This is a genomic window from Pseudoduganella plicata (assembly GCF_004421005.1).
Classification (GTDB): Bacteria; Pseudomonadota; Gammaproteobacteria; order Burkholderiales; family Burkholderiaceae_D; genus Rugamonas; species Rugamonas plicata.
Window position 1 is genome coordinate 3621425 of sequence record NZ_CP038026.1, and the last position, 461373, is coordinate 4082797.

The window sequence follows — 461373 nt, forward strand, 5'->3', positions numbered from 1 at the left end:
TGGCGTTCGATATAGCCGGAATACTTCAGCTGGATCTCGACCTGCTCCTGCACGGCGGGATCCGTCACGCCCGGGCCGCCCAGGTTCTGTCCTTCCATCCCCATCAACGTGACGAGGCTGTCGTAGCTGACGTTCGGGCGGCGCAGCAGGTCGGCCAGCGAATACTCGCGCTCGATCGCCTGACCGATGACGCGTTCGGACTCGGCGGCGGCCAGAATCCGGGGGTTGACCCACGTCGACTTCAGTCGCTCCAGCTCGGCAGCGACGGCTTCGCGCTTGCGCTCAAAGGCTTCCCACTGGGCGTCGCCGACGACGCCCAGCTTGCGGCCGATCTCCGTCAGGCGCATGTCCGCATTGTCTTCGCGCAGCGAAAGGCGGTACTCGGCGCGGCTGGTAAACATACGGTACGGCTCCTGCACGCCCTGCGTGACCAGGTCGTCGACCAGCACGCCCAGATACGCTTCCGAACGCGCCGGCGTCCACGCTTCCTTGCCCTGCGTCTGCAGTGCCGCGTTGATCCCGGCCAGCATGCCCTGCGCCGCAGCCTCCTCGTAACCCGTCGTGCCGTTGATCTGGCCGGCGAAGTACAGGCCGGCAATCGCCTTGGTTTCCAGCGACGCCTTCAGCCCGCGCGGGTCGAAATAATCGTATTCGATGGCGTAACCGGGCCGCATGATGTGGGCGTTTTCCAGCCCTTTCATCGAGCGCACCAGGGCGATCTGCACGTCAAACGGCAGGCTCGTCGAGATGCCGTTCGGGTAGAACTCGTGCGTCGTCAAACCCTCCGGCTCCAGGAAGATCTGGTGCGATTCCTTGCCCGAGAAGCGGTGAATCTTGTCCTCGATCGACGGGCAATAACGCGGGCCGACGCCTTCGATCACGCCCGTGTACATGGGGCTGCGGTCCAGTCCGCCGCGGATGATGTCGTGCGTCTGCGCGTTCGTGTGCGTCACCCAGCACGGCAGCTGCCGCGGGTGCATCGCCGTGTTGCCCATGACGGAAAACACAGGAACGGGATCGAGGTCGCCAGGCTGTTCCGTCATCTGCGCGAAGTCGATGCTGCGCCCATCGATGCGGGGCGGCGTGCCCGTTTTCAGGCGCCCTTGCGGCAGCTTCAGCTCTTTCAGGCGGCTCGACAGCGACACGGCCGGCGGATCGCCGGCGCGACCGGCGGAATAGCTTTGCAGGCCGACGTGGATCTTCCCGTCCAGGAAAGTACCGGCCGTCAGCACGACGGCACGGGCCAGGAATTTCAGGCCGATCTGCGTGACGGCGCCGACCACGCGGTCGCCCTCCACCATCAGGTCATCCACGGCCTGCTGGAACAGCCACAGGTTCGGCTGGTTTTCCAGGCGCGAGCGGATCGCCTGCTTGTACAAGATGCGGTCGGCCTGAGCCCGCGTGGCGCGCACGGCGGGGCCTTTGGAGGAATTCAGGATGCGGAACTGGATGCCGGACTCGTCCGTGGCAATGGCCATGGCGCCGCCCATTGCGTCCACTTCCTTGACGAGATGGCCCTTGCCAATGCCGCCGATGGACGGATTGCAGGACATCTGGCCCAGGGTTTCGATGTTATGCGTCAGCAGCAGCGTCTTCTGGCCCATGCGGGCGGACGCGAGCGCGGCTTCGGTACCGGCATGGCCGCCGCCGACGACGATGACGTCGAATTCAGTAGGAAATAACATGGTGTGGGAAAAATTCGAAGGGATTGAACCAAGATTATAGGGTTTTTTCCGTGCTGCGAATTTTTTAGGCACAAAAATCCCGAAATTGTTTCACGTGAAACGTCGCAATATGGACGAACAAGTCGGGCCATTGTTTCACGTGGAACAAAAAAATCCCGGCGCCACGGCCGGGATTTTGATGACTACCGCTGTTCCACGTGGAACATTACCATCGGTGCCAGGCGTCCCAGCTCGTCTTGACAATGAGGATCGTCACGACAACCAAAAACACCCGTCGCACGAAACCGCTGCCATGCTTTAACGCCAGCTTCGTGCCGATCAGCGAACCGGCCACCTGGCACACGGCCATCATCAGCCCGAGCTGCCACAGCAGGTGTCCGCTGTACCCGAACCACAGCAGCGCCGACAGATTGCAGGCCACATTGACGACTTTCGCCACCGCCGAGGCACCGAGGAAGTCAAAGCCGAAACAACGAACAAACAGGAAGACCAGGAAGCTGCCCGTGCCCGGACCGAAGAAGCCGTCATAAAAGCCGATACCGGCGCCGATGAAGACGGCGAAGAGCTGCTCGCGCCGGCCCGTGTGCAGCGGCGCATGCACGCTGCCCAGGTCCTTGCGGCGGAAGGTGTAGACGGCCACGGCAATAAGCACCAGCGGCAACAGCGTGCGCATGAAGTCCGCTGGCACGTGTGTGACGGTGAACGCGCCGCAGAACGCAAACAGGAACGCAGCGATGGCTGCCGGTGCCGCCGTGGTCCACGCGATCGAGACACGCCTGGCGTAATTCACGGCGGCAGCGGCGGTGCCGAAGATGCCGGCCAGTTTGCTCGTGCCCAGCAACGTTGCGGGCGCTGTGTTGCCGAACACGGAAAACAGCACGGGAATCTGGATCAGCCCTCCTCCGCCGACCACGGCATCGACCAACCCCGCGGCAAACGCCGCCACGCCCAGCATCGCATAGTCCAGCATCGTATCTCCGTATCAAACCCGCCGTTAAGCTCATCATTGTACGAAAGAACGGCCTCCGCCGTTCTGGTAAGCTGACCGTTCCACACAAGGAGAGCGTATGAACGACTTCGTCTTCAGCACCGTCAGCCAGATCGTGTCAGCTCTGGGCGCCGCCGCCCAACTGGGCCAGCACGTGCGCCAACGCTTCCCCGGCGCGCAGCGCGCCCTGCTCGTGACCGATCCCGGCTTCCTGTCCACCGGCCTGACCGAGGCGCCGGTACGCAGCCTCGAGGCCGCCGGTTTCCACGTGAAAATCTATGGGGACGTCGTCGCGGATCCACCGGAAGCCGTGGTCCTGGCGGCGGCCGATGTCGCCCGCGCGCACGGCACGGACCTGGTCGTCGGTCTGGGCGGCGGCAGCTCGATGGATGTCGCCAAGCTGATCGCCGTGCTGGCGGGCACCGACCAGCCGCTGCCCGAGATGTACGGCATCGGCACCGTGCGCGGCAACCGCCTGCCACTGGTGCAAGTGCCGACCACGGCCGGTACCGGGTCCGAGGTGACGAACATCGCCATCGTCACGACAGGCGCGACGACCAAGATGGGCGTGGTGGCACCCCAGCTATACGCCGATATCGCCATCCTCGACGCAGAGCTGACAGTGGGCTTGCCGCCAAGAGTCACGGCAGCCACCGGTATCGATGCGATGGTGCACGCCATCGAGGCCTACACGAGCCGGCACAAGAAGAATCCCCTGTCGGACAATCTGGCACGCCAGGCATTGCATCTGCTGTCGTCGAATCTGTTGACGGTCTGCACCGACGGGCGCAACCTGCCGGCGCGGCAGGCAATGCTGCTGGGTGCGCTATTGGCCGGCCAGGCGTTTTCCAACGCGCCCGTCGCCGCCGTCCATGCGCTGGCGTACCCGATCGGGGGATTTTTCACGTGCCGCATGGCCTGTCGAATGCGCTGGTCCTGCCGCACGTGTTGCGCTTTAACGCTTCAGCGGCGCTGCGTTCGTACGCGGAACTGGCGCAGATCGTTGCCCCGGGCGTCACCGGCAGTGATGAAGCAAGGGCCGAAGCGCTGGCCGTGGCAATGGAACAGTTCGCCCAGCAGACGGGCATCGAGCGCACCTTGCGACAGGTGGGAATCAGCGAGAACGATCTCGACCGGCTGGCCGAGGATGCGATGTTGCAGACGCGGCTGCTGGGGAACAATCCGCGCGACGTAACCCTGGCGGACGCGCGGGCGATCTACGGGGCCGCGTACTGAGGGAACTCGGGGCAGGTCCGACTATCGGACATCGGTCAGGCACATGGCCAAAGGTCGGACCTGCTTCCGGTTGAAGAACTTACTCCGGTATCGTGACCGTCGTGCCGCTGATGGTGATGGCGTTCGATCCCGGTGCGTTGGAAATCAGCGGAACGTTCAGCTCTGTGATCGGTACGCCGGCGTCGAGCCGCGTGGTCGTGCGCACCAGCTGCGATGGCGGCAATGCCGTCGCGCTGTTCTTCAGATTGGCATAGACGGCGTCCAGTGCACGGAACAGATAGACGTGCAGCGGCACGACGACATTCGGCAGCGCGGTGGCAAACGAATCGAAATGGTTGGCGTTGGTCACTTCGATATAGCGCAGCTTGCTGTTGGCGCCTTCCACCGCCGCGTTCAGGCCCAGATAGGCGCGCGACGCGTGATTCACCGGAATCAGCGCATCGGACCGGCCGGACACGATCACCGCCGGCTTGCCGCGCAGGTTGCCCGTCGCCTGCACTTCCGTCATGCCGGCGCGCACGCGCGTGCTCATCGTGGCCATGTCGCCCTGCAGCGCATCGCCCGTCACGGCGTCGACCCCCGTCGCCAGCGAGCGCAGGCACAGGAAGCCATCCAGCGACTGGTCTTCGATACCGGACGATTTCGATACGCCCAGGTTGTACGCCTTGGCGCCGCCCACCGAATCTTCATAGATCGGCGTGCCGACAATGCCGTTCTGCGTGGCAAAGGCGGATGCCTTCTGGGCGGCCGTGAACACGGTCGGATTACCGGTGGTATCGACCGGCCCCCAGTTGAAACCGCACACCTTGTCCGCCACTGAGAACTTGCCGTAGGCATTGACGTACGTGACGGCCACCAGCACATTCGTCAGCGCATGCAAGGCCTGCAGCGGCTCAGCATCGGCCGTCCAGCCGTACGCCTTCAGTCGCGCCTTGGCATCGTTCTGCCGTGCCACGAGGTCAGTACCATTCAGCAGGCCTTTCTGGACCAGCGACGCGCACCGACCCGCGCCGCCGGCAATGCAGGGCTGGTACAGCGCCGCATAGCTGGAGTAATCGAGCAACGCCTTGCCCTGCGCCGGCACCGTCGACACGCCCTGGCGAATCGTGTACCCCGTTGCCTTGTTCGGCTGGATCTGCGGCTCCGTGGCGGCGACGGCGTCGATCAGGCCGCGCGTGTCCTGCTCGGCCGCCAGCAGCGCCGAGCCGGCGCCGTTGGAAATGCTGGACGCAATCGTCAGCGTGTTGTCGGGCGTGAAACGGACGGTGCGGCCGGTGCCGTCGCCCGTCTGCACCCCATAGCGCTCATTGAGCACATAGAAGGCGAACTCGACCGCCTGCAGCGTGATCCTGCCCCAGTCCTTTTCCGGGTTCTGCTGCGAGTGCGCATGCTTGAAGGCGATACGGCCCGGATATTGCTCGGCGAACGCCTTGCGCTGCGCATCCGTCAGCTCCGGCGCGAACGACGCGTTCTTGCCGGCCGCCGTGCGCGTCGCCCGCAAGCCGTTCTGGCCGATCACGCTGTCGTCATCGAACGTATACAACCCCGTGCCGCTGCCCTTGTCCGCATACGCCACGGCACAGTTGTGCTTCAGGCCCCATTCGCCGGCGCTGCCGATGGCGCCATAGATGCCGCGCGAGCCGCTCGAGGTGCCCGTCACGATGCACGGGTTGGCGGGGTCGAAGCTGGCCGGTACCTGCACCATCAACGTCACGTTCTGTTTGCCGCTGCCGTCGTCCGCGTAGGCCAGGTATTCCGTGCCCGCGATCATGCCGCTGGCATTGCCGGCGCCGCCTGCGACGGGCACGTTCGGCCCGTACAGTGAGCCGTAACCGCTGGCGGCATTGATGTCGAGTACGGCGCGGTAGTTGGCAAAGATGGCGTTCCGACGCAGTTCGCGCGCGCTGGGATTGGCCGGATCGTTATAGACGGGGGGCGCGGCGGCGGCCAGGCCCGAGGCGCCAAGCCCGGCGGTCAGCAGGTCGTCCGTGCTGCCGTCATAGCTCATGCTGGTAATGGCGCCCAGATACGCGGGCTTCTGGTTCACCGCGGCCGGCGTTTCATCACGGCTGTGATCGCCGCAAGCGGACAGGGCAACGGCAACGGCCAGCGCCATGGCGGTACGGGTAGGTGTGTGCATGTCTCTTCCTTTTATTGTTTCAGGCTTGCCGCCTGCAATGGTGCAGTCGAAAAAAAACGCCGGCGTGGCCGGCGTTGCCTGGTTCAGGCAAGCTTGCGCCTGTCGAAGCGGGCCACGATTTCCCCCACGATACCGCGCCGGAACAGCAGCACGCAAGCAACGAAGATCAGGCCGGTTACCATGCTGACCGCTTCGCCCAGCGTGCCGAACCACTCGATCCCGGTGCCGTTGGCCAGCATGGTGCCCAGGTCGCCCAGCTTGTTTTCCAGGACGATGATGATGACCGCGCCGAGCAGAGGACCGGCCAGCGTGCCCATGCCGCCGACCAGCGTCATCAGGATGACGAGGCCGGACATGGTCCAGTGCAGGTCCGTCAGCGTCTCGAAGCCCAGCACGACGGTTTTCAGCGCGCCTGCCAGTCCCGCCAGGGCCGCCGACAGCACGAACGCCACCAGCTTGTATCGGTCGACGTCGTAGCCCAGCGAGATGGCTCGCGGCTCGTTTTCCTTGATGGCCTTGAGCACCTGCCCGAACGGCGAATGAATGGTACGCACGATCAGCGCAAAGGCGGCCACGGCGATGGCCAGCACGACAAAGTACAACGTCAGGTCCTGGGACAGGTCGAGCACACCCAGCAGCTTGCCGCGCGGTACGCCCTGCAACCCGTCCTCGCCCCCGGTGAAATCGGTAAAGCGCAGCCCGCCGAAGTACACCATCTGCGCCAGCGCCAGCGTGATCATGGAAAAATAAATGCCGGAACGGCGGATCGCCAGCGCGCCCATGACCAGCCCGACAATGGCCGCGCCACCGACGCCGGCCAGCAAGGCCAGCTCGACGGACAGGCCCCAGTTCTTCAACGCGTTGCCGGCCACATAACCGGCCGCGCCGAAGAATGCCGCGTGGCCGAACGACAGCAGCCCCGTGTAACCGATCAGCAGGTTGAACGCGCAGGCAAACAGGGCAAAGCACAGCAGCTTCATCAGGAAGACGGGATAGCCGACAAACGGGGCCGCCAGGGCCACCAGCAGCGCCAGCGCATAACCAACGGATTTGTACATGGGTGACCTCTATTTTTCCTTGCCGAACAAGCCGGCGGGACGCAGCAGCAGCACGATGACCATCACGAGAAACACGACGGTGGACGAGAACTCCGGGTAGAACACGCGCGTCAGCCCTTCGATGACGCCCAGTCCCAGCCCCGTGACGATCGACCCCATGATGGAGCCCATGCCGCCGATGACGACGACGGCAAACACGACGATGATCAGGTTCGAGCCCATCAATGGCGACACCTGGATGATCGGCGCCGCCAGCACGCCGGCAAAGCCGGCCAGTGCCACGCCGAAGCCGTACGTCAAGGTCACCATCAACGGCACGTTGACGCCGAACGCCTCGACCAGTTTCGGGTTTTCCGTGCCGGCCCGCAGATAGGCGCCCAGTTTGGTTCGCTCGATTACGTACCAGGTGGAGAAGCACACGACCAGCGATGCCAACACGACCCAGCCCCGGTAATTCGGCAGGATCATGAAGCCCAGGTCGGTTGCGCCCTGCAGCATCTCGGGCGTTTCAAACGGCTGGCCGGACACACCGTAAAACGAGCGGAACACGCCTTCCACCAGCAACGTGATACCGAAGGTCAGCAGCAGGCCGTACAGGTGATCGAGCTTGTACAGCCAGCGCAGCATCGTCTTTTCGATGAGAATGCCCAACGCACCCACGACGAGCGGGGCCAGCAGCAACATGGCCCAGTACGACAGACCCAGGTAGCTCATTCCCATCCAGGCGACAAACGCCCCCATCATGTACATGGCGCCGTGCGAGAAATTGATGACGTTCAGCAGGCCGAAAATCACGGCCAGCCCCAGCGACAGCATGGCGTAGAACGAACCGTTGACGAGGCCCAGTGTCAGCTGGCTCATCACCACGGGCAAGGGATAACCGAATAGTTCCATAGCTGCACAATCTCAGAGTGGGTGGAGGAAGCAGTTACGACAGCAAAGCGGGCACAGCAAGGCGTTGACGGCGCGACGGCTCGCGGGAACGCATCCCCCGACCGGCCATGGAACCCGAGCATTGGCAACCACGCCATGGCGGCCATTGGCGCCATGCGGTCACGCACGCCGGCGGCCTCGTCGTCGTCATCGGCCGTCAGCACCGGGCGTGCCACGCGATCGCGGCAATGCGGTCAGCAGTGCGGCGGCCGCGGTGCTACGCAGGACGCCAGCCCCTGCGCCCCGTCGGGCCGCACGGCCACGCCTGACGGGCCGGTGCCATGCCAGGGTCTATTTCCACAACGAGCACTTTGTCTCGGCCTTGGTCATGTACGCCTGCGCGCCCGGGATCGTGGCCACCAGCTTGTAGTAGTCCCACGGGTATTTCGACTCGGACGGTTTTTTCACTTCCATCAGGTACATGTCGTGCACCATGCGGCCGTCCGGACGGATCACGCCGTTCTTGGTGAACATGTCATTGATCGGGGTTTTCTTCAGGTGGGCCATGACCTTGTCGGAATCGTCCGTGCCCACGGCCTTGACGGCTTTCAGGTAGTTCGCGGCGGCGGAGTAATCGGCTGCCTGCAGCATCGACGGTTCCTTTTTCATCTTGGCGAAATAACGCTTCGACCAGGCGCGCGTCTCGGCATTGGCGTCCCAGTACCAGCCGTCGGTGAGATACATGCCCTGCGTGGCGTTCAGGCCGAGCGAGTGGATATCGTTAATGAAGATCAGCAGCCCGGCCAGCTTCATGCTCTTGGTCACGCCGAACTCGTTGGCGGCCTTGATCGAGTTGATCGCGTCGCCGCCGGCATTAGCCAGGCCGAGGATCTGCGCCTTGGAGCCTTGCGCCTGCAGCAGGAACGACGAGAAGTCGGACGCGGACAGCGGATGTTTCACAGCGCCCAGCACCTTGCCGCCGCCGGCCTTGACGACTTCGGCCGTGTCCTTCTCCAGAGAATGGCCGAAGGCATAGTCCGCCGTCATGAAGTACCAGTTCTTGCCGCCCTGCTTGACGATGGCGCCGCCCGTGCCACGCGCCAGCGCCACGGTGTCATAGGCATAGTGGACGGTGTACGGCGTGCATTCCTCATTGGTCAGGCGCGACGAGCCGGCGCCGATCGAGATGAAGATTTTTTTCTTGTCCGCCGCCACTTTGGCCATGGCCAGGTTGGCGCCGGAGTTGGTGCCGCCGATCAGCATGTCGACACCCTGCTGGTCGAACCATTCGCGCGCTTTCGAGGCGGCGATATCGGCCTTGTTCTGGTGGTCCGCGGAGATGAATTCGACCTTCTTGCCGGCGATGACGACACCGGCGTCGGAAATGGCCATCTTGATCGCTTCGGCACCGCCGGCACCGTCGATGTCGGTGTACAGGCCGTTCATATCGGTAATGAAGCCGATCTTGATCGTGTCGCCCGATACCTGCGCCTGGGCGGCAAACGTGAGGCCCATTGCGCAGAGGGCAAAGGCGGCAGTGGCGATAGCTGTGCGTTTCATGTTGTTGTCTCCGTTATTGGACACTGCGGATGCGGGCGGCATACCGGATGCTGCTGGATCCCTTCAGCAACCTCCGGCATGCCGGCCCTGCCGGCGTCCGTTGGCTTATCAAAACGCAGGTCCGCCGACGGCGGCTGCGTCAGTTCCCTGCTGTATCTTGATTGCGGCCGGGCTTATACACCCAGCAATTCGGTCAGCACCGGCATCTTTGCTCCCAGCTCGGATGCGGCAAACGTTTCAACGATCTGACCATGTTCCATCACGTAAAACCGGTCCGCCAGTGGCGCGGCAAAACGGAAGTTCTGCTCGACCATGACGATCGTATAACCTTTGGCCTTGAGCGTCCTGATCATCCGCGCCAATCCCTGCACGATGACAGGGGCCAGGCCCTCGGAGATCTCGTCCAGCAGCAGCAGGCGGGCGCCCGTGCGCAGGATGCGCGCCACGGCCAGCATCTGCTGCTCGCCGCCGGACAGCCGCGTGCCCTGGCTGTGGCGGCGCTCCTTCAGGTTCGGGAACATCTCGTAGATTTCGTCGATGCCCATGCCCTTCTCGCCCGTTTTCAACGCTGGCGGCAGCATCAGGTTTTCCTCGGTCGACAGCGAGGCGAAGATACCCCGCTCTTCCGGGCAATAGCCGATACCCAGGTGCGCCACCTGGTGCGTCGGCAGGCCGATCGCCTCCTTGCCGCCCACCTTGATCGAGCCCTGGCGTGCGCCGGTCAGGCCCATGATGGCGCGCAGCGTGGTCGTGCGCCCGGCGCCGTTGCGGCCCAGCAGCGTCACGACTTCGCCCTGGCGCACGGCCATGTTGACGTTGTGCAGGATGTGCGATTCGCCATACCACGCCTGCAGGTTGGCGATTTCCAGGGCCATGCCGGCGCCCGGCGCGGCGGGCGCTTTCGGCATCGCGTGCGTGGCCGCGCCCCGTGGCGCGGAATCGATCGTTGCCGTCATCAGTGTGCTCCCGCCAGTTCGACCGCTTCCGCACCCGCTTCCGTGCCCATATACGCCTCCATCACCTGCGCGTTGTTCGACACCTCGTCATAGCTGCCTTCGGCGAGCATGGCGCCCCGCTGCAGCACGGAGATCTTGTCGCAGATGCCGGAGACGACGCTCATATTGTGTTCCACCATCAGGATGGTCCGGCCCTGCGACACTTTCCTGATCAGCTCGGTCACGCGGTGCACGTCCTCATGGCCCATACCCTGGGTCGGCTCGTCCAGCAGCATCAATTCCGGCTCCATCGCCAGCGTCGTGGCGATCTCCAGCGCGCGCTTGCGGCCGTACGGCATGTCGGCCGTGATCGTGTCCGCAAAGCCCGTCAGGTCGACTTCGGCCAGCAGCCCCATGGCCCGCTCGTTCAGGCGGTCAAGCGTTTTTTCGCTGCGCCAGAAGTGAAACGTCGTGCCCAGCTGGCGCTGCAGTCCGATGCGCACGTTCTGCAACACGGTCAGGTGGGGAAACACGGCGGAAATCTGGAAGGAGCGGATGATGCCCATGCGGGCAATCTGGGCGGGGCGGGCCGACGTGATGTCGTGGCCGTTGAACAGGATCTGGCCGGCGGACGGCACGAGAAATTTGGTCAGCAGATTGAAACAGGTGGTCTTGCCGGCGCCGTTGGGGCCGATCAGCGCATGGATATGGCCGCGCTGAACCTGCAGATTCACGTTGTTGACGGCCGTGAATCCCTTGAATTCCTTGGTCAACGCTCGTGTTTCCAAGATGAAGTCCGACATCGTGTCTCCCCGATATTCTTGTCTCCCTCTTGCCGAACTATTGTGCAGTGCGGCGAGGATGCTTTACATCTTGCTAAATTTTTTTTTGATCATACACAGAACAATTTTTCGTCACAATACCGTATAACTACCATAAACTTTTGACGTTCTGCGGCGAAACAGCGCGAAAATGCTGTCGTGCACGTAACGTCAGCCGGCGGCACGCCGGGTCTCCGAACGCAACCATTGGGCGGCTTTTTCCGCGATCATGATGACCGGCGAATTCGTATTGCCCGATGTAATTGTCGGCATCACCGATGCGTCAACGACCCGTAACCCCGCCACACCGTTGACGCGCAACTGGCTGTCGACCACGGCCAACGGATCCCCGGCGCGGCCCATGCGGCAGGTGCCGACAGGGTGAAAAATCGTCGTGCCGATCGACCCGGCTGCCTCGGCCAGTTCCTCGTCGGTACGATAGTGAATCCCGGGCTTGTATTCTTCCGGCGCATAGCGGGACAACGCAGGCGCCGCGGCGATCCGGCGCGTCAACCCCAATGCCGCGCAGGCAACGCGCCGGTCCTCGGGCGTATTCAGGTACATCGGCGTGATTTTCGGCGGTGCGTAGGCGTCGCCCGACGCAATGCGCACGTGCCCGCGCGACGTGGGCCGCAGGTTGCAGACGCTGGCCGTGAACGCGGGGAACGGATGCAGCGGTTCGCCAAAGCGCTCCAGCGACAGCGGCTGCACGTGATACTGCAGGTTCGGCGTGGGTTCTTCCGGGTGCGAGCGGGCGAACGCGCCCAGCTGGGATGGCGCCATCGACATCGGCCCGCTCTGGAACAGCGCGTATTCCAGGCCGATGCGCAGTTTGCCATACCAGTTGCGTGTCATCGCGTTCAGTGTCTTCGCCCCCTGAATGCGAAAGACCATGCGCAGCTGCAGGTGGTCCTGCAGGTTTTCGCCCACGCCGGGCGCGTCGAGCACGGGTGTCACGCCGGCCCGTTGCAGGCCGGCTGCGGGGCCAATGCCGGACAGTTGCAGGATCTGCGGCGAGCCGATGGCGCCGGCGCACAGCAGCGTTTCGCGGGTGGCGTGCGCTGTCCAGCGTGTGCCGCCGCCGGTAAACTGCACGCCGCGGCACATGGCGCCGCCCTCCTCCGCATCGATCAACAGGCGTTCGACGTGGCACCCCGTCATCAACGTCAGGTTCGGCCGTTGCGCGGCAGGACGCAAGAATGCCTTGGCCGTGTTCCAGCGAATGCCGCGGCGCTGGTTGACCTCGAAGTAGCCGCAGCCGAGGTTGTCACCCCGATTGAAATCGTCGGTTTTCGGGATGCCGGTCTGTTCCGCCGCGTCACGAAACGCGTCGAGGATTTCCCACGACAGCCGCTGTTTTTCCACGCGCCATTCGCCGCCCGCGCCATGGTAGTCGGACGCGCCCCGGTAGTGGTCCTCGCTCTTGCGAAACAGCGGCAGCACATGATCCCAGCGCCAGCTCGCGTCGCCCGTGACGTCGGCCCAGTGATCGTAATCGCAAGCCTGGCCGCGCATATAGATCATGCCGTTGATGGATGAACTGCCGCCCAGCACCTTGCCGCGCGGGTACAGCAGACTACGCCCACCCAGGCCTGCATCCGGTTCCGTACGAAACAACCAGTCCGTGCGGGGATTGTCGATGCAGTGCAGATAGCCGACCGGGATATGGATCCACACATAATCGTCGCGGCCGCCCGCTTCGATCAGCAACACCTGCACGCCGGGGTCCTGCGTCAGGCGGTTGGCCAGCACGCAGCCGGCCGAGCCGGCACCGACGATGATGTAATCGAACTGTCCTGCCGATTCCAAGGCAGCGCCCCTAGCGTTGCTGCAGTTCGGCCACCAGCGTTTCCATCAGCTTGGCCGCCGACATGCGGCGCGCCCGGCCCACACCGGTACCGCACCACAACGACATCAATTCCGAATCGCCCCGTTTGGCCGCTTCGAAACGGATCGGTCCGGTCAGTGCGTTCTGCACCGGATACGGGGGCACCTGGTCCTCGACCGCCTCCATCAGCTGCATGAAGCGATTTTCCAGGCCGCGCGCGTAGCGGCCGGAAAACGCCCTGGTCAGCCGCGTGCGTGCATTGCCCGCATGTTGCAGACGATGTTTATATGCCGGATGAATGCCCGATTCGTCCGTGACCAGGAACGCCGTGCCCATCTGTACTGCCGTGGCGCCAAGATCGAGCCGCTCGCGGATATCGGCCCCCGTCATGACGTTGCCTGCAGAGATGACGGGAATGCGTACCGCCCCCACGACGTCCTGCAGCAATTCCACGGCGCCCAAGGTGGCATCGCGTTGATCGCCGATAAACGTGCCGCGATGTCCGCCCGCTTCAATGCCCGACGCAATCACCGCGTTGGCGCCGGCCGCCTCCCACGCCTGGGCTTCGTCGACGCGGGTGACCGTGCCGATCACGAAAATCCCCACGTCCTGCAAGCGCCGCACCTGGGCAGGCGACAGGATGTCGAACGTAAAGCTGGCCACGGCGGGGCGCAGGGCGATCAGCGTATCGAACTGGGCGCTGAAATCCTCGCACCAGCGGAACGGTAGTGCCAGGTCGGGCCAGCCGAGCGATGTCCAGATCGGTTTCAGCAGTTCCACCGCCCGCGCAACCTCTTCCTTCGACGGATGAGGCGGACGCTGGACAAACAGATTGACGAGGAACGGCTTATTGGTCAGCGAACGGATGTCGCTGATGTGGTGACGCAACTTTTCTGGCGACAGCAGCGAGCCGGCCAGCGAGCCCAGCCCGCCCGCGTTGGATACCGCGGCAACCAGTGTCGGGGTGTTGCAGCCCCCTGCCATCGGTCCCTGGATGATGGGTTGGGGGAACAATGACCGTAAATCCATATCGTCTCCTCTGGATTCGACCTGTGGATAAACGATTGGATATCCACAGGTACCATTTGTGCGTAAACGTCACGACGGTGGACAACGGTTTTTTTGTCCCAAAACAGTTCTTCCGCCATACACGGTTTACGCGCCGGGTTGTACTTCTCGTAAACGCTTGATTCTAATCCAGTTGAGGTAGTTATCCACAGACGAGTGCTGCTGTTAACAACTACCACTATTTTATATACATACTTATGCCAGTAAACCGAGGAGCGTGCCGTTCGGTCCAGATTGCCATACGACGGGGATTTCTGAAGACGGAATGTTGTTTTTTTTGATTGACCGACTGTCGGAGCGTGCGCAACCCATCACGGCTCACTGATGTTTTTTTTGCTGTAGACGCTTTTTTTCGCCGATCTGGGCCAACGGGAGGCTTCGCAGCCGCCTCATGACGCAGAAAATGGCCATTTTGGCAGCCCTTCTGTGGATAACCTCTTGCATATCCACAGGATCGAATGTGCGTAAACCGTAAAGTTGGGCACAACGGGATTTTTTGTTCAGAAGTCGTCCTGCCTGGATACAATGCTTGTCCAGCCGGTTAACGGAGCCGTAAACACCTGATTTTGTGGATGTTAACAGCTTTATCCACAGGAACATCGTCGTTTACTACCTACTACCAGCTTATATAAATACTTTTATCTAAGTTAAAACCAACCTCACAGGCGCCGACAACGGCCCGAAACCACGATGACTTCGACCATTTCAACGAAAAAAATGCGGCTGGGAATCATTTCGGCCTTGGCGGAAGAGCAGCAGGGGCTGATCGATGCGATGCCCGATGCAACAAGGCTCACCCACGGCATGCGCGAGTACACGAGCGGAACGTTGTGGCATACCGACGCCGTTGCTGTCCTGTCGCGTATCGGCAAGGTCGCTGCGGCGATGACGGCGGCAACGCTTGTGGAAAAGTTCGGTGTTACCCACATCATTTTTACGGGCGTTGCCGGCAGCGCCGACTTTGGTGTCCGGGTGGGCGATGTTGTCGTGGCAGAATCGCTGGTGCAGCACGATATGGACGCGTCGCCGCTGTTTCCCCGCTTTGAAGTGCCACTGACGGGACTGTCGCAACTGCCCACCGACCGGGAACTGTCACGCCAGTTGGCCAACGCCGCACGGCGTTTCCTGGAAAACGAACCAGGCGGCGCCAAATTGCACTGTGGCCTGATCGGCAGCGGCGACCAGTTCATCAACGATGGTGTCCGGCTGGCCGCATTGAAAGACGCGTTACCGGAACTGCTGGCGGTCGAAATGGAAGGCGCCGCCGTCGCCCAGGTCTGCTTTGAGCTGAACGTGCCGTTTGCCGTGATCCGCACCATTTCCGACAACGCCAACGAAGATGCCGCCACGGATTTCATGCATTTCGTCAAAACGGTGGCATCCCGCTACGCCTTCGGCATCCTGCGCAACTTCTGTCACGGCTGAGCGAAGTTGTGGAGAACGCGGAAGTTGTCCACAGCCGCGCAGAATGCCGGAACGCAACCCGGACTGTCACAGACGGAAAGCCCAACAATGAGCCCGTGTCACCTTGGGTTACCCTCCTCCACATGGGCACGAGCCCGGTAGTTGCAGAACCCGGAGGGACCAGGGCCGGCAGTGCCACGCATACGGTTGAGTCCGTTTAAGCGTCTCGGGAGGCGTACATGCCTGCGCTTCCATGGAGGCAAGTGCAGGTTTTGTCACCTGCATGGCAGCAAAGGACCCTATAGACTGGGCAATGGCGAGGTTGCTGGATGCTGCCGACCCGGCCTGGACGCGTTTACAGCCCCGCCAGGCGCTTCAAACTGTTGAGCAGGGGACCGGGACGACGTTCTAGTTTTAAGCTCGTCTGGCGCTCATCTGACGCGTTGTATGGCACCCGGCTGGGGGTGCCGGCTGTTCGTCATACAACATTGTTGCGGTGTGGGCAGTCGGGCCAGCTCGGCCGGGACTGCACGATACCGCCAGACGCGTTGACAGCCTTGCTGGGCGCCTGGTTGACGTGGTCAAGGGCTGGATGAGGGTTTCAGGTTGGCGAGCTTACAGGCTCATCTGTGGCTTGCAGCGGTGGTCGCAGTCGCCAATGAGATGACTCGTAAGCCGGAAGCGTCTCCCTGTTGGGGATGACACCGGACACATGTGGCAAAAAACTCCCCAACAAAAATGGCGCGGATCACCGCGCCATTTTTTTTACTGAAGAGAAAACGCTTACGCGCCCAGGGTCATCAGACTGGCATTGCCGCCTGCCGCGGTCGTGTTGACGCACAACGCCCGTTCGGCAATCAGGCGCCACAGTGGAATGATGCCCTGCTCGGTCGTATCGATCACACTGACCAGCGCGCCGTCGCGTGCGGCCAGCGGACCGCGCAATTGCGGCGTCAGCGTGGATTCGACCAGTGCGATCTGGAAACCGTCCTGCAGCGCGCTCAGGTCGCCGACGACCTGGACGCGGTCGCGCACGGCATCGGGCAGGTCCGCCGGGACCACGGCCGGCGTCTGCGGCACCACAATCGCGACGTTGCCGGTGGCCAGCACCGCAGCGAGCTGGTTCAGCAGGCCGTCCTGGGTCGCGGCAAAGCAGGCGATCCCGCCGCGTGGCTCGTAGCGCAGCGTGTTGCGCTCGCCCGTCGGGCCGGGCAACAGGATTTCCGTGCCCAGTGGCGTCGTGCAGACGTACTGCTCGGCCAGCGCGGCCACTTGCGGCTTGCCCTTGGCCTTGGCCCAGACAGCCAGTGCGTCGACACAGGGCGACGACTGGCGCGCATGCACCTCGACCGGCGCTGCGGCACGCTGCAGGCGCTTCAGGTACAGCGGACCGCCCGCTTTCGGGCCCGTGCCGGACTTGCCTTCGCCGCCGAACGGCTGCACACCCACCACCGCGCCAACAATATTGCGGTTGACGTAGATATTGCCCACGTGGGCGCGCGACGTGATGAACCCGATCGTTTCATCGATGCGCGAGTGCACGCCCAAGGTCAGGCCGAAGCCGCTGGCATTGATCGATTCCACCACTTTCGGCAGCTCGTCGCGGCGATAGCGGATCACGTGCATGACGGGGCCGAACACTTCCTTCGTCAGCTCGTCCAGCGAACGGATTTCCAGCACCGTCGGGGGCACGAACGTCCCCGTCGCGCCTGCCGGCACGCCCAGCGAGAAGTGGGCAACGGCGGAACGCTTCGTCTGTTCGATATGCGACAGCAGGTTCTGCTGTGCTTCCGTGTCGATCACGGGACCGATGTCCGTGGCCAGGCGGTCCGGGTTGCCGATCTTGAGCTCGCCCATGGCACCTTTGAGCATCCTGATCGTCTTGTCGGCAATATCCTCCTGCAGGAACAGCACGCGCAGCGCGGAGCAGCGCTGGCCGGCACTGTCGAAGGCCGACGAGATTGCATCGGACACCACCTGCTCCGGCAACGACGACGAATCGACGATCATCGCGTTCTGCCCGCCCGTCTCGGCAATCAGCGGGATGTCGCAGTGTTCCGCCACGGCCCGCTTGGCCAATGTACGGTTGATCAGTTGCGCCACTTCCGTCGAACCCGTGAAAATCACGCCTTTGACGCGTGCGTCATTGCACAGGCCGGCACCGACGACTTCGCCGCGGCCCGGCAGGAACTGCAGCGCCGTGCGCGGAATGCCCGCTTCATGCAGCAGCTGCACGGCGCGGTGCGCGATCAGCGGCGTCTGCTCGGCCGGCTTGGCCAGCACGACGTTGCCCGCCGCCAGTGCGGCCGCTACCTGGCCCGTAAAGATCGCCAGCGGAAAATTCCACGGACTGATGCAGGTGACGGGGCCCAGCGCCAGCACATTTTTTTCATGCCGCACTTCTTGCGCGTAATAACGCAGGAAGTCGACCGCTTCACGCACTTCGGCGATGGCGTTCGGCAGCGACTTGCCCGCTTCGCGGATGGCCAGCGCCATCAGTTCCAGCGTATGCGCTTCGTACAGGTCGGCGGCACGGATCAGCGCATCGGCACGCTCTGAAGGCGCGACGGTTTGCCAGTCCATGGCGTAGGCGCTGGCGCTGGCCAGTGCCGTTTCCACGTCTGCCGCCGACGCTTCCGTCACGTGGCCGACGATATCGCCCCGTTGCGCCGGGTTCGTCAGCGCGGCCGCCGCTTGACCTGGCGCGACGTCACCGGCCAGCAGCGGCGCCGCCGTCCAGGTGCGTGGCTGGGCCAGCGCGACGGACACTTCGCGCAGCGTGTCTTCGTTGGACAGGTCGATGCCGGCCGAGTTCCGACGTCCCGCGCCAAACATCGCCAGCGGCAGCGGGATGGCCGGATGCGGCAGGCCCTGCTGCTGGCGCGCGATGGCCAGCGGGTTTTCGATCAGCCGGTCGACGGGAATGCTCTCGTCGACGATCTGGCTGACGAACGACGAATTCGCGCCGTTTTCCAGCAGACGGCGCACCAGGTAAGCCAGCAAGGTCTCATGCGTGCCGACGGGCGCATAGATGCGGCAGGCCTTGCCCAGGTTGGCATCGCCGACGACCTGGTCGTACAGCGTCTCGCCCATGCCGTGCAGGCACTGGAATTCATAGCTTTCGATGCCGTCCTGCTTGGCCCACGTGTAGATGGTCGACAGCGTTTGCGCGTTGTGGGTGGCAAACTGCGGATAGATCACGTCCGTTGCGGCCAGCAGGCGCTGCGCGCAGGCCAGGTATGACACGTCCGTGTACACCTTGCGCGTGTAGACCGGATAGCCGGGCATGCCGTCCACCTGGGCGCGCTTGATCTCGGCATCCCAGTAGGCGCCCTTGACAAGGCGCACCATGAACTTGCGGCCGGACCGGCGTGCCAGATCGACCAGGTAGTCGATCACGAACGGGCAGCGCTTCTGGTACGCCTGCACGACGAAGCCGATGCCGTCGAAGCCGGCCAGCTCGGGGTCGTGCGCCATCGCTTCCATCAGGTCCAGCGACAGTTCCAGGCGATCGGCCTCTTCCGCATCGATGTTCAGGCCGATGTTGTATTGCTTGGCCAGCAGCACCAGCGAGCGCAGGCGCGGCAGCAGTTCCGTCATCACGCGGTCGCGCTGGGCCCGGCTGTAACGGGGGTGCAGCGCCGACAGTTTGACGGAAATGCCGGGGCCGTTGCGGATGCCGCGGCCGTTCGATGCCTTGCCGATCGCGTGGATCGCCATCTCGTAGGACTTGTAGTAATTCGCCGCGTCGTGTTCCGTCAGGGCCGCTTCGCCCAGCATGTCGTAAGAGTAACGGTAGCCGCGCGCTTCGTTGTCGCGGCCGTTCCTGATCGCTTCGTCGATCGTCTGGCCCGTCACGAACTGGTTGCCCAGCATGCGCATGGCCAGGTCGACGCCCTTGCGGATCAGCGGTTCGCCGCCCTTGGCGATCAGGCGGGTAATGGCCGAGCCCAGCTTTTCCTCGCTGCTCGAGCTGACCAGCTTGCCAGTCACCAGCAGGCCCCAGGTTGCGGCATTGACAAACAGCGAGGGCGACTCGCCCAGATGCTTGCGCCAGTCGCCCTTGCTGATCTTGTCGGCAATGAGGCGGTCGGCGGTGGCGCTGTCGGGAATGCGCAGCAGCGCTTCAGCCAGGCACATCAGCGCCACGCCTTCTTCCGACGACAGCGAGAACTGGTGCATCAGCGCATCCACGCCGGAGGCGCGTGTGCGCTTTTCGCGCACCGCCGTTACCAGCCGGCGCGCCAACGCCTGTGCTTGCGCCGTCGTGTCGATTCCCTCGCGGATCTGACCCAGCAGCCATTGCACGGCGCTCTGTTCGTCACGCCGGTAGGCAGCGGTCACGGCCGCGCGCAGGGGGCCGGGATCGCGCAGGATTTCAGCTTGTAGGGCGGCAAATGGGGCAACGGGAGAATTCATGGGGCTCTTTATCGAGTGCAAAGTGTTGGGCGTACGTAACAAAACACGCTCCGCAAACGGGGTTTGCGGAGCGTGTCAAGCGTAAACGCGAATGATTCGATTGTATCGGGGAATCTTCTGGATTAATTCTGGTAATGCCGGGGGCTAGCAATAGATAGTTTTTGGTGAGAGAATTTAACCAAATATAATTAATTAGGGGATAGCATGCTGGACAAGATCAGTAAAAAAATCCTGATGGAGCTGCAAAGTGACGGCCGCATCAGCAATGTCGAGCTAGCCGCGCGCGTGAATCTGTCGCCGGCGGCCTGCCTGGAACGGGTGCGCAAACTGCATGAGTCGGGCTACATCATGGGCTACACGGCCCAACTCAACCCGCAGCTGCTGGACGTGTCGCTGCTCGTGTTCATCGAAGTAGTGCTGGACCGCACCACGCCGGAAGTATTCGATGCGTTCAAGCATAGCGTACAAGTCATTCCCGAGGTGCTCGAATGCCACATGGTGGCGGGCGGCTTCGACTACCTCGTCAAGGCGCGCGTGAAGGACATGGCTGCCTACCGCGAATTCCTCGGCAAAACCTTGTTGCAAAAAGGCGTGCGCGAAACCCATACTTATGCCGTAATGGAAGAAGTGAAGAACACAAGCAAGTTGCCAATCAAATAAGCGCGGCCCGGAGAGTCCCGAGCCGTAGCGGAGGTGGGGACATGACAGCAACGCACAGGCCGCTCCTGCGGCAAGCGACGTCGATCGTCGCGGGCACGGCCGCCGGCATCGTGCCGGTTTGGCTGCTCTTCGGTAACACGGCGGCCTGGCCGGCCACCCTCGCAGCGGCCGTCGCAGCTGGCGTGACGCTGTTGCTGGCGCGACCCCGCCGTCACGATGGCGCCCGCGTGTTTGCCGACACGGTCGGCGCGCAGATCGATGCCATCATGATCGGCGCGGCCGAGACGTCGTACTTCGTCGATTCCGTCAAGGCGAAGATCGGTGCCGATGTCGAGACGGCCAGCGCCATCGTCGCCAGCTCCGATCACAACGCCCGTACCACGGAACAGATTGCCGCCAACGTCGAGCGTGCGTCGCAGGTGGCACACCGCGTGCGCGAGGAAACGGTGGCAGGGCGAACCGAGGTGGATGAAGGTCTGCGCCGCATCTCCGGCGCCAGCGGCGACGCGAAGATTGCCGCCGCGATGATGGCGGACCTGCAGCAGAAGGCGGGCAGCATTGCCGGTTTTACGGAAGCGATCTCCGAGATTTCCGCGCGCACGAACCTGCTGGCGCTCAATGCCGCCATCGAAGCGGCCCGTGCCGGCGAACAGGGGCGCGGCTTTGCCGTCGTTGCCGGCGAAGTGCGCCAGCTTGCCCAGCGCACCAAGGCGGCCACGGATGAGATCAGCGCCATGGTTCGGGCCATCAACGACCAGGCGCAGAAGGCCAGCAGCGGCATGGATTCGCTGGCGCTAGCTGTGACGGAGGCCGCCGGCAATGTGCAGACGGTCCATACCTTGTTGTCCAATATCGAGCGGTCGTCGGGCGACTCGGAAAAGGAGATCGACGCCATTGCCCACGCGTCGCGCGAACACGTGGCGACGGCGCAGGTGATTGCCGACGCGATCACGCGCATCCGCGACAGCATGTTGTCGACGGATGAGGAATTGCCGCGCGTGGCGTCCTCCGCGATGGCGCTGGCCGAACGGGCCGAAATCATCGCCGGCGCGCTGGCCGAAGCGGACGTGGCCACCGCGCACGACGCCATCCGCGACGTGGCCCGGCAGGCTGCGCGCGATGTCGGCCGGCTGTTCGAGCAAGCCATTGCATCAGGCCGGATCAGCCGGGAGGCATTGTTCGACCGCCGCTATCGTCCCATTGCCGGCACCAATCCGCCCAAGTACAACACGTTATTCGACGCCTTTACCGACGACGTGCTGCCGCCACTGCAGGAAGCCTTGCTGGCGGCCATGCCGCAGCTGGCATACGCCGGGGCCGTCGACGATCACGGCTATTTCCCCACGCATAACCGCAAGTTTTCGCAGCCGCTTACGGGGGATTACGACGTCGATATCGTCAACAACCGGACCAAGCGCATCTTCAGCGACCGCACCGGCAAGCGCTGCGGTAGCAACACGCGGCCGTTCCTGCTGCAGACGTATCAGCGCGACACGGGCGAAGTGATGCACGACCTGTCGGCCCCGATCTATGTTCACGGCAAGCACTGGGGCGGCTTCCGCATCGGCTACAAATCGGGCACCCACTGACGAGCCCGCGACAACATCGGGGTCAGGCACCGAAACTGTCACGAGTCCGGCCGTAGCAGGGGACGGGCCCTGGCGGCCTTAGTAGGTATCGCTGCGCGGTGCGGTGTTTGGCGCCGTTTTCTGGACAACGGAGTTCATGCCCTCCAGGTGGCCGCGCAGCCATTTATGGGCGGGGCTGCGCGCATCGCGTTCGTGCCACAGCATGTCGAGGTGGACGGCCGGCAGCTGGAACGGCAGGTCCTTGTACAGCAATGCGTCCGTCATGCCGGTGGAGGCAATCAGGTGTTTCGGCAGTACCGTGATCAGGTCGGAATTGGCGACGACGCGCCCGGCCGTGAAGAACTGGTTGACCGTCAGCAGGATGCGGCGCTCGCGCTGCAACTGCGCCAGCGCTTCGTCGACCAGGCCATGGGCGCGGCCGGAGAAGCTCACCAGCAGGTGGTTGGCGGCGCAGTAGGCATCCAGCGTCAATTCTTCCTTCGCCAGCGGGTGGCCGCGCCGCATCACACAGACGTACGTGCCCGAATACAGCCGCTCGTGCCGGATCGGCGTGGCCGTTTCGTACGACAACTGGGCCGCCACGCCGGGGAAGAAGCCGACGGCCAGGTCGATGTCGCCGCGCAGCAGCATGGGCCGCGGCTCGCGCGTCGTCAGCGGCATCATGCGCACGTTGATGCCGGGCGCATCGCGTTCGATCGAGCGCATCAGAGAGGGCAGCCACATGGCCGCCGTCGCGTCCGCCATCGCCAGGCGAAAGGTCGCATGCGCTTTCGACACGTCGAACGTGCCGGGCGCCACCGCGTTTTCCAGCGACGCCAGCGCGCTGCGCACCGCCGGCCACAGCGCTTCGGCGCGTGGCGTCGGCTTGACACCGTAGGCGGTGCGGATCAGCAGCTCGTCGCCCAGGCTTTCGCGCAGGCGCTTGATGGCGTTCGACACGGCCGGCTGCGTCATGGCCAGATGGCCGGCGGCCCGGGTCAGGTTCTGTTCGGTCATCACCGCATCGAATACGCGCAGCAGGTTCAGGTCGAGCGTCAGGAAACTCATGGTGTGATATTCAGAAGTGTGATGATTAATATTGGGAAACAGAATTGGAATGATATGTTGCGCTGCACTATAGTAGCGTTAAATTCTAATCGCAACCGAAAAAGCATGTCCACTTTGATTTCCGTAGCACAATTCGTACCCGGCTTCTCGCTGGGCCAGGCGCTGCAGTTCCTGCTTGCCGCCGCCATCGCTGTCGGGTTCATTGTCTTGTTCAAGCCGCTGCTGCGCGGGCTGGCGCTGGCCGCCCTGCTGGCCGTCAAACCGCGCCTGTCGAAGGAGCAGCGCCTGCAGCGTCGCCAGATGCGCGATTCGGCGCTGATGCGTGGCCTGATGAATTCGGCCGAAGGTTCGCCCAGCGACGCCGCCGAGTTGCGCGCTCTGACCGCCCGCGGCTGATTTCTCCCCACTTGCGGCAGCCAGGCTGCCGCAGCGCAGCACGTCCCGCCTCAGCTTTCCCTTAGTTTCCGCCCAACAGCTTCGGTTTCAGCGAGCCATCCGCCGGCTTGTCGCCCAGCCAGATGCGCAGGATGGCGTTGTAGAACGCCACGTCCTGCACCGTTTCGCCGATCTTCCTGCCATTGAGGGTGCAGACGGTTCCGGTACCGGGCACCCAGTCCACCAGCAGCACGTCCCCCTTTTTGAGCCCTGGAATGGCCGCAAACATTTCGCCGAACGATTTGGTTTGCGGCAACAGCCGCGTGCGTTCGGCTCCGTCCGTATTGGCGTTCAGGCCCTTCATGAAGGCGTCGCCGAACTCCTCCGACGTAAGGTCGCGCATGCTGACGATCTGAAGGCGGCGCGCGCCTGGCGTGGCCAGCACGTCGACCACGGTGGTTTTCTTTTCCGGCAGGTACAGCCCCAGCGCGTAGACCTTGAAGACGATCCTGGTGCGGATCCCGGCGCCGTTGAGCTTCAGGACGTGGCCGTCGACGGTGGCGGTGTCGTCGAATCTGGCGCCTGCCACGTCGATGGCGGCAAAGACGGGATGGGCGATCGCCGTCGTCAACAGCACGGCGGCGGCGGTCAGGAATGTTCTGCGGGTGAAAGGCATACGGGCTCCGGCGTGGGGTCGAAAAGTGCGTTGAGGCATGCCGGAGCAATATACCACCCTCTTCCGCGTTGCTGCACGCCCATGCTTTTCCCTACGCCCGCAAGCCGGGCGCGCCGGTCAGGCGGCCTTGGCCGCTTCCAGGCGTTCGTATTTGGCGCGCAGTTCGTCTTCCGACTCGCGCCAGGCGGGATTGAACGGAATGCACGCGACCGGGCACAGCAGCTGGCACTGCGGTTCCTCGAAATGGCCGACGCATTCGGTGCACTTGTTCGGGTCGATCTCGTAAATTTCCAGACCCATCGAGATCGCGTCGTTCGGGCACTCGGGCTCGCACACGTCGCAATTGATGCAGTCGTCGGTAATCATCAAAGCCATGGCAATCTCTTACGCAGGTTTGCTGGCGGCGATTTTCTTCTTCAGCCAGCGGTCCACCGAAGGGAACACGAATTTGGACACATCGCCGCCCAGCTGGGCGATCTCGCGCACGATCGTGCCCGAGATGAACTGGTACTGGTCCGACGGCGTCAGGAACAGCGTTTCGACATCGGGCAGCAGGTAGCGGTTCATGCCCGCCATCTGGAATTCGTACTCAAAGTCGGACACGGCGCGCAGGCCGCGCACGATCACGCGCGCATCGTTCTCGCGCACGAAATCCTTCAGCAGGCCGGAAAACCCCTCGACCTTGACGTTGGGATAATGGCCCAGGACTTCGTTGGCGATTTCCAGGCGTTCCTCCAGGGAGAAAAACGGATGCTTGTTCTGGCTGTCGGCAACGCCGACGACGAGCTTGTCGAACAGGCCCGATGCGCGGCGCACCAGATCTTCGTGACCACGGGTCAGCGGATCGAACGTTCCCGGATAAACGGCTACAACCATTGCGGCTCCCTGCGTTATGCACCAATCAGACGCGCATTATGCCCTAATTCCAGGCACCGCTTCGGGAGCTGGCGCGAACGATGGCGCTGTTCAGGAACGCAAACCGAGCAGGTGGAAGTGCACCATCCCCGCCTTGTCGCAGCGTACCACGTCCCATGGTGCCAGCCAGTCGGGCGCGTCCGCATCGGTCAGCGCGTGTTCCGCTTCCGCGTAGACGAGGCCGCCTTCTTTCAGCAAGGGCGCGCACAGCGGCAGCGAGCGGCCCAGCAGGTCCTGCTGATACGGTGGATCGATAAAGATGACGTCGAATCGTTGTCCGCGCAGCGCCAGCGACTGGGCCACGGCCAGTGCGTCGCCGCGCAGCACGGTGATGTTCGCGGCCTTGACCTTGTCCCGGTTGGCTTCGAGCTGGCGCACGATGGCCGTGTTGGCGTCCACCAGCGTGACGGACCCGGCACCGCGGCTGGCCGCCTCGAAGCCCAGCGCGCCGCTGCCGGCAAACAGGTCGAGCACCTGTTTGCCAATCCAGTCGCCTTGCAGGTGGCGCAGCCAGTTAAAGACGGTTTCGCGGACGCGGTCGGGCGTGGGCCGCAGCCCCTGCGCCTCCAGTACGGGCAGCGGTGTGCGTTTCCAGTCGCCGCCGATAATGCGCACCTGCTTGCTGTGCGGGGCACCGTGGACGGGGACTTTGGCGGGCTTTTTGTTCTGCATGGGATGGTCGGGCGGAAAAGACGCGGCACTATAGCATGCGTCAAAACCGGTGACAGGCTCCGGTTTTCCCGGAAACCGGAGCCTGTCACCGGTTTTTTTACGCTATTTTGTCTCGGCCGCCAGCGTCGAGAAGTCCTGGATCCAGCCCTGCATGCGTTTCTGCGCGTGTGCCTTCTGTTCCGGCGTGGCGATGCGGATGACCGTATGCACCAGCTCGATCGTGCTGTTTGTATAGGCGTCGAAGAACGGCTTGCGCTCCGAATTGTCGAGACGGCTGAAGCTGTCGCGGATCAATGTCTGGATCTGCGCCGTCGCCTGTTCGCGGCTGGGCTTTTCTTCCATGATGCGGCGCGCCAGTGCCAGCACGGCGCGCTGCCGGCGCATCCGTTCATCGAGCCAGATATTGTTGTCGAGCGGGCGTGCGTCCGACGCCTGGCGGATGATCGCCTCCTGCTCGTTGCTGAAATTACCGAACCACAGCGTGAACTGCTCCATCGATTTCTTGTAGCGGTACTGGTTCTGGTCGTCCCTGTCGCCCTTCATGTTTTTCTTGCGAAATTCCGCATTGTTCTTGGCGAATTTCTTTTCCATTTGCGCCAGCTGTTCGGGCTTGAGCGACAGGGCCAGGTCCGCGATGTCCGGCGCCGCCTTCAGCAGCAGCGCCTGGGTGCGGGCGCGCACGTCGTTGTAGTCGGCCAGCAGCTCGGCGGGCGTCGGATTGCCCTGCAACTGGCGCTGCGCCTTCTGCAGCACCTGGATATAGTCCTGCAGCTGTGTCTTGCGGTGCCAGCGGAACAGGTTGTCGATATCCTTCTTGACCTCGTCACGTTGACCGTCTTCGAAGTCGACGTAATTGTCGAGCCACCAGTACAGCAGCGTGTCGCCGTTGTTATAGGCAAGCTTGAGCGAACTGCAGGCGGCCACCAGAACCAGTGCCGCCAGGACGCACCACGTACGGAAAGTTTGCGTGCTAAACTTTTGCATATTTATAACTTTCGGACCTTCGGCCATATGAACGTTGTCATCCTCGCTGCCGGCATGGGCAAACGCATGCAATCCGCGCTGCCAAAAGTGCTGCACCCCCTGGCCGGCAAGCCCTTGCTGTCGCACGTTATCGATACTGCGCGCAGCCTTGCACCGGCTAAATTATGCGTGATCTACGGGCACGGTGGCGCCGCGGTGCTCGCTTCACTGGACAGCCACAAGGCGCGCGGCGGCATCGATATCTCCGCCGCATTGCAGGAGCCGCAACTGGGTACCGGCCACGCCGTCATGCAGGCGCTGCCCGTGCTGGACGACGGCGCCCCCACGCTGGTGCTGTACGGCGACGTGCCGCTGACGAGCGCGGCGTCGCTGCGCGCGCTGGTGGACGCCGCCGGACAGGACAAGCTGGGCATCCTGACGGTGGTTCAGGAAGATCCCTTCGGCTTGGGCCGCATCGTCCGCGAAAACGGCCGGATCGTGCGCATTGTCGAGGAAAAGGATGCCAGTGCCGAGGAACGGCAGATCCGCGAGATCAATTCCGGCATCATGTGCATCCCGACGGCGCACCTGAAAGCCTGGCTGGGCCGGCTGCAGAACAATAACGCCCAGGGCGAGTATTACCTGACCGATATCGTCGCGCAGGCCGTGGCGGACGGCGTCGAGGTCGTCTCGGCCCATCCGGCGGCCGAGTGGGAAGTGCTGGGCGTAAACAGCAAGGTGCAGCTGGCCCAGCTGGAGCGCATCCACCAGAACAACCTGGCGCAGGCGCTGCTGGAAAAAGGTGTGACGGTGATGGACCCGGCCCGCATCGACATCCGCGGCGAGCTGGTGTGCGGCCGCGACGTGACGATCGACGTCGGCTGCGTGTTCGAAGGGAAAGTGACGCTGGCGGACGGCGTCACGGTCGGCGCCCACAGCGTGCTGGTCAACGCTACCGTTGCTGCCCGCGCGCAGATCAAGCCGTTTTGCCATATCGAGGAAGCGGTCGTTGGCCCGGCATCCATCATCGGCCCGTACGCGCGCCTGCGTCCCGGCACCGAACTGGGCGAAGATGTCCACGTGGGCAACTTTGTCGAGATCAAGAACAGCCAGGTCGCTGCGCACAGCAAGGCGAATCACCTGGCCTACATAGGCGACGCCACCATCGGCTCGCGCGTCAATATCGGCGCCGGTACGATCACGTGCAATTACGACGGCGCCAACAAGTTCCGTACCGTGATCGAAGACGATGCCTTTATCGGCAGCGACAGCCAGCTCGTTGCGCCTGTCACCGTGGGCGCCGGCGCTACGTTGGGTGCCGGCACGACGCTGACGAAAAACGCCCCGGCCGGCAAGCTGACGATCTCGCGGCCCAAGCAGCTGACCATCGAAGGCTGGACGCGCCCTGTCAAGGTGAAGAAGTAACTTGGCTGCTACCTAGTTGTCCGTCGTGGCCAGTTCCTCCCGGCGCCCGCCTGCAAAGGCGATCAGGTCCGGGAAGAACTGGCCGAATCCCGTCGCGATCGTCTCTCGGTTGGCGACCAGATCGTCGATTCCCTCGCGCAGCAGGTGGCCGTTGCGGCTCAGTCGCCGGGAGACCCGCGCCACGGTGTCCGCTACGCCGTCGAAGTGCGCATAGCCCCCCAGCCAGTCCTGCCTGATCAGATAAGGCAACATTTCCCGCAACCGTGCGGGCAGTAGTGGCTCGTGCGTCGCCAGCGCCTCGTAAAACCGCGCAATCAGCGCTTCGCGCGGCATGTCGCAGTAGCGCTCCCACTGCTGGCTCAGCAGGTGATCGTAAAAGATATCCAGCACGATGCCGGCATAGCGGCGGCGGCCTTCCCTGAACAACTCCTTCGACGCCAGCACGACAGGATGGCTGTCCGTGTAGCTGTCGATATGCCGGTGCAGCGTGATTTCGCGAGCGAGCGCTGCGGGATAGTTGTCCACGTCATTGGCCTTGACGAAGTCGCCCAGCATGGCGCCCACCATTGCCGCGTCGCTGTGGCGGGCCAGATAGATATGTGCAAGGTAGTTCATGCGCCATTCTAGCCGCAGGGCGGAGCCGCTGCTTGTGGAGAACTTTGTGGGTAAGCGGCAGAACAAGCGGTGCGTAAGCAGTGCAGAACTGTATATGGGAGCTGGATTGCTTTGCAATTGAGCGCGCTTGCTCCAGTTGGGGATAAGGTTGTTGGTAACAGCGTTGATATCCGGTGTAGAATCGGTGGATTGGTCTGTATGGCCGTTTTTGAGCGCCTGTTCAGGCCCTCCATAACAGTGCATAACGCTGTGGAGAAACGTTCGATAAGCTGTGAATAGGCGACTTTTCCACATGCCATGCGTTAGCATTGCCGCGTTTACTGGCAGTGCTCCAGGTCCAGGAATGCGGCATCTTTTTCGTGGCCGATCGGCGTCATTGGCGGCAACTGACCGTGTGGCCTTCGGTTCCTGCCCGGCTCAAGCGGCAGCTCCGTCAGCCTCGGCCGAGTGGTGTGAGCCTGTCGCGTCGGACCGGCCGTGTTCGGGCCGGGAATTTCAGATCGATGGCGAGGCGTCGACAGGGCCGAAGCAGTCACGGCTCCTTCCGCCGTTGCCATTGCCCGGTTCACTTGAGCAGGATGCCTTGCGGGATGGGGCATGATGGATGGGTGCAGGGGCGCGGGAACGCCGCCAGGATGGGCCGCCGAAGCCATGCTAGCGACCGATCACTTGACGCGTCGCCAGGCTCACCACGCTGTCGGAAACTTGCTGGCGGCTGTGAATAACAATGTGCAAAACCCTGTGGGCAGTTACGTATAAGCCTGGGAAAAGCTGCGCACAACCCGTGTCAATGCAGTGGATAAGCCCGTGTACAACCCGCTGTAAACCCTGTGGGCAAGCTGTGATTTGACTGTGGAGTTGTTGTGGAATTGCTGTGGCTAATGCAGGGATAACTATGCGGTTACACGGCAATGCGCGTCTCGAATTTGCTGCGAAACGTCGAGAAATAGGCCTTCACGTTGCGTACGTTGGCATGGCTGGTGAACAGCCGGTGCGCCAGGGCGTGATAGGCCGGCATATCCGCCACCTGCACAACCAGCACGAAATCGGGGCCAGGCGAAACCCGGTAGCATTGCAGTACCGCGGGCTCCTGCGCCACGTGCGCTTCAAACTCGCTCATCCGATCTGCTGCCTGCACGTTCAGCGTGATCTCGACAATGGCAGTGAGCTGCGCGCCAACCTTTTCGGGCGCGACAATTGCTACTTCGCGGGCGATGACGCCACTGTCGCGCAAGGCCTTGACTCGGCGCAAACAGGTGGGTGCCGACACGTGCACCAGTTGCGCCAGCTCAGCATTGGTAAGCGCGGTGTTCATCTGCAGGGCATTCAAAATGCGTCGATCGACATCATCCAAGCCGGTAGCTAACGAGTTCATAAAATTTTTACAGTAATTTCGAAAGAATATTTCGTCATCAATCTGACATGAAATATTCCTTCATATTCTACATCATTTAGAAAGCATATTTCGTCCTCACTGCTCTACGATGTCGTCATCACAACATTTAATTGATGAGGTCATCATGTGCGGCATTGTCGGCGCGGTAGCGCAGCGTAATATCACTCCCATCCTGATCGAAGGCCTGAAGCGTCTGGAATACCGCGGCTACGATTCCTGCGGCGTGGCGTTGCACGTGGACGGCAAACTGCAGCGTTCGCGCAGCACGTCACGCGTGGCGGACCTGGAAAAGCAGATGGACGAAGTCGGTCTGCAAGGTTTCACGGGCATCGCCCACACCCGCTGGGCCACGCACGGCGCACCGGCATCGCACAACGCCCATCCGCACTTCTCGCCCAGCGACGAGAACGCCCGTATCGGTCTGGTGCACAACGGCATCATTGAAAACCACGACGAGCTGCGCGCCGAGCTGCAGGGCTTGGGCTATGTGTTCCAGAGCCAGACGGATACCGAAGTGATCGCCCACCTTGTCGAGCACATGTACAACGGCGACCTGTTCGACACCGTCCAGCAGGCCGTCAAGCGCCTGCACGGTGCGTACGCGATTGCTGTCTTCTGCCGCGAGGAGCCGCACCGTGTCGTGGCCGCCCGCCAGGGCTCGCCACTGATCGTCGGCCTGGGCAAGGGCGAGAACTTCGTGGCTTCCGACGCGATGGCGCTGGCCGGCACGACAGACCAGATCATTTACCTGGAAGAAGGCGACGTCGTCGACCTCCAACTGGGCCGTGCATGGATCGTCGACGTCGACGGCCGCCAGGTCGAGCGCGAAGTCAAGACAGTACACGCCCACACGGGCGCAGCCGAGCTGGGCCCGTACCGCCACTTCATGCAGAAAGAGATCTTCGAGCAGCCCCGCGTCGTGGGCGATACGCTGGAAGGCGTCATCGGCATCATGCCCGAGCTGTTCGGCGACGAAGCCTACAAGGTCTTCAAGCAGATCGACCGCGTGCTGATCCTGGCCTGCGGCACGAGCTACTACGCCGGCCTGACGGCGAAGTACTGGATCGAATCCATTGCAAAAGTACCGGTCAGCGTGGAAATCGCCAGCGAATACCGCTACCGCGACAGCGTGCCGCATCCGGACACGCTGGTCGTCACGATCTCCCAGTCCGGTGAAACGGCCGACACGATCGCCGCGCTGAAGCACGCCCGCTCGCTGGGCATGGAACACACGCTGACGATCTGCAACGTCGCCACCAGCGCCATGGTGCGCGAGTGCAAGCTGGCCTACATCACCCGCGCCGGCGTCGAAGTAGGCGTGGCCTCCACCAAGGCATTCACGACGCAGCTGGCCGCGCTGTTCCTGCTGACCTTGACCCTGGCGCAAGTGAACGGCCGCCTGTCGGAGGAAGAAGAAACGGCGCACATGAAGGCCATGCGTCACCTGCCGTCGGCCATCACCGCCGTGCTGGCGCTGGAACCGCAGATCATCGCCTGGGCCGAGGAATTCGCCCGCAAGGAAAATGCGCTGTTCCTGGGCCGCGGCATGCACTACCCGATCGCCCTGGAAGGCGCGCTGAAGCTGAAGGAAATCTCGTACATCCACGCCGAAGCGTATCCAGCAGGTGAGCTGAAGCACGGCCCGCTGGCGCTGGTGACGGAAGAGATGCCGGTTGTCACGATCGCCCCGAACGACGCGCTAATCGAAAAACTGAAGTCGAACATGCAGGAAGTGCGCGCCCGCGGCGGCCACCTGTACGTCTTCGCCGACGTCGACTCGCGCATCACCTCGGGCGAAGGCCTGCACGTCATCCGCTTGCCGGAACACTACGGCTGCCTGTCGCCGATCCTGCACGTCGTTTCGCTGCAACTGCTCGCGTATCACACGGCGCTGGCGCGCGGGACGGATGTGGACAAGCCACGTAATCTGGCGAAGTCGGTTACGGTGGAGTAATGGTTGAGGTTTGCCAGGCTCGAATTGACAAATCAAGATTATGTTTGTCAAACCTAGATTAGGTTAGTCAAATTGTAGATTATGTTAGTCAAATGCTTGGAGAGCTTAACGGCCTCCCCATCCTGAGCACTGAAACACCTGACCGATGGCCCCCCATCGTTATCTGCGGGGATAACGATGGGCGCTGCGTTGCTTTCAACGCATGTCCAAACAAAGCCAGCAAGGTTGGTCAGCTTTTCACGACGGAAGTTCCTGCCCCCTTCCCGCGAGGAAAAACACCGCGACGTTACAAACCCCAGCTTGGCCAATCTTTGGTACCAACGCCGGCGGGATCCATCCACGGTTCTTCGACGAGCGCTTCCTGGAACCAGTCCTCAGCGAAATTGGCATGTTCCGTCACGATGAGCTGGAAGCCGGGTACGAGTACCCTGGTGTAGTTCAACAGCGTCTCGAAGAGTCGCTTTGCTGCAGCTAGGTCGACATCAACGGATCGCACTCGTTTGGCATCGCCCGCGACCGACTCATAGGCGGTCTGTGAGGGAAAATATACCTGTCTCGGCTGGTCCAGCATGAGGAACCGAGGAATCGGTACGTTGTTCTGCCAGGCGTAGTGGTGCAGCGCAAGCAGAGTGAATCGCCCCGGCTTTCGTGGAGGCCGGTTAGTGTGAGTCAAGCCGGGATAGCCTGACTGCTCAGTTGCGCGTAATAGTTTGCCTCAGCTTCCTCTGGGGGTATATAGCCGAGCGGTTCGAGCAAGCGGTGGTGATTGAACCAAGACACCAATTCCAGCGTGGCCAGTTCGACGGCCTCTCGTGTTTTCCAAGGAGCACGGCGGTGGATCAATTCAGCCTTGTAGAGCCCATTGATGGTCTCGGCCAAGGCATTATCATAGCTGTCCCCCTTGCTGCCCACAGTCGGCTCGATACCGGCTTCTGCCAAGCGCTCGCTATACTTGATCGACACATATTGCGAGCCCCTGTCGCTGTGGTGGACCAACGCGTTTCGCTCTGGCTGACGCGCGTACAGCGCCTGTTCGAGCGCATCGAGAACGAAGTCAGTGCGCATCGAGCTGCTAACGCGCCAGCCAACGATGCGCCGGGCGAAGACGTCAATGACGAAGGCGACATAGACAAAGCCTTGCCACGTCGAGACATAGGTGAAATCGCTGACCCACAGTTGGTTCGCCGCTGCGCCTTGAATTGGCGATGGACCCGATCAAGTGGACATGGTGCCTTTGCATCAACAACCGTTGTGCGTACAGCCTTGCTGCGCATGACGCGACGCAGGCCGGCCTTGCGCATCAAGCGCTCCACCGTGCAGCGGGCCACATCGGTCCCTCGCAGCGCAGTTGGCGCCAGACTTTGCCAGCTCCGTAGACCTGCAGATTTGCCTGCCATACCCGTTCGATCTCGGTACTCAATATGTCATCGCACCGGGCTCGTGCGCAGCGCAAGCCCGGATTACGTTGTTGCGTCGCGTATCGCCAGTAGCCGGACGGCGCGATCTGCATTACTTGGCAGATCGACTCGACGCCGTATGCGTGGCGGTACTGATCGATGAATGCCCTCACGGCTTGAAGCGGCGATCGAGCTCCGCCTGGGCGAAAATGCACTCGCCAGACGCAAGATCTCGTTCGTCTTGCGCAGCTCGCATTTTCTCGCTCCAACGCTTTGATGCGTTCTTCGTCAGCAATAGTCGGGCCTGGGCGCTGGCCGTTGTCGCGCTCTTGCTGCCGCACCAGCGCCGTAGCGTCTCTGGTGTGCAGCCGATCTTGGCCGCTATAGATCCGATCGCTGCCCTGCTTCGCCAACCATACGCATGGCGCGTGATGACTCCAGGGGAGTATTTGGCGGCTTCTTCATGGCTCTATTCTCTCAAACAATGAGGCCTCTACAAACCCGGGGCGATTCAGTCCTTGCGGCATTATTTCATAACCCCCGATACACACAGAATATCGGACAGGCTCATGTTGCTGCAGTCCAGAGTTCGGCAACTCCCTCTCCACATCGGTCGTTCGATGACAGTGATGCAACAGCGGACCAATTGAGTGGCAGCAATGGCTTCCAGTTGATACAATGTGTGCTGGCAATCTTTGCCAGTCGATCGCCTAGATCCCGCGACGGCTTTCCGCGTCCCATGACGCGCGGCTCTGCCAACGCGCCCCCAAACGCCGCCGACGTTGGCTCCGCTTTCTCCGAAAGTGTCGAATGCCTCTGGCGACAGATCAAAACATCAATGGGCGCGGTCTATCTTCAAAGGCCCTGCAATTCAGTTCCCTGCGTGACACCGTCATGGACCGCTGGGAGCGCGAGGTTCGTGCGCGCGTCGAAGGTGCACGCGAGTTGCTTGGCCCTGTGTTGACCAACACCCTCCCGGCCTTCTACGACAACATCGCTGAGGCCCTCAGCCCCGCCCATCCACGCAAGGACGGCGCAAGCGACAATAACGCATCGACCGCACATGGCAGCGAGCGAGCGCGTCTGACCCAGTTCGGTCCGGACCAGGTCGTTCATGAATATCACCTCTTCCGCGAGGCGATCAGCGATGTGGCCGAGGGTCGCGTGGAGCTGGACGCGGCCGATTGGAGAATCATCGATCGCTCGATCAACCGAGCGACCCGCGAGGCGGTTCGAGCCTTCGCGGCCATCCAGGACGAACTGCGGAGCAAGATGGCTGCAGCATTGTCGCACGATATGCGTACGCCCCTTTCGGTGATCGCCAACAGCGCCCAGCTCATTTCCGTCGCACCCACCCTGGAGATGGCGCGCAAGGCCGCCCAGAAAATCGAGTCTAACACGCAACGACTCGACGATATGATGGGCGAGCTGCTCGACGCCCTTACCATGCACACGGGCGCGACAGTGCCTCTCTCTCTCTCGCGCTTTAACGCCTTTGACTTGGTCAACGAAATGCGCGAACAATACTGCGAGAGCCGCAAGGGGGGACAGGAGATTCAATTCGAGGCGGTCGGCGAGACGGTCATAGGCCATTGGTGTCGCGGCTCAATGAGGCGGGCCCTGGAAAACCTTATCAACAATGCGATCAAATACGGTGACAATATGGTCGTCCGGATTATGGCGCGAGAGGCTCGTGGGCGCCTGATGCTCAGCGTCCACAATGAGGGGAACCCTATTCCCGAAGATCGCCACAACCGTATCTTCGACTACCTGACGCGTGAGGGCGAAGCCGCGTCCCGGCCAGGCTGGGGCATTGGTTTACAATTTGTGAAAGCCGTGGCGGAAAGTCATGGAGGCAGCGTAACGGTCGATAGTTCCCCCGAAATGGGGACGACGTTTCTGATCGACGTGCCGGTAGACTGCCGGCCCTATGCCAGAGATGCGAAGGCCCGATCATAAGTGCGTGACGTCAGTTTATTCCAAATAGCCGGTCAAGCTCGTTGAGTAGCATGAGCATGGCTTTTACAGCCGCCTGTGCCTTCAGCGTCGTGATGTTGTCCATGCGTCACCTTCTGGCGCCATCGTATGGACTGCGTCAGCCAAGCGTTTGACCTGCGTCAAGGCCAGAATCGATAGCGCTATGGAAGCCGTTATACATTCCGTCCGCGAACGGACGAATCTTCGACAGCTCTTGCAGAGGTCAAGTGCTCTGTGGCCTATGGTAACTCAGTAGTACGGCATAAAAACCGCGGTACTTGAGAGCCGCATTTGGTGTGTAGTTGCAGAGTATCAAAGAGCTCCGGCGCTTGTAGGGGGCGGAGCGATACCAGGGCTTGGCGAGAAGCGTCGCTCAACAGGTGGACCCTAGTCTCCTACGCATCGCCGCTTTGCTGGTAGTTTGTTGCTATCCGGCTACTCGTGGTGGCTTCAAGGTGGAAGTCTCGCTCTCGTCGATATGACGAAGTGAAAGGGGATAGAGCGGGTTAGAACGTGCAGCGAGTGAGTAGAACACGTCGAAATACCGTCGGTGCTGCGGGATTGTATTACGAGAACGTAAGCGGTTCCTGAGCAGCGTTGTATCTTTCGGTTTCGCAGCTGGGCACAATCTGTTCCGAGTTCAACAATACGTAGCCGAACACGGACAATCTGGAACCTCATATCTCCAAGGAATCGGCGTGGCGACGCCTCTTGCTTCGGCAAGCGCAAAGTGAAAAGCGAAAAGCGAAAAGCGAAAAGCGAAAAGAGTATTGCCGCCTTTTGCCGTGGTGAAGCAGTGTCGACAGCCAGCTTTCATACTTGGCGTACGAAGCTGGCCGCTGCCGATAGCCACGCCGCAGTGAGTGGTACAAATTCGCTTACAGAACCAGCTGGCGAGCTTTTACACAGGCTGGACCCATTGCAGACATTCGGATAGAGCAGTCAAGCACCAACAGGCTCACCCGAACGGTTCCTTCACATCGTCAATGCGACAGCATTCATCAGGCTCAGGGCAGGTCAAACCCACCGGCCATGGCCACGTAGCTGCGCGCAGTCGCAATAGCAAGATCGCGCTGGGCGCTTATCAATTCCTCCTGCGTGGCCAACGCAATGCGCTCGGCTTCGAGAACGCCCAACAGACTCTCTCCGCCTTCCTGATAACGCAAGCGCGCCAGCCGCGCGCTTTCCTGTCCCAGCTCATGCGCTTGCTCGAGCTCGGCATGACGGCGACGAAGCTGGGACCAGCGGGAGATCGCGTTGTCAGCATCTTCGAGCGCGAACGCCAGCACTTTTTCGTAGCCAGCGCGCGCCGCCTCTACCTCGGCGCCGGCGGCGCGCACGCGGGCGCGCCGGGCGCCTCCGTCGAACAGGGGCAGTCCCAAAGCGGCGCCGCCTTGCCAGCGCCTGTTATCGCCTCCGGTCCAGTCCCCGGCGACGCCCGACGCGCCAAACAGCGCCGCCAGGCTGACGCGGGGGAAGCGGTCCGCCAGGGCCATGCCTTCCCGCGCTTCCGCTGCCGCCAGTGCCCGTTCCGCAGCGCGCAGATCCGGACGGCGCAGCAGCAGGCGCGCCGGTTCGTCCGTCACCAGCGCCCGGGGCAGCGCAAGCGGGGCCGAACGGTCGAGCGCCGCGATCTCCGATGCGTCGAGCCGCTGACCGGTCAACGTGGCCAGGCGGTTACGCGCGGCCCGTTCCTGGGTCGCCAGGCTGGGCAAGCGCGCACCGGCCAGGCGCATCTGGGCTTCTGCGCGCATGCGTTCGGCCGGGGCCGCGCGTCCAGCCTGTTCGCGTTCGCGCACCAGCCTGACCGTGCCGGCTTGGTTGTCGAGCTGCTCGCGCAGGCTTGCCTGAAGTTGCTGAGCTCCACGCAGCTCCACATAGGCATAGACGACTTCGGCCAGGATCAGGCGGCGCACATCGTCGCGCAGCGCCGCCTGCTCGTCGACCGACGCCTGCGCCACAGCGATGCTTTGACGCACACGGCCGAACAGATCCAGCTCCCAGCTCAGCAGTGCGTCCCACTGGACCGGCTCGGCCACCCGCGAACGGCCGTCATGCGTTTCGATGGCAGAGGCCCGCGCGCGCCCGCCCTGCGCCTGCAATTCGAACGAGGGCCAGCGCGACGCACGCGCAGCCACGGCGTACTCGCCGGCAGCGTCCAGCCGGGCGGCAGCGATTCGCAGGTCGTGGTTGTCGTGCCAGGCGCGTTGCACCAGCTGCTCCAGGTCGGCGTCGCCCAGTTCGCGCCACCACAGCGCCGGCGCCGCCCCAGCCTGCACGCCGTCCGCGCCAATGCCCGACGGCAGCGCGGACAGATGTGCCGCGTCAGGCACTCTCTTTTGAGGCCCGCTTGACGCACACGCAGTCAGCAGCAGCAAGCTGACCAGCATCGGCGCAGCGGGCCGGGCCATGCAGATTGCGATATGTCGTTTCATGCGGATTCCCCCTCTACGGGTGCCGCTAGCAGCGCCGGCGCGCTGCGGCGCGCCAATATTGTGAACAGCAGCGGCGTGAACAACAATCCCGACAAGGTCACCCCGACCATGCCGGCAAATACCGCCGTTCCCATCGACTGGCGCATTTCGGCGCCCGGACCGGTCGACAGCATCAGCGGCAAGGCGCCCAGCAGGAAGGCGAGGGACGTCATCAGGATCGGGCGAAGACGGGTGCGGGCCGCAGCGATTGCCGCGTCGCGGCGGTCAGCCCCGGCCGCCATCGACTGCCTGGCGAACTCGACGATCAGAATGGCGTTCTTGGCGGCCAGGCCGATCAGTACTACGATGCTGATCTGGGTCAGCACGTTATTGTCCATGCTGCGCCAGGACACGCCCAACAGTGCGGCCAGCACGCAGGCAGGCACGATCAGCACCACCGAGAGCGGCAACAGCCAGCTCTCGAACAGGGCGGCAAGCAGCAGGTAGACGCACAGCACGGACAGGGCGAGCACGCCGGCGGTGCTGCCGCCGGCCTGCTTCTCCTGCAGGGCCAGCTCGGTCCATTCGTAGTCGAACCCGGCCGGCAGGCGTTCCTTGAGCAGCTTTTCCATCGAAGCGATGGTTTGACCGGTCGAGAACCCGGGCTTGGTGGCGCCCTGGATTTCAGCGCTTGGATACAGGTTGTAGCGTGGCACACGGAACGGTGCCGTTTCCTGGGTAAAGCTTGCTAGGCTGCCCAAGGGAACCATGGCGCCGCTGACGGCGCGGGTCTTGAGCGCGGCCAGATCCTCGATTCCCTGCCGGTATGGCGCATCGGCCTGGGCGGTAACGCGCCAGACCCGCCCCATTAGGTTCATGTCGTTGACGAACACCGGCGCCATATAGCTTTGCAGGGTCTCGTTGGCCCTGGACAGCGGCACGCCCAGGTACTCGGCCTTGGTGCGGTCCAGGTCGACCTTGATCTGCGGGGTCATGGCATTGAACGGGGTGAACGCGTTGGCCACCGAAGGCAGCTTGTTTGCTTCCTCGACGAGACCGCGGACGACCTTCTGCAGGGCCTGCGCTCCCTGATCGCTCGTATCGCGTACCTGCAGCTTGAAGCCGCCGCCGGTGCCGATACCGGGTACGGACGGCGGCGGAATCACCATCACGCGCGCTTCGCTGATCGGCGCCAGCTTGCCGCGCAGGGCGGCCAGCATGGCCGGGCCATCCAGGTCGACGCTGGCGCGCTCGCCGAAATCCTTGAACATGGTGAAGATCACGGCCGCGTTCGGCGCGGAGGTGAAGGTGGCCCCGTCGGTGCCGACGAATGCGGCCGTATGGGCCACGCCCGGATGGCTCATCAGGCGCGCACTGGCATCGCGCGCCACCTCGGTGGTGCGCGCCAGGGTCGAGCCGGGCGGCAGCTGGACCGAGACGATCGCGTAGCCCCGGTCGAGCTGAGGCACGAAGCCGGTCGGGGTGATGTCCAAACGCCAGACGGTAAGCGCAAGCAGGCCCAGATACACCGGCAGCATCAGCCAGCGGCGCGACAGGGTCAGGGTCGTCAGGCGAACATAGCGCCCGGTCAGCCTGGAAAACACACGGTCGAACACGACCATCCAGCGCGCGCCCAGGCTGCGGCTGCCATGCCGGGGCTTGAGCAGCAGCGCCGCCAGTGCCGGCGACAGGGTCAGCGACACCAACGCCGAAATCAGGGTGGAGGCGGCGATCGTCACGGCAAACTGGCGGTAAAACATGCCTGAAATGCCGTCGATAAAGGCGGTGGGAACAAACACGGCGACCAGCACCAGCGCGATGGCGATCAGCGCAAAGCCGACTTCGCTCATGCTGCGCTGCGCCGCCTGCAGGGGGCTCATTCCCGTCTCCATGTGGCGCTCGACGTTTTCCACCACCACGATGGCGTCGTCGACCACGATGCCGATCGCCAGCACGAGGCCGAACAAGGACAGCGTGTTGAGCGAATAGCCGAGGGCGGACAGCACCGTGAAGCTGCCAACCAGCGACACCGGAATGGCCAGGATGGGAATGATTGCGGCGCGCCAGGAACCGAGGAACACCAGCATCGCCAGGCTGACCAGCAGGGCCGCCTCGAAGATGGTGTCGCGCACCTTGTCGATCGAGTTGCGTATGAACTCGCTCGGATTGTAGTACGAGTGGTACACCAAGTCCTCGGGGAACTCGGCCTTCATTCGCTCCATCTCGGCCATGATCTGTTTGCTGGTGGCCAGGGCATTCGAACCAGGTAGTTGGGTGATGCTCAACGCGACGGCCGTACGGTTGTCGACGAAGCCGCTCTCCGTATAATCCTGCGCGCCCATCTCGACGCGGGCCACGTCGCGAAGGCGCACCAGCCCGCCGTCTGGATGGGAGGCCACGACGATTGCCTCGAATTCGGCCACGTCGCGCAGGCGGCTTTGCGCCTGCACCTGCACCTGGAAGGCACCGTCGCCATCGACCGGCGGCTGGTTCAGCACCCCGGCCGCCACCTGCGAATTGGCCTGCCGTACCGCGGCGATAACTTCGGGCGCGGTCAGGCCGAGCGACGCCACGCGGGCAGGATCGAGCCAGATGCGCATGGAGAAGTCACGCGCGCCGCGGCTGTTTATGTCGCCCACGCCTTCGATCCGGGCCAGCCGGTCCCTGACGCGGGTGCTGATGTAGTTCGAGATGTACTGCTGGTCGCGGGTACCGTTCGGCGAATCGAGCAACAGCACCAACAGCAGGTCGGGCGATGTCTTCTTGACCGACAGTCCGAGGCGCCGTACCGCGTCCGGAAGGCGCGACTCGGCAATCGCCACGCGGTTCTGCACCAGCGACTGGGCCTGGTCGACATCCACTCCCGGCTTGAACACCACGTTGATGGTCAGCTTGCCGTCGCCGATCGACTGCGACGACAGATACAGCATGCCATCCACGCCGTTAAGCTCCTGCTCGATGGGAGCCGCCACGGTATCGGCGATTTCCTGGGCCGAGGCGCCGGGATAGTTGGCCTTGACGGTCACCGTGGGCGGCACGATTGCGGGAAATTCGGAAATCGGCAGGCGGCCGGCAGCCACCAGTCCGGCTAGGGTGATGAGGACCGACAACACGATGGCAAACACCGGCCGCCGGATGAAAAAATCGGAAAAGCGCATGGTGGGCTCCCTTACGTGCCAGCGGCGGCAGCTTGTGCCACCTTGACGTGGTCACCCGGCCGCACCTTGGCGGCGCCGGAAACGATCACGCGTTCGTCAGGCGCCAGGCCCGACACCACCACCTGTTTGTCTCCCACCAGGCGGCCCAGCACCAGCTTGCGCGGAGCGACCTTGCTGTCGGCATCGACGACAAAGACCATTTTCTTGTCCTGGTCGCTTAGCACGGCGGACCCGGGTACCAGAAGGCGTTCCTGGGGCCCGCCCACGGGAATGCGCATGCGCGCGAAACTGCCGGGCATGACGGCGCGGTCCGCATTGGGCAGACTGGCGCGCAGGCGCACGGTGCCCGAGCGGGCGCTGATTTCGTTGTCGACGAAATCGACGGCTGCCGCCTGGACCGCCACGCCGCGCCCAAGCGTCAGCTCGACCTTGCCGGGCAGCTTGTCGAGATGGCGCAGACGCTGGAAGTCGCTCTCCGCCAGGTCGACCACGGCGCGCACCGGATCGTGGGCGACGAGTGTGGTCAGGACACCCGACTGGGCCGAGGCGCCGGTCACGTAGTTGCCGACGTCGACGCGGCGGTCCGAGACGGTACCGGCGATCGGCGCGCGCACGGTGGTGAAGGACAGTTCCAGCTCCGCGCTTCTCAGTTCCGCCTGGCTGAGCAGGACTGCGGCGTGCGCGCTTTCGTATTCGCCGCGCGCGCGCTCCAGTTCTTCCTGGCTGTCCGCACCGGTGCGCCGCAGTTTTTCGCTACGCTCGTACTGGGCGGCAGCCAGCTTCTCGCGCGCCCTGGCCTGGGCAAGGGCGGCCTGCGCCCGGTCGCGCACGGCGACGAACGGACGGGGGTCGATCACGAACAACGGGTCGCCTGCCTTGACCCGCTGGCCATCGCGAAAGACGATTCGCTGCAGATAACCGGAGACGCGCGAGCGCACTTCGACGCGCTGCGACGGCTCGATGCGGCCAGTGTAGTCCATGGTGTCCTGCACCATTGAGCGCTCGGGTTGCGCCACGACCACGGTAGGAACCGGTGGCGGTGCGCCTGGAGCGGCTTGCAAGCGGCTGCAGCCGGACATGGCGCCCGCGCCGGCGAAGGCGGTCAACGCCAGCAGGGATAGGGTAAATGTGGAACGTATCATCTTTCAGGTCTCCAATGGCGCAGGACGGTTGGTCTTGGCGCGCGCGGCAGCGCAGATGGCCGCTGCTGCAAGGATTAGCGCGGCGGCGACGGCAAACGTCGTGCGCATGCCGCGCGCGATGGCGGCCGGGCCAGCGTTATCCATGTCGCCCGTGGACGTCGCCAGGGCGAACAGGGCGCCCATCACGGAAGCGCCGGTGACCAGACCAAGATTGCGGGACAGATTGAGCATTCCGGACACCAGCCCGCGCTGGTCGGCAGGAATATCGCTCATGACGGCTGTGTTATTGGCTGCCTGGAATAGCGCATAGCACGCCGTGAGGGCCGATATCGGCCCCACATAGCCGGCGAGGCCAAGCCGGGGCAACAGCGCCAATGCGGCGCAGGCGCCGGCCGCCCCGAGCAGGCCCAGGCTGGCCATACGCCCCGCGCCGAAACGGTCCACCAGGCGCCCGGCGGGCACGCCGCACAGTGCCGCCACCAAAGGGCCGGCGGCAAGCGCCATGCCGACCATGCCGGGGCCGAGCTGCAGGCCGCCCGCAAGATAGAATGGACCGACGACCAGGGTCGCCATCATCACGGTCGACACCAGCGCACTGGCGGCAAGGCCGGCGCCGAGCAAGGGCGCGCGCAGCATCGCCGGCTGGATCAGCGGCGCTTGGGCCTTGCGTTCGACATGAACGAACAGCGCGATACCCAGCACGGCGCCCAGCAGCAGGACGAGGTTGCGCCCGTCGAACCGGCCCCGGCCGAGGGTCATCGCAACTGCATACGCGCACAGCGTGCCGGCCAGGACCAGCGTGCCCATGTGGTCGAAGCGGGGCCGCGCGGCCTCGCTGTCGGTGCGGTCGGCCGGCAGGTAGCGCAACGCCAGCAGCAGGGCCGCGAGGGACAGCGGCACCTTGATCGCGAAGATCGACGGCCAGCCGTAGCGTTCGATCAGCAGGCCGCCCAGCGCCGGGCCGAGCGTGGTGCCGATGGCCGACATGGTTCCCAACAGACCCATGGCGCTGCCGCTGCGGGACTTGGGAACGGTCTGGGCAACGAGCGCCATGGTCAGCGCCATCATCACGGCCGCACCCAGCCCCTGTGCGGCGCGCGCGCCCACCAGCATCCAGAGCGTGCTTGCCAACGCACACACCCCGGAAGCGAAGGCGAACAGGCCGATTCCGGCCAGCAGTAGGCGCCGGCGCCCGATCAGGTCGCCCAGGCGCCCTACGATGACGATCACCGTGGTGACGGCCAGCAGATAGGCCAGCACGATCCACTGCACATCCTGGAACGGCGCGCGGAACACCGTGGTCATGGTCGGCAAGGCCACGTTGGCGATGCTCGTGCCGAGGGCGGGAAGCAGCATCGACAGTGAAAGGGCCGCGAGAGCACCGCGGATCGGCACGGTGGGACCGCCGTCCGTCTGGCCGGCATCCTGGGGAGGAGACTCTGGAGTGCGCATGGGCGTAGATTCGATTCAGCGTCCGGATCCCAATGTGCCCCGGTAGATGTCGCCCCAGCGCAGAGCGGGAATCACGCCTGCGGCAGTGAGCTCTCCGTTCTTCGATGTGAGGACCAGCGCGTCGCCTTCGCCAAGCCGCACCGAAAACACGTCTTCCGGCAGGTTGTGATGAGCAACGACAACCATGTTCACTCCAGGCTTTGCCCCCTTGGCAACAACGCGCTGCAGGTGCGCCCGGCGCGTTTCGGTGTCCATGCTGCGGGTTCCCATCAGGCCGTTATCCTTGGTGGCCCGCGAAAACATCAGTTCCGCAGTCTGCACTGTCCGGCACATCGGGCTCGCCACGACCGCCCCGATGGGAATGGAAAGCCTGGCGATGATCGTTCCGATCTCCTCGCTCAACTGCCTCCCGCCTTGCGAGAGCATGCGTTGTCCATGACAATGGGTGAGATCGACGGGTTTGGCGTCCTCCAACTGATACGGTTCCGTGAGCGCGTGGCGGAACAGCAGGACGTGTCCGCCCTGTCGGAGTGCCGCCAGCAGATCGGCTTCGCGTGCGTCCGTATGGGATTTGTGGGCACTCCTGGGTTCCGCCAGGCGGTGCTGCGCAAGCGACGGCGAAGTCAGTGCAGCGCCGGCCAGGAGCAGCAGGAACAATCGTAGCAAGCGTTTCATGCGGCCTCCTTTCTTACCAGGGCGCCAACGATGCGGCGCGCCCCCGGGGCGACGATCATGACGACCGGGAACGCAATCAGCCACGAGGGCAGCCACGCATTGATCCAGAGTTGGCCGAATGCCTCGCTCAGGCCTGCGTGTTTATAGGTCGCGATGCCCGATACGATCAGCGACATCATTCCTGACAGCAGGAGCGCAAAGAGTACAGGTGCAAACTTCACAGGGAACATGACGGTTTCCTTTTTGGTGATGTCACAGGGCAAGGGTGACGGGTGGGAAGTCAACATCGGTCTGGGCAACGCTGTTGGTATAGTTGGTGAAAATGTTCATCGCGACGTTGGCAATGACTTCCAATACCAGTCCATCGTCGATGCCCATGTCGCGCAACGCTTCCAGGCGGTCAGTGGACAGCTCGCCCCCATGTTCGAGCAGGGCGATCGTCAGACCGGTAATGGCGCTATCCGTCTCGTTGGGCGAACTGCCGCCGCGCGCCTGCAGGATGGCTGCTTCATCCATGCCGATACGCTTGGCGATGGCTGTGTGAGCTGCCAGGCAATAGCCGCACTGGTTGTGCTGGGCGAGCGCCAGCGCGATCACTTCACGTTGCACGGCAGTCAGGCGTCCCTTGGACAAGGCTTCGGAGAAAGCCAGGTAGCCGTCCAGCACGGCCGGCGCATGCGCGAGGGTGCCGAACATGTTCGGAACCATTCCACGCTTGGCCTTAATGGCTTCCAGTTGTGTTGCGACCTTGTCGGAAGCTTGCTCCGGCAATACTTTTTGAATGCGAGGCATATCTTTTCCTAAGTTAAGTACTGAGTTTTTCGTGAAATCCGGGATTGCCCTGTTTCCAGTAGGCGGCAACATGGGGCTTCCCGAGGGTGCTTGTGGTGCTCCAGGAAGAGTTCACGGGCCGTTTTCATGACCTGTGCCTCCCCGGCGCACCAGACGTATCCCTTTCCCCTTGGGAGAGAAATCGCTTTGAGGCGCTCCAGCCATGCGTCGCTGGAGCGGACCCAGATCAGGTCCATGTGCGCACGCGTCGAAAACAGACGCTCGTCGTCGTGGTCGGCCACTTCCGGCACTACGATGACCTTGGTCTCTGCAGGCAACTCGCGTAAGCGCCGGGTGATGGTCGGCAGCGCCGAAGCGTCGCCGGCGAGCGAAGTCCAGGCGTAGTCGGCAGAAACCACCATGGACCCGCGCGGTCCAAGAATCGTGACTTCGGTACCGGGGCGTGCATTGCGGGCCAAGTCGCTAGCCGGCCCCGTGTCATGCAGTACGAAATCGATCGTCAGCTCGGCGCGCGTGATGTCGAAATCGAGTGGAGTAAAATCCCGCAACTTGGTTTGTCCCTCCCTGCACGGGCACGGCAATCTTGACGTGATCATCGAAACCCATCGATTGGAAATCACTAAGGTCGCTCCCCTGGAACAGGATGCGGACGAAATTTTTGCTGATTCGCTCTATGCTGCGCACCGTGACGACTCGGCGGCGCGCCTCGAAACGAACGCGCTGTACTTGGCGCGACATTGAAGGTGAACACATGATGAATTCGTCATTCGTTGATAATATCTACGATTATGCAAAAACTTATAGACAATGTCAACGATATGAGTGATCCTAACGTTCGTGAAATCCTTGAAGCGGCTCAAACCGTTGCGCACTTGGCACGTGCGTGCCAGCTGCAAGCATTAAGAGGTGGGCAAGAAGACTTGACGCCGCTCGAGGCCCGGGTGTTGTTTTACTTTTCGCACCACCCTGGGGGATCGCTGGGTGAGCTGGTGGAACATGCAGGACGCGACAAAGGACAGCTGGGAAGGCTAATCACCGGACTACGGGAGCGTGGATGGCTTTCGGCAGAGACGGACAAAAATGACCGTCGAGTCATGCGTTTTCATCTGACTGAGCAAGCGCTGGCACGCCAGAAGTCGATGCAGGATCAGCGCGATGAACTCGTCACGGCGGCAAGCCGCGGACTGACAGTCGCCGAGCGACTGCAGCTACTGGAACTGCTCAATCGGGTACGAGTGAATCTGGAGACGCTGCCACCAGTAAAAACGTAGCAACAAGCCTCCCTGTAAGCGATCACGCCGAGGCGTAAGTACCTCGCCTACCATGGTCATGCAAGTCCGACCGTAGCAGATTGTTGGCGAACATCTCTTTCCATATCCGCGGCGTAAGCTGATGCACCAATGACGCCGGATGCTGGCCAACACGCTGCAGTACGTCCACGAAGTAATCGTACGGGTTGATGTCGTGCAGCCGGCAGGTCGCCAGCAGACTTTGCACAATGCCAGTGTGCTTCGCGCCCAGCTCGGTCCAGCTGAACAGCCAGTTCTTTTTACCCATCGGGATGACGCGCAGGGCGCGTTCAATGTGGTTCGTGTCGATCGATACTTCCGGATCATCCAGGTAGACCGAGAGGCCAGCCCGGCGCTCACGGATATACGCCAGCGCACCAAGAAAGGGACTACTCGGCAGGAATCCCTGCTTGTCGAACTGCTCGTCGATCCAAGCGAAGAAGCGCTCGAGCACGGGTTTCGATTGTTTTTGGCGGCGGAGGAGCTTGGCTTGCCCCGTCAGCTCATCGTCGCGAATCTGCTGTTGGACCTTGTAGAGACCAGCGATCGCATGCAGTGCCTGGTCGGCCTGCGCCGGTTCGATATCCCTGGCATCAAAGATTTTACGGCGTGCGTGCGCCCAGCACTGCGCGTGTGTGATCCCGGTCTTCTTCGCGTAATGCCCATAGGCGCTGTAGCCGTCGCTCTGCAAGACGGTGCCAAGCGGCCGCTGCAGGCCGAGCGCGGCTTCGACGTGCTTTGCCGCCCGGCTGGGGTAGTAGAGGAAACAGATTTCATCTTGCTCCCCCACGATAGGCCAGAAATACGCCGCCTTCATTTTGCCGGTCCGGCACGCCCCGCCTTGATCGGCGTTTCGTCCATCGCGATCACGCGCGAACGCCGCACCGACTCCAGCTGGGCGTTGAAGATCGGCTCGATCAACGATACCGCGGCCGGCATCAGCTTCGTGATCCAGGCCCGGCTGACGTTGATGCCGGAATCCTGCAGTTTGACGTGCTGGCGGTACAGCGGCTGACGGTAGGCGAACTTGTCGATGATCATGCCGGCGATGAAGCTGACGTCGGCGCGGCAACCGTCCAGTACGCCGACCGGAGCTAGAGGGCACGATAGGGCTCCATCAGCGCGAAGCTTGATGACCGGGCGCACGTACTTGAGGATGACATAGCTGCCGGGACGCTGAGCGAGGCGATAGCTGACCTTTTCGCCGATCACCTCGAAGTCTGCTGGGTCCAATCCTGCCGCCTCGTCATTGACGACGGCGATGACCTCGACCGGCACATTCGACTCGTCAAAGAACAGGGCCGCGTCATCATTGCCATCGATGAGATTGCTGTTCTTCTTCCCAGGTGCGCGCTCATGCGGCGCGATCTTGGTCTTATTGGCCGGCGCCGCAGCGTCATCGGGAACGACGTCGAACGCCTCGCCCAGAGTGCCCTGGACGCCTTCCGGTTCCGGCATCCGACGCTCGCTCTTCTGCCCGAAGATCTGCCGCTGGAACCACGCAACCTGACGGCGCAGGCGGAGAATTTCGCGCTCCTTCGCGTCGAGCAAAGCGCTCATCTGTGGCATGGTCAACCCCACTACTAAACTGGCGGTTTCAGAGGCGGGATGTTGGTCGGAAGGCATAGCAGTATTATAAAGTTTTCGCAGGGTGAACTCGCTAGTTTTGGGTGCCGGTGACAGGCTGCCTGTAGCGCTTACGCACCTGTTTCGGCTCGATTCCCTCGAGCAGCAACTTCAATCCCGTCCAGTCCATTTCGCAGCTTTTAACGTCCGCCCAGTTGCTGACCAGACGGCCTTGCTCGAGACGCTTGGCCCACACGCACAGGCCGCTGCGGTCGAAGTACAGGACGCGGATCTGGGTGGCTCGGCGGTTGATAAACGCGAACAGGTTTCCGGATAGCGGATCCTGGTGCATGACGTGTTTCGCCAGCGCGTAGAGGCCATCGAACGACAGGCGCATATTGACCGGCTGCCCGTACAGAAACACGCGTACCTGGCCTTCAGGGAAGAACATCAGCGCCTGGTGATGGTCAGGACGATGCCGCCGCCGAGATCGATCCTAATGTCGATTCCAGAAGTCGGCGTCGGCACCGATGCAGACGGATGCACTATGGACGTGACACCGGACGTGTTCGCGATGGTGCCGAGGTCAATGAATGCTGCTGGCTGTGTGGGATTGGCCGCGTGCCCGCTGGCGGCGGCCAGCTTTGACCGCCAAATATGGAAGCTGGCCGTCGACACCGATTCATCCCGGCAGAAGGCAGCGATGGTCTTGCCGCTTTGCGCATGCCGGAGCAAGCGGCTACGCCAGGCGGCTTCCTTTGAGGTGTGAGGCTCCAGCTTGTCCATGTCCGGCTCCATGTTGTTGAACTCGGAGGGGATTGTGCTGGCTTGAAAAATCGAAAGATATCACGCCGCTCAGGAACCGGTTACACGGGAACCGCACACTGAATTTCTGACAGGATCCCCGGTTTTCAGGGGACGGCGATCCAGAACTGGTGACCTTATTTTCACAAGTAATGGTTCCGTAGCTTAAACACGACTTATTGCATTGCTGGTGAGCACTATCGCTGTCTAATGCGGTACACTAATCTTCTGCGGCCACTACTTGCCACCCAAATACCGTCGGCGGGCGCCGCTCCCAGTCCCCCAGATCCTCGCGACTATCCCACAGGAACGCCGGCATCTTCTTTGCGAAGGTGCAAATGGAGGATCTGCACGTGACTGACACCAATTCGTACCTGACCGGTAGCTATCGTCAAGCGGACCGCTTGATGCTCGTTATCGTATGGCTGCTGTTTGCCATGAGCCTTGCCCTGTCGACGATGTTCGACACGATGCGCTGGGCTCTAATGGTTGGCTTGCCCACCGCTGTGCTGCCCACTGTGCTGGTCGGCCTTCTGCCGGGCTCACGTGTGACCCGGATGCTAATGGCAGCTTCCCTGATGGTTTTCACGGCCCTGCATATCCACCAGGCGGCCGGTGCACCCGAGACGCACTTCGGCGTATTCGTGCTGCTGGCATTTCTGCTATGCTATCGCGACTATACGGTGATACTAGCAGCTGCCGGGTTGATCGCGGTTCATCACCTGAGCTTTAATTATCTGCAGGAACTGGGCTTTGGCGTGCGCTGCTTGACCCAGCCCAGCATCACTATCGTGTTTGTCCACGCAGGCTACGTGGTCGCCGAGACTGTCGTCCTATGTTACCTGTGCTCGATACTGCGTAGAGAAGCCCTCCGCGCGTTCGAGCTGCAGGCTGCAGTCGACACGATGGCCGATCCTGCCACGGGAAAGATCGATTTGCGCGCGTCGAAAGAAGCCATCCGTAGCGCAACCGGACAAGCCCTGGAGCGTGCAGTTGCCACGATGCATAGGACGATCGCCGGAGTCGCGCAGGGCGTCGTCACTGTCGAGACCGCAGCGTCCGACATTGCCGCTGGCAACGATGACCTGTCGACGCGCTCGGCGGAACAGGCGCAGGTGCTGTACGGGACCGTCGAAGCAATGAACGAGCTGGCGGTCACGGTCAAGCGCAACGGCGACCACGCCCGCCGTGCGAACGACCTGGCCATCTCGGCGTCGGACGTCGCCGTGTGCGGCGGCGAAGTGGTCGCGCAAGTCGTGCAGACGATGGGCGCCATCAATGAGTCGTCCAGGAAGGTCGCCGACATCATCGGCGTGATCGACAGCATCGCCTTCCAGACCAACATCCTTGCTTTGAACGCAGCGGTGGAAGCAGCGCGTGCCGGCGAGCAGGGCAGGGGGTTCGCCGTGGTCGCCTCAGAAGTGCGCAACCTCGCGCAGCGTTCAGCATCGGCTGCGCAGGAGATCAAGCAGTTGATCGGCGACTCGGTTGCGCGAGTCAGTGCCGGCACCGTGCAGGTCGGCAGGGCTGGCGAGACGATGGGGCAGATCGTCGACAGGGTCAATCAGGTTACTGCCATCATCGCAGAGATCAGTAGCTCAAGCACGGGTCAGGAAGACCACATCGCCAACACCTTGGTCGCGCTGACCGACATGGCCGATGTGACCGAGCAGAATGCGGCCCTGGTGTATCAGGTAGGAACGGCCGCGTCGACACTACTCGCCCAGGCGGAGGAATTGAGTCTGACAATCGGAACGTTCACATTAAGTGACCTCAATGCCCCAACGAATGTCATGGCGGCCAAAATGGTCACCGTGGCTGGCAGAGCTACAGCACCACCGGGAAGGCTTCAGTAAATGAAAACACCAGCTGTTGTAAAGCGCTATAACCTCGCGCTGCCGAGCGAACAGGATTTACTCCTTTCCCTCGATCGCCTGATGAAACACGACCAATCCCGGCAGCTATGGTCGGCAGCCTGTCGTGCCTCAGGCGTCTCGCCGCCCTTGACGATGGACCAGTTCGAACGCGCCCTGATGCAGCTCAAGGATGGAAAGGGAATGGCATCGATCGCTGCCGTGTCGATGCTCGTGCGTCTGAAGTCATACCGCACACTCTCTGCAATGAACGACAAACAAGGATAATCATGATTGATCCCCACGCACCGAGCCCTGAACTGGATCCGGTTCTCGATATTGCCCGGCTCCAGGAAATTGCCGACCTCGACCTCTTCGCTCCGGAAGTGAGCAGTATCCTGTCTGAGCTAACCTTTGAGGCTTGTACAAAGCTCGGTCTGCCGTTTGGCCTGGTGAATGTGGTTCTGGACGAGGCGCAGTACGTCGTAGCGCACCACGGTATCGTCGGGTGGATTGCCGAAGCCCAGGGCACACCGCTGGAATGGGCATTCTGCCGTTTCGCGGTGCGGGACCGTAGTGAATTCGTCGTGGAGAATGCCCAAACCGATGAACGGGTCAAGGACAATCCGCTGGTGACCGAAGATGGGTTGCGCTGTTACGCAGGCATTCCTCTCATTACGTCACGTGGCCATGCGATAGGATCGTTCTGTGTTGCCGGAAGCGAGCCGCGCAGCTTCGACGGATTAGAGATGCAGATCCTGCGTACGTTAACCGCGGAAGCGATCCGCCGCATCGAACGCAGACGAGTGACCAGTGCTGCTACGTAGTTCTGTAGGGGTTAAGTGGACTTCCACCAGTTCGGCAGACAAATCCCAACCTCACATTGGACTTCCACCAGCGGCTCGCGAGTGTCTAGAAAATTAGTGGCGATTCAACCGACTGGCATCCGAGTGACCGAGCTGGCGGGGTTAAGATGAAGCAATGGATTGAGAGCTACGACCTCTCTGAAGTTGATCCGCACAGCATTCCAACAGAAAGCCTGTTGGCCATAAAATCGGCCCGGATTGTGACTACGAGCACTGCGCCTCGAGCTATGAACTCCTGTCTGGTCGGCTAGATACTGTGGCCGCGTGCTGGTTCAAATTCGGCAATAAGATAAGAATATCCGCCTTCTGGCGTGATGTATAGGTGTCGACGCCAGCGTGCACCAGGCATTTCAGCGAGTCGCTTCCAACGCTCAAGCGACTTATGCCAACCCGGCTTCGAAATTCATTTTTTCCAAGTGCCATCAAACGGTTAGCACCATATCCGTGTCCATCTACACTGGTACATCAGCAGAAACAACGTCCGATGAATCGCCGCTACACAGGAGCTATGCTTGCCTTTTAATGACTAAATATCGTGCAACCGAGTGTCCAGAGTTCGAAAATACATGAATTCGATCAGCGGTAAAGCGTGCAAGGTCGCCAGGGTGCAGAATCAGCTGCAATTGTCCGGCTTGAAGATTTAGTGTTCCTTCAAGCATCAGCACCTGCTCTTCATGTACATCGCTTGCGCACCCTCCAAAATCGACCACGGCCCCAACGGGAAGCTCGATTGCAACAATCTCTACCTCGGCGTTGCCGCCGGAAATCAGCCGACGCAGATATTGAGTCTGAGGATCGGCCCAAACGTCCTGTTCATTCACACGACGGACTGATGGTGATGGCGTTGACTTTTCAGTCATCAGCGAAGTCAGCGTGAGATTCATCGCGCCCGTGAGACGTGCAAGTAGCGCGGCCGTAGGACTGCATTGATTGCGTTCGATTTTCGAGATCATCGCCCGACTGACCGCTGATTGGGCGGCTAAGTAATCCAGGGTCCATCCTCGGGCCATCCGTTCTTCCCGTAAGCGCTTAGCGATAACGCTATCCAAGTTGCTTGACATTTTTTTCATCATAGTGGATTCTACCATAGTAGAAATTCTTCAGTAAGCTACCTTTGACCTGATGACCACGGACGCCTTTGACCATGCACGTCTTCCTTGAATCACCACGACAACCCGATATTGTAATCCCCATTAAACTGCTTGATGAGTATCAGGAGCCTCTTTATCTCTTGGAAAGCCACCGTGGCATCGACATGGACGCGTTATGTCAGCCAAACGTCCTTTTTGCCGTAGCTCGCGATCAGGTGGGGACGGCGCTGGCGTGCGGTGCACTCGTGCTGAACGATGACTACGGCGAACTAAAAAGAATATTTACCCTAGCTAACCATCGTGGACGAGGCCTTGCAAGGAGCGTGCTGACGCTGCTTGAAGAAGAAGGCCAGCGTCGCAGATGTTCTAGAATCATGCTGGAAACTGGATATCTCCATGCGGATGCGATCGCCTTCTATGAACGCTGCGGATACCAAAAGCGAGGACCCTTCGGCGATTACCGTAGCGATCCCGACAGCATCTTTATGCAGAAACTATGGAACCGACCCGGTGAAGAAAGCAATGCTCACCTCATCCTCTGCAACGGGTCGGATCCGGTCCGCCGTGACAATCTACAATCTTTCGACCGCGGCAGCCTGTTTTGCTGAGCTCAACGGCCGACTTCGGCCACGAGAGGCCATAGCCAGAAGGATGGTCGGCAAAATGTGCCAAATGTCTGGAGTCGCCACACCGACCAACTGTTGCAGAAAAACACACAGAAAGCGCGCATGCAAATCGAATTTGAAAGACCGAATCAACCTGCTGTACACGAGCTGATAGCAGAGCTTGATGCTCACCTGTACTCGTTATACCCGGCCGAGAGTGTGTACGCGCTGGACATAGCTTCCCTCTGCTATCCCAACGTCTTATTTGCTGTTGCCCGTGACCCGGCCGGATATCCCGTTGGCTGTGCGGCTATCGTAGTCACGCAAGAATATGGGGAAGTCAAGCGTATGTACGTTCGTCCTCAGGCACGTGGCCAAGGCGTAGCGCGTCGATTAATGGAAATGCTTGAAGCAAAGGCGATACTGAAGGGTTGCCGGGTTTTTATGCTTGAGACAGGTCCTACGCTACCTGAAGCACTGAACCTTTACGAACGCATGGGGTATCAACGTTGCGGTCCTTTTGGAGACTACCCAGATGACCCGTTCTCAGTCTTCATGCAGAAGGAAGTCAGGCAAGGTACCAGCACTGCACGTTAGACAATGGAGATGCTAGGTTTGTATATAGCCTCCTCCTCGTTTGCAAACAATCCGTCTTCAGGCCGTGAGGTACAACTGCTCACGTATATCCGGGCTCGTGCTACCACACCTGCTCGAGGTGCTGGACCCGGACGGGCTGTTCAAGCGCTGACTCCCTATTGCTTTGACGGGCTCGAAGGCCAATGGGAGGGGATTTGTGCATGGATCGGAATGGGGTAGAGCGCAGGGCTACGCACGCGTTCGTTGTAGAAAAAGTAACTGCGTTCTGAGCAAAGCACCGTGACGCATACAGAGCCTCGCACTAAAAAAGTTTACGGGAGGAATCGGGTGACTTGCGAAAAGCGGGCAAAAGCGGGCCACTGGCTCGGTGAATAACTGTAGATGCGCGTTGGAGGGGCGTTAACTCCGCTTACCCAGCATTTTCCCTAGTCGCTCCGCGCCTGCTAACTTGAACGATAGGCGTCGCAATATTGACTGCAGAAATATCATTCCCATCTCAAACCGAATCCTTCCCCGACTACACGGAACACGTCTCTGTTCTTCTCACACTGGCGATTGTCGACTTCGTCGCTGTTGCCCCCGGTCGGAACTTCATGCTTGTTTCGCAAGTAGCCACGGCCAGTCGTGACAGTTTGGGGGCCGTTTAGCGGTTAGCTGCTATTCTCACGGTGCGGCCCAGTACGGCCCCTGCCGTCGTCGAGTTATTAAGGTTCAGATGATTGCTGCTAAATTAGATAGCTTGCTAACGCGATTGTCCGCATTGGGCAAATTCCCACTGATGGGCGAGGTTCCAACGATGAGGCATATTGCAAGCGGGACAGGTTCGCTGCGTGTGCTGGACACAGGTCCAGGCAAGCCGTGCGTTTTGGTTGTTCCCGACGGCCCGAATGTCATCGAGCATTACGAATATTTGCGATCCCTGTTGGTCCAAGATTATCGCTTGGTCTGCTTCGACATGCCGGGGTTCGGTTTCTCTCTGCCATCCGCATCCTATTGCCACTCCTTGGATGAAGGGGCAACAGCGGTACTGGATGTGCTTGATGCTCTGAATATCGATCAGGCGACGTTGGCGTTCAGCTGTGCCAACGGTTTTTATGCAATGCGAGCAGCTCAAATCGCACCGCACCGTGTTACCAGCCTGTTCCTGGCCCAGACCCCATCCCTGTCGGCGATGCATGCGTGGACTATTCGGAACGTTCCCTGGCCGCTGAGGATGCCCATCATAGGGCAGGTGGCAGGTTGGGCCTTTCGACGCAGGGCAGCGAACGCATGGTATGACACAGCCCTGCCCCGGGATTCTGACCGTGTCTTTTATCGGCACCACGCACGTCATGCGCTCGCTCGAGGTGCTTGCTTTTGCCTGGCGGGAGTAGTTCAAGGATTGATGCGTGAGGCAATCATGGCAGTCAGAATTAATTGCACACCCTGTACCATGGTGTGGGGCAGCATGGACCGCTCCCATCGGGCTACCGATGCGAGATCGTTACTCGCCTGCGTGCCGCACGCAGACATCATTTATTTCAAAGACTGCGGACATTTCCCCGATCTGGAACGACCAGAGCGATATGCCTATTTCCTGCGCGAACATATGGCTCGACACTCGACCAACTTAGCTGAACGGGGCGGCTAGACTGCGTTAGTGCGGCCGTCCGCTTCGAGTCGGAACTGGTCTTCTTTTCTACTCATCACGCGCGTTGGAGCGCTCATCCTTGCAGTGGAATCAGGATGTCATAGGCATTCTGTTCGCTGTCGGCAGCGTCAACAGTTGGCGTGAAGCGATTGTCATAGCGTTCTAGACGCCAGGCGGAGTGATCGATTATGAGGCTTGCGTCTGCGATAGCATCGAACGCACGCAAGTACGTGTCTTGTACCCCGCTCATAGGACCGGTATGCGTTGTTAACGCATACCGGCACGGCGGAATACGCAAGCCAACGAAGCCCTTGGGAAGCGCATTGAGGTCAGCGAGCTGCACTGCGATATTTTCGAGCATGATTCCGTCATGTTCGGCCATGCTGGCTCCATACCGCACTCCGGTACCTGTACCTACCTCTTCTTCCCGGGAGAGCAACCTTTGCCACACTTTTGGCATCTCGGTACCAAGAACCGAAAATGGCCCGGCAAATTGCAGAGCTGCAAGCTTCAGCTCGGGTAGCATAATGATAGAAATAGTCATAAGCAGGGCGATACCGTTAGGGGTGTTGAATATCTTATCAGCGATGATGGGCGGAGACGAGCTGCTTCGCATTCCAGTTGTCTGCGGCGTCCGCTTTGGGGCGGAAGCTGCCTAGCGTGACAGTCTGTGACTTTTCCGGTTCGGCAACCTGCTATGCTGCAGCGAACGGCCGAGTTCGGCCAAATGCGGACGGCGGAGCATCAGCCCAATTTTCACTTACCTCAGATAAAAAATGCAAAACACCTCGCCGCTCTTCGTTGTTCAAACACAGCTCGACGCCTTCAACGCCAAGGATGTCAATGCGCTGATGCGCACTTATGCGCCGGACGCTGAACAGTTTGCATTGCATGGCGAACGCCTGGCAAAAGGACATGATGAACTTCGGCCGCGCTATATGGCGCGCTTCGAGGAGCCCGATCTGTTCGCCCGACTGCTGTCGCGCACGGTCGCTGGCAATATCGTGATCGACCTTGAACTCATCACTCGCAACTTCTCGGAAGGCCTGGGTACGCTTGAAATGCTGTGCATTTACGAGGTAGTCGACGGGCGCATCCGACGCGCTTCGTTCGCGTCTGGGGCAAAGACCCTCTTCGGGCCGACGCCCGCTTGAATCAGCGGATTTCTGAAGCCGTGCGGCTACGAACCCTAACGAGGCCATTGTGGTCGTCCTGCGCAATTATGAAGACCTGCTCGGTCACGTAAAGCGAGGGCAGCGGGAAGGTCTGCTTTGGGGCGGAAGGGGCCGTTGCTCCGACCTTTATTGATAGCACCGCAGGGCCCTAGCGGATCGGGCACGCTCGACCAACTTTCGGAGCTTCGTAAAGTGCTTTCGAATCAACAACTTACAGCTTCCGTTTCCGACCAACCTTATTCGGTGTAGTCAAGCCAGCTCGAACCAAAATGCACCGCCGAACTCTGGGAACACATACCGGCTACCGGCTTGCCGAGTTGCAATTCTCGGTTGCGGTTAGCGTTAGCCGATGACGGTCGGATGCGACCCGGCACCGTTGATTGCAGAATCTTTCCAGATACGATCTGCACCAACCCACTTTCATTTGCAGTAAATTCAAGGTGAAACGGCCCCGAATGCGCGTACGATTAGCTGGAAATGCGAGCTCCATATTTACCTTTGCGATTAAATTGGGGATTACAGCCGTGCGCGCAGGGGGCAAACATGTCCAACGGCGTAGCCTTGAGCATAGTCCACGCCGATTTCGCGCACGATACTCAAAGCGTCTTCATCGCCCACATATTCAGCTACAGTACGTAAGCCCATGACATGACCAACCTCATTGATAGCCTTGACCATTGCTCGATTAACTTTGTTGGTTGCGATATCGCGGACGAAAATGCCATCGATTTTTAAATAGTCTACTGGTAGCGCCTTTAAATAAGCGAAGGACGAAAGTCCGCTTCCAAAATCATCGAGCGAGAATTTACAGCCGATGGCTTTCAGCTTAGTCATGAACAACTGGGCATTCGATAGATTCGCGATCACTGCTGTTTCAGTTATTTCGAAACAAATGAATTCCGGTGAAACGGAGTAATGAGCCAATTGTTCAACAATATAGTTATGAAGGCTGGGATCATTAAGTGAAATACCAGACAAGTTGATAGAATAGACAGTTGCGGGGCGCGGTGTGCGAGCTTCTCCTTGCTCGTCTGTTGGTTCATTATCGTTCTCAAGCTGGACATGCCGGAAGACGGCACGAATGACCCACCGGTCGATCGACTGCATCATATCGTAGCGCTCAGCGGCCGGGATAAACGCTCCGGGCAAAATAATGTCGCCTTGCTTGCTATGAATACGAATAAGTACTTCCTCGTGCGATGCAGTGGGCTCTCGGAGGTGCACGATCGGCATTGAATATAGTCGGAACAAATGGCATTCAAACGCCTCATTTAATCGCGCGACCCACAGCATCTCACCATGACGCTGCGATAGATCAAGATTCGATTCGTGATACACGCAGACCTTATTGCGGCCTTGCTCCTTCGCTAAATAGCAGGCCTGATCGGCGGAAATCAGCAGATCAGTCATAGACTTGCTGTCTTCACTGATCTCTACCAATCCGATACTTACGCCTAGCTCGAAGCTACGCGTCTCCCATACGAAGCGAAAATCCTTTACCAATTTACGTAGCTGCTCAGCAATTGCGACGGCACGCTCAAGCGGACAGTGCAGCAAGAGTACGCCGAGCTCATCACCGCCAAGGCGTGCCAATATGTCGCTCTCACGCATTTCTTCTTGCAGGGCCTTCGCGAGCATTTGTAGAAGAGCGTCGCCAGCAATATGGCCCGCGGTATCATTGACTACTTTAAATTGGTCTAGGTCTAAGTAAAGAAGGACATGAAGGTGGCGCTCCTGTTTGGCCTCGAACAACGCTTTTGAGAGTTGGGCCTCAAACTCACGGCGATTAATTAAACCGGTCAAATTGTCGTGTTTAGCCTGCCACGACAGTTCTTGATTTAACTGTCGTTCGTGGCTAACGTCATGAAAGACGATTACCGCTCCCAGAATTTCCCCGTCACGTGACCAAATAGGTGCAGCCGAGTCTTCTATCGCAATTTTACGGCCATAATGCGTGATGAGTCGAGTTCGAGTTGAGAGGCCCACTGCCTGTCGCAGGCGTAAACATTTCACAGCGACATTTTCTACTTGATCCCCAGATATTTCATCTACAAGCTCTAACGTGTCCCTAATGTCCTTTCCAGTGGCTTCGCTGCTTGTCCAGCCAGTTAATTGCTCAGCAACTCGGTTCATGTAAGTCGTTCGACCAAGAGCGTCAATTCTGATGACGGCATCACCGATCGAGGCAAGCGTTAGCTCAGCCAACTCTTTCTGTTCTTCTGACCGGATTTCATGAAGCTTTTGTTCCGTGACATCCCAAATAATCCCAAGAGTGCGGTCAGGTGTTCCGTCGGGCAGGCAGAATATTTGCGCCTTTGCTGAGAGCCAACGTATAATGCCATCGGCCCGCACCACGCGGTACTCAAGGGAATAGGCGCCGCGTCTTTCAACTCCATCCTGCAACACCGATACAACGTGTTCTCGATCCTCCTCATGAACAAAAGTTAGAAACTCCCTGAAGGTGTGTGTCAAAGGTGAGGGATCCAGCCCTAATAGACTTGCCCCATCTTCTGACCATGTGACCGAGCCGTCAATGACGAGGTGATTAACAATTTTCGAGTCCCAGATAGCCATCTTGGCAGCATCCAGAGCCATTCTCAAACGTTCTCGGTCGCTCATTTTCTATCCCGTAATATCGAAGTGCTTGACCTAGAGAGGCAAAAATGCGGCGTCACAATGAGTAGCCCATGAACGTGCTAATTCTCAGTAGGAAACGCCCCTTTAATATTGCAACATTCTCACAAGTATAAAATGACAATTTATAGATGTGTGGGATCCCGTGGCGCTATTTTGTTATAGCCCAAAATATTGGTGGCAGCAAGGCAGCACATGTTGTACCCCAAGATGTGGAACAATAATTTCGTTCTCAATCTCAAATATGAATGATTTTCGTCTACATACGGGTTTCGTCCAAGTCCGACTAAAATAGCACCAATGCATCGCAACGCGCTGGCTCCAGTAGACGCCTACTATCCTGCCCTCAATCGTTTCACTGTACAGCTGTCGATTCGTCAATTAACGACTACACAACGAAGAACGCGACTGACCAAAGGTTTCGGTCCGCTTGCATCCTGAAGTACACTGCTCTGGGCGAACTTCCGCTTTCGGCCAGGAGCGGACATTACAACTGGTTAACTCATCTCTGGCTTCGGCGTCAACTTAACGCAAAGGCGTGTGAGTAATAGGGCTAATCCTCATGCAGCAAGAACTTGGCGGACCCGTTGAGCCAATTGCTTCTGATCGTACGGCTTGCTGAGCAGCTGGACGCCCTCCTGAAGGCGGCCGTCTGTCGTCAGTGCGTCACGCGTGTAGCCCGAGGTGAAGAGGATAGCCAGGTTCGGCTGCACAAGCTTGGCCTGAACCGCCAGTTCGGGACCTGTGACGCTACCGGGCATTACCACATCAGTGAATAGCAGGTCGATTCGAGGGCCGTCCTTCAGGATTTGGAGTCCGCTTTCTCCATCGGCCGCATGCAGAACCCGGTAGCCCAGCTCCGACAAATTGGCAACTACGGACAGACGCACCTCTTCGTCATCTTCGACGACAAGGATAGTTTCGGTGCCCCCCGCCCCGGAAGCGACTACCGGGGGGGAGCCGAGTTCGCAAGCTGATGAGTCCGTGGCAAATAGATCATTACTGTCGTTCCAATACCAAGTTCGCTTGAAATTTCGATATGGCCACTGCTTTGCTTGACCATGCCATACGCCATGCTCAGCCCTAGTCCCGTTCCCTGGCCGACCGGCTTAGTGGTAAAGAATGGCTCGAACGCTTGCGCCAGGACTTCAGGACTCATGCCTGCTCCAGTGTCGGCTATGGAAATGAAAATGTAGTCGCTCTCTACAATTCCGAGCAGCTTGCGGGCCTCATTTTCGTCCAGGGTCACGTTCTTCATACTGATTGACAGCTCTCCGCCAGCAGGCATGGCATCGCGAGCATTGATCGCCAAATTCAGGATTAGATTTTCGAATTGTCCCGGGTCAACCTGCGTGTTCCAAAGTTCCCCCTCGCAGAAGATAGTTAGCGCCACCGTTTCCCCGAGAGCTCGCTGCAACAACTCCTCCATATTTCGCAGAAGTCGCTCAACATTGACGGCAACGGGCTGCAGTGGCTGGCGACGTGCAAAGGCAAGGAGTTGCGAGGAGAGTTTGGCGCCTCGTTGCACTGCGCCTTTCATACTGTCGAGACGCTTCTGCATCCCCGCGTTATCCCGCACATGCATCTGTAACAGCGCTAGATTTCCTGTGACGACTTGCAGGACGTTATTGAAATCGTGTGCAACTCCCCCGGTGAGCTTACCTATCGCTTCCAGCTTTTGGGCATGATGAAGTGCGTTTCGGGCCTCCTCCAGCGCTTCTGAGCGCTCTGCGTCACGTAGCTGCGCAGTTTTGCGTTCGCTGATATCGCGTATAAACGCGGTGACGACATAATCTGAACCCTCTGGGACGCCTGCAAATGCGAGTTCAACCGAAACCCAACGACCTGTACGATGCAGCGCTTCAACCTCCACGACATTCCCGGCCGCTTTGCGGGTCTCGACAAAGCGCGTGAAGCCGGCGTTGTGCCGGGACCGGAATTGTTCTGGGATGATCATGGTGGCCAAGTCTTGACCGATCGCTTCGTCAGCGGCCCATCCAAATAACTGCTCCGCCTTGGCGTTCCAGTCGCGAATCCGTCCGTTGGGAAGCACAGCAATAAAAGCGTCGTGAGAATGTTCCAGTATCACTTCGACTCGGTGCCGCTCGTCTCGCAATTGTGCATTAGCTTCGCGCAAAGCCCACTCATCGTTTTTTGAGCGGCTTATGTCGGTATGGGTACCGATGATGCGTAGTGGCTTACCATTAGCATCCCGACTAACAGCGGTGGCGCGAGTCATAATCCATTTCCAGCTTCCGTCCTTGCAGCGCATGCGGAACTCGGCCTGCAGGAAACCAGCCGTACTTTCCAGATAGCTTCGCACGAGCGCGTCGGTGGCAGCCTTGTCCTCGGGGTGCAGCCGCCGCTCCCATTCTGAGAAGCTGTTGCCGATCTCTTTGTCTTGGTATCCGAGCATGGTCTTCCACTGCTCTGAATAAATTACTTCGCCAGTGCTGATGTGCCAGTCCCATACCCCATCGCCGGCGCCTTCAAGGGCATATTTCCACCGAAACTCGCTTTCGCTCAACTGATGTGTCATTTGCGTTGCCAACGATAGCGCCCGGCGCCGCCCAGATGCCAGCAACCACACCAGCAGGGAAATCATGATGCTGAGTGCGCTGCCGATGATGGCAATAAGCTGGGGACGGTCCGTGGCAAGACGTTGTTCGAATGCTTGGGACGACTGGATGTCGAGGGTCCACGGACGGCCTGCGACCGAAATATTTTGCAGTGTCCGAAATCGCGGCGGCGAAACCCTGGATAGCCCTGTTAATTGCGTAGAATACGAGCGGGCCTCTTCTGATACGGCAGTACCGTCGTAGATAGAGAGCGTGACGTCGCCTGATCGCTCGCCGCCAAGGCCTGCCATGAGATCGTTCATACGAAATGGCGCTCCGATCCATCCGATGAGACTGTCTCGGCGCTGGGCTACAGTGGCTGTCTGCATGCCCCGCTGATACACAGGCAAATACATGACTAGCCCCGATTGCACGTCTTTACCATTCTCTTGGATAAGTCTTACCTTCCCGGAAGCAGCAGCTAACCCGGTATCGCGTGCTCGCTCCATTGCAGCGCGGCGGGTCGGCTCCGAAAGCATATCGAAGCCGAGTGCACGCAAATTCAGGCCCGTAAATGGCTCGATCTGTGTAATCGATGAATAGACCTGCCGCTCGCCGGCGGGAGTTATTTTATAGTCAGTGAAACCATGACGCCGCATCGAGGCCACATGGTCGGCCATCCGTTGGGGAGGAACGAGTTCGACAAGAGCGATGCCCTGAATTCCCGGAAACTTTTCCTGCAACCGAAGCGATGCAACAAAAAGACTAAAGTCCTCCCGTTTTACCGTCACTGAACCCAGCAAGAAGGCTTGCGCGCTTCGTGCAGCCCCTTCGTAGGTCGTCATCCTTTGTTCAATGCGCCGTATGGCTTGACGAACCTCAAAACGGAATTCTGCCTCGCCGAGCCGCACCGCTTCTTGATTCGCAATATTCCATGCGGCAAATGTCGAGGCGATGGATAAAGCAAAAGTCCCAGCGGCGAGTAGAGTGGGGATGTTTTTCCCAAGCAAGAGTAAGCTCTTCAGAAGTATTGACCGTGTCGGAGATCCCTGACACTTGGCAGATTGTGGGGGCTGCTCAGTGCGAACCCGTTGACATTGTATCTTCCTTATCAGAGCGTAAGCGCAACGTTTGCATGGCTAGCGGCCTGGTCGAGGCCTGCGATCCGACAGACGCCGCAGACCTTCACAGCGGGTCCGCAAACGGCCAAGAGCAGCCGCTGGATGAATTCTGGCGGCCGGCGGTGCGCGGTGAGGTGCAATTCCCTGGGCCGGTCTGACAGCAAAGGGATGGGATGAAAACTCTTCTGTGCTTCGGCACCTTCGCGTGCCGCGACGAAAAAAAATAAAATCAGTGCTTTCTCAGCTTCGGTTTCAGTGCAATTTTTGTCGTCTTTGCCGGCTAGTTTGCTACCGGACTAATCCCCTGCCGCCCGGAGCAAACCAGCCTTCGCAAGGGGACAGCGTGGAATAGATGTATCCATCCTTCGATTCGACCCGGAATACTCCATGATGATCGTGAAAAGCTGTAGGCCGGAGCGTTTAGCCATATGTCCAATCTGACTCTATTTGATGCCTACCTCCGAAACTGGAACGCGGAACCAGACGGTGAGCCGTTCGCAACCCATTCCGGCCACCTGCTACCCGTCCGTCTCGATGGTCATCCGAACGGTCGTCCCGCGATGATCAAGATCGCGCGGCACGTCGACGAGCGGATCGGCAGCCAGGTGATGCGCTGGTGGGATGGCGATGGCGCGGCGCATGTCTATGCCTATGATGAGGACGATGGCGTGTTGCTGATGGAGCGTGCCACCGGCTCGGCTCACTTACTGAACATGGCTCTGCAAGGCGAAGACGACGCTGCCACGCGCATCGTCTGTCGCGTTATCAGTCGCTTGCATGCGAAGCGGCCATCGCTACCGCCCGGAGAATTGCTGCCGTTGACGCGTTTCTTTGAATCGTTGGCGCCAATGGCGCGGCGTGAGGGTGGCCTGATGGCCGAGTGTTCAGTAGTGGCAGATGAGCTACTGGGCTCGCAGCGCGAGCGCGTGGTGTTACACGGCGATGCGCATCACAGTAATATCCTCGATTTTGGCGAGCGCGGCTGGCTGGCAATCGATCCCAAGCGTGTAACCGGGGAGCGTTACTATGACTACGTCGGCGTGCTTTGCAACCCCGATTTGAAGACTTGCATTGACCCGATACGTTTTGCAAAGCAAGTTGACATCGTCGTCGACGCTGCGAGGCTAGAGCGCCGACGGCTGTTACGGTGGGTGATGGCCCATGCCGCATTGTCGGCGGCCTGGTTTCTGGAGGACGGAGAGCGCAATGAGGCCGACAACGAGTTGGCTGTTGCTCGCTTAGCCCGGCAGGCGCTGGAACGCGCTGGATGAGGCTGCGTCTGACCAAAAACTATTAGATATATTGCCTATATCTGGCACTGAACACGCTAAACAGGAGCGGGAACGGTGACGGTCGCCTCGGCACCGACCACTTTCGGTCGGTGCCAGCCCTTCGTGACAGTCTCCGATTTTCCTTTGCAAGATCGCGACCGTACCGCGGCGGCAGGCTTCGATCATCATTTCATCAAACCGGTTGATCTGGGCACGTTGCAGAGCATTATCGCTGCCCCCTGTTGCTTGCCGAACCCGTATCCGGTTGGTACTCCACTGCTTCGCAACGAGGGTGCTGATTGGAAACCAGGGCACCCCTATTGATCCTGCGTTTTCCGCACCTGCCTGCGGAACGTCGCTGAACCAGGAATCAACCACCATTTTCCGTGGAGAAAGTGCCTGGAGCGACCATCGTGCCACGACGATTTCGTTATCTCCGTGCCAGGAACAAACCTGGAAATGCGCAAGCTAGGCAGCCAAGTGCCGTCGCAGGAAATCCTGCAGCTGTGCCTCGGGCAGCGGTCGGCTGAAGAAGTAGCCCTGGAACAGCGTGCACCCGCATTGTGCAAGCAAGTCACGCTGCGTGGAGGTTTCCACCCCTTCCGCGATCACGGCCACATGCAGTGTCTGCCCCAGTGCAATGATCGTGTTCGCGATGGCGAGATCGCGTGGGTCGTTCAGAATATTATGGACGAACGATTGGTCAATCTTGATCTGATTGAACGGCAGCCGCTTCAGGTACGTGAGTGAAGAGTAGCCAGTGCCAAAATCGTCGAGCGAGAACCTGACGCCGTGCTTCTTCAGTTCGTTGATTTTCTGGATCGCACCTTCGATATCTTCCAACAGTAAAGATTCGGTCAGCTCGATTTTTAGCCGACCAGGATGGGCGCCCGAACTGTGCAATACGTCCAACACCACTGCAACGAAGTCTGGCTGCCGAAACTGCAGTGCGCTGACGTTGACCGCAACCGACAAGTGTCTTGTACTGGAATTGGCAGTCAAAAATACCAGCATCCTGCATGCTTCCTCCAACACCCAGCGTCCTAACGGCAGTATCAGACCGGTATCCTCGGCCAGCAGAATGAAATCGGCCGGTGACACCATGCCGCGGTGCGGGTTATTCCAACGAACCAGCGCCTCGAGACCGATCACGTTGCCCGCGCTGTTCATTTGGGGCTGGTAAAACAGCACGAACTCCTGGCGCGCCAGGCCCTGCCGCAGCTCCGCCTCCAGTGAGGCTCGAACCAGCGCTGCCTCCTGAATGGCTGGATCGAAAAAGCGCATGGTATTGCGACCCGCGGCCTTGGCCTGATACATCGCAAGATCCGCGCGCTTGAGTAGTTCGGTAATCGACTGTGCAGGGCTGCCAAAAAAGGCAATACCGATACTTGGCGTTATGTGGCGTTCGTATCCGTCAAGATTGAACGAGGCATTCAGCGCGTCGAGTATATTGCGGGCCAGTTTCGTTGCCGCTTGCGCTGCCGTTTCGTCGCATGTGCCGATATCCTCGAGAATGATGACGAATTCATCACCGCCCAGACGGGCCACTGTGTGACGATCCGCGACACTCGCAAGCAAGCGTTTCGCAACGAGAACCAGCAACAGGTCGCCATTATCGTGGCCGATCGTGTCGTTGATATTCTTGAAGTGGTCAAGATCGAGCAGTAGTACGGCACCGGTCCGGCCGATGCGGTCATGCAGCGTGACCGTGTGTGCCAGACGATCCATGAGCAGTTGTCGATTAGGCAGCCCGGTTAACGTGTCAAAGAACGCCAGCCTGCCGATTTCCTCATGTGCCAGCTTCATGTCGTGGATATCGGTCGTGGTGCCATACCACTTCGTGATATTGCCTTGATCATCGCGCACCGGTATGCCTTTGGCGATGTGCCAGCGATAGGCATTATCCGAACCCCGGCGCAGACGATATTCAGCGGAGAAAATCTCGCCGGTCTGTACTGATTGCTCCCAGGCTTCCAGTGTTCGCGAAAAATCATCCGGATGCAGCAGTTCACTCCACAGTTTGCCGATATCGCTTGCGTAGCGCAGGCCGGCATACTCTACAATCGAGTGATTGGCGAAATCGATTGTACCGTCTCTGTCGGCGGACCAGACGATGTGCGGCATCGAATCGGCCAGCTGACAAAATCGATCACGCTGCAGTTCCGGACCCTGGCGTTGATAGCGGCGTAGCTCCAGTCGAGCCATCGCTTGTTGTGCCAAAGCTTTCAAGCCGTCCATCTGTGCGGCCACCATCGTGTGTGGCTTCTCATCCATTACGCATAGTGTGCCCAATATGAAGCCCTCCGCAGTCACTATGGGGGCACCAGCAAAGAAACGCCAACCGATCGGCGCTTTATCAAATATTCTGGCCGAATGGAAATCTGAAACGACCAGCGCCTCCCGGGCGTCGATCATCCTCGCACAAATTGACTCGGCGCGCGGGACTTCGATCACGGCGGTGCCGAAGACCGCTTTGCGCCATTCCCGTTCGCTGTCGACAAAGCAGAGGACAGCCATGGAAGTACCACACAGCGTGGCACCAAGCATCACCAGTTGGTCAAAGCCATCCTCCGGCGCGGAATCCAGGATGTCGTATGCATGCAGTGCCTCTAGGCGGTTGGCTTCATCTGATTCGTTGGGGCGCATGTTCATTGTGTAGCTCTGGGCGCCGTCGTAAGCGCGGGACAGGTCGTAACTATTATTGCGATACCTTTGCGAGAAGGCGTAAAGAAAATAGGAATCCTTATATGATGCGCCGCGTGGAGAAAAAAGGCGCGCGATTGCATCCAGGAATGCACGAAATGCGTTTCTGTTCTTGCCAGAAGCCGCGCTATTGTCCGTTGCAAATCCCCTATCCTCTTTACCTGCGTAGTACACGTAAAACGCTTCCTGTTACGTGGACCGGGACCCGGTCCACCTGCACGTGCTCATGGGACAGGTGATGCAGGCGCAGATACTTCTCATGCCCGGGGAACGGAAGCGCCGTAGCCTATTACGCCGCTGATCTGGCGCGATTCGATCCCGCGATCGGGTACGTACGCGCCGTCGGGTGCGGACTTCTCCATAGTCGCAACATAGCGGAAGACACGGGCACGCGCGCGACTTCGGGCGAGCTCAAGGAGGCGTTGTCACATCGCGCCGTCGTACCTTGGACCTGGTCTCGCCTTGTGGCGAAGCGCCGATACCCAGCAGCGGCAGCTATCGGAAGCCCGCTATGGAGGCGGCTGCATTGGTGCCCGTTCGCAGCCCTGTACGTGGGCGCTGTCGGGGTAGCGACCTTGCTTGCAGCGCCGCGTTGGCGACGCGGCGCATCCGTCGTCAAAATGAGACGAATTGACGAATTTGATGGCACTTGTTGACTTGCGGCAATATCTGATGGATTATTGCTTCCGGTTACTCAAATTACTCAAATTGGATCTGCCCCATGTTCGCCCTACAAAAATTGTCTATCCGTATGCTGATGATTGGTACGATCGGTATTCTTATTGCTATCGCGGTGGCTGCCGGCGCGTCAGGCCTGGGCCTGACGCGATATGCGGTCAACGCTCTGCAGCAAATCAATTTGTCCGACGTGACAGCGCAGGCGACGGTGGACAAGATCCGTCTGCGCATGGAAGGCAGCCGCAGCCAGGTCCTGCAGGCGCTCCAGCATAACCCTACGACCGAATATGCGGCGATGCACGATCATCCGCTGGATATTCACTACGGGGTGATCGACCAGAACGTAAACGACATCCGCAAGCTGTGGGAAACCTATCGCGCCGGAATCACATCCGACGAAGAAAAAGTTCTTGCTGAGAAGTGGTTTGAGACAAGTGGCAAGCTTGGCACCGAAAGTACGACTGCCGCGGCTCGCGCCATCGGTGCTGGCAATTGGGACGAGGCCCAGACTATCCTCATCAAGACGATCAACCCGACGTACCGTGCTGCTGACGTGGATGCGAAGGCGCTGACCCAATACCTGGGTGAGCGGGCGGAAAAAAATCGTCATTTCATCGATTCACGCATCACCTCGGCTGCCGTGGCATTGGGTGGTGGGCTGGTCGCGGCCCTGATCGTGAGCCTCATCGTCGGGCGCTTCATGACCAATACCGTTACCCGGTCGCTTGACCAAGCCATTACGGTTGCCCGCCGCGTAGCCGAGGGAGACCTCAGCACGCAAGCCGAGGTCCGTGGTGATAACGAATTCTCCCGTCTGCTTTCCGCGCTCAATACCATGACAGGGAAGCTGGCGACCATTGTTGGCCAGGTTCGCCTTGGAACGGACGGGATTGCGGCAGCATCGGCACAGATTGCGGACGGGAATCGGGATCTGTCGGTTCGTACCGAGCAGCAGGCCGCATCGCTTGAAGAAACGGCTTCTGCTATGGATGAGCTGACGACAACAGTGCGGCAGAACGGCGAAGGGGCACGGGAAGCGAGCCGTCTGGCCAAGGTCGCCAGCGACGTCGCCAACAAGGGCGGTGCCGTGGTAGGGAAGGTGGTGACGACAATGGGCACCATCGACAGCAGTGCAAGACGAATTGCCGAGATCACCAGCACCATCGACGGCATCGCATTCCAGACCAATATCCTTGCGCTGAACGCCGCCGTGGAAGCGGCGCGTGCCGGCGATCATGGGCGTGGTTTCGCGGTGGTTGCCACGGAGGTGCGGGCACTGGCACAGCGTTCCGCTGTCGCAGCGAAGGAGATCAAGGAGCTGATCGGCGACTCGCTTGCAAAGGTTGATGCCGGTAGCGTTCTCGTCGCCGAGGCCGGTCGGACGATGAATGAGGTCGTGGACAATATCGAGTCGGTAACGCGGATTGTCATGGAAATCAGCAATGCCAGCGCCGAGCAGGCGCAAGGCATCGAACTGGTCAATCGCGCCGTGTCCGAGATGGATTCCAGTACCCAGCAAAATGCCGCATTGGTGGAGGAGGCGTTTGCCGCGTCGGCAGCCCTGCACGAACAGGCTGCCGACCTGGCGGCACAGGCGGCGGTTTTCCGCATTCAACAAGACACGGCGCCACCGCAAGTGCATCGTCCGGTGCCGGTCAAGGCTGGCAAGGCGGTGTCGATGAAACTCGCGATGAACTGAACCGACAGCTGATCAACGGCACGCTCGCATGCCCGACTATTGGAGAGATTGCCATTACCCCGTCGCACCGACAGCGTGGCGAATCCGGCCCAGCAACAGCAGCCAGGCGGCCGGTTCGGGCACCGGCAGTGCCGACTTCGGCCACGAGCTGGCGGCCATCATTCATGACGGCCGGCGGGCGGCAGCGGAAGCTTGCGCGCCCGCTGCGCCATCGCCCAGAAGGCTGTCGCCGCCATGGCCACCCTGCGCCGTCGCCAGGACCGGGAGCGATCCGCTGCCCGTCGCCGGGCCAATCGGCGGCAAGGGCCTGGCGATGGTCGACACGCGCGACCTGGCCGAGGTGGCGACCATCGAGCTGATGCGCCGGAGGGCGCCGCCGAGCCGCTGCCTTTGGTCCGCATCAATATGGCTGGTCCGGACACGCTGACGGGGGCCGACATTGCCGCCATCTGGACGGATGTGCCGGGCCGCGCGGTCCTCTATCCGGGCGACGACACGGCCGGGTTCGAATCTGCGGCAGTTCATGCCGCCCTGGATGGCCTACGATCTGCGGCTGATGAGCGAGCGTTTCGTCGGCGGCGGCATGATTCCCGAGGCCGGCGACGTCGAGCACATGACGGCGCTGCTGGGCCGGTCCCTTGCACTCCTGCCGCGACTTCGCCCGGGAGGTGGCGAGCGCGCCCTGACGGGGCCGCTGCGGTCCGGGTGGACAGAGGCGGGTGAACCGGCCAGGCCGATTGACCCGCGCAGGTCACCCTTGCGGTGGCGCCGCCATTACCGATGCCGATGCCGGCGCCGCGGCCGGGGCCATGGCATCGATCCATTTCTCCGGTGTGCAGTTCGACCAGACCGTGTTGGGTGCGTAAAACATCCCCGGCTTGACGCGAGCCAGCTGCAGGAACGACGGCTGCTGCAGCGCCTGGATCTTGTTGTTGTCGACCATAAACTCGACGGAGTATTTCGGGTACGCCATCACCAGGCCGCGCTCGAGGAACGTCAGGTCTTCCGGGCGCAGTACGTCGGCCAGGCGCTGTTCGGCGTCGCCCGGCATCAGTTTGCCGAGCTCTTCGAGCATGTCCTCGTCGTGCTCGCGCTGGCGATGCTCGCTGCGCGCCTTGGACAGCACCTTGATGACCTTGAGCGGGTTGGTGCCCATTTCCACCAGCGCCTTGACCTGGTTGATGGCCGGGTTTTCCAGCACGGCCTTGATGCTCTTCATGGTCGACTTGCCGGTGAACGTCAGCTCGACGTCCGGCGCCGGCTCGGCCACCCTGACGAGCGAATCGGTCCAGCGGCCCGCTTCCTGTGCCCAGTAATGATGCCGCGCCGTGGCGTAACCGCGGCAGGCGTAAAACGTCTCGGCCTGTGCGCGCGTCAGCGTGCCATGCAGCTTGCCGCCCTTGAACACGACACCGCCGACGGGGCCATCGGCCAGGCCGACGTAGCTGACCGTCTCGCCACTGGCAGCAAGCACTTCGAACCGCTCCGTCGCCGCTTCTTCCGGAATGCCGCGAATCACCGTGCGCGCGTCGCTTGCGGCGGTGATCTTCAGCGGGGCGGGCCGGCCGGTGGAGTCGTCGGCCATGGCGGCCGTGGTGCCAAGCATGAACAGGGAAAGCGTAGTGAACAGGCGCATGGGAGCTCGATTCATGGAAAGGTGGGTATTGTATATCTATAACTTTTGACAGAGCCAGCCAGTGGGCTTTTTCAACCGACATCGTTATGCGTGTAGGTTCGCAGCAACCTCTCGCGCTGCATCACACTAACGTTTCCACAGTTCCAGTAATTGACTAGTGTCACTATTGCCGCAGGAAAAATGCGAACAAGGGTCTTGCAGCGCCGCCGTGGACATTCGGACACGAACCCGGCCTTCGCAAGGAGATTTGTCCGGATGTTGGACCTGTCCCTTTTTTGGTCACGCAAAAAAACGCGCCGCGAGCCTGGGCTCGGGGCGCGTTGTAGACAAGCCGATCGCTCAGCGCGGCATTACAGCTTCCACCGCAGCGACAAACCGATCACACGGTCATACCGGCGGATATCGCGCGGGTTGCTGGGAATGCCGTGATAGTCGTTGTAGGTCCGGTCCGCCAGGTTCTCCACGTCCAGGGTGATGCCCATGCGGTCGTTGATCTTGTACGAGATCGACGCGTCGATCGTTTCGATCGGATCGACGATCAGGTCGATCGGGCCGATCGGGGCGGCAATCGTCCGGTAGTTGAACGTGTCGACGAACTTGCTGCGGTAGTTGTAGGCGACGCGGCCCGACCACGGTCCGCGTTCATACAGCACGTTGACGTTGTAGGCGTTCTTCGACATGCCAGCGAACGGCACTTCCTTGCCGCCATCGACCAGGTGGCCCTTCATGTACGTATAGTTCGCTTCCAGGCCGAACCCGCTCAGCCAGCCGGGCAGGAAGTCATAGAACTGGCGGTAGCCGATTTCAATGCCTTCCAGCTGGCCGTCGTTCAGGTTGCGCGGGCGGTCCATGCGGTACTGGTTGCCATTGATCGTTTCCAGCGCCAGCGAGCGGACGATGTAGTTCTCGAACTTGTGCTTGAACACGGTGGCGGTCAGGCTGCCGGTGGGCGCGAAGTACCACTCCAGCGCCACGTCCGCATTCTTGCCCGTGATCGGCTTCAGGTCCGGGTTGCCGCCATTGCCACCGTAGATGCCCAGCCCATCCGGCGTGGCGCCCAGCGAGATGCCGGGGTTGAAGTCGGCAAAGGCGGGACGCTGGATCGACTTGCTGGCGTTGATGCGGCCGATCAGCTTGTCGGTGAAGTAGGTCTTCAGCGTCAGGTTCGGCAGCACGTCCGTGTCGGACGTCTTGCGGTTCACGGCCACCTGCTGGCCGTCGATCAGGCTGTAGCCGTTGACGTCCAGCTCCGTCTTGACCACGCGCACGCCTGCCGTGCCTTCCACCCTGACGGGGCCGGCGTTGAAGCCGAAGCGGGTCTTGCCGTAGAGCGCAGACGTGTCCTCGTTGTTGCCGTACATCGAGTACGGATCGGGCGCAGTCTGGCCGTTGCGGCCATACATCTTGCGGATGGCGTCGATATTGGCATGCTGGTACTGGTCGCAGACGACCAGCCATTGCTTCATGCCGTAGTCGCCCGCCATCGGCAGCGACGGGCACGTCAGGCCGGGGATCGCGCTGACGGCCGGCAGGTTGCCCGGATTGGCGAGGAAGTTCTGGCTTTCGTGCTGGTATGCCGCCTTGCGCTGGGCCACGCGCACGCCCACGCTGACTTCGCGGAACAGCTTCTCGTCGCCGAAGTCATACGTGGCGTCCGCCCGCCAGTCGTTCGACTGGCCGCGCGAGTCGGCCCAGTTGTCGATCAACGCGCCCAGGCTGTAGTTGTTCGGGTCCATCATGTCGTAGCCGGGGTAATCGAAACGGGCGCCGCCGTTCACATACGTCTGGCCCGTGATGGTGCGCGGATGCGCGTTCATCTCCATGATGGGGAACTTCTGCTTCCAGTGGCTCGACACGCGCGAGAACTCGGACGTGACGCGCAGCGAGGGCGTCACGTCCCAGCGGGCGCCGATGGCGCCTTGATGGCTCTCGGAATCCTCACGCGGCGTCTGGTTCGAGCTGAGCGCGAACAGGTCGCCGGTGGAGGTGGCGGAGTCGATCTGTCTCGTGCCCGGGAACAGCGTGTACTGCGTCTGGTAGGCCGGCAGCATCAGGGTGCCGATGAAGAACTGCGACTGGCGGTCGTGATCGATGCGGGTGGACCAGCCTTCCGCATACAGCTCGACTTCGCGCACGGGGCGCCACTGCAGCGCCCAGTTGGCCGACAGGCGCTTGCGCTCGCCGCGCGTGTTGGTGTGACCGAGGTCCACGGGACCGGTGATGGTGGGATCGGACGGCACCGTGTTGGACGGCGGCGAATTCCACGTCACCTCGTCCTGGTAGTGGCCCTTCTGGTACGACAGGCCCAGCAGCGCACCCATTTCGCCGTACGTCCCCTTCCAGCGGTTCGACACCATCCCGGACACGTTCGGGTCATTGGTGTTGACCTTGTCGCGGTTCTCCACACGGCCGGCCAGGCTGGCGGAGAAACCCTTGAAGTCGAACGGGCGCGACGTGCGCACGTCGATGACGCCGGCCGTGCCGCCTTCCACCATCTCGGCGCCCTGCGTCTTGTAGACGTCCACGCGTTGCAGCATCGTGGTCGGGATGTCGGCCAGGTGCAGGTTGCGGTTGTTCGACGTGTAGATCTCGCGGCCGTTCAGCAGGGTCGTCAGGCCCGGCAGGCCACGGATGATGATGTCGCTGGCTTCGCCACCGGAGCGGCGGATCTGCACGCCGGTGACGCGGCCCAGCACCTCGGCCACGTTCTTGTCGGGAAATTTGCCCGCCTCCTCGGCCACGATCGAATCGATGACCTCGTCGGAATTTTTCTTGATCGCCTGCGCGCTTTGCGCGGCGCGGCGCACGCCCGTGACGACAACGGCATTCATCGGTGCCGCGGCTTCGGCCGCTTCGGCCTTGTTGGCGATGGCTTGCGCGTCCTGCGCGCGGATGGAAGCACTGCTCAGCAAGCCGGCACCCGCCAGGGCCATCACCGTCAGCTTCATTTTCAATGGCCGAGATGCGTCATGACGCTCGATAGCGCTCGATTTCATACAGTCTCCGATGATTTTTAGTTGGTTTGATTACGCAGCGGCATGATTGCCACTTTTGTCCTGGCCCATGGTATTGACGCACCAATGACCGTTCCAATCATTTTTTTCGGGTTTTCGATACCGAAATCGATATGCCAGCGGTGGAATCGTTACCGTTTTGTGACAGGGACCGAGCGCACTTTTTTCGCACTTTTACTGTTGTGACAGGGGATATGGGAAGGAGCCGCCGTGCTGCCGGACGGCGGCGGCGCCGCCGGCAACGTGATCGCTGGCGGAATCGTATTGTTGTGGTGAAGACTATTTTTGTAGCAGACCCGCAACATTGCGGGTCAGTTGCTTATTTGGCGATGCGCAGGATTGCCGAGGCCAGGCGCGAGAAGCATGGCGTCAGGTCCGCTTCCGTGGCGGCGTAGCAGTACATGCCGACGGGTTTGGCCGGGTTAAAGCAGCGCGACGGGCCATCAGCCACGTTGGCCATGCATTTCAGCACGTCCTCCCCTTTTTCGTTATCGGTTCCGGTCCGGTCGCGCAGGCTGCCGCCCATGCCCAATGTGAACACGAAAATACCTTCGTCCCGGGCCTTTGCCGCGGCAGCCTCGGCCAGATTGCGCGCAGCGCGATCGACATTGTCTTTCAGCGTTGCACCGTTGCTGATACTGGCCGTCACTACGCGTGGCGTGCTCGTGACGATACGAAACTCACGCTGGGCCGTATCGTCGTCAACATTGTGTGCGTCATACCACGCCGGCAAGGAAACGGCCGGGTTATTCGCCAGCGTGCAGCGTTGATCCAGCAGTATATTTTCGCTGACATCCAGCCGATACAGTCCGTTGCGCGTCATGTCGATGACACCGGCGCCTTTGTTCTTGCCGACCAATGGACAGTCGTTCGGATACTTCAATGCCACCGTCGCACCGAACGACGTGGGAGCACCGTCCGAGAAGAACACGATGACGCGCAGCGTGGACCGGTTCTCTGCCGAAATCGAATTAAGCTGGGAGCGTGCATGCCACATGCCTTCGATGGAAGAGGTGCCGCCTTCAAAGTTGAAGCCATCGATCTTGCGAAGCATCGAGGTGCGGTTGAAGCCGCGCGCAGAGTGGTTGATCGCATTGTCCACCTCGGCGCCCGATGCAAAATGAATCAGACTGACCCGGTCCTGGGTGACGTTGAATTTATTCAGGAACGACTTGGCGGACGTGCGCACCTGCGCCTGGACATCCTTCAGCGAACCCGACGTGTCGACGACAAACGCCATGTCCAGGTCGCGCCTGATGGTCTGCGCGGAAGCGCCCGGCGCCATCGTCTTGACACCCGTCATCTGCATGAGGGATACGGGCATGGGCGCTTCGGCCCGCACGTCGATCGTCACCATGCCGCCGTCGAACGTCACGTCGGTCCCCAGCAGTTCGGGCTTCGACAGCAGATAACCCTGCGGAATATTGGCCGCGAAGAACCGGGAAGCGGCCGCCTGCGCGCTGGCGCGCTGCTCCGCCTGGTTGTCGCCTATGGTGACCGCGCGCGCCGCGGCCAGCGCCGCCGAGTCCACCGCCGCGTTCAGCCGCGCCTTGGTCATGTAGGCCAGGCCGCCGTCGACGATCAGGCCGACCAGCGACAGCAGCACCAGCAGCGCAAGCGCCACCATGATCGCGATGGCGCCGCGCTGGCGCTGGAGGTTGGGAGCCATGTCAGAAAATCGTCATCGAATACAGGTTGGGCCCAAGCGTGGGCAGGGACAGCGAACCGACAGTAAAGCCCGCCAGCAGCATCTCGTACTGATAAAACGTCTCGACGACGTGCACCACTTCGCCATCGGCGAGCTGCCCGCTCATGACGTTGACGACCGGCCGCCGGTTCGGATCGACGCCCGCGCAGGCGGGGCCGTTCCAGGCGCCGCAGCCGTAGACGCGGCTGCCCGGGTTGTAGCCGCTGGCGCTGGCGCCCAGGTTGCGCGGCCTGTCGTCCCAGCGGTATTGGTCCAGCACGACACTGCGCGACTGGCCGTTGCTGACGACGCCCATCACGCGCGTGATGTAGACCATGCCGTGCTTGTTGACATTCAGCGGCGGAGAGCTGGCCATCAGCGCGTAGATGATCTCCTGGCTGCCGCTCTCGAGTTGTGTATTGCCGCGCGAGACGAGATTGGCCCCTTCGCGGCTGAGATTGACGAGGATGATATTGGCCTGCAGCGCGCGGGCAGCGTCGAGCATGCCGAACAGCAGCAACAGCAGAACCGGCAGCAGCAGCGCAAATTCAACGGCGGCAATGCCGCGCTGACGCTTCATGGGAAGTACTCGTTGCGCATCGTCGCGGCGACCGTGAAGCGGTATTCGCCGTCCTTGAAGAAGGTCGACAGGATCGGCGTCGTCACCTTCCACGTGGAATCGAGCTGCAGCACGATGATGCTGCCGGCCGTGCCGAACATGCCGTTGCTGTACGTGCTGGACGAATAGGCTGTGCCGTTGACGGAAATGACCGGCTTGAGCCGGTCGTACATGCCCAGCGAGCTGTCGCGGATCCTGGCGATGACGGCCGCGTAGCGCTGCTGGCCCGCGCCCTCCTGGCCCGTGATGGCAAAGCGGGCACCTTCGCGCACGGCATACTGCATCGTCAGCGTTGTGAAAAACATCAGGCTCATCTCGACCAGTGCCAGCAGCACCAGGATGAACACGGGTGCGACGATCGCCATTTCAACGAGTGTGGCGCCGGATTGACGGCGAGTGACCGGAGGTATCATCGTTAAGACAACATTAGGAGGGTTCTTGCAGACAATGCAGTAAGATATTGACATTCTACATGGCAATAATTCTTGCTGTATGCTTTTGAACTGCGCTGAACAGCGATCCACAGCCGGTGTCGGCCAGGAACAACGATGAGTTGGTATCACAGTATCGCCCTGTCCGCGCTGCGCCGACTGCCGCTGTCCCTGTCTGGCCGACGGGCCGTCGCGCCCGATGCCGAGGCGACGATGGTGTTTGGCATGCGGCTCGTACTGGCGATCTCCGGGCTGCTCACGCTGTACATCGGTCCGGATGGCGCCACGCCGCTCGGCACCTGGTCCTGGTCCGTGTTCGTGCTGTATGCCTTGCACAGCGTGGTGCTGCTGTGCGTGGCGCGCGTGCGGGACGGCTTCTGGCACGGTCCCCTGGTCTACTGGCTCGATATCGGCTGGTATGGCCTGATGCTGCTGGCCACCGATGGCGCCAGCGGACCGTTCTTCAGCTTTTTCTTCTTTGCGATCCTGGCCGCGTCGTTCCGGCATGGGTTCGATGCCGGCGCCCGCCTGACCCTGGGCGCGGCCGCGATCGTGGCCGCGATGGTGCTGGCGGCGCAGGGCCTGCAGCATGTGCAGTTCCTGCTGCTGCGCACCACGTTCGTGCTGGCGCTGGGTTACATGATCGCGTTCTGGGGCGGGCTGGCCGTGGACCAGCGCCGCCGCCTGGCACTCTTGCGCGATGTCAGCCGCCTGTCGAATCCCCGTTTCGGCGTGCAGCACACGCTCGACTCGCTGATGGAAAAGATCCTGCTGTTCTATGGCGGCAGCACCTGCGTGCTGGTGATGCAGGATGCGAGCGGGCGCTGGACGCTGAACACCGTCCACCATCCGGCCACGGGCCGGGCCACGAGCCACAACAGCGTGTCCGACGCCACCGTCCAGCCGCTGCTCGATTTCGATACGGGGGCAACGGTGCTGTACCGCGGCGTCACGCGCCAGCTCGTGCCCTACGATATCCCCGCCGCGCAGCTCGTCACGGGAGACGGCGACTGGCGCGGCATCGATCCGGACCGCTGCAGCGGCATCGCCGACCTGCTCGATACGACGTGGTTCGTCAGCGCCGCCCTGCCGCTGCGCAAGGGGCGCGGGCGGATCTTTGTCACCTCCGGTGAACGGCTGCGCCGGCCGGACGCCACGTTCCTGAACCATATCGTGCAGCAGGCGTTTCCCGTCATCGAAACAATCGACCTGCTGGACCGGCTGGCGTCGGACGCCGCGCTGCGCGAGCGGCAGAAGATCGCCCGCGATCTGCACGACAGCACCATCCAGCCGTACATCGGCCTGCGCCACGCGGTGGCCGCGATCCGCAGCCAGGCGGGCGACGACAATGCCGTGGCGCCGGACCTGGACCGGCTGCTGTCGATGTGCACGGAGGTGATCGGCGACATGCGCCACTTCGCCGACCGCTTCCGCAACGGCCGCCAGGAAGAACCGGAGCTGCTGATCGCGCTGCGCCGCCAGGCCGCGCAAGTGCGTTCGTTCTACGACCTCGACGTGGTGCTGGAAGCGCAGCACGCGCCGGCCATCAGCGACCGCATGGCAGCCGAGGTGTTCCAGATCGTCACGGAAGGCATCAGCAACATCCGCAAGCACACGCGCGTGCGCACGGCCTGCGTGCGGCTGGCAAAAGTCGAGGGCCAGCTGGCGATCGACATCGTCAACGGCGCCGACGAGCGCACCGTGCCGGCGCCGTTCATGCCGCTGTCGATCGCCGAGCGCGTGCATGCGCTGGGCGGCACCCTGGCCGTACTGCCGACGGCGCAGCAAACCATGCTGCGCATCCGCATTCCCATCTGATTCCATTGAAAACCGGAGAGACCATGACCATCCGCATCCTGCTGGTGGATGACCACAAGACGATGCTGTGGGGACTGGAGCGCCTGATCCAGGCCGAGGCACCGGCCCTGGAACTGGTCGGCAGCGCCAGTACGGCCGACGAAGCCGTCGCCCTGTACGCGGCGCAACGGCCCGATATCGTGCTGCTGGATCTGGACCTGAAAGGCAGCAGCTCGCTGGACATCCTGCCGGCGCTGCTGTCGAACGGCGTCACCCGCGCCGTCATCCTCAGCGCCAACCGTGACCAGGCCACGCTGACGGCGGCCGTCAAGCTGGGCGCGCGCGGCGTCGTCGGCAAGGAAGCGGCCACGGAAGAAGTGCTCAATGCCGTGCGCAAGGTGTACGCCGGCGAACTGTGGCTGGACCAGTCGCTGATGCAGGCGCTGCTGGGACAGATCGTGGCCCCCGCGCCTGCCGCGAATCCCGAAGCGCAGCGCATCGCGTCGCTGACGGCGCGCGAGCGCGACGTGATCGGCATGATCGTGCAAGGCAAGGGCGCGCTGAACAAGGACCTGGCCGACCGTGCCTGCATCTCCGAGCGGACGTTGCGCAACCACCTCACCGCCATCTACCAGAAGCTGAACGTGGCCAACCGCCTCGAACTGTACGTCTACGCCACCAAGCACAACCTCCACGCCTGAGCCCGCTGACAGTTTTCCCCACCCCGGGGTCAGGCACAAAAACTGTCATCTTCTGCCGCAACGGCAGAGGCCGTGACAGTTTTCGTGCCTGACCCCGATGTTGTCATGGCACGTAGGACATTTGTCCCAGACAAAAGGGGAGGTTTGACGGATGCGGCGGTACCGCCCGCCCCGTACGATGTCGTTCATGCGCTGCGCATCCCATCATTCATGCGGCGACGGCAATGAACAGGAGCGGACGTGTACGACAAGGAAGACTTCCCGGATCAGCAGCAGTACGAACGCACGGGTAGCGCGACGATGTCGCACATTGTCCTGACGGTCCTTGTCGCAGTTGTCGGCTTCATTGCGGTGCTGGCCGCATGGACGAGCGCATGACCTACTCACTTACAAGGACAACCATGAACCTCATCAAAAACTTCATCGCCGAGGAAGACGGCGTCACCGCCATCGAATACGCGCTGATCGCCGCACTAGTCGCCGCCGTGATCGCCGCCGCCGTCACCACGTTGGGCACCAACATCAGCGCCATGTTCAAGAAAGTGGCAGACCTGATCAAGTAATCGCTGCAGGCGCGCCCGTCGCCGCGCGCCACCAGTCCGGCCGGCCCGCCCGTTCCGGACATTTTTTTATCCATGGAGTCTATCCTTGTCGTCCCTTCCCCTCGTGCTGCTGTTCGCGTTGCTGGCGCTGGCCGTCTGGCACGACGTGCGCGCGCGCCGCATCCCGAACGCCGTCGTGTTCCCGGGCGCCTTGCTAGCGCTGGCGCTGCACGCGTTCCTGCCTGCCGGCGCGGGGCTGTTCGGCACGCCGATGGGCGGCCTGGGGCTGCTGTCCGCGCTGGGTGGGTTCGCATTGGGGCTGGCCATTCTGCTGCCGATGTACGTGCTGCGCCTGATGGGCGCGGGCGACGTCAAGCTGCTGGCCATGGTCGGCGCCTTTGTCGGCGCCGGCGATATTCTGACCGTCGCCATCGCGACCCTGCTGGCCGGCGGCGTACTGGCACTGGCGGTCGCCGCATGGCAGCGCAGCCTGGGGCGCCTGCTGAACAACACGTACCAGACGATGCTGCACGCGGGCCTGACCGGGCTGGCCGACGGCATCGCCGCGCCGGCTGCCGCCAGTGGACGCCTGCCGTACGCTGTCGCCATCGCGACCGGCACCGTCGCCAGCGTCCTGTGGCTGCGCGCATTCGGAGAGCTGCCGCTGTGAACAATGTCGCTCCTGCCGAGGCGCGCGCCCCGCGCACCGTGGACGACACGGGCCTGCCATTTCTCTTCCTGGCCGAACTGGTGTCGAAAGTGCTGCACCAGCGCGGCCAGCTGCGTCTGGCCGAACTGGCGTCGCACCTGAAACTGAACATGGCGGTCGTCGATCCGCTGATCGCCTTCCTGCGTGCCGAGAAGCTGTGCGAAGTCGCGCGTGCCGGCAACAGCGGCACCGATGCCGACATCGCCTTCCTGCTGACGGAAACGGGGCGCCAGCGCGCCGCCGCCGCACTGAGCCGCAATGCCTATGCCGGCCCGGCGCCCGTCACCCTGGCGGCCTACACGGCGCAGGTGCAGGCGCAAAGCGTGGCCGGCGTGCACGTCACGCATGCGCACATGGCGCAGGTATTCGACGGCATCGTCGCCAATCCGCGCGTACTGGCGCAGCTGGGCGCGGCGATGAACTCCGGCCGCGCGCTGTTCCTGCACGGCCTGGCCGGCAGCGGCAAGACCTTCCTGGCCGAGCGCCTGCGCGACCTGCTGTCCGGCGCCATCGCCGTGCCGTACGCGCTGATGATCGACGGCGAAGTCGTGCCGTTCTTCGACACCGTACAGCACCAGCTGACGGGCGAGCCGGCAGCGGCCGGTTTCGGCACCGACCGCGGCATCGACCGCGGCAGCGCGCCCGACATGCGCTGGGTACGCGGCGTGCGCCGCCCGGCCGCGCTGGCCGGCGGCGAACTGACGCTCGACATGCTGGACCTGCGCTTCGACCCGCACACGCGCCTGTACCAGGCGCCGCCGCACCTGAAATCGAACAACGGCATTTTCATCATCGACGACCTGGGGCGCCAGCGCTGCTCGCCCGAGGCGCTGATGAACCGCTGGATCGTGCCGATGGACCGCAATGTCGATTACCTCACGCTGCACACCGGCCACACGTTCCAGGTGCCGTTCGACGTGATCGTCGTGTTCTCGTCGAATTTCGTGCCGCACCGCCTGTCCGATGGTGCCTTCCTGCGCCGGCTGGGCTACAAGATCGAAGTGCCGCCCGCTTCGACCGACGAATACGCCCTGCTGTTCCGCAACGCATGCGAACAGGCCGGCGTGGGCTTCGATGCCGACGTCTTCGACTACCTGCTCGACTGCCACCGCCAGCGCAACGTGCCGCTGCTGGCCTGCTACCCGCGCGACCTGGTGCGCCAGCTGCGCGACCTGGCGCGCTATGAAGACCGCGCCCCGGAACTCTCCCGCCGCACGCTGGACTGGGCCTGGGACAACTACTTTGCCGCCGACGGCCCGCCCGGCCGGCCGCCGGAACTGGACCGCCGCGAGCGCGGTTCGATGGAGAACCTGTAATGAGAAATTCCCGATCCCTGCTGATTATCGGCGTTGCCCTGTTCCTGGCGCTGGCTGCCGTGGTGGTTGCCGCCAGGTGGATGAACGAGCAAGGCGCGGCGGCCGGCACGAAAGTGGCGATCGCCGCCGCCGACATCGGCCAGGGCATGCGCCTGGCCACGGAGAACGTCCAGATGATCGACTGGCCGGCCGGCGCCCTGCCGCCCGGCGCCATCACGGACATCAAGCAGCTCGAGGGCCGCGTCACACGCACGCAGATCGGCCGCGGTGAGGCGGTACTGGAAACCAAACTGGCGCCTGCGGGAACGACGGGCGGCCTGTCCGCCGTCGTCGCGGCCGGCAAGCGCGCCATGACGGTGCGTGTCAACGACGTCGTCGGCGTGGCCGGCTTTGCGCTGCCGGGCAACTACGTCGACATCCTCGTCAACCTGCAGCAGACATCGTCGGACAGTGGCGCGCGCGTGGAATCGATCTCGAAAATCGTGCTGGAACGGATCCTCGTGCTGGCCGTTGCCCAGGAATCGAACCGCGACGACACCAAGCCGAAAGTCGTCAACGCCGTCACGCTGGAGCTCACGCCGGACGAGGTGGAAAAACTGGACCTGGCGCGCAGCATCGGCACGTTGTCGCTCGTGCTGCGCAATCAGGTCGATCCGCAACCGGCCAATACGGTCGGCGCGACGCGCGAATCCGTGCTCGGGCTGCCGCCGGCCAGGGCCGCGGCGCCCACGCCGGCGCCGGTCATGGCACCAGCGCCTTCCGCTCCCCCGCCCGTCGTGCGTACCCCGCCTCCCGCCGAGGGCGTGATGGTGATCCGCGGCCTCGACGCCGCTCCGCAATCGTTCCCGTCCAAGGCTGCCCCATGATGCTGTCGCTTCCCCAACAAACCGTGCTGGCCGCAACGCTGGCGCTGTCGCTCAATGCCGCCGCAGCGCCCGACTGCATCGACCTGCGCGGCCGCGGCGACGTCACGGGCCGGCTCGAACTGGTACGCGGCAAATCGCTGCTGAAGCGCTTCTGTTCACCAGCGAGCCAGGTGACGGTGGGCGCGCCCGACGTGGCCAACGTCGTCGTACCCAACGCCAGCGAGATCGTGCTGGTGGCACGCAGCGTTGGTTCCACCAACCTGATCGTCTCGACACGGGACGGGCGTTCCACCGTGTTCGATATCGACGTGCGCGTCGATACGGCAGCGCTGCGTGCGCAGTTCGACACGCTGTTCCCGGCCGAGAAGAACATCCATATCGGCAGCTCCGGCAATGCGCTGATCCTGTCCGGCATGGTCAGCGATTCCGTCGTGGCGGCGCAGCTGGTCGGCCTGGCCACGTCGTTCCAGGAAGCGGCCACCGAAGCCGCCGCCGCTGCGGACAAGGGCGCCGGTTCGCCGCCCGCAAGCGGTGTCGGAGCATCCGTCAAGCCGGCACCCGCCGTGACGACGGCGAAGGTGCTGAACATGCTGCAGGTCGCCGCGCCCCAGCAGGTCATGCTGGAGGTGAAAATCGCCGAGATCTCGAAGTCGCTGGTGGACCAGCTGGGCGCCAACATCAGCCGCTCGCACATCACCGGCTCGAAGGACACCTATGGCATCGTCTCCAGCCTGCTGACGGGTGGTGCCGGGTCGCTGGGCGTGATCGCCAACAGCGTGGGCCGCGTCACCATCGACGGCGAAAAGCGCGACGGTCTCGTCAAGATCCTGGCCGAGCCGACGGTGATGGCGATCAGCGGCCAGGAAGCCAGCTTCCTCGCGGGCGGCAAGATCTTCATCCCCGTCGCGCAGAACAATCCGACGGGCGGCAACACGATCACGCTGGAAGAAAAGGAATACGGCGTGGCCGTGCGCTTCACGCCGACTGTGCTGGCGGGCGGGCGCATCAACCTGCGCGTGGCGCCGGAGGTGTCGGAACTGAACCGCGAAGGTATCGGCATCACGCTGCCGGGCGGCACGAACAACGCGACGGCACTGCTGCCGTCGTTTACCACGCGCCGCGCCAGCACGACGGTGCAGCTGCAGGATGGCCAGAGCTTCGCCATCGGCGGCCTGATCCGCAACAACGTGACCAGCAATATCAAGCGCTTCCCGTTCCTGGGCGACGTGCCCGTGCTGGGCACGCTGTTCCGCAGCAGCGACTTCCAGAACGACCGCACGGAACTCGTGTTCATCGTCACGCCGCACCTGGCCAAGCCGCTGGCGGACAAGCCGCGCCTGCCGACGGACGACTATATCGAGCCCTCGCCCGCCCTGTTCTTCCTGGGCGGCCGCCACGAAGGATTCCAGCAACCCGACGCACCGAAGGACAAGCCATGATCGCCCGTTCGCTCCTGATCGCCCTCGCCCTGTGCGGCCTCCCGGCCTGTGCGCCGGCATCGCTGGCCACGTCCGGCACCACCCTGCGCGCCATTGTCGCCAGCCAGACCATTCCGACGCAGCCGCGCCGGGAAACCGGCACCGACGGCAGCGCTGCCGTCGCCGCGTACGCGAATTACCAGCAGTCGTACGTGACGCCGCAGACGCACGCGGACAACGCCGCGTTTGGCAGCACGAAGTAAGGATTACAAGTGAAAATCGCCATCCTGTCGCGCGACGACCGCCAGCTGATCGAACTGGCGCGCGTGCTGCGCAACCGCCCCGGTGCCGACGAAGTCGACATGATCGCCGGCACGCCCGCGAAACTGACAACGCTTGCGGACGACGCCGTGCCGGACGTTCTGGTCGTCGACCAGCCGCGCGCCGATGAAGGCGAGCTGGAAGCCCTGGAACGCCTGGGCCACCTGTTCCCGCGCATGTCGTTCATCGTGCTGGCCGGCGACCTGTCGCAGGATTTCCTGCTGCGCGCCATGCGAGCCGGCGTGCGCGAAGTACTGCCGGCGATCCCGGCCCCGGCCGCGCTGGCGCAGGCGCTCGACCGTATCGCCGAAAAGCTGGGCAACCAGGGCGGCACCAACGGCAAGGTGCTGGCCTTCATCTCGTGCAAGGGCGGCAGCGGTTCCACCTTCCTGGCAACGAACCTGGCCTATGCGCTGTCGGCCGGCGGCAGCAAGCGCGTGGCGCTGATCGACATGAACCTGCAGTTCGGCGACGCCTCGCTGTTCGTTTCGGACATCAAGCCGCTGGCGACGTTGTCGGACGTGGCGACGCAGATCCACCGCCTCGATCCGTCGTTCCTCGCATCGAGCATGGTGGCCGTCACGCCCAACTACAGCGTGCTGGCCGCGCCGTCCGATCCGGCCCATGCGAGCGACGTCAAGCCCGAACACATCGACGCCATCGTCAAGCTGGCGCGGCGCCAGTACGATTTCATCGTGCTGGACGTGGGCCGCAGCCTGGACCCGGTCAGCATCCGCGCGCTCGATCATGCCGACACGATCTATCCCGTGCTGCAGATGACGCTGCCGTACATCCGCGACGGCAAGCGCCTGCTGACGGTGTTCCGCAACCTCGATTACGCCAAGGACAAGGTCGAGCTGATCGTCAATCGCCACGACAAGAACAGCGACATCCGCCTGCGCGACCTGGAGGAAGCGTTCGACACCACCAGCTTGCGCACGATGCCAAACCATTACGACGCGGCCGCGAAGTCCGTCAATCAGGGCGTGCCGGTCACGCGCCTGATGCCCGACAGCCCCCTCAGCACCGCGCTGACGGACATGGCACGCGACCTGACGGGCGAAGCTGCGCCGCAGCAGGCATCAAGCCTGATGGCGCGCCTGTTCAAGCGCCGCGCCGCATGACCGACGAGACGACATCATGACCATGCCCTCCACTTCCCTGCGCGAACGCCTGGCCTCCGGCAGCGTGGCGCGCCCGACGGCCCAGCGCGGGCCGATCGACAACCGCGGCTATCACCAGCTGAAAAGTCGCATCCACGAGGCGCTGCTGGACCGCGTCGACCTGGAAAGCATGGGGCGCCTGACGCCGGACCAGATCCGCCAGGAGCTGCGCCTGCTGGTCGAACGGCTGCTCGAAGAAGAGATGGTCGTCATCAACGACGCGGAGCGCAAGACGCTGACGCGCGACATCCAGAACGAGATGCTGGGTTTCGGCCCGCTCGAGCCGCTGCTGGAAGACCCGACCGTTTCCGATATCCTCGTCAACACGCACAAGCAGGTGTACGTCGAGCGGCGCGGCAAGCTGGAACTGACGGACGTGACGTTTACGGACGACGCGCACTTGATGAAGATTATCGACAAGATCGTCTCGCGGGTGGGCCGCCGTATCGACGAATCGAGCCCGATGGTCGATGCGCGCCTGCCGGACGGCTCGCGCGTAAATGCCATCATCCCGCCGCTGGCGATCGACGGTCCCGTGATGTCGATCCGGCGCTTCTCGGCCGATCCGTTGCGCCTGGCCGACCTGGTGTCCTACGGCAGCGTGACGGCCGACATGGCCGAGGTGCTGCAAGGTCTTGGTAAAGCCAAGGTCAACATCCTGATCTCGGGCGGCACGGGCAGCGGCAAGACGACGATGCTCAACGTGATCTCAGGCTTCATCAACCCGACGGAACGGATCGTCACGGTGGAAGACGCGGCCGAACTGCAGCTGCAGCAGCCGCACGTGGTGCGCCTGGAAACGCGCCCCGCCAATATCGAAGGCAAGGGCGAAGTGACGCAGCGGGCGCTGGTGCGCAACGCGCTGCGGATGCGGCCCGATCGCATTATCCTGGGCGAGGTGCGCGGCGCCGAGGCGCTGGACATGCTGGGCGCCATGAACACGGGCCACGAAGGCTCGATGGCAACCATCCACGCCAACACGCCGCGCGATGCGCTGACGCGCCTGGAAAACATGGTCAGCATGGCGGCCGGCACCCTGCCGCCGCGTGCCATGCGCCAGCAGATCAGCGCCGCCGTGGGTGTCGTCGTGCAGGTCTCGCGCCTGACGGACGGCAAGCGCAAGGTGCTGTCGATCTCCGAGGTGACGGGGATGGAGGGCGATGTCATCACGATGCAGGAGATTTTTTCGTTCAAGCAGACCGGCGTGACGGACGACGGCACGGTGCTGGGCCACTTCAGTGCCAGCGGCGTGCGCCCGCGCTTTGCCGAGCGCCTGCGCACGTTCGGCGTGAACCTGTCGCCCCAGGTCTTCGAGCCGCGCTGACCCATGGACATCACCTTCCTGTTCCTGCTACTGCTGATCTTTGCCGCCGTATTGCTGCTGGTATGGGGTGTCTACGTGGGCTGGAGCACGCACCGCGATCCGGAAGCGGAACGGGTGGCGCGCCGGCTGCGCGGCGTCATCGGCGGCGAGACCAAGGCAACCGACGTCACCATCGTCAAGGAGCGTCGCCTCAGCGCCAATCCGGACGTGCACCTGATGCTGCGCCGCCTGCCCGGCACCGCGGCGCTGGACCGCATGCTGTTGCAGGCCGGTGCCGGCTACATGGTCGCGCGCCTGCTCTGTCTGTGCGCCGGCGGCTTCCTGCTCGGCCTCGTGCTGGCGTTCATGCTGCACCTGCCGGGATTCGCGGTGCTGTTGACGGCTGTCGGCATGGGCGTGGCGCCGCTGCTGCATCTGGCGCGCAGCAAGGCGGCCAGGATGGCGAAATTCGAACGCCAGTTGCCCGAAGCGCTGGATATGATGAGCCGCGCCATGCGCGCCGGTCACGCGTTCCCGACGGCGTTGAAGCTGGTGGGCGACGAGGTAGGCGCGCCGCTGGGCGAGGAATTCAAGGCCGCGTTCGACGAAGTCAATTTCGGCGTGGCGATGGGCGATGCGCTGAACAACCTGGCGCAGCGCGTGCCGAGCATGGATCTGCAGTACTTTGTGGTCGCGGTGCTGATCCAGCGCGAGACGGGCGGCAACCTGACGGAGCTGCTGACATCGATCAGCGCCATCATCCGTGACCGTCACAAGTTGCTGGGGCAGGTACGCGTGCTGTCGGCGGAAGGCCGCATGTCGGCGTGGATCCTGTGCCTGCTGCCGTTCGGCGCGGGCGGCATGATGTACCTGGCGAACCCGGAAACGATGGGCGTGCTCGTGACGGATCCGACCGGGCGCAAGATGCTGTACGGCGCCGCCGTGATGATGGCGGCGGGCGTGCTGGCCATCCGCAAGCTGATCCGCCTGCGTGTCTGAGGATTTTCACCTATGACGATTTCTCAACTGCTGATCCTTGCCGCCCTGTTCATCGCGATCTTCGGCCTTGTCGCGCTGACGATGCTGGTGCTCACGCGCGATCCGGTCAAGGGGCGCCTGACGGCGCTGGACGAGCGCGAGACCCGCGCCGCGCCGCGCGGAAACTGGCTGCAGCGGCTGGCGCAGCTGGCCGAGCCGCTGGCGCGGCTGTCCGTTCCCGCCGAAGGCTGGGAAGGTTCGCCCGTTCGACTGCGGTTCATCCACGCGGGCTGGCGCAATCCCACAACGCCGGGGCTGTTCCACGCCGGGAAAACAGCACTGACAGTGGGATTGCCGCTGCTGCTGTATCTTGTGTTGCGCCACGACGCGGAGCGTGCCGCCAGCATGACGATCCTGTGGCTGGTGATCGCCGCAGCCTGCGGCTACTATCTCCCCGACGTGATCCTCAAGCGCAAGATCGCCGAACGCCAGCGCGAAATCTTCGAGAGCTTCCCGGACGCGCTGGACCTGATGACGGTCTGCGTGGAAGCCGGCCTGGCGATGGATGCGGCGCTGGCGCGCGTGGGTGCCGAGATCGGCCTGAAAAGCGCCATCCTGGCCGAGGAGCTGCAGCTGGTGACGCTGGAGCTGCGCGCCGGCAGCGCCAAGGACAAGGCGCTGCGCAACCTGGCGCTGCGCACGGGTGTGGAAGATGTCGACGCACTGGTGAAGATGCTGATCCAGGCCGACCGCTTCGGCACCAGCGTCGGCGTGGCGCTGCGCGTGCAATCCGAACAACTGCGCACCCGGCGCCGCCAGATGGTGGAAGAGCAGGCGGCCAAGATCGCCACGAAATTGCTGTTCCCGCTGATCTTCTTTATCTTCCCGGCCTTGCTGGTGGTGCTGCTGGGACCTGCCGTGCTGCAGATCATGCAGGCGCTGAAGCCCGTGACCGCGACGGTAGGCTGATCAGACGTCGTCGACCAGCAGCAGGTCGGTCACGGCGATGTCGATGCCGGCCTGCGTCAGCAATGTGCTGGCCTGGCACTGACGCTATACCGGTTCATCCCCGCGTGACCAGCGACGGTATGCACCACCCCGCGGACGCATAAACGACGATAACGGCCGTGCCCGTGACAACATCGGGGTCAGGCACGAATACTGTCACCGGGCGCGGCCGTAGCGCTTACAAGGTCGCCCGCAGCGACACCATCACATTGCGCGGATCGCCGTAGTAATTGTTGATGCCCGTCGGCGCGAACTTCTTGTAGTAGGTCTTGTCGAATACATTGTTGACATTGACCTGGAGCGCGTAGCGCTCGTTGAACTTGTAACCCAGCATCGCGTTGTAGACAGTATAGCCACCCTGGCGCGTCGTCAGGCCGCTGCCGGTCGCGTACGCGTCGCTTTGCAGTTGCGCACCGCCGCCAACCGTCAGGCCCTGCAGCGCACCCTGGGGGCGGTAGGTGGTGAACACGCGCAGCTGGTGGCGTGGATCGATCGAGCGCAGCGGCTGGCCGACGTTGCCGGCATTGGTGTCGACCAGGTATTCGGTGCGCGTGTTGGTGTAGCCGCCCATGACCTGCCAGCCGGGCAGCAGTTCGCCAGCCACCTCGAGTTCGAAGCCCTCGCTCCGGGTCTTGCCGCCGGCGATGCGGCAGTGGCCGGTCGTGTAGTACGGCAGGCACGGGTCGGGGCTGGCGGCATCCTCGATGGCGCGGCCCACGTTGTTGATCCGGAACACGCTCCCAGAGGCGGTCAGGCGGCCGCCGAAGAATTCGCCCTTGACGCCCGCTTCGTAGTCTTCGCCACGGATGGGATCGAGGATATTGCCGTTGGCGTCCTTGACGTTTTGCGGCGTGAAGATCTCCGTGTAGCTGAAGTAGCCGTTGACGTTCTTTGTGAAATCGTAGACGGCGCTGGCAAACGGTGTCGCCTCGCGGTTGATCTTGTAATTGTTGGCTGGCGTCTTGACGGCTTCGTATTCCCACCAGCTCAGCCGGCCGCCCACCATGATGGTCAGCGGATCGGTAATCGACAGGCGCGCCGTGGCGAACGCGCCCTTCTGCCGGGTGAACGTGGGGCAGCGCTGCCCGTCATCGGGACGTCGCGCTCGGCATACGAGGTGTGCGGGTCCCACGTGCGGATATCGACGTTGTTGAGCTGATAGAGATTGCCTTGTCCCCAGCTGTCGGTGGCGTCCGTCCGCAGGCTTTCGCCGCCGACCACGAGCTGGTGCGTGCGGCCGAACAGCGAGAACGGCCCGTTGGCCGTGACGTTGAAGTTGCGCTGGTCGCTGTCGGCGCCGGTGTACTGGGCGGTCGTTACGTTCATCAGGTAGGGATTGGTCGCGCCAGCGGGGCGCACAAAGTAGGTCTGTTTGAACCCGTCTTTCTTCAGGTGCAGCCGGGTCCACGCGGCGCTGGCCTTGATCGTCCAGTCGTTGCCGAAGCGGTGTTCGACCTCTGCGAACGCCTGCTGGTTGTAGCGGTTCCAGCGGTTCCAGTCCGCGCCCAGGTACATTTCGCGCGGCAGGTCCAGCGGCGAGCCGTCGAGATTGGCGGGCAGGTTACCCCAGGCACCGTTGGCGTCCAGGTCGGTGTGCTGCAGGCTGGCCGTCACGGTGGTGTTGCGGCCGAGATCGGCCTCGATCACGCCGTACAGCACCTTGCGGTCCTCGTGCTTGGTCTTCTGGAAGAAATCCTTCTCGTCGTTGACGGCCACGACGCGGCCGCGTACGGTGCCGGCCGCGTTCAGCGGGCCGGACAGGTCGCCTTCGACGCGGTAGCGGTCCCACGAGCCGACCGTGGCTCCGACGGACGCCTGCAAGGTTCTGGTTGGCCGCTTGCGCACCATGTTGACGGTGGCGGACGGGTTGCCCGATCCGCGCAGCATGCCGGATGCGCCGCGCAGCACCTCCACGCGGTCCAGCACGGCCGTATCGGGCTGGACGAACGCCGAGCCGCTCTGGTTGATGGTAAAGCCGTCGATCTGCAATGCGTCAATCTGGTAGCCGCGCGAGTAATACGTGACACGTTCGCTGTCGACATAATCGACCGAGACGCCCGGCGTGTTCTGCAGTACCTCCTGCAAGTCCAGCAGCGCGCGGTCGTCCAGCAACTGGCGCGTGATCACGGTCACGGGCTGGGGGATATCGCGTACGGAATCGACGCCCTTGAACACGGTGGCGTTGCGGCTGGCCAGCGAGCCCGAGCCCTCCGTGCCCGTGCCGGGCTCGGCGGTGCCGGTGACCGTCACGGTCGGCAGCGGACCGTCGGTCTCTCCCATCGGCCCGCCCGACACCTGCTGCGCGTGAGCCGCAGGATAGATCAGCGCCATGCTGGCGCAGAGAACGGTCGCGTGAAGGTTGCAGCGGGAATGGAGACGGACGGACGTGCTGGCGGCGGACATTGCAACTCCTGGCTCTGGACTGTAAATGAGAATCTAAATGAGAATCACTTTCAATTGTAGCGCTATCGGGGCCAGGCTGTCGATCTGCTGTTGTGGATAGATAAACGGGGAGACAACGCCGATCGCCGGCGGCAAGTGCCGGCGTCGGGTCGAGCTCGATTTTCCCGCGGCGCAGTTCGACGCCCAGCGCCAGACCCATGGCGCCGTTCGGACCTGATGACTTGCCGGGACTGGTTTCTCCCCGGCCGTACCCGGCATTCCGAAATTATCGTCCAGCCGGCTCACGGGCCGCGACAATCGCATGCCCGGGAACCGCGCCAGCGCTCGACCTTGGCCGGCCACGAACGCGCCGACGGCGTGACGACATGCAGGTCTCCGGCAGGTCGATCGGCGCCGCTATCGTGGCTGGCTCCGTCGGTTCTTCAGTCGTTATCTGCATGAACGACGCGCCGTTCTGGCATTGCCACGTCCGCGGCATCGTCTGTTGTTTGTTCGTACAAAAGACGCAATGTCCTGTTGCGTCGCCAAAATGGAAACGTTACCATGAACCGACTCTGATATTGCATGCAACGATCAAGGACCCCATGGCCTCAGCCGCAAAATTGCTGTGCGTGACGATGGCGCTGGCGCTGCACGCCACCGCGTGGGCGGACGTGCCGGCGGGCTGGCGCCTCGTCTGGGCCGATGAATTCGACGTCGACGGCCTGCCCGATCCGGCGCGCTGGGACTATGACACGGAGCGCAACCGCGCCGGCTGGCATAACGACGAGCTGCAGTATTATGCCCGGGCCCGGCTTGAGAACAGCCGTGTCCAGAATGGCAAGCTGATCATCACCGCGCGGCGCGAAGCGCTGGCGACGCAGCCCGACTACGGCGGCCAGCAGTATTCGTCGACCCGGCTGCTCACGCGCGGCAAGGCCAGCTGGACCTATGCATTCATTGAAGTAAGGGCCAGGCTGCCTTGTGGCCGCGGCAGCTGGCCGGCGATCTGGATGCTGGGGACCAGCGGCAGATGGCCCGTCGACGGCGAGATCGACATCATGGAACATGTCGGCAACAAGCCGGGCGAGATTCTCGGCAGCGTCTACACAGGGGCCAGCAACTGGCCGATGGGCACTGCCCGCACGGACAAGGTCTTGCTGCCCGACGCCTGCCACGCCTTCCACAATTACCAGCTGACGTGGACGCGGGAGCGCATCCGCATCGGCGTCGATGGCCGCGACTATGCGGAGCTCGTCAATCCGCAGGATGGCGACTACAACAAGTGGCCGTTCGACAGCCCGCAATATCTGCTGCTGAACCTGGCGGTGGGCGGCGGGCTGGGCGGCGAGGTGCAGGACGCCAGCTTGCCGTGGCAGTTCGAAGTGGATTACGTCCGGGTCTATCAACCCTGACAGCCCGGGTGAGCCCCGAGCAAACAGATCAAAAACATTTTGCAGGCTTGACCAGCTTTACGCCCGCCGATGGAAACGTTTCCAGCAGAGAAACGGCCGTGTCACACCAATAATCGATAAGAACACAGGAGACGAAATGCACTACCCCAAGGCAAAACAAAAACTGATTGCGCTGGCGGTTGCCAGCGCGTGCGCCTGGCCGGCATTGGCGCAGGCGCAGGACCAGACCCGCCAGCCGGACACCGGGCAAACAGCCCTCAGCACGTCCGGCAGCTCGGGCGATGCGCCGGTGGCGTCCGTCGTCGTCACGGGCCTGCGCGCCAGCATGCAGTCCTCGCTGAACCTGAAACGCAATGCCGACGGCATTGTCGATGGCATCGTGGCCGAGGATATCGGCAAGTTTCCGGATACAAACCTGGCCGAATCGCTGCAGCGCATTTCCGGCGTGTCGATCGACCGCTCGATCGGCGAAGGATCCAAGGTCACGGTGCGCGGCGTCGGGCCCGATTTCAACATGGTGCTGCTCAATGGCCGGCAGATGCCGACGTCGAACCTGGGCGACCTGAATGGCCGCGCATTCGACTTCGCCAACCTGGCCTCCGAGGCGATTTCGCAGATCCAGGTCTATAAAACCAGCCGTGCCGATACGCCCACGGGCGGCATCGGCGCCACCCTGAACGTCATGACGGCGCGTCCGCTGGACCGCCCCGGCTTCCAGGCCAGCGTCGGCGTCAAGGGTGTCTACGACAAGTCGTCGTCGAACCTGCCGGGCGACGTCCAATCGGGAGACCGGGTGACGCCGGAAATCTCCGGCATCTACAGCACGACGTGGAACGACAATATGTTCGGCATCGCCGTCAGCGCCAGCTACCAGGAGCGCAACCTGGGCTACAACACGGCATCGGTCTCCAGCGGCTGGAAGGGGCCGTTTCGCGGCGACGAGAACAACTGGGGCGCGATCCCCCTGCCCGGCGCGCCTGGCTCGGAGAACATCACCAACCGCCCCGGTCCGACCGACGTCTATTCGGTGCCGCAAAACCTGAACTATGCCTTCTCCGGCGTGCAGCGCCAGCGCACCAACGGCCAGTTGACGTTCCAGTTCGCGCCGCGCAAGGACATCACGACAACGCTCGACTACACCTATTCGGAAAACAAGATCCAGACGCGCCGCCAGGACTTGTCCGCGTGGTTCAACTTCGGCCCGTCCACCAGCAGCTGGACCAATGGCCCGGCCGCGGGACCGCTGGTTTACACGGAGATCATCAATCCTGCCAACAGTGACATCGCCATGGGCGGCGCCGACTTCGCGACCAAAAGCGCCAACAAGTCGCTGGGCTTCAACGCGGCCTGGAAGGTCAACAACACTCTGAAGCTGGAACTGGACGCGCACCGCTCCACTGCCGAATCGATGGCGGATAGCCCGTGGGGATCGGACAACGTGCTGGGCACGTCGTCCTTCAGCCGCGGCAACACGACGGCGGACTTCAGCCAGGACTTCCCGGTCCTGTCGATCCAGGGCGCGGACTTCCAGCGCGCGCCGCAACAGGTGACAGGGTCCGCTTTCCGCAACGGCTACATGAAGGGCGAGGTGACGCAGACGCAGTTCAAGGGTCGCCTGAAGCTGCTGGAAGCGTCGGAGCTGAACTTTGGCTTGTCGGCAACAAAGGTCGACAATCGCTCGGCCTTCTCCACCATGCAGCGCGACACGTGGGGCGGCGCCACCAGCCCGGCCGACTACCCGAGCAGCGTGTGGCACGCCGAGACCGTGCGCCAGTATTTCGACAAGATCGACGGCAGCGGCAACCCGAACCTGTTCAACAACTTCTATACGTTCGACTTCGGGCAGGTGCGCGACCTGGCCATCAAGGCATCCGGCCGGCCCGACCTGTACTCGGTCAAGGATCACTGGGATACGGACCAGCGCACGGAGGAAAAGTCGAAGAGCCTGTACCTGCAGTTCAATACCGACTGGGACACGCACCTGCCGCTGCGCACGGCGCTGGGCCTGCGCTATGAAAAAACCGACGTCGTATCGAGGGCCCTGGTGCCCACGGCCACGTCGATCAGCTGGGTCTCGCAGAACGAGCTGCCGGTGCAGTTTGGCGATCCGTCGTTCACGACCCTGACCGGCAAATACCACCACCTGCTGCCCAGCCTCGACTCCGATCTTCAGCTGCGCGAGGACATGAAGCTGCGCCTGTCGTACGGCCACACGATCGGCCGGCCGCGCTACGACCAGATTGCCGGCGGCGTGGTGCTGGACCACCTGGCCCGTCTCGATGGCGGCACGGGCTCGCAGGGCAATCCGGCACTGAAGCCGGTGAAGTCGAAAAACCTGGACCTGTCCTACGAATGGTACTACGGCAAACAGAACTTCTTTGCCGTGGGCTTCTTCAAGAAGAACCTGGAGAACTACGCCGGGCAGTCGAAGGTCGACGTCACGCTGGAGAACCTGCACACCCCGGTCGGCGGCGCGTTCTGGAACGAAGCGCTGGCCAACGGCTGCGCCGGTGCCGACACGACCTGCATCCGCAATTACATCTTCCGCAATCATGCCGGTGCCGCAGGCGTCACACGGGGCGCGGACGACGCGTCCGGCAACGCGACGGGTACGATCGTTGGCCAGCCGAACGATCCGGTGGCGAAGTTCCGCATCACGACGTTCTCGAATCAGAAGAAGGCCGACGTGAAAGGACTGGAGCTCAACGTGCAGCACATGTTTGGCGACAGCGGCTTCGGCATCTCGGCCAACTACACATATGTCGATTCCGGCCTGGGGTTCAACAACGCCGGCATCGGCGAGCAGTTCGCGCTGGTCGGGCTGTCCGATTCGGCCAACCTGATCGGCATCTATGAGAACGCCGGCTGGACGGTGCGGGCGGCCTACAACTGGCGCGACAAGTTCCTGGCCTCGACGTTCGACGCGGCCGGCCCCAACCCGCAGTACACGGAAAGCTACGGCCAGTTCGACCTGAGCGTCAACTATGCCATCACGCCGAAACTGTCCGTGCAGTTCGAGGGCATCAACCTGACCAACGAGACGACCCGCCAGCACGGCCGCACCGAGACCATGCTGGTGAACGCGACGCAGACGGGCCCACGCTACATGTTGGGAATGCGCTACAAGTTCTGACGACGCCCGCGGGCCGGCCATTCCGGCCGGCCCATCAGTCCCTTCGAAGGGGATAATTTTCCCGTTTGCGAATTAGTTTTTCGGTTAAACTTTTAGGCAACTTCGTCGTCAGGAACACCGTATGGTTCAAGCGATTCGACGCATCGTGATTGTCGGCGGTGGCTCGGCCGGCTGGCTGACGGCCGGCATGATCGCCGCCGACCACCAGGCGGCATCCCCGCACGGGCTGCAAGTCACGCTGATTGAATCGCCCGACGTGGCGCCCATCGGCGTGGGCGAAGGCACGTGGCCTTCCATGCGCGACACGCTGCGCCGCATCGGCGTCCCTGAGACGGCGTTCTTCCGCGAATGCGATGCCGCGTTCAAGCAAGGCTCCCTGTTCCGCGGCTGGCGCGAACCGGCAGGCGACGACTATTATTTTCACCCGTTCGTCCTGCCGCAGGGCTATGGCGAAGCGGATCTGGTCGGACCGTGGCAGGCCGCTTACGCGCAGGTGCCGTTCGCCGACCTGGTGAGCTTCCAGCCGCACCTGTGTGCAAAGGGCCGCGCGCCGAAGCAGCCGGGCACGCCGGAATACGCGGCCGTCGCCAACTACGGCTATCACCTCGACGCCGGCAAGTTCGGCGTCTTCCTGCGCAAGCACTGCCTGGAACGCCTTGGGGTGCGCTACGTGCCCGATCACGTGACCGGCATCGCCTCGCACGACAATGGCGACATCGCCGCGCTGCACACGCGCGAACATGGCGCGCTGGCGGGCGACCTGTTCATCGACTGCACGGGCATGCAGTCGCTGCTGCTGGGCCGCCACTTCGATATCCCCGTCATCTCGCAACGGCACGTGCTGTTCAACGACAGCGCGCTGGCCGTGCAGGTCCCGTACCAGAGCGATGACAGTCCGATCGCATCGCAGACGACGTCCACCGCGCAGCGCACCGGCTGGATCTGGGACATCGGCCTGCCGACGCGGCGCGGCATCGGCCATGTCTATTCCAGCGCCCACACGAGCGACGCGCAAGCGGAAGCCGACCTGCGCGCCTACGTTGGCAGCGAAGGCATGCCAACACCGCGCAAGCTGACGTTCGAGCCGGGCTACCGGCGCGAATTCTGGCACCGCAACTGCGTGGCCATCGGCCTGTCGGCCGGCTTTATCGAGCCGCTGGAAGCCTCCGCGCTGGCGTTGGTCGAGATGTCGGCAGCGCTGGTCAGCGACGACCTGCCGGCCACGCGCGCGGACATGGACGTCGTCGCGCGCCGCTTCAACGACGCGTTCACCTATCGCTGGGAACGGGTCGTCGAATTCCTCAAGCTGCACTACGTGCTGAGCCGGCGCGACGGTGCCTACTGGGAGGACAACCGCAGCGAGAACACCATTCCGGAACGACTGCGCGAGCTGCTGGCGCTGTGGCGTCACCGGCCGCCGTCGCGGTTGGATTTTCATCGCATCGAGGAAGTGTTCCCGTCCGCCAGCTGGCAATACGTGCTGTACGGGATGGGATTCGTACCGGCGCCGGGCGGCACGCGCCGCGCCGACCCCGAGGCCGCCGCGCACTATTACCGCGAGGCGGCCGACCTGACGCGCAGGATGCTGGGCGCCCTGCCGTCGAACCGTGAACTGCTGGAGCATATTCGCCGCCACGGCCTGCAAAAAATATAACGACAACCAAGAGACAAGATGCCCAATCCCGTACTGCTCAATAACGTCCAGCACAAGGACCTGCGCGTGCTCACGCAGCGCTCCGCCGCCCTGGGGGACGACGTGATGTTCGCCCTCACCTTCCCTGCCGAATTCCGCACGCTGCAGGCGCACTACCCGATCGTGTTTCGCAAGACGGACGACGCGACGTCGTTCGAGCCGGTGGCGCTGTTCGGCTTCCAGCCCGGCGAAAACCTGTTCTTGAACGATACCGGCTGGGACGCGCCGGAGGTGCCGCTGCTGATCGAACGCCAGCCGTTCCTGATCGGGCGCCAGGGTGAGGAACTGATGGTGCATATCGACGTCGAACATCCGCGCGTGGGCACGCACGACGGCGAGCCGCTGTTCCTGGAATATGGCGGCGTCACGCCGTACCTGGAGCGCATCAATTCCGTGCTGCTGACGATCCACCAGGGCCTGCAGACCCTGCCCGGGTTTGTCAAAGCGCTGCTGGAGCACGAGCTGCTGGAGTCGTTCGTCTTCGACATCGAGCTCGATGACGGTTCGCAGAACCGGCTGGCCGGCTTTTATACGATCCATGAGGAACGCCTGGCGGCGCTGGACGGCACCGCGCTGGGGCGGCTGCACAGGTCGGGCTTCCTGCAGCCGGTCTACATGGCCGTCGCGTCGCTGTCGCAGTTCCGCGCGCTGATCGCCCGCAAGAATGCTGCCCGTCGCTGAACTGCATGGCGTCCATCCGGACGAGCTGACGCCGCGCATCCTGGCGTCGACGCAGCCGCTGATCGTGCGCGGCCTCGTGGCCCGCTGGCCGATGGTGCGGGCGGGACTGGCGTCGCAGCAGACGGCCAGCGCCTACCTGCGCCGCTTCTACCAGGGCATGAACGTCGTCGCAATGCTGGGCCGGCCCGATATCGACGGCCGCTTCTTCTATAACGACGACCTGTCAGGCTTCAATTTCTTTCCGGCGAACGTGCGCCTGGACGGCGTGCTGGCGGAACTGGAGGACCACCGCAACGACGAGCAGCCGCCGGCGATTTATGTCGGCTCCACCGCCATCGATACGTGCCTGCCGGGCTTTCGCACCGAGAACGACGTCAACCTGCACGGCCGCGATGCACTGGCCAGCATCTGGATCGGCAACCGCACCCGCATCGCCGCCCATTACGATTTGCCGGACAACCTGGCCTGCGTGGCCGTCGGCCGCCGCCGTTTTACCCTGTTTCCGCCCGAGCAGCTGGAGAACCTGTATATCGGGCCGCTCGACTTCACGCCGGCGGGCCAGGCCATCAGCCTGGTGGATTTCAAGCATCCCGACTTCGACCGCTTCCCGAAATTCGCCGAGGCGCAGCGGCACGCACAGGTGGCCGAACTGGGGGCGGGCGACGCGCTGTTCATCCCCGGCATGTGGTGGCACCACGTGGAAGCGCTGGACCGCTTCAATGTGCTGGTCAACTACTGGTGGCGCCAGTCGCCCGGCTACATGGACACGCCGACCACCGCGCTGATGCACGCCATCATGACGGTGCGCGACCTGCCGCCGGCGCAGCGCGCCGCGTGGGCGGAGCTGTTCCGTCACTACGTGTTCGAGGCCGATGACGCCACGGTGGCCCACATCCCGCCGGCCGCGCGGCGCGTGCTCGGCCCGCTGGATGCGGATGCCACGCGTGCGCTGCGCGCGCAGTTACTCAAGCGGCTGAACCGCTGAATAAAACAACAAGGAGACAAGCGTGGAACAGACAAAACAACAGCGCCCGATCCGGCGCGTCGTCATTGCCGGCGGCGGCACGGCGGGGTGGATGGTGGCCGCCGGCCTGTCCAAATCGCTGGGCAAGCGGCTCGACATCAAACTGATCGAGTCCGATGAAATCGGCACTGTCGGCGTCGGCGAGGCAACCATTCCAACGCTGATGAATTTCCACCACCTGATGGAAATCGACGAGCGCGAGTTCATGGCCGAGACAATGGCCACGTTTAAACTGGGCATCAGCTTCGAGAACTGGCGCAACGCCAACGAGAACTATGTCCACTCGTTCGGCACCACGGGTACCGATCACTGGACAGCCGGCTTCCAGCACTTCTGGCACAAGGGCCGCGAGCGCGGGCTGGCCGGCGACTATGGCGACTACTGCCTGGAGCTGAAGGCATCGTTGCAGAACCGCTTCGCGCACCTGCCCAAGGCGGGCATGAACTACGCGTATCACATGGATGCGGGCCGCTATGCGAAGTTCCTGCGCCGCTTTTCAGAGCGGTATGGCGTGCAGCGCATCGAGGGCAAGATCGCCGAAGTGCGCAAGGACCTGATCGGCGGCGACATCCGCGCGCTGCGGCTCGATTCCGGCGCCGAGCTGGAAGGAGACTTGTTCATCGACTGCACGGGCTTTCGCGCCCTGTTGATTGGCGAGACGATGGGTGTCGGGTACGAGGACTGGTCGCACTGGCTGTTCAACGACAGTGCCGTGGCGCTGCAGACGACGTCCGTGGGCGAGGCGGTACCGCTGACGCGCGCCATCGGTCGCGAGGCAGGCTGGCAATGGCGCATTCCGCTGCAGCACCGTACCGGCAACGGTATCGTCTATTCAACCCGCTACACGGACGACGACACGGCGCTGCGCACCTTGCAGGACAATGTCGAAGGCGAAGCGCTGACGGCACCGCGCGTGATCCGCTTCAAGCCGGGCCAGCGCCACCAGACATGGAAGGGCAACTGCATCGCCATCGGCCTGGCCAGCGGTTTCCTGGAGCCGATCGAGTCGACCAGTATCCACCTGATCCAGCGCGGCATCATCCGCCTGATGCAGATGTTCCCGACCGACGGCATCAGCCAGGCCGACGTGGACGAATACAACAAGCAGGCGGAAACGGAAATCCACCATATCCGCGACTTCATCATCCTGCACTACAACGTGACGAACCGGCGCGACACCCAATACTGGCGCGACGCGGCCAGCATGAAGGTGCCAGCCTCGCTGCAGCACCGCATCGACCTGTTCCGCGAGACGGGCCGCGTGTTCCGCATTCCCAATGAACTGTTTGCGGAAAACTCGTGGATCCAGGTGATGCTGGGTCAGGGCATCATGCCGCGTCAGCACCACCAGACGGCAGACCTGATGGGCGACGAGGAGCTGGCCCACTTCCTCGGCTCGATCGCCACGTCGATCGACCGCACCGTGGCACAGCTGCCGCAGCATGAGCAGTACGTGCGGCGCTACTGCGCGGGCACCGGGTGGTGAAAATTTGACCGCAGCGTGATAAAGCGAGAGTTTTACAGGCCACTTTTGAAGGTATAACTATGCCTTTTAGGGGGCATGTGTGCGCAAACAAACTCTCTCCGCGGGCGCCATCGCCCTCTTCATGTGCGGCAGCCTGGTGGCGCAATCCCGGCTGCCGGCACCGCAATACAAATTGAAGGCGGAGGAGCGCACCGGGTCCCACCTGCGCCGGGATGCGGCGCGGGGCCGCATCCCGTTCGACAAGACCTACGCGGAGTTGACCGACGAGCAGAAGGCCATCGTGCGCGCGCCCTACGAATCGATGGCGGCCGATGACGAGCCGCCTTTCCCGAAACATGGCCTGAAACGGGTCTACGAGACGATCGTGCAGATCCGCCGCCGGGTGCATATGGAAGGCATTTTCGACGCGGGGGTCATGGTCGGTCCCGACGGCAAGGCCAGCGAAGTGCGCGTTTACAGGTCGCCGGACCCGGAAGTAACGAAACTCTTCGCCAACCTGCTCGTGCTGCAGGAATACAAGCCGCCGCTGTGCCATGGGGTGCCATGCACCCAGGAGTATGCGTTCAAGGTCGACCTGCAATACACGTGGTAAGGCCGCCGGCGCCGGCAGACCGTTGACACGACGGGCGGAGCGGCGTAACTTGCCTATCGGACAACCCATGGAGGCAGGCAATGACAAACCCTGAAACTGGCACCGACAGCATCGCCCTCACGATCCGCCGCCGCTTCGACGCACCGCGCGAGTTGGTCTTTCGCACGATGATGGAACCGGACCACCTGCGGCACTGGTGGGGCCCGAAGGAATGCACGATCACCGTGGGACGCGCCGAGGCGAAGCCGGGCGGCGTGTTCCACTACTGTATGCACCCGCGCGACGCCGGCGCCGCCGGCATGGACGTGTGGGGCCGCATCGACTACCGCGAGATCGACGCACCGAATCGCTTTACCTTCGTCAACGGCTTCGCCGACGAAGCGGGCAACCGCATTCGCTACCCATTGCTGCCCATGTGGCCTCTCGAGGTGCTGAACACCGTGACGCTCGGAGACGACAACGGCGGCACCGTCATGACCCTGCACTCCGTGCCCGTCGACGCCAGCCCGGCCGAATACGGCACGTTCCTGGCCGGCCACCCGTCCATGCAGCAGGGTTTTGCCGGCATGTATGACGTCTACGAACAATACCTCGCCACGCTGAAAGGAGCTGCCGCATGAAGCGCCTGCTGTCAGCACTGATTTTGTCGGCCACCGCCACCGGCGCCATGGCCGCGCCGGTCAACTACGATATCGACCCGACCCACACGTTCCCCAGCTTCGAGGCCGACCACATGGGCATCTCCGTATGGCGCGGCAAGATCAACAAGAGCAGTGGCAAGGTCGTCATGGACCGCGAAGCGGGCAGCGGCAGCGTCGATATCGTCATGGACCTGGCCAGCATCGACTTCGGCCACGATCAGCTCAACAAGTGGGCGATCGGCAAGGATTTCTTTGACGTGAAACGTGCCGGCGGCAAGGCGCAATACCGCGGCAAGCTGACCGGCTTCGAGGACGGCGCGCCGACGGAGGTGCAGGGCGAACTGACGATGCATGGCGTGACGCAGCCCGTCACGTTGAAGCTGAACAGCTTCAAGTGCGTCCCGCACCCGATGCTCAAGCGCGAACTGTGCGGTGCCGATGCCGCGGCCACCATCAACCGCGAGGCGTTCGGCCTGACGGCCGGCAAGGACTACGGCTTCTCGATGGACGTTGCGCTGCGTATCCAGGTCGAAGCCGTCGCCGCGAAATAGTCAGCGGTTCGTCAACGTCACGCCGGCGGCCACCATCACGCCGCCGGCCACCATCGACGCCAGGACTTGTTCGCCCAGCAGCAGCGCGGCCAGGCTGATGCCGAACACCGGCACCAGGTTATTGAATACGGCCGTGCGCGAGGCGCCGATGGCTTTTACTCCCTCGTAATACCAGACGAATCCCAGCACCGTGCCGAACGCGCCCAGGTAGCCCAGGCCCAACCACACCTGCCAGCCGATCGTCGACCAGTCGACGGCCGCGCTGCTGCCCGCGGCGCCGATCGTCAGGAACAGCAGGCCCCACAGCGCCGCATATGTCGTGGCGGCGATCGGGCTGAGGCCCTTCAATGCGGACTTGCCCACCAGCGTGTACGCGGCCCAGCTGCTGATCGCGCACAGCATCAGCAGTTCGCCCAGGCCAACCGACTGGCTGATGTCGTGCAGCGCGGCGACCGGGTCGCCCCGTGTAATGACGATGGCCGCACCGGCAAAAGCCAGTGCGATACCAAGCCACTTGACGGCGCTGAGCCGCTCGCGCAGCAGCATCGCCGCGGCCAGCGCCGTCACGACGGGGTTGAGGGCGATGAACAGCGCCGCGCGGCCCGCCGGCATCTGGCCCAGCGCACCGAAGAAGCACAGGTTGTAGAGGAAGATGCCGGTAAGACCCAGCACGGCGGTGGCCAGCAGCTGCTGGCGCGACAGCCGCGGCAGGCCGCCTTCGCGCCGCCACGCCACCAGCAGCAGCAACGCGACGGCCACGGCGAAGCGCAGCGCGGCGGCCGTCATCACGGGCAGTGCATGGGCGACGATGTGGCCGGCGATAAAGGTGCCGCCCCAGAACAGGGTGACGAAAACAAGTTTGACGTACACGAGCGGCGCGACGAGTGGTGCAACGAGCGGCGGGCTGGCGGTTTTCATGTTGGCCTTGCAGTGAAGGTAGCGGAAGGCATACAGTATTACTTATCCCGATTCATGCGCAAATGAGCAAAAACTCATGGCGACCTTCCTATGACTTTTACCCAGCTCGAGATCTTTGTCATGGTGGCCGAGATGCGCGGCTTCACCTCCGCCGCACTGCGGCTCGGCATCAGCCAGTCCGCCGTCTCCCACGCCATCAAGTCGCTGGAAAATGAGCTGGACGCTCAGCTGGTCGAGCGCGAGCAGGCCGCCGTCACCGTCACGGAACTGGGCCAGCGTCTGCTGCTGCGCGCCCGTGAAATCATCGGGCTGGCCGAAGCCATGCGCCAGGACGCCGCTGTGGCGCGGGGCATGCACCAGGGCCTGCTGCGCATCGGATCGTTCGGGCCGACATCGTCATTGAAGCTGTTGCCGGCCATCCTGGCAGCGTTCCGCGCCCGCTATCCCGGCGTGGAAGTGCAGATCGACGAGGGACCGGATGCGGCCGTGCTGCAGTGGGTGGCCGACCGCCGTGTCGACGTCGGCTTTGCCGTGCTGCCGGACGAGCGCTTCGATACGGTGCCACTCGTGGTGGATCAGCTGGTGGCGCTGCTGCCGCGCGATCATCCGTTGACGCAGAAGCGCGCCGTCACGCTGGCGGAGCTGAGCGGACAGCCGTTCATCATGCCCGAAGCGGGGTGCTCGGCGCTGATCGAGCCGCTGTTCGCCGGTGCCGGACTGGCGCCGCAGGTGCGCTACCGGATGTCGCAGATGGTAACGGTGCTGCATCTGGTCGACAACGCGGACGGCATCACGGTGCTGCCGGAGCTGGCGCTGCCCCATGCGCTGGCGCAGACGCACCAGCGCATCGTGCTGCGGCCGCTGCGCCCCGCTGTGCGGCGCCGGGTGGGCCTGGTGTTTCGCAACCTGGGGCGGGCCGCGCCGGCGGTACAGGCGTTTGCCGACATCGCCCGCACGGCGGCAAAAGGCATGACTAGCCCTGGCACAGCATGAGCAGGTTGGCATAGGCCAGCACGTTCTCCGGCGCCAGCACGGCATGCACGGCCCAGGCGCACAGCGCGCACAGGACGAGTACCACGGCGATCAATGCGGCCGCTTCGCGACGGCAGGCCATCATGCCACCTGCGCGCGCACGACGGCGCGGTCGTCGATGGGCCAGTGCAGCGCCGCGGCCAGCAGGCCCACGCCGATGGCGGCCGCCCACACCAGGTTGTACGAATGCGTTGCATCGAACACGGCGCCACCCATCCAGACACCCAGGAAACCGCCCAGCTGGTGGCCGACAAACACGAAGCCGAACAACGTCGAGATGTACTGCACGCCGAACACCTGCGACACCAGCCCGTTCGTCAGCGGCACGGTGCCCAGCCACGTCAGTCCCATGACAAATGCAAACAGGTAGACGGTCGCTGTGGTGGTCGGCAGCACGACAAACGCCAGCATCGTGGCCGAACGCACCAGGTACAGGCAAGCCAGCAGATGCTTGCGCCGATACAGGCTGCCCAGCTGGCCGCACGCATACGTGCCCGCCACATTGGCCAGTGCCACGATGGCCAGCGCCGCCACGCCGGTGTTGGCGGAAAAGCCCCGGTCCAGCAGGTAGGCCGGGAAGTGGCCGGCAATGAATGCGAGCTGGAAGCCGCAGGCCAGAAAGCCCAGGTTCAACAGCCAGAAGCCCTGGTGCGACAATGCCTCGCCGATGGCCTGACGCATCGATTGCGCCTGCCGCGCGGGAGCGCCGGCGATCCGATCCTCCAGGGGCCACGCCAGCGGCAGCGCCAGCGCCAGTACGACGGCAAACACGGTCAGTGCGGCGGCCCAGCCAACGCCGCCGATGAGCCCTTGCGCGGCCGGCACCAGCGCGAACTGGCCGACACCGCCGATGGCGCCGGCCATGCCCAGCGCCCAGCTGCGCCGTGCCGGCGGCACCAGGCGGCTGATGGCGCCGTAGACGACGCCGAATGTGGTCCCTGCCAGCGCCAGGCCGACCAGCAGCCCGCCCGACAGCGCCAGTTGCGTGCCGGTCGTCGCCTGCGCCATCAGCGTCAACCCCGCGGCATACAGGACGCAGCCTGCGACCAGGACGCGTCGCGCGCCCCAGCGGTCGGCCAGCATGCCGGTCAGCGGCTGCGCCAGGCCCCAGACGAGATTCTGCAGCGCCAGCGCCAGGGCAAACTCCTGCCTGCCCCAGCCCCGCGCCGCCGTCATCGGCAGCATGAACAGTCCCTGCACGTGGCGCACGCCCATGGCCAGACCAATGATGATGCCGCCACAGATGACGATCGTCAGCGGCGAAATGGATTTTTTCATGATGTTCCTCCTGCCAGAGAGGATAGCGGCGCGCATGGCACCGGACGACCGGCCAATCCGCATGCGAGCCATGCGCGGCGCGCATGCGGACGGTCAGCCGATGAAGTCGTCCAGCTCCGCCACGGTGGCGGCCACCTGCGCCAGCAGCCAGTCGCGCACGATGTCCACTTCGGGGCGCGCACCGTCGCCACCCAGCAGCCAGTAGGCATGGCTGTCCACGCGGTCGCGGCTTTCCATGCGCGCGACCAGCCGGCCGTCGCGCAGTGCCGGCAGCAGAAGCGCGATTCGTCCCAGCGCCACGCCGTTGCCCTCGATGGCAGCCTGGATCAGCTGGTCGTACTGGTTGAAGTACAGCGTGCCGCGCGGGCGCGGGGCGATGCCGCGTGCCTTCAGCCAGGGCGACCAGTGCAGGAACGTATGCGACTTGTCGTGCAGTTCGAGCAGCACGTGATCGGCCAGCGCGCCATCGCTGGCGAACGCCGTCGCGGCCATGGCCGCACTGGCGACTGGCACGACATCTTCCGCGAACAGGTGCACGGCGCCCGCGGGCACACTGTCGGCGGGACTGTAGCGGATCGCCAGGTCGATGCCTTCCTGCTTCAGGTCCATTACGCGGTTGCTGGTTTCGACGCGCAGGTCGATATCCGGATGCGCCGCCTGGAAGCCGCCGAGCCGCGGCAGGATCCACAGCGAAGCCACCCCGATGCTGGCGGAAATCGTCACGGGTGCCGCCAGCACGCCGCCCCGGATTGACGTCGTCAGGTCCGCCAGCTGGTCCAGCCACGGCGATGCCAGCGCAAACAACTGCGCGCCCGCGTCAGTGAGCGCGATCTGACGGTTGCCACGTACCAGCAACGGGGTGCCCAGGCGTTCTTCCAGCGCCTGGATCTGCCGGCTGACAGCCGATTGCGTCAGGAACAAGTCCTGCGCGGCGGCGGTGATGCTCATGCGCCGCGCGGCCGCCACGAAGCCGCGCAGCGCATCGAGTGGCGGCAGGTTGAGCAGCGGATTCGACATCGTTCCTCCATGACTGACTGGCGATCATAGCGCATTACAACTAGGCCCACCGACAGCAGGAGATACGATGGCCGCGATACCGAAGGTGGACCTGCAGGGGTTGGCGTTCGAGGATGCGGGTGCACGGGAAGCGTGGCTGGCGCGGGAGGAACGGGGCGAGACGCTCCATCCCTGGGCGTTACATCGGCTTGGCGACCATCAGGTAGAACACGCCGAGAAAGGCGAAGAACGCCGGAATGCCAAGGATGATCCAGCCCTTGAAATAGCGCCAGAACGCCGGCGGCAGCGGCGTACCGGCACTGGCTGCCGCAGCCGACAGGTCGCGCAGCCGCATCTGCAGCCAGACCACGGGGAACCAGCACAGGGCGGCCAGCACGAACAGGCCGATCGAGTACATGATCCAGGCGCTGTGCATCGGGTAACCCGCCAGATGGATCAGATAAAAACCCGTGGCCGGCTGGGCGATCATCGTCGTTCCCGTAAACAGCCAGTCGGCGATGACGACAATACGCGTCACCACGGCGATGGCCGCCACGTTACGGCTGATGACGGCAAACAGCAGGTACCATGCGGAGCCGATACCGGTGCCGAACAGGAAGGTCGACGACAGGATGTGCAGCCATTTGACGATCACGTATTCCATCAGGTTTTCTCCGGTGAGTTGACAGGGTCTTTTTCCAGTTCGTAGAGCAGCCAGATGGCCGCCAGCATGGGCAGGTTCTTGCTGAGGGGGCCATATGGATGCCACAGGAATTCCGGCAGCCGGAAGGCGATGACGATGGTATAAAAGCCGATCAGCCCCACCTGCGCCAGCCACAGCGGGCGGCGCCAGCGGCGCGGCAGCGCCAGCGAACCGATACCGAACAGCAGATCGAGCGCGCTGGCGCCGTACAGCATCAGTGGCGCCAGCATGGCCGGGATGCCGGTGCGTTCCAGCAGGCGATAGCTGTCGTCGACGGGGTAGACAAAGGCGGAAACGATTGCCGTCCAGATCCAGACGATGGCAATGGCAATGCGCAGCAGGGGCAGCAGCCAGCCCAGCTGCGCTTCGCGGCGCGCCGTATCCCGCTCAACGATGAATTTTTCCACTGGCCGGGGCGGATGGCCCAGCAGGCGGATCGTCTGGGCCGGGTCGGCCGTATTGCCCCGTTCGAGCATCTGCAGCGAATCGGGCGTCAGCGGGCTGCCCGGGATGAACCGGCCCGCCCGCGCCGCCAGGCGGGCGACGAACGACGGCAGCCGCAGCACCCTTAGCGGCCCCAGTCCCAGCGCCCGCCGCAGCGCGGCAAGATAGCTTGTAAAAGTCAGCGGCGCCGGGCCCACCAGCGCCACGCGCTCGCTGCGCGGGCCGCGATCGTCCTTCAGCAGCGCCAGGATGGCCTGGCAGACGTCATCGACATGGATCGGCTGCACCGGTTGCGGCAACGTGCCGAACTGCAGCGCCACGGGCATTGTCGCCAGCGTGCGGAACATCTTCGAGCTGGCGCCCTCGGGCCCGTAGATCAGCGATGGCTGCACGATGCGCGAGCGCAGCGGCAGACCGGCCAGGAAATCGTCCGCCGCCTTCTTGCTGCGGTGATACGGCGTGACCGCGGCATCGTCCGCGCCCAGCGCCGACACCTGGATGACCAGTCTGACGCGCGCCTCCGCACAGGCCGCGAACAGCGCCTGGGGGGTTTGCGTGTGCAGCGCAGCAAACGTCTGCCCCGGCGTCTCGCTGATGATGCCCACGGCGTTGATGACGACGTCGACGCCGGACAGGCGCGCCACCCAATCGTTTTTTTCGCTATCGTGGGCGAAGTCCGCCTGGATGAATCCAATGCGGGCATCGGCATGGGGACGGCGCCCCGCACTCAGCACGCGGTGGCCCTGCGCCAGCAACAGCGGTGCGAGGCGGGAGCCGACAAAACCGGTCGCACCGGTCAGCAGTATCAGCATTGGGTGCCCTCTTCGGATGGGTTTATCGCAGTATAGGGAAGGCCGGGAAAAGCTGTCGCGAGCACGGCGGCGGGCCATTCACACGAACGGGATAACGCTATGGACAATTGGAAGCAGGTCGTGGGCAAGGGGATGGTGCCGGGCGCGCTGGCGAGCCTGACATCGACGGTGGTGCTGGCGCTGCGCGCGAAACAGGAAAGCGGCAGCATGTTCGGCGGCGCCAACGCCGTCAGCCACTGGCTGTGGGGCGACAAGGCGTTCCACCGCGACGGGCCGTCGTGGAAGTACACGCTGGTCGGCTATGGCATTCACCATGCCAGCGCGCTGTTCTGGGCCGCCATCTTCGAACAGGTTGCCGAAAAGGTTCTCGATCGCAAGTCGGTTGGCGCCACCACTGCCGCAGCGGCGGCCACCGCGGCAATGGCCTGCTTTGTCGACTACAACATGACGCCTAAGCGCCTGCATCCCGGCTACGAAGAGCGCGTCTCCAGAAAATCGCTGGCGCTGGTGTACGGCGCGTTCGCGGTGGGGCTCGCGGCCGGGGCGTATTTCAACCACCGGGACAAATAAGCCCCTGCGCGAGGGGGTCAGGCGCAGGGCTCGAACTGCTCCAGCCATTCGCGTCCGGCCTCCAGCACCAGGACCAGTTCGCGCCGCACGGCGGCGAAATAGGGCGCCAGTTCGTCGGCCGGCAGGTCGGCGATGGCCTTTTCCGCTTCCGTGGTGGCGTGGATCAGCCGTTTTGCACCCAGCACCCCGATGGCGCCGCGCAACGAGTGAAAGATGCGGGCCGCATCGGCCGGCCGGCCCTCCGCGAGCGCGCGGTCTGCCGTGTCGGCCGGCTGCATGCCTTCCTCAAGCGCGCCGCGCACCATCCGGCACATCAGCGCCCGCCCTTTCGGGTCGCGTCCCATCACGCGCATCAGGCTGTCCATATTGAACACGGGCTCGGCGGGGTCGGGCGGCGTCGCCGGCGCGGGCTCGCGCGGTTCGGCAGCCGGTGTCCGTCGCGTGGCAGGCAAATGGCGCTCGATCACTGCCATCATTTCTTCGACCACGATCGGCTTCGCGATGAAATCGGTGATGCCGGCTTCCACGCAGCGGTCCCGTTCGGAGGCCAGCACGCCGGCCGTCATCGCGATCACGGGCAGCGGCAGGTTCAGCTCCTTGCGCACGATGGCGGTGGCCGTGAAGCCGTCCATGACCGGCATCTGCATATCCATCAGCACGATGTCGTAGCGCTGTGCCTCCACGCGCAGCACGTCCACCGCCTGCTGGCCATCGCCCACCACGTCGAGCGTCGCGCCAGCGCCCTCCAGCAGGCCCCTGGCCACCGCCTGGTTCAACAGATTGTCTTCCACCAGCAGGAAGTGGCACCCGGCCAGCCGTGTGCCCCGGCCGTCGTCCGGCAACGCCCCTTCCTCGCCGCCTTTTGCCACCAGTGCCTGATGCAGCGCCTCGAACAGGCTGGAACTGGTGATGGGTTTGACCAGCACCACATCCGCTTCCGGCGTGTTGGAAATTTCCTCCAGCCGCTCGCGCGCGAAGGCATTGACCATCGCGACAATCGGCTGGCGCCGTCCGTCGGCCGCCAGGCGGATCGCATGGGCCGCGGCGAAGCCGTCGCGTCCCGTCATGTGCCAGTCGGCGAGAACGATGTCGTACGGATGCGGGCCGCGTGCATTCTGCTGGAACAGGTCCAGCGCCAGCGGGCCGGACTCGGCCAGATCGGCATGCCACCCCCACGCGTGGATCAATTGCCCGATCATCTCGCGGCTGGTACGGTTGTCCTCCGCGACCAGCACGGAAAGCGGGCCGATGGACGGCTGGCGCTGCACTTCGCGGTGCAGCACCAGATCGAACGGCAGCTCGAACCAGAAGCAGCTGCCCTCGCCCGGCGCGCTGCGCACCTGGATCTCGCCGCCCATCAGTTCGATCAGGCGGCGCGTGATCGTCAGACCCAGGCCGGTACCGCCGAAGCGGCGCGTGATGCTTTCGTCGGCCTGCGTAAAGGCCTGGAACAGGTGGCTCAACTGTTCGGGACTCATGCCCATGCCCGTGTCGCGCACTTCGAAGCGCAGCACGGCGCTGGTGGCTTCCTGGCGCACCATGTCGACCTGCACGACCACTTCTCCCTGCTGGGTGAACTTGATCGCATTGCCGGCCAGGTTGACGAGAATTTGCTGCAGCCGCAGCGCGTCGCCCCACAACAGCCGTGGTACGGCCGGCGCCACGACGATGGCCAGTTCCAGCTCCTTATCGCCCGCGTTCATCGTCATCGTCGTCGCCAGGGTACTCATCGATTCGTCCAGGTCGAATTCGATTGGGGAGAGTTCCATGCGCTGCGCTTCGATCTTGGAGAAATCCAGTACGTCGTTGAGGATGCCCATCAGCGAATCGCCGGCCGTGCGGATCATGTTCAGGTATTTGCGCTGCTGCGCCGTCAGCGCCGTGTTCTGCAGCAGGTAGGCCATGCCCAGCACCGCGTTCATCGGCGTGCGGATCTCGTGGCTCATGTTGGCGACGAAATCGCTCTTGGCGCGGTTCGCTCCTTCGGCACGGTCGCGCTCCCGTTCCAGCTCGTCGGCACGCGCTTCCAGCTCCACCATCAGTGCGTGGGCGCGCGCATCGGCGGCCTGCCGTTCGGCCATCAGGTCGTTGAACGCGGCGGTCAGTTCGCCCGTTTCGTCGCGCGCCTTGACCGGCAGCGGCGCGTAGCCGTGCGGCGCGGTGCGCAGCGCGCGGATGGCATTGCGCAGGCGCACCAGCGGGGACATGAGCCGCGACGTCACCAGCGCAATGATCGCGGCCGCGACCAGCGACGCCAGCGTCGCCCACAGGGCCAGGCGAAGCAGCATGCCTTCGAACGGCGCGAACGCCTCTTCCTCCGGCAACGCGGCCGCCAGGACCCACGGCACCGATTTGAGGTGGGTCACGCTGGTCAGCATGCGGATGCCGTCCACGTTGGTGCCGAGCATCGTTCCCTCGAAGCCGCCGTCCAGCGCGCGCGTCATGGCGGTCGAGCCGCCGGATTGGCGCGGCTGCATCAGGCGGTCGACCTGGGGATGCAATACGTAGACCGGGTTCCCGCCTTGGGTAACGGCATAGAAGAACCCTGTCCGGCCCACTTTCGCGGTGCGCAGGTGCCCGAGCAGATTGTCCTTGTACAGGCGCAGCACGCCGATGACGACGCAACGCACGTCGCCTTCCTCGCCCAGCACGGGTGCGACCATCTGCACGACGGGGCGCTTGCCGGCGCGGCCGATGACCGGCTCGGCGATCAGCGGCATCCGATCGGCCAGCACGCGCTGGAAATAGGCGCGGTCGGCCACGTTGACGCCGGGCCGCCCCGGCAGCGCGGGGATGTCGGCGATGACGATGCCTTGGGGACTGGCGACCAGCACGTCGTCGAACAGCGTCAGGACGGCGCGGTTTTCGTAGAAGCCGCGCAGGCCGGCCGGGTTGGTGCACAGATCGCGCGGCTGGTAGCGTACCGATTGCGCCACGATCTCGCGCAGCATGACCAGCTTGTCGTCCAGCTCCTGGGCCGTGCGCCGCACCAGCGCGTCCTGCTGGGCGAACAGTACGCGCGTAAAGTCGTCGCGCATGCGCTGCGCCTGCAGCGCAGTCACGAGCGCGATCATGACGATCGACGTCAGCGTCGTCGCCAATGCGACTTTTGCCTTGATACCCAGCGGTTTCATTGCCCCTCGTCGAGCCGGAATGGCGGTAGCACCATGCATGTATCATAATCGCGCTATTGTTCGGCTGGCTACCCGCGTGGCGCTATCGTGCCGCGCCTTCTCGACAGGTTGATATTACTGTCGCGCAATCGATACCGAATGCCATAGCAACCGTGAAGGAACGGCCGAGCGCCTTCCGGTTACAGTACACTGTGGGCCATCCGAACGAAGACTCCCCACGCATGCACCAGCTTCCCGCCATCACCCTGCCCGGTACGACGATCGACGTGCTCAAGGCGCGCTGTGCCACCTGCAGCATGCACCAGCTTTGCCTGCCGATGGGGCTTGACATGGGCGATATGGACAAGCTGGACCAGATTATCGGCCGGCGCCGCAAGGTTGCCAAGGGCAATGTCCTGTTCCGCATCGGCGACCCGTTCACCAGCCTGTACGCCATCCGGCTAGGCCATTTCAAGACCTACCAGATCAACACCGGCGGCGAAGAGCAGGTCACGGGGTTCCAGATGGGCGGAGAACTGCTGGGCATGGACGCGATCAGCACCGACAAGCACTATTGCAGCGCGATGGCGCTGGAGGACAGCGAAGTGTGCGAAATTCCGTTTGCCAGCCTGGAACAGCTGCTGGTCGACATGCCGACCTTGCTGCGCCACTTCCACCGCATGATGAGCCAGGAAATCACGCGCGAGCAAAGCGTCATGCTTTTGCTCGGCAATATGCAGGCCTCGCAGCGCTTTGCCGCCTTTCTCGTCAATCTCGCCTCGCGCTACGAGGCGCGCGGCTACTCGGCCACGGCGTTCCAGCTGCGCATGTCGCGCGAGGACATCGGCAATTACCTGGGGCTGACGATCGAAAGCATCAGCCGCCTGCTCAACAAATTTAAAAAACTCGGGCTGCTGGCCGTCAGCAACCGCGAAGTGCGCGTGCTGGACCTGCCGCGGCTGAAGGCCATCACGGCCGGCACGGAAACCTGCGCATAAAAAACCGGTGACAGGCTCCTATTTTTGGAAAATGGAGCCTGTCACCGGTTTTTTTTACTCCGCCGCCCGCAACACGATCTCGGGTTCGGTGGGCCACAACCACTGCCCTTCCAGGCGCCATGACTTCTTCTCGTCCTCTACCAGCACCACCCACCGGGTGCGTTCCAGCATCGGCAGGCCGATACTGAACGTGCCATCGGCGGCGGGGTGCAGCAGCAGGCGGATGTCCTTGTCCGGCTGCGTTGCATGCGCCAGGTGCAGCAGCACGGGACCGCTGAGGGCGCCGGCATCGCGGCCGGCGACGCGGCCTGCCAGCTTGCCGTCGGCGGCGTCGTAGCGCACGGTCGCGGATACGCCCAGCAACGCTGCCGCGCGGTCGCGCCGCAGGTCCTGATTGATCGCCTTGCCCTTCCTGTAATAATCGCCGACGACCAGCGCGTCCTGCTGCGAGAAGGCGATCCAGCCCGTATAGCCGCAGGCGGCAAGCACAATGGCGGGGCCGGCCATCAGCAGCCATGGCCAGCGTTGCGTGTACCAGGGCTTCGTCAGTGTCAATGCGTGTTCCATATCGTTCTCCTAGCGCGGCACGATGAAGACGGCCGTTTCGCTGACCGTCAGCGCCGGATCGTCCAGAGCGGTCAGTTGTACCGTGATCTTGTTCGAACCGGTCTGCCCGGCACCGTGCGGCGCACGCAGGCGGATCGGCACCGCGCGCGTTTCCGTACCCTCCAGCGTCACTTCATCGGCCGTCGCCAACGCCAGGCCGGGCAGGCCCCGCGCGGCGATGCGGTAACGGTGACCCCGTTCGGAGGTGTTCATGATCTGCAGCCGGTAGACGTTCTCGATCGCGCCACCGTCCACCTCGCGCCCCATCGAGCCGCGGTCGCGGATGACGTCCATCTTCAGTGGCGTGCGCAGCGCCAGCGAGCTTGCCACCGCGAGGACGACGAGCAGCAGCCCGGCGCAGTAGATCAGCACGCGCGGACGCATGGCGTGGCGCCGGATGTCGTGCACCGTCATCCCGTCGACCACGGCCCGGTCGGTGCTGTAGCGGATCAGGCCACGCGGCTGGTTCACCTTGTCCATGACGCTGTCGCAGGCGTCCACGCAGGCAGCGCAGCCGATGCATTCGTACTGCAGGCCGTTGCGGATGTCGATGCCGGTCGGGCACACCTGCACGCACATCGTGCAGTCGATGCAGGAGCCGCCGTTGATGCTCTTGCCCGTGTTCTTCGCCACCTTGCCGCGCGGCTCGCCGCGCTTGCCGTCATACGTCACGATCAGGGTATCGCGGTCGAACATCGAACTCTGGAAACGGGCATAGGGACACATGTACTTGCACACTTGCTCGCGCAGCCAGCCGGCGTTGCCGTAGGTCGCCAGCGCATAGAACAGCACCCAGAACCATTCCCACGGCCCGAACGCCAGCGTGAACGTGGCGGCGCCCAGCAACTTGATTGGCGTGAAGTAGCCGACAAACGTGAAGCCCGTCCACAGGGCGACCACGCCCCACGCCAGGTGCTTCGCCGTCTTTTTCGAATATTTCTTCAGCGACGGCCCCTGCTTCGCCATCGCCATGCGGGCGCTGCGTGGCCCTTCGATCTTCCGCTCGATCCACAGGAATATCTCCGTGTAGACCGTCTGGGGGCAGGAGAAGCCGCACCAGACGCGCCCGGCGATTGCCGTGACGAGGAACAGCAGCCACGCGCAGACGATCAGCAGCGCGGCGAGGTAGATGAAATCCTGTGGCCAGAGCACCAGGCCGAACAGATAGAACTTGCGGGTGACGAGATCGAACAGCACGGCCTGGCGACCGTTCCAGGTCAGCCATGGCAGGCCATAGAAGGTCAGCTGTGTGAGCCAGACGCACAGCCAGCGCAGGCTGGCGTAGCGTCCCCTGGCTTCGCGCGGATAGATCTCCTGCCGCGCTTCGTACATCCGGATGACTTGGGGTTCTGGCGAATTCATGACACGGCTTCGGCTTCTACCTGGATTCGTTCGACAGGCTCCACACGTAGGCGGACAGCACGTGAACCTTCGATTCGCCGAGAAAGTCGCCAAATGCGGGCATGGTATTGTCGCGGCCCTTGCGGATCGTTTCCATGATCGTCTCGGCGCTGCCGCCGTACAGCCAGGTCTTGTCCGACAGATTCGGCGCGCCCAGCGCCTGGTTGCCGATGCCGCCGGCGCCGTGGCAGGCCATGCAGGCGCCGAACTTCGACTTGCCGAACACGCTCTTGATCGGATCCGACGCCGCGCTGCCCGACAGGCTGAGGACATAGTGCGCGACGTTCTCGATGTCCTTGTCCGAACCCAGTGCCGCGCCCATCGGCGGCATCACGCCGTGGCGGCCGTTCATGATCGTCTGCTTGATCGTCTCGGGCGCGCCGCCGTGCAGCCAGTCCTTGTCCGTCAGGTTCGGGAAGCCCTTGTTGCCGCGCGCATCGGAGCCATGGCACTGTGCGCAATAGGTCAGGAACAGGCGCTCGCCGATGGCGTGCGCCTGCGCATCGGCCGCCACGGCTTTCAGGTCCTGCCGGCGGTATTTTTCGAACAGGGGACCATATTCGCTCTCGGCCCTGGCCAGTTCGGCCTTGTATTCCTTGGCTGAATTCCAGCCAAGCTTGCCGGCGTAGGAGCCCAGGCCCGGATACAGGAACAGGTAGGCGATGCCGAACACGATCGTCAGGTAGAACATCCACATCCACCAGCGCGGCATCGGCGTGTTCAGTTCCGTCAGGTCCTCGTCCCATACGTGACCCGTGGTGCCCACGGGGCCATTGTGCCTGGCGACCTTGTATTTCGACTGCGAATACAGCAGCACGGCGCAACCGAGCACGCCCAGCGTTGTCAGCACGACGATGTACAGGTTCCAGAAGTTGTTGGTGAAGTCAGACATCTTGTTTCTCCTCGTCCGCGAACGGCAGTTGCGCGGCTTGTGCGAAGTCGGCCTGCTTGCGCCTGGACCAGGCCCAGGCCCAGATACCGGCAAACGTGATGAACGAAACCACCGTCATGACGCTGCTGGCGCTGTCGAAAATCTGTTCGATTACCATGTCAGTTCCTCGACTTGATCAGCGTGCCCAGACCTTGCAGGTAGGCGATCAGGGCGTCTTCTTCCGTCTTGTCCGCCAGCTCGGCGGGGGCCGCCGCGATCTCTGCCTCCGTGTAGCCGTCACCAAGGCGCTGCAGGGCGCGCAGCCTGGGCACGATGCCCGGCGCGTCCAGCTTCGTCTTCGCCAGCCATGGGTAGCCCGGCATGTTCGATTCCGGCACAACATCACGCGGGTTCCGCAGGTGCGTGCGGTGCCATTCGTCGCTGTAGCGGCCACCCACGCGCGCCAGATCGGGACCCGTGCGCTTGGAACCCCACTGGAACGGGCGGTCGAACACGAACTCGCCGGCCACGGAATAGTGGCCATAACGCTCGGTCTCGGCGCGGAACGGGCGCACCATCTGCGAATGGCAGGCGTAGCAGCCTTCGCGCACGTAGATGTCGCGGCCCGCCAGGCGCAGCGGCGTGTAGTGCGTCAGGCCGGCCACGGGTTCCGTCGTCGATTTCTGGAAGAACAGCGGCACGATTTCCACCGCGCCGCCCACCGACACGACCAGGGTGACGAAGGCGATCAGCAGCCAGGGGTTCTTCTCGATCCACTCATGGGAGAAACTCATCTCATTTCTCCTTACGCAGCCTTCAGTTGCGGGATCGCCGCCACCGGGGTTTCACGGCCGCGCAGGGTCATGAAGGTGTTGTAGCCCATGATCAGCATGCCGGTCAGGTACATCGCACCGCCGACGAAACGCACCACGTAATACGGATACGTTGCCTTGACGCTTTCGACGAACGTGTACGTCAGCGTGCCGTCCGGGTTCACGGCGCGCCACATCAGGCCCTGCATGACACCGGCGATCCACATGGCGGCGATGTACAGGACGATGCCGATGGTGGCGACCCAGAAGTGCAGGTCGATCAGGCCGGTGCTGTACATCCTGGTGCGGCCGGCCAGGCGTGGCAGCAGGTAGTAGATGGAACCCATCGTGATGAAGCCCACCCAGCCCAGCGCGCCGCCATGGACGTGGGCGATGCCCCAGTCGGTGTAGTGCGAGAGCGAATTGACGGTCTTGATCGACATCATCGGACCTTCGAACGTGGCCATGCCGTAGAACGACAGCGAGACGATCATCAGTTTGAGGATCGGGTCCGTGCGCAGCTTGTGCCATGCGCCCGACAGGGTCATGATCCCGTTGATCATGCCGCCCCACGACGGTGCCAGCAGGATCAGCGAGAACACCATGCCCAGCGACTGCGTCCAGTCAGGCAGTGCCGTGTAGTGCAGATGGTGCGGACCGGCCCACATGTAGGTGAAGATCAGCGCCCAGAAGTGCACGATCGACAGGCGATACGAATACACGGGACGCTCGGCCTGTTTGGGAATGAAGTAGTACACCATGCCCAGGTAGCCTGCGGTGAGGATGAAGCCTACCGCGTTGTGCCCGTACCACCACTGGATCATCGCGTCCTGCACGCCGGTGTACATCGAATACGATTTCGTCATCGATGCCGGCATGCTCATGCCGTTCACCACGTGCAGGATCGTCACGGCCAGGATGTAGCCGCCGAAGAACCAGTTGGCCACGTAGATGTGCTTGACCCTGCGCTTGACGATCGTGCCGAAGAAGACGATGGCGTAGGCGATCCAGACAATGGCGATGAGGATCGTGATCGGCCATTCCAGCTCGGCGTACTCCTTGCCGCGCGTAAGGCCCATCGGCAGCGTGATGACGGCCGAGAGGATGACGGCCTGCCAGCCCCAGAACGTGAAGGCGGCCAGCTTGTCCGAAAACAGGCGCACCTGGCAGGTGCGCTGCACCACGTAATACGACGTCGCGAACAGGCCGCTGATGCCGAAGGCGAAGATGACGCCATTGGTGTGCAGCGGGCGCAGGCGGCCATACGTCAGCCAGGGAATGTCAAAGTTCAGTGCGGGCCACGCTAGCTGCGCGGCGATGATCACGCCGACCAGCATGCCGACGATGCCCCACACCACGGTCGCAATCGCGAACTGCTTCACGACCTTGTAGTTGTAGTTCAGTTGTTGTGCCATTTGAGGACCCTGAGAACACTGTCGTTAGATGTGCCTCAAGGTTACGCAAGCGGACTACCAAAAACTTTGATGTGGATCAAAAATTGCCAGGACGAACTAATGCTGCCAAAAATCCGTTGTGGCAGGTGGTGCCGGCACCGCAGAAAGCCTTACGGCATCAGGGCTGGTTCTTTTTGCCTAGGTCGGCGTCGGCGTCGTGCAGGATGCGCAGCGCGGGGCCTTCAAGATCCTCGAACTGGCCGTCGTCGGAGGCCTTGAAAAAGACCCACAGCGCGCCGAAGACAAGGGCGATGCTCAAGGGGACCAGAAGATACAGCGATTCCATGACTTACCTCGCGCGCAGGCGCAGTGCGTTGACAACGACGACGGCGGAACTGACCGCCATGCCGACGCCGGACAGCCATGGCCCCAGCAGCCCGAAGGCCGCGGCGGGAATGGCAATGACGTTATAGACAGTGGCCCACGCCAGGTTCTGGCGGATCACGCGCATCGTCGCGCGAGCCGTGGTGGCCGTTGTCGCAATCATGCGCAACTGACCATGCAGCAGCACCGTGTCGGCATGCACTTGTGCCAGCGCGGCACCGGAGCCCATGGCGAACGACACGTCGGCGGCGCTCAGTACCGCCGCATCGTTGATGCCGTCACCGACCATGGCGACCACCGCGCCGGCGGCCTGCAACCGCTGCACGTACGCCAGCTTGTGTTCGGGCAGGCAGTCGCCCAGCGCGCTGTCGATGCCCAGCCGGCGCGCCATACGATCGGCCAATGCCTGCCGGTCGCCACTGAGCAGCACCACCTGCTTGCCTTGCGCCCTGAAGTGCTCGACCGTCTGTCGCGCGTCCGGGCGCAAGCTGTCGCCGATGGCGAAGCACGCCAGCCAGCGACCCTGCGTTGCCAGCCACACCGCCGTGGCATCGTCGGTCGGGCAACTCTCCGGCGGTGGCCCACCCGCCAGCACTGCGGCAAAGCCAGCGTTGCCAAGCCGGTAGCGCTGGCCGGCTATCGTGCCTTCCAGCCCATGGCCCGGCAGCTCAAGTAAATCGTCCGCATGCCAGGCGACGAGGCGCGGCAGCTCCGCGGCATAGGCGGCGATCGCCCGGCCAAGCGGGTGCAGGCTGCCTGCTTCCAGCGCGGCGGCAATCTGCGCCGCCATGTTGGTGTCCATGCCACTTACCGTCGATACCGACTGCACGGCGGGCTTCCCGGCCGTGAGCGTGCCGGTCTTGTCGAAGACGACGTGCGTGGCACGGTGCAGCGTTTCCAGCACGTGCGGCTGCACCACGAGAATGCCTTTGGACAGCAGGCCGCCCGTGGCGGCGGCCAGCGCGGACGGTGTCGCCAGCGACAGCGCGCACGGGCACGATACGACCAGCACCGCGATGGCGGCGGGCCATGCGCGCGAGGGATCGATGAAGCACCAGGCGACAAAGGTCGCGATGGCGAACAGCAGCAACGCCAGCACGAAGTGCGACGCGGCGCGGTCGGCCCACTGCGCGATGCGCGGCTTGGCGGCACCGGCGCGCTCCACCAGTTTTAATAGTCCGGACAACGTGCTGCCGGCAACAGGCTTTGTCACGCGCAGCACGACGGCGGCGCTGGTATTGACGGCGCCACCGGGCACGCTGTCGCCCGGACCCTTCGGCTGTGGCGCGCTTTCTCCCGTCAGCAGCGCCAGGTCGACGGACGTGTGCCCTTCGGCGATGATGCCGTCCGCGGCAAACGCTTCGCCGGCACGCACGGCGATATGGTCGCCCGCCACCAATGCGGCGGCCGGCACGACAGCAGTGTCGCGCGCCGGCCAGGCACTCAGGCGGCTCGCCGAGTCGGGCAGCGCATGCTGCATGCGCGCCAGCGCCCCGGCAGCCCTGCGCCGCGCCTGCAATTCAAGATAACGGCTCGCCAGCAGCAGGAAAATGAACATCGTGACGGAATCGAAATACACGTCGCCGCTGCCGCGCCACGTGGCGACCACGCTGCCGAGGAAGGCGGCGGCGATGCCCAGCGCGACCGGCACGTCCATGCCCGGCACGCGGGCGCGCAGGCTGGCCAGCGCGCCGGCAAAGAACGGCTGCGCGGAGTAGACGACGGCCGGCAACGTCAGCAGCAGGCTGGCCCAGCGCATCAGCGCCGCCATCTCCGTGTCCAGCGTGCCGTCGTCGGCCAGGTACGCCGGCGCGACGTACATCATCACCTGCATCATCGACAGGCCGGCCACGAACAGCTGCCGGCCCAGCGTGAGGCCGGTCTTGCGCAGCTGCTCCGTATGGCGTGCGGCGTCGTACGGGAAGGCGGTGTAACCGATGGAACGCAACGCCTGCAGCAGGTCCGATAGTTTGACGTCGCTTGTCCAGCGTACTGTCAGCCGTTCGGTGGCGACGTTCATGCCGGCGGCCGTGACGCCGGCAATGCCGAGCAGGCGGTGTTCGATCAGCCACACGCAGGCGGCGCAGCGGATGCCTTCGACCAGCAGCACGGCTTCGGCCTCGTCGCGCTCATCGACGGTGAAGCGGGGATCGCTGTCGTACAGGCGCAGTTCCGGCGGCACCAGATCGGCCGCGTCGGCGGTGGCGGCAAAGCCGGTGCGCTCGCGGTAGTAGCTGGTCTGGCCGATATCGACGATGGTGCGCGCCACCGCTTCGCAGCCGGGGCAGCACATGGCGCGTTTGACGCCGTCGATCGCCACGTGCCACGACGCATCCGCCGGCACGGGCAAGCCGCAGTGGTAGCAGGACAGCGGTTGCAGGACGGCGTTCACGGCATCCCCACGCATAATGCATCGAGCCAGCCGTGCTGCAGGCCGCCGGCATAGCGGGCGATGCCCAGCATGCCGAATGCCAGCACGAGCAGGCCGCAGGCGGTACGCGCGCCACGCCGCTGCAGCGCGGCGCGCAGGCGCGCGCCGGCCAGTCCCAGAGCCAGCAGCAGTGGCAAGGTGCCGGCGCCAAAGGCCAGCATGACGGCGGCGCCACCGGCGGCGGACCCGGACAGCATGGCCGTCAGCAGCACGCTGTAGACCATCCCGCACGGCACCCAGCCCCACAGGCCACCGAGGGCGAACGCCTTGGGCAGCGTGTCCATCGGCAGCAGGTATTTCAGCAGCGGCAGGATACGGCGCCACAGAACATTCCCGGCAGCCTCCACGTACGTCAGCCCGCGCCACAGGTCCATCAGATATAGTCCCAGCGCGACCAGCATGACGTTCGCCAGCAGATAGGCCAATCCCTGCCAGTGGGCGATGCGGGCAAGGCCGGCGGCACCGCTGGCCATGCCCGCCGCCAGTGCGCCCGCGACCATGTAGCTGCCGATACGCCCGGCGTTATAGGCCAGCACGCGCAGGAGCGCCTCGCCCGCTGGCGCCAGCGGCAGCGCGCCCGCGTTCCCCGGCACGATCGGGATCACGCGACGCTGCGCCACGCCACTCAACGCGCCGACGATACCGCCGCACATGCCGACGCAATGCACGCTGCCGGCCAGGCCGACGGCGAATACGGGAAGCAGGTTGAGGGACATGACGCCTGGGTTTCCGCCAAGGACTCAGATGGTTTTCGAGTAGCGCAGCGGCTGCGGCTGCGACAGATTCGACGCCTGCAGGCGCGACTCGCGCAAGTGGCGGTCGAATACCATGCAGATATTGCGGATCGTCAGGCGCCCCTTCGCCGTGACGGTGACCCAGTCGTCTTCCATCGTCAGCAGGCCGTCGTCGACGAATTCGGCCAGCTGCGCCAGCTCTTCCCGGAAGTAGTCGCGGAAACGCACCGGCCAGCCTTGCTCGATGGAGCTGACCGACAGCTCGAAGTTGCACATCAGCCGGCCGATGATGAGGCGGCGCAGGAGGTCGTCGTGATCCAGCTTGTAGCCGCGGGCGATGGGCAGTTTACCCTCGTCCAGCCGGGCATAGTATTCGTCCAGCGTTTTCTCGTTCTGGCTGTAGGTGGCGTTGACGGCGCTGATGGCCGAAACACCGACGGCCACCAGGTCCATCTCCGCATGCGTCGAGTAGCCCTGGAAGTTGCGGTGCAGGCGGCCCTGGCGTTGCGCCACGGCCAGGTCGTCTTCCGGCTTGGCGAAATGGTCCATGCCGATATAGACGTAGCCGGCGGCCGTCAGCCGGCTGATGCACAGTGCCAGCATTTCAAGCTTCACCTCCGGCGTCGGCAAGTCGGCGTCAAGGATGCGCCGCTGCGGCTTGAACAGGTGCGGCATGTGCGCGTAGTTGTACAGCGCGATGCGGTCGGGATTGGCGACGATCACTTTCGACAGCGTCTGCTCCACCGTCGCCATCGTCTGTTTCGGCAGGCCGTAAATCAGGTCGATGCTGATGGAGCGGAAGCCCGCGTCACGGGCTGCGTTCATGATGGCGATGGTGTCCTCGGCCGGCTGGATGCGGTTGACGGCCTTCTGCACGTCGGGATCGAAATCCTGCACGCCGAGACTGAGGCGGTTGAAGCCCTGCGTGCGCAGCGACCGCACACGCGCCGCATCCACCGTGCGCGGATCGATCTCGATGGAATACTCGCCTTCCGAGTCCGGCGCGAACACGAAGTTGCGGCGCAGGTGCGCCATCAGCTCCTCCATCTGGCGGTCGCCGAAATAGGTGGGCGTGCCGCCGCCGAGGTGCAGCTGCTCGAGCCGGTTGATACCGGCGAACAGCTTGCCCTGCATGTCGATCTCCTGCTTCAGGTAGGCCAGGTATGTGATGGCCTTGCTGCGATCCCTGGTGCCGATCTTGTTGCAGGCGCAGTAGTAGCAGACGGTGTCGCAGAACGGCACGTGCACGTAAGCCGACAGGGGCCGCCGCCCGCCGCGCATTTTCAGCCCCGCCTGCGCTTCCAGGAAGCTGCCGTAGCCGAAGCCCGGCGTGAAGCGGTCGGCCGTCGGATAGGACGTGTAGCGCGGGCCGGACGTGGTCAGCTTCGCGATGACGTTGGCGTCGAACTGCACCGCAGCGGGGGAAAATTTGTGGTCAGGGGCGTTCATGATCGCTCTTCATTATTGGTCAGGCAGCCAGCCGTTTGATATCCCGGGCCGAAAGATGGCGCGCCGGCGCGGCGGCGCGCGGTTGGTGTTTGCCGAAATTGAACAGGCTGACCGCCTGCGTCAGGCCGTTTGCTTCCTCGGCCAGGCTGCCGGCCGCCGCAGCGGCTTCCTCGACCAGGGCCGCGTTCTGCTGCGTCACCTGGTCCATGTGGGCAATCGCCTTGTTGACTTGGTCGACACCAACGCTCTGCTCGCGCGAGGCGATCGAGATCTCCTGCATGATGCTGGTCACCTGCTTGACCGATGTGACCACCTGCTCCATCGTCGCGCCGGCACGGTGGGCCCGCTCCATGCCGGCGCCCACTTTCGCCACCGACGCGTCGATCAGGTGCTTGATGTCCTTGGCGGCGGCCGAGGAACGCTGTGCCAGGTTGCGCACCTCGCCCGCCACCACGGCAAAGCCGCGGCCCTGCTCGCCGGCGCGCGCCGCCTCGACGGCCGCGTTCAGCGCCAGGATGTTGGTCTGGAAGGCGATGCCTTCGATCAGCCCGATGATGTCGACGATCCGCTTCGACGAGCTGTTGATTTCAATCATCGTGGCGATCACCTCGGAGACGATGGCGCCCCCCTGCACCGCCACGTCCGACGCCGCCACTGCCAGAGAATTCGCCTGCAGCGAGTTGTCTGCGTTTGCCTTGACAGTGGACGAGAACTCGTCGACCGACGATGCCGTCTCTTCCAGGCTGGCCGCCTGCGCTTCCGTGCGGCCGGACAGGTCGGCATTGCCGGCGGCGATCTGACGCGTAGCGACGGCCATCGTTTCGACGTTGAGGCGCACGTCGCGGATGGTGGCGATCAGGTTGTTGTTCATCTGTTCCAGTGCGCGCAGCAACTGGCCTGCTTCGTCCGTACTGTCGGTGGCGAAGCTGCCGGACAGGTCGCCCGCAGCGATGCGGCGGGCGCCATCGACGGCGCGCGCAAGCGGGTGCAGCATGCCGACCCGCAGCGTGTACCACAGGAAGACGTTGATCAGAAGGCCAATAAAGGTGGCGCCGAAGATCCCGTAGCGGACGGCGCCCGTGGTACTTTCGGCGAACAGGCTGGCGATGCAGACACCCAGCAGCAGCGTATTGACGATGCTGGTAGAAAGCCAGATGCGCATCGCCAGCGACACGTGCGACAGGCGCGCCAGCAGATGCGGCAGGCCGCGGCGGATGATCTGGCCGTTGCGGATCTCGATGTCGTTGCGGCCTTCGGCGAGCGCGCGGTAGGCGGCGACGGCGGCTTTGACCTGGTCGCGGTCGGCGCGGGTGCGCACCGACATGTAGCCGACCGTGCGGCCGGCTTCCTTGATCGGCGTGACGTTGGCCTTGACCCAGTAATGGTCGCCATTCTTGCAGCGGTTCTTGACAAGACCGGTCCACGGGGTGCCTGCGCGGATCGACCGCCACAGGTCGGCAAACGCCTGCGGCGGCATGTCGGGATGGCGCACGATGTTCTGCGGCGCGCCGATCAGTTCCTCTTCCGTGAAACCGCTGATCTGAAGGAAGTACGGATTGACGTACACGATATTACCGTCCAGGTCCGTTTTCGAGACAATCGCCCCGTCCGGGTCCAGCGTCACCTCCCGGTCGGTGACGGGCAGATTCTTGCGCATTCGGTTAACTCCTAAGCCTGTTGTTTGGGCGGCGCCTTCAAAGGCGCTCTGTCCTGATGATTTCTGGGTGGCAATGCGCCACGGAAACCAGTTTAGGGAGGGCAACAGGCAAAATCCTTGATTTAGATCAAAATTCCAAGGATGGGAGGGAGCGAGGGGGGCGATGCGGGGAAGAAGCATCGCGGCGCTGCATGGCCGCGATGTCGGAAGGGATTTTGCGGCCGTCGCGAGGCGGCGGCCCGAGCGATTACAGCGCTTCGGCGACGCTTGTCGATTTGTCGCGGCCAGCGGCGGCAACATCGCGCACGTTCTTCTGGACGGCGACGGCAGCGAACAGGCTCAGCGTGTACGACATGGCATAAAAGCCTTTTTCACTCAGCGCCAGCGTCGCATTGAACAGCCCCACGCCCAGCAAGGCCAAGGCGGACAGCGTGGCGATCCAGCACAGTCCGAAGTACATCGACGTGACCGGCGTGCCTTCAATGCGGTCGCGCACGGATTTTTGCAGGGAGATCGCGCCGAACAGGCCGTACAACAGCACGGTCAGGTAGTAGCCTTTTTCGTTCAGTGGCATGGTGGCGTTCCACAGCCCGACAAGGTAGGCAACGGCGCCGATCAGCATGGCCAGCCAGGCGGCGCCGACAAAGGCGGCGGTAGGACGTTGTACGTTTTGCATGGGGTCTCCAGAAGGGGCACGGCAAGCCGCCGCGCCCGCATCATAGCAAAACGTTAAGCCTTGGTCTTGAATTTGCGCAACAACTTACCAGCGGCGGCAACAACGGCCAGCACCACCGCGCCCGTCAGCACACCCACGACGATGTCGGCCACGTGCGGTGTCAGCCATGCCAGCACGGGGCCGGCGCCGCCCATCGTCTGCGCGGACTCGGCGGCGTGGTGGATAACGTCGTGCAGGAAAGGCATGCCGTGCGTGAGAATGCCGCCACCGACCATGAACATGGCAACCGTACCCAGCACGGACAGCAGTTTCATCAATTGCGGCGCGGCGGCCAGCAGGAAGCGGCCAAAGCCGCGCACCAGGCCCATGCCGCCGCCGGCGCGCTGGCTCAGATACAAACCGGCATCATCCATCTTGACGATGCCGGCAACGATGCCGTACACGCCGACCGTCATCACGGCGGCGATGCTGACCAGCACGGCGACCTGCTGGCTGAACGGGGCCTGCGATACCGTGCCCAGCGCGATGACGATGATTTCGGCGGACAGGATAAAGTCGGTGCGGATGGCGCCCTTGATCTTTTCCTTTTCCAGCGCGCACAGGTCGACTTCCGGATTGGCAACGGCGGCCACGAGCTCGGCATGGTGCTGCGCGTCTTCTTCCTTGCTGTGCAGGAATTTGTGTGCCAGCTTTTCAAAACCCTCGAAGCACAGGTAAGCGCCACCGATCATCAAGAGCGGCGTCACGGCCCATGGCGCGAAGGCACTGATGGCCAGTGCGGCGGGAACAAGGATCGCCTTGTTTTTCATGGAGCCGATGGCGACGGCCCAGACGACGGGCAATTCGCGGTCCGCCTTGACGCCGGAGACCTGCTGGGCATTCAGCGCCAGATCGTCCCCCAGCACGCCGGCGGTTTTTTTCGCGGCCACCTTGCTCATGGCGGCTACGTCGTCGAGAATGGTGGCAATATCGTCGATCAGGGCAAGCAGACTGGTTCCGGCCATTGAGGCTCTCTCTAGGGAAGTGGTTGAAGCGGGAATCTTACCTTACCGGCGCAGCCTGGAGCGCCGGAACCGCACGCATGTCGCTCCTTGTTCTCGCTACAACTGTTGTTTTCGCACGGGATTTATCCATGAGTTTTGCCACCTGGCTCGGTTTTGCCATCTCCGCCATCATTATTGCCGTCTCTCCCGGCTCGGGCGCCGTATTGTCGATGTCGCACGGCTTGTCGTATGGCGTGCGCAAGGCCAGCGCGACCGTGATGGGACTCCAGCTGGGCCTGCTGCTGGTGCTGTTTATCGCGGGCGCCGGCGTGGGTTCGCTGCTGCTGGCTTCGGAACTGGCGTTCAATGTCGTCAAGACGGTCGGGGCGCTGTACCTGATCTGGCTCGGGCTGTCGCAGTGGCGTGCCAAAGTACAGGACGATGCCGGGCTGGACGTCACGCGGCAGGCGGTCTTGCCGTCCACACGCCGCCGCGTGCTGACGGGCTTTCTGACCAACGCCACCAATCCCAAGGGCATCATCTTCATGGTCGCCGTGCTGCCGCAGTTCATTACGCAAAGCCAGCCCGTGCTGCCTCAACTGCTGATCCTGGCGGTAACGATGGTAGCGATCGACATGACCGTCATGCATGGCTACGCGCTGCTGGCGTCGACGATGCAGGGCTATTTCCGCGACGCTCGCGCCATGCGCACGCAGAACCGCGTGTTTGGCGGGCTGCTGATGGCGGTCGGTACGGCGCTGTTTTTCGTCAAGCGCGGCCACGCGTAATCGTTACACTGGCCTGAAAGAATTGTAACGGCGGTAGACGCCCGGCCGCGTTGGACGTTAATACCAGATAACGCTCCGGAGACATCATGCCCCGCAAGATCCTGCATTTCATGCTGCTGGCCGCACTCGTGGCCGTTTCGTCACTGGCGCTGGCCGATCCCCCTGCCCGCGTCGGACGCATCGCCGTTGCCGAAGGCAGTGTCACCGTGCGCACGCCGGACGGTACCGAATCGGGCTCGCTGCTGAACTGGCCCGTCAGTACCGACCACCACGTGACGACGGCCGCGGGCGCCCGTGCCGAAGTGCGCGTCGGCTCGGCCGCCATCCGCCTGGACGGCGACAGCGACCTGGAATTCGAACAGCTGGACGACGACGTCATGCGCCTGCGCCTGCATTACGGCACGGCCAGTATACGCTTGCGTAGTGCCGAAATGCTGGGCGGCTTTGAGCTCAATACGCCGCAGGTGCGTGTGCTGCTGACGGAGCCGGGCCTTGTCAGGGTCGAAGCGGAGCGCACGCCGGACACGACGCTTGTCTCGGCGCTTCAGGGCACGGCCCAGGTCGAGGGTGCGGGCACGTCGCTGACGCTGCGCGCCGGCAAGCGCGCCGAGGTGCGCGACGACGATATCGCCACGTCCGTTGTCCGGAGCGACGGTTTCGATGCGTGGGTGCAGAACCGCGAGCGCCGCGAGGAAGCCGCTGTCGCCAGCCGCTACGTCCCGGCCGACGTGACGGGCTACGAAGAGCTGGACCGCCACGGCAGCTGGACCGTCAGCAACGACTATGGTCCGCTGTGGGCGCCGCGCAGCGTGCCGGCCGATTGGGCGCCGTACCGCGATGGCCGCTGGACGTGGCTGTCGCCGTGGGGCTGGACCTGGGTCGACAACGCGCCCTGGGGCTATGCGCCAAGCCACTATGGCCGCTGGGTGTTGGTCAACCGGCGCTGGTGCTGGGCGCCGGGCCGGCATACGGTACGTCCCGTGTGGGCGCCGGCACTGGTGGGCTGGGTGGGCGGCGCCGGCTGGGCCGTCAATTTCAACAACCGCCACCGCGGGCCGGGGATGGGCTGGTATCCGCTGTCGCCGCGCGACCGCTTCGTGCCGCACTACCGCGTCTCGCCGGACCACGAACACCGGCTGGGCTGGCGCTATGGTCCCGACAAGCGATTGCGCCCCACGCCGGATGGCCGCCGCGACGGCCTGACGGTCATCCCGCGCGAGCGCTTCGAAGGGCGCCGCACGGTGGCGCTGAACGACGTGCCCCGCGCCACCGTCTTCCCGAACAATATCCGCACGCTGCCGCCAGGCGTTCCCGTGACGCCTGCCGGCATCAGCGCGCGCCCGGGCGACCGTAACGCCGACGGTATCGCCGACCGGCTGCAGCGCGACCGTAACCACGACGGCATCGCCGATCGTCTGCAAACGCCAGACCGCAACCGCGACGGCATCGCCGACCGTCTGCAAACGCCGGACCGCAACCGCGACGGCATCGCCGACGGCATGCAGCCGCGTCCGCGCACCGGCACGGACCGCGTGATCACGACAGACCGCCTGCCGGAACGTAACCGCGACGGGTTTGTCGACCGCCAGCCGCGCGACCGCAACCTGGATGGCGTGCCGGACCGCGTCCAGCGCGACCGCAATGGCGACGGCATCGCCGATGGCCTGCAACGCGACCGCAACGGCGACGGCATCGCCGACCGGCTGCAGCGTGACCGCAACCACGATGGCATTGCGGACCATGCGCAAGGGCTGCCGGATCGCCGCGCCGACCGCAATGGCGACGGTATCGACGATCGCGCCCAGGGGTTTGTCAGTTCGACCATGCCGTCTCCACCGCCGCGCGTTTCCCTGCCGGGCCAGCTGAACGTGCCGCACGCGGCATCGGTGGAGCAACAGGCCGAGATGCGACGCCGTTTGCTGGAGGAGCAGTCGTCGCGCCGGCGTGAGGCACTCGAACATCGGCGACTGGATACCCCGCGTCCGCCACCGATCGCGACGGCGCCCGCGACGCGTCCCGTCTTTACGCCGGCGCCGCCGCCTGCGCCGATGCCCGTCGCGCCAAGGCCTCCTGCGCCGCCACCAATCGCGCCACCACCGCCCGCGCCGTCGCCCATGGCGCAGCCGCCGGCGGCGCCGCCGCAGAACCAGGCGCCCCGCGTGCCCCGCCAGCCGCGCATGGACATTGTGCGCGAGCGCTGAGCCGCCCATTCAAGCTGCGATATATGCCGCTCGTGCCCGCTTTCACGCAGCCTGTCAGAAAGCGGTAGCGACCGGCCCTTACCCGCCCTACAGTTCAAGGTACGGGAATACGGGTACGACAGGACTGGCGCACGGTCCGCAGCCCAGGGGTTCTCGAGACGGTACCATCGTCCCGACTATTCCGTTATCACGAATAGTTTTCAGCCAGCCTTCGGGCTGGCTTTTTTTTGTCCCGTCCCCATCTTGGCTACAATACCGGGTGGCGATAAGCCGCCTTTTGCTCATTTGCTCATCAAGATTGGAACCATCATGGCTGCGAACCCTCCGAAAGAGTCCCTCATCGAATACCCGAGCGACTTCCCGATCAAGGTGATGGGCCCTACACACGAAGCCTTTACCGCGACGATCGTCGACGTCATCGTCAAGCACGACCCTACTTTCCATCATGGCAAGGTGGAGGCACGGCCTTCGTCGGGCGGCAACTACACGGGCCTGACGGTCACGGTGCGCGCCACCAGCCGCGAACAGCTGGACGCGCTGTACTCCGAGCTGTCCGGCCACCCGATGGTCAAGATCGTCCTGTAAGCGACCCGCCGTTACTGCCTGCTCCTTGAGCAAGGCCGGGGCGCCGCGCGTATAATGGCACGGCTCTGACCAACGCACGCTGCCCATGTCTTCACTCCGACCCGAACCGGCGGTCATTCGCCACCTCGGTCAAGCCGACTACGAACCGACCTTCGCCGCGATGCGCGCCTTTACGGACGCGCGCACGGCGGACACGCCCGACGAACTGTGGATCGTCGAGCACCCGCCCGTGTTCACGCTGGGCCTGGGCGCGGACCGCGGCCACCTGCTGGCCGGCGCGGCGTCGATTCCTGTCGTGCAGACGGACCGTGGCGGCGAGGTCACGTATCACGGCCCCGGCCAGGTGGTGATCTACCTGCTGATGGACCTGCGCCGCAACAAACCGGGCGGCAAGCTGTATGCGCGCCAGTTCGTCCAAAAAATCGAGCAGGCAATCATCAATGTGCTGGCGGCGTATAATCTGGCGGGCGAACGGGTCGAAGGCGCGCCTGGCATCTATATCGCCGAGGGCCCGAAACGCGGTGCCAAGATCGCCGCGCTGGGCCTGAAAGTGCGCGGCAACGGCTGCACCTACCACGGCGTATCGCTCAATGTGGCGATGGACCTGGCGCCGTTCACGTGGATTAATCCCTGTGGCTATGCCGGCCTGGAAACCGTCGACATGCGCGCGATGGGCGTAAACGCCCCACTGGCGGACGTGCAGCTGGCGCTGGCGAACGAACTGGCCGCCCTGCTCGACGTGGGCGCCGATGCTGTCGCCGCAGTTGTCTGAGACTCCAACCGATTTACTTGAAAAGCCTGCAAGGGCATCTGTCATGACTACCGAGACCACTTCCAGCAACGCCCCCGCTTACAACCCGAGCGAGAAGCAAAAAGGCGCCAGCAAGACCTCGCGCATTCCGATCAAGATCGTGCCGATCGAGCAGGTGGAGCGCCTGAAGAAGCCGGAGTGGATCCGCGTCAAGGCCGCGTCAGCGTCGAGCCGCTTCTACGAAATCAAGGACATCCTGCGCGAGAATAAGCTCGTCACCGTCTGCGAGGAAGCGTCGTGCCCGAACATCGGCGAATGCTTCGGCAAGGGCACGGCCACGTTCATGATCATGGGCGACAAGTGCACGCGCCGCTGCCCGTTCTGCGACGTGGGCCACGGCCGCCCGGATCCGCTGGACGTGAACGAGCCGCAGAACCTCGCCAACACGATCGCCAAGCTGCGCCTGTCGTATGTCGTCATCACCTCCGTCGACCGGGACGACCTGCGTGACGGCGGCGCCGGCCACTTCGTCGAGTGCATCACCAAGACGAAAGAGCTGTCGCCGAAGACGCAGATCGAGGTGCTGGTTCCCGACTTCCGCGGCCGCCTGGAGAAGGCGCTGAACATCTTCGCGGACGGCCTGCCGGACGTGATGAACCACAACCTGGAAACGGTGCCGCGCCTGTACAAGGAAGCGCGCCCCGGCGCCGACTACCTGCATTCGCTGAAACTCCTGAAGGACTTCAAGGCGATGTACCCGAACGTCAAGACGAAGTCGGGCCTGATGGTCGGCCTGGGCGAGACGGACGAAGAGATCCTGCAGGTCATGCGCGACATGCGCGAGCACGACATCGACATGCTGACGATCGGCCAGTACCTGGCCCCGTCGAACAGCCACCTGCCGGTGCGCCGCTACGTGCATCCGGACGTCTTCAAGATGTTCGAGGAAGAAGCGTACAAGATGGGCTTTGGCCACGCCGCCGTGGGCGCGATGGTGCGCAGCTCGTACCATGCCGATGTGCAGGCGCATAATCTGCTGGAAGCGGTGAACAGTTAGTAGTTAATGAGACAATCAGAAGTTAGTGAGGCAAATTCAAAAGCTGTGAGACCATTCTCAATTAGAACAGCCCAAAGAAGATAATCACTTACCTTCAATTCGGGCCCTGCCCCAAGACGGACATTTTTGGCACAACGATCGGTTCGGTGAACTGGCCTTCCCGAACCGATCGATCCGTCGTACCACTTCCGTTCTTCTCTACATATCGCGCGTCGAGCCAGGTTCTCTCGACAAGCCGTCCGAACTTCTCCAGGCAACCTCTACATCACTAGCAAAAAACCGAGCTTAAAGTGTGGAGACCAGAAGAGTCGACTTTTGTCGTCCTCAGTCTGGTTTGTCGTCCTCAGTCTGAAATCCTGTTCGCATCCGTTCCCGTTCAAAGCGCTTTCTTACCGGGTTGCGGGACCTCGGCGCCCCTCTCATCTCAGCAAGCCGACCTTGATACGCCAAGATCTTGCGTGCCGCGGCCGTGAACGAGCCGGCCAGGCAAGGGCCTGTTGAGCAGGTCCCGTCACCCAAGCTCGTAGCAGGGACCGCCAACGCTAAAAAACATTATTAACCGCTCTAGTGCTTGAGGATGCAATCAGCATCGCCAGCGATCACCCGACGTCGCGCCAGAGTGGGCCCAGCATTGGAGGAGAGGTGGTTCGCTTCCCCTAGTGTGTACCTGCAAAACGTGTTCATATAAAAGTAGAAACCGGGCAACTTGCCTCGGAATAATACAAAATTCCGTCAAGTTAAAGTGATTGCCAAGTAGATATTCGTAATGGTTGGCTTTTTCGATAACGAGCATTCAATCACTTTCGTACTCAAGCGCGCACTCCTACAACTGATGTGCAGCTGGAGGCGCATCCATACAAGTTTCGATGCCGTAAACCAAGACAGTAGTGGGTTTCAGGCTATCGTTTAAAAAAATTGGTTTGACAAACCCATACATATCTATCTATTCTTGCGTATGGAATCGTTTCCACAGCGGCGCTTCCATAACCGTCTGGTGCCTGCACTGAGCAGATCAGTGCCGCTACCCGTTTGGGGTAGTTGGGGTTGTCCCAGGCCACGCTATTTTCATAAGACCTATTCTGCACAGACGGGCTCACCGGCCAATTTTTCGTGAATTAACCATAAGACCGACGCGGTGCTGATAACTGGCATTGTCTCTCGGTCGCTACCGAAGCACTTCCAACCGAGGAGACAAGATGAGCAAGTATCGTATTAACGAGTCGAGTAGAGCATTCAAAACGTTGTTGCCAGGCCTGCTGTTGGCCTGTGCCGTACAAGCGAGTGCAAGCGTCACCAACCCAAGGATTGGAGCATTGATCTGGTCTGACGAATTTAATGGCACAGTGCTGGACACAAGAATCTGGACGCCCTATGACGGCAATGGGTGCCAAATCGGCTTATGTGGCTACGGAAATGCTGAGCTGGAATACTACAGCCCGAGGAATCTGACCATTACCAATGTGCCATTCGAAAGCGGTACGCGTGCACTGGCAATTCAGGCCCGTCGAGAACGCCAAGGCAGTAACGAGTTCACGTCCGGTAAAATCGATTCGTACAACAAGGTCCAGGTGAAGTACGGCATGGTGGAAATTCGCATGAGTACACCTGACCTCACTACCGGCCTGTGGCCCGCTGCCTGGATGCTTGGAACCAGTCCACAGGCATGGCCACGCAAAGGCGAAATCGACATCATGGAAATGGGGCATAAAGCCTCCGAATGGTCACAGTCCGGTGCATCGTCGGCGAACCATTTTGTTGGCGCCAACGTCATCACCTGGAACCAGGCCGCTTGTGTGCCAGGTAACGAAACGTGCGCCGCCTCGACAGCTTGGAAGACCAAGAACTGGTATGTCCCGGCCACCCCGTTGGTAAATCGCTTTGTGAAGTACCGCCTATATTGGACAGATACCGAGATGCGTTTTACGGTCGAGGACAATGGTGTCGAACACGACATGTACGATAAGCCCCTGCCAGTCAACTCCGACGCTTTAAAGGCGCCGTTCTACCTGCTGCTGAATATGGCCGTCGGCGGTAATTTCACCGACGCGGCCACGCCGAGCGATGTCACCGCGCCCTTGCCGAGCACGATGTATGTTGACTATGTGCGGGTTTACGAACTGGATGGCCAAGGCGAAGTCAAGCTAGGCAATCAGACTGTGCCCGAATTGGGCAAGTTCGGTGTCTACACGGATAACTCCGCCGTTAATGCCAAGCTGGAAGCCGGCACCACGTCTGACATCTGGGTATGGAACAACAACTCGATAGGTGGTGGCTCCCTGGGCCCATACGAGGGCAATAACGTCCTCGCTTGGAGCTATAACAAGCCAGGCGATTGGTTTGGCGCGTCGATCCAATCACGCTCGGTCCGTGACATGACTAATTTCCGTAACGGCACTGTTAAATTCCGTATCAAGATCCCTGCGAATGTTTCATTCAACATCGGTCTGGCCGATACTTACACCAACGTGAACTGGCTGAACTTCCCGGCTAACACGACCACGTTTGGGCTGGTGCGAAATGGCGACTGGGCGACGGCAACGATACCGGTGTCTACACTGGCGGGTCCCTTGGTTGCGTTGCAGTCGGTCGTCGATATGTTCATGTTCTCAAGTGACGGCAACAATATTCCGACAACAGCCTTCCAGTTTGCGATCGACGACATCGTGTGGGACTCCGGCACGGCTGCGCAGTCCGGCCCGCAGTATGTTACACAGGTCGCTCCGACCACGATCCAATTCACCTCGACCGTGGGCGAATGGACCGACCTGCACTATACCGTCAATGACGGTGATCCGATGAACGTCCGCATGCGCCTTCAAAATGGGGTCAGCACATTTGAGGCAAGCGGACTGAAGGCTGGCGACGTGGTTCGCTACAATTTTACGTACTGGGACGCCGCCGCAAATCACGCTGTCGATACCGTGCAACAAACATATACGATGCGATAAAGTGAATTCGAGGCGTACTTTCAATCAGGACACGCTTCTCAAGCCGTCTGTGGTTGGTCGCTGAAGGATTCAGCAACCGACTCAGGCGGAACAAATACGAATCACCCCAGCTTTCGTGGCGTCTGTTGGTGTAAGTCAGGGCAAGTCTTATTCGGCCGCAAGCTGTCGGTGAGCGCACATGGAGACGGTGGCCGGAGACCGCCGTTTTCACATCCGCAGGGCGCTCGTCCGCTCCCACAACAAGGATTCGATATGACCAGTTTCACCATGCACGCGGCATCGGTTGCCGCGCAGGAAGCGGACGAAAGCTATCTCGTCGGCTTTGCCGACAGCCGCACGCAACCGCAGGAATACATCATCCTGCAACGCTCTATACAGAGTGACGACGAGCCGGACACGTATTTCCTCGAGATTAACGGACAGGAGTGCTCGGGCTATGGCGGCATCCGCCGCGCCACGCTCGACAAGAACACGTTCACGCTTGAGCTGGCGGAAGACAACGGGTACGCGGACGGCCTGACCGGCGTCTCCATCACCTATGACGCGCAGGGCGTAACGCCCGACCTGAAACACTACCTGGCGCTGGTATTCCAGGGGACGGACTGCGAATTTACCACCAGCGCCGCGTAATCGATTCGGCGCCAGATATAATCGCGCGTCCGACACAGACAGCCGGGCGCGTGTCCACCGCGGTGCCAGGCACCGGTCGAGACACGAACCCAATCAGTGCTGCCTGGGCAGACGGCGGCCCCTCCGGGCCGCCTTTTTCATTCTGGAAGACCATCGCGCATGAACGTTCGCCTCGAACCCAGCTGGAAACAGCAACTGCAAGCCCAGTTCGACCAGTCCTACTGGAGTGAACTGACCGACTTCGTCCGCAACGAATACGCCGCCGGCCACTGCTGCCCGCCCGGCAAGGACATCTTTCGCGCCTTCGACCTGACGCCGTTCGACAAGGTCAAAGTCGTCATCCTTGGCCAGGATCCATACCACACGCCCGGTGCCGCGATGGGCTTCTGCTTTTCGGTCCCGGACGGCAACGCGCCGCAACCGAGCCTGCGCAATATGTTCAAGGAACTGGAAAGCGATATCGGCGTGCGCCGCACGCGCACGGACTTGTCCGACTGGGCCGAGCAGGGCGTTTTTCTGCTCAACAGCGTGCTGACGGTGCGCGCAGGCAGCGCCGGCTCCCACGCCCGCAAAGGCTGGGAGACATTTACGGACAATGCGATCGCTACGCTGTCGCGCGAGCGCGAGCATCTGGTCTTCATCCTGTGGGGCAGCTATGCGATCGCCAAGAAGGCACTGATCGACACAAACAAGCACCACGTCATCACATCGCCGCACCCGTCGCCCCTGTCGGCGCACCGGGGATTTTTTGGCAGCAGGCCGTTTTCGCAGGCGAATGCGTATCTGGTGGAGACCGGGCAGGCGCCGATTGTCTGGGCCTGACGCGGACGCGCTGGGCCCCAAGCCCTACCCCTTGCGCCAGAAGCCCTGGTGCACCGCGGCCGCTTCAGCCTCGCGCCATGGGCCGATGACCTGCGTCGGCCGCTGGCCGCTGGCGAAAACCTGCCGGCACGGCAGCGCCAGCGTCGGGTTTTCCGGGTCGCTGCCCGTCAGCGCCAGCAGACCCGCTTCCGACAATGCATACACGACCCGGCCCACGCCACTCCAGTACGTCGCACCCGCGCACATCGCGCATGGCTCGGCACTGCTGTATAACGTGGCACCGGAGAGCTGTTCCGGTCCGTATTGCGCCGACGCGAGGCGCAGCGCATTCATCTCCGCATGGGCGGTGCGGTCCTGGCTGGACGCGTTCATCGCTTCCGCGACGACGGTGCCGTCAGCCGCGACGACCAGCGCGGCAAACGGATGGTGGCCGCTGTCGCGCGAACGCTGCGCCAGCGCGATCACCGCCGTGACGAAGCGCTCGTCCTGCGCTGTCGGCTGTTCCATGGCGCCAGGGCTCATTTTGGCATCTTCCCTTCCACGCCCTGGACATACCAGTTCATCGACAACAGGTCTTTCAGCGGCAGCTCGGCACCGGCCGGCACCTTGATTGCCCCCGACTGATCCTTCAGCGGCCCCTGGAACGGTCGCATCTTGCCGCTTGCCAGCGCCGCCTTCTTTTCCTCGAAGAGCCTGGCCGCGTCGGCCGGCACGACCGGATTCAATGGCGACATCCTGACCATGCCTTCCTGCAGGCCGCCCCGTGTCTCACCCGTTTTCCAGGTGCCCGCCATCACCGCCTGCGCCGTCTTCGTATAGAAGTCGCCCCAATGGTTGGTGCTGGCCGTCAGGTGTGCCTTGGGTGCGAAGCGCTGCATGTCCGAATCCCAGCCGAACGCGTATTTACCCTTCTCCTGCGCCGCCTGCAGCGTGGCCGGCGAGTCGGTGTTCTGGGTCAGCACGTCGGCCCCCTGCGCGATCAGCGTCTCGGCCGCCTGGCGTTCCTTGGCCGGATCGTACCAGCTGTTGACCCACAGGACCTTCATCCGGATGGCCGGGTTGACGCTTTGCGCGCCGAGCGTAAATGCGTTGATGTTGCGAATGACTTCCGGGACCGGGAATGATGCCACCATGCCCAGCGTATTCGACTTCGTCATCTTGCCCGCGACGACACCGAGCAGATAGGCGCCTTCATACATGCGGCTCTCGTAGACGCCCATGTTCTTGCCCGACTTGAAACCGGTCGCATGCTGGAACACGACGTTCGGAAAGGCTTTCGCCACTTTCTCGGTCGCGTTCATATAGCCGAACGACGTCGTGAAAATCAGCTTGTTGCCGTCGGCCGCCAGCTTGCGGATGACGCGTTCCGAGTCAGCGCCTTCCGGCACGTTTTCGACGTACGTCGATTTGACCTTGCCAGCCAGGGCCTTTTCCATGGCCAGGCGGCCCTGCTCGTGGGCATAGGTCCAGCCCGCGTCCCCCACCGGCCCGATGTAGACAAAGGCGACCTTCAGCGGGTCTGCAGCGTGCACTGGAACGGCGGCGCCCAGGACGGCGGCCAGCGATGCGGCGACAGTAAGCAGTGTGCGGCGTTTCATGGTGGTCCTTTTCACGGTTGATCAGAAATGGTATTCGGCGCGCACCATCGGCGTGCGCGCGGTGGCGCCTGGCACGGTGCGTGCCGGATTGCCGAACTTGTTTTTCCAGTACTGGTATTCGATACCGGCCCTGAACGTGTTTTTTGCCGCGCCCACGGCGGCGCTCAGGTCGTACATCACCTGCATGTCGACGTTGATCTCGACGGCCGTGGGGCCGCCGAATTCGTTGCGGCCCTTGGTGCCGATGTAGTTGGCGTAGCCGTCGAACGATAGCGGCACGCCCAGCGTGAAGGGAATGCCCCAGGCGGCCGTCAGCATCGCGTGGGTGTCGTAGCGATAGCGCGCGGTGGCCGTCTGCGTGAAGCCGTTATAAGGCGCGTTCGATTCGTGCAGTGCCAGCAGGCTGACATCCAGGAAACCGGGCACGTCGAACATCAGCGTAGGGCCCAGCACCAGCATGCGCTTCTTTGAGTTGTAGCCGGCATCGGTCTTGCTGTTGATGTCGAAGCCGGCTGTCACGCCCACGCCGCGCACGGGACCGAATGCCAGGTTGGCCCCGCTGATCTTGCCCAGGTCGATCGTGTGGCGATAGACGGCGTAGGCCTCGTGCGCGCCCGTGGTCGCCCCTGCGGCCGACGGGTCGTGTTTGTCCGAAATCAGGTAGTCCACGCTGAAGAAATTCTTGCCGTACTTGTAGCCGCTGACATGGCTGAAATTGAGAACGTGCTTGACGATGTCGCTGCTGTTATAAGGCTCGGCGAATTTGCTGCCGTAGCGGTAGCTCAGCGAAGTATCGCTCCAGTCGGCGGCATGCGCGTTCCAGCTGGCGGCAAGCACCAGCAGGCCTGCGGTACGGGTGAACGTCAGGGTCTTCATGCGATGTCCTTGTTCTTGTCGATGGTGGGCTCGGTGTGATCGCATGCAATCCAAACGGTACTTGCCTGCAACCCCGACTCAACCTTTAGCAATTACCGGACCATGCTTGCCGGCACGTTCCAGTCCCGAACGCTGGACTATGGCGGCGCCGCCGTGCATCGGCCCGGTGCGCCGTGCACACAATCGGCCCACCGTTTGTATCCAATCGGAGCAACTAGCAACCCGCCAGCGCCTCGGCAAGGCTCAGCTTGCGGTCGGATGCACCCAGGTGGAGCCGCCCCTCGATCTCGATGAGGTGATGGTCGATCAGCGCCGTCGCGTGGGCCGTGTCGCCCTGTTCGATCATCGCCAGCAACCGCTCATGTTCGTCGTTGCCGCACATGGGCACGCCCGGGTTCTCGTACAGCGCGATGATCAGCGACGAACGCGACACCAGTTCCACCATGAAGCGCTGCATCACCGCGTTGCCGGCCAGCTCGGCAAGCAGCAGGTGGAATTCGCCGCCGAGCCGGATCCACGCGGCGCGGTCGCCCGAATGCCGGGCCTGCTCCTCGGCCTGAAGCGCGGCGCGGATGCGCGCGAGCGACGCCGGCGTACCATGGCGGATCACCAGCGGCACGATCTCGCGCTCCAGCGCGCGCCGGGTGGCAAAGATGTCGCGCGCCTCCTGCGGCGACGGCGACGCCACCACGGCGCCCCGGTTCGGCCGCAGCGCCACGATATGGTCATGCGCCAGCCGTTGCAGGGCCTTCCTCACCGTGGTGCGGCTGACCTGGTACAGCTCGCAGAATTCGGCTTCGCCCAGGCGGGTGCCGGGCGGCAGCCGGTGACTCATCACCGCATTGACGACGGCGCTGTAAATGCGCAGATCGGTGGCGGCACCCCGCTTGCCGACAGTTGGCTGTTTGCTCATATGTACTCCCGTACGCCGCGCGCCTGTGCGCGGCCGATGGCACCACTCAAGCAGGAATCGTGCGCACCGCTGCGCGATTCTGGTGAGTTTTGTCGACACTGTTGGTGCGTTTTGTATACAACTAGCGCCGCCGATGGCCCGACACGCGGTTCCGGTCGTGGCATGCAACTTGCTGAATCGTTTGCATGCCCACCATGCGAAGGAACCCCGGCATGACTGACCAGACATTAGATCCCGACATCGGCTCGCCACGGGCAGTCCCGCGCACCGAGCCGCGCCTGCAACTGCTTGGTATTTCCAGGGTCTACCCGTCCGTGGTGGCCAACGCGGAGGTGAACCTGACGGTCATGCCCGGCGAAATCCACGCGGTGCTGGGCGAGAATGGCGCCGGCAAGAGCACGCTGATGAAGATGATCTACGGCGTGACCCGGCCGGACGCCGGCGAGATCATGTGGGAAGGCCGCCAGGTGCACATCCCCTCCCCGGCCGCCGCGCGCCGGCTCGGCATCGGCATGGTATTCCAGCATTTCGCACTGTTCGAGACCCTGACGGTGGCAGAGAACATCGCACTGGCGCTGGACGAACACGTCCCCCCCGCCACGCTCGCGCCGCGCATCCGCGCCGTGTCCGAACAATATGGCTTGCCGCTCGACCCGGACCGGCGCGTGCACAGCATGTCCGTTGGCGAGCGCCAGCGCGTCGAGATCGTGCGCTGCCTGCTGCAGTCGCCGCGCCTGCTGATCATGGACGAACCGACGTCGGTGCTGACGCCGGACGCTGTGCAAAAGCTGTTCGCGTCGCTGCGCCAGCTGGCGGCCGAAGGCGTCAGCATCCTGTATATCAGCCACAAGCTCGATGAAATCCAGGCGCTGTGCGACAAGGCGACGATCCTGCGCGCCGGTCGCGTCGCCGGCACGGCCACACCGCGCACGCAGACTGCGCATGCGCTGGCGGCCCTGATGATCGGCGGCGATATGCCGACCTGTACGTTGACGCCGCGCGCGCCGGGCGACGTCCGTCTCGCGCTCGACAGGTTGAGCGTGACCAGTCCCGATCCCTTCGGCACGCATCTGCGCGAGATGACGCTGGACGTGCGCGCCGGGGAGATCGTGGGCCTGGCCGGCGTGTCCGGCAACGGCCAGCAGGAATTATTGAAGGCCATCTCCGGCGAAATCCCGGTGGCGGTGGCCGACAGCATCCGCCTGCTGGGACAAGGCGTAGGCCGGCTGGATGCTGCCGAACGGCGCCGCCGCGGCCTGGGCTTCGTGCCGGAAGAGCGGCTGGGGCGCGGCGCCGTGCCCGATCTGTCGCTGGCCGACAACGCGCTGCTGACGGGCTATCTGACCCCGGCCAGCGGCATGCTGCGGCGTGGCGTGATCCGGCGCGCCGCCGTGACGGCATTTGCCGCCCGCGTCATCGAGCGCTTCAAGGTCAAGGCCGGCGGCCCGCGCGCGGCCGCATCGAGCCTGTCGGGCGGCAATCTGCAGAAATTCATCGTCGGTCGCGAAATCGGCCTGGCGCCCCAGGTCATGGTGCTGGCGCAGCCCACGTGGGGCGTGGACATCGGCGCCGCGATGCTGATCCGCCAGGCCATCATCGACCTGCGCAACCGGGGCGTCGCCATTCTCGTCGTGTCGGAGGAAATCGACGAACTGTTCATGCTGTGCGACCGCATCGCCGTGCTGGCGCAGGGCCGGCTGTCACGCGCGCTGCCGGCAGCGGAGCTGACGATCGACCGGATCGGCGTCTGGATGAGCGGCGATTTCGACCACGGCGCCGCTCCGGTCGATCAACTTGAAGGAGTTGCCCATGTCCCGGCTTGAAGCCCGCCCCGAACCGTCGCGCGCAATGATGCTCGCATCGCCGCTGCTGGCCGCGCTGGCGATGCTGGCGACCGGCTCCCTGCTGTTCCTGTTCCTCGGCCAGGAACCGCTGCATGCCTTTTACGTCTACTTCATCAAGCCGGCGACGACGGCATATGGCGTCGGCGAGCTGCTGCTCAAGGCGACCCCATTGATCCTGTGCGGCATCGGACTGGCGGTCGGCTTTCGGGCCGATGTGCACAATATCGGCGCCGATGGCCAGCTGACGTTGGGCGCAATCTCGGCCGGTTGCGTGGCGCTGTATTTCGACGGCGTCGACGCACCTTGGCTGCTGCCGCTGATGATCGTCACGGGGGCCCTCGGCGGCATGGCATGGGCAGCTATCCCGGCGCTGCTGCGCACGCGCTTCAACACGAGCGAGATCCTCGTCAGCCTGATGCTGGTGTATATCGCCTACCTGTTGCTGTCCTACCTCGTGCATGGGCCGCTGCGCGATCCGGCCGGCTACAACTTCCCGCAATCGAAGATGTTCGGCGCGGCGGCGACGTTGCCTTTGCTGGTGGAAGGGCTGCGGGTCAATGCCGCCTTTCCGCTGTCGCTGCTGTTCGTGCTGGCGGCGTGGTTCTTCTGTCGTCACACCTTTGCCGGCTATCGCATGCGCGTGAGCGGCATGGCGCCAGCGGCGGCGCTGTACGCGGGCTTCTCGGCACCGCGTAACGTTTGGCTGGCGTTCCTGGTCAGCGGCGCGCTGGCCGGTATCGCGGGGGTCGGCGAAGTCGCCGGACCGCTGGGGCAGTTGCAGCCGTCGGTATCGCCCGGCTACGGCTTTGCCGCGATCATCGTTGCATATGTCGGGCGCTTGCATCCTGTCGGCGTGCTGCTGGCATCGTTGCTGATGTCGCTGCTGTATATCGGCGGCGAATCGGCACAGATCGAGCTGCAACTGCCGTCGGCGATCACGGGCCTGTTCCAGGGCCTGCTGCTGTTTTACCTGCTCGCGGCCGACCTGTTCATCCATTACCGTTTCAAGCCACGTGTGCGCACGATCGTACCGCCCCTTTCGGAGACCCCAGCATGAACGCCGACTACCTGATCTCCTTCCTGGCCAGTACCGCCGGCGCCGCGACACCGCTGGTGCTGGCCTCCACCGGCGAACTCGTTGCCGAACGCTCTGGAGTGCTGAACCTGGGGCTCGAAGGCATCATGCTGGTGGGCGCCGTGGCCGGATTCTCGGTCGCGCTGCATGCCGGCTCGCTGACCCTCGGGCTGCTGGCGGCCCTGCTGGCCGGCATGGCGCTGGCGCTGGTGTTTGCTTTTCTGGTACTGACGTTGCAGACCAACCAGGTTGCCACGGGCCTGGCGCTGACGCTGTTCGGCATCGGCCTGTCGGCCTTTCTCGGCCGCGACCTGGTCGGCCAGACGGTGACGCCGCTGCCGCACCTGGCGTTCCCCGTGCTGTCGAATCTGCCGTTCATCGGCCCGCTGCTGTTCCGCTTCGACGCCGTCGTGTATGGCTCGCTGCTGCTGGTCGCGGCGGTGGGCTGGGTGCTGGCGAAAAGCCGGGTGGGACTGCAGATCCGCGCCATCGGCGAAGCGCCCGCCAGTGCCCATGCGATCGGCATGCCGGTCGTGAAGCTGCGCTATGCCAGCGTGTTGTTCGGCGGCGCGCTGGCGGGACTGGGCGGCGCCTACCTGTCGCTGGCACTGACGCCGATGTGGGTGGAAGGAATGACAGCGGGCCGCGGCTGGATCGCGCTGGCGCAGGTGGTATTCGCCACGTGGAAGCCGCGTGGCGTCATCGTCGGCGCCTACCTGTTCGGCGGTGTTACGGTGCTGCAGTTCCATGGCCAGGGGCTGGGCCTGGCCGTGCCGGCCGAGTTCCTGTCGATGCTGCCGTACCTGGCAACAATCATCGTCCTCGTCATCATCTGCCGCAATCCGCAGACGATCCTGCTGAACAAACCGATGTCGCTGGGCCAGAATTTCAGGGCCGACTAGCGCTGCCGTCATGGTTTATCATGCAATTCCCAAGCAAGGAACAAGAACCATGGACGACAACAAATTCAACCTCGACTACTTCAACAATTTCGCCAACGGCACCTTGCCGGACCATCTGGGCATCCGCATCACGGCGGCCGGTCAAGGCGAGCTGTCGGCGGAGCTGGACATCGCCAGGCACCATCTCGCACCGAACGGCTATCTGCATGCCGGCACCGTCGTGACCCTGGCCGATACGGCCTGTGGCTATGCGTGCTATTCGAACCTGCCCGAAGGCGCCAACAACTTCACGACGATCGAGCTGAAGTCGAACCACCTGGGCACGGCGCGCGACGGTTCCATCGCCGTCACGGCAAAGGCGGTGCACATGGGGAAAACGACGCAGGTGTGGGATGCGACCGTGACGAACAAGGCAAACGGCAAGACGATCGCGCTGTTCCGCTGCACGCAGATGGTGTTGTACCCATCGAAGTAAGCCATGCTGTACGCGGCGCTGGCAATCATCGTGGCGGGCATCATGGCCGCGCTGTCGCCGTTGGCGCGCGAGTGGTATCGCGCGCGCCAACGCAAGGAAGAGGAAAAAGAGCGCTAGCCCTGCAGCGCCTTCTCCAGCAATTTGTGCAACGCCGGGAACTCCGGCTTGCCGACATACCGTTTCAGGATCTTGCCGTCCTTGTCGATGACGAAGGTGGTCGGCGTCATCGTCACGTCGCCGTAGGCCTTGGCCGCTTCGCCCGTCACGTCCAGCGCGACTTTGAAGGGCAGCTGGCGCGTTTCCGTGAAGTTGACGACGTAGCTGGGCGGGTCGTACTTCATCGCCACGGCGACGAACTCCAGGCCTTGCCCCTTGTATTTGTTATACGTGTCGACCATTTCCGGCATTTCGGCCACGCAGGTGGTGCACGACGTGGCCCAGAAATTGACCATGACGACCTTGCCGCGCAGGTCCTCCGGCGTGATGCGTTCGCCCTTCAGGCCGACAAACGTCACCGGCGGCGCGGCGGGCGCGCTGCCCAGCGAATAGTAGGCACCGAAACCGGCGGCAGCGATAACGGCGGCCGCGAGTGCCGGTTTCAGCCAGGGTTTCGACGTCGTCGTCATGGTCGGCTCACCGGCTTACTGGGCCTGCGGTGCAGGATTGGGCTGGTACTGCTTCCACTCTTCTTCCGTGATGTACTCGAACACGCGCACCACTTTCGACACACCGTCCACGCCGCGCGCGATTTCGGTGGCCTTGTTGGCTTCGCGCTGCGTCACGCGGCCCATCAGGTAGACGGCGCCACGCTCGGTGACGACCTTGAACGAGTTCGCCGAGATATCCTTCGCGTCCACCAGACTGGCCTTGACCTTGGTCGTGATCAGCGTATCGCTCGAGCGCGACGTGTAGCTCGACGGGCCGGCGATTTCCAGTTCGTTGACGACCGACTGCACGCCCTCGATGCCTTTCACCTCGCGCTCGACGGCGGCCTTCATCGCCTCGTCGCGCACTTCGCCAGTGATCAGCGCCTTGCGGTTGAACGAGTTGACGTTGACATGGCCCGCGTCGCCGACGACGTTGCGGATGCGGACATCGGCCTTGATGGCGATGGACTTGTCTTCCGTCTGTGCGCCGAAGGTACGGCGGTCCGACGCGGCCATCGTGCCGGCGACGGCGCCGCCGGCGACCAGGGCGACGCAACCGGACAGGCTGCTCAGCATCGCGCCGCCCAGCAGGGCAATGGCGACAGGACGTTGCAGGCGGCGCAGCAGGGCCACGGATTTACTCATTCACATCTCCTCCGAACAAGGCGACGTCGATGCCGTCGCAAATGCAGTGAATACTCGTCAAATGGACTTCCTGGATGCGCGCCGTGCGCTCGGCCGGGACGCAGATGTGGACATCGGCGTCCGTCAGCATCTTGCCGATGGCGCCGCCGCCCTTGCCCGTCAGCGCCACGACGCGCATCTCGCGTTCCAGCGCCGCTTCGATGGCCGCCATCACGTTGGCCGAGTTGCCCGACGTGGAAATGGCCAGCAGGATGTCGCCGGCCTGGCCGAACGCCTGCACCTGCTTGCTGAAGATTTCGCGGTAGCTGTAGTCGTTGGCGACGGCCGTCAGGATCGACGTGTCCGTGGTCAGTGCCAGCGCGGGCAGCGGGAAGCGCTCGCGTTCGAAACGGCCTACCAGCTCGGCAGCGAAGTGCTGGCAGTCGGCCGCGGAGCCGCCGTTGCCGCAGGCGAGAATCTTGTTGCCGTTGGAAAGGGCTGCGAACATCAGTTCGATCGCCTGCGCAATCGGTTGCGCCAGGACGGTTGCGGACTGAATCTTGGTTTCGGCACTTTCGTGGAAGTGCGAGAGGATGCGTTGATTAGTCATAGTCGTTGGATTATATAGTGCGGCGTAGCGCCATGCCCGACAAGGCCGGACATATCTGCTTACAACTGCGCCGTGCGCGGTGCGCATCGGACTGAAGACTTGTCAGGACATCACGTTTTTCAGCCATTCGATCGATCCCGCATCGATGGCGATCACGTCGAAGCGGCATGGCGGCAGGCGCGGATAGCGCAGCAGGAAGGTCTGCGCCGCATGCACGAGGCGGCGCTGCTTGGCCGGCGTGATGCTGGCGGCCGCGCCGCCGAAACGCATGCTGCGCCGCCCCCTGACTTCGACGAAGACAAGGCAGTCGCCGTCGCGCATGATCAGGTCGAGCTCCCCGCCGGCGCAGCGGAAATTGCGCTCGACCAGTTTCAATCCCTGCCGCGTCAGGTGGACGAGGGCCGCATCCTCGCCCTGTTGTCCCTTGTCCTGCTGCGCGGTGCGGGACATGACGGTTCTAGGGCTGGGTGCCTGGCGCAGGCAGCGGCACGGGCACGCCGTTGCGGTAGACGGCTGTCGGCTCGACGCGGCGGAATCTGGCCGGACCGTTGCCGAACTCGATGGTCAGCTGGCCCGTCACGCCGTCCAGGGTGACCGGCTGGCCCGGTTTCAACGCAATCTCGCGCGCGACGCGGAACGCGTCGATGCCCAGCGCGTACAGGCGCTCCATGTCGGCCGACAGGCGCACCTCGTCGCGCGGTTCCGGGCGCGGGTAGCTCATCACCGTGCTGCTGTCGCGCTGGACCTGCCACGGCAGATCGAGCAGGCGCACGCCATCGAGCTCGCCGCCTTCCAGCAGATTGGTGCGGCCGGGATTGAGCGACGACGTGCCGTACAGCGGGATGTCGCCCAGCGGCGGCGCGTTCAGCGCGGTGCGCAGCTGGCGCGCCTGGTCGGCGTCCAGCGCCGCGAACAGCAGCTCCACCGGTTCGCTAGCCAGCCGCGCGCGCAGCGCCACCAGCTCGGCGTCGCTCAGGTAGCCGTTGGTGGTCGACATCTCCAGCGTCTTGGCCATGTGGCCCAGTTGCTGCCAGTGCGCCGCGAACGCGCTGGCGATGCGGCGCTGCCAGGCATTGCCACCCGAGAGGATCAGCGCTTCGCCGCCCGGATAATCGCCGGCGGCCCACTCGGCCACCTGGCGCGCCTCGTCCTCGATCGACAGGCCGATCGACAGCATGTTCGGCGGCAGTGCCGCATCCTCGCGCCCTTCCGGACGGTTCAGGGCAATCGTCGGTTTCGTCACCAGCGGGCTGGCGGCCAGGGCGGTCACGGCGGATCGCGCGAGCGGCCCGACGACGATATCGTTGGCGCCCAGCGCGGCCTGGTACGCGGGCAGCACCTCGTCCGGCGCGTCGCCTGTCTCGATGACGGACACCTCGAAGCCGGCCTTGTCGCGTTCCCACGCGGCCATGAAGCCGGCGCGCAGCGCGTCGGCCGCCTGGCCCAGCGTTTCGGAGCGCAGCGGCAGCATCAGGCCGACGCGTACCGTCTTGCCGGCGGCGGGCGGCGGGCCTTCATCGCCAGTGGTGCCCGGCGGCATGGCCACGGCAAAGACCTGCGCTTCCTCCGGTGGCGGCTCGGGCGGACGGTCCGGCAGGCGCGTACGTTCCGGTTCCGGCGGGCTTGCCACCGACGAGATAGGCGCGCACAATCCTCCCGGACTGTCGCAAGGCGTGCTGCAGGCGGACAGCGCCAGCGCGGCAGCCACGCCCAGAATCAGTGTTTTCATTTTATTTGCCAGCATCCTACCCCCAATGACAGTTCAAGAATCCAGCGTGCTCGCGACGCTTCCCGTGCTCGGCGAAACGGCGCTGCAGACCTATCCTACGGCAACATTGTATGTAGTAGCCACCCCCATCGGCAATGTTACCGACATTAGCCTGCGGGCGCTGCACGTGTTGACGCTGGTCGATGCGATCGCCTGTGAGGACACGCGCAACACGTCGCACCTGCTGCAGCGCTTCGGCATCCATAAACCGCTGGTGGCCGCGCACATGCACAACGAACGCGAAGCGGCGCAGGCGATCGTGCAGCGCCTGCAGGCAGGCGAGCGTATCGCGCTGGTCTCCGATGCAGGCACGCCTGGCGTGTCGGACCCGGGCGCGAAGATCGTCGACGCCGTCATCGGCGCCGGCCTGCGCGTGGTGCCGCTGCCCGGCGCGTCCGCGGCCGTGACGGCACTGTCGGCCAGTGGCCTGATCAACGACCAGTTTCATTTCGTCGGCTTCCTGCCGGCCAAGGCAAAGCAGCGCGAGACGGTGCTGAACGGCCTGCGCACGGTAACCGCGACGATGGTGTTCTACGAGGCGCCGCACCGCATCGTCGATTGCGCCGCTGCGCTGGCCGCCGTATTCGAGCCCACCCGCCAGGTCGTCTTCGCGCGCGAGCTGACCAAACTGTTCGAGGAGATCCACCGCTGCCCACTGTCCGACGCCGCCGCATGGATCGCCGCCGACGCGCACCGCGAGAAGGGAGAATACGTCGTGCTGCTGGCGGGCGCACCGGAAGCCACGGATGCCGGCGATGCCGAGGCGGAGCGCATCCTGAACATCCTGCTGGCCGAATGCTCCGTCAAGCAGGCGGCCAACCTGGCAGCGCAGATCACGGGGCGCAAGAAGAACGCGCTGTACGACCGCGCGCTGGCGCTGAAGGGCGGGGATTAAGGCGTCGCTTCGCCGCAATACTGCGCGAACCCCGGCACGGTTTCCAGTCGGTGCAGATACGCTTCCATCGCAGGGAAGCGCACGTGTTCGATCGGCGCCATGCGCCAGCGGTGCGCAGACAACGCCAGCACCACGTCGGCCAGCGTGAAGTCAGGGCCCGTGACGAAGGCGCCGGTACGCGCCAGTTGCGCGTCCAGGATCGCCATCTTGCCGTTCCAGTCCGCCACGCTGGCGGCAATTGCCGCCGCGTCGAACTTGTCGCTGCCCCGCATCAGCGCCATGAACGCGGGCCGCCATGCCGCGTTCAGTTCCGTGGCCTGCCAGTCCATCCACTGCTCGACGCGCGCCCGCGCCAGCGCGTCGGCCGGCAGCAGCGCCGTGTCCCCGGCCTTCGTTGCCAGGTAGCGGCAGATCGTGTTCGATTCCCACAGCACGGTGTCGCCGTCCCGCAGCACGGGCACCTGTGCGTTCGGATTGAGCGCCATGAACTCCGGCACGCGCGGGTCGCGCACGCCGCTGCCCCATGGTTCCAGCGTCCATGGCAGATCCAGCAGGCGGCAGGTCCACAGCACCTTGCGCACGTTGATCGACGTTTCCTTGCCCAGTATCGTCAGCATTGTTTTCCCTTGGTTGTGACTAGAATTTGCAGCCGCTGTCCTTCTTGTCCATCAGCCAGATCAGTGGCGCCAGCAGGCCGCCCGCGCCGTTGCGGCAATCCGGCCGCGCCGAGCGGGCAATGTTCTTGCCCAGTTTTTCATCCCTGGTCTCTTCCAGCTCCCTGGCTTTCGCGAGTTTTTCGGCAGCCCAGTTGTCGGACGACGGCAGCTCTTTCGCGATCCCCCGCGCCGTGGCCCGCGCGGCGGCGATATCGACCTGCGGTTCGGCGGATGGTGTCGGTTCGGGCGTGGCGTCCATGGTGGCGGAAGCATCGGATCGCGGAGCAGCGACGATTGACTGCGGTAGCGCGCGCCCTGGCCGCGCCGCGCGTTCCGGCGTGACGGCTTTCGGTTCTGCCTTGGGCGCGCTGGGCGCGACAGGTGGCGGCGGCGGGGGCAGCAACTGCACGGTCAGCGGCTGGGCCCATCGGCGTGTGTCCGGTTCGGTCCGTGTCGACGTGGGCAGCCGCAGATAAAACAGCAGCAATGCATGCAGCAGCGCGGAGATCGCCAGGCCGGCGACCAGCGCGTGGCGACGGGGTGCGGGAAAGGTCAACGCCTGCTGCATGGTGTGCGAACCGTGTGACATGGAACGCCAATCTTCGCACATTGCCGATTTGGCATCTACGCCTCGGCGAAATAATTTTGCGACGCTCTTGACGAGCTGGGTGGCAGCCGGTATTATCTTGCTTCTTCGGAGTGTAGCGCAGCCCGGTAGCGCATCTGGTTTGGGACCAGAGGGTCCAAGGTTCGAATCCTTGTACTCCGACCAAGATTCAAAAGAAAACCCCGCGAGTTTCGGCTTGCGGGGTTTTTTTTATGTGTTTTCCGGACGGAGCTTCAGGGAAGGGGACCTTTTGGGGACAGTGACCTGTCTGCGACAGGTCACTGTCCCAGCACATCAACCCGCGCGTTTGGCGAGAATCGCGTTGCCTGCGCGGCTGGCGCCCTTGCGGCCCAGGAACTGTGAGATGAACGCTCCCGCATCCACCACCGTATCCAGGTCGACGCCCGTCTCGATACCCAGTCCGTTCATCATGTAGATCACGTCCTCGGTGGCGACGTTGCCTGTCGCTCCTTTCGCGTAAGGGCAGCCGCCCAGGCCGGACACGGAGGAGTGAAAAATCGAGATCCCTGTCTCCAGCGCCGCGTAGATATTGGCCAGCGCCTGCCCATACGTGTCATGGAAGTGGCCGGACAGGCCGTCGATGCGGAACTCGCGGATCGCCGTCTGCATCACCGCTTGCGTCTTCAGCGGCGTGGCCACCCCGATGGTGTCGGCGATGTCGATCTCGTCGCAGCCCAGGTCGCGCATGCGGCCCACCACGTACGCCACCGATTCAAGCGGCACGTCGCCCTGGTAGGGGCAACCGAAAGCCGTACTGACGCTGGCGCGCAGGCGCAGGCCGTGTTCCTTGGCCGCCTTTGCCACCGGCTCGAAGCGGGTGATCGATTCGGCGATCGAACAGTTGATGTTCCGCTGCGAGAACGCCTCGGAGGCCGCGCCGAAGATGACGACTTCATGGGCGCCGGCCGCCAGTGCCGCCTCGAAGCCCTGCATGTTCGGCGTCAGCGCGGAGTAGATCACGCCTGGCTTGCGCGCGATGCCGGCCATGACCTCCTGGCTCGTCGCCATCTGCGGCACCCACTTGGGCGACACGAACGACGCCGCCTCGATGTTGGCGAAGCCGGCCGCCGTCAGGCGGTCCACCAGCGCGATCTTGACGTCGGCCGGAACATTTTCCTTTTCGTTCTGGAGCCCGTCGCGCGGGCCCACTTCGACGATCTTCACTTTTCTCGGCAATGTCATATCAATATCCCAGTTCGCGGTTGACGATGTCAGGGCACGGCCTGCCCTCTTCCAGCAGCCCGATCTTGCCGGCGATCTGGCGCACGCTTTCGTCGCGCAAGGTCAGCGCGGCGATATGCGGCGTGATCGTGATGCGCGGCTCCTGCCAGAACGGGTGCTGCGCCGGCAGCGGTTCGTTGCGGAACACGTCCAGCGTGGCGCCGGCGATATGGCCGCTCTTGATGAACGCCAGCAAGTCCGGCTCGGCTAGATGAGAGCCGCGTGCCACGTTGATCACGTACGACCCCGCGGGCATCTTCGCCAGGTTCGTGCGATTGAGGATATTGCTGGTTTCCTCCGTCAGCGGCAGCATGCAGACGACGACCCGGCTCTGGCGCAGGAAGCCGTCCAGCCCAACCATGCCCGCATGGCACGTGACGCCGTCGATCTTCTTGCCATTGCGGCTCCACGCGTGCAGCGGGAAGCCAAACGGCTTCAGGCAGTCGAGCACGCGCTGGCCCAGTACGCCCGCACCCATGATGCCGACCCCGAAGCCGGCGCGGTCATGCGGCGCCAGCGCACGCCATTCGCCTACGGCGGCCTGGTCGTCATACAGGTCGAAGCGGCGGAAGTAGCGCAGCACCGCGTGCACGACGTACTCCGCCATCTGCACGCCCATGCCTGCATCGCCCAGCCGCACCAGTGGCACGTGGCGGGGAATCAGGTCGACGTGGCGCATGATCGCATCCACGCCCGCGCCCATCAGGAAGATGGCCTTGACCTCGGCCAGCTCGCGCAGCATCGCCTCGGGCGGCGCCCAGACGACGGCGTAGTCGCATGGCGCCGGTTTCTCCCCTTCGCGCCACGCCACGCAGGTGGCCTGGGGCAGCTGCCGGGCGAAATCGTCCGCCCACGGTGCCGTATTGCCGTCCGGTCGATACAGCAGAATACGCATGAGGCTCTCCCGTTACGCCGCAGCGCGGAATGCCAGCAGCGGCGCGCCGTCCGTGACCTGGTCGCCGACGGCATACAGCACTTCGTCCACGGTGCCGTCGTGCGGCGCGGCGATCGTGTGCTCCATCTTCATCGCTTCCATGATGACGAGCGGGTCGCCCTTCTTGACGTCCTGCCCTTGCGCGGCCAGCACGGCGACCACCTTGCCCGGCATCGGTGCCGTCAGGCGCCCCCCTTCGCTTTCCGCTTCGCCTGCGTGGGCCAGGGGATCGTTGTAGTGCAGTGTGTGATGGCCGCCGCCGACAAACACGTGGAACGCGTCGCCGTCGCGCCGCACGCAGCCCTGCACGGACGTGTCGCCCAGCTTGATCGACAGCTCCACGCCGCCGCGCGTCATCAGGCTCACGTCCACATCGATGCCCTTGATCGTCAGCTCCCAGCCATGCGGCAGGTACTTGAAGCAGGGTTCATACTCCTTGCCATGCTCGTCGCTGAATGGCAGCGTGCGGATGAATTGCGCATTCATGCGCCAGCCCAGCGCCTGGCCCCACGGGTCGCCGCCATTGGCGCCGGAGTGCTTCGATGCCTGGTCCTTTTCCTGTTCGAGCAGCGCCACGCAGGCCAGCGCCAGCGCCGCCACCGGCACCGAGCGTGCAGGAGGGAACAGGGTGTCCTTGTGACGTTCGATCAGCCCGGTGTCCAGGTTGGCGCCGGCAAACGCCTCGCATTCGACCAGGCGTTTCAGGAAAGCGATGTTCGCGGCCAGGCCGACGATCTGGTACTGCGCCAGCGCCTGCGCCATGCGGGCCAGCGCCTGCTTGCGATCCACGCCCCAGACGATCAGCTTGGCGATCATCGGGTCGTAGTAGGGCGAGATGGCATCGCCTTCGCGCACGCCCGAGTCGACGCGCACGGCGGCCGGCTGCAGGCTGTTGCCGCCCAGTTCGAAATTGACGGCGGCCGGCGTCTCCAGGTGACGCAGCGTGCCGATCGACGGCAGGAAACCCTTGTCGGGATTCTCCGCGTAGATGCGCGCCTCGATGGCGTGGCCGTGGATGCGCAGCTCGTCCTGCCGCTTCGGCAGCGGCTCGCCGGCCGCCACGCGCAGCTGCCATTCGACGAGGTCCGTGCCCGTGATCATTTCCGTCACCGGGTGCTCCACCTGCAGGCGCGTGTTCATCTCCATGAAGTAGAACGAGCCGTCCTGGTTTGCAATGAATTCGACCGTGCCGGCGCCGACATAGCCGACCGCCTTGGCCGCTGCCACGGCGGCATCGCCCATCGCGGCGCGGCGTTCCTCCGTCATGCCTGGTGCGGGGGCTTCTTCCAGCACCTTCTGGTGGCGGCGCTGCACCGAACAATCGCGCTCGAACAGGTAGATGCAGTTGCCGTGGGTGTCGGCAAACACCTGGATCTCGATATGGCGCGGGCGCTGCAGATATTTTTCGACCAGCACCTTGTCGTCGCCAAAGGAGCTGATCGCCTCACGCTTGCACGACGCCAGCGCTTCCTTGAAGCCATCGGCATTGTCGACCACGCGCATGCCCTTGCCGCCGCCGCCGGCCGACGCCTTCAGCAGCACGGGGTAGCCGATGCTGTCGGCCTGCCGCTGCAGGAATGCCGGGTCCTGTTCGTCGCCGTGGTAGCCCGGCACGAGCGGCACGCTGGCCTTCTCCATCAGCGACTTCGCCGCCGATTTGGAGCCCATCGCGCGCATGGCCGATGCCGGCGGGCCGATGAATACCAGCCCTGCTTCGGCGCAGCTTTCCGCGAACTCCGCGTTCTCGGACAGGAAGCCGTAGCCCGGGTGGATCGCTTCCGCGCCGGTCGCCAGCGCCACGGCGATGATTTTATCGCCGCACAGATAGCTTTCCTTGGCGGGCGCCTCGCCCAGCAGCACGGCCTCGTCGCAGACGGCGACGTGCTTGGCGTTCGCATCGGCTTCCGAATACACGGCGACCGTGCGGATGCCCATACGCCGGGCAGTGGCGGCCACCCGGCAGGCGATTTCCCCCCGGTTGGCGATCAGGATTTTCTTGAACATGTCTCCTCCTCCTGGGCTCTTGGCCCTTTTTATTCAGGGGGTACCGCGGGCGCCGTGGTTCAGCAGCCGCAGGCTTCCTTCTGTACCGATTCCAGGGTGGCGGCGCGCGTCGGCAGCCCCAGTTTGGCCAGCAGTGCGCGGTCGTCGTTGGCTTCCGGATTATCGGTCGTCAGCAGCTTGTCGCCGTAGAAAATCGAGTTGGCGCCGGCCATGAAGCACATCGCCTGCACGGCTTCGCCCAGCTCGCGCCGGCCGGCGGACAGGCGCACGCGCGCCTTTGGCATCGTGATGCGCGCCACGGCGATCGTGCGCACGAACTCCAGCGGGTCGAGACGGTCCATGCCGTGCAGCGGCGTGCCTTCGACCTGCACCAGGTGGTTGATCGGCACCGATTCCGGATACGGATTCAGGTTCGCCAGCTGCGCGATCAGGCCGGCACGCTGCTCGCGCGTCTCGCCCATGCCGACGATGCCGCCACAGCACACTTTCAGGCCGGCGTTGCGCACGTGACCCAGCGTGTCCAGGCGGTCCTGGTATTCGCGCGTGGAGATCACGTTGTTGTAGAACTCCGGCGCCGTGTCCAGGTTGTGGTTGTAGTAGTCCAGGCCCGCGGCTTTCAGGCGCTCGGCCTGCTGCTCTTCCAGCATGCCCAAGGTCGCACAGGTTTCCAGGCCCAGCGCCTTCACTTCGCGCACCATTTCTTCGACCTTGTCCATGTCGCGCTCTTTCGGGCTGCGCCAGGCGGCACCCATGCAGAAGCGCGTCGCGCCGTTTTCCTTGGCCTGCTTCGCCGCTTCCAGCACGGTGGCGGTGTCGAGAATCTTTTTCGCTTCGACGCCCGTGTCGTAGCGTGCCGCCTGCGGGCAGTAGCCGCAGTCTTCCTCGCAGCCGCCCGTCTTGATCGACAGCAGCGTTGCCAGTTCCACGTCGCCGGCCGGGAAATTGGCGCGGTGCGCTTCCTGGGCGCGGAACATCAGCTCATTGAACGGCAGCTCGAACAGCGCCAGCACGTCTTCGCGCGGCCACGTCGCGGCCTCGGGCAGCTTGATGGCCGCGGTCGGGCGGTGCAGGGCGACGGTTTTCGGTTCATGCAGGGACATCGTGTTTCCTTTAATCGTTAGTGCGATGGGCCGGCCAGTTCGGCAGGCCCGTAAAATCCAGGTATTCGGCGCAGGCGGCGGCCGACGGCTGTTCCAGACGCGGCACGCGGCCCAGCAGCGGGGCCGGGATGCGCGCCGCCAGCGCGTCGATATTCTCGTCGGCGAATGCCATTTCCTGTTCCAGCGTATTGGCCACCCAGCCGATCAGCTTCAGGCCGCGTGCGGCGATGGCTTCCACCGTCAGCAGCGCGTGGTTGATGCAGCCCAGGCGCATGCCGACGACCAGGAGGACGGGCAGGTCGAGCTGCTGCGCCAGGTCGGCCGTGTCGTAGGTGTCCGTCAGCGGCACGCGGAAGCCGCCGACGCCTTCGACTACCGTCGCGTCGCTGGCCGCGGCGATCTCCAGGAACGCCGCCAGGATCGGCACCGGGTCGATCGCGACGCCTTCCAGTGCCGCGGCGATATGCGGCGCCGCAGGTTCCTTGAGCAGGAACGGCGTCGTAATCGATTGCGGCAGGTGCACGTTGCCGGCTGCTTCCAGCTGGTCGCAGTCATCGTTGTACAGGCGGCCGTCACGCAGTTCGGCGCCGGCGGCGACGGGTTTCATGCCGCAGGCGCGCACGCCACGCTGCACCAGTGCATGCAGCAGCGCCGACGAAATCAGCGTCTTGCCGATTTCCGTGTCGGTGCCGGTCACGAAGCACGCAAAGCGCGGCGGGACGCCGGGGGTTGCCGGCTCGGCGGCGGTTGCGCTCTCGATCAGCTCATCGATCGCTTCCGCGACAGTCGGCACGACCACAGGATCTTCCAGTGCCATCTCAGGTCCTTTCCAGTTGGTTCAGGGCGGCGATCAGCTGCGCGACCTCCGGCGTCGTGTGCGCCGCGGAGAACGTCACGCGCAGCCGGGCCGTCCCGGCAGGTACGGTGGGCGGACGTATCCCGCCGACCCAGATGCCCTGTTCATATAACGCGGCGGCGGCATGCATCGTTTCGTCGTTGCGGCCGATGACGATCGGCTGGATCGCCGTCTGCGAGGCCAGCGGCTGCCAGCGCCGCAGTGTCAGGCCATCCTGCCATTGTGCCACCAAAGCGGCCAGCCGACTGCGGCGATGCCGCCCTTCTTCACCTTCGATGATGTCAAGACTCGTCAGCAGCGCATGCGCCAGCACCGGCGGCGCGGCCGTCGTGAAGATGTACGGGCGGGCACGCTGGATCAGCGTCTCGATGACCGTCTTGTGGGCGGCGACAAAGGCGCCGCCGACGCCGGCCGCCTTGCCCAGCGTGCCCATATAGACGAGGTTGGGCGAGCGCAGCCTGAAGTGCTCCAGCGCGCCGTGGCCGTTTTCGCCCAGGGTACCGAAGCCGTGCGCGTCGTCCACGATCAGCCAGGCGTTGTGCCGCTCGCACAGCGCCAGCAACGCGGGCAGCGGCGCCAGGTCGCCGTCCATCGAAAACACGCTGTCCGTCACGACGATCTTGTTGGTGGCGCTGCTCTGTTCCAGCAGCACCGCCAGCGCCTCGACGTCCGCATGCGGGTAGACCTTGACGCTCGTGCGGGCCAGCCGCGCCCCGTCGATCAGCGACGCGTGGTTCAGCGCCTCGCTGAAGATTTCCGTATTCCTGTCGACGCTTGCCAGCCCCGTGATGACGGCCAGGTTCGCCATATAGCCCGTGCAGAAGCTTAATGCGCGGGCTTCGACCAGGTACGCACTTTCGAAGGCGGCCAGGCGCTCTTCCAGCAGCACGTGCGCGCGGCTGTGGCCACTGATCAGGTGCGAGGCGCCACTGCCGGTGCCATAGCGCGCCGCGCCTTCCTGCAGCGCCGCGGCGATGGCGGGATGGGCGGCCAGGCCCAGGTAGTCGTTGCTGCAGAACGCCAGCATCGGCCGCCCATCGACGATCACGCGCGGCCCGCACGGCGTCTCGACGGTCTTGCGCACGCGGATCAGGCTTTGCTCGTCCAGCGCCCGCAGTTGCGCGTCCAGTTTTTTCAGCAGTTCCATGTCAGCCCGCGATCGTCTGTTCGAACACGGCCAGCGTGCGGTCGGCGAGAACGTGTACGTCGTCGTCGGTCAGGATGTACGGCGGCATCAGGTAGACGGTGCTGCCGATGGGGCGCAGCAGCAGTTCGTTCTGCGTGGCGTTGGCGAAGAAGCGGCGCGAGAACGTGTTGTCCACGTCCGTGGCATCGAATGCCCAGATCATCCCCCGCTGCCGGAAGTGTTTTACGCGTGCGTGCCCGCGCAGCGGTGCCAGCGCCGTGGTGATGCGGTCGGCCAGCGACTGGTTAGCTGCCAGTACGTCGTCTTCCCTGAAAATGTCGAGGGTGGCCAGCGCGGCCCGGCAGGCCAGCGGGTTGCCGGTGTACGAGTGCGAATGCAGGAAACCGCGCGTCACGTCGGCGCTGTAGAAGGCCTGGTAGACGTCGTCCGTGCTCAGGACCACGGACAGCGGCAGGTAGCCGCCGCTGATGCCTTTCGACAGCGTCAGAAAATCGGGCCGGACGCCCGCCTGTTCGCAGGCGAAGAACGTGCCGGTGCGGCCGCAGCCGACGGCGATTTCGTCGAGGATGAGGTGAACGCCATAACGGTCGCACAGCTCGCGCACCAGTTGCAGGTACAGCGGATCGTGCATCGCCATGCCGGCGGCGCACTGCACCAGCGGTTCGATGATGATGGCAGCGATCTTCTCGGATTTTTGCTGGAACAGCCGCTCGACGTCGCCTGCGGCGCGACGCGCCACGTCCTGCGCCGTCTCGCCATCGACGGCCTGGCGCGCATCGGGCGACATCACCGTTTGCGCCGCGCGCAGCAGCGGGCCGTAGGCATCCTTGAACAGCGCCACGTCCGTCACGGCGAGGGCGCCGATGGTCTCGCCGTGATAGCTGCCCTGAAGGCAGACGAATTCCTGTTTTTCATTCCTGCCGCGGTTGCGCCACGAATGAAAACTCATCTTCAATGCAATCTCCACGGCGGAAGCACCGTCGGAGGCGTAAAACGCGTGACCCAGATGGTGGTTCGTCGCCGCGGACAGCCGCTCCGACAGTTCAATGACCGGTTCGTGCGTAAAGCCGGCCAGCATCGCGTGTTCCAGCTTCTCCAGCTGGTCGCGCAGCGCCGCGTTGATGCGCGGATTGGCATGACCGAACAGGTTGACCCACCACGAGCTGATGGCGTCGAGATACCGACGGCCATCGTGGTCGTACAGCCACGCGCCGCGGCCGTGGCTGACGGGGATCAGCGGCGTGGTTTCGTGGTGCTGCATCTGCGTGCAGGGGTGCCACACGCTGGCGAGGCTGCGGGACACCCATTCTCTGCTTTGATTCGACAAAAACTTGACTCCTAATCAGGCGAGCCAGGAGGGCTTGCGCTTGTCGAGGAACGACTGCACGCCTTCGCGGCCTTCGTCCGACGCGCGGATGTTCGCGATGCGTTGCGCCGTGTCGGCAACGAGGGTATCGGTGACGAACTGGCCGGCGATGTCGCGCACCAGCGTCTTCGCCTCGCGTACGGCATTCGGGCTGTTTGCCGCCAGCGCCTGCACGATGACGGCGACCTGGCCGTCCAGCGCGGCGGCGGTTGCCACCTCGTGCACGAAGCCGATGCGCAGCGCCTCCCTGGCATTGAAACGTTCGGCGGTGAGGAAGTAGCGGCGCGCCGCGTTCTCTCCCATCGCCTTGATGACATACGGTGAAATGGTGGCCGGGATCAGCCCCAGTTTGACTTCGCTGAGGCAGAACTGGGCATCCTCCACGGCCACTGCGATATCGCAGGCGGCCACCAGGCCCATGCCCCCTGCATAGCAGTCGCCCTGCACCTTCGCCACGACGGGCTTCGGACAGAGGTAGATCGTGCGCAGCATGTTCGCCAGTTGCATGGCGTCGGCGCGGTTCTCGTCATGCGAGTAGCCGGCCATCTTGCGCATCCAGTTCAGGTCCGCGCCGGCGCAGAAGGCCACGCCGTTCGCGGCCAGCACGATGGCGCCGATCGAGTCCACCTCGCCCAGCGCGGTAAAGGCGGCCGTCAGTTCGGCGATGGTTTCCTCGTTGAACGCGTTGCGCACATCCGGCCGGTCGAGCGTGACGGTGGCCACGCGCTCGGCGATGTCGATATTCAGGGTCTCGTAATGCACGGTTGTTCCTTTTATGTCGGCCTGTTACATGCGGAAGACACCGAATTTCGTGTCGGGGATGGGCGCGTTCAGCGCGGCAGACAGGCCCAGGCCCAGTACCATGCGCGTGTCGGCCGGGTCGATGATGCCATCGTCCCACAGCCGCGCGCTGGCGTAGTACGGGTGGCCCTGGTGTTCGTATTGCTCCTTGATGGGCTGCTTGAAGGCGGCTTCCTCCTCAGGCGTCCACTGGCCGCCCTTGCCTTCGATGCCGTCCCTCTTGACGGTGGCCAGCACCGATGCGGCCTGTTCGCCGCCCATGACGGAGATGCGCGCATTGGGCCACATCCACAGGAAGCGCGGAGAGAAAGCCCGGCCGCACATGCCGTAATTGCCGGCGCCGAAGCTGCCGCCGATGATGACGGTGAACTTCGGCACCGCGGCGGTCGCCACGGCCGTCACCATCTTGGCGCCGTTGCGGGCGATGCCCTCGTTTTCGTACTTGCGGCCCACCATGAAGCCCGTGATATTTTGCAGGAACACGAGCGGGATCTTGCGCTGGCAGCACAGCTCGATGAAGTGCGTGCCCTTCAGCGCCGATTCCGAAAACAGGATGCCGTTGTTGGCAACGATGCCGACCTTCATGCCGTAGATATGGGCGAAGCCGCACACCAGGGTGGTGCCGTAACGGGCCTTGAATTCGTCGAATTCGCTGCCGTCGACGATGCGGGCGATGACTTCGCGGATGTCGAACGGCTTGCGGGTATCGACGGGGATCACGCCGTACAGCTCCTGCGGTGCGTACTTCGGCTCCACCACGTCGCGCACCGGCGCCTGTTCGGGCTTGCGCCGGTTCAGGTTCGAGACGATGGTGCGCGCCAGCGACAGCGCATGGGTGTCGTTCTGCGCCAGGTGATCGACAACGCCGGACAGGCGCGTGTGCACGTCGCCGCCGCCCAGGTCTTCCGCGCTGACCACTTCGCCCGTGGCCGCTTTCACCAATGGCGGGCCGCCCAGGAAAATCGTGCCTTGCTCCTTGACGATGATCGACTCGTCGCTCATCGCCGGCACATACGCGCCACCGGCCGTGCACGAGCCCATCACCACGGCGATCTGCGGAATGCCCTGCGCCGACAGGTTGGCCTGGTTATAAAAGATGCGGCCGAAGTGGTCGCGGTCGGGGAACACGTCGTCCTGGTTCGGCAGGTTGGCACCGCCCGAATCGACGAGATAAATGCAGGGCAGGTTGTTCTGTTCCGCGATCTCCTGCGCGCGCAGGTGTTTTTTGACGGTGATCGGGTAGTACGTGCCGCCTTTCACCGTGGCGTCGTTGCAGACGATGACGCATTCCTGGCCGGCCACGCGGCCGATGCCGGTGATGATGCCCGCCGACGGCGCCGCGTCAATGCCGCTGGCTTCCTTGTACATCTCGAACGCTGCCAGCTGGGAGAATTCGAGGAATGGCGTGCCGGGATCGAGCAGCATCTGAACACGGTCGCGCGGCAGCAGCTTGCCGCGGGCGACGTGTTTGGCGCTGGCGGCTTCGCCGCCGCCCTGCGCGACTTTCGCCACCTTGCTGCGCAGGTCGTCGACCATGGCCTGCATGGCGGCCGCGTTGGCCTTGAAGTCTTCGCTGCGCGAATTCAGTTTGCTTTCGATGTGCGGCATTCGGTCCCCTTGTCGTTATGACTTGTCTGGAAATTCTCCGTCCACGTAGAACCAGCGTGACACGCCGCCAAGGGCCGGGTCCGGCTCGCGCAGGAAACGGCTCACTTCATGCAGCCGCTGGCCTTTGCCTGCCACGCGGAAGCGGGCGACGAATTCGACGAAATCCTCATTCGGGTTGGCCGGTTCTACTTTACGTTGACGTAAACGTAAAGCGGATTTTACCTCAAGTCCCAGCCACTGCAACGTCTCGTCGGGATCGACGATGCGATCGGTCGGCCGGGTGCCGGGGTGCCACGTCGCCAGCAGATAGGCCTCGTTGCGCAGCGTAAATGCCGTATAGCGCGAGCGCATCAGCTGCTCGGCCGTCGGCGGCAGCTTCGCTGGATCGAGATAGCCGTCGATAAACGGCCCGCAGCAGGTAGCCAGCGCCGCGCCGCCGCAGGGACAGCCGATCGGCGTTTTCGATTTGGACATGTGCAAGTCGGACAACGTAAAGGCGTGGAAAGGCGTGGAAAGGCGACATTATCCGCCATATCGGCCTGAGGGTGTCTGAGCAAAGAAAAACCCCGGGCAGGCCGGGGTTCGGGGCAAAGTTTCTTTAAAAATGGGGTCTGTCCCCATTTTCTGGATCAGTCATCGTTGCGCCGGTGGGGCGTGATGCGGGGCAGGCGTGCGGAAAAGACCACGCCGTCATCCTTGCTCGAGCTTACCGACATTTCGCCCTGGTGCGCGGTGACGATCTGCTTGACCACATACAAGCCCAGACCCAGGTTTTCGATGCGAGAGGCGACCCGTTCGCCGGGGGGCCGGATGGCAAAGCGCTTGACGGGATCAAACAGGGTGCGCAGCTTGGCAGGCGATATGACTTCGGCCTCATTGCGCACTTCATAGACCACGGCATCGTCAAGTCCCCGTATGGCGACCTTGATGACGCTGTTCGGACGGCCATGCTGAATGGCATTCGAGATCAGGTTCGAGAACGCCTGGGCCATGCGGTCGCCGTCCCAGGCACCGGCCAGATCGCCTTCCATCGTCATGTCGATGGCACGGTCCGGATGGAATGTCCTCGCCTCTTCGACGACACCCTGGCAGATCTCGGCAAGGTCGACCGTATATGGATCGACCGGAATACCGTCGCCCAGATGCGATGTCGAAAAATCGAGCAAGTCGCGGACAATGGCATCCATCCGCTTCGAGCTGTTGAAGATTCTCAGGCCCACCTTGAGCGCCTTGGACGGCAGGGACTGATCCTGCAGCAGTACCTGGGCGCCCATGCTGATCGCGCCCAGCGGCGTGCGGACGTCATGGCCGAGAATGGCCAGAAACAGGTTTTGTGCTTCGCGCAGCATTTTCGCGTAGCGGGCCATCGACTCCGTCAGCGCCTGGTCGATCGCCTCGTTGAAGCGCACCATGTCTTCGACATCCGCAGGCGAGGTGATCTCCACCTGGCGCGCCCACAGGCGCAGCACGCTCGAGCGCAGCGCGCGATACTCGGCCATGACCTGTTCGCTGGTAAAACCGGCCGCGACCCGATCGGCTGCATGGATTTCGGCCGCGGTATCGTCGTCCGCCTGCGGACCGAGGCCCTTGGACTTGGCAATACTCTCGTGTTCAGCCTGCGGCGTATCGAGATCGGCAGCAATGACTTTCAATACCGCCTCGGCGTGATCGCGCAATTCCTTTTTGTCGGCATTCATCAGCGGTTCGAGCGTGGAGGCGAAATCTTCCCACTCCTGCAATATGCACTCGAGGTTGGTTAAAATAAACTTGGCTAAATTCATGCGTATCCCTTATGTGCCAACTCAGTCGCCGTGGCCTTTTGCATCAGCTTATGCACCTGTTGCAGCAGAGCTTCGGCCAGGAACGGTTTTCTCAGGAACGCGTCATAACTTGTTCCACGTGCGACCCGGCATTGCAGTGAGCCACTCATCAATAATATGGGGAGCTGCGCGGTCCCTGGCCGGGCTTTTAGCTGGGCACTGAGCTGCAGGCCATCCAGGCCAGGCATGCAACAGTCCGAAATCAGCAGGTCCGGCCGTTGCTCGGTAATCCAGGCCAGTGCCTCGGTACCGCTCTGTACTATGCTCACGTCATATCCATGAGATTCCAGCATCATGCGACAGTTCTCGGCAAAATCCGAATCGTCATCCGCAATTAAAATCATTATGTATCCTTGTGTTCGCCAAATATTGTGTTACCGAAGCGTACATTGATCGGAGCGGGCGAATGGCGGTGCCGTCTTTCAGTATGTGCCCTCTGGAGGGGACCGTCTATCGATATAAAATAATTCGAATCAATAGTGATCAGATATGGTCGTCTGCAAAAGCTTGCTTTTTTAACGGCACCGTGGGCGGGAATGGCAGCGCACTCGCAGGCAGGTGACACCATCATGCGCCACCCTGCGCCGCCTGTCCGTACGGAACCGAACATTGATTTTCCTTAAGCAGTTGCAGCGCCCTTCCCGCAGCAGGGCAATGTCATGCGCGCCAGGCAATGAAGTCGAGCGTGATCGGCGGCGCGTTGCCGCGCATTAGGTCCGCGAGGATAGACGCCGTGCCGCAGGCGAAGGTGAAGCCGAGCGGGCCGTGCCCCACGTTCAGCCACAGGTTGGCATGCCGGGTGCGTCCCAGCAACGGGGCGCTGTTCGGCGTGGCGGGCCGCAGGCCTGCCCAGGCCTCGATGCGCTCATAGTCGGCCGCCGCCGGCATCGATTCGCGGGCCCGGCGCGTCAGGCCGGCAACGCGGCGGGCGTCCAGTGCCGGGTTGTCGCCCACCATGTCGACCATGGCCGCCACGCGCAGGCTGTCGCCGATGCGGGCATACAAGGTCTTGTGTTCGAAGTCGGTCACGCTGATGGCGGGCGCCAGGTCGTGCGGGCGGATCGGCGCCGTCAGGCTGTAGCCTTTCAACGGATACAGCGGCAGGTGGATGCCGGCGGTGGCGGCCAGGTCGCGGCTCTGGATGCCGGCGGCCAGCACGTAGTCGTCGCCCTGCAGCCAGCCGTCCGCCGTTTCGACACCGACGACGCGGCTGTCCTCAGTAAACAGCGAGACCGCGCGCCCATGGACGACCCCTTCGAAACGCGGATGCTTGGGCAGGCGACGCGCCAGCGCCGCGCAAAAGGCGCTGCAATCGGCCACCGCTTCGCCCGGGTTGAAAATCCCGCCGGCCAGTTGCGGCGCCAGCCCGGCCAGCGCGGGCTCCAGTGCGGCTGCCTTGGCGCCGGTGACGACCTGCCCGGCGCCGGCCCGCGCGGCGGCGGCATCGAACAGGGCCGGAGTACGGTAGAGAACCAGCTTGCCCGCCTCGCGCCAGCCGAATTCGGACAACGGTACGTGCACGGCCAGCTGCGCCATTTTCCGGCGACTCAGCTCGCCCAGCTCCAGCAGCTTGGCCGTGGTGCGACGGTTGCTGACGCCATTGCAGTTGGCGAGAAAAGCGGCCAGCCAGCGCCACTGGCGCCAGTCGGCTTCGGGACGAAAGCGCAGCGGACCGTCGGCCTCGAACAGCCACTGCAGCGCCTTCAGCGGCACCCCCGCGTCGGCCAGCGGCGCGACGTAGCGGTAGCTGAGTTGTCCGCCGTTGCGGTAGCTGGCGCCGCGGCCGACCTCCGGCGCTCGTTCCAGCAGCGTGACCCGAAAGCCCGCCTCCAGCAGCCACCAGGCGCTCGTCAGCCCCACCACGCCGCCGCCGATGACGATGACGTGCCGCCCGTGCCCCTGTTGCGATGTCTGCATACCTTGCGCCCGAATCCGTGGAAGGAAAGCTTACGCGGCGCCGTCCGGTTCGGGCCAATGAAAGCTCATGCGCCGGCCATAACCCGCGGTGATGCCGCGGCCCCACGCGGCGGAGACAATTTCATGACAATTGCTTACGAATTGCCTGAATTCCCTCTGGTCGATGTTTCTACAATGACACACCCCGTCCAATGGCCGAGTACCGCATGTTTACTGATCCCGCCGGCCAGCCCAGTCATCGTCCCGACCCCGCGTTTCTGGTTCACGCCGATGGCGAACGCACCGTGGCGCAGGTCGACGGACCGGTCGTGCGCGTGCTGCGGTTCGACGCGCACGGCAATGTGCTGGGCCATGTGCACGTGCACACGGCGTCGACGGCAGGCGAACTGACCACCGTCATGGGCACGGCCGCCGCGTCCGTCCTGCCGCTGCCAGGCACGGCGCAGCTGCGCGCCACGGCCGGATCGGTCACGCTGGTCGTGCGCACGCATCCGGACGATGTCCTGATCTGCCGGCTCGTCTACGCGCCCGGTCACGGCTACCGCCTGCTGCGCCGCACCCGTATCCGCCCTTGAGATCAGCGCCTGCACCAACGTTATCCCATGCACCAGACCTTTCTAATCAGCAAATCGCGGCGGGCAGCGGCCATCGCCGGTACACTACTGGCTTGAGGAGAATGGCAATGACCGTGCAAGACCCAGCAGAGACCACCGACAATTCGCCGCTGTACATGCAGATCGCCCGCAAGCTGACCGACGACGTGCGCGCCGGCCGCTACCAGGTCGATCAGGCGCTGCCGTCGGAACGCACGCTGTCCGAGCTGCTCAATGTCTCGCGGGTGACGGCGCGCAAGGCCATCGATCAGCTGGTCGAGCAGGGCCTGGTCGTGCGCAAGCGCGGTTCCGGCAACTACATCGCGCCGCGCATCGAACAGCCGCTGTCGAACCTGTCGAGCTTTTCCGAACAGTTGCAGCAGCGCGGCTACCGGCCCGGGTCGCGCTGGCTGAAGCGGGAAGTCGTCACGGCCAGTGCCGACGAGCAGATGAGTCTTGGCCTGTCGCCCAACAGCAAAGTGGCGCGGCTGGAGCGCCTGCGGCTGGCGGACGACGTGGCGATGGCCTATGAAGTGAGCGTGCTGCCGGTGGCCGTGGTGCCGCAGCCGGAGGCAGTCGGCGATTCGCTGTACCAGTACCTGGAAGCGGCAGGCAAGGCGCCCGTGCGCGCGCTGCAGCATATCCGGGCGATGAACGCGCCGGCAGAACTGGCGCGCCAGCTGGACGTGCCGGAAGGGCAGGCCGTGCTGTTCATCACCCGCATCGCCTACCTGGCGTCGGGTGAAGCGGTCGAGCTGACGCATTCATACTGCCGCAGCGATCACTATGATTTTGTGGCGGAAATGCGGCGCGGATAAGGGCGCGACCCGTCATAACTGACAGGAATACGCCACACTGTACCTTTCATACGCAAACGCGATCGCTCCGGTATTACACTGATTCGGTATCAACGGATGAAGATGGCGATGCTGAAAACCGAAACTCCCAGTCCGCAACACCCGTTGCTCGATCAGTACCCTGTTCCGGAACTCGTGGCGTCGTTCGTGGACGACCAGTTCAACGCCGTGCAGGCCGTGCGCAACGCCGTGCCCCGCATCGCGCGTGCCGTGGAGGCGGCGGTGCCGCGCATCGAAGCAGGCGGGCGCCTGCTGTATGCGGGCGCCGGCACGTCCGGACGCCTGGGTGTGCTGGACAGCGTGGAACTGTATCCCACCTTTTCATGGCCGCGCGAGCGCGCCGTCGCGCTGCTGGCGGGCGGCGAGCAGGCCATGTTCGCCGCCGTCGAGGGGGCGGAGGACGATCATGACCAGGGCATGCGCGACATGGCGGCGGCCCGGCCGGCCAACAATGACGTCGCGCTGCTGCTGGCCGCCTCCGGCGCCACGCCCTACGTACTGGGCGCGCTGCAGGCGGCCCGCGAGGCGGGCGCGCTGACCATCGGCATCGCCAACAATGCCGGCTCGACCCTGGCGGGCCAGGCCGACATCGGTATCACGCTCGATACGGGCTCCGAAATCATTTCCGGCAGCACCCGGCTCAAGGCCGGCACGTCGCAGAAGATCGTGCTGAACACGATCTCCAGCGCCATCATGGTCCGTCTGCACAAAGTCTACGGAAACTTGATGGTAGACTTGAAACCCACCAATGCCAAGCTGTTCGCGCGAGCGCTGCGGCTGACAATGCACGCCACCGACGCCAGCGAGGCGCAGGCGCGCGCCACCCTCGAACAGTGCGGCTTCCACGTCAAGGTGGCGATCGTCGCGCTGCGGCGGCAGGTGCCGGTGGAGCGGGCGGAAAGGCTGCTGGCAGAGGCGGGCGGCAGCCTGCGCGCGGCCCTGGACGGGTAAGCGCGGCATGCCGCGTGCATCCCGCGGCATAACGAGCACGAGACAAGGATGTGATGAAATCAGCAGTAAAGCGTAACCCCTGGGCCTGGGTGCCGACCCTGTATTTCGGCCAGGGCATTCCCTACTTCACCGCGATGACACTGGCGCTGGTGATGTACAAGAACACCGGCTTCTCCAACACCGAGATCGCCTTTTATACGTCCTGGCTGTACCTGCCGTGGGTGATCAAACCCCTGTGGGCGCCCGTCGTCGACATGTTCGGCACCAAGCGGCGCTGGGTCGTCGCGTTGCAGGCGGCGATTGCGGTCGCGCTGGCGCTGGTGGCGTTCACGACACACCTGCCCGCGTTCTTCCAGGTCAGCCTGGCCGTGCTGTGGCTGATGGCGTTCAGTTCCGCCACCCACGATATCGCCGCCGACGGCTTCTATATGCTGGGTCTCTCGCAGAAACAGCAGGCGGCCTTTGTCGGCGTGCGCAGTACGTTCTACCGCCTGGCCAACATCACGGGGCAGGGTGTGCTGGTGGCGCTGTCGGGCATCCTGATCCGGGAGACGGGCGATGCGCGCGTCGCCTGGGCCGTCATCTTCGCGCTGCTCGGCGCCGTGTTTGCCATCCTCGCCGTGTATCACTTCTTCATGCTGCCGCACCCGGTCCAGGACCATGCGGTGCGCACGGCAGGCACCGGCACCGGGGAATTCTTCACCGCGTTCGTATCGTTCTTCCGCAAGGACGGCATCCTGACGATCCTCGGCTTCCTGCTGCTGTTCCGGCTGGGCGAATCGCAGCTCCTGAAAATGGTGGTTCCCTTCCTGCTCGATCCCGTCGACCAGGGCGGCCTGGGGCTGGACAACACACAGGTCGGGGTGGTGTACGGCACCGTGGGCGTCATCGCGCTGACGGTGGGCGGGCTGCTGGGCGGTTTCCTGATCGCCCGCTATGGTCTGAAGCGCTGCCTGTGGCCGATGGCGCTGATCATCCACCTGCCGGACCTGGTATTCGTTTACCTGTCCATGGCGCAGCCGCAGAACATTGTCGTCATCGGCGCGGCGATGGCCGTCGAGCAGTTCGGCTACGGCCTCGGCTTCACGTCGTACATGATGTTCATGATCATGGTGGCGGACGGCGAGCACAAGACGGCCCATTACGCGATGTGCACGGGGCTGATGGCGCTGGGGATGATGGTGCCGCAGATGGCCAGCGGCTATCTGCAGCAGATGCTGGGCTACCAGCATTTCTTCATCTGGGTATGCCTGGCAACGATCCCGGCGTTCATCATGACTGCGCTCGTCAAGGTCGACCCGGCATTCGGGCGCGAGTAGGGCAAGGCCAGCGTTTACAATACGGCGCTGCGCCAGCGGGCACAGATTTGATATGACGAGGTATGGTTTTGGCTTTTAATGCAAAAAAGCGGCGCATCCTGGCCGCAGGGGCGGCCGGCGCCATGGCGGCGTTTCTGGCGGCATGTACCAGCGGACCGAAACGGCCAGGCACGGCCGGCGTGCCGGCGGTCAGTCACGAACCGCCCCATTACACGGGCGAGCAGCCGCCGGCTGCGCCGCGCGAATTCCGTGCCGCCTGGGTGTCCACCGTCGCCAATATCGACTGGCCCAGCCGCAGCAACCTGCCGCCGGCCAAACAGCAGGCCGAAGCCCTGGCAATCCTCGATCGCGCCCGCGCCCTGAACCTGAACGCGATCGTGCTGCAGGTGCGTCCCAGCGCGGATGCGATTTACCCGTCGCCGCTGGAACCCTGGTCGGAGTACCTGACCGGCAAGCAGGGCAAGGAGCCGCAACCGGCGTGGGACCCGCTGCAATTCTGGGTGGCGCAGGCGCATGCGCGCGGCCTGGAGCTGCACGCGTGGTTCAATCCTTATCGGGCACGCCACTCCGCGGCGCGCTCGCCGCTGGCAAAGGAGCACATCGCCAACACCAATCCGCAGGCCGTCAAGAAATACGGCAAATACCTGTGGATGGACCCGGGCGAGGAAAGCGCGTCGCGCCATACCCTTGACGTGATCATGGACGTGGTGCGCCGCTACGATATCGACGGTGTGCACATCGACGATTATTTCTATCCGTATCCGATCGAGGCGACCGGCGCCAATGGCGCGGAAGCGGCCGCGCTGGATGCCCCGTCCTGGCAGAAGCCGGAAGTGGAATTCCCCGACCAGGCTTCGTGGCAGCGTTACGTGCAGGGCGGCGGCACGCTGGACCGCGCGGGCTGGCGGCGCCAGAACGTCGACCGCCTGATCGAGGCGATCTACACGGCCGTGCACCGCGAAAAGGCCTGGGTCAAGTTCGGCATCAGCCCCTTCGGCATCGGCCGGCCGGACCGCCGGCCGCGCGGCATCGCCGGCTTCTCGCAGTACGACAAGCTGTATGCGGACGCCGAACTGTGGCTGCAAAAGGGCTGGCTCGATTACCTGGCGCCGCAGCTGTACTGGCCGATCGCGCAGGCGCCCCAGTCGTTCCCCGTGCTGCTCGACTACTGGCTGGCGCAGAACACGCATGCGCGCCACGTCTGGCCCGGCATTTTCACCAGCAAGACGGCCGACGGCAGCAGCAAGCCGTTCAGCCCTGACGAAATCGTCCGGCAGATCGATGTGACGCGCATGCGTCCGACCGTCAACGGCCACGTCCACTTCAGCATGGCCCCGCTGATGCAGAACCGCGCCGGCCTGGCCGATAAACTGAAGGCCAACAGCTACCAGAGCGCGGCACTGGTGCCGGCCTCGCCGTGGCTGGGCGACCAGGCGCCGGCGGCGCCCACCGTGGCGCTGCGGCGCGGCGCGAACGGTCTTACTCTGGGACTGGGCGCGCCGAAGAACGCCACGCAGTATGCGATCTGGGCCCGCTACGGCGACGAGTGGCGCTTCACGGTGGCTCCGGCCAACCGCAATGAAGTGGTGCTGGCCGATTACGATGGCGTGCCAGCGCACACGGTGGTCGTCACGGCCGTGGACCGGTTGGGCAACGAAAGCGCGCGCGCCCGCGCCAAACTGTAACGTCAACAATGGAGGAGTGGCTGGCCACTCGTAGCTGATGGAAGACGCCGATTCTGGACTGGGCATCGACGCCGGCGGCACGCAGACCCGCTGGGCGCTGGCGCGGCCGGATGGCACCGTGTTCGCGTCCGGCCATGTGGCGGGAGCATCGGCGCTGCAGATGGCCAGCAGCGCCGGGCGCGAGCTGCTGCACGCGACGTTCGCCGCCCTGGCGCGCGACGTGCTGGCCCGCGGCCGCCCGGCCAGTATCTGCGCCGGCCTGACGGGCTTTGGCGGCGACGGCGCCGTGCTGGCCGGCTGGCTGGGCGAGTTGCTGGGCGTGGCGCCCGGCGCCATCAGCCTGCGCAACGATATCGAAATCGCTTACCTGGACAGCTTCGAGCCCGGTGCCGGCTATCTGGTCTACGCGGGCACCGGCTCGATCGCCGCGTTCATCGGCACCGACGGCACGTTCCACCGCGCCGGTGGCCATGGCGTCATGCTGGACGACGGCGGCGGCGGCTTCTGGATCGCCCGCGAAGCGATGCGCCGCATCTGGCGCCGCGAGGACGAAACGCCCGGCGCCTGGCGCGATTCGCCGATGGCGCAAGCCGTGTTCGATCACGTGGGCGGCAGCGACTGGTCGTTCTCGCGCCAGTTCATCTATACCCGCGAGCGCGGCGAGATCGGCCGGCTGGCGCTGGCCGTTGCCGCCAGCGCCGATGCCGACCCGGACGCGCTGGCCATTCTGCAGGCGGCCGGACGTGAACTGGCGCGGCTGGCCGCCGCACTGGCGGGACGCTTCGGCGTGCGCCCCGTCGTGCTGGCCGGACGCGCCGCGTCGCTGCATCCCGTTATCGCCACATCCATGCGCGCCGCACTGCCGCACACGCTGTCGCTGCAACAGAAGGACGCCCAACCGCACTTTGCCGCGGCCCGCCTCGCCGCCCGACTTACCTGATGACGACCACATGAAACGACTTCCCTTTGCTTCCACCCTCACTGCGCTGGCCCTGCTGGCCGGCTGCGCGACGACGCCCTCGACGCCCCCGCCGGGTGGCGCCGACGTCGACCGCTCGCTGACATCGAAGGGCCAGAACAGCCGCGTGCGATTCATCGTGCTGCATTACACCGTGTCGGACCTGCAGCGCTCCATCATGCTGCTGACGGAGAAGGAAGTCTCGGCACACTACCTGCTGACGGACAGCTCGCCGCCGAAGATCTACGCCCTGGTCGACGAGAAGAACTCTGCATGGCATGCCGGGCTGTCGAGCTGGAAGAGCTACACGAACCTGAACAACAGCTCGATCGGCATCGAGATCGTCAATCCCGGCTTTACGCAGACGCCCGATGGCCGGCGCACCTATTATCCGTTCCCGCAGGCGCAGATCGACCTGCTGATCCCACTGCTGAAGGACATCGTCGCGCGCCATGGCGTGGCCCCGGAAAACATCCTGGCCCACTCCGATATCGCGCCGCAGCGCAAGCAGGACCCGGGCCCGCTGTTCCCATGGAAGCGGCTGGCCGATGCGGGCCTGGTCGCATGGCCGGACGCGAACCAGGTCGCGGCAATGCGGGCCAAATACGAGAACAACGTACCGGATGCCGTCTGGTTCCAGCAGCGTCTGGCGCAGCACGGCTATGCGGTGCCGCAAACGGGCGTGTTCGACGAAGCGACGCACAACGTGATCGTGGCGTTCCAGACCAAGTACCGGCAAGCGAATTACGATGGCGTGCCGGACGCCGAAAGCGCGGCGATCCTGGACGTGCTAACGGCACCGAAACCGAAGATCGCGCAGCCCGCTTCCGCTCCCACCTCCGCTCCAGCCACCGCGACCGCGCAATAGAAGAGAGACCGCCATGCGCCTGCGTCATATCGAAGTGTTCCACGCGATTATGCAGGTCGGCACCATCAGCGGCGCCGCGCAGGTGCTGCATATCTCGCAGCCGGCGGTCACGAAAGTGCTGCAGCACTGCGAGCTGCAACTGGGGATGCCGCTGTTCGAGCGGGTACGGGGCAAGCTGTATCCGAAGCCGGAAGCGCATCGGCTGTTTGCGGAAACGGAAAAGCTGCACCGTGACCTGCAGGGTATCCGGCGCGTGGCGGCCGGCCTGAAAAACGGTGCGGCCGAGACGATCCGGCTGGTCTCGACACCGACCCTGGCCAGCGCCGTGCTGCCGCCGGCAATGAGCCGCTGGCGGCGCGATTTCCCCACCACGCGCTGCGAACTGGCGACCCACCACACCGGCGAAATCGTCAACATGCTGCGCCTGGGCGAAGCGGACCTCGCACTGTCGCTGCAGGATCCGCGCCATCCCGGCATCGAAGCCGAAGCGCTGGCGCAGGGCGTCATGACCGTGATCGCGCCGGCCGGCACGTGGCGCGACGACGAACTGGCGACACCGTTGTCGCCCGCAGGGCTGCAAGGGGAGCTGGTGGGCTATGCGGACAACGATCCGCTGGGCGAACTGGTGGTGGCCGCATGCGAAGCGCAGGACGTTCATCCGGTCTTCCGCACGGTAGTGCAGACGTACCAGATCGCCCGTGCGCTGGTGGAGGCGGGCGGCGGCATGGCCGTCGTCGACCCCTTTACCGCCGCTTGCGCGTCGCCCGGCCGCGTGCAGCGCCGCCCTCTGTCACCGGCCATCCCCATTCACCTGTATCTGCTCACGGCCGGCCACGCGCCGCTGTCGCACGGCGCTCGCCAGCTGGCCGACGCCGTCGCCGCCGCCGCGCTGGCCTGCCTGGACACGTCGCCATGAGCGCGCCGACCAGGACCATCACCAGCGAGGAAGTACCGGGCCACGCCGGGTTCCGCCACTTGTCGACCATCGCCGGTATCGCGACCGACCTGCGCTACGCGGGGCCGGACAATTTCGTCGGCCGCGACCTGTACTCGCCGCTGGACTGCGCCTGGCTGCACCGGATTGCCGCGGCCGCGATCGAACAGGTCGTCGCATGGCTCGCTGCCCACCGCCCCGGCCATACGCTGCTGATACTGGACGCGCTGCGCCCGCACCGCGTGCAGGAGCAGTTATGGGACGCACTGGCAGGTACACCATTGCGCATGTACCTGGCCGACCCGATTCGCGGCTCGATCCACTCGTATGGCATGGCGGTGGACGTGACGATCCTCGATGGCAATGGCCGCGAACTGGACATGGGCACCGGCTTCGACGACATGAGCGAACGCTCGCACCCGGCGCTGGAAAACGAGCTGCTGGCGCGCGGCGAGCTGACGGCGCAGCAGGTCGCCAACCGCCAGCTCCTGCGCGACGCGATGTTCCAGGCGGGATTTGCCGGCATTAACAGCGAGTGGTGGCATTTCGATTGCGGTGACAGGGACGCGGTGCGCGCCGGTTTTATCCGCGTCCTGTGAAATCGCGGTCGCCGCTACATCGCACTCCCGGCACTACTGTTGGCAGTCCAGTCGATCAACGCATCGACAATCCCCGGCCGACGCCATTGCCGGCCCGTTCATGGTTGACGATGGCGACGACGATGCACTCCTCGCCGTTCGCATCTGGCACATAGCCGGCGATGGCGATCACGCCGTTCAGCGTGCCCGTCTTGATGCGGGCGCGCGAGGCGGCCGAGCTGTCCTTTAGTCGGCGGCGCATGGTGCCATCCACGCCGACGATGGGCAGGCTGGCCTGGAATTCCGGCAGCCACCAGGACGACTGGCCGGCGCGCAGCACGGCCGCCAGCTGCACGGGCTTGATGCGTTCATTGCGCGACAGTCCCGAGCCGTTCTCCAGCACGATGCCGTCGCTGTCGATCGACTGCTGTTTCAGCCAGGCGCGGATGACTTGATTGGCCTTTGCCGCCGTGGTGGCGGGCACGCTGCCGGCTTTCGCTTCGCCGTTGGCCGCCATCAGCATGGCCAGCCGTTCGCCAGCCGGCAGCGGGCGGCTGCCCAGCACGGGGTCGGACTGCAGGCTGCCGAGACTCAGGAACAGCGTGCGAGCAAAGGCGTTGTCGGACGTCTTCAGGGTGTCGCGCACCAGTTCCGGCAGCGCGCGTGAAACGTGTTCGGCCAGCAGGTGCGTGCCATCCGTCACCACGCCGGCGGGCTGCGCGTGCGGCGCGGCGCCATCGGTGCCGACAGCGCCCTGCGCCACCGCGGCGGCGGTAACGGCGGACGTGTAATGCGCCAGGTCGAGCGTGCGTGTCCTGCCGGCGATCGTGCCGCCCAGGCGCTTCCACGTGGCCCGCACGAGGCGGTCGGCATACGCATCGCGATCGAGTACATTGATGCCGTAGCTCTTACGGCAGTTGCGCGGGAAGGTGCCATGCAGGACGACCGTCAGCCGCTCGCCGTTCTTTACCGTGGTGGGCGGCTGCCAGCCGCTTTCCCATTTGGCGCAGTCGCCGTCGACCAGCGTCATCGCCGACTTGACGTCGACCTTTTCCAGCTCCGGCAGCATCGACACCGTCATGGCGCGTGCATCCGCCGCCATCTCGACGTGCAGCATGTTCATGTTCAGCAGCAGCGCGTCCGGCACGACGTTGTAGTACGCCTCCGGCGCCTCGTCGAACGCCGGCGCGCCCGCATCCGGACGGGCCGGCTGGAACAGCTGGCGGTCCAGCACCAGGTCGCCCGCGATCTTGCGGATGCCCAGTGTGTGCAGGCGTTCCAGCAGGTGGGTCATGGCGTCCGCCGTCAGATCGAGGTCCGCACCGCCGCGCAGTATCAGGTCGCCGCGCAGCACGCCATTCACGATGCTCCCATTGCTGCGCAGCTCCGTGCGGCCGCGGAATACGGGGCCCAGCTCTTCCAACCCGACCAGCGTTGTGACGAGTTTGATGGTGGAGCCCGGGTTCATCGGCCGGTCCGCCTCATTCGACACGAGGATCGTATCGCCGCGCAGCACGACGGCGCCGATGGCGTCTTCGGGAATGCCGCCGGCCGCGGCCAGTTTGGCGACCGATTCCGGCAACGCGGCGTGGGCGGACGAAAACAGGCACGCCAGCAGCAGGGCCAGCGCCGAACGGCGTAAAGACATCAACACTCCTTTAACCGAAGAACAGGTAAGCGACACCGATGGCGGTCAGCACGCCGGCCAGGTCGGCGATCAGGCCGCAGGAGATCGCGTAACGCGTCTTGCGGATGCCGACGGAGCCGAAGTACAGGGCGACGATGTAGAACGTCGTGTCGGCCGAACCCTGAAAGATGCAGGCGAGGCGGCCGACAAAGGAATCGGGACCGTAGGTGGTCATCGCGTCGATCATCATGGCTTTCGAGCCGCTGCCGGACAGGGGCTTCATCAGCGCCGTCGGCAGGGCGGGGACGAAATCGGTGCGCAGGCCCAGCGCCGAGAAAATCCATTCGAAGCCGCTGACGATGAAGCCGAACACGCCGGCGTTGCGGAACACGCTGATCGCCACCAGCATGCCGACCAGGTACGGAATGACGGTCAGCGACGTCTGGATGCCGCCCTTGGCGCCTTCGATGAACGCCTCGTAGACATTGACGCCCTTGCGCAGGGCGCCAATGAGAAAGATGGCGATCACGCTCATCAATATCAGGTTGCTGACGACCTTCGAGACGACTTCGATCTCGCCTTTCGACAGGAACTGCGTGAAGTACCAGATCAGGGCCACGATCGCCGTCGTCATCCCGCCCAGCCACAGCAGCACGACCCGGTCGAACAGGTTGATGCGCTGGCGGATCGACACGGCGACAATGCCTGCCAGGGTCGCGGCATAGGTGGCGATCATGCAGGGGATGAAGATGTCGGAAGGGTCGGCCGCGCCAAGAATGGCGCGCTGCGCCATGATCGCCAGCGGAATCAGGGTCAGGCCGGACGTGTGCAGCACGAGGAACATGATCTGCGCGTTGCTTGCTTCGTCCTTGTTCGGGTTGAGCGACTGCAGGCTTTCCATTGCCTTCAGGCCGAACGGCGTGGCCGCGTTGTCGAGGCCCAGCAGGTTGGCCGAGAAATTCATCACCATATGGCCCGTGGCCGGGTGGTCTTTCGGCACTTCCGGGAAGATGCGGGAGAAGAACGGCGCGATGATTTTCGCCAGCCAGCCGATGGCGCCGGCCTTTTCGCCGATGTTCATGAGGCCCAGCCAAAGGGTCATGACGCCGGCCAGCGGCAGCGCGATGTCCATCACGCCCATGCGGGCGGCGTCGAACGTACCGTCGATGACCTTCTTGAAGATTTCGGTATCGCCCAGGAACAGCCATTGGGCAAAGGCGGCCGCGAAGCCTACCAGGAAGAAGCCGGACCAGATGTAATTCAAACTCATAGAGGCATTCTAGCAAACAGGGAAGGGGCGACCGCGCAGCCCAAGTATAGAGGAGACGATGGCGTCTGCGGCGCTGGCGTGCGCCGCGCCGCTGCTTTATGCTCGCAGGGATGAAGACACTGCGGATATTCACCGTCGCGCTGGCGCTGGCCTGCGCGCAGATGGGCCAGGGCGCAGCGGCGCCGAAAGTGTTGCACGCGCTGCTGTCGACGGGCGAGACGGGGCTGGACCCCGCCGTCGCCTCCGACCTGGCCAGCCTGTCGCTGCTGGAAAACCTGTTCGACCCGATGCTGCGCTACGACTACCTGGCGCGCCCCGTCAAGCTGCAGGCCAATACGCTGGTGGCGATGCCGACCGTCGATGCCGCCGGCACCATGTGGACCTTTCGCCTGAAACAGGGCATGGCATTCGCGCCGGACGCCGCGTTCGGCGGGCAGCGGCGCGAGGTGACGGCGCAGGATTACGTCTACAGCCTGCAACGGCTGTACGACCCGGCGCTGAAGTCGCCCTGGCTGTTCCTGTTCGAAGGAAAACTGCTGGGCGACGAGGCGTGGCGCGAGCATTTCAGTTACGGTACCGCGATACCCGGCCTGCGTGCGGTCGACCGCTACACCCTGCGGATCCGGCTGAAGGAACCGGATCCCAGCCTGCTGTTTTACCTCGCGCTGCCGGCCACGGGCGCCGTGGCGCGCGAGGCGGCGGAGCGCTACGGCAGCCAGCTGGGCAATCATCCGGTAGGCAGCGGGCCGTTCGTCATGGGCGAGTGGAAGCGCAGCGACCGCATCACCTTGCAGGCGAACCGCAGCTACCACCTGCCGCTGCCGCTTGTCGACCGGGTGGACGTGAAGATCATGGAGGAATACCAGTCGCGCGTGCTGGGCTACCTGAATGGCGAATTCGACTACATCGAACAGGTGCCGGAATCGATGCGCGATCTGGTGCTCGACCCGGCGTCGGCCACGCCCGTGCTGAAGCCCGGGCTGGCGCGGCGCGGCATGGTGCTCGATCCGTTCCCCGTGCTGCAGACGTACTACATGTGGATGAACATGACGGACCCCGTCATCGGCGGCTACACGAAGGAAAAGATCGCGCTGCGCCGCGCCATCGCCCTCGGCTACAACAGCGCCGAGGACATCGCGCTGCTGAAGAAAGGGTTGGCGCTGCCGGCGCAGTCGCCGCTGCCGCCCAATGTGCTGGGCTACGATCCGTCTTACCGCAGCCCGATCTCGTACAACCTGACGATGGCGCGGGCGCTGCTGGAGCGCTATGGCTACCGCACGGGCGCGGACGGGTTCCGCACGCTGCCGGACGGGCGGCCCCTGGTCCTGCGGATGCACAGCGAGCCGTCGATGGTGGGAAGACTGCGCGATGAACTGTGGCGCAAGAACCTCAATGCGCTCGGGCTGCGCGTCGAATTCATCACCGACAAGAAAACGGAAATCATCAAGGCTTCGCGCCTTGGCAAGGTCATGATGTTCGAGACGAACTGGGTGGCCGACTTCCCCGATGGCGACAACTTTTACCAGCTGCTGTATGGCCCCAACGCCGGCCGGGCCAATTACGCCCGCTTCGATCTGCCGGCCTATAACGAACGCTACGAACGCGCGCGCAGGCTGGCCGATGGGCCGGAACGCCAGAAGCTGTATGGCGAGATGGCGCAGCTGATCCACGCCTACAACCCATGGGTGCTGCTGACGCACCCGATCTCCGCCGATATCCGGCAACCGTGGCTAAAAAACTACAAGCGCCACCCTGTCGAATTCACCAACTGGCGATATCTGGATATCGACGTTACTGCGCGCGAGCGCGCCGCTAGAATGACGCGTTGACTGTTGCCACGAATGCATTCCATAAAGTTATGGATGCGTCAGCAATTTTCATTAGGTGGCGCGATCCGCCTCGCGCTACGCTGAACAGGCCCGCACGGCAGGACAGCCGATGCCATGACATCGGCGCCGCCGCGCGCGCATCAACCAGGGCTCCAGGCACGGTGGAGCCCTTATCATCGGGAGAGAACACCGTGAAAGTCACAAAGCTGGCGCACCTGATTGCGCTGATGGGCGTCGTCGCTCCCGCGATGGCACAACAAGAACAACAACCCATGCAGCGGGTCGAGATCACGGGCAGCAGCATCAAGCGCGTGGTAAAAGAGGGCGCGCTGCCGGTGCAGACGATCACGTTCGACACGATCCGCAAGGCCGGCGTGACGGACACGGAGCAGCTGATGCGGCTCATCTCCGCCAACGGCACCGGCGCGGACAATATGACGTCCGGGAACAACGTGTTCGGTGCCGACGCCGATCGCGTTTCCGGTGGTGCGTCGTTCGCGTCGCTGCGCGGCCTGGGCCCGAACGCGACGCTCGTGCTGCTGAACGGGCGCCGCATGGGCAACCACGGCGGCAGCGGCAAGGCCGTCGACCTGAACTCGATTCCGCTGGCCGCGATCTCGCGCGTGGAGATCCTGAAGGACGGCGCGTCCGCCATCTATGGCACCGATGCCATCGGCGGAGTCGTCAATTTTATTTTGCGGACCGACTACAAGGGCCTGGAAGCATCGACCACCTTGAACGCGACGGAAGCGGGCGGCGGCATGGAGCGTACCTACTCCCTGCTGGGCGGTCTGGGCGACCTGAATGCCGATGGCTGGAACGTGATGGCCAGCGTGACGCACGATGTGGAAGACAAGCTGGAATCGCGCCAGCGCGATTTCGCCCGCGGCAACCAGCCCGCACGGGGCCTGTCGCCCGACACGACCGGCACGCCGTACGCGAACATCCTGACCGGCGCGGGCACGGCGCTGGGCACGGGCTTCCGCATGCCGGGCGACCCCACCACCTACCTGCAGGCGGGCCTGCTCAGCCTGCAAGGCAAATGCGATACCGTGCCCGGTATGTCGCAATACGCAACGGAGCTGTGGAAGGACGTCACGTCCCCCACGCGCACGCGCTACTCGTGCGCCTATGACTACGGCAGCGACTACGTGATGGCGTTCCCGACGGAGCGCACCACGGCCGTCTCGCGCGGCACCTTTAAAATCAACGAAAACCACCGGGTGTACGCCGAGTTCACCGGCTCGCGCACGGAAGCGACGGCCGAACTGACGGCGCTGCAGATTTCGACGAGCCTCGCCAACGGCAATGCGTATCCCGTCAACGGGCCGTACTACCAGGATCTGTCGCAGTACATTCCCACCTACGACAGGACCAAACCGATCATCTACAAATGGCGCGCCACCCCATGGGGCAACCGGACGCAGTACAACGTGTCGGAAAGCTATCGCGGCCTGCTGGCCGCCGAAGGCACGCTGGCCGGCAAGTACGACTACAAGGTCGGCCTGTCGAAATCGATCAGCACCACGCAGACGGACCTCGTGGACGGCTACGGCTATACCAACAGGATCTACGCGGCGCTGGCCAGCGGCATCGTCAACCCGTGGGTCGCCCCGGGCCAGACGCAGACGCAGGAAGCGACGGACCTGATCGAATCGACGAAGTATCGCGGCGCCTTCCAGCACGGCCGCACGACGATGACGCAGCTCGATGGGTCCATCTCCGGCGAAGTGTTCAACCTGCCGGCAGGCGCTGTCTCGATGGCTGTCGGTGTCGATCTGCGCAAGGAGACCTACTCGTTCGGACAGGACGTGGATGCGACAACGATCCTGCTCTCGCCCGGCAATGCGAATCTCGACGAGGCCACGCGCTACGTGCGCGCCGTGTATGCCGAAGCGATCGTGCCGGTATTGAAGGATCTGGAAGTGCAGCTGGCGATCCGCCGTGACAACTACAGCCTGGTGGGCGCCACGACCAATCCGAAGATCGCGTTCCGCTACCAGCCCACGCAGACGTTCCTGCTGCGCGGCTCGGCCGGCAAGGGCTTCCTGGCGCCGAGCTTCAACCAGCTGTACGCGGGCCGGCTGGCGCAGGAACTGCCGAACGGGATCATCGACCAGCAAGGCTGCGCCGCGCATCCCGGCGACCCGGCCTACTGCGCGATCGAGCGGCTGGACTACAACACGGGCGGCAATCCCGGCTTGCGGCCGGAAACGTCGAAGCAGGGCACGCTGGGCATCGTCGTGGAACCGTTCAAAAACTTCAGCGCATCCGTGGACTGGTGGGCGATCAACATCAAGGACCGCATCCTGAACCGCACGCCGCAGACGGTGCTGAACAACTGGCAGTACCTGCCGCAGTACATCGTGCGCAACGCCGCCGGCGTCATCGATCATGTGGAGGCAGGCTGGATCAATGCGGCCGGCCTGAAAACGCGCGGCGTGGACATCGGCCTGCGCTACGACGGCAAGTACGCCGGCTACACCTACGCGGCGGTCCTGGACGGCACGTACCTGGACAGCTTCAAGTTCGCCGAGTTCGAGGGCCAGCCGTACAAGGAGCAGGTCAGCCAGTTCAGCACGCGCGACATCTACCTGCGCTGGAAGCACACCCTCAGCCTCACCGTCGGCAAGGGCGACTGGAGCGGCCTGCTGCTGCAGCGTTACGCGTCCGGCTACAACGACCAGTTGCCGAACAACGGCAAGGGTGCGCCGCCGCCCGGTTTCGACCCACGCGTCAGGCACTACACGAAGCACGACGTGTCGCTGACGTACACGGGGTTCAAGAACACGACGCTGACATTCGGCATCCAGAACCTGTTCGACACCGACCCTTCGTTCACGGCGCACAACGTGGATGAAGTGGTGGGTGCCGGCTGGGATCCGCGCGTGGCCGATCCGCGCGGCCGGGCATTCTCGCTCAACCTGAAGTACAAATTCCTCTGACCGGAAGCTCCCGCCGCCGCGCGCTCGGCCGTCTGGCGGCGGCCGGCCTTGGCCTTGCCGGCGTCGTGGCGGCGCCATCTTCCACCGCCGCGATTACGCGCAGGACCGCCATGCCATTTCCTCCTTTGATCAAACCGCCGCGGCTGGCGCCGGGCGACATCATCGGCCTGATCGCCCCGGCCGGGGTGATCTCGCAGGAGTCAATCGACAAGTCCGTCGCCCACGTCGAAGCGCTGGGCTTTCGCGTCAGGCTGGGCGCGCACCTGACGGCGGTCCACGGCAATTACGCCGGACTGTGGGCGCAGCGGATGATCGACTTCAATGCGATGTTCCGCGACCCGGAGGTAAAAGCCATCTGGGCCATCCGTGGCGGCTCCGGCGCGTTGCAGCTGCTGCCGCACATCGACTACCAGATGGTCCGCGCGCACCCGAAGATCCTGATCGGCTATTCCGACCTGACGGCGCTGCACCTGGCAATCAACCGGCATGCGGGCCTCGTCACGTTTCACGGCCCGCTGGCGATGTCGACACCGTCCGACTACGCCACGAAGCATCTTCTTGACGTACTGATGGACCCGCGGCCCCAGACCGTCATCCCGATGGCGGCGGAAAACGCGGCCAGGGCGACATCGGCGCCGCAGTTCACGCTGCGCACCGTGGTGCCGGGCGTGGCGACGGGCCGCCTCACCGGCGGCAACCTGTCGCTCGTGGCCGCGCTGGCCGGTACGCCGTATGCGACCGATATCCGCGGCAGCCTGCTGTTCCTCGAGGACGTGAACGAGGAGCCGTACCGCATCGACCGCATGCTGATGCAGCTGCAGATGAACCAGCCGTTCAGCCAGGCGGCCGGCGTCATGCTGGGGGTGTTCGAAGGCTGCGGCCCCGCGCCAGGGGAAAGCGCGCTGACCCTGGACGAAACGACCGACCAGCACCTTCGTCCCCTGAAGATCCCCGCCGTCACCGGCTGGTCGTTCGGCCATATCCGCGACCAGTTCACCTTGCCGATGGGCGTCCAGGCGCGCCTGGAGACGGCGGCGCAGACGTTGACGTTACTGGAACCCGCCGTCAGCTGAGCGCGCAACGGTCGCCAGGATCTCTTCCAGCGTGGCGATATCGACGGGTTTGACGAGATGGTGATCGAACCCTGCGTGCAGCGCGGCAGCCCGGTCCTCGGCGCGGCCGTAGCCCGTGATGGCCACCAGCGTGGCCGCCTTGCCGTGCGGTGTCGTGCGCAGCAACGCCGCCAGTTCGTAGCCGTTGATCTCGGGCAGGCCGATGTCGAGCAGGCAGACATCCGGTTCGATGCCCCGCGCCGTATCCAGCGCGGCGCGGGCGGCGTGTTCGACAAACACGTCATGCCCGGCCGCGCGCACGATCATCGCCAGCGTTTCGGCCACGTCGGGGTTGTCTTCCACGATCAGCACGCGCAGTCCGGCGCCGTGGGCGGCCGGCGTGACCGGCAACGGCGCGGCGGTCCGGGACGGCGCCGCGCCGGCGAGACGCGGCAGGGTGATTTCAAAGCAGCTCCCCTTGCCCAGGCCCGGGCTGGTGGCGCGCACGGTGCCGCTGTGCAGTTCGACGATGCGGCGCACGACGGCCAGGCCGATCCCCAGGCCGCCCTGGGACCGGTCGGCGCGCCGCTCGCCCTGGGTGAACAGCTCGAATGCGTGTTCGATCAGGTCGGCCGTCATGCCGATGCCGTCGTCGCGTACCCGCACGACAATGTCGGCGCCGCGCGCCTGCGTCATGATCTCGATCCTGCCGCCGTCGGGCGTGTACTTGACGGCGTTCTGCACCACGTTGGCGACTACCTGCACGAGGCGCTTGAAGTCGCCGCAGACCGGCAAGGGCCCGGCCGGCGGGACGATCGTCAGTGTATGGCCGCGTGCCTCGGCCATCGGCAGCACCTGCTCGGCCGCTGCGCCGATCACGGCGGCAAGGTCGAGCACGACCTTCTCCAGCGCAATGCGGCCATGGCTGACGCGCGTGGCGTCCAGCAGCTCGTCGACCATGCCGGTCAGGTGCCGCACTTGCCGCAGGATAATCGTGCTGGCGCGGGCCAGTGACGCTTCCTGCGTCTGGCGCGAAACGAATTCGGCGGCGGACTGGATCGGCGCCAGCGGGTTGCGCAATTCGTGCGCCAGCATGGCCAGGAATTCATCCTTGCGCCGGTCCATGGCGTTGAGCCGCTGGTGGCCTTCCTCGGCACGGCGGGCCGATTCGATGGCCTCCTGCCGGCTGAGCCGCAACGCTTCCTCCGCCCGCATCCGGGCGGTCACCTCGATCGACACGTGCAGGATGCAGCGCAACCGGCCGGCGGCGTCGAAAATGGGAGTATTGGTGGCGTCCCAGAAGCGCTCGACAAACGTTTCCGAGCCGTCCGCCATGGTCGTGCGGATCGGATAGCGCTGGGTCGGCAGCGAGTGGGGGCGCCCCGTGGCGATGACCAGTGCAAGCGACCGGTGCAGCGCATTGACGCCGCTGTCGCTTACATCTTCTGGCGCGGCCGGCAACGCATCGAACAGGGGCCGGCCGACCAGTTGCTCGCGCCGATAGCCGACATTGCGCAGGAAGGCGTTGTTGACGTCCAGAATTGTCGGGGTAGCGCTGGGTGAAAGGAGCAGGCTGCCCACTGGCGTGTCGGCAAACAGTTGCTGGTGAAGGTGGAAATCGGACATGAGTGCCGGTCGAAAAACGCGTGGATCGCTGAATCCTCCAGCCTAGCGCGCTGCACCGGACGGACCGTACGCTGCCGCACCCTTGGGGCGTGGCGGCCGGTTATTGTCGGGTATCGACCGCCGGCGCGGGCGCTGGCGGGCGTCGCCCGCACGCCCGGCCCGGTAGAATTAGCGGCATGACAATACTCAACCGCCAGGCGACCGCTTTCGTGCTGGGCCATCCGCTGCGTTTTGCGCTGCAGTGCCTCACCGGTTTCCGGGCCAATCAGGGACTGCTGCTGGCCGGCGCGGTCGCTTATTACTCGCTGCTGTCGATCGTACCGCTGCTGATGCTGGTGGTGGTGGCGCTGTCGCACGTCATCGACCCGCGCGAGCTGCTGGAAACGATCGGCCACTACCTCGAATGGCTGGTGCCGGGACAGTCGCACGCGATTGTCGACGAGGTGGCGCATTTCCTCGACCACCGCGACCTGGTCGGCTGGTTCCTCGTGCTGACGATGCTGTTTTTCAGCTCGCTGGCGTTCACCGTGCTGGAGAACGCCATGTGCGTCATTTTCATCCACCGCGTGGCCGTGCGGCGCCGGCATTACCTGACGTCGGCCATTCTGCCGTACTGCTACATCCTGTGCCTCGGCGTGGGAGCGCTGATCGTCACGCTGGTGGCCGGCGGCCTGCAAGTCATCGGCGCGGAAAGCGTGCGGCTGTTCGGCTACGAATGGTCGCTGCACGGCCTGTCGGGGGCGCTGTTGTACCTGCTGGGCCTGTCAGGCGAAGTGCTGCTGCTGTCGTCGATCTACATGGTGATGCCGGTTGGCCGGCTGTCGTGGCAGCATGCCCTGATCGGCGGCGTCACGGCCACCGTGCTGTGGGAGGTTGCCCGTCACGTACTGGTCTGGTATTTCTCGACGCTGTCGCAGGTGAACGTGGTGTACGGGTCGATGACGACGGCCATCGTCGTCATGTTCAGCCTGGAGATTGGCGCCACCTTGCTGCTGTTTGGCGCCCAGGTGATTGCGGAGTACGAAAAAGTGGCGCGCGGCGACCTGGCGCCGACAGCGCCGCTGCGCACGCCGGCCTGAACTTTTTATGCCGGCGGCAGCGTGATCACGAAGCGGGCACCGCCCAGCGGCGACGTCTCGATGCGCAGTGACCCGCCGTGCAGCGAGACGGCCTTGCTGGCGATCGATAACCCCAGGCCGAAGCCACCGGTATTGCGGTCGCGGCTGCGGTCGAGCCGGTAAAACGGCTCGAACACTTTCTCGCGCTCTTCTTCCGGGATGCCGGCACCGTCGTCGTCGACGACGATCGTCACGCCGCCCAGCTTGCGCGCGGCCGACAGCGCCATCTGTCCGTTGGCATATTTCTGCGCGTTGCGCAGCAGGTTGCCCGTGGCCCGCATCAGCAGGCGGCAGTCGCCGTAATAGTCGCCCAGCCCGTCGGGAACGGACACGTCGAGCGACACCGTCGAGGGGGGCAGCGTATTGGCACAGGAGCGCAGCGCCGCCGTCACGTCGAACGTCTCGTAGCGCAGCGGCTGCTCGCTGTCCAGGCGGGCCATGCCCAGCAGCTCGCTGACGAGCGATTTCAGTTCGGTCAGGTCGTCCTGCATGCTGCCGATGCGTTTTTCCAGCACCGTGTCGCCCACGGTGTCGTGCAACAGTTCCAGCGCGAATTCCAGCCGCGCGATCGGCGTGCGGATTTCATGGGACACGGAATGCAGCAGCCCGCGCTGCGCTTCCAGCAGCGTTTCGATGCGGTCCGCCATATGGTTGATGCGCTCGGCCAGCGGATAGATGCTATCGCCCGGCTGCATCTGCGCCCGTACCTTCAGCTCGCCGGAACCGAAGCGGTCGGCCACCTGCATCAGCTTCTGCAGGCCACGCCAATGGGAGCGCGACCAGACGGCAATGGGAATCAGGAGCGCCAGCGCGACGATGAGGTAGCGCACGGCCTCCATCTGCAGGGCAACCTGGATATCGATGGGCAGGTGCTGCGCGTGAATTGCCTCTTCATTGCTGCCGATATATTTGTCGCCCGTCAGGTCGACGCGCCGGAACAACGCTTTATGGCCGATATCGATGACGACCTCGCCCCGCTCGAACGCCGCGCGCGCGTCGGCGGGAACCTGCTGGCGCGCGACGGCAAGGGGGATCAGGTCGAAGCGCACGTCGGATACTTCGCGCACTTTGTTCAGGCGGTCCAGCCAGCCGTCCGCCGGCGCCTTGTCGACATACTGCTCCAGCAGGAATATCTGCGCCGCCGCCTGGTTGCGAGCGATGCTGCCGATCGGATCGCCATACATCCGGTTGATGGTGAAATACACAATGAACGCCGCTGCGCTGATCGACAGCATTACCAGGACGAAAAAGCGAAAGAACAGGCGGTTCATCTTTCCATTCTATAAGAATCAAGTCCTGTAAAACCGCGCCGACATTTTTATGACAAAAAGCGGACAAAGTGCTGTGGATTATGCTGGGTCTGCTGGGTAAGATGGCAATTATTGTTTCCAAATGGAGTCTTTGTGAGCATCCCTCGTCGACCTGCCGCCAGCAGCGCAACACCCGCAGCGTGATAGCGCTGCAACCGACTGGATGGCGATCGGCCTGCTGAACCGGAGGTCTTCCATCGTTCAGAACGCGAACAGGCGCAGGGTTGCGCTGCCGCGCCACAGCGTCGTCCCCCACGCGGCGGGCTGGATGCTGGCCCTGCTGATCCTGTGTATGGGCAGCGCCACCGCGCAGCCGCAGGAGCGCGGCTGGGTCAGCTACCGGGACGCCTACCGGGCCATGGTGACGTTCGCCAAATATGGCAAGGCCAAGAACTTGCTGCAGGACCACTATCAGGTATCGCCGAAGGATGGCCAGTCGGCGGAAGGCTTGCGTCTGACGCTGTCAGGCCGGACGACCCAGCTGGACCTGCCGCTGGACCCCACAGGGCGCATCACGTTGCCGCTACTGAAAGCGGCATACGACGAGAACGCCGTGCTGGTGTTGAACCGCAAGGTAAGCGGGTTCAGCTTCCAACCGCGGCTGTCGATCGTCGCCCGCGTCGACGGGATTTATGAAGGACAAGAGCTGCGCATTGCCTGTGACCAGGCGCTGCAGTATTTGCGCAGCACGGATGCCGGCTACCAAAGCCGGCACTGCGCCGGCGTGCGCTTCGCGTTCCCGAAGCGCAGCGACGCGACGGTACGGGTGCGTGACGCGGAACGCGAAGTCGCGTTGGCGCCGGAGGAGGGCGCCGTGTTCGACGGCGACACGACCACCGACTTTCGCGTCATGGTCTATCGCTTCGCCAGCTGGCCGGAGCGGGGCCAGGTGATCAGCCAGAACGCGCCACTGGCGATTGTACCCGTGATCGAGTAACGCCGTCTACGCCCACGCCGACGGCGAGAACAGATAGCCTTCGCCCCACACCGTCTTGATCTTTTCCGAGTCCGCATCGTCGAACTTGCGGCGCAGTTTCGAGATGCTGTTGTCGATGCTGCGGTCGAGCCCGTCAAATTCGATGCCGCGCATTTTCTTCAGCAGTGCATCGCGCGACAGCACCGTGCCGGCCGACTCCGCCAGCACCAGCAGCAGCTTGTATTCGGTATTGCTGAGCACACAGGGCTCGCCGCGCCATGTGACGGTGCGGTCGCTGGTGGCGATCGACAGCGCACCGAACGTCAGCATGTCGCTGGCCTGTTTCGTCTGGGTGCGGCGCAGCAGCGCGCGCAGGCGGGCCAGCAGCACGCGCGGTTGCACCGGCTTGTTGATGAAGTCGTCCGCGCCCTGTTCCAGCAGCGACACTTCGTCGTACGAGTCTTCCCGCGCGGTCATGATCAGGATGGGAATCTTGGTCAGATCGCGCAACTGGCGGCAGACCAGCATGCCGTCCAGGCCAGGCAGCATCAGGTCCAGTACCACGATATCGGGCGGCGCGGCCTTGAAGCGGGCGACAGCCTCGTCACCCCGGCTAACGACGTCCACCTTGAACTCATAGCCCGCCAGATACTCCATGACCAGATCGGCCAGGCGGGCATCGTCCTCCACCAGCATCACTCGATACATAGCAATTCTCCTTCGTGCAACATTTTAGGTGAGCGTTGCGCATCAGCGGAAAAACCTTCTCATATTATGACAATCTCTTACACAATCGAGACGATTTTCCGCGACGGAGAATGGCTTCGTTTCAAAGCGCCCGGGCGATCAGCAGTTTCTGGATGTCGCTGGTGCCTTCGTAGATCTGGCAGACGCGCACGTCGCGGTAAATCCGCTCCACGGGGAAGTCCGACACGTAGCCATAACCGCCATGGACCTGGATCGCGTCCGAGCAGACGCGTTCCGCCATTTCGGACGCGAACAGCTTTGCCATCGCCGCTTCCTTCAGGCAAGGCAGTCCCGCATCCTTCATCGATGCCGCATGCAGGATCAGCTGGCGGGCCGCTTCGATCTGCGTCGCCATCTCAGACAGCCTGAACTGCACCGACTGGTGATTGAAGATCGGCTGGCCGAACGTTTCACGCTCGCGCGCATAGGTCAGCGCCGCCTCGAACGCGGCGCGCGCCATGCCGACCGACTGCGAGGCGATGCCGATGCGGCCGCCTTCCAGGCCGGACAGCGCAATCTTGTAGCCCATCCCTTCCTCGCCGATGAGGTTTTCGGCGGGGATGCGGCAGTGTTCAAACAGGATCTGCGCCGTGTCGGACGAATGCTGGCCCATTTTCTGCTCCAGTCCGGCAACGATGTAACCGGGCGTCGCAGTCGGCACCCAGAACGCACTGATGCCTTTCTTGCCGGCCGCCCTGTCGGTAACGGCCATGACAATGGCCACGTCCGCATACTTGCCCGACGTGATGAACTGCTTGACGCCATTGAGCACATAATGGTCGCCGTCGCGCGTGGCCGTCGTGCGCAGCGCCGCCGCATCGCTGCCCGTGTGCGGCTCGGTCAGGCAGAACGCACCCAGCATCTGTCCCTGCGCCAGCGGACGCAGCCACTGCTCCTTCTGGCGCGCGTTCGCGTACATCATGCCGATACTGCAGACGGGGCAATTGTTGACGGAGATAATCGTCGACGTGCCGCCGTCGCCGGCCGCGATTTCCTCCAGCACCAGGGCCAGCGACACGTAGTCCAGCCCGGCACCACCCAGCGCCTCGGGCACGGCCACGCCAAACGCGCCCAACCCTGCCAGCTCCTTCAGCTCCGCCTGCGGAAAATAATGCTCCCTGTCCCAGCGCGCCGCGTTGGGCGCCAGCCGCTCCTGCGCATAACTGCGCAACGCATCGCGGATCATCTGATGTTCTTCGCTCAGTACCATGTCTCTTCCATTCTTCTATTGTTCAGCTCGTGACAACATCGGGGTCAGGCACGAAAACTGTCACTACGGCTGGGGCCGTGACAACATCTGTGCCTGACCCCGATGTTGTCAGCGGGCTCGTCTTTAGCGCTTACCAGCCGATCGGCTGTCCGTCGTACGTGACGTACGTTGCCTTGTCCAATGCGGGCAGTGACGCCAGCGTGGCGCGGATGCCGGCGGCGCTTTGTTCCGGGGTGATGTCCGCCTCGGCGCCGCCCATGTCCGTCTTGACCCAGCCCGGGTGGAACGCCACGCACGTCACGCCCTGGTTGCCGAACGTGATGGCCGTGTCGATCAGCACCGAGTTCAGCGCCGCCTTGCTGGCCCGGTACAGCGAACCGGTCGCACTGTGGCGCTCGCTGAGCGAGCCCATCTTCGATGAGATCACGGCCAGCTTGCCGCGCGTGGTCGCGACCATCGGCGCCAGGATCGGCAGCAGCCGCATTGCGGCCAGGACGTTGGTGTGCATGACGTTGTCGAAGTCGGCCTGGACGGGGAAGCCGTCATGGCGCGGCCCATAGACGCCCGCGTTCAGGATGGCGACGTCCAGATGCTCGCCGTCCAGCTTCCAGCCCAGCCCGGCGACGGCTTCCACGTTGGTGACGTCCAGCGCATGCACCTCCGCTCCCATCGCCACGAGTGCCGCGCAGTCTTCGTCCTTGCGTGCCGTGGCGATGACGCGCCAGCCCGCGTCCACGTACTGGCGTGCCAGCGCCTGGCCGATGCCGCGCGATGCGCCGATGACGAGTGCGGTCGCCATTACACCAGCTCGATGCCGACGGCAGTCGCTTCGCCGCCGCCGATGCACAGTGCCGCCACGCCGCGTTGCGCACCACGGTCCTTCAGCGCGCCCAGCAACGTGACGATGATGCGCGCGCCGGAGGCGCCGATCGGGTGGCCCAATGCGCAGGCGCCGCCATGGATGTTGACCTTGCTGTGCGGGATGTCCAGCTCGTGCATCGCGGCCATGGGCACGGCGGCAAACGCTTCGTTGATCTCGAACAGGTCGACATCGGCCACCTTCCAGCCGTTCTTTTTCAACAGCTTCTGGATGGCGCCGACGGGTGCCGTCGTGAATTCGTTCGGCGCCAGCGCATTGGTGGCGTGGCCGACGACCCTCGCGATGATGGGCGCGCCCAGCTGTCTGGCCGTCGACTCGCGCATCATGACCAGTGCGGCCGCGCCGTCGTTGATCGACGACGACGAGGCCGCCGTGATCGTGCCATCCTTCTTGAACGCCGGTTTCAGCGACGGGATCTTGTCCAGCTTGGCTTTCAGCGGACCTTCATCCTTGTCGATCACCGTGTCGCCGCCGCGGCCGGTCACGGTCACGGGGGCGATTTCCCAGGCGAACTTGCCGCCCGTTGCCGCAGCCTGCGCGCGCTTGACGGACTCGATGGCGTACGCGTCCTGCGCTTCGCGCGTAAAGCTGAATTTCGTCGCGCATTCTTCCGCAAACGTGCCCATCGAGCGGCCGCCGCCCGTCTTTTCATCCTTGCTGTAAGCGTCTTCCAGGCCGTCCAGCATCATGTGGTCGAACATCATGCCGTGGCCGATGCGGTAGCCGCCCCGTGCCTTCGGAATCAGGTAGGGGGCGTTGGTCATCGACTCCATGCCGCCGGCGATGACGACGTCGGCGCTGCCGGCGACCAGCTGGTCATGTGCGAAGATGGCAGCCTGCATGGCGGAGCCGCACATTTTCGACAGGGTGACGGCGCCCGTGGACGTGGGTAAGCCTGCCTTCAGCAGCGCCTGGCGGGCTGGCGCCTGTCCCTGGCCCGCCATCAGGCAGTTGCCGAAATAGACGTGCTCGACGAGTTCGGGCCGGATGCCGGCGCGCTCGACGGCCGCCTTGATCGCGACGGCACCAAGGTCATTTGCGGACAGGCTGGAAAAGTCGCCCTGGAAGGCGCCCATGGGGGTACGGGCTGCACCGACGATAACGATGGGATCGTTCATGTTGAAATAGTCTCCGGAAGAAGCGGCGCACCGGTCGTTGCCGGGGCCGCGGGTTGATTGCAGAAGCGTATCGCCTGCGGATACGGGAAAACGTCTTCGACGACACCGTCGAGAATGCGCTGCTTGCGCCCCTGCCACCACTCGGCGGTCAGCAGGTCGGCATGGTGCCTCATGAAACAGGTGCGGATCTTTGCGTTTCCCAGCAGGAATTTGCCGAATTGCTCAGGGAACACGTCGTGCTTGCCGATGGGGTACCAGGGTTCGGACGACATCTCGTCCTCCTCGTTTCTCGCCTCGGGAATCGTGCGGAACACGCAATCGGTGATGTATTCGATCTCGTCGTAGTCGTAGAACACGACGCGGCGGTGGCGCGTGACGCCGAAATTTTTATACAGCATATCGCCCGGGAAGATATTGGCGGCGACGAGATCCTTGATGGCATTGCCGTATTCGACGATGCCATGCTCGATGTCGGCATCATTGCCGGCCTGCTCCGCCTGCGTCAGCCACAGGTTCAGCGGCACCATGCGCCGCTCGATGTACAGGTGACGGATGATGAGGTTGTCGCCATCCTCCTCGATCAGCGACGGCGCGTGGTGCTTCAGCTCGGCCACGAGCGCCTCGGAAAAGCGCGCGCGCGGGAAAGCGACGTCGGAATACTCGAGCGTATCGGCCATGCGTCCCACGCGGTCGTGATGTTTGACGAGCAGGTACTTTTCCTTGATCTGCGCGCGCGTCGTGTCCTTTGGCGCCGGATAGAAATCCTTGATGACCTTGAACACATACGGGAACGACGGCAGCGCGAACACCAGCATGACAAGGCCGCGAATGCCGGGCGCCGTCTCGAACAGGTCGGACGAGTGTTTCAAATGCTGCAGGAAATCCCGGTAGAACAGCGTCTTGCCCTGCTTTTGCAGTCCCAGGATTGTGTAGATCTCGCTGCGCGGCTTGCGCGGCAGCAGCGTGCGCAGGAACTGCACGTAGGCTGACGGCACCTCCATGTCGACCAGGAAGTATGCCCGCGTAAACGAGAACAGGATGACGATCTGTTCGCGCTCCAGCAGCGCCGTGTCGAGCACGAGTTCGCCGTGCCGGTTGTGCAGGATGGGCACGACAAACGGCTGTTCGCGGTCGCCGTTGATCGCCTTGCCGACGATGTAGGCACCCTTGTTGCGGAAGAACAGGCTCGACAGGACCTGGAACTGCGCGTTCGGCTCCAGCACGTCGCCGAAAAAATCCTTTACGCGCGCCTCGACTTGCTGCACGTCGCGCGCCAGATTGGCAAACCTGGCGTCCAGCTGGAAGTTGGTGACGATGCGCTTCAATGTAAAGTGCATGCCGTCCACGGCAGGGTAGTAGACCCGGTACGTGGGCGCCAGCTCGTCCGTCTCGATATATTCGGTCGACACGACGGGCCGCACAAAAATGAACTCGTTGTGGAAGTAGCTGCGGTGCAGGATATTGCAGCACACGGAGTTGAAAAACGTTTCGGCCAGTTCCGGCCGCTTGTGGCCGGACAGGATGCCGATGTAGTGCAGCTTGGCCTCGCGCCAGACATCGTCCGTCAGCTCGGCCGGATCGTACTCGTCTTCCAGCAACTGCACGCATTCCTGCACGCGCCGATCATAAAAGCCGATCCGCTCGCGCGCGGCCGCCTGCGCGACCGCCCACTCCCCCGCTCGAAGTAGCGCTTCGCGTCCTGGCTGGCCTGGCGGAACAGCCGGTAATGCTTGTCGAAACCGTCGCGCATCGTCAACGCGATATCGAACGCGATCTGGGACGACAGCAGTTTGGGAAAAGCCTGGCTCATCGGCGTTCTCGCAAGGTGACTGCCGGGCCCGTGACAGGTTTGGTGACTGGCCCCGATGTTGTCACAAGCTCGGCGGTAGGGCTTGAGCTTACTTGGTTTCCGCGAACAGTTCGCGGCCGATCAGCATGCGGCGGATTTCGCTGGTGCCGGCGCCGATTTCGTACAGCTTGGCGTCGCGCCACAGGCGGCCCACCGGGTATTCGTTAATGTAGCCGTTGCCGCCCAGCGCCTGGATCGCCTCGCCTGCCATCCATGTGGCTTTTTCGGCGCTGTACAGGATGGCGCCGGCGGCGTCCTTGCGCAGCGCGCGCACCTGTTCCGGCGTCGTCGCGCGGTCGCATGCCTGGCCGACGGCGTACACGTAGGCCTTGCATGCCATCATCGTCGAGTACATATCGGCCAGCTTGCCCTGCATCAGCTGGAATTCGCCGATCGGCTGGCCGAACTGCTTGCGGTCGTGCACGTACGGTACGACAGCGTCCATGCACGCCTGCATGATGCCCAGCGGACCGCCGGACAGCACGGTGCGCTCGAAGTCCAGGCCCGACATCAGCACGTTGACGCCTTTTCCTAACCCGCCCAGCACGTTCTCGGCCGGCACTTCGCAGTCCTGGAACACCAGTTCACCCGTGTGCGAACCGCGCATGCCCAGCTTGTCGAGCTTCTGGGCGATCGAGAACCCTTTGAAACCTTTTTCGATCAGGAACGCCGTCATGCCGCGCGGGCCCGCTTCCAGGTCGTTCTTGGCATAGACGACCAGGGTATCCGCATCGGGACCGTTGGTGATCCACATCTTGGTGCCGTTCAGTACCCAGCGGTCGCCCTTGAAGTCCGCGCGCAGCTTCATGCTGACGACGTCCGACCCGGCGTTCGGCTCGGACATGGCCAGGGCGCCCACGTGCTCGCCCGAGATCAGTTTCGGCAGGTACTTGCGCTTCTGCTCTTCCGTGCCATTGCGCTTGATCTGGTTGACGCACAGGTTCGAGTGGGCACCGTACGACAGGCCGACGGACGCCGACGCGCGCGAAATCTCTTCCATTGCGACGATGTGCGCCAGATAGCCCATGTTGGCGCCGCCATACTCCTCGCCAACGGTAATGCCCAGCACGCCCAGCTCGCCCATCTTGCGCCACAGGTCCATCGGGAACTGGTCGGAACGGTCGATGTCGGCCGCGCGCGGCGCGATTTCCGCTGCCGCGAACTGCTGGACTGCTTCGCGCAGGGCGGCGATATCCTCGCCGTGGTCAAACGTCAGGCCTGGGAGATGGAGCATGTCTTCCTCGTCTTCTGGAGAATCGTTATGGATCGCAAATCATACGCCGATGTGACGTTAACGTAAACGTCAAGCAGAACGCTTGTACCTCATTGGCTGGCGGCCGCCTGGCGTTCGGCCAGCAGGCGCTTGCACTCTTCCTCGTGGGCCGTGATCTCGGACAGCGACATCTCGATATCCTCGCGCTGCTGTTCCAGGGTTTCCCGGTGCTGCGCCAGCACGGTGAGAAAACGGTGCATTTGCGCCTCGGTGTCCTTGGGCGACTCGTACATGTCGACCAGGCTCCTGATTTCCGACAGCGACAGACCCAGCCGCTTGCCCCGCAATGTCAGCTTCAGGCGGGTACGGTCGCGCGGCAGGTAGACGCGGTTGCGCCCGCCAGCGCCCTCGCGCGACGGGCTGAGCAGACCCTGGTCTTCATAAAAACGGATGGCGCGGGGGGTAATGTCGAACTCGCGGGCCAGTTCGGTGATGGTGTAGGTCGGCATGGCTTACAATAGATTCTCGGAGTTTCCGTTTACGTAACGTCAACTGCATTGTAGCCTTTCGATGGGCACGAGGAAAGAACGCCAATGAACCCGCTGGAATCCCAACTTCACTATCCACTGGGCGAGCAGGTGCCCGCACCGGGCGATGCTCTCGACATTGCCCCAGGCATGCGCTGGCTGCGGCTGCCGTTGCCGTTCGCACTCGACCATATCAATCTGTGGCTGCTGGACGACGCGGTGGACGGCGTGCCCGGCTATACGGTGGTGGACACGGGCGCATCGACGGACGCCTCGCGCGCCGGCTGGGAAGCCATTATGGCGCAGCAATTCGACGGCAAGCCGCTGCAGCGGGTGCTGGTCACGCATTGCCATCCCGATCATGTGGGCCTGGCGGACTGGCTGTGCACACGCTGGCAGGTGCCGCTGGCAATGACGGCTGGCGAGTATGCGTTTGCGCGCATGATGGCGGCGGCGCTGCCCGGCGTGGATGGTACGGCGGCGTTGCCGCACTTCCAGCGCCACGGCCTGACGGATGCGGACATGCTGGAAAAGATGCAGAGCCGCCGCAATTACTACCCGTCGCTGGTGCCGGCCGTGCCGCAGTGCTATGACCGGCTGCAGGACGGGCAGGTGGTGGAGATCGGCGGGCGCGGCTGGCGCGTCATCACGGGCTTCGGCCATTCGCCCGAGCACGCCTCACTGTATTGCGCCGAGCTGAACGTGCTGGTGTCGGGCGACATGGTGCTGCCGCGCATTTCGACCAACGTCTCCGTGTTCGCCATCGAGCCAGAAGGCAACCCGCTGCAGCAATACCTCGACTCGTTGAATAAATTTCATGCCCTGCCGGACGACGTGCTGGTCCTGCCGGCCCACGGCCGGGCGTTTCAGGGGCTGCACACCCGCATCGACCAGCTGCGCTCGCACCATGCCGCGCGGCTGGAAGAGGTGGTTGAAGCGTGCCAGCAGCCGCGCACGGCGGCCGAGATCGTACCGATCATGTTCCGCCGTCCGCTGGACGCACACATGCTCAGCTTTGCGCTGGGCGAGGCCCTGGCCCATCTGCATAAATTATGGCGGGACGGTATCGTGCGACGTGAAAGTGACGGTGGCGGCATGATACGTTTTCGTACCGCGCGATGACAGAGTAGCGGTTTCGTTGCAATTGGCCAGTGCGTGCGCAATGAAAAATTCGTAACAAAGAGGCGGTTGTGAACGTCTCTGGCGTCTCTTCGTGCTAATTATTGCTAAAAATACAATGGATGTGTCCGTTGTACCAATGGAACAGGCTTTCAAGAAAAGCTTATATTCCACTTGCAAGTTAGATTATGACTGGCTACTGTGATTGATTGGAGGTTAAAATGTTAATTTTAATCAGCCCAAATTTGTCACAATCGGTCTGAGCACGCTTGAGACTGACATTCATGTCGTGACATGAAATAGTGCAACTATGAATTCTTCGAATGAACGCGAAAGCTTTAGCCAGCGGCTACAGCAGGCCTTGAAAAACGCCCACTACTCTCCCGACAGCCCAACCCGACTGGCCCGAGAATTTAACATCCGCTTCGATGGCCGGCCGATTACCGTCCACGCTGCCCGAAAATGGCTGGTCGGGGAAGCGATCCCCACCCAGGAAAAGCTGCGCATGATCGCGCAATGGCTGGGTGTGCCTGCGGAATGGCTGCGCTTTGGCGGCCCGGAAGCGGCGGCCCCGGCAGGCGACGGTGGCAACGCGCCATCGCGTTTCGAATCGGCCGATGTGAAGCTGATTGCCGACTTGCAGCGGCTCGATGAGCACCACCGCCAGATCGCCAGGGAGTTCATTCGGATGCTGGTACGGGTGAACTACCAGAAGTAATCGGGGGCAGGCACCTATCGTCGGGTCCGGAACTCGACGATAGGTGCTTGCCCCCGCCCCGCCAACCACAGATGCGTCCCGCCAGCACTGGCGGGCTGCCGCATACCGCATGCCGCATGCCGGCGTGCGGCATCTTCACGGACGTCCGCCATGCGCAGGCGGGCCGGCCTGCGTCATTGCCGCTCGGGCGAGCCTGCAGTGCTGGCGCGCGTCGGTCTGGCCGTGTCGTCCGTCAGCCGTTCAAACCATTCCAGCGCGGCGCGCCCGCCAGTTCAATCCCCAACAGATCGATCACGCGCGCGACGGTATGGTCGACGATGTCGTCGATCGTCTGTGGCTTGTGATAAAAGCTGGGCAGCGGAGGAAACACGATGCCGCCCATCTCGGTGACGGCCGTCATGTTGCGCAGGTGCGCCAGGTTGAACGGCGTCTCGCGCACCATCAGGATCAGGCGGCGCCGCTCTTTCAGGACGACGTCGGCGGCGCGCGCAATGAGATTGTCCGACAGCCCGTGCGCGACGGCTGCCAGCGTTTTCATGGAGCAGGGGGCAATCACCATGGCGTCCGTCTGGTAGGAGCCGCTGGCAATGGTGGCGCCCACGTTGTGGGACTTGTGAACGACGTCGGCCAGCGCTTCCACTTCGCGCCGGGCCATGCCCGTCTCTTCATGCAAGGTCAGTACCGCGGCGTCCGAAATCACCAGGTGCGTTTCGATCCGCGGTCCCTGCGCGTTCAGCGCGCGCAGGGTTTGCAGCAGTCGCACGCCATACACGGCGCCGGTGGCGCCCGTGATGGCAATGACGATCCGCCGCGGGCGGTCAGCCATTATTTTGCAGCAGTGCCTTCAGTTCGCCCGATTCGTACATCTCGCTCATGATGTCCGAGCCGCCCACGAATTCGCCGCGCACGTACAGCTGCGGAATCGTCGGCCAGTTCGAATATTCCTTGATGCCCTGACGGACTTCCGGATCGTCCAGCACGTTCACGGTGGCGATGTTCTCGACGCCGCATGCTTTCAGGATCTGGATCGCACGGCCGGAAAAGCCGCACTGCGGGAACTGGGCGGTGCCTTTCATGAACAACACCACCGGGGCGGTCGTCACGGTTTCCTTGATCCAGTTTTGTACGTCGCTCATAGCTGCCTCGAAAAGAAAAATTTGGGATAGGCGCATTTTACAGGGAATCGCCCCACGCCTGCAGGCACGGCCGCGCGGGGCGGCCGCTGCCCGCCGTCAGCCCTTCAGCTTGGCAAACGCCGCCGCCATCGAACCGCCCATGGCCGGCTCGCGCGACTGCGATTTCTGCTGCTGGCCCATGGCGCGGCGGTCGGTGCGATCGGCCCGCTGTTCCGGCTTCGTGCCGGGCTGCGGCGCGCTGTCGGACAGGCGCATCGTCAGGGCGATGCGCTTCCTCTTCTCGTCCACTTCCAGCACTTTCACCTTGACGACCTGGCCCGCCTTGAGCACTGTGTGCGGGTCCTTCACGAAACTGGTCGACAGGGCGGAAATGTGCACAAGGCCGTCCTGGTGCACGCCGATGTCGACAAATGCGCCAAACGCGGCCACGTTGGTAACAACGCCTTCCAGGATCATGTCCGGCCGCAGGTCGCGGATTTCCTCGACGCCTTCCTTGAACGTGGCCGTCGTGAATTCGGGACGCGGGTCGCGGCCCGGCTTTTCCAGCTCTTTGAGGATGTCCGTCACCGTCGGCACGCCGAATGTTTCATCCGCATACTTGGCCGGATTCAAGCTCTTCAGCACGGACGCGGCACCGATGACGCCCTTGATGTCTTTCTTGATGTCCGCCAGGATTTTTTCCACCACCGGGTACGACTCGGGGTGTACGGCGGACGCGTCCAGCGGGTTGTCGCTGTTCATCACACGCAGGAAGCCGGCGGCCTGTTCGAACGTTTTCTCGCCCAGGCGCGGCACGGCCTTCAGTGCCGCGCGCGAGGTGAACGCCCCCTTCATGTCGCGGTAGGTGACGATGCTCTGCGCCACGCTGGCCGACAGGCCGGACACGCGCGCCAAGAGCGGCGCCGAGGCCGTGTTGACGTCGACACCGACGGCATTCACGCAATCCTCGACGACGGCGTCCAGCGTGCGCGCCAGTTGCGACTGGCTCACATCGTGCTGGTATTGGCCCACGCCAATCGATTTCGGGTCGATTTTCACCAGCTCGGCCAGCGGATCCTGCAAGCGTCGGGCAATCGAAACCGCACCGCGGATCGATACGTCCAGGTCCGGCAACTCGCGCGACGCGAATTCGGAGGCCGAATACACCGACGCGCCCGCTTCCGAGACGACAATTTTCGTCAGCTTCAGTTCCGGGTGACGTTTGATGAGATCCTGCGCCAGTTTGTCCGTCTCGCGCGACGCGGTGCCGTTGCCGATCGAAATCAGGGAGACATTGTGTCTGGCCGCCAGCTGACCCAGCGTGTGCAGCGTGCCTTCCCAATCGTTGCGCGGCTGGTGTGGATAAACCGTGGCGGTATCCACAACCTTGCCGGTCGCATCGACCACGGCCACTTTGACACCTGTGCGCAGGCCTGGGTCCAGGCCCATCGTTGCACGCGGGCCGGCCGGGGCCGCCAGCAGCAGCGCTTTTAAATTCGTTGCAAACACGCTGATGGCGTCCAGCTCCGCCTTGTCGCGCAGCGCGCCCATCAGTTCGCTTTCCAGGTGCATGAAGCTTTTCACGCGCCACGTCCAGCGCACGGTGTCGGTCAACCACTTGTCGGCCGGGCGGCCGGCGGACTTGATGCCGAAATGCGCGGCAATGCGGCTTTCGCACGGGTTGTGCGGCGCGTCCCACTTCGGTTTTTCCGCTTCCGTGTCCAGGCGCAACGTCACGTCGAGGATGCCTTCGCGGCGCCCGCGCAGCAGGGCCAGGGCCCGGTGCGACGGCACGGCGGCCAGCGGTTCCGAATAATCGAAGTAATCGGCAAACTTTTCGCCTTCTTCCTGTTTGCCTTCCACCACTTTCGATTCGACGACGCCGTGGTCCTGTACATATTCGCGCAGCGACTGCAGCAGATTCGCGTCCTCGGCAAAGCGTTCCATCAGGATCTGTCGCGCGCCGTCCAGTGCCGCTTTGGTGTCCGGCACGCCAGGATTGTTGCCGTCCGTACTCGTAAACGCGTCGCGCAGGAATTTGCCGGCTTCGGCTTCAGGATTGATGGTCGGGTCGGCCAACAGGCTGTCCGCCAGTGGCGCCAGGCCGGCTTCGATGGCGATCTGGGCCTTCGTACGCCGTTTCTGTTTGTACGGCAGATACAAATCTTCCAGCCGGGTCTTGTCCTCGGCATGCATGACAGCGTCCAGCAGCGCCGGCGTCATCTTGTTCTGTTCGGTAATGGACGCCACGATGGCGGCGCGCCGGTCTTCCAGCTCGCGCAGGTAGCGCAAGCGCTCTTCCAGCAGACGCAGCTGGATATCGTCCAGCCCGCCAGTGGCTTCCTTGCGGTAACGGGCGATAAAGGGGACGGTGGCACCCTCATCCAGCAGGGCGACGGCGGCGGCCACCTGGGCCGGCTTGGCGGCCAGTTCGACGGCCAGGCGTTGTTCGATTGAAGGCAGCATGTATTGAATTCCGGTCAGACAAGCCCGGAATGATACGCCCTCCGCAGGTCAGGTCCAGTCTTGACAGCGCAACAGACCTGTGCCCCCGCGCATTCGGGACGCTAAGTTAGAACTTTCACAAACACAAAAACCCTGTTGGCGGATAATATTGCGTGTTGCTGTTTTTGAACCGTCTCAATACGACATGCGCCCAATGGATTTGACCCGCGACGAAACCCGCGAAGTTCCCGCTGCTCCCGCTGCCCCGGCCAACCCGCCGGCGACGCAGCTGCCCTATGCCGTGGCCACGTGGCTGCAGCGCGTTGACGCAGCCGCGCATCCGAAGGCGAAGCTTGCTCCCACCGATCCCGACCCGAAGCAGACCACGTACCGGCTGATCTATGTGCTGGCCCCGACGTCCGGTGGCCGGCACGTGGCGCTGTGCCTGTACAAGGCGCGCCTGAGGCCGAACGGCGACGTGGCGGCAGCCAGTCCCGTCAACGAAGTGTTCTCGCTGCTGTCCACGCCGCCCGCGTTCCTGGAGCCGGGCGACGAGGATCTGGTCCGATTCTTTGTTGCCATGCGCACAGGGCCGAACTCGCAGACGGGCAGCGCGACCGAACCGCGAGGCAAGATCGGCGCCGCCCTGCTGCAAATGCTGTCAGAACAGGATAAGTTGCTGTGGGCAAATTCCTGGGCGGACGTTGGCAATGGCCTCGTCTATCCGATGAAGGCGGGCCCCCAACGCACGGCCAACCTGGCCTGGCGCGAAGAGGGCAAGGGGTTGCGCCTGGGCTGGAAAGTCGAGGCGCCGGAAGGCAGCCGCAACGCTGGGGCTGACCAGATCGACTACATGCTGCCGACCGAACCGCCGTGGTATATCGACAATCTGTCCTGCGGCGTACTGCACCTGAACCAGGGCGGTGCGGATATTCCGCTGGCCGACCTGCAGGCACTGGTCGCGCAAGCGCCATTGCTGATGCCGAACGACAAGATGCGCGTGTCGCAACTGCTGCTGGCCCATGGCCTGCAACAGCTGATGCCACTGCCTCAGCCGTTGCCGCAGCGTCTGCGCGACGACGTCAAGCCGCGCCCGATCCTCGTGCTCGACTCGGCCCAGCTGGCCGATGGCACGGCGCAGCGCTGGCACGATTACGCCGTGCTGTCCTACGACTACGATGGCGAGCGGGTATCGTTCGACCCATCGCAGCGCGTCGTGCGCCAGCGCGGCGAAGTGACGGAAATCATCCAGCGCGACGAGACGGCCGAAGCCGCCGCGCTGGAAATGCTGACGGGCCTCGGTTTCCGCAAGCCAACGGCATTGCCGCTCTCCAGCGTGCGCGGCGGCTTGCTGCTGGCCAACCAGGCGGACTGGATCCGTTTTGCCGAGTTCGGTATCGAGCAGCTGAAAGCCGAAGGCTGGCAGGTCGAGAAAACGTCGAAATACCGTTATGACATGACGGCGGTGGACGACTGGTATGCCGAAGTCGAGGAAGAGGGCCCGGAAACGGGCAACGCGTGGTTCGAGCTGGAGCTGGGCGTCACCGTCGAGCAGGAACGTATTCCGCTGTTGCCGGTGCTGGTGCAGATGATCCGCAATATGCCCAACGACTTCAGTCCGAAAGCGCTGGCCCTGCATGGCGAGACGGACCAGATGCTGGCCACGTTACCGAACGGCAAGCGCGTGGCGCTGCCGTGGCAGCGGGTCAAGCCGATTCTGACGACCTTGGGCGAACTGTATTTCAACGACAAGATCCGCCATGCCGTGCGCATGGCCACCCTGGACGCGGCGCGCTTGGACGAGCTGGCCAAGAGCGGCGAGTTCGTCTGGACCGGCGGCGAAGAACTGCGCGACATGGGCCGCCGCCTGAACCAGTTCTCGTCCGTCAAACGCATCGAGACGCCGGCCGGCCTGCAGGCCACGCTGCGCGACTACCAGACCGACGGTCTGTCGTGGATGCAATTCCTGCGCGAATACGGCCTGGCCGGCATTCTGGCCGACGACATGGGCCTCGGTAAAACGGTGCAGACGCTGGCCCACATTCTGGTCGAAAAGGAGTCGGGACGGATGACGCAGCCGACGCTCGTCATCGCGCCTACCAGCCTGATGGGTAACTGGCAGGACGAGGCGGCGCGGTTCGCACCAAGCCTGAATGTGCTGCTGCTGCAGGGCAAGGATCGCGCCGAGCTGTTCGACAAGATTCCGGAGGCGGACCTGGTGCTGACGACGTATGCATTGCTGCCCCGTGACGAGGAAAAGCTGCGCGAGCACGATTTCCACATGGTCATCCTGGACGAATCGCACTACATCAAGAACACCCGCTCGAAAGCCGCCCAGAGCGCCGGCCTGCTGCGCACGAAACATCGGCTGTGCCTGTCCGGCACGCCGTTGGAAAACCACCTGGGCGAGTTGTGGTCGCAATTCCACTTCCTGCTGCCGGGCCTGCTGGGCGACGAAAAATCGTTCAATTCGCAGTTCCGTCACCCGATCGAACGCCAGGACGACCCCGTGCGCCGCATGCTGCTGAACCGCCGCATCAAGCCGTTCCTGCTGCGCCGTACCAAGGACAGCGTGGCGAAGGAACTGCCGCCCAAGACGGAAATGGTGCGCCGCGTGGAACTGACGGGCGGCCAGCGCGACCTGTACGAAACCGTACGCCTGGCGATGGACCAGAAAGTGCGCGAGGAAATCGACCGCAAGGGCGTGGCGCGCAGCCAGATCGTCATCCTCGAGGCACTGCTGAAGCTGCGCCAGGTGTGCTGCGATCCGCGCCTAGTCAAGACGTTGTCGCCACGCAAGCAGCAGGCAGCAGGCTCGGCAAAGCTGACGGACCTGATGCAGATGCTGGAAGACCTGCTGGAAGAAGATCGCAAGATTCTTGTGTTCTCGCAGTTCACGTCGATGCTGGAACTGATCGAGGAAGAGCTGGAAGCGCGCGACATCCCGTACGCGCTGCTGACGGGCGAGACCCGCGACCGCGGCGCGCAGGTGGCCGCGTTCCAGCAGGGCGCCGTGCCGATCTTCCTGATCAGCCTGAAGGCGGGTGGTGTCGGCCTGAACCTGACAGCCGCCGATACCGTCATCCACTACGACCCGTGGTGGAATCCGGCGGCAGAAAACCAGGCAACGGACCGCGCCTGGCGCATCGGGCAGGATAAACCCGTGTTTGTCTATAAATTGATTGCCAAGGGCACGCTGGAAGAGAAAATCCAGGTGCTGCAGCAGAAGAAGGCCGATCTGGCCAATTCCGTGCTGGCCGAAGGCGAATCGCAGAAGATGGCGCTGACGCAGGAAGACCTGCAGCAGATCTTTGCCCCCCTGGCGGACTGACATGGCCATCGCGCCCGGCGACTATCGGCTGATGCTGGACTACAGCAGCGACATCCACTGGATGGTCGACTGCGCCACGGCGCGGCTGCTGTATGTCAGCCCGGCGGCCGCGCGGTTGCTGGGCTGGGAGCCGGAGACGGTGCAGGCCGTCGCGGACAACCTGCTGGTGGACTTGCCTGCCCGGCTCGCCCGCGTTGAAAACGGCGACGACACGCGTCGCACGGTGCGACGGGAAGCCGAGCTGGAGGGCCGTAACGGTCCTGTTCCCGTCGAGATCGAATCGACGCTCGTGGCGACCCCGGAAGGGCTGCGGCTGGTCGGTGTCGTGCGCGATATCACGAGCCGCCGCGCCGGCGATGCTCAGCAGAAAAAATTCGCATCGATGCTGTCCCATGAATTTCGCACCCCGCTGGCAACGATCGATGGCGCCATCCAGCGTCTGGAAATGACGCACGGGAATGCGGATGAGGCCACCAAAAAGCGGTATCGCAAGATTCAGGGGGCCGTTGACCGACTCTTGGCCATGATGGATGAGTACCTGTCGCCGGACCGGCTGGCCAGCATTGGCCGCGAGCGGCAGGAAAATTCCATCGATCCGGCGGCGCTGGTGGAACAGGTCGCCGAAGAGGGGCGCCAGCGTCGTCGCACGGTCGTCGTTCATTGCGGTGAGCTGCAAGCGCGGGTGCGTTGCGATCCTGCCGGCATACGGATGTGTCTGGAAGTTCTGCTGGACAATGCCATCAAATACAGTCCCGACGTTAGCACTATTGAAATATTTGCCGGAAAGGCAAGTGAAGGTGGCGTAGAATTCGTCGTCGCCGATACCGGCCCAGCCATACCTACCGACGAACTCGAGCGAGTGTTCGACAAGGGCTTTCGCGGACGCGCGACGGCCACGGTTCCAGGGTCTGGTTTGGGTTTATACATGGCAAAATCCATTGTTGAAGTGCACGGTGGCAATGTCTCGGTACAGAATTTGCTTGAAAGCGGCAAAAAATTCCGGATTTGGCTACCTGTGCCCCTATAAGCCTTGCACCCACTCGTTACTGCCGTGATAATCCTTTGACATAGCGTAACAACTGTAAGAATGGCGCATCGATGACGCAATTACTGATCGTGGAAGACAACCTGGAATACGCCGAAGAGATGGCGGAATTCCTAACAGAATTGGGGCACGAAGTCGGCATTACGAACAATGCTGGAGAAATGTGGTCGGCGCTGAGCCAGGGCAATGTCGGTGTCGTCGTACTCGACCTGGGCCTGCCGGACGAGGATGGCATCAACGTCATCCCGCGCATGCGCCAGCTGTATCCGCAAATCGGCCTGATCGTGCTGACGGGGCGCGTCAATTTCGACAGCCGCATCATGGGACTTCGCCTGGGTGCCGATCACTACCTGACGAAACCGATCAAATTCCCGGAACTGGCCGCCCATCTGGAAGCGCTGGACCGCCGCGTGGGCCCGCAGGAAACGGCCCCGCTGCCTAGCAAGTGGACGCTGCGCCTGGCGGCACGCCAGCTGGAACTGCAGGGACAAGCCATCACGTTGACGGAAAAAGAGTGCAACTTCCTGCACCTGCTGACGATTAACACGCGGCCGGTGCCGCGCCAGGTGATCGTCGCGGGCATTGGCGGCGACGACCCGGATGCCGGCCGCCGCGTCGACATGCTGGTCTATCGTCTGCGCAAGAAGGCAAAAACCGGGCTCGGTCAGGACCTGCCGCTGCGTAGTGCGTATGGCGAGGGCTACAGCCTGTCCGCCAGTTTCAATCTATCATAGCCTCCGGCGGTCCAGGTCAAAACGAGGGACAGGCACCCATCCTTGGGCAATGTTTCCCAAAAAATGGGTGGCTGTCCCCGATTTCAATCAAGCGGCCATAAGGATGGCCGCTCCCGCTCGCTTAGTTCTGCGCAGTAGCCGCCTGTTCGATCAGCTTCGCCACTTCCGCCGGGTGTGACGTCATCACGACGTGCGATGCACCCGCCACTTCCACCGTTTTACGCGATTGCGCCCGTTGCGCCATGAATTTCAGCGCGGCGGCGGGGATGTTCTTGTCCGCCGTACCGTAGACGAAGTACGAAGGCACGTTCTTCCATGCCGGCGCACCCGCCGCTTCTTTCAATGCCGACTCGGCGATCGGACGCTGGCCAACGGCCATCAGCTGGGCCTTGGCTTTCGGCACGTCGGCAGCGAACTGCTGGTGGAATTTCGACTGGTCGATGTACAGGTCCTTGCCGCCATCAGGCAGGGCGACCGGTGCGGCCAGGGCCCCACCCAGGGTGCTGCCGGGGAAGCGGCCGGACAGTTCGATTGCGTTCTCACCGGCTTCCGGCGCAAAGGCCGCCACGTACACCAGGCTCTTCACGTTGGCGTTGCCTTGCGCTGCCGTCGAAATCACGGCGCCGCCATAAGAGTGGCCAACCAGCACGACCGGACCCTTGATGCCTTTGACGACACTCGACACCACCTCGGCATCGCCCTTGACGCTGCGCAGCGGGTTGGCAGCGGCAATCACGCTGTAGCCGTCGGCCTGCAGTTTGGCGGCGACGCCATCCCAGCTCGACGAGTCGGCAAAGGCGCCATGCACCAGCACGACAGTAGGCTTGACGGCGGGGGCCGGTGCGGCGGATACGGCAGCAGCGGAACCGATCAGGGCGGCGGCGACGGCGATGGAGGTGATGGCTTTCATGGTATTTTCCTTTAATGTCAGGGTTAGTGTGTTATTTAATCGTGCACTACATATATGTTACCTGTACTGGCAAATAGTTCCGTGCTGCGCAGGCCGGGTGCTGTGCCTGTTGCTCTGCCGAGGTCTCCTTCGGTGCACTGCGCGCTGCCATGGAATGAACTATAAATAGCGTGCGATCTAATAGCAAGCGATTTTTGTATTTATTTTTTTGTCACCGCCCGGATCGTGTCTACCTTGGGGGCAATGAAGGGGTTTCGCGGCACCGCTCCGTGCCTGTAAGGCGGCGATGACTTGCTGTTACAGCTCCCTTCACCCCCTGCGCAGACACGAGCTCTGCAGGTGTTTTTATTTTTCGGCCGATGCCGGTATCGGCGATCCGGCAGAGGGGAAGGTACGGACCGAACTTGGAAGCGGCAAACGCAACGGGCTGGAGAAAATCGACGAAGTCAGCCTGCCGGCGGGTCACAGGCGATCTTGGGACGGAGTCATTGCGATGAGTTACGATAGCACTTTTGCCCAGTCGCTCCCATGGCCCGCCTGCCCCGCCTCATCGTCCCCTCGCAACCGCACTACGTCATCCAGCGTGGCCTGAACGGGCAGCCGGTGTTCCAGGATGAGGAGGACTACACCACGTTCCTCGCGTGGCTGCGCTCGGCAGCACGAACGTACAAGGTGGCGATTCACGCTTATGTACTGCTGCCGGACCAGCTGCATCTGCTGGCCACGCCATCGGACGAGGACGGTCTGGGCCAGATGATGCAATGGCTGGGGCGTTACTATGTGCCGCACTACAACCAGAAATATGGCCGCGCCGGCACGTTATGGCATGGCCGCTATAAGACGTCGGTCGTCGATCCGGACAATTACCTGCTGATCTGCAGCCGCTACATGGAGTTCGCGCCCGTGCGTGCCGGGCTGGCTGCGGCGCCAGACCAGTATCCATGGTCGACCTACGCGCACCACGTTGGCGCCAGGCCGGATGGTATCGTCACGGACCATCCGACGTACTGGTCTCTGGGAAATACGCCCTTTCAGCGGGAGGCCGCCTATATCGAACTGGCTAACCAGTATCTGACGGGCGCGCAGATTCAGGCCGTGGAGGCCGCGGTGCTGAAAGGCTGGCCTCTGGGCACTGAACAGTACAAGAAGACGCTGGAGCAGCGCGCAAAGCGCCAGGTCCTGCCGGCCAAGCGGGGGAGACCGTTCAAGAACGCAGCTGAGCAGGGATAACAGCGGCATCCAGCATCGCGGGGCCGAGTCACTGACGATTACTCCAGAACGCCAGCTACCGGTTGCCAAGACGGGCCAAGGTCTTCCGACTTAGCACTGCCAGCGCGTAATACGCAACATTTCCCTGAAAATCCGGGGCTTGCCCGGTTTTTTTGGGGCCCGCATTACTCTGTCCCTATTTAAAATTTGGTTATTCATTGCAGCGCTTAATTCGACTCCGACCCTAATTGTTTATGTTGAGTTTTTTTGTGCGTTGCACTAACCTGATTTTTCATTGAAAAAATTGGCACCGTAGAATGTGTTTCGCGGTCCTGCTTCGGAGAGTCCCATGAACGCGCAAGGTTTGTACGACCCAGCCAACGAACATGATGCCTGCGGCGTCGGTTTCGTCGCTCACATCAAAGGCAACAAGAGCCATTCCATTGTCGAGCAGGGTCTGTTGATCCTGAAAAACCTCGATCACAGGGGCGCTGTCGGTGCCGACAAGCTGATGGGCGACGGTGCCGGCATCCTGATCCAGATCCCCGACCAGTTCTACCGCGACGAGATGGCCAGGCAGGGTATCGAGCTGCCGCCTCCCGGCGAATACGGCGTGGGCATGGTGTTCCTGCCGAAGGAAAACGCGTCGCGCATTGCCTGCGAACAGGAAATCGAGCGCGCCGTGCGGATCGAAGGCCAGGTCGTGCTGGGCTGGCGCAATGTGCCGATCGACAGCGAAATGCCGATGTCGCCGCTGGTACGGGCCAAGGAACCGGTGATCCGCCAGATCTTTATCGGCCGCGGTCCGGACATCATGGTGACCGATGCGCTCGAGCGCAAACTGTACGTGATCCGCAAATCGTCGGGCCACGCGATCCAGGCGCTGAAACTAATCCACGGCAAGGAGTTCTTCGTGCCGTCGATGTCGGCCCGCACCGTGGTCTACAAGGGCCTGCTGCTGGCCGACCAGGTCGGCGTCTACTATAAAGACCTGCAGGATCCGCGCTGCGTGTCCGCGCTGGCGCTGGTGCACCAGCGCTTCTCGACCAACACGTTCCCGGAATGGCCGCTGGCCCACCCGTACCGCCTGATCGCCCACAATGGCGAGATCAACACCGTCAAGGGCAACTTCAACTGGATGCGCGCCCGCGAAGGCGTCATGAAGTCGGCTGTGCTGGGCGACGACCTGCAAAAGCTGTTCCCGCTGATCTATGAAGGCCAGTCGGACACCGCGTGCTTTGACAATGCGCTGGAACTGCTGCTGATGGCAGGTTATCCGCTGGCCCAGGCAATGATGATGATGATCCCGGAAGCGTGGGAAAATCACACCACGATGGACGACAATCGCAAGGCGTTCTATGAATATCACGCCGCGATGATGGAACCATGGGACGGCCCCGCCGCCATGGCCTTCACCGACGGCCGCTACATTGGCGGCACGCTGGACCGCAATGGCCTGCGTCCGGCGCGCTACATCGTCACCGACGACGACCTGGTCGTCATGGCATCCGAATCGGGCGTGCTGCCGATCCCGGAATCGAAGATCATCCAGAAATGGCGCCTGCAGCCGGGCAAGATGTTCCTGATCGACCTGGAAGCGGGCCGCATCATCGACGATAAAGAGCTCAAGGACACGTACGCCAACGCCAAGCCCTATAAAGCGTGGATCAACGCGGTGCGCATCAAGCTGAACGCCCTGAAACTGTCGGAAAGCCAGTTGCAGCACAACGTGACGAAATACGGCACCGCGCAGGGCGAGAAGCAGCCGGCCGCGCTGCTGGACCGCCAGCAGGCGTTCGGCTACACGCAGGAAGACCTGCGCTTCCTGCTGGCGCCAATGGCCGTCAACGGCGAAGAGGCCGTCGGCTCGATGGGCAATGACTCGCCGCTGGCCGTCATGTCCAACAAACTCAAGCCGCTGTATAACTACTTCAAGCAGCTGTTCGCCCAGGTGACGAACCCGCCGATCGACCCGATCCGCGAAGCGATGGTGATGTCGCTGGTATCGTTCATCGGTCCGAAGCCGAACCTGCTGGACACGAACAACGTCAACCCGCCGATGCGCCTGGAAGTGACGCAGCCCGTGCTGTCGTTCGACGACATGGCGCGCCTGCGCCACATCGGCCAGCACACGGGCGGCAAGTTCAAGTCGTATGAACTGTCGATCTGCTACCCGCTGGCGTGGGGCAAGGAAGGCGTGGAAGCGTCGCTGGCGTCGCTGTGCGCGGAAGCCGTCGATGCGATCAAGTCCGGCCACAACATCCTGATCGTATCGGACCGCGCCATCTGCGCTGACCGCGTGGCGATTCCGGCGTTGCTGGCAACGTCGGCGATCCACCAGCATCTGGTCAGCAAAGGCCTGCGCGCCTCGACCGGTCTCGTCGTTGAGACGGGTTCGGCGCGCGAGACGCACCACTTCGCGCTGCTGGCCGGTTATGGCGCCGAAGCCGTGCACCCGTACCTGGCGATGGAAACCCTGGCCGACCTGGCGCACGCACTGCCGGGCAGCCTGACGGCGGACCAGGCCATCTACAACTACACCAAGGCCGTGGGCAAGGGTCTGATGAAGGTGATGTCGAAGATGGGCATTTCCACGTATATGTCGTACTGCGGCGCGCAGATTTTCGAAGCCGTCGGCCTGAACAAGTCCGTCGTCGACAAGTATTTCAAGGGCACGGCATCGAACGTGCAGGGGATCGGCCTGTTCGAAGTTGCCGAGGAAGGCCTGCGCCTGCACAACCTGGCGTTCGGTAACGACCCGACCCTGGCGAAGAGCCTCGATGCGGGCGGCGAATATGCCTATCGCGTGCGTGGGGAGGACCACCTGTGGACGCCGGATGCGATCGCCAAGCTGCAGCATTCGACCCGCGCCAACAACTTCTCGACGTACAAAGAGTATGCGCAGATCATCAACGACCAGACCCGCCGTCACCTGACGTTGCGCGGCCTGTTCGAGTTCCGGATCGATCCTTCGAAGGCGATCCCGCTGGACGAAGTGGAACCGGCCAAGGAAATCGTCAAGCGCTTTGCCACCGGCGCGATGTCGATGGGCTCGATCTCCACGGAAGCGCACGCGACCCTGGCAATTGCCATGAACCGCATCGGCGGCAAGTCCAATACGGGCGAAGGCGGCGAGGATCCGAACCGCTTCGTCAACGAACTGAAGGGCATTCCGATCAGGCAGGGCGCGACGATGGCCGATGTCATCGGCAAGGACCAGGTCGTTGTCGACATCCCGCTGCAGGATGGCGACTCGCTGCGTTCGCGCATCAAGCAGGTGGCGTCCGGCCGCTTCGGCGTCACGGCGGAATACCTGAACTCGGCCGACCAGATCCAGATCAAGATGGCGCAGGGCGCCAAGCCGGGCGAAGGCGGCCAGCTGCCGGGCCACAAGGTGTCCGGCTACATCGCCACCTTGCGCTTTGCCGTGCCGGGTGTCGGCCTGATCTCGCCGCCACCGCACCACGATATCTATTCGATCGAGGATCTGGCGCAGCTGATCCACGATCTGAAGAACGTGAATCCGCGTGCGTCGATCTCCGTCAAACTGGTGTCCGAAGTGGGTATCGGTACGGTCGCCGCCGGTGTGTCGAAAGCCAAGGCCGACCACGTGGTGGTGGCCGGCCATGACGGCGGCACGGGCGCTTCGCCACTGTCGTCGGTGAAGCACGCCGGCACGCCGTGGGAGCTGGGCCTGGCCGAGACACAGCAGACGCTGGTGCTCAATGGCCTGCGCAACCGTATCCGCGTGCAGGCCGACGGCCAGATGCGCACGGGGCGCGACGTCGTCATCGCGGCCATGCTGGGCGCGGACGAGATCGGCTTTGCCACGGCACCGCTGGTGGTGGAAGGCTGCATCATGATGCGCAAGTGCCACCTGAACACGTGCCCGGTTGGCGTTGCCACGCAGGACCCGGAACTGCGCGCGAAGTTCCAGGGCAAGCCCGAACACGTCGTCAATTACTTCTTCTTCGTTGCCGAAGAGGCCCGCCAGCTGATGGCACAACTGGGCATCCGCACGTACAACGAGCTGATCGGCCGCTCCGACCTGCTGGACAAATCGAAGGCGATCTCGCACTGGAAGGCGCAGGGACTGGACTTCTCGGCCATCTTCTACCAGCCGAAGGTGGACGAGGGTCTGTGCATCTACCACAACGAGGACCAGGAACACGGCCTGGAAAAGGCGCTCGATCACAAGCTGATCGCGCAGGCCAAGGCGGCGCTGGAGAAGGGCGAGCGCGTCTCGTTCATCTCGCCGGTGAAGAACCTGAACCGCACCGTCGGCACGATGCTGTCGGGCGAGGTGGCCAAGCGCTACGGCCACGCCGGCCTGCCGGACGACACGATCCACATCCAGCTGCAGGGCACTGCCGGCCAGTCGGCCTGCGCGTTCCTGGCGCATGGCATCACGATCGACCTGGTGGGTGAGGGCAACGACTACGTGGGTAAAGGCCTGTCGGGCGGGCGCATCATTGTGCGGCCGAACACCGAGTTCCGTGGCTGGGCCGTCAACAACATCATCATCGGTAACACGGTGCTGTACGGTGCCATTTCCGGCGAGGCATTCTTCAACGGCGTGGCGGGCGAGCGTTTCGCCGTGCGTAACTCGGGTGCGACGGCTGTCGTCGAAGGCCTGGGCGACCACGGCTGCGAATACATGACGGGCGGCACCGTCGTCGTGCTGGGCAACACGGGCCGCAACTTCGCGGCGGGCATGTCGGGCGGTATCGCCTACGTGTACGACCCGGACGGCGACTTCGAGAGGAAGTGCAACCTGTCGATGGTCAGCCTGGAGGAAGTGCTGCCGGCAACGGAACAGCATCTGGACAAGTCGACCTGGCACGCCCAGCACCGCAATGGCACGCCGGAAGCGGACGAGACGATCCTGAGGCGCCTGATCGAACGTCACTTCAAGCACACGGGCAGCACGCGCGCCCGCCTCTTGCTGGATACTTGGGCGGAAAGCCGTGGCAAGTTCGTCAAGGTCTTCCCGAATGAATACAAGCGTGCACTGGTGGAGCTGGCCGACAACGCCGCCATCGAAGCCGAAACGCAAGCCATCGCCGCGTAAGAAGGAATATATAAATGGGCAAAATCACCGGTTTCATGGAATTCCAGCGGCAGGAAGAGCAATACCTGCCTCCCGAGTCGCGTCTGAAGAACTATAAGGAGTTCGTCCTCAAGCTGACGGACGAGCAGGCCAAGGTGCAGGGTGCGCGCTGCATGGATTGCGGCATCCCGTTCTGCAACTCGGGCTGCCCGGTCAACAACATCATTCCGGACTGGAACGACCTGGTGTATCGCCAGCATTACCGCCAGGCGCTGGACGTGCTGCATCAAACCAATAATTTTCCGGAATTCACGGGCCGCATCTGCCCGGCGCCGTGCGAGAGCGCTTGTACGCTGGGCATCGCCGACGATCCCGTCGGCATCAAGTCGATCGAGCACAAGATCATCGACGAGGGCTGGGAGCACGGCTGGGTCAAGCCGCAGCCGCCGGAGAAAAAAACCGGCAAGACCGTCGCCATCGTCGGTTCCGGTCCGGCCGGCCTGGCGGCCGCGCAACAGCTGGCGCGCGCCGGGCATGACGTGACGGTGTTCGAGAAATCGGACCGCGCGGGCGGCCTGCTGCGTTACGGCATCCCCGACTTCAAGCTGGAAAAGTTCCATATCGACCGCCGGATCGAACAAATGGAAGCCGAAGGCGTCAAATTCCGCCTGTCCACGCTGATCGGCAAGGATTTCCCTGCCAACGTCAACAACTGGGCGAAAGAGACGATCTTCCCGGAAGACCTGGAGAAGGAATTCGACGCCGTCGTCATCGCCGGCGGCGCCGAGCAGCCGCGCGACCTGCCGGTGCCGGGCCGCGAGCTGAAGGGCGTGCATTTCGCGATGGACTTCCTGCCGCTGCAGAACAAGATCAATGCCGGCGACAAGGTGAAGGATCAGATCAAGGCCACGGGCAAGCACGTCGTCGTCATTGGCGGCGGCGATACGGGCTCGGACTGTGTCGGCACGTCGAACCGCCATGGCGCTGCCAGCATCACGCAGTTCGAGCTGATGCCGATGCCGCCGGAGCAGGAGAACAAGCCGCTGGTCTGGCCGTACTGGCCGACGAAGCTGCGCACGTCGTCGTCGCACGAGGAAGGTTGCGAGCGCGACTGGGCCGTGGCAACCAAGCGCCTGGAAGGCAAGAACGGCAAAGTGGAAAAGCTGGTCGCCTGCCGCGTCGAGTGGAAGGACGGCAAGATGCAGGAAGTGCCGAACTCCGAGTTCGAGATGAAGGCCGACCTCGTGCTGCTGGCGATGGGTTTCGTCTCGCCCGTACAACAGGTGCTGGACGCGTTCGGCATCGACAAGGACGCCCGCGGCAATGCCCGTGCGACCACCGATGGCGAAGGTTGCTACAAGACCAGCAAGCCGAGCGTCTTCGCGGCCGGTGACATCCGCCGCGGCCAGTCGCTGGTGGTCTGGGCCATCCGCGAAGGCCGCCAGTGCGCCCGCGCTGTCGATGAATTCCTGATGGGGAACTCGGTCCTGCCGCGCTGACACGCATCGTTGCGCGCAAAAACCGGTGACAGGCACCGGTTTTTTTTCGCCAGCGCAGCGCCCGGCTGGCCGAAGGTTGGTCGTACCGTCCGGCGACAGGGACCACCAACACGGGGCGAAATCGGAGCCTGTCACCGGTTTTCCAGGGTGAGGCCCTATTTTCTTGGCAATTGTGCGGAGCAGCAAATTTACAACATTTGATGATTGTAAATTGCTGACTCTGCGGTTAGTAGTGTTGTATGATTCGCCTCTTAATTTCAGTAATATTGCCTCGCCTAGGGGCCGCCAGCAGAGTCATGTATTTCTGCATTACAATATGGCATCAAAATAAAGAGCTATAGACGTGCCCAACCTCGTTGAAATCCGCGATTTGCACTTTTCCTATGGAAAGCGCGCCATTCTGGCCGGTCTTCATATGGATTTCCCGAAGGGGAAGGTCGTGGCCGTCATGGGCGGCTCCGGCAGCGGCAAGACCACCGTCCTGCGCCTGATCGGTGGACAGTTGCGCCCAAAGACCGGCCAGGTGTCCGTTGACGGCCAGATTGTCCACAACCTCAAGACGGCCGACCTGTACTTGCTGCGTCGCAAGATGGGCATGTTGTTCCAGCACGGCGCCCTGTTTACGGACCTGACGGTCTTTGAAAACGTGGCGTTTCCGCTGCGCGAGCATACCGATCTGCCGGAAGAGCTGATCCGCGATCTGGTGTTGATGAAGCTGCACGCGGTCGGCCTGCGCAACGCGGCCAAGCTGAAACCCGGCGAGATTTCCGGCGGCATGGCGCGGCGTGTCGCGCTGGCGCGTTCGATCGCGCTGGACCCGCAACTGATCATGTACGACGAACCGTTTGCCGGCCTCGACCCGATCTCGATGGGCGTCACGGCCAATCTGATCCGCAACCTGAACGACGCGCTGGGCTCGACCAGCATTCTCGTCTCGCACGACGTCAAGGAATCGTTCCAGATCGCGGACTACGTTTATTTCCTGTCGCAGGGCAAGATCGTTGCCCACGGCACCCCGGCGGACATGATGGTATCGACTGACCCTTACGTAAAACAATTCGTGCATGCGGAAGCGGACGGCCCGGTGCCGTTCCACTATCCCGGCAAGTCGCTGGCCGAGGACCTGGGCCTGGGAGACCGCGCATGATCGGCCATCGCCTGTTGGGCGGGCTCGGCAATACGGTACGCGATTATGTGGAAAGCCTGGGTTACGCCACCCGCACGTTCTTCACGATGCTGGGGCTGTCAGGCGGCCTGCTGCGCCGGCCCCGCCTCATCGTCGAGCAACTGCACTTCATCGGTAACTATTCGCTGCTGATCATCACCTTATCCGGCCTGTTCGTCGGCATGGTGCTGGGCCTGCAGGGTTATTACACGCTGAATAAATACGGCGCCTCCGAGTCGCTGGGCCTGCTGGTGGCGCTGGGACTGACGCGTGAGCTGGGTCCGGTGATCACGGCGCTGCTGTTTGCCGGCCGTGCCGGCACGTCGCTGACGGCGGAAATCGGCCTGATGAAGGCGGGCGAGCAGTTGTCGGCCATGGAAATGATGGCCGTGAACCCGATCCAGCGCGTGCTGGCGCCCCGTTTCTGGGCCGGTGTTGTTGCCGTACCACTGCTGGCATCGGTATTCAGCGCCGTCGGCATCTTTGGCGGCTACCTGGTCGGCGTCAAGCTGATCGGTGTCGACGCCGGGGCGTTCTGGTCGCAGATGCAGTCCGGCGTGGACCTGTGGAAGGACGTTTTCAACGGCTTCGTCAAGAGCGTCGTCTTCGGTATCGCCATCACGTTCATCGCGCTGTACCAGGGCTATGAAGCACGCCCGACCCCCGAGGACGTGGCCGGCGCGACCACGCGGTCCGTCGTCATTTCGTCGCTGATGATCTGGTGGCTCGACTTCATGCTGACGGCATTGATGTTCAGCCGGTAATTTCACGTAGTCGTATGTGCGCTGCCGCTCAGTGCGGTACAGTAAAAACCTATAGGATTAGTTTTATGCAACGCAAATCTCTGGATGTCTGGGTCGGTCTGTTCATCGTGATCGGTGTGGCCGCACTGATGTTCCTGGCGCTGAAAGCGGGCAATAACAGTTCGTTCTCGCTCGCCAAAACGTACGAGATCACGGCCAAGTTCGACAATATCGGCAGCCTGCGGCCGCAGGCGGCAGTGAAGGCGTCGGGCGTGGTGGTGGGCCGTGTAGCGGAAATTGCCTTTGACGACAAGTCGTACAAGGCGGCCGTGACGCTGGAAATGGACTCGACGTACAAGTTCCCGAAAGACAGCTCGGCCAAGATCCTGACGTCGGGTCTGCTGGGCGAGCAGTACATCGGTATCGAAGCCGGTGGCGACGAGAAAAACCTGAGCGCTGGCGACAAGATCGCCCGCACCCAGTCCGCCGCCGTGCTGGAAGACCTGATCAATCAATTTATTTACAGCAAAGCCGCTGAAGGAAAGGACTCCAACTGATGAGCCGCAATACCTCCGTTCTGCTGGTGCTGGCCGCCGCGGCCGCACTGTCCGGCTGTGCCGTCGGTCCCGACAAGCGCGATCCCATGGAAAACTGGAACCGCGCCGTCTTCAAGTTCAACGATACCGTTGACACGTACGCATTGAAGCCGGTTGCCACCGGCTACAAGAACATCACGCCAAGCTTCGTGCGCACGGGCGTGTCGAACTTCTTCGGCAACCTGGGCGATATCTGGACCGGTGCCAACAACCTGCTGCAGGGTAAGGGCGCGGACGGCATGTCGGATATCATGCGCGTGGCGCTGAACTCCACGTTCGGCCTGCTGGGCGTGCTGGACATCGCTTCCGAAGCGGGCCTGCCCAAGCACAAGGAAGATTTCGGCCAGACGATGGGCAAGTGGGGCGTGACGTCCGGTCCGTTCGTGATGCTGCCGCTGCTGGGCCCGTCGACGCTGCGCGATACGGTCGGCCTGCCACTGGACGTCGTGGCCGACCCATGGCGCTACAAGGACCCGGTCAACGTGCGCAATATCGGCTCCGGCACCCGCATCGTCGACCAGCGCGCCGCGCTGCTGGATGCGTCGTCGCTGTTCGAAGACGCCGCGCTGGACCGCTACCAGTTCCTGCGCGACGGCTACCTGCAGCGCCGCCAGAGCCAGGTCTACGACGGCGACGTGCCCCAGGAAAAATCGGACAACGAGGACAACGTACCGGCCCAGCCGGTCGTTAACCCGACGGGCCAGGGCGCGGGCACCTGAACGGAAGCGTTTGGCCGGTCAAGCTATAATCGTTGAACCGGCTGCGCCCGACAGCCTGTGATCCGCCGCACAACACACTATAGGTAATCGAGACATGAAATTCATCAAGCAACTGATTGCTGTCGCCACGCTGGCCTTCGCCACGACGGGCTTTGCCGTCGCCCAGAACGCCAACGAAGCGCCGGACGCGCTCGTCAAGCGCATCAGCTCGGAAGTGCTGACGATCGCCAAGACCGACAAGGACATCCAGGCCGGCAACACCCGCAAGGTCATGGACCTGGTGGAAACGAAAATCCTGCCGTACGTCGACTTCGAACGCATGACGGCGCTGGCCGCCGGCCGCTACTGGCGCGAAGCCACGCCGGAACAGAAGCGTCAGCTGTCGGCCGAATTCCGCACGCTGCTGATCTTCACGTACTCGGGCGCGCTGTCGCAGGTGCGTAACGAGACGATCGAATTCAAGCCGCTGCGCGCCGACCCGAGCGACACGGAAGTGGAAGTGCGGTCGCAGGTCAACATGACCCGCGGCGAACCGATCCTGCTGAACTACCGCGTCGCCAAGGGCGCGTCCGGCTGGAAGATCTACGACATCAATGTGCTGGGCGCCTGGCTGGTGGAAACCTACAAGGGCACCTTCAACGCGGAAATCAGCAAGGGCGGCATCGACGGCCTGATCAAGACGCTGGCCGCGAAGAACAAACAGCTGGCCAACAAGCCGCTGGCCACGGCGAAGAAGTAATCAGCTGACGTCAATAAGCTAACGTAATTCTGTTATCATTGGGGACTCTCGCAGTCCCCAATTTTTTTCCTGATCCGACATGGCCGAATCCGCCAACAACATGTTGTCCCTGACCGCGCTGACCGTGGATAACGCCACGGCCGCGCTGGAGCACGGCCTGGCCGCGATTGCCGCGGGCCAGAACGTGTTCGACCTGCGCAACGTGGTGGCGGTCGATTCGGCGGCCGTGTCGGTGATGCTGGCATGGCAGCGTGCCGCGGCCAACGCCGGCATCAAGCTGGAACTGGTCAACTTGCCGGCCATCCTGAAAAGCCTCACCAAGCTGTACGGTGTCTGCGCGCTGGTCTCCCCCAGCTGTGCGACCAGCCGGCGCGCGACGTTGCCACGTCCGCCGAACTGCATCATCATTGACCCCCGCCTGAACCCCCGCCCCAGGCTGTATCGGCGCTTTTCGGCCGGTCCGGCGTAGTCTGACCGAAATTCCAATATAATTGACCGTTACCGTTGCCAGCAGAGCCACGGTGCCCGCATCGAAGGCCTTCCGGCCGCCAAATGCAACGGTCACGTTGCACCACCAAAAAGAACATCAGGCATGACAGCAATCGAAATCAGTAATGTCGAGAAGCGCTACAAATCGCTCCAGGCACTGGGCGGCGTCTCGCTCTCGATCGAGGAAGGGGAGTTTTTCGGCCTGCTCGGGCCGAACGGCGCCGGCAAGACCACCCTTATTTCCATTATCGCGGGCCTGATCCGGGCCGACAGCGGCAGCGTGAAAATCCATGGGCACGATGTCGTCGGCGATTTCCGCGCCGCCCGCAAGAAGCTGGGCGTGGTGCCGCAGGAACTGGTGTTCGACCCGTTCTTCACGGTGCGCGAAACGCTGCGGCTGCAATCCGGTTATTTCGGGCTGCCCAATAACGACAGGTGGATCGACGAGGTCATGGAAAACCTCGATCTGACCAACAAGGCCGACACCAATATGCGCGCCCTGTCCGGCGGCATGAAGCGCCGCGTGCTGGTGGCCCAGGCACTGGTGCACAAGCCGCCCGTCATCGTGCTCGACGAGCCGACGGCCGGCGTGGACGTGGAACTGCGCCAGACGCTGTGGAAGTTCATCTCGCGCCTGAACCGCGAAGGCCATACCGTTGTCCTGACCACGCACTACCTGGAAGAAGCGCAGGCGATGTGCAAACGGGTGGCGATGCTCAAGTCGGGCAAGGTCGTGGCACTGGACACGATGTCGGCGCTGATCCGCCGCATCTCCGGCTCGCAGCTGATCGTGCACATGAAGGAAGGCGACCTGCCGGACGACATGCGCCACCTGATCACGCACCCGGAGTCCACCGAGACGGGCCGCAAGTACAGCCTGCGCATCAACGACTACGCGGAAGTGGAGCAGATCCTTGCGCGCCTGCGCCAGTCCGGCGCCGTCATCGACGAGATGCAGCTGCAGCAGGCCGACCTGGAAGACATCTTCCTGCAAATTATGGACAAGGGAGCACTGTGATGGGTTCGACCGGTTTCCGCACCCTGGTGTACAAGGAGACGCTGCGCTTTTACAAGGTGGCGACGCAGACGATCGCCGCGCCGATCCTCACCGCCATGCTGTACCTGATGATCTTCGGCCACGTGCTGGAAGGGCGCGTCACCGTCTATCCCGGTGTCAGCTACACGGCGTTCCTGATTCCTGGCCTCGTGATGATGAGCGTGCTGCAAAACGCGTTCGCCAATGCGTCGTCGTCGCTGATCCAGTCGAAGATCACGGGCAACCTCGTGTTCGTGCTGCTCACGCCCCTGTCGCACTGGGAGATCTTCTCGGCCTATACCATCGCCGCCATGGTGCGCGGCATCGCCGTCGGCCTGGGCGTATTCATCGTGACGGCGTGGTTCGCACACATGAGCTTTGTCTGGCCACTGTGGATCGTCGTGTTCGCGCTGCTGGGCGCGGCCATCCTCGGCACGATGGGCCTGATCGCCGGCATCTGGGCCGAGAAATTCGACCAGCTGGCCGCGTTCCAGAACTTCCTGATCATGCCGCTGACGTTCCTGTCCGGCGTGTTCTACTCGATTCACTCGCTGCCGCCATTCTGGCTGACCGTGTCGCACCTGAACCCGTTCTTCTACATGATCGACGGCTTCCGCTACGGCTTCTTTGGCCAGTCCGACATCAATCCCTGGACCAGCCTTGCCATCGTTTCCGCCTTCCTGGTGGTGCTGGCGCTGCTGGCCATCCGGTTGCTGCGTAGCGGCTACAGGTTACGCCACTAAGACGCCATTAAAGAATTATTAGGATCCATCATGACCACGACCCCTGAAGCAATCCACGGCTATATCGCCGCCGGCCTCGAATGCACCCACCTGGAAGTGGAGGGCGACGGCCAGCACTTCCAGGCCGTTATCGTTTCGCCGGCGTTTGCGGGCAAGCGCCCGATCCAGCGCCACCAGCTGGTATACGCGGCGCTGGGCGACCGTATGCGCGAGGAGATCCACGCGCTGTCGATGAAAACCCTGACCCAGAAGAATTCGGAGGATAAGCACATGGACAAACTGCTCATTACCGGCGGCAAGCGCCTCGTTGGCGACATCCAGATCTCCGGCGCCAAGAACGCGGCACTGCCGATCCTGTGCGCAGGCCTGCTGACGGCCGGGGACCTGAATCTGTCGAACGTGCCGAACCTGCACGACGTGGCCACGATGCTCAAGCTGCTGCGCCAGACCGGCCTGTCGGTGGAGCAGAACGGCGACAAGGTCGTCATGAACGGCGCGAAGATCGACAAGCTGGAAGCGCCGTATGAGCTGGTGAAAACCATGCGCGCGTCGATCCTCGTGCTGGGCCCCCTGCTGGCCCGCTTCGGTCAGGCGAAGGTATCGCTGCCGGGCGGCTGCGCCATCGGCTCGCGCCCCGTGGACCAGCACATCAAGGGCCTGCAGGCGCTGGGTGCCGAGATCTCGATCGACGCAGGCTACATCTACGCGAAAGCGAAAAAACTGAAGGGCGCCAGCATCACGACCGACATGATCACGGTTACCGGCACGGAAAACCTGCTGATGGCGGCAACGCTGGCCGAAGGCGAGACGGTGCTGGAAAACGCCGCGTGCGAACCGGAAGTGACGGACCTGGCGAACATGCTGGTGGCGATGGGCGCGAAGATCGACGGTATCGGCACGCACCGCCTGGTGATCCAGGGCGTGGCCGAGCTGCACGGCGCGGAACACACCGTCATCTCCGACCGCATCGAAGCGGCTACGTTCCTGTGCGCGGTAGCGGCGGCCGGTGGCGATGTCACCATTCGCAACACGCGCGTGGACATCATGGACGCGGCGCTGGAGAAGCTGCGCGAGATGGGCCTGCGCCTGACGATCGGCGACACCTGGATACGCGCGCAGATGGATGCGCGCCCGCACCCGGTCAGCTTCAGCACCACCGAGTACCCCGGCTTCCCGACCGACATGCAGGCACAGTTCATGGCCGTCAACACGATTGCCGACGGCAGCAGCACCGTGCAGGAAACGATTTTCGAGAACCGCTTCATGCACGTGCAGGAGATGAACCGCCTGGGCGCGGCCATCCAGACGGACGGCAACACGGCCACCATCAAGGGCGTGTCCCAGCTGATCGGCGCGCCCGTGATGGCGACCGACTTGCGCGCTTCGGCTTCGCTCGTCATCGCCGGCCTGGCAGCGAAAGGGGAAACGCTGATCGACCGCATCTATCACCTCGACCGTGGCTACGACCGCATGGAAGTGAAGCTGTCGGCCGTGGGCGCCAACATCACCCGCATCAAGTAAGCCCATGACGACCATCACCCAGTCACCCGCGGCGGACAATTCGGGCCTGATCCTGGCCCTGTCGAAGGGCCGCATCTTCGAAGACACGCTGCCGCTGCTGGCGGCGGCCGGCATCACCGTCACGGAAAACCCGGAAACGTCGCGCAAGCTGATCCTGCCGACCAACGACCCCAACGTGCGCGTACTGATCGTGCGCGCCACCGACGTGCCGACGTACGTGCAGTACGGCGCCGCCGACTTCGGGGTGGCCGGCAAGGACGTGCTGTTCGAGCACGGCGGCGAAGGCCTGTACCAGCCCGTCGACCTGAACATCGCCAAGTGCCGCATGTCCGTGGCCGTCAAGGCGGGCTTCGATTACGAGACCGCCGTGCGCCAGGGCGCACGCCTGCGCGTGGCCACCAAGTTCACCGAAATGGCACGCCAGCACTTTGCGAAAAAGGGCGTGCACGTCGACCTGATCAAGCTGTATGGCTCGATGGAGCTGGCCCCGCTGGTGGGCCTGTCGGACGCCATCGTCGACCTGGTCAGCACCGGCAGCACGCTGCGCGCGAACAACCTGGTCGAAGTGGAAGAGATCATGGACATCTCGTCGCGCCTCGTCGTCAACCAGGCCGCGCTGAAATTGAAGCGCGCCCGTTTGCAGCCGATTATCGAGGCGTTCGAACGCGCCTCATCCCAAACGTCATAACACCATCATGATCCAACTCCGCAAGCTCGACTCCTCCGCCATCGATTTCCAGGAAACGCTGGACGCCCTGCTGGCGTTCGAAGCGGAAACCGATACCGCCATCGAACACGCTGTCACCGAGATCATCGCGCAGGTGCGCGGCCGCGGCGACGAAGCCGTCGTCGAATACACGAACAGGTTCGATCGTATTCCCCATGGCGGCGCGCCGGACATGCATGCGTTCGAGATCAAGCAGGACGAGTTGACGGCGGCACTGGCCGCGCTGCCGGAAGCACAGCGCGCGGCGTTGCAGACGGCGGCGGAGCGCATCCGCGTGTTCCACGAACGCCAGAAGCAGGAGCTGCAGGGCTTTACGTACACGGAGCCCGACGGCACCGTGCTGGGCCAGCGCATCACGCCGCTGGACCGCGTCGGCATCTATGTCCCCGGCGGCAAGGCGGCGTACCCGTCGTCCGTGCTGATGAACGCCGTGCCGGCCAAAGTCGCGGGCGTGGGCGAGATCGTCATGGTCGTGCCGACGCCGGACGGCATCAAGAATCAGATGGTGCTGGCGGCGGCGGCGATTGCCGGCGTCGATCGCGTGATCGGCATCGGCGGCGCGCAGGCCGTGGCCGCGCTGGCCTACGGCACCGAGTCGATCCAGCCGGTGGACAAGATCGTCGGTCCCGGCAATGCGTATGTCGCCGCCGCCAAGCGCCGCGTGTTCGGCGCCGTCGGCATCGACATGATTGCGGGACCGTCGGAGATCCTCGTCATCTGCGACGGCACCACGGACCCGGACTGGGTCGCCATGGACCTGTTCTCGCAGGCCGAGCATGACGAGCTGGCGCAGGCGATCCTGCTGTGCCCTGATGCGGACTACATCGCCAAGGTGGAAGCGTCGATTGTGAAACTGCTGCCGACGATGCCGCGCCAGGAAGTCATCCGCACGTCGCTGACGGATCGCGGCGCGCTGATCAAGGTGAAGGACATGGACGAAGCGTGCGCGATTGCCAACAGCATCGCCGCCGAGCACCTGGAAATCTCGGCCGAGGAGCCGCAGCAGTGGGCGGACAAGATCCGCCATGCGGGCGCGATGTTCCTGGGCCGCTTCTCGTCCGAATCGCTGGGCGATTACTGCTGCGGTCCGAACCACGTGCTGCCGACGTCGCGCACGGCGCGCTTCTCGTCGCCGCTGGGCGTATACGACTTCCAGAAGCGCTCGTCGGTCATCCAGGTCAGCGAGGCGGGGGCGCAAACCCTCGGCAAGATCGCCGCCGAGCTGGCGTATGGCGAAGGACTGCAGGCGCACGCCCGCAGTGCCGAGCTGCGGTTGAAGACGAATGGCAACTGACAACGCGTCCTGGCTGAATCAGGTCTACTGCGAAGATGCGCTCGCGGGCTTGTCCCGCATCCCCGACGGCTCCGTCGACCTGCTGCTGACCGACCCGCCCTACAACCTGGGCAAGGACTACGGCAACACGTCGGACCAGCAATCGGTCGAGCAATACCTGGCGTGGACGGAACGCTGGATCGATGCGGCGCTGCCGAAGCTCAAAGAGAACGGCAGCCTGTACATCTTCCTGACCTGGCGCTTCTCGCCGGAGATCTTCGTCATGCTGAAAAAGCGCATGACGATGATGAACGAGATTATCTGGGACCGCCGGGTGCCGTCCATGGGCGGCAGCGTGCGCAGCTTCTCGTCGGTGCACGACACGATCGGCTTTTTTGTGCGCCGCAAGGATTACTATTTCGATCTCGACGCCGTGCGCATTCCGTACGACGCCGCGACCAAGAAGGCCCGTTCGCGTTCGATCTTCGTCGGCGCGAAGTGGCTGGAAGTGGGTTACAACCCCAAGGACCTGTGGAGCGTATCGCGCTTGCACAGGGAACATGCGGAAAGGGTCGATCACCCGACGCAAAAGCCGCTGGAGATTATCGAGCGCATGATCAAGGCCTCGTGCCCGCCCGATGGCGTGGTACTGGACCTGTTCATGGGCAGCGGCACGACGGCCGTGGCGGCGCGCCGCACGGGCCGCCGGTTTGTCGGCTTTGAACTCAATGCCGAGTACTGCAAGACGATTGCCCAACGGCTCGCCGCGCTGGAGCATCCGGAGCCAGAACCCGTCGCCAAGGCCCGGCCGAAGCCGCGCGCCGCCAGGGCGAAGCCGTTGCGCCAACCAGATACCGTAGCCAACACCGTGGAGTAAGCATGTCCCTCGAAAGCCTGATCAGCAACACCATCCGTTCCGACGTGCGCGCCATCAAGAGCTATCACGTGCCGGATGCGAGCGGCTTCGTGAAGCTGGACGCGATGGAAAATCCGTACGAGCTGCCGGCCGCGCTGCGTCAGGAGCTGGGCGAGCGCCTGGCCGCCGTCGCGCTGAACCGTTATCCGCCGTCGTACGACGCGCTGCGCCATAAAGTGGCGGCAAAGCTGGGCGTACCGGCGGGTTATGAAGTCCTGCTGGGGAACGGCTCCGATGAGCTGATCTCCATCCTGGCCGCCGCCTGCGCCCATCAGGAGCGCCGCGCCGTCATGATGGCGCCCGTGCCCGCATTCGTCATGTTCCAGCGTTCGGCCCAGGGGGCCGGCATGGACTTCGTCGGCGTGGCCGTGAAAGACGATTTTTCGCTGGACCTGCCGGCGATGCTGGCGGCGATTGCCGAGCACCAGCCGGCGCTGCTGTTCCTCGCTTACCCGAACAACCCGACCGGCAACCTGTTCGATGCCGACACGATGGTCGAAATCATCCGCGCGATGGGCGACAAGGGCCTGGTCGTCGTCGACGAAGCCTACGAGCCATTCGCACAGCAGAGCTTCATGAGCCGCCTGCCGGAATTCGACAACCTGATCGTCATGCGCACGCTGTCGAAGCTCGGCCTGGCCGGCATCCGGCTGGGCTATATGTCCGCCGCGCCGGCGCTGCTGGAGCAGTTCGAGAAGGTACGCCCGCCGTACAACGTCAACGTGATGACGCAGGCGGCGGCCGAGTTTGCGCTGGACCACCTGGACATCCTGAACGGGCAGGCGGCACTGCTGCGCGAGCAGCGCGCGGCCCTGAGCGCGGCGCTGGCGGCGTTGCCCGATGTGACGGTTTTCCCGTCGGCAGCAAATTTCATCACCATCCGTGTGGCCGATGCGGACACCACCCATACGAATCTCCTGGCCCGCAAAATTTTGGTGAAAAATTTGAGTAAAATGCACAGTGTGCTGACGAATTGCCTGCGTATTACCGTCAGCACGCCGGAAGAAAACGCCGCTTTCCTCGACGCCCTCAAAGCGTCGATGGCGGTCTGATCCACCCCAGAGCCTTTCCCATGACCATCGCAGAACGCAGCGCGGAAGTCACGCGCAACACCAACGAGACGCAGATCCGCGTCGCCCTGAACCTGGACGGCACCGGCACGCAAAAGCTGGATACGGGCGTGCCCTTCCTGGACCACATGCTGGACCAGATCGCCCGCCACGGCCTGATCGACCTGGACATCCACGCCACCGGCGACACCCATATCGACAACCACCACACGGTGGAAGATGTCGGCATCACGCTGGGCATGGCCGTGGCCAAGGCCATCGGCGACCGCAAGGGCATCCGCCGCTATGGCCATGCGTATGTGCCGCTGGATGAAGCGCTGTCGCGCGTCGTCATCGATTTCTCGGGCCGTCCCGGCATCGAATACCACATCCCGTTTACCCGCGCGATGATCGGCACGTTCGATGTCGATCTGACCCTGGAGTTCTTCCGTGGCTTCGTCAACCATGCGGGCATCACGCTGCATATCGATAACCTGCGCGGCACCAACGCCCACCACCAGTGCGAAACGGTGTTCAAGGCCTTCGGCCGCGCGCTGCGCATGGCCGTGGAGCGCGACGAGCGCGCCGCGGGAACGATCCCGTCGACCAAAGGAAGCCTGTAATCCACAGGGCTCAGCCAATGAAAAAAATCGTTGTAGTTGATTACGGGATGGGCAACCTGCACTCCGTCGCACAGGCCCTGCGCGCTGTCGCACCGGAGGCCGACATCCGCATCTCCGGCGACCCGGGCGAGATCGACAGCGCCGAACGCATCGTGCTGCCGGGCCAGGGTGCCATGGCCGATTGCATGAAGAGCCTGCGCGAATCGGGTGTCGAGGAAGCGCTGCTGCGCGCCGCCGGAACCAAGCCGCTGATGGGTGTCTGCATCGGCGAGCAGATGCTGTTCGGCGATTCCGAAGAAGGCGGCACGGGGCTGAACCTCCTGCCCGGCAAGGTCGTGCGCTTCCGGCTGGACGGCATGTGCCAGGAAGACGGCTCGCGCTTCAAGGTGCCGCAGATGGGCTGGAACCAGGTGCGCCAGACCATGCCGCACGCGCTGTGGGAAGGCATCCCGGACGAGACATACTTCTATTTCGTGCACAGCTACTACGTGCAGCCCGACGTGGCCGCGCACAGCGTGGGCGAAACCGTCTACGGCCAGCCGTTCTGCTGTGCCGTCGCGAGCGACAATATTTTCGCCACCCAGTTCCACCCGGAGAAAAGCGCCGCCAGCGGCCTGCAGCTGTACAAGAACTTCGTTCACTGGAATCCCTGAAGCAGTCCCACCTTACTACTCATACTGAAAAAGCCATGCTGCTCATTCCTGCCATCGACCTCAAGGACGGTCACTGCGTTCGCCTCAAACAGGGCGATATGGAACTCGCCACTGTATTCTCCGAAGACCCGGGCGCGATGGCGCGCCACTGGCTGGAGCAGGGCGCCCGCCGCCTGCACCTGGTCGACCTGAACGGCGCGTTCGCCGGCAAGCCGAAGAACGAAGGCGCCGTCAAGGCGATCCTGAAAACGGTGCAGGACTTCGCGCTGGAGCACGACATCGACGAGATTCCCGTCCAGCTGGGCGGCGGCATCCGCGACCTCGACACGATCGAGCGCTACCTGGACGACGGCATCAGCTACATCATCATCGGCACGGCCGCCGTGAAAAGCCCGGGCTTCCTGCACGACGCGTGCGGCGCCTTCCCGGGCCACATCATCGTCGGCCTCGATGCGAAAGACGGCAAGGTGGCGACCGACGGCTGGAGCAAGATGTCCGGCCACGAAGTGATCGACCTGGCGCAGAAATTCGAGCAGTACGGCGTGGAATCGATCGTCTACACCGACATCGGCCGTGACGGCATGATGGGCGGCGTGAACATCGAAGCGACGGTGCGCCTGGCGCAAGCCGTGCGCATTCCGATCATCGCCTCGGGCGGGCTGCACAACCTGGCGGACGTGGAAGCGCTGTGCGCCGTGCAGGATGAAGGCATCGAGGGCGTCATCTGCGGCCGCTCGATCTACGAAGGCACGATCAACCTGAACGAAGCGCAGCTGCGCGCGGACGAACTGACGGGCGAACTGCCCGTCGGTGAAGCGGACGAAGGCTGATATGCTTGCCAAACGCATCATTCCCTGCCTGGACGTGACCAATGGCCGCGTCGTCAAGGGTGTCAACTTCACTGAACTGCGCGATGCCGGCGACCCGGTCGAAATCGCGCGCCGCTACGACGAGCAGGGTGCCGACGAACTGACGTTCCTCGACATCACCGCATCGTCGGATAACCGCGGCCTGATCCTCGACATCATCGAGTCCGTCGCGCGCCAGGTGTTCATTCCGCTGACGGTCGGCGGTGGCGTGCGCGAAGTGGCCGACGTGCGCCGCCTGCTCAACGCCGGCGCGGACAAGATCAGCCTGAACACATCGGCCGTCAGCAATCCCGAACTGGTCTACAACGCGTCGCAGAAGCACGGCTCGCAATGCATCATCGTGGCCATCGACGCCAAGCAGGTGGAGCCCGGCCGCTGGGAAGTGTTCACCCATGGCGGGCGCAAGGCGACGGGCCTGGATGCGATCGACTGGGCGAAAAAAATGGAAGCGATGGGCGCCGGCGAGCTGCTCTTGACCAGCATGGACCGCGACGGCACCAAGTCCGGCTTCGACCTGGGCCTGACGCGCACCGTGTCCGACGCCGTCAGCATCCCCGTGATCGCCTCGGGCGGCGTGGGCGGCCTGCAGGATCTGGCGGACGGCATCAAGGTGGGCCGCGCCGATGCCGTGCTGGCCGCTTCGATCTTCCACTACGGCCAGCACACGGTGCACGAAGCGAAATGCTTCATGGCGAAGCAGGGTATTCCGATGCGCATCGACACCAAGGCCGACAGGGTGACGCAATGAGTATCCCGACCACGACGCCCAGTGTGGCGAAAGCCAAATGGCTGAACCGCGTGAAATGGGACGAGCACGGCCTCGTGCCCGTCATCGCGCAGGAGGCGGGCAGCAACGACGTGCTGATGTTCGCCTGGATGAACCGCGACGCGCTGTTCAAGACGGTGGAGCTGGGCGAGGCCGTCTACTGGAGCCGCTCGCGCAAGAAACTGTGGCACAAGGGCGAAGAGTCCGGCCACGTACAGAAGGTGCTGGAAATCCGCCTGGATTGCGACGAGGACGTGGTGCTGCTGAAGGTCGAGCAGGCCGGCGGCATCGCCTGCCATACGGGCCGCCACTCCTGCTTCTTCCAGAAGTTCGACGGCGACGCGCCAAGCGGCGACTGGCAGAACGTGGAGCCCGTGCTGAAGGATCCCGAAGCCATTTACACGGACAAGAGCAAATGACGACAGAAGCAAGTACGATCCTGGACCGCGTGGCGGCCACGATCGAAGGGCGCAAGCTGGCCAACGGCGGCGACCCCGCCACCTCGTACGTCTCGAAGCTGTTTTCAAAGGGCGACGACGCCATCCTGAAAAAGATCGGCGAGGAAGCGACGGAGCTGGTGATGGCGGCCAAGGACGCCCGCGCCGCTGGCGACGCCGGCAAGGTGTTGTACGAGTGCGCCGACCTGTGGTTTCATTCGCTGGTACTGCTGGCGCAGTTCGACCTGACGCCGCAACAGGTGCTGGACGAGCTGGCGCGCCGCGAAGGCGTCTCGGGCATCGCCGAAAAAGCCGCACGCCCGGACAACTGAACCGACAACCCGACAAGGAACGACCGTGGACAACTGCCTGTTCTGCAAGATCGCCGCCAAACAGATCCCCGCCTCGATCGTCTATGAAGACGACGACGTGCTGGCCTTCAAGGACATCAACCCGGCCGCGCCGGTACACCTGCTGATCATCCCGAAGGGGCACGTCTCGACGCTGTCCGATTGCGACGCCAGCCATACCGCCGTGCTGGGCAAGATGCTGGCCCTGGCGCCACGCCTGGCCGAAGAGCACGGCATCTCGGTGGTCGAAGATGCCGAAGGCGCGCCGTCGCGCGGCTACAAGACGCTGATCAACAGCGGACCGGATGGCGGCCAGGTCGTGTATCACCTGCACATGCACGTGTACGGCGGCCCGCGCCCGTGGCGCGGCATGCATTAAGTCAAAACGGTAAAACCGGTGACAGGCTCCTGTTTTCGTGCCTCCGGGCCTAAAAATAGGAGCCTGTCACCTGAAATTTCCGGGCGTTAATGACAGGCACATGACATCGCGCGATCGCGTATACTGTGTCGATTAACCGGATTCGGGCGAGAAGCCCTGCAAGGAGAAAATTATGGGTTCCATGAGCATCTGGCACTGGCTGATCGTCCTCGTCGTCGTCATGCTGGTCTTCGGTACGAAAAAACTGGGCAATATCGGCTCCGACCTGGGCAAGGCCGTCAAGGGCTTCAAGGATGGCGTCAAGACCGACGAAGAGAAACCAAACGGTGGCGCTACGCCGACGCCGCCCCTTCGCAGGTGACCGACAAGGGCACCATCGAAGTGGAAGCCAAGGAAAAGCAGAAGCTGTAACGCGATGCGCCGGCTTTGCTGGCGCGTCCCCGGCGAATCTCTATGATCGATCTCGGTCTCTCCAAACTTGCCATCATCGGCGTCGTTGCGCTGGTGGTCATCGGTCCCGAAAAGCTGCCGAAGGTGGCCCGCATGGCGGGCACCCTGTACGGGCGCGCGCAGCGCTACCTCCATGACGTCAAATCCGAGGTCAGCCGCGAAATCGAACTGGAAGAGCTGCGCAACCTGCAGAAGAATGTGCAGGAGCAGGCCCAGTCGATCAAGGCCGACGTGGAACAGTCGATTGCGCAGAACATGGCGGAAGTGGAAGGCGCGTTCCGCGTCGACGACCCCGCCACCGATTCGTATGGCAACGATTATTCGTCCGTCAGCACGGAGCACGTCGCGCGCAAAGCCAAGGAATTTCGCCGCAAGCGCCTCGTGCGCACCTCGGCCGTTCCGCTCTGGTACAAGCAGAAGAATGGCGGCCGTACGCACGTCGTTTCCGGCGCGGCCCGCGTCGCCCGCTTCCGCCCGCGTAACGGCAAACCTCCTGCCTCGTTCTATTAACTAATGAGCACTGAAAACCCGGCCGAAGAAACTTTCATCAGCCACCTGATCGAACTGCGTGACCGGCTGGTCAAGGCGTCCATCGGCATCCTTATCGCCACCGCGGCCCTGATGTTCTGGCCCGGCCCGGCCCATATCTACGACATGCTGGCGCAGCCGATGATCGCCGCGCTGCCCGTCGGGTCGAAAATGATCGCCACGGGCGTCATCGCACCATTCCTGGTGCCGATGAAGGTGACGTTATTGCTGGGCTTCGTGCTGTCGCTGCCGTGGGTGCTGTACCAGATGTGGGCGTTTGTCGCGCCGGGCCTGTACACGCATGAAAAGCGCCTTGTCGCGCCGCTGGTGATTTCGTCGTCGCTGCTGTTCATTGGCGGCGTCGCGTTCTGTTATTTCCTCGTGTTCGGCCGCGTGTTCGCGTTCATCAGCGAGTTTTCGCCGTCATCGATCGCCGTCACGCCGGACATCGAGAACTACCTCGACTTCGTCATGTCCATGTGCCTGGCGTTCGGCGCCGCCTTCGAGGTGCCGGTCGTCGTCGTTATCCTCGTGCGGATGGGCATCGTTTCGCTGGCCAAGCTGAAGGAATGGCGGCCGTACGTGATCGTCGGCGCCTTCGTCATCGCCGCCATCGTCACGCCGCCGGACGTCGTCAGCCAGTTCTCGCTGGCCATTCCGATGTGGCTGCTGTTCGAGGTGGGGCTGCTGGTATCGCCGATGTTCGTCAAGCTGACGCAGGCACCGGAAGAGCAGGTTTAGTAAAAAACACCAACGCCAACCGCACGGTTGGCGTTGTCGTTCATGGCTCAGGCAGGCAAGGGCGCTGGCGCTCGGCAGCTGCCGACCAGGGCGTCGCCTAGCGCGGCTCGCCCGCGGCGTCCACGAACCTTGCTGTCAGACGCCTGATGGCACCTTCGGTCGGAGAGCAGCCAGTGCCCAAAATGATCTGTCCCGGCGTTTATAGCGGCGCGAAAATGGCCTGCAGGTCGTCCTGCGTCAGCTGCACGTTGAGCATGCCGCCTTCGCCCATCACCGTGTCCGCCAGTGCACCCTTGCGCCGCTGCATTTCCTGGATTTTCTCTTCCAGCGTGCCCTGGGCAATGAGCTTGTAGACAAACACGGGCTTGTCCTGGCCGATGCGCCAGGCGCGGTCGGTGGCCTGGTTTTCCGCGGCCGGGTTCCACCACGGGTCGTAATGGATGACGACGTCCGCCGCCGTCAGGTTCAGGCCCACACCGCCCGCTTTCAGGCTGATCAGGAACACGGGCACGTTGCCTCCCTGGAAGGCACTGACGGGGGTGACACGGTCTTCCGTATCGCCCGTCAGCGTGACGAAGTCGAAGGCGCGACTGCGCAGCTCGGCCGCGATCAGCTCGAGCATGCTGGTGAACTGCGAGAAGATCAGCAGCTTGCGCCCTTCGCTCAGCAGCGTTTCGACCAGTTCCATGAGTGCTTCCAGCTTGGCCGACCCGGCGTTTTTTGGTACGCCCACCCGTTTGACCAGGCGCGGGTCGCAGCACACCTGGCGCAGCTTCAGCAGCGCATCGAGGATGACGATCTGGCTGCGCGCCACGCCCTTGCGGTCGATTTCGTCGCGAATCTTCCGGTCCAGCGCCACGCGCACCGTTTCGTACAAATCGCGTTGCGCACTGCCCAGCTCGATCGGCAGGACGATTTCCGTTTTTGGCGGCAGCTCGCGGGCGACCTTGTCCTTGGTCCGGCGCAGCATGAATGGCTTGACGCGTTTGGTCAGAAAATCGCTGCGCGCCATGTTGCCGCCCTGCTCGATAGGCTTGCGAAAGCGCGTGTTGAATGTCTTGGCGTCGCCCAGCAGGCCGGGCATCAGGAAGTGGAACTGCGACCACAGCTCGCCGAGATGGTTCTGCAGCGGCGTACCCGTCAGGCACAGCCGGTGCCGTGCCCGGATCAGCTGCGCTGTCTGCGTGGCCTTGGCGCGGCTGTTCTTGATGTACTGTGACTCGTCCAGGATCAGCAGGTGGAACTGGTACCGCAGCAGTTCTTCCTCGTCGCGCGGCAGCAGCGCGTAGGTTGTCAGCACGAGGTCGGCGTTGGCGATCTGGCCGAACTGCGCCAGGCGTTCCTTGCCACGCAGCGGCAGCACGCGCAGGTCGGGCGCAAAACGGGCCGCTTCGGCGCACCAGTTGCCGACCAGGCTCGTGGGCACGACAACGAGCGCCGGCGCATCCAGGCGACCGGCCTCTTTTTCGATCAGGATATGCGCCAGCGTTTGCACCGTCTTGCCCAGGCCCATGTCGTCGGCCAGGATGCCCGCGAAATCGTATTCGCGCAGGAACTGCATCCACGCCAGCCCTTCGCGCTGGTAGTCGCGCAGGCTGGCGCGCAGGCCTGCCGGTGGCGCGACGTCGGCCACGCCGCCGAACTCACCCAGCCGCCGGCCCAGCCGGCGCAGGCGTTCGCCGCCCATCCAGTGCAGCTGCGCCGCCCGTTCCAGTTCGGCCAGCCGCGCCGCGTCGATCAGCGGCAGGCGCAGTACGCCTTCCAGGTCGTCGCGGAAATACAGCTCGCCCAGTACGGCCAGGATCGGCTTGACGCGGCCCCACGGCAGCGCGACGCGGCCGCCATCGGGCAACTGCACGAGCAGCAGGCTGGTGTCCGGATGCTGCGCCAGCGCGGCGGGATCGAAGTGGTCGGGGGCATTGCGGATCAGCTGCACCAGCAGCGGCACCAGCGGCTGGCGCTTGCCGGCCACGATGATGCCCAGCTCCAGGTCGAACCAGCCGTTGCCGGCCTTTGCCTCGTCGCCGACGTCCGCGTACCAGTCGTCCACCTGCAGCAGGTTGTAGCGGAAGTCGTCGCTGAACAGGATGTCCCATCCCGCCGCGCGCAGGGCGGCGATGCCGTGCTGCGTCAAGGCGAGCCATTGCTCCTGCGTGTGCAGTGTCAACTGGCCCAGTTCGCGCATCGAACGGCTGCGCTCGCATGGCACGAAGCCCATGTCGGCGAGCAGGTCCGCGGCGGCCTGTTCCGCCACCATGTTACGGGCGACCATCTCGATACCATCGTCCGTGATCCGGCGCAGCACCGGCGGACCGCTGAACGGAACGTACGTGCCGTCGTAATCGAAGCCGGGTTGAGCGTAGTCGAGCCAGGTAGCGCGGTCGAGCCGGGTGCTGCTCAGCGTCAGGCACGGCACGGGAACGATGTCGTCGCGCTCGCGCCGCTGCAATGGCGGCGGCAGCAGGGCATCCAGACCTTGCTCGATCATCCGGCGTGTCACGTCGGCGCATTCGGCCGGGTCCAGCACGGGCGACTGTTCCAGCAAGGTCAGCAGCAGTGGCGCGGGAATGCGGCGCACGCTGTCCGGCAGCACCAGCTCGCCCAGTTGGCCGTCATGCAGATAAAACAGCGGCTCGGTGGGGAACACGTGTTCGACCCGCTGGCCGTCTTCAAACAGGCAACGGATGCAGACACCCGTGTCATCGTTGCCGACGGCATGCCAGCCAAACGTCACACCGCGCGGCGGGCCCCGGCGGATTGGCGTCGCGTCGCCCGCCTTCAGTGCCGTGCGCGAGTCGGCCCACCACAGATTGCCCTCGTCCAGCAGAAGCCGGAGCAGCTGTCCGGCAACCTTTCCGGCAGGCTTCAAGTCGACGCTGAAGGGACTGGCCTCGCGTGCCAGCTGGTACATGTCGATCGCCAGCTTGTCCTCCGGCAGCACATGCGCCGGCGGGGCGTTGCGCAGCGCCCGCGTATCGCTGACCGGACTGGCCGTGCCCAGCTTGCCGCTGGCGTAGATGCGGCCGCCGCACAGATACAGATTGACGGTGCCGCTGCGCTCGTCCGGCATCAGTGCATACACAATCCGCATGCCCGACCGCTGGGCGGGTGCCTCCATGGCGCGGTTCGCCGACGCCAGTTGCGCCAGCCATTGGGAGGCTGGGACCGGTCTGCCCGGCGCCTGGCCGCGTGGCGGCTGATCCGCACCATACTGCGCTGCCAGCAACACGGCCACCACGTGCTTGCAGTTGCGTGCGACGGGGCAGCTGCAATGGCCGTCGACGCGCATCCTGCCGTATCCCGAGCTGACCCGGATCGTCTGTGCGTAGATGCTGCGCCCCGTACCGCTGACCTCGCCCACCAGACGGTCGCCCTCGACATCGATGCGCCGCACCATGCCGCCCATGGCGTAGCGCTCGCCGCGGGCGAAGGTGGCGGCGTCAAACGCGTCACGGATAATGTCGGGATGGAAGGACATGGAGTTGGCCGGCGCTCAAAAGATCCATTATCTTCGATCCCGTCGTCAGCGCGGCGTTCGGTGGCCAGGCTGACGCCGACCATGGAGCGTCTGGATCGTGTTTTATCGAAAATTTCAAAAATCGGGGGACAGTCTCCGATTTCCGGCACTCTTTCCTCAAGAAAGCTTTTATCGAAGTTCATAAAGATAGTTGTAGACGACCGGTCTAATCTGGTTTATAGTCCAACCCATGAACAGCGCCACCACCAACCCAGCCACCGACGTTCGCGCCAATATCCTGGCGACGGGTCAGCGCATCATGGCTGGCAAGGGTTACTCGGCGGTGGGGCTGAATGAAATCCTGACGGCAGCAGGTGTGCCGAAGGGCTCGTTCTACCATTACTTCGGCTCGAAGGATGCTTTCGGCGAAGCGCTGCTGCAGAACTATTTTGACGATTACCTGGCCGAGATCGACCGGACCATGGCAGCGCCGGGCCTGACGATGGCGCAGCGCCTGATGAGTTACTTTCAGCTGTGGCAGGACTCGCAATCGTTCGAGGATTGCCAGGGCAAGTGCCTGGCTGTCAAGCTGGGCGCCGAGGTGGCCGACCTGTCCGAAGCGATGCGTCGGGTATTGCGACGCGGGACGGATGGGATCGTCGGCCGCCTCACCGCGGCAATCGAAGCGGGGGTGGGTGAGGGCTCACTTGACATCGATGGTAGCGCGGCCGACGCGGCGCGCACGTTGTACCAGCTGTGGCTGGGAGCCAGCATCATGGTCAAGATCGAGCGCTCGACGGCGCCTTTTGCGACTGCGCTAGCCTCCACCCGGCAGATTTTGCACCTTGCTTCGTAACACCGGAGCAAGGCTGTTGTCCGCTTCCTCGTGAAGTGTTTTTTTTGGCCGAACCTTAGACGACTGGTCTACTATACGGCTCTACTTAGGAGAAGCACCATGAAAGTTCTGATCGTTCTGACCTCGCATGACCAACTGGGCAACACTGGCCGCAAGACCGGTTTCTGGCTGGAAGAGCTGGCCGCGCCGTACTACGCGTTCAAGGAAGCGGGCGCGCAGATCGTGCTGGCGTCGCCCAAAGGAGGCCAGCCGCCGCTGGACCCGAAAAGCAATGAACCGGGCTTCCAGACCGACCTCACCCGCCGCTTCGAAGCCGATGCGCAAGCGACGGCGCAACTGGCTGCCACCGTGCGCCTGGACAGCGTGTCGCAAGCGGACTTCGATACCGTTTTCTACCCGGGCGGCCACGGCCCGCTGTGGGACCTGGCCGAAGACCGCGACTCCATCGCGCTGATCGAAGCGTTCCTGGCGGCGAACAAGCCGGTCGCGCTGGTCTGCCATGCGCCGGGCGTATTGCGCCATGTACGCACGCCAGCCGGACGTCCGCTGGTCGAAGGCAAGCAGGTCACCGGTTTCACCAACACCGAGGAAGCCGCAGTGGAACTGACCGATATCGTGCCGTTCCTGGTCGAGGACGAACTGAAAGCGGGCGGGGGCATCTTCTCCCGCGGCGACGACTGGGCGTCCTACGTGGTACGCGACGGCCTGCTGATCACGGGCCAGAACCCGGCTTCGTCGGCCGAAGCGGCTGCCCTGCTGGTAACGCAGCTGCGCGAGCGCGCCGGCGCCTGAACCCGCGACCCCGGCGGATGCCCGCCACGCGGGCGTCCGCCAGCCCCGCCCATCACCATGGAAAACCGGCATACAGTTCGCTGTTCGAACCGCCGTCGATCCCGCCACGATGTATGGCGGCGCGCGCAAGGCGTTACCGGTTAGCCGGCGTATGCGGCATCGCCCTATCCATGACGACGCTTGCGTGCGTCAGCGCCCTGCCGCCGACGCCTTCGCGCCTGGTGCGCCGGAACGAAATGGCGATTGCTGCTATCGTTCCACCTCTCGTCTCCGAAACAGCACATGCCCGATTCCATTCACTTCTACGAACCGCGCGCAGGCCATGGACTGCCGCACGACCCTTTCAACGCCATTGTCGGCCCCCGTCCGATCGGCTGGATTTCCTCGCACGACAGTGCCGGGGCCCTGAACCTGGCGCCCTACAGCTTCTTTAACGCGTTCAATTACACGCCGCCGATCGTCGGCTTTGCCAGCATCGGCTACAAGGACACGGTGCGCAACGTCGAACAGACGGGCGAATTTGTGTGGAACCTGGCCACGCGCGACCTTGCGGAGGCGATGAACCAGACCTGCGCGGCCGTACCGCCGGACGTCGACGAGTTCGCGCTGGCCGGTCTGACGCCAATCGCATCGCGTGTGATATCGGTACCGCGCGTGGCCGAAAGCCCCGTCTCGTTCGAATGCCGCATGACGCAGATCGTGCAGCTGCAGGGAGTCGACGGCGAAAAGGTGCCGACGTGGCTGGTGCTGGGGAGGTGGTTGGGGTGCACATCGCGCAGGCGATGCTGAAGGACGGCATCTACGACACGGCCAATGCGGGCCATATCCTGCGCGGCGGCGGTCCGGCCGATTACTTTGCCGTGGGACCGGAAGGACTGTTCCGGATGCATCGCCCCCGCTGACAAAGCCGGGGATGCAAAAAAACGGGGGCCAAGGCCCCCGATCGTTGTTACTTCTTTTTCTTGGTGGTCGTGCTCTTCTTCGCGGCACCCGCCGGCGCCAGCGCGGCGGCGGCCGGCGGCGTGATGCCGCCCTGCACCCCCAGCGCACCGCCGGTTCCCAGGCCACCAGCCACTTCCTGGGCCTTGTAGTTGCGCACAGCCTGCACCAGCTGGTTGTACGAGTCCATGAAGGCGGCGATCAGGATCTTGCCTTCCGGGGTGTTCGAATAACCGCCGCCGGCACCGAAGGCGCCGCCGCCGAACAGGCCGCCGAACATATTGAAGTCGAAGTTCTTGGCGCTGCCTTCTGCCGCGGCCAGCTGCACGCCGGAACGGTTGTCGATCATCAAGAGTGTCGTGGAAGCTTCGTTGGCCTTGATCCCGCCCGCAACCATGCCGGCCACGCTGCCGATCAGGCCGAAGCCGCCCAGCGCGCCGCCCATGCCCTGGGTGCCCTTCTGGCTGAAATTGATGGTCGGGCTCATCGTGTAGTCGGCGGCCACCATCTGGCCTTTGCCGAAGTTGCTGCCGGTGCGCATCTCGCCCGATGCATTCAGGTCACGCTCGGCCATCACATTGTTCATCGCAGCGCCACGCTCCACCACCACGAAGCAGTTCGACTGCTGGATCATCTTGCGCAGTACGGGCACGGTCGAGCCCAGCTTGTATTGCGACAGCTGGATGTACCACGACGATGCCTGGTCTTCCACCACGCTCAGCGTGCCGAGCGAACGGTCGCATTTTTCCAGCTGCGTGTTGGCGTTGTTCGCAGTAGCGCCGCCGGCCGAGCCGGTGGCAACCGTCGGTGCGCCACCCAGCGTCGGCACGGAGCCGGCGCAGCCGGTCAGCGCGAGCACGGCGCCCAACACCAGCATCTGGCCTGCCGTTCTGGTCATTTTCGGGGATGGGAAGAGGTTGTTGTTCATTGGCGAGGTTCCGTCGAGTGAGGAGGCTGCTGAAATTTTGACAAGCGCACATCTTAATATGTTAGCGACGCCTAAATTCTCACCAATAGTCTCAAATCAATAGATTTTGTGATATCTCTCAACACGAAATATTGCATTCGGTGTATGAAGAGCGCGGCTGTGGCTCAACTTTGCAAGCTACCCTGGTTTCTACCGCCTGTAACGTCATGTGCGCCGCCCTGTTGAGGTAAACAAAAAGAGGCGCCGCCAACGCCTTCGGTAGAAAACCGGTGACAGGCTCCGATAAACCCGTCAGCGCCTGGAATATTCGGAGCCTGTCACCGGTTTTGCTTACTGCATCAGCTCGCGGATGACCTTGACCGGTGCGCTGCCGTAGCTCAGGAATTCCTCATGGAATGCCTTCAGCGAGAATTTGCTGCCCAGCACCTGGCGGCGTTGCTCGCGCAGTTCCATGATTTCGCTGTAGCCGCTGAAGTAGCTCGTCAGCTGAACGGACGACAGCTGAACGCGGCGCCATTTCTCGTTGGCTTCCTGTTGCGTCTGGAATGCCTGCCGCGTCAGCAGGTCGAGCGCCTGTTCGCGCGTCATGCCCAGCACGTGCACGCTGTAGTCGAGGATGGTGTTCGTCACGCTGCGCAGGTTCCACTTCGAATACATCAGCCACATTTCGGGTGCGTTTTCGCCGTAGCCCGATTCCAGCATCATCCGTTCGCTGTAGACGGCCCAGCCTTCGATCATCGCGCCGTTGCCGAAGATCGATTTCACCAGCGACGGCGACTTATTCGCATACACCAGCTGTGCGTAGTGGCCCGGTATGGCTTCGTGCATGTTCAGGATCTGCAGGATCCAGTGGTTGTATTCGCGCAGGCTGCTTTCGGCCTGTTCGGGCGTGGCGTCGTCCAGCGGCGTGATGTTGTAGTAGGTGCGGTCCTGCGGACGGTACGGCCCCGGCGCCTCGATGCTGGCGCCGGCCACGCCGCGCTGGTAGGCCGGCGTTTCACGCACGACCAGCGGCTTGTTCGAGTCCAGGGTCAGCAAGTCATGCTTGTTGACCCAGTCCTGCAGTTGCGGAATCTGCGCCTTGACTTCGTCGACAAAGCGCTCGCGCGGCACGTGGTTGCTGGACAGCTTGTCGATCATCAGGCCAATCTTGGCGTAACGGTCGGCCGGTTTCGGCGTGCCGGCCAGGTACTTCGGCCACAGTTCGTCGCTGATCCGGTCCATGTTCGACAGCAGTTCCTCGCGCGTGGCGAGGGCCTTCTGGTACGTCTGTTCGGCCGTGCTGGCGGACTGGATGTCGAAGGCGAATTTCTGCTCGTACAGATCCTTGCCGATGCGGAACGAGCGCGCGGCCGTCGTGGCCAGCGTCTTGTCCAGTTCGCCCAGCCAGGCAGCATAGGCTTCCACCGCCGTCCTGGCGGCGGCGATGCGCTGGGCAAACAGGCCCTTCTCGTTGGCCGCCAGGTTCGACGCCTGCGCTTCCTTGTCCAGTTCCGTCAGCAGGGCGATGACGCCCGGTGCCTGCGCCACGGCCAGTTGCGTGTGCTCGCGGGTGGGGTTGCTGATGTTGTTGCGCGCCGCTTCGTAATAGGCCGGCACGTTGGCGATGCGCTTGAGCAGCGTACGCAGGCGCTGGGACTTGGCCGCATATTCCGTATGGAGGATATAGTCGATCGGGCTGGCGATGTTGTACAGCGCCGGGTTCCACTCGAATTCGCGGAACGTTGTCAGGTACCAGCGGTCCGAGTTCAGCTTGTTGACCAGCAGGCCCAGGTCGGTGCGCTGGCGTGGCGACAGCTGGCGCGCGTCGATTTTCGCAAAGCGCTGCTGCCAGTTTTCGATGAACGCCAGTTGCAGCTGGCGCGTGGCCAGGTCGGGCACGGTCAGCGTTGCGGCCGTGTCGTACTTGCCGACGGTGATGGCCGATTCCGGATCCATCTTCCACAGCGCGGTCAGGAACTGGCTGGACAGTTGGTCGAAGGCGCGATCCTGGCGGCGCTCGCTGGATACGGCCGCTGCGGCCGCTGCGGCGGCGACCGGTGCGGCCACGGCAGCGGCGGACCTGGCCTTGCCGCCCTTGCCCGATTTACCCTTGGCAGGCGCCGATTTGCTGGATTTGGTGGTTTTCTGCGGCTTTTTCGCCGCTTCGGCCGGCGCGAATGCCATGCTCAGCATGATTGCGGCCAGCGCGAGTTTTGTCTTGATCATCAGTGGAACCTTGTGAAGATGGGGCGCACGACAGCCCGCCCGTGTTTGCAGCGTGCAAGATTATCACTATTCCGTGCTGCCGAGAGGGATGTGTTACACGCCGCTACAAAGGCTGGGAGAAGGCTCAGGCCAGACGTCCGCTGCGGATCAGCTGCTGGTGCCGCTCGTTGAGGATCGCCACGGCGGCCTTGCCGCGCGCCATGTGGGTCAGACGGATTTCGCCTGCCTTCGTGAAGCGGTGGCCCACCCGCATGGTGTACGAGCGCAGCAGCCAGCTCCAGAAGGACGTCACATACGTCGCTTCATCCATGTCGCGCCACTTGACGCCGCGCACGCCGCGCTGCCACGGCAGGATGCCGGAATAGACCCAGACGCCCACGTCGTCGTAGTACAGCTGCACGCTGCGGATCAGCAGGATGCGGTAGCCGATCAGCAAAGTCGAGACGCCCAGCACGCCTGCGGCGGCCAGCTCCGAATAATTGAAGGCGAGCCGCAGCACGAAGATCATCAGGACAATCAGGATGACGCAGCTCGTGTAGGCCGTCCAGGCCTTGTGGCACAGCGGGACACCGTGTCCGGCAGGAGAGTTATCTTGTTCCATGCATAATCATTGCATGGAATGGCCGGGGCCGTCGAGCCGGTGCGCCCGCCGTCACGGGACGGGTTTGTGATGGCTGTCCGACGACCTGGCGACGTCGCTGCCGGCGTACTGGTCCAGCACACCGGCGGCCCGGGCGCCGTCACGGTCGTTTTCCACTGCCACCTGCAGGATGCAGGTATTGCGGTGCACGACGGTGCGCAGCTCCGAATTGCTGGACTGCCGGTTGACACTGCCGCGCGCGGGCGTGTCCTTGTTGGTCAGGTCCAGCGCAAAGTTGCCCTGGACGGGACCGGCTTCGTCGCCGGTCGACTCCATCGAAACATCTTCCGCACTGAAACCGGCGGCCAGCAGCGCCGCGCGTGCCTGTTCTGCCACGTCAAAACTGTCGAAAACACGTACTAAAGTATCGGCCATGATGGACTCCTTTCGGTTGGCGCCATGATAGCCCGCTGCTGCGTTGGACAGCGCTCGCTTAGCCTCAGGCAACAGTCAGCGCCGCATCCCTTCCTGCAGCATCGCCAGCATGTCGTCGGCCGTCATGCGCGCGGCCGTGTCGCTGCCGTCCAGCAGGCTGTCGGCCAGCTCGCGCTTCTTGCCGTGCAGGTCGACGATGCCTTCCTCGATCGTATGGCGCGCCACCAGCCGGTAGATCGTCACGGGCCGCTGCTGGCCCATGCGGTGGGCGCGGTCCGACGCCTGGTCTTCCACGGCCGGGTTCCACCATGGGTCCATGTGGATCACGTAATCGGCCGCCGTCAGGTTGATGCCGACCCCGCCGGCCTTCAGGCTGATAAGGAACACGTCGCCTTCGCCCGCCTGGAACGCGTCGACCCGCTGCTTGCGAGCGGCCATCGGCGTGGCGCCATCCAGGTACTGGTACTTCACCCCCTGGGCGTCCAGGTGGGCGCGGATCAGCGACAGGTGATCGACGAACTGGCTGAACACCAGCACCTTGTGGCGGTTTTCCAGCAGGCCTTCCAGCAGCGTGGCAAAGGCCGCCAGCTTGCTGCTGGCCAGTTTGAGTCCCGGCGCCACCAGGTTCGGATTGCAGCAGGCGCGGCGCAGCTTCATGATCTCGGCCAGGATCGCCATCGATTTCTTGTCGACGGGGACGTCGATCGCGGCCAGCTTTTCCAGCGCTTCGCGGCGCAGCGATTCGTACAGCGCCATTTCCTCGGCCGACAGATCCACCTCCTGCACGATTTCCGTCCGCGCCGGCAGCTCGGTCAGCACCTGCGCCTTGGTCCGGCGCAGGATGAACGGTGCAATCAGCCGGCGCAGCCGGTTGCGCGCGCCCACTTCGGCGCGGTGATCCTGCTGGCGTTCGATGGGACCGGCAAAGCGCAGATTGAACTGGTCCAGCGATCCCAGTAACCCCGGATTGATGAAGCGAAACAGGTTCCACAGTTCGCCCAGGTGGTTTTCCAGTGGCGTGCCGGTTGCGACCATGCGAAAGTCCGCCTGCAGCGCCATCACGGCCTGCGACCGTTTGGTGGCAGCGTTCTTGATGGCTTGCGCTTCGTCCAGCACGACCGTGTGCCAGCGCTGCTTCGTAAAACGTTCGGATTCCAGCTGCAGCAGGCCGTAGCTGACGATGACGAGGTCGAACGGCCCGGCGCTGTCGATGGTATCGGCGCGGTCGCCCGCGCCGAACATGCGCACGTTGAGCGTGGGCGCGAAGCGCGCCGCTTCGCTGGCCCAGTTCAGGCAGACGGACGTGGGTGCGACCACCAGCGCCGGGCCGCCCGGTGCGCGCAGCAGCACGAGCGCCAGCGCCTGCAGCGTCTTGCCAAGACCCATGTCGTCGGCCAGGCAGGCGCCGACGCCCCAATGCGCCAGCCGCGCCAGCCATTCGAAGCCTTCGCGCTGATAGTCGCGCAGGTTGGCCTGCAACGTTGTCGGCAGTTGGGGCTGATACGCGGCCTGCGCGGCGATGCGGTCGATATGGGCCCGCCACAGTTTGTCCGCCTCCAGCCCGCCCACTTCGCCGGCCAGCTCTTCCAGCATGAACGCCGCCAGTTGATGGACCTTCGCGCCGGCGTCGTCGTCCTCGCCGTATTCCCCCAGGTCGGCCAGACGGCGGTACAGCTCTTCCGACAACGCCAGATACTGCTTGTCGCCAAATTCGATGAAGCGGCTTTTCCCCGAGCGGATCAGGTCGAGCAGCGTGCGCAGATCCATGACTTTTTCTTCATCGATCTGCAACTGGCCGCTGGCGGCAAACCAGTCCTTCTTGCTCTTGATCGACAGCCGCAGCTGCTTGGTGTGAATCGGCTTGCTGACCTTGAACGCTTCGCCTTCCGGCCACGCGACAACGATCCTGTCCGGTTCGATTTCCTGCAGTTCGGCCAGCAGTTGCAGGCACAGGGCCGGCTGGCCGATCAGCCATTCCCCGTGTTCCTGTTCGACCTGTTCCAGCACGGGGCACTTCAGCATCAGCTGGCGTTCCACATCGCGCTCGCCGGCCAGGTTGCGGCGCGCCTGCACCGGTTTGCCGCCCACGTCGGCGATGACGCTTTCGGCGCCGGCGCCCGGCGCGTAGTACGCGCCGACGGGCAACGGACGCACCTGCACCTGCATCTTCAGGCCCTGCTGATACGGGAACAGGTGGATGTGCAGGCGCGCATCCGCGTCGACCTGTTCGGCGTTGACGGCACCGCCGCCGATATCGGACTGCACGGTGACGACGGACGAGACGCTGCCGATGGCCGCCAGCACCTGCTGCTGCGCGTGCTCCGGCACGGCCAGCCCTTCGCCAACAATCGAGGCAATGCGCCGGTGTTCGTCGTTGATCGTCACGATGCGCACGCGGTTCGGCGCCTCGCGCACGACGATCACGTTGGTGCGCGGCTCCGTGACCGCCGGCTGCAACGTCAGCCACAGTTCGCCGTTGCGGCGCCGGATCAGCAGTTCCGGTTCGGCCGCCAGCAGCTCCACGCGCGTGTCCGGCGCCTCGGCCCAGAACACGAGCGGGTGACCGACCAGCGCCGGCAGCGCGGCGTCGACGTCGATGTCGTACCGCAGGCCGGACGAATACTGCTGGCGCGACGGCAGGATATGGCTGGCGATGCGCAGGTCCTGCGGCGTCAGGAACGTCAGTTGCGCCGTTTCCTCGCGCAGGCGGCGCAGGCCCATTGCCCGGCCCTTGCCCCATTGGCCGCGCGCATCGCGCTTCTGCTCGCGCGGCTCGATCTCCGTCACGCCCACGTGGGGGCTGTAGTTGATCGTCCAGACGAGGCGTGTTTCGCCGACGTCGCCGCCGCCGCCCTGATTCAGGTTGATCAGCGCCGCCAGCTGGCGCTGCCACGCTTCCTCGCGCTCGAACCACGTCGTCATGTCCGGCAGGCCAAGACTCGTGCGCTGCGCCGCAGCCCGCTGGCCCGCCGCCTCGTCGCCCAGGTGGCCCAGCAGCGTCTCGGCCTGGCACGACAGCAGCGTGAAACCGGCGCTGTCGGCCGCCTGCACCAGATCCTTCAGTTCCGCCGTGCGCTGCTTCAGCTGCGGCAGCGCCAGCCAGTAGTACAGCAAGGCCTGGAACAACTGCGCCAGCAACGATGCGCGGCCCGGGTCCTCCCAGCCGCGCGAGACGATGACGTCCGTCTGCATGGTTCCCGCGCGCACCTGGCGCAGCATCGACAGTTGCGTGTACACGGGCGTATCGGGATTGTGCTGGGCGTGCACGGCCACGTCCAGATAGCTTTCCGCCGCCTTGAGGTGTTTCGGCTCGCCGCCGCGCAGCAGGGCCAGGATATATAAGTAGCCGCCGATGCCCTGGAAGACCTGTTTGCGCTTGCCCGATTCGCGCCGCGTGGCTTTGAGTGCCGTCTCGAAGCCGCCGACCGCATCGCCGGTCTGTCCGCGCAGGACCTGGATCGCGCTGGCGAAGAACAGCGCCAGCGCGCCTTCGCCGCCTTCCAGGTAGCGCACCGCGTTGGCCAGCTGGCCGCACAAGATGGCCTGCTCGGCCAGCGCCAGGCGCAGTGCCGGGCTGACGTTGCCGTCGGACGTGACACGCCGTTCGAAATGGCGTTCGGCGAAGCCGCGCACGGCCGGCGCCAGCGCCGGTTCGCGCTGCGAGTGCTGCAACAGCAGCATCAGCACGTCGTCCTGCAGGACCGGGTGCACCAGCAGCAGCATGCCCGGCTCGAACGGCCGGCTGAAGATGTCGACGATGGGGTGCAGCTGCGCCGCTTCGTAGCAGGACATGCAGGCCGTCAGCAGCGGCAGCACGTCCGGCGGCGGCAGGCCGCGCAGCAGCGCCATGCGCAGCCGCGCCACGCCGTGGCGGTAGCTGCGCGGCTCGACGTTGCCGTTCCAGCTCTGGCGCATCGGGTTCTGCGCTTCGTAGGCTTTACAAAGGTCCTGCAGCAGATGGGCGCCGATGGCGGCGCGAAGCGCCGGCCAGCGCACCTTGGCGTTGCAAACGTAGCCGCGTCCCACCACCAGCGTGATGAAGGCCAGCCGTTCCAGCTTGACGGCGTGATCGTCCAGCGTGGCGACCGTCAGCCGGCTGCCGTCGGCGTTCGGGACGCCGGCGGCCGTCATCATGTCGAGCAGGGCGGTGCGCCCGACCGGGTCGCCGATCAGCGCAAGAAGGGCAAGGATGGCTTTTTCGGCGAGGTCGAGGCCTTCGAATTCGGCTTGCAGCGTGTCGGGCATTTAGTCCTGCAGATTGTGGATCGTGACGGCGCTGTCGGAACCTTCGTGCAGGCCAAAGATGCGGCGGTAGAAATACAGTTCCGCTTCCAGCGTGCGGACGATGTTCTCGGCCTTGCGGAAGCCGTGGCCTTCGCCTTCCAGCGGCACGTAGGCGACGGGGATGCCGCGCCCCTGCAGCGCCTTGACCATCGATTCGGATTGCTGCGGCGGCACCACCTTGTCGTCCAGGCCCTGGAAGAAGATCATCGGCCGGGACAGAAGGTCCGTATGGTTGATCGGCGAGCGCTGACGGTAGATCTCCCTGGCCTGCGGCTGCGGTGCGATCAGGTATTCGTTGTAGTGCGATTCGAACTTGTGCGAGTCGTCGTCCAGCCCTTGCAGGTCCGAGACGCCGTAATAACTGGCGCCTACCTTGAAGACGTCATGGAACGTCAGCGCGCACAAGGTCGTCAGGCCGCCGGCGCTGCCGCCGCGAATGATCAGCCGCTCGCCGTCGGCGCGGCCGGTCTGCACCAGGTGCTGCGCACCGGCGATGCAGTCCTCGACGTCGACGATGCCCCATTGGCCCTTCAGTGCGTCGCGGTAGGCGCGCCCGAACCCCGTGCTGCCGCCGTAGTTGACGTCCAGCACACCGAAGCCGCGGCTGGTCCAGTATTGCGTGGCCAGTTTCAGCGTGCTGGCCGCCATGCTGGTCGGGCCGCCATGGCCGATGACGATGACGGGCGGTTTCTCGCCAGCGGGCGCCTGCACGTCCCGGTTCGTCGGCGGGTAGAAGAACGCGTAGGCGGTGCGGCCGTTTGCGCTGGGGTAGCTGACGCTTTCCGGCACCGACAGATAGCCCACCTCAAGGAGCTGTTCGATCGAGCGCGCCAGCACTTCCACCTCGCCGTTGGACAGGTCGATGCGGGCCAGTTCGGCGGCGATGGTCGGCCCGCCGCCCAGCAGGACGGCAAAGCCGTCGCCCACTTTCAGCTCGCGGATCTCGTCGTACGGATTGGCGATCGGCGTCAGCGTGCCGGTATCGACGGCCAGGCGCGCCAGGCGGCTGACCCCCTTGTCGATATACGTGCAGACGATGTCGCCACCGCGCAGGAAGCCGTACATGCTGTTCCCGAACGTCCAGTGGGGCATGCCGAATTCCGCCGCGAGAGGGCACAGCGGCGTGATGTCGGTGCCGTCGACGCGGTACAGGTTCCACCAGCCGCTGCGGTCGGAGACGAACACCAGCCGGCCGTTGGGCGCCCATTCGGGCTGGCAGATCGATTCGTCGTCGCCCCCGGCGATCAGCGTGGGCGCGGACAGCGCCCCATCCGGCTGGACGTCGGCCAGCCACAATTGCGTGCCCTGCCATGGCATGCGCGGGTGGTCCCACGTCAGCCAGGCCAGCTGCCTGCCGTCCGGCGACAGCCGTGGCGACGAGTAAAAATCATGACTCCGGGTCAGTACCGTTTCGCTGCCATCGAAGCCAACGGCGCACAGCGTGTTTTCCGGCTGGCCGTGGCCTTCGGCAGGATGCAGTTCGCGCACGGCGACAAGGCGCTGGCGGGTGGCGTCCACGACGAAGTCGGCGAAGCGCGCGGTGCCCGGGTGGGTAAACGGTTCCGCCGCCCCGTCGCCGGCCTGGCGATACAGCCGATTGTCCGCAAAGTGGGAGAAGAACACCGTGTCGCCCGCCACGGCGTACGCGCCGCCGCCGTATTCGTGCACGCGGGTGCGCACGTTCAGCGGGGAGGGCGTCAGTTCGCCGATCCGTTCCCCGTGCAGGCGCAGCAGCGTGTTGCGCCCAGCCTCGCTGGCCCGGCCTGCCAGCCAGAAGATGTCGTGCCCGGCGATTGCCAGGGACGACAGCGGCGTGGCGCCGGCCGCGACAACGGCCGCGGTGATGGGCGAAGGCCAGGTTCCGAAGGGGGCGGTCAGGGTGGTCATAGGGTGTTCCAATCGCGGTAAATTGACGGCGGGGATGCGATAATACCGTCTTTCGCCCCCCTTTTGCTCCCAGCCCATGCCACAATTCGCCCCGCTCCAGAACGACACCTTCCTGCGTGCGCTGCTGCGCCAGCCGACCGACTACACGCCCGTGTGGCTGATGCGCCAGGCGGGCCGCTACCTGCCGGAATACCGCGCCACGCGCCAGAAGGCCGGCTCGTTCATGGGCCTGGCCACCAATCCCGACCTGGCGACGGAAGTGACGCTGCAGCCGATCGACCGCTACCCGCTGGACGCGGCGATCCTGTTCTCCGACATCCTGACGGTGCCGGATGCGATGGGCCTGGGCCTGTATTTCGTCGAGGGCGAGGGACCGAAGTTCCAGCGCCCGTTGAAGACCGAAGGCGATGTACTGGCGCTGCGCCAGCCGGAGCCGGGTTCGCTCGATTACGTCTTCAAGGCTGTCACGCAGATCCGTACGGCGCTCAATGGCCGCGTGCCGCTGATCGGCTTTTCCGGCAGCCCGTGGACGCTGGCGTGCTACATGGTCGAAGGGCAGGGCTCGCGCGAGTTCCACACGATCAAGAAGATGCTGTACAGCCGTCCGGACCTGATGCATCACATCCTGGAAACGAACGCGCGCGCGGTGGCGCAATACCTGAATGCGCAGATCGATGCCGGCGCGCAGGCCGTGATGGTGTTCGATTCGTGGGGCGGTGCCCTGGCCGATGGCGCCTACCAGCAGTTCTCGCTGCAATACATGCAGAAGGTTGTTTCTCAGCTGAAACGTGAACAAGACGGCGTACGCATTCCGGCCATTGTCTTTACCAAGGGCGGCGCCCACTGGGCCGAGGAAATCGCCGCCATCGGCGCCGATGCGATCGGGTTGGACTGGACGGCCGACGTCGGCAAGATTCGCGCCGCGGTAGGCGATAAAGTGGCGCTGCAGGGTAATCTCGATCCCGCCATCCTGTTTGCCCAGCCGGAGCAGATCCGTGCCGAAGTGACGCGTGTCTTGCAGTCGTTCGGTAACCATCCAGGCCACGTCTTCAACCTGGGCCACGGCATTTCGCAGTTCACGCCGCCCGAGTCCGTCACCGTCATGGTGGAAACGGTTCACAGCGTCAGCCGCGACCTGCGCCGGCCCGGATAAGTCCACAGGCAAACCCAACTTATGCACAATTTTTTCGGTTGCCAAAGGAAAAGGCAGTCGATTTTTCTTGGCTAGCCACTTTGCTGTAACTGTTTGATTTGCCTGACTTTTTCCTCAGATTGCAAGACCGATGCTTTGCATTAAGTAAACGCTGAAGCTGTGCTTTGCAGAGGTTGCCGAAGTATTCTCCACAAAGTTATCCACAAAAACTGTGGAAAAATATGAAAAGCACTTTGTAAACCGGGAGTTATCGCTGGAGGAGCGATTAACTGCTGCAATGCACAATTATTGAGCACCCAAGGTGGCAGCAGTTTATTGCGCCGCCGCAAACTAAGTTGCAAATTTCATTGCTACAATGTTCGGTTCGGGTTTAGCAACAGGCCGGTACGAACTGCCCCGTTCTCAGGCGAAAATCGCGTGGGGGCGTCCGATCCTGAATTTGGCAAAGGTACTTATGCACAGAAAGATTAAAAATTCGTGCGTTTTGCCCGCTCTGGGAACGGTTTTATAACCTGCTGATTTTAAAGCATAAAAAATGTGAAATTTGGGCTATCCGGGCCTGAAGAACCTGTTTGATCGCGTTGCGCCGAGGGATTGTCGGCGCAATGTCCACAAAGTTATCCCCAGAATTTGTGGATAGTTCATTGCTGACTAGATGACCCTCTGCATTCTTCAAATCGCGCTAGACACGCCGCTCAACGCTGTATTCGACTATCGCTGGGTTTGCGATCCCGCAAACCTGCCGCAGGTCGGCCAACTGGCCTTGGTGCCGTTCGGCCCGCGCGAGGTCGTCGGACTGATCGTTGCCGTCGGCACGACCACGGATGTGCCCGAGGAAAAGCTGAAGGATGCATTGGCAGTGCGCACGCAGCTGGCACCGTTGTCCGCACAGTGGCTGGCGCTGGCAGCCTTTGCGGCCGAGTATTACCAGCGGCCATTGGGCGAAGTGGCGCTGCCGGGCGTTCCGAAGAACCTGCGGGTGGCGACGACCGTGGCGCTGGATCGCGCGATCAAGAAGCTTGCCAAGGTCACGGATACGCACGATGCCACGCCGGTCGGCATGCCGACGCTGAACGCGGACCAGCAGGCGGCGGCGGACGCGATTGCCGGCGCGGCAGGCTTCGCGCCGATCCTGCTGTATGGCGTGACGGGCAGCGGCAAGACGGAGGTGTATCTGCAGGCATGCGCGCAGGTGCTGGCACGCGAGCCGGACGGGCAGATCCTGATCCTCGTCCCGGAAATCAACCTGACGCCGCAACTGGAAGCGAACATCAGCGCGCGTTTCCCCGGCGTGATGCTGGCCACCTTGCACAGCAGCCTGGCCGAAGGCGAGCGCACGTTGCACTGGCTGGCGGCGCACCAGGGCAAGGCCCGCATCGTGCTGGGCACGCGCCTGGCGATCCTGGCCTCGCTGCCGCACCTGAAACTGATCGTCATCGACGAGGAACACGATCCGTCGTACAAGCAGCAGGAAGGTTTGCGCTACTCGGCGCGCGACCTCGCCGTGTGGCGCGCATGGCAACTAAAGATTCCCGTGGTGCTGGGCTCGGCGACGCCTTCGCTGGAATCGTGGCACCACGCGCAGGCGCGGCGCTACCGGAAGCTGGAGCTGAAGCAGCGCGCCGTCAGCCAGGCCACGCTGCCAGCCGTGAAACTGATCAACCTGGAGCACGACAAGCCGCGCGACGGCCTGACGCAGCCCCTCATCGATGCATTGAAGCTGCGCCTGGACCGCGGCGAGCAGTCGCTGCTGTTCCTGAACCGGCGCGGGTACTCGCCCGTGATCTGCTGCGAATCGTGCGGCTGGGTCAGCGACTGCCTGCGCTGCACGGCGTTCATGGTGCTGCACAAGGGCGAACACAAGCTGCGCTGCCACCACTGCAGCCTCGAAATGCGCATCCCTCGTCACTGCCCCACGTGCGGCAATATCGACCTGCAGCCGCTGGGGCGGGGCACGCAGCGGGTGGAAGAAGGGCTGCAGCAGATGTTCCCGGCAGCGCGCATCCTGCGCATCGATGCCGACTCCACGCGCCGCAAGGGCAGTGCGCAGGAAGCGTTCGAGACGGTGCACCGGGGCGACGTGGACATCCTGATCGGCACCCAGATGGTCGCCAAGGGCCACGATTTCAAAAAGCTCACGCTGGTCGGTATCCTGAACCCGGACACCGCGCTGTTCTCGCACGACTACCGCGCCAGCGAACGCCTGTTCGCGCAGCTGATGCAGGTGGCCGGCCGGGCGGGCCGCACGGCGCAGACGGAAGGCGGCAGCGCCAGCGAAGTGCTGATCCAGACGCGCTATCCGGAGCACCCGCTGTACGGCGCCGTCGTCAACCACGACTACGACCGCTTCGCCACGGCACTGCTGGCCGAGCGCGAGCAGGCGGGCTTGCCGCCCTTCCTGTACCAGGCGATGCTGCGCGCCGAAGCGCCGGAGCTGGCCAAGGCACTGGAATTCCTGACGGCCGCACGCGACTGCGTGCCGCACGAAGGCATCACGATCAACGACCCGATCCCGATGAGCATGACGCGCGTCTACAACGTGGACCGGGCGCAGCTGCTGGTGGAATCGCCGTCGCGTCCGGCGTTGCAGGCGTTCCTGAAGGTGTGGATGACGCGGCTGCGGGAGATGAAGTCGCGGGTGAAGTGGTCGCTGGAGGTGGATCCGGTGGATATCTGATCGACGGAGACGACGTTACGGGCGCAAGTTCACCTGGGTTGCAGCCCATATGATCGGTAGACGGTCCATGCCAGCCAACCAAGGGACGAGTTTGGGATCAAGCCAGCCAATCACTTCCACGCCTTTGCCGTGCAGATCAAGCAGCGATGGCGTAAGCCAGAGCAGCTGCTCGTGATGAAAGACGCGATTTCGCAAAGCCCGAATCTGATTCAGGGCAGCTGATATCGTGTGACGCTGTCGTTGGTGCCGGGGGCATCGTGGGAATACGAGACGTAGTTCATGCCAGAGGGTGCCTTGAAAGCTCTTGTTGAACAGCGAACTCCAGAATCCGAAAGCGAGCTCGGCAATTATCTTGTCTGCCGTAGTCTGCTCGTTGCGCCGCTGCAGTTTTGCGCGCGCAGCCACAACTTCATCCAGCTGTCGTGTGAATAACGGGGCGCCGCTCCATGTTTCCCACCAGTCGCCACGCTGATAGAGCGTTGACAGATGTCGATGAATGCCGTTTTTGAGCGCGATCTCAAGCACGCTGAGCATTGGCATCATTGCCTCGGCCAGTAACAGATTGTTGGCATAGGCATGCGCGGCTTTGACCGGATCGCCTCCGCATGAAGCGCGGTATCGGCCGAGGCGGGCATGGGAAAAGTGCTTTTCGAGGTCTGTCCAATCCATGGCATCATCTCCGATTCAATGATAAACAATGGTATACTTGGAGCGCAGCCCTGAGCTTGTCCTCTCCCGGCCTCCATACCGGTGATGACACCAGGTCAGTTCTGGTCCCGTTCGCGGGACCACCCCGATTCAGACAAACCCGCTTCGGCGGGTTTGTCACATTTCATGCAGGCGTATAGCGAACGCTCACTCCTGCACCAGGTACTTCCGCCCCACCGCCACCACCTGCTCCGTCAACGCCCTTGTGAATGGCGTGTCGAGCTCCCACGCCTGCCAGACCAGCGGCACGTCGACATATGCAGCCGGCAGCAGGTCCACCAGGGCACCCTGCGCCAGTGCGTGCGCCGCCTGCAGGTACGGCAGCAGGCCGTATGCCTGGCCGCCCAGGATGGCGTCGTTCAGCGCCGTCGACAGCGGCAGCGTGTGGTGGGGGAACGGTCCTGCCGCGGCAAGGTGTTCGGCCAGGAAGCGTGCCATCAGTTCGCGGTCGTGGATAGCGGCGGGGACCAGTTGCACGGCCTCGCGCGTAAAACCGTCGCCGAACCAATGTGCGGCAAACGCGGGCGTTGCCACGCAGACATAGCGCATTGCACCCAGCGGCGTGCCGTTCAGCCCTTTCAGTTCCGCACCGTCGTCAATGACGACGGCGCCGAAGACGCTGCCTTCGCGCAGCCGGTGCAGCGCCCCGGCCTGGTCGGTCTGCTGGACGTCGAGCTGGCAGCGTGGCGGCGCCAGCAACGGCGGCAGGCACAGCGGGAACCACGTCGCGAGACTGGCGCCTTCCACGGCAATCGACAGCCCAGGCATGCTGACCGGCTTGCCCAGGTCGATGTCCAGCGTCGCCTCCATCAATTTCACGTTGCGGTAGTGACTGATCAGCCGCTGGCCCAGTCCCGTCGGGACGGCCGGCGCGCTGCGCACGATCAGCAAGCGCCCGGCAGCATCCTCGAGTGCCTTGATGCGCTGGGAGACGGCAGGCTGGCTGATGCCGAGCGCCGCAGCGGCTTTGTCGAAACTGCCGTGGGTGGCGACGGCGTCCAGCACCGCAAGGGCGCGATAATCGAGTGGGTCCATAAGGAGAGCTTATAGTTAACAATAATTATAAGCAAGCCTAATATTCCCGTATGTCTCCCCATGGCTGAGGCGCCGCGCGGGGCAACGGTGTACCATCGGCACACCATGTCTGGAGGCAAAATGAAGGAAATTCGTTGCGACGTCGCCGTGATCGGGGCGGGCAGTGCGGGCCTGTCGGCCTACCGTGCCGCGCGCGCGTCCGGCAAGCATGCCGTGTTGATTGAAGGCGGCCCGTATGGCACTACGTGCGCACGCGTCGGCTGCATGCCCAGCAAGTTGCTGATCTCGGCGGCTGAGGCCGCCCATGCGCTGAAGGTCGCGCCCGGCTTCGGCGTGCACCCGGGCACGGTCTGCATCGATGGCACCGCCGTGATGGACCGGGTACGGCGCGAGCGCGACCGCTTTGTCGGCTTCGTGGTCGAGAACGTGGAGGAACTGCCGGCCGGGGACAAAATCCGCGGCTATGCCCGCTTCACGGGGCCGGATACCCTGCAGGTCGACGAGCACACCACCGTCCGCGCCGAACGCATCGTCATCGCCACCGGCTCCACGCCCATCGTGCCGGAAGAGTGGGCGGCCGCCGGGCCGCGTGTCATCAACAGCGATGCCGTGTTCGAGTGGACGGACCTGCCGGAATCGGTGGCCGTGATCGGCACTGGCGTGATCGGCCTGGAGCTGGGCCAGGCGCTGCACCGGCTGGGCGTGCGGGTAGCGCTGTACGCACGCGGCACGAGCATTGCGCAGTTGGCCGATCCGGAGGTGCTGGCCAATGCGGGCGCGGTGCTGAAGGAGGAGCTGGATATTCGCTTCCGTACGCAGATCGTCAGCGTAAAGGCCGACGGCTCGCGGCTGGCCCTCGTCACGCGCGACAGTGGCGGCGATGAACGCACCGAGCGCTACGATTACGTGCTGGCGGCAATCGGCCGCAGGCCGAACGTGCACGCGCTGCGCCTGGACCTGGCCGGCATCGAGCTGGACCGCCGCGGCATCCCGCTGTACGACAAGCACACGATGCAGTGCGGAACCAGCCCGATTTTCATTGCCGGCGACGTCAACGATGAACTGCCGCTGCTGCCCGAAGCGGCCGATCAGGGCAAGATCGCAGGCCATAACGCAGGCACCTTCCCGCTCGTGACGCCAGGCCTGCGCCGCACGCCGCTGACGATCGCGTTTACGGAACCGCAGATCGCCACGCTCGGCGCTGGCTACGGCTCGCTGTGCCGCAGTCATGAGGGCTGCTTTGCCGTCGGCATGGTGTCGTTTGCCAACCAGGGGCGCAGCCGCGTGATGCTGCAGAACCGCGGCATGCTGCGCGTCTACGGCGAGTACGGCAGCGGCCGTTTCCTGGGCGCCGAAATGATCGGCCCGCGCGCGGAGCACATCGGCCATCTGCTGGCCTGGGCCGCGCAGGCAAAACTGACGGTGGCGGCCATGCTGGACATGCCGTTCTACCATCCGGTCGTCGAGGAGGGCGTACGCACGGCGCTGCGCGACCTGGCCGAACGCCTGCGCCACCCGCCGCCGGAGGTGCCGCAGCCTTGTCCGGACTGTACGCCGGGAACCTGAGCTTAAAAACAACAGCGTGCTAAGCCGACCGCGTGGAAACTTGCTTTTTGCTATAGACTGTTGACTCCTAGCAAAGATGTGGCGCATGACCCGCGTCTTTCGCGGCGCGACATGAGGGCAGCAATGACGATCCGGCGACTCACCTATGGCGACATCCAACTGGGCCTGCTGCTGCCGTGGGACGTCAGCGGCGACAATGGCGCGCTGCTCGTCCGTAAAGGCTATGTGCCGACGTCGGACAGCCAGCTCGACGCGCTGGTGGCACGCGGCTTTATCGACGATCTCGATTTTGGCGAGCATGGCCATGCAGCGCTCGAGCGGCCTTCCGCCGTGCGGTTGCTGAACGGAGCGCTGGCCGGACTGACGCCCCTGCTGCGCCGCATTGCGGACGGCGACGGTGCCGTCCAGGCCGACCTGCAGGCCGTCGCGGCGCTGGTCGGCCAGGCTGTCGACGTGAATCCCGAAGTGGCGGTTGCCTGCATCCTGCACAACCAGCAAAGTGCGCCGTACGGCGTGCGCCATTGCGTCGACACGGCGGTGGTCGCGTCCATCCTGGGCCGGGCCGTCAAACGCCCCGCGGCCGAGATCGCGTCGATGGTATTGGCAGCGCTGACAATGAACGTCGGCATGCTGGACGTGCAGGACGACCGCGCGGCATTGACCGACGCGGAACGGGCCATCGTCAAGGCGCATCCGGCGCACGGTGTGGCCCTGTTGCGCCGGGCCGGTGTGCAGGATGACGTATGGCTGTCCTGCGTGCTGGGACACCACGAAAACCAGGACGGGTCCGGCTATCCGGACGGTCTGGCCGGCGACGCCATCGCCTGTCCCGTGAAACTGATCGGGCTGGCCGACCGCTACTGCGCGCGCGTTTCCACCCGCCCGTGGCGCAAGACAATGCTGCCGAACGCCGCCCTGCGCGACATCCTGCTGGAAGCGAACCATGCGCTGGACGCCCAGCTGGGCGCCGTCCTGATCCGCGAGCTGGGGATTTATCCGGTCGGCACCTACGTGCGCCTGCTGAACGGCGAGATCGGCGTCGTCGCGCGCAAGGGTGTGAACTCGATGACGCCGCACGTGACGACGTTCATCGGTCCGCGCGGCGCCAGGCTGGACGTGTTCCTGCAGCGCGACACGCGCGGCGACCTGTCGGGGATCCGCGACGTGCTGGCGGCCGGGCAGGTCGATGCCACGTTCCGGATGGACCAGGTGTGGGGGCGCGAAGCGCTGCCGTGAAGCTTGAACTGCGTCAGTTCAGCGTCGCATCCAGCCGCCCCTGCTCGGCCAGGTCGCGCAGCACGCGGATCGTGTCGATATCGGATTCCTGGTAGGCCGAACGGCGGAAATCGTCGTACATCTTGTTGGCTTCATCTTCCAGCGCGTTGTGCGCGTCCTCATACTCGAAGCGCACGTACAGCCGCGCCGTGCCGTGCGACTCGATCGTCATCGTCAGGCTCGACCTGGTGATCTCGCCCTGCGGCGCGACCTCGTAGCGGATGCGGTCCGGGTACTCCAGCACGACCGTGTCCTCGATGACGAGCTCGCCGTAGCGTTGCGTCCGCTTAAAACCCTTGTCGGTGCGATCGGCAATGCGGCACTCGTCCAGGTGCGGCACGAACAGCTTCGGCGATTCGGCCCGCAACACGAGGCCGCGCCACAGCTGTTCATGGGTCAGTGTGTCGATCAGCGGGTTCAGCGGATCGTTGATTTCAATGAGATGCTCGAATTTCATGGACGCGTGCCTGGGGTGACTGAGACACCACTATATTCCTCCCGTGCGCAAAATATCAATGGCCGAGGCGGTACAATGGCCGGCTGTGTTTGCCTCCTCCATCTCCCTGCCATGTCCAATGCACCACAATTCGGCCTGAACGGTCCGCAAAGCGAAGCCGTGCTCTATCTCGACGGACCCGCCCTCGTGCTGGCCGGGGCGGGCTCGGGCAAGACGCGTGTCATCACGCAGAAGATCACCTACATGATCGAGGACCGCGGCTACGATCCGCGCACGATCGCCGCGCTGACGTTCACCAACAAGGCCGCGCTCGAGATGCAGGAACGCGTTGCCAAGCTGCTGAAACAGCCGCGCCAGGCCAAGCTGCTGACGGTGTCGACGTTCCATTCGCTGGGCGTCAAGATCCTGCGCCAGGAAGCGAATCACCTGGGGCTGAAGGACCGCTTCTCCATCATGGACAGCGACGACTGCTATTCGCTGGTGCAGGACCTCGCCATCACGACGGACAAGCAGCTGATCCGCCGCATCCAGAACGACATCTCGCTGTGGAAAAACGGCCTGGTGGTGCCCGAGCTGGCGCTGCGCAACGCGAAGGACGAGGATGAAGCGCAATCGGCCCGCATTTACGCCAGTTACGTGGCCACCTTGTCGTCCTACCAGGCGGTGGACTTCGACGACCTGATCCGCCTGCCCGTGGAGCTGTTCCGCGACAACGAGACGGTGCGCGACAAGTGGCAGCGCCGCCTGCGCTACCTGCTGGTCGACGAATACCAGGACACCAATACCTGCCAGTACGAGCTGCTCAAGCTGATGGTGACGGGCCTGGGCAAGAAGCCGATGTTTACGGCCGTGGGCGACGACGACCAGGCCATCTACGCATGGCGCGGCGCGTCGGTGGAGAACCTGGCCAACCTGCAGGTGGATTTCCCCGACCTGAAGCTGATCAAGCTGGAGCAGAACTACCGCTCCACCACGCGCATCCTGCAGGCGGCCAATGCCGTCATCTCGAACAATCCGAAACTGTTCGAGAAGGCGCTGTGGTCCGAGCATGGCCTGGGCGAGCCCATCAAGGTGCATGCGATGGCCAACGACGAGCAGGAGGCCGACCAGGTCGCGATCATGATCTCGGCGGACCACTTCGAGCGCAAGAATAAATGGTCGGATTACGCGATCCTGTACCGTGGCAACCACCAGGCTCGCGTGATCGAGCAGGCGCTGCGCAACCAGCGCATTCCATACACGATCTCCGGTGGCCAGAGCTTTTTCGATAAAGCCGAGATCAAGGACATCATCGCCTACCTGCGCCTGCTGGCGAACCAGGATGACGATCCCGCATTCATCCGCGCCGTGACGACGCCGCGCCGGGGCATCGGCCAGTCGACATTGGAAGTGCTGGGCGCCTTTTCGGGCCAGTGGCAGTGCTCGCTGTTCGAAGCCGTCTTCAAGGGCGGCATCGAAGCGAAGCTGACGGATCGCCAGTTGATGCCGCTGCGTGACTTCTGCAATTTCATCAATGACCTGGAATCGCGCGCCAGCCGCCCCGGGCCGTCCGGCAGCGGCGACAACGCGGCGCAGGTGCTGGACGACCTGATGGAAGCCATCCACTACGAGCACTACCTGTATGACACCCTGGAAGAGCGCGCCGCGCAAAGCCGCTGGCAGAACGTGCTGGATTTTGTCTCGTGGCTGAAGGACCGGGGCCGCGGCGGCAAGGATCGCGACGGCGAAGAGAAAAATGTGCTGGAGCTGACGCAGATGGTGGCGTTGATGTCCATGCTGGAAGGCAAGGACGAGGACCCGGACGCGATCCGCATGTCGACGCTGCACGCGTCGAAAGGGCTGGAATATCCGCATGTGTTCCTGGTCGGCGTGGAAGAGGGCATCCTGCCGCACAAGGGCGATCCGGATGCGCCCGTCGAGACGCTGGCCCAGCGCATCGAGGAAGAGCGCCGCCTGATGTACGTGGGCATTACCCGCGCCAAGCGCACGCTGCAGCTGACGTGGTGCAAGAAGCGAAAACGCGGCGGCGAGCACGTGCATTGCGACGTGTCGCGCTTCATCGCCGAGATGCAGCTGGACGTGGGCGACGCCGTGCCGAAGGAAACCGAAGTCATCAGTCCGCGCGAACGCCTGGCGCGCATGAAGGAACTGCTGGCCACCCCGAAAACGAAGGAAGTAACGTGACCGACCCGATCGACAACCGCTTTATCGACATTGAAATCAAGCTGGCCCACCAGGAGCACCTGGTGGAGTCGCTCAACGAACGCATCTACGCGCAGCAGCAGCAAATCGACAAGCTGGAAAACCTGATCGCGGCAATGGCCGAGCGCATCCGCACGCGCGATTCGGCCCAGGCGCCCATCAACGAGCGCCCGCCGCATTACTGATCGGTTGCTGGCCCATGCGGCATGGCGGCTGCCGGGCCGCCTCCGCTGTCATGCCCTGCGCGGACGGCGCTGCCGCCACTGCCGCGCGCCAAGCAGCAGGACACCGGCGCCCAACATGGCAAACGAGGCCGGCTCCGGCACCGGCGGTGGCGAGATGGTAAAGGTGGTCTGGCCCGTCCAGTACGCCGTACTCGAGTACGACTCGCCGGTGTAGATATGGTACGAAGCGTGGTGGATATGGTCGCCGGAGACGATGGAGCCCCACAGGTATCGCACATCGCGGAATATATATCGCGAGGTAAATTGCAGCGTGCCGGTCGGGGTATAGCTGAACGAATCGGCGGTATATTCGATGCCGCTGCCGTTATCGGGACCGACGTAGGTCTGCCCTTCCAGCACCAGGTTCGTCAGCTCGTCCAGTTCGATCACATTATCGGCATCCTGGTCGTCTCCACTGAAGCTGCCCGACAATTTATAGTCGGGATCGAACGTACCGTCGCGTTCAAAACCCTGGTAGGTAAATGTCCATGTGCCCGCGTGGGCGGCCCCGAGGGCAAGCGTCAGGCCGGACAGAAGCAGCAGTTTTTTCATCGGTATCTCCCTGGTTGTCGAGACGGTGACCTGCCAGCGGGGGCGCATACCGGCCGCTGGCTTGCAAGTAGGTAGTCAGTCTTATCGGATTGACATTTCAGGATAGAACAGGGTACCGATTTTTCAAGACACGGGGCCGTGCGGGTGCTGAGCCATCGATGCCGGCATCCGCGGCGGCGCCATGCTCGCGCCACCGGGGGAAAGCCGATCAGTCATGCAGCGCTGACGCGCCCGCCGTCTATTGCGACTTGCGGCTCTTTCGCCAACCCGCCAGCAGCAGCATGCCTGCGCCCAGCATGGCATAGGTCGACGGCTCGGGTACCGGCGGCGGCGAGATGGTGAATGTCGTCTGGTCGGTCCAGCGATAGACGTTCCGGCGATCGCCGAATGCCCAGTAGCCCCAGTCCACGGCCTGGTCGCCCGCCGTGATGCGGTTGCCGGAGCCTGAGCTGAATTCATCGAGATAGTAGTTTTCCGCGTTGAAGTCCAGCTTGCCGTCCAGCCGGTAGGTGAACTCGTTAATATAGCAATGAAAACCCGACGTGTACTGGCAGTCCCACGTCAGATAGTCGTCGCCCCATACGTTGAATTGCGTCAATTCATCCACGCGGATCGTGCCGTCGTGGTCCAGATCCTCGGCAGTGAAGCTGCCGCTGATCTTGAAGCGGGGATCGAATACTTCGTCTGCCTCATCGAAGAAACCTTGATAAGCAAAGGTCCACGTGGTGGCTTCAGCGTGGGCGGCGCCGGCGACGGTGGCCAGTATCGCGGCTGACACTATTTTTCGCAGCATGAGTGACTCTCCATCTGAAAGTTATTGTAAAAATTGCTATTAATTTTAGCATTGCTACCATGGCCGGGAAAGCGAAATCGCCGTGTCAACCCGCTGTGGCGAGCTCGCGCAGTCACGTCGTACTCTCCGCCTGCACGGACGTGGCCGCCAATGTCAGCAAATGGCCGGCACCAGTTCTTCAGCATGATTGACTCCCATTTGTAAGCGATATGAAGTAGACGCTTATTCCGATTGCAGGAATGTAAGAAGCGTTGGCGCGGTGTTTTTCAGTTTTCCGTTCTGGAATTTCCTGACCGAAACGGACGGTCGTTGCGCGCCTGCTTGAGGCATGCTTTAGCCTGATATTGTCAATCGCAGGAGGAGTTATGCCAACTACTTGGATCGTTACGGCCAATAATGGCCGCGCGCGTATTTATGCACAGAAAGACCAGAACAGCACGCTGATGGAAGTCGAGGACATGGTCAATCCCGCCCAGCGTGCCCGTGTGTCCGACCTGGAAACCGATCAGCTGGGCAATCTCGCAGCCGGCAAGAGCAAGCACAATACTGGCGCCGCCACACAGCCCAATGGGTACGAGCCCAACCAGACCCCACTGGAACACCAGGCGGAACTATTCGCCCGCGGTCTGGCCGACTATCTGCTGCAGGCGCATACCCAGAACCGCTACCAGAACCTGATTCTGGCCGCCGGGCCGGAAACGCTGGGGCTGTTGCGCAAGCTGCTCGACAAGCAAGTAACCGGCGCGATTTCACAGGAGCTGAACAAGGACTACACGAGCATCCCGCCACATGATCTGCTGGCGCAGTTGAAGCAACACCAGACCTGACGTACGACTTTACGCGTCACGTTCGCAGTAACGTCGGGCCAGCTTGCCGGCTTGGACTACCGCCCGAACCGGCAGGCGTTCCGACAGCTCCTTCCTGACCTTCCAACATGCTCGCCGGTCGAGTAGCGTGATACGCCTTGTGCATCACCGCAGACCGCCGAATGTTCTTTATCGTCTTTGGGGTTATTGCCTTGCGCCGCACCGGGGCGCTGGGCAGGCGGCGCTGGCCGATGCTGGGCGCATTGACCTATCCGCTCTATCTCATTCATCAGACGGTCGGATACCTGCTGATCACGGAGTTCTACCCGACGGTGAATACCCACGTGCTGTTCTGGGGAACGGTCGGACTGTCGCTGCTGGCGGCTTACCTGATTTCCCGGTACCTGGAGCGCCCGCTGGCCGCCGCGCTGCGCTCGCTGCTGGAGATGGGAAGGCGGGCGGTCGGCCGGCTGCACTTCCGCACGTGATGCAATCTTGCCTCAGCGCCGGGCCATTGCCAGGTGATGCGCCAGCCTTTCGCCCAGGCACAGCAGCGTGAACGTGGGAGGCAGGCCCCAGGGCTCCGGGATCACGGAGGCGTCGCAGACATACAGTCCCGGCGTGGCGGTGCGCAGGTCGGCATCGACACCGGCACCGATGCGCACGCTGCCGCCTGGGTGCGCGGCAAAATGCCAGCTTTGGAACACATGGCGCGCGCCGGCGTGCGCCAGGATGCGCCGGGCCGTTGCCACGCCATCGCGCAGCCGGGCGCGGTCGGACGCCGTCAACGGCTTGCTGACCCAGCGCGGGCCGACGGCGCCGCCGATATCGTCGCGGATCTTGACCATGATGGATAACGTGTGCGCGTGCGCGGCAAGGCGGTCGAGACGGCCTACCTGCGCCGCAAACGCCTGGTACATCGGCTTCGGCAAGGTCAGATCGGCAAAGGCGATGCCTTCGTCCGCCAGCGTCAGGCCGGCGGCCATCGGCACTTCGGCACCGCCGTCAAGATCGTCGACGCTGCCCATCACGGCAATGACGGGATCGCTGAAAAACGGCGCGCGTGCGGGCGCCAGGCCGGAACGGTGCAGCACCCTCGGGCTGCCGATGCCGCCCGCCGCAAGCACCACCAGCGGCGCCGTTGCCGTGTGCATGGCGCCGTCGATGCGCACCTTGATGCCCGTCACGCGTCCGGCTTCCACCAGCACGCGGCGCACGTCCGCCTGCGCCACCAGCTGGGCGCCGTGGCGGCAGGCTTCGTCGACCAGGTCGCGCGCCGTCCATTTGGCGCCGAACGGGCAACCGTACACGCAGCGCCAGCAGCCCGTGCGGCACGCCTGCGGGCGGATCATCTTGGTCAGTTTTTGCCAGTCCAGGCCGATACCGCTGGCCGCCGCGGCAATGCGCGAGGCCATCGGGCCGACCAATTCGTCCGGCAACGGCGCCATCGGCAGCTCCGTGCGCAGCGCCTGCGCATGCGGCGCCAGGTCGATGCCGTAACGGGCAAACAGCGCGGCCGGCGGCATCGCGGCAGTGGCGAAATTGATCGTGGAACTGCCGCCCATGGTGACGCCGCGCACCAGCAGCGACGCGTCGCGGTGCAGGAACGCACCCTTGCCGGGCACGGCCGCCATCCCCGCCATCTGCGCCAGCGTGCCCGTCACTGGCGCGGCGCTGCCTTGCTCCAGGATCAGCACGCGGGCACCGCCGCGCGCCAGCGCGCGGGCCGTGCTGGCGCCGCCGGGGCCACTGCCGACGATAATGGCATCGTATGACTTGCGAAAAGGAACGGACATAGAGGCGGCAAACGTCATGAAGGGCGGATGGTAGCACGGTGCGGCAGCCGGTGCCGGTCGCCGGAAACTCCGGAAACATCAGAAACATTTCCACGGATGACGTTGCCAAATTGGCCTGCTATGATCGCGGGTTGCTGCCGCCCGCTCAAGGCGGCGCAGCTGGTGGGCCCGGCGGGCCGCGTCACCCTATCCGGGCCGCGTGGCAGGCTGCCGGATACCCTGGAGTGCTTCGGCACGAATACCGAAAGACGCTATGCCTCATCCACGAATGCTCGTCCTTGCCGCCAGCCTGGCGCTGGCACTGTCCCCGATGGCCCAAGCCGCCTCCCCACAATCCAGTTCCACTGCCGCCACCAGCCCAGTCGCCGCGAATCCGCTGCTGCAGGCCAGCGCGCTGCCGCTACAGTACCCGCGCTTCGACCAGATCCGCGACGAGCACTTCCTGCCCGCATTCCAGGCCGCGATGGCCGAGCACCTGCGCGAAGTCGATGCGATCGCCAACAACCGGCAGCCCGCGACCTTCGACAATACCGTTGTAGCGCTCGAGCGCGCCGGCCTGACGCTGCACCGGGTCCAGGCCACGTTCACGAACCTGCAAGGCGCGAACACCAACGACACGCTCGATGCCGTCGAGCGCGACATGTCGCCGCAACTGTCCGCCCATCGCGACACGATCGGCATGAATCCGAAGCTGTTCAAGCGCATCGCGGCACTGCACGCGCAGCGCGACAAGCTGGGACTGGATGCGGAATCGAAGCACCTCTTGGCACGCTACTACAAGGACTTCGTGCGCGCCGGCGCCAAATTGTCCGCACAGGACAAGGCGAAGCTGAAGGCCCTGAACGGCGAGATCGCCACGCTGGAGACGACGTTCAACCAGAACGTGCTGAAGGAACTCAATGCGTCGGCTCTGGTGGTCGACACGCGCGCGGAACTCGCTGGCATGTCGGATGCGGCCATCAACACGGCTGCCGCGGCGGCGAAGGAGCGGGGACTGGACGGCAAGTTCGTCATCGCCATCGTCAACACGACGGGCCAGCCGCCGCTGGCCGAACTGACGGACGCCAAAGTGCGTGCGCGCCTGATGCAGGCATCGATGACGCGCGGCAGCCGTGGCGGCGACTTCGACAACCGCGAGAACGTGCGCAAGATCGCGCGCCTGCGCGCGCAGCGCGCCATCTTGCTGGGCTATCCGAACTATGCGGCCTATTCGCTGGACGACCAGACCGCCAAGACCACCGCCAACGTCAACAAGCTGCTGGGCGAACTGGCGCAGCCGGCCGTAAACAACGCGCGTCGCGAAGGCGCGGACCTGGAAAAGATCGCCGGCGCTCCCGTCACGGCGGCGGACTGGGATTTTTATACGGACAAAGTGCGCGCGCAGCGCTTCGCCTTCGACGAGAAGCAGCTGAAGCCATACTTTGAACTGGATAACGTCCTGATCAACGGTGTCTTCTTCGCTGCGACAAAGCTGTACGGCATCACGTTCAGGGAACGCAAGGATCTGCCCGTGTACAACCCGGACGTGCGCGTGTTCGACGTGTTCGATGCGGACGGCAAGCAGCTGTCGATCTTCCTGGCCGATATGTATGCGCGCCCGAACAAGCAGGGCGGCGCCTGGATGAACGAGTATGTGTCGCAGTCCTCGCTGCTGGGCACGCAGAGCGTCATCGCCAATCACCTGAACATTCCGAAGCCGGCCGCCGGCGAGCCGACGCTGCTGACGTTCGACGAAGTGAAAACGGCCTTCCACGAATTCGGCCATGCGCTGCACGGCATGTTCTCGAACGTGAAGTACCCGCGCTTCTCCGGCACCGACGTGCCGCAGGACTTCGTCGAATACCCGTCGCAGGTCAACGAGATGTGGGCCGTGTGGCCGGAAGTGCTGGCGAACTACGCGAAGCACTACCAGACCGGCGCGCCGATGCCGAAGGAACTGCTCGATAAAGTGGCCGCGTCGCGCAAGTTCAATATGGGCTACGTGACGACCGAGTACCTGGCCGCGGCGCTGCTGGACCAGAAATGGCATCAGCTGACGCCGAACCAGATCCCGACGGACGTGCTGGCGTTTGAAGCCGACGCGCTCAAGGGCGCCGGTGTCGACTACGCGCTGGTGCCGCCGCGCTACCGCACCACGTACTTCTCGCACAGCTTCTCGGGCGGCTACGCGGCTGCCTACTACGCCTACCTGTGGTCGGAGAAGCTCGATGCCGACACGGTTGTCTGGTTCAACGAGAATGGCGGCCTGCAGCGCAAGAACGGCGACTGGTTCCGCAAGACGCTGCTCTCGCGCGGCGGTACCGCCGATGCGATGGAACTGTTCCGTAACTTCCGCGGCCGAGATGCCGTGATCGAACCGCTGCTGCAACGCCGCGGCCTGACCGCTCAATAAAGGAAAATGATGAAACGCCCACAACTGCTGATCCTCGCCGCCAGCCTGGCTTTCGCCGGCATCGTTCACGCCGCCCCCGCCATCAAGCTGGCCGAGTCGAACCCGTTCGCCAAACCCAGCACGCTGCCGTTCCAGTACCCCGCCTTCGACAAGATCACCGGCGATGCCTACGGCCCGGCGTTCGAAGCGGGCATGCGCGAGCAGGCCGCCGAGATCGACGCAATCGCCAACAACAAGAAGGCGCCTACCTTCGATAACACCATTGTTGCCATGGAGCGCACGGGCCGCCTGCTGAACCGTGTCTCGACCGTCTTCTTCAACCTGACCGGCGCGAACACGGACGACGGGATGCAAAAGCTCGATCGCGAGCTGGCGCCGAAGCTGTCCGCGCACGGCGACGCGATCCGCCTGAACGCGAAGCTGTACCAGCGCATCAAGACGCTGTACGACAAGCGCGAGAAGCTGGGCCTGAATCCGGAAGACAAATACCTGCTGGAGCGTTATCACACCGATTTCGTGCGCGCCGGCGCCAAGCTGTCCGCCGCGGACAAGGAAAAACTGAAGGCGTACAACGCCAAGCTGGCGGAGCTGCAGACGGCCTTTGCGCAGAACGTGCTGAAGGAAGCCAATGCATCGGCACTGATCGTCGACACGCGCGAAGAGCTGGCCGGCATGAGCGATGCGGCCATCGCCAAGGCGGCCGCCGAAGCAAAGGCGCGCGGCCTGGATGGCAAGTTCGCCATCCCGGTCGTCAACACGACCACGCAGGCGCCGCTGGCCGTGCTGACCAACCGTGCCACGCGCGAACGCCTGCTGGCCGCGTCAATGGCGCGCGGCAGCCGCGGCGGCGAATTCGACAACCGCGAGCTGGTGCTGCAACTGGCCAAACTGCGCGCCGAACGTGCCGCGCTGCTGGGCTACAGCAGCCACGCCGCCTATATGCTGGAAGACCAGACCGCGCACGACACGGATGCGGTCAACAAGCTGCTGGCCGAATTCGCCAAGCCGGCCGTCAACAACGCGCGCCGCGAAGCGGCCGACATGCAGAAGGTCATCGACGAAGAGAAGGGCGGCTTCCAGCTGGCTGCGCAGGATTGGGCCTTCTATGCCGACAAGGTGCGCAAGGCACGCTACGCATTCGACCAGAACCAGCTGCGCCCGTACTTCGAACTGAACAGCGTGCTGGAAAACGGCGTGTTCTACGCGGCCAACAAGGTCTACGGCCTGACGTTCAAGGAACGCAAGGACCTGCCGGTCTACAACCCGGACGTGCGCGTCTGGGACGTGTTCGATGCGGACGGCAAGCAGCTCGCGATCTTCCTGGGCGACTTCTACGCCCGCAGCAACAAGCGCGGCGGCGCCTGGATGAACGGCTACGTCAACCAGAACAGCCTGCTGGGTACCCACCCGGTCGTGGCAAACCACCTGAACATTCCGAAGCCGGCCGCCGGCGAGCCGACGCTGTTGACGTACGACGAAGTGCGCACGACGTTCCACGAATTCGGCCACGCACTGCACGGCATGTTCTCGAACGTGAAGTACCCGCGCTTCTCCGGCACCCGCGTGCCGCGCGACTTCGTCGAGTTCCCGTCGCAGGTCAACGAGATGTGGCTGGCCTGGCCGGAAGTGCTGAACAACTACGCCAAGCATTACCAGACCGGTGCGCCGATGCCGAAGGAGCTGCTGGACAAGGTGATCGCGTCGTCGAAGTTCAATGAAGGCTACCGCACGACGGAGTACCTAGCCGCCGCGATCCTGGACCAGAAATGGCATCAGCTGGGCGCCACGCAGATCCCGACCGACGTGCTGGGCTTCGAAGCGCGGTCGCTGAAGGACGCCGGCGTCGACTTCGCACCCGTGCCGCCGCGCTACCGCACGACGTACTTCTCGCACGTGTTCTCGGGCGGCTATTCGTCCGGCTACTACGGCTACCTGTGGGCCGAAAAACTCGACGCCGACACGGTCGAATGGTTCAAGGAAAACGGCGGCCTGACGCGCAAGAACGGCGACTGGTTCCGCAGCAAGCTGCTGTCGAAAGGCGGCACGATGGACGCGATGCAGATGTTCCGCGAATTCCGCGGCCGCGATGCGAAAATCGAACCGCTGCTGGAGCGCCGCGGGCTGACGGAGAAGTAAAACACCGGGGTCAGGTCCGGCATTCGGACATGGGCCCGGCCGTATGGGGTGAAAATGTCCGAATGCGGACCTGACCGCATAAAAAAAACCGGCAACAGTGAACTGTCGCCGGTTTTTTATGCGCTTGAACCTCGCTCAGCTTGCGATCAGTTTCCGGTTCCCCGCGCCAGGCAGCATGCGCAGCACCTTGCCTGTCGTGGCCGTATAGGTCTTCGACTTGATGGTGTTGACGTAGCGGTACTCGGCGCGCGTCTCCGTCGGCGTGACGGTGACGATGGTGAAGCCGCGCGTTGCGGTTTCCGCGTACACCAGAGGTCCGATCAGCTGTTCCATGCCACCCGCCACCGTGGCCGGGTCTTCCTTCGGGAAGTAGGTTTCAAAGCCGGGCGACGAGACCGACGGCACGCCGAACTCCACGCCGACTGCGACGCCGTTGACGTCCGCCAGGTCGCTGGCCCACGCATTGTGCGTGTCGCCTGCCAGCACGACCAGATTCTTGTTCAGGTTTTTCGCCATCGTCAGCACGGTTTCGCGGGCGGCCGGATAGCCGTCCCACGCGTCCAGGTTGTACGGCACCGACGGCCCGGCCAGTTGCGCGCGTTCGGCATCGGTCAGCGAAGCGGGGTTGTTGCGTGCCTTGATGGCCAGGTTCAGGTAAGTCGGGTAACCGCCTGCCAGCACCATCGGCGCGGGCAGGTTCATGCGCGCCATCAGCACCTGCTGGCCCAGCATCTGCCACGTGGCTGTCGATTTGCTCAGCTGACCCTGCAGCCAGCTGACCTGCTCCGCGCCCATCAGCTGGCGGTTCGGGTTCGACACGTCGGCCGTGAAGGCGGCCGTGTTGAACGATTTGTCCGCGTTGACGTAGCTGGCGTAGGCCAGCTGCTTGTCGCGGCCGATGACGCGCGTGTCCAGCATGTGCAGCGACAGCAGGTTGCCGAAGTCGAACGAACGGTAGATGCGGTCCGGCTTGGTGGCGTCGGGCACGCGGATGGGCATCCATTCATGGTACGCCTGGATCGCCATCTGCTTACGGGCCAGGAACAGGCCTTCGGTGGCCGGATCGTGGTTCTCGGCGCCTTCGCGCCAGGTGTCGTTGGTCAGCTCGTGATCGTCCCAGACGGCGATGAACGGCATGCGGGCGTGCACGGCCTGCAGATCGGTGTCGCTGCGGTACTGGGCGTAACGGCGGCGGTAGTCGGACAGGGTGATGATCTCGTTGGCCGGCTGCGACACGCGGCCCATGGCAGCCGCTTCGGCCGACGCGTAGCCCGATGCCGCGTATTCGTAGATGTAGTCGCCCAGGTGCAGCGCCGCGTCGATGTCGTCCATCTTCGCCGCTTCGGCGTAGACGTTGAAGTAGCCGGCCGGGTAGTTCGAGCAGCTGAAGACGGCGAAGCGCGCCTGTGCCACGCTGCCGACAGGCAGCGTCTTGGTGCGGCCGACCGGCGACTCCACTTCATGGGCGCGGAAGCGATAGTAGTAATTGCGGTTCGGCGCCAGGCCCGTCGCATCGACCTTGACGGTAAAGTCCTTCGATGCGCCCGTGGTGACGACGCCCGAGTTGACCACTTTCGCAAATGCGCTGTCTTCGGCGATCGTCCAGCCCACCTCGACGTCGTCGGTGCTGCTGCTGGTGACGCGCGTCCACAGGATCACGCGGTCCGACAGCGGGTCGCCGCTTGCCACACCGTGGGCATAGCTGATCTGGACGGTCGTGTTGGGACCGCCATCGCCGCCGCAGGCGGTCAGCGGCAGCGTGGACACGGCCATGGTGCCGAGGGAGAAATTACGAATGAACTTGCGACGCGAATTCGATTGGGACATTGGTAGTTGGCAGGAGTGAAAGACGCCGCATCATAATTTGCGTCTGTTACCCTCTGATGACATCGGATCGCGCCGTCACTTGCCAGCATGCGGCAGTCAACTGGACGGTATCGTCGCGGACGAACGGCACGAACGCCGCGTGCAGCGTCCCGATGACCTGCTGGCGCAGCGGCTCGTCCAGTGTGGGCAGGATGCGGCCCAATGGCCCCATGCGCGTGGCGTAATGCAGCAGGCCCGACGCGGGAAAGGTGCAGGGCACGTCCACCGGCGCGATGGCGATGTCGTTCCAGCCGCCCCGTTCCAGGATGCCGCGCACGCGCGCGCTGTCCGCAAAGGCGAACTGGCCCGGCTGACCCGGCACGACGGCGGGCAGCGTGACCAGCGGTGCGGCCGCGCGCTCGGCCGTCGTCATGAACGGGTTTTCGTCGGGACTGCGCCAGGCGTACAGGTGCAGCGCGGCGCCGGGACGCGCCGCGCGATGCAGGGTCGCGAACGCGGCCACCGGGTCCGCAAAGAACATGACGCCGAAGCGCGAGATGATGGCGTCGAAAGCGGCCGGTGCGAAGCCGTGGTCCTGCACGTCGGCGCAGACAAATGCCGCGTCCAGGCCGGCATCGCGTGCACGCTCGCGCGCCACGGCGATCATCGGCGCCGAGATGTCGATGCCGGTGCAATGGGCCCCTCGTCGTGCCGCGGCCAGGGTCGTGGCGCCCGTGCCGCAACCCACGTCCAGCACGCGCTGGCCAGGCTCCAGCCGGCCGGCCAGCATCGCTTCAAACGGATAAAACATCTGGTCGAGAATGGCCTGGTTGGCTACCCAGGCGTTGGCGGCGCTGCCATTCCACAGCGCCGCCTGAGCGGTATCGGTCATCTGCATCTCCAAAAAATCGGTTCGGGATGCTATCGTCGCACTTCAAGTGGACTTGAGGTCAAGAATGACGGTACTGGATATCGCCGAAGTGGCGCGACGGACGGGTGTGCCGGCGTCGACGTTGCGGTTCTACGAGGAAAAGGGGCTGATCGCGTCGGTGGGCCGGCAGGGGCTGCGCCGCGTGTTTGCCGCGGACGTGCCGGAACGGCTGGCGCTGATTGCCCTGGGGCGGGCGGCCGGGTTGTCGCTGCAGGAGATCGGCGCGATGTTCGCGCCCGACGGCAGCCTGGCGATCGACCGCCAGCGGCTGCTGACCAGGGCCGACGAGATCGACCGGACGATCCGTCAGCTGAGCGCTATGCGCGATGGCTTGCGGCACGCGGCGGCCTGCGCTGCGCCCAGCCATATGGAATGCCCGACGTTTCGCCGCATCTTGGGAGCGGCGGCGCATGGCGCGCTCGGCGATGGCAAACCGGAACTACGGCGGCAACGTCGTCAGCCCGGCTGACGGCGCGTGCCGCAGGTGCATCAGTACGACGGGAACTGGCCGTTCACGTAAGGGCGGCCCAGCGTTTCCAGGGCGTGGCGCAGGCGGGCGCCCAGGGCTTTGAGCCAGCCACGGTTGGCGGCGGTGTCACGGGCTGCGGTGTCGAAGGTAGTGGTGTTCATGGCGTTGTCCTTTATGTGCATTTCGTCTGTCGATGTAGTCAGAATAGACCCGTGCCAGATATAAATCCAATTTAGTCTTTCGATGTCCGCGATTCGCATCAGTGATATCGCTGGGCGGGCTTGTAATTTCTATACGGCAAGTTATTCCGTCTCGTGATAACGCTGCGCGATGTGCCGAATAATGCCGCCGGCGGTGTTGCACGAATGGCACGGCAGAGGAAAGGTGCCACAGCCGAGGTTGTTTCGGCCTCCGAGTCGGGTGGCCGGCCGGACGCGATTCGGTGTATAAGTCCGGTATGGCTACTACAGAGGGACAACAATGGAAAACAACCTGAAAGAATCTCTGCGCAACCTGCACAGCTCGCTGTCGCACGCGGGTCCGGTGGACGAGGAATTGCAGGACCTGTTGCGCCAGCTCGATGGCGACATCCATCAGCTGCTGGAGCAGCGCGCCGCCGATGGCAGCGTGGACACGGAGGGCACGACCACGTACGGCCTGGCCGAGCGCACGCAGGAAATTTCCGCCAAGTTCGCCGCAAAACATCCGGCGCTCGAGCCGACGCTGCGCGAGCTGACGCGCATCCTGGGGAATATGGGCATCTGAAGTGCCGGGGACAGGTCCGCGGTGCGGCCTGTCCCCGGACAACTGCAAAGCGTCAGCGAAGCACGAGCAAGAGATTTCGCAGCGATATTGTCGCCTTCCGCACAAGTTATTGAAAACTAAAAGAATTTCGCCAGGAAATCGTTGGCCGATCGCGCAGTGACCGCCCGATTTTGGTACAATCCTGTCGATGAACTCCCCAGTAAACCTTTTTGCGACCGTCCCGAAGCGGTCTGCCCGCGCTGCCGTTGCGCCTTTCCTGCCCATGAGCCGTGCCGAAATGGACAAGCTGGGCTGGGACGAGTGCGACGTCATCCTGATCACGGGCGATGCCTATATCGATCACCCGAGTTTCGGCATGGCGCTGGTCGGCCGGCTGCTCGAAGCGCAGGGGTACCGGGTCGGCATCATCAGCCAGCCGGACTGGCATTCGGCCGAGCCGTTCCGCGCGCTGGGCAAGCCACGCCTGTACTACGGCGTCACGGCGGGCAATATGGACTCGATGGTCAACCGTTACACGTCCGACCGGAAGATCCGTTCGGATGACGCATACACGCCCAATGGCGAGCCGAACAAGCGTCCGGACCGTGCCGTGACCGTGTATGCCCAGCGCGCCCGCGAAGCGTTCCCCGGCACGCCGGTCATCATCGGCAGCATCGAGGCTTCGCTGCGCCGCATCGCCCACTACGATTACTGGTCCGACAAGGTGCGCCGCTCCGTGCTGACCGATTCAAAGGCCGACCTGCTGATCTTCGGCAATGCCGAACGCGCGCTGGTCGACCTGACGCACCGCATGGCGGCCGGCGAGGACATCAAGAACATCCGCGACCTGCGCGGCACGGCGTTCCTCGTCCCGCACGGCTGGATGCCGTCGGCGGAATGGGGCGTGCACAACTCCACCCGCGTGGACGTGCCCGGCAAGATCGACGCCCATCCCGACCCGTACGCGATGGCGCAGGAAGACAAGGCCGCGTGCGCGACCGACAACGCCGCAACCGCGCCCGAAGTGGTCAAACCGATCCGCATCATGTCCCGCGAAGAACGCCAGGCGATGGCGCGCGAGAAGCACAGCAAGACCGTCGTGCGGCTGCCGTCGTACGAAACGGTGAGTACCGATCCCGTGATGTACGCGCACGCCTCGCGCGTGTTCCACCTCGAATCGAATCCCGGCAATGCGCGTGCGATGGTGCAGCAGCATGGCGAGCGCGACGTGTGGATCAATCCGCCGCCGCTGCCGCTGGCGATGGACGAGATGGACGGCGTCTACGACATGAACTACGCCCGGGCACCGCACCCGAGCTATGGCAACGCCCGCATCCCGGCCTGGGAAATGATCCGCTTCTCCGTCAACATCATGCGCGGCTGCTTCGGCGGCTGCACGTTCTGTTCGATCACGGAGCATGAAGGCCGCATCATCCAGAGCCGTTCGGAGCCGTCGATCCTGCGCGAAATCGAGCACATCCGCGACAAGACCAAAGGGTTCACGGGCACCATTTCCGACCTGGGCGGACCCACGGCGAACATGTATCGCCTGGCCTGCAAGGACAAGGAAATCGAAACGTCGTGCCGCCGGCTGTCGTGCGTGTATCCGTCCATCTGCGTCAACCTGGGCACCGACCACAGCAAGCTGATCTCGCTGTACCGCAAGGCGCGCGCGATCCCCGGCGTCAAGAAAATCCTGATCAGTTCCGGCCTGCGCTACGACCTGGCCGTGCGCTCGCCCGAGTACGTCAAGGAGCTCGTCACGCACCACGTGGGCGGCCTGCTGAAGATCGCGCCGGAGCACACGGAACCGAACGTGCTGAACAAGATGATGAAGCCCGGCATCGGCGCTTACGACGAGTTCAAGGCGATGTTCGAGAAATTTTCGGTCGAAGCGGGCAAGAAGCAGTACCTGATTCCGTACTTCATCGCGGCCCATCCGGGCACGACGGACGAGGACATGCTGAACCTGGCGCTGTGGCTGAAGAAAAATAATTTCCGCCTCGACCAGGTGCAGACGTTCATGCCGACGCCGATGGCGATGGCCACGACGATGTATCACTCGCGCAAGAACCCGCTGCACAAGGTGACGGATACGTCCGAGACGGTCGAGACCCCGCGCAGCGGCAAGATCCGCAAGGCCCATAAAGCGTTCCTGCGCTACTACGACCCGGAAAACTGGCCGATCCTGCGCGAGACGTTGCAGAAGATGGGCCGGGGCGACCTGATCGGCAATGGCGAGAAGCACCTGATCCCCGCCTGGACCCCGGGCGAGGAGCATCTGAAAGCGGCGCCGGAAGGCAAGCGCGCGATGCCGACGCTGGCGCCGGGTGCGCGTCCGCGTGCGCCGGCCGGTGCAACGGCCGGTCGCGCCGTGCCGGCCCCGCGCGGCGGCCGCCCCAACGCGCTGACCGGTTCGCTGACGGCGCGCGAAGTGATCGAGACGAAGGTGCGCCCGTCGATCCTCGACACGATCAAGGTCAAGCCCAAGGCCGCTCCTGCGCGTGCCGGCGCCAAGCCGGCCAAAGCGGGCCGCAAGTAACCAGTAACAAGTAACAAGTCACAAGTAACCCTTCGGCTTGCAAGCAATCGTCCTGATGCTTGCAAGCCACACCCGGCCGCAGCCCAGCCGTGGAAGGCAGTACAATCGAACGATGCCGCCTTCCGCCAACCCCGCCCCTCCCTGACACGTGCATTCCTTCCTGGTTGCGTTCCTTGAAGGCGGCCGGCGCCGCTCCCGCAGGCTGCTGCTGGCGACGGGCGCCTGCCTCGTCTGGAGCACAGTGGCGCATGCGGGTGAGCGCGAGCAGGTCGTGCTGCAGCTGAAGCACACGCACCAGTTCCAGTTTGCCGGCTACTACGCCGCGCTGGAAAAGGGGTTCTATCGGGAAGCCGGGCTGGACGTGACGATCCTCGAAGGCGCCGATGGGGACGCGCCGGAACGCGCCGTGCTGTCGGGACGCGCGCAGTTCGGTACGGGCAGCAGCACGCTGCTGCTGTCGCGGTTGTCCGGCAAGCCCGTTGTCGTACTGGCTGTCGTGTTCCAGCATTCCCCCTATGCGATGGCCATGCGCCAGCAGGGTACAGTGCCGGACATCCGCCGCATCGTCGGCGGCAAGGTCATGCTAGGCCCGAAGACCGACCAGCTGAACCAGGCCGACGAACTGGTTGCATACCTGAGAAAACAGGGCGTCGCGCCGGAACGGCTGCAGCGGCTGGAACACAGCTATAACCCGGAAGACCTGATCAAGGGCCGGGTCGATGCGATGTCGATCTACACGACCAACGAGCCCGATTACCTGGACCGCGCCGGGTTTCCCTACGATATCCACACGCCCCGTTCGGCCGGCATCGATTTCTACGGTGACAACCTGTTCACCAGCGAGCATGAAATCAGCGCCCATCCGGAGCGCGTCAAGGCATTCCGCGCCGCCAGCATGCGCGGCTGGCAATATGCGATGAGTCACCAGGAAGAGATGGTCGATCTCATCCTGAGCAAGTACTCGCAGAAACACGACCGCCAGCATCTACTGTACGAAGCACGGCAGATGGTGCCGCTGGTGCAGCCGGTGCTGGTCGAAGTCGGTTACATGAACCCGGACCGCTGGCAGCACATTGCCGACGTCTACACGGATCTGGGGCAGCTGCCGCGCGGCGTGTCGTTCGACGGTTTCCTCTACAACACGGACAACGCGCCGAATCTCGTCTGGCTGTATCGCATTCTTGGCATTGCCGCCACGCTGCTGTTGCTGGGCGCCGGTGTGCACATGGCGCTGCTGGCCCGCGAGAGAAAGCGCGCCGCGGAAGCCATCCGCAAGGGAGAGGAACGCTTCCGCACGATGTTCGAGGCGGCGCCGATGGGTATTGCGCTGATCGAACCGGTCACGGGTACGTTCATCGACGTCAACCCGCGCGGCCTGGAAATCGCGGGCCGGCCGGCGGGGCCGACCGGCGGCTGTTCGTGGACGGACCTGATCCATCCCGACGATTTGCCGGAGTGTTTATTGCAGTTGCGGCGCCTGCAGGAGCGCGAGATCGCGGGCTTTCGCGTCACGTTGCGCCTGCTTCGGCCGGACGAGGCGACTGTCTGGGTCGAGGTGTCCGTGGTGCCCGTGGATGCGGACAAGCCGGGACCGCGGCTGAAGTTGTGCATGATCGAAGACGTGACGGACCAGAAGGAAACGGAGGCGCTGATCTGGCAGCAGGCCAACTTCGATCCGCTGACGCAGCTGCCCAACCGGCGCATGTTCCTCGACCGGCTGCAGCAGGCCATTGTCAAGAGCAGGCGTGACGGCAGCCGCATCGCCATCCTCTTCATCGACCTGGATCACTTCAAGGAAGTCAACGATACACTGGGCCACCACCAGGGCGACGTGCTGCTGATCGAGGCGGCCCGCCGCATCGGCACCTGCGTGCGCGCTTCCGACACGGTGGCCCGGCTCGGGGGCGACGAGTTTACCGTCATCCTGCCGGCTCTCGAGGATGCGGAGCGGGTCGACCATATCGCGCAGAACATCCTGGACGGGCTGCTGGCCCCGTTCACACTGGACCAGGAGCAGGCATTCGTTTCCGCCAGCATCGGCATCACGCTGTACCCGGATGACGCGGCCAGCGTGGACGACCTGCTCAAGCATGCCGACCAGGCGATGTACGCAGCCAAAGGGGCCGGACGCAACCGCTTCAGCTATTTCACGCCGGCGCTCCAGGTGGCGGCGTTGAACCGCATGCGCCTGACGAACGACCTGCGCAGCGCCATCAAGGGCGAGCAGCTGAAGCTGTATTTCCAGCCCATCGTGCATCTGGGCACGGGCGCCATCCACAAGGCGGAAGCGCTGCTGCGCTGGGAGCATCCGCAGCGGGGGCTCGTCAGTCCGCTGGAATTCATCCCGCTGGCCGAGTCAAGCGGGCTGATCGTCGATATCGGCCAATGGGTCTTCGACGAATCGCTACGCTGGGTGCGCCGCTGGCGGCAGGACATCCACCCCGAGTTCCAGGTCAGCCTGAACCAGTCGCCGGTCGAATTCCAGCGCGAAGGCGGCACGTACGACGTCTGGCTGCGGGCACTGCGCCAGCTGGGCGTGCCAGGGCAGGCGATCGTTGTCGAGATCACGGAAGGCCTGCTGCTCGACGCCAGTGCCATGGTGACCGATAAACTGCTGCAGCTGCGCGATGCCGGCATCCAGGTGGCACTGGACGATTTCGGCACGGGCTATTCGTCGCTGTCGTACCTGAACAAGTTCGATATCGATTACCTCAAGATCGACCGCAGTTTTACCCGCAACCTGGCACCGGATTCCAGCGACATGGCATTGTCGGAAGCCATCATCGTCATGGCCCACAAGCTGGGGCTGAGCGTGATAGCCGAGGGCGTGGAAACGGCGGAGCAGCGCGACCTGCTGGCAGCGGCGGGTTGCGACTACGGCCAGGGCTATCTGTTTGCGCGGCCGATGCCTGTGGAGGCGTTCGATGCGCTGCTGCAATCCCACGTGGCGCCGGCGGAGGACTGAACCGTTTTGCGTCAGCTCAAAGCGCGCACTCTTGCCTTGAGCGAACTTTTACGGTGTAATGTCGGGTGAGTAGTAGTAATCTGCTAACTCCCATTCATCCGTCCAAGGTTCAACTCCCCATGCTCGTGCTGCCCGACCTGTTGCGACAGGATACCCGCCTTCTGCAATTGACCACGCCGCTCGGAGCCGAGCAGCTGATTCCCGAGTGCCTGCGCGGCGAGGAAGCGATCAGCCGGCCGTACGAGCTGACGGTCACCGCCGTGTCGCCGGACGCGCGTATCGCCCTGAAGTCGCTGCTGGGCCAGCCCGTCCTGCTGCAACTGATGACGGCGGCGAGCCGCACCGAACTGCGTCCGTTCCACGGCCACGTCACGTCGGCCCGGCTGCTGGGCGCCGATGGCGGCCTGGCCCGCCATGAACTGACGATCGGACCGTGGTGCGCCTTCATGGACATGGGGCGGGACAGTCGCGTGTTCCAGGACGCAACTGTGTTCGATATCCTGGACAGCATCTTCAACAGCTGGCAAAACCCCGGCAAACTGGTGCCGCAGTGGCGCTACGACATCGCCGAGCGCGACATCTACCAGAAGCGTTCGCTGACCTGCCAGTACCAGGAGTCGAACCTGGCGTTCGCGGAACGGCTGATGCTGGAAGAGGGCCTCTTTTACTGGTTCGAGCATGGCGCCGACGGCCACACGATGGTCATCGCCGACCATAACGGCGCATTCCAGCCCAACGCGCAGGCAACGGTGCGCTTCTCGCAACCGGGCGCCGTGATGCGCGAGGACAGCATCGACCGCTGGCGCAACGAACTGCGCTGGACGGCAGGCGGCGTCGAGCTGGGCAGCTGGGACTACCGCAGCAACGACACGCGCCGCGTCGGCGCGGCCAGCGCCCTGGCGGCGCCTGGCGCGCCATCGCTCCGCGACGCGCCGGGCGCGTATGCTTATACGTCGCGGGAGCACGGCCAGCGCATCGCCGACCGTCAATTGGAAGCGATCGAAGCGGGCCGAGAGATTTTCACGGGAGCCGGCACCGTCCGCACGCTCAGCCCCGGCACCACGTTCGCGCTGCAGGACCATGCGCTGCTGGACGCCGCGCCGGACAGCGAGCGCACGTTCATCGTGACGCGCGTGCTGCACTTGGCCCATAACAATCTGGCGGCCGAAGTGCGCAGCGTGCTCGAGCGTACTCTCGGCGTCAACGCGCTGGCCGAACGCATCGCCATGGAACAGGGCCGCAGCCTGCATGCCGTCGGCACGGGCATTGCCGAGCGGCCGCTGTATCGCAACCGCATCGACGCCATCCGCAGCAATGTGCCGTACCGCAGCAGCACGACCGACGGCCACGGCGTCGTGCTGCGTCCGAAACCGACGGTGCGCGGCCAGCAGACGGCCGTCGTCGTCGGTCCGCCGGGCGCCGTCGTGCACACCGACCGCGACCACCGCATCAAGGTGCAGTTCCACTGGCAGCGCGGCGAGCAGAGCCACAGCCGCCTGACCCATCCCGCCCCGGACGGCCACACCGGCGCTCCGGGCGACGACCAGGCCGGCACCTGGGTCCGCATCGCCACGCCGATGGCACCCGTCGCCGGCACCAACTGGGGCGCCGTCGCCGTACCGCGCATCGGCAGTGAAGTGCTGGTCGATTTTCTCGACGGCGACATCGACCGCCCGGTCGTCATCGGCAGCCTGTACAACGGCAGCGGTGCAACGGACGCGCAGAATAACCAGGTCGCCGGCGGCGCAGGCGTCGCCACGGGCAATGCCCCGGCCTGGTTCCCGGGCGAAGGCGGTGGCCACGCCCACCCGGCCACGCTGTCGGGCCTGAAGTCGCAGGCACTGCAGGCGAGCCAGAGCGGCACGGGCGCCTTCAGCCAGCTCGTCTTCGACGACACCCCGGCCGAACCGCGCCTGGCGCTGCAACGTCACGCCCGGGCGCATGAAGGCACGGACGAACTGAACCTGGGCCACCTGCGCCACCAGACCGACAACCAGCGCCTGCAAGGTGCCGGCTTCGGTGCCGAACTGAAGTCAGCCCACAGCGCCGCGCTGCGCGCCGGCCAGGGCCTGCTGATGACCACAAACGCCCGCAACAACGCCAGCGGTCACCAGCTCGACTCGGGCGAAGCCTCCGCGCAAGTGGAACAGAGCGCAGAACTGGCGCAGTCGATGGCGGACCTGGCGCAGAAGCACAACGCGAAACTGAAAGACGAGCCGGCGCCGGAGAAGCTCAGCGCGGTGACTGGGCTGAACAAGAGCATTGAGGTGCTTGGCGCGACAGGCGGCGCAGGAGGAGGCGACGGCGAAACAGGCGGTGCCGGCCAGGCTACCGCGTTTTCCGAACCGCACCTGCAACTGTCGAGTCCGTCCGGCATTGCCGCCACGACGCCGGCCAACGCCGTGGTCGCGGCAGGCAGCACAAGCACCGTCACCGCCGGGCAAGATCTGAACTTTGCGTCGCAAGCCAGCGCGCATTACCAGGTCAAGGACGGCATCAGCCTGTTCACGTACGGCAAAGCAAGCGCCACCGACAAGCCCAACCAGGAAACCGGCCTGCGCCTGCATGCGGCCAGCGGCAGGATGAGCGTGCAAAGCCAGTCCGACGTCACCAAAGTCACCGCCGACAAGCTTGTCACGGTCGCCAGCATCGGCAAGAGCGTGTCGATATCGGCCAAGGAGCACGTCATGCTGACTGCGCAGGGGGCTTACCTGAAGCTCGAGGGTGGGAACATCATGATTCATGGGCCTGGCACGATGGTGTTCAAGGCGAGCATGAAGGAGTTGGGTGGGCCGGCTAGTGCTTCGCCGACGTTGCCGGCGTTGCCGAAGGCGGAGAACATCAACAACTTCATGGAGCTTAATTACCGCTGGGATGATTTGCAACCAATGGTCGGGGCGCCCTACAAGGTGCTGTTCGATGACGGTACAAGCATTGTCGGCAAGCTCGACGCGAAAGGCTTCGCACGCCTGGAAAACGTACCTTCTGGTGGGGGTATCGTCACCTATGGTGAGGATGAGCGGGAAGCGGTTTTACGCAAGCCGCGCAAGGCAAATCCACTGTTGGGGGCGAAAGCTACCAATGACGAGGAGGCGACGCACCTTCTTGCCGCCTACATCGCGCAAGAGGATGCGTATTTCCGCGAAAACTATTTCCCGGATGAGTTGGACGCCATGCTGGGGGATGACTCGGACAGCGTAGAGGGTGATCTCGAATACGACTTTCACTACAACGATTATTTGTACGCCAATGAGGCGCAACCGGATGACATCGAGGCAGAGCAGTCATACCGCGAGAAACATGAAGGCGGCGAAAGCGACGACGCCGACGGAGAGGAAGTATGAGTGCCGCAACATTGACAGCGAAAGAACTGCCCCATGGCACCACGACGCGTGTAATCAAGAAGGCCGAGAGCAATATCACCACTTGGCTCGGCGACCTTGTTACCGGCGCCGGCAGCTCGCCATCGCATATCATCATCACGGGCATCTTGGGCGTCGTCCCAGGTGTTGGTCAGGCAATGGATATACGTGACCTCGTTCTCGGAATCATCGCGATTTCGAGAACACCGACTGCAATTGCGGTATGGGTCGACCTCGTCATCACGCTGATCGGATGTATTCCAGCGGTGGGAGATGCGCTCAAGGTGGGATTCAAGCTGATGAAGCGTGGCCACAACTTCGGCCGGATTCTTGAAGGGGTCTCGCCGAAGCTTCACGGCAATGTCGAGAAATTCATGCGCGACGTCAACTGGACGATGCTGGCGAACGAAAGCAAAGGGCTGTTCAAGAAAACCATCGCTGCGTTTATCGACGGCCTGGACAGCTGGATGGTGAAGGCCGTCGCTGGCGGCACCGGAGTACGTCAAATCATCGGAGAGCTGCGCACGATCGAAAAAAACGCGCCGAAAATGATTGACGACGCATTTGCAGAACTGAAGCAGCTGCACGCAAAGATGATGTCGCACGAGTTGCCCGGAAACACCGCCGCGGCGTCGGTACCTACAGCCCGTGTAGGAAAGGTCGTGGACGAAGGCACAGACGCATCCACTAAACAAATTGCAAAAGGTGCCCGCGATGAAGCCAAGCTCCTCGCAAAACGGAACAACGACGTCAAGACGCCGCGTGCGCAGACCAATTCCACGAATACTTCAACAAAGAAAAGCGGCAAGGAGAAGAAACGCAACTGGAAGAGTGGAGTGCCCGCCGAGCATATCACCGATTACTTTGTAAAGCGCAAGCACGTTACTTTCGTAAAGGTGAACAATGGCGGCAAGCTTACCGAAGAAAACTCAACGCCGCATACAGGTATCGACCATCTATGGGCCAATGATCGGAACCCGATCAAACCGTATGTTGTGGGCGAGACAAAGTCGCGAGTGTTCGATTCGCTGACCCTTATCGCAGCTCTGCCTGCGGCCTTGGCGGAGAAGTTTGCTGTACTGCGTAGCCAAGAGGCAAGTAATCCCACGCCTAGCGGCCAGCCCAACACATTTCAGAATGCCGGACGGGATGCTCATGCAGATCAGGTCGTGAGAATCAAAGAGAGCTCCAAACGCGAGCAGAACATTCGCGCTAGTGTGAATCCACCAGGAAAGGATAAGCACGGGAATCCTACTGGGTTAGCCACTCAGATGAGCCACGAGTGGATTGTTACCGCTATAGATAGCGAAAATATGACGACAGCGGGCTTTAGACTTAAAAGGCTGCTCCGAGAGCGCGAACTAAACGGAATAATAAATACCACCACCGGCTATCCATATAATCGGTGGATTTCTCTAGTAACAGGTCGGCAGCTTGCTAAACACCAGAAATCAAAGGGCGCGGCGCACCACGTCCAGTTTATAATTGATTTGCCAGAAAATATACTGAAGGACTGAAAATGAAAAAATTTAATCGCGAGGAGTTTGATCGCGCCAAGCGCGAAAAGCTTCTAAGCTATGATATCTACGAATATAATTTTGACGAAATGTTATCGGGTTTTGATGTTGTACGGAGTGTTTTGTCTAAGCCTGAAGTTTTGAGCGGAAAAATTGGTAAATACGAGGCCGCCGTTCCGCAAAGGCGTCGAGCCTGGGACGGGCTGACTTTCATACTTAACTGTTACAGCGGCGGGCACCAGATAGCGGAGATTGCCCAATTTTTCCCAGCGGTTCTAGGTTTTTGGGAAAGCTATTCCCAGGCATGGGAGGTTTTCCAGAATTCTGATGAGAGCACAAATGGAACTGTGGCAACACTTCCACTGCTTGGAACCCAATTCGCATACGCAAATCAACTTATCTGCCTCGGGGCTTTGCTAGGGTGGGGCACGCACCTAAAAAGAATGCCAAAAATCATTGACTTCAATAACCCGCAGCAGGATGGCATGCTTGAAAGACTGCTCGCTAGCTATGTTCCCAATCGGAGTGCGCCCCCTGGAGAATGCACGCGGCATTTGCCGTATTATAAGACTCTAAAAATATTCGCTGCACCGAAGGAATCCCGTGCCGTGTTAATGAAAGAGTACCTGGCTGACTGGTACGAGGCAAGCCGAAGGGAAGTGTACTATGAGAGCCATAAACGTGGCGAAATTTTTACCGGTTATTGGTCTTGGGAATCTGCCGCGATTACTTTCATCCTGGATATTGATGACAGCTCGTACAGAGATATGATGTTTTATCCCATTGATCTGGTGGACTACGCGCGCAGCGTTAACGCACCAAGGTCGTTCGTAGAGCCATATAGCGAATCAGAGCTGCGGGAGAAATCTGGAGAGATCTGCCCGCTTGGTGGCGTTTGGGAATCCCTGGATATCCCGCCACAGAGGAAAAGGTTTGAGAAAGGAGATGTTATGCAAGCCACCGAGGCGGCTTATGGCATCACAGTATGGAGGTATCTGGGCGCTTCTTAGGTGGACTACTTCGCCTGCAAAGCGGATAAGCAAGCTGATATCAGACTTATAAAGATAAATGATTCAGCTACACTTGTATCTGCTTTCCTCGCGGATGGCGTCGGACGCGAGCACAGCATCGACCGCTGGCGCAACGAACTGCGCTGGACGGCAGGCGGCGTCGAGCTGGGCAGCTGGGACTACCGCAGCAACGACACGCGCCGCGTCGGCGCGGCCAGCGCCGTGGCGGCGCCTGGTGCGCCATCGCTCCGCGACGCGCCGGGCGCGTATGCTTATACGTCGCGCGAGCACGGCCAGCGCATCGCCGACCGTCAGTTGGAAGCGATCGAAGCGGGCCGAGAGATTTTCACGGGAGCCGGCACCGTTCGCACGCTTAGCCCCGGCACCACGTTCGCGCTGCAGGACCATGCACTGCTGGACGCCGCGCCGGACAGCGAGTGCACGTTCATCGTGACGCGCGTGCTGCACCTGGCCCATAACAACCTGGCAGCGGACGTGCGCAGCGTGCTCGACCGCACTCTCGGCGTCAACGCGCTGGCCGAACGCATCGCCATGGAACAGGGCCGCAGCCTGCACGCTGTCGGCGCCGGCATCGCCGAGCGGCCGCTGTACCGCAACCGCATCGACGCCATCCGCAGCAATGTGCCGTACCGCAGCAGCACGACCGACGGCCACGGCGTCCTGCTGCGCCCGAAACCGACAGTGCGCGGCCAGCAGACGGCCGTCGTCGTCGGTCCGCCGGGCGCCGTCGTGCACACCGACCGCGACCACCGCATCAAGGTGCAGTTCCACTGGCAGCGCGGCGAGCAGAGCCACAGCCGCCTGACCCATCCCGCCCCGGACGGCCACACCGGCGCTCCGGGCGACGACCAGGCCGGCACCTGGGTCCGCATCGCCACGCCGATGGCACCCGTCGCCGGCACCAACTGGGGCGCCGTCGCCGTACCGCGCATCGGCAGTGAAGTGCTGGTCGATTTTCTCGACGGCGACATCGACCGCCCGGTCGTCATCGGCAGCCTGTACAACGGCAGCGGTGCAACGGACGCGCAGAATAACCAGGTCGCCGGCGGCGCAGGCGTCGCCACGGGCAATGCCCCGGCCTGGTTCCCGGGCGAAGGCGGTGGCCACGCCCACCCGGCCACGCTGTCGGGCCTGAAGTCGCAGGCACTGCAGGCGAGCCAGAGCGGCACGGGCGCCTTCAGCCAGCTCGTCTTCGACGACACCCCGGCCGAACCGCGCCTGGCGCTGCAACGTCACGCCCGGGCGCATGAAGGCACGGACGAACTGAACCTGGGCCACCTGCGCCACCAGACCGACAACCAGCGCCTGCAAGGTGCCGGCTTCGGTGCCGAACTGAAGTCAGCCCACAGCGCCGCGCTGCGCGCCGGCCAGGGCCTGCTGATGACCACAAACGCCCGCAACAACGCCAGCGGTCACCAGCTCGACTCGGGCGAAGCCTCCGCGCAAGTGGAACAGAGCGCAGAACTGGCGCAGTCGATGGCGGACCTGGCGCAGAAGCACAACGCGAAACTGAAAGACGAGCCGGCGCCGGAGAAGCTCAGCGCGGTGACTGGGCTGAACAAGAGCATTGAGGTGCTTGGCGCGACAGGCGGCGCAGGAGGAGGCGACGGCGAAACAGGCGGTGCCGGCCAGGCTACCGCGTTTTCCGAACCGCACCTGCAACTGTCGAGTCCGTCCGGCATTGCCGCCACGACGCCGGCCAACGCCGTGGTCGCGGCAGGCAGCACAAGCACCGTCACCGCCGGGCAAGATCTGAACTTTGCCGCCCAGGCCAACGCGAATTACCAGCTCAAGGACGGCATCAGCCTGTTCACGTACGGCAAAGCAAGCGCCACCGGCAAGCCCAACCAGGAAACCGGCCTGCGCCTGCATGCGGCCAGCGGCAGGGTGAGCGTGCAAAGCCAGTCCGACGTCACCAAAGTCACTGCCGACAAGCTCGTCACTGTCGCCAGCATCGGCAGGAGCATCTCGATCTCGGCCAAGGAGCACGTCATGCTGACCGCACAGGGCGCTTACCTCAAGCTTGAGGGTGGGAACATCATGATTCATGGGCCTGGCACGATGGTGTTCAAGGCGAGCATGAAGGAGTTGGGTGGGCCGGCTAGTGCTTTGCCTACGTTGCCGGGGTTGCCGAAGGCGGAGAACATCGATAACGCTGTCGAACTCAATTTCCACTACGAGGATCTGGTCCCCGTCGCGCACGCTCCCTACAAGATTACTTTCGCCGACGGCACCAGCCGTTCCGGTACGCTGGACGCTAAAGGATATGCATTGGTCAGCAATGTGCCGCCCGGAGACTACCACGTTGAATATGGAGAAGAACCCGTACCCTGGCTGCCGCCTGCACTTGAGCCCGATCCTGAACTGGAGCGCGCGCGTGCCTCGAAAGAGCGTGTCGCGGCGCTGATTGAAGAGGCTCGCAGGAAACAGGAAAAAGGTACGTCGGCATGAGCAAAGAACAAAGCAGCAGTTTTATTGACGAGGTCGGCACTTCTTCCTGGACCTGATTATGGGCGACTTCTCCGCAGACCAAGGTAAGGCGGCAATGATCGTCGGCGGTGCGATCTCTCTCATCCCGGTCGTAGATCAGGTAATGGACGTGCGCGACGTGTCGGGGATGGTTTTCCGAATTAGCAAGGTTGGCCCGGCGAAGGCTACCAAAGACGACTGGATGGACGCTGCGCTGGCAGCGTTCGGCTGTATCCCTGAGGTCGGAAGCCTCTTCAAAACGATCGTTAAACCGCTGAGGAAGCTACGCAAGGAGGCCGGTCCGCTCGCTGGTGGTAATGTGATGATCGAGGCCATGCTCGCAAAGTCAAAAGGCGCGGCGATCAAGTTCATGAAAACGTTCGACTGGGCACAAAATACGCAGCTCGCGATCGTATCAGCGATCGCAGCACTGGACAGTTGCGTAGCGATGCTGGACGAACTCTCGCGAGAACACTGGTGGCTGTCTCCAGAACTGCAGTACACAGCCCGCGATATGAAGCCGCAGGTTGAGGCGTTGCGTGGCCCACTTAAGTCAGGAATAACGCAAGGTTCGGCTGCATTGCAAGAAATGATACGTGAGTTGCTCGGCGAAGACGCGTTAATGGTAGCGCAAAATGTCGCATATGCTGCGACGGTGATAGGAAATCCGGCCGCCAAACATAACCATGCAAAGGGTGAAGGCAAGGCTAACAGTGTTCCGGCTAGAGCGAAAACACATGGCGATACACCATCACCTGGACGTGGTATGGAGCACAAGCCACAAGAGAAATCTAATAGACAGGTAGCTAAAGAAGGAAGCGGAAAAGCGCAAAACGCGACACGGAAGATCGAGGACTCTCTTTCAGAAATCAGCTTCGTTTGGAAAGGTCTCATTGGAGAACACTTGGCCGATTACTACCATATGTGTCACTACCTTAAAGCTGATTCGTCGTGGCCCCACGGGGACTATCGCGCCAAGTGGAAGCACGAGTTTCCTAGGATAATCCACGAGAAGAAGGATTTACGGCGCCCTAAGGAACTGATTCCAGAAGATATAGGGAGAGTCACTACCAGCGGCATTGACACGATTTGGCAAATATCAGCCGAGGAATTCCACTTTGTCGAGGCGAAGCTGAGTTACAGTGGTGGGGCCGTCTACGGCCTAGGGCATAAACGTATGAAGGCAGCTAAAGGTAGCCGCATCCCGCCGGCACCGGATACGCTCACGTCAAGGCAACTTGCTTTATGGTGCTTGTTATCTGAGCCTCGCTCGGGAACACAAATGTCGAAGGACTGGGTTAGAGACCATATAAGTAATTCTGACGCGAGAAATCTAGAGAACCTCCAGAATAGATGGGTTTACCTGTTTTTGATAGCCCCTACGGTGACCGATCCGTTCGGAAATAAATATAAAGCTGGAGAGAAGCGGCTCACGCTTACTCCAGCGCACGGTATTGACGATCATTTACGCGCGTGTGCGGTTCTGCTCGCTGAAAATAAGTATGAAAACGTGCGTGAGCACGACGACCATAGACCAATGCACGGTGTATCGGAAATATTTCAAGCTCATGAGATTGATGCGATCGCCCGTAGGCGACGAAGCATTTCTAGAAAGCAGTCATCCGACCTGCATTCAGAAGAAACAGCCTCTGCGAATCAAAGAAAATCTAATAAAATGACGAAGAAAAAAGGGAGTTTATGATCATGAGCCCAGAAGAATTCAAAGCGCATCGCCGGCAAAAATTTTTGTCGTACGAGATGTATTGTGCAACCAAGCGAAATCAACATGAACTGATAGCCACGTCACGTCGAAATCTATCGCGGTGTCAGCTTGGCACCGAAGATCATACTGGTGAATTACGAATGATCTTCGCTGAGAAGTTATGGTTGTGGCTGCTGGAATATACCGCGGGCGCTCCCATAGAAGAGATATCGAGAGCCTTCGTTGATGTGGTGGCGGATTTCGTCAATTGGAATGAGTCGTTTCAAGCTTTCGCGATATCCCTCTCGGCTGAATTTCCTGAGGATGGCCCTTATGAGTACGCTGCCGCACCTGATTTTGAAAACCTAGCAGACTATCAGGCTACTCTTCAACTCCTGAGTATTGCGATACTCCTTAGAGATCGCATGTCAGTCAACTGTATTATTTCAATCCTCCGGAGCCATGTTGGTACGGATGCACTATTTGATGAACTCATCGAGATTTGCGGTACCCGCGATTCGACCGTTAATGAGTGTATTCTAGGAGAGCCTTACGACACACTTGTCTCAGCGCTCTGGCAAGAGGACGATATACATATCGCTAAGTATGTCTCAAGCTACCTGACGGCGTGGTATCCTGCAATGAGCGCTCACCCGAGGTGGTACAACGGGCACCTGCGTTTGTCCGATAACGGATATGCACCATATTACGGTTATTGGGCGTTCGAGGCCGCTGCCGTGATGTTCCTTCTCGATGTGGACGATGATGGTATAGATAATATTGTATATCCGGATGATTTAGTCTCGTACGCGAAAATTTCCCGGATCCGTGAGAGAGAAATAGGCGGTAAGCAAAGCAGGGAAGTAAACCGGGTCCTAGCGGGAGATATGTGCCCGCGCGAGGGATTTTGGGAGACGCCTGCTAAGGTTGGCAGTCGAAAGCAGTTTAAGTTTGGGGAAATCATGCCTGCCTACGGTGGAGATTACGGAGTTGTGATTTGGCAATGGAGCCTAAGCCAAGACGATATAACCGAAATCCCGTAAAACCGTATGTGGTAGGGCCCGTAGCGTCAATGCTCCGAGATCCAGTATGGAATTGAAGCCGGAACAAGAGCTGCGAGAAAAATCCGGTCAGTTTTGCCCGGCTGGTGGACTGTGGGAGTCTCTTGATATTCCCCCGCAAAGAAGGAATTTTGAGAAAGGTTACGTTATGCAAGCCGCTGACGCGGCATATGGTGTTACAGTGTGGAGGTATCTCGGTGCTAGTTAGCCGAGTTCTCACGGACGCAGGCGCCAGTCTTTTGGCCACATAAGAGGCGAGCTAGCTAGACATCTGGTTATGTGGTTAGGATAGGCTGGATTTATTTTGAAGGCATGACCTTGGAAAAGATCAGTTTGCCCGATTTCGGCACACGCAGGCGTGAAAAGCTCCTGAGCTACGAAGTCTATGAATACAACTTCGACGATATGCTGGAAGGGTTCGAAGTCGTGCGGCGTACGTTAATCAAGAGAAAGGCGAGAGGCGGTTCCATCGATTCGTACGAGGCCGCACGGCCACTAAAGCAACGGGCCTGGGATGGCCAGACTTTCGTACTGAATTGTTATAGCGGCGGTCATCCGGTATCAGAGCTTGCAGCGATCTACCCCACGATGTTAAGTTACTGGCAAAGCTATTCTGATGCGTGGCAGAAATATAAGCGATCGGACGACTGCGGGAACCCGACCGTTGCAACGGTTGCGCTATTGGGCAGTGATTTCGTTTTCGCGAATCAGCTGATATGTCTCGGCATTCTTTTGGGGCACGGTGCATTGTTGTCCGACATTCCTGATATCATCGACTTCAATAATCCACGCAGAGACGGAATGCTTGAACGTTTACTTGAGATGTTCGTTCCTGGTCGCGATGTAATGGTAGGTGAGTGCACGCGTCACCTCCCCTATTTCCAAACGCTGAAGATGTTCGCCGCGACAAGAAACCAACGCCCAGCGCTAATGAAACAATATTTGGCGGATTGGTACGAAGCAAGTCGGCGCGAGGGTTATTACAATAGCCATACGAGAGGCGACGTATTCACTGGGTATTGGTCGTGGGAGGCCGCAGCGATTACTTATGTGCTGGACATTGACGACAGCTCATATCGGGCGGCAAGCTTCTACTCTGTAGATTTAGTTGACTACGCTCGTAGCATCAATGCCCCGAAATCGGCCGCTGCGCAACCAGAGCTGTGTGAAAAGGCCGGGCAAGCTTGCCCCGTTGCTGGGGTGTGGGAAACGCTCGATATCCCACCGCAGCGACGGAGCTTTGAAAAAGGAGAATTGATGCAAACTGCTGAGGCGGCCGATGGTATTACTGTGTGGAGGTATATCCGTGCTTTATAAATGGTCGGCGGCCATCACTTGAAGCAAACAGACCTGCAATTGAAGTACTGCATATGAACGAATCATCCCGCCAGCGCCTCACCGCTGTTCTCGCCGGAAGCATGCTAATCATCGGGATGGGGTGGATCATGATTTCCGAGGTGACCGGAACCACCCCAACCAGTCGCTTCCTGTACACCGGCTTCGCACTGGCGCTGGCCATTACAGCGTTGGACGCCTGGCTGCACTGGAAGGGCAGCACCCGAGCGCTGTGCCGGTTGCTGTCGCGTGGGACGCCCACGCTGCTGCTCATCGGGTTCATCTCCTGCCTCCTCCTGCCGCTGTTCTGGATCGAGGAGGTTGAGAGCCGCACCAAACTGATGGCAATTGGCCTGATGACTTGGCTCTGCGGTACGAATGCCATCCGGGGTTTCCGGCAATTCCGTGCCGCGTGGACGGCGCGCGGAGCCACGGCCTTGGCGGAACACTATCAGGAAGCACAGGGCACGATCGAATGGGACTGGGCCGTGGAATCGTTACGTATCGAGTCGTCGATGTACGTGCCGCTGATGAACCGCTTCACGATGCCTCTGGTGGTGCTCGCGGTGCTGGGCGGTTTTATGGTCGCTCCCGTCATGGTGTATTCCTACCCCGTCGCCGCGCCCCTTGCGTGGACTTTTGCCATCTCTTTCCTGATTGCCTGGTTCTTCCAACTGTTCGGCTCAGGCGCCGCGCAGGCCTTGACGCTCGTTCATCTCGAGCGGACAGCGGGACGGCCGCTGGCGCCGATGTATTCTGATGAGGCGCAGCGTCCTCTCCGGCGCAAGCGCAAGAGCAAGAAGCGCTGACCCGACAGCATGCCTGCGAAGCACTCCGGCCAGGCCCCCCAGCGGTCCTCCGCTCCTTCGCGAAACGGCGATAATAACGGTCTCGCTATCTGATCCGATAGTCAAACTCAATTGACGCCATCGGAACAATCAATTTTTCAAATAGCCGAGAACTCGCTACACTGATGTCTCTTGATTCAACAAACCTCACGAGGAAAACACAAATGTCTCTGATCAACACCCAAGTAAAACCGTTCAAGGCCACCGCTTACCACAATGGCAAGTTCATCGACCTGAGCGAAGAGTCCCTGAAGGGCAAATGGTCGGTGTTCGTGTTCTACCCGGCCGACTTCACGTTCGTGTGCCCAACCGAACTGGAAGATCTGGCTGACAACTACGCAGAATTCCAGAAGCTGGGCGTGGAAGTGTACGGTATCTCGACCGACAGCCACTTCGCTCACAAGGCATGGCACGACACGTCGGACGCCATCAAGAAAGTGAACTACCCGCTGATCGGCGACCCAACCGGCCTGCTGTCGCGTAATTTCCAGGTCATGATCGAAGAAGAAGGCATGGCACTGCGCGGCACGTTCGTCATCAATCCTGAAGGCTTCATCAAAGTCATGGAAGTCCATGACAACGGTATCGGCCGCGACGCTTCGGAACTGCTGCGCAAGCTGAAGGCAGCCCAGTATGTTGCGTCCCACCCAGGCGAAGTTTGCCCAGCGAAATGGTCGGAAGGCGCTGCCACCCTGACCCCATCGCTGGACCTGGTCGGCAAGATCTAAGTCAGTAAGCTGTAAGTAGCAATAACGCTGCCGGGCGTGTGCCCGGCAGCGAACAAGAAAGGAAAATGTCATGCTGGATGCAAATCTCAAAACCCAACTGAAAGCCTATCTGGAAAAAGTGGTGCAGCCGATTGAGATCGTCGCATCGCTGGATGACTCCGCCAAAGCGCGGGAAATGCAGGAATTGCTCGCCGATATCGAAGGCTTGAGCGACAAGATTACCGTGGTCGAGGACTCCACTGGCGCCGTGCGCCGTCCATCGTTCTCGATCAACCGTGCCGGCAGCGACATCGGTGTGCGCTTCGCAGGTATCCCAATGGGCCATGAGTTCACCTCGCTGGTGCTGGCTCTGCTGCAAGTCGGCGGCCATACGATCAAGCTGGACGAGGCGACGATCGAACAGATCCGCAACCTCGACGGCGACTACGAATTCGAGACCTTCATCTCGCTGTCGTGCCACAATTGCCCGGAAGTGGTGCAGGCACTGAACGCGATGTCGGTCATCAACCCACGCATCAAAGTGACGACCATCGACGGTGGCGTGTTCCAGAAGGAAGTCGAAGACCGCCAGATCATGGCCGTGCCGATGATGTTCCTGAACGGCGAACACTTCGGCCAGGGCCGCACGAATGTGGAAGAAATTCTGGCGAAGCTGGACACCAATGCGGGTGCCCGCCAGGCTGCTGAACTGAACAAGAAAGACGTGTTCGACGTACTGATCGTCGGCGGCGGCCCTGCCGGCGCGGCGTCCGCGATCTACGCGGCCCGCAAAGGCATCAAGACGGGTGTGCTGGCCGAGCGTTTCGGCGGCCAGGTGCTGGATACCCTGGCAATCGAGAACTTCGTGTCGATCAAGGAAACCGACGGCCCGAAATTCGCCGTTGCCCTGGAGCAGCACGTCAAGGAATATGAAGTCGACATCATGAACACCCAGCGTGCCGTCAAGCTGGTGCCGGGCAAGGTCGCCGAAGTGCACACCGCCACCGGTGCCGTACTAAAGGCAAAGACCGTGATCCTGTCGACGGGTGCCCGCTGGCGCGAAATCAACGTGCCGGGCGAGAAGGAATATCGCAATCACGGCGTGGCGTACTGCCCGCACTGCGACGGCCCGCTGTTCAAGGGCAAGCGCGTGTCCGTGATTGGCGGCGGCAACTCCGGCGTGGAAGCGGCCATCGACCTGGCCGGTATCGTTCAGCACGTCACGCTGATCGAGTTCGGTACGGAACTGCGTGCGGATGCCGTGCTGCAGCGCAAGCTGCACTCGCTGCCGAACGTCAAGGTGATCCTGTCGGCGCAGACGACGGAGATCCATGGCGACGGCAAGAAGGTCAACGGCCTGTCGTACAAGGACCGCAATACGAACGAGCTGCACCGTGTCGACCTGGAAGGTGTGTTCGTGCAGATCGGCCTGGTGCCGAACACCGAATGGCTGAAGGGTACCGTGGCGTTGTCGAAGCACGGCGAGATCGAGATCGATCCACGCGGCCAGACGTCGGTGCCGGGCGTGTTCGCCGCTGGCGACGTGACGACCGTGCCGTACAAGCAGATCGTCATCGCCGTCGGCGAGGGCGCGAAGGCGGCACTGTCCGCGTTCGATCACCTGATCCGCTCGGACGATGAAGTCGAAGCCGAGCAGGAAAAGATCGCCGCCGCGGCATAAGCGCTTCGAGCAGAAAGCCGGCAAAACCGGTGACAGGCTCCAAAACCGGTGACAGGCTCCGATTATTCAATCGGAGCCTGTCACCGGTTTTTTTATTTAAGGTCGATGCTGGCTTGCTTGACGCGCAGCGAGCGGGCGTAGCGGTGGCGGGCTTGCAGGCGCTGGTCGGTCAGCAGGACGCCGATGGTTTCGCCGATGACCATCATCACGCCCAGCAGCGGCAGCACCAGCATCAGGCCCGTGACGCCGGCCAGGGCGCCGCCGATGAAGATCATCAGTACCGTGACCAGCGGGTGCATGCGCAGGCTGCGGCCCAGGGTCAGCGGCATGAAGATGAAGTCGTCCAGCAGGCGCGCGGCGATGAAGACGAAGATGGCGCTGTATGCCAGCATATTATTGTCCGGCGCATCGGCCGAGGCGACCAGCACCACCAGCAGGCATCCGGCAATCGAGCCGACATAGGGCACCCATGCCAGCACGGCGGCGATAAATCCCAGCACCAGTGCGGCTTGCATGCCGATGGCCCACAGGCCGACCGAGAGCACCAGCGTATCGATGATCGTCAGCTTCAGCATGCCGTGGAAATAGCGGCGCGCGGTCTGGTCGACTTCGTGCAGCAGGTACAGCGTCTTCTCGAAGAACGCGTTCGGCACGGCGCGTGCGAGGAAACGCTTGAAGCGGCGGCCGTCGCGCAGGAAGAAGAACGTCAGGAACGGCGCCAGCAGCAGCGACGGCACCCAGGCCGCGGCACCCACCAGCACGTCGGTCAGGTGACGCTCGACGAAGCCCTTCGTGTAGCTGGCCAGGCTGGCGTCGACCGAGTCGCCCAGGTGCGCCGGCTGCAGGAACGGAAACTGCGTCTCCAGCGCGCCCATCATATTGCGCAGGAAGCGCATGCCGGCCGTCAGATATCTGGCGGGCAGCTCGTGCCACGCCGTGGACGGGGCCGGAATCCACGTGATGGCCGCCAGCACCGCCAGGAACAGCGTCAGCAAAAAGCCTGCACCGACGATCATCGCCGCCATGTTGCGCGAGTAGCCCATCCGCAGCAGCCGCTGCATGGGCGACAGCAGCATGTAGTACAGGATGATTCCGAGCAGGAACGGCACCGACAGCCACAGCACCTGCTGCATCAGATACACGAGGATGCAGGTGGCGGCGATGATGCCCGACCAGACGATCGGCCCGGACTGCTGGTGCTCGCTCATCACAGCGCTCCCACCAGCGGCCGCTCGGGATTCATGGCCTCACGCAGCATGGCGGCGATATGGCGCGCCAGCGCCAGCGAGATCTTGTAGCCGATGACGGCATCGGTTTCCATCAGGCCCATGAAGTCGGCGCGGAAGAAGACGGCCAGCTCGCAGTTGTCCCAGGCGCGCGCCTGGGCGTTGCGCGGGGAGTTGTCCAGCAGTGCCAGGTCGCCGAAAAACGCGCCGGGCGACAGTTCCGTCAGCATCTCCGGCGCGCCGTTGACGGTGCGGCTGATCTGCACGTGGCCGGCGGTGACTAGGTACAGAGCCTGGCCTTCTTCTCCTTCGTCGAAGATGATTTCACCGGCGAGGTAGCGCCGCTCGTGCATCAGGCCATCGACGATCTTCAGTTCGAGTGGGGTCAGCGTATTGAGCAGGTCGGTTTCGCGCAGCCGGTGCAGGCGTGGCGACAGGGCGGGCGATTTCAGAAAGCCAAAGATCACAGCAACTCCGGGAGGGACGACGATAGGGATTCGTCATCATTGTCGCCGGTTTTGTGCGGTGCGGGGCGGTGCCTGGAAAGTGTGTGGGTGCTGTTGCGTAAGACAGACAGGGCGCAGGTCGCAAAAAGAAAAAGGCCCCGACGAATCGGGGCCTTCCTCAAATATTGGCGGAGCGGACGGGGCTCGAACCCGCGACCCCCGGCGTGACAGGCCGGTATTCTAACCAACTGAACTACCGCTCCATTTTGTCCCGGCACATTACTGCGCACAGCACAAAAGTACAACTAAACTGCAAGAAAAAAGCCCGATGCGGGCTTCCTTCTGAATCCTGGCGGAGCGGACGGGGCTCGAACCCGCGACCCCCGGCGTGACAGGCCGGTATTCTAACCAACTGAACTACCGCTCCAGGTCTTCATAAAGTTCGTGGTGGGCGCTGAGAGGCTCGAACTCCCGACCTAATCCTTGTAAGGGATCCGCTCTACCAACTGAGCTAAGCGCCCGCTACCATCTTTCGAACTTCGAACGTTTGTCACAACGTTCAGAAGAGGCCGTATTCTACTGCGCGCTTTCTCAATTCTGCAAGGGCTTTTCGAGAATTTCTCTGTTTTTCGCGTAAGAGTCCGCCACCGATGTTACGCTGGCGTTTTGCTTTTTTCCCATCATTGGCCTTATGAGCGAACCCGGCGGCGATATCCACGATGCGCTGTATGCCCGCGTCAGCCGGCGCCTGCTGCCATTCCTGTTCCTCTGCTACGTGGCCGCGTACCTGGATCGCGTGAATGTCGGTTTCGCCAAACTGCAGATGCAGGCCGACCTGGCGCTGTCGGACACCGTGTACGGCATCGGCGCCGGCATTTTCTTTGTCGGCTACTTCCTGTTCGAGGTGCCATCGAACCTGCTGCTGGAGAAAGTCGGCGCGCGGCGCTGGATCGCGCGCATCATGATCAGCTGGGGTCTCGTCTCGGCCGCCACCATGTTTGCCAGCGGTCCGGCCAGCTTTTATCTGCTGCGCTTCCTCCTCGGCGTCGCCGAGGCCGGCTTCTTCCCCGGTGTCGTGCTGTACCTGACGTACTGGTATCCCGCCAGGCGGCGTGCCCGTATCGTCGCGCTGTTCATGAGCGGCGTGGCCGTGGCCGGCGTGCTGGGCGGCCCGCTGTCCGGCTGGATCATGGAGCGCTTCGCCGGCAGCAGCGGCCTACACGGCTGGCAGTGGCTGTTCCTGCTGGAGGGCATACCTTCCGTCGTTCTCGGCGTCTGGACATTGTTCTACCTGGACGACAGCATCCGCGCAGCACGCTGGCTCACGGACGAGCAAAAGTCCGTGCTGGCACAGGCCCTCACGGACGAACAGGGGACCCAGGCTCGTCTCCCCCTGCGCCGGGTGTTCACCAGCGGCCGGGTGTGGCAGCTGGCGCTGGTGTACTTCCTGTTCGTCATGGGCCTGTACGGCGTCAGCTTCTGGTTGCCGCAGCTGGTCCGCAACAGCGGCGTCGCCGCAATGGTCGACATTGGCCTGCTGACGGCAATCCCCTACGGCATCGCTGCGATCGTCATGGTGCTGGCGGCCCGTCATTCGGACCGGACCGGCGAACGGCGCTGGCATACGGCGCTCGCAGGGTGTGCCGGCGCCCTCGGCTTGCTGGCATCGGTTGCCTATGCGGACAACACCGTCGTCGCACTGGCCGCGCTGTCGCTGGCGACGGCGGGCATCCTGACGACGTTCCCCATCTTCTGGAGCCTGCCGACGGCGCTGCTGGGTGGCACCGCCGCGGCTGCGGGCATCGCGTTGATCAATTCCGTCGGCAACCTGGCCGGCTTTGCCAGCCCGTACCTGGTGGGGGCGATCCGCGATGCGACCGGCAGCACGGCGGCGGGCATGCTGGTACTGGCGGGCAGCCTGGTGGCGGGCGCGATCGCTGTGCTGACCGTGCCGCGCCCGCGAGGGGCGGCGTGAAAAAACCGGAGCCTGTCACCGGTTTTAGAAAACCGGTGACAGGCTCCGGTTTTCGAAGCGGCTGCAACGGTCCGACGATTACCCGCGACGTAATCGCGGCCAGGGGCCGATGTGCGGACAATGGTTTGCGTCGACATCGACCACAACCAAACTGGAGCTCACCATGGACAACGCCCACACGATTGCAGAACGCTATATCGCGGCCTGGAACGAACGCGACGCCGCCGCGCGCCGCGCGCAAGTTGCCGGCCTCTTTACCCTGGACGCGAACTACCGCGACCCGATGATGCAAGGCGCCGGCCACACCGGCATCGATTCGATGATCGCCGCCGCGCAGGCGCACTTCCCGGGCCACGTGTTTTCCCTGCACGGCACGCCGCAAGGACACCACGACGTGCTGCGCTTCTCCTGGCGCCTGGCCGCGCCGGGCGGTCAGGACGTGGCCTTCGGCACCGATGTCGCCCACGTCAGCGACGACGGCCGGCTCGCCAGCGTGGCCGGCTTCCTCGACGACACCGCGCCCGCCTGACACACCATGGAAACCGCCGCACGCGACCATTACTTCAGCGATTTCGCCCACGCGCTGCGCTACTGGCGCACCAGGCGGGGCTTGAGCCAGCTGGCCCTGTCAACGGCGGCCGACGTATCGCAGCGCCACATCAGCTTCCTGGAAAGCGGCCGCTCGCAACCCAGCCGCGAATTGATCCTGAAACTGGGCCTGGTGCTGGACGTGCCGCTGCGCCAGCGCAACGCCATGCTGCTGGCGGCCGGTTTCGCGCCCGCTTACCAGGAGCGCGACCTGTCCGACCCGGAGCTGGCCGCCGTGCGCCAGGCGCTGGAATTCATGCTGGCGCAGGCGGCACCGTATCCGGCGCTGGTCGTCGACCGGCTGTGGAACCTCGTGATGGCCAACGAGCCGGCGGCGGTCATGATGCGCTTCCTGCTTGACATGCCGGCGCACGCGCCGATCCCGCGCGACGGCTCCTTCAACGTCATCGGCCTGACATTGCAGGCGCTGCGTCCGTGCATCGTCAACTGGGAAGAGGTGTGCGCCGACCAGCTGTTGTGGATCCAGCGCGAAGCGATGAGCGACGGCCCGGGCAGCGAGGCGACGGCGCTGCTGCGGGAGCTGACCGCCCTGCCGGGGATCGCGGCGGCCGTGCAGACGCCGAACCTGGAGCGGCGGGCGCTGCCGTTCCTGCCTGTCAGTCTGAGAAAGGGCAACGTGGCGCTGAATCTGTTTACGACGATCATCACGATGGGCACGCCGCACGACGTTACCGTGCATGAACTGCGCCTGGAATCGTTCTTCCCGGCTGACGACGCCAGCGCCGCGTGGTTTCAGGCGCAGGCGCAACGGCGCTAGAACTCTTCCCACTCGTCGTTTTGCGGTGCCTTGTTCGACGCCTTGGGTGGCGCTTTGGGTGGCGCCTTACCTCGCGCCGCCGTGCCGCGATGTTCGGCCTGGGCGGATGGTGCCGCCGCAGCCAGCTGCAAAGGCGCCGCCGGGGCGGCCCGGGGTGCTGGCGGAACCGGCGCGGCTGCCACGGGTTGCACGATCGGGGCGGCGCTGTCGATACGGAAGACGGCGATCGCGGCGGAGAGCCGCTCGGCCTGCGCCCGCAGGCTCGCCGCCGCCGCGGCCGCCTGTTCCACCAGCGCTGCATTCTGCTGCGTCGTGTTGTCCATGGCGACGATCGTCGTGTTGATCTGCTCGATGCCCGTGCTCTGCTCCTGGCTGGCCGACGTGATCTCGTTCATGATGGCTGCTACCTGCTGCACCGAGGCGACGATGCGGCCCATCGTGCTGCCCGCTTCGTCCACGAGGCGGCCGCCCGCATCCACTTTCTCGACCGAGTCGTTGATCAATGCCTTGATTTCCCTGGCCGCGCTGGCCGAACGCTGCGCCAGATTGCGCACTTCGCTGGCGACGACGGCGAAGCCGCGGCCCTGTTCCCCGGCACGCGCCGCTTCCACGGCCGCATTCAGTGCCAGGATATTGGTCTGGAAGGCGATGCCGTCGATGACGCCGATGATGTCGACGATCTTGCCCGAGCTTTCCTTGATCGAGCCCATCGTCTGCACCACCTGGCCCACCACGTGGCCGCCCTGGCTCGCATGTTCGGCTGCGGAGGTGACGAGCACGTTGGCCTGGCGTGCATTGTCGGCGTTCTGGCGCACCGTGGACGTCAGCTCCTCCATCGACGATGCCGTCTCTTCCAGGCTGGCCGCCTGCTGCTCCGTACGGCTGGACAGGTCCATATTGCCGCTGGCGATTTCCGCCGAAGCGGTATTGATCGTGTCGGTGGAGTCGCGCACGGCGCGCACGGTGCGCGCGAGACCCTGCGTCATGTCCCGCAGGGCCGCCAGCAGGCGCCCGGTTTCGTCCTTGCGATGGGTGTCGATCACGGCCGTCAGGTCGCCGCCCGCCACCGTTTCGGCCACGTGCACGGCTTCCAGCAGCGGCCTCGTGACGGAGCGGGTAATCAGCCAGCCGGCTAGGGCGGAGACGGCGGTCGCCACAACCAGCAGCGTGATCAGCAGCAAGGTGGCCGAGCGGGCCGCATCGCTGGCGGCCTGGCCGTCGTTGGCCATCCGGTCGCGCTGATCCTTCAGCAGCACGTCCAGCCGGCCGAAGTAGGCGTTCTGGGCCGGAACAACCGTGTTGAACAGCGCCTGCACGGCGCCCTCGCGATCGCCGCTACGGAACTGGGCAACCGCCTTGTCGCGCAAGTCGCGGTAGGCGGCAAAGGCGACGCGCTGGTCGGCGAAGTGCTGCTTCGTGTCCGCCCGGACGATGATGGCTTCCAGTGCCTGCGCCCGCTCGGCACCCATCCGGTCGGCCTCGGCCAGCGCGTCGAAGAACCTGGCGCTGGCCGCCGGGTCCGGTGCCAGCATGGCATTGCGCAGCGATTGCGCGCCCCGGTTCGCATAACTGCGCATTTCGTTGACGAGCGCGACCTTGGCATAGCGGTCATTGACGATGGCACCGGCAAGCCGGTCGAGTTCCTGCACGCGGCTGATGCCGATCAGCGACATCACCAGCATGATCAGGATCGTGACGGCAAAGCCGAGCGCCAGCCGGGCGCCGATATTGAGGTTCGCCATGTCTGCCCCTCAGAACGAATGGCGGATACCGAGGCCGTAGCTCATCGCCGTCGGCAGTTCGGAAATGCGGTCGCCCATCGCCACCGCGTACAGGTCGGTACGTTTCGACAGGCGATAGTCATAACCCAGCGTGGCCGTGCGGCGCGAGCGCTCGATGCCGAACAACTGGCCGCTGCGGCGCGTATCGGCAACGTCGAACAGCACGGCACCGCGCCCGGCCGGGATGGCGACGCCGGCGCTGATGGTCCGGTCGCGCAGTCCTTCGATGCCGGCCGCATCGTTGATAGTGCGCTGGAACGTGCCGTACAGCTTGACGACGTTGAAGTTGTAGCTGGCCCCCACGAACCACGCCCGCTGCTCGTCCACCAGCGCATAGTTGACGGGCGCCTGCGTGACGTCGAGAATGGGGCCGCCCGGGTTGGGATTGCTGTCGCGAATGCGGTGCACAAACGCGCTCAGCGCCAGTGGACCATTGTCGTACATGGCCGTGATGGCGATGTTGTTCCTGTCGTCGTCTCCCGCCTTTTCACCGGCCTGGAAGTGCAGGCTGGCGCGCAGGCCGTTGTAGCTGGGCGTCGTGTAGACAACCTGGTTGCTCCAGCCGCTGTCCGCGGCGTTTGTCGACGCCCACGTGCGGGCACCGAACCGGCCCGTCGGCACATACGAATGCAGCACCAGCGGGGAAAACGTGAACGAGTCGCCGAACGGATTGAACAGGATATTGGGCAGGAAGCCGGGTGCCGACGCGCGCCCCAGCTGGAGCCGGCCGAATCCGCCGACGAGAGCCACATTGGCGTCGCGAGAAAACAGGTTGTCGCCGGCGAAGCGGCCGTATACGCCCGTATCGGTCTGGAAGAACGACGTGACGAAAAACTCGGCGCGCAGGCCGCTGCCCAGGTCCTCGGACCCTTTGACGCCGAACCACGAGGTGGTCATGCCGCCGCTGCCCAGCACGGTGACGTGCTGCGGGTCGCCGCTGTTCTTGAGCGCGCCGGCAAAGGCATCGACGCCACCCATCAGCGTGATGCTGCTCTGAGCAAAGGCGGCAGGCGCCAGCAGGGCGGCCAGTAGGGGAGCCAGGAAAGCAGGCAGCCGGGAAGCGGAGCGGCAGGGGCGCGGTTTCGGTGTCATGACAGTCGAGCCAGGGGAAAGCTCCGATGCTACGCCAGTCGACCGCGCGCACTGTTGGCGGCATGCGCATCGGGCCGGCAGCTGTTGCAAAAATGCGAACCGGATCGCTGCACCCGCCTTGCTGGCGTCCACTATTGAATACTGGATATAATCACAGTGTCCATGCCATCCTGACCCGTATGTCCCAGCCGCCGCGCCGCATTGCCCACCTCGACATGGATGCGTTCTACGCATCGGTCGAATTGCTGCGCTATCCGGAATTGCGCGGCACGCCCGTCGTCATCGGCGGCCGCTCCACGACGCCGCCGTCGGTGCGGGCCGATGGCAGCCGCGACTATGCCCGCCTGCGCGATTACGCCGGGCGTGGCGTGGTCACGACGTCGACCTACGAGGCGCGCGCGCTGGGCGTGTTCTCGGCCATGGGCATGATGAAAGCGGCGGCGCTGGCGCCCGACGCGATCCTGCTGCCGGCCGACTTCGATTCGTACCGCCACTACTCGCGCCTGTTCAAGATGGCCGTGGCCGCCATTGCGCCGCACATCGAAGACCGCGGTATCGACGAAATCTATATCGACCTGACGGACCACCCGGACGAGACGCGCACGCTGGCCCAGCGTATCAAGGATGCCGTGCGGGACGCGACCGGCCTGTCGTGCTCGATCGGCGTGGCGCCCAACAAGCTGCTGGCCAAGATCTGCTCGGACCTGGAAAAGCCGGACGGCCTGACGATCGTCTCGCTGGACGACGTGCCGTCGCGCATCTGGCCGCTGGCCGTGCGCAAGATCAACGGCATCGGCCCGAAAGCCAACACCAAGCTGATCTCGCTGGGCATCGAAACCGTCGGCCAGCTGGCCGCCGCCGACCCGAAGCTGCTACAGGAACACTTCGGCCTGAACACGGCGCAGTGGTTGCGCGACGTGTCGCACGGCCACGATACCCGCGCCGTCGAAACGAGCTCCGAGCCCAAGGGCATCAGCCGCGAAACGACATTCGAGCGCGACCTGCATGCCAGGCACGACCGTGCCGCGCTGTCGGAGATTTTCACGCGGCTGTGCACACGGCTGTCCGAAGACCTGCATCGCAAGCGCTATGCCGGCCGCACCGTGGGCATCAAGCTGCGCTATGCCGACTTTCGCACCGTCACGCGCGACGTCACCTTGCCGCAGCCGACGGCCGATGCGGCCACGATCCGGCGCGCGGCCGGAGAATGCCTGCGCCGCGTGCCGCTGGATCAGCGCATCCGGTTGCTGGGCGTGCGCGTCAGCGCGCTGACGCCGCTGGACGAGCTGGCGCGCCATCCCGTTGCCCGGCAAGGCGAGCTGTTTCCGTCATGAGACGGCCATTTGGACACAGTATTGTTGCAATTGGGGATCGTTTTTGCGCCACAGCGGTAACAATATCCCGATGGCTGAGCTGTCGGGGCGGGTGTAAAATGTCGAGCTTTGCAACGAGCTGAACAAGGTAATCAGAGCATATGTGGTTCAAGAATCTCCAGATCTACCGTCTGCCCGCGCCGTGGGCATTTACTCCCGAACAACTTGAGGAAGCGCTGCGTCCGCACTCGTTCACCCCGGCCAGCAGCAATGAGTTGATGCGCCAGGGCTGGGACTCGCCACGCGGCAACGGCTCGCTCGTGCACGTGGTAAACAAGCAGATGCTGATCCTGCTGGGCACCGAGAAAAAACTGCTGCCGTCGACCGTCGTCAACCAGGTCGCCAAGGCCCGCGCGGCCGAGATGGAAGAACAGCAAGGTTTTGCTCCCGGCAAGAAAGCCATGAAGGAACTGAAGGAACGCGTGCACGACGAGCTGCTGCCGCGCGCCTTCACCATCCGCGGCAATATCTGGACGTGGATCGACCCCGTCAACGGCTGGCTCGTGGTGGACGCCGCCAGCCCGGCCAAGGCCGATGAAGTCATCAAGCTGCTGCTCAAAGCCGTCGACCGCATGCCGCTGGAAAGCCTGCGCGTGCAGCGCTCCCCGGTGGGCGTGATGACGGCCTGGCTGCAGGAAGACGAGGCACCGGCAGGTTTCACCGTCGACATGGATACGGAACTGCGCGCCACGGGCGAAAGCAAGGCGGCCGTGCGTTACGTGCGCCACACGCTGGAGCCGGAAGAGGTGCGCCGCCATATCGCGGCCGGCAAGCAGTGCACCCGCCTGGCCATGACGTGGGACAGCAAGATCTCGTTCGTGCTGACCGAGGCGCTCGCCATCAAGGGGTCAAGCCGCTGGACGTGCTGAAGGAGAACGAAGCCGTCACCCGCAACGACGACGAGCGTTTCGACGGCGACTTCATGCTGATGACGGGCGAACTGTCGAAGCTGCTGACGGATGTCGTCGAGGCCCTCGGCGGCGAAGCGACCGCCTGATCAGCCCGCGCCGGCGCGACGCCGGCGCAATGGACCTGACAGGCGACCTGTCAGGCTGCCTGTTACGCGACTACGCCGAGGATTTGCAGGATCGGCAACGTCTTGTCGCGGAACGCCGTAGCGCGCTTGATCATCTCGCGCGTCTGCTCCTCGTCCGTTTCGGTCGGCTTGCCATCGACGACGAGCCGGCGCCCCTGCCGCGCCAGCACGGCGTTGGCAAACCTGGCCCATTGTTCCGCATCCTTTTCGCCTTGGGAGCGGGCCAGCACGAACAGCAACTGTACCGCATCGACCGGTACCGCGCCGCCCGTCGCGGGCGACACCAGCTGCTGCAGCTCCGGCGTGGTCAGCGACAGCGCGGACAGGTGCGCATTCAGTCGGTCCGTGCGCGGACGGGCCTGGGCGGCGACCTCTTCGCTGCGCAGCACGGCCAGCGAGCCGATGCCCGTCAGGATGTAGACCGCCTGCAGCACCTGGTTCTTGTTCAGTTGACGGGTCGCGCCATGCGCGATCAGTTCGTCGACAGTGCGTGGCTGGTGGTCCGCGAGGAAATCCAGGAGGGGCTCGTACACGCCGGCGTTCAGCTGGATCTCGCCGACCGGCCCGTTGGCCTTCAATGACACGTCGGCACGCGGCGTGGTCAGGGCGACGCGCAGCTCTCGCAGCAGCTTGTCCTGCAGCACGACGCCCAGCTTGCGCGGGCCGCGCACCCAGTAGTCGCGCCGGAACGTCTGATTGGTGATGAAGTCGCGCACCGTTTGGGCCAGTTGCACGTCGCCCAGTTCGGCAAGCAGCTTTTGCTGGTCGGCCGACAGGTTGATGGCTTCGATCTGGTCCAGGTAATGGGCCGAGCAGGCAAAGCCGACCTTGGCCGGTTCCAGCCAGTGCGCCATCTGCGCAAACGTCAGCGGCAGCCAGTCGCGGTTGAAGTATTCATGGGCCACATACGACCGGTTCTGCCCCTTGAGGCGGTCAAACCGCGTCTTCGCGGCCGGATTGGCCTGCAGATAGCGTGGATTGGTGGCGAACAGCCTGTCCATGAACGCCAGGCTCTGTTCGACGCGGCCGAGCGAACCCTGGCCGGGTGCGCCCATCACGGTGGCATATTCCGTCATCAGGTCGCGTACCGGTGCCATGGCCGCCCAGCCCGGCTGGGTGTTGTAGCTGATGTAGAGCACACCGCCCACTTTGAGCTTGCGGCGGATGAAATCGACGATGATGGCGCGGTTTTCGTCGGAGATCCAGCTGAAGATGCCATGCAGGCCGATGAAGTCGAACTCCGGCAGGTCCGCGCGGCTGCAGAACTCGGCGAACGACTGATCGTACAGGTGCGCAGTGGCACCGGACGCGCCCACCAGCTCCTGGGCGAACGCCGCCTGGGACGGGTTGAAATCCGTGCCGTACCAGGTCGTGTCGGCCGCGGCCGCGTGCATATTGACGCTCATGCCCTGCCCGAAGCCCAGCTCGCAGGCCGTGCCAATCTCGGGTGGGACGATACCCGCCATCAGGAGCGCCAGGCGCATCCTGTGCGGATTCAGTTCGGCATACGTGCCGTAGGTATAGCCGATATCGGCAACATAGCCAGCGGACCAGTCGGGCATTACAACTCCTCTCAAGAATTACATCGTTTGAAATACTCCGGCAGCGCGGTTTTTCTGCACGTTGTTCCAGGCGAACACGGTGCCGTTCATGGCAACGTAGACGCCTGCGGGCAATGCCTGCGCGACACCGCAGGCAAACCCCAGATTGAAGAAGGCATCGGAATGATCGATTTCATACGGAATCATCGCGCCGGTCAGGACGATCGTCTTGTCGAGCCCGGCCGGGCCCAGCACGGCAGCCGTTTCCGGCATCGTGTCGGTGCCGTGCACGATGACGACGGCGCGCTCGGGCGCCCCCTGGCACGACGCCAGCACGCGGGCGCGGTCGGCGTCCTGCATGTCGAGCGAATCGAGCAGCGGCAGTTGTTCGAGTTGCACCCCGACCGTGAGGCGGGCACGGGCGATGGCGGCGGGCAGGTGGCTGTCCGCGAAGCCCAGAGTGCCGTTCAGTTCGTTGTAGTGCTTGTCGAAGGTGCCGCCGGTGGCGATGATGCGCAGGGTCATGGTAATACCGATAATAAGTTGCAGAAATGCTCAATCATAGCCTGCGTTGTGCGCTGCAAACCACTAAAAAGTTTGTCTGCGCTCATCTGGCAACTTGAGACGTCGTTGAGTACACTAGTAGGCTGTTGCAGCGAGGCCGGCGTTGCAGCGTGGCTGTCGCGATCCTGGCCTTGTTCACAGTTTTCTCTCGGCAACGACCCATGAAAGCGCTTGCTCCCGGCACCGTCATTTTTCACCGTCATCGCGGCTACGGCGTGATCACGGCCGTCAACCTGCTGACCGGCTGGATTGCCGCCCGGTTCGGCAGTGAAGCGCGCACGCTCGACCTGAACCTGTCTACGGACGAAGTGCAATACGCGGACGGCGAAGCGATCCTGTTCCGCCGCGCCCCGCCCGACCGCATGCCGCACGCGCGCCTGATGGCGATGGTGCGCGCGCTGCACGAAGCGGGCTACCAGAAACTGTATCTGTATTCGTGGCCGAAACCGTCCGGTCTGCACTGGCGCTGGCACCTGTTTACGGGCACGCGCGACTGGATGCAGCGCTCGTGGCGCGAAGGGTGGTACGGCTCGGGCGCCGACTACAACGTCAATCCCGTGATGGGGTGGGGCGACAACCCGGGGGCCACCACGGAAGAGCTCGTCCACGCGCTGGCGAAGTTCGATCCGCAGGGGCTGGCACAGGCGCTGGGCCGCGACGAGGATCACACCGCGTGGTTTGCGCAGGTGTGCGATGCGTTACTGCCGGGATATATGTACAGCCTGGACATGCAGCGTCGCAACGGCGGCCCGCTGATCGAGATGCCGCCCGTCCCCGTGATTCCCGTGCGTGCGGGCCTGCCGCCTTACCCGGGGCCGGAAATCGGCTGGCCGCCCGGCTGGGCCGGGTTGTGGACGAAGGTGCATGTGCTGCCTGCGCCACGCATCAACCTGACGGGGATCCCGGAAGCGTGACGTCCTGACATGCGCTTCAGTCGGCGGCCCTGATGTGCTGCCGATAGTCCGGGTTCAGGATCGTCTTGCAGTGCCCGGCGGCGAAGTCCAGCAAGTTCCGGAACGCATGCTCGAAATACAGCTCATAGCTGTCCTTCTCGACGTAGCCCAGGTGCGGCGTGGCCAGCACCTGTGGCATGCGCAGCAGGGGCGAGTCCTCCGGCAGCGGCTCGTCAACGAACACGTCGAGCGCCGCGGCGCCGGGGCGACCGTCCCGCAGCGCGCGCTCAAGCGCGCCGTCTTCGACCAGCTCGGCCCGGCTGGTATTGACGAATAACGCCTCCGGTTTCATCCGCGCCAGGTCGGCCGCCGTGACGATGCCGCGCGTGCCATCCGCCAGGCGCAGGTGCAGTGTCAGCACGTCGGACGTTTCGAACAGCGCCTCGCGCGACGGCGCCGCGCGATAACCGTCCGCTACGGCGGCGGCCCGGCTGGCTTCGCTACCCCAGACCTGCACGTCCATGCCGAAAGCGCGGCCGTAACCCGCCAGCAGCTTGCCGATCTTGCCGTAGCTCCAGATGCCCAATGTCCGGCCCCGCAGCACGGTGCCCAATGTGTTGAAGGGCTGGCTGGTCGAGACGGTCTGCCACAGGCCCGCCTTCAGGTTGGCCGCATACGGCACGATCTTGCGCGACGCCGCCATGATCAGCGCCCATGCCAGTTCCGCCGGTGCCGTCGGCGAACCCGCCCCCTCGGCAATCGCAATGCCCAGCTCTGTGGCGGCCGTCACGTCGATATGGCCGCTGACCTTGCCCGTCTGCGAGATCAGTTTGAGGTTGGGCAACCTCGACAACAATGCGCGGTTGAAATGTGTGCGTTCGCGGATCAGGATGAGGGCATCGAACGGCGTCAGGCGGGCCACCAGCTGGCCGGTCCCGCGCACGGAATTGTTGAACACTTTGACATCGTGGTCGTCCATCAGGCTGAAGCAGTCCAGTTCGCGGACGGCGTCCTGGTAGTCGTCAAGAATGGCTATTTTCATGAAAGTTAGGCGAAGTTCTGAATCGGTTGGTAGGGAAATAACAGGATCGTGAATATCTCGAATAGCCTACTACATCAGTCAACAATTTTTCCTACATTTTTGTCTGAAAGGCTCGGGCGCAGGTGTACAATCGGCCCAATCGCGGAAGTAGACAGATGAGCACGTCGAGTCCCGCAGCGCGTTTCGGCAACGTGCCCGGTCGGAGGCACGGCCTAGGTAGATGCCGGATCGACAGCGCGCGCGGCCCTGCCGATGGTGCCCGTCGCTGCCGCGATTTGGCTTTACCTCCCGCCTACCCCAACGGGAGCGCGCCCTCGAGCAATCGGGCGCACCGACAGAACCGCCGTACATCGCCGAAGCATTCAGAATGCCTTTCCGAGCGCAAGCCACGAGCTGACGACGATCCTGCCGAGGACAGAATTCTTAATTGGCATTGGAGGTTTTTATGAATCAGCCCCTTATGGGAGGCGTTGCAACAGTGAACGCACCAGCTTACATCAAACAGCAAAAGCTGATCAATTGGGTGGCCGAGGTCGCCGCGTTGACCAAGCCCGAGCGCATCTACTGGTGCGACGGTTCGCAGGAAGAATACGACCGCCTGTGCGCCGAGATGGTTGCCGCCGGCACCATGAAAAAGCTGAACGAAGCCAAGCGCCCGAATTCCTATCTGGCGTGCTCCGATCCGTCGGACGTCGCTCGCGTCGAAGACCGTACCTTCATCTGCTCGGCCACGAAGGAGCAGGCCGGCCCGACCAACAACTGGACCGACCCGACCGAAATGCGCGGCACCCTGAACGGCCTGTTCGACGGCTGCATGACGGGCCGCACGATGTACGTCGTGCCGTTCTCGATGGGCCCGCTGGGTTCGCCGATCGCCCACATCGGCGTGGAACTGTCCGACTCGCCGTACGTGGCCGTCAACATGCGCATCATGACGCGCATGGGCAAGGCCGTCTATGACGTGCTGGGCGAGGATGGCGAATTCGTCCCATGCGTGCACTCCGTCGGCGCGCCCCTGGCAGCCGGCCAGCAGGACGTGCCATGGCCATGCAACAGCACGAAATACATCGTGCACTTCCCGGAAACGCGCGAAATCTGGTCGTACGGCTCCGGCTACGGCGGCAACGCGTTGCTGGGCAAGAAATGCTTCGCGCTGCGCATCGCCTCGAACATGGGCTTCCAGGAAGCACAGCAGGGCGGCGCGGGCTGGCTGGCCGAGCACATGCTGATCCTGGGCGTCGAGTCGCCAGAGGGCAAGAAGCACTACATCGCGGCGGCATTCCCGTCCGCCTGCGGCAAGACCAACTTCGCCATGCTGATCCCGCCTGCGTCGTTCAAGGGCTGGAAGATCACGACGATCGGCGACGATATCGCCTGGATCAAGCCGGGCGCGGATGGCCGCCTGTATGCGATCAATCCGGAAGCAGGCTACTTCGGCGTAGCCCCGGGCACGAACGAAAAAACCAACTTCAACTGCATGGCCTCGCTGAAGGAAAACACCATCTTCACCAACGTCGCGCTGACCGACGATGGCGACGTGTGGTGGGAAGGCATGACGAAGGAAGCGCCTGCGCACCTGATCGACTGGCAGGGCAAGGACTGGACGCCGGCCTCCGGCACGAAGGCGGCGCACCCGAACGCGCGCTTCACCGTGTCCGCCGTGCAGAATCCGGTCATCGATGCCGCCTGGGACGATCCGGCCGGTGTGCCGATCTCGGCCTTCATCTTCGGCGGCCGCCGCTCGACGACGGTACCGCTGGTGACGGAAGCGCGCGACTGGGTCGAAGGCGTCTACATGGCCGCCACGATGGGCTCGGAAACGACTGCCGCCGCCGCGGGGCAGATGGGTGTCGTGCGCCGCGATCCGTTCGCCATGCTGCCGTTCATCGGCTACAACATGAGCGACTACTTCCAGCACTGGCTGGACCTCGGCAAGAACGTCGCCGCGAAAAACCCGGCAGCGCTGCCGAAGATCTTCTGCGTCAACTGGTTCCGCACCGACGAGCATGGCCACTTCGTCTGGCCAGGTTTTGGCGACAATATGCGCGTGCTGAAGTGGATGCTGGAACGCATCGAGGGCGAAGCAGGCGGCATCGAGACGCTGTTCGGCACGACGCCGCGCTACGGCGACCTGCACTGGGACGGCATCCCGTTCTCGCCGGAAGAGTTCGAGACGATCACGTCGATCGACAAGGACGCCTGGCGCGAAGAACTGAAGCTGCATGCGGAACTGTTCGACAAGCTGGCCTTCCGCCTGCCGAAAGAACTGACCGACAACAAGGCGAAGCTGGAAGCGCGCCTGGCGGTTTAAGCGGCGGGTATTGCTACCGGAAAGCGCACCTTCGGGTGCGCTTTTTTGTTATCCAAGAACCGGTGCCAGGCTCCTGTTTTGCTTCAAAACAGGAGCCTGTCACCAATTATGATGATCACGATGCCCCAACCGCAGCTATCCCCCGCCATCCCCATCCTGCGCACGTTCGACGCAACCCGGGCGCACGAGTTCTACATCGATTTCCTCGGTTTTACGATCGACTGGGAGCACCGCTTCGCGCCCGGCATGCCGCTGTACCTGCAGATCAGCCGCGACGGCCTGACCCTGCACCTGTCGGAGCACCACGGCGACGGCACCCCTGGCACAACGGTGTTCGTGCCGGTGGAAGGTATCCGCGCATGGCAGCAGGAGCTGATCGCGAAGGGATACGGCTATGCGCGGCCGGAGGTGGTCGACGTGCCGTGGGGCCGGCAGATGGAGATTGCCGACCCGTTCGGCAACCGGTTGCGGTTTTGCGAGTTGAGCGACGACTGATGCTGTAAAAACGTCATCGCGGCGTCACATTGACCCGGAATAATCGCGCCATTCGCCACTTCCGATCACTTCAATGTCCCGTCGCGCCTTCTGCCGTACCGCCATCGCTTCCGCTGTTTTGTTGCTGTCCGCCTGTGGCGGCGGTGGCGGCAATGTCGACCTGTCGCCCGTTTCCGCCGCGCCGCCGGCACCCGTCGATCCGGGCTTCGTGGAAAACGTGCCGTTTCCCGCGGTGGCAGCGTTTGTCGACAACGCGGCGTCGAACCAGCAGACCAACGTGACGATGGACGTCAACGCCGGCGTGCGCACGCTGGCGGGCTTTCGCGAGCTGTGGCAGCCCGTTGTCGAGAAGATCGACGTCAGCACGTGGAGCGGCCTGCCCGGCCAGGGCACGGTGCTCAACGAAGCAATCCACCGCCAGAACATCCAGTACGTGGTCGACGCCACGACGCGGCGCACCGCCGCGCAGGCCACGGCCGCCTACATGGACGACCGCCAGAACCAGGCCTACAGCATTGTCGACGGCCTGGGTCCGCTGACGGCCGCATGGCGCGCCGGCTCGAAAGCCACGACCACCATCACCGGCGTGCCGGCCGACGCAACGTCCGTCAAATATGACGACGGCGGCAACGGCGCCGGCGACGCGGCCGATCCAGAATTCGGCAGCGTCGTGAAGATGATCAACGCGATGCGCAATAACGGCTCGACGGAACCCTCCAAGCGTTACTACAAATACCCTCGGCCTTACCGCTGGTCGACCGACGTCAAGGTCGCGCCCGCGCTGGAGCCGGCCAAGAGCCCGACGCCGCCGACGGATGGCGGCTTCCCCAGCGGCCACTCCAACGCGGGCTTCATGAACGTGCTGTCGATGGCGTATGTGATGCCGGAGCGCTTCCAGGAGCTGATCACGCGCGGCACGGAACTGGCCGAGAACCGCATCCTGTCCGGCATGCATTCGCCGCTGGACGTGATGGGCGGGCGCATCCTGGCGCAGGCCATCTTTGCCGGCAATATCAACGACCCGGCCAACGCGGCGCTGAAGCAGCAGGCGTATAACGATGCTCGCAAGTACATCATGGCGCAGACGAAGACGGATGCGAACACGCTGAACGCCTATGCGCATGCCGGCACGGCGGCGAACGACCGCTACGCCGACCGCGCCGCCAACAAGGCGAATTACCTGCGCCGCATGACGTATGGCTTCCCGCAGATCAAGGCGGGCAATGTGCCGGCCAGCGTGCCGAAGGGCGCCGAGGCGATTCTGGAAACGCGGCTGCCGTACCTGGATGCGATGCAGCGCCGCGCCGTCCTGCGCAGCACGGCGCTGCCGTCCGGCTATCCGGTCATGGACGATCCGGAAGGGTGGGGCCGCCTGAACCTGTTTGCCGCGGCCGACGGCTACGGCGCCTTCACGGGCAACGTCGTCGTCACGATGGACGCGGCGCGCGGCGGCTTCTACGCGATGGACGCGTGGCGCAACGACATCGCCGGCGGCGGCAAGCTGACCTTGAAAGGCAGCGGCAAGCTGGCGCTGTACGGCAACAACAGCTGGATGGGCGGCACGCAGATCGACGGCGGCACGCTGGAAGCGGCATCGCCGGGCGCGCTGGGCGCGGGCGACGTGTACGTGGGCGGCGGAATGCTGTCGAGCGTGACGAAGGGGCGCCTCGTCATCGGCGGCAATTACACGCAGCTGAACGGCGGCACGACGGAGATCACGATGAACGAATCGGGCGCGGGCGTCGTCGAAGTGAAGGGTACGGCCACAATCGTTGGCGGCACCCTGCGCCTGAAATTCGGCAACGGCTTCAAGCCGGCGGCGGGCAGCAGCTATGCCGTGCTGACGGCCGGGGCGCGCCGAGGGGTGTACGGCAGCATCGTCGTCGACGGCTACAAGGCCACGCCGGAGTACGGCGCGACGGGCCTGACGATCCGCATCGACGGCTGATTGCGGTTATGCTGTGCGCACCAGATACCCACGGGAGCACAGCATGACGCAACAAGGCAACAACGGGACGCCAGCGCGTCCAGAACTGGACGACGATACCCTGGCGTTCGCGCGCCGCGTTTTCCAGTTTGCCCGCGCCGGCGAAACGGCCGAACTGGCAACCCTGTTCGCACAGGGCCTGCCGCGCAACCTGCGCAACGAACGGGGCGACAGCCTCCTGATGCTGGCCAGTTACAACGGCCATGCGGACACGACGCGGCTGCTGCTGGAGCAGGGCGCCGATCCGGAACTGCAGAACGACGCCGGCCAGACGCCGCTGATGGGCGCGGCGTTCAAGGGCGATCTCGCCATCGCCACCCTGCTGCTCGATCACGGCGCGCAGGTCGACGCGGCAGGCCCGGACGGCAAGACGGCGCTGATGTTTGCCGCGATGTTCAACCGGGTCGAGATCCTCCAGCTGCTGCTGGCGCGCGGCGCCGATCCGGCGGGCACCGATGCCAACGGGTTGACCGCGGCGCAGGCCGCGCAGAAGATGGGCGCTGCCGATACCTACGCGCTGCTGGCGCAATAACACAAGGCGGTGAGTCCGCTCACGTGCCGTGCTTGCTGAGCGCGAACGCGCACAGGAAGCCGGCCACGGTAATCAGCCCGGCAAAATCGTGCGCCTCCGCGAACGCCTCGGGAATCATCGTGTCGACCAGCATGGCGAGAATCGCGCCGGCCGCCACGGCCGTCGTCGCCGCAATGACGCCTTCGGGCAGCCCGCTGAACAGCGTGAAGCCCGCCAGCGCCGCGAGGCCCGAAGCCGCCGTGATACCGGCCCAGATCCCGAAGATGTACAGCGCCGAACGGCCCGCCTTTTTCATCCCGGCAGCGCTCGACAACCCCTCGGGAATATTCGACAGGAAGATCGCCGCCACCGTGACCCCGCTGACGGCGCCGCCCTTCAGCATCGACAGCCCGATGACGATCGATTCCGGGATCCCGTCCAGCAGCGCGCCCACGGCAATGGCGGTGCCGCTGCTGGCGTCGTCCTGCTGTTTCGGCTGGCGCTCGTCCGAGCGCTTGCGGTGCTTCGCGCCGTAATACGTCAGGATGCGGTTGGCCAGCGTGTACACCAGCGCGCCGCCGAGAAACCCCGTCGCGGTGGAATTGAAGCCGCCCTGGGCAAAGGCTTCGTCCATCAGTTCAAACGACAGCGCCGAGATCAGCACGCCGCTGCCGAACGCCATGATGGCGGCAATGACGCGCTGCGGCACGTTGACCCAGTAACCCACGGCGGCGCCGAGCAGCAGCGCGCCGCCGGCGACCAGTCCCCAGAAACCTGCCTGTAACCATGGTGCGATGTCTGTCATGCCGCTTCCTGTTCGGTCAATGATTCAGTGTAAGCCGGGCAGTGCGCGCATGGCGCGCGGCGCGTCATGCGCGACGTGCCGCTTCGGCGCGGTGGCGCATCAGCCCGAGAATGGACCGGTGAAAGTCCTGCAGCACCATGCGGCCCCACAGGTCGCCATACAGCTTCAGCTGCGATTTGTTGAGGAAACGCGTCGTCAATGTCAGGTCGGTGCCGCCGCCCGCCGCCGGTGCCAGGTCGTAGCCGCCATCGAGCACGGTGAAGTATTCGCCGCCCATTTCCACGTGCTGGTCCAGCGCGTCGCGCGGAATGCCGCCGGGCGGGATGTGGAAGCGGTAGTGCATTGCCGTCGGCCGCTGCCAGTGTGTGATCACTTCTTCGAAGCGCACGTTCTTCTCCCAGCGCGACACGCGCACGGCGCCGACGCCTGTGCCCTGCATGTCCGCCTCGATCGGTTTCGGCAGGCCGATCGCGTGAACGAACGCGAAACCCAGTTCATCCGGGGCGATGCGCCGGACGTCGGCCAGTTGATCGAACACGGCTTCCGGCGGCGCATCGATATGGATCGTCGTCGTCACCGTCTGCTCGCTTTGCGACGGCGGCAGCGCCGCTTCCACGGGCCCCAACAAGAGCGGCAGCAGCACGAAGGCGGACACCGTTCCCTTGCTGTCCAGTGTACGGCGATGCAGCCAGCCGGCCAGCACGCCGCCGAGGACTGCCGCGACCATGAACACAGGCAGTACCAGCACGATGCAGATCAGGCCTTCGAGCAGCGTGACGAACATCGTCAACAGGAACAGCAGCATCGCTTTCGCTGCCACACGGGCGTCGTGCCGGGGTGACGTGCGCTCGCCCCGTGCGGCCATGAACACGGCCAATGCACCGAGCGAGAAGGGAGTCACGACGAGGAACGCTGTCGAGACAATGTCGAGCAACCCGAAAGGCCTGTACGGCATGCCGACGCGCACGAACAGGCCATATGCCACGCCAATCGCGAGAGGCCACACGACGCGGGCGGTGCGGGAGTAAGAGGGCTGCGTCATTGCTGAAAGTGTCGATATCGGAAGCAGTATTGTCGCACCGAACTCATCAGCAAAAGCGTTTGCTTTTTCGCACGCCTGTGCTAAAGTAAATCGCATGAACACTTCCGCCAAAAGCGAGGCCACCTACGCCCTGATCATTGACGCCGCCATGGACATGGCGGCAGCGGAAGGCATCGGCAAACTGTCGCTGGGCGAGCTGGCCAAGCGCACAGGCATCAGCAAGAGCGGCGTGTTCTCCCGCGTGGGGTCACTGGAAAGCCTGCAGGGTGCCGTGCTGGACGAGTACGACCGCCGCTTCGCACAGGAAGTCTTCCTGCCATCGCTGCAGCATCCCGTCGGCCTGCCGCGCCTGCAGCAGCAGGTGGCGCTGTGGCTGAAGAAGGTGACGGACGAAGGCACGCGCAACGCCTGCCTGTACACGGCGGGTGCGTTCGAGTTCGACGATCTGGAAGGCCCGCTGCGCGACCGCGTCGAAGAGGGCGTGGCGCGCTGGCGCGCATCGATGCGCAGGACGGTGCTGCAGGCGATGGAGGCAGGGCACCTGCGGCCCGATACGGATCCCGAACAGCTGGTGTTCGAGATCTACAGCCTGATCATCGGCGTGATGCACGACGTGCGCTTCCTGCGCGAGATGGCGGCACCGAAGCGCATGCAGCGGGCGTTCGCCCGCCTGATTTCGACGTACAAGAGTTTCAACGACCTGGAATAACGTGGCGCGCCGGCCAGCCGGCGCTTTTCTTCGCAATGATTTCGCACAGTCGTGCGAAATGGAGGCTGACATGTATCTGCTGCTGGCAATACCCGTGATTTATCTGCTGCTTCACTTCAGCGTGGCGGACGTGCTGCGCGCCATACCCGACCGGAACGAGGATTTCGGCTTTTAACCTGAGAGGAGACCATCATGGACCACCAAAACAGCCCGATCGATTTCTACTTCGACCCTTGCTCGCCATACGCCTACTTTGCCGCGACCGGCATCGAAGCGCTGGCCGCACGCCATGGCCGCACCGTGCGCTGGCGCCCCGTCTCGCTGCTGGCGCTGTTCAAGGCCAGCGGCACGACACCGGCACCGATGGTGCCGTTGCGCGGCCCGTACGTCATCCACGACGTGGCGCGCACGGCGCAGCTGCATGGCATCCCTTATCGCAAGCCGGTCAACTTCCCGCAACTGCTGCTGGCGGCACCGCGCGCCATGCTGTGGATCGAGGATGCCTATGGCGCGGCGCAGACCGCCACGTTTGCCAAACGGTGTTTCAGCGCCTACTTCGTCGAAGGCGTGGATCTGGCACAGGACGAAGAAGTCGTGCGGCTCGCGCAGGAGCAGGGCGTCGATGGCGCGCGTCTGCGCATAGCGCTGCAGGGCACGGCCATCAAGGAGGCGTTGAAAACGGCAGGGGAGGAGGCGATCGCGCGCGGCGTGTTCGGGGTGCCGTTCATGATCGTGGATGATGAACCGTTCTGGGGCTTCGACCGGTTCGACCAGCTGGAGCGCTGGCTCGAAAAGGCGGCGGCCACGCAGGCCGCCGCCTGATCGCGGGGATTACTTCTTCTTCGTCGCCGGCGCGGCCAGCAGCGGCACCAGGTACTTGCCGGTGACGCTGTCCGGATTGGCCGCCACTTCTTCCGGCGTCCCGGTGGCGATGATCTTGCCGCCGCCGGCGCCGCCTTCCGGACCCAGGTCGACAAGCCAGTCCGCCGTCTTGATGACGTCCAGATTGTGCTCGATGATGACGAGCGTATTGCCCTGGTCGCGCAGGCGGTGGATCACTTTCAGCAGCAGGTCGATATCGTGGAAGTGCAGGCCGGTGGTCGGCTCATCCAGGATATACAGCGTGCGGCCCGTGTCGCGCTTGGACAGCTCCAGCGACAGCTTGACGCGCTGCGCCTCGCCGCCGGACAAGGTCGTCGCGCTCTGCCCCAGCTTGATGTAGCCGAGGCCCACGTCCAGCAAGGTGTGCAGCTTGCGCGCGATCGTCGGCACGGGCTTGAAGAATTCGTGCGCATCCTCGACCGTCATGTTCAGCACATCGGTGATGCTCTTGCCCTTGTAGTGCACTTCCAGCGTTTCGCGGTTGTAGCGCTTGCCGTGGCAGACGTCGCACGGCACGTACACGTCCGGCAGGAAGTGCATCTCGACCTTCAGCACGCCATCGCCCTGGCACGCTTCGCAGCGGCCGCCCTTCACGTTGAACGAGAACCGCCCGGCGCTGTAACCGCGCTCTTTTGCCGTCGGCACCGTCGAGAACAGGTCGCGGATCGGCGTGAACACGCCCGTGTACGTCGCCGGGTTCGAGCGCGGCGTACGGCCGATCGGCGCCTGGTCGACGGCGATCACCTTGTCGAAGTGTTCCAGGCCGCTGATCGAGTCGTGCGGCGCCGGTTCCATCTGCGAACCGTACAGGTGGCGGGACAGGGCCGGGTACAGCGTGTCGTTCACGAGCGTCGATTTGCCGGAACCGGAGACGCCCGTCACGCACGTCAGCAGGCCGACGGGCACCGTCAAGGTCTGGTTCTTCAGGTTGTTGCCGGTCGCGCCCGTGATGACGAGCTGGCGGTTCGGATCGGCCGCGTGGCGCTTCTTCGGCACCTCGATCTTCAGCGAGCCGTTCAGGTACTGGGCCGTCAGCGATTCCTTGTTCTTCAGGATCTCCTTCAGCGAGCCGGCCGCGATGACGTCGCCGCCATGCACGCCCGCGCCTTTGCCCATGTCGACGATGTAGTCGGCCGTGCGGATCGCGTCCTCGTCGTGCTCCACCACCAGCACGCTGTTGCCGATGTCGCGCAGGTGCTTCAGCGTTTCAATCAGGCGGTCGTTGTCGCGCTGGTGCAGGCCGATCGACGGCTCGTCCAGCACGTACATCACGCCCGTCAGGCCGGAACCGATCTGCGAGGCCAGGCGAATACGCTGCGCTTCGCCGCCGGACAGCGTGTCGGCCGAGCGGTCCAGCGACAGGTAATCGAGGCCCACGTTATTCAGGAACGTCAGCCGCGACACGATCTCCTTGACGATACGGTCGGCGATGTCGCGCTTGGCGCCCTTCAGTTTCAGCTGCTCGAAGAACGACAGCGTTTCGCGCAGCGGCTTCTCGGCGATCTCGTAGATCGCCTTCTCCTGCTTGCCGGTGCCGACTTTTACATGACGCGCTTCCACGCGCAGGCGCGCGCCGGTACACGTCGGGCACTTCTTCTCGTTGATGAATTTTGCCAGCTCTTCCTTGACCGCCATCGAATCCGTCTCGCGGTAGCGCCGCGACAGGTTGTTGACGACGCCTTCGAACGTGTGCTCCTTGACGATCGTGCGGCCACGCTCGTTCACGTACGTAAACGGCACGGTATTCTTGCCCGAGCCATGCAGCACGACGTTCTGCGCCGCGGCCGGCAGCTTTTCAAACGGCATATCCAGGTCGAACTCGTAATGGTCCGCGAGGCTGGACAGCATCTGATAATAAAACTGGTTGCGGCGATCCCAGCCCTTCACGGCGCCGGACGCCAGCGACAGGTTCGGGAACGCGACGATCCGCTTCGGATCGAAGAACTCGATATGGCCCAGGCCATCGCATTCGGGGCACGCGCCCATCGGGTTATTGAAAGAGAACAGGCGCGGCTCGAGTTCCTGCAGCGAGTAGCCGCAGGAGGTACAAGCGAACTTGTTCGAGAACACGTGCTCCACGCCGGTATCCATTTCATACGCCACCGCGCGGCCTTCGGCCAGGCGCAGCGCGGTCTCGAAGCTCTCGGCCAGGCGCTGCTTCAGTTCCGCATTGACCTTGATGCGGTCGATGACGACGTCGATGGTGTGCTTCTCCGTCTTCTTCAGCTTCGGCAGGTCTTCGACTTCATAGATCTTCGCGTCATGCGTGCCGCTCTGGACGCGGAAGCGCACGAAGCCCTGCGCCTGCATGGCTTCAAACAGGTCGACGTGCTCGCCCTTGCGGTTGGCCACGACCGGCGCCATGATCATCAGCTTCGTCCCTTCCGGCATGGCCAGCACGGCATCGACCATCTGCGACACCGATTGCGCCGACAGCGCGTGGTCGGGGTGGTTGATGCAGTACGGCGTGCCCACGCGGGCATACAGCAGACGCAGGTAGTCGTGGATCTCCGTGACCGTACCGACGGTCGAACGGGGATTGTGCGACGTGGCCTTCTGCTCGATCGAGATAGCGGGCGACAGGCCTTCGATCAGGTCGACGTCCGGCTTCTCCATCAGCTGCAGGAACTGGCGCGCATAGGCTGACAGCGACTCGACATAGCGGCGCTGGCCTTCGGCATACAGCGTGTCGAACGCGAGCGACGACTTGCCCGAGCCGGACAGGCCGGTGATGACGATCAGCTTGTTACGGGGCAGATCGAGGTTGATGTTCTTCAGATTGTGCGTACGGGCGCCGCGGATGCGGATTTCTTCCATGTATGTGTGCCTTGAGTGTGCCTTGATGGTCCATGACGACGGTGGGCCAGAACGGATGAATCTGCATTGCTGCTGCAAATCCGGTCAACCCGCAACTATAACGACGTTCGGAAAATGCTGCTGTGGGGACGCTTGAAACGTGAATCCGGTGTTCCGGCAGGGGATGCTCGCTGCGCCGGCAATGATGCAATACAGCTGGGTGCAGGCTGAGCGCAGCGGCGATGTCCACCCCAGTTGCTGCCGAACACCGGAAATTCAAGAGCCTTGTCGCATGCCAGCCATCTTTGATGCGGATCAGCCCAAACGCAACCGAACACTGTATATAATACCAGTATTCACAAGTGCTTGCTCGGGCACCCGGTCGGCTTGCGGAAAAAAAGCGCTCCGGCGCACATCAAGCCCCTGTCGCCCTGTCATATAATCGTTCTTTAGCAAAATTTCACGCAGGAGTTTCACATGGCATCTGTCAATAAAGTCATCATCGTCGGCAACCTGGGCCGCGACCCGGAGATCCGCTACATGCCGAGCGGCGATGCCATCGCCAATATTGCCGTTGCCACGTCGTTCCGCAGCAAGGACAAGAACACGGGCGAGCAGAAGGAAGTGACGGAATGGCACCGCATCTCGTTCTTCGGCCGCCTGGCCGAGATCGTCGGCCAGTACCTCAAGAAGGGCTCGTCCGTCTACGTCGAAGGCCGCCTGCAGACGCGCAAGTACACCGACAAGGACGGCGTTGAGAAGTACGCAACCGACATTATCGCGCAGGAAATGCAGATGCTGGGCGGCCGCCAGGGCATGGGCGGCGAAGGCGGCATGGGCATGGGTGGCGGCGACGAGATGGGCATGGGCGGTGGCGGCTACGACGCACCTCCTAGCCGTCCGGCGCCACGTCCGCAGCAGTCGGCCCCGGCACCACGCCCGGCACCGAAGCCGGCGCCGAACTTCTCGGATATGGATGACGATATTCCGTTCTGATCCTGGTCAGTAGGTTTCGTAAGCGACGCCATGCAGGTCCCAGACTTGCATGGCGTTTTTTCGTTTGCAGCGTTCGATGACAGGCAGGATGATCGGGCAGCCCGTTGCTCGAATTGACAACAAGTGCCGATAGCGGGGTGTTGTGCGGCCATCGCTGTACGCAGGGAAGAGGAGCGCCGCGCCCCCCTGCTTGTTCAGCCGATCTGCACGCTCATCCCACCATCAGCCATCACGATCGAGCCAACGATGAAGCTTGCACGGTCGGATGCCAGGAACGCAACGATCTCGGCAATTTCTTCCGGTGCTGCCGCCCGTCCGATGGGCGCAGCCTTACCATGCTCGGCGAGGAATTCGCGGCCATCTTTGCGGAAATGATTCAGCAAATTGGTCACGACATCGCCTACCCCGACTGCATTCACCCGGATGCCATGAGGGATCGCTTCGAGTGCCTGAGTGCGAGTAAGTTGAGCCAATGCGCCTTTGGATGCTGTGTACGCTGCAATACCTTCGAAAGCAAAATAGGACGCATAGGATGCGATATTGACGATGGCTCCCGAGTTCTGTTTCATCATCGCCTTCATCGCTTCGCGTGAATGCAAGAATGCTCCGGTAACATTTGTCTCCATTTGCCAGTTCCAATCCTGCCGAGTCATATCAACGATATTCTTGTAGACGATGCGACCGGCGTTATTTACCAGGACGTCGAGTTTTCCAAAGCGCTCCAGCGCAAGGGCAACCACCTGCTCCGCAGCGTCGTCCATCGTGATATCGGCCACGACAGGAATAAGTCCTTCGCGTGCCAGTTCGTGCACCGCCGGGTCGATATCCTCGGCAATGACCTTTGCACCACGAGCATGGAAGAGTTCGGCGATGGCGCGGCCGATGCCGCTGGCCGCGCCGGTGACGATCACGGATTTTCCCTGGACCTCGTTAGCGATAACAGTGTTCATTTCAATTCCTTTCCATAGACAGTTTGGCCATACGCCAGCTTGCCCAGCTGAAGATCCGAACGAAGGCTGGCGATATGGATTCTGACGTTGCTGGGGCATGCCGTCCCTCTACGATTTGCGACCACTGTCGGCGTTTTGCTGCCTGCAGAGTACACGTCGGTCTGGGGACCTGCTATTGCCAGGAATGGAAAAAGCGCAGGATACGTTGGCAATCGCTGCGCGGTGGCGCGAAACGAAGCATTGCGCCGAATGAGGCCTCCCGGCTCCCGTTACGGCTGCATGATTATCTGCCCTCGCGAAATCGCCGGGATGCTGCTCCTTTACCGTTCAATACGTGGTGATCTGCAAATGGCGAATGAAAATGCTCAATGCCGGAGCGATGCCTTCTGCGCCTGCGCTACCGTTTTGCTTTGCCAACTTCATAGGCAGGCGCAGCCGGATCTGTTTTCACGGTCCAGCTGCCGCTCTGCCGGAACGAAGATGCCGAAGCGTAGGTGTCTTCCATGAACTGGAAGTACGTGATTTTGCCGTCCTTTACCTTTGCATGAATTGAAAATGGGGAACGGAACGACGTACCGACGGCGACGGAGCGATAAGTGAACGATCCGAACGCGGCAACATGCTCGCCTGACCCGAACATATCCGTCACCGTAAAGTCTTCGATTGTCCAGTATTTTGCTACGCGGGCAAAGGTGCTGCTGAAAGCCTGCGGACCTCTGGCAGTTCCCGTCCATGGCTCGATCTCCTTTAGTTCAGGATTATCGAAATTGAGCGAGATATAGACGGCATCTTCCGCGACCAGCCGGCGGGCGGCGGCCTCGACCTTATCGGGGGCGGTATTCTCGAGAAACTCCTTCACGACGACGATTGCGTTGCCATTTTCGATGGCTGCGGCGTGCTGTTTCGCCGCCTCGGCCGTGCCATGTGCCGAGGCCGCGGAGACTACCATTAGTGCAATTGCGCCGGGCAGCGCAACCGATGCTATCGGGGTTCTTCGGTCAAGTCGGCATTGTGGTGCAGGGAAGGGGAGTGTAATGTGCTCGTCCATTTTAACCTTTGTATATTGTTGAGTCAGGCAGGGTGTCGATCAAGGCCGGGCAATGGACCTGGATCCTTCCTCGGGAGAACTGCAGTGCAGAAACCGGCACGGCGCAATTGTCCCGAGGTCGGCGTATCCAATCAAATTACGGCAAGCAAGCCACCATCGACGAGTAGTGCAATCCCCGTCACATAACTGGACATATCCGATCCCAGCCAAACCACCGCATCCCCGATCTCGGAAGGCTTGCCGAGCCGGCGCAGCGGGGTGCGCTGGCGGAAGCCTTCGGCGGCATCGGCGATGCCGGCGGCGGTGCGCAGCAGGTGGGTGTCGATCGTGCCTGGCGCTACCGCGTTGACGCGGATGCCGTCCGGGCCCAGCGCATCGGCCAGCGCTTTGGCCATCAGGACGACGCCGCCCTTGCTGGTCGAGTAGGCGACCGTCATGCCGGCGCCGACGATGCCGCCCATGCTGGCCATCAGCACGATGCTGCCTTCTTTACCGTTGGCCTTCATCTGGCGCGCCGCCGCCTGGGCCGAGAACAGCGTGCCGTCCAGATTGACCGCCATCAGGCGGCGGTAGCTTTCTTCGCTGACGTCGGCACCGTCGTCGCGGGCCGTGATGCCGGCGTTGGCGACCATGACGTCCACGCCGCCGAATGGCGCGGCAGCGTCGATGAGGGCGTCGACGTCCGCTTTCCGGCTGACGTCGGCCCGCACGAAGCGCGTCGCGACGCCGAGCGCCTCGATTTCATGGGTGGTGGGCGTGCCGCCTTCGCGAGGAAGCTCGGCGATATCGGAAACCAGGACTGCTTTCGCGCCGTGCTGTGCAGCCGAGATGGCGATGGCGCGGCCGATGCCGCTGGCGGCGCCGGTAACGATGACGACTTTGTCTTTCAACAGATTGCTCATGGTGTTTTCCTTGGCGGGATTCAGGCTGCGGGAAGCAGTGCGGGCAGGGCGCCCAGTTGTTGCAACAGCGAGTACAGGTGCGCCACGCCCCAGTGCTCGACGATGCGGCCGTCGCGCACGCGCATCACGTCCACCGTGTCGAAGCTGATCTTGCGGCCCGTTGGGGCCAGGCCGAAGACAGCACCTTCGTGCGTGCCGTGATAGGTCTTGTATGTCGTCACCCGGTCGCCTTCGACGGCCTGCCAGTGGATCACGGCGTGGAAGTCGGGGAACGCGGTGCGCAGGGCGCCGTACAGCGCGCGGGCGCCGGCCTTGTCCGGCGTGCCGCCCGGTTGCGGGGTGTGGTCGATGAAGTCGTCGGCGAACAGTTCGTCGAACAGCGCGAAGTTCCCGCCGCCCTGGACTTGCTCGGTATTGCGGCGGACGACCGCCTTGGCGATGGTGCCGATATCGGTGTTGGTGTTCATGTGATGCTCCCTGGGTGAAGACGCGGCGATGAGGCCTGCAGTCGTTGAAGCGCATTGTTGCGCTGACGAGGTCAGTGTAGGCGCATCGGAATCGGTGATAAATCCGCGCTTTGAAGCTACACTGTTCCCGATTCGAGGATAATGGGCGAAGGCTGTTGTCGAACCGGCGTCAGCATTGCCTTCAGCGCCAACGCTTCACGGCCCGGGCTGCGACCAAAGAACCGTTTGAATTCGCGGCTGAACTGTGAGCAACTCTCGTAGCCGACCATACGCGACGCGTAAGCCGCGCTGACACCATCGCGGGCCATCATCAGCTTGGCGTGTCGCAGCCGCGTCGATTTCAGGTACTGCATCGGCGTAGTCATCGTGAGTGCCTTGAAATGGCTATGAAACGCAGTGATGCTCATCCCCGCTTCGCCAGCCAGCATGGGCACGTTGACGGGCATGTCGTAATGGGCATGAATCTTTCGCAGCGCCTTGCCGATACGGCATACATGTCGATGCTGCGCAAGCGCGACATGCACGGCCCCGCCCTGCGGCCCGACCAGTACGCGGTACAGCAGTTCGCGAACCAAGCCGGGACCGAGCACCTTCGCGTCGACCGGGATCCGCAGCGCCGCCAGCAGGCGAAGCAATGTTTCGCACTGCTCCGCGCCGAGACAGACTGGAAGCTGGTCGCAATGATGCGCCGCAGGCACCGGCAAATCGGCACCGGCCAGCACCAGCAGTTCTGCAGCTACCTTCAGGTCGATATCGATCTGGATCGCCGACACCACCGCGCAGCCTGGCGGAACCACGCTGAGAGCGGAGGGCAGCACCAGGCATCGCAGCGGGGCGTATGCCGCCTCGGTCGCGTGCAGCCGGCCGATAATCATGACGGGGCCGCGCGCCGGAAAATCTGCCAGGTCGACGCCGCGCAGGAAGCGGATCCCTTCCATCGCGCATTCGGCCATGCCTCCTGCCGGAGAGAGCGATTCGAGCAACTCGGCGGCCTGGCGGTCAAGGTTCGCATGCATGGTTTCTCCCGGTGGTTTCAGCCAGTGTTGCCCGGGAACGGTGCCGGCCATGTCGGCATATTGCTGGCGCTGTCGAACGCTTGCGGTTTCCTGTGCGTCGCCCCTCTTTTGAGGGGCCATTCGATCCCTGGGCCTGACCGAATTGCACGATCCGGCAATGCATAGCCGCAATTGGGCATTCCCAGCGAAGCGCTACCGGGTAAATACTGCATATGACTCGGCGCCCTGAAGGCCGCCGGTCGCTTTTTAATATTCCTCGTCTGGAGATCGCAATGCCGAAAGTCCTCGTCCTGTATTACTCGTCGTATGGCCATATCGAACAGATGGCGCAAGCCGTCGCGGAAGGCGCCCGCGCGGAAGGGGCGAACGTCGACATTCGCCGCGTACCCGAAACGGTGCCCAATGAGATCGCCGTGTCCGCCCACTTCAAGCTGGACCAGCAGGCGCCTGTCGCCAAGGTAGCGGAGCTGGAACACTACGACGCCATTGTGATCGGCGCCCCCACCCGCTATGGCCGCATGCCGTCGCAAATGGCGGCGTTCCTCGACCAGACGGGCGGCCTGTGGGCGCGCGGTGCGCTGAACGGCAAGGTCGGCGCGGCATTTACGTCGACCGCGACCCAGCATGGCGGCCAGGAGCAGACCCTGTTTTCGATCATTACGAATCTTCTGCATTTCGGCATGACAATCGTCGGTCTGCCATACAGCCACCAGGGGCAGATGACGGTGGATGAAATCGTGGGCGGCAGTCCCTACGGCGCATCCACGATCGCCGGCGGCCAGGGGCAGCGCCAGCCGAGCGAGATCGACCTGGCGGGGGCGCGGCACCAAGGCAGCCTGGTAGCGAAAACCGCCGCAAAGCTGTTCACGCCGGGCTGACCGAGCGCCATTCGTTACCCCGACCGTGGCACGATGTTGTCGGCAGGCCTCGCCTGCTGGCTGCAATCAACAGTGCCGCAGCACTGGGGCGCGCAGAAGATGGAGGCTTGGCCAGAGAGAAAATCGCCGGCGCGGTCCCCCGGTTACCGGCACCAGCGTCGATCTGCTGGCATGGGTAGTCGACGGTGCCAACGGTGCATGACGATCGGCCTGTTCCGGCTGTAGCGGCATCGTCGGTCCCCCTTCCGGGAGGACCGGTGCGAAGTTTTGTATCATGGACACTTATGCGTTATCAATAGGTGTCAAGTGTCGTTGCGTAATGCCTGTCGCTTCCTCATCCTCTGTGTGCCCTTCATGTCCGCCGGATTGCTGCGTGCCGCCCCGGTGGCTGAGCCGGCCGTCCAGCCGCGTACGGTGATCCCACTCGTACATTCCCGCTGGCTGGTCAAGGATGGCGCGCCACCGAATATCTACGCAATCGCACAGACGCCCGATGGCTGGCTCTGGCTTGCCAGTTCGATTGGATTGTTCCGCTTTGACGGTGTCACGTTTTCCCGCTACCGGCCACCCGCTGGCGTCGACCTCCCTGGCGCCATCCAGCGCATTGGTACGCTGAGCAACGGTACACTCTGGATAGCGCCACGTTTCGGCAAGCTTTACTTCCTGCGGGGAAAGACGCTTCAGGCCTTTACCGAACGGGAGGGGTTGCCCGGTGGGGTCATCATGGATGTCGCTCGCGACAAGCAAGGCCACACCTGGATCGCCACGGGCACCGGGCTGCACCGGTTGAACGGCGATGGTCGCACCTGGAGCGAGGCGGGCCGACAACTGGGCTTGCCGCGCGGTGGGCTCGTGAGCCTGCTGGCAGACCGCAGCGGGACCCTGTGGCTGCTGGCGCCGGGCGGTATTTTCGCGCTTGAGCCAGGTGCGCCGCAGGCCAGGCGCGTATCGGACCAGCAGGGCTGGGGATCGCTGCAGCAGGCCCCCGATGGCACGGTCTGGGCATCGGACATGATGACAAGGCGCATCCGGCGGATAACACCGCAGCTTGGCGACGTCCGGGCGGAACGCCTGCTGTCGAACGTCGAGCTCATGCGATTCACCTTCGACCGGCGCGGAAATATCTGGCTGCCGGAATATGGCGGAATTGGCCGACTGCAAGCGGATGCCGGCACACCAAAGCTCGAAACCTTTACGCACCAGCATGGCCTGAGCGGACAGCACGGTAACGCCGCCTTCGAGGATCGCGAGGGCAATGTATGGGCTGCGACAACGGGTGGGCTGGACCAGTTCCGGGTTCCGCGCGCGACGGAGGTAGCGCTACCGCCGTATTACTCGGAAGGGCGCCCCCTTGCCACGGGCGCGCACGGCGACTTCTGGGTCGATCACCTGTATTTCACCAAGGGTGGCAGCCTGCCCCGGCCGTTCGCGCCACCGGCAAAGGAAAACTCCCTGATCACATCGCTCCATCACGACCCGCACGGCGTCCTCTGGGCGGGCGCCCGCGATGGGCTGTGGCGTATAGAAGGTGCGATCCGGACGCGCATTGGTGTGCCGGCACCACTGAAAAAGATACCCTTTCTCAGCATTTTTGCCCTGGCGATGGACGAGCAGGACGGTTTATGGGTGTCATTCGGTCGCGCGGGTCTGTGGCGTTGGCATGCGGGCGCCTGGGCCGAATACGGGGGTGTCGCCGGCCTTGCAGGTCTGGGCTTCACGACCTTCGTTGCCAGTTCCAACAGTCAAGTCTGGTTCGGTGCGGTTGCCAATACCTTGGCCATTCTGCGCGACGGCAAGCTGGAACGGTATGGCCCTGGCGACGGTGTGAATATCGGCAGCGTGCTGCAAATCGTCCCTCATGGCCGCGGCGCCTACCTGGGCGGCGAGAGCGGACTGGCGTATTTCGACGGTGCGCGGGTGCACCGTATCCATGGCGATGATGGCGAACAGTTCCCAGGCGCGACCGGTATCGTGCTCACGCCCGCTGGCGACCTGTGGGTCCACACGGCGCGGGGACTGTTCGCCATTGGAGGCAGCGAGCTGGCCCGGATGGGCGCCGACCGGGGCTACCGGCCCCGCTACCGCCATTTCGATGAAAACGACGGACTGAAAGGCTCCGCGCCACCGCTGTTACCGTTACCTTCGCTGGTGCGGACGTCGACCGGCGAATTGATCGCTTCCACCGGCAGCGGCGTGTTCCGCTTCGACCCGGCGCGGCTCGCGACCAACCACATGGCGCCGCCGGTGCATGTGACAGGCATTGCCGCCGACGGCAAGCGGTTCGCGCCAACGTCGGGCGTACGCTTGCCGGCGGCTCCCGACAGCGTACGGATCGACTACACCGCCCTCAGCCTGGCATTGCCCCAGCGGGTTCGTTTCCGCTACATCCTGGAGGGCGTGGATCATGTCTGGCAGGATGCCGGGACACGTCGCACCGCGTTCTACACGCAGCTGCCGCCCGGTAAATACGCGTTCCACGTCGTAGCCGCGAACGAGGACGGGGTATGGAACGAGACCGGCGCCAGGATCGGTTTCGAGGTGCCGCCGACAGTGTTCCAGACCGTGTGGTTCAAGCTGCTGTGCGGCTTCCTGGCGGCCCTGGCGGCATGGGCGGCGCACCGCCTGCGCCTGCGCATCGCGCTGCGGCGGCAAACACTGGCGATCGAGGCGCGTGTGGCGGAACGCGAGCGTATCGCGCGCGACCTGCACGACACGCTGCTGCAATCGGTACAGGCCCTGATCCTCGCGTTCAAGCGCGTGGCGAACCGCACACCGGAAGATGCGGCAACGCGGCCGATGATGGACAAGGCGCTGGCCATGGCCAATACCGTGCTGGTCGAGGGGCGCGACAAGGTCGGCGGCCTGCGCGGCGAAGTCGCCGGCGACCTCGCCACAGCCCTGCGAGAACTGGGCGAACAGCTCGCCGAACAGTATCCACCGCGTTTCACGTTGGTCACCAGCGGCGCTGCCCGCAGGCTGCGCCCGGCTGTTTATCATGAACTCCTGGCGATCGGACGCGAAGCCCTGCGGAACGCCTTTGTGCACGCCGATGCAACCGCCATCGGCGTGCAGCTGTCTTATGGGACGCGGCAGTTCGTGCTGGCCGTGCGCGACGATGGTTGCGGCATCGACGCTGCCTACCGGGAAGGCCGGGCCGGCCATTGGGGCATTCGCGGAATGGCCGAGCGGGCGCAGCAGACTGGCGCCACACTCGATCTGCAGAGCGAACCCGGCAAGGGCTGCGCGTGGCATATACTGCTGCCGGCACATCTCGCCTATGTGCATGATGGCGCTGCTTCCCGACATGCCCCGGCTGGACAGTCCGACGTTCCGCTCGCTGCCACGGATGCGCAGGCGCCGCTGCCAGCCGACCCGGCCGTGTGAAGTGCCGCAGAGCCAGGGTGCCGGACCTCCGAAGTCATGTCAGGAGAAGAACCATGAAACCGATATCCGTACTGATCGTGGACGATCATCCGCTGTTCCGGCAGGGCGTGGCCGGCCTGGTCGAGGACGCTGCCGACATGTTCGTCGCCGGGCAGGCGGCGACAGGACGGGAGGCCATCGCCGCCTGTCGTGACCTGCAGCCCGACGTGGTCGTGATGGACCTGCAAATGCCGGCGATGGGCGGTGTCGAGGCCACCGCCGTGCTCCGTAGCGAGGCACCCAATGCGCGTGTGATCGTACTGACGACCTTCGAGGGCGACGTGCACGCCAGCAAGGCGTTGAACGCGGGCGCAGCGGCCTTCATGCTGAAAAGCACGGCAGGCGACGAGCTCGTTGACGCCATACGCGCCGTGCACGCGGGCAAGCGGCGCATCACGCCATCGGTTGCAGTGGCGATCGCAAGCAACCTGACGTCGAATGCCTTGTCCGAGCGCGAAGTGCAGGTGCTGGAGCTGGTCTCAAGGGGCAAGAGCAACCGTCTCATCGGCGCCCAGCTGGCGATCTCGGAAGACACCGTGAAAGCACACCTCAAGAGCGTATTTGCGAAGCTGCAGGCCAACGATCGCACGCATGCGGTGACGCTGGCGATCGAACGCGGCATTATCGAACTGCACCGTCACTCGGATTGAACCCGCGCACCCCATGCATGGTTGTCCAGTACGAGCGCACCGCCGCGCCGGTGCGATACACACTGGGCGAGACACCGGTCTGTTCCCGGAACACTTGCGCAAAGTGGCTGGGGCTACGATAGCCGAGTGCCAGGGCGACATTCACCACAGGTTCGGCCGTTTCGCACAACAGCCGCTTTGCCTCTTCGATACGCAGTTGCATGAAGTAGCGCGACGGTGACAGTCCCGTCGCCAGTTTGAAGCAGCGGCTGAAGTGGTAGATGCTCAGGCCGGCCTGGGTCGCCAGGTGTTTCAGGTTGAACGGTTCGTCCAGAGCTTCGCGCATCGCACGCAGGCTGCGCGCCAGCTTATGAGGCGGCAAACCCTGCAGTACTGCTGGTTCGGGGCCGCTGCCGGCATAGCGGCGCACCAGGTGCGCGACAAGCGCTTGGGCGACGCCTTCCAAGAAATACACGCAGGGCCTCGCCGGTCGCTTCAGCACGGTGTGCAGCAGGTCAAGCAGGTTGTTCACGGTGTCGTCAGGCCGGCCCGCCGCGTCGCGGAGCACAAAGCCTGTCAACGGTTTGCGGTGGATCTGCTGTACCGCGCAGCTCAGCATCGGCAAGCCGATGTGCATGCGCAGCGTCTTGAGCGGTGGGCCGCCGTCGTCGGAAAGCGCACTCAACTGAACCGGCTGGGGTGCCGGGTTGAGGAGAATATCGCCCTGTCGCAACACCATACTGCGCCGCGCGCCGTCGGCAGCGCCGATCGTGGCGACGGCGCTGCCGCTGGCAATCCACAGCAGCAACGGCTCCTGTTGCGCAGGAACCAGAATGCCGGACGGCCGCCCGGAGCAGGTTGCCAGTGCAAGAGCGAGGTGCGGGCCGAACTGGAACGAGCGTTCCGCAGGCTCGCCGGCGCTGGGCCGGCACAGTACGTCGATGGCAGCGAAGTCGTTCATCAGGGACAGGTGCAGAAACGGTTTCAGGCAACCATTGTCCAGCCGGCAGCGCGTGATGGCGATCCCGGCCGTATGCGTGCAGCGTCACTCTTTCGAGGTAGTACTGCAATCGTACCTTGCGCATCCGTGCGGGCGCCAGGGCGCCCGTAACACAACGTTCGGCTTGCGCGATCCTGCGCCTACTGCGCACGCGAAATCGCCGCGGCCCTGCACTTCTTCGGTATTGCGTCGGCACGACGGCTTTCGCCGCCGTGCCGACGCCAGGATGGGGCCTGTCGTTCTCCTTGTATGCCGGTTCAGCCGACTTTAACGAGGTTCTGGGCCGGCAGCGGGCCGCCAGGGAATTGCTGCAGCGTGCCGCCGACGGCCAGCGAGCCGAGATCGATGCTGGCAAAACCAAGGCGGTCGATCAGGCCGACGACCGTGTCCTTGGCGTCGCGGTCGTCACCGGAGACGAACACCACGCGTCGGCCGCCGTCCTGGCGCGGGTCGCTCGCCAGCACGTTTGCCAGCAGCGTGTTAAACGCTTTCACCACACGGGCGCCAGGGACGAGATCGGCCAGCACCTGGCTGGAATTGCGTCCGCCCAGTTCCGCCAGCCGGTAGCCGGGCAGCAGAACGGGGTTGTTGGCATCGATCAGGATGCGGCCGTTCCAGTCGATGCCGGCCAGCGCGTCCTCCAGGCGGGACCAGTTGACGCTGACGAAGACGATGTCGGCCGCTGCCGCTTCATCGCGGGTGCCGGCACGGGCACGGGGGCCAAGTGCGTCAACCACCGCGGACAGGGATGCGGGGCCGCGGCTGTTGCTGAGGATGACGTCGATGCCGGCCTTGACGAGTTGCGAAGCCATCGCCTGGCCGATTGCGCCGGCGCCGATGATCCCTACGGTTTGCGTGGTGGTGGTCATTTGAATTTTCCTGGAAAAGTGGAGGCACCTGGTGCCGGGCTTTGCGCAGCATGAGCGCCGCGTTGATGAAGCCAGTGTAGGGTGATCGCTTTCGTGGATAAAGCCGGCTCAGCGCAACCCAGTATTCCCAGGGAGGTGATAATCCCGTACGACGGGCACGGGCTGTCGCATCCTGACGGCCCCGCAGCCCGCAGGCGGTGGAACTACCGCTCGAATCACCGCTGAACTGCGCGCCCTTCGTCTCCCCTGAATTGCAGGATCCGACAAGCCGGCAGGACGATCCGGTAATTCCCGCTCGTTGCACGGCCGCGATACTGTGACATCACCCCTGTCGAGTGCACGGCGGCAGGCTGTCCTGCTGGCGCGATTGTCGCCGCGGCGGGAATGCCGGTGCCCGCGAAGCGGCGTTTATCCGCCCGGCCGCGCTGCCTATGATGGGCTGATCGACAACCACAGGAGAACATCATGAACAAGGATTTTGACGGCAAGGTGGTGCTGGTGACGGGTGCCGGATCGGGCATCGGCCGCGCCGCCGCACGGCTGTTCGCCGCGCGGGGGGCGGCCGTGTACGCGGCAGACCTGAATGCGCAAGGCCTGCAGGAAACCGCGGACCTGGTACGCGAGGCTGGCGGAAAGGTGCGGACGGCGGCCATCGACGTCGCCCGCGAAGCCGATGTCGCCGCGCTGCTGGTCCGGATCGGGGACGAAGCCGGCCGGCTCGACGCGGCGTTCAATAACGCGGGCATCACGGGCGGCACGTACGCCTTGCAGGATTATCCGGCGGAAGACTTCGACCGCGTTATCGCCGTCAATCTGCGCAGCGTCTTCCTTGGGATGAAATATGAGCTGCCGCTGCTGTTGCGGCAGGGCGGCACGATCGTCAACACCGCCTCGGTGGCCGCCATCACGGGGCCCGGCGGGATGAGCGCCTACGCCGCCTCGAAGCACGGCGTGCAGGGGCTGACGCGGGTCGCGGCGATGGAAAACGCGGCGCGCGGTGTGCGCATCAACGCGATCGCCCCCGGCTGGACGGAAACGCCGATGGTCGTGGCCAACAGCGCCCAGAACCCGGCGTTCGCGGCGCTGGCGAAACAGGCCATCCCCGCCGGCCGCGGCGCGGCGCCGGAGGAAATCGCCGAAGCGGCGCTGTGGCTGTCGTCTGGTGCGTCGAGCTATGTGCACGGCCAGCTGCTGGTGGTCGACGGCGGCATGACCATCGGCGGCTTCGCCCTGTAGCAATCCGCGCGCCGCAGCAAAATCCCGACAGCCCCCGCAACGTCCCGCAGGACAGCTCCGGAGGCGCGCGGCACCATGTGATCCATGCTCCATCGCCGATGGAAGCCCTTCAAACTGAACTGAAAGGAGATCATCATGGAACTCAAAGGCAAAGTGGCATTGGTCACGGGTGCGTCGAGCGGTATCGGCGCGGCGACGGCAAAAAAACTGGCCGAAGCGGGCGTCAAGGTGGGCCTGGCGGCGCGCCGCGTGGATCGCCTCGATGCGCTGGTCGACGAGATCCGGGCCGCCGGCGGCGATGCGATGGCGATCCCGATGGACGTGACGGACCTGGACGCCGTGCGGCGCGGCGTGGCCGCGCTGGCGGACCGCTATGGCAGGATCGATATCGTCTTCGCCAACGCGGGCCTGATGCCGGCCTCCGATATCGCCAGCCTGAAGGTCGACGAATGGCACCGCATGGTCGACGTCAACGTCAAGGGCGTCCTGAACACGGTGGCCGCCACGCTGCCGCTGCTGCAGGAGCAGAAGTCGGGTCACATCGTCACCACGTCGTCCATTGCCGGCCGCAAGACGTTCGCGGGCCTGGGCGTCTACTGCGCCACCAAGCACGCGGTGGCGGCGTTCTCGGACACGCTGCGCATGGAAGTGGGCAAGCAGTACGGCATTCGCGTGACCTGCCTGCAGCCGGGCGCCGTCGAGAGCGAACTGTTCGAACACGTCTCCGACGCCGGCTACCGCGAGCAGATGGAAGGGCTGAAGGAGCAGATGACGTTCCTGAAGGCGCAGGATATCGGCGACGCCGTCGTGTATGCGCTGCAGGCCCCGGCGCACGTGGACCTGGCCGAGGTGTTTGTCATGCCGACCGAGCAGCCCTGGTAACGCACTCGCCCGAGCGAGCAAAGGCCGCCATTGCGCGGCCTTTCTTGCATGGGCCGTCGAGGGGCCGTTTCAGGATAAAATCGCGCTGACGAGTGTCCGCCGCCGGCCATCCGCCGGCCCCCTGCCCCAGAGCCGAGGCCATCGATGATCGAGAAACTAGCCGCCATTCTCAGCCGCCATGCCACGCGCGACGGCGTCGAAGCGACCGTGCTGCCGCGCGTGCACCTGCTGCGCTCCACCCGGCCCACCGAGCCGATTCCCGTCGTCCACCAGCCCGCGGTGTGCTTCGTTGCGCAGGGCCGCAAGCAGACCATGCTGGGAGACGATGCCTATCTGTACGCGCCGCCGCAGTTCCTGATCGTCAGCGCGGAGGTGCCGATCACGGGACAGATCCTGGAAGCGTCGGCGCTGGCGCCGTACCTGTGCCTGCGTCTGGACCTGGATCCCGCCACGATCGCGTCAGTGATCCAGGACGCAGCGCTTGCCGGCGCCGCCACGGACGTCGTGCACAGCGGCGTGGCCGTCAGCACGGCCGCGCCGGAGCTGATCGACGCCGTGGTGCGCCTGGCATCGCTGCTCGACGTGCCGGAAGGCGACCGCCGCTTCCTGACGCCGCTGGCCGAACGCGAGATCCTGTATCGCCTCTTGATGGGGGAACAGTCGGACCGGCTGCGCCAGATCGCCTTTGCCGACAGCAAGCTGTCGCGCATCAACCGGGCGATTGCGTGGATCAAGACGAATTACGCGAGCGTGGTGCGGATCGAAGAGATGGCGGCGCTGGTCAACATGAGCACATCGACCTTCCACGAGCACTTCCGCACGGTGACGTCGATGAGCCCCTTGCAGTACCAGAAGCAGATTCGCCTGCAGGAAGCGCGCCGGCTGATGCTGGCGCAGGCGGTCGATGCGGCCACCGCCGGTTTTCGGGTCGGCTACGAGAGTCCGTCGCAGTTTTCGCGCGAATACGCGCGCCGGTTTGGCCTGCCACCGAAGCGCGATATCGAGAAGATCCGTGGCATGCCGACGTTTGCCTGAAGTCCGGAGGATCAGGCAATTGCATCGGACGATGCGCCAATCGCCCGCCGCCCCGCAACGGTAGACTCATCCCGACCTCGCAAGGGGATGACAATCACCGTGAAAGGAGCAGGCGATGACCACGCAGGTTACGGAGAAGAAGACGCAGGCAGCCCACTCGTATGTGGGCATGTGGGTGACCGCAGATGGGTTCATCCGCCACGAGTTGCGGGCGGATGGGCGCTACGACGAAGCGCGCGGCAAGCGCCACAGCGCCTACCGCGGCCGCTACTGGCTGGAGGGCGACCATATCGAGTACCAGGACGATACCGGTTTTACCGCCGATGGCGACTTCCGCGATGGCGTGCTGTATCACGCCGGCATGGTCCTGTACCGCGAAGGCTGACGTCAGTCCATCAGGTGGCGCCACTTCGTCATGTAGCCGCCCATGTCGACGGTATCGCCATCGACGATGAAGCGGCCGTCGCCGGCGTGGTGGATCAGGCGGCGTTCCGCCTTGTCGGCGTCCACATGGATATGGGTGACTTCAAGGACGAACAGGTTGTAGCGTTCGACCAGCGACATGTCGGCAATGCGGCATTCCAGGTTGGCAAGGCATTCGCCGACCAGCGGCGCGCTGACGGTGCGGGCGGGCCGCGCCGTCAGGCCGAACGCCGCGAACTTGTCGATATCGCGGCCGGAGCAGTTGCCGATTTTCGTTACCGTCTCGGCCAGTTCGACGGTGGGCAGCGCGATCACGCAAGTGCCGCTGTCGCGCAGCGCGCGGTAGCTGTGGTCCCACGGGCCGATCACGCAGGCGACCAGCGCCGGCGAGTGTTGCAGCACCATGTGAAAGCCCATCGTCATGACATTGGGCTGTTCGGGCGTGCCCGTCGCGACCAGCACGACCGGTCCCGATTCGAGCAGCCGGTAGGTTTTGGAGGGGTGCAGTTCCCTGAACATGGCGGTCCTTTCAAAGTGGAAGACAGGACCCTATCGTCGCGCAGGCGGGCCTCGGCTGCCGTCGCCGGCTTGCGCGCCATGTCGGCATCTTGCGGTGCCGGCCATTGCAAGGAGGATGAATGACGGATGTGACGTCGGCGGAAGCCATGAAGGACCATATTCCCGGGGAGCTGCTAGGCGAGCGCCGCACGTCCGCCGCAGACGATATCTATGTCGAGATCGCGACGCGCAGCCCCGTGCAGCACGAGATCCTCGTGCCCGCGGTGCCGGAGCCGATGCTGGTGTGGATCGCCGGCGGCTCGGCCGTCGTGGACGAACGTCCGCCGGGCGGAGAATGGCTGTCGGTTCCCGTAACGGCGGGCGACTTTTATCTCACCACGTCGCCACTGCCGACCGAGATGCGCTGGCGCAGCACGTCGGCCGCGCCGTTTCGCGTCATGCACCTGTATATCGGCCTGCCGCTGCTGGCGCGTACCGCGCGTGAAGTGGCGGGACTGCAACCGGCGCAAGTCGTGCTGCGCGAGGTGTCCGGCGAGCGTGACGACGTGTTGTGCGCGTTGCTGCAGGCACTGCATGGCGCCTTGCGGCGCATGCCGGAGCCGGCCGACAGCTTCGTGCGCGGGATCGGCCAGGCGCTGACGGCTCACCTGGTGCAGCATTACCGCAGCACCGCACCGGCGCGCAGGCCGGCACGCGGCGGGCTGCCCGCGTACAAGCTGCATCGCATCCTCGGCGCCATGCGAGCGGCGCTGGATCAACCGTTCGACCTGGCCCGGTATGCCGACATGGCGGACCTGAGCGTGTTCCACTTCAGCCGCGTCTTCAAGCAGGCCACCGGCATGGCGCCCTCGCGCTATTTCGTGCGGCTGCGCGTCGAGGAGGCCCGGCGCCTGCTGTGCGAGACCGACCGCGCAGTGATCGATATCGGCCTGGCGGTCGGCTACGACAGCGCCAGCCACTTCTCGCAGGTATTCCGGCAGGTGACGGGCATGCCGCCCAGCGTGTACCGCGCGGGCGGCGACGAGTAAGGCGGCCCTACAGCACGCCGTCCGCGCGCAGCTGCCGGCCCAGGCGGGCGATTTCGCGCTCGCCCCGTTCCAGTGCTGCCGCACTGGTGTGGACCGAGTAATGGCCCGTTACCAGCGGGTACTCGTGGCGCGCCGCGGAGCCCAGCACGAACTGGGTGTCGCCACGGGCAACGAAGTCGAGCGGGCTGGCGCCGTCTGCAAAGATCGCCACTTCGCGCGACAGCCGCGTCCCCGCCGTTTCAAGGGAGCCGTCCGCCACGGCGACCCATGCCACGTCGTGACCCGCTGGCGGCGTGTAGCGCCAGCGCTCACCGTCCTTCAGGCGTACGTGCAGGTAGGTGAGCGGCGCGCGCGTCTGGATCGCACTGCGGGCACCGTCATGGCTGCCGATGATGACGCGCGCGGGACCGGATTCACGTACCTCGTCCGGCGCGACATAAATGCTGTGTGACGGCGCGTTTTCGTCTTCCGGCGGCAGCGCGAGCCACAACTGAAAGCCGCGCACGGCGCCGCCGGGCACCGGTCCGCCCTCATGCCAGACGCCGCCGCCGGCGCTCATCCACTCGACGCCCCCGGTGGGCAGCACGCCGCCATTGCCCGTGGTTTCGCGGTAGTCCAGTTGGCCGTCGAGGATGACGGTCACGGTGGCGATGCCGGAATGGGGATGCATGCCCATCTTGTGGCCGCTGTCGGTGAGGTTGAAGAGGTCGAGGAACACGAACGGCTTGAGCAGTGCGCCCGCGTCACCGGGGCTGACGAGACGGGTCACGCCGCCGTGGACGCGCCCCTTGGTGCGAAAGACGATCCCGCGAGCGGTGGACGACGAAACGGAGGGACGGATTGCGATATCGGTGTACATGGCTGATCCTTGATGAATGCCGGCAGAACGCCGGCGTTGTTCGGAACAGCCATCTTAGGAAGCCTCGATGGATCGGAATAGCCTATCTGTTTCGATGTCATCCATCTGCAATTCAGATGGATGACTGCCGAGGCCCCGGTGGCAGCGTATACGGGCTGTTACGGAACAATTCCATCATCCAGTCGACGAACACGCGTACGCGCGCGCTCAGGTGCCGGTTGGCCGGGTAGACGATGGACAGCGGAATGCCCGGCGCCTGCCACGGCGCCAGGACCTGCACCAGGGCGCCGCTGTCGATATGGCGGCCGGCGACGAACGCGGGACCGTGCATGATGCCCAGCCCTGACAAGGTGGCGGCCAGCATCGCCCCGCTGTCGTTGACGGTGACGAAGTGGTTGCCGCGGACGGTGACGGTTTCGCCGCCATGCGTCAGCACGATCGGCAGCTGCCGGGTCGAGCCCGCATACTGGTAGCGCACCAGCTGGTGGCCGTGTTCCAGGTCGGCGGGATGCTGCGGCACGCCGTGCGTTTCCAGGTAGCCCGGCGTGGCGCACGTGAGCTGCGGCAGGGTGCCCAGCTGGCGTGCGATCAGCGATGGATCCGAGATCGTCCCGGCGCGGATGACGCAGTCGACCCGTTCGCCGATCATGTCCACGGGGCGGTCGCTGGCGCCGATGTCGAGCTGCACGTCCGGATAGCGGGCGTGGAATTGCGCCAGCGTCGGAATCAGCAGCAGCGATGCGATGGTGGTGCCCATGTCGACCCGCAGCCGGCCGCGCGGATGGCTGCGCGCCCGCGCCAGTTCGTCCTCGATCTCGTCCCATTCCTCCAGCAGCCGCGCCATGCGTTCGTAGTAGGCCTGCCCGTCGGTGGTGACGGATACGCGGCGCGTGGTGCGGTTGAGCAGCTTGATGCGCAGGTGGGCTTCGAGCGACTGCACCAGCTTCGTGACGGAATTGCGCGGCAGTTGGAGCGAGTCGGCAGCCCGGGCGAAGCTGCCCGTTTCCACGACGCGGGCGAAGGTGCGAACGGCGGTCAGATAGTCCATCGGGTGCTGTGTCCATGAAAACGCCAGATTATCACGCGCGTGGGAATTGTGCAGGGCAGTTTTGCCCGTTTATCCCCAGCTGCGACCAATCTAAGATGGACCCATCCAACCAACGAAAGGAAATCGTCATGAACCAGCAGATCCGCATCCACGCCACCGGCACGCCATCGGTCATGCAACTGGAAACCGTCGCCGACGTCGGGCAGCCCGGCCCAGGCCAGGTCCGCCTGCGCCACGAAGCGATCGGCGTCAACTTCGTCGACACGCTGTTCCGCTCCGGCGCCTTCCCGGCACCGCTGCCGCTGGCAATGGGCGTGGAAGGCGCCGGTGTCGTCGTCGCGGTCGGCGCGGGTGTCGACCATGTGCAGGTGGGCGACCGCACGGTGTACTTCTTCGCACCCGGTGCGTATGCGGACGAGCGCCTGATCGACGCCCGGCACCTTGTTCGCCTGCCGGCCGGGATGGACGCCGAAACGGCCGCCGCGACCTTCACGAAAGGACTGACCGCGTGGATGATGCTGTTCGGCGCCCACCGCTTGCAGCCCGGCGAAACGGTACTGGTCCATGGCGCCGCGGGCGGTGTCGGCTCGATGGTCGCGCGCTGGGCCGCGGCGCTGGGCGCCACCGTCATTGCGACGGCCGGCTCGGACGAGAAGGCCGCGCAACTGACCTCCTGGGGCATTGCCCATGTGCTGCGCTCGGACGATCCCGAGCTGGCGGCCAAGGCACGGGCGATAGCCGGTGGCGGCGTGGACGTGGTGTACGAGCTGGTAGGCAAAGCCACCTTCGCCCAGTCGGTGCTGGCCTTGCGCGATGGCGGGCACCTTATCCATGTGGGCAACGCGTCGGGCAGCCCCGCCGTGGACAAGGCCGCGCTGGCGGCGCGCGGCATCCGCTACGTGCAGCCCAGCACGGGCCAGTACGTGGGCGAGCGCGCCGAGCTGGAACGCGCCAGCGCGACGCTGTTTGCCGCGATGCGCGACGGGATCTTCGGCAACGAGCGCCCAACGCGCTACGCCCTGCGCGACGCGGCGCAGGCGCACGAGGACATGGCGGCCCGCCGCCTGACCGGCGCGGCCATCCTGGTGCCGTAAGCGCTTTCGCCCGATAGCACAGTTGCGCCGCATCCTGCCGCATTGCTGCCGACTTTCAGGCAAGAATGCGGCAGGATCCTGCTATCGGCTGGCGCGGCCGCGGTCCTATCCTTGTCGTCATGGCGGAGGTTCTCCTCCAACTCGCATCCACGACCACACAAGGAGATACATCATGGATAAACGCGCGATTTCGCTGGCCGCACTGCTGCTCTGCTCCGTCTCTCTTGCCGCCCCGGTACCAGACAGCTGCCCCGCCATTGGCAGGAACGGTGTCGCCGAACTGCATCGCGACTGGCTCATGACGGGCTGGGAGCGCAATGCGGGTGACCCGCCATTCAACTTCCGCAAGGACCTCGGGCGCTACTACGATTTCACCCGCACGGACCTGAGCCTGTTCGACGATTTCGACCCCGAGCTGAAGGTGCGCACGACGGCCGACGACTATGGCAAGGTCTGGTACGGTCTCGTGCCCAGATTCCGCAGTGTCCATCACAAGATCACCGAACAGCCGACCGTCGTCGCGGCGGGGCCGCGCTACAGCCACTCGGTAATGGAGTTCGCATTCGAGGTCACACCGAACGAGGGCGCGCCCATGTACCTGGTGTCGCGCACGTCGATCCTGTGGCGCTGCGGCGTTGACGGCTGGAAGATCTTCCGCGAGCATAACTCGGCGCGGCCGGCCGATGCGGCCGTGTACCGCAACGCACGCTGAGCTCCGGGGGCAGCGAACTACCGGCTGCCCTTCAGCTGTTCGACAAACCAGCGGCCCGCCGGTCCCGGCGGCATGTCCTTCCGATGGATCGCATGCATGGAAAAGCCCTGTCCCATCACGGGGCTGGTTTCCAGCGTCAGCTTGACCAGCGTCCCTTCGCGCAGGTCGTTCTCCACCATATGCAGCGGCATCGTGCCCCAGCCCAGGCCCGCCTTGAGAAAGGCGTGCTTGGCGCCCAGGTCCGCCAGGCGCCACACGCCCTGCGACACGACACCGAAATCCCTGCCGGTGGTTAGCGGCGAGCGATCCGTCAGCACCAGCTGCACGTGCGTTGCGGCGACCGAGCGCAGGATCACGCCCTGGTGCAGCGCAAGCGGATGGCAGGGCGCGGCCACGGCGACAGCCGGCACGTCGAGCAGGTAGTCCGATACGCAATCCTGCGGCACGTCCGGCAGCGAGCCGATGACGGCGATGCGGCACTGCCCGGCCAGCAGCGGCTGCACGACGGCGCCCAGCGCCTCGACGAACAGGCGCAGCGGCGTGGCGGGATAACGCTGCTGGAATGCCTGCACGGCCGCCGTCAGCGTGGCGATCGGGAACATGACGTCCACCGCCACCGCCAGTTCCGGCTCAAGCCCTTCCGACAGCGTGCGCGCCCGCGCCTTGAACGCGTCCATGCCAGCCACCGCGCCGCGCGCGCCTTCCAGCAGTGCTGCGCCGGCCTCGGTCAGGCGAGGGTAGCGCGCGCTGCGGTCGAACAGCGTCAGCCCCACCTGCAGCTCCAGGTTGGCCAGCGTGTGGCTGACCACGGACTGCGCGCGCCGCAGGCGCCGCCCTGCCGCCGAAAAGCTGCCTTCTTCGGCGGCCGCGATAAAGGTCCGTAACTGATCCAGGGTGAGCGCTTCGAGCATCCATCTATCCTTTCGATATTTGTCATCTAATTATATTGGATTCACAGATGGATCGTCGACGCCTAAGATACATCCATACCCGCTGACAAAACAAACGGCGGCCCACCCAAACGATGAAAAAGGAAACGATCATGAACACGACCACCAACACCGCCAACACCACCGCCATCCCTGCCATCGGCCGCATCCTGCTGGCTGCCATCTTTGTCATCAGCGGCATCGGCAAGATCGCCGCGCCCGCCGCGACCATCGGCTATATCCAGGCCATGGGCCTGCCGTTCGCCACGCTGGGGCTGGCGATCGCCGTCATCGTCGAACTGGGCGGCGGCGTGCTGCTGGCGCTGGGCTACAAAACCCGTCTCGTGGCGGCGGTGCTGGCGGCGTTCTCGGTCGTGACGGCGATTGCGTTCCACGGCGCGATCGGCGACCAGAACCAGTTCATCCACCTGCTGAAGAACTTCGCCATGGCTGGCGGCCTGCTGCAGGTGGTGGCGTTCGGTGCCGGTGCCTTCAGCATCGACAATCGCACGGTCCGTACCGCCCAGCGCGTGCAGCGCGCAGCGTAATCGGGGAGTGAAGCCGCCGGGGGCCATCAGCGTGGAAACGCTGATGGCCCCCGGCGGTTTTTGTCGTGCGTCGGCAGGGAAGCAGCGCCCCGGCGAAATGCGGTAGCATTGTGCTAACTACCAACCGAAGGAGCCCATCATGACCGAGCAAGCCGCAGGACAACGCACGCTGGTGTCGTTGCAGATCAACGCGCAACCGCTGAACGAAGGGCAGCTCGATGTCCTGTTCACGGGAGTCGATGCCGCCGGCGACCCGCTGACAGGCAGCGTCATGGTGCTGACGCAGCAGTTTATGCAGTCACGCGACAACCTGATCCAGGCTGCGGCTATGATGGCGCCCGCGCCGGTAGGCTCGTATGGGCAGGACCAGGCACGCGTAGGCTTAAACCTCGCGCAAGGCGGCAGCGGTGGCCTCGAGTTCGTGTTTACGGTTGCCTACCCCACGGGTGAGCCAGGCTACGAGCCGCCATCGCTGCGCGCACCCGTCAGCAGCGCCGCGCTCACCCGGCTGGCCGATGGGCTGGGGCAGATCGTGCAAGGCGGGCAGAAAGTCGTAGACTGGGCACCCGCGCAATGAGTTTTGCCGCGCTGTCCCGTGCCGGCCAATGGATGACAGGATCCGGATTTGCGTGCTGAATCGATACATCGCCAGGTAGCGCTGGTAAGCTATGGCTCGCTGTTCCTGCGTAGCCAGAACACGCTGGAAGACTGGTATCCCCACGCGGTCTTCCACAACGCGCGGTTCGTGTTTCGCGCGTCCGCCGACAACGCCTTGCTGGCCGACGATTTTACGTTGTGGTTGAGCATACTGAAGGGCGCCGGCGCCGTGCGGCTGTCGCTGCATGGGGCAGACGAATTCGCGGCGACCGTGCCGAGGGACGAGCGCCGCCGCGCTTATGCCGTGGTGGTGCATTACGCGGATGGCTACCAGATCTGGACGGTTGGTGCGGAGGAAGCGGCCTGGCGGGCCAACCCGACCTTTAAGGAAGGTCCGGATTACTGGCACTACTTCAACGCGACTGGCCACGCTTCAGCCATCGACACGTATTGGGGCGGCGAGAAACTTCCCGGCAGGTTCGAGGTCCCCGCGACGGACTGGAAAGCGCTGGCGGCGACAATCGGCGCGGATCTCGACATCAAGCTCCCGTCGGGCCTTGGTCCTGCCGCGCCATTTATCCTGCCCCAATTCGACCATTCAACGCGGACGGTACTTCCGCTGCTGCCGCCATCGCACGCATGGCCGGCGCACCGGCTGGCGGCGGCGCTGGATCGGGAGCAGGGCAAATTCGCCAACGACACCCATCCGAAAAACGAGGGCAACGTGTTCCAGCATCTGGACGATCAGGCCGCCGCCGAACTGACGCATTGGGCCGGGCGCCTGGACAGCTGGATGAACGAAGTGCTGATTCGCGGCGCGAACGACTGCGCCGGTGCCGGTGCAAACAGCCGCGACACGCCATTCATGCGACACCAGCCGCCGCCGCCAGGGCCGCATTCGCATGACGCGGCAGACGTGAACGCCGTCACGCCACCGCTGTCCCAGGCGGTGGACAAAGCGTCGACGCCCGGCAAGTGGACCGACCGGATTGCTTTTGCCATCGCCATCGCGGTGTTCACGTTGTTCGTGGTCGCCATCGCCCACGTGATTCCCGATTTCCCCTGGCTGGCAATCTTCATCGCGCTGCCGTTCGCGCTGCATGGGCACTACAGGAAGAAAGACCGTCAGGCCTGACCGGCCCCCGCCACCGCCCGCAGCAGGTACTGCGTCGGCAAGGCATCGCGCTCCGCCATCTCTGCATCGGCCCCCGCCGCCAGCGCCAGCTGCCGCAGCGCCGCCACCATGGCGGTATCGGGCTGGTGCGCCTGCACGGCGCGGATATCGACCAGATGAAAACCGCAGTCGCGCAGCAGGGCTTCGAGCGACGCGCGCGTGAACAGATGCAGTGAACGGCGGTCCGGCACGCCGTCTTCCTGATAATGCAGGTTGCCCGATGCGAGCAGGGATTGCACCAGCCAGTTCTGGCCGTTGTTGACACAGGCGACCAGTTCGACCTTCCCCAGTGCCTCGCGCCGTATCGTTTGCAGGAACGTCCACGGGTCGCGCAGGCGTTCCAGCGTTTCCGGGAACAGCCAGCACTGCGCCGGCGCCAGCTGGCGCCATGCGTCGGCGTCCAGTGCTTCCGGGTCGGCGACGACGAAACGCGTGCTCCAGTCCTGCGCCGGCGCCGTGCTGCCGATGCCGACAAAGTGGGAGTTTGGCTGGCGTGCGCGCCAGGCCTGGGCCAGGGTGGCACCGCCCACTTCCACCACGGTATGCAGACCGGGGCGCAGCAGCGCCAGCATGTCCTCCTGCCGGGCGCTCGAATGCGCCGGGGGCGGGTACGGCACCGCGTCCACGGGCGCCGGTTCCTCGCGCAGCGGCACGCCAGCGGGGCGCCGGACAACGCTTGCCAGCAGATCCTCGTAATCGCGTACGAAGCGCGGTGTGTCGAACAGCGGGCTGCTGTTGCGGTTTTCCGCCAGGCGCCGGCGCAACGCAGCCAGGCGCGCGCGGTCGGTCGCCAGCGCCACCGCCAGTTCCTCGTAGTCCGACAGCGCGTGCGTGACGAGTTCCGGCAGGCCGGCCGCATGCAGCAGGCTGCCCGCCATGCGCCCGCAAAACGTGCGGCCTGCGCACGTCAGCAGAGGCAAGCCCGCCCACAAGGCGTCGCTGGCCGTCGTGCCGGCGTTGTATGGCGCCGTGTCCAGGAACAGGTCGGCCAGCGGCAGGCGCGCCAGGTAGTCCGGTGGCGGGACGCGGGCCGCGAACACCAGCCGGTTGCCCTCGACACCTTGCGCTGCGGCTGCGCGCGCCAGGTTGTCGCGCGTCTCGTCTTCCTCCGCGAGGAGCCACAGCACGCTGCCCGGCACGCGGCGCAGGATACGCATCCACGCCGCGAACATGTCCGGCGTGATCTTCGCCGTGCTGTTGAAGGAGCAGAAGACGAACCCCTCGGCCGGCAGCCCTTGCGCGGCCCGGTCGGTGGGCGCGCCGCTGATGCGCCGGCGGTCGTTGATCTGGAACGTGTGCGGCATGCGCAGCGGCCGCTCCGTGAAATGCGGCTCCAGCCCGGGCGGCAGCACGAACGCATCGGCGATCACGTAATCGATCCCCGGGACCGCCGTCGGGCCCGGGAAGCCGAGCCACGCCACCTGCACTGGCGCGGGCCGCCAGGCCAGGATGCCGGGCCGCGCCCCCTGCGTCAGGCCGTGCAGGTCCACCAGGACATCGATCTCGTGGCCGCGGATCGTGCGCGCCGCCGCTTCATCCGTCATGCGGTCGATGCGCACGTAGTGGTCCATGGCGCCGACGACGCGGGCGCGCAGCGGCGATTCGTCCTCGCGGCTCCAGCTGAAGGCGTAGACCTCCATGCGCGAGCGGTCGTGCAGTTCGTACAGTTCGGCGGTCAGCATCGACACGGCATGCGTGCACAGATCCGACGACAGGTAGCCGATGCGGATGCGCCGGTGCGGGTAGCCGGCCGGGTCGCACAGCGGCGGCAGGTCCGATGGCACCTTGGCCGCTGCAAAGCGCTGCGCGGCGGCCAGCAGTTCGGCCGGATCGTTCGATGCGCCCAGCATCGTCAGGGCCGACGTATGGCGCTTCTGCTGCTCGACCGTCACCGCGTCGAATGCCTGCCAGACGGGCCAGCGGCACAGCTTCTGGCGCAGGTGGACCCAGTGCGCCGTGACGGCCGGCTGGTCGGATTTGTGTTGCAGGCTTTGTGTCAGCACCGCCGCCGCCTCTGGCAGACGCTTGCCGTGTTCCAGCAGGCGGGCGATGAAATTGAGCGTCTGCACGTGCAGCGTCTCGTTGGCCGGCAGGTCCGGCACGTTTGTCAGGATGGCCTGCCAGGTCGCCAGCGCGTCGTCCGCACGGCCTTGCCGTTCGTACAGCGCGCCCAGGTGCAGGCGTGCTTCGATGTAGCCGGGATTGAGCGCGATGGCTTTCAGGTAGTCGCCTTCCGCGCGCCTGTCGTCGCCGATGCCGCTGTGGCAGATGGCCAGGTTGAACCAGACCGCATACGCCAGCGGCGAGTGCGCATGCGCCAGCCATTGTTCGTACAGCCGCACGGCCGCCTGCGGCGCCCCGTCGTCGATCAGCGCCTGGGCGGCGTTGAACAGCTCCACCAGCGGCAGGACGCCGCGTTCGGCCTGCATGAACAGAGCATCGGAAGGGGACGTCGGGTTGGCGTTGTCACTCATCCTGGGGGGCCGTCTCTCGAGAGAATGCTGCAGTGTTGTCGTGTAGAGTAATCATACTCCGTTGCGCGTGGCGCCCGGCACGGGCACCACGGATACGGTTAAGATGGCGGGGCCGCCATTTTCGTTGCCGCCCATGCTCAAGACACCTGCCGCCTTCACCGCCCTGATCGACCCGCCAGAACACGTCGAGCATCGGCTGACGTTCATCTTCCACAAGAGTCAGATCCTGCTGCGCAGCGATGACCTGTCGGTGCCGGAAGTTCCGCCGTCCGATCTGGCGCTGCCGCCGGAGCGGCTGCATGCGGTGGGGCTGTGGCAGGGCCGCTATTGCCAGAGTGCGTGGACCGACAACACCGACTTCGCCCCTGCGGGCTATGCGTGGCACAGTCTGCGCTCGCTCTTCGGCAGCGTCGATGACGAGTTTATTGGCCTGGCCGGACGCGCCAGCCAGATCGCCGACTGGGCACGCACGCATCGCTATTGCGGCGTCTGCGCGACGCCGATGGGGCGCCTGGGCGGGGAGCGTGCCTACAAATGCGGTGCCTGCGGTCACACGGCGTACCCGCAGATCTGCCCGGCGATGATGGTGCTGATCCGCGATGGCGAGCGGGTACTGCTGGCCAAGCACACCCGCTCGCCGGCCGGACTGTTCACGGCGCTGGCGGGCTTTGTCGAAGCGGGCGAATCGGTCGAGGAGGCGGTGCACCGCGAGGTGTACGAGGAAGTGGGCCTGCGCGTGCACCGTCTGCAATATTTCAGCAGCCAGGCGTGGCCCTTCCCGAATTCGCTGATGATCGCCTACACGGCCGAGTATCTCGACGGCACGATCCGGGTCGATGCGGCCGAAATCGAGGAGGCCCGCTGGTTCGGACCGGACGACGAATGGCCGCAAACGCCGCACACCATCTCGATTGCCAGCGCATTGTTAGCCGCCAACCGCCCAGGGCGCTGAGCATCGCGACCCGCCAATGTGTTTCCGCGCCGCAGGTAAGGCAGGGCAACTTTATCGAACTTTCTGTATACTGGCGGATACTCTTTTAAATTGGCAGTCTCAATCATGTCTAAAGAAGCATTTTCCGAGCACGACTGGCGTCGCCTCCTGACCACGCTGGGCGAGGACCCGGACCGGCCTGGGCTGGCGGAAACGCCGCACCGCGTGGCCAAGGCCTGGAAGCACTGGACGTCCGGCTACGACCAGGACCCTGTCGCACTGCTGAAGGCGTTCGAGGACGGTGCGGAGGAATATAACGAACTGATCGTCGTGCGCAACATTCCCGTCTACAGCCATTGCGAGCATCACCTGGCGCCGTTCTTCGGCAAGGCGACCGTGGGCTATCTGCCGAACGGCAAGATCGTCGGCCTGTCGAAGCTGACCCGTCTGGTTGACTGCTTTGCCAAGCGGCTGCAGGTGCAGGAGCGCCTGACGGTGCAGATCGCCAATACGCTGATGGAAGTGCTGGAACCGAAAGCCGTGGGCGTGGTCATCAAGTGCCGCCACATGTGCATGGAAAGCCGCGGCATCCGCACGCCGGGCGAAGAGACGATCACCTCGTCGATGCTGGGCGAGCTGCAGCCGAACCTGGGGCTGCGCACGGAGTTCCTCGCCCTCGCGCGCGACTGATCGCGGTCATCACAGCAGAGGCTGTGACAACATCGGGGTCAGGCACAGATGTTGTCACGCGCGCGTGCTGACAACATTCGTGCCTGACCCCGATGTTGTCAGCGGGCTCGGCCGTTACTGGGCTTCGGGCGCTTCGGTGAAGCGGAACTGGTCGATCTCGGCCTTGAAGTCGCCCAGTTTTTGACCCGTGGCGTCTCCCTCGACGCCCAGCAGCGCGCAGTTCTGCGTGTCCACGTGCCAGACTTGTTTGCCTGAACGCAAGCTCCAGCGGTTGTTGCCTTCGCTGAACAATTCCAGATTGGTGTCCTCCAGCGGCAGCTCTCCCAGCGGGATGGTGCGCTGGCAATCGGGCATGCGCGCGGCCATCAGCGTAAAACGTCCATCCTCGCTCCAGAAATAATCCTGCTGCCGGCGCACGGTGAGGCGGTGCTCCTGCGTGCTGTCCGCGTAGTACGTGGCGGAATCGTTGTAGCAGCCGGCTAGAAGCAACAGTGCGAGAGGGGTGGCAATGGTGCGCATGGGAAAGTAAAGCCTGGTTGACATTAGCGCCGATTATAGCGGCTGCGCACGATAGGCCACGGTATCCATTGCATTTAAGATAAACTTATAGTTTCAATCCGCTTGTCCAATCAATAACATGCCCGGCCAATCCCGTACCGACGACCAGAGTTTCCGCCGTATTCTGTACCGCAACATCACGCTGCCGCTGGCAGCCGGCATCGTCAGCGCCGGGGTGTTCGTGGGCATTCTTGCCTACCTGCTCAACGCGCTGACGTGGGTGGAGCACTCCGAACGGGTCATCGGCAATGCGCAGGAGTTACGCAAGCTGGCCGTGGACATGGAAACGGGCGTGCGCGGTTATCTGCTGACGGGGGACGAACAGTTCCTCGCGCCGTACCGCCTGGCCAAGCCAAAGGTTGAGACGGGCCTGAACACGCTGGCCGAGCTGGTCAAGGATAATCCGCGCCAGGTCGACCGGCTGCGTATCATCCGCGCCCAGCAGTTGCAATGGGACAAGGTAGCGCAGGACATGGTGCGTGCCCGCACCACGGGCGGGGATTACCTGGGCATGATCAAGTCCCAGCGCGCCAAGGTCGAATTCGACGAGCTGCGCAACCTGTTCCTGGCCTTCGTGGCCGAGGAAGACCAGCTGCGGCAGGAGCGCTCGGACAATGCCCGTTCCGTCACGTGGCTCACGGTAGGCGGTTACCTGACGGTCAGCCTGCTGATCAGCGGCTTCCTGGCCTGGTGGGGCCGGCGCGAGCTGACCCGTCTGTCGGACGTGTACGGCAACGCGCTGGCGGAACAGCGCATCCAGTCCGAACGGGTGGAGCGCCAGGCCTGGCTGCGCTCGGGCCAGAGCAAGCTGGCCGAGCAGGGTATCGGCCAGCGCTCGCTGCCGGCGATGTCCGCCGCGCTGCTGAGCTTCCTGGCGCGCTACCTGGACGTGGCGGTCGGCGCGCTGTACGTGCGTGGTCCGGACGGCGTGCTGCACCGCACGGCCGGCTACGGCTTTGCCGCCAGCGACGAGGAACATGGCAGGGAAGTGCTGCCGGGTGAAGGCATCGTCGGGCAGGCGGCCGACGACCGCCGCATCATCCACCTGGAGCACCTGCCGAATTACTACCTGAAGCTGACGTCGGCGCTGGGCAGCGGCTCGCCGACCCACATCCTGGTGGCGCCGGTGGAAAGCGACGGCGAGGTCAACGGCGTCGTCGAGCTGGGCTTCCTCGCGCCCGTCGGCGAACGCGAGATCGAGTTCCTCAAGCTGGTCAGCAGCAACATCGGTACGGCGATCGAAGCGACGCTGTCGCGCCAGCGCCTGCATGAAGTGCTGCAGGAAACCCAGCAGCTGAACGAGGAACTGCAGGTGCAGCAGGAGGAGCTGCGCACGGCCAACGAAGAGCTGGAAGAGCAGTCGCGCGTGCTGGAGGAATCGCAGGCCACGCTGGAAAACCAGAAGGCGGAACTGGAGCAGACCAACGAACAGCTGGCCGAACAGGCCGTCGTGCTGGACCAGCGCAACACGGCGCTGAACGACGTGCAGCTGCAGCTGGAAGAGCGCGCCCGCGACCTGGAGCGCGCCAGCCAGTATAAATCGCAGTTCCTGGCCAATATGTCGCACGAGCTGCGCACACCGCTGAACAGCTCGCTGATCCTGGCGAAACTGCTGTCCGATAACCCGCAGGGCAACCTGAACGAAGAGCAGGTGCGCTTCGCCCAGACGATCTACTCGGCCGGCAATGACCTGCTGAACCTGATCAACGACATCCTCGACATCTCGAAAGTCGAAGCGGGCAAGCTGGAACTGAATCCGGAAGAGTTGCGCCTGCAGCAGGTCGTGCAGGGCATGCAGCGCACGTTCGAGCCGCTGGCCCAGCAGAAGGGCCTGTCCTTCATCGTCGAGACCGAGCCGGGTCTGCCCGACACGGTGTACACCGACTGCCAGCGCCTTGAACAGATCCTGAAAAACCTGCTGTCCAATGCCGTCAAGTTTACGGACGAAGGGCGCATCGTGCTGCGCGTGGCGCCGCAGGCGAACGGGTATGTCAGCTTTGCCGTGCAGGATTCCGGCATCGGCATCCGCGCCGACCAGCACGAGACCGTGTTTGGCGCCTTCCAGCAGGCCGACGGCACCACCAGCCGCAAATACGGCGGCACGGGCCTGGGGCTGTCGATTTCGCGCGATCTGGCCACGCTCCTGGGCGGCGCCATCACCCTCGTCAGCGAGGAAGGCAAGGGCAGCACCTTTACGCTGACGCTGCCGCTGCAATGGTCGGCGCCGGGCAAGGCCGACGTGCAGCTGCCGCCGCCGGTCCCGCAGCCTGCCGCCGCGGCGCCGCGCCAGCCCGCGCAGGCGGAGCGCTCGCCGCTCCCGCCGGTGCCGCCGGTGTCCGGTCCCGCCCCCGCCGCCGTACCCCGCGCCTTCGACGACGACCGCGACAAGGCGCCGCCGCCGAACCGTACGGTGCTGGTGATCGAGGACGAGCCGGCGTTTGCCCGCATCCTGTACGACCTGGCGCACGAGATGGACTATCGCTGCCTGGTGGCGTTCGCCGCCGACGAGGGCCTGCAGATGGCCGAGCAGTACCAGCCCAGCGCCATCCTGCTGGACATCCGCCTGCCCGACCGCTCCGGCCTGTCCGTGCTGCAGCTGTTGAAGGACAATCCGCGCACCCGTCACATCCCCGTGCACGTGGTGTCGGCATCCGATGCCGAGGAAGCGGCGTTGCACATGGGCGCCGTGGGCTTCGCGCTGAAGCCGACCAACCGCGAGGCGCTGCTGGAGGTGTTTGCCCGCCTCGAGCAGAAATTCACGCAGAAGATCAAGCGCATCCTGCTGGTGGAGGACGACGCGCGCCAGCGCGACAGCGTGGTCCAGCTGATTTCCGATGAGGACATCGAAATCGAAGCCGTCGAATCGGGCGAAAAGGCGCTGGCGCTGCTGCGCACGACGATCTTCGACTGCATGATCATCGACCTGAAGCTGCCGGACATGCAGGGCAACGAGCTGCTGCAGCGCATGGCGCACGAGGAAATCGCGTCGTTCCCGCCGGTGATCGTCTACACGGGCCGCAATCTGACGCGCGCCGAGGAAGCGGATCTGCACAAGTATTCGCGCTCCATCATCATCAAGGGCGCCCGTTCTCCGGAACGCCTGCTGGACGAAGTGACGCTGTTCCTGCACAAGGTCGAATCGGAGATGACCAGCGAACGCCAGACGATGCTGAAAACGGTGCGCTCGCGCGACCGCGTGTTCGAAGGCCGCCGCATTCTGCTGGTGGACGACGACGTGCGCAACATCTTCGCGCTGACGTCCGCGCTGGAGCAGAAGGGCGCCATCGTCGAGATCGGCCGGAATGGGTTCGAAGCATTGGAGAAGCTGGACGCGGTGCCGGACATCGACCTGGTGCTGATGGACGTCATGATGCCGGGCATGGACGGCCTGGAGGCCACGCGCCGCATCCGCGCCGACAACCGCTTCGCACGCCTGCCGATCATCGCCATCACGGCCAAGGCCATGAAGGACGACCAGGAGCAATGCCTGGCCGCCGGCGCGAACGACTATCTCGCCAAGCCGATCGACTTGTCGCGCCTGTACTCGCTGCTGCGCGTTTGGATGCCAGCACTGGATCGGATCTGACATGCACCATCGCCCTCAACACAGCGACACCGACATCGAGCTGCGCATGCTGATGGAGGCGATCTATCTGAAATACAGCTACGACTTCCGCGACTACACGGGAGCCTCGCAGAAGCGTCGCGTCCTGCACGCCATGCGCGAGATGGGGTGCAACACCATCTCCCAGCTGCAGTCGCGCGTGCTGCACGAACCGGCCGCGTTTTCCGAGCTGCTGCAGTTCCTGACCATTCCCGTCACGGAGATGTTCCGCGACCCTACTTATTACGCGGCGCTGCGCGAACACGTGATGCCGGTGCTGTCGACCTACCCGTCGCTGAAGATCTGGGTGGCCGGCTGCAGCACGGGCGAGGAAGTGTATTCGCTGGCGATCCTGCTGAAGGAGGAAGGCCTGCTCGAACGCAGCATCATCTACGCGACCGACATCAATCCGCAGTCGCTCGAAAAAGCCAAGAAGGGCGTCTTCCCGCTCGACAGCATGCGCGCGTACACGGAAAATTACCAGGCATCGGGCGGCAAGCGCGCGTTTTCGGACTACTACACGGCCGCCTACAACGCCGCGCTGTTCGACCGCTCGCTGGCGGAGAACGTCACGTTCGCCGACCACAGCCTGGCGACCGACACCGTGTTCGCGGAGACGCAGTTCATCAGTTGCCGCAACGTGATGATCTATTTCAAGAAGAAGCTGCAGGAGCGCGCGCTGGGCCTGTTCCACGAGTCGCTGTGCCACCGCGGCTTCCTGGGCCTGGGCAGCAAGGAGAGCATCGACTTCTCCGCGTACGGCCCGCGCTTCGAGCCGATCGTCAAGCGCGAACGCGTGTTCAGGAAGTTGTGATGGAAACGCCGCAGCTGCCGTCTCCGCTGCAAGGCCGCGAATTCGCGGCGGTGGTGATCGGCGCGTCCGCAGGCGGGGTCAACGCGCTGCTCGAGATACTGCCGGCGCTGCCGAAGGCTTATCCTTACCCGATCGTGACGGTACTGCACGTGATGAAGGGGCGGCAGAACCAGCTGGCCGAGGTGTTCCAGCAGCGCCTTGCCATGCGCGTGCTGGAAGCTGCGGACAAGGACGAACTGCGGCCAGGCACCCTGTACTTCGCACCGGCTGGCTACCATCTGTCGGTGGAGGATGGCGGGGTGCTCTCGCTGAGCCAGGAGGAGCCGGTGCATTTCGCCCGGCCCGCGATCGACATCACGATGGCGTCGGCGGCCGACGTATACGGCCCGTCCCTGGTCGGCATCCTGCTGACGGGCGCGAACCAGGATGGAGCCGCCGGCCTGGCTGCCATCGGCGCGGCGGGCGGCCTGACGGTGGTGCAGGATCCGGTCGAGGCGCAAGTTGCCGTGATGCCGAACGAAGCGATCAGGTTGCGCCAGCCGGACCTGGTGCTGAACCTGCAGGAGATTCGCAGCCTGCTGTTGAAGTTGGAGAAGAAGCAATGAATACTATGGCCCCCAAGGTGCCACGCGCGACGTGACGAAGCTCCTGATCGTGGACGACCTGGCGGAAAACCTGCGCGCGCTGAACGCCGTCATCCGCGCCGACGACCGCGTGGTGTACCAGGCTTCCTCCGGCGAGGAAGCGCTGGCGCTGCTGCTGGAACACGACTTCGCGCTGGCGATCCTGGACGTGCAGATGCCGGGCATGGATGGCTTCGAACTGGCCGAACTGATGCGCGGCACGGACAAGACGCGCCACATCCCGATCGTCTTCGTCAGCGCAGCCGGCAAGGAGCTCAATTACGCCTTCAAGGGCTACGAGACGGGTGCCGTCGATTTCCTCTACAAGCCACTGGACCCGGACGCGGTGCGCAGCAAGGTCAACGTATTTGTCGACCTGCATTGCCAGCGCATGGAGATCCGCCGCCGGGTCGAGGAACAGCAGGCCACGATGAACGAACTGCGCGCGGCGCAGGAAGAGATGCGCTACGCGCTGCGCATGCGCGACGAGTTCATGTCGATGGTGGCGCACGAGCTGCGCACCCCACTGAACACGCTGTACCTGGAAACGCAGATGCGCAAGATGCAGCTGGACCGCGGCAACCTGGAGGCGTTCGGGCCGGAGCAGCTGGCCGGCATGGTGGCGCGCGACGGCCGCCAGATCCAGTCGATGATCCGCCTGATCGACGACATGCTCGATGTCTCGCGCATTCGCAGCGGCGTGCTGTCGATCCGGCCGTGCGACACCGAGCTGCGCGACATCCTGCAGCGGCTGACGAGCGACCTGGCCCGCCAGGCGGCGGATGCCGGCACCCACTTCGAACTGGAAGCGCCCGCGCCGGTGCAGGGATGCTGGGACGAGTTCCGCATCGAGCAGGTGATCATCAACCTGTTGACCAACGGCCTTCGCTACGGCGGCGGCAAGCCGGTGCGGGTGCGCCTGTCGGCCGATGAGAAGGAAGCGCGCATCGACGTCATCGACCAGGGCGACGGCATTCCGGAGCCCATGCTGGCACGGATCTTCCTGCCGTACGAGCGCGGGCACGGCAACGGCGTGCCGTCCGGCCTGGGCCTGGGCCTGTACATCTCGCGCCAGCTGGCCGAGGCCCATCAGGGCACGCTGACGGTACGCAGCACGCCGGGCCAAGGCTCCGTCTTCACGCTGGCGCTGCCGCGTACGACGGGGGCGTAATGACGGCGATGGAACCTGCGCGCGCCGGCGACGTGATCGACGCGCGCGAGCTGCAGTACGCAGTGGACCGGCTGGTCGAAATGGCCGGCGATTTCTGCGACACGGTCGGCGAGAGCACGAACTTCCCGGAGCAGCGCCAGATCCTGCGCCGCACCCGCAGCCTGCTGAACCTGTCGGCATGGCTCGATGGCGGCGCCAACATCCCGCTGGCGCCGGGCCAGCCACGCGTGACGGCGGCGCAGGTCAACGACGCCATCGATTACTGCATCGGCGCCAGCCGCGCGCTGACGACGTTGACGGCGCGCCTCGCCCTGATCGATGCGCTGCTGGATTTCTTCCAGGATGTGCTGAAGGGCGAAGGCAGCGAAATCGTCGCGTCGGCCGTGCAGCTGCGCAAGGTGTGCGACGCGGGCGAGCCGGCCGTGGTCACCAACGCCGCAAGCCGGTACCGCCTGGCCGATTTCCGTGCCCGCGAATGGGAGGCGGCGCAGTACGTGCTGCTGCCGCTGAACGGCCTGCGTTCGCCCGACATGGCGGCGATAGGCGAGGCTGTGCAACCGGAAAGACCCGTGACGTCACCGGCCTCCGCGCAGGTGTCCGCGCGCGTTGCGGCCCGGGTTGCGGCAATGCCGCCGTTGCAGTCCGCTGACGTGGCCACACCGCAGATCCTGCACTCGACCCGCGCGGACGGCCCCAAGCTGGCCGCCCTGACGAGCGAGGAAGTACTGCAACTGAAAACCCACGCGCCCGGCGTGCGCGTGCTGCCGCTGGTGATCTACGAACTGACGCGCCGGCCGATGCTGACCGTGGCGAAAGGTCCGGCACCGGCGGCGGCGGCCAGCACGGCGCTGGCGCTGACCGTCCAGGTGGTGCGCGCCGGCGCGAAAAACGTCCCCGTGGCGGGCGCGCGGGTGGTCGGCTTCACCGATCTGGCCGCGCGCGCGGGTGCGGAGGCGCTGAGCGACGCGAGCGGCATGGCAAAGCTCGACCTGGAGCCGGGCGTGCCGCTGCAGGCGCTGCTCGTGTATGGACCACCCGGGTACTGGGGACTGTACCGCCGTGACGTCACGCTGAACAAGGGGGCCACGCTGGCGCTGCAGCCGATCGACATGGCCGCGCCCGACTACCTCGCGCAGCTGTACGGCGGCGGCACGGACGATGCCGGCAGGGGCGTCACGGTGGGCGTCATCGACACGGGCGTGGACGATACGCATCCGGACCTCGAACTGGCGGGCGGCGCGGCGTTTGTCGTGGCCGAGAACGACGCCGGCGGCGCGGGACCGGCCGCCGTCGATGGCGACCATGGCAGCCACGTCGCCGGCATCATCGGCAGCCGCGGCCGCGCGCCGTCGGGCCGGCGCGGCGTGGCGCCCGGCGTGAGGCTGATGAGCTATCGCGTCTTCCCCAATGCGGGCACGGGCGCCACCAACTACGACATCATTCGCGCCATCGACCGCGGCGTCGCCGATGGCTGCGACCTGCTCAACCTGAGCCTGGGCGGCAGCACGCGCGACGAAGCCGTGCGCGAAGCGATCAAGGACGCGTTCGACAACGGCACCCTGTGCTTCGTCGCCACCGGCAACGACGGCCGCGGGCCGGTCAGTTATCCGGCACGCTGGCCGGAAGCGGTGGCCGTGTCGGCACTGGGCTGCACGGGCACGTTCCCGGCCGAGTCGTCGGAGACGCTGGACGTGGCGGCACCGTTTTCGGCGCAGGACGATACCGTGTTCGTGGCCGGCTTTTCCAACGTGGGAGAGGAAGTGGACCTGACCGGGCCGGGCGTGGGCATCGTCTCGACGGTGCCCGGCGGCGGCTACGGCGTCATGAGCGGCACGTCGATGGCCTGTCCGGCCGTCACGGGGACGGCTGCCGCGCTGCTGGCGCGTCATCCGGACGTGCTGGCAATGCCGCGCGACCGCGAGCGTTCGATCGCCATGCTGCGCATCGTGAACGCTGCCGCCGGCACGGTGGGGTTCGAGCGCAGCTTTGAAGGATTGGGGTTGCTGCAACAGCCTTGAGGACAGGAGGCGGGCGATGAACTACACTGGAACGATGCGCCGCCTCGTCATCCGTCAAACGCGAAACGCCACACTGTCCGCCGACCAGGCGGAAGGCGTCGTGCGCGCCTTCGACCAGGCCCGCATCGTCAACCGCGACGGCAAGACGCTGCTGATCGATTTCGATCCCTGCGAGATCGACCAGCTACGCGAACGGCTGCCCGGGTGGCTGGTGTCCGAACAGGGACCGCCCGTGCCGGTGCCGGATCACTGCCTGCGCATCAAGACATAAGCGGCAACAGGCGCCGCCTCAGGCGGTACGGAAGAACGCCACCACTTGCGCCGCCTGCTCCTTGTAGGCGATCAATTCATCCGATCTTGAGATTGGCGAGTGACATGTCTTCCCCACGTATGAATGTTTGGCGGCGGGTGCCCGACGTGGGGCAGGTGCTCTTGGTGGCGGCCCGTGGCGTCCATTGTTAATCAAAAGGAACCGGCACCGGCCGGCATCCCGGCGTATTGATTGGATGTTGTCTCACGGGAACAACGGAGTGTTGTCCGCCGGGAATGACTGCCCATCTGGCCATGCTTGCATCGTGGCGCCCCTTCCCGCCGTACAATGGAGCGAACCCGGGAGGCGCGCTGTGAAACGCGATTGGCACACAGGATCGGCAAAGGACGTGGGGCGGCGCGAATGGCTGCTGAAGCGCAATTGCTCGCTGACGCCGCGCCAGACCATTACGTGCTGGGCGGTGCTGGTGGCGATGTCGCTGGGCACCGGCCTGTTCTGCACGTGGCATGGCGCACCGCTGGTGCTGCTGTTTACCGCGCTGGAAATCACGGTGGTCACGGCCGCGTTCGTCTTCTACAGCCGCCACGCCACCGACTTCGACCGCATCGTGCTGGACGAGGGCCGCCTGACCGTCGACAAGATGCGTGGCGGAACAGCACAGCAATACCAACTGGAAGCGCTTTGGCTGCGGGTAACGCCGCCCGCGCGGCGGCGCGACCCGGTACGGCTGGCCGCCCGTGACGTCACCGTTGAAGTGGGAAGTTATTTGCTCGAGCCGCAGCGGCGGCTGCTGGCGCGCGAGCTGCGCGAAGCGCTGGCCGCTCGAGGTTCAGGATGAGCTGCGCTAAAAAAAAAAACCTGCCACCGGCAAGGCCAGGGGCAGGCAAAGGCTTGGGTAAAGCGGACTGTCTGTTGTCTTGAGATCAGAAGCGGTAGCCGACGCCGACGCCGAACAGCACCGGGTCGACCTTGACCTTGCCGGCCTTGACGCCGCCGATCAGCACGTCGCTGCGCAGCTGCAGCTTCTTGACGTCGATGTTCAGCGACCAGTTCTGGCTCAGCTTGTAGTTGACGCCGGCCTGCAACGCGAGGCCCCAGCTGTCGTGCTCCAGGCTGCCCTGCCCATCCAGGATGTGGTTGCTGGAGAACGTTGTCCAGTTGACGCCGGCACCGATGTACGGGCTCACCGTGGCGTTCGGCATGAAGTGGTATTGCGCCAGCAGCGACGGCGGCAGGTGCTTGAAGGTGCCGATGGTCTTGCCGTCCAGATAAACGTCATGTTTCTGCGGGTACGTCAGCACCAGCTCGGCGGCGATATTCGGGGTGAAGAAATACGAGATATCGATCTCGGGAATGGTCTTGTCGGATACGCCGATGCGGTCCGAGGTGCCGACGCCGGCCAACGGCTCGGATTTATCGGCCGGATCGATATGCACCGCGCGGGCGCGCACCTGCCACGGGGTCGTTTGCGCCGAGGCTGCCACGGATGACAGGGAGATCGCTGCGGCCAGAACTGCCAGGATGGCTGTTTTCATTTCGCTTCCTCTTGTTGGATGTAGTTTGTTGCTGGCGAGAAGTTTAGTGACGCACCGCAGCAAAAACTTTGACTCAGATCAAAATTGCCCGAACGAATACACGGCAAGCAAAACGGCGTAATATTGGCTGCTGCGGCAGCACCATCCCACCCACCCCCTGAGGAGGCAGGCATGAAGCTCAACGTGAACGGTCAGGTACGCGAATTCGAGGCAGAGGAGGACACGCCGCTGTTGTGGGTGCTGCGCGAACAACTGGGCCTGACGGGCACCAAATACGGCTGCGGCATCGCGCAATGCGGTGCCTGCACGGTGCACATCGACGGCGAGGCCACGCGCAGCTGCGTGCGGCCTGTCTCCACGGTGACGGCGGCGCAGAAGATCGTCACGATCGAAGGGCTGTCGCCGGACGGTTCGCACCCCGTGCAGAAGGCCTGGGCCGCGCTCGACGTGCCGCAGTGCGGCTTTTGCCAGTCCGGCATGATCATGGCGGCCACCGCCCTGCTAAAAGAAAAACCGAAGCCGACGGATGCCGATATCGACATGGCGATGACGAACATCTGCCGCTGCGGAACGTACAACCGCGTGCGCAAGGCGATCCACGTCGTCGCGCGGGGCGGCGATCCGAAAACGGCCGGTCTCGCCATCGAGCCGCGCGCCGCCGGGAGCAAGGCATGAACGCCGTCCTCTCGCCCTCGCGCCGGCGCTTCCTGGGCCATGCCGCCGGCCTGGTGGTCGCTTTCCACATCCCGCTCGAGGCGGCGGCGCAGGACGCGGTCGCGCCCGAAGTGAACGCCTGGGTGGTCGTGCGGCCGGACGACACCATCGTCATCCGCATCGCCCGCTCCGAGATGGGGCAGGGCACGCTGACAGGTCTCGCCCAGCTGGTGGCCGAAGAACTGGACGCGGACTGGAACAAGGTCACGACGGAATATCCGACACCGGGCACGAACCTGGCGCGCAAGCGCGTCTGGGGCAGCTTCTCGACCGGCGGCAGCCGCGGCGTACGCGAATCGCATGATTACGTGCGCAAGGGCGGCGCGGCGGCACGCATGATGCTGGTGCAGGCCGCGGCGGCCCAGTGGAACGTGCCGGTCACCGAGTGCCGGGCCGCCGGCAGTGTGATCACGCACGTGCCGACGGGCCGCTCTCTAACCTACGGCAGCGTCGCTGCCGCGGCAGGCAAGCTGGCGCCGCCGCAGGACGTGGTACTGAAAGACCCGAAGGACTGGAAGATCGCCGGCAGGCGCCTGGCGCGGCTGGACACCGTGGAGAAAACCACGGGCAAGCAGATTTACGGCATGGACCTGGCCTTGCCCGGCATGCTCAATGCCGCGATCCGCGATTGCCCCGTCTTCGGCGGCAAGGTCAAGAGCTTCGATGCGGACGCCATCAGGAGCCGTCCCGGCGTGAAGAAAGTGCTGCAGGTGGGCGATTCGGCAGTGGCAGTCGTTGCCGATACGTGGTGGCGGGCCAAGACCGCGCTCGATGCGCTGCCGATCGAATGGGACAAGGGACCGAACGCGGGCCTGTCCAGCGCCGATATCGCAGCGACATTGAAGGCAGGCCTGGACGCTCCCGACGCGGTGGCGGGCAACGCCAATGGCGACGCCAAGGCGGCGCTCGCCGGCGCCGCGCGCAAGCTGGAAGCGGTGTACTCGTACCCGTACCAGAACCACGCGACGATGGAAACGATGAACGCGACGGCGAAGTGGACGCCGCAGCGCTGCGAAGTCTGGACGCCCACGCAGAACGGCGAGGCGGCGCTGGCCGCGGCATCCGAAGCGGCCGGGCTGCCGCAGATGCAGTGCGACGTGTATAAACTGCACCTGGGCGGCGGCTTTGGCCGGCGCGGCGCCGTGCACGACTGGGTGCGCCAGGCGGTACTGATCGCGAAAGAGATGCCGGGCACCCCGGTGAAACTAATCTGGACCCGCGAAGAGGACATGCTGCACGGCCGCTATCACCCTGTCACGCAGTGCAAGCTGACGGCGGGGCTGGACAAGGAGGGCAACCTGACGGCACTGCACATGCGCATCTCCGGCCAGTCGATCCTCGCCGCCGTGCTGCCGGCGAACGTCAAGGACGGCAAGGACCCGGCCGTGTTCCAGGGATTGAACGCGCCAGGGCCGGAAGCGTCGTTCGGCTACACGGTGCCGAACCTCTTGATCGATCACGCGATGCGCAACCCGCCCGTGCCGCCCGGATTCTGGCGCGGCGTGAACCTGAACCAGAATGCGATCTATGTCGAGTGCTTCCTTGACGAGATCGCGCATGCCACGCGCCAGGACCCGCTGGCACTGCGCCGCAAGCTGATGAAGGACAGTCCGAAGCACCTGGCGGTGCTGAACGCCGTCGCCGCGAAAGTCGGCTGGGGCAAGCCGCCGAAGAAGGGCGTCTACCGCGGCCTGGCGCAGACGATGGGCTTTGGCAGCTACGTCGCCGCCTGCGCCGAGGTGTCCGTCAACAAGGACGGCAAGCTGAAGATCCACCGCATCGTCGCGGCCACCGATCCGGGCCACGTCGTCAATCCGCAGCAGGTCGAGGCGCAGATCGAGGGCTCGTTCGTGTACGGCCTGTCCGCCGCGCTGTACGGCGCCTGCACGTTGAAAGACGGCCAGATGGAACAGTCGAACTTCGACACCTACCAGGTCATGAAGCTGGACGACATGCCGGCGGTCGAGTCGATCCTCATGCCGTCCGGCGGCTTCTGGGGCGGCGTGGGCGAGCCGACGATCGCCGTGGCCGCTCCGGCCGTGCTGAACGCGATCTTCGCCGCAACGGGCAAGCGCATACGCGACCTGCCGCTGAAGAACCACAGTCTGAAAAAGGCATGAGGCGGGAATGAGGGGATGGCTGACCGGGCGGCTGACCGAGGGGACTGCCCTCTTCAACCTCCTTGGCCGACGCTCGCCGCAAGCGCTGGCAAGGGGTCTGTCCCCGGTGTTGCTGGCGTGTGCCATCGCCCACCCGGCAGCGCAAGCGGCGACCGACAGCCTGCCGAATCCCCTCCCAGGCGCAGCAAAGGGCAATCCGGCCCGCGGCCGCGCCATCGTCGCCAACCGCCAACTGGGCCTGTGCCTGCTGTGCCACACGGCCCCGATCCCCGAGGAACCGTTCCAGGGCAATCTGGCCCCCAACCTGGCGGGTGCGGGATCGCGCTGGACGGTCCCCCAACTGCGCCTGCGCATTGCCGATTCCTCCGTCATCAACCCCGGCACGATCATGCCGGCGTACCACCGCGTTACCGGCCTGTCGCGGGTCGCGCCGGCGCAGCAGGGCAAGCCGATCCTGTCCGCCCAGCAGATCGAAGACGTGGTAGCGTATCTGCAAACCCTGCGCACGCCATGAATCCCAATCGCCACCGCCGCCAGCTGATCGCCGCAGGCACGCTGCTGGCGCTGGTGCGCCCGGCCGCCGCAACGCCGGAACGGCTGGCGCAGGCCATCGCCGCCTACACCGGCAATACGCCGGCGAAGACGGGCCGCGTCGCGTTCGAAATCGCCCAGCTGATCGACAACGGCAACGCCGTGCCGGTCACGATCAGGGTGGACAGCCCGATGACAGCGCAGGATCATGTGACGGACATCGCCATCTTCAACGAGAAGAATCCGGAAGTGGACGTGATCCGCTGCACCCTGGGCCCGCGTGCGGGCCGCGCCCAGGTGTCGACGCGCATCCGCCTGGCCACGTCGCAGAAGCTGACGGCCGTGGCAAAGCTGAGCGATGGCAGCTGCTGGCAGCAGACGGTGGACGTTATCGTCACCCTTGCCGCCTGCATCGAAGGGGAGGCGCCGTGATGGCACGTGCACTGATCCATATGCCCGCGACGGCGAAGGCCGGCGACATCGTCGAGATCCGCGCGCTGATCGCGCACCCGATGGAATCCGGCTACCGGGCCGGCGCGGATGGCAGGACGGTACCGCAGGACGTCATCCGCACGTTCACCTGCACGTATGGCGGCGAGCCGGTATTCGCCGCCGAACTGCACCCGGCCATCTCGGCCAATCCGTATCTTGCGTTTTTCACGCGCGCCACCGTCAGCGGCACGCTGGAGTTCACCTGGCGCGGCGATCGGGGGTTCGCGCAGACGGAGCGCATGACGCTGACGGTGACGCCGTGAAGCGCTGGTGCGCATTGCTTGCTGTTTCGGTGGCGGCGGCAACGAGTGCACAGGACACCCGCAAGTCCGGCGCCGAATTCATGGGCGAATCGACCCGCGCCATGCAGCGCGACGACACGCAGAACCCGGCGATGCTGTGGGTAGCCGGCGGCGAGAGCTTGTGGAACGCCAGCGCGGGCAAGGCGAACAAGAGCTGCGCTGCCTGCCACGGCGACGCCGCACGCGGCATGCGCGGCGTCGCCACGCGGTACCCGGCCTTCGACGGCGGCAGCGGCAAGGCGGTCACGCTGGGCGAACGCATCAACCTGTGCCGGACCGGCCGGCAGCACGCGGAGCCCTTCAGGGCCGAATCGGAGCCGCTGCTGAGTCTGGAAGCCTATGTGGCGTTGCAGTCGCGCGGCATGCCGGTGACGCCGCCGGCGGATGCGGCAACGCGCGCGGCGGCGGAGCGGGGCAGGGCGCTGTACTTCCAGCGCATCGGCCAGCTGAACCTGTCGTGCGCGCAGTGCCACGACGACAACCCGGGCCGCAAGCTGGCCGGTGCCACCATCCCGCAGGGGCATGCCAACGCCTACCCGATCTATCGCCTGGAATGGCAGGGCATGGGCAGCCTGCAGCGGCGGCTGCGCAACTGCATGACCGGCGTGCGTGCCGAGGTGCCGCCGCTCGGGGCGCAAGACCTCGTCGACCTGGAGGCATGGCTGGCGCTGCGCGCGCGGGGTATGCCGCTGGAGTCGCCCGGCGTTCGACCATGAAAGGAGCAGCGATGCGATCTGGTGTTCTTGTTCCTGTCCTGGCGCTCGCCAGCCTGCACGCCGTCGCGGCCGAACCCGTGGGCAGCGGCGCACGCCTTGCGGCGACCTGTACGGCGTGCCACGGCGTCGCCCCTGTCGATGGCAATGCGCTGCCGCCGCTGACGGGACAGTCGCAGCAAGCGCTGCTGGCAAGCCTGCGCGCGTTCAGGGCGGGCACGCGTCCCGCCACGATCATGACGCAGCTGGCCAGGGGTTACACGGATGAGCAGCTGGCGCAGATCGCCGCGTGGTTCGCGGCGCAGCCGGGGGAGAAGCGCAAATGAAGCGCCGCACTTTTCTCCACGCGGGCGGCGCGGCGGCCCTGCTGGCCGGCTGCGCCGCGGTTGCGCCGAAAGCGAAGCCGCATGTCGTCGTGATCGGCGGCGGATACGGCGGCGCCACTGCGGCGAAATATGTACGGCTGTGGAGCGCCGGTGAGATCGACGTCACGCTGGTCGAACCCAATCCCGCCTTCGTCTCGTGCCCGCTGTCGAACCTCGTACTGGGCGGCTCGCGCCGCATCGACGACCTGACGGTGAGCTACGACCGGCTGACAACCCGCCACGGCTTGCGCGTGCTGCGCGACAGCGCGCGCGCCATCGATGCTGGAAAACGCACCGTGCTGCTGTCGGGCGGTACGCAGCTCCGATACGACCGGCTGATCGTCTCTCCCGGCATCGAGTTCCTGCCGGATGCACTGCCGGGCATGGCGGTATCGGGCGCGTACGATGGCGTGCTGCACGCGTGGAAGGCCGGTCCGCAGACGGTGGCGTTGCGCGCGCAGCTTGAAGCGATGCCCGATGGCGGTGTCTATGCGCTGTCGGTGCCGCTGGCGCCATACCGCTGTCCGCCCGGACCTTACGAGCGTGCCTGCCAGGTTGCGTTCTACTTCAGCCGCCATAAGCCCCGCTCCAAGGTACTGCTGCTGGACGCGAACGACGATGTCGTGTCCAAGGGCCCGCTGTTCAGGCGCATCTGGAAGGAGCACTATGCCGGCATCATCGAGTATCGGCCGGGTTTTAAAACGGTCGATGTCGATGCCGGCACGAAGACGGCCATCTCCGAGCTGGGCGAAGCCGTACGCGCCGACGTGCTGAACGTCGTCCCGCCCCACCGCGCCGGCGCCATCGCATCGCAGGCCGGTCTGGCCAACGCGAACGGGCGCTGGTGCGAGGTCGATTTCCTCACGTTTGAATCGACCCAGGCGCCCGGCATCCACGTCATCGGCGACGCCATCCAGACCGCGCCGCTGATGCCCAAGTCCGCGCACATGGCGAACCAGCACGGTAAAGTTTGCGCGGCCGCCGTGGTGGATTTGCTGAGCGGCCGCGCGCCGTACCCGGCGCCGATGCTGACCAACACCTGCTACAGCTTCGTCTCCGACGTGGACGTCATTCACGTCGCCTCCGTGCACGCCTACGATGCGGCGAAGAAGACGCTGCTGGTGGTGCCGGGATCGGGCGGGCTGTCCGCGAAGGAAAGCCCGCTGGAAGGCAGCCATGCGTTCAGCTGGGCAGCCAATATCTGGGCCGATACGCTGGCGTAAGCGCTTGTGCTAACGCAAACGCAGGCGCCCATGCCTGTGTAACCATTGCTTCTCGTAAATCTTTGCGATGCGGGACAATGGACGACTTTCTTCCCTATTACGAGCAGGAGCTGGGCATCCTGCGCCGCGCCACCCAGCAGTTCGGGCGGCAGTTTCCCGACATCGCGGCCGAACTGCTGCTGTCCGGCGGCGAGAGCGGCGACCCGCAGGTGGAGCGCCTGCTGCAGTCGGCCGCGCTGCTCAATGCGCGCGTGGCCCAGCAGCTCGACGACGGGCATGTGCGCTTCACCAGCGCGCTGCTGGAGATGCTGGAATCGCATTATGGCCGCCCGCTGCCCTCGTGCAGCGTGGCGCAGGTGGACTTCGGCGCGCGCGAGACCGCGACGGCGGCAGTTGTGCCGCGCGGGACGGCAGTCAAGGCGCTGGCCGCGCCCGAGTGTCGCTTCCGCACCACGTACGCCGTGGCGATCGCACCGATCGCAATCGCTGAGGCGTGCTTCGTGCCCGGCATCGACGTGCCGGCGGCGCTGGGCGTGCCTTTGCAGGCCGCCTGCGAGCTGCGCATCGTCATCGCCGCCAGTGGCACAAATGGCGCGCTGCAGGACACCGGCATCTCGTCGCTGCGCGTGTATGTCGACGGCGACGGTCCATTGCGCGCAGCCCTGCTGGACGCGATCTTTACCCGCACGCTCTGTGCCTGCGTCGAAGCAGGCAGGCAGTGGCGCATGCTGTCCGCGCTGCCCTGCCGCGCGGTGGGGTATGACGACGATGAAGCGCTGCTGGCGACGGACAGCGAATCGACGTCGGGCCTGCGGCTGTTGACGGAATACTTTGCGTTTCCCGAAAAGTTCGACTTCTTCGATATCGACATCGGGGCCCTGTTGAAGGGCAGCCCGCCCGGCTGTCGCCAAGTCGTGCTGCACCTCGTGCTGCCCGACCTGCGAGACACGGCGGTGCCGCGCCTGCTGCGCGCACTGAGTGCCGCGCATCTGCGCCTTGGCTGCACGCCGATCGTCAATCTGTTCGACGATGCGCCGGCGCCGATCCGGGTGGCCGCACCGCAGCGCGGGTGCCCGCTGGCGGCGGACGGCGATGGCCGGGACATCTACAGTATCGATGCGGTCAGCCTGCAGTATCGCCACAACGGGCGCAGTGCCAGCGTGGATCTTGCGCCGTTTCACAGCCTGCGGCACACGCAAGGCCAGCAATACTGGCTGGCGCGCAGTGTCGAGACGATCCTGGGCACGGAGCGGACGCTGTTCTTTGTCGACGCCGACCAGACGCCGCTCGAGATCGAGGAAGGGTTTGCGCATGTGCGGCTGACGTGCACGAACGGCAGCGTGCCCGCATCGATCCGGTACGGCGCCACGGACGGCGATCTCACCTGCGAGCACGTGGCCGGCGGCTGGCCGATCCGCATGCTGCGCCAGCCGACGCCACCGGGCCGTGCGGCGAGCCAGCGCGGCGCACACTGGAAGGTCATCGCGGCCTTGTCGCCCAATTACCACGCGCTGACGAACGAAGGTCTGCCAGAGCTGCTGGCCACGCTGCGGTTGCACGCACCGCCGAACAGTGCCATCGCCAGGCGCCAGCTGGCCGGCATCGTCGGCCTGTCCCACCACGCGACGGCGGCGTGGCTGCCGTTTGCCCGCGGCGCGTCCTACCTGCACGGCATCGAAATTCACGTCACCCTGGACGAAGAAGCCTTCGGCGAACGCAGCATCCACGCCTTCGCGCAGGTGCTGGACCGTTTCTTTGCCTACTACGTCCACAGCACCAGCTTTACGCGGCTGGTCGTCCTGTCCGCCGCGACCGGCCAGGAGCGGCTGCGTTGCGCACCGCGCGCCGGCACCGTACTGCCGATCTGAGGAACTGCAATGAACCTTCACGATACCTTCATCAACCTGCTCGTCGACCACCGCGACCTGCTGACGGACAACCGGCCGGTGCGCCTGCGCGTCGATCACCCCAACATGTTCATGGAAGACGTGCTGCTGCCGCAGCGCGTGCAGGGCAGCGAATCGATCTGCGGCGGTTTCGAATATCGCGTGCTGTGCGTGGCGCTGAACGCCTGTCTGCCGCTGAAGGAATTCATCGCGCTGCCCGCCGCCATCGACTTCGTCACCGACACGGGCAAGCTGCGCACCGTTACCGGCATCATCACGGAAGTGGCGAGCGGCGATAGCGATGGCGGGCTGGCGAGCTACCAGATCGTCATCCGCGATGCGCTGGCCGTGATGGACAAGCGCGTCAACACGCGCGTCTTTCGGAACAAGAACGAGATTGAAATCGTCCAGATCCTGGTGCAGGAGTGGCAGCAGACCAGCCCCGTGCTGGCGACGCAGTTCCGCCTCGAGATCGACTGGCTGATGAAACCGGCAAAATATCCGGCGCGCGAATTCACGATGCAGTACAACGAATCGGACGCCGCCTTCATCCGCCGCCTGCTCAAGCGCCGCGGCATCTGCTGGCACTTCGGCCCGGACGACACCAAGAACTACCTGGCACACCGTCTCGTGCTGTGGGACCACTTCGAAAGCGTGCTGCCCAACGCGGCGGACATGGTGCGCTATCACCGCGACGCGGCCACGGAGGAGCGTGACACCATCACCTCCTGGAACGCCGTGCGCATGCTGCAGGTGGGCAGCGTCAGTCGCCACAGCTGGAACTACAAGGACCCGTACGGTCCGTTCCTGATGAGCATGAACATCGAGAGCCGGGTCACGCAGTGCAACGCCTTGGGCGATATCGGCGTCGCCCTGAACGACTACCAGGTCCTGATGCCGCACGCGGGCGACAACCACGATGACCTGATCGCACTGGGCACGCTGGCGATGAAACGGCACGACCTTGAAACCAAGTGCTTCCAGGGCGAAGGCAGCGTGCGCGATTTCCGCGCCGGCGAATCGTTCAAGCTGACGGGCCATCCCGAAATCGACCGGCATCCGCGCGAGGAACGAGAGTTCGTCATCACGGAACTTCACGTCGCCGCGCAGAACAACCTGCCGAAGGAGCTGGCCAACCGGGTCGAAAAACTGTTCCGGCGCAGCCGCTGGCATAGCGCCGACATGGACGACCTGACCGACAGCGGCCAACGCTCGCGCATCCGCTTTACAGCCATCCGCAAGGGCATCGACATCGTGCCGGCCTTCGACGCCCGCACCGACCTGCCGCGCGTGCACATGCAGACCGCGATGGTGGTGGGACCGGAAAACGAGGAGGTGCATTGCGATGAACTGTACCGCGTACGCATCCGCATCCCCGGCACGCGTGAAGCGGATCACGCCCACAGCGACGGCAGGAACGGCGCCTCCGGCACCGACCGCGATTCGGCCTGGGTGCGCGTCGCCACCAACTGGGCCGGCGAAGGGCCGCACAGCGGCAAGCAATGCGGCACGGTGAGCCTGCCGCGCGTCGGCTCGGAAGTGCTGCTGGCTTTCCTGGGCGGCGACCCGGACAAACCCGTCATCGTCGGCCAGCTGTACAACCAGAAGGGCCAACCGCCCGCCTTGAGCACGGCCGGCGGCCTGCCGGGCAACCGCCACCTCTCCGGCATCCGCACCAAAGAGGTCAAGCAGGGCGGCCGCGGCAACCAGCTGCGCTTCGACGACACGAATGGGCAGATCAGCGCGCAGCTGGCCAGCGACCATGGTGAGTCGCAGCTCAATCTCGGGTTTCTTACGCAGCCTCGAAAGGCAGGGTATGCGGAGGTGCGGGGGCAGGGGGCAGAATTAAGGAGCGATCAGAAAGTCGCTGTGCGCGGCGAAGCAGGGCTTCTGCTCACTGCGGAAATCAATGGTGGGCCCGAAGGCAAACAACTAGAGCGCGCCGAGCTAAGTCGGCTGGCAGCAGGAATCGAAAAGCTGTCAGGTCAGCTGGCTAAATTGGCTGAACGGTACGCGCAAGACGAACCGATGGGTGGCGAGCTCAAGGCGCTAGTAGAAGGACTCAAGCAACTGGACGAGGCCGGCAGCCGGATGGTCGCGTTGAGTGGACCCGACGGCATTGTCGCCACCAGTGGGCAGGCGCTGGCACTGGGCGCCGCTACCGACATCGATCTGGTCAGTAGTGAACAGATGCGACTGTCCGCAGCCGGCAGCACCGCGGTACGGGCCGCGAAAGGCGTGAGCGTCTTTACCAACCAGGGCGGCGTCAAAGTAACTGCCGCTGGCGGCAAAGTCCAGGTGCAAGCCCAGAACGATGCCCTGGAGCTCCTCGCACGCAAGGTTCTCGACATTATTAGCACCACGGACTGGATCAATATCAAGGCCAAGCAGGGCGTGCGGATCAATGGTGGGGGCAGCGAACTGGTGCTGAGTGCCGACGGTATCAAAGGCTACACGAGCGGTAAGAGCGAGATGCACGCGGCGGATCATCAGACGATGAAGGGGCAGGCAAAAAAGGCCACTTTCCCTGGCGCGGATGCTTGTGAATTGCAGGCCAAGGGCGCGGCGGAATCCGGAGCCGCGGTCGTTCCGCTGAAGAGAGGAAAACATGGCACTTGAGCCCTTCAACCATACCGACGGATTCCTCACGGAAGGTTATCTGTTAATTGAAGCTGCAAATCTACAGAGTAATCAGCTGGAGCGGTTGCCGCAATTGACTTCCTGTGCGCCGGTCGCCTTTGCAAACGACACAGTCTTGGCGCCCAGATTATTGTGCTTGGACGCCATAGGAGCTGAAGGTAGGGAGATAGTTACTGAATTGCTCGGCTCCGCGACCGAGCCGCACTGTCCAACAGTCGTTTGTGCTTGGCTGAAAACTCAGGCATCTGTCGAAATGCTCAGCAGCAGCATTGCAAAGTTCCTGATTGGCCGCGGCCCGCTCGGAGATCGGGTCTTCTGGCGCTACTACGACCCACGTGTATTTGCGCTGATGGCTTTCATCTTCGGCGAAGAACAAAGGCGCGCCATTCTTGGGCCGATTGAAACCTGGGCCTTTCCTTGGCGACGGCGGTGGTGGCAGCTCCCGACATGCATGTGTCCCACGGAGACTCTAAATGATGTCGAGATCGGGTGGCCGAGCGCAGACCAGTGGGACGTATTGCAATGGAGCGCGCAGATTAATCAACTGCACATGCGTCTGGATGACGTAGAGCCAATCCCGGTTGAATCAAATGTAGAGGGTATAGGCGCGTCCATACGCCATTTCAGCGAAGCTTTTACCTACTGGAACCTGAACGACGTTAGCCAGCGCTGCGAATTCGCCTATCTGTCGAGCAAATACGGTAAGGCTTTCCGCGACCATATCAATTTAGCAGGTACATGGCAGCTCATGCGTACTAAGCAAGTGAGCTGGCAGGATCTTCTTGCCTGCCTGAGTGACCAGGATTTCCGCCATCTAGAGCGGTATAGAACGGGAAGGGTACAACATGACTAGGGCGAACTGTAGCTATTGTGGGCGTAAGGGCATACCGCTTTATCCCGTCCGCTATGCAGTGGCCTGCCCCAACGGAGCCGCTGCTGTGCCGGAACTTTCGGGGGATTTCAAAATTGTTGACGCACCTGTGCAGATAGGCGGCGCTCGCTACACATTGCGGTCTCTTCGGACCGGCTATTTGTACACCTACGAAGAAAAGCGAAAGCGCCTGAAGGGCTATATCGTCCTGCCAAAGGGGGGGCTCTGGAATTTCCCCGTCGAGTACCCACCCAACTTCGACGCTGGATATCTACCTGAACGCTGCCTCGATCCTGTGGATATTTCGCTCTCCCATTGCATCGACGTTGAGCCGTTTGAATGCGAGCTCATCGGTAACGTGTGGATAGGGTGGTCCAATACCGCATGGACACCAAATCTCATCGCGAAACTCAAAGACAATGCTTGGCGGCGAAAACACATGCGATGCATCGACGTCGACGCAATGATGAGTGGTGGCACTGCTCACACCGCGGAATTTGACAGCGCTATCGGGAAGATTCCGCACTTTTCCACAAGGTTGAGCGATATGGCGAAGGCCTTCGCATACAGCAACTCAGATGTGAAACGCGAGTTAAGCCTACGTAACTGGGGCGCGCGTATCTCAAGCAATATGAGGAAATTGCGTCCGCAGGGTGGCTTCGTGGTCGCGGTAAACGACCCTGTCGGTATCACCAATGACCTCAGCGAGCTGACGTGTCCGACACGCCACTCTGGGTTCGATGAAGTCGCATATCGCGCACAGATGTGCCTGGACTTGATCGGCGCCATCGAGCATAGCGTCCGTGCGGAGGCGCGTGCTGATGCGCGGATTCTGGAGGAAATCGATAAAACGGCCGAGACGCGCGGTGATATATCGGAAGGCGAAGCGGCAGCAAAGCTATGGGAAATCATTAAAGCCGGTGGGCAGAGGAAGTACGAAGCCAGGCGAGACCAGGATAAGAGAAAGTATGGAGAAGCGCAGGCTGGACGGTTGCGAGCTGCCGAAGATCGTGCATGGCGGGACTTCAGCACGAATGTCAGCGGCGAAAATATTCTTGACGAGACAAGAATAAAGCAACATCCACAAGACTTGCAGAGAGCGGTAAAGAATTTTGAGGCACGAGGTCTCATGCTGGCTCAAGCACATAGCGGATGGCTTACCAGTGTACAGTTGGCCGATTGGATGGACGGTGTGCATGATTCGAGCGATATCAGAAGCGGTTTTGCTTATCGCGAATCCTTAGCCCAGTGTATTGGAAAAGGTGTAGCTACCGTCGCGTGCGAAAGTGTGTTAAGGGCTTGGCTTGATAAGACGGATGCAACTGATACTCGCAATCTATACGTAAGGGCGCTGCTCTTCAATTACACTGAAATTCTCGATGCAGCTGGCCCACAACTGATGTTCACCGACGTAAAAATAAAGTATCTGCAGAGCATCTATAAAGGGGCGTTAAAAAAACTTAAGAAAGGCGAAGAAATCCGGCTGGTTGACCGCTTGGTGTGGGCGACTACTAATATTTTATGCGATGTGTTGACAAAGAAGTCAACTCCCGCGATGCGTGGCATCACGATCGCTAGTTTGTCCATACTGGGAAGAGCCACGATTACCCCCTACAACAGGTCGCTCGACAATCTTTCCAAGGAAATTATCGCAGTGGCGAAAGCCAACGGTGTGGTGTTCGACAAACCCTTTGTACATATTAATTCAGCTTCTCGTACAGTGGCAAAAACTGTACGCTTGGAGTACGAAGCTGATCCGACGGTCTGCAGGTACCAGTTGGATATTGAGCAGATTACGAAAGATAAAAACGTTACTACATCCTCGGTCAGGTCTGTACGCATTATGGGATATGAAACATTAAAGAAATGGCTGAGCTCTAGCGACTTTAATGTCGGATCGGTGGCAGTAGTAATACAGCTTGCCAATCTTGGGCTCTACGGCAGGGACTTCGGGAAAGGGGATTCATTCGATCGAGGCAAGGATGCAGCTAAAGTAGCATCTGCAGCGATTAGCTTTGTCGGCGCCACGGTTGAGGCGGTCGGGACGTGCTTGGATAAAGCTCCGCAACATCCGCTGTCGACATTTATTTATGAGCATTGGACCGTTATTAAGACATCTAACGTGGGTAAAATCGTTACCTCAGGGAAGGCCCTTGGGGCTATTGGGGGATTTTGAATGCCTCTATTGATGTGGTAAATGGATGCAGCGCCTTTTCAGAGGAAGACTTTTTGTTGGCCGGTCTATATGGCGTCAGCGCTTTGCTGGGTGGGTCGCTTTCGCTGGCAGGATTCTGGATGTCAGCCGTCATCTTCTGGCACTTGTTTGTTGCGGCTATCGTGCTGGGAATAATAATAGGCATATTAAAGAAACCTCCGCTAAAGAAGTGGATGGAGCGGTGCTTTTTTTCGGCTTCAATTAGTCAATCGAAAATCTATGCGTCGGTGGACGAAGAACTTCAGGCGTACAATTCCATAGTGGGAGCATTTTGATGGATGATAGAATATATCACGCAAAGATCGGTCAGCCAATTCCAGCTTGGGATCTCGCTCATCGTTTGCCATTGCTCGGTAAGGTTGGGCCTGAGTGCAAGGACAGCGCAACGACCTTCCGAATAAATTCTACGTTCATGGAAGTGAGCGATCAGCCAAACATGAACAGGCACCTTTTCGGCATGGGTGTGCTCCTCGCATTGACGTTCACGATAATGTTCGCTGTCACAGCTGTGGCTATGGTGTTTGTAAGCGTTCCTCGTGGTTTCAGCGTAGGGGCTATCTCGGCCATGGCAGTACCTGCAGTGAGCTCCTTGGTTTTCTTATATCTTGGCATCCGATTTGGCCGTGGCGAGTTTTTTTCCTATAGCCGATTTCCAGTCCGCTTCAGCTACGCCGACCAGAAAGTCTATGCGCTCTGTCGCCGTCCATGTCGTCTCTGGGTGCGAGGAAAGCTGAAGCCTGTCGAAACATGCCATTGGGACTCGTCATCGATTTTTTGTGTCCATCGGGAGGTTGATGTCCCGATTGATCACTACACCATCCGGTGCTACCGAACTGACAACGATGGCATCGTCACCGGCGCCTTTACGATCGGGCGTGACTGGGACGGTATTGAAGGCCTGGGCGAACTTCTGGCGCAGTGGAATTACTGGTGCTGCTATATGAATCAAGGCCCAGCCGCAGTGCCTAAACCCGTTCTGTTTTTGCCCACGAACGAGACTCCGCACGAGTCTTTCCTGTATTGCGTCTACGCGACGGACTTCAACGCAAGCCCGGGCTTCCGGATCGCGTTCCTGCCCATGTTCATATTGCTGGCGATTCCTCGCATTCTGGCTTTATGGACGAGCCGCGAGCCAGTCTGGCCCGACGAGATAGCCCGCCGGTGTGAAGTCGATCCGGACGATCCGTTCGATGAGCCGAGAGGTGACACGCCCGTTGGGTGGCATGCGACCACGATGTCGAAAGTTGCTGGACGTTATCCGACCGATCTGAGGCGTCCAACGGAAGGGTGGGCAGGTGACACGAATTGCAGGGCGAACGCCCTGCGTTGGGCGGAAGACGTTGTTAAGCCGGTCGTTCCTGTTCCGGCGCAGCGTGCATGTCGAGTGTGATTTGATATGGATGAGCTATGGATCTGACAGGAGACCATATGAAAGACAGCAAAGGCAGGGGCGTCGTTCGCCTCGGCGATAAAACCAGCCATGGTGGTAAAGTCATCTCCGCTTGTTCAGACTTCAAGGTGTTAAACAAGGCGGTGGTGCTTCAGGGCGACAAGGTGGTGTGCCCGAAGTGCAAAGGTACGTTTCCGATTCAGCCAAAGAAGGGCGACCGCACGCACGATGGCAAGCTCGTTGCATACGATGGCGATAAGGCGGTATGCGGTGCGAAACTGCTGTCATCGATTCAATAGCCGCTGTTCACGCACCATAAAAACGCTAACAGTGTGAACAAAAAAAAGCCAACCGCGCAGGTTGGCTTTCTCGTCAGGCACGAATCGGCAGCTTAAACGTCAATATTCCCCGCCCGCAGCGCATTCGACTCGATAAAGTTCCGGCGCGGCTCGACATCGTCGCCCATCAAGGTCGTGAAGATCTGGTCCGCGGCGATCGCGTCTTCGATCTGCACTTTCAGCAGGCGGCGCACCGTCGGGTCCATCGTCGTTTCCCACAGCTGGTCGGGGTTCATCTCGCCCAGACCTTTGTAGCGCTGCTTCGAGACCGTGCGTTCGGCTTCGTCGCGCAGCCATTGCATGGCGTGGTGGAAGTCGACGACGGCCGATTCCTTCGTGCGCTCGCCTTCGCCGCGGCGGATCAGGGCGCCTTCGCCGATCAGGCCCGTGAACGTCTCGGCCGCCTTAGCAAGCACGGCGTAGTCGGAGCCGCCCACGAAGTCGGCGTCGATCGTACTGACCTTGACGTTACCGTGGTGCATACGCTCGATCCACAGCATGTGCTTTTCCGACATCTCGTCGGAGCGCACGGAGACCGTCACGCTGCCGTCGTTGACGTTGTCGGCCAGGGCCTGCGCCGAGGCGCGGGCCGCGTCGACGGTGGACAGGTCCAGCTTCACGCCCGTCATGATGGCTGTCAGCGCGGCGCGGTCGATCACGCGCGTCAGGCGCATCATGACGGCGTTGGCCAGGTTGTACTGGCGCGCCAGTTCGCCCAGCGGCTCGCCCGTGATCGGGTCGGCGCCTTCGCGCGGCGTCAGCACGGCCGTGTTCAGCGCCACCGTCATCATGTACGTCGCTTCTTCCAGGTCGTCCTTCAGGTAGCGCTCGTCGCGGCCGGCCTTGACCTTGTACAGCGGCGGCTGGGCGATGTAGATGTGCCCACGCTCGACCAGCTGCGGCATCTGGCGGTAGAACAGCGTCAGCAGCAGCGTGCGGATGTGGGCGCCGTCGACGTCCGCGTCGGTCATGATGATGATGCGGTGGTAGCGCAGCTTGTCGGCGTTGAATTCGTCCGGTCCGATCGACGTGCCGAGTGTGGCGATCAGGGTCGTGATCTGCTCGGACGACAGCATCTTCTCGAAGCGCGCCTTTTCCACGTTCAGCACCTTGCCGCGCAGCGGCAGGATCGCCTGGAACTTGCGGTCGCGGCCTTGCTTGGCCGAGCCGCCTGCGGAGTCACCCTCGACGATATACAGTTCGGACAGCGCCGGGTCCTTTTCCTGGCAGTCGGCCAGCTTGGCCGACAGGCCAAGGCCGTCCATGACGCCCTTGCGGCGTGTCAGGTCGCGGGCCTTCCGGGCCGCTTCGCGGGCGCGTGCCGCTTCGACGATCTTGCCGCAGATGATTTTCGCATCGTTCGGCTTCTCCATCAGGAAGTCCGTCAGCGTCTTCGCCACGATTTCTTCCACCGGGCCGCGCACTTCGGACGACACCAGCTTGTCTTTCGTCTGCGACGAGAACTTCGGCTCCGGCACTTTGACGGACAGCACGCACGTGAGACCTTCGCGCATGTCGTCGCCGGCGATTTCGACTTTCGCCTTTTTCGCGAAGTCGTTCTCGTCGATATACTTGTTGATCACGCGGGTCATCGCGGCGCGCAGGCCGGTCAGGTGGGTGCCGCCGTCGCGCTGCGGGATGTTATTGGTGAAGCACAGCACCTGCTCGTTGAACGCGTCGTTCCATTGCATCGACACGTCCACGGAGATGGTCGTGTTCTGGTCGGACTGGCGCTCGCCGGTGGCCTGAAAGACCGTCGGGTGCAGCACGTTCTTGGCCTTGTTGATGTATTCGACGAAGCCGCGCGTGCCGCCTTCGAAGGCGAAGACTTCTTCCTTGCCGTTGCGCTGGTCGGACAGCTTGATGTTGACGCCGTTATTCAGGAACGAGAGTTCGCGAATACGCTTGGCCAGGATCTCGTAGTGGAACTCCACGTGCGTGAAGATTTCCTCGTCGGCCCAGAAGTGCACGTCGGTGCCGCGCTTGTCGGTGTCGCCGATGACCTTGATGGGCGAGACCAGCACGCCGTCGCGCGTTTCGAGCTGGCGGTCCTGCGGCACGCCGCGCACGAATTCCATCTGGTGCACCTTGCCGTCGCGGCGGATCGTCACGCGCAGCAGTTTCGACAGCGCGTTCACGCACGAGACGCCCACGCCGTGCAGGCCGCCGGACACCTTGTACGAGTTCTGGTCGAACTTGCCGCCGGCGTGCAGTTCCGTCAGCACGATCTCGGCCGCCGAGCGCTTCGGCTCGTGCTTGTCGTCCATTTTGAGGCCGACGGGGATGCCGCGCCCGTTGTCGGTGATCGAGATCGAGTTATCGGAGTGGATCGTGACGTGGATTTCGGTGCAGTGCCCGGCCAGCGATTCGTCGATCGAGTTGTCCAGCACCTCGAACACGAGGTGATGCAGACCGGTGCCGTCCGAGGTATCACCGATGTACATGCCGGGGCGCTTGCGGACTGCCTCCAGACCCTCGAGGATCTGGATCGACGATGCGCCGTACTCTTCCTGTTTTGCCGGGATTTGTGGTGCGTTCTGGCTTTCGGACATGGACTACTTTCTCAATTAACTTGTCTGTTTGAATCGTGAACTGCGTATGGCTGGCCAACCCGCTGGCGGATCAGATCCGCATCGGCATCACGACGTATTTGAAGTCGGGGTTTTCCGGGATCGAGATCAGCGCCGACGAATTGGAGTCGCCCAGCGAGACGTTGACCTGATCGCACTTCAGGTTGTTCAGCACGTCCAGCAGGTACGTGACGTTGAAGCCGATGTCGATGTTGTCGCCGCCGTAGTCGATTTCCAGTTCCTCGACCGCTTCTTCCTGGTCCGCGTTGGTCGACGAGATCTTCAGCGAGCCGGGGCTGATGATGCAGCGCACGCCCTTGAACTTATCGCTCGTCATGATGGCGGCGCGCTGCAGGGAGCGCAGCAGCTCGTCGCGGCTGATCGTGAAGTCGTTCTTGTAGCCCTTCGGGATCACGCGCGTGTAGTCGGGGAATTTGCCCTCGACCAGCTTCGAGATCAGTTCGATGTCCGTGAAGCCCAGCTTGACCTGGTTGGCGGCGATGTCCAGCTGGACCGGCTCGTCGTTCTCTTCCAGGAGGCGCTGCAGCTCGATGATCGTCTTGCGCGGGATGATGACTTCCTGGCGCTCGAATGCCTGCTCGGTTTTGACCTGGCAGAAGGCGAGGCGGTGGCCGTCGGTGGCCACGGCGATGACGTTCTCGCCGTCCAGCACCAGCAGCAGACCATTGAGGTAGTAGCGGATGTCCTGCTGGGCCATCGAGAAGTGGACCATGTTGAACAGGTGCTTCAGCGTCTTTTGCGGCAGCGTGAACGACGCGTTGAAGGCTTCCGCCTCCTGCACGGTCGGGAATTCCTCGGCGGCCAGCGTCTGCAGCGCAAAGCGCGATTTGCCGCTTTGTACCGTCAGGCGCTTGTTCAGGAGCGTCATCGTCACGTCGCCCGATTCGGGCAGCGCGCGCAGGATGTCGAGCAGCTTGCGCGCCGCGACGGTGGTACCCGCGACTTCCTCGTTCGCGCCGATGTTCGCATTGGTCGTGATCTGCACTTCCGTATCGGTGGACAGGAACGAGACGGCTTCGCCTTCCTTGCGGATGAGGATATTGGCCAGAATCGGCATAGTGTGCCGACGCTCGACAATACCGCTCACGATCTGCAGTGGCCGGAGCAGCGTATCTCGGGTGGTTTTGACCAGTTGCATAGATATCCTCGATAAAAATTAATGGCTAGACTGAGTTGTAATGCTAATTGCTGGGGGCGCAGTTGCAAAGGCCGAGGCGGCGCTCCAGGATGGCTGGGGTCAGACGGGGACGCCTGGTCCCGGCGGGTCTGACCCCGTCCGGTCATCCCTTGAGAGTCTGCTCCAGCACGTGCAGTTCATGGTTGCACTCCGGGTTCTTGGTGCGGTCCTGCGCGATCTTCCTTACCGCGTGCAGCACGGTGGTGTGATCGCGCCCGCCAAAGAGCTCGCCGATCTCCGGCAGGCTCTTTTGCGTCAGCTCCTTGGCCAGGTACATCGCGATCTGGCGCGGCCGCGCGATGTTCGCCGGCCGGCGCTTCGAATACATGTCCGCGACCTTGATGTTGAAGAAGTCCGCGACCGTCTTCTGGATGTTCTCCACGCTGATCTGGCGGTTCTGCACCGACAGCAGATCCTTCAGCGCTTCCTTGACGATGTCGATCGAGATGTCCTTGCCGTGGAAGCGCGAGTACGCGAGGATCTTGCGCAGCGCCCCTTCCAGTTCGCGCACGTTCGAGCGCAGGTGCTTGGCCACGAAGAACGCCACGTCGTCGGACAAGGTCACGCCTTCCGACTTCGCTTTTTTAAGCAGGATCGCCACGCGCATTTCCAGCTCCGGCGGCTCGATCGCCACCGTCAGGCCTGAGTCGAAGCGCGAGATCAGGCGGTCGTCCATGCCCGTGATCTCTTTCGGATACGTGTCCGACGTGATGATGATCTGCTTCTTCGCCGCGATCAGCGCCTCGAACGCATAGAAGAACTCTTCCTGCGTGCGGCTCTTCCCGCCGAAGAACTGAATATCGTCGATCAGCAGCATGTCGAGCGAATGGTAGTAGTGCTTGAAGTCGTCGAAGCCCTTGCGCTGGTACGCCGTCACCACGTCGCGCACATACTGCTCGGCGTGGATGTAGCGGATGCGCGCGCCCGGTTGATCCGCCATCACCTGGTTGCCGATCGCATGGATCAAGTGGGTCTTGCCGAGGCCCACGCCGCCGTAGAAGAACAGCGGGTTGTACGACACGCCCGGATTGTTCGCCACCTGGATCGCGGCGGCGCGCGCCAGCTGGTTGGCCTTACCGGTCACGAAGCTGTCGAACGTCAGGTCCGTGTTGATGCGGCTTTGCTCGCGGCCGCGCGCGTTGGCGAAGTCGTTGGCCGGGCTCGGTGGCGCCGGCGGCATGTCGCCCATGCGGATATCGCCGGAGCGCACATCCTGCGCGGCTGCCGGCGCGGCGCCGTTGGCGGCACTGTTGCCGGTGCCGCCGCCGATGCCGCCGTTGACGGTGGGCGGCGAGACTTTGCGGCCCGGGTTGGTGCGCGGATCGAGGACGAACTGCACCTCCGTCGGCGCCTCCCAGTATTGCGATGCAAGGGCGGTGATGCGACTGGCGAACTGGGTCTTCACCCAGTCGAGCTTGAAGCGATTGGGCGCAGCAATGCGCAGCTTGCCGTTCTCGTAATCGAGCGGCACAAGCGGTTTAATCCACGCGCTGAATTGTTGCGGCGTCAGCTCCAGTTCCAGTTGGGCGGAACAGGTCTGCCAGAAATTTTCCATGAATCGTCTATCTAAAAGCAAAGGGAGGGCACCGGCCCCGATCAACCTGCTGCGCGTCATGCCGCGCCGCCGCAAAGCGGCCGCGACAATGGCTGGCGCACGCGGCAGGGGCGTCAACCGCCCGAAAACTGCCGCGTGTGCCGTTGCCGTTCCGGCGCCGCCGGGCCTTACTGCTGAGCCCAGCCTGCGCTTCCCGGCAACATGTGCCACGCTTGCAACGGTTTCGCGAAACCTCCTGCGCGCCACACGTAACACGCTATTCTAACTCCGAACCCAACAAGTTATCCACAGGGTTGTTCCAAATTTTGCGTAAACTGCGTGCCGACAGCGGGGGACAAGCGTCCGTTGGCTGTTGACAAGCACCTTCCAAATGCTGATAATTCAGGGTTCCCCGCCCGTACTCCGTGATTGTTCACTATTTTTCACATTACGATCAGCGCGGATGAAGCGGGCGATGAGATTGGCCAGCTTGTGCCGGACGTGTGGGCATAAGTGCGCGAAATGTCATTGGCACCAATAACTGAAGGGATTGCTGACGTACATGCTGGTTTTCAGCGCTGTGCGACAGGCCCGATTTTGCATTTTTTTGCTTCTTTAGCGAGACCAACATGAAACGTACTTACCAACCTTCCGTCGTGCGTCGCAAGCGCACCCACGGTTTCCGTGCTCGTATGGCTACCCGTGGCGGCCGTCAGGTTCTGAACGCACGCCGTGCAAAAGGCCGCAAGCGTCTGGCTGTATAAGCCAAAGCTTGCTTGCTGAGTGAACAGTCGTTCAAACAGCTCTTCAGGCGAAGGTTCCCACGACTTCGCGCGCGCTCGGCGCATCGTTAAAACGGATGAATTTTCATCCGTTTTTCGTTTGCGCCCGACCCAGAAAAGCGCGCATTTCGTGCTGTACACCCGCCAGAATCAGCTGCCACATGCGCGGCTGGGTGTCGTCGTTGCCAAACGGCTTGCGCCGCGCGCCGTCACGCGCAATACCATCAAACGCGTCACCCGCGAGCTGTTTCGCGTGACCGGCCTGCCGTCCATCGATTGCGTCGTACGCTTGTCGAAGGCGGTCAACACCAAGGCCGGCCCGGCAACGACGGCAAAGCTGAAAGCGGAGCTGCGGGTCGAACTGACACGCCTGTTCGCCGCGCAGGCCGCCGTGCATGCCAGGGGACGCCAATGAAAACCCTGCTGTCATGGCTGCTGCGGGCTTACCAGGTCACCCTCAGTCCGCTGCTGGGACCACGCTGCCGCTTCTATCCCAGCTGCTCCAATTATGCGATCGAGGCGCTGCGCGTTCATGGCGCGGGCCGGGGCAGCTGGCTTGCCGCACGCCGCATCTGCCGCTGCCACCCGTGGCATCCGGGCGGGTTCGATCCCGTCCCGCCGCGGCAGTCTTCAACAACCGCTTGCGGTTGCAACCACTCCTGATTTGACCCAATGGATATCAACAAACGCACAATCCTGTGGATCGTCTTCGCTGTTTCGCTGGTCGCCCTGTGGAACGAGTGGATGATCTCGTCCGGCCAGCCCTCGATGTTCTCGCCGGCGAAGACCGCGACCACCGGCGCCAAGCCGGCCAACGCCAATAACGGCCTGCCGGCGCCGACCGGTACGGCCACCGTGGCCGGCGCCGCCGCCGTGCCGGGTACCGCCGCACCGTTCAAGAGCGAGGTCGTCACGATCACGACGGACGTCTTCAAGGTCGACATCGACACCCTGGGTGGCCAGATCAAGCGCCTGGAGCTGCTGAAGTTCAAGGACGGCATCGACCAGACCCGCAACCAGCTGCTGTTCCAGCAAGGCGGCAACGGCCGCGTGTACCTGGCGCAGTCGGGTCTCGTCGGCGCCGCCGGCCTGCCGAACCACAATTCCGGCTTCACCGTTCGTCCGGGTCCGCGCACGCTGGATGCGTCCGGCCAGGTGCAAGTGGTGCTGGATGCGGAGCAGAATGGCGTCAGGCTGACCAAGACGTTCACGTTCCGCCGCGGCGATTACGTCATCGACATGCGCCACGACGTGACCAACATCGGTGCCGCGCCTGTGAAACCGGAGCTGTACATGCAGCTGGTCCACGACGGCAACACGCCGGAAGGTTCGTCCTGGTTCAACTCGAGCTACACGGGACCGACCTTGTACACGGACGCCGACAAGTACCAGAAGCTCACCTTCGACAAGGTCGAGAAGGAAGACGCGGCCAAGCGTGAAAACCCGAATGCGCTGCCGGGCCACCCGACCAAGGCGGACAACGGCTGGGTCGCGATCTCGCAGCACTTCTTCGTCTCCGCACTGGTGCCACAGCCGAAGCAGATGCACGACATCTTCACGCGCAAGGTGGACACGAACACGTACGCCATCGGGGTCGTGCAGCCACTGGGCACGCTGGCGCCGGGCGCCACGGTGTCGAACAGCGCCAAGCTGTTCTCCGGCCCGCAGGACGAGCAGGCGCTGGTCAAGGTGTCGCCGGGCCTGGAGCTGGTCAAGGACTATGGCATGCTGACCATTATCGCCAAGCCGATGTACTGGGTCATGGAGAAGATCCACGACGCGCTGGGCAACTGGGGCTGGACGATCATCGCCTTCACGATCCTGATCAAGCTGATTTTCTTCCCGCTGTCGGCCGCGAGCTATCGCAGCATGGCGCGCATGAAGGTCGTCACGCCGAAGATGACGGCCATCCGCGAACGCCACAAGGGCGATCCGCAGAAGATGAACCAGGCGATGATGGAGCTGTACAAGACCGAGAAGATCAACCCGCTGGGCGGCTGTCTGCCGATCCTCGTGCAGATGCCGATCTTTATCGCCCTGTACTGGGTGCTGAACAGCTCCGTTGAAATGCGCGGCGCGCCGTGGATGGGCTGGATCACCGACCTGACGCGTCCCGACCCGTTCTTCATCCTGCCCGTGCTGTACGCGATCTCGATGTTCGTGACGATGAAGCTGAACCCGCAGCCGGCCGATCCGGCGCAGGCGAAGGTGATGCTGTTCATGCCGCTGATCTTCTCCGTCATGTTCCTGTTCTTCCCGTCCGGCCTCGTGCTGTACTGGGTCGTCAACAACCTGTTCTCGATCGCCCAGCAGTGGGTCATCACGAAGAAGATGGTGCCGAACGCGTAATATGGTGCAGCCGAGCTCGTGTCCATGTCGGGGGCGGAGCAGGGGTTTCGTGGAGCGCAGCTCCATGCCTGCGTAGCGAGTGATGCCATGCATGGCATCACTTCCTTCCACACCTGACCAGGGCACAACCCAGCCCTAGGCGCAACCAGCCAAACCCGTGCATCGCACGGGTTTTTTTATTCCATTAAAATTCGTTCATGAACCTCGATACCTCCCCATCGCCGCCATCGCCACCGCCCGGGACGCGGCGGCATCGGCGTCGTGCGCGCCTCCGGCAAAAACCTGCAGGGACTGGCGCAGGCGCTGTTCGGCGTCGCCCTCAAGCCCCGCCACGCCACGTTCATCCCGTTCAAGCAGGCCGACGGCACCTTGATCGACGAAGGGATCGCCCTGTACTTCAAGGGCCCGCACTCGTACACGGGCGAGGACGTCATCGAGCTGCAGGGCCACGGCGGCCCCGTCGTGCTGCAGATGCTGCTGCAGCGCGTGCTGGAGGCGGGGCAGGAGTTCAGTGTGCGCCTGGCCGAGCCGGGCGAATTCACGCGCCGCGCGTACATGAACGACAAGCTCGATCTGGCCCAGGCCGAAGCGGTGGCCGACCTGATCGACGCATCGACGGAGGCAGCGGCGAAATCGGCGACGCAATCGCTGTCCGGCGCGTTCTCGAAAACCATCCACGCGCTGGTCGAACGCGTAACGCATCTGCGCATGCTGGTCGAGGCGACGCTCGACTTCCCGGAAGAGGAAATCGACTTCCTCGAAAAATCGGACGCGCGCGGCCAGCTGAAAGGGATCGTCGAGGCGCTGGACGCGGTGTTCCGCCAGGCGTCGCAAGGCGCGCTGCTGCGCGAAGGGTTGAATGTCGTGCTGGTGGGGCAGCCGAATGTGGGCAAGTCGTCGCTGCTCAATGCACTGGCCGGGGCGGACGTCGCCATCGTCACGCCCATCGCGGGCACCACGCGCGACAAGGTGACGGAAACGATCCAGATCGAAGGCATCCCGCTGAACATCATCGACACGGCCGGCATCCGCGGGCATGACGAGGCGGTCGACGTCGTAGAACGCATCGGCATCGAGCGCACCTGGGGGAGGTTGGCAAGGCGGACGTGATCCTGCACATGCTGGACGCGAACCACGGCCCCACGCGCGCGGACGAATCGATCCTGGCCGGCTTTCCGGCGGGCGTGCCGGTGCTGCGCATCTGGAACAAGATCGACCTGTCGGGACACAAGCCGTCGATCGACGCGTCGGTGGATGCGACGCACATCTACCTGTCCGCGCACCAACACGAAGGCATCGACCTGCTGCGCGCTGAACTGCTGCGCATCGCCGGCTGGCAGCAGACGGGCGAATCGCTGTACCTGGCGCGCGAACGCCACCTCGTCGCGCTGAAAAACGCGGCGCGCCACCTGGACCACGCCACTGCCCACGCCGCGCAGACGGATCAGTCGCTGGACCTGTTCGCCGAGGAGCTGCGGCTGGCGCAGACGCAGCTTTCCACGATTACCGGCGCGTTTTCTTCCGATGATTTGCTGGGGGTGATTTTCAGCCGGTTTTGTATTGGAAAATAGTAGGTCGGCAAGTAATGCCCGGATGAAGCCGCACGACAGTGTCTACCCCAACAGTCTACTAGGCTTTCACCTACATGACGAAGATATCGTGCCGGCTCCAGCTCTGCGCACTACTGCGCTTGGAATCACGAATTTGTTACTACTGCCGACCTATGGCTACTACGATGAGGAAGTACTACCGTGCTGCAATGCCCGCGCCTAGCCTTGACCACGTCAATGTTTAGACACTCGAGCGTCACTATGGCGCAACCACGCTAGTCTGCGAGCTAGTGGATGCGCTGTTTTTGGTCGCCGACCTCGGAATAGCCTGGCCATTTGATATATGATGCCATACTGAAATTCTACGCGGCGATGAATCATGTATCGAACCTATCAAAAAGATTTGCTGGACGAAAGCCTGCAAGTTCCGGAGCAAAAAATTTCAGGGCAAGAAAGGCAAGCAAGCGACCAAAAAACCACATTGGATCAGCTAGAAAGTCACTTATGGGAATCCGCCAACATTTTACGCGGTCCAGTGGATGCGGCTGACTTCAAGACGTACATCTTTCCCTTGCTGTTCTTTAAACGCATCTGCGACGTGTGGGACGAGGAATACCAGGAGATCGTCGATGACACTGGCGATGAACAACTGGCCTGGTTCCCAGAGTCGCACCGCTTCCAGGTCCCAGACGACTGCCATTGGAACGATGTACGCAGCAAGGCCATCAACGTCGGTGCTGCCTTGCAGCGTGCCATGCGCGAGATCGAGAAAGCCAACCCGGAAAGCCTTTACGGTGTTTTCGGTGATGCGCAGTGGTCGAACAAGGACCGCCTGTCGGATGAGCTGCTCAAAGACTTGATCGAACATTTCTCTAAGCTGCCGTTCGGCAACAAGAACGTCGATTCGGACCTGCTCGGCGACGCCTACGAGTACCTGATCAAGAAGTTTGCCGACGCCACGAACAAGAAGGCTGGCGAGTTCTACACCCCACGCAGTGTGGTGCGGCTGATGATCGACATGCTCGACCCGAGAGAAGCCGAGACCATCTATGATCCGGCTTGCGGGACCGGCGGCATGTTGCTGGCCGCGGTGCAGCACGTCAAGGAGATGCACGGCGATGTAAAGCGCCTATGGGGCAAGTTGTACGGACAGGAAAAGAACCTTACGACCTCCGCCATCGCTCGGATGAACTTGTTCCTGCATGGGATTGAGGATTTTCAGGTAGTGCGCGGCGACACGTTGCGCAACCCGGCGTTCTTCGAAGGCGACGGGCTGGCCACCTTCGACTGCGTGATCGCGAATCCGCCGTTCTCGCTCGAAAAGTGGGGCGAGGAGCAGTGGCTGAACGATCCATTTGGCCGCAACTTTGCAGGTCTGCCCCATCATCGAGCGGTGACTTCGCGTGGGTGCAGCACATGGTCAAATCGATGGCCGACGTGACGGGCCGGATGGCTGTCGTGCTGCCTCAAGGCGCGCTGTTCCGCAAGGGGACGGAAGGCAGCATTCGTCAGACATTGCTCGAAATGGACCTGATCGAGGCCGTGATCGGGCTTGCACCCAACCTGTTCTACGGCACAGGCCTTGCTGCCTGTATCCTTGTCCTACGCAAGCGCAAGCCGGCACGGCACAAGAAGAAGGTCCTGATCGCCGATGCCTCACGCCTGTTCCGCCGCGGTCGCGCACAAAACTATCTCGAGCCCGAGCATGCGGCGAGCATCCTCGGTTGGTATCGCGGCTTCGCCAATGTGCAGGACGCGGTCCGGGTAGTGACCCTCGATGAGATCAAAGCCGAAGATTGGACGCTGAACATCTCGCGCTACGTGCTGCCGCCGCTGCAAGGCGACATTCCGCCGCTGACTGCCGCCATCGCGGCGTTCAAGGACGCGCTCACTCGTTGTCGCGATGCCGAAGCGCGACTTGAGCAGGTCATGACTGAAGGGGGATGGCTGCAATGAGTCACCCAAGCAAACGCATTAGTCAGCAAGAGCTGGAAAGCTATCTCTGGGGGCTGCCGTGCTGCTGCGCGGCCTCATCGACGCGGGTGACTACAAGCAGTTCATTTTCCCGCTGCTGTTCTACAAGCGCGTCTCGGACGTATGGGAAGAGGAATATCGGGCGGCGCTGGCCAGCTCGAATGGTGACCTCTCTTATGCGCAGTTCGCTGAGAATCACCGCTTCCAGATCCCCGAAGGCGCGCATTGGAACGACGTGCGTCAGACACCCAAGAATGTCGGCGCTGCCATCCAGAAGGCGATGCGCGCCATCGAAACGGCGAACCCGGATCTGCTCGACGCTATCTTCGGCGATGCACCTTGGACAAACCGTGAGCGCTTGCCCGACGAAACGTTGAAGAACCTCATCGAGCACTTCTCGACGCAGACGCTGTCCGTGGCGAACGTGCCTGAGGACGAGCTCGGCAACGCTTACGAGTATCTGATCAAGAAGTTTGCGGACGATTCGGGGCATACGGCGGCCGAGTTCTACACTAACCGTACCGTCGTCCACCTAATGACGCAATTGCTGGCTCCCCAAGCCGGCGAGTCGATTTACGATCCTACCTGCGGCACCGGCGGCATGCTGATTTCGGCGCTAGACGAAGTAAAACGCTCCGGGGGCGAGTATCGCACGCTCAAGCTCTACGGGCAGGAGCGCAACCTCATTACGTCATCCATCGCCCGCATGAACTTGTTCCTGCACGGCGTCGAAGACTTTGAAATCATCCGGGGCGACACCTTGGCCGACCCCAAGCACATTGCGGGTGACCGCCTGCGTCAGTTCGACGTTATCCTGGCCAACCCGCCTTACTCCATCAAGCAGTGGGATCGTGTTGCGTGGAGCAGTGACAAATGGGGCCGCAATTTACTGGGCACCCCCCGCAGGGCCGGGCTGACTATGCGTTCCAACAGCACATCCTGGCAAGCCTCACGGCCAAGGGAAGGAGTGCCGCCCTCTGGCCCCACGGTGTCCTGTTCCGCAATGAAGAGCAGACAATGCGCGCCAAGATGATTGAGCAGGACTGGGTGGAGGCGGTCATCGGTCTCGGGCCGAATTTGTTCTACAACTCCCCGATGGAGTCGTGCATCGTAATCTGTAACCGCAAGAAGCCGGCTGCACGCAAGGGCAAGGTGATCTTTATCGACGGGGTGAATGAGGTGACCCGGGAGCGCGCGCAGAGCTTGCTCAAACGCAAACACCAGCAGCGCATCCTGACCGCCTACAAGACCTTTGAGGATGTGCCCGGTTTCGCCAAGGTCGCCACCCTTCCCGAGATCAGCGGGAATGCGGCCAACCTGTCGATTCCGCTGTACGTGAAGCGCATTGTCACTGCGCCCGCTACTGACAGGAATGGCGAAGCGGTATCGCTGCACTCTTCCTGGGAGCTGTGGCAGAACGACGGCCGCGCCTTCTGGCAGCAGATGGACGCGCTAGTGGAAACGCTGGATGGATTGATTAAGGAGGGCAACGAGCGTGTCTCATAACAACAAGCTGAAGCCAGGGTGGAAGGTGTGGCGCTTTGATCAAATGGCGACTAATGTCAATGCGCGCATCGACAACCCGTCCGAATCCGGCATGAAGCATTACGTTGGCCTTGAACATCTGGATGCCAATTCGCTGAAGATTCGCCGTTGGGGGACACCCAGCGATGTCGAAGCGACGAAGCTGATGTTCAAGACGGGCGACATCATTTTTGGGCGACGCCGAGCCTATCAGCGGAAGCTCGGTATCGCCGAGTTCGATGGCATCTGCTCGGCACATGCAATGGTGCTACGGGCGAAGCCTGATGTCGTGATTCCAGAATTCCTCCCGTTCTTCATGCAGAGCGATATCTTCATGAACCGCGCCGTGGAAATTTCCGTGGGTTCGCTGTCGCCTACGATTAACTGGAAAACGATGGCAGTGCAGGAGTTTGCATTGCCTCCAATTGATGATCAGCTTCGCATTGTAGGGTTGTTGCGGGAGATTGAAAGTAACTCTGACAATTTGATAGCCCTCGTGGAAAGATGCTCTTCGCTGATAGACGCTATTTTCCAGCACTACGTATGGAGTGACGAATCTCTTACTAAAGAACCGATCAGTCAGATTGCGGAGATAAACCCAAAGGTTTCTTCTCTCGCCGAAGATGATCCGTTTATTCCGATGGAGGCTGTCGATCCTTGGGCACAACTAATTGATCCATCCAAGATCGAAAAAAAAGGGCAAAGAGGTGGTGTTAAAGCGCAGGGTGGAGACCTTCTGATGGCACGAATTACGCCTTGCCTTGAAAATGGGAAGATTGCGCAGGTTCCCATTTCAATTAAGAAATGTGGTGGCTCGACAGAGTTCATTGTTTTTCGCGCAAAAGACGGAACGGACCAACAGTTCATCTATCACTTGATCACGTCACGAGTTTTCCATTCCCAAGCGGCTGGCACGATGTCGGGGTCGACCGGCCGCCAGCGAGCTTCGGCGACTGATGTTGGAAGGATTGTTGTTCCGATATTACCGCTGACAAAACAGATAGAAATCTGTGACCAGATAAAACAAATCAGCAAGATCAGGGAAGCCACTAACTCTCGGCTACTTGGGTTGAGCCAAATGAAGTTGGCTGTACTTATTGGAGCCGGGAGCGAATAGCCGTGTCATTTACAGAATCCAACACTGTCGAAGCCTACGTCCGCGACCTGCTTGCCGGCTCCGTTAAGGCTGTCCCTGCCAATACTTTTCAAGAAGCGCAAGCGAGCTATGGCCCCAGCCCTAAAGGCATTGGCTGGCGCTACGCAACACCCTCGGAAGTCCCGCGTCAGCCTCACGAAGTGCTGGTCTTTCCATGGCTCCGCGATGCGCTGATCCGCCTGAATCCGGAAATCACCGCTCAGCCCGACCTCGCCGAGGAAGTGCTCCACAAGCTGCGCGCCATCTTGCTGTCCGTGCGCGTGGATGGCCTGATCCGCGGCAACGAGGAAATGACAGCTTGGATGCGTGGTGAGCGCTCCATGCCGTTCGGCGAGAACAACGAGCATGTGCCCGTACGGCTGATCGACTTCGACGACTTGACGCAGAACCAGTACATAGTCACCCAGCAGTTCATCTTCCGCGCTGGTAAGGCCGAGCGTCGCGCGGATTTGGTGTTGCTGGTGAACGGCATGCCGCTAGTGCTGATCGAGGCCAAGACCCCGGTAAAGAAGTGCATCAGTTGGGTAGATGGCGCGGTGCAGGTACACGAAGACTACGAAAGATTCGTCCCCGAACTGTTCGTCTGCAATGTGTTTTCGGTGGCGACTGAGGGCAAGGCGTACCGTTACGGTTCCATCGGTCTGCCCGTTAAGGATTGGGGACCGTGGCATTTAGAGGACGGCGATGCGCAGCACCATCCGCTCAAGTCACTGAAGCTGTCGGCCGAGAGCATGCTACGGCCGAATGTGGTGCTGGATATCCTCGGCAGTTTCACGTTGTTCGCGACGGACAAGAAAAACCGCCGCATCAAGGTTATCTGCCGCTACCAGCAGTACGAAGCGGCCAACAAGCTGGTCGAGCGCGTGCTGGCGGGCTACCCCAAGAAGGGTCTGATCTGGCACTTCCAAGGTTCGGGCAAGTCGCTATTGATGGTATTTGCGGCGCAAAAGTTGCGCATGCACGCAGGGTTGAAGAATCCGACCGTTCTGATCGTGGTGGACCGGATCGACCTGGATACGCAGATCACCAGTGCCTTCACTGGAGCAGATATCCCCAATTTGGAAAAAGCCGACACGCGCGAGATGCTTCAGCAACTGCTGGCGCAGGATGCCCGAAAGATCATCATCACGACAATCTTCAAGTTCGGCGAGGTCACGGGTAGCTTAAACAACCGCAGCAATATCATCGTGCTGGTGGACGAAGCCCATCGCACGCAGGAAGGTGACCTGGGGCGCAAGATGCGCGAAGCCCTCCCCAATGCGTTCTTGTTCGGACTGACCGGCACGCCAATTAACCGAGCCGACCGCAACACCTTCTATGCCTTTGGTGCCGACGAGGACGAAAAGGGTTACATGAGCCGTTACAGCTTCGAAGAGTCGATCCGCGATGGCGCCACGCTGAAGCTCCATTTCGAACCGCGCCTCATCGATCTGCACATCGACAAGACCGCCCTTGATGCAGCCTACAAGGATTTAACAGGTGGCCTGTCGGACCTGGATAAAGACAACCTCGCCAAGACTGCTGCCAAGATGGCGGTGCTAGTGAAGACGCCTGAACGCATCCAGAAGGTGTGCGAGGACATTGTCAGCCACTTCCAAACCAAGGTGGAGCCGAACGGTTTCAAGGGACAGATCGTCGCCTTTGATCGTCAGTCGTGCCTGCTTTTCAAGGCGGAACTGGACAAGCTGTTGCCTCCGGAGGCATCGGATATCGTGATATCTGTGCAGGCAACCGATAAGAAGGAACATCCAGAGTACGTGCTGTATGACCGCTCACGCGACGCGGAAGAGCGGTTGCTGGACCGCTTCCGCGACCCGGCCGACCCGCTGAAGCTGATTATCGTTACCGCCAAACTGCTCACTGGTTTTGACGCACCGATCCTACAGGCGATGTACCTGGACAAGCCATTGCGTGACCACACGCTGCTGCAGGCGATCTGCCGGGTGAACCGCACATACTCCGAAGAGAAGACGCACGGCCTGATCGTTGACTACCTCGGCATCTTTGATGATGTGGCGGCGGCGCTCGAGTTTGACGACCAGAGCGTCAAGCAGGTGGTCAGCAACATTCAGGAACTGAAGGACAAACTGCCTGAGGCCATGCAAAAGTGCTTGGTATTTTTTACCGGCTCTGACCGCACCGTGCAAGGCTATGAAGGGCTGATCTCCGCTCAGCAGTGCTTGCCGAATAACGAGGTGCGCGATAACTTTGCCGCGGAATACAGCGTTCTCAACAGGATTTGGGAGGCGTTGTCACCAGACACAGTGCTGGGGCCCTTCGAGAAGGATTACAAGTGGCTGTCGCAGGTGTACCAGTCGGTACAACCCACTAGCGGCCACGGCAAATTGATCTGGCATTCGCTCGGCGCCAAAACCATTGAACTGATTCATCAGCACGTGCACGTCGATGCCGTGCGCGACGACCTCGATGCCTTGGTGCTAGATGCCGATTTGTTAGAAGCAGTGCTCTCGAATCCGGATCCGAAGAAAGCTAAGGAAATAGAGATCAAGCTCCAGCGCCGGCTCCGTGGGCATGGCGGCAATTCCAAGTTCAAGCAACTGTCGGAGCGGCTCGATGCACTGAAGGACCGCTTTGAGTCCGGGCAAATCAACAGCGTGGAATTCCTTAAACAGTTGCTGGAGATTGCCAAGGAAACCGTGGAGGCGGAGAAGGAAATCCCGCAAGAAGAGGACGAGAATCGCGGCAAGGCGGCGTTGACCGAGCTGTTCAACGAGGTCAGGACCGCTGATATGCCAATCATTGTTGAGCGAGTGGTCGTGGACATCGATGAGATCGTCCGCTTGGTGCGCTTCCCCGGTTGGCAGGGGACGCAGGCTGGTGAGCGTGAGGTGAAAAAGGCACTGCGCAAGGCCCTCTTCAAGTACAAGTTGCACGCGGACGAGGAGCTGTTCGAAAAAGCCTACAGCTATATCCGGCAGTATTACTAAAAGCTTTTGTCTACCGAAAATGCCACGGATTGCATTTTTACTTCGGGTGCCGCTGAAAGAACGGGATGAAAATTCATCATATTAGAAATTAGAGAGGATTTTGTGCTCGAACTCCACATGAGGAAACGGAGATTGTGCTAACCCTGTGGGCTTATTCGGGAAGAGGAACGCTACATACAGTGGCTCGCTGGCAAATGCCATGCGCTTCACGGGAATGACGCTGACAAGTTGTTGGTCCTGCGCGCTCTGGCGGAAACAGATTTTTACGGCCCAGTGGGGCCGGTTGCGGATAACTGTGCAGTACTCCATCTTGTACACGGTGAGGAACGAGGCATCGCGACTTCTAATGAGTTTTTGGATCCGGACTCGCACGCCTCAATCGATTAGAGGCCAACACTAGCGTATTCTTCTTCAGTGACTATCTTTTGGAAAAAGTTTATCGCTACGGATTCCGGCAATGAGTAACTGAGGGGAGGACTATGGCAGCAAAGACTGCACGCTTTCAAGTCGATTCAAGGTTGGCCCGACTGCTTAGCCAAGAGTATCCGTCAACGGAAAAGGCGCTCAAAGAACTGGTCGACAACGCCTGGGATGCGGATGCCGAGAACGTCTACATCTCGCTTCCAGCGCCGATGACCGATGCGCCCATCGTCATCTCAGACGATGGCTCCGGCATGACGCAGGCAGAGCTTGAATCGCACTACCTGGCTATTGCGAGGGACCGGCGCGACCATCGCGGCGAGAGGACGGCGGGCAAGCAACGGCTGGTCAAGGGGCGAAAGGGCATCGGCAAGTTTGCGGGTCTTATGGCAGCTGGCGAGATGACGCTAGAAACCCGTACGCGAGGAACGCTTAGTCGGTTCACATTGCGGATGAAAGATCTCGCTGGTGTTGAAGACATCGAGCACCTGCCTATTCAGATCGACACCGAGCCGTGCGACCCGGAATCGCACGGCACCACCATCACCTTGCATTCGCTCCATGGTGAGCTGGCGTTCCCAGACGCTGCCAGAATGCGGCAGGTTTTGATCTTCGAATACGGACGCGCGGCAGCCTTTGCCGTCTACGTCGACAAAAAATTACTGGGCGTCGATGACGTCGCCGGCACTTTCACGGACCAGACGTTGGACGTTACCGGCGTCGGCCCCATTCAGCTTAGATTTACCATTGCCAACGAGCGGTCGGCACAACGTCAGGCTGGCATCGTGTTGCGTGTGGATGGCAAAGTTGTGGGCAAGCCTTCTTTCTTTGGGCTTGATGAGCGCGAAGACTTTCCACAGAAGCTGAAGACCAAGCTGTACGGCGAAATCGAAGCCGATGGCCTTCGCGACCATGTGACAGCGGGTTGGGACAGCGTGATCGAGAACAGCAGCCTTTTGTTGGCTATCACGGAGCAAGTCCAGCCCATATTGATCGCTGCTTTCAGAGAGCGATATCGCAAAGAGATCCAACTTTCCCAAGCGCGGATCAACCGGTCTATCAATGACCGGCTCGCTGCTATGCCCGAGCACCGGCGCGAGTTCGCGAATAAGGCGGTGCGGCGCGTGCTGGAGCGCTTCTACGGCGACGAACCGGGCAAGCTGGAGCAGTACGTTCACGTACTGCTCGACGCGATTGAGCACGCCGAATACGGCGCAGTCTTGTCCCACATCCATGATGCGTCTCAAAAAGACGTGGTGGCCATCTCGGCGGCGCTGGACGAGTTCGGTATAGCCGACTTGGCCATGCTGGTCAGTCAGGCCAAAGCGCGCATGCAGTTCCTTGACGAGCTCGAAGCGCTCGCAAGGAATCCAGAGACACGTGAGGTCGAGATGCACAAGGCGATCGAGCGCAATCTGTGGATCTTGGGGACGACTTTCACGTTCTTCCGCTCTAATCAGACTCTCAAGCGCACGGTGGAGGAGGCGCTAGGGCGCAAGTACGACGGCGCCAAGGCTTCAGATCGCCCAGATTTGTTGCTGAACGAGGACCTGAATGGCACATGTTTACTTATAGAGTTCAAGCGCCCATCGCATGCACTGAACCACGATGACTACATCCAAGCCATCAGCTACCGGCACGAGTTGTCAAAGCATATGGCTAAACCCATCAGTGTCCTGTTGATGGGGGGACGTAGATCTCCAGACTTTCCGGTCGGGCAGCGTGAGGCAGAGGTCGAAGCATTTGCCTTTTTCGATGTCATTGCGTCGGCACGACGAGCAATTGACTGGCAGCTTTCGGTCAAACACTTCTGATTCGCTTTGAAATCCCGGCCCACGCAAACGGTCGAGCCACGCAATCCTATTGGCTAGGAAAATCCACCCCTCTTGCTCCAGGGAGCAATATGTTTCAATGTGCAATGGCGTTCGCCCGGCCTACATTGGCGACTGTCCGCGGCGCGGGACTTCAGGTAGCAACCGGTGGCGAACTGCGGCGCCATGTAGACAGAATTGAACAGTACAGCAGGGTATTACTAGCGCGCACTTACACTAGCGCCACCCACGCGCCAATGTTGCGGGAGTTGATCACGCACAGCGTCAATACATCAACTTGTAGCTTGTTGAGTGCGGCATTCGTCATCCGAAAACGCGCAGGATACCATCGCTGGCATCCCGCAACCCTATCGCCCAGCCGCTTCCGATTGTTAATTTTTTCGTCGGCGCCGGCGCTGTTGTGAATGCGCCAGAACGTGCGCCAGCGCACCAATCGGCGCCGATTGACCTGTTTTATTCCTGCTATTATTTATCGCGTAACCCGACCCGCCCATGGCTGCCGCCGTGTGGCGCCGCGGATGAAAGGCTGGCGGAGTTTGCTGCCGGATTTGATGCCGCTCATGCCCGAACACTTCCGCTGCAGTAATCTTGCTTACAGGCTTGAAGTGCATCCGAAAGGGGAACATCGTGGAACCGACTCAAGAAAATTTGTCCGACATCAGCGGCGCAGTCGTGCCGCCGATGCCGTCGCCGCCGAGAACGCGTCAGATGCTCCCACCGAAGGGATCGTGCTGGTACTGTGAAAAGCCGCTGGACAGTGTGCGGCGCTTCTGCGGCAAGGACTGCGCCGATTCGTTCGACGAAGAAGCCCAATACACCCGCTGAGCGCAGGACGGCGCGTGACGGCGGCGCTTATAACGCCGGCCGCAGCAGCTCCAGCGCGCGGTCGAAGTCGTAGTTGTCCACGGCGATCGCCACGTCGTCCCACAGCCGGGCGCCGATGGTTTCAGCCAGCAGCGGCGCATAGCGCGTCGCGAGATCGACGGCACTGCCGTTTCCTTCATCCAGCAATCGCGCCAGCTCCAGCAGCAATACCGTGCCGTCGCTCTGTTCCGGCGCGGCCGGCGCCTGTAACGGTGGCGGGTTGCGTTCCAGCTCCTCGGCGATGGCCGCCAGCAGCGCTTGCAAGGTTTCCTGCAGCGGTGGCAGCATGTGCTCGACCGGCTCGCCCCGTTCGGCAGCGGCTTCGGCGTTGCCCGCCAGCGTGTACAGCCGCGGCGCCGAGACGAGGCCCGCTGCGCCTTTCAGCGTGTGCAACGTGCGATGGGCGGCGTCGCGCTCGCCGGCGGCAAGCTGCGCGGCGGCTTCCTCCACCGACGTCGCATAGCCGGCAAAGCGGCGCAGCACATTGGCGTAGACCTGATGATCGCCCAGCAGTCGCGCCAGTCCCCGTTGCGGGTCCAGCAGCGGCAGCGACGCGATACCGGCCTGGTCGTTGGGCAATCCCATCAGCGTGTCGTAAAGGACCAGCTCCGCGTGACAGTGGTGCCGTCGACGGTGCCGTTGAAACTGACGTCATACGTCGTGCCGGCCGCGAGCCGCGCCAGCGGTACGATGGCGGCACCGGAGGCCGGCGTTTCCGGGTCGGCCGCCTTGCTCAGCAGGCGCGTCGGCAGGTCGGCGCCGCCGCGTGGGCGCACCGTAAATGAGTTGACGACGATGCGAGACGTGTTGTCCGCATGGACGCTGATCGGGTATCCGACTTCGTTCTGGTTCGGCACGGGGTCGGGCGACTCGGAGTCGCTCATGAAATTCACGGGGACGGCCGTCTGGTTGCTGGCGGGGTAGGTGACGATATTGGCGCGGCCGATGCCGGGGCCATAGCCGTTATTGGCGGCCATGTCGGCCGTGAAGTAGGTGTAGTTGTTGTTAGCGGTGGCCGCCCCCGTGCCCATCTCGCGGAACAGCGGCTCGAAGATGACGAAGCGGTGGTAGATGGCCGCGATCAGTTCTTCCGCATGATAGAAGCCGGAGCGGTCGCCCGCGGCCGAAATTACCTCGCCATACGCCCGCGTGCCGACCAGCGTATAGCCCGCAGTGGCCAGGCGGTCCTTCAGTTCCTGTCCCGTGTACCCGGGATTGCCGACTTTCTGGTCATGCGACACCGTGTTGTTGAGCCGCAGGTACGTCGAGTGACCAAGCGCCGCCTGGTCGATCTGCGCGTTGCGCGACAGCGTGGATAGTCCCACCTGGGCACGGCGGTAGTTGAACCATGCATAGCCATCGGTCGCCGTATCGCCGGTGGCCGTCGGTGCGCCGGGTTGCACCGGCACTGTCGTGGAAGGGGTGCTGGGGACGACGGCGCCGCTCGGGCTCGTGTCGTTGCCGCCGCCACAGGCGGACAGCAGTCCCGCCATCAGGAGGGCGGTGAGCCGTATGTTCCAGGGGTCGATTGCACGCATATTGTCAGCTCCGGCGACGCCGGTTCACTCCGGCCATGGGCCGATTTTAAGCCAAATCGGCATGACCCGGCTGTTCGTTCCGGCCGGTCGCTTGCGCTGCCGGGGCGACGCCGGCGTTACAATAGCCGCACATGACGATCAGGCATCGTTGCCGGAAACCCTACCCGACCAGACAATTGACTACCTCCCGCACCCGCCGCATGCAGCGCGCCAAATTCGCCTTACCCAGCTCGGTCACCCTGCTGTCGATCGCCTGCGGATTCGGCAGCATCGTCATCTCCGTGGACAACGCCCACGTGGGCTTCCCGCAGGATTACCGGCTGGCCGCGGCGCTGCTGGTGCTGGCGGGGATCTTCGACGCGCTGGACGGCTTCGTCGCCCGCGCCACCGGCACCAGTTCCGAATTCGGCGTGCAGCTCGATTCGATTGCGGACGTGATGAATTTCGGCTGCGCGCCTGCGATGCTGTTGTACTGCTACGGCTTCGTGCTGATGGGGCCTGCCGATCCGATGCTGCTGCGGGCCGGCGGCATTGCCGCGTTCTTCTTTGTCGCCTGCGGCGCGCTGCGGCTGGCGCGCTTCAACGTCAACGTCGGCCGGACCGACCCGAAGTATTTTGTCGGCATGCCGATCACCGCGGGCGCAGCGTGCGTCGCTGCGTTTGTCGTCGCGTGGCCGGAACCGGTGGACACTTCGCTGCACGGCTGGGCGGTCGTCGTGCTGCTGTTCGTCGTCGGCAGCCTGATGGTGTCGACGGTGCGCTTCCCCAGCTCGAAGCAGAAGAAAAGCACCGGCCTGCTGGTGCTCCTGGCCGTCAATATCGGCCTGCTGGTGTGGTTGCGGGCCTATTATTTCGTGCTGTTCTTCGTGGTGTACATCGCCGGCACGCTGGCGCTGAACCTGGCGTGGAAGCGGGGCTTCCGCAAGATTCCGCCGCCGGTCGTGTACGAGGACTGAGCACAGTCCCCGAAGGTTTCATGCGACTTCGTGACCTCGCGCGGCGCGCAGGATTTCAAACCACTGCTGGCGGCTGAGCGTAAAGCGGGTTGCTTCCACCGCTTCCGCGATCGCTTCGATGCGCCCGCTGCCGGTGAGCGGGATGGGAGCGCTGGGCAGCTGCATGATCCACGCGAAGACGACGCTGGCGAATGGCCGGCCCGTTTCAGCGGCAACCTGACGGATCTTTGCACGCAGCGGCGCGCCGGCGGCATCGTCGCCGAACAGGCGGCCGCCTGCCAGTGGCGACCAGATCATCGGCGCCACGCCCTTGTCCTGCAGGCCGTCGAACGTTTCGTCGAACATCGGCGCCAGGTGCAGCGGCGAGAATTCCACCTGATTGGTTGCCAGGGGAATGCGGCGGTGCAGGCATTCGAACTGGTGCCGCGTGAAGTTGGAGACGCCGAAGTGGCGCACCTTGCCAGCCGCGCGCAGCGCTTCGAACGTTTCGGCAATCTCGTCGAAATCCATCAGCGGATCGGGGCGGTGGATCAGCAGCAGGTCCAGGTGCGTGGTGCGCAACGCCTTGAGCGAGTTGTCCACGGAGGCCCGGATGTGCTCCGCCGTCGTGTCGTAGTGCTGGATCGTGTGCGCCGGCCGGGCGGTGGACTTCAGCTTGATGCCGCATTTGCTGACGATCTGCATGCGCTCGCGCAGCGACGGCTGCAGGGCCAGCGCCTCGCCGAACAGCGTCTCCACGCCATAGCCGCCATAGATGTCGGCGTGATCGAAGCTGGACACGCCCAGCTCCAGGCACTGTTCGATAAACGTCACGCGCTGCTGCGGCGCCATGCGCCACTCACCCATCCGCCACATGCCGGCCACGATGCGCGACAGCGCGAGGCCGTCTTCGGAGGTGCGTACGACAGGGCAAGGCGGGTGGACGGTGGTCATGGCGGTTGCTTTCCGTTCGATAGGGGAGCGTAAATTATAGTGCGAGGACCTGACCCCGCATAAAAAAAGCGGCCCGGGGGCCGCCAAAGGTGAGAACGGACGCGCCGCCTTGGATTTCCGCGCGCCTGGGACTGTTCTCGATGAAAAAGGTGACCGTTGTTTAGAAGCGGTACATGACCGAAGCTTCCCAGGTGCGGCCGAACAGCGGACGCGCATTGATCGGGCCCGTGCCACCCGTCGTCAGGCGCGAGTTGCCTTCCGTGAGACCCAGCTCGTTCGACAGGTTGGTGCCGTTGACGCGCAGCTCGATCTTCTCGCCCAGGCGGAACACGGCGCCCAGGTCCACGGTCTTGTATGACGGCAGGTACTGTTCGTTGAGCTGGTCGGCCCAGCGGTCGCCGATATATGTGTAGGTGCCGTAAAGTTTCAGCTCGTTGTCGCCCAGCGGGATGCGGTACGACGGCGTGAAGCGGTACTGCAGCTGCGGCTGGCGCTGGACGTCCTTGCCGGCCGTGCGCGGGTTGTCCTTGTATTCGGAGTCCTGCCAGTTCCCGGTCAGCGTCAGGGTCAGGTCACGGAGCGGGCGCAGCGCCAGTTCGAATTCCACGCCCTTGCCCTTCGAGCCGCTGGTGGAATACAGCACGGTGCCGTCGGCCAGCAACTGCTGGAACGAGATGCCGTCGAACTTCGTCTGGAAGTAGTTGATGTAGGCACTGTACAGCTGCGTGGCCGTCTTGAAGCCCACTTCGAACTGCTGGATTTTCGGCGTCGGCAGGAAGTCGCGGTTGTTCACCTGGGCCTGCGTGCCGGCGTTGCGCAGGTCGTCGAACGCGACGAACGTGTGGCCCGTGTTGGCGCGGGCGAAGATGCTGGCGTCGCGGGCCAGCTTGTAGTTGCCGCCGATGGTGAACGAGTTGGCGGAGTCGGTACGCGTCAGCGCCGTGTTGGAACCCGTCGGCATCGACGTGCCGTTGTTGTAGACCGTCAGCGGATTGTTGTCCGTGTCGCCCGTCGTCAGGTTCGAGACGGTGGCATCGAGCTTCTGGCGTTCGCGGCGGATGCCGCCATCGATCTTGATACGTTCGTTGATCTTCCATTCGTTGGCGATGAACAGGGCCGTATTGCTGCCGTCGTACGACGCAACGGGCGCATAGTTGACGGGGCCTTCCTTGCCCCCGTTCGAGACGATCACGCCGTTATTCAGCCGCACGTCGATCAGGCGGGCGTTCGGCACGGCTGTCATCAGGTGGCTGTTACCCAGGTACCAGACGTCGTCCGACGAATAATTGGCGAAGTAGCCGCCGATCGTCACCGTATTGTCCTTCATCCATTCGCGGCTGACGCGGATCTCGTCCGTGAACGACTGCAGCTGCTTTTCGACGGCCCACAGGCCGGCCTGCACCACCTGCTGGCTGTCCGATACGGGCGAGCCGTCCAGGTAGGTGGCGGTGGCGCGCGTGCCGCCATGGGTTGCCAGCGCTGTCGCGTTGTAGGCGCCCATCGCCAGCGGGTTATTCCCCGTGAACATGGCGATGGTATTCAGGTCGCCATCGAAGTAATTGAACTTGTTCGACACGTTCCAGCCCGAGACGGTCTGCGCGAAGTCGACGCCAAGGACGGTCGCCTTCAGCCCGCGGCCATCGCCCAGGTCGTAGTTCAGCGTGCGGCCCGGGCCCGCTTCCACGGTAAAGCGGCGCATTTCACCGCTCATCAGGGTGCCCGTCAGCGGATCGAAACCGGGGAATTCGCCGATCGTGCGGCCTTCGTTCGACGAGATCAATGGCACGCCCGTGTAGAACGCGTTCTTGTCGTCGGTGCGGCGCGCATAGAACGTCACTTCGCCGCCATCGAGCTTGCGCGTCAAGGTGGCCGTGAGCTGGCCGCCCTTGTCGGCCGGGAAGCCGGCATCGCGCACGCCGTTGGTGTTGCGATAGAAGCCGCCCACCGTGCCATACCAGTCGCCCGCGATTTTGCCGCCGTAGAAGAGGTCGACGCGACGCAGCTCGCCCGTGCCCGTCGAGAAGCGGATCGAGCCTTCCGGCGTATCCGTCCCTTTTTTGAGGATGAAGTTCATCGTGGCGCCAGGCTGGCCGTTCGAGAAAATCGTGCTCGGACCGCCGCGCAGCACCTCGACGCGCTCGATGGTGTCGTCCAGCCGGAAGGCCGACGAGCCTTCGAAGAACGACAGCGTCGGCACCGGGTAGATCGGATTGCCCATCATCTGCACGGAGACGAACGGGGAATCGGAGCCGGACGGGAAGCCGCGCACCTCAATGTTCGCGCCGGACTGGCCGCCCGTCGCTTCAGCGTAGACGCCCGGTACCAGCTTCAGGATGTCGGCCGTGCTGCTGGGCGCTGCCTGTTTCAGCTGTTCTTCGGTGGCTGTCGTGATGGAGAACGCGGAATCGAGCTTGCGCACGCCGCCGGACGTGGCAACGCCCGTCACGACCACCTGCTGGAGTTCGGTCTGGACGGCGTCGGCGCGGGTGGCGCCTGTCTGGCCGACGCCGCTGGCACCGCTTGTGTCCGCAGGTTGGGCTTGTGCTGCCGGCGCGGCGTCGGTCTGGGCGTGAGCCTGGCTTGCCAACGTCAGTATGGCCAGCGAGATGGACGAGTGCAGGAACGTACGAGGCATTCTCATGGGATGGGCTTTCTTTTGTAGGATTGTCGTCTCCGGGACAATTGACAGCCCTGTGAGGCCGCCGTTCCCGCTGCTTTCAAGCGTTGTGAAGCAGATGTGGCTGCCATTGAAACAACAAATGATATCGATGTCAATCGAAATGTTATCGATGTCATTTCGCGTGACAGCATTGCCGAATCTGTCATAATGCCTCCAGATTTTTCCACCCACCCGTTCCGAGCAACCCATGGCACCACCAAAACCCGTCGACTCCGGCCTCACAATGGAAGATCTGGCCAGAGTGGCGGGCGTGTCGAAGATCACGGTCTCCCGGGCGTTGCGCAACAGCCCCCTGGTGACCGAGGCGACGCGGGAAAAGATCCGCAAAATAGCCGAAGAGCAGGGCTATCGGCTCAATGTCAGCGCTCGCAACCTGCGCATGGGCCGGTCGTATTCCGTGGCGGTTGTGGTGGAAATGACACCGGCGAAGGGCCGGCCGATGTCCGACCCGTACCCGCTCGAGCTGTTGGGCGGCATCACGCAGGAGCTGACAACGGCCGGCTACAGCGTCGTGCTGACGTCCAAGCAGTTGCTCGACACGGCGCCCGTGCAAGGGGCCGACGGCCTGATTCTGCTGGGCCAGGGCTCGCACGGCGCGGCCGTGACGACGTTGAAGAAGACCGGCCTGCCCCTTGTCGTCTGGGGTGCGCCGGAGCCGGGTTCGGACACGATCGTCGTCGGCAGCGACAACCGCAAGGGCGGGGCCAGCGCGGCGCAGCGGTTCCTGGAGCAGGGGCGCACGAAGCTGGTGTTCCTGGGCGACGTCGATCACGCCGAGGTGCAGGAGCGCTGCGCCGGCTTTATCGACGCGCTGGGCGGGCGCGGCACGGTGCACATCATGCGGCCCAAGGCGTTCACGTTCGAAGCCGGCTTCGACTGCATCACCGCGCTGCTGAAAAAGAAGGGACAGCTGTTCGATGGCGTATTCGCCGCCAGCGACCTGCTGGCCATGGGCGCGATCCGAGCGCTGGCCGAAAAGAACCTGCGCGTGCCGGAGGCGGTCTCCGTCATCGGCTACGACGACACGCCTGGCGCGGCCAGCTTTGTTCCGCCGCTGACCAGCGTGCATCAGTATCTGCGCGATGGCGGCGTGCTGTTGGCGCGCAAGATGCTCGATCTGATGAATGGCGAGGCGGTGACTTCCGAGGTGCTGCCGACGATGCTGATGGTGCGGCAGACGTAGCGGAAAATTCAGGGTAACCAACATCGGGGGTAAGCAACCCCCACTTCTTTAACCTGGTTTCCAAACCGGTTTGGAAACGTAATCAACGAGGAAATCCGTGTCCGAAAACTCTTCCCTCAGATGCGCGGCCGATCCGTGGCGCCTGCGTGAAACGGCGCCCGACACCGCGGCGCACTTCCTGAACGAGACGCTGTTCGCGCTCGGTAACGGCTACATCGGCGTGCGCGGCACGGGCGAGGAGGGCTACAGCGGTCCCGCCGGCACGTCGATGGACGGCACTTACCTGAACGGCTTCTACGAGTCCGAGCCGATCCAGTACCCGGAGACGGCCTACGCGCTGGCGAAAACCAATCAGTTCATGCTTAACGTGCCGAACGCGAAGGGCATTGCCGTGTACCTGGAGGACGAGCGCTTCGATCCGCTGCAGGGCACCGTGGAAGCCTACGAGCGCACGCTGGACCTGCGCACGGGCATCCTCGAACGCACGCTGCGCTGGACGTCGCCGTCGGGCCGCATCGTCGACTACCGCAGCAGGCGCCTGGTCTCGTTCGACAACAAGCACCTGCTGGCGCTGCATGTGCAGGTCACGCCGGTGAATTTCGCGGGTACGGTGCGCATCGTCGCGACACTGGACGGCGCCGTCAAAAACCTGGAAGCGGGCGACGACCCTCGCGTAGGCTCGGCCATCTCCGGCCCGACCCTGGCGCTGCTGTCGGCCGAACACGACGAGCGCTTCGCCGCGCTGGTGCAGCGTACCCACAACAGCGGCTTCCACTTGGTCAGCGCCACGTCCACGCACGTCGGCACTGCGCACGATGCTACGTCTGCGCAGGACGGGCCGCGGCTGGTGCAGACATACACGGTGCCAGCCGCGCCGGGCCAGCCGATCCACGTCACCAAATACGCCAGTTACCACTCGTCGCGCGACTATCCGGAAGGCGAACTGCTGGAACGCAGCCGCGCGGTGCTGGCACAGGCGGCAAACAAAGGCTTCGATGCGCTGGCGCAGCGCCAGGCCGACTACCTGGCCGACTTCTGGGCACAGGCGGACGTGCAGATCGACGGCGACGACGCGCTGCAACAGGGCATCCGCTTCAACGCCTACCACCTGCTGCAGTCGGTGGGCCGCGACGGCAAGACCAATATCGCTGCCAAGGGCGTGACGGGCGAGGGCTATGAAGGCCATTATTTCTGGGACACGGAGATCTACATCTTCCCCTACTTCCTGTACAACAAACCGGAAATCGCCCGCAAGCTGCTGGATTACCGCTGGGCGGGGCTGGCGTCGGCGCGGCGCCGCGCGCGGCAGATGTCGCACGAGCGCGGCGCCCTGTACCCGTGGCGCACCATCGCGGGCGAAGAGTGCTCGGCCTACTTTCCGGCCGGGACGGCGCAGTACCACATCAACGCGGACATCGCCTATTCCATCAAGCAGTACTGGGATGTGACGGGCGACATCGACTGGCTGCGCGCCAGCGGTGCGGAAATCGTCATGGAGACGGCGCGCATCTGGACGGGCATCGGCAGCTGGGATCGCAAGGGCCGTTTCGTCATCAACGAAGTGACGGGGCCGGACGAATACACGGCGCTCGTCAACAACAACTACTACACCAATGCGATGGCGCAGCAGCACCTGCGCTTCGCCGCCACGGTGGCCGACAAGCTGGCCACCGAGTACCCGGCCGATCACGCCCGCATCGCCGCCGCGATGGCGCTGGCGCAGGACGAACCGGCCGAGTGGCGCCGCGCCGCCGATGCGATGTACCTGCCGTACGACGCGGAGCTGGGTATCCACGAGCAGGATGACAGCTTCCTGTCGAAGAAGCGCTGGGACTTCGACAGCACGCCGCCGGACAAGTATCCGCTGCTGCTCAACTACCACCCGATGGTGATCTACCGCCACCAGGTGTGCAAGCAGGCGGACGTCGTGCTGGCGTTGCTGCTGCTGTCCGACCGCTTCACGCTGGAGGATAAGCGGCGCGACTTCGACTACTACGAGGCCGTGACCACGCACGACTCGTCGCTGTCGTCCTGCATCTACTCGATCATCGCGGCCGAAGTGGGTTACCAGGACAAGGCGTACGACTACTTCATGGAGACGGCGCGCATGGACCTGGACGACACCCATGGCAATACGCGCTACGGCGTGCACACGGCGGCGATGGCCGGCACGTGGCTGGGCGTGGCGTACGGCTTCGGCGGCATGCGTGTCGCCGATGGCGACGTGCGCTTCGCGCCGACGTTGCCGGCGCAGTGGCGCAGCTACCGTTTTCATATCCACCTGCACGGCTGCCTGCTGCGCGTGGCCGTCGATGCACGCGGCACCACGTACACGCTGCTGCGCGGCGATGCGCTGCGCTTCCACCACCGCGACAAACCGGTCGTCATCACGCAGCAGAACGCCACACACACGGAGGCACCATGAAACAGGCAGTCATCTTCGACCTGGACGGCGTCATCACCGACACCGCCCGCTACCACTACCTGGCCTGGAAACGGCTGGCCGAATCGCAGGGCGTGCACTTCGACGAAGCGTTCAACGAACACCTAAAGGGCATTGACCGGATGGGTTCTCTCGACCTGATCCTGGCATCCTCCACGCGCGTCTACACGCCGGCCGAAAAGCTGGCCCTGGCGACGGAGAAGAATGAGCACTACAAGGAGCTGATCGCATTGATGACACCAGGCGACCTGCTGCCCGGCGCCGTGCAGGCGCTGGACGATTGCGGCACCGCCGGCCTGAAGATCGGCCTGGCCTCCGTCAGCCGCAACGCCTTCACGGTGCTGGACCGGCTGGGCATCACCGACAAATTCGACTACGTCGTCGACGCGCGCACGATCGCGCGTGGCAAGCCGGACCCCGAGATCTTCCTGGCTGCCGCCACGGCATTGGGCGTGGCACCGGCGCACTGTTTCGGCGTGGAGGATGCCGTGGCGGGCGTAGCGTCGATCAAATCGGCGGGGATGTATGCGGTGGGTGTCGGCGACCCGCACACGCTGCGACAGGCCGATGTCGTGATACCGAGCCTGGCGCAGTTCAGGCTGGGCGACTACCTGGCGGCATAAAAAACAATTGGAGGAGACACCCCATGAAAAGCCGCCGCATCCTGTTCGTCCTGTTCCTGATCTATTTTGTGTTTGCCATCCTGCTCAACAGCGTTGGCACGGTGATCCTGCAGATCATCAATAACTACGGCGTCAGCAAATCCGCCGCCAGCGTGCTGGAAGGGTTCAAGGACCTGCCGATTGCCGTCGTCTCGTTCCTCGTGGCGTCGTTCCTGCCGCGGCTGGGCTACAAGCGCGCCATGCTGACGGCACTGGCCATCGTCACCTGCGCCTGCCTTGCGATGCCGCTGGTGCCGGGTTTTCTGACGGCCAAGCTGCTGTTCCTCGCTGTCGGCGTGTCGTTCGCGCTGGTCAAGGTATCGGTGTATTCGACGCTCGGACTGGTTGCCACCAGCCGCCGTCACCACGCCGGCATCATGAATACGCTGGAAGGCTTCTTCATGCTGGGCGTGCTGTGCGCCTACTGGGTGTTCAGCTGGTTCATCGATTCCGCCGATCCCCGCTCGCACAGCTGGCTGAACGTCTACTGGCTGCTGGCCGCGCTGTGCGCCGTCACGTTTGTCCTGCTGCTGACGACAACGTTTGACGAGCACCTGGCGGCGCTGCCGGCCCAACGCACGCCGGCGCAGGATTTCGCCGCGATGCTGCGGCTGTTCTTCAAACCGCTGGTCTGCATCTTCGTCATCACCGCGTTTTTATATGTGCTGATCGAGCAGAGCGTCGGCACGTGGCTGCCCACCTTCAACAACGAGATCCTCCACCTGCCGGCGGCGATGAGCGTGCAGGTGACGAGCATCTTCGCCGCCTGCCTTGCCATCGGCCGCCTGTCCGCAGGCGTGGTGCTGCGGCGGATGCACTGGTATCCCGTCATGAACGCGTGCCTGCTGGGCATGGGCGCCGTCGTACTGGTGGCGCTGCCGCTGACGCGCGATGCCGTGCCCGACCCCGATATCACGTGGGCCAGCGCGCCGCTGGCGACGTTCCTGTTTCCCTTGATCGGCCTGTTCATGGCGCCGATCTACCCCGGCATCAATTCCGTCATGCTCAGCTCCCTGCCGCAGCACCAGCATTCGGCGATGACGGGCCTGCTCGTGATTTTTTCCGCGCTGGGCGGCACCACCGGCTCGCTGGTCACAGGCTATGTGTTCGGCGCGTTCTCCGGCCACTTCGCGTTCTACCTGACGCTCGTCCCCATCACCGTGGTGCTGGTCATGCTGTATTTCTTCCGCCGCGCCGTGGAAGGCCACGGGGCGGGCGAAGCGGAGCCCTCCGCTATAATCCGCAACACGAACTGACCCCGGCACCGACTGTGCAAATCCGATGAACCTGAAAGCGCTGGCCGACACGCTCGGCATGTCCAAGACCACGGTCAGCCGGGCCTTGAACGGCTACCCGGAGGTCTCGGAGCGCACGCGCGAACGGGTGCTGGCTGCCGCGGCGGCGGCGGGTTACCAAGCCAATCCGGCGGCCCGCACGCTGGCCGTTGGTCGCAGCAACGTGCTCGGTATCATCTATCCGCTGCTGCCCGCCGACCTGGGCGATCCGATGTTCCTGGACGTCGTGGGCGGCATGTCGGCGGCGCTGGAATCGGCCGGCTTGAACCTCATCATCGTGCCCGTCTCTCCCGCCAACGAAATGCCGACCTATCGTCAGCTGGTGCGTGGGCGCCGCGTCGACGGCCTGGTGGTCAGCCGCACATTGGTCGACGACGAGCGCATCGCCTGGCTCAGCGAGGCGGCTTTTCCGTTTGTCGCGCATGGCCGTACCAGGCTCGATCGGCCTTACGCGTGGTTCGATTACGACAACGCGGCCGGCATCGAACTGGCGGTCCAGGCGCTGCTGCAACAGGGCCATCGCCGCATCGCGCTGCTAGGCTCGCCCTTGTCGCTGCACTTCGCGCGCCAGCGCCGCGACAGTTTTACGGCGGCGCTGGCGGCGGCCGGCATCGCGGTCGATGCGCATTACCTGATCGAGTCGGCCATCGACCGGCGCAGCGGCTACCAGGCCATGCAGCGCCTGCTGGCGGTGGCGCCGCGGCCGACGGCCGTCATCGTCGACAATCACCTGTCCGGCGTCGGCGCGGTGCGGGCGCTGCTGGATGCGGGCGTGGCGATCGGCACGGAGATGTCGCTGATCGTCTGGGGCGGCATGGCCGATACGCTGGCGGGACTGGACGTGACGACGGTCGACCAGCCCGACGCGCGCGGGGCCGGAACCCGCATGGCACAGATGCTGCTGGCGCGCCTGGGCGGCACGCCGGCGGCGGGGCTGCAGGAACTCTGGCAGCCGCGCCTCGTGGCCGGTTCGACGGTGGGACCGGCGCCCACCTGATCCAGGGCCTGGCGGCCCCGGACCTACATATTGCGGCGGTACTGGCCACCCACTTCGAACAGCGCGGTAGTGATCTGCCCCAGCGAGCAGACGCGGGCCGCGTCCATCAGCTTCTCGAACACGTTCTCGTTGTCGATGGCGGCCTGCTGCAGCGCTGCCAGCGCGGCCGGGCTTGCGGTGGCGTGACGCGTATGGAAGTCGTCCAGGCGCCGCAACTGCGACTGCTTCTCGTCGTCGGTGGAGCGGGCCAGCTCGATCGTCTGCGGCACCTCCGCGCCCTTCGGGTTGCGGAAGGTGTTGACGCCGATGATCGGCAGCGAGCCGTCGTGCTTCTTGTGCTCGTACAGCAGCGACTCTTCCTGGATCTTGCCGCGCTGGTAGCCCGTCTCCATCGCACCCAGCACGCCGCCCCGTTCGGCGATGCGTTCGAACTCCTGCAGCACCTGTTCTTCCACCAGGTCGGTCAGCTCCTCCATGATGAACGCGCCCTGGTTCGGGTTCTCGTTCTTCGCCAGGCCCCACTCGCGGTTGATGATCAATTGAATTGCCAATGCCCTGCGCACCGATTCGTCCGTCGGCGTGGTGATCGCTTCGTCGTAGGCGTTCGTGTGCAGCGAATTGCAGTTGTCGTAGATGGCGATCAGCGCCTGCAGGGTCGTGCGGATATCGTTAAAGTCGATCTCCTGCGCGTGCAGCGAGCGGCCGGACGTCTGGATGTGGTACTTCAGCTTCTGGCTGCGATCGTTGGCGCCGTACTTGTCGCGCATCGTCACCGCCCAGATGCGGCGTGCCACGCGGCCCAGCACCGTGTACTCCGGGTCCATGCCGTTGGAGAAGAAGAACGACAGGTTCGGCGCGAAGTCGTCGATGTTCATGCCGCGCGCCAGGTACGCCTCGACAAACGTGAAACCGTTCGACAGGGTGAACGCCAGCTGCGAGATCGGGTTCGCGCCCGCCTCGGCGATGTGGTAACCGGAGATCGACACGGAGTAGAAATTGCGCACCTGGTGGCGCACGAAATATTCCTGGATATCGCCCATCACCTTCAGCGAGAACTCGGTGCTGAAGATGCACGTGTTCTGGCCCTGGTCTTCCTTCAGGATGTCGGCCTGCACGGTGCCGCGCACGTTCTGCAGCACCCACGCGCGAATCTGCGCCGCTTCCTCATCGGTCGGCTGGCGCCCTTTGTCGCGGGCGAATTTCTCCATCTGCTGGTCGATGGCCGTGTTCATGAACATGGCGAGGATCGTCGGCGCCGGGCCGTTGATCGTCATCGATACGGACGTCGTTGGGCTGCACAGGTCGAAGCCGTCGTACAGCACCTTCATGTCGTCCAGCGTGGCGATCGACACGCCCGAGTTGCCGACCTTGCCGTAGATGTCGGGACGCAGCGCCGGGTCGGCGCCGTACAGGGTGACGGAGTCGAATGCCGTGGAGAGGCGCTTCGCATCGAGCCCTTCGGACACCAGCTTGAAGCGGCGGTTGGTGCGGAACGCATCGCCTTCGCCGGCAAACATGCGGGTGGGGTCTTCCCCTTCGCGCTTGAACGGGAACACCCCGCCGTGTAGGGGAACGAGCCGGGCACGTTTTCCAGCATCAGCCAGCGCAGCAGCTCGCCGTGGTCCTCGTACTTCGGCAGCGATACCTTGCGAATCTTGTTGCCCGACAGCGTGTGGTAGACGAGGACCGTGCGGATTTCCTTGTCGCGGATTTTCACCACGAACTCGTCGCCCGCGTAGGCAGCCTGCACGTCCGGCCACGTCGTCAGCAGTTTTTTCGTGTTGGCGTCCAGCCCGTTGTCGCGTTCGACGATGACGTCATCGAAGTCGGCGTTCCTGCCGGCGGCGGCCAGCATGCGTTTGGCCTCCGTCAGCTGCTGGCGCTCGCGGGCCAATACCGACTGGCGCCGCACTGTCTTGTGGTAGCCGCGCACCGTGTCGGCAATTTCGGCCAGGTAGCGCGCACGGGCAGGGGGCACGATGACGTTCTTGCCGGAGCTGAAGCGCACATCCACCGGCGCCAGCTTGCCCGGCTGCGCGTGCAGGCCATGTTCTGCCAGTTTCGGCAACAGACCCTGGTACAGCGCGGTGACGCCATCGTCGTTGAAGCGCGACGCCTGCGTGCCGTACACCGGCATCTCATCAAGGCGCTTGCTCCACAGTTCGCGGTTGCGCTGGTACTGTTTGGCCACGTCGCGCAGCGCGTCCTGCGCGCCCTTGCGGTCGAATTTGTTGATGGCGATGAAGTCGGCGAAATCGAGCATGTCGATTTTTTCCAGCTGCGACGCGGCGCCGAATTCGGGCGTCATCACGTACATCGACACGTCCACGTGCGGCACGATGGCCGCATCGCCCTGGCCGATGCCGGACGTCTCGACGATGACGAGGTCGAAGCCGGCGACCTTGCAGGCGGCAATCACGTCCGGCAGCGCCTGCGAGATTTCGGAGCCCGCTTCGCGCGTGGCCAGCGAGCGCATGAAGACCCTGGCTTGACCGTTCCACGGATTGATCGCATTCATGCGAATCCGGTCGCCCAACAGCGCGCCGCCCGACTTGCGGCGCGACGGGTCGATCGAGATGATGGCGATGTTGAGCGTGTCGCCCTGGTCCAGGCGGATGCGGCGAATCAGCTCGTCCGTCAAGGAAGATTTGCCGGCGCCGCCCGTGCCGGTGATGCCCAGCGTTGGCGTCGCCAGTTCATCGGCCGCAGCCAGCAATTGCTGGCGCAGTTCCGGTGCGGCGCGGTCGTTTTCCAGTGCCGTGATCAGCTGGGCCAGCGGACGGTGACGGGCCGCGATGTCGCCCTGCTGCAGCGGCGCCAGCGACGTGGGCGAATACTGCGACAGGTCGATGTCGCACTGCTGCACCATCCACTGGATCATGCCGACCAGGCCCATGCGCTGGCCGTCTTCTGGACTGAAGATGCGGGTGACGCCGTATTCGTGCAGCTCGGCGATCTCGGACGGCACGATCACGCCGCCGCCGCCGCCAAACACCTTGATGTGGGCGCCGCCGCGCTGGCGCAGCAGGTCGATCATGTACTTGAAATACTCGACGTGGCCGCCCTGGTAGCTGGAGATGGCGATACCCTGCACGTCCTCGGCCAATGCGGCGGTGACGACTTCGTCGACGGAGCGGTTGTGGCCGAGGTGGACAACCTCGACACCGTTCGACTGCAGGATGCGGCGCATGATGTTGATCGAGGCATCGTGGCCATCGAACAGCGAGGCAGCCGTAACGAAGCGCACCTTGTTGGCCGGCCGCGCCTGGTCGGCTTCGGCGGCAAGGGTCTTGGCGGAGGTCAGATCGTTCATGAGATTCCCTGGAATTTCGACGGATCGTGCGATCCGATTATATGACGTTTACGTTAACGTAATAACGACGTAAGAACTGCGCGTAGAACCGCTGAAAACCGGTGCCAGGCTCCTATTTCGAAGACCGGTGCCAGGCTCCTATTCCCACGATGTGAAAACAGGAGCCTGTCACCGGTTTTCACGATGCGGGCTACGCGGCGTGCTGGCGGGCGCCACCAAAGGCTGCCAGCAGGCGCGCCTTGTCGGCGTGGAACGTGGCGACGGCTTTTTCCTTGACGTGACCGAAGCCGCGGATCTTCTCCGGCAGCGCCGCGATCGATACGGCCTGCTCGTAGTTCGATGCGGTCAGGCCGGCCAGCAGTTCGGCCACGATCTGGCGGTATTCGCCGATCAGCGCGCGTTCCATCTTGCGCTCTTCGGTGCGGCCGAACACGTCGAACGCGCCGCCGCGCAGGCCTTTCAGTTTTGCCAGCACGCTGAACGCCTTCCACATCCAGGAGCCGTATTCCGCCTTGACGAGGTGGCCCTTGGCGTCCTTCTTCGAAAACATCGGCGGCGCCAGGTTGAACTTCAGGCTGAAGTCGCCCTCGAACTGGGACTTCAACTGCTCGACAAAGCGGCCATCCGTGTACAGGCGCGCCACTTCGTATTCGTCCTTGTACGCCATCAGCTTGAACAACGACTTGGCGACCGCCATCGACAGCCGGTTCGGCAACCCCAGCGCCGTCTCGCGCTCGCGCACCTGCATTACCAGCTGCTCATACTGCGCCGCATACGCCGCGTTCTGGTAGCCCGTCAGGAACTCGATGCGCTTTCTGATGACGCTGTCCAGGCTTTGCGGCATCTGCATGACGATGGCCTGCGTCGGCGTGGCCGTGAGCTCGACCTTTTTCACGTCGACGGCGGCACGGCGGCCCCACAGGAAGCTCTTCTTGTTCGATTCGACGGCCACGCCGTTCATCTCGATGGCGCGCAGCAGCGCCGCTTCCGACAGCGGAATGCGCCCGCGCTGCCAGGCGTAGCCCAGCATGAACAGGTTGGCGGCGATCGAGTCGCCCATCAGCGCCGTGGCCAGCTTGGTCGCGTCGATGAAGTCGGCGGCATCGGCACCGCCGACGGATTCGACGATCAGCGCGCGCACTTCCTCGGCCGGATACTGCCAGTCCGCGTTCTGCGCGAACGTGCCGGGCGGCTGCTCGTGCAGGTTGACGACGGCCAGCGTGCGGCCGGGGCGCATTTTCGAGACCGCATCGGCCGCGCCGGCGGTCAGCATGTCGCAGCCCAGGATCAGGTCCGCTTCGCCGGTGGCGATGCGCTGCGCCCGCAGGTGCGCCGGCGACGTGGCAATCTTCACGTGCGACGTGACGGAGCCGTTCTTCTGCGACATGCCCGTCATGTCCAGCACCGAAGCGCCTTTGCCCTCCAGGTGCGCGGCCATGCCCATCAGCGCGCCGACGGTGATGACGCCCGTGCCGCCGATGCCGTTGATCAGGATGTTGTATGGCTGTTCGCAGTCCGGCAGGCGTGGCTGCGGCAGCACGCCCCAGTCGTCCGGCGCTTTACTCACACCCGTCTTCGATTTCTTCAGCGTGCCGCCTTCGACGGTGACGAAGCTGGGGCAGAAGCCTTTCACGCACGAATAATCCTTGTTGCAGCTGGACTGGTCAATGGTGCGCTTGCGGCCGAACTCCGTCTCTTTCGGCAGGATCGACACGCAGTTCGACTGCACGCCGCAGTCGCCGCAGCCTTCGCAGACGGCTTCGTTGATGACCATGCGCTTGTTCGGGTCCGGGAATTCGTTCTTTTTCCGACGGCGGCGCTTTTCGGCAGCGCAGGTCTGGTCGTAGATCAGCACCGTGCAGCCAGGCAGTTCACGCAGCTCGCGCTGCACGTCGTCCATCTCCTTGCGGTCGTGCAGCGTAACGAACGCGGGCAGGGTCGAGCGGTCCGCGTAGCGCGACAGGTCTTCCGTTACGAGGGCAATGCGTTTGACGCCTTCGGCCGCCATCTGCTGCGCGATCATCGGCACGGAGACGGTGCCGTCCACCGGCTGGCCGCCCGTCATCGCCACCGCGTCGTTGTACAGGATCTTGTAGGTGATGTTCACCTTCGCCGCCACGGCGGCGCGGATGGCGAGATAGCCGGAGTGGAAGTAGGTGCCGTCCCCAAGGTTCTGGAACACGTGCGGGACGGTGGAAAACGCAGCCTGGCCGATCCACGGCGTGCCTTCGCCGCCCATGTGCGTCGTCAGCTTGTTCATCTCCGGATAGATCGACGTCGCCATCACGTGGCAGCCGATGCCGGCCAGCGCGAAGCTGCCGTCCGGGACTTTCGTCGACGTGTTGTGCGGGCAGCCGGAGCAGTAAAACGCGGGACGGAACGGTGTGCTGATGGCCTTCTTGAGTACCGCATCCTTCGCGTCGAGGAACGTCAGGCGCGCCTTGATTTGGTCCTGGATATGCGTGTCATCGATATAGCGTTTGACACGCGAAGCGATCACGCGGGCCACTTGCGAGACCGAGAAATCGGCCTTCGGCGGCAGCAGCCATTCGCCGCGCGGCGCGACCCATTCGCCCTTGTCGTCGAACTTGCCGATGACGCGCGGACGCACGTCGTCGCGCCAGTTGTACAGCTGTTCCTTCAGCTGGTATTCGACGAACTGGCGCTTCTCTTCCACCACGAGGATTTCGTCGAGACCCTGCGCGAACTCGCGCACCGAGTCCGGCTCCAGCGGCCATGGCATCGAGACCTTGAACAGGCGCAGGCCGACCTTGGCGGCCATGTCCTCGTCGATGCCCAGTTCTTCCAGCGCTTCCAGCACGTCCAGGTACGATTTACCGGAAGCGATGATGCCCAGCTTCGCGTTCGGGTTGTCGATCGTCGTGTGATTCAGCTTGTTTTCCCGCGCATAGGCGAGGGCCGCGTAGATCTTGTAGTCCTGCATCAGCGCTTCCTGATTGCGCGCCTGCTGGCCCAGCGGGATCGACGACAGGCGGGCATTCAGGCCGCCTTCGGGCATCGTGAAATCCTGCGGCAGCCTGACCTGTACGCGCAGCGGATCGGCATCGACGGAGGCCGACGATTCCACCGTATCGGCCAGCGCCTTGAACGCGACGGCGCAGCCGGAGAAGCGCGACATGGCCCAGCCGTGAACGCCCAGGTCCAGGTATTCCTGCACGTTGCAGGGGTACAGCACGGGGATCATGCAGGCCGAGAAGATATGGTCGGACTGGTGCGGCAACGTCGACGAATAGGCGCCATGATCGTCGCCCGCGACGAGCAGGATGCCGCCGTGCTTCGACGTGCCGGCATGGTTCATGTGTTTGAAAACGTCGCCACAGCGGTCCACGCCGGGGCCCTTGCCGTACCACATGGCGAACACGCCATCGTATTTCGACGGGCCGATCAGGTCGACCTGCTGCGAGCCCCACACGGCGGTGGCGGCCAGATCCTCGTTCACGCCCGGCACGAACTGGATGTGGTTCGCTTCCAGGTACGTTTTCGTCTTCCACAGCGTTTCGTCCAGTCCGCCCAGCGGCGAACCGCGGTAGCCGGAAATGAAGCCGGCGGTGTTCAGGCCGGCCTGTTCGTCGCGCTTTTTCTGCATCATCGGCAGGCGCACGAGGGCCTGGATGCCGGAGAGGAAGATCTTGCCGGAAGTGGCGGTGTATTTGTCGTCGAGGCTGACGTCGTTCAGTACGACTGGCTGCGCGGGCGCGGCGTCACGCAGGGACGCGGCGGCACCCATTGCCGGGGTATCGGGCATGGCTTGTCTCCAAAATGCTTTATTCCGGTTGCGCCTGGCCTTGATTCGCCGGGTGGGCGAAGGCTGGCTCAGGCTACGTGGCCGCTTTTTGCGACGCTGGCCACTCTGACGGTGGCTGACTTCCCAGTCTACGCGCCGGTTGACGTATACGGAAATAGCGTTTGGGGATGGGGGTATAAGAAATTGTGATGGCTATCGAGGAGGGCTGGGGCCAGACCCGCCGGGTCTGACTCGCGAATTCATCTAGAGCAACGTTGCACCAGGCCAGGCGTCGCCCGCACACAGCTGGCCCGCCACCTCCGCCGCCAGCCGGCTGATGGCCGTGGCAGCATTGGTCAGCGGCAGCGTCCGGGAAGCGCACAGCACGACGGTGCGGGAAATCGCGGGACTGTGGATCGCCAAGGCTCGCATCAGGCCGCGCTGCACTTCCGGCAGCACTGGCGCCACCGGCAAAATAGTCGCCCCCATATCGGCCATCAGGGCGGACTTGAGGATGGCGATGGAATTGATTTCGATAACATCTTGCGGCGCCAGGCCGGCGCCGTGCGCCACCGCCTCGATGCGGGGCCGTACGCCGTGCTGCAGGCCGGGCAGGATCAGCGTTGCCGCCAGCGCCTCCTGCAGCGTGACCTCCGCGCGCTGCGGGAACCAGCGCGCGTCCGTGCGGCAGATGAAGCACAGCGATTCCTCCGCCAGCGGCGTCGTCACGAACGGTGTCAGCTGGCCGTCGTCGAACAGCACGGCCAGATTGACGCGGCCCGATTTGAGCTGTTCGGCCAGATTACCCGTCAGCTCTTCCGTCAGTTGCAGCGTGATGTCCGGGTAGTGCGCGCGCGCCGCCTCCAGCAGTGGCAGCGCGAGCGCGGCCGAGATGCTGTGCGGCAGGCCTAGGGTGACGGTGCCGGATGGTCGCGCCGACTGCGTCACGGCCGAACGCGCATCCGCCACCTGCTTCAGGATTGCCTGGGCGTGCTCGTAAAACACCTTGCCCGCGTCCGTGCTGTGCACGCCCTGCGCCGACCGATGCAGCAGCTGCGCGCCCAGGTCGGCCTCCAGCTGGCGTAGCTGCTGCGTCAATGCGGGTTGAGCGACGTGCAACACGCCAGCAGCGCGCGACAGTGAGCCGTGATCCACGATTGCAACAAAATAACGGAGCTGACGCAATTCCATAGAAGTTTTAATGCCTTAAACTTACGATTAGTCCCGTGCGGCAACTATTTGGTTATACTCCCATTGTAGCGCTCGCCGCTTAATCACCGCAGATTGCCATGTTGAAGAAAGTCGACGCCTCCGTGTTAAAGGTGGGCATGTTTATTCATGATCTCAGTTGCGACTGGATGGACCATCCTTTCGTGCGCAGCCGCTTCGCCATCACGACCGAAGCCGAGATCCGCAAGATCCTGGGCGCGGGCATTCGCCAGGTGGTGATCGACTCGTCGCGCGGTCTGGATGTGCGCGACGCTCCGACGCTGCGCGAGACGCAGGACGCCATCGAACAGGAGGTCGTCGAGATCGCCAGCGCACCGGCACGCCCGATCCGCGTGTCGCTGGCCGAGGAGCTGCAGCGCGCTGCGCGCATCCGGCATCAGGCGGCGGGACTGGTGCGCAACGTGATGGCCGATGCGCGGCTCGGCAAGGCCATCGAAATCGACTCGGTCCAGCCGGTCGTGCAGAACATCACCGAATCGATCCTGCGCAATCCCGGCGCGCTGGTGGGCCTTCTGCGCATCAAGAGCAAGGACGACTACACATTCCTGCATTCCGTCAGCGTGTGCGCCCTGCTGGTGGCGTTCTGCCATTCGCGCGACATGGAAGACGATCTCATCCGCGAAGCGGGCCTCGGCGGCTTGCTGCACGACACGGGCAAGGCGCTGGTGCCGGACGAGATCCTGAACAAGCCGGGCCGCCTGACGGACGCCGAATTCGACATCATCCGCAAGCACCCCGAAGACGGCTACCGGATCCTGCTGCAGTCGCCCGAGGTGGGGCCGATCCCGCTCGACATCACGCGTCATCACCACGAGCGCCGCGACGGCAGCGGCTACCCCGACAAGCTGGCCGGAGACGACATTTCCGAGCTGGCGCAGATGGCGTCGATCGTCGACGTGTATGACGCCATCACGGCCGACCGCTGCTATCACAAGGGCATCCCGGCTGCGGCGGCGCTGCGCAAGATCTATGAATGGAGCAAGTTTCATTTCAATCCGCAGCTGGTGCAGCAGTTCATGCGCTGCGTGGGCATCTATCCCGTCGGCACGCTGGTGCGGCTGGAATCGGGCCGGCTTGGCGTGGTCGTGGAACCGCACGAGACGAACCTGCTGTCGCCCAAGGTCAACGTGTTCTTCAACACGAAGACGAACGTCTATATCAAGCCGGAGATGGTCGACCTGGCGCGCGGCCTGGGATTTGGCGGTGCCGAGAAGATCGTTGGACACGAAGATCCTGCGCAATGGAAAGTCGATCCTATGCGCTTTCTCGTCGTGTAAAACAGGTATCGGCGCGGGGAGCACGGCTGAGACCGTGTCGCACCGCGTGCGACACGCACTTAACGGTCAGCCGGCGTGACAGCGCTCAGAAGAATTCCGCCGTATCGTTCGATTCCACCGTCTGCAGCAGGCCGCCACTGACCAGTTCGTCGTAGTGGCAGGCCATGTTGCGCCCGTGGCTCTTGGCGTAGTACAGCGCCTGGTCGGCGCGGCCCAGGATGATGACGGGTGCCTCGAACGCACTGATGCTGACGAATCCCACGCTGACGGTGACCTTGCCCACCTGCGGGAAGTCATGCTGCTCCACGTTCATGCGGAAGCGGTCGATGATTTTCTTGGCGTTGTCCAAAGTCGTCGAGCGCAGCAGCACCACGAACTCCTCGCCGCCGAAGCGGAACACCCGGTCCTGCGCGCGGAACGACGATTGCAGCAGGTTGGCGATCAGGATCAGCACCTCGTCGCCATACAGGTGGCCGAACTTGTCGTTGACGTGCTTGAAGTGGTCGACGTCCACGACGGCCAGCCACTGCTTCTCTTCCTCGCAATGCTGGCGCCGCTCGGGTTCGCCCGGCGGCAGCGACAGCTGGTCCTGCTCCGCGCTGCTGGCCTGCAGCATCTTGGCCAGCTGGTCGTCGAAGGTCTTGCGGTTCAACAGCCCGGTCAGCGAATCGCGTTCGCTGTAGTCGAGCAGATTCTGGAAGTTACGATAGACGCTGACGATGCCGCCGATGACGTGAATGGTGTCGCTCGTGTAGGGCGTCGGATTGACGATTTCCAGACACGTGTCGGCCTTGTCACCCAGCCAGATCGGCAGCCACAGCGTATGGCGGCCGTGCTCGTCCATCTGGTCCGCGCTGGCCTCGTGGCGTGCGATGCAGTCCGCCAGCGCGGGATAGCAGCTGATCGGATCGCCCGGACTGGCCGGGTCGGGATGGTCCTCCATGCGTGCGGGCTGGCCCGCCGTTACCACGGCGCGGGAGCGCACGAACAGCTGGTCCCGCACGGCGGCAAGCGTCAGCACGCGTGCCTGGGTGGCACCCGCGAGCTCCTGCACCGCCGAGATCACGGAGATGTCCAGCATCGTGTGATCGCGGTGGCCGGTCATGTCCACCATGTGTTTCAGTAGGGAATCCATGCTCGTTCTCTGAAGTATCAAGACGCGCGCCGCATTATGTTTCCGAAAAATCAAGGCACACAGTGACGCACAGCACGAGGCCTTTCCAAAAGACAGCTGATCAGCATAAATGTTTTTTGCTTTCGCAGCAATTATCCTTTGCGAAAATTCTTGAAAAACGCCACGATTCTACTCTTTGTCTACAACGGAGCGCGTCTTCCAGCCGCGAATCCACCCCTCATGTCGCAGAGCAAGTGATGCAGTGTGACATAGCCCGGCGGCGTTGTCTGTCACATTTCCGTCTATACCAATGATAGTGCCGTTGGGAAAGTTGCGCACTATCAAGATTGCCTGTCGGCATAAAATTTATGATGTCCTTAATGGCTGACGCCAGAATCCGAAGTCAAACCAGACCCACAGGAGGACAGTATGAACGCATTAATTGTTGCAGCCCGGGAGTTCGCCCGGGATGAGGAAGGGATTACCGCCATCGAGTATGGGCTCATTGCGGCCGTGATCGCCGGCGTCGTGGGGATCGCATTCAAATCGGTGGGCGATGCGATCAAGGCCAGCTTCACCACCATCGCCGGGAAGCTGAATCCGACGACGTAACCGTTGTACGGCTTGCCGGTCCTGGCCGGCAGGCCTTCTTTTGCGGCGACCGACTGCAGCGCACGCCGGGAAACCTCTTCGTCCAGCTGGTTTTCAAGCCGTATGGCCCCTGCCATGCGCCGCTTTCCTGCCGTTTCCCGCCGTGTATGTGCCGAAGGCGCTCACGGCTTCCATGGCAGACGCCAGGAACCAGGTTGAACCAGATCTCATAGGAGGAGCTTATGAACGCTTTAATCGTGGCAGCCCGAGAGTTCATCGGGGATGAAGAAGGCATCACCGCCATCGAGTATGGCCTGATTGCGGCAGTGATTGCCGGTGTCGTGGGCATCGCATTCAAGGAGGTTGGCGATGCGATCAAGGCCAGCTTCACCACGATCGCAGGGAAGCTGAATCCGGCCTCGTAACGCTGTACGGCCTGCCGGCCTTCGCCGGCGGGTCATTTTTTCGAGGCGCCCATGACCGTCGCACTCCAGATATTGCTCGTCTGGCTTGTATTGCAGGCTGCCGTCACCGACCTGGCCATCCGCCGCATCCCGAACGTGCTCGTGCTGGCCGGACTGGCCATCGCTCTTGCGTTGCACTGGCGTGCCGGCCCGGCGGGCCTGCTGTTGTCGACGTGGCTGGCCGGTATCGTTACCGGCTTTTTCCTGTTCCTGCCGCTGTACCTGCTGCGCGGCATGGCCGCCGGCGACGTCAAGTTGATGGCGATGACAGGGGCATTTGTCGGCCCGGCGCTGGCGCTGCGGATCGCGCTGCTCACCTGCCTGATCGGCGGCGTCATGGCTGTCGTCATCGTCATCCATAACGGGCGCTGGCGCATCCTGTGCCGCAACCTCGTGGCCATGCTGACGCCATTGCTGGTGTCGCTTGGCGGTGTGCCGCAGACGCGGGTCGCGCTGCCGCGTGACGCCAGCGCCGGCGGCATCCCGTATGGTGTCGCGATTGCGCTGGGCACGGTCTGCGTGGTCGTACAACCACACCTGTAGTCCATTGCTGTACGTCAATATCCCGTAGGAAACACGCCGCTAGAATCCATTTCTCACCAGGAGAAACGGCATGGACCACTCGACTCATCCCAGCGTTGTGCCCAGCGAGGCCGATGTGCCGCTGTTGCCGCCGCAGCCGAAAAGCATGCGCGACACCGGGCTGGAACCGGCACTGTTGGTGGAACTGGCGGCCAAGGTGTTGTTCGGCGGCGGTAAAACTCATCTTCCGGTACTGGCGACGCGGCTGCGCCTGTCGATCAACGTGCTGCGCGAGCTGCTGGACTTCATGGTGGCCGAACATCTGGCCGAAGTGGCCTGGCGGGGCGAAACGGATCTCGATGTGCAATATCAGCTGACGGGGGCCGGCCGCGAGCGCGCCGCCGCGTGGCTCGAACGGTGTCCCTACACGGGCCCGGCACCTGTGCCGCTGGAAGCGTACCGTGCCATGCTGCAGCGGCAATCGGCGCAACTGGCGCCCGTCAGCGCGGCCGACGTCGCCGCCGAGTTCGCCGACGACTGCATGCCCCCGCAGGTGCGCCAGCTGGCCGGCGCCGCGTTGCACGCGCATCGCTCGCTGCTGTTGTACGGCCCCCCCGGCAGCGGCAAGACCACGCTGGCGCGCCGCCTGGGGCGCCTGCTGCACGGCACCGTGGCCGTGCCATACGCGGTGGCGGTGGGCCAGGAGATCGTCGTGGTGCACGACGCCGCCGTGCACCAGGCGCCAGTGGTGCCGGCGCGGACGATGGCGGACCGGCGCAGCACCGATACGCGCTGGGTCACGTGCAGCCGCCCCGTGCTGCACCTGGGGGCGGAGCTGGCGGCCGACGCGCTGGACCTGCGCCATGATCCGTTCGGCGGCTGCTATCACGCACCGGCCCACGTCAAGGCGGCCGGCGGCCTCCTGATCGTCGACGATCTCGGTCGCCAGCGCATGCCGGCCGCGGAACTGCTGGGCCGTTTCACGCAGGCGCTGGACACGGGTGCCGACCAGCTGGCGCTCCAGGGCGGCCACCAATTCGCCGTGCCGTTCGACGCCACGATGGTCTTCATCACGAACCAGGCGCCGCAGGCGGTACTGGACCCGTCATCGCTGCGCCGCATCGGTTACAAGGTCTACGTAGGCCCCATCGGCGCCGCGGCGTATCGCGCGCTGTTCCGCCAGCAGTGCCACGCCTTCGGCATGGCCGCCGATGAAACGGCCCTGGCTTACCTGATCGAGGAACTGCATCGCGGCAGCGGTCAGCCGCTGCTGGCCGGATCGCCGCGCGCCATCCTGGCCCGGATCGCGGAATTCGCCGCCTTCCTGGAGCAACCCGCGGTCCTGTCACCCGCCACCATCGACCAGGCATGGTCCAGCATGTTTGCCGGTACCGGGCTGCTGCTGACGGCCGATATCGAAACGTCCCTGTTCGAGAGGATCGAATGAAGAACCGCCGCGCATTCATGATGATGGCCGCAGCCATCGTGCTCGGCCTCGGTGCCGTGGCGATGGCGTCGCGCCTGCTGCTGCGCCAGGCGCCCACGTCGGCCAACCGCATCGTTGTCGCGGCAACGGACGTCAGCCTGGGCCAGCGCCTGAGCGCCGACATGCTGAAAGCGTCCGACTGGCCGGCCGACAGCGTCCCTCCCGGCGCGTTGCGCGATCCGCTGGTGCTGAACGGTCGCGTGCTGAAAGCCAGCGTGCTGCGCGGCGAACCGCTGACCGAGGCCAAGCTGGCGCCGGTCGGCACGCTGGGCGGCTTGTCCGCGCTGATCGCCGAAGGCAAGCGCGCCATCACTGTCCGCGTCAACGACGTCATCGGCGTGGCCGGCTTTGCCTTGCCCGGCAATTTCGTCGACATCCTCGTCAGCACGCAGGCGTCCGGCGGCACGCAGCAGGACGATCAGGCCATTTCGAAGATCGTCCTGGAGCGTATCCTCGTGCTGGCCGTCGCCCAGGAAGTGAGCCGCGACGATACCAAGCCGCGCGTCGTCAACGCCGTCACGCTGGAGGTGGCACCCGAGCAGGCGGAAAAGCTGGATCTGGCGCGCAGCGTCGGCACGCTGTCGCTGGTGCTGCGCAACCAGGTCGATCCGCAACCCGGCACGACGACCGGCGCGACCAAGACCAGTCTGCTGGGCCTGGCCACGGCGACGCCGGTCGTGGCCGCGGCGGCGCCAGCGCCGCGCCCCGCAGTCGTGAGCATGCCCCGGCGGGGGGCGCCACGCCATTGCATCGGGACCATCGATGGCCTGCACAGCCGTCGCGAATGCCTGTGAGGACGCCATGACCCGACCCCATCTCTTCGCCCTGACGCTGTCCGCCTTGTGCGTAACGGTCGCGGCGCCGCCCTCCCGGGCAGCCGGGCCGGCCGGCGCCGAAGTGCCGAAGGCGGCCAGTCCCGCCAGGGCGCCAGCGCGCACCGAAGGTCCGCGCTGCACGGGCGAACCCGCCGCGCCGGGGCGGCTGGCCCTGCAGCTTGGCAAATCCACATTGATGCGGCTGCCCGAGCCCGTCGTCAACCGCAGCGTCGGCAACCCGGCCGTGCTGCAGGCCATGCTGGTGGCGCCCGAAACGCTGTACCTCGTCGGCGCGGATGTCGGCAGCACCAATATGATCGTGCAGGGCAGGAGCGGCGCCTGCAGCGTCATCGATGTGACGGTCGGCATGGATACGGCGGGGCTGCAGTCCGCCCTTGCCGCGCTGCTGCCCGAAGAGAAACACATCAAGGTCACGGCAGCGGCCGATACCCTCGTGTTGTCCGGCACGGTGGAGAGTGGCGCCATGGTGGCGCAGGTGATGGAGCTGGCGCAGGCGTTCGTGCGCAACCCGGCCAAGGCGTTGAGCGGTGGCGCGGACAGCGCGGCGCCTGCCGCCAGCGGTGCCGGGCCCCGCATCGTCAACCTGCTCGGCGTCAGCGCACCCCAGCAGGTCATGCTGGAAGTGAAGATCGCCGAAGTGTCGAAGACGCTGCTGGACAAGCTGGAAGGCGCGTCGGCCCGGCTCCAGGGCGGCGAGTGGACGGCCGGCGTGGCCGCCAATTTCGTCAGCGGCACCGCCCGCGGCAGCCTGGTACTGGCCAGATCGCTGGAAAAGTACCTGCGGCTCGATGGCGAACAGCAGGATGGCCTCGTCCGCATCCTGGCCGAGCCGACGGTGATGGCCGTCAGCGGCCAGGAAGGCAGCTTCTTGGCCGGCGGCACCATTTTCATCCCCGTCGCGCAGGACAACAACAAGGTCACGCTGGAGGAAAAGCAATTCGGCGTGGGACTGCGTTTCACGCCGACAGTACTGTCGGGAGGGCGCATCAACTTGAAGGTGGCGCCGGAGGTGTCGGAGCTGTCGCGCGACGGCGTGGGCATCAGCTCTGGCGGCGTCAACGGGCGCGCCATCATGCCGCTGGTAACGACGCGCCGCGCCACGACGACGGTGCAGCTGTACGACGGTCAGAGCTTTGCCATCGGCGGCCTGATCCGCGACAACCAGACCAGCAATATCAACGCGATGCCGGTGCTGGGCGAGCTGCCGGTGCTGGGGGCGCTGTTTCGCAGCACGAACTTCCAGCGCGACCGCAGCGAACTGCTGTTTGTCGTGACGGCGCGCCTCGTCAAACCGCTCGCCCCGGGCTTTAACCTGCCGACGGATGCGCTGCAACCGGCGGCGCAAGCGGACCTGTTCCTGACGGGCCGGATGGAAGCGCCCGCTACGCCGTCCGCCGCGCCACTTGCGGCCCCGCCGACCACTGCCGCACAGCCATCCGGCTTCCGGCTGAAATAAGGAGCGCAGCATGAAGCCAAAGAATCCGCCGGTGCTTGCGCTGCTTGGGGTGCTGCTGGCCTGCGCCGGTTGCCGGGCGGTGCCGAGCACGACGCCCCAGTGGGACGACCGCTTTGGCGACGCTACCCGCACCGCGTTCGCCCGGCAGGTACGCGACCCGGACGCGGCGCTGCGGCACAGTACCGCCGACGGCATGGACGGCGCCGGCGCGGCGGCGGTCCACCAGCGCTATCAGAAGTCGTTCGCGGAGAAGCCCGATGCGGCCCCCGCATTTACTATCGGCCTGGGCAGCGGCAAATGAACGCGCTGCGGCAGCGTCAGGGCGGCGCCATCGCCATCATGTATGCGCTCATGCTGCCCGCCGTTCTCGGCTGCATCGGGCTCGCGCTCGACCTGGGCATATGCTACCTGCGGCGCTCGCAACTGCAGAACGCAGCGGACAGTATCGCCCTGGGGGCGGCGCAGGCATTGAACGGCACGCCCGGCGGCATAGCGGCCGCGGCCGATCGGGCGTTTCGCATGTCGCTGGGCATGCGCGTCGGCCTGTCGAGCGAGCTGGCCTGGAATTCCGCGGCACTGAGATTCGCCGGCAGCCCGGACGCGCCGGAGAGCGACTGGCTGCCAGTCTACGCGGCAGGACCGGCCGCCGCCACCCTGCGTTATGCCCGTGTCGACATGAACGTTCTGGACGATGCGACGCGCTATGTGCAGCCGGTACTGATGGGAGTCCTGGGAGCGGGCCTCGATCCCGTCAACCTGGCGCCGGTCGTCGTGGCCGGTCCCACGGCCGGGAACATTACGCCGCTGGCCGTTTGCGCCATGAGCAACAAGGCCTCCGACACCCGCGCCAATCCCGGCAATCCTGAGCTGATCCAGTATGGGTTCCGCTTCGGCGTCGGTTATAACCTGCTGGAACTGAATCCGACCGGCACGGGCGCAGGCGAGTATTTCTACGTCGACCCCATGCACGTCGCCGGCGGGGACACGACGTCCTTCGACGAAACCGCCGTGGCGCCGTTCATGTGTACCGGGACAGTCGGCTATGCCGGGTTCGTGAACGGCAAGGCGCGGCTGCGCCGGCCCGGCAGCTTCAATCTGTGGCAGCAGCTCAATTCCCGCTTCGGCACGTATGGCGGCGCGCCCGCATGCAATCCGACGGCTGCGCCGCCGGACAGCAACATCCGCAGCTATGCGGGCGCCAGCGCGACCTGGTTGACGCAGCCGCCCACGCGCCTTGCCGCAAGGCCGGGCACCGCAACGGGCAGGCTGCAGACGATCGCGGACGATCCGCCGCCACTTTCCACGGCCACCGTGCCGGGCGACTACGGCATTCTGTGGGCCTATGGGCCGGCGAAGACGCCGTCCGGCGCCCCGGTTGCGTTGGCGGCGTTCGGCGCATTGTATCCGTCCACCCCGGCGGGGGCGATCAAGGGCGGCACCGGCTATACCTCCGCCGGAGCGTATCTCTCCGGTGGATACAGCGCGGCACCCCCGGGACTGGGCGGCCAAAACGCCGCCTGCTGTACATCCCGCTGCTGCGCTGTCCGGTGGCCGCGGGCACGCAGGTCGAGGGCGATGTGGTGGCGATCGCCCGCTTCCTGCTCACGGCGCCCGCCAGCGCGACCGAGGTGCCGGCGGAATTTGCCGGCACCGTCACCGACGCGGCGTTGCCCGCAACGATAGGACTGCTCCGATGAAGACCCTGCATGCCCAGCGTGGCGTGGTGGCCGTGGAAGCGGCACTGCTGATCGCGGCCACCCTGTTCCTGTTGCCTGTCCTGCTGTACGTGAGCCAGGTGGTCTATCACGCAATCGTGCTGGACAAGGCAGTCTATGCGGCCGCACGCATCGTTGCCGCGCTGCCTGATGCCGCCTATGCCCCGACCGCTGCGAGCGAGACGCTCCCTGCGCTGGGCAGCGGCTATATCAATGAAGCCGCGGACGAGGCGGGTCTGCAGGGCACACCGGCAGGCAGGAGTACGATCAATTGCGACGGCCGTACGTGCCAGCATGGCCTTCCGGTCATGATGACGGTCAATACGTCCGTCCACTACGCGGACACCGTCTTCGGCTCGTCGAATGTCGAAGGTGTGCCCATGGGCAGCGTGGAAATCACGCCGGGCTATTTGGTGACCTATGCACCCTGATTGCCGTGGCCGCCAAGCTGGTGGCGCAGCCGGCGTCATTACCGTCGAGCTTGCCCTTGTGCTGGGCGTTTTCCTGCTGTTCGTCGTTGGGACAGTCGAGGTTGCACGCATGGCGTTCGTGCGGAACACCGCGCAGGACGTCACGCGGCGGGCCGCGCGTGCCGCGGCGATGACGGATTATTCGGATGGCGCGGCCATGGCGGCACTGCGCTACCAGGCGCTGTTTCGCGACAAGGACGCAGCGCTGCCGCTGCTGCCCGAGCTGACCGCGGACCGCCTGCGCATCGACTACCTGTCGCTGAGCGCGGACGGCGCGCTGGCGCCGGTCACGGCAGGGCCGGCGTGCCCGGCACGGAACGTGGTGAACTGCACCACCGATCCGAACGGTACATCGTGCATCCGCTTCGTGCGCGTACGTATTTGCGCAACCGCGAACGGCGCGTGCACGCCGCTGCCGTACACGACGCTCACGCGCATCCTGCCAGACGTGGTGCCGCTCACCGTCCCCGTGTCGACCTCGATCGCGAAAGCGGAAACGCTCGGCTTCCGGCCGGGTGCCAGCTCCTGTCTCTGAAACAAAGGAAAAGCCATGAAAGCACTGATGATCAGCAAGGACAGCCTGCTGCATGCCGAAGTCGCCGCGCAAGGCTCGGCGCGGCTGCCGGCCGTGCAGCTGGTGGCGTCGCGCCAGGGCCTGCGCGACGCCGTCGAGCGTCCCGTTCCCGACGCCCCCGAACTGGTGATCCTCGACGCCAGCGACGAAGCGGCCGAATGGGAGCTGGTGGACCGGCTGGCGCGCCAGTATCCGAATGCGTCGTTTATCCTGCTGACCCGCGAAGCGCAGCAGGAACTGCTGATCCGCGCGATGCGTGCGGGCATGCGCGAGGTGCTGCAACTGCCGCTCGTGCACCGCGCCTTCCACGAGGCGATGGACCGGATCGAGATCGAGTCCGGCGTCACGCGCATGCGCGACGGCAAGGTACTGGCATTCATCGCCTGCAAGGGCGGCAGCGGGGCGACGTTCCTGGCCACGAATTTCGGCTATGCGCTGGCCGCGCTGGCCGAAAAGAAGGTGCTGCTGATCGACCTGCACGGCCAGTTCGGCGACGCCACCCTGTACGTGTCGGACCAGAAGCCGACGATGACGCTGTCGGACATCTGCGGCCAGATCACGCGCATGGATGGCGCGTTCCTGGAGTCGTGCCTGGTCCACGTGGCGCCCGGATTCGGCGTGCTGGCCGCCGCCGACGATCCGTCGCAGGCCGTGGACATGAAGCCCGAGCACATGGACGTCATCCTGCGCGTGGCGCGCCAGCACTATGACTACATCGTGCTCGACGTGGGGCGCCAGATCGATGCGCTGTCGCTGCGCGCGCTGGACAGCGCCGACACGATCTATCCGGTGCTGCAGCTGGCGCTGCCCGACATCCGCGACGGGCGCCGCCTGATCGACATCTTCCGCTCGCTGGGCTACGCGGTCGACCGCATCCGCCTGATCGTCAACCGCTACCAGAAGGGCGGCAAGCTGCGGCTGGCGGACCTGGAGCATGCGCTGGGCGCGGACGTGGTGCACACGGTACCGAACGACTACGTGTCGGCCACCGACTCCGTCAACCAGGGCATTCCCGTGCTGCAGCTCTCGCGCAGCAGCCCCGTCGCGCGCAGCCTGGCGGACCTGGTGGAACTGGTGACGGAGCGCCGCGTGTCCGAGGCCAAGAGCCTGTTCGACCGCCTGTTCGGCCGCAGCGCCGCCGAGCAGTAGGCAGGGAGCATTCATGAGCCTACGCGAACGCCTGGCACTGGCCGAAGAACCCCGCAACGGCAGCATCACGCTGCCGGCGCAGTCGCACGCAGCCTATCAGGAGCTGAAGCGCACGATGCACCAGCTGATCCTGGACCGCATCGACCTGGAGCGGCTCAAGCGCCTGACGCCGGAACAGTTCAAGCACGAGCTGGCGCTGCTGGTGCAGCGCATCATCGAGGACGAGCGCATCGTTCTGAACCAGAACGAGCGCCATCACCTGGTGCTCGATATCCAGCACGAGATGCTGGGTTTCGGTCCGCTCGAGCCGCTGCTGGCCGATGCCAGCGTGTCCGACATCCTCGTCAACACCTGCCACAAGGTGTATGTGGAACGGGCCGGCCGGCTCGAGCTGACCGATATCACGTTCAACGACAACGCCCACCTGATGAAGATCATCGAGAAGATCGTCTCGCGGGTGGGCCGGCGCGTCGACGAGTCGAGCCCGATGGTCGACGCGCGCCTGCCGGACGGTTCGCGCGTCAATGCCATCATTCCGCCGCTGGCGGTGGACGGGCCGATCCTGTCGATTCGCCGCTTCGCCTCCAACCCGCTGACGATGACGAACCTGATCGAAAACAAAAGCCTGACGCCGCCGATGCAGCAGGTGCTGCAGGCACTGGGCCATGCCAAGATCAATATCCTCGTCTCCGGCGGCACCGGCAGCGGCAAGACGACGCTGCTCAACGTGCTGTCCGGCTTTATCCCGCCCAGCGAGCGGATCGTCACGATCGAGGACGCGGCGGAACTGCAGATGCGCCAGCCGCACGTGGTGCGCCTGGAAACGCGTCCGCCCAATATCGAAGGCAAGGGGGAGGTCAACCAGCGCGCGCTGGTGCGCAACGCGCTGCGGATGCGGCCCGACCGCATCATCCTGGGCGAGGTACGCGGACCCGAAGCGCTCGACATGCTGCAGGCGATGAACACGGGCCACGAGGGATCCCTGGCGACGATCCACTCGAACACGGCGCGCGACGCACTGGCCCGGCTGGAGAACATGGTCGGCATGGCCGGTGTCAACCTGACGCCGCGCGCCACGCGCCAGCAGATCAGCTCCGCAGTGACGGTCGTGATGCAGGTGACGCGGCTGACGGACGGTACCCGCAAGCTGGTCAGCCTGCAGGAAGTGACGGGGATGGAGGGCGACGTCATTGCGATGCAGGAGATTTTCCGCTTCGAGCAGACCGGCGTCGATGTCAACGGCAAGGTGCAGGGCCACTTCTTCGCCACCGGCGTGCGGCCGCGCTTTGCCGACCGCCTCAGGCTGTTCGGCGCGCCGGTACCGGACAGCGTATTCGATCCCGACCGCGTATTCGAATAGGAGAATGGCATGGACATGGTCTTCTCCGCATTTGCCGTGCTGCTGTTCGCCGCCGTGATCTTCATGGTGGAGGGCACGTGGCTGTGGTGGACGACCAGCCACGGCAAGAGCGCCCGCCGGATTGCGAAGCGGCTGGACATGATGGCCGGCCGGGGCGAAGGGCTTGAACGTATCAGCATCCTGAAACAGCGCCGCTACGCCACGTCGCCGCTGCTGGAACGCTGGCTGACCCGCGTGCCGCAACTGGCGCCGCTCGATCGCCTGCTGCTGCAATCGGGCCTGGGCTGGCAGGTGGCGCCGTTCCTCGGCGGCGCACTGGCGCCGCCGCTGGCGACCCTGCTCACGCTGCAGTTCCTGTCCGTGCCGCTGCTGCCCGCAGGTGTCGCGCTGGCGCTGGCGGCCGCGGCGCCCTATGCCGTGCTGCTGCGCGCCCGGGCGGCCCGCCTCAAGCATATCGAGCTGCAGCTGCCCGAAGCTGCCGACTTCCTGGCGCGGGCGCTGCGTGCCGGTCATTCGTTCGCCAATGTCCTCAAGATGGTCGGCGACGAGATGCCGGAGCCCATCGGCGGCGAGTTCAAGGCGACGTACGAAGAGGTCAACTACGGCGTGCCGATGAACGAGGCGCTGCACAACATGGCGACGCGCATTCCGCTGACGGACCTGCGCTACCTCGTGCTGGCGGTGCTCATTCAGCGCGAGTCGGGCGGCAATCTTGCCGAGCTGCTGGGCAATATCGGCCGGCTGACGCGCTCGCGCCTGAAGCTGCTGGGGCAGGTGAACGTGCTGTCGGCGGAAGGGCGCATGTCGGCCTGGATCCTCGGGCTGCTGCCGCTGGGGATGATGGCGATTTCGTGCCTGACCAATTACGGCTACATCAGCGTGCTGTGGACGCATCCGTCCGGGGTGCGCCTGTTATGGATGGCCGCCGGCATGATGCTGCTCGGCGTGGCGTGGATGCGCGTGCTGATCAGGATCCGCATATAGGACGAGTCCATGACTACTCAACAACTGCTGTTCCTGCTGGTCGTCTTTGTCGTCGTCGCCGGGATCGTGCTGGCAGGCGTGGCCATCTTCGCGCCGGCCGCGCTGCGCGACCGCCTGCGCGCATTCCGTACCACGCCGGCCCAGGCCGAAACGGGCGAGGGCGGCCAGTGGATCGAGCGCGTAGCACGTGCGGCCCAGCCGCTCACCAGGCTCTCGCTGCCGGAGGAAGGGTGGGAGCGCTCGCCGTTGCGCACGAAATTCATCAACGCCGGCTGGCGCCATCATTCCGCGCCCACGCTGTATTTCGCCACCAAGACGGTGCTGTCGCTGGGCATTCCCGCACTGCTGGCGATCCTGATGGCGACGGCTCAGGGCGGCGTGCTGCGCGACGGCTTCCTCGCGGTGCTGTTCGGCGGCGCCGCGGCCGGCTACTACCTGCCCAATATCGTGCTGTCGCGCACGGCCAGCCGCCGCCGCCGCGAAATCTTCGAGAACATTCCCGATGCACTGGACCTGCTGACGGTATGCGTGGAGGCGGGATTGTCGATGGAGCGTGGCCTGACGAAGGTGGCGGCCGAGGTGCACGTCAAGAGCGTCGTGCTGGCGCAGGAACTGCAACTGGTGCTGATGGAAATGCGCGCCGGCTTCAGCAAGGAAAAGGCGCTGCGCAACTTCGCGCTGCGCACGGGGTGGAAGATGTCGACACGCTGGTGGCAATGCTGATCCAGTCGGAGCGCTTCGGCACCGGCATGGGCGACTCGCTGCGGGTCCATTCGGAAAACCTGCGCCAGAAACGCAGCCTGCTGGCCGAGGAGGCTGCGGCGAAGGTGGCGCTGAAGCTGATGTTCCCGCTGATCTTCTGCATCTTCCCCACGCTGCTGGTGGTGCTGATGGGGCCTGCGGCGATCCACCTGTCGCATGATGTGCTGCCGATGATGAGTGGCCAACGATAAAACGAGGAGCTTGCGATGATCGGAAACAGGACCATACGAGCCGCGGTCCGCGCCGCCTGTCTGGGTTCGCTGCTGCTCGGCTGCACTGCGCCGCGCCCGGACCTGCCGGCGCAAGCCGTCGCACCGGCAGCACCGTTCGGGACAGCCGACGGCTATTACACGCTGGGTCGCAGCGAGCACGCGGCAGCCCACCCGCCGCTGGCCCGGCGCGCCTACGAGGCGGCGCTGCGTCTCGACCCGGCGCACCGGGGCGCGCGCAACGGCCTGGCTGTGCTGCTGGCGGAAGGCGGTGATTACGCCGGCGCGATCGCGTTGTGGCGCAAGCTCTTGACGCAGTCGGCCGGCCTCCCTTCGGCCGAGCAGGGCTTCCTGCTGGGGAACCTGGGCTATGCGCTGTACCTGCAGGGCGAACGCGAAGAAGCCGTGACGGTCCTGATGTGGGCCTGTGTGCGCGACCCGTTGCAGCCTGTCGCATGGGAGCATCTGGGCGCTGTGCTGCAGAGCCTGGGGCAGACGGACCTGGCATTGCAGATGATGCGACAGGCACGCATGCTGCGCACGCACGACCTGCGCGGCGATTACGCCGTAGCGGGCGGCACGGCGCCGGCCGCCGTTCCTGTGGAGCGGGTGCAGGATCCCAGCCTGTGGCCAGGCGATCTGGCCCGAACGGAAGTGCGCGCCGTGGGGGCCGCGCTAGTGGAGGTGCATCGGGTTGCGCCGCAGGTGGCGGCAGCGGTGTCAGTGCCGGGGCCGAAGCTGGTATCGGCAGCGCTGCCGGTGTCGGCGCCGGCAGCGCCGGTCGATGCGCCGGCGCAGGGCGGACTGCGTCTCGAAATCAGCAATGGCAATGGCGTGCGCGGCATGGCCGCCGCATGGGCGCGCGACCGCAAGGTCACGGACATCGGCTGGAAGTCGGTGCGGCTGACCAATACCCGGCCGTTTGCCGTGCCCGTCACGCGCCTCGAATACGGCGCGCAGGGAGAGGAGGTGGCGCGGCTGCTGTCGCAGCGACTCGGACTGCCCGCGCCGCGCGCTGCCGCCGATGCACGTGCGGACCTGCGCATCGTGCTGGGTTGGGATCGGCGTGCGACGTTGCCGGCGGCGCCTGCGACCACGCGGGCGCCCTGGCGCTGATCGGTCATCCTACTGCCACTTCACGGGGCCCAGGCCACGCGCGCTGGCGTTGCGGTGGACGCGCCTGCCGTAGACGGTGACCGAGCCAAGGCATGTCAGGCGCAGGCTGGCCAACGTTTTCTTGTGCATCGGGCTCGCCGTCCGAACGTGGGCGATGCGATTACAGCGCGGCTTTCTCGGCGGCCGTCAGGCGTTTGGCGCTGACGACGACGACCGGCATGGCCGCGTCGTTCTGCACCGTTACCGTGACAACCGGCGCCGGCGCTGCGGCACGCTGCAGCTTCGGCACGGAGGCCGTCGCCAGGCTGGTGGCGCCGATGACGACGAGGGTGGCGACGAAGATGGCTTCCATGTTTTTGGCGATGTTCATGACGGGATCCTTGGCGTGTCCGGGTGGTGTTTCGGGTTAGTTCGGTCTGCAGCGCATCGGATAATGTGTGCTGCGTTGATTGAACTATAGAGAGCCACTCCGCCGTTCACCACCGGGTTGCGACGAACTGCCGTTTTGGCGCACCGGGATGCTTAAATCAGCGCCGCAATGGCCTGGCCGACCTGCGTGGTGTCGGCCGTGCCGCCCATGTCCGGCGTGCGCGGACCCTCGACCAGCACGCGCTCCACGGCGGCCATGATGGCGTCGTGCGCCTGGCGGTACGTGGCGTCGCCATTGCCGAGGAAGTCCAGCATCATCGCGCCGCTCCACACCATCGCGACGGGGTTGGCGATGTTCCTGCCGTAGATGTCGGGCGCCGAGCCATGCACGGGTTCGAACAAGGAAGGAAAGATCCGTTCGGGGTTCAGGTTGCCGGAAGGGGCGATGCCAATGGTGCCCGTGCAGGCAGGGCCGAGGTCGGACAGGATGTCGCCGAACAGGTTCGACGCGACCACCACATCGAAGCGCTCGGGGCTCAGCACGAAGCGGGCGCACAGGATATCGATGTGGTACTTGTCCCAGCGTACGTCGGGGTACGCCGGCGCCAGCGCAGCCACGCGCTCGTCCCAGTACGGCATGCTGATCGAGATGCCGTTCGATTTCGTGGCCGAGGTCAGGTGTTTTTTCGGACGCGACTGCGCCAGGTTGAAGGCGTAGCGCAGGATGCGGTCGGTGCCGTGGCGGGTGAACACCGATTCCTGCAGCACCGTCTCGCGCTCCGTGCCCTCGAACAGGCGGCCGCCGACGGACGAGTATTCGCCTTCCGTATTCTCGCGCACCACATAGAAATCGATGTCGCCCGGCTGCTTGTTGGCCAGCGGGCAGGGCACGCCGGGCATCAGCCGCACGGGGCGCAGGTTGACGTACTGGTCGAACTGGCGGCGGAACTGCAGCAGGGAGCCCCACAGCGAGATATGGTCCGGCACCAGGTCCGGCATGCCGACGGCGCCGAAGTAGATCGCGTCAAACCCCCTCAGTTGCGTGAACCAGTCGTCCGGCATCATTCTGCCGTGCTCCAGGTAATAATCGCAGCTGGCCCAGTCGAAGGACGTGAATTCGAGTGGCAGCTGGAAGCGGCGGGCGGCGGCCTGCACGGCGCGCAGGCCCTCGGGCATGACTTCCTTGCCGATGCCGTCGCCCGGGATGACGGCGATGCGTTGGGTTTTCATGGGGGGCTCCTGTGGTTGAAGCGACAGCATAACGCCGAACGGCGCGGCTATAATCGGCTCAACCGTCACTCGACTATCCACAGATCGTGAAGAATCCCCCCTCGCTGGAAGACTTGCACCTGTTCTGCGCCGTCGTGCGGCACCGCGGTTTTACCGCCACGGCCCGGGCGCTGGGAATGCAAGCCGTGTCGATGGAAACGCTGGCGCCCGCCGGCCTGCTGCGCATCTGCACGAGCTCCGGGTTCGGCCGCAACCGCGTGGCACCGGCGCTGTCCGCGCTGGCCTTGCGCTACCCCGCGCTGGAAATCCAGCTGGAGCTGCTGGACCGCGCCATCGACCTGATTGCCGAGGATTTTCACCTCGACATCCGCGTCGGCGAGGCCCATGAGCCGCACCTGATCTCGCGCCGCATTGCGGCCAATGCCCGGGTGCTGTGCGCCGCGCCGGCTTACCTGGCGCGGGCCGGGACGCCTGCCGCTTTGGCGGACCTGACGGGGCACCGCTGCATCGTCATCCGCGAGCGCCACGGCGACTTCGGCCGCTGGGTGCTGCAGGGTCCGCGGGGCGAGGAAAGCGTCAAGGTGGGCGGGCCGCTGTCGGCCAGCAATGGGGAAGTGGTGCACGGGTGGGCGCTGGACGGCCACGGCATCATCCTGCGCTCGCAGTGGGACGTGGGGCCGGCACTGGCGCGCGGCGACCTGGTGCGGGTGTTGCCGGACTACGAGCAGCCGGCACACGTGTGGGCGGTCTATCCGACGCGGCTGTCGGCGTCGGCCAAGCTGCGCGTGTGCGTCGAGTTCATCGAAACATTTCTCGAAAACCGGTGACAGGCTCCGATTATCTATCCGGAGCCGGCGTGGTTGTAATCGGAGCCTGTCACCGGTTTTTTAATCCGGCGCCTGTCACCGGTTTTTGTCACCGGTTTTTGCTCAAGCCGCGTCCTGCTCTTCTTCCACCTTGGCCGCGCGCATCCACTGGACCAGCGGCCAGGCATCCTTGAAGCCGGCGGCCAAGAGCGGCAGCAGCGCGTCGGGATCGTTCAGGTCCAGGTCGACGTCGGTCCACACAAAGAAGCTCTTCAGCTTGATGAACTCGATGTGCTCGTGCTCCGGATCGAAGCCCTTGGGCGGGCGCTGCAGCTTGCCTTCGTTCTGGATGGTGCCGTAGCGCGCCTTCAGGCCCTTGTGGTTCAGCGCCTTGCGAAAGCCCGCCGCGTCTTCCACCATATGCCGGCGCAGCGCGCGCAGGCGGTGCGGCGGCGGCATGTATTCGCCGGCACCGAACTGCAGCTGGCCCTGGCCGTTGAGCTGGAAGTAGTAGGTGGGGCCGCCGGCCATGCTGGGGCGGCGCATGTCGTTGGGCGCCACCGCCGCCGAGAAGGTCGTCTTGTAGGGTCGCTTGTCGTGGGCGAAGCGCACGTCGCGGTTGATGCGGAACAGTGCCTTCTTCGGATTGCAGAACTTGACCGCCGGGTCGAATTTGCCCAGTTCCCCGATCACCTGCGTTACCAGCAGGAGGAACTCCTCGCGCAGGATGTCGTAGCGGGGCTTGTTCATGATGAACCAGGGACGGTTGTTGTTCTCGGCCAGCTCCTGCAGGTAGCCGTTCAGGTCGCGCAAATGCATGGGGTGCTCTTACTTTACTTTTTAGGGACGGGGCGCTTGCCCACGGTAATGGCCAGGTCGGATTCGCGGTTCTTGCGCAGCACGCGCATCGTTGCCTTGCCGCCCGGCTCCAGCTGGGCGATCAGGTTCAGCATCTCGGTAGTGTCGCGCACAGGCTTGCCCTCGACGGAGACGAGAATGTCGCCCGGCTTCATGCCGGCCTTGTCGGCCGGGCCATTGCGCACGACGCCGGCAATGATGGCGCCGCTGTCGCGCTGCAGGCCGAAACTTTGCGCCAGCTCGGGCGTGATCTCCTGCGACTCGACGCCGATCCAGCCGCGCACCACGTGGCCGCTCTTGATGATCGATTCCATCACCGTTTTCGCCGTCGAGACAGGAATGGCAAAACCGATGCCGACCGAGCCGCCCGTCTGCGAATAGATGGCCGAATTGATGCCCAGCAGGTTGCCGTTGGTGTCGATCAGCGCGCCGCCGGAGTTGCCGAAGTTGATGGCCGCATCCGTCTGGATGAAGTTCTCGAAATGGTTGATGTGCAGGTTGTTGCGGCCCAGCGCGGAGATGATCCCCATCGTGACCGTCTGGCCCACGCCGAACGGGTTGCCGATGGCCAGCACGACGTCGCCCACCTTGGCCTGGTCGGCATGGCCGAGCACGATGGCGGGCAGCCGGTCCAGGTTGATCTTGACGACGGCCAGGTCCGTCTCCGGGTCGCTGCCGACCAGCTTGGCTGCAGCCTTGCGGCCGTCGGCCAGCACGACTTCGATTTCGTCCGCCGCTTCGATGACGTGGTAGTTGGTGAGAATATAGCCGTCGGAGCTGACGATGACGCCCGAACCCAGGCTGTTCTCGTCATCGTCCTCTTCCTCGCCTTCGCGGTCGCCGAAGAACCGCTTGAAGTATGGGTCGCGCAGCAGCGGGTGCTTGCGCGGCACGGCCTTCGAGGTGAGGATGTTGACGACCGCGGGCATGGCGCGGCCCGCTGCCGAGCGGAATGAGCCTGGTGTAGGCGCAGGCGCGGCCACCGTCGCGATGGCCGGCTGCGAGGGCGTGCCCAGCTGCTGCAACGTGCCAGGACGGCCATGCCAGCCAGGCTGGACCGCCGAATAAACGAAATACAGTGCCAGGACAACGGTCACCGTTTGCGCAAACAATAACCAGAGTCGTCGCATGGGTTGGTTCAGCAGTGGGATGGCATTATTTTTTCAGGGCGTCACGGATCTCGCGCAGCAGCACGATGTCCTCCGGCGGCGGTGCGGGTGGCGCGACCTCCGCTTCGCCTGTGCGTCGCGCCTTACTGATGAGCCGCACCATCTGGAAAATGATGAATGCCAGGATCACAAAGTTTAGCAGGATGGTCAGGAAGTTCCCGTACGCCAGCACGGCGCCCAGTTTCTTGGCTTCGGCCAGGCTCAGGTTGGGATCCTGGTGGTTCAGCGGCAGGTAATAGTTGGCAAAATCGAGCCCGCCGATAATTTTTCCGATGGGCGGCATGATGATGTCCTGCACGAGCGAATCGACGATCTTGCTGAACGCGGCGCCGATGATGACACCGACTGCCAGATCGATGACGTTTCCTTTCATCGCAAACGATTTGAATTCTTTCAGCATGGCCATTCGTGTTCTCCGGTAGTGATACGGGCAAATCATACTGTTTTTTCAATGTTGCGCCAAAGGTCGAGGTCCCCGACCACAGTTCGGCCCGTGTCCCACCACGGTGCCGGGCAGCCGTGGTGGGACACGGCCAATCTGTACGACGGGCTGGCGCCCGCGGGCGCGACCGTTCGCTGTTGCCTGGTCACTCTGGCCTAGTGCGGCGACAGTTTCCCTTCCTGTATAAGGCTTTCTACGGTGCACTGCACCATGGCGAACACTTACGTACTGTGCAACGTTTCGCTTTAATAAGTCATACTGTTCACTTATAATTTAATGTTGCAAGATGGTCTGTGGTCGCTTATCAAAGATTCGAATTTTTATAAAGATTGGGGTTTGTATGAGCATCGAGAAGCAGGTCGATCCCAGCCGGCGAGGCTTGTTGGTCGCAACGTGTGCGGCAGGCGGCGTCGTGGGGCTGGGCACAGCAGGTACACTGGTCAGCACTTTCCAGCCATCGGAACGGGCCAAGGCCGCCGGGGCCCCGGTCGAAGTCGACATCTCCACCTTGCAGCCCGGGGAAATGCGCACCGTCGAGTGGCGCGGCAAGCCCGTCTGGATCCTGAAACGCACGCCGGAAATGCTGGCGTCGCTGCCGAAACTGGACAACCAGGTCGCCGATCCGAAGTCCGAGCGCAATCCGGACGAGTTCACTCCAGAGTATTGCATCAACGAACACCGCTCCATCAAGCCTGAAATCCTCGTCGCCGTGGGCATCTGCACCCACCTCGGCTGCTCCCCCTCCACCAAATTCGTCCCCGGCCCGCAGGCATCGCTGCCGGACGACTGGGCCGGCGGCTTCCTGTGCCCATGTCACGGTTCCACGTTCGACATCGCCGGCCGCGTCTTCAAGAACAAGCCTGCCCCGGACAACCTCGTGGTGCCACGCCACATGTACCTGGGCGATACCAAGATCCTGATCGGCAAAGACGAGAAAGGCGAGGCATAACATGGGGGCATTCAAGGAGACGAAATTCCCGGCCGACGCACCGGCGGCGCAGAAAGCGCTGGGCTGGGTCGACGATCGCTTTCCGCTGACGAAGCTGTGGAACGATCAGTGGGGCCGTTACTATGCCCCGAAAAACTTCAATTACTGGTACATCTTCGGCTCGCTGGCGATGTTCGTGCTGGTGCTGCAGATCGTCACCGGCATCTTCCTGACGATGCACTACAAGCCGGACGCCAGCCTGGCCTTCGGCTCGGTCGAGTACATCATGCGCGAGGTGCCGTGGGGCTGGCTGGTGCGCTACATGCACTCGACCGGCGCTTCTGCCTTCTTCATTGTCATCTACCTGCACATGACGCGGGCACTGCTGTACGGTTCGTACCGCAAGCCGCGTGAGCTGATCTGGCTGTTCGGCTTCGCCATCTTCCTGTGCCTGATGGCCGAGGCATTCTTCGGCTACCTGCTGCCATGGGGCCAGATGTCGTACTGGGGCGCGCAAGTGATCGTCAACCTGTTCGGCGCCATTCCGCTGATCGGGCCGGACCTGTCGCTGTGGATCCGTGGCGATTACGTCGTGTCCGACGCCACGCTGAACCGTTTCTTCGCCTTCCACGTCATCGCCATCCCGCTGGTGCTGCTGGGCCTCGTCGCCGCCCACCTGATCGCGCTGCACGAGGTGGGCTCGTCCAATCCGGACGGCATCGAAGTGAAGGAAAACCTGGGGCCGGACGGCCACCCCGTCGATTCGATCCCGTCGCACCCGTACTACACGGTGCACGACCTGTTCGGCGTGTCGGTCTTCCTGCTGATCTTCTCGGCCGTGGTGTTCTTCGCGCCGGAAATGGGCGGCTATTTCCTCGAATATAACAACTTCCTGCCGGCCGATTCGCTCAAGACGCCACTGCACATCGCGCCAACGTGGTACTTCACGCCGTTCTACTCCGTGCTGCGCGCCACCACCGCCGACTTCATGTGGGTGCTGATGGCGGCCGTGGCCGCATATGTCGTGTTCCTGTGGCTCAAGTCGCGGCTGGCGTTCCGCACCAAGGCCGTGATCGCTGTCGTCGCGCTGGTCGCCATCGTCGGCATGCTGCCGCAGGTGCTGGATGCGAAGTTCTGGGGCGTCGTGTTCTTCGGTGGCTCCGTTGTCATCCTGGCATTCCTGCCATGGCTGGACCATTCGCCGGTGAAATCGATCCGTTACCGTCCACAGTGGCACAAGTATCTGTACGTGCTGCTGGCGATCGCTTTCCTGGCCCTGGGCTACCTGGGTACGCAGCCGCCCAGCGTGATCGGCACGATCGTCTCGCAGGTGTTCACGCTGTATTACTTTGCCTTCTTCCTCCTGATGCCGTGGTGGAGTGCGATGGGCACGTTCAAGAAAGTGCCGGACCGCGTCACTTTCCATGCCCACTGAGCCCATCGAACCGCAAAGGAACCACAGAATGAATTTCCATAAGAAAATTCTTGCACTGCTGGCGCTGGTACCCGCGCTGGCCTTCGCGAGCGAGGGCGGGCACCCCCTGGATCGGGCGCCGGACCGTTCGCACGACATGGCCGCCTTGCAAAATGGCGCCAAGTTGTTCGTAAATTACTGCCTGAACTGTCATAATGCGTCTTCGATGCGTTATAACCGCCTGCGCGACCTCGGCCTGACGGAAGATCAGATCAAGAACAATCTGCTCTTCACAGGCGAAAAAGTGGGCGAGATGATGACCACCGCCATGGCGGCCAAGGATGCCAAGGCCTGGTTTGGCGTGATTCCGCCGGATCTGTCCGTGATCGCTCGCGCAAAAGCGAGCCCGGCCGGATCGGGCGGCGACTATCTGTACACGTACCTGCGCACCTTCTACAAGGACGACACGCGGCCGACCGGGTTCAACAACCTGGTGGTGCCGAACGTGGCCATGCCACATGTGCTGTGGCAGATGCAAGGGATACAAAGTGCAAAGATGGTAGAAGAGCAAGACCCGCACGATGCCAGCAAGAAGATTCACAAGTTTGCCGGCTTCGAGCAGGTCACTCCTGGCACCATGAGCAAGCTGGAGTTCGACACCGCGGTGGCGGACCTGGTCGGCTACATGGAGTGGATGGCGGAACCGGCCCAGCAGACGCGCAAACGTCTGGGCGTCTGGGTCCTGCTGTTCATGACCGGCTTCGCCTTCCTGGCCTGGCGATTGAACGCCTCGTACTGGAAAGAAGTCAAATAATTAGCGTTGTGCCGGCGAACCGCGAGGACCGCCGGCACGGATTTTTGCGCTGCCCTGTCATGCGGGCAGCCCAACTGGGGTGAACCGTTCGCGGTCTCGCCCCCTTTGTTTCTAAGGAACTACCAAAATGATGGTTCTCTATTCGGGCACCACCTGCCCATTTTCCCAGCGCTGCCGTCTGGTTCTGTTCGAAAAAGGCATGGATTTCGAAGTGCGCGACGTCGACCTGTTCAACAAGCCGGAAGACATTTCGACGATGAACCCGTACGGCCAGGTCCCGATCCTCGTCGAACGTGAACTGATCCTGTACGAATCGAACATCATCAACGAATACATCGACGAGCGCTTCCCGCATCCCCAGCTGATGCCGGCCGATCCGCTGATGCGCGCCCGCGCCCGCCTGATGCTGTTCAACTTCGAGAAAGAGCTGTTCGTTCACGTGCACACGCTGGAAAGCGAACGCAACAAGACGAACGACAAGAGCCACGACAAGGCGCGCGCCGAAATCCGCGACCGCCTGACCACGCTGGCACCGCTCTTCCTGAAGAACAAGTACATGCTGGGCGACGAGTTCTCGATGCTGGACGTGGCCGTGGCGCCGCTGCTGTGGCGCCTGGACCACTACGGCATCGAACTGTCGAAGACGGCCGCGCCACTGATGAAATATGCGGAGCGCATCTTCTCGCGTCCTGCGTACATCGAAGCGCTGACCCCGTCCGAGAAAGTGATGCGCCGGTAATCGGCGCTTTCGCGTAAGCTTTTGCAACACCGGGGCCGTCCGCGGCCCCGCATCGTTACCGTCTCCAATAGTCCCCTATGTCCGAAATCTCCACCAAGCCCTACATGCTGCGTGCCATCTACGAATGGTGCACCGACAGCGGCTACACGCCTTACCTGGCCGTGAAAGTCGATTCGGCCACGACCGTGCCGATGGAATACGTCAAGAAGGGCGAGATTGTCCTCAATATCAGCTACGGCGCCACGTCCGGCCTGAAGATGGACAACGACAGCATCCGCTTCCACGCCCGCTTTGGCGGCGTCTCGCGCGAAATCTACGTCCCGGTGAATAACGTGATGGCCATCTACGCCAACGAAAATGGCCAGGGCATGGCCTTCGAGCCTGTTCTGGGCGCGTCAAGCCCGGCACCGTCCGGCCCGACCGCCGTGGAAGAAACGGCAGCACCGATCCTGTCTTCGGTCCCGCCACCATCGGCAGCCCCGGCGCTGGCCCCGGCGCCAACCCCGGCATCGCGCAACGGCGATGACAACGGCCCGGACGACGGCGGCGACGCCCCGAAAAAGGGCGGACGACCCACCCTGACACGTATCAAATAGCGTATAATTCTCGACCGTAAGGGACCTGCGGCAACACGGCAGGGCACCCGACCAGTTACGCCGGCTTAGCTCATTTGGTAGAGCAGTTGATTTGTAATCATCAGGTGGCCAGTTCGAAACCGGCAGCCGGCACCAGAATGTGCAAAAGCCCAGCCTTCATGGCTGGGCTTTTTTGCTTTCAGACGTCAGGAAGTTTCTTCTTCCGCCACTGTGCTTAGGCGGCTGACCCGTACCCGCGCGATCCGCCGGTCTTCCATCGCCAGGATTTCAAAGCGTAATCCATCGAGCTCGATGACCGCGCCTGGGGCCGGGAAGGTCTCGAATCGGGCCAGCAGGAATCCGGCCAGCGACGTGTAATCGCTCCCTTCCACCACCAGCGCATCGGTCTCCAGCATTTGCTGCAGCAAATGCAGGTCGGCCGAGCCATCGACTTCCCACATGCCCGGCCCTTGCGGACGCACGGTCGGCTGTTCGTCCTCATCGGGGAATTCGCCGGCGATGGCTTCCAGGATGTCGATCGGTGTCAGCAGTCCCTGCACGGTGCCGTATTCGTCCGATACGAGCACCAGCTGGCCATGCGCGCGCTTGAGCGTTTCCATCGCCTTCAACACGCCGGATGTTTCCGGCAGCACGATGGGTGCCCTGAGCGGTCTCTCGGGCGAGACGTCAATCCGCTGCCGCAGGATCAGCTCGCTGATCAGGTCCTTCGTGCGGGCGATGCCAAGTACGTTGTCGATGTCGCCGCGGCAGACAGGCACCAGGCTGTGTGGCGTCTCCTGGAGCTGGCGCAGGACGGTGGCGCAGTCCTGTTCCAGATTCACCCACGACATCTCCGAGCGCGGCGTCATGATCGAGCGGATCGACCGGTCGGCCAGTGTCAGCACACCGCTGACCATATTGCGCTCTTCGACGGCAAAGACTTCCTCGACGGGCTGCGCCTCGTCCGTCTCAGCGTCCGCTGCGGCACGGCGCCGCCGGTTGCCCAGCAGGCGCAGCACCGAGTTGGCCGTGCGTTCCCGAAACGGCACCCGGGCCTCGTTTTTCAGCAGGTTGCGGCGGGCGAACTGGTTGAACGCTTCGATCACGATCGAGAAGCCGATGGCGGCGTACAGGTAGCCTTTCGGGATATGGAAGCCCAGGCCTTCGGCGATCAGGCTCAGGCCGATCATCAGCAGGAAGCTCAGGCACAGCACGACGACGGTCGGGTGCGCGTTCACGAAGCGGGTCAGCGCCTTCGACGCCAGGATCATCACGCCGATCGAGATCACGACAGCGGCCATCATCACGCCCAGCTGGTCGACCATCCCTACTGCCGTGATCACGGCGTCCAGCGAAAAGACGGCGTCGAGCACGACGATCTGCGCCACGACGGCGGCAAAGCTGGCATAGCCTTTTCCGTTGGCGGACGAGTGCGTCACCCCTTCCAGCCGCTCATGCAACTCGACGGTAGCCTTGAACAGCAAAAACACGCCGCCGAGTAAAAGGATCAGGTCCCGTCCGGAAAAACTCAGCGGTCCTACGGCAAACAGGGGCGTCGTCAGCGTGACGAGCCAGGACACGATCGTCAGCAGTCCCAGCCGCATACCCATCGCCAGTGACAGGCCCAGCAGGCGCGCCTTGTCGCGTTGGTGCGGGGGCAGCTTTTCTGCCAGGATCGCGATAAAAATCAGATTATCGATACCAAGGACGATTTCCAGCAGTATCAACGTGAACAAACCGACCCAGATGGTCGGGTCAGACAGCCATTCCATTCCATCACCTCAAAAATGTTGACGATCGTCGGCCGTACCCGGCAGCGGGCATGGCCGAAACACGCCGTACCCCGTCAGGCGGGGTGTCGGCGCCAGCAGTTGGCGTCAGCCGCGGCGCGGCGGTGGAACAGGAGGGGACGTGGAATGAAGGTGCCGCAGCGCGTCGTGCGGCACGGCGGCGCGACCGGTCGAGCCAGCCAGGCATGGGTCCGCGGGGCGGTCGACAATGCCATTCATGTCGCCGGCCGTGGGCGGTTCATCGGGGTCCAGATCGCAGACATCCTTGCATTCGAATGTGTCCGCCAGGATCGATTGCCCGGCCGCATTCCCATGCATCGACGCAACAGACGTGGACAGCGCAAGCACGTTCAGGGGAAACAACAGGATCAGGAAGATGACGAGAAATCGTCTCATAAGACGCACGAATGCGGGGCGGGGCACATGATCGGGCCAGTATAGCATGGGCCCTGCGGTGGCCGCAGGGCAGGACCGGCGTCACGTCACCCGCGCCACCTTGCACCCCCGCTTCACCTGAGCCGTCTCGATGGCCTCGACTTCCCCCTTCAGCTTCGCCACATCCCCCGCGTGGTCCCCGCTCAGCTTGCTTGCCGGAACCAGCACGAAAAACACCGTTGCCGCGTCCATATTCGCTTTCGAATCCTGCATCGCCGAGACCTTCTGCAGTTGCGAGCGGGCGTCGGCCAGGTAGGTGGACAGTTGCGCGCAGTCGTTGCCGCTGTATTTTTCATGCGACACGAACGACGCCGCGATGCTTTCCGGACGTGAAGCGCAAGCCGTCAGGCCGAGGGCCGCGAGCGCGGCAATGGTGAGTGATTTCATCGACATCCCCTTTGGTTGTGAACAGGAGTGCGCATGTTAGCGACGGGATGCAGGCCATTTTTCGGAAAATATCAGCACTTCTGCCAGGATTTTGTATCGATATTGGTTGTTTCTGTTCGGAACCGAACTGCTGACCCGGCTTTGCCCCGGCCGGCAGGATGCTATCGACCGGACAGGCGGCATTTGAGGTCCGCACCGTTGAATGCATAACCAATTATCAAAAACGTTCCGGTATCATCGAACGAAGGGTTATCACACTTACACGAACTCGGCAGAAGGATTGGCATGGTGACAGAGACGCGGCGGTTCAGCGGGTTCGACGTGGACCGGGGCAACGATCCTGCGGCCCAGCTTCACGCTCTCCGGCAGGAGATCGACGAGCGCATCGAAGCGCTGCTGACGGAGGGCGGCGACAGTGCCGACCTGCTGGCTGGCGCCATGCGCGCCGGCGCGCTGGGCAGCGGCAAGCGCATGCGCCCCCTGCTGCTGATGCTGGTTGCGCGCGACCTGGGCTGCACGTCGCCCGGACTGATCGACGTCGCCTGTGCCGTCGAGATGGTGCATGCCGCGTCGCTCGTGCTGGACGATATGCCGTGCATGGACGACGCCCGGCTGCGCCGCGGCAAGCCGGCCGTGCACGTGCAGTTCGGCGAGGATGTCGCCATCCTGGCCGCCATCGGCCTGCTCAGCCGAGCGTTCTGCGTGCTGTCCTCCGCTGCGGACATTCCGCCGGCGATCCGCACGCGGCTCGTCTGCACGCTGTCGCAGACGATCGGCACGCAGGGCCTCGTGCGCGGCCAGTTTCTGGACCTGCACGGCGGCCAGCGCTCGGCCGAGGAAATCGCCACCACCAATGAGCTGAAAACGGGTGTGCTGCTGGGTGTCGCCGTCGAGATGGCGGCCATTGTGGCGCAGGCCGACGAGGGCGTCACGCAATCGCTGCACGCCTTTGCGCTGGCGGCCGGTCAGGCGTTCCAGATCCGCGACGACTTTGCCGACAGCAGCGACAGCGCCATCACCGGCAAGGACACGGGCAAGGACGTGGGCAAGGCCACCTTCATCAACACGCTGGGCCACGACGAGGCGCAGCGGCGCCTGGCGAAGTACCTGCGCGACGCCGAGAAGCACCTGGACGATGCGCTCGGGCCGCATCAGGACACCCGCCGCTTCGTCGGCAGCCTGTTCCAGCAAGCCCGGGGCCACATCCGCCTCGTGCCAGAGCCCATCGTCGCCCGACCCGGCGCGGAGAGCGCCGCCGCCTGCCTGGACGCCCGTGGCTGAAAGCAGCACATGACGCACACCGGTGCGCATTTCGCCGTCGTCGCGCCCGCCTTCCACAGCCATTTCAACGCGCTGGCGGCGCTGGCGCTGGCATTGATCGAACGGGGCCACCGCGTCACGTTCGTGCACCGCCCCGACGCAGCGGCGTTCGTGACCGATTCCCGCATCGGCTTTCATGCCGTGGGCGCGGCCAGTCATCCTCCCGGTTCGTTACAGGCAGCATTACGGCGCGCGGCCAATCCCGGCGGCCCGCTGGGGCTGCGCCGCGTGATTATCGACATGGCCGACAGCACGGCCATGCTGTGCCGCGAACTGCCGGCCGCGCTGGCAAGCCTGCATGTCGATGCGGTCATCGCCGACCAGATGGAGGCGGCGGGCGCCCTGGCGGCCGAAGCGGCCGGCCTGCCGTTCGTGTCGGTGGCGTGCGCCTTGCCCGTCAACCGCGAGCCCGGGCTGCCGCTGCCCGTGATGCCGTTCCCATGGGGCGACGACGAGCGGGCGCTGAAGATGGCCGAAGGCAGCACGCGCGTGTACGACTGGTGCATGGCGCCGCACCGTCGCGTCATCGAGAGCGAGAGCCGGCGGCTCGGCATTCCCGTGCGCGGCATGCTGCACGAATGCCTGTCGCCGCTGGCACAGATCAGCCAGACGACAGTATCGTTCGACTTCCCGCGCCGCCGTTTGCCGCGCCATTTCCACCACGTGGGCCCGCTGCGCCACGCCACCATCCACGCGCAGACAGCCCTGCCGCTGGTCGATCCGGGCCGGCCGTTCGTCTTCGCCTCGCTGGGGACCATGCAGGGCGGGCGTTTCGGGCTGTTCAGGCGCATCGCAAGCGCCTGCCGGCAGCTCGATGTGCAGCTGCTGGTGGCGCACTGCGGCGGCCTCACGCCACGGCAGGCCGATGACGTCCGGCGCGCCGGCGCCACGTGGATCTGCGCGTTCGCGCCGCAACAGGCCGCGCTGGCGCGGGCGGACGCCGTCGTCACGCATGCGGGACTGAACACAGTGCTTGACGCCATCGCCGCGCGCACGCCGATGCTGGCGCTGCCGATCGCGTTCGACCAGCCCGGCGCGGCCGCGCGCATCGTGCATGCAGGTGTCGGCCTGCGCGCGTCCGCGCGCTTTGCCGGCGCCGGCAAGCTGGCATCGCACCTGCGGCAACTGCTGGACGGTGCGGCGTTTGCGCCACGGCTGGCGGCGCTGGCCGACGACGTGATCAACGCCGGCGGCGCGCCCCGCGCAGCCGATATCGTGGAAGCGGCGGTGAAGGTGCGCAGCGGCGCGAGGGCGATGGCATGACCCCGGCCTACGATGTGATGCTGGCCGGCGGCGGCCTGGCCAATGGCCTGATCGCGTGGCGGCTGCGCACGCTGCGGCCCGGTCTGCGCCTGCTGGTGCTGGAGGGGGCGACCGGCTGGGCGGCAACCACACGTGGTCGTTCCACGACAGCGATGTCGATGCGGCGCAGCGCGCGTGGCTGGCGCCGTTGATCTCGGCGCACTGGCCGAGGTATGACGTACGCTTCCCCGAGGTCACGCGCACGCTGGAAAGCGGTTACGCGTGCATCGCTTCCGATCGGTTTGCCGATGTCGTCGGCGCTGCGCTGGGCACGGCATTGCGCACCGGCGTGCGGACCAGGATCGTCACGCCGAATTCCGTCACGCTGGAAGACGGCACGGTACTGAGCGCCCATGCCGTCATCGACGGGCGCGGCGCGCGTGCCAGCGCTCATCTCGCGCTGGGCTACCAGACCTTTCTCGGCCAGGAAGTGCGGCTGGCGGCGCCACATGGCCTCAGCGCTCCCGTCATCATGGATGCCGGCGTCGCCCAGCAGGGCGGCTACCGCTTCGTCTACCTGCTGCCGTTCGGCCCGGACCGCGTGCTGATCGAGGATACCCATTATGTCGACAGCGCAGCCTGGGAGCCCGAGCGGTTGCGCGCCAATATCGCAGCCTACGCGGCAGCGCGCGGCTGGCGCATCGACGCGGTGCTGCGCGAAGAACACGGCTCGTTGCCCATCGTGCTGGCCGGCGACTTCGAACGCTTCTGGGCCGAGCTGGGCGACCAGCCCTGCAGCGGGCTGCGCGCCAGCCTTTTTCATCCGACCACCGGCTATTCGCTGCCCCATGCGGTGCGCCTGGCGGACCGGATTGCGGCGGAGCCGGACCTGTCCGCGCCTGCGCTGTTTGCCGCCACGCGCCTCGAGGCGCAAGACGCGTGGCGCGGCCAGCGCTTCTTCCGCCTGCTCAACCGCATGCTGTTCCTGGCCGGCCGCCCGGACGAGCGCTGGCGCGTGATGCAGCGCTTTTACCGCTTGCCGGCGCCGCTGATCGCCCGCTTCTATGCCGGCCGCCTGAGCCTGCGCGACAAGGCGCGCATCGTTTCCGGCAAGCCGCCCGTACCCGTCGTGGAGGCACTGCTGGCGGCACGCCAGGTGCATCCCCGTCAGATCAGAAAAAACCAATGAGGACCCATGAGTGAAATGAAGAAGGCCGTCGTGATCGGCGCCGGGTTCGGCGGGCTGGCGCTGGCCATCCGCCTGCAGGCTGGCGGCGTGCAGACCACGCTGCTGGAAAAGCGCGACAAGCCGGGCGGCCGCGCCTACGTCTACCAGGACCAGGGCTTCACGTTCGATGCCGGCCCCACCGTCATCACCGATCCTTCCGCCATCGAGGAGCTGTTCGCCGCGGCGGGCAGGAAGATGTCGGACTACGTCGAGATGCTGCCGGTGGCGCCGTTCTACCGCCTGTGCTGGGAAGACGGCAGCCATTTCGATTACGCCAACGACCAGGAGGCGCTGGACCGCCAGATCCACGCGCGTAATCCGGCGGACGTGCAGGGTTACCAGCGCTTCCTGGCGTATTCGAAAGCCGTGTTCGACGAGGGCTACCTGAAGCTGGGCGCTGTGCCGTTCCTGTCGTTCCGCGACATGATCAGCGCCGGCCCGCAACTGGCGCGGCTGGAAGCCTGGAAGAGCGTCTACGGCATCGTCTCGCGCTTCATCGCCGACGAGCAGCTGCGCCAGGCGTTTTCGTTCCACTCGCTGCTCGTGGGCGGCAATCCGTTTGCCACGTCGTCGATCTACACGCTGATCCACGCGCTGGAACGGCGCTGGGGCGTGTGGTTCCCGCGCGGCGGCACCGGAGCGCTGGTCAATGGACTGGTGCGGCTGTTCCAGGACATCGGCGGACGCATCGAACTCAATGCCCCGGTCGCCGCCATCGACACGCGCGATGGCCGCGCCAGCGGCGTGCGGCTGGAAGACGGCCGCCGTTTCGACGCCGATGCGGTGGCATCGAATGCGGACGTCGTCCACACCTACGACAAGCTGCTGGGCCATCATCCGCGCGGCGCGGCGCAGAGCCGCGCGCTGCAGAAAAAACGCTTCAGCAATTCGCTGTTTGTGCTGTACTTCGGCCTGAACCAGCACCACAAGCAATTGCAGCACCACACCGTCTGCTTCGGACCGCGCTACCGTGAGCTGATCCAGGACATCTTCAAGGGCGATACGCTGGCCGACGATTTCTCGCTGTACCTGCACGCGCCATGCGTGACCGACCCGTCGCTGGCGCCACCGGGCTGCGGCAGCCATTACGTGCTGGCGCCCGTGCCGCACCTGGGCAACGCGCCGATCGACTGGGCGGTGGAAGGACCGCGCTACCGCGACCGCATCTTCGACTACCTGGAGAAACGCTATATGCCTGGCCTGCGCAGCCAGCTCGTCACGAGCCGCATCTTCACGCCGCTGGACTTCCGCAACGAGCTCAATGCCCACGTGGGTTCGGCGTTCTCGCTGGAGCCGATCCTGACGCAAAGCGCGTGGTTCCGTCCCCACAACCGCGATGCCGAGCTGGCAAATCTCTACCTCGTCGGCGCCGGTACCCATCCCGGTGCCGGCGTGCCGGGCGTGATCGGATCGGCCAAGGCGACGGCGGGGCTGATGCTGGCGGAGGGCGCATGAGCGCGCAGGTCAATCCGACCTTGCTGCAGCACGCGACGACCACGATCAACGTCGGCTCCAAGAGTTTCGCGGCGGCGGCGCGGCTGTTCGATCCGGCCACGCGACGCAGTGTGCTGATGCTGTATGCATGGTGCCGCCACTGCGACGATGTCGTTGACGGCCAGGAGCTCGGATTCAACACGGCGACGCGGCCCGACGCGGCGCGCGAGCTGGCGCTGCTGCGCGAGCAGACCAGGCTTGCCTACGCGGGCGCCACGATGGCCGACCCGGCGTTTGCCGCCTTCCAGGAAGTGGCGCTGCGCCATGCGATCCCGCCGAAGTTCGCCTTCGACCACCTCGATGGCTTCGCGATGGACGTCGCCGACGCGCGCTACGAAAGCATCGACGACACGCTGCGCTACTGCTACCACGTGGCCGGTGTCGTCGGCCTGATGATGGCATCGATCATGGGCGTGCACGACCCGCGCGTGCTGGACCGCGCCTGCGATCTCGGCCTGGCCTTCCAGCTGACCAATATCGCCCGCGACATCGTCGAGGATGCCGGTATGGGCCGTTGCTACCTGCCCGCGCAGTGGCTGCGCGAGGCGGGCATCGCGCCTGACGAGGTGGCGCTGCCGCGGCATCGCGCGGCGCTGGCACAGGTGGCGGCGCGGCTGGTCGACTACGCCGAGCCGTACTACGATTCGGCCGCCGCCGGCATCGCGGCACTGCCGCTGCGCTCCGCGTGGGCGATAGCGACGGCGCGCTACGTCTACCGGCAGATCGGCATCGAAGTGAAACGCCGCGGCGCGCACGCGTGGGATGCGCGCGCCGGCACCTCGAAGGCGGCGAAATTGTGGCTGCTGGGGAAAGGCGGCGTGCGCGCGCTTACGTCGCGTCTTCGCAGCGCGCCGATGCGTCCGGACGGTCTGTGGCAGCGTCCCGCCGTTGCTGCAACTGGCGCTTGAGCTTCGCGGCGGGTGGCGCGTACAGGAAGCCGAACGACACGGCGCCTTCCTTGCTTGCCACCGCGTGATGCAGGCGGTGCGCCTGGTACAGCCGCTTCAGGTAGCCCCGCCGCGGCACATAGCGGAACGGCCAGCGCCCGTGCACCAGGCCGTCGTGGGCGACGAAATACAGCAAGCCATAGGCCGTCATGCCGGCACCGATCCATTCCAGCGGATGGTGGCCGCGCGTGCCGGCATAGATCAGCGCGATGGCGATGCCGGCAAAGACGATGGCATACAGGTCGTTTTTCTCGAACCAGCCCGTGCGCGGTTCGTGGTGCGACTTGTGCCACCCCCAGCCGAAACCGTGCATCACGTACTTGTGCGCCACGATGGAGAACAGCTCCATCAGCACAACGGTGATGACAACGATAAGCGCGTTCGATAGCATGATTGGAAAGGCAATGACAATGCGTCGAGCCTAACACAGGCGCCTGCCGCACAGTTGCGCGGCGGGCACCATGACCAGTTCAACCAAGGAGACTTCATGCCGTTACCGCTTCGCCCTGTTGTGATTCCCCTGCTGCTGGCGTTGGGCGCTCAAGCGGCCGCCGCGACCGTCGAGGTGCGCGTCTCCGCCGTTGGCCCGAAAGGAAAAGTGAACGTGGCCGTGTGCGACCGCGAGCGCTTCCTCAAGGAGTGCGCCTATAGCGCATCCGTGGCCGCGCAGCCGGGCACCACGACCGTCACCGTGTCGAACGTCCCGCCCGGAACGTGGGTAGTGCTGGCCTACCAGGACGAAAACGACAACGGCAAGCTCGATCGCAACCTGATCGGCATTCCCAGCGAGAACTACGGCTTCAGCCGCGACGCGGCGGGGCGCTTTGGCCCGCCCAAGTTCGACGATGCGGCGATCGAAGTGAGCGGCCAGACGACAATTGCGGCCATCAAACTGCATTGATGTCGCGTTGTCCAGGACACGGAGCCGGCATGCATGACGCGCTGCAGGGCTGGCGTGTTGACTGTTAGAATGGCAGGCTTTGCTGACACAACCAACGATTGCGTATCCATGACCCTGCAGCGAAAACATAACATCAACGTCCTCGGGGAAGGCCCGGCCATCGTGCTTCTGCATGGCTTCGGCTGCGACCAGAACATGTGGCGTCTTGTCGTGCCCGCGTTCGCGCGCAACCACACGGTGATCCTGTACGACCTCGTGGGCAGCGGCCAATCCGAACTGGCCGCATACGATCACGAAAAATACGGCACCCTGCACGGCCACGCGGACGACCTGCTCGACATCGTACGCAGCATGACGACGGAGCCGGTGACGGTGATCGGCCACTCCGTCAGCGCGATGATCGCCCTGCTGGCGGTCAACAAGGCCCCAGAGCTGTTCACGGCGCAGGTGATGGTGGGACCGTCGGCCTGCTATATCGACGATGGCGACTACCGCGGCGGCTTCTCGCGCGCGGATATCGACGAGCTGCTGGAAACGATGGAAGGCAATTACCTGGGTTGGTCCAGCGCCGTGGCGCCGCAGATCATGGGCGCGCCCGACCGGCCCGACCTGCGCGAAGAGCTGACCAACAGCTTCTGCCGCACCGACCCCGACATCGCCAAGCATTTCGCCCGCGTCACGTTCCTGTCGGATCACCGTGCCGACCTGGCGCACTGCCGCTTGCCGACCCTGATCCTGCAATGCACCGACGATTTCGTGGCGCCGGTCGAGGTAGGCGAGTACATCCACCGTGCCATTCCCGGCAGTGAGTACGTGCTGATCGAGAACACAGGCCACTGTCCTCACCTGAGCGCACCGGATGCCAGTGTGGCGGCCATCCGCCGCTTCGTTCAACGCGGCTGACATGGGCGGCCCCGTTGCGCCGGACGATAACGCGGCCTGGCTGCGGGCACCGTGCGGCTTGCTGACGGCGGCGTCAAACGGGCTGATCGGCCGCGCCAACGACACATTCTGCAACTGGCTGGGCTACCGACGCGACGAACTGGAAGGGCGAAAAAAGTTCTCCGACCTGCTGCCGATAGGCGCGCGCCTGTTCCACCAGACCCACTGGCAGCCGCTGTTGCAGATGCAGGGCTCGATTGCGGAAGTCCAGCTTGACCTCATCCACAGCGACGGGCGGCGTATTCCAATGTTGCTCAATGTCATCCGCCGCGACGGTGCCGATGGGGTTATGGATGAGATCGGCGCGATGGTGGCGACCGACCGCAAGAAATACGAGCGCGAGCTGCTGGCGGCACGCCAGCGCGCCGAGACGGCAGAGGCGGGCCAGCGTGCCCTGAACGAAGAGCTGGCGCGCGAGCACCGCCGCAAGGACGAATTCATCGCCACGCTGGCCCACGAGCTGCGCAACCCGCTGGCACCCTTTGCCAACGTGCTGGAAGTGCTGCGGCTGCGGCCGGACGACGCGGCGATGTGCCGCTGGGGTTACGAGGTACTGGAGCGCCAGCTGGGCCAGCTGACGCACCTCGTCGACGATCTGCTGGAGGTATCGCGCATCACGCAGGGCAAGCTGGTGCTGCGGCGCGAGCACGTCGAACTGAATGAGATACTGACCAGCGCAGCGGAGTCGGCGCTGCCGGCCATTCAGAAGGCACGGCAGCAGCTGGCGACGTCGATGCCGCCCGTCCCGCTGACGATCGACGGCGACCGCACCCGCCTGACACAGATTTTCAGCAACCTGCTCAACAATGCGTGCAAGTTCACCCCCGAGGGTGGCACGCTCGGGCTGGCCGTGTCGGTCACCGATGGCACCGCCGTCGTGGAAGTGTCGGATACGGGCAGCGGCATTCCGCCGGAACAGCTCGAGCGCATCTTCGACATGTTTTCGCAGCTCGAGTCGCCGTTGGCCCGCTCGACGGGCGGCCTCGGCATCGGCCTGGCACTGGTCAAGGGCCTGACGGCTCTCCACGGCGGCACGGTCACGGCGCGCAGCGCGGGACTGGGCCAGGGCAGCGTATTCCAGGTGACCTTGCCGTTGGCGCAGGGCGTGACTGTCGCGACCCCGGCCGTGACGCGGCAGGAATCCGTGCGCAAGTCGCGCGTGGTCATCATCGACGACAACGTCGACGCGGCCGAAACGCTGGTCATGGCCCTGGACATGCTGGGCCATACGGCGCAGTGCGCCCACACGGGGCTGGACGGATTGCGCTTGCTGGAGCAGACGGCGCCGGACTGCGCCCTGATCGATATCGGCCTGCCCGATATCGACGGCTATGAACTGGTACGCCGCGTTCGCGCCGCGCCGTGGGGCCGGGAGATTGTGCTGCTCGCCGTGACCGGCTGGGGCCAGGACAGCGACAAGCAGGCCGCCGCGCAGGCCGGCTTTAACGCCCACTTCACCAAGCCCATCGATTTCACGAAGCTGGACGCGGCGATCGGCGAACTGCTGGGGCGCTGAGGCCGCCCAGCTGCGGCGCAAACTGGCGGTGCGCATCGCCCAGCGTGCCGGGCCGGCGGGCGGGAAAGGTCAGCAGGGCAATGTGTAAGGCCATGGAAACGCTCCCGGCAGGATGCCGCACGGTAGCGGCGCGTCATCCGGCGCGCCATGCTGCTAACATGACGTTATCAGTACACTAACAGGAGCGTTTCGATGGCTTTACAACACGCCACGTCCGGGCAAGTGGTCGCGCTGCGGCGCGCCGATGAAGATATGTCGCAGTTCTCGTCGATCGCCATTGCGAAGACGGAACAGCTGGAACTGATCCGTCTCGTGCTGCCGGCCGGCAAAACGATGCCCGAACACTGGGTACGCGGCCAGGTCACGCTGGTCTGCCTGACGGGCGCCATCGCGGTCGAGGCCCATGGCCGCACGGCCGTGCTGCACGATGGCGAGATGCTGTACCTGGAGGGTGGGGCGGCCCATGCGCTGCGGGCAGAGCAGGATTCGGTGGCGTTGCTGACGATTGTGCTGAAAGACTAGTAGTCGGCGGGGCAGGCCGCACGGTCTATTACCGACGCAGTGTCTTTTCCCACGTTTGGCGGGAAGTGTTGGGCCGGGGCCGCCACGGGCACGAATGCCCGGACGTGCCGGTTCCCGCAATCATATTACGTCGTCTCGTCGCGCGGGTCGCGCGCCAGCATCCGCGTCACCATATCCTGCGGCCGCTCGCCGTCGAACAGCACCGCGGCAACGGCGTTGGTGATCGGCATCTCCACACCCAGCCGGGCGGCCAGCTCGCGCACGGCCTTGGCGCACGGCACCCCTTCGGCCACGTGGCCCAGTTCCGTCACGATGGTGTCGAGTGCCTTGCCTTGCGCCAGGCCGAGTCCGACGCGGCGGTTGCGCGACAGGTCTCCCGTGCAGGTCAGGATCAGGTCGCCCATCCCCGTCAGGCCCATGAATGTTTCGATATTGCCGCCCAATGTGGTGCCCAGCCGGGTCACTTCGGCCAGGCCCCGCGTGATCAGCGCGGCGCGCGCGTTCAGGCCCAGTCCAAGTCCGTCGGCGACGCCGGTGGCGATGGCCATCACGTTCTTGACGGCGCCGCCCACTTCCACGCCGACCAGGTCGTCGCTGGAGTACACCCGCATCGTGCCGCCATGCACGGCGGCGACAACGCCGTCGCGCAGCGCGGCGGAGGTGGAGGCAATCGTCAGCGCGCACGGCAGGCCGCGCGCCACTTCCTGCGCAAACGACGGGCCGGACAGCGCGCCGCTGGCAATGCCGGTGCCCAGCACGTCGCGGAAGATCTGGTGCGGCAGCAGGCCCGTGTCGTATTCGAAACCCTTGCACAGCCAGATCAGGTTGGGGATCGGCCGGCCTTTGAGACTTTCCAGCAGCGGACGCAGGCCGGCCACCGGGCAGGCGGCGATCAGCAGGCCCTCGTCGCCGTCCGCGTCACGGAACGTGTGGGCGACGGCGGCGTCGAAATCGGTGCACACCTGCAGCCCGTCCGGGAACGGATAGCCGGGCAGGTAATGGGTGTTCTCTCCCGCGCTGGCGATCTCGTCCATCGCAGCCGTATTACGGCCCCACAGCAGAACGTCGTGCCGGGCGGCGACGGCAATGGCGACGGCCGTGCCCCAGGCGCCGGCGCCCAGCACGCTGATGCGGCGCCGGGTCGTGTTTTGGTCTTGCATGTCAGTTGCCCCAGATTTCGCTGCTGCGCACGAAGCCCGTGAGGCCGTCGCGGTGACGTACGCGTGTCCAGCCGTTCGCCCCCGGTTCCAAAAGTTCCAGCAGCACGCCCTTGTCGGCGATGAATACCACGGCGGAAGCCTCGTCCTCGGCACTGCGCACTTTGGTGTTGGCGGCGCGCGCCACGACATTGCGCTTGGCGGTCAGCCCGCGCAGCGGCGTCCAGGCGGTGTCGCCGTTGACGTCGCGCACCTTGACCCAGTCGCCATAGGCCAGCACGATTTCCAGCGGGGCGCCGCGCGGCACGATGTACAGCTTGTGGCCCTTGGTCGAGGGCGCGTCATACAACACGGCGGGCGCCGTGCCGACCGTCTTGAAATCTGCCGCGAGGCCGGCGCCACAGGCCAGCGACAATACGGCCCCGATTATCAAACGGGTAAGAGTCATTGCAAAAAACTTTCGTTCAAAATGATCAAAGGCCACAAGGGCCTTTGATTGGGGGACTGCGGCCAGGCCGCGGTCCCGATCGCGTTCGGTGCAATTACTGAACGGTGTTGGTGCCTTCGGCTGGCGTCGAACCGCCGGCAGCGGCTTGCTGTTCGGCGATGGCCTGCAGACGCTGCTGGTAGAACACCTCGAAATTGATCTCGGCCAGGTGCACTGGCGGGAAGCCGGCACGGGTGATCAGGTCGGCGATGTTGGCGCGCAGGTACGGGTACACGATGTTCGGGCAGCCGATGCCCAGCAGCGGGTCCAGCTGTTCGTTCGGGATGTTGCGGGCTTCGAAGATACCGGCTTGCTTGCCTTCGACCAGGAAAGCGACCTTGTCCTTGATCTTGGCGGTCACGGTGATCGTGACGGTCGATTCGAAAATGCCTTCAGCCAGGGGCGCGGCGCCCACGTCCAGGGCGACTTCGATCGATGGGGCTTCCTGTTCCAGGAAGATCGCCGGGGAGTTCGGCTGTTCCAGCGACATGTCTTTCAGGTAGACGCGTTGGATTTGGAATACTGGTTGCTGATTTTCGTCGGACATGGAACGCTTTCAATGAATTGGACAGTGGGTCAACTATTTTGTGCCCGACCACGATGGGCCGGGCCAAACGCGAGGCAATTGTAGCAAAACAAATATGTTTGCGACCCTTTTTATGCCCCGGGCGGCGGTTCCCGTCAACCGGGCCTGCGTCAGCCCTGCAACAGCGGATCGAGACGGCCCTGCTGGTCCAGCGCGTACAGGTCGTCGAAGCCGCCCACGTGCGTGTCGCCCACGTAGATCTGCGGTACCGTGCGGCGACCGGTCTTTTCCATCATGACCTGGCGCTGGGCCGGATCGAGGTCGACGCGGATCTTGTTGACGTTCTTGATGCCCTTCGCTTCCAGCAGGCGCTCGGCGCGGATGCAGTAGGGGCAGACGGCGGTGGTGTACATGGTGACGTTGGCGGTCATGGCATTTCCTTACCTAGCGTTATTTAGTGGTCGGCAAACCCTGGGTCTGCCATGCGGCGATGCCACCGTCGAGAACGACGACATCCGTAAATCCAGCCCCTTCCAGTATCTTCGCGGCGCCAAATGCGCGCGCTCCGGTCTGGCAGACAACGACAGCCGTCCGGTTCTTCAGCTTGTCCAGCTCGCCGACGCGGCCCTTCAGCTCCCTCAGCGGGATATTGCGGGCGTCGCGCAGGTGCCCTGCGGCGAACGCATCGGCATCGCGTATGTCCACAATGGTGGCTTTACCGCGATTTATCAACTGCGTCACTTCCAGCGCGGAAGCCTTTTTGCCGCGCTGCGTCAGTGCGGGCCACAGCAGTGCGCCACCGGACAGAACCGCGATGCCAACAAGAAAGATATGGTCAAGAATGAATTTCACTATGCTTCCAATGGTTGAACTGAATGCGCGCATTATAAAATAGATGCCGATCCGAGGCCCCGGCACTGTTTTTGCGGCTGACAAGCAAGATTTTTCAACGATTCTCCAACCTCTAACAGAACAGCTATGTACAAAATCGTATTCATGCGTCACGGCGAGTCCACCTGGAATCTCGAGAACCGCTTCACCGGCTGGACCGATGTGGACCTGACGGAAAAAGGTGTCAACGAAGCGAAAAGCGCGGGCGCCGTGCTCAAGCAGGAAGGCTACACGTTCGACCTGGCCTACACCTCCGTACTGAAGCGCGCGATCCGCACCCTGTGGCTGACGCTGGACGAGATGGACCTGATGTACCTGCCGATCAAGCACGACTGGCGCCTGAACGAGCGCCACTACGGCGCGCTGCAGGGGCTGGACAAGGGCGAGACGGCGGCGAAATATGGCGACGCGCAGGTGCTCGTCTGGCGCCGCAGCTACGACACGCCGCCGCCGGCGCTGGAGGCAGGCGACGACCGCACGTCGTTCGACGATCCGCGCTACGCCGGCCTGGCGAAAGAGCAGATCCCGCTGACGGAATGCCTGAAGGACACCGTGGCCCGTGTGATGCCGGCGTGGGACGAGGAAATCGCGCCCGCCATCAAGGCCGGCAAGAAGATCCTGATCTCCGCCCACGGCAACAGCCTGCGCGCGCTGATCAAGATGCTGGACGGCATCAGCGACGAGGAAATCGTCGGCCTGAACATCCCGAACGGCCAGCCGCTCGTGTACGAACTGGATGCCGACCTGAAACCGATCCGTCACTACTACCTGGGCGATGCCGACGCGATTGCCGCAGCCCAGGCGGCGGTCGCCAACCAGGGCAAGGCCAAGTAAAGGTTTCGATGGCTGTACACTTTCCCCGCCGCGGCACCTGGCTTGCCGCGGCGCTGGCGCTGGCGCTGTGCGCCGGCGTCCACGCCAAACCCACCGAACGCAGCAAGCAGAAGGCGGCCGCGGAAGCGCAGCGGGTCGCGTTGCAGCAGAAGCTCAATGCGCTGAAACGCGATATCGGCCAGACCGAAAGCGCGCGCGAGGACGCGGCCGACACGCTGGCCGACTCCGAGGCGGCGATCTCGCAGGCCAACCGTCAGTTGCGCGAATTGGCCGAGGAGCAGGCGCAGACCAATGCGCGCATCGGCGAGCTGTCGACGCAGCGCGAGCGCCTGACGGGCACCATCGCCGAGCAGAAGCGGCAATTGGCCAAGCTGCTGCGAGAGCAGTACGTGGCCGGCAACGAGGACCGCATCAAGCTGCTGCTGTCGGGCGACAACCCGAACCGCATCAACCGCGACCTGCAACTGATGGCGTACGTGTCGCAGGCGCAGGCGCGCCTGATCGAATCGCTGCGCGCCAACCTGGCCGCCGTCGAGGAAAACCAGGCTGCCGCACAGAACGCGCGCGACGAGCTGGAAGAAATTGCCCAGGAAGAGCGCCAGCAGAAGATCGAACTGGAACAGCAGAAGGCCAGACATGCCGCGCTGGTGGCGAACCTGTCGCAAAAGCTCGTCAGCCAGCGCAAGGAAGTGGGCAAGGTCGAACGCGACGAGCAGCGCATGGGCGCCCTGGTCGACCGCCTGAACAAACTGATTGAAGAACAGGCCCGCGCCGCCGCGGCCGAAGCGAAGCGCAAGGAGCTGCTGGCCGCCGCCCGCGCCAAGGCCAAGGCCGAAGCGGAGGCGCGCGCGAAGGCACGTGCCGAAGAACAACGGCTGGCACAGGCCAAGGCCAGGGCCGAACGGGAACGCCTGGCGAAGGAAAACCGCGGCAAGCCGGTGCCGGAACCTCGCGTGCCGCGCGAACCGGAGGTCAAACCAACGCCGCAGATCGCGCAGCAGGGAAAGCCGGCGAAACCGGAGCCGCGTGACGAAGGCGCCGCGAAACCGGCGGACGTGGCGCTGGCCCCGGCCGCCCCGGCGGGTGCGTTTGCCAGCCTGAAAGGGCAGATGCGCGCGCCGCTGGCGGGACGGGTCGCCGCAAGATTCGGCAGCAAGCGCGGCGACGGGCCCAGCTGGAAAGGGGTGTTCATCCTGGCCGGCGAAGGCACCGAAGTGCATGCGGTGGCCGGCGGACGAGTCGTGTTTGCCGACTGGCTGCGCGGCTTCGGCAACCTGATCATCGTCGATCACGGCAGCCAGTACATGAGCATCTACGGTAACAACCAGTCACTGCTGAGAAGGGCGGGCGACGTGGTGAAGGCCGGCGACGTCATTGCCGCGGCCGGAAACAGCGGCGGTAACGAGGAATCGGGTTTATACTTTGAGTTGCGCCACCAGGGCCGGGCATTCGATCCCGCCGGGTGGGTGAAGTTCTGAGCGTCGGCAGCAATTCAGCAGCAATTCGGTGCAATCGGGCAGCAGTTAAGGGCATATGGGCAATAAAGTAAAGAGTATCGGCCTCATCGGCCTGGGCATGGTGGCCGGTGTGGCCGCCTCTTTCCAGTTTTCTGCCATCGCGCAGAAAGCCGGAGCGCCGCTGCCGCTGGAAGAACTGCGCCAGCTGTCGGACGTGTTCGGGCTGATCAAGACCGATTACGTCGAAAGCGTGGACGACCGCAAGCTGGTGCGTGATGCCATCTCCGGCATGGTGGCGTCGCTCGATCCGCACTCCGTCTATCTCGACAAGAAGGCGTTCCGCGAGATGCGCGAATCCGTGCAGGGCAAGTTCGTCGGCATCGGTATCGAGGTGTCGATGGAGGACGGCTATGTGAAGGTGGTCTCGCCCATCGAGGATTCGCCCGCCTACAAGGCCGGCATCAAGTCGGGCGACCTGATCACCCGCCTGGACGGCGTGCCGCTGAAGGGCATGTCGCTGGACGACTCCATCAAGAAGATGCGCGGCGAGCCGAAAACGAAGGTCGTGCTGACGCTCTCGCGCAAGGGCGAGGACAAGCCGATCGTCGTGCCGGTCATGCGCGAGGAAATCCGCGTGCAGAGCGTCAAGGCAAAAGTCATCGAACCCGGTTACGTATGGCTGCGCATCGCGCAGTTCCAGGAGCCGACGGTCGACGAGATGGCGAAAAAGCTGTCGTCGCTGTATGCACAGAACCCTGTCATCAAGGGCATCGTGCTGGACCTGCGCAACGATCCGGGCGGCGTGGTGCCGGGCGCCATCGGGGTCTCGGCCGCCTTCCTGCCGAAGGACTCCGTGATCGTCTCGACCAACGGCCAGCTGGCCGATTCGAAGCACACATTCTATGCGCGGCCCGACGATTACGCCGGCCGTGCCACGGGCGACCCGCTGGCGAAGCTGCCGGCCGCGCTGAAGACCGTGCCCCTGGTGGTGCTGGTCAATGCCGGCTCCGCCTCGGCCTCCGAGATCGTTGCCGGCGCGCTGCAGGATTACAAGCGCGCCATCGTCATGGGCAGCCAGACGTTCGGCAAGGGCTCGGTGCAGACCTTGCGCCAGCTGAGCGAGGACACGGCCATCAAGCTGACGACGGCGCGCTACTACACGCCGAAAGGCCGCGCGATCCAGGCCAAGGGCATCGTGCCGGACGTCGCCGTCGATGAAACGGCCGAAGGCGATGGCCTGAACAGCCTGCGCCTGCGCGAAGCAGACCTGGTCAAGCATCTGTCCAACGGCGACGAGGACGAGAAGGCGCGTCCGGTCCGCAACGACGAGCTGGAAGAGGAGCAGCGCCTGCTGGCGCGCGCGAAGCGGCAGAAGCCCGTGGAATTCGGCAGCAAGTCCGACTTCCAGCTGGCGCAGGCGCTGAACCATTTCAAGGGCCTGCCGGTGAAGATGGCGAAGGCCGACACGCCGGAAGAACAGGGCGCGCAGGATATCCTCGTCAAGCCGGATACGAAATCCGATGTCAACGTCAAGCCGGAAGACAAGAAGGCGCCCGTTTCGAAAGTCAAATGAGCGTCGAACTCAATGACGCGCAGCTGCTGCGCTACTCGCGCCACATCCTGCTCGATGAAATCGGCATCGAAGGCCAGCAGAAGCTGCAGGCCGCGCGCGTGCTGGTCATCGGCGCCGGCGGCCTTGGCTCGCCGGCCGCACTGTACCTGGCATCGGCCGGCGTCGGCCGCCTGACCCTTGTCGATCACGACACCGTCGACCTGACTAACCTGCAGCGCCAGATCGCCCACACGACGGCGCGCGTGGGCAGCCCCAAGGCCGAATCGGCGCGCGCGGCCATCGCCGCCATCAATCCGGAAGTGGACGTCGTCGCGCTGCTGGAGCGGGCCGACGACGCGCGTCTGGCCGAACTGGTCCGCGACGCCGACGTGGTACTGGACTGCACCGACAACTTCGCCACGCGCCACGCCGTCAACCGCGCCTGCGTGGCGCACAAGGTGCCGCTGGTATCGGGCGCCGTGATCCGCTTCGATGGCCAGGTCAGCGTGTTCGATCCGCGCGCGGGCGACTTGCCGTGCTATTCGTGCCTCTTTCCGCAGGACCAGGCATTCGAGGACGTGGCGTGTTCGACGATGGGCGTGTTCGCGCCATTGGTCGGCATCGTCGGCGCCATGCAGGCGGCCGAGGCGCTGAAACTGGTCATGGGCATCGGCACATCGCTGGCGGGGCGCCTGCTGCTGCTCGATGGCCTGCGCATGGAGTGGACCAGCATCGGCATCGGCCGCAATGACGGCTGCCCGGTGTGCGGGACGTTGGCGCTGGGGTCTGTCCCCGGTAAGTGATGTCTTCCGCGCTCGCTGTTGGCAGCGCAAGGGGACTGACCCCGGTTTTGAACGAACGTCACCGGGCAGATGCCTACCCACACCCGTAACAAAACATGACAGCGGACTCGGCTTTTTCACCGCCCTGTTATATTTCCGGTCTATACTGCTGCACTCTTGTTTTCGCGATAACCTCAGTCAAACATTCCCGAACTTATGCAAAACGTCTCACAACGGATGCGCCGCGCGCGCGGTTTCACGCTGATCGAAATCATGGTCGTGGTCGTCATCATGGGCGTGCTGGCCGCGCTGGTCGTGCCCAAGCTGCTGTCCCGCACGGGCGAATCGAAAGTGGCCGCGGCCAAGGTCGATAT

The 461373-nt window shown here is 63.7% G+C and carries 395 protein-coding genes, 5 tRNA genes, 12 pseudogenes and 1 other annotated feature (2 of these 413 only partly in view); of the genes and pseudogenes, 239 read left to right on the forward strand and 173 right to left on the reverse strand.

Features of this window, described 5'->3' with window-relative positions:
* Both mnmG and E1742_RS15890 read right to left on the reverse strand, forming a co-directional pair.
* Window positions 1–1685 carry the 5' portion of a tRNA uridine-5-carboxymethylaminomethyl(34) synthesis enzyme MnmG gene (gene mnmG / locus E1742_RS15885; protein ID WP_134385965.1) on the reverse strand. It extends 244 nt beyond the left edge of the window, so only the first 1685 of its 1929 coding nucleotides appear in the window; it begins with the start codon at window positions 1683–1685; the stop codon falls past the left edge of the window.
* 205 nt (window positions 1686–1890) lie between these two features.
* On the reverse strand, window positions 1891–2655 hold the full coding sequence (locus tag E1742_RS15890) for a TSUP family transporter (RefSeq protein WP_134385966.1): 765 nt from the start codon (window positions 2653–2655) through the stop codon (window positions 1891–1893).
* Window positions 2656–2752: 97 nt separating this feature from the next.
* On the opposite strand from E1742_RS15890, the pseudogene E1742_RS15895 reads away from it, so the two are divergent.
* Window positions 2753–3909, forward strand: a pseudogene (locus E1742_RS15895) (iron-containing alcohol dehydrogenase).
* Window positions 3910–3988: 79 nt separating this feature from the next.
* On the opposite strand, the gene E1742_RS15900 reads toward E1742_RS15895, so the two are convergent.
* From E1742_RS15900 to E1742_RS15935, 8 genes are all read right to left on the reverse strand, one after another.
* Window positions 3989–6049 carry a 3-hydroxybutyrate oligomer hydrolase family protein gene (locus E1742_RS15900; RefSeq protein ID WP_134385967.1) on the reverse strand — a complete coding sequence of 687 codons (2061 nt, stop codon included), beginning with the start codon at window positions 6047–6049 and terminating at the stop codon, window positions 3989–3991.
* 83 nt (window positions 6050–6132) lie between these two features.
* Window positions 6133–7107 (reverse strand): branched-chain amino acid ABC transporter permease, encoded by a 975-nt coding sequence (locus tag E1742_RS15905; RefSeq protein WP_134385968.1) that lies wholly within the window; start codon window positions 7105–7107, stop codon window positions 6133–6135.
* A 9-nt stretch (window positions 7108–7116) separates the two neighbouring features.
* Complete coding sequence (locus tag E1742_RS15910; RefSeq protein WP_134385969.1) at window positions 7117–8001, reverse strand: branched-chain amino acid ABC transporter permease; 885 nt, start codon at window positions 7999–8001, stop codon at window positions 7117–7119.
* Window positions 8002–8331: 330 nt separating this feature from the next.
* Window positions 8332–9540 (reverse strand): ABC transporter substrate-binding protein, encoded by a 1209-nt coding sequence (locus E1742_RS15915; protein ID WP_134385970.1) that lies wholly within the window; start codon window positions 9538–9540, stop codon window positions 8332–8334.
* A gap of 173 nt (window positions 9541–9713) precedes the next feature.
* Window positions 9714–10448, reverse strand: a complete 735-nt coding sequence (locus E1742_RS15920; RefSeq protein WP_371860233.1) for an ABC transporter ATP-binding protein — start codon at window positions 10446–10448, stop codon at window positions 9714–9716.
* 47 nt (window positions 10449–10495) lie between these two features.
* Window positions 10496–11278, reverse strand: coding sequence for an ABC transporter ATP-binding protein (locus E1742_RS15925; protein WP_134385971.1), 783 nt, complete (start codon window positions 11276–11278; stop codon window positions 10496–10498).
* A gap of 189 nt (window positions 11279–11467) precedes the next feature.
* The gene (locus E1742_RS15930; protein WP_134385972.1) at window positions 11468–13105 is read right to left on the reverse strand and encodes a GMC family oxidoreductase; all 1638 of its coding nucleotides are present in this window, start codon (window positions 13103–13105) and stop codon (window positions 11468–11470) included.
* A 10-nt stretch (window positions 13106–13115) separates the two neighbouring features.
* On the reverse strand, window positions 13116–14153 hold the full coding sequence (locus E1742_RS15935) for an NAD(P)H-dependent flavin oxidoreductase (protein ID WP_134385973.1): 1038 nt from the start codon (window positions 14151–14153) through the stop codon (window positions 13116–13118).
* Window positions 14154–14882: 729 nt separating this feature from the next.
* On the opposite strand from E1742_RS15935, the gene E1742_RS15940 reads away from it, so the two are divergent.
* Complete coding sequence (locus E1742_RS15940) at window positions 14883–15617, forward strand: 5'-methylthioadenosine/adenosylhomocysteine nucleosidase (protein ID WP_229466012.1); 735 nt, start codon at window positions 14883–14885, stop codon at window positions 15615–15617.
* Window positions 15618–16379: 762 nt separating this feature from the next.
* On the opposite strand, the gene putA is transcribed toward E1742_RS15940, so the two are convergent.
* Window positions 16380–20015 carry a trifunctional transcriptional regulator/proline dehydrogenase/L-glutamate gamma-semialdehyde dehydrogenase gene (gene putA / locus E1742_RS15945; RefSeq protein WP_134385974.1) on the reverse strand — a complete coding sequence of 1212 codons (3636 nt, stop codon included), beginning with the start codon at window positions 20013–20015 and terminating at the stop codon, window positions 16380–16382.
* 204 nt (window positions 20016–20219) lie between these two features.
* Here putA and E1742_RS15950 point away from each other — a divergent pair, with 204 nt between their 5' ends.
* Together E1742_RS15950 and E1742_RS15955 are read left to right on the forward strand one after the other, a co-directional pair.
* On the forward strand, window positions 20220–20675 hold the full coding sequence (locus tag E1742_RS15950; RefSeq protein WP_028833852.1) for an Lrp/AsnC ligand binding domain-containing protein: 456 nt from the start codon (window positions 20220–20222) through the stop codon (window positions 20673–20675).
* 41 nt (window positions 20676–20716) lie between these two features.
* Window positions 20717–22264, forward strand: coding sequence for a methyl-accepting chemotaxis protein (locus tag E1742_RS15955; RefSeq protein ID WP_134385975.1), 1548 nt, complete (start codon window positions 20717–20719; stop codon window positions 22262–22264).
* A 78-nt stretch (window positions 22265–22342) separates the two neighbouring features.
* On the opposite strand, the gene E1742_RS15960 is transcribed toward E1742_RS15955, so the two are convergent.
* Window positions 22343–23311, reverse strand: a complete 969-nt coding sequence (locus E1742_RS15960; protein ID WP_134385976.1) for a LysR family transcriptional regulator — start codon at window positions 23309–23311, stop codon at window positions 22343–22345.
* Between the two features lie 105 nt (window positions 23312–23416).
* On the opposite strand from E1742_RS15960, the gene E1742_RS15965 reads away from it, so the two are divergent.
* Window positions 23417–23707, forward strand: a complete 291-nt coding sequence (locus E1742_RS15965) for a hypothetical protein (RefSeq protein ID WP_229466014.1) — start codon at window positions 23417–23419, stop codon at window positions 23705–23707.
* 61 nt (window positions 23708–23768) lie between these two features.
* On the opposite strand, the gene E1742_RS15970 is transcribed toward E1742_RS15965, so the two are convergent.
* From E1742_RS15970 to E1742_RS15990, 5 genes are all read right to left on the reverse strand, one after another.
* Entirely contained in the window at window positions 23769–24362 is a 594-nt protein-coding gene (locus E1742_RS15970; RefSeq protein WP_134385977.1) for a chalcone isomerase family protein, read from the reverse strand.
* Window positions 24363–24479: 117 nt separating this feature from the next.
* The gene (locus E1742_RS15975) at window positions 24480–24737 is read right to left on the reverse strand and encodes a YfhL family 4Fe-4S dicluster ferredoxin (RefSeq protein WP_134385978.1); all 258 of its coding nucleotides are present in this window, start codon (window positions 24735–24737) and stop codon (window positions 24480–24482) included.
* A gap of 9 nt (window positions 24738–24746) precedes the next feature.
* Complete coding sequence (gene coaD / locus E1742_RS15980; protein WP_134385979.1) at window positions 24747–25238, reverse strand: pantetheine-phosphate adenylyltransferase; 492 nt, start codon at window positions 25236–25238, stop codon at window positions 24747–24749.
* A gap of 90 nt (window positions 25239–25328) precedes the next feature.
* Window positions 25329–25949: a 16S rRNA (guanine(966)-N(2))-methyltransferase RsmD gene (gene rsmD / locus E1742_RS15985; RefSeq protein ID WP_134385980.1), complete on the reverse strand. Its 621-nt coding sequence runs from the start codon at window positions 25947–25949 to the stop codon at window positions 25329–25331.
* Window positions 25950–26051: 102 nt separating this feature from the next.
* A complete protein-coding gene (locus E1742_RS15990; protein WP_134385981.1) occupies window positions 26052–26933 on the reverse strand; it encodes a DUF6279 family lipoprotein in 882 nt (293 codons plus the stop codon).
* Window positions 26934–26960: 27 nt separating this feature from the next.
* On the opposite strand from E1742_RS15990, the gene glmU reads away from it, so the two are divergent.
* Window positions 26961–28337, forward strand: coding sequence for a bifunctional UDP-N-acetylglucosamine diphosphorylase/glucosamine-1-phosphate N-acetyltransferase GlmU (gene glmU / locus E1742_RS15995; RefSeq protein ID WP_134385982.1), 1377 nt, complete (start codon window positions 26961–26963; stop codon window positions 28335–28337).
* 12 nt (window positions 28338–28349) lie between these two features.
* On the opposite strand, the gene E1742_RS16000 is transcribed toward glmU, so the two are convergent.
* Complete coding sequence (locus E1742_RS16000; protein ID WP_166793500.1) at window positions 28350–28952, reverse strand: acyl carrier protein phosphodiesterase; 603 nt, start codon at window positions 28950–28952, stop codon at window positions 28350–28352.
* A 901-nt stretch (window positions 28953–29853) separates the two neighbouring features.
* Window positions 29854–30327 carry an Lrp/AsnC family transcriptional regulator gene (locus E1742_RS16005; protein WP_134385984.1) on the reverse strand — a complete coding sequence of 158 codons (474 nt, stop codon included), beginning with the start codon at window positions 30325–30327 and terminating at the stop codon, window positions 29854–29856.
* Between the two features lie 145 nt (window positions 30328–30472).
* On the opposite strand from E1742_RS16005, the gene glmS reads away from it, so the two are divergent.
* Window positions 30473–32302, forward strand: a complete 1830-nt coding sequence (glmS, locus tag E1742_RS16010; protein WP_134385985.1) for a glutamine--fructose-6-phosphate transaminase (isomerizing) — start codon at window positions 30473–30475, stop codon at window positions 32300–32302.
* 286 nt (window positions 32303–32588) lie between these two features.
* On the opposite strand, the gene E1742_RS16015 is transcribed toward glmS, so the two are convergent.
* Together E1742_RS16015 and E1742_RS16020 are read right to left on the reverse strand one after the other, a co-directional pair.
* Entirely contained in the window at window positions 32589–32975 is a 387-nt protein-coding gene (locus E1742_RS16015) for a DUF3732 domain-containing protein (protein ID WP_134385986.1), read from the reverse strand.
* Window positions 32972–34132 (reverse strand): annotated as a pseudogene (locus E1742_RS16020) (IS3 family transposase). The gene E1742_RS16015 and the pseudogene E1742_RS16020 overlap by 4 nt, the downstream one beginning before the upstream one ends.
* Window positions 33798–33913 (reverse strand) — a sequence feature (AL1L pseudoknot). It overlaps the preceding pseudogene by 116 nt.
* Before the next feature lie 377 nt (window positions 34133–34509).
* On the opposite strand from E1742_RS16020, the gene E1742_RS16025 reads away from it, so the two are divergent.
* Entirely contained in the window at window positions 34510–35658 is a 1149-nt protein-coding gene (locus E1742_RS16025) for a sensor histidine kinase (protein ID WP_134385987.1), read from the forward strand.
* Between the two features lie 748 nt (window positions 35659–36406).
* Complete coding sequence (gene tnpA, locus E1742_RS27475) at window positions 36407–36613, forward strand: IS66 family insertion sequence element accessory protein TnpA (RefSeq protein ID WP_443094114.1); 207 nt, start codon at window positions 36407–36409, stop codon at window positions 36611–36613.
* Between the two features lie 70 nt (window positions 36614–36683).
* Here the strand turns inward: tnpA (E1742_RS27475) and E1742_RS16030 are convergent, their stop codons facing one another.
* From E1742_RS16030 to E1742_RS27400, 9 genes and pseudogenes are all read right to left on the reverse strand, one after another.
* Window positions 36684–38111 carry an efflux transporter outer membrane subunit gene (locus E1742_RS16030; RefSeq protein ID WP_134385988.1) on the reverse strand — a complete coding sequence of 476 codons (1428 nt, stop codon included), beginning with the start codon at window positions 38109–38111 and terminating at the stop codon, window positions 36684–36686.
* A complete protein-coding gene (locus E1742_RS16035) occupies window positions 38108–41248 on the reverse strand; it encodes an efflux RND transporter permease subunit (RefSeq protein ID WP_134385989.1) in 3141 nt (1046 codons plus the stop codon). Before E1742_RS16035 ends, E1742_RS16030 begins: the two co-directional genes overlap by 4 nt.
* Before the next feature lie 11 nt (window positions 41249–41259).
* The gene (locus E1742_RS16040; RefSeq protein WP_134385990.1) at window positions 41260–42390 is read right to left on the reverse strand and encodes an efflux RND transporter periplasmic adaptor subunit; all 1131 of its coding nucleotides are present in this window, start codon (window positions 42388–42390) and stop codon (window positions 41260–41262) included.
* A gap of 3 nt (window positions 42391–42393) precedes the next feature.
* Window positions 42394–43842 (reverse strand): MFS transporter, encoded by a 1449-nt coding sequence (locus E1742_RS16045; protein ID WP_134385991.1) that lies wholly within the window; start codon window positions 43840–43842, stop codon window positions 42394–42396.
* Between the two features lie 15 nt (window positions 43843–43857).
* Window positions 43858–44517 (reverse strand): histidine phosphatase family protein, encoded by a 660-nt coding sequence (locus E1742_RS16050; RefSeq protein ID WP_134385992.1) that lies wholly within the window; start codon window positions 44515–44517, stop codon window positions 43858–43860.
* Window positions 44514–44747, reverse strand: a complete 234-nt coding sequence (locus E1742_RS16055; RefSeq protein WP_134385993.1) for a DUF2798 domain-containing protein — start codon at window positions 44745–44747, stop codon at window positions 44514–44516. The genes E1742_RS16050 and E1742_RS16055 overlap by 4 nt, the downstream gene beginning before the upstream one ends.
* A 22-nt stretch (window positions 44748–44769) precedes the next feature.
* On the reverse strand, window positions 44770–45309 hold the full coding sequence (locus E1742_RS16060) for a carboxymuconolactone decarboxylase family protein (RefSeq protein WP_134385994.1): 540 nt from the start codon (window positions 45307–45309) through the stop codon (window positions 44770–44772).
* Between the two features lie 8 nt (window positions 45310–45317).
* Window positions 45318–45710 carry a siderophore-interacting protein gene (locus tag E1742_RS16065; RefSeq protein ID WP_371860234.1) on the reverse strand — a complete coding sequence of 131 codons (393 nt, stop codon included), beginning with the start codon at window positions 45708–45710 and terminating at the stop codon, window positions 45318–45320.
* 60 nt (window positions 45711–45770) lie between these two features.
* Window positions 45771–45954: pseudogene (locus E1742_RS27400) on the reverse strand (siderophore-interacting protein); the annotation flags it as partial.
* On the opposite strand from E1742_RS27400, the gene E1742_RS26825 reads away from it, so the two are divergent.
* Both E1742_RS26825 and E1742_RS16075 read left to right on the forward strand, forming a co-directional pair.
* A complete protein-coding gene (locus tag E1742_RS26825) occupies window positions 45898–46050 on the forward strand; it encodes a hypothetical protein (RefSeq protein ID WP_229466016.1) in 153 nt (50 codons plus the stop codon). The pseudogene E1742_RS27400 and the gene E1742_RS26825 overlap by 57 nt on opposite strands.
* 47 nt (window positions 46051–46097) lie before the next feature.
* Entirely contained in the window at window positions 46098–46580 is a 483-nt protein-coding gene (locus E1742_RS16075) for a MarR family winged helix-turn-helix transcriptional regulator (protein WP_134385997.1), read from the forward strand.
* 22 nt (window positions 46581–46602) lie between these two features.
* On the opposite strand, the pseudogene tnpC reads toward E1742_RS16075, so the two are convergent.
* The 3 genes and pseudogenes from tnpC to tnpA (E1742_RS16090) form a co-directional block, all read right to left on the reverse strand.
* Window positions 46603–48224, reverse strand: a pseudogene (gene tnpC, locus E1742_RS16080) (IS66 family transposase).
* A gap of 34 nt (window positions 48225–48258) precedes the next feature.
* The gene (tnpB, locus tag E1742_RS16085) at window positions 48259–48615 is read right to left on the reverse strand and encodes an IS66 family insertion sequence element accessory protein TnpB (RefSeq protein WP_134385998.1); all 357 of its coding nucleotides are present in this window, start codon (window positions 48613–48615) and stop codon (window positions 48259–48261) included.
* Window positions 48615–48950 (reverse strand): IS66 family insertion sequence element accessory protein TnpA, encoded by a 336-nt coding sequence (gene tnpA, locus E1742_RS16090; protein WP_134385999.1) that lies wholly within the window; start codon window positions 48948–48950, stop codon window positions 48615–48617. The genes tnpB and tnpA (E1742_RS16090) overlap by 1 nt, the downstream gene beginning before the upstream one ends.
* A gap of 356 nt (window positions 48951–49306) precedes the next feature.
* On the opposite strand from tnpA (E1742_RS16090), the gene E1742_RS16095 reads away from it, so the two are divergent.
* From E1742_RS16095 to E1742_RS16100, 3 genes are read left to right on the forward strand one after another with little or no spacing between them, the layout of a single operon-like run.
* A complete protein-coding gene (locus E1742_RS16095; protein WP_134386000.1) occupies window positions 49307–50824 on the forward strand; it encodes a methyl-accepting chemotaxis protein in 1518 nt (505 codons plus the stop codon).
* On the forward strand, window positions 50825–51109 hold the full coding sequence (locus tag E1742_RS26210; protein WP_166793502.1) for a hypothetical protein: 285 nt from the start codon (window positions 50825–50827) through the stop codon (window positions 51107–51109).
* Between the two features lie 2 nt (window positions 51110–51111).
* Complete coding sequence (locus E1742_RS16100) at window positions 51112–51648, forward strand: GAF domain-containing protein (RefSeq protein ID WP_166793503.1); 537 nt, start codon at window positions 51112–51114, stop codon at window positions 51646–51648.
* Between the two features lie 545 nt (window positions 51649–52193).
* Here E1742_RS16100 and E1742_RS16105 read toward each other — a convergent pair.
* Entirely contained in the window at window positions 52194–52760 is a 567-nt protein-coding gene (locus E1742_RS16105) for a helix-turn-helix domain-containing protein (RefSeq protein WP_166793504.1), read from the reverse strand.
* A gap of 71 nt (window positions 52761–52831) precedes the next feature.
* Between E1742_RS16105 and E1742_RS16110 the strand changes: the two genes are divergently transcribed.
* The 3 genes from E1742_RS16110 to E1742_RS16120 all read left to right on the forward strand — a co-directional run bounded on the left by E1742_RS16110 (window position 52832) and on the right by E1742_RS16120 (window position 55610).
* On the forward strand, window positions 52832–53386 hold the full coding sequence (locus tag E1742_RS16110; protein ID WP_134386003.1) for a GNAT family N-acetyltransferase: 555 nt from the start codon (window positions 52832–52834) through the stop codon (window positions 53384–53386).
* Between the two features lie 120 nt (window positions 53387–53506).
* Entirely contained in the window at window positions 53507–53980 is a 474-nt protein-coding gene (locus tag E1742_RS16115) for a GNAT family N-acetyltransferase (RefSeq protein ID WP_134386004.1), read from the forward strand.
* 715 nt (window positions 53981–54695) lie between these two features.
* Complete coding sequence (locus tag E1742_RS16120; protein ID WP_134386005.1) at window positions 54696–55610, forward strand: alpha/beta fold hydrolase; 915 nt, start codon at window positions 54696–54698, stop codon at window positions 55608–55610.
* Between the two features lie 73 nt (window positions 55611–55683).
* Here the strand turns inward: E1742_RS16120 and E1742_RS16125 are convergent, their stop codons facing one another.
* Entirely contained in the window at window positions 55684–56226 is a 543-nt protein-coding gene (locus E1742_RS16125) for a GyrI-like domain-containing protein (protein ID WP_229466018.1), read from the reverse strand.
* 160 nt (window positions 56227–56386) lie between these two features.
* Between E1742_RS16125 and E1742_RS16130 the strand changes: the two genes are divergently transcribed.
* Window positions 56387–56764 (forward strand): nuclear transport factor 2 family protein, encoded by a 378-nt coding sequence (locus E1742_RS16130; RefSeq protein ID WP_134386006.1) that lies wholly within the window; start codon window positions 56387–56389, stop codon window positions 56762–56764.
* Between the two features lie 537 nt (window positions 56765–57301).
* Here the strand turns inward: E1742_RS16130 and E1742_RS16135 are convergent.
* The 3 genes from E1742_RS16135 to E1742_RS16145 all read right to left on the reverse strand — a co-directional run bounded on the left by E1742_RS16135 (window position 57302) and on the right by E1742_RS16145 (window position 62987).
* Window positions 57302–59404: an EAL domain-containing protein gene (locus tag E1742_RS16135; protein ID WP_134386007.1), complete on the reverse strand. Its 2103-nt coding sequence runs from the start codon at window positions 59402–59404 to the stop codon at window positions 57302–57304.
* A 575-nt stretch (window positions 59405–59979) separates the two neighbouring features.
* Window positions 59980–60336 carry a response regulator gene (locus tag E1742_RS16140; protein ID WP_134386008.1) on the reverse strand — a complete coding sequence of 119 codons (357 nt, stop codon included), beginning with the start codon at window positions 60334–60336 and terminating at the stop codon, window positions 59980–59982.
* A 29-nt stretch (window positions 60337–60365) separates the two neighbouring features.
* Complete coding sequence (locus E1742_RS16145; protein ID WP_134386009.1) at window positions 60366–62987, reverse strand: CHASE domain-containing protein; 2622 nt, start codon at window positions 62985–62987, stop codon at window positions 60366–60368.
* Window positions 62988–63526: 539 nt separating this feature from the next.
* Here E1742_RS16145 and E1742_RS16150 point away from each other — a divergent pair.
* Window positions 63527–64369, forward strand: coding sequence for an aminoglycoside phosphotransferase family protein (locus E1742_RS16150; RefSeq protein ID WP_134386010.1), 843 nt, complete (start codon window positions 63527–63529; stop codon window positions 64367–64369).
* Window positions 64370–64837: 468 nt separating this feature from the next.
* Here E1742_RS16150 and E1742_RS16155 read toward each other — a convergent pair whose 3' ends face one another.
* The gene (locus E1742_RS16155) at window positions 64838–67246 is read right to left on the reverse strand and encodes a putative bifunctional diguanylate cyclase/phosphodiesterase (protein WP_134386011.1); all 2409 of its coding nucleotides are present in this window, start codon (window positions 67244–67246) and stop codon (window positions 64838–64840) included.
* 547 nt (window positions 67247–67793) lie between these two features.
* Between E1742_RS16155 and E1742_RS27165 the strand changes: the two genes are divergently transcribed.
* Entirely contained in the window at window positions 67794–69449 is a 1656-nt protein-coding gene (locus tag E1742_RS27165) for a methyl-accepting chemotaxis protein (RefSeq protein WP_134386012.1), read from the forward strand.
* Window positions 69450–69738: 289 nt separating this feature from the next.
* Window positions 69739–70135 (forward strand): annotated as a pseudogene (locus E1742_RS16165) (Rossmann-fold NAD(P)-binding domain-containing protein); the annotation flags it as partial.
* Window positions 70136–70200: 65 nt separating this feature from the next.
* Here E1742_RS16165 and E1742_RS16170 read toward each other — a convergent pair.
* The 5 genes from E1742_RS16170 to E1742_RS16190 form a co-directional block, all read right to left on the reverse strand.
* Window positions 70201–71085: a hypothetical protein gene (locus E1742_RS16170; protein WP_134386013.1), complete on the reverse strand. Its 885-nt coding sequence runs from the start codon at window positions 71083–71085 to the stop codon at window positions 70201–70203.
* A 350-nt stretch (window positions 71086–71435) separates the two neighbouring features.
* On the reverse strand, window positions 71436–74081 hold the full coding sequence (locus E1742_RS16175; RefSeq protein ID WP_166793506.1) for a TonB-dependent receptor: 2646 nt from the start codon (window positions 74079–74081) through the stop codon (window positions 71436–71438).
* Window positions 74082–74418: 337 nt separating this feature from the next.
* Complete coding sequence (locus E1742_RS16180) at window positions 74419–75768, reverse strand: VWA domain-containing protein (RefSeq protein WP_134386014.1); 1350 nt, start codon at window positions 75766–75768, stop codon at window positions 74419–74421.
* A gap of 1 nt (window position 75769) precedes the next feature.
* On the reverse strand, window positions 75770–76366 hold the full coding sequence (locus E1742_RS16185; RefSeq protein ID WP_134386015.1) for a TadE/TadG family type IV pilus assembly protein: 597 nt from the start codon (window positions 76364–76366) through the stop codon (window positions 75770–75772).
* The gene (locus E1742_RS16190) at window positions 76363–76872 is read right to left on the reverse strand and encodes a TadE/TadG family type IV pilus assembly protein (protein WP_307721880.1); all 510 of its coding nucleotides are present in this window, start codon (window positions 76870–76872) and stop codon (window positions 76363–76365) included. Before E1742_RS16190 ends, E1742_RS16185 begins: the two co-directional genes overlap by 4 nt.
* An 81-nt stretch (window positions 76873–76953) precedes the next feature.
* Here E1742_RS16190 and E1742_RS16195 point away from each other — a divergent pair, with 81 nt between their 5' ends.
* The 13 genes from E1742_RS16195 (at window position 76954) to E1742_RS16250 (ending at window position 88919) form a co-directional block, all read left to right on the forward strand.
* On the forward strand, window positions 76954–78654 hold the full coding sequence (locus E1742_RS16195; protein WP_134386016.1) for a sensor histidine kinase: 1701 nt from the start codon (window positions 76954–76956) through the stop codon (window positions 78652–78654).
* Between the two features lie 23 nt (window positions 78655–78677).
* Window positions 78678–79334, forward strand: coding sequence for a response regulator (locus tag E1742_RS16200; RefSeq protein WP_134386017.1), 657 nt, complete (start codon window positions 78678–78680; stop codon window positions 79332–79334).
* A 240-nt stretch (window positions 79335–79574) separates the two neighbouring features.
* Complete coding sequence (locus E1742_RS26215; protein ID WP_166793507.1) at window positions 79575–79712, forward strand: hypothetical protein; 138 nt, start codon at window positions 79575–79577, stop codon at window positions 79710–79712.
* 23 nt (window positions 79713–79735) lie between these two features.
* Entirely contained in the window at window positions 79736–79897 is a 162-nt protein-coding gene (locus E1742_RS16205) for a Flp family type IVb pilin (protein WP_134386018.1), read from the forward strand.
* 85 nt (window positions 79898–79982) lie between these two features.
* Window positions 79983–80546 carry an A24 family peptidase gene (locus E1742_RS16210; RefSeq protein WP_134386019.1) on the forward strand — a complete coding sequence of 188 codons (564 nt, stop codon included), beginning with the start codon at window positions 79983–79985 and terminating at the stop codon, window positions 80544–80546.
* On the forward strand, window positions 80543–81901 hold the full coding sequence (locus E1742_RS16215; RefSeq protein WP_229466022.1) for a DUF8689 domain-containing protein: 1359 nt from the start codon (window positions 80543–80545) through the stop codon (window positions 81899–81901). The genes E1742_RS16210 and E1742_RS16215 overlap by 4 nt, the downstream gene beginning before the upstream one ends.
* On the forward strand, window positions 81901–82767 hold the full coding sequence (gene cpaB / locus E1742_RS16220) for a Flp pilus assembly protein CpaB (RefSeq protein WP_134386020.1): 867 nt from the start codon (window positions 81901–81903) through the stop codon (window positions 82765–82767). Before E1742_RS16215 ends, cpaB (E1742_RS16220) begins: the two co-directional genes overlap by 1 nt.
* Complete coding sequence (locus E1742_RS16225; protein ID WP_134386021.1) at window positions 82764–84206, forward strand: type II and III secretion system protein family protein; 1443 nt, start codon at window positions 82764–82766, stop codon at window positions 84204–84206. Before cpaB (E1742_RS16220) ends, E1742_RS16225 begins: the two co-directional genes overlap by 4 nt.
* Window positions 84203–84448 (forward strand): hypothetical protein, encoded by a 246-nt coding sequence (locus tag E1742_RS16230; protein ID WP_134386022.1) that lies wholly within the window; start codon window positions 84203–84205, stop codon window positions 84446–84448. The genes E1742_RS16225 and E1742_RS16230 overlap by 4 nt, the downstream gene beginning before the upstream one ends.
* Window positions 84449–84457: 9 nt before the next feature.
* Window positions 84458–85630 carry a CpaE/TadZ family protein gene (locus E1742_RS16235; RefSeq protein WP_134386023.1) on the forward strand — a complete coding sequence of 391 codons (1173 nt, stop codon included), beginning with the start codon at window positions 84458–84460 and terminating at the stop codon, window positions 85628–85630.
* Window positions 85631–85646: 16 nt separating this feature from the next.
* Window positions 85647–86993 (forward strand): TadA family conjugal transfer-associated ATPase, encoded by a 1347-nt coding sequence (locus tag E1742_RS16240; RefSeq protein ID WP_134386024.1) that lies wholly within the window; start codon window positions 85647–85649, stop codon window positions 86991–86993.
* 3 nt (window positions 86994–86996) lie between these two features.
* Complete coding sequence (locus E1742_RS16245; protein ID WP_134386025.1) at window positions 86997–87971, forward strand: type II secretion system F family protein; 975 nt, start codon at window positions 86997–86999, stop codon at window positions 87969–87971.
* A 12-nt stretch (window positions 87972–87983) separates the two neighbouring features.
* The gene (locus E1742_RS16250) at window positions 87984–88919 is read left to right on the forward strand and encodes a type II secretion system F family protein (RefSeq protein WP_134386026.1); all 936 of its coding nucleotides are present in this window, start codon (window positions 87984–87986) and stop codon (window positions 88917–88919) included.
* 217 nt (window positions 88920–89136) lie between these two features.
* Here the strand turns inward: E1742_RS16250 and E1742_RS26840 are convergent, their stop codons facing one another.
* On the reverse strand, window positions 89137–89991 hold the full coding sequence (locus E1742_RS26840; RefSeq protein ID WP_229466843.1) for a TonB-dependent siderophore receptor: 855 nt from the start codon (window positions 89989–89991) through the stop codon (window positions 89137–89139).
* Window positions 89970–91361, reverse strand: a complete 1392-nt coding sequence (locus E1742_RS26845) for a TonB-dependent siderophore receptor (RefSeq protein WP_229466024.1) — start codon at window positions 91359–91361, stop codon at window positions 89970–89972. Before E1742_RS26845 ends, E1742_RS26840 begins: the two co-directional genes overlap by 22 nt.
* Before the next feature lie 584 nt (window positions 91362–91945).
* Between E1742_RS26845 and E1742_RS16260 the strand changes: the two genes are divergently transcribed.
* The 9 genes from E1742_RS16260 to E1742_RS16300 all read left to right on the forward strand — a co-directional run bounded on the left by E1742_RS16260 (window position 91946) and on the right by E1742_RS16300 (window position 102556).
* On the forward strand, window positions 91946–92755 hold the full coding sequence (locus E1742_RS16260; protein ID WP_134386027.1) for a glycoside hydrolase family 16 protein: 810 nt from the start codon (window positions 91946–91948) through the stop codon (window positions 92753–92755).
* Window positions 92756–92891: 136 nt separating this feature from the next.
* On the forward strand, window positions 92892–95888 hold the full coding sequence (locus E1742_RS16265) for a TonB-dependent receptor (RefSeq protein WP_134386028.1): 2997 nt from the start codon (window positions 92892–92894) through the stop codon (window positions 95886–95888).
* Between the two features lie 121 nt (window positions 95889–96009).
* The gene (locus E1742_RS16270; protein ID WP_134386029.1) at window positions 96010–97542 is read left to right on the forward strand and encodes a tryptophan halogenase family protein; all 1533 of its coding nucleotides are present in this window, start codon (window positions 96010–96012) and stop codon (window positions 97540–97542) included.
* Between the two features lie 18 nt (window positions 97543–97560).
* Entirely contained in the window at window positions 97561–98262 is a 702-nt protein-coding gene (locus tag E1742_RS16275; protein WP_134386030.1) for a SapC family protein, read from the forward strand.
* A complete protein-coding gene (locus E1742_RS16280; RefSeq protein WP_134386031.1) occupies window positions 98246–99247 on the forward strand; it encodes a cupin-like domain-containing protein in 1002 nt (333 codons plus the stop codon). Before E1742_RS16275 ends, E1742_RS16280 begins: the two co-directional genes overlap by 17 nt.
* A gap of 22 nt (window positions 99248–99269) precedes the next feature.
* Window positions 99270–100772: a tryptophan halogenase family protein gene (locus tag E1742_RS16285; RefSeq protein ID WP_229466026.1), complete on the forward strand. Its 1503-nt coding sequence runs from the start codon at window positions 99270–99272 to the stop codon at window positions 100770–100772.
* Window positions 100773–100851: 79 nt separating this feature from the next.
* Complete coding sequence (locus E1742_RS16290) at window positions 100852–101364, forward strand: hypothetical protein (protein ID WP_134386032.1); 513 nt, start codon at window positions 100852–100854, stop codon at window positions 101362–101364.
* A gap of 80 nt (window positions 101365–101444) precedes the next feature.
* Complete coding sequence (locus tag E1742_RS16295) at window positions 101445–101984, forward strand: SRPBCC family protein (RefSeq protein WP_134386033.1); 540 nt, start codon at window positions 101445–101447, stop codon at window positions 101982–101984.
* Entirely contained in the window at window positions 101981–102556 is a 576-nt protein-coding gene (locus E1742_RS16300) for a YceI family protein (protein WP_134386034.1), read from the forward strand. Before E1742_RS16295 ends, E1742_RS16300 begins: the two co-directional genes overlap by 4 nt.
* On the opposite strand, the gene E1742_RS16305 is transcribed toward E1742_RS16300, so the two are convergent.
* Complete coding sequence (locus tag E1742_RS16305; protein WP_134386035.1) at window positions 102557–103474, reverse strand: DMT family transporter; 918 nt, start codon at window positions 103472–103474, stop codon at window positions 102557–102559.
* Between the two features lie 90 nt (window positions 103475–103564).
* Here E1742_RS16305 and E1742_RS16310 point away from each other — a divergent pair, with 90 nt between their 5' ends.
* Entirely contained in the window at window positions 103565–104467 is a 903-nt protein-coding gene (locus tag E1742_RS16310) for a LysR family transcriptional regulator (protein WP_134386036.1), read from the forward strand.
* Here the strand turns inward: E1742_RS16310 and E1742_RS26220 are convergent.
* The 5 genes from E1742_RS26220 to E1742_RS16330 all read right to left on the reverse strand — a co-directional run bounded on the left by E1742_RS26220 (window position 104448) and on the right by E1742_RS16330 (window position 108739).
* Window positions 104448–104591, reverse strand: coding sequence for a hypothetical protein (locus tag E1742_RS26220; protein ID WP_166793509.1), 144 nt, complete (start codon window positions 104589–104591; stop codon window positions 104448–104450). The genes E1742_RS16310 and E1742_RS26220 overlap by 20 nt on opposite strands.
* Complete coding sequence (locus E1742_RS16315; RefSeq protein ID WP_134388208.1) at window positions 104588–105787, reverse strand: MFS transporter; 1200 nt, start codon at window positions 105785–105787, stop codon at window positions 104588–104590. The genes E1742_RS26220 and E1742_RS16315 overlap by 4 nt, the downstream gene beginning before the upstream one ends.
* Window positions 105788–105877: 90 nt before the next feature.
* Window positions 105878–106801 (reverse strand): LysR substrate-binding domain-containing protein, encoded by a 924-nt coding sequence (locus tag E1742_RS16320; RefSeq protein WP_134386037.1) that lies wholly within the window; start codon window positions 106799–106801, stop codon window positions 105878–105880.
* A 178-nt stretch (window positions 106802–106979) separates the two neighbouring features.
* Window positions 106980–107444, reverse strand: coding sequence for a DUF2269 family protein (locus E1742_RS16325; protein WP_134386038.1), 465 nt, complete (start codon window positions 107442–107444; stop codon window positions 106980–106982).
* A complete protein-coding gene (locus E1742_RS16330; RefSeq protein ID WP_134386039.1) occupies window positions 107444–108739 on the reverse strand; it encodes an SDR family oxidoreductase in 1296 nt (431 codons plus the stop codon). The genes E1742_RS16325 and E1742_RS16330 overlap by 1 nt, the downstream gene beginning before the upstream one ends.
* A gap of 99 nt (window positions 108740–108838) precedes the next feature.
* Between E1742_RS16330 and E1742_RS16335 the strand changes: the two genes are divergently transcribed.
* Window positions 108839–109309: a hypothetical protein gene (locus E1742_RS16335; protein WP_134386040.1), complete on the forward strand. Its 471-nt coding sequence runs from the start codon at window positions 108839–108841 to the stop codon at window positions 109307–109309.
* 17 nt (window positions 109310–109326) lie between these two features.
* On the opposite strand, the gene E1742_RS16340 is transcribed toward E1742_RS16335, so the two are convergent.
* The gene (locus tag E1742_RS16340; RefSeq protein ID WP_134386041.1) at window positions 109327–112443 is read right to left on the reverse strand and encodes a HAMP domain-containing sensor histidine kinase; all 3117 of its coding nucleotides are present in this window, start codon (window positions 112441–112443) and stop codon (window positions 109327–109329) included.
* A gap of 221 nt (window positions 112444–112664) precedes the next feature.
* Here E1742_RS16340 and fnr point away from each other — a divergent pair, with 221 nt between their 5' ends.
* A complete protein-coding gene (gene fnr / locus E1742_RS16345; protein ID WP_134386042.1) occupies window positions 112665–113420 on the forward strand; it encodes a fumarate/nitrate reduction transcriptional regulator Fnr in 756 nt (251 codons plus the stop codon).
* 54 nt (window positions 113421–113474) lie between these two features.
* On the opposite strand, the gene E1742_RS16350 is transcribed toward fnr, so the two are convergent.
* The 13 genes from E1742_RS16350 to E1742_RS16410 form a co-directional block, all read right to left on the reverse strand.
* The gene (locus E1742_RS16350; RefSeq protein WP_134386043.1) at window positions 113475–113987 is read right to left on the reverse strand and encodes a FixH family protein; all 513 of its coding nucleotides are present in this window, start codon (window positions 113985–113987) and stop codon (window positions 113475–113477) included.
* 9 nt (window positions 113988–113996) lie between these two features.
* Window positions 113997–115388 (reverse strand): cytochrome c oxidase accessory protein CcoG, encoded by a 1392-nt coding sequence (gene ccoG / locus E1742_RS16355; protein WP_134386044.1) that lies wholly within the window; start codon window positions 115386–115388, stop codon window positions 113997–113999.
* 16 nt (window positions 115389–115404) lie between these two features.
* A complete protein-coding gene (gene ccoP, locus E1742_RS16360; RefSeq protein WP_134386045.1) occupies window positions 115405–116319 on the reverse strand; it encodes a cytochrome-c oxidase, cbb3-type subunit III in 915 nt (304 codons plus the stop codon).
* The gene (locus E1742_RS16365) at window positions 116312–116476 is read right to left on the reverse strand and encodes a cbb3-type cytochrome oxidase subunit 3 (protein ID WP_134386046.1); all 165 of its coding nucleotides are present in this window, start codon (window positions 116474–116476) and stop codon (window positions 116312–116314) included. The genes ccoP and E1742_RS16365 overlap by 8 nt, the downstream gene beginning before the upstream one ends.
* A gap of 1 nt (window position 116477) precedes the next feature.
* On the reverse strand, window positions 116478–117092 hold the full coding sequence (ccoO, locus tag E1742_RS16370) for a cytochrome-c oxidase, cbb3-type subunit II (RefSeq protein WP_134386047.1): 615 nt from the start codon (window positions 117090–117092) through the stop codon (window positions 116478–116480).
* Window positions 117093–117103: 11 nt separating this feature from the next.
* Complete coding sequence (gene ccoN / locus E1742_RS16375) at window positions 117104–118525, reverse strand: cytochrome-c oxidase, cbb3-type subunit I (protein ID WP_134386048.1); 1422 nt, start codon at window positions 118523–118525, stop codon at window positions 117104–117106.
* Between the two features lie 157 nt (window positions 118526–118682).
* Entirely contained in the window at window positions 118683–118850 is a 168-nt protein-coding gene (gene ccoS / locus E1742_RS16380) for a cbb3-type cytochrome oxidase assembly protein CcoS (protein ID WP_134386049.1), read from the reverse strand.
* A 3-nt stretch (window positions 118851–118853) separates the two neighbouring features.
* Window positions 118854–121280, reverse strand: coding sequence for a heavy metal translocating P-type ATPase (locus E1742_RS16385; RefSeq protein WP_371860163.1), 2427 nt, complete (start codon window positions 121278–121280; stop codon window positions 118854–118856).
* Window positions 121277–122035, reverse strand: coding sequence for a sulfite exporter TauE/SafE family protein (locus tag E1742_RS16390; protein ID WP_134386051.1), 759 nt, complete (start codon window positions 122033–122035; stop codon window positions 121277–121279). The genes E1742_RS16385 and E1742_RS16390 overlap by 4 nt, the downstream gene beginning before the upstream one ends.
* Window positions 122036–122059: 24 nt before the next feature.
* Complete coding sequence (gene hemN / locus E1742_RS16395; RefSeq protein ID WP_134386052.1) at window positions 122060–123502, reverse strand: oxygen-independent coproporphyrinogen III oxidase; 1443 nt, start codon at window positions 123500–123502, stop codon at window positions 122060–122062.
* A gap of 19 nt (window positions 123503–123521) precedes the next feature.
* The gene (locus E1742_RS16400) at window positions 123522–125159 is read right to left on the reverse strand and encodes a methyl-accepting chemotaxis protein (protein WP_134386053.1); all 1638 of its coding nucleotides are present in this window, start codon (window positions 125157–125159) and stop codon (window positions 123522–123524) included.
* Window positions 125160–125406: 247 nt separating this feature from the next.
* On the reverse strand, window positions 125407–125835 hold the full coding sequence (gene yiaA, locus E1742_RS16405; protein WP_134386054.1) for an inner membrane protein YiaA: 429 nt from the start codon (window positions 125833–125835) through the stop codon (window positions 125407–125409).
* Window positions 125836–125888: 53 nt separating this feature from the next.
* Window positions 125889–126839 (reverse strand): DUF808 domain-containing protein, encoded by a 951-nt coding sequence (locus E1742_RS16410; RefSeq protein WP_134386055.1) that lies wholly within the window; start codon window positions 126837–126839, stop codon window positions 125889–125891.
* Window positions 126840–126967: 128 nt separating this feature from the next.
* Here E1742_RS16410 and E1742_RS16415 point away from each other — a divergent pair, with 128 nt between their 5' ends.
* The 8 genes from E1742_RS16415 (at window position 126968) to ung (ending at window position 136600) form a co-directional block, all read left to right on the forward strand.
* Window positions 126968–127606, forward strand: coding sequence for a LysE family transporter (locus tag E1742_RS16415; RefSeq protein WP_134386056.1), 639 nt, complete (start codon window positions 126968–126970; stop codon window positions 127604–127606).
* A gap of 86 nt (window positions 127607–127692) precedes the next feature.
* The gene (locus E1742_RS16420; RefSeq protein WP_134386057.1) at window positions 127693–129807 is read left to right on the forward strand and encodes a DUF6600 domain-containing protein; all 2115 of its coding nucleotides are present in this window, start codon (window positions 127693–127695) and stop codon (window positions 129805–129807) included.
* A 309-nt stretch (window positions 129808–130116) separates the two neighbouring features.
* Window positions 130117–130392: a DUF493 family protein gene (locus E1742_RS16425; RefSeq protein ID WP_134386058.1), complete on the forward strand. Its 276-nt coding sequence runs from the start codon at window positions 130117–130119 to the stop codon at window positions 130390–130392.
* A gap of 85 nt (window positions 130393–130477) precedes the next feature.
* Window positions 130478–131164: a lipoyl(octanoyl) transferase LipB gene (gene lipB, locus E1742_RS16430; protein WP_134386059.1), complete on the forward strand. Its 687-nt coding sequence runs from the start codon at window positions 130478–130480 to the stop codon at window positions 131162–131164.
* A 43-nt stretch (window positions 131165–131207) separates the two neighbouring features.
* Window positions 131208–132200 (forward strand): lipoyl synthase, encoded by a 993-nt coding sequence (lipA, locus tag E1742_RS16435; RefSeq protein WP_134386060.1) that lies wholly within the window; start codon window positions 131208–131210, stop codon window positions 132198–132200.
* 1196 nt (window positions 132201–133396) lie between these two features.
* Complete coding sequence (locus tag E1742_RS16440; protein WP_134386061.1) at window positions 133397–135148, forward strand: glycoside hydrolase family 16 protein; 1752 nt, start codon at window positions 133397–133399, stop codon at window positions 135146–135148.
* A gap of 252 nt (window positions 135149–135400) precedes the next feature.
* Complete coding sequence (locus E1742_RS16445; protein WP_134386062.1) at window positions 135401–135778, forward strand: Imm10 family immunity protein; 378 nt, start codon at window positions 135401–135403, stop codon at window positions 135776–135778.
* A 159-nt stretch (window positions 135779–135937) separates the two neighbouring features.
* Window positions 135938–136600, forward strand: a complete 663-nt coding sequence (ung, locus tag E1742_RS16450; protein WP_134386063.1) for a uracil-DNA glycosylase — start codon at window positions 135938–135940, stop codon at window positions 136598–136600.
* A 24-nt stretch (window positions 136601–136624) separates the two neighbouring features.
* Here the strand turns inward: ung and E1742_RS16455 are convergent, their stop codons facing one another.
* From E1742_RS16455 to E1742_RS16470, 4 genes are all read right to left on the reverse strand, one after another.
* Entirely contained in the window at window positions 136625–137122 is a 498-nt protein-coding gene (locus tag E1742_RS16455; RefSeq protein ID WP_229466028.1) for a nucleoside deaminase, read from the reverse strand.
* Window positions 137119–138198, reverse strand: coding sequence for a BMP family ABC transporter substrate-binding protein (locus tag E1742_RS16460; RefSeq protein WP_134386065.1), 1080 nt, complete (start codon window positions 138196–138198; stop codon window positions 137119–137121). The genes E1742_RS16455 and E1742_RS16460 overlap by 4 nt, the downstream gene beginning before the upstream one ends.
* Before the next feature lie 21 nt (window positions 138199–138219).
* Window positions 138220–139074, reverse strand: a complete 855-nt coding sequence (locus E1742_RS16465; protein ID WP_134386066.1) for an outer envelope protein — start codon at window positions 139072–139074, stop codon at window positions 138220–138222.
* Between the two features lie 214 nt (window positions 139075–139288).
* Complete coding sequence (locus E1742_RS16470; RefSeq protein ID WP_134386067.1) at window positions 139289–139987, reverse strand: GntR family transcriptional regulator; 699 nt, start codon at window positions 139985–139987, stop codon at window positions 139289–139291.
* A 212-nt stretch (window positions 139988–140199) separates the two neighbouring features.
* On the opposite strand from E1742_RS16470, the gene E1742_RS16475 reads away from it, so the two are divergent.
* Genes E1742_RS16475 through E1742_RS16490 form a run of 4 tightly spaced genes read left to right on the forward strand, consistent with a single transcriptional unit; the run spans window position 140200 to window position 144283 of the window.
* Window positions 140200–141810, forward strand: a complete 1611-nt coding sequence (locus E1742_RS16475; protein WP_134386068.1) for an ABC transporter ATP-binding protein — start codon at window positions 140200–140202, stop codon at window positions 141808–141810.
* The gene (locus E1742_RS16480; RefSeq protein WP_134386069.1) at window positions 141797–142888 is read left to right on the forward strand and encodes an ABC transporter permease; all 1092 of its coding nucleotides are present in this window, start codon (window positions 141797–141799) and stop codon (window positions 142886–142888) included. The genes E1742_RS16475 and E1742_RS16480 overlap by 14 nt, the downstream gene beginning before the upstream one ends.
* A complete protein-coding gene (locus E1742_RS16485) occupies window positions 142885–143808 on the forward strand; it encodes an ABC transporter permease (RefSeq protein WP_134386070.1) in 924 nt (307 codons plus the stop codon). The genes E1742_RS16480 and E1742_RS16485 overlap by 4 nt, the downstream gene beginning before the upstream one ends.
* A gap of 49 nt (window positions 143809–143857) precedes the next feature.
* The gene (locus tag E1742_RS16490; protein WP_134386071.1) at window positions 143858–144283 is read left to right on the forward strand and encodes a PaaI family thioesterase; all 426 of its coding nucleotides are present in this window, start codon (window positions 143858–143860) and stop codon (window positions 144281–144283) included.
* Window positions 144284–144396: 113 nt separating this feature from the next.
* On the opposite strand, the gene E1742_RS16495 is transcribed toward E1742_RS16490, so the two are convergent.
* The 5 genes from E1742_RS16495 to E1742_RS16515 form a co-directional block, all read right to left on the reverse strand.
* Window positions 144397–144909 (reverse strand): peroxiredoxin family protein, encoded by a 513-nt coding sequence (locus E1742_RS16495; RefSeq protein ID WP_134386072.1) that lies wholly within the window; start codon window positions 144907–144909, stop codon window positions 144397–144399.
* A 15-nt stretch (window positions 144910–144924) separates the two neighbouring features.
* On the reverse strand, window positions 144925–145575 hold the full coding sequence (locus E1742_RS16500) for a BON domain-containing protein (RefSeq protein ID WP_134386073.1): 651 nt from the start codon (window positions 145573–145575) through the stop codon (window positions 144925–144927).
* Complete coding sequence (locus tag E1742_RS16505) at window positions 145568–146164, reverse strand: phosphoheptose isomerase (protein WP_134386074.1); 597 nt, start codon at window positions 146162–146164, stop codon at window positions 145568–145570. Before E1742_RS16505 ends, E1742_RS16500 begins: the two co-directional genes overlap by 8 nt.
* 102 nt (window positions 146165–146266) lie before the next feature.
* Entirely contained in the window at window positions 146267–146614 is a 348-nt protein-coding gene (locus tag E1742_RS16510) for a YraN family protein (RefSeq protein ID WP_134386075.1), read from the reverse strand.
* A gap of 7 nt (window positions 146615–146621) precedes the next feature.
* Window positions 146622–147893 (reverse strand): penicillin-binding protein activator, encoded by a 1272-nt coding sequence (locus E1742_RS16515; protein ID WP_229466031.1) that lies wholly within the window; start codon window positions 147891–147893, stop codon window positions 146622–146624.
* Window positions 147894–147918: 25 nt separating this feature from the next.
* Between E1742_RS16515 and rsmI the strand changes: the two genes are divergently transcribed.
* The gene (gene rsmI, locus E1742_RS16520; protein ID WP_134386077.1) at window positions 147919–148827 is read left to right on the forward strand and encodes a 16S rRNA (cytidine(1402)-2'-O)-methyltransferase; all 909 of its coding nucleotides are present in this window, start codon (window positions 147919–147921) and stop codon (window positions 148825–148827) included.
* Here the strand turns inward: rsmI and E1742_RS16525 are convergent.
* Both E1742_RS16525 and E1742_RS16530 read right to left on the reverse strand, forming a co-directional pair.
* On the reverse strand, window positions 148824–149444 hold the full coding sequence (locus tag E1742_RS16525; RefSeq protein ID WP_134386078.1) for a glutathione S-transferase family protein: 621 nt from the start codon (window positions 149442–149444) through the stop codon (window positions 148824–148826). The genes rsmI and E1742_RS16525 overlap by 4 nt on opposite strands.
* A 19-nt stretch (window positions 149445–149463) precedes the next feature.
* Window positions 149464–150072, reverse strand: a complete 609-nt coding sequence (locus tag E1742_RS16530) for a hypothetical protein (protein WP_134386079.1) — start codon at window positions 150070–150072, stop codon at window positions 149464–149466.
* Between the two features lie 106 nt (window positions 150073–150178).
* On the opposite strand from E1742_RS16530, the gene E1742_RS16535 reads away from it, so the two are divergent.
* Window positions 150179–150255 (forward strand) — tRNA-Pro (locus E1742_RS16535).
* 129 nt (window positions 150256–150384) lie between these two features.
* Here the strand turns inward: E1742_RS16535 and E1742_RS16540 are convergent.
* The 13 genes from E1742_RS16540 to E1742_RS16600 form a co-directional block, all read right to left on the reverse strand.
* Window positions 150385–151293, reverse strand: coding sequence for a hydroxymethylglutaryl-CoA lyase (locus E1742_RS16540; protein ID WP_134386080.1), 909 nt, complete (start codon window positions 151291–151293; stop codon window positions 150385–150387).
* A 1-nt stretch (window position 151294) separates the two neighbouring features.
* The gene (locus E1742_RS16545; RefSeq protein ID WP_134386081.1) at window positions 151295–152227 is read right to left on the reverse strand and encodes a 2-hydroxyacid dehydrogenase; all 933 of its coding nucleotides are present in this window, start codon (window positions 152225–152227) and stop codon (window positions 151295–151297) included.
* 12 nt (window positions 152228–152239) lie between these two features.
* Complete coding sequence (locus tag E1742_RS27405) at window positions 152240–154270, reverse strand: acetyl/propionyl/methylcrotonyl-CoA carboxylase subunit alpha (RefSeq protein ID WP_134386082.1); 2031 nt, start codon at window positions 154268–154270, stop codon at window positions 152240–152242.
* 59 nt (window positions 154271–154329) lie between these two features.
* A complete protein-coding gene (bioB, locus tag E1742_RS16555; protein ID WP_134386083.1) occupies window positions 154330–155370 on the reverse strand; it encodes a biotin synthase BioB in 1041 nt (346 codons plus the stop codon).
* A 10-nt stretch (window positions 155371–155380) separates the two neighbouring features.
* Complete coding sequence (gene bioD, locus E1742_RS16560) at window positions 155381–156187, reverse strand: dethiobiotin synthase (RefSeq protein ID WP_134386084.1); 807 nt, start codon at window positions 156185–156187, stop codon at window positions 155381–155383.
* 1 nt (window position 156188) lies between these two features.
* Window positions 156189–157373, reverse strand: a complete 1185-nt coding sequence (bioF, locus tag E1742_RS16565; RefSeq protein ID WP_134386085.1) for an 8-amino-7-oxononanoate synthase — start codon at window positions 157371–157373, stop codon at window positions 156189–156191.
* A gap of 1 nt (window position 157374) precedes the next feature.
* The gene (locus E1742_RS16570) at window positions 157375–158700 is read right to left on the reverse strand and encodes an adenosylmethionine--8-amino-7-oxononanoate transaminase (RefSeq protein ID WP_134386086.1); all 1326 of its coding nucleotides are present in this window, start codon (window positions 158698–158700) and stop codon (window positions 157375–157377) included.
* A gap of 15 nt (window positions 158701–158715) precedes the next feature.
* Complete coding sequence (locus E1742_RS16575; protein WP_134386087.1) at window positions 158716–159501, reverse strand: enoyl-CoA hydratase/isomerase family protein; 786 nt, start codon at window positions 159499–159501, stop codon at window positions 158716–158718.
* 24 nt (window positions 159502–159525) lie between these two features.
* Entirely contained in the window at window positions 159526–161148 is a 1623-nt protein-coding gene (locus E1742_RS16580; RefSeq protein ID WP_134386088.1) for a carboxyl transferase domain-containing protein, read from the reverse strand.
* 15 nt (window positions 161149–161163) lie between these two features.
* Window positions 161164–161622, reverse strand: a complete 459-nt coding sequence (locus E1742_RS16585; RefSeq protein WP_134386089.1) for a YchJ family protein — start codon at window positions 161620–161622, stop codon at window positions 161164–161166.
* Between the two features lie 155 nt (window positions 161623–161777).
* Entirely contained in the window at window positions 161778–162929 is a 1152-nt protein-coding gene (locus E1742_RS16590; RefSeq protein ID WP_134386090.1) for a sensor histidine kinase, read from the reverse strand.
* Entirely contained in the window at window positions 162926–163312 is a 387-nt protein-coding gene (locus tag E1742_RS16595; RefSeq protein ID WP_134386091.1) for a response regulator, read from the reverse strand. The genes E1742_RS16590 and E1742_RS16595 overlap by 4 nt, the downstream gene beginning before the upstream one ends.
* A 313-nt stretch (window positions 163313–163625) precedes the next feature.
* Entirely contained in the window at window positions 163626–164885 is a 1260-nt protein-coding gene (locus tag E1742_RS16600) for a D-amino acid dehydrogenase (RefSeq protein WP_134386092.1), read from the reverse strand.
* Window positions 164886–165091: 206 nt separating this feature from the next.
* On the opposite strand from E1742_RS16600, the gene E1742_RS16605 reads away from it, so the two are divergent.
* From E1742_RS16605 to E1742_RS16645, 9 genes are all read left to right on the forward strand, one after another.
* Entirely contained in the window at window positions 165092–165460 is a 369-nt protein-coding gene (locus E1742_RS16605; protein WP_134386093.1) for a hypothetical protein, read from the forward strand.
* A 107-nt stretch (window positions 165461–165567) separates the two neighbouring features.
* On the forward strand, window positions 165568–166296 hold the full coding sequence (locus E1742_RS16610) for a GntR family transcriptional regulator (protein WP_229466032.1): 729 nt from the start codon (window positions 165568–165570) through the stop codon (window positions 166294–166296).
* Window positions 166297–166392: 96 nt separating this feature from the next.
* Window positions 166393–167286, forward strand: coding sequence for an N-acetylmuramic acid 6-phosphate etherase (murQ, locus tag E1742_RS16615; protein ID WP_259772406.1), 894 nt, complete (start codon window positions 166393–166395; stop codon window positions 167284–167286).
* A 53-nt stretch (window positions 167287–167339) separates the two neighbouring features.
* Window positions 167340–168605: an MFS transporter gene (locus E1742_RS16620; protein ID WP_134386096.1), complete on the forward strand. Its 1266-nt coding sequence runs from the start codon at window positions 167340–167342 to the stop codon at window positions 168603–168605.
* A gap of 62 nt (window positions 168606–168667) precedes the next feature.
* Complete coding sequence (locus E1742_RS16625) at window positions 168668–170290, forward strand: glycoside hydrolase family 10-like protein (protein WP_134386097.1); 1623 nt, start codon at window positions 168668–168670, stop codon at window positions 170288–170290.
* Between the two features lie 37 nt (window positions 170291–170327).
* On the forward strand, window positions 170328–171230 hold the full coding sequence (locus E1742_RS16630; protein WP_134386098.1) for an N-acetylglucosamine kinase: 903 nt from the start codon (window positions 170328–170330) through the stop codon (window positions 171228–171230).
* Between the two features lie 10 nt (window positions 171231–171240).
* On the forward strand, window positions 171241–172116 hold the full coding sequence (locus tag E1742_RS16635) for an N-acetylmuramoyl-L-alanine amidase (protein WP_134386099.1): 876 nt from the start codon (window positions 171241–171243) through the stop codon (window positions 172114–172116).
* A gap of 13 nt (window positions 172117–172129) precedes the next feature.
* Complete coding sequence (locus E1742_RS16640) at window positions 172130–173032, forward strand: LysR family transcriptional regulator (protein WP_134386100.1); 903 nt, start codon at window positions 172130–172132, stop codon at window positions 173030–173032.
* The gene (locus E1742_RS16645; protein WP_134386101.1) at window positions 173029–173649 is read left to right on the forward strand and encodes a M15 family metallopeptidase; all 621 of its coding nucleotides are present in this window, start codon (window positions 173029–173031) and stop codon (window positions 173647–173649) included. Before E1742_RS16640 ends, E1742_RS16645 begins: the two co-directional genes overlap by 4 nt.
* 55 nt (window positions 173650–173704) lie before the next feature.
* Here E1742_RS16645 and E1742_RS16650 read toward each other — a convergent pair whose 3' ends face one another.
* Window positions 173705–175276, reverse strand: coding sequence for a D-alanyl-D-alanine carboxypeptidase/D-alanyl-D-alanine-endopeptidase (locus E1742_RS16650; RefSeq protein ID WP_307721881.1), 1572 nt, complete (start codon window positions 175274–175276; stop codon window positions 173705–173707).
* Between the two features lie 10 nt (window positions 175277–175286).
* Window positions 175287–176525 (reverse strand): spore maturation protein, encoded by a 1239-nt coding sequence (locus E1742_RS16655; protein WP_134386102.1) that lies wholly within the window; start codon window positions 176523–176525, stop codon window positions 175287–175289.
* 110 nt (window positions 176526–176635) lie between these two features.
* Here E1742_RS16655 and E1742_RS16660 point away from each other — a divergent pair, with 110 nt between their 5' ends.
* From E1742_RS16660 to E1742_RS16670, 3 genes are all read left to right on the forward strand, one after another.
* Window positions 176636–178354 (forward strand): ABC transporter substrate-binding protein, encoded by a 1719-nt coding sequence (locus E1742_RS16660; protein ID WP_371860164.1) that lies wholly within the window; start codon window positions 176636–176638, stop codon window positions 178352–178354.
* A 191-nt stretch (window positions 178355–178545) separates the two neighbouring features.
* Window positions 178546–181299: a TonB-dependent receptor gene (locus tag E1742_RS16665; protein ID WP_229466033.1), complete on the forward strand. Its 2754-nt coding sequence runs from the start codon at window positions 178546–178548 to the stop codon at window positions 181297–181299.
* A gap of 110 nt (window positions 181300–181409) precedes the next feature.
* Window positions 181410–182372, forward strand: coding sequence for a S66 peptidase family protein (locus E1742_RS16670; protein WP_134386104.1), 963 nt, complete (start codon window positions 181410–181412; stop codon window positions 182370–182372).
* Here the strand turns inward: E1742_RS16670 and E1742_RS16675 are convergent.
* The gene (locus tag E1742_RS16675; protein ID WP_134386105.1) at window positions 182349–183977 is read right to left on the reverse strand and encodes a hybrid sensor histidine kinase/response regulator; all 1629 of its coding nucleotides are present in this window, start codon (window positions 183975–183977) and stop codon (window positions 182349–182351) included. The two genes, E1742_RS16670 and E1742_RS16675, sit on opposite strands and share 24 nt — an antisense overlap.
* A gap of 176 nt (window positions 183978–184153) precedes the next feature.
* Here E1742_RS16675 and E1742_RS16680 point away from each other — a divergent pair, with 176 nt between their 5' ends.
* Window positions 184154–185056 carry a YihY/virulence factor BrkB family protein gene (locus tag E1742_RS16680; RefSeq protein ID WP_134386106.1) on the forward strand — a complete coding sequence of 301 codons (903 nt, stop codon included), beginning with the start codon at window positions 184154–184156 and terminating at the stop codon, window positions 185054–185056.
* Window positions 185057–185061: 5 nt separating this feature from the next.
* Here E1742_RS16680 and E1742_RS16685 read toward each other — a convergent pair whose 3' ends face one another.
* Complete coding sequence (locus E1742_RS16685) at window positions 185062–186366, reverse strand: ATP-binding protein (protein ID WP_134386107.1); 1305 nt, start codon at window positions 186364–186366, stop codon at window positions 185062–185064.
* Window positions 186367–186568: 202 nt separating this feature from the next.
* On the opposite strand from E1742_RS16685, the gene E1742_RS16690 reads away from it, so the two are divergent.
* The gene (locus tag E1742_RS16690; RefSeq protein WP_229466034.1) at window positions 186569–187342 is read left to right on the forward strand and encodes a hypothetical protein; all 774 of its coding nucleotides are present in this window, start codon (window positions 186569–186571) and stop codon (window positions 187340–187342) included.
* Window positions 187343–187348: 6 nt separating this feature from the next.
* Here the strand turns inward: E1742_RS16690 and E1742_RS16695 are convergent, their stop codons facing one another.
* The 7 genes and pseudogenes from E1742_RS16695 to E1742_RS16725 form a co-directional block, all read right to left on the reverse strand.
* On the reverse strand, window positions 187349–188029 hold the full coding sequence (locus E1742_RS16695) for a response regulator (protein ID WP_134386108.1): 681 nt from the start codon (window positions 188027–188029) through the stop codon (window positions 187349–187351).
* Between the two features lie 121 nt (window positions 188030–188150).
* Window positions 188151–189278: an acyl-CoA dehydrogenase family protein gene (locus tag E1742_RS16700; protein WP_134386109.1), complete on the reverse strand. Its 1128-nt coding sequence runs from the start codon at window positions 189276–189278 to the stop codon at window positions 188151–188153.
* Window positions 189279–189408: 130 nt separating this feature from the next.
* A complete protein-coding gene (locus E1742_RS16705) occupies window positions 189409–190077 on the reverse strand; it encodes an SDR family oxidoreductase (RefSeq protein ID WP_134386110.1) in 669 nt (222 codons plus the stop codon).
* Window positions 190077–191276, reverse strand: a complete 1200-nt coding sequence (locus E1742_RS16710; RefSeq protein WP_134386111.1) for an acetyl-CoA C-acetyltransferase — start codon at window positions 191274–191276, stop codon at window positions 190077–190079. Before E1742_RS16710 ends, E1742_RS16705 begins: the two co-directional genes overlap by 1 nt.
* A pseudogene (aceK, locus tag E1742_RS16715) lies at window positions 191273–193086 on the reverse strand (bifunctional isocitrate dehydrogenase kinase/phosphatase). Before aceK ends, E1742_RS16710 begins: the two are co-directional and overlap by 4 nt.
* A gap of 88 nt (window positions 193087–193174) precedes the next feature.
* Window positions 193175–194359, reverse strand: a complete 1185-nt coding sequence (locus E1742_RS16720) for an isovaleryl-CoA dehydrogenase (protein WP_134386112.1) — start codon at window positions 194357–194359, stop codon at window positions 193175–193177.
* Between the two features lie 89 nt (window positions 194360–194448).
* A complete protein-coding gene (locus E1742_RS16725) occupies window positions 194449–194847 on the reverse strand; it encodes a MerR family transcriptional regulator (RefSeq protein ID WP_134386113.1) in 399 nt (132 codons plus the stop codon).
* 84 nt (window positions 194848–194931) lie between these two features.
* Here E1742_RS16725 and E1742_RS16730 point away from each other — a divergent pair, with 84 nt between their 5' ends.
* Both E1742_RS16730 and E1742_RS16735 read left to right on the forward strand, forming a co-directional pair.
* The gene (locus E1742_RS16730; RefSeq protein ID WP_134386114.1) at window positions 194932–195987 is read left to right on the forward strand and encodes an MBL fold metallo-hydrolase; all 1056 of its coding nucleotides are present in this window, start codon (window positions 194932–194934) and stop codon (window positions 195985–195987) included.
* Window positions 195988–196294: 307 nt separating this feature from the next.
* Window positions 196295–196702, forward strand: a complete 408-nt coding sequence (locus E1742_RS16735) for a hypothetical protein (RefSeq protein WP_134386115.1) — start codon at window positions 196295–196297, stop codon at window positions 196700–196702.
* 232 nt (window positions 196703–196934) lie between these two features.
* Here E1742_RS16735 and E1742_RS16740 read toward each other — a convergent pair whose 3' ends face one another.
* The 3 genes from E1742_RS16740 to E1742_RS16750 form a co-directional block, all read right to left on the reverse strand.
* Window positions 196935–197528, reverse strand: a complete 594-nt coding sequence (locus tag E1742_RS16740; protein WP_134386116.1) for a UbiX family flavin prenyltransferase — start codon at window positions 197526–197528, stop codon at window positions 196935–196937.
* A complete protein-coding gene (grxD, locus tag E1742_RS16745; RefSeq protein ID WP_134386117.1) occupies window positions 197521–197838 on the reverse strand; it encodes a Grx4 family monothiol glutaredoxin in 318 nt (105 codons plus the stop codon). The genes E1742_RS16740 and grxD overlap by 8 nt, the downstream gene beginning before the upstream one ends.
* A gap of 96 nt (window positions 197839–197934) precedes the next feature.
* Window positions 197935–200283, reverse strand: a complete 2349-nt coding sequence (locus tag E1742_RS16750; protein ID WP_134386118.1) for a Tex family protein — start codon at window positions 200281–200283, stop codon at window positions 197935–197937.
* A 193-nt stretch (window positions 200284–200476) separates the two neighbouring features.
* On the opposite strand from E1742_RS16750, the gene E1742_RS16755 reads away from it, so the two are divergent.
* The 3 genes from E1742_RS16755 to E1742_RS16765 all read left to right on the forward strand — a co-directional run bounded on the left by E1742_RS16755 (window position 200477) and on the right by E1742_RS16765 (window position 205372).
* Entirely contained in the window at window positions 200477–203593 is a 3117-nt protein-coding gene (locus E1742_RS16755; RefSeq protein WP_134386119.1) for a DEAD/DEAH box helicase, read from the forward strand.
* Between the two features lies 1 nt (window position 203594).
* The gene (locus E1742_RS16760; protein ID WP_134386120.1) at window positions 203595–204620 is read left to right on the forward strand and encodes a PAS domain-containing sensor histidine kinase; all 1026 of its coding nucleotides are present in this window, start codon (window positions 203595–203597) and stop codon (window positions 204618–204620) included.
* 71 nt (window positions 204621–204691) lie between these two features.
* The gene (locus E1742_RS16765; protein ID WP_134386121.1) at window positions 204692–205372 is read left to right on the forward strand and encodes a response regulator transcription factor; all 681 of its coding nucleotides are present in this window, start codon (window positions 204692–204694) and stop codon (window positions 205370–205372) included.
* Between the two features lie 121 nt (window positions 205373–205493).
* Here E1742_RS16765 and E1742_RS16770 read toward each other — a convergent pair whose 3' ends face one another.
* Window positions 205494–206282 (reverse strand): alpha/beta fold hydrolase, encoded by a 789-nt coding sequence (locus E1742_RS16770; protein ID WP_134386122.1) that lies wholly within the window; start codon window positions 206280–206282, stop codon window positions 205494–205496.
* 528 nt (window positions 206283–206810) lie between these two features.
* Between E1742_RS16770 and E1742_RS16775 the strand changes: the two genes are divergently transcribed.
* From E1742_RS16775 to tatC, 26 genes and pseudogenes are all read left to right on the forward strand, one after another.
* Window positions 206811–207512 carry a transposase gene (locus tag E1742_RS16775; RefSeq protein WP_134386123.1) on the forward strand — a complete coding sequence of 234 codons (702 nt, stop codon included), beginning with the start codon at window positions 206811–206813 and terminating at the stop codon, window positions 207510–207512.
* A 328-nt stretch (window positions 207513–207840) separates the two neighbouring features.
* Window positions 207841–212562 carry a glutamate synthase-related protein gene (locus tag E1742_RS16780; RefSeq protein WP_134386124.1) on the forward strand — a complete coding sequence of 1574 codons (4722 nt, stop codon included), beginning with the start codon at window positions 207841–207843 and terminating at the stop codon, window positions 212560–212562.
* Window positions 212563–212576: 14 nt separating this feature from the next.
* Window positions 212577–214040 carry a glutamate synthase subunit beta gene (locus E1742_RS16785; RefSeq protein WP_134386125.1) on the forward strand — a complete coding sequence of 488 codons (1464 nt, stop codon included), beginning with the start codon at window positions 212577–212579 and terminating at the stop codon, window positions 214038–214040.
* A 343-nt stretch (window positions 214041–214383) separates the two neighbouring features.
* Window positions 214384–215187 carry an ABC transporter ATP-binding protein gene (locus E1742_RS16790; RefSeq protein WP_134386126.1) on the forward strand — a complete coding sequence of 268 codons (804 nt, stop codon included), beginning with the start codon at window positions 214384–214386 and terminating at the stop codon, window positions 215185–215187.
* Window positions 215184–215969 carry a lipid asymmetry maintenance ABC transporter permease subunit MlaE gene (mlaE, locus tag E1742_RS16795; RefSeq protein WP_134386127.1) on the forward strand — a complete coding sequence of 262 codons (786 nt, stop codon included), beginning with the start codon at window positions 215184–215186 and terminating at the stop codon, window positions 215967–215969. Before E1742_RS16790 ends, mlaE begins: the two co-directional genes overlap by 4 nt.
* 65 nt (window positions 215970–216034) lie before the next feature.
* Window positions 216035–216505 (forward strand): outer membrane lipid asymmetry maintenance protein MlaD, encoded by a 471-nt coding sequence (mlaD, locus tag E1742_RS16800; RefSeq protein WP_134386128.1) that lies wholly within the window; start codon window positions 216035–216037, stop codon window positions 216503–216505.
* Window positions 216505–217263 (forward strand): MlaA family lipoprotein, encoded by a 759-nt coding sequence (locus E1742_RS16805; protein ID WP_134386129.1) that lies wholly within the window; start codon window positions 216505–216507, stop codon window positions 217261–217263. Before mlaD ends, E1742_RS16805 begins: the two co-directional genes overlap by 1 nt.
* 94 nt (window positions 217264–217357) lie before the next feature.
* Window positions 217358–218002, forward strand: coding sequence for an MlaC/ttg2D family ABC transporter substrate-binding protein (locus E1742_RS16810; protein ID WP_134386130.1), 645 nt, complete (start codon window positions 217358–217360; stop codon window positions 218000–218002).
* Window positions 218003–218081: 79 nt separating this feature from the next.
* Entirely contained in the window at window positions 218082–218471 is a 390-nt protein-coding gene (locus tag E1742_RS16815; RefSeq protein WP_134386131.1) for an STAS domain-containing protein, read from the forward strand.
* Between the two features lie 123 nt (window positions 218472–218594).
* The gene (locus tag E1742_RS16820; protein ID WP_134386132.1) at window positions 218595–219509 is read left to right on the forward strand and encodes an ABC transporter ATP-binding protein; all 915 of its coding nucleotides are present in this window, start codon (window positions 218595–218597) and stop codon (window positions 219507–219509) included.
* Window positions 219509–220270 carry an ABC transporter permease gene (locus E1742_RS16825; RefSeq protein WP_134386133.1) on the forward strand — a complete coding sequence of 254 codons (762 nt, stop codon included), beginning with the start codon at window positions 219509–219511 and terminating at the stop codon, window positions 220268–220270. The genes E1742_RS16820 and E1742_RS16825 overlap by 1 nt, the downstream gene beginning before the upstream one ends.
* 30 nt (window positions 220271–220300) lie before the next feature.
* Complete coding sequence (gene murA / locus E1742_RS16830; RefSeq protein WP_134386134.1) at window positions 220301–221791, forward strand: UDP-N-acetylglucosamine 1-carboxyvinyltransferase; 1491 nt, start codon at window positions 220301–220303, stop codon at window positions 221789–221791.
* Window positions 221792–221795: 4 nt separating this feature from the next.
* Window positions 221796–222479 carry an ATP phosphoribosyltransferase gene (hisG, locus tag E1742_RS16835; protein ID WP_134386135.1) on the forward strand — a complete coding sequence of 228 codons (684 nt, stop codon included), beginning with the start codon at window positions 221796–221798 and terminating at the stop codon, window positions 222477–222479.
* 4 nt (window positions 222480–222483) lie between these two features.
* Window positions 222484–223812: a histidinol dehydrogenase gene (hisD, locus tag E1742_RS16840; RefSeq protein WP_134386136.1), complete on the forward strand. Its 1329-nt coding sequence runs from the start codon at window positions 222484–222486 to the stop codon at window positions 223810–223812.
* Complete coding sequence (locus E1742_RS16845) at window positions 223802–224668, forward strand: DNA-methyltransferase (RefSeq protein ID WP_134386137.1); 867 nt, start codon at window positions 223802–223804, stop codon at window positions 224666–224668. The genes hisD and E1742_RS16845 overlap by 11 nt, the downstream gene beginning before the upstream one ends.
* A 2-nt stretch (window positions 224669–224670) precedes the next feature.
* Window positions 224671–225759: a histidinol-phosphate transaminase gene (hisC, locus tag E1742_RS16850; protein ID WP_134386138.1), complete on the forward strand. Its 1089-nt coding sequence runs from the start codon at window positions 224671–224673 to the stop codon at window positions 225757–225759.
* Between the two features lie 20 nt (window positions 225760–225779).
* Entirely contained in the window at window positions 225780–226379 is a 600-nt protein-coding gene (gene hisB / locus E1742_RS16855; protein ID WP_134386139.1) for an imidazoleglycerol-phosphate dehydratase HisB, read from the forward strand.
* Between the two features lie 17 nt (window positions 226380–226396).
* Window positions 226397–227032: an imidazole glycerol phosphate synthase subunit HisH gene (hisH, locus tag E1742_RS16860; protein ID WP_134386140.1), complete on the forward strand. Its 636-nt coding sequence runs from the start codon at window positions 226397–226399 to the stop codon at window positions 227030–227032.
* Window positions 227033–227067: 35 nt separating this feature from the next.
* Window positions 227068–227862, forward strand: a complete 795-nt coding sequence (gene hisA, locus E1742_RS16865; RefSeq protein ID WP_134386141.1) for a 1-(5-phosphoribosyl)-5-[(5-phosphoribosylamino)methylideneamino]imidazole-4-carboxamide isomerase — start codon at window positions 227068–227070, stop codon at window positions 227860–227862.
* Between the two features lies 1 nt (window position 227863).
* The gene (gene hisF, locus E1742_RS16870; protein WP_134386142.1) at window positions 227864–228649 is read left to right on the forward strand and encodes an imidazole glycerol phosphate synthase subunit HisF; all 786 of its coding nucleotides are present in this window, start codon (window positions 227864–227866) and stop codon (window positions 228647–228649) included.
* Window positions 228646–229086, forward strand: coding sequence for a phosphoribosyl-AMP cyclohydrolase (gene hisI / locus E1742_RS16875; protein WP_134386143.1), 441 nt, complete (start codon window positions 228646–228648; stop codon window positions 229084–229086). The genes hisF and hisI overlap by 4 nt, the downstream gene beginning before the upstream one ends.
* A complete protein-coding gene (locus tag E1742_RS16880; protein ID WP_134386144.1) occupies window positions 229083–229436 on the forward strand; it encodes a phosphoribosyl-ATP diphosphatase in 354 nt (117 codons plus the stop codon). Before hisI ends, E1742_RS16880 begins: the two co-directional genes overlap by 4 nt.
* A 25-nt stretch (window positions 229437–229461) precedes the next feature.
* A complete protein-coding gene (locus tag E1742_RS16885; RefSeq protein WP_134386145.1) occupies window positions 229462–229833 on the forward strand; it encodes a histidine triad nucleotide-binding protein in 372 nt (123 codons plus the stop codon).
* A 172-nt stretch (window positions 229834–230005) separates the two neighbouring features.
* Window positions 230006–230244, forward strand: a pseudogene (gene tatA / locus E1742_RS16890) (Sec-independent protein translocase subunit TatA).
* Between the two features lie 42 nt (window positions 230245–230286).
* Window positions 230287–230793 (forward strand): Sec-independent protein translocase protein TatB, encoded by a 507-nt coding sequence (gene tatB, locus E1742_RS16895; RefSeq protein WP_134386147.1) that lies wholly within the window; start codon window positions 230287–230289, stop codon window positions 230791–230793.
* A 3-nt stretch (window positions 230794–230796) separates the two neighbouring features.
* Window positions 230797–231552, forward strand: a complete 756-nt coding sequence (gene tatC, locus E1742_RS16900) for a twin-arginine translocase subunit TatC (protein ID WP_134386148.1) — start codon at window positions 230797–230799, stop codon at window positions 231550–231552.
* A 199-nt stretch (window positions 231553–231751) separates the two neighbouring features.
* Here the strand turns inward: tatC and E1742_RS16905 are convergent, their stop codons facing one another.
* Entirely contained in the window at window positions 231752–235030 is a 3279-nt protein-coding gene (locus E1742_RS16905; protein WP_229466035.1) for a DEAD/DEAH box helicase, read from the reverse strand.
* A 229-nt stretch (window positions 235031–235259) separates the two neighbouring features.
* Here E1742_RS16905 and E1742_RS16910 point away from each other — a divergent pair, with 229 nt between their 5' ends.
* The 3 genes and pseudogenes from E1742_RS16910 to E1742_RS16920 all read left to right on the forward strand — a co-directional run bounded on the left by E1742_RS16910 (window position 235260) and on the right by E1742_RS16920 (window position 237559).
* Window positions 235260–235865 carry a TetR/AcrR family transcriptional regulator gene (locus E1742_RS16910; RefSeq protein WP_134386149.1) on the forward strand — a complete coding sequence of 202 codons (606 nt, stop codon included), beginning with the start codon at window positions 235260–235262 and terminating at the stop codon, window positions 235863–235865.
* 99 nt (window positions 235866–235964) lie between these two features.
* Window positions 235965–236657, forward strand: a complete 693-nt coding sequence (locus E1742_RS16915; RefSeq protein ID WP_134386150.1) for a type 1 glutamine amidotransferase domain-containing protein — start codon at window positions 235965–235967, stop codon at window positions 236655–236657.
* A gap of 282 nt (window positions 236658–236939) precedes the next feature.
* Window positions 236940–237559: pseudogene (locus E1742_RS16920) on the forward strand (flavin reductase family protein).
* A 47-nt stretch (window positions 237560–237606) separates the two neighbouring features.
* Here E1742_RS16920 and E1742_RS16925 read toward each other — a convergent pair.
* From E1742_RS16925 to E1742_RS16950, 6 genes are all read right to left on the reverse strand, one after another.
* A complete protein-coding gene (locus E1742_RS16925; protein ID WP_229466038.1) occupies window positions 237607–238524 on the reverse strand; it encodes a CsgG/HfaB family protein in 918 nt (305 codons plus the stop codon).
* A 330-nt stretch (window positions 238525–238854) separates the two neighbouring features.
* Window positions 238855–240732, reverse strand: a complete 1878-nt coding sequence (locus tag E1742_RS16930; RefSeq protein ID WP_134386151.1) for a DUF885 domain-containing protein — start codon at window positions 240730–240732, stop codon at window positions 238855–238857.
* A gap of 124 nt (window positions 240733–240856) precedes the next feature.
* Window positions 240857–241333 carry a hypothetical protein gene (locus tag E1742_RS16935; RefSeq protein WP_134386152.1) on the reverse strand — a complete coding sequence of 159 codons (477 nt, stop codon included), beginning with the start codon at window positions 241331–241333 and terminating at the stop codon, window positions 240857–240859.
* A gap of 51 nt (window positions 241334–241384) precedes the next feature.
* A complete protein-coding gene (locus E1742_RS16940; protein ID WP_134386153.1) occupies window positions 241385–241747 on the reverse strand; it encodes a hypothetical protein in 363 nt (120 codons plus the stop codon).
* 75 nt (window positions 241748–241822) lie between these two features.
* Window positions 241823–245992, reverse strand: coding sequence for a DEAD/DEAH box helicase (locus E1742_RS16945; RefSeq protein WP_134386154.1), 4170 nt, complete (start codon window positions 245990–245992; stop codon window positions 241823–241825).
* Window positions 245993–247918 (reverse strand): alpha/beta hydrolase family protein, encoded by a 1926-nt coding sequence (locus E1742_RS16950; RefSeq protein ID WP_134386155.1) that lies wholly within the window; start codon window positions 247916–247918, stop codon window positions 245993–245995.
* Between the two features lie 76 nt (window positions 247919–247994).
* On the opposite strand from E1742_RS16950, the gene hemE reads away from it, so the two are divergent.
* The gene (gene hemE / locus E1742_RS16955; protein ID WP_134386156.1) at window positions 247995–249071 is read left to right on the forward strand and encodes a uroporphyrinogen decarboxylase; all 1077 of its coding nucleotides are present in this window, start codon (window positions 247995–247997) and stop codon (window positions 249069–249071) included.
* Between the two features lie 655 nt (window positions 249072–249726).
* Window positions 249727–251748, forward strand: coding sequence for a primosomal protein N' (locus E1742_RS16960; protein WP_134386157.1), 2022 nt, complete (start codon window positions 249727–249729; stop codon window positions 251746–251748).
* A 15-nt stretch (window positions 251749–251763) separates the two neighbouring features.
* Here the strand turns inward: E1742_RS16960 and E1742_RS16965 are convergent, their stop codons facing one another.
* On the reverse strand, window positions 251764–252417 hold the full coding sequence (locus tag E1742_RS16965) for a hypothetical protein (RefSeq protein WP_134386158.1): 654 nt from the start codon (window positions 252415–252417) through the stop codon (window positions 251764–251766).
* 186 nt (window positions 252418–252603) lie between these two features.
* Window positions 252604–253491, reverse strand: coding sequence for an ArgP/LysG family DNA-binding transcriptional regulator (locus tag E1742_RS16970; protein ID WP_134386159.1), 888 nt, complete (start codon window positions 253489–253491; stop codon window positions 252604–252606).
* A gap of 120 nt (window positions 253492–253611) precedes the next feature.
* Here E1742_RS16970 and E1742_RS16975 point away from each other — a divergent pair, with 120 nt between their 5' ends.
* Window positions 253612–255057 carry a dihydrolipoyl dehydrogenase gene (locus tag E1742_RS16975; protein WP_134386160.1) on the forward strand — a complete coding sequence of 482 codons (1446 nt, stop codon included), beginning with the start codon at window positions 253612–253614 and terminating at the stop codon, window positions 255055–255057.
* 123 nt (window positions 255058–255180) lie between these two features.
* A complete protein-coding gene (locus E1742_RS16980; protein ID WP_134386161.1) occupies window positions 255181–256293 on the forward strand; it encodes an HD-GYP domain-containing protein in 1113 nt (370 codons plus the stop codon).
* A gap of 13 nt (window positions 256294–256306) precedes the next feature.
* On the opposite strand, the gene E1742_RS16985 is transcribed toward E1742_RS16980, so the two are convergent.
* Window positions 256307–256789, reverse strand: coding sequence for an SRPBCC family protein (locus E1742_RS16985; RefSeq protein WP_134386162.1), 483 nt, complete (start codon window positions 256787–256789; stop codon window positions 256307–256309).
* A 111-nt stretch (window positions 256790–256900) separates the two neighbouring features.
* Here E1742_RS16985 and E1742_RS16990 point away from each other — a divergent pair, with 111 nt between their 5' ends.
* Together E1742_RS16990 and E1742_RS16995 are read left to right on the forward strand one after the other, a co-directional pair.
* Complete coding sequence (locus E1742_RS16990) at window positions 256901–258973, forward strand: UvrD-helicase domain-containing protein (RefSeq protein WP_134386163.1); 2073 nt, start codon at window positions 256901–256903, stop codon at window positions 258971–258973.
* Complete coding sequence (locus tag E1742_RS16995; RefSeq protein ID WP_229466040.1) at window positions 258970–259176, forward strand: SlyX family protein; 207 nt, start codon at window positions 258970–258972, stop codon at window positions 259174–259176. The genes E1742_RS16990 and E1742_RS16995 overlap by 4 nt, the downstream gene beginning before the upstream one ends.
* Before the next feature lie 48 nt (window positions 259177–259224).
* On the opposite strand, the gene E1742_RS17000 is transcribed toward E1742_RS16995, so the two are convergent.
* Together E1742_RS17000 and E1742_RS17005 are read right to left on the reverse strand one after the other, a co-directional pair.
* Complete coding sequence (locus tag E1742_RS17000; protein ID WP_166793510.1) at window positions 259225–259767, reverse strand: PEP-CTERM sorting domain-containing protein; 543 nt, start codon at window positions 259765–259767, stop codon at window positions 259225–259227.
* Between the two features lie 238 nt (window positions 259768–260005).
* Window positions 260006–260560, reverse strand: a complete 555-nt coding sequence (locus E1742_RS17005) for a PEP-CTERM sorting domain-containing protein (RefSeq protein ID WP_134386165.1) — start codon at window positions 260558–260560, stop codon at window positions 260006–260008.
* 365 nt (window positions 260561–260925) lie between these two features.
* Here E1742_RS17005 and E1742_RS17010 point away from each other — a divergent pair, with 365 nt between their 5' ends.
* Both E1742_RS17010 and E1742_RS17015 read left to right on the forward strand, forming a co-directional pair.
* Window positions 260926–261387 carry a host attachment protein gene (locus E1742_RS17010; protein WP_134386166.1) on the forward strand — a complete coding sequence of 154 codons (462 nt, stop codon included), beginning with the start codon at window positions 260926–260928 and terminating at the stop codon, window positions 261385–261387.
* 161 nt (window positions 261388–261548) lie between these two features.
* Window positions 261549–261854, forward strand: a complete 306-nt coding sequence (locus E1742_RS17015; protein ID WP_134386167.1) for a hypothetical protein — start codon at window positions 261549–261551, stop codon at window positions 261852–261854.
* 12 nt (window positions 261855–261866) lie between these two features.
* Here E1742_RS17015 and E1742_RS17020 read toward each other — a convergent pair whose 3' ends face one another.
* The gene (locus tag E1742_RS17020; RefSeq protein WP_134386168.1) at window positions 261867–263162 is read right to left on the reverse strand and encodes an FAD-dependent oxidoreductase; all 1296 of its coding nucleotides are present in this window, start codon (window positions 263160–263162) and stop codon (window positions 261867–261869) included.
* A 253-nt stretch (window positions 263163–263415) separates the two neighbouring features.
* On the opposite strand from E1742_RS17020, the gene E1742_RS17025 reads away from it, so the two are divergent.
* Together E1742_RS17025 and E1742_RS17030 are read left to right on the forward strand one after the other, a co-directional pair.
* Entirely contained in the window at window positions 263416–265554 is a 2139-nt protein-coding gene (locus E1742_RS17025) for a M3 family metallopeptidase (protein ID WP_229466042.1), read from the forward strand.
* Window positions 265555–265563: 9 nt separating this feature from the next.
* Window positions 265564–267690, forward strand: a complete 2127-nt coding sequence (locus tag E1742_RS17030; protein WP_134386169.1) for a M3 family metallopeptidase — start codon at window positions 265564–265566, stop codon at window positions 267688–267690.
* 135 nt (window positions 267691–267825) lie between these two features.
* Here E1742_RS17030 and E1742_RS17035 read toward each other — a convergent pair whose 3' ends face one another.
* Both E1742_RS17035 and E1742_RS17040 read right to left on the reverse strand, forming a co-directional pair.
* The gene (locus E1742_RS17035) at window positions 267826–269517 is read right to left on the reverse strand and encodes an alkaline phosphatase D family protein (protein ID WP_134386170.1); all 1692 of its coding nucleotides are present in this window, start codon (window positions 269515–269517) and stop codon (window positions 267826–267828) included.
* A gap of 46 nt (window positions 269518–269563) precedes the next feature.
* Window positions 269564–270388 carry a class I SAM-dependent methyltransferase gene (locus E1742_RS17040; RefSeq protein ID WP_229466044.1) on the reverse strand — a complete coding sequence of 275 codons (825 nt, stop codon included), beginning with the start codon at window positions 270386–270388 and terminating at the stop codon, window positions 269564–269566.
* A gap of 64 nt (window positions 270389–270452) precedes the next feature.
* Between E1742_RS17040 and E1742_RS17045 the strand changes: the two genes are divergently transcribed.
* Window positions 270453–270896, forward strand: a complete 444-nt coding sequence (locus E1742_RS17045) for a helix-turn-helix domain-containing protein (protein WP_134386172.1) — start codon at window positions 270453–270455, stop codon at window positions 270894–270896.
* Window positions 270897–270916: 20 nt separating this feature from the next.
* Here the strand turns inward: E1742_RS17045 and E1742_RS26230 are convergent, their stop codons facing one another.
* Complete coding sequence (locus E1742_RS26230) at window positions 270917–271057, reverse strand: hypothetical protein (protein ID WP_166793511.1); 141 nt, start codon at window positions 271055–271057, stop codon at window positions 270917–270919.
* 319 nt (window positions 271058–271376) lie between these two features.
* On the opposite strand from E1742_RS26230, the gene E1742_RS17050 reads away from it, so the two are divergent.
* From E1742_RS17050 to ahpF, 13 genes are all read left to right on the forward strand, one after another.
* On the forward strand, window positions 271377–271661 hold the full coding sequence (locus E1742_RS17050) for a DUF4404 family protein (RefSeq protein WP_134386173.1): 285 nt from the start codon (window positions 271377–271379) through the stop codon (window positions 271659–271661).
* A gap of 187 nt (window positions 271662–271848) precedes the next feature.
* Window positions 271849–274182, forward strand: a complete 2334-nt coding sequence (locus E1742_RS17055) for a YgiQ family radical SAM protein (protein WP_134386174.1) — start codon at window positions 271849–271851, stop codon at window positions 274180–274182.
* 148 nt (window positions 274183–274330) lie between these two features.
* A complete protein-coding gene (locus E1742_RS17060; protein ID WP_229466048.1) occupies window positions 274331–277147 on the forward strand; it encodes an EAL domain-containing protein in 2817 nt (938 codons plus the stop codon).
* A gap of 167 nt (window positions 277148–277314) precedes the next feature.
* A complete protein-coding gene (locus E1742_RS17065; protein ID WP_307721882.1) occupies window positions 277315–280491 on the forward strand; it encodes a type VI secretion system Vgr family protein in 3177 nt (1058 codons plus the stop codon).
* Window positions 280488–282026, forward strand: a complete 1539-nt coding sequence (locus E1742_RS17070) for a hypothetical protein (RefSeq protein ID WP_134386176.1) — start codon at window positions 280488–280490, stop codon at window positions 282024–282026. Before E1742_RS17065 ends, E1742_RS17070 begins: the two co-directional genes overlap by 4 nt.
* 2 nt (window positions 282027–282028) lie before the next feature.
* Window positions 282029–283036 (forward strand): PoNe immunity protein domain-containing protein, encoded by a 1008-nt coding sequence (locus E1742_RS26415; protein ID WP_189569378.1) that lies wholly within the window; start codon window positions 282029–282031, stop codon window positions 283034–283036.
* The gene (locus E1742_RS17080) at window positions 283037–285508 is read left to right on the forward strand and encodes a type VI secretion system Vgr family protein (protein WP_134386177.1); all 2472 of its coding nucleotides are present in this window, start codon (window positions 283037–283039) and stop codon (window positions 285506–285508) included. It abuts the gene before it with no gap.
* A gap of 58 nt (window positions 285509–285566) precedes the next feature.
* Complete coding sequence (locus E1742_RS17085; RefSeq protein WP_134386178.1) at window positions 285567–287228, forward strand: hypothetical protein; 1662 nt, start codon at window positions 285567–285569, stop codon at window positions 287226–287228.
* 2 nt (window positions 287229–287230) lie between these two features.
* Window positions 287231–288271: a PoNe immunity protein domain-containing protein gene (locus E1742_RS17090; protein WP_166793512.1), complete on the forward strand. Its 1041-nt coding sequence runs from the start codon at window positions 287231–287233 to the stop codon at window positions 288269–288271.
* Window positions 288272–288607: 336 nt separating this feature from the next.
* The gene (locus E1742_RS26420; protein WP_206076686.1) at window positions 288608–289606 is read left to right on the forward strand and encodes a PoNe immunity protein domain-containing protein; all 999 of its coding nucleotides are present in this window, start codon (window positions 288608–288610) and stop codon (window positions 289604–289606) included.
* 53 nt (window positions 289607–289659) lie between these two features.
* Complete coding sequence (locus E1742_RS17100) at window positions 289660–290433, forward strand: hypothetical protein (protein ID WP_134386180.1); 774 nt, start codon at window positions 289660–289662, stop codon at window positions 290431–290433.
* Window positions 290434–290636: 203 nt separating this feature from the next.
* Window positions 290637–291200 (forward strand): alkyl hydroperoxide reductase subunit C, encoded by a 564-nt coding sequence (ahpC, locus tag E1742_RS17105; RefSeq protein WP_134386181.1) that lies wholly within the window; start codon window positions 290637–290639, stop codon window positions 291198–291200.
* A 70-nt stretch (window positions 291201–291270) separates the two neighbouring features.
* Window positions 291271–292860 (forward strand): alkyl hydroperoxide reductase subunit F, encoded by a 1590-nt coding sequence (ahpF, locus tag E1742_RS17110; RefSeq protein WP_134386182.1) that lies wholly within the window; start codon window positions 291271–291273, stop codon window positions 292858–292860.
* Window positions 292861–292952: 92 nt separating this feature from the next.
* On the opposite strand, the gene E1742_RS17115 is transcribed toward ahpF, so the two are convergent.
* From E1742_RS17115 to E1742_RS17135, 5 genes are all read right to left on the reverse strand, one after another.
* Window positions 292953–294068, reverse strand: a complete 1116-nt coding sequence (locus E1742_RS17115) for an AI-2E family transporter (RefSeq protein ID WP_134386183.1) — start codon at window positions 294066–294068, stop codon at window positions 292953–292955.
* Window positions 294068–294553 carry a cyclic nucleotide-binding domain-containing protein gene (locus E1742_RS17120; protein ID WP_134386184.1) on the reverse strand — a complete coding sequence of 162 codons (486 nt, stop codon included), beginning with the start codon at window positions 294551–294553 and terminating at the stop codon, window positions 294068–294070. The genes E1742_RS17115 and E1742_RS17120 overlap by 1 nt, the downstream gene beginning before the upstream one ends.
* 165 nt (window positions 294554–294718) lie before the next feature.
* Window positions 294719–294795 (reverse strand) — tRNA-Asp (locus tag E1742_RS17125).
* 87 nt (window positions 294796–294882) lie between these two features.
* Window positions 294883–294959: transfer RNA gene (locus tag E1742_RS17130), tRNA-Asp, on the reverse strand.
* A gap of 18 nt (window positions 294960–294977) precedes the next feature.
* Window positions 294978–295053, reverse strand: a tRNA-Val gene (locus E1742_RS17135).
* Between the two features lie 170 nt (window positions 295054–295223).
* Here E1742_RS17135 and E1742_RS17140 point away from each other — a divergent pair.
* The 3 genes from E1742_RS17140 (at window position 295224) to E1742_RS17150 (ending at window position 297873) form a co-directional block, all read left to right on the forward strand.
* A complete protein-coding gene (locus E1742_RS17140; protein WP_134386185.1) occupies window positions 295224–296507 on the forward strand; it encodes an MFS transporter in 1284 nt (427 codons plus the stop codon).
* A 163-nt stretch (window positions 296508–296670) separates the two neighbouring features.
* Window positions 296671–297036 (forward strand): nuclear transport factor 2 family protein, encoded by a 366-nt coding sequence (locus E1742_RS17145; protein ID WP_134386186.1) that lies wholly within the window; start codon window positions 296671–296673, stop codon window positions 297034–297036.
* Window positions 297037–297042: 6 nt separating this feature from the next.
* Window positions 297043–297873, forward strand: coding sequence for a helix-turn-helix domain-containing protein (locus E1742_RS17150; RefSeq protein ID WP_134386187.1), 831 nt, complete (start codon window positions 297043–297045; stop codon window positions 297871–297873).
* On the opposite strand, the gene E1742_RS27170 is transcribed toward E1742_RS17150, so the two are convergent.
* Window positions 297870–299615, reverse strand: coding sequence for a methyl-accepting chemotaxis protein (locus E1742_RS27170; protein ID WP_134386188.1), 1746 nt, complete (start codon window positions 299613–299615; stop codon window positions 297870–297872). The two genes, E1742_RS17150 and E1742_RS27170, sit on opposite strands and share 4 nt — an antisense overlap.
* Window positions 299616–299624: 9 nt before the next feature.
* Window positions 299625–300746: a porin gene (locus E1742_RS17160; protein WP_134386189.1), complete on the reverse strand. Its 1122-nt coding sequence runs from the start codon at window positions 300744–300746 to the stop codon at window positions 299625–299627.
* 179 nt (window positions 300747–300925) lie between these two features.
* Here E1742_RS17160 and dinB point away from each other — a divergent pair, with 179 nt between their 5' ends.
* Together dinB and E1742_RS17170 are read left to right on the forward strand one after the other, a co-directional pair.
* A complete protein-coding gene (dinB, locus tag E1742_RS17165; RefSeq protein WP_134386190.1) occupies window positions 300926–302080 on the forward strand; it encodes a DNA polymerase IV in 1155 nt (384 codons plus the stop codon).
* Window positions 302081–302220: 140 nt separating this feature from the next.
* Window positions 302221–303116 (forward strand): annotated as a pseudogene (locus E1742_RS17170) (recombination-associated protein RdgC).
* A gap of 62 nt (window positions 303117–303178) precedes the next feature.
* On the opposite strand, the gene E1742_RS17175 reads toward E1742_RS17170, so the two are convergent.
* The gene (locus E1742_RS17175; RefSeq protein WP_134386191.1) at window positions 303179–304717 is read right to left on the reverse strand and encodes a methyltransferase regulatory domain-containing protein; all 1539 of its coding nucleotides are present in this window, start codon (window positions 304715–304717) and stop codon (window positions 303179–303181) included.
* A gap of 18 nt (window positions 304718–304735) precedes the next feature.
* The gene (locus E1742_RS17180; protein ID WP_134386192.1) at window positions 304736–305221 is read right to left on the reverse strand and encodes an asparaginase domain-containing protein; all 486 of its coding nucleotides are present in this window, start codon (window positions 305219–305221) and stop codon (window positions 304736–304738) included.
* A 200-nt stretch (window positions 305222–305421) separates the two neighbouring features.
* Between E1742_RS17180 and E1742_RS17185 the strand changes: the two genes are divergently transcribed.
* On the forward strand, window positions 305422–306174 hold the full coding sequence (locus tag E1742_RS17185) for an L-asparaginase (protein ID WP_134386193.1): 753 nt from the start codon (window positions 305422–305424) through the stop codon (window positions 306172–306174).
* Window positions 306175–306190: 16 nt separating this feature from the next.
* Here the strand turns inward: E1742_RS17185 and E1742_RS17190 are convergent, their stop codons facing one another.
* Complete coding sequence (locus tag E1742_RS17190; protein WP_134386194.1) at window positions 306191–307195, reverse strand: D-2-hydroxyacid dehydrogenase family protein; 1005 nt, start codon at window positions 307193–307195, stop codon at window positions 306191–306193.
* Window positions 307196–307640: 445 nt separating this feature from the next.
* On the opposite strand from E1742_RS17190, the gene E1742_RS17195 reads away from it, so the two are divergent.
* From E1742_RS17195 to E1742_RS17210, 4 genes are all read left to right on the forward strand, one after another.
* Entirely contained in the window at window positions 307641–309506 is a 1866-nt protein-coding gene (locus E1742_RS17195; RefSeq protein ID WP_134386195.1) for a phosphoenolpyruvate carboxykinase (GTP), read from the forward strand.
* A gap of 108 nt (window positions 309507–309614) precedes the next feature.
* Window positions 309615–310001, forward strand: a complete 387-nt coding sequence (locus tag E1742_RS17200) for a glyoxalase superfamily protein (RefSeq protein WP_229466050.1) — start codon at window positions 309615–309617, stop codon at window positions 309999–310001.
* Window positions 310002–310074: 73 nt separating this feature from the next.
* Window positions 310075–311949 carry an acid phosphatase gene (locus tag E1742_RS17205; RefSeq protein ID WP_134386196.1) on the forward strand — a complete coding sequence of 625 codons (1875 nt, stop codon included), beginning with the start codon at window positions 310075–310077 and terminating at the stop codon, window positions 311947–311949.
* Between the two features lie 43 nt (window positions 311950–311992).
* A complete protein-coding gene (locus E1742_RS17210) occupies window positions 311993–312520 on the forward strand; it encodes an ankyrin repeat domain-containing protein (RefSeq protein ID WP_134386197.1) in 528 nt (175 codons plus the stop codon).
* Between the two features lie 19 nt (window positions 312521–312539).
* Here the strand turns inward: E1742_RS17210 and E1742_RS17215 are convergent, their stop codons facing one another.
* Together E1742_RS17215 and E1742_RS17220 are read right to left on the reverse strand one after the other, a co-directional pair.
* Window positions 312540–313304, reverse strand: a complete 765-nt coding sequence (locus E1742_RS17215; protein ID WP_206076687.1) for a ZIP family metal transporter — start codon at window positions 313302–313304, stop codon at window positions 312540–312542.
* 64 nt (window positions 313305–313368) lie between these two features.
* Window positions 313369–314346 carry an SRPBCC family protein gene (locus tag E1742_RS17220; RefSeq protein WP_166793513.1) on the reverse strand — a complete coding sequence of 326 codons (978 nt, stop codon included), beginning with the start codon at window positions 314344–314346 and terminating at the stop codon, window positions 313369–313371.
* Window positions 314347–314440: 94 nt separating this feature from the next.
* Between E1742_RS17220 and E1742_RS17225 the strand changes: the two genes are divergently transcribed.
* Window positions 314441–315055, forward strand: a complete 615-nt coding sequence (locus tag E1742_RS17225) for a TetR/AcrR family transcriptional regulator (protein WP_134386199.1) — start codon at window positions 314441–314443, stop codon at window positions 315053–315055.
* A 192-nt stretch (window positions 315056–315247) separates the two neighbouring features.
* Window positions 315248–315877, forward strand: coding sequence for a 2-hydroxychromene-2-carboxylate isomerase (locus E1742_RS17230; protein ID WP_134386200.1), 630 nt, complete (start codon window positions 315248–315250; stop codon window positions 315875–315877).
* Between the two features lie 9 nt (window positions 315878–315886).
* Here the strand turns inward: E1742_RS17230 and uvrA are convergent, their stop codons facing one another.
* Window positions 315887–318754: an excinuclease ABC subunit UvrA gene (gene uvrA / locus E1742_RS17235; RefSeq protein ID WP_134386201.1), complete on the reverse strand. Its 2868-nt coding sequence runs from the start codon at window positions 318752–318754 to the stop codon at window positions 315887–315889.
* 456 nt (window positions 318755–319210) lie between these two features.
* Here uvrA and ssb point away from each other — a divergent pair, with 456 nt between their 5' ends.
* The gene (gene ssb / locus E1742_RS17240) at window positions 319211–319729 is read left to right on the forward strand and encodes a single-stranded DNA-binding protein (RefSeq protein WP_134386202.1); all 519 of its coding nucleotides are present in this window, start codon (window positions 319211–319213) and stop codon (window positions 319727–319729) included.
* Window positions 319730–319923: 194 nt separating this feature from the next.
* On the opposite strand, the gene E1742_RS17245 is transcribed toward ssb, so the two are convergent.
* The 5 genes from E1742_RS17245 to E1742_RS17265 form a co-directional block, all read right to left on the reverse strand.
* Complete coding sequence (locus tag E1742_RS17245) at window positions 319924–320679, reverse strand: SDR family NAD(P)-dependent oxidoreductase (protein WP_134386203.1); 756 nt, start codon at window positions 320677–320679, stop codon at window positions 319924–319926.
* Window positions 320680–321076: 397 nt separating this feature from the next.
* Window positions 321077–321727, reverse strand: a complete 651-nt coding sequence (locus E1742_RS17250) for a nuclear transport factor 2 family protein (protein ID WP_229466052.1) — start codon at window positions 321725–321727, stop codon at window positions 321077–321079.
* A gap of 131 nt (window positions 321728–321858) precedes the next feature.
* On the reverse strand, window positions 321859–322629 hold the full coding sequence (locus E1742_RS17255; RefSeq protein ID WP_134386204.1) for an SDR family oxidoreductase: 771 nt from the start codon (window positions 322627–322629) through the stop codon (window positions 321859–321861).
* A 20-nt stretch (window positions 322630–322649) separates the two neighbouring features.
* Window positions 322650–323096 (reverse strand): ester cyclase, encoded by a 447-nt coding sequence (locus E1742_RS17260; RefSeq protein ID WP_134386205.1) that lies wholly within the window; start codon window positions 323094–323096, stop codon window positions 322650–322652.
* A 116-nt stretch (window positions 323097–323212) separates the two neighbouring features.
* Window positions 323213–324232, reverse strand: coding sequence for a helix-turn-helix transcriptional regulator (locus E1742_RS17265; RefSeq protein ID WP_229466054.1), 1020 nt, complete (start codon window positions 324230–324232; stop codon window positions 323213–323215).
* A 152-nt stretch (window positions 324233–324384) separates the two neighbouring features.
* Here E1742_RS17265 and wrbA point away from each other — a divergent pair, with 152 nt between their 5' ends.
* From wrbA to E1742_RS17280, 3 genes are all read left to right on the forward strand, one after another.
* Window positions 324385–324990: an NAD(P)H:quinone oxidoreductase gene (wrbA, locus tag E1742_RS17270; RefSeq protein WP_134386206.1), complete on the forward strand. Its 606-nt coding sequence runs from the start codon at window positions 324385–324387 to the stop codon at window positions 324988–324990.
* A 306-nt stretch (window positions 324991–325296) separates the two neighbouring features.
* Complete coding sequence (locus tag E1742_RS17275) at window positions 325297–328374, forward strand: sensor histidine kinase (RefSeq protein ID WP_134386207.1); 3078 nt, start codon at window positions 325297–325299, stop codon at window positions 328372–328374.
* 53 nt (window positions 328375–328427) lie between these two features.
* A complete protein-coding gene (locus E1742_RS17280; RefSeq protein ID WP_134386208.1) occupies window positions 328428–329063 on the forward strand; it encodes a response regulator in 636 nt (211 codons plus the stop codon).
* Here the strand turns inward: E1742_RS17280 and E1742_RS17285 are convergent.
* Both E1742_RS17285 and E1742_RS17290 read right to left on the reverse strand, forming a co-directional pair.
* Window positions 329035–330003, reverse strand: a complete 969-nt coding sequence (locus E1742_RS17285; RefSeq protein ID WP_134386209.1) for a helix-turn-helix domain-containing protein — start codon at window positions 330001–330003, stop codon at window positions 329035–329037. The genes E1742_RS17280 and E1742_RS17285 overlap by 29 nt on opposite strands.
* A 296-nt stretch (window positions 330004–330299) precedes the next feature.
* Window positions 330300–330911 (reverse strand): NADPH-dependent F420 reductase, encoded by a 612-nt coding sequence (locus E1742_RS17290; protein ID WP_134386210.1) that lies wholly within the window; start codon window positions 330909–330911, stop codon window positions 330300–330302.
* A gap of 465 nt (window positions 330912–331376) precedes the next feature.
* Here E1742_RS17290 and E1742_RS17295 point away from each other — a divergent pair, with 465 nt between their 5' ends.
* From E1742_RS17295 to E1742_RS17310, 4 genes are all read left to right on the forward strand, one after another.
* A complete protein-coding gene (locus E1742_RS17295) occupies window positions 331377–332147 on the forward strand; it encodes an SDR family NAD(P)-dependent oxidoreductase (RefSeq protein ID WP_134386211.1) in 771 nt (256 codons plus the stop codon).
* A gap of 135 nt (window positions 332148–332282) precedes the next feature.
* Window positions 332283–333029, forward strand: a complete 747-nt coding sequence (locus tag E1742_RS17300) for an SDR family oxidoreductase (protein WP_134386212.1) — start codon at window positions 332283–332285, stop codon at window positions 333027–333029.
* Between the two features lie 144 nt (window positions 333030–333173).
* Entirely contained in the window at window positions 333174–334064 is an 891-nt protein-coding gene (locus E1742_RS17305; protein ID WP_134386213.1) for an AraC family transcriptional regulator, read from the forward strand.
* A 115-nt stretch (window positions 334065–334179) separates the two neighbouring features.
* Window positions 334180–334449 (forward strand): Atu4866 domain-containing protein, encoded by a 270-nt coding sequence (locus E1742_RS17310; protein ID WP_134386214.1) that lies wholly within the window; start codon window positions 334180–334182, stop codon window positions 334447–334449.
* A 2-nt stretch (window positions 334450–334451) separates the two neighbouring features.
* On the opposite strand, the gene E1742_RS17315 is transcribed toward E1742_RS17310, so the two are convergent.
* Entirely contained in the window at window positions 334452–335006 is a 555-nt protein-coding gene (locus E1742_RS17315) for a flavin reductase family protein (protein ID WP_134386215.1), read from the reverse strand.
* Between the two features lie 119 nt (window positions 335007–335125).
* Here E1742_RS17315 and E1742_RS17320 point away from each other — a divergent pair, with 119 nt between their 5' ends.
* The gene (locus tag E1742_RS17320; RefSeq protein ID WP_134386216.1) at window positions 335126–336034 is read left to right on the forward strand and encodes a helix-turn-helix domain-containing protein; all 909 of its coding nucleotides are present in this window, start codon (window positions 335126–335128) and stop codon (window positions 336032–336034) included.
* Window positions 336035–336041: 7 nt separating this feature from the next.
* On the opposite strand, the gene E1742_RS17325 is transcribed toward E1742_RS17320, so the two are convergent.
* Both E1742_RS17325 and E1742_RS17330 read right to left on the reverse strand, forming a co-directional pair.
* Window positions 336042–336893 carry a pirin family protein gene (locus E1742_RS17325; protein WP_134386217.1) on the reverse strand — a complete coding sequence of 284 codons (852 nt, stop codon included), beginning with the start codon at window positions 336891–336893 and terminating at the stop codon, window positions 336042–336044.
* Window positions 336894–337005: 112 nt separating this feature from the next.
* Entirely contained in the window at window positions 337006–337941 is a 936-nt protein-coding gene (locus tag E1742_RS17330; protein WP_134386218.1) for a LysR family transcriptional regulator, read from the reverse strand.
* Between the two features lie 128 nt (window positions 337942–338069).
* Here E1742_RS17330 and E1742_RS17335 point away from each other — a divergent pair, with 128 nt between their 5' ends.
* Window positions 338070–339035, forward strand: a complete 966-nt coding sequence (locus tag E1742_RS17335) for a quinone oxidoreductase family protein (protein WP_134386219.1) — start codon at window positions 338070–338072, stop codon at window positions 339033–339035.
* A gap of 172 nt (window positions 339036–339207) precedes the next feature.
* The gene (locus E1742_RS17340; protein WP_134386220.1) at window positions 339208–339747 is read left to right on the forward strand and encodes a Cif family virulence factor; all 540 of its coding nucleotides are present in this window, start codon (window positions 339208–339210) and stop codon (window positions 339745–339747) included.
* A gap of 17 nt (window positions 339748–339764) precedes the next feature.
* On the opposite strand, the gene E1742_RS17345 is transcribed toward E1742_RS17340, so the two are convergent.
* Window positions 339765–340658, reverse strand: a complete 894-nt coding sequence (locus E1742_RS17345; RefSeq protein ID WP_134386221.1) for a LysR family transcriptional regulator — start codon at window positions 340656–340658, stop codon at window positions 339765–339767.
* A 131-nt stretch (window positions 340659–340789) separates the two neighbouring features.
* Here E1742_RS17345 and E1742_RS17350 point away from each other — a divergent pair, with 131 nt between their 5' ends.
* The 3 genes from E1742_RS17350 (at window position 340790) to E1742_RS17360 (ending at window position 342956) form a co-directional block, all read left to right on the forward strand.
* A complete protein-coding gene (locus E1742_RS17350; RefSeq protein WP_206076688.1) occupies window positions 340790–341224 on the forward strand; it encodes a DoxX family protein in 435 nt (144 codons plus the stop codon).
* A 139-nt stretch (window positions 341225–341363) separates the two neighbouring features.
* On the forward strand, window positions 341364–341801 hold the full coding sequence (locus E1742_RS17355; protein ID WP_134386223.1) for a hypothetical protein: 438 nt from the start codon (window positions 341364–341366) through the stop codon (window positions 341799–341801).
* A 48-nt stretch (window positions 341802–341849) separates the two neighbouring features.
* Window positions 341850–342956: a hypothetical protein gene (locus tag E1742_RS17360; protein ID WP_134386224.1), complete on the forward strand. Its 1107-nt coding sequence runs from the start codon at window positions 341850–341852 to the stop codon at window positions 342954–342956.
* Here the strand turns inward: E1742_RS17360 and E1742_RS17365 are convergent.
* Window positions 342947–345469 carry an O-linked N-acetylglucosamine transferase, SPINDLY family protein gene (locus E1742_RS17365; RefSeq protein ID WP_134386225.1) on the reverse strand — a complete coding sequence of 841 codons (2523 nt, stop codon included), beginning with the start codon at window positions 345467–345469 and terminating at the stop codon, window positions 342947–342949. The genes E1742_RS17360 and E1742_RS17365 overlap by 10 nt on opposite strands.
* Window positions 345470–345602: 133 nt before the next feature.
* Here E1742_RS17365 and nudC point away from each other — a divergent pair, with 133 nt between their 5' ends.
* Both nudC and folE read left to right on the forward strand, forming a co-directional pair.
* On the forward strand, window positions 345603–346421 hold the full coding sequence (gene nudC, locus E1742_RS17370) for an NAD(+) diphosphatase (protein ID WP_134386226.1): 819 nt from the start codon (window positions 345603–345605) through the stop codon (window positions 346419–346421).
* Window positions 346422–346526: 105 nt separating this feature from the next.
* Complete coding sequence (folE, locus tag E1742_RS17375) at window positions 346527–347090, forward strand: GTP cyclohydrolase I FolE (protein WP_134386227.1); 564 nt, start codon at window positions 346527–346529, stop codon at window positions 347088–347090.
* Window positions 347091–347204: 114 nt separating this feature from the next.
* On the opposite strand, the gene E1742_RS17380 is transcribed toward folE, so the two are convergent.
* The gene (locus E1742_RS17380; RefSeq protein WP_134386228.1) at window positions 347205–347609 is read right to left on the reverse strand and encodes a hypothetical protein; all 405 of its coding nucleotides are present in this window, start codon (window positions 347607–347609) and stop codon (window positions 347205–347207) included.
* A 118-nt stretch (window positions 347610–347727) separates the two neighbouring features.
* Here E1742_RS17380 and E1742_RS17385 point away from each other — a divergent pair, with 118 nt between their 5' ends.
* The 7 genes from E1742_RS17385 (at window position 347728) to E1742_RS17415 (ending at window position 356987) form a co-directional block, all read left to right on the forward strand.
* Window positions 347728–351234, forward strand: a complete 3507-nt coding sequence (locus tag E1742_RS17385; protein ID WP_134386229.1) for a response regulator — start codon at window positions 347728–347730, stop codon at window positions 351232–351234.
* Between the two features lies 1 nt (window position 351235).
* Window positions 351236–352066 (forward strand): CheR family methyltransferase, encoded by an 831-nt coding sequence (locus E1742_RS17390; RefSeq protein WP_134386230.1) that lies wholly within the window; start codon window positions 351236–351238, stop codon window positions 352064–352066.
* A complete protein-coding gene (locus tag E1742_RS17395) occupies window positions 352066–352671 on the forward strand; it encodes a chemotaxis protein CheB (RefSeq protein ID WP_134386231.1) in 606 nt (201 codons plus the stop codon). Before E1742_RS17390 ends, E1742_RS17395 begins: the two co-directional genes overlap by 1 nt.
* Before the next feature lie 31 nt (window positions 352672–352702).
* Window positions 352703–353860 (forward strand): hybrid sensor histidine kinase/response regulator, encoded by a 1158-nt coding sequence (locus E1742_RS17400; protein ID WP_134386232.1) that lies wholly within the window; start codon window positions 352703–352705, stop codon window positions 353858–353860.
* A complete protein-coding gene (locus E1742_RS17405; protein ID WP_134386233.1) occupies window positions 353860–355878 on the forward strand; it encodes a S8 family peptidase in 2019 nt (672 codons plus the stop codon). The genes E1742_RS17400 and E1742_RS17405 overlap by 1 nt, the downstream gene beginning before the upstream one ends.
* A 16-nt stretch (window positions 355879–355894) precedes the next feature.
* Window positions 355895–356149, forward strand: coding sequence for a hypothetical protein (locus tag E1742_RS17410; RefSeq protein WP_134386234.1), 255 nt, complete (start codon window positions 355895–355897; stop codon window positions 356147–356149).
* A 352-nt stretch (window positions 356150–356501) separates the two neighbouring features.
* Window positions 356502–356987, forward strand: coding sequence for a DUF2244 domain-containing protein (locus E1742_RS17415; RefSeq protein WP_166793514.1), 486 nt, complete (start codon window positions 356502–356504; stop codon window positions 356985–356987).
* A gap of 85 nt (window positions 356988–357072) precedes the next feature.
* On the opposite strand, the gene E1742_RS17420 is transcribed toward E1742_RS17415, so the two are convergent.
* Window positions 357073–357684 carry an OmpW/AlkL family protein gene (locus tag E1742_RS17420; protein WP_134386236.1) on the reverse strand — a complete coding sequence of 204 codons (612 nt, stop codon included), beginning with the start codon at window positions 357682–357684 and terminating at the stop codon, window positions 357073–357075.
* 171 nt (window positions 357685–357855) lie between these two features.
* Between E1742_RS17420 and E1742_RS17425 the strand changes: the two genes are divergently transcribed.
* The 15 genes from E1742_RS17425 to E1742_RS17495 all read left to right on the forward strand — a co-directional run bounded on the left by E1742_RS17425 (window position 357856) and on the right by E1742_RS17495 (window position 373445).
* The gene (locus E1742_RS17425) at window positions 357856–358359 is read left to right on the forward strand and encodes a (2Fe-2S)-binding protein (protein ID WP_134386237.1); all 504 of its coding nucleotides are present in this window, start codon (window positions 357856–357858) and stop codon (window positions 358357–358359) included.
* The gene (locus E1742_RS17430; RefSeq protein ID WP_134386238.1) at window positions 358356–360518 is read left to right on the forward strand and encodes a xanthine dehydrogenase family protein molybdopterin-binding subunit; all 2163 of its coding nucleotides are present in this window, start codon (window positions 358356–358358) and stop codon (window positions 360516–360518) included. The genes E1742_RS17425 and E1742_RS17430 overlap by 4 nt, the downstream gene beginning before the upstream one ends.
* 7 nt (window positions 360519–360525) lie before the next feature.
* On the forward strand, window positions 360526–361032 hold the full coding sequence (soxX, locus tag E1742_RS17435; RefSeq protein WP_134386239.1) for a sulfur oxidation c-type cytochrome SoxX: 507 nt from the start codon (window positions 360526–360528) through the stop codon (window positions 361030–361032).
* The gene (locus E1742_RS17440) at window positions 361029–361481 is read left to right on the forward strand and encodes a SoxY-related AACIE arm protein (RefSeq protein WP_134386240.1); all 453 of its coding nucleotides are present in this window, start codon (window positions 361029–361031) and stop codon (window positions 361479–361481) included. Before soxX ends, E1742_RS17440 begins: the two co-directional genes overlap by 4 nt.
* Window positions 361481–361804: a thiosulfate oxidation carrier complex protein SoxZ gene (soxZ, locus tag E1742_RS17445; protein ID WP_134386241.1), complete on the forward strand. Its 324-nt coding sequence runs from the start codon at window positions 361481–361483 to the stop codon at window positions 361802–361804. The genes E1742_RS17440 and soxZ overlap by 1 nt, the downstream gene beginning before the upstream one ends.
* Entirely contained in the window at window positions 361801–362559 is a 759-nt protein-coding gene (gene soxA / locus E1742_RS17450; RefSeq protein ID WP_229466056.1) for a sulfur oxidation c-type cytochrome SoxA, read from the forward strand. The genes soxZ and soxA overlap by 4 nt, the downstream gene beginning before the upstream one ends.
* An 11-nt stretch (window positions 362560–362570) precedes the next feature.
* Complete coding sequence (locus tag E1742_RS17455) at window positions 362571–362882, forward strand: c-type cytochrome (protein ID WP_229466058.1); 312 nt, start codon at window positions 362571–362573, stop codon at window positions 362880–362882.
* Entirely contained in the window at window positions 362879–364144 is a 1266-nt protein-coding gene (locus tag E1742_RS17460) for an NAD(P)/FAD-dependent oxidoreductase (RefSeq protein WP_134386243.1), read from the forward strand. Before E1742_RS17455 ends, E1742_RS17460 begins: the two co-directional genes overlap by 4 nt.
* A gap of 77 nt (window positions 364145–364221) precedes the next feature.
* Window positions 364222–366012 (forward strand): type VI secretion system baseplate subunit TssF, encoded by a 1791-nt coding sequence (gene tssF, locus E1742_RS17465; RefSeq protein WP_134386244.1) that lies wholly within the window; start codon window positions 364222–364224, stop codon window positions 366010–366012.
* 9 nt (window positions 366013–366021) lie between these two features.
* On the forward strand, window positions 366022–368649 hold the full coding sequence (locus E1742_RS17470; protein ID WP_134386245.1) for a type VI secretion system Vgr family protein: 2628 nt from the start codon (window positions 366022–366024) through the stop codon (window positions 368647–368649).
* Window positions 368639–369523: a DUF4123 domain-containing protein gene (locus E1742_RS17475; protein ID WP_134386246.1), complete on the forward strand. Its 885-nt coding sequence runs from the start codon at window positions 368639–368641 to the stop codon at window positions 369521–369523. The genes E1742_RS17470 and E1742_RS17475 overlap by 11 nt, the downstream gene beginning before the upstream one ends.
* Window positions 369516–371717 (forward strand): T6SS effector BTH_I2691 family protein, encoded by a 2202-nt coding sequence (locus E1742_RS17480; RefSeq protein WP_134386247.1) that lies wholly within the window; start codon window positions 369516–369518, stop codon window positions 371715–371717. The genes E1742_RS17475 and E1742_RS17480 overlap by 8 nt, the downstream gene beginning before the upstream one ends.
* Window positions 371714–372031, forward strand: coding sequence for a hypothetical protein (locus tag E1742_RS17485; RefSeq protein ID WP_134386248.1), 318 nt, complete (start codon window positions 371714–371716; stop codon window positions 372029–372031). The genes E1742_RS17480 and E1742_RS17485 overlap by 4 nt, the downstream gene beginning before the upstream one ends.
* Before the next feature lie 161 nt (window positions 372032–372192).
* Window positions 372193–373146 carry a DUF6708 domain-containing protein gene (locus E1742_RS17490; protein ID WP_134386249.1) on the forward strand — a complete coding sequence of 318 codons (954 nt, stop codon included), beginning with the start codon at window positions 372193–372195 and terminating at the stop codon, window positions 373144–373146.
* 38 nt (window positions 373147–373184) lie between these two features.
* Complete coding sequence (locus E1742_RS17495) at window positions 373185–373445, forward strand: PAAR domain-containing protein (RefSeq protein WP_134386250.1); 261 nt, start codon at window positions 373185–373187, stop codon at window positions 373443–373445.
* A 92-nt stretch (window positions 373446–373537) separates the two neighbouring features.
* Here E1742_RS17495 and gyrB read toward each other — a convergent pair whose 3' ends face one another.
* The 3 genes from gyrB to dnaA form a co-directional block, all read right to left on the reverse strand.
* Window positions 373538–376036, reverse strand: coding sequence for a DNA topoisomerase (ATP-hydrolyzing) subunit B (gene gyrB, locus E1742_RS17500; protein WP_134386251.1), 2499 nt, complete (start codon window positions 376034–376036; stop codon window positions 373538–373540).
* Window positions 376037–376106: 70 nt separating this feature from the next.
* Window positions 376107–377213: a DNA polymerase III subunit beta gene (gene dnaN / locus E1742_RS17505; RefSeq protein WP_134386252.1), complete on the reverse strand. Its 1107-nt coding sequence runs from the start codon at window positions 377211–377213 to the stop codon at window positions 376107–376109.
* Window positions 377214–377355: 142 nt separating this feature from the next.
* Window positions 377356–378807, reverse strand: a complete 1452-nt coding sequence (gene dnaA, locus E1742_RS17510; RefSeq protein WP_134386253.1) for a chromosomal replication initiator protein DnaA — start codon at window positions 378805–378807, stop codon at window positions 377356–377358.
* A 608-nt stretch (window positions 378808–379415) separates the two neighbouring features.
* Here dnaA and rpmH point away from each other — a divergent pair.
* From rpmH to E1742_RS26240, 13 genes and pseudogenes are all read left to right on the forward strand, one after another.
* A complete protein-coding gene (rpmH, locus tag E1742_RS17515; protein ID WP_040378179.1) occupies window positions 379416–379550 on the forward strand; it encodes a 50S ribosomal protein L34 in 135 nt (44 codons plus the stop codon).
* Window positions 379551–379569: 19 nt separating this feature from the next.
* The gene (gene rnpA / locus E1742_RS17520) at window positions 379570–379983 is read left to right on the forward strand and encodes a ribonuclease P protein component (RefSeq protein WP_134386254.1); all 414 of its coding nucleotides are present in this window, start codon (window positions 379570–379572) and stop codon (window positions 379981–379983) included.
* Window positions 379980–380231, forward strand: a complete 252-nt coding sequence (yidD, locus tag E1742_RS17525) for a membrane protein insertion efficiency factor YidD (protein WP_134386255.1) — start codon at window positions 379980–379982, stop codon at window positions 380229–380231. Before rnpA ends, yidD begins: the two co-directional genes overlap by 4 nt.
* A gap of 9 nt (window positions 380232–380240) precedes the next feature.
* Window positions 380241–381917 carry a membrane protein insertase YidC gene (gene yidC, locus E1742_RS17530; protein WP_134386256.1) on the forward strand — a complete coding sequence of 559 codons (1677 nt, stop codon included), beginning with the start codon at window positions 380241–380243 and terminating at the stop codon, window positions 381915–381917.
* A 197-nt stretch (window positions 381918–382114) separates the two neighbouring features.
* Window positions 382115–383488 (forward strand): annotated as a pseudogene (gene mnmE / locus E1742_RS17535) (tRNA uridine-5-carboxymethylaminomethyl(34) synthesis GTPase MnmE).
* Window positions 383489–383846: 358 nt separating this feature from the next.
* Window positions 383847–384908, forward strand: a complete 1062-nt coding sequence (locus E1742_RS17540) for a class I SAM-dependent DNA methyltransferase (RefSeq protein ID WP_259772407.1) — start codon at window positions 383847–383849, stop codon at window positions 384906–384908.
* On the forward strand, window positions 384884–385423 hold the full coding sequence (locus E1742_RS27085; protein WP_259772408.1) for an N-6 DNA methylase: 540 nt from the start codon (window positions 384884–384886) through the stop codon (window positions 385421–385423). The genes E1742_RS17540 and E1742_RS27085 overlap by 25 nt, the downstream gene beginning before the upstream one ends.
* Before the next feature lie 58 nt (window positions 385424–385481).
* Entirely contained in the window at window positions 385482–386474 is a 993-nt protein-coding gene (locus E1742_RS17545; protein WP_259772409.1) for a type I restriction-modification system subunit M, read from the forward strand.
* Window positions 386381–386947, forward strand: coding sequence for an N-6 DNA methylase (locus tag E1742_RS27090; RefSeq protein ID WP_259772453.1), 567 nt, complete (start codon window positions 386381–386383; stop codon window positions 386945–386947). Before E1742_RS17545 ends, E1742_RS27090 begins: the two co-directional genes overlap by 94 nt.
* Window positions 386937–388082 carry a restriction endonuclease subunit S gene (locus E1742_RS26235; protein ID WP_166793515.1) on the forward strand — a complete coding sequence of 382 codons (1146 nt, stop codon included), beginning with the start codon at window positions 386937–386939 and terminating at the stop codon, window positions 388080–388082. The genes E1742_RS27090 and E1742_RS26235 overlap by 11 nt, the downstream gene beginning before the upstream one ends.
* Before the next feature lie 2 nt (window positions 388083–388084).
* Window positions 388085–391069, forward strand: coding sequence for a type I restriction endonuclease subunit R (locus tag E1742_RS17555; protein WP_134386257.1), 2985 nt, complete (start codon window positions 388085–388087; stop codon window positions 391067–391069).
* A gap of 479 nt (window positions 391070–391548) precedes the next feature.
* On the forward strand, window positions 391549–393303 hold the full coding sequence (locus tag E1742_RS17560) for an ATP-binding protein (RefSeq protein WP_134386258.1): 1755 nt from the start codon (window positions 391549–391551) through the stop codon (window positions 393301–393303).
* Window positions 393304–393725: 422 nt separating this feature from the next.
* Window positions 393726–394064, forward strand: a complete 339-nt coding sequence (locus E1742_RS26240) for a hypothetical protein (RefSeq protein ID WP_166793516.1) — start codon at window positions 393726–393728, stop codon at window positions 394062–394064.
* A gap of 109 nt (window positions 394065–394173) precedes the next feature.
* Here E1742_RS26240 and E1742_RS17570 read toward each other — a convergent pair whose 3' ends face one another.
* Window positions 394174–394770, reverse strand: a complete 597-nt coding sequence (locus E1742_RS17570; RefSeq protein ID WP_134386260.1) for an Hpt domain-containing protein — start codon at window positions 394768–394770, stop codon at window positions 394174–394176.
* Window positions 394770–395723, reverse strand: a complete 954-nt coding sequence (locus tag E1742_RS17575; protein WP_134386261.1) for a CAP domain-containing protein — start codon at window positions 395721–395723, stop codon at window positions 394770–394772. Before E1742_RS17575 ends, E1742_RS17570 begins: the two co-directional genes overlap by 1 nt.
* Window positions 395724–395923: 200 nt before the next feature.
* Between E1742_RS17575 and pssA the strand changes: the two genes are divergently transcribed.
* Window positions 395924–396679 carry a CDP-diacylglycerol--serine O-phosphatidyltransferase gene (gene pssA / locus E1742_RS17580; RefSeq protein ID WP_134388223.1) on the forward strand — a complete coding sequence of 252 codons (756 nt, stop codon included), beginning with the start codon at window positions 395924–395926 and terminating at the stop codon, window positions 396677–396679.
* Between the two features lie 18 nt (window positions 396680–396697).
* On the opposite strand, the gene E1742_RS17585 is transcribed toward pssA, so the two are convergent.
* Window positions 396698–397612, reverse strand: coding sequence for an aldo/keto reductase (locus E1742_RS17585; RefSeq protein ID WP_134386262.1), 915 nt, complete (start codon window positions 397610–397612; stop codon window positions 396698–396700).
* Window positions 397613–397772: 160 nt separating this feature from the next.
* A complete protein-coding gene (locus E1742_RS17590) occupies window positions 397773–400253 on the reverse strand; it encodes a TonB-dependent receptor (protein ID WP_134386263.1) in 2481 nt (826 codons plus the stop codon).
* A gap of 226 nt (window positions 400254–400479) precedes the next feature.
* On the opposite strand from E1742_RS17590, the gene E1742_RS17595 reads away from it, so the two are divergent.
* From E1742_RS17595 to E1742_RS17615, 5 genes are all read left to right on the forward strand, one after another.
* A complete protein-coding gene (locus E1742_RS17595) occupies window positions 400480–401475 on the forward strand; it encodes a LacI family DNA-binding transcriptional regulator (RefSeq protein ID WP_134386264.1) in 996 nt (331 codons plus the stop codon).
* A gap of 97 nt (window positions 401476–401572) precedes the next feature.
* Window positions 401573–403900, forward strand: a complete 2328-nt coding sequence (locus tag E1742_RS17600) for a glycoside hydrolase family 65 protein (RefSeq protein WP_134386265.1) — start codon at window positions 401573–401575, stop codon at window positions 403898–403900.
* On the forward strand, window positions 403897–404541 hold the full coding sequence (gene pgmB / locus E1742_RS17605; protein WP_134386266.1) for a beta-phosphoglucomutase: 645 nt from the start codon (window positions 403897–403899) through the stop codon (window positions 404539–404541). The genes E1742_RS17600 and pgmB overlap by 4 nt, the downstream gene beginning before the upstream one ends.
* Before the next feature lie 23 nt (window positions 404542–404564).
* Window positions 404565–405836 (forward strand): MFS transporter, encoded by a 1272-nt coding sequence (locus tag E1742_RS17610; RefSeq protein ID WP_134386267.1) that lies wholly within the window; start codon window positions 404565–404567, stop codon window positions 405834–405836.
* Window positions 405837–405861: 25 nt separating this feature from the next.
* On the forward strand, window positions 405862–406872 hold the full coding sequence (locus E1742_RS17615) for a substrate-binding domain-containing protein (RefSeq protein ID WP_134386268.1): 1011 nt from the start codon (window positions 405862–405864) through the stop codon (window positions 406870–406872).
* A gap of 23 nt (window positions 406873–406895) precedes the next feature.
* On the opposite strand, the pseudogene icmF reads toward E1742_RS17615, so the two are convergent.
* The 3 genes and pseudogenes from icmF to E1742_RS17630 form a co-directional block, all read right to left on the reverse strand.
* Window positions 406896–410185, reverse strand: a pseudogene (gene icmF, locus E1742_RS17620) (fused isobutyryl-CoA mutase/GTPase IcmF).
* A 190-nt stretch (window positions 410186–410375) separates the two neighbouring features.
* Entirely contained in the window at window positions 410376–413951 is a 3576-nt protein-coding gene (locus E1742_RS17625; RefSeq protein WP_134386269.1) for an indolepyruvate ferredoxin oxidoreductase family protein, read from the reverse strand.
* Between the two features lie 243 nt (window positions 413952–414194).
* On the reverse strand, window positions 414195–415121 hold the full coding sequence (locus tag E1742_RS17630) for a LysR substrate-binding domain-containing protein (RefSeq protein WP_134386270.1): 927 nt from the start codon (window positions 415119–415121) through the stop codon (window positions 414195–414197).
* A gap of 98 nt (window positions 415122–415219) precedes the next feature.
* On the opposite strand from E1742_RS17630, the gene E1742_RS17635 reads away from it, so the two are divergent.
* A complete protein-coding gene (locus E1742_RS17635; protein WP_134386271.1) occupies window positions 415220–416437 on the forward strand; it encodes an HD-GYP domain-containing protein in 1218 nt (405 codons plus the stop codon).
* Window positions 416438–416522: 85 nt separating this feature from the next.
* Here E1742_RS17635 and E1742_RS17640 read toward each other — a convergent pair whose 3' ends face one another.
* Window positions 416523–417572, reverse strand: a complete 1050-nt coding sequence (locus tag E1742_RS17640; protein WP_134386272.1) for a GGDEF domain-containing protein — start codon at window positions 417570–417572, stop codon at window positions 416523–416525.
* A 408-nt stretch (window positions 417573–417980) separates the two neighbouring features.
* Between E1742_RS17640 and E1742_RS17645 the strand changes: the two genes are divergently transcribed.
* The 15 genes and pseudogenes from E1742_RS17645 to E1742_RS17715 all read left to right on the forward strand — a co-directional run bounded on the left by E1742_RS17645 (window position 417981) and on the right by E1742_RS17715 (window position 431245).
* Complete coding sequence (locus E1742_RS17645; protein WP_134386273.1) at window positions 417981–418163, forward strand: Flp family type IVb pilin; 183 nt, start codon at window positions 417981–417983, stop codon at window positions 418161–418163.
* A 221-nt stretch (window positions 418164–418384) separates the two neighbouring features.
* A complete protein-coding gene (locus E1742_RS17650) occupies window positions 418385–418567 on the forward strand; it encodes a Flp family type IVb pilin (protein ID WP_134386274.1) in 183 nt (60 codons plus the stop codon).
* 51 nt (window positions 418568–418618) lie between these two features.
* A complete protein-coding gene (locus E1742_RS17655; RefSeq protein ID WP_134386275.1) occupies window positions 418619–419149 on the forward strand; it encodes an A24 family peptidase in 531 nt (176 codons plus the stop codon).
* A 70-nt stretch (window positions 419150–419219) separates the two neighbouring features.
* Complete coding sequence (locus E1742_RS17660; RefSeq protein WP_134386276.1) at window positions 419220–420575, forward strand: DUF8689 domain-containing protein; 1356 nt, start codon at window positions 419220–419222, stop codon at window positions 420573–420575.
* Window positions 420572–421408, forward strand: a complete 837-nt coding sequence (gene cpaB, locus E1742_RS17665) for a Flp pilus assembly protein CpaB (protein ID WP_134386277.1) — start codon at window positions 420572–420574, stop codon at window positions 421406–421408. Before E1742_RS17660 ends, cpaB (E1742_RS17665) begins: the two co-directional genes overlap by 4 nt.
* A 7-nt stretch (window positions 421409–421415) precedes the next feature.
* On the forward strand, window positions 421416–422906 hold the full coding sequence (locus E1742_RS17670) for a type II and III secretion system protein family protein (protein ID WP_134386278.1): 1491 nt from the start codon (window positions 421416–421418) through the stop codon (window positions 422904–422906).
* Between the two features lie 10 nt (window positions 422907–422916).
* Window positions 422917–423207, forward strand: coding sequence for a hypothetical protein (locus E1742_RS17675; RefSeq protein WP_134386279.1), 291 nt, complete (start codon window positions 422917–422919; stop codon window positions 423205–423207).
* Entirely contained in the window at window positions 423204–424589 is a 1386-nt protein-coding gene (locus E1742_RS17680) for a pilus assembly protein TadG-related protein (protein WP_134386280.1), read from the forward strand. The genes E1742_RS17675 and E1742_RS17680 overlap by 4 nt, the downstream gene beginning before the upstream one ends.
* A 10-nt stretch (window positions 424590–424599) precedes the next feature.
* A complete protein-coding gene (locus tag E1742_RS17685) occupies window positions 424600–425052 on the forward strand; it encodes a TadE/TadG family type IV pilus assembly protein (protein ID WP_134386281.1) in 453 nt (150 codons plus the stop codon).
* On the forward strand, window positions 425042–425626 hold the full coding sequence (locus E1742_RS17690; protein WP_134386282.1) for a TadE family protein: 585 nt from the start codon (window positions 425042–425044) through the stop codon (window positions 425624–425626). Before E1742_RS17685 ends, E1742_RS17690 begins: the two co-directional genes overlap by 11 nt.
* 15 nt (window positions 425627–425641) lie before the next feature.
* Complete coding sequence (locus tag E1742_RS17695; protein ID WP_134386283.1) at window positions 425642–426814, forward strand: CpaE/TadZ family protein; 1173 nt, start codon at window positions 425642–425644, stop codon at window positions 426812–426814.
* A gap of 13 nt (window positions 426815–426827) precedes the next feature.
* Window positions 426828–428174 carry a TadA family conjugal transfer-associated ATPase gene (locus tag E1742_RS17700; protein WP_134386284.1) on the forward strand — a complete coding sequence of 449 codons (1347 nt, stop codon included), beginning with the start codon at window positions 426828–426830 and terminating at the stop codon, window positions 428172–428174.
* A 9-nt stretch (window positions 428175–428183) separates the two neighbouring features.
* Window positions 428184–429158: a type II secretion system F family protein gene (locus E1742_RS17705; RefSeq protein ID WP_134386285.1), complete on the forward strand. Its 975-nt coding sequence runs from the start codon at window positions 428184–428186 to the stop codon at window positions 429156–429158.
* 9 nt (window positions 429159–429167) lie between these two features.
* Window positions 429168–430111, forward strand: a pseudogene (locus E1742_RS17710) (type II secretion system F family protein).
* Between the two features lie 15 nt (window positions 430112–430126).
* Entirely contained in the window at window positions 430127–431245 is a 1119-nt protein-coding gene (locus E1742_RS17715; protein WP_134386286.1) for a LytR C-terminal domain-containing protein, read from the forward strand.
* 160 nt (window positions 431246–431405) lie between these two features.
* Here the strand turns inward: E1742_RS17715 and E1742_RS17720 are convergent, their stop codons facing one another.
* Both E1742_RS17720 and E1742_RS17725 read right to left on the reverse strand, forming a co-directional pair.
* Complete coding sequence (locus tag E1742_RS17720) at window positions 431406–431615, reverse strand: hypothetical protein (RefSeq protein ID WP_134386287.1); 210 nt, start codon at window positions 431613–431615, stop codon at window positions 431406–431408.
* A 152-nt stretch (window positions 431616–431767) separates the two neighbouring features.
* Complete coding sequence (locus E1742_RS17725) at window positions 431768–432844, reverse strand: tartrate dehydrogenase (RefSeq protein WP_134386288.1); 1077 nt, start codon at window positions 432842–432844, stop codon at window positions 431768–431770.
* 86 nt (window positions 432845–432930) lie between these two features.
* Between E1742_RS17725 and E1742_RS17730 the strand changes: the two genes are divergently transcribed.
* Complete coding sequence (locus tag E1742_RS17730) at window positions 432931–433671, forward strand: LysR family transcriptional regulator (protein ID WP_134386289.1); 741 nt, start codon at window positions 432931–432933, stop codon at window positions 433669–433671.
* Window positions 433672–433773: 102 nt separating this feature from the next.
* Here the strand turns inward: E1742_RS17730 and E1742_RS17735 are convergent, their stop codons facing one another.
* The 3 genes from E1742_RS17735 to mscL are packed head-to-tail and all read right to left on the reverse strand — an operon-like array spanning window position 433774 to window position 436083.
* Window positions 433774–434469 (reverse strand): DUF2461 domain-containing protein, encoded by a 696-nt coding sequence (locus E1742_RS17735; protein WP_134386290.1) that lies wholly within the window; start codon window positions 434467–434469, stop codon window positions 433774–433776.
* 14 nt (window positions 434470–434483) lie between these two features.
* Window positions 434484–435638 (reverse strand): Do family serine endopeptidase, encoded by a 1155-nt coding sequence (locus E1742_RS17740; protein WP_134386291.1) that lies wholly within the window; start codon window positions 435636–435638, stop codon window positions 434484–434486.
* Window positions 435639–435663: 25 nt separating this feature from the next.
* A complete protein-coding gene (gene mscL / locus E1742_RS17745) occupies window positions 435664–436083 on the reverse strand; it encodes a large conductance mechanosensitive channel protein MscL (RefSeq protein ID WP_134386292.1) in 420 nt (139 codons plus the stop codon).
* 376 nt (window positions 436084–436459) lie between these two features.
* Here mscL and petA point away from each other — a divergent pair, with 376 nt between their 5' ends.
* From petA to E1742_RS17775, 6 genes are all read left to right on the forward strand, one after another.
* Complete coding sequence (petA, locus tag E1742_RS17750; protein WP_134386293.1) at window positions 436460–437068, forward strand: ubiquinol-cytochrome c reductase iron-sulfur subunit; 609 nt, start codon at window positions 436460–436462, stop codon at window positions 437066–437068.
* Between the two features lies 1 nt (window position 437069).
* Window positions 437070–438482, forward strand: coding sequence for a cytochrome b (locus E1742_RS17755; protein WP_134386294.1), 1413 nt, complete (start codon window positions 437070–437072; stop codon window positions 438480–438482).
* Between the two features lie 28 nt (window positions 438483–438510).
* Window positions 438511–439275, forward strand: coding sequence for a cytochrome c1 (locus E1742_RS17760; protein WP_134386295.1), 765 nt, complete (start codon window positions 438511–438513; stop codon window positions 439273–439275).
* Between the two features lie 127 nt (window positions 439276–439402).
* Window positions 439403–440014, forward strand: coding sequence for a glutathione S-transferase N-terminal domain-containing protein (locus E1742_RS17765; protein ID WP_090436157.1), 612 nt, complete (start codon window positions 439403–439405; stop codon window positions 440012–440014).
* A 77-nt stretch (window positions 440015–440091) separates the two neighbouring features.
* Window positions 440092–440610 carry a ClpXP protease specificity-enhancing factor gene (locus tag E1742_RS17770; RefSeq protein WP_134386296.1) on the forward strand — a complete coding sequence of 173 codons (519 nt, stop codon included), beginning with the start codon at window positions 440092–440094 and terminating at the stop codon, window positions 440608–440610.
* Window positions 440611–440669: 59 nt separating this feature from the next.
* Window positions 440670–440745, forward strand: a tRNA-Thr gene (locus E1742_RS17775).
* Window positions 440746–440795: 50 nt separating this feature from the next.
* On the opposite strand, the gene E1742_RS17780 is transcribed toward E1742_RS17775, so the two are convergent.
* The 3 genes from E1742_RS17780 to E1742_RS17790 all read right to left on the reverse strand — a co-directional run bounded on the left by E1742_RS17780 (window position 440796) and on the right by E1742_RS17790 (window position 443201).
* On the reverse strand, window positions 440796–442361 hold the full coding sequence (locus E1742_RS17780; protein WP_134386297.1) for a TerC family protein: 1566 nt from the start codon (window positions 442359–442361) through the stop codon (window positions 440796–440798).
* 105 nt (window positions 442362–442466) lie between these two features.
* Entirely contained in the window at window positions 442467–442775 is a 309-nt protein-coding gene (locus tag E1742_RS17785; protein ID WP_134386298.1) for a hypothetical protein, read from the reverse strand.
* Window positions 442776–442856: 81 nt separating this feature from the next.
* Window positions 442857–443201, reverse strand: coding sequence for a hypothetical protein (locus E1742_RS17790; protein ID WP_134386299.1), 345 nt, complete (start codon window positions 443199–443201; stop codon window positions 442857–442859).
* Window positions 443202–443486: 285 nt separating this feature from the next.
* Between E1742_RS17790 and E1742_RS17795 the strand changes: the two genes are divergently transcribed.
* Genes E1742_RS17795 through crtB form a run of 6 tightly spaced genes read left to right on the forward strand, consistent with a single transcriptional unit; the run spans window position 443487 to window position 449393 of the window.
* Window positions 443487–444482 carry a polyprenyl synthetase family protein gene (locus E1742_RS17795; protein ID WP_134386300.1) on the forward strand — a complete coding sequence of 332 codons (996 nt, stop codon included), beginning with the start codon at window positions 443487–443489 and terminating at the stop codon, window positions 444480–444482.
* A 9-nt stretch (window positions 444483–444491) separates the two neighbouring features.
* Window positions 444492–445784, forward strand: coding sequence for a glycosyltransferase (locus tag E1742_RS17800; RefSeq protein ID WP_134386301.1), 1293 nt, complete (start codon window positions 444492–444494; stop codon window positions 445782–445784).
* Window positions 445781–445975 carry a hypothetical protein gene (locus E1742_RS26875; RefSeq protein WP_229466897.1) on the forward strand — a complete coding sequence of 65 codons (195 nt, stop codon included), beginning with the start codon at window positions 445781–445783 and terminating at the stop codon, window positions 445973–445975. The genes E1742_RS17800 and E1742_RS26875 overlap by 4 nt, the downstream gene beginning before the upstream one ends.
* Window positions 445900–446952: a lycopene beta-cyclase CrtY gene (gene crtY, locus E1742_RS17805; RefSeq protein ID WP_229466851.1), complete on the forward strand. Its 1053-nt coding sequence runs from the start codon at window positions 445900–445902 to the stop codon at window positions 446950–446952. Before E1742_RS26875 ends, crtY begins: the two co-directional genes overlap by 76 nt.
* 6 nt (window positions 446953–446958) lie before the next feature.
* Complete coding sequence (locus E1742_RS17810) at window positions 446959–448446, forward strand: phytoene desaturase (protein WP_134386302.1); 1488 nt, start codon at window positions 446959–446961, stop codon at window positions 448444–448446.
* A complete protein-coding gene (crtB, locus tag E1742_RS17815) occupies window positions 448443–449393 on the forward strand; it encodes a 15-cis-phytoene synthase CrtB (protein ID WP_134386303.1) in 951 nt (316 codons plus the stop codon). Before E1742_RS17810 ends, crtB begins: the two co-directional genes overlap by 4 nt.
* On the opposite strand, the gene E1742_RS17820 is transcribed toward crtB, so the two are convergent.
* A complete protein-coding gene (locus E1742_RS17820; RefSeq protein ID WP_134386304.1) occupies window positions 449314–449823 on the reverse strand; it encodes a sterol desaturase family protein in 510 nt (169 codons plus the stop codon). The genes crtB and E1742_RS17820 overlap by 80 nt on opposite strands.
* 96 nt (window positions 449824–449919) lie before the next feature.
* Between E1742_RS17820 and E1742_RS17825 the strand changes: the two genes are divergently transcribed.
* The 4 genes from E1742_RS17825 to E1742_RS17840 all read left to right on the forward strand — a co-directional run bounded on the left by E1742_RS17825 (window position 449920) and on the right by E1742_RS17840 (window position 453313).
* Window positions 449920–450333, forward strand: coding sequence for a DUF2141 domain-containing protein (locus E1742_RS17825; RefSeq protein ID WP_134386305.1), 414 nt, complete (start codon window positions 449920–449922; stop codon window positions 450331–450333).
* Window positions 450334–450441: 108 nt separating this feature from the next.
* Window positions 450442–451236 (forward strand): alpha/beta fold hydrolase, encoded by a 795-nt coding sequence (locus tag E1742_RS17830; protein WP_134386306.1) that lies wholly within the window; start codon window positions 450442–450444, stop codon window positions 451234–451236.
* A gap of 1 nt (window position 451237) precedes the next feature.
* Window positions 451238–452791: a hybrid sensor histidine kinase/response regulator gene (locus E1742_RS17835; RefSeq protein ID WP_134386307.1), complete on the forward strand. Its 1554-nt coding sequence runs from the start codon at window positions 451238–451240 to the stop codon at window positions 452789–452791.
* Between the two features lie 192 nt (window positions 452792–452983).
* Window positions 452984–453313, forward strand: coding sequence for a cupin domain-containing protein (locus E1742_RS17840; RefSeq protein WP_134386308.1), 330 nt, complete (start codon window positions 452984–452986; stop codon window positions 453311–453313).
* A 125-nt stretch (window positions 453314–453438) separates the two neighbouring features.
* Here the strand turns inward: E1742_RS17840 and E1742_RS17845 are convergent, their stop codons facing one another.
* The 5 genes from E1742_RS17845 to E1742_RS17865 form a co-directional block, all read right to left on the reverse strand.
* Window positions 453439–454473 carry an NAD(P)H-dependent glycerol-3-phosphate dehydrogenase gene (locus E1742_RS17845; RefSeq protein ID WP_134386309.1) on the reverse strand — a complete coding sequence of 345 codons (1035 nt, stop codon included), beginning with the start codon at window positions 454471–454473 and terminating at the stop codon, window positions 453439–453441.
* 1 nt (window position 454474) lies between these two features.
* A complete protein-coding gene (locus tag E1742_RS17850) occupies window positions 454475–454918 on the reverse strand; it encodes an SH3 domain-containing protein (RefSeq protein ID WP_134386310.1) in 444 nt (147 codons plus the stop codon).
* A gap of 94 nt (window positions 454919–455012) precedes the next feature.
* Entirely contained in the window at window positions 455013–455504 is a 492-nt protein-coding gene (secB, locus tag E1742_RS17855) for a protein-export chaperone SecB (protein WP_134386311.1), read from the reverse strand.
* 149 nt (window positions 455505–455653) lie between these two features.
* Window positions 455654–455914, reverse strand: a complete 261-nt coding sequence (grxC, locus tag E1742_RS17860; protein ID WP_134386312.1) for a glutaredoxin 3 — start codon at window positions 455912–455914, stop codon at window positions 455654–455656.
* A 19-nt stretch (window positions 455915–455933) separates the two neighbouring features.
* Entirely contained in the window at window positions 455934–456335 is a 402-nt protein-coding gene (locus tag E1742_RS17865; protein WP_134386313.1) for a rhodanese-like domain-containing protein, read from the reverse strand.
* Window positions 456336–456461: 126 nt separating this feature from the next.
* Between E1742_RS17865 and gpmA the strand changes: the two genes are divergently transcribed.
* From gpmA to gspG, 5 genes are all read left to right on the forward strand, one after another.
* Window positions 456462–457208: a 2,3-diphosphoglycerate-dependent phosphoglycerate mutase gene (gpmA, locus tag E1742_RS17870; RefSeq protein WP_134386314.1), complete on the forward strand. Its 747-nt coding sequence runs from the start codon at window positions 456462–456464 to the stop codon at window positions 457206–457208.
* Window positions 457209–457216: 8 nt separating this feature from the next.
* The gene (locus E1742_RS17875; RefSeq protein WP_134386315.1) at window positions 457217–458686 is read left to right on the forward strand and encodes a murein hydrolase activator EnvC family protein; all 1470 of its coding nucleotides are present in this window, start codon (window positions 457217–457219) and stop codon (window positions 458684–458686) included.
* A gap of 55 nt (window positions 458687–458741) precedes the next feature.
* A complete protein-coding gene (locus E1742_RS17880) occupies window positions 458742–460238 on the forward strand; it encodes a S41 family peptidase (RefSeq protein WP_134386316.1) in 1497 nt (498 codons plus the stop codon).
* A complete protein-coding gene (locus E1742_RS17885) occupies window positions 460235–461020 on the forward strand; it encodes a HesA/MoeB/ThiF family protein (protein ID WP_134386317.1) in 786 nt (261 codons plus the stop codon). The genes E1742_RS17880 and E1742_RS17885 overlap by 4 nt, the downstream gene beginning before the upstream one ends.
* 195 nt (window positions 461021–461215) lie before the next feature.
* Window positions 461216–461373 carry the start of a type II secretion system major pseudopilin GspG gene (gene gspG, locus E1742_RS17890; protein ID WP_134386318.1) on the forward strand. 286 nt of this gene lie beyond the right edge of the window, so only the first 158 of its 444 coding nucleotides appear in the window; its start codon is at window positions 461216–461218; its stop codon lies beyond the right edge, outside the window.

Coding starts and splice junctions, on each gene's coding strand:
- E1742_RS17250 (WP_229466052.1), bottom strand. CDS start 321,727: ATGGACGAGCACATTACACTCCCCTTCCCTGCACCACAATGCCGACTT.
- E1742_RS17630 (WP_134386270.1), bottom strand. CDS start 415,121: ATGGAATTGCGTCAGCTCCGTTATTTTGTTGCAATCGTGGATCACGGC.
- E1742_RS17000 (WP_166793510.1), bottom strand. CDS start 259,767: ATGAAAAAACTGCTGCTTCTGTCCGGCCTGACGCTTGCCCTCGGGGCC.
- E1742_RS16095 (WP_134386000.1), top strand. CDS start 49,307: ATGGAGGATCTGCACGTGACTGACACCAATTCGTACCTGACCGGTAGC.
- E1742_RS17055 (WP_134386174.1), top strand. CDS start 271,849: ATGAACTCCCCAGTAAACCTTTTTGCGACCGTCCCGAAGCGGTCTGCC.
- E1742_RS16505 (WP_134386074.1), bottom strand. CDS start 146,164: ATGACTAATCAACGCATCCTCTCGCACTTCCACGAAAGTGCCGAAACC.
- E1742_RS16935 (WP_134386152.1), bottom strand. CDS start 241,333: ATGGAACAAGATAACTCTCCTGCCGGACACGGTGTCCCGCTGTGCCAC.
- E1742_RS17335 (WP_134386219.1), top strand. CDS start 338,070: ATGAACCAGCAGATCCGCATCCACGCCACCGGCACGCCATCGGTCATG.
- E1742_RS17090 (WP_166793512.1), top strand. CDS start 287,231: ATGAGCCCAGAAGAATTCAAAGCGCATCGCCGGCAAAAATTTTTGTCG.
- E1742_RS17615 (WP_134386268.1), top strand. CDS start 405,862: ATGAACCTGAAAGCGCTGGCCGACACGCTCGGCATGTCCAAGACCACG.
- E1742_RS17660 (WP_134386276.1), top strand. CDS start 419,220: ATGGACCACTCGACTCATCCCAGCGTTGTGCCCAGCGAGGCCGATGTG.
- E1742_RS17570 (WP_134386260.1), bottom strand. CDS start 394,770: ATGGGATTGCCCAACGACCAGGCCGGTATCGCGTCGCTGCCGCTGCTG.
- tnpA (WP_134385999.1), bottom strand. CDS start 48,950: ATGGACAAGCTGGAGCCTCACACCTCAAAGGAAGCCGCCTGGCGTAGC.
- E1742_RS16710 (WP_134386111.1), bottom strand. CDS start 191,276: ATGAACGATCCCATCGTTATCGTCGGTGCAGCCCGTACCCCCATGGGC.
- E1742_RS17595 (WP_134386264.1), top strand. CDS start 400,480: ATGGCACCACCAAAACCCGTCGACTCCGGCCTCACAATGGAAGATCTG.
- E1742_RS16030 (WP_134385988.1), bottom strand. CDS start 38,111: ATGAAACGACATATCGCAATCTGCATGGCCCGGCCCGCTGCGCCGATG.
- hisB (WP_134386139.1), top strand. CDS start 225,780: ATGACCATCGCAGAACGCAGCGCGGAAGTCACGCGCAACACCAACGAG.
- E1742_RS16300 (WP_134386034.1), top strand. CDS start 101,981: ATGAAGCGCCTGCTGTCAGCACTGATTTTGTCGGCCACCGCCACCGGC.
- E1742_RS17610 (WP_134386267.1), top strand. CDS start 404,565: ATGAAAAGCCGCCGCATCCTGTTCGTCCTGTTCCTGATCTATTTTGTG.
- E1742_RS17295 (WP_134386211.1), top strand. CDS start 331,377: ATGAACAAGGATTTTGACGGCAAGGTGGTGCTGGTGACGGGTGCCGGA.
- E1742_RS17425 (WP_134386237.1), top strand. CDS start 357,856: ATGAAGCTCAACGTGAACGGTCAGGTACGCGAATTCGAGGCAGAGGAG.
- E1742_RS16105 (WP_166793504.1), bottom strand. CDS start 52,760: ATGATGAAAAAAATGTCAAGCAACTTGGATAGCGTTATCGCTAAGCGC.
- E1742_RS16340 (WP_134386041.1), bottom strand. CDS start 112,443: ATGAAACCGCTGGGTATCAAGGCAAAAGTCGCATTGGCGACGACGCTG.
- E1742_RS16915 (WP_134386150.1), top strand. CDS start 235,965: ATGAAAGTTCTGATCGTTCTGACCTCGCATGACCAACTGGGCAACACT.
- E1742_RS17735 (WP_134386290.1), bottom strand. CDS start 434,469: ATGCATTTGCGCGACCTGAACGGCTACCTGCAGGAGCTGGCCGAGAAC.
- hisH (WP_134386140.1), top strand. CDS start 226,397: ATGAAAAAAATCGTTGTAGTTGATTACGGGATGGGCAACCTGCACTCC.
- cpaB (WP_134386020.1), top strand. CDS start 81,901: ATGAGAAATTCCCGATCCCTGCTGATTATCGGCGTTGCCCTGTTCCTG.
- E1742_RS17190 (WP_134386194.1), bottom strand. CDS start 307,195: ATGAAAATAGCCATTCTTGACGACTACCAGGACGCCGTCCGCGAACTG.
- E1742_RS16060 (WP_134385994.1), bottom strand. CDS start 45,309: ATGCCTCGCATTCAAAAAGTATTGCCGGAGCAAGCTTCCGACAAGGTC.
- E1742_RS16700 (WP_134386109.1), bottom strand. CDS start 189,278: ATGGTACTGAGCGAAGAACATCAGATGATCCGCGATGCGTTGCGCAGT.
- E1742_RS17085 (WP_134386178.1), top strand. CDS start 285,567: ATGGGCGACTTCTCCGCAGACCAAGGTAAGGCGGCAATGATCGTCGGC.
- E1742_RS17285 (WP_134386209.1), bottom strand. CDS start 330,003: ATGAACGACTTCGCTGCCATCGACGTACTGTGCCGGCCCAGCGCCGGC.
- E1742_RS17690 (WP_134386282.1), top strand. CDS start 425,042: ATGCACCCTGATTGCCGTGGCCGCCAAGCTGGTGGCGCAGCCGGCGTC.
- E1742_RS16685 (WP_134386107.1), bottom strand. CDS start 186,366: ATGAACCGCCTGTTCTTTCGCTTTTTCGTCCTGGTAATGCTGTCGATC.
- E1742_RS16230 (WP_134386022.1), top strand. CDS start 84,203: ATGATCGCCCGTTCGCTCCTGATCGCCCTCGCCCTGTGCGGCCTCCCG.
- E1742_RS26230 (WP_166793511.1), bottom strand. CDS start 271,057: ATGAACACCACTACCTTCGACACCGCAGCCCGTGACACCGCCGCCAAC.
- E1742_RS17700 (WP_134386284.1), top strand. CDS start 426,828: ATGAGCCTACGCGAACGCCTGGCACTGGCCGAAGAACCCCGCAACGGC.
- E1742_RS17145 (WP_134386186.1), top strand. CDS start 296,671: ATGGACAACGCCCACACGATTGCAGAACGCTATATCGCGGCCTGGAAC.
- E1742_RS16195 (WP_134386016.1), top strand. CDS start 76,954: ATGAGTTGGTATCACAGTATCGCCCTGTCCGCGCTGCGCCGACTGCCG.
- E1742_RS16945 (WP_134386154.1), bottom strand. CDS start 245,992: ATGCCCGACACGCTGCAAGCCGAATTCGAAGGCCTCGACCTCGCCGAA.
- E1742_RS15910 (WP_134385969.1), bottom strand. CDS start 8,001: ATGGAACTATTCGGTTATCCCTTGCCCGTGGTGATGAGCCAGCTGACA.
- E1742_RS17395 (WP_134386231.1), top strand. CDS start 352,066: ATGGAAACGCCGCAGCTGCCGTCTCCGCTGCAAGGCCGCGAATTCGCG.
- E1742_RS16910 (WP_134386149.1), top strand. CDS start 235,260: ATGAACAGCGCCACCACCAACCCAGCCACCGACGTTCGCGCCAATATC.
- ccoG (WP_134386044.1), bottom strand. CDS start 115,388: ATGAATTCGCCAGAACCCCAAGTCATCCGGATGTACGAAGCGCGGCAG.
- E1742_RS16200 (WP_134386017.1), top strand. CDS start 78,678: ATGACCATCCGCATCCTGCTGGTGGATGACCACAAGACGATGCTGTGG.
- pgmB (WP_134386266.1), top strand. CDS start 403,897: ATGAAACAGGCAGTCATCTTCGACCTGGACGGCGTCATCACCGACACC.
- E1742_RS16930 (WP_134386151.1), bottom strand. CDS start 240,732: ATGATCAAGACAAAACTCGCGCTGGCCGCAATCATGCTGAGCATGGCA.
- E1742_RS17765 (WP_090436157.1), top strand. CDS start 439,403: ATGATGGTTCTCTATTCGGGCACCACCTGCCCATTTTCCCAGCGCTGC.
- wrbA (WP_134386206.1), top strand. CDS start 324,385: ATGCCGAAAGTCCTCGTCCTGTATTACTCGTCGTATGGCCATATCGAA.
- E1742_RS15955 (WP_134385975.1), top strand. CDS start 20,717: ATGACAGCAACGCACAGGCCGCTCCTGCGGCAAGCGACGTCGATCGTC.
- E1742_RS16135 (WP_134386007.1), bottom strand. CDS start 59,404: ATGAGCGACCGAGAACGTTTGAGAATGGCTCTGGATGCTGCCAAGATG.
- E1742_RS16950 (WP_134386155.1), bottom strand. CDS start 247,918: ATGACCACCCTGACCGCCCCCTTCGGAACCTGGCCTTCGCCCATCACC.
- E1742_RS17380 (WP_134386228.1), bottom strand. CDS start 347,609: ATGCGCACCATTGCCACCCCTCTCGCACTGTTGCTTCTAGCCGGCTGC.
- E1742_RS16905 (WP_229466035.1), bottom strand. CDS start 235,030: ATGTCCTTCCATCCCGACATTATCCGTGACGCGTTTGACGCCGCCACC.
- E1742_RS17040 (WP_229466044.1), bottom strand. CDS start 270,388: ATGACCGATACCGCTCAGGCGGCGCTGTGGAATGGCAGCGCCGCCAAC.
- E1742_RS17015 (WP_134386167.1), top strand. CDS start 261,549: ATGTTCTTTATCGTCTTTGGGGTTATTGCCTTGCGCCGCACCGGGGCG.
- E1742_RS17480 (WP_134386247.1), top strand. CDS start 369,516: ATGACTAGGGCGAACTGTAGCTATTGTGGGCGTAAGGGCATACCGCTT.
- E1742_RS16725 (WP_134386113.1), bottom strand. CDS start 194,847: ATGCCGACCTACACCATCACCGAACTGGCCCGCGAGTTCGACATTACC.
- ssb (WP_134386202.1), top strand. CDS start 319,211: ATGGCATCTGTCAATAAAGTCATCATCGTCGGCAACCTGGGCCGCGAC.
- E1742_RS17655 (WP_134386275.1), top strand. CDS start 418,619: ATGACCGTCGCACTCCAGATATTGCTCGTCTGGCTTGTATTGCAGGCT.
- E1742_RS16270 (WP_134386029.1), top strand. CDS start 96,010: ATGGTTCAAGCGATTCGACGCATCGTGATTGTCGGCGGTGGCTCGGCC.
- E1742_RS16775 (WP_134386123.1), top strand. CDS start 206,811: ATGGCCCGCCTGCCCCGCCTCATCGTCCCCTCGCAACCGCACTACGTC.
- yiaA (WP_134386054.1), bottom strand. CDS start 125,835: ATGCAAAACGTACAACGTCCTACCGCCGCCTTTGTCGGCGCCGCCTGG.
- E1742_RS16490 (WP_134386071.1), top strand. CDS start 143,858: ATGGACGACAACAAATTCAACCTCGACTACTTCAACAATTTCGCCAAC.
- E1742_RS16390 (WP_134386051.1), bottom strand. CDS start 122,035: ATGTCCCTCAACCTGCTTCCCGTATTCGCCGTCGGCCTGGCCGGCAGC.
- E1742_RS27170 (WP_134386188.1), bottom strand. CDS start 299,615: ATGGCGAACCTCAATATCGGCGCCCGGCTGGCGCTCGGCTTTGCCGTC.
- E1742_RS27165 (WP_134386012.1), top strand. CDS start 67,794: ATGTTCGCCCTACAAAAATTGTCTATCCGTATGCTGATGATTGGTACG.
- E1742_RS16445 (WP_134386062.1), top strand. CDS start 135,401: ATGACCAGTTTCACCATGCACGCGGCATCGGTTGCCGCGCAGGAAGCG.
- E1742_RS16925 (WP_229466038.1), bottom strand. CDS start 238,524: ATGAACAACAACCTCTTCCCATCCCCGAAAATGACCAGAACGGCAGGC.
- E1742_RS17650 (WP_134386274.1), top strand. CDS start 418,385: ATGAACGCTTTAATCGTGGCAGCCCGAGAGTTCATCGGGGATGAAGAA.
- E1742_RS15935 (WP_134385973.1), bottom strand. CDS start 14,153: ATGGATTTACGGTCATTGTTCCCCCAACCCATCATCCAGGGACCGATG.
- E1742_RS16515 (WP_229466031.1), bottom strand. CDS start 147,893: ATGAAAACACTGATTCTGGGCGTGGCTGCCGCGCTGGCGCTGTCCGCC.
- E1742_RS16260 (WP_134386027.1), top strand. CDS start 91,946: ATGGCCTCAGCCGCAAAATTGCTGTGCGTGACGATGGCGCTGGCGCTG.
- bioD (WP_134386084.1), bottom strand. CDS start 156,187: ATGGCACTGGAAGATCCTGTGGTCGTGCCGACTGTCGCGGAAGCGATC.
- E1742_RS17340 (WP_134386220.1), top strand. CDS start 339,208: ATGGATAAACGCGCGATTTCGCTGGCCGCACTGCTGCTCTGCTCCGTC.
- E1742_RS16415 (WP_134386056.1), top strand. CDS start 126,968: ATGAGTTTTGCCACCTGGCTCGGTTTTGCCATCTCCGCCATCATTATT.
- gpmA (WP_134386314.1), top strand. CDS start 456,462: ATGTACAAAATCGTATTCATGCGTCACGGCGAGTCCACCTGGAATCTC.
- E1742_RS17150 (WP_134386187.1), top strand. CDS start 297,043: ATGGAAACCGCCGCACGCGACCATTACTTCAGCGATTTCGCCCACGCG.
- E1742_RS17885 (WP_134386317.1), top strand. CDS start 460,235: ATGAGCGTCGAACTCAATGACGCGCAGCTGCTGCGCTACTCGCGCCAC.
- lipB (WP_134386059.1), top strand. CDS start 130,478: ATGTCTTCACTCCGACCCGAACCGGCGGTCATTCGCCACCTCGGTCAA.
- E1742_RS15915 (WP_134385970.1), bottom strand. CDS start 9,540: ATGAAACGCACAGCTATCGCCACTGCCGCCTTTGCCCTCTGCGCAATG.
- E1742_RS16960 (WP_134386157.1), top strand. CDS start 249,727: ATGACCCTCTGCATTCTTCAAATCGCGCTAGACACGCCGCTCAACGCT.
- E1742_RS16650 (WP_307721881.1), bottom strand. CDS start 175,276: ATGTCTTTACGCCGTTCGGCGCTGGCCCTGCTGCTGGCGTGCCTGTTT.
- E1742_RS16510 (WP_134386075.1), bottom strand. CDS start 146,614: ATGTCCCGCACCGCGCAGCAGGACAAGGGACAACAGGGCGAGGATGCG.
- E1742_RS16150 (WP_134386010.1), top strand. CDS start 63,527: ATGTCCAATCTGACTCTATTTGATGCCTACCTCCGAAACTGGAACGCG.
- E1742_RS17230 (WP_134386200.1), top strand. CDS start 315,248: ATGGACCACCAAAACAGCCCGATCGATTTCTACTTCGACCCTTGCTCG.
- crtB (WP_134386303.1), top strand. CDS start 448,443: ATGAGCGCGCAGGTCAATCCGACCTTGCTGCAGCACGCGACGACCACG.
- E1742_RS17020 (WP_134386168.1), bottom strand. CDS start 263,162: ATGTCCGTTCCTTTTCGCAAGTCATACGATGCCATTATCGTCGGCAGT.
- E1742_RS27405 (WP_134386082.1), bottom strand. CDS start 154,270: ATGTTCAAGAAAATCCTGATCGCCAACCGGGGGGAAATCGCCTGCCGG.
- folE (WP_134386227.1), top strand. CDS start 346,527: ATGTCTAAAGAAGCATTTTCCGAGCACGACTGGCGTCGCCTCCTGACC.
- E1742_RS16720 (WP_134386112.1), bottom strand. CDS start 194,359: ATGCTCCATCTCCCAGGCCTGACGTTTGACCACGGCGAGGATATCGCC.
- E1742_RS17680 (WP_134386280.1), top strand. CDS start 423,204: ATGAACGCGCTGCGGCAGCGTCAGGGCGGCGCCATCGCCATCATGTAT.
- tssF (WP_134386244.1), top strand. CDS start 364,222: ATGGACGACTTTCTTCCCTATTACGAGCAGGAGCTGGGCATCCTGCGC.
- E1742_RS16470 (WP_134386067.1), bottom strand. CDS start 139,987: ATGAGCAAACAGCCAACTGTCGGCAAGCGGGGTGCCGCCACCGATCTG.
- E1742_RS16265 (WP_134386028.1), top strand. CDS start 92,892: ATGCACTACCCCAAGGCAAAACAAAAACTGATTGCGCTGGCGGTTGCC.
- E1742_RS16495 (WP_134386072.1), bottom strand. CDS start 144,909: ATGACGACGACGTCGAAACCCTGGCTGAAACCGGCACTCGCGGCCGCC.
- E1742_RS17810 (WP_134386302.1), top strand. CDS start 446,959: ATGAGTGAAATGAAGAAGGCCGTCGTGATCGGCGCCGGGTTCGGCGGG.
- E1742_RS17405 (WP_134386233.1), top strand. CDS start 353,860: ATGACGGCGATGGAACCTGCGCGCGCCGGCGACGTGATCGACGCGCGC.
- putA (WP_134385974.1), bottom strand. CDS start 20,015: ATGAATTCTCCCGTTGCCCCATTTGCCGCCCTACAAGCTGAAATCCTG.
- E1742_RS26415 (WP_189569378.1), top strand. CDS start 282,029: ATGAAAAAATTTAATCGCGAGGAGTTTGATCGCGCCAAGCGCGAAAAG.
- E1742_RS16485 (WP_134386070.1), top strand. CDS start 142,885: ATGAACGCCGACTACCTGATCTCCTTCCTGGCCAGTACCGCCGGCGCC.
- E1742_RS16025 (WP_134385987.1), top strand. CDS start 34,510: ATGCCTCTGGCGACAGATCAAAACATCAATGGGCGCGGTCTATCTTCA.
- E1742_RS15990 (WP_134385981.1), bottom strand. CDS start 26,933: ATGCAAAAGTTTAGCACGCAAACTTTCCGTACGTGGTGCGTCCTGGCG.
- E1742_RS16120 (WP_134386005.1), top strand. CDS start 54,696: ATGATTGCTGCTAAATTAGATAGCTTGCTAACGCGATTGTCCGCATTG.
- E1742_RS16000 (WP_166793500.1), bottom strand. CDS start 28,952: ATGAACTACCTTGCACATATCTATCTGGCCCGCCACAGCGACGCGGCA.
- E1742_RS17205 (WP_134386196.1), top strand. CDS start 310,075: ATGTCCCGTCGCGCCTTCTGCCGTACCGCCATCGCTTCCGCTGTTTTG.
- E1742_RS16425 (WP_134386058.1), top strand. CDS start 130,117: ATGGCTGCGAACCCTCCGAAAGAGTCCCTCATCGAATACCCGAGCGAC.
- E1742_RS16805 (WP_134386129.1), top strand. CDS start 216,505: ATGAGCCGCAATACCTCCGTTCTGCTGGTGCTGGCCGCCGCGGCCGCA.
- E1742_RS17280 (WP_134386208.1), top strand. CDS start 328,428: ATGAAACCGATATCCGTACTGATCGTGGACGATCATCCGCTGTTCCGG.
- E1742_RS16600 (WP_134386092.1), bottom strand. CDS start 164,885: ATGCAGACATCGCAACAGGGGCACGGGCGGCACGTCATCGTCATCGGC.
- E1742_RS16735 (WP_134386115.1), top strand. CDS start 196,295: ATGAATTCTTCGAATGAACGCGAAAGCTTTAGCCAGCGGCTACAGCAG.
- E1742_RS16330 (WP_134386039.1), bottom strand. CDS start 108,739: ATGCTGATACTGCTGACCGGTGCGACCGGTTTTGTCGGCTCCCGCCTC.
- E1742_RS16640 (WP_134386100.1), top strand. CDS start 172,130: ATGCGCCTGCGTCATATCGAAGTGTTCCACGCGATTATGCAGGTCGGC.
- tnpB (WP_134385998.1), bottom strand. CDS start 48,615: ATGTTCTTCCCTGAAGGCCAGGTACGCGTGTTTCTGTACGGGCAGCCG.
- grxC (WP_134386312.1), bottom strand. CDS start 455,914: ATGACCGCCAACGTCACCATGTACACCACCGCCGTCTGCCCCTACTGC.
- E1742_RS16185 (WP_134386015.1), bottom strand. CDS start 76,366: ATGAAGCGTCAGCGCGGCATTGCCGCCGTTGAATTTGCGCTGCTGCTG.
- E1742_RS16115 (WP_134386004.1), top strand. CDS start 53,507: ATGCAAATCGAATTTGAAAGACCGAATCAACCTGCTGTACACGAGCTG.
- E1742_RS16465 (WP_134386066.1), bottom strand. CDS start 139,074: ATGAAGACCCTGACGTTCACCCGTACCGCAGGCCTGCTGGTGCTTGCC.
- E1742_RS16130 (WP_134386006.1), top strand. CDS start 56,387: ATGCAAAACACCTCGCCGCTCTTCGTTGTTCAAACACAGCTCGACGCC.
- E1742_RS16005 (WP_134385984.1), bottom strand. CDS start 30,327: ATGAACTCGTTAGCTACCGGCTTGGATGATGTCGATCGACGCATTTTG.
- E1742_RS17840 (WP_134386308.1), top strand. CDS start 452,984: ATGGCTTTACAACACGCCACGTCCGGGCAAGTGGTCGCGCTGCGGCGC.
- E1742_RS17780 (WP_134386297.1), bottom strand. CDS start 442,361: ATGGAATGGCTGTCTGACCCGACCATCTGGGTCGGTTTGTTCACGTTG.
- E1742_RS15900 (WP_134385967.1), bottom strand. CDS start 6,049: ATGCACACACCTACCCGTACCGCCATGGCGCTGGCCGTTGCCGTTGCC.
- E1742_RS16460 (WP_134386065.1), bottom strand. CDS start 138,198: ATGAAACGCCGCACACTGCTTACTGTCGCCGCATCGCTGGCCGCCGTC.
- rpmH (WP_040378179.1), top strand. CDS start 379,416: ATGAAACGTACTTACCAACCTTCCGTCGTGCGTCGCAAGCGCACCCAC.
- E1742_RS16635 (WP_134386099.1), top strand. CDS start 171,241: ATGAAACGACTTCCCTTTGCTTCCACCCTCACTGCGCTGGCCCTGCTG.
- ccoS (WP_134386049.1), bottom strand. CDS start 118,850: ATGGAATCGCTGTATCTTCTGGTCCCCTTGAGCATCGCCCTTGTCTTC.
- E1742_RS17160 (WP_134386189.1), bottom strand. CDS start 300,746: ATGACACCGAAACCGCGCCCCTGCCGCTCCGCTTCCCGGCTGCCTGCT.
- E1742_RS16810 (WP_134386130.1), top strand. CDS start 217,358: ATGAAATTCATCAAGCAACTGATTGCTGTCGCCACGCTGGCCTTCGCC.
- E1742_RS17035 (WP_134386170.1), bottom strand. CDS start 269,517: ATGTCCCAATCGAATTCGCGTCGCAAGTTCATTCGTAATTTCTCCCTC.
- E1742_RS26210 (WP_166793502.1), top strand. CDS start 50,825: ATGAAAACACCAGCTGTTGTAAAGCGCTATAACCTCGCGCTGCCGAGC.
- E1742_RS16605 (WP_134386093.1), top strand. CDS start 165,092: ATGTTTACTGATCCCGCCGGCCAGCCCAGTCATCGTCCCGACCCCGCG.
- E1742_RS17245 (WP_134386203.1), bottom strand. CDS start 320,679: ATGAACACTGTTATCGCTAACGAGGTCCAGGGAAAATCCGTGATCGTC.
- E1742_RS16820 (WP_134386132.1), top strand. CDS start 218,595: ATGACAGCAATCGAAATCAGTAATGTCGAGAAGCGCTACAAATCGCTC.
- E1742_RS16480 (WP_134386069.1), top strand. CDS start 141,797: ATGTCCCGGCTTGAAGCCCGCCCCGAACCGTCGCGCGCAATGATGCTC.
- E1742_RS16175 (WP_166793506.1), bottom strand. CDS start 74,081: ATGAAATCGAGCGCTATCGAGCGTCATGACGCATCTCGGCCATTGAAA.
- E1742_RS17720 (WP_134386287.1), bottom strand. CDS start 431,615: ATGAACATCGCCAAAAACATGGAAGCCATCTTCGTCGCCACCCTCGTC.
- E1742_RS16690 (WP_229466034.1), top strand. CDS start 186,569: ATGGCGATCGGCCTGCTGAACCGGAGGTCTTCCATCGTTCAGAACGCG.
- E1742_RS15960 (WP_134385976.1), bottom strand. CDS start 23,311: ATGAGTTTCCTGACGCTCGACCTGAACCTGCTGCGCGTATTCGATGCG.
- E1742_RS16205 (WP_134386018.1), top strand. CDS start 79,736: ATGAACCTCATCAAAAACTTCATCGCCGAGGAAGACGGCGTCACCGCC.
- E1742_RS17695 (WP_134386283.1), top strand. CDS start 425,642: ATGAAAGCACTGATGATCAGCAAGGACAGCCTGCTGCATGCCGAAGTC.
- ccoN (WP_134386048.1), bottom strand. CDS start 118,525: ATGGCACAACAACTGAACTACAACTACAAGGTCGTGAAGCAGTTCGCG.
- dnaA (WP_134386253.1), bottom strand. CDS start 378,807: ATGGAAAATTTCTGGCAGACCTGTTCCGCCCAACTGGAACTGGAGCTG.
- E1742_RS16670 (WP_134386104.1), top strand. CDS start 181,410: ATGCCATTTCCTCCTTTGATCAAACCGCCGCGGCTGGCGCCGGGCGAC.
- E1742_RS16065 (WP_371860234.1), bottom strand. CDS start 45,710: ATGGTGGTTTCTGCCGACTACGCCTGGACTTCGCTCGCCGGCGACGCT.
- E1742_RS16595 (WP_134386091.1), bottom strand. CDS start 163,312: ATGATTTTAATTGCGGATGACGATTCGGATTTTGCCGAGAACTGTCGC.
- glmS (WP_134385985.1), top strand. CDS start 30,473: ATGTGCGGCATTGTCGGCGCGGTAGCGCAGCGTAATATCACTCCCATC.
- E1742_RS17365 (WP_134386225.1), bottom strand. CDS start 345,469: ATGAGTGACAACGCCAACCCGACGTCCCCTTCCGATGCTCTGTTCATG.
- E1742_RS17220 (WP_166793513.1), bottom strand. CDS start 314,346: ATGACGCAGCCCTCTTACTCCCGCACCGCCCGCGTCGTGTGGCCTCTC.
- E1742_RS16825 (WP_134386133.1), top strand. CDS start 219,509: ATGGGTTCGACCGGTTTCCGCACCCTGGTGTACAAGGAGACGCTGCGC.
- mlaE (WP_134386127.1), top strand. CDS start 215,184: ATGATCGGCCATCGCCTGTTGGGCGGGCTCGGCAATACGGTACGCGAT.
- E1742_RS16170 (WP_134386013.1), bottom strand. CDS start 71,085: ATGCGCCTGTTCACTACGCTTTCCCTGTTCATGCTTGGCACCACGGCC.
- E1742_RS17585 (WP_134386262.1), bottom strand. CDS start 397,612: ATGACCACCGTCCACCCGCCTTGCCCTGTCGTACGCACCTCCGAAGAC.
- E1742_RS17640 (WP_134386272.1), bottom strand. CDS start 417,572: ATGGATTCCCTACTGAAACACATGGTGGACATGACCGGCCACCGCGAT.
- E1742_RS17050 (WP_134386173.1), top strand. CDS start 271,377: ATGGAAAACAACCTGAAAGAATCTCTGCGCAACCTGCACAGCTCGCTG.
- E1742_RS16655 (WP_134386102.1), bottom strand. CDS start 176,525: ATGAGTTTGAATTACATCTGGTCCGGCTTCTTCCTGGTAGGCTTCGCG.
- tatB (WP_134386147.1), top strand. CDS start 230,287: ATGATCGATCTCGGTCTCTCCAAACTTGCCATCATCGGCGTCGTTGCG.
- petA (WP_134386293.1), top strand. CDS start 436,460: ATGAGCATCGAGAAGCAGGTCGATCCCAGCCGGCGAGGCTTGTTGGTC.
- E1742_RS16780 (WP_134386124.1), top strand. CDS start 207,841: ATGAACGCGCAAGGTTTGTACGACCCAGCCAACGAACATGATGCCTGC.
- E1742_RS16305 (WP_134386035.1), bottom strand. CDS start 103,474: ATGAAAACCGCCAGCCCGCCGCTCGTTGCACCACTCGTCGCGCCGCTC.
- E1742_RS16525 (WP_134386078.1), bottom strand. CDS start 149,444: ATGCTGACGATACTGGGCAAGGAAACGTCGATCAACGTGCGCAAGGTG.
- tatC (WP_134386148.1), top strand. CDS start 230,797: ATGAGCACTGAAAACCCGGCCGAAGAAACTTTCATCAGCCACCTGATC.
- E1742_RS17185 (WP_134386193.1), top strand. CDS start 305,422: ATGAAAGCGCTTGCTCCCGGCACCGTCATTTTTCACCGTCATCGCGGC.
- E1742_RS16980 (WP_134386161.1), top strand. CDS start 255,181: ATGACGATCCGGCGACTCACCTATGGCGACATCCAACTGGGCCTGCTG.
- E1742_RS16545 (WP_134386081.1), bottom strand. CDS start 152,227: ATGCGTATTCTGCTGTATCGACCGGACGGCAATACGGCACCGTGGGCG.
- E1742_RS16880 (WP_134386144.1), top strand. CDS start 229,083: ATGACGACAGAAGCAAGTACGATCCTGGACCGCGTGGCGGCCACGATC.
- E1742_RS16990 (WP_134386163.1), top strand. CDS start 256,901: ATGTCCAATGCACCACAATTCGGCCTGAACGGTCCGCAAAGCGAAGCC.
- E1742_RS16970 (WP_134386159.1), bottom strand. CDS start 253,491: ATGGACCCACTCGATTATCGCGCCCTTGCGGTGCTGGACGCCGTCGCC.
- E1742_RS16190 (WP_307721880.1), bottom strand. CDS start 76,872: ATGTCAATATCTTACTGCATTGTCTGCAAGAACCCTCCTAATGTTGTC.
- E1742_RS16310 (WP_134386036.1), top strand. CDS start 103,565: ATGACTTTTACCCAGCTCGAGATCTTTGTCATGGTGGCCGAGATGCGC.
- E1742_RS26240 (WP_166793516.1), top strand. CDS start 393,726: ATGCGCCAGAACGTGCGCCAGCGCACCAATCGGCGCCGATTGACCTGT.
- E1742_RS26875 (WP_229466897.1), top strand. CDS start 445,781: ATGACCCCGGCCTACGATGTGATGCTGGCCGGCGGCGGCCTGGCCAAT.
- fnr (WP_134386042.1), top strand. CDS start 112,665: ATGCACCAGCTTCCCGCCATCACCCTGCCCGGTACGACGATCGACGTG.
- E1742_RS16280 (WP_134386031.1), top strand. CDS start 98,246: ATGCTGCCCGTCGCTGAACTGCATGGCGTCCATCCGGACGAGCTGACG.
- E1742_RS16420 (WP_134386057.1), top strand. CDS start 127,693: ATGCCCCGCAAGATCCTGCATTTCATGCTGCTGGCCGCACTCGTGGCC.
- E1742_RS15940 (WP_229466012.1), top strand. CDS start 14,883: ATGACTTCGACCATTTCAACGAAAAAAATGCGGCTGGGAATCATTTCG.
- glmU (WP_134385982.1), top strand. CDS start 26,961: ATGAACGTTGTCATCCTCGCTGCCGGCATGGGCAAACGCATGCAATCC.
- soxX (WP_134386239.1), top strand. CDS start 360,526: ATGAGGGGATGGCTGACCGGGCGGCTGACCGAGGGGACTGCCCTCTTC.
- E1742_RS16755 (WP_134386119.1), top strand. CDS start 200,477: ATGGATTTGACCCGCGACGAAACCCGCGAAGTTCCCGCTGCTCCCGCT.
- E1742_RS17310 (WP_134386214.1), top strand. CDS start 334,180: ATGACCACGCAGGTTACGGAGAAGAAGACGCAGGCAGCCCACTCGTAT.
- E1742_RS15965 (WP_229466014.1), top strand. CDS start 23,417: ATGTCCACTTTGATTTCCGTAGCACAATTCGTACCCGGCTTCTCGCTG.
- E1742_RS16610 (WP_229466032.1), top strand. CDS start 165,568: ATGACCGTGCAAGACCCAGCAGAGACCACCGACAATTCGCCGCTGTAC.
- E1742_RS17560 (WP_134386258.1), top strand. CDS start 391,549: ATGGCAGCAAAGACTGCACGCTTTCAAGTCGATTCAAGGTTGGCCCGA.
- ung (WP_134386063.1), top strand. CDS start 135,938: ATGAACGTTCGCCTCGAACCCAGCTGGAAACAGCAACTGCAAGCCCAG.
- E1742_RS17330 (WP_134386218.1), bottom strand. CDS start 337,941: ATGGACTATCTGACCGCCGTTCGCACCTTCGCCCGCGTCGTGGAAACG.
- E1742_RS16455 (WP_229466028.1), bottom strand. CDS start 137,122: ATGAGCCCTGGCGCCATGGAACAGCCGACAGCGCAGGACGAGCGCTTC.
- secB (WP_134386311.1), bottom strand. CDS start 455,504: ATGTCCGACGAAAATCAGCAACCAGTATTCCAAATCCAACGCGTCTAC.
- E1742_RS16225 (WP_134386021.1), top strand. CDS start 82,764: ATGATGCTGTCGCTTCCCCAACAAACCGTGCTGGCCGCAACGCTGGCG.
- E1742_RS16740 (WP_134386116.1), bottom strand. CDS start 197,528: ATGGCTGACCGCCCGCGGCGGATCGTCATTGCCATCACGGGCGCCACC.
- E1742_RS16695 (WP_134386108.1), bottom strand. CDS start 188,029: ATGTATCGAGTGATGCTGGTGGAGGACGATGCCCGCCTGGCCGATCTG.
- E1742_RS16100 (WP_166793503.1), top strand. CDS start 51,112: ATGATTGATCCCCACGCACCGAGCCCTGAACTGGATCCGGTTCTCGAT.
- E1742_RS17195 (WP_134386195.1), top strand. CDS start 307,641: ATGAATCAGCCCCTTATGGGAGGCGTTGCAACAGTGAACGCACCAGCT.
- E1742_RS16075 (WP_134385997.1), top strand. CDS start 46,098: ATGCAAAAACTTATAGACAATGTCAACGATATGAGTGATCCTAACGTT.
- hemN (WP_134386052.1), bottom strand. CDS start 123,502: ATGAACGCCCCTGACCACAAATTTTCCCCCGCTGCGGTGCAGTTCGAC.
- E1742_RS17470 (WP_134386245.1), top strand. CDS start 366,022: ATGAACCTTCACGATACCTTCATCAACCTGCTCGTCGACCACCGCGAC.
- E1742_RS17455 (WP_229466058.1), top strand. CDS start 362,571: ATGCGATCTGGTGTTCTTGTTCCTGTCCTGGCGCTCGCCAGCCTGCAC.
- E1742_RS17255 (WP_134386204.1), bottom strand. CDS start 322,629: ATGAGCAATCTGTTGAAAGACAAAGTCGTCATCGTTACCGGCGCCGCC.
- E1742_RS16540 (WP_134386080.1), bottom strand. CDS start 151,293: ATGACATTGCCGAGAAAAGTGAAGATCGTCGAAGTGGGCCCGCGCGAC.
- nudC (WP_134386226.1), top strand. CDS start 345,603: ATGCTCAAGACACCTGCCGCCTTCACCGCCCTGATCGACCCGCCAGAA.
- E1742_RS15950 (WP_028833852.1), top strand. CDS start 20,220: ATGCTGGACAAGATCAGTAAAAAAATCCTGATGGAGCTGCAAAGTGAC.
- E1742_RS17390 (WP_134386230.1), top strand. CDS start 351,236: ATGCACCATCGCCCTCAACACAGCGACACCGACATCGAGCTGCGCATG.
- E1742_RS17010 (WP_134386166.1), top strand. CDS start 260,926: ATGCCAACTACTTGGATCGTTACGGCCAATAATGGCCGCGCGCGTATT.
- E1742_RS17880 (WP_134386316.1), top strand. CDS start 458,742: ATGGGCAATAAAGTAAAGAGTATCGGCCTCATCGGCCTGGGCATGGTG.
- E1742_RS17290 (WP_134386210.1), bottom strand. CDS start 330,911: ATGACCACCACCACGCAAACCGTAGGGATCATCGGCGCCGGCGCAATC.
- E1742_RS15925 (WP_134385971.1), bottom strand. CDS start 11,278: ATGTCGGACTTCATCTTGGAAACACGAGCGTTGACCAAGGAATTCAAG.
- hisA (WP_134386141.1), top strand. CDS start 227,068: ATGCTGCTCATTCCTGCCATCGACCTCAAGGACGGTCACTGCGTTCGC.
- E1742_RS17725 (WP_134386288.1), bottom strand. CDS start 432,844: ATGAAAACCCAACGCATCGCCGTCATCCCGGGCGACGGCATCGGCAAG.
- E1742_RS16035 (WP_134385989.1), bottom strand. CDS start 41,248: ATGCGCTTTTCCGATTTTTTCATCCGGCGGCCGGTGTTTGCCATCGTG.
- E1742_RS16760 (WP_134386120.1), top strand. CDS start 203,595: ATGGCCATCGCGCCCGGCGACTATCGGCTGATGCTGGACTACAGCAGC.
- E1742_RS16250 (WP_134386026.1), top strand. CDS start 87,984: ATGACGATTTCTCAACTGCTGATCCTTGCCGCCCTGTTCATCGCGATC.
- E1742_RS17115 (WP_134386183.1), bottom strand. CDS start 294,068: ATGAGCGAGCACCAGCAGTCCGGGCCGATCGTCTGGTCGGGCATCATC.
- E1742_RS16245 (WP_134386025.1), top strand. CDS start 86,997: ATGGACATCACCTTCCTGTTCCTGCTACTGCTGATCTTTGCCGCCGTA.
- E1742_RS17100 (WP_134386180.1), top strand. CDS start 289,660: ATGAACGAATCATCCCGCCAGCGCCTCACCGCTGTTCTCGCCGGAAGC.
- E1742_RS17350 (WP_206076688.1), top strand. CDS start 340,790: ATGAACACGACCACCAACACCGCCAACACCACCGCCATCCCTGCCATC.
- E1742_RS16625 (WP_134386097.1), top strand. CDS start 168,668: ATGGTTTTGGCTTTTAATGCAAAAAAGCGGCGCATCCTGGCCGCAGGG.
- rsmD (WP_134385980.1), bottom strand. CDS start 25,949: ATGCAGAACAAAAAGCCCGCCAAAGTCCCCGTCCACGGTGCCCCGCAC.
- yidD (WP_134386255.1), top strand. CDS start 379,980: ATGAAAACCCTGCTGTCATGGCTGCTGCGGGCTTACCAGGTCACCCTC.
- E1742_RS17005 (WP_134386165.1), bottom strand. CDS start 260,560: ATGCTGCGAAAAATAGTGTCAGCCGCGATACTGGCCACCGTCGCCGGC.
- E1742_RS16765 (WP_134386121.1), top strand. CDS start 204,692: ATGACGCAATTACTGATCGTGGAAGACAACCTGGAATACGCCGAAGAG.
- E1742_RS17385 (WP_134386229.1), top strand. CDS start 347,728: ATGCCCGGCCAATCCCGTACCGACGACCAGAGTTTCCGCCGTATTCTG.
- E1742_RS17300 (WP_134386212.1), top strand. CDS start 332,283: ATGGAACTCAAAGGCAAAGTGGCATTGGTCACGGGTGCGTCGAGCGGT.
- gyrB (WP_134386251.1), bottom strand. CDS start 376,036: ATGTCCGAAAGCCAGAACGCACCACAAATCCCGGCAAAACAGGAAGAG.
- E1742_RS17260 (WP_134386205.1), bottom strand. CDS start 323,096: ATGAACACCAACACCGATATCGGCACCATCGCCAAGGCGGTCGTCCGC.
- E1742_RS16325 (WP_134386038.1), bottom strand. CDS start 107,444: ATGGAATACGTGATCGTCAAATGGCTGCACATCCTGTCGTCGACCTTC.
- E1742_RS16410 (WP_134386055.1), bottom strand. CDS start 126,839: ATGGCCGGAACCAGTCTGCTTGCCCTGATCGACGATATTGCCACCATT.
- E1742_RS17685 (WP_134386281.1), top strand. CDS start 424,600: ATGAAGACCCTGCATGCCCAGCGTGGCGTGGTGGCCGTGGAAGCGGCA.
- E1742_RS16500 (WP_134386073.1), bottom strand. CDS start 145,575: ATGAGTAAATCCGTGGCCCTGCTGCGCCGCCTGCAACGTCCTGTCGCC.
- E1742_RS16580 (WP_134386088.1), bottom strand. CDS start 161,148: ATGCCGCACATCGAAAGCAAACTGAATTCGCGCAGCGAAGACTTCAAG.
- E1742_RS16785 (WP_134386125.1), top strand. CDS start 212,577: ATGGGCAAAATCACCGGTTTCATGGAATTCCAGCGGCAGGAAGAGCAA.
- E1742_RS16350 (WP_134386043.1), bottom strand. CDS start 113,987: ATGGAACACGCATTGACACTGACGAAGCCCTGGTACACGCAACGCTGG.
- rsmI (WP_134386077.1), top strand. CDS start 147,919: ATGACAGTTCAAGAATCCAGCGTGCTCGCGACGCTTCCCGTGCTCGGC.
- E1742_RS17645 (WP_134386273.1), top strand. CDS start 417,981: ATGAACGCATTAATTGTTGCAGCCCGGGAGTTCGCCCGGGATGAGGAA.
- E1742_RS27085 (WP_259772408.1), top strand. CDS start 384,884: ATGGTCAAATCGATGGCCGACGTGACGGGCCGGATGGCTGTCGTGCTG.
- E1742_RS16050 (WP_134385992.1), bottom strand. CDS start 44,517: ATGAAACGCTTGCTACGATTGTTCCTGCTGCTCCTGGCCGGCGCTGCA.
- coaD (WP_134385979.1), bottom strand. CDS start 25,238: ATGGTTGTAGCCGTTTATCCGGGAACGTTCGATCCGCTGACCCGTGGT.
- E1742_RS16630 (WP_134386098.1), top strand. CDS start 170,328: ATGGAAGACGCCGATTCTGGACTGGGCATCGACGCCGGCGGCACGCAG.
- E1742_RS17740 (WP_134386291.1), bottom strand. CDS start 435,638: ATGCGACGACTCTGGTTATTGTTTGCGCAAACGGTGACCGTTGTCCTG.
- E1742_RS16295 (WP_134386033.1), top strand. CDS start 101,445: ATGACAAACCCTGAAACTGGCACCGACAGCATCGCCCTCACGATCCGC.
- E1742_RS16400 (WP_134386053.1), bottom strand. CDS start 125,159: ATGCGCAAGAATCTGCCCGTCACCGACCGGGAGGTGACGCTGGACCCG.
- E1742_RS16475 (WP_134386068.1), top strand. CDS start 140,200: ATGACTGACCAGACATTAGATCCCGACATCGGCTCGCCACGGGCAGTC.
- E1742_RS17210 (WP_134386197.1), top strand. CDS start 311,993: ATGACGCAACAAGGCAACAACGGGACGCCAGCGCGTCCAGAACTGGAC.
- E1742_RS16845 (WP_134386137.1), top strand. CDS start 223,802: ATGGCAACTGACAACGCGTCCTGGCTGAATCAGGTCTACTGCGAAGAT.
- E1742_RS17755 (WP_134386294.1), top strand. CDS start 437,070: ATGGGGGCATTCAAGGAGACGAAATTCCCGGCCGACGCACCGGCGGCG.
- E1742_RS17830 (WP_134386306.1), top strand. CDS start 450,442: ATGACCCTGCAGCGAAAACATAACATCAACGTCCTCGGGGAAGGCCCG.
- E1742_RS17180 (WP_134386192.1), bottom strand. CDS start 305,221: ATGACCCTGCGCATCATCGCCACCGGCGGCACCTTCGACAAGCACTAC.
- mlaD (WP_134386128.1), top strand. CDS start 216,035: ATGCAACGCAAATCTCTGGATGTCTGGGTCGGTCTGTTCATCGTGATC.
- E1742_RS17420 (WP_134386236.1), bottom strand. CDS start 357,684: ATGAAAACAGCCATCCTGGCAGTTCTGGCCGCAGCGATCTCCCTGTCA.
- E1742_RS17460 (WP_134386243.1), top strand. CDS start 362,879: ATGAAGCGCCGCACTTTTCTCCACGCGGGCGGCGCGGCGGCCCTGCTG.
- ccoO (WP_134386047.1), bottom strand. CDS start 117,092: ATGAGTTTCTCCCATGAGTGGATCGAGAAGAACCCCTGGCTGCTGATC.
- E1742_RS16645 (WP_134386101.1), top strand. CDS start 173,029: ATGAGCGCGCCGACCAGGACCATCACCAGCGAGGAAGTACCGGGCCAC.
- E1742_RS17030 (WP_134386169.1), top strand. CDS start 265,564: ATGAAACGCCCACAACTGCTGATCCTCGCCGCCAGCCTGGCTTTCGCC.
- E1742_RS16675 (WP_134386105.1), bottom strand. CDS start 183,977: ATGTCCGATTTCCACCTTCACCAGCAACTGTTTGCCGACACGCCAGTG.
- E1742_RS17200 (WP_229466050.1), top strand. CDS start 309,615: ATGATGATCACGATGCCCCAACCGCAGCTATCCCCCGCCATCCCCATC.
- dinB (WP_134386190.1), top strand. CDS start 300,926: ATGTCCCAGCCGCCGCGCCGCATTGCCCACCTCGACATGGATGCGTTC.
- E1742_RS17635 (WP_134386271.1), top strand. CDS start 415,220: ATGTTGAAGAAAGTCGACGCCTCCGTGTTAAAGGTGGGCATGTTTATT.
- hisC (WP_134386138.1), top strand. CDS start 224,671: ATGTCCCTCGAAAGCCTGATCAGCAACACCATCCGTTCCGACGTGCGC.
- E1742_RS17320 (WP_134386216.1), top strand. CDS start 335,126: ATGACGGATGTGACGTCGGCGGAAGCCATGAAGGACCATATTCCCGGG.
- dnaN (WP_134386252.1), bottom strand. CDS start 377,213: ATGCAACTGGTCAAAACCACCCGAGATACGCTGCTCCGGCCACTGCAG.
- uvrA (WP_134386201.1), bottom strand. CDS start 318,754: ATGGAAGAAATCCGCATCCGCGGCGCCCGTACGCACAATCTGAAGAAC.
- E1742_RS16180 (WP_134386014.1), bottom strand. CDS start 75,768: ATGGCTCCCAACCTCCAGCGCCAGCGCGGCGCCATCGCGATCATGGTG.
- E1742_RS17625 (WP_134386269.1), bottom strand. CDS start 413,951: ATGCCCGATACCCCGGCAATGGGTGCCGCCGCGTCCCTGCGTGACGCC.
- E1742_RS16750 (WP_134386118.1), bottom strand. CDS start 200,283: ATGCTGCCTTCAATCGAACAACGCCTGGCCGTCGAACTGGCCGCCAAG.
- E1742_RS16680 (WP_134386106.1), top strand. CDS start 184,154: ATGACAATACTCAACCGCCAGGCGACCGCTTTCGTGCTGGGCCATCCG.
- E1742_RS17795 (WP_134386300.1), top strand. CDS start 443,487: ATGGTGACAGAGACGCGGCGGTTCAGCGGGTTCGACGTGGACCGGGGC.
- E1742_RS16940 (WP_134386153.1), bottom strand. CDS start 241,747: ATGGCCGATACTTTAGTACGTGTTTTCGACAGTTTTGACGTGGCAGAA.
- E1742_RS17715 (WP_134386286.1), top strand. CDS start 430,127: ATGATCGGAAACAGGACCATACGAGCCGCGGTCCGCGCCGCCTGTCTG.
- E1742_RS17475 (WP_134386246.1), top strand. CDS start 368,639: ATGGCACTTGAGCCCTTCAACCATACCGACGGATTCCTCACGGAAGGT.
- bioF (WP_134386085.1), bottom strand. CDS start 157,373: ATGGAACTGCTGAAAAAACTGGACGCGCAACTGCGGGCGCTGGACGAG.
- E1742_RS17315 (WP_134386215.1), bottom strand. CDS start 335,006: ATGTTCAGGGAACTGCACCCCTCCAAAACCTACCGGCTGCTCGAATCG.
- E1742_RS17430 (WP_134386238.1), top strand. CDS start 358,356: ATGAACGCCGTCCTCTCGCCCTCGCGCCGGCGCTTCCTGGGCCATGCC.
- E1742_RS17670 (WP_134386278.1), top strand. CDS start 421,416: ATGACCCGACCCCATCTCTTCGCCCTGACGCTGTCCGCCTTGTGCGTA.
- E1742_RS16620 (WP_134386096.1), top strand. CDS start 167,340: ATGAAATCAGCAGTAAAGCGTAACCCCTGGGCCTGGGTGCCGACCCTG.
- murQ (WP_259772406.1), top strand. CDS start 166,393: ATGAAGATGGCGATGCTGAAAACCGAAACTCCCAGTCCGCAACACCCG.
- E1742_RS17140 (WP_134386185.1), top strand. CDS start 295,224: ATGAGCGAACCCGGCGGCGATATCCACGATGCGCTGTATGCCCGCGTC.
- E1742_RS16585 (WP_134386089.1), bottom strand. CDS start 161,622: ATGTCCAAATCGAAAACGCCGATCGGCTGTCCCTGCGGCGGCGCGGCG.
- lipA (WP_134386060.1), top strand. CDS start 131,208: ATGACTACCGAGACCACTTCCAGCAACGCCCCCGCTTACAACCCGAGC.
- E1742_RS26845 (WP_229466024.1), bottom strand. CDS start 91,361: ATGTCCGCCGCCAGCACGTCCGTCCGTCTCCATTCCCGCTGCAACCTT.
- E1742_RS16110 (WP_134386003.1), top strand. CDS start 52,832: ATGCACGTCTTCCTTGAATCACCACGACAACCCGATATTGTAATCCCC.
- bioB (WP_134386083.1), bottom strand. CDS start 155,370: ATGTCCCTGCATGAACCGAAAACCGTCGCCCTGCACCGCCCGACCGCG.
- E1742_RS16530 (WP_134386079.1), bottom strand. CDS start 150,072: ATGTCACACGGTTCGCACACCATGCAGCAGGCGTTGACCTTTCCCGCA.
- E1742_RS16045 (WP_134385991.1), bottom strand. CDS start 43,842: ATGCGCACTCCAGAGTCTCCTCCCCAGGATGCCGGCCAGACGGACGGC.
- soxZ (WP_134386241.1), top strand. CDS start 361,481: ATGGCACGTGCACTGATCCATATGCCCGCGACGGCGAAGGCCGGCGAC.
- yidC (WP_134386256.1), top strand. CDS start 380,241: ATGGATATCAACAAACGCACAATCCTGTGGATCGTCTTCGCTGTTTCG.
- E1742_RS16590 (WP_134386090.1), bottom strand. CDS start 162,929: ATGAATTTAGCCAAGTTTATTTTAACCAACCTCGAGTGCATATTGCAG.
- E1742_RS16770 (WP_134386122.1), bottom strand. CDS start 206,282: ATGAAAGCCATCACCTCCATCGCCGTCGCCGCCGCCCTGATCGGTTCC.
- E1742_RS17410 (WP_134386234.1), top strand. CDS start 355,895: ATGAACTACACTGGAACGATGCGCCGCCTCGTCATCCGTCAAACGCGA.
- E1742_RS17490 (WP_134386249.1), top strand. CDS start 372,193: ATGAACAGGCACCTTTTCGGCATGGGTGTGCTCCTCGCATTGACGTTC.
- grxD (WP_134386117.1), bottom strand. CDS start 197,838: ATGAGCGACGTACAAAACTGGATCAAGGAAACCGTGACGACCGCCCCG.
- E1742_RS17875 (WP_134386315.1), top strand. CDS start 457,217: ATGGCTGTACACTTTCCCCGCCGCGGCACCTGGCTTGCCGCGGCGCTG.
- E1742_RS17345 (WP_134386221.1), bottom strand. CDS start 340,658: ATGCTCGAAGCGCTCACCCTGGATCAGTTACGGACCTTTATCGCGGCC.
- E1742_RS16705 (WP_134386110.1), bottom strand. CDS start 190,077: ATGGCGACCGCACTCGTCATCGGCGCATCGCGCGGCATCGGCCAGGCG.
- murA (WP_134386134.1), top strand. CDS start 220,301: ATGACCACGACCCCTGAAGCAATCCACGGCTATATCGCCGCCGGCCTC.
- E1742_RS17705 (WP_134386285.1), top strand. CDS start 428,184: ATGGACATGGTCTTCTCCGCATTTGCCGTGCTGCTGTTCGCCGCCGTG.
- hisG (WP_134386135.1), top strand. CDS start 221,796: ATGACGACCATCACCCAGTCACCCGCGGCGGACAATTCGGGCCTGATC.
- pssA (WP_134388223.1), top strand. CDS start 395,924: ATGCAGCGCGCCAAATTCGCCTTACCCAGCTCGGTCACCCTGCTGTCG.
- E1742_RS16055 (WP_134385993.1), bottom strand. CDS start 44,747: ATGTTCCCTGTGAAGTTTGCACCTGTACTCTTTGCGCTCCTGCTGTCA.
- E1742_RS17590 (WP_134386263.1), bottom strand. CDS start 400,253: ATGAGAATGCCTCGTACGTTCCTGCACTCGTCCATCTCGCTGGCCATA.
- E1742_RS16985 (WP_134386162.1), bottom strand. CDS start 256,789: ATGAAATTCGAGCATCTCATTGAAATCAACGATCCGCTGAACCCGCTG.
- hisI (WP_134386143.1), top strand. CDS start 228,646: ATGAGTATCCCGACCACGACGCCCAGTGTGGCGAAAGCCAAATGGCTG.
- E1742_RS15970 (WP_134385977.1), bottom strand. CDS start 24,362: ATGCCTTTCACCCGCAGAACATTCCTGACCGCCGCCGCCGTGCTGTTG.
- E1742_RS16125 (WP_229466018.1), bottom strand. CDS start 56,226: ATGCGAAGCAGCTCGTCTCCGCCCATCATCGCTGATAAGATATTCAAC.
- E1742_RS17785 (WP_134386298.1), bottom strand. CDS start 442,775: ATGAGACGATTTCTCGTCATCTTCCTGATCCTGTTGTTTCCCCTGAAC.
- cpaB (WP_134386277.1), top strand. CDS start 420,572: ATGAAGAACCGCCGCGCATTCATGATGATGGCCGCAGCCATCGTGCTC.
- E1742_RS17800 (WP_134386301.1), top strand. CDS start 444,492: ATGACGCACACCGGTGCGCATTTCGCCGTCGTCGCGCCCGCCTTCCAC.
- E1742_RS17540 (WP_259772407.1), top strand. CDS start 383,847: ATGTATCGAACCTATCAAAAAGATTTGCTGGACGAAAGCCTGCAAGTT.
- ahpC (WP_134386181.1), top strand. CDS start 290,637: ATGTCTCTGATCAACACCCAAGTAAAACCGTTCAAGGCCACCGCTTAC.
- E1742_RS16965 (WP_134386158.1), bottom strand. CDS start 252,417: ATGGATTGGACAGACCTCGAAAAGCACTTTTCCCATGCCCGCCTCGGC.
- E1742_RS15975 (WP_134385978.1), bottom strand. CDS start 24,737: ATGGCTTTGATGATTACCGACGACTGCATCAATTGCGACGTGTGCGAG.
- E1742_RS16240 (WP_134386024.1), top strand. CDS start 85,647: ATGACCATGCCCTCCACTTCCCTGCGCGAACGCCTGGCCTCCGGCAGC.
- E1742_RS17675 (WP_134386279.1), top strand. CDS start 422,917: ATGAAGCCAAAGAATCCGCCGGTGCTTGCGCTGCTTGGGGTGCTGCTG.
- ahpF (WP_134386182.1), top strand. CDS start 291,271: ATGCTGGATGCAAATCTCAAAACCCAACTGAAAGCCTATCTGGAAAAA.
- E1742_RS16040 (WP_134385990.1), bottom strand. CDS start 42,390: ATGATACGTTCCACATTTACCCTATCCCTGCTGGCGTTGACCGCCTTC.
- E1742_RS16365 (WP_134386046.1), bottom strand. CDS start 116,476: ATGGTAATCGAACAGATTTTCGACAGCGCCAGCAGCGTCATGACGGTG.
- E1742_RS15890 (WP_134385966.1), bottom strand. CDS start 2,655: ATGCTGGACTATGCGATGCTGGGCGTGGCGGCGTTTGCCGCGGGGTTG.
- E1742_RS17175 (WP_134386191.1), bottom strand. CDS start 304,717: ATGCCCGACTGGTCCGCTGGCTATGTTGCCGATATCGGCTATACCTAC.
- mscL (WP_134386292.1), bottom strand. CDS start 436,083: ATGGCCATGCTGAAAGAATTCAAATCGTTTGCGATGAAAGGAAACGTC.
- E1742_RS16440 (WP_134386061.1), top strand. CDS start 133,397: ATGAGCAAGTATCGTATTAACGAGTCGAGTAGAGCATTCAAAACGTTG.
- E1742_RS17025 (WP_229466042.1), top strand. CDS start 263,416: ATGCCTCATCCACGAATGCTCGTCCTTGCCGCCAGCCTGGCGCTGGCA.
- E1742_RS16975 (WP_134386160.1), top strand. CDS start 253,612: ATGAAGGAAATTCGTTGCGACGTCGCCGTGATCGGGGCGGGCAGTGCG.
- E1742_RS16815 (WP_134386131.1), top strand. CDS start 218,082: ATGGCCGAATCCGCCAACAACATGTTGTCCCTGACCGCGCTGACCGTG.
- E1742_RS17850 (WP_134386310.1), bottom strand. CDS start 454,918: ATGACTCTTACCCGTTTGATAATCGGGGCCGTATTGTCGCTGGCCTGT.
- E1742_RS17495 (WP_134386250.1), top strand. CDS start 373,185: ATGAAAGACAGCAAAGGCAGGGGCGTCGTTCGCCTCGGCGATAAAACC.
- E1742_RS17825 (WP_134386305.1), top strand. CDS start 449,920: ATGCCGTTACCGCTTCGCCCTGTTGTGATTCCCCTGCTGCTGGCGTTG.
- E1742_RS17820 (WP_134386304.1), bottom strand. CDS start 449,823: ATGCTATCGAACGCGCTTATCGTTGTCATCACCGTTGTGCTGATGGAG.
- E1742_RS17070 (WP_134386176.1), top strand. CDS start 280,488: ATGAGTGCCGCAACATTGACAGCGAAAGAACTGCCCCATGGCACCACG.
- E1742_RS15920 (WP_371860233.1), bottom strand. CDS start 10,448: ATGCCGAAAGCGCCCGCCGCGCCGGGCGCCGGCATGGCCCTGGAAATC.
- E1742_RS17225 (WP_134386199.1), top strand. CDS start 314,441: ATGAACACTTCCGCCAAAAGCGAGGCCACCTACGCCCTGATCATTGAC.
- E1742_RS17355 (WP_134386223.1), top strand. CDS start 341,364: ATGACCGAGCAAGCCGCAGGACAACGCACGCTGGTGTCGTTGCAGATC.
- E1742_RS17440 (WP_134386240.1), top strand. CDS start 361,029: ATGAATCCCAATCGCCACCGCCGCCAGCTGATCGCCGCAGGCACGCTG.
- E1742_RS17790 (WP_134386299.1), bottom strand. CDS start 443,201: ATGAAATCACTCACCATTGCCGCGCTCGCGGCCCTCGGCCTGACGGCT.
- E1742_RS16335 (WP_134386040.1), top strand. CDS start 108,839: ATGGACAATTGGAAGCAGGTCGTGGGCAAGGGGATGGTGCCGGGCGCG.
- E1742_RS17265 (WP_229466054.1), bottom strand. CDS start 324,232: ATGGCCCCTCAAAAGAGGGGCGACGCACAGGAAACCGCAAGCGTTCGA.
- ccoP (WP_134386045.1), bottom strand. CDS start 116,319: ATGTCTGACTTCACCAACAACTTCTGGAACCTGTACATCGTCGTGCTG.
- E1742_RS17835 (WP_134386307.1), top strand. CDS start 451,238: ATGGGCGGCCCCGTTGCGCCGGACGATAACGCGGCCTGGCTGCGGGCA.
- E1742_RS17325 (WP_134386217.1), bottom strand. CDS start 336,893: ATGTACACCGATATCGCAATCCGTCCCTCCGTTTCGTCGTCCACCGCT.
- E1742_RS17045 (WP_134386172.1), top strand. CDS start 270,453: ATGACGGTACTGGATATCGCCGAAGTGGCGCGACGGACGGGTGTGCCG.
- E1742_RS16730 (WP_134386114.1), top strand. CDS start 194,932: ATGAACCCGCTGGAATCCCAACTTCACTATCCACTGGGCGAGCAGGTG.
- E1742_RS26220 (WP_166793509.1), bottom strand. CDS start 104,591: ATGATGGCCTGCCGTCGCGAAGCGGCCGCATTGATCGCCGTGGTACTC.
- E1742_RS17215 (WP_206076687.1), bottom strand. CDS start 313,304: ATGACAGACATCGCACCATGGTTACAGGCAGGTTTCTGGGGACTGGTC.
- E1742_RS17575 (WP_134386261.1), bottom strand. CDS start 395,723: ATGCGTGCAATCGACCCCTGGAACATACGGCTCACCGCCCTCCTGATG.
- E1742_RS17770 (WP_134386296.1), top strand. CDS start 440,092: ATGTCCGAAATCTCCACCAAGCCCTACATGCTGCGTGCCATCTACGAA.
- hemE (WP_134386156.1), top strand. CDS start 247,995: ATGCCACAATTCGCCCCGCTCCAGAACGACACCTTCCTGCGTGCGCTG.
- E1742_RS16660 (WP_371860164.1), top strand. CDS start 176,636: ATGAAGACACTGCGGATATTCACCGTCGCGCTGGCGCTGGCCTGCGCG.
- E1742_RS17845 (WP_134386309.1), bottom strand. CDS start 454,473: ATGCAAGACCAAAACACGACCCGGCGCCGCATCAGCGTGCTGGGCGCC.
- E1742_RS15905 (WP_134385968.1), bottom strand. CDS start 7,107: ATGTACAAATCCGTTGGTTATGCGCTGGCGCTGCTGGTGGCCCTGGCG.
- E1742_RS16275 (WP_134386030.1), top strand. CDS start 97,561: ATGCCCAATCCCGTACTGCTCAATAACGTCCAGCACAAGGACCTGCGC.
- hisF (WP_134386142.1), top strand. CDS start 227,864: ATGCTTGCCAAACGCATCATTCCCTGCCTGGACGTGACCAATGGCCGC.
- E1742_RS17760 (WP_134386295.1), top strand. CDS start 438,511: ATGAATTTCCATAAGAAAATTCTTGCACTGCTGGCGCTGGTACCCGCG.
- E1742_RS16320 (WP_134386037.1), bottom strand. CDS start 106,801: ATGTCGAATCCGCTGCTCAACCTGCCGCCACTCGATGCGCTGCGCGGC.
- E1742_RS17305 (WP_134386213.1), top strand. CDS start 333,174: ATGATCGAGAAACTAGCCGCCATTCTCAGCCGCCATGCCACGCGCGAC.